Source organism: Micromonospora sp. WMMD1076, assembly GCF_029581475.1.
Lineage (GTDB): Bacteria > Actinomycetota > Actinomycetes > Mycobacteriales > Micromonosporaceae > Micromonospora > Micromonospora aurantiaca.
Genome location: NZ_CP120862.1, coordinates 4933474 through 5394846, shown reverse-complemented (window position 1 = coordinate 5394846; position 461373 = coordinate 4933474). Strand labels below are relative to the sequence as shown.

Sequence of the window (461373 nt, the reverse complement as noted above, 5' to 3'; positions counted from 1 at the left end):
AACAGCCGGTTCTCGATCGTCGACGGCTCGGTGAAGGGCGGCCCGGCCACCAAGCCGCTCGCGCCGAAGGAGATCAAGGTCGACGGCGACCAGATCACGCTGGCCTGACCCGTTCCGCGCCCCCGCCGGCCGGTGGTCGGCGGGGGCGCGGCGCCGGTCCCGTGTCAGGGGCGCGGACTAGGCTTGACGCCGTGGCTGACCCCTCGACCTACCGTCCCTCGCCCGGCACCATCCCGGAGTCGCCAGGGGTCTACCGCTTCCGCGACGGCACCGGCCGGGTGATCTACGTCGGCAAGGCGCGCAACCTGCGCAGCCGGCTCAACTCCTACTTCGCCGACCCGGTCGGCCTGCACCAGCGCACCCGGCAGATGGTGTTCACCGCCGAGTCGGTCGACTGGATCACCGTCGCCACCGAGGTCGAGGCGCTCCAGCAGGAATACACCTGGATCAAGCAGTACGACCCCCGGTTCAACGTCCGCTACCGCGACGACAAGTCGTACCCCTATCTCGCGGTCACGCTCGACGAGGAATACCCCCGACTCCAGGTCATGCGCGGCGTGAAGCGCAAGGGTGTGCGCTACTTCGGGCCGTATTCCCACGCCTGGGCCATCCGCGAGACGCTCGACCTGCTGCTGCGGGTCTTCCCGGCGCGGACCTGCTCGTCCGGGGTGTTCAAGCGGGCCGGCCAGGTCGGCCGGCCCTGCCTGCTCGGTTACATCGGCAAGTGTTCGGCGCCGTGCGTCGGCAGCGTCACCGCCGAACGGCACCGGGAGATCGTCGACGGCTTCTGCGACTTCATGGCCGGCCGCACCGACAGCATGGTCCGGCGGCTGGAGAAGGAGATGCTCGACGCCAGCGAGCAACTGGAGTTCGAGCGGGCCGCCCGGCTGCGCGACGACGTCGCGGCGCTGCGCCGGGCGATGGAGAAGCAGACGGTGGTGCTCGGCGACGGCACCGACGCCGACGTGGTCGCGTTCGCCGACGACCCGCTCGAAGCCGCCGTGCAGGTCTTCCACGTGCGCGGCGGCCGGGTGCGCGGCCAGCGCGGCTGGGTGGTGGAGAAGACCGAGGAACTGACCACCGGCGACCTCGTGCACCACTTCTGCACCCAGGTGTACGGCGGTGAGCAGGGCGAGGCCGACGTGCCCCGCGAGCTGCTCGTCCCCGAGCTACCAGGCGACGCCGACGCGCTCGCCGACTGGCTCACCGCCCGCCGGGGCAGCCGGGTGTCGCTGCGGGTGCCGCAGCGCGGCGACAAGAGGTCGCTGCTGGAGACCGTCGAGCGCAACGCCAAGGACGCGCTGGCCCGGCACAAGCTCAAGCGGGCCGGTGACCTGACCACCCGCAGCCAGGCGCTCGACGAGATCGCCGACGCGCTCGGCATGGACACCTCGCCGCTGCGCATCGAGTGCTTCGACGTCTCCCAGATCCAGGGCACCGACGTGGTCGCCAGCATGGTCGTGTTCGAGGACGGGCTGCCCCGCAAGGGCGAATACCGCCGGTTCGTCGTGCGCGGCGCCACCGACGATCTGTCAGCCATGTCCGAGGTGCTGCGACGGCGCTTCGCCCGCTACCTCGACGCCCGCGCCGAGACCGGTGAGCTGGGCGAGGAGACCGCCTCCGACCCCGACCGGCCCGGCATCGACCCGACCACCGGGCGGCCGCGCAAGTTCGCGTACCCGCCGCAGCTCGTCGTGGTCGACGGCGGGCCGCCGCAGGTCGCCGCCGCCGCGAAGGCGCTCGCCGAGCTGGGCATCGACGACGTGGCGCTGTGCGGGCTGGCGAAGCGGCTGGAGGAGGTCTGGCTGCCCGACGACGAGTTCCCGGTGATCCTGCCGCGCACCTCCGAGGCGCTCTACCTGCTGCAGCGCGTACGCGACGAGGCCCACCGCTTCGCCATCACGTTCCACCGCCAGCGGCGCTCCAAGCGGATGACCGAATCCGCGCTGGACAACGTCCCCGGCCTCGGTGAGGTGCGCCGCAAGGCGCTGCTGCGGCACTTCGGCTCGTTGAAGCGGCTGTCGTCCGCCACCGTGGAGGAGATCACCGAGGTGCCCGGGGTGGGCAGGCGTACGGCCGAGGCGATCCTGGCCGCGCTGGACGGCTCCACGGACGCCGCTGCGACACCGTCCTGAGCCACGCCTTCTCCGTCACGCGCGATCCGCGCGCCGTCGAGTGCCCGCTGGCGTGAACGGCCGGTGACGCAGCTTCGGTGCAACGCCATAGGTGACGTGCCGGCACTCAGCGACCGTGCAGATCTCGGAGCGGGAGCGCCCCATGAGGGCGGATTGATACCAAGATCCCGGAGCGGGGAGCGGGGAGCGGGGAGCGGGGAGCGGGGAGCGGGGGCTCGCGGGGTGATGTGGGGAGCTGCGGACGCCCCGCCGACCTGCGGCGGCACACCCGCAGGTCGGCCGGGCTGGACGGAAGCGACGACGCGGGCAACGGATTCGGTGCCCACGGGATCGGTGCCGCCGACGGCGCCCAGTGTCCGGTTTCGCACTCGGGCGGCGATCTTGGACGGTTTCCGTTCGCCGCGAACCGAAACCGTCCAAGATCGGCGCCTACAGGCGGAGGCGTTCGACGGTCTAGGCTTATGTCCGGTTCAGTGGGCTTGCTGGGCGGTGGTCGGCGCCACTGTCACGGCGGAATCCGGGGTGGGCCGGAGACGTTGTACATGGCTGAGCGGCCGAGCCCCGGGCCCGCGCCGGGCCACCGGCCCGCCCGCCATCCCGAGGCGGATCGCCAGGCCAGGGAATGGCCCCGGGCCGGTCGTCGTTACATCCCGAGCCGCGGACAGCAGGCCCCACCGGGTCGCCCGCGCGCCAGCCCTTCGACGGGCACCCCCAAGACTTTCCCCCTTCGCGGCACCCCCTGCCGCGTTTCCCCCGACCAGGGAGGCAACCGATCATGGCTACCACTGCGCTACGTAAAACCGTCCTGACCGCTGCCGGTATCGCCGCCACCGCCGGTGGCATCGCCGGACCCGCGATCGCCGCCCACGCCGCCCCCACCACCACGAGCGTGGTGGCCGACCGCAAGGGCCACGGCGAGCGGGAACTGGACGTGCGCTACGAGGCCCAGCCCAACTTCTACTTCTGCGGCCCCGCCGCCGCCCGCAACGCCCTGAGCGTGCAGGGCAAGAACATCGACGTCCACGCCATGGCCCGCGAAATGGGCACCACCGAGGCCGGCACCAACAGCATCAACGACATCACCCCCGTACTGAACAAGGAAACCGGCACCAAGAACGCCTACAAGTCAGTCGAGATCAACACCCCCAAGGCCGACGACAAGCAGACCCACACCCTGCGCACCGACGTGGTCAAGACCGTCGACGCCGGCCGGGCCGTGGTCGCCAACATCGCCGGCACCGCCACCGACACCGACGGCACCACCCACTCCTTCGAAGGCGGCCACTACATCAGCGTCATCGGCTACCGCGACAACGGCAACACCGTCACCATCGCCGACAGCGCCGACCCCACCACCGCCACCTACCGCATGACCATCGACAACCTCGCCGACTGGATCGCCACCCGCGGCTACAGCACCAACTAAACCCAACACCGCCACACCAACAGCTACACAACAAGACCAACCACCGGCACCACCACGCGGACCAGAGCACCACCGCGTGAACCAGAACGAGGCCACAGCACGCCGGAAGGGCCCGACCCCCACCACGGGGCCGGGCCCTTCCCCGCGTGCGTCAGGACTCGGCGAGGACGGCCAGGATCGCCTCGCCGTACTTGGCGAGCTTGTTCTCGCCGACGCCGCTGACCCGGGACAGTTCGGCCAGCGAGGCGGGCGGGTCGGCGGCGATCTGCCGCAGGGTCGCGTCGTGGAAGATGACGTACGCCGGGACGCCCTGCTCCTTGGCGGTGGCCGCGCGCCACGCGCGGAGCCGCTCGAAGACGGGCGCGGCGGCGGGGGAGAGGTCGGCGACCACGGTGGCCGCGCCCCGTGGCTTGGCGGACCGGCCGGCCGGGCGCTCCGGCTCCTTGCGCAGGGTGACGGTACGGCGGCGGCCGAGCACGTCCGCGCTCGCGTCGGTCAGCGCCAGCGTGCCGTAGTCGCCCTCGACCGCGAGCAGACCTTCGGCCAGCAGTTGCCGCACCACCCCGCGCCACTCGGCCTCGCGCAGCTCGGTGCCGATGCCGAACGTGCTCAGCGCGTCGTGGCCGTACTGGTCGATCTTGTCGGTGTGCTTGCCGAGCAGGATGTCGATGCTGTGCCCGGCGCCGAACCGCTGGTTGCGCTCGCGGTCGAGCCGGTAGACGGTGGACAGCAGTTTCTGCGCGGCGACGGTGCCGTCCCAGGACTCCGGCGGTTCGAGGCAGGTGTCGCAGTTGCCGCAGTCGGCCACGCCAGTCTCGCCGAAGTATTCGAGCAGTTGGGAGCGGCGGCAGCGGACCGTCTCGCAGAGCGCCAGCATGGCGTCCAGGTGGGCGGCGAGGTTGCGCCGGTGCGCCAGGTCGCCCTCCGACGTCTCGATCATCTTGCGCTGCTGCACCACGTCCTGGAGCCCGTACGCCAGCCAGGCCGTGGACGGCAGCCCGTCGCGCCCGGCGCGGCCGGTCTCCTGGTAGTAGCCCTCCACCGACTTGGGCAGGTCCAGGTGGGCGACGAAGCGTACGTCGGGCTTGTCGATGCCCATGCCGAACGCGATGGTGGCGACCATGACCAGGCCGTCCTCGCGCAGGAAACGCTGCTGGTTGGCGGCGCGGGTCGAGGCGTCCAGCCCGGCGTGGTACGGCAGCGCGGGGATGCCGTTGGCGACCAGGAACTCGGCGGTCTTGTCCACCGAGGCCCGGGACAGGCAGTAGACGATGCCGGCGTCGCCGGGGTGCTCGTCGCGCAGCAGGCTCAGCAACTGCTTGCGCGGCTCCCGCTTGGGCACGATCCGGTACTGGATGTTGGGCCGGTCGAAGCTGGCCACGAAGTGCCGGGCCTCGGTGAGCCGCAGCCGGGTGGCGATCTCGGTGCGGGTGGCCCGGGTCGCGGTGGCGGTCAGCGCGATGCGCGGTACGTCCGGCCAGCGCTCGTGCAGCATCGACAGGTTGAGGTAGTCGGGGCGGAAGTCGTGCCCCCACTGCGACACGCAGTGCGCCTCGTCGATCGCGAACAGCGCGATCCGGCCGCGTTCCAGCAGGCCGAGCGTGGAGCGCACGGCGAGCCCTTCCGGGGCCAGATAGAGCAGGTCCAGCTCACCGGCGAGGTAGGCCGCCTCGACCCGGCGCCGCTGCGCGGGATCCTGGGTCGAGTTGAGGAACCCGGCCCGGACGCCGACCGCTGTGAGCGCGTCGACCTGGTCCTGCATGAGCGCGATGAGCGGCGAGACGACCACCGCCACGCCGTCGCGGACCAGTGCGGGGATCTGGTAGCACAGCGACTTGCCGCCGCCGGTGGGCATGAGCACCAGCGCGTCGCCGCCTGTCACCACGTGCTCGACGACCTCCTGCTGGAAGCCGCGGAAGGCGTCGTACCCGAAGACCCGCCGCAACACGTCGAGCGCGTCGCCGGCCGGTGCTGAGGTGGTCCGCTCGTGGGTGGGGGAGACCATCCGCGCAGTCTACGAGCGTCCCCCGACAGCGTCCGTCCCGGCGAGCCGTTCCGCGGGCGGCGACATGTTCCGGTGGTCACCCCGTGGAATCCCGGGCCGGGTCAGAGCCGTTAGAGTCGCTGATTGACCATGCGCGGCCGACCGGGCCGCGGCGCCACGGCTGGGGGTAGCGGGTGAGCGAGGCGCGTACAGCGGGTGACCTGGGGCCGACCGAGGCGGAGACGACGCCGGTGCGACCGGCGCCGATCGAGTCGGACACCTCCCTGGTGGTGGTGACCGGCCTGTCCGGCGGCGGGCGCAGCACCGTGGCGCGGGCGCTGGAGAACGTCGGCTACTACGTGGTCGACAACCTGCCGCAGGCGCTGCTGCTGGACATGGCCGAGCTGGCGTTCAAGGCCGGTGGCGCGGCCCGGCGTACGGCGATGGTGCTGGACGTGCGCTCGCGCGCGTTCTCCACCGACCTGGCCGGGGCGATCCGCGAGCTGCGTGAGCGCGGCTTCCAGCCCCGGGTGGTCTTCGTCGACGCCGACGACGAGGTGCTGATCCGGCGGTTCGAGAGCGTGCGCCGCTCGCACCCGTTGCAGGGCGACGGGCGGCTGGCCGACGGCATCGCGGTCGAGCGGGCGCTGCTGGAGGAGGCCCGCGAGCAGGCCGACGTGATCATCGACACCAGCCACCTGAACGTGAACCAGTTGCGCCGCCGGGTCGAGGAGCTGTTCGGCGGCGAGGACGCCCGCCGGTTGCGGATCACCGTGATCTCGTTCGGCTTCAAGTACGGCCTGCCGCCGGACGCCGACTTCGTGATGGACGCCCGGTTCCTGCCGAACCCGTACTGGGTGCCGGAGCTGCGCGAGCACACCGGCCGGGAGGAGGCGGTGAGCGCGTACGTGCTGGGCCAGGAGGGCGCCGACGCGTTCGTGGCCGGGTACGCCGACCTGGTCAACGCCACCACGGCCGGGTTCGAGCGGGAGGGCAAGCGCTACCTGACCGTGGCGGTCGGCTGCACCGGCGGCAAGCACCGCAGCGTGGCCATCGCCGAGGAGCTGGCCTCCCGGCTGCGCCACTCCGGCATCGCCGCCAACGCCCAGCACCGGGACCTGGGGCGGGAGTGACCCCGACCAGGGTGGTCGCCTTCGGCGGCGGGCACGGGCTCTCGGCGTCGCTGCGGGCGCTGCGACACTGCGTACCCGAACTGGACCTGGACATCACCGCGGTGGTCACCGTCGGTGACGACGGCGGCTCCAGCGGCCGGTTGCGCGCCGAGCGCGGCGGCCTGCCGCCGGGCGACCTGCGTCAGGCGCTCGTCGCGCTGGCCGGTGACCATCCGGCCACCCGGCGCAGCGCGGCGTTGTTCCAGCACCGCTTCGCCGCCGCCGTGCCGCAGGCGCCGACACTGGCCGCGCCGGTACCGGCCGCGGTCGGCGACTCGCTCGCCGGCCACGCTGTCGGCAATCTGCTGCTGCACGGGCTCACCGAGCTGCTCGGCGACCCGGTGGCCGCGCTCGACCACGGCGGGGCGATGCTCGGCGCGGTGGGGCGGGTGCTGCCGATGTCCCGCCAGCCGGTGGGCATCGAGGCCCGGGTCCGCGGCGCCGACCCGGAGCACCCGGACGAGGTGTCCACGGTGCGCGGCCAGCACCAGGTCGCGGTCACCCCGGGCACCGTCGAGTCGCTGCGGCTCAACCCGTCGGCGCCGGCCGCGTGCGCCGAGGCGGTGACGGCGGTACGCGCCGCGGACTGGCTGATCTTCGGGCCTGGTAGCTGGTACACGAGCGTGCTGCCGCACCTGCTGGTGCCGGGCCTGGCCGGCGCGATCGTGTCCAGCCCGGCGCGGCGGCTGGTGACGCTCAACCTGGTGGCCGAGAAGGAGACCTCGGGGCTCTCCCTGCCCGACCATCTGGACACCCTGCGGCGCTATCTGCCCGAGCTGAAGGTGGACCGGGTGCTCGCCGACTCCACGGCGGTGGGTGATCCCGCGGCGGTCGAACGTGCGGCAGAATCGCTGGGTGCCCGGCTGGTCCTCGCTCCCGTCGCCGTCCTGGACGGCACGCCCCGTCATGATCCAGCCGCCCTGGGCGCCGCGCTGGTGCCTGTCCTGCGCGCCGATCGTTAGACACGTACGTAATCACCGGCGACACGCCGGAACCGGTCCGTGAGGGGGCGCACTATGGCGATGACGGCTGCGGTCAAGGACGAGCTGAGTCGGGTCGACGTGCCCAAGCCCTGCTGTCGCCGGGCGGAGATGGCGGCCCTGCTGCGTTTCGCCGGCGGCCTGCACATCGTGTCGGGTCGCGTCGTGGTCGAGGCGGAGCTGGACACCGGCGCGGTGGCCCGCCGGCTGCGGCGGGAGATCGCCGAGGTCTACGGCTACCCGAGCGAGATCCACGTGCTCGCCTCCGGCGGGCTGCGCAAGGGCAGTCACTTCATCGTGCGGGTGGTCAAGGACGGCGAGGCGCTCGCCCGGCAGACCGGCCTGCTCGACGTGCGGGGCCGCCCGGTGCGCGGCCTGCCGCCGCACGTGGTGGCCGCGAACGTCTGCTGTGCCGTGTCGGCGTGGCGTGGCGCGTTCATGGCGCACGGCTCGCTCACCGAGCCGGGCCGCTCCAGCGCGCTGGAGATCACCTGCCCCGGCCCGGAGTCGGCGCTGGCGCTGGTGGGCGCCGCCCGCCGGATCGGCATCACCGCCAAGAACCGCGAGGTGCGCGGCGTGGACCGGGTGGTGGTCAAGGACGGTGACGCGATCGCCGCGCTGCTCACCCGCATAGGAGCGCACTCCAGCGTGCTGGCCTGGGAGGAGCGGAGGGTACGCCGGGAGGTGCGCGCCACCGCGAACCGGCTGGCCAACTTCGACGACGCCAACCTGCGCCGTTCCGCCCGTGCCGCGGTGGCCGCCGCCGCCCGGGTGACCCGCGCGCTGGAGATCCTCGCCGACGACGCGCCGAACCACCTGACCTCGGCCGGGCAGCTGCGCCTGGAGCACCGTCAGGCCTCGCTGGAGGAACTGGGCGCGCTCGCCGAGCCGCCGCTGACCAAGGACGCCATCGCCGGCCGGATCCGCCGGCTGCTCGCGCTGGCCGACAAGCGTGCCCGTGACCTGGGCATCCCGGATACGGAAGCGGCAGTCACGCCGGACATGCTCGTGGTCTGATAGGACTCGGGCGGCAGCGCACCGCGAGCGGGATCACCACCCGCCGCAGCGCGACGCCGCGCGCTCGGATATGGTCGCTGCGTACGGCAAGGGGGCCGGAACAGGCGCTCCTCGCCGTGCTCACCGCCTCGGGCGGTCAGGTCTCCGTGACCGCGGCGGGGTGGCCGAGATGACATGTCGACGGCCGGCTCCAACGGTCGGCGCACACACCTCCGCCGGCCCCGGTCTGGCGCCGGCGGACCAGAACGCGAGGAGATGGGACCTGTGACCATCCGGGTTGGCATCAACGGCTTCGGCCGGATCGGCCGCAACTTCTTCCGGGCAGTGCTGGCGTCCGGCGCCGACATCGAGGTCGTGGCGGTCAACGACTTGACCGACAACGCGACGCTCGCCCACCTTGTCAAGTACGACAGCATCCTGGGCCGCCTCCCGCACGAGGTGAAGGCCACCGCCGACGAGATCACCGTGGGCGGCAAGACCATCAAGGCGTACGCCGAGAAGGACCCGGCGAAGCTGCCGTGGGGCGAGGTCGGCGCCGACGTGGTCATCGAGTCCACCGGCTTCTTCACCGACGCCACCAAGGCGAAGGCGCACCTCGACGGCGGGGCCAAGAAGGTCATCATCTCCGCTCCGGCGAAGAACGAGGACGTCACAGTGGTCATGGGCGTCAACCAGGACCAGTACGACCCGGCCAAGCACAACGTCATCTCGAACGCCTCCTGCACCACCAACTGCCTCGCGCCGATGGCGAAGGTCCTGCAGGACACGTTCGGGATCCAGCAGGGTCTGATGACCACCATCCACGCGTACACGCAGGACCAGAACCTGCAGGACGCGCCGCACAAGGACCTGCGCCGGGCCCGGGCCGCCGCGCTCAACATCGTGCCGACCTCGACCGGCGCCGCGAAGGCCATCGGCCTGGTCCTGCCGGAGCTCAAGGGCAAGCTGGACGGCTACGCGCTGCGCGTGCCGATCCCGACCGGCTCGGCCACCGACCTGACCGTCACGGTCGGCCGGGAGACCACTGTGGACGAGGTCAACGCCGCGCTCAAGGCCGCCGCCGAGGGCCCGCTGCGGGGCATCCTCACCTACAACGAGGACCCGATCGTCTCCGCCGACATCGTGACCGACCCGGCGTCGTGCATCTTCGACGCGCCGCTGACCAAGGTGATCGGCAACCAGGTCAAGGTCGTCGGCTGGTACGACAACGAGTGGGGCTACTCGAACCGCCTGGTGGACCTGGTCAAGCTGGTGGGTCAGTCGCTGTGAGTGCGAGGAGTGAGCTCGCGAGCCCCGCAGTCACGAACGGAGGGCTGGCTCCGTGACGATCCGTAACCTCGACGACCTGCTCGCCGAGGGGGTGTCGGGTCGGCGCGTGCTGGTGCGCGCCGACCTGAACGTCCCGCTCGACAAGCAGTCCGGGGAGATGAACGATCATGACGCCGCCTCCGCGCCGCAAGGCGGCGCTCCGGACGGAGTAAGGATCGCCGACGACGGCCGGATCCGGGCCGTCCTGCCGACGCTGAGCGCGCTGGTGCAGGCCGGCGCGAAGGTGGTCGTCTGCTCGCACCTGGGCCGCCCGAAGGGCGCGCCGGACCCGCAGTTCAGCCTCCGCCCGGTCGCCGGGCGGCTCGGCGAACTGCTCGGCGCCCCGGTGCACTTCGCCGAGGACACAGTCGGCGACTCGGCGCGGTCCACCGTGGCCGACCTGGCCGACGGCCAGGTCGCGCTGCTGGAGAACCTGCGCTTCAACAAGGGCGAGACCAGCAAGGACGACGCGGAGCGGGGCGCGTTCGCCGACCAGCTCGCGGCGCTCGGCGACGCCTACGTGGACGACGCGTTCGGCGCGGTGCACCGCAAGCACGCCAGCGTGCACGACGTACCGGCCCGGCTGCCGCATTACGCGGGCCGGCTGGTGCTGCGCGAGGTCGAGGTGCTCAGCCGCCTCACCGGCGAGCCGGAGCGGCCGTACGTGGTGGTGCTGGGCGGCTCGAAGGTCTCCGACAAGCTGGCCGTCATCGAGGCGCTGCTGCCGACCGTCGACCGGCTGCTCATCGGCGGCGGGATGTGCTTCACCTTCCTCAAGGCCCAGGGCCACGAGGTGGGCACCTCGCTGCTGGAGAAGGACATGGTCGAGACCTGCCGCAACCTGATGGAGCGCGCGCCGGGCAAGATCATGCTCCCGGTGGACGTGGTGGTGGCCGACGCGTTCGCGCCGGACGCCGCGCACGACACCGTGCCCGCCGACGGCATCCCGAGTCACCGGCTGGGCCTGGACATCGGCCCGGAGACGGTGGCCGGTTTCGCCGCCGCGCTGTCGCAGGCGAAGACCGTCTTCTGGAACGGCCCGATGGGCGTGTTCGAGATGGCGGCGTTCGCCAACGGCACCCGCGGTGTGGCCGAGGCGATCACCAAGGCCGACGCGTTCAGCGTGGTCGGCGGCGGCGACTCGGCCGCCGCGGTGCGCGCGCTGGGCCTGGACGAGTCCTCGTTCGGGCACATCTCCACCGGTGGTGGCGCCTCCCTGGAATACCTGGAGGGCAAGACCCTCCCCGGCATCGCGGCCCTGGAGAACTGAATGGCGAGTACGACCCGCCGGCCGCTGATGGCCGGCAACTGGAAGATGAACCTGAACCACCTCGAGGCCAACCTGCTGGTGCAGAAGCTGGCCGCGAGCCTGAACGAGAAGCAGCTCACCGACGTCGAGTGCGTGGTGCTGCCGCCCTTCACCGATCTGCGTACCGTGCAGACCGCCGTGGACGGCGACAAGCTGCTGATCGGCTACGGCGCGCAGGACCTGTCGCCGCACCCGTCCGGCGCGTACACCGGTGACGTCGCCGGGCCGATGCTCGCCAAGCTGGGCTGCGGCTACGTGGTGGTCGGGCACTCCGAACGGCGGCAGTACCACCACGAGGACGACGCGCTCGTCAACGCGAAGGTGTCGGCGGCGCTGGCGAACGGGCTCACCCCGATCCTCTGCATCGGCGAGGGCCTGGAGGTCCGGGAGCAGTCGGGTCAGGTGCGGCACTGCTGCGACCAGCTCGACGGCGCGCTGAAGGGGCTCACCGCCGAGCAGGTCACCAGGGTCGTCGTGGCGTACGAGCCGGTCTGGGCGATCGGCACCGGCAAGACGGCGACTCCTGACGACGCCCAGGAGGTCTGCGGCGCGGTGCGCAAGCGCATCGCCGAGACCTACGACGAGGGCACCGCCGAGCAGGTCCGGATCCTGTACGGCGGGTCGGTCAAGGCGTCGAACGTCGCCGCGATCATGGCGCAGCCGGACGTGGACGGGGCCCTGGTCGGGGGCGCCAGCCTGGACGCGGAGGAGTTCGCGCAGATCTGCCGGTTCCCGGAGCACATCACCCGCTGATCGCTCGCTATCCTTGACGCTGCCCGTCCACCGGTCGGTGCCGCCGTGCCCGACAGGTCCGGGCAGTGATCGCAACGAGAGGACTGACCCCCGCCATGCCGATCTGGTTCGCCTACACGATGATCGTGTTGCTGGTCATCACGAGCGTCCTGCTCACCCTGCTGATCCTCCTGCACCGCGGTAAGGGCGGCGGGTTGTCGAGCATGTTCGGCGGCGGCGTCAGCTCCAGCCTGGCCGGTTCGTCGGTGGCCGAGAAGAACCTCGACCGCTACACCGTTCTGGTGGGAATCGTCTGGTTCGCGTGCATCGTCGGGCTCGGGCTCTGGCTGCGGCTGCAGATGGCCAGCGGCACCTGAGTCGGCGCTGAGAAGCGTACAATCTGCGCGCGGTCCGTCACGGACCGCGCGCAGTTTTGTTTCTCCGCCCGTCGCCCGTCGCCTGCCCCTCCGGCGGCGGTCCCCTCCGACGACAGGGAGCGAGCAACCGTGCCCAGCAACAACGTCATCCGCGGCACCCGGATCGGGTCCGCCCCCGAGCGGTTCGACCAGCGGGTGGAGCCCGCGCCGCGCCGCCCGGTCGTCTACTGGTGCCGCCACGGGCACCGGGTCGAGTTCCTGATCGCCGCCGAGGCCGAGACGCCCGCCACGTGGGAGTGCCCCCGCTGCGGCGAGCCAGCCGGCCCCGACCCGGGCGACCCGCCGGGCCGCCAGCGCGCCGAGCCGTACAAGACCCACCTGGCGTACGTGCAGGAGCGCCGCACGCCGGAGGAGGGGGAGGCGTTGCTCGCCGAGGCCCTCGACGCGCTGCGGCGTCGCCGCGGCCGCGCCTGACCCCGAGGTGTTAAGTGAGTGTTTGGGATTTGGGGTGTGGCGGCGTGTCGGGTTGAGGTGAGGGAAGGCCCTCGGTAGGTCCGGTGGTGTCGAGCCGACCGTTTCATACCGAGGGCCTTCTGATGACGTTGTACCCGATCACTGTCACGCCGTCCGCGTCGCCCCGCCGCTATCCGCCGCAGCGGGTGCGGCGGGAACGGGAACGGGCGGCGCGGCGGCGGTATCCCGGTGATCTGACCGATGCGCAGTGGGCGGTGATCGCGCCGTTGGTCACGCCGGTGTCGGTCGGTCGGCGGGGGCGGCCGCCGTCGCATCCGATGCGGGCGATCGTCACGGCGATCTTGTATGTGGCCTGCACCGGTTGTCCGTGGCGGGCCCTGCCGCGGGAGTTCCCGCCCCCTGGGGACGGTGTACTGGTGGTTCGCTCGATGGCGCGATGACCACACGTTGATGCGTCTGCACGACCGGTTGCGGGAGCAGTGCCGTACCGCCGCCGGACGGCACGCGCATCCCAGCGCCGGCGCGATCGATTCCCAGTCGGTGCGCGCCGCGGACACCGTGCCCCGATCCAGCCGCGGGTTCGACGTGGCGAAGAACGTCAACGGCCGTAAACGCCACATCGTCGTGGACACCATGGGCCTGCTGCTGGCCGTCATGATCACCGGCGCTCACGTCAACGACCGCACCATCGCCCGTGACCTGCTCTGGCGCACCCGTCTGTTTCACCCCGGCCTGCGCCTGCTCTGGGCAGACGGCGGCTACATCGGCACCCTGAGCACCTGGGCCCGCCAAGCCCTCGACCTCACCGTGCAGCTGGTCCACAAACTCCCCGGACAACACACCTTCGTCGTGCTTCCCCGACGCTGGGTCGCCGAACGGACCTTCGCCTGGATCAGCAAGAAACGCCGCTGCGTACGCGACTACGAACGCCTACCGGTCAGCCACGCCGCCTTCGTTACCTGGGCCATGATCCACGTCATGGTCACCCGCCTGGCCCGACACACGAAACCGGCCCAGGCAACCCACACCTGAGCCGGAATCTCAAACACTCACTAAGAAGGGGCCCCTTCTCTACCGGAGACGTTAAGAAGGGGCCCTTCCTTACATGCTCAGCGGAGGCTGCGCAGGCGGGGCGGCACGTTGGCCGCCGCGGCCCGGTCGAGCAGCCAGAGGGTACGGGAGACGCCCCGCACCCCGGCCGCCGGCAGTTGCACCGGCCCGGCCCCGGCCAGCGCCATGCCCACCGCCCCGGCCTTGTCCGCCCCGGCGGCGATCAGCCAGACCTCCTCGGCCGTGTTGATCGTCGGCAGGGTCAGCGTGGTCCGCACCGGCGGCGGCTTCGGGCTGCCCCGCACCGCGCTGACCGCCCGGTTGTCGTGGTGCACCGGGTGCTCCGGGAACACCGACGCGACGTGCCCGTCCTCGCCGACGCCGAGCATCAGCACGTCGAAGTGCGGCACCACCGCGTTCCCGGGCCGGGCCGCGGCGGCCAGCTCCCGCGCGTACCCGGCGGCAGCCGCCTCCGGGTCGTCACCCGCAGGGCCGTCCGACGCCGGCATCGGATGCACCCGGGCCGGGTCGAGCGGCACCGTGTCCAGCAGCGCCGCCCGTGCCTGCGTCTCGTTGCGCTCGGGGTCGCCGCCGGGCAGGAACCGCTCGTCGCCCCACCACACGTCGACACGGGACCAGTCGACGGCGTCCCGGGCGGGCAGCTGCCCGACCGCCCGGTACACCGCCGCGGCGATCCGCCCGCCGGTCAGCACCACCGACGCCTGGCCGCGCTCGGCCTGCGCGTCGAGCAGCTTCACCACCAACCGGGCCGCCACCGCCTGCGCCAGCAGGTCGGGGTCGGCGTGTACGGCGACACTCGCCTCAGTCATCCGTCGAGCCCTCGTGTTCCGACCGCCCACCGGCGGTCACCTGTGCCTCCGACCACCCGGTCCGGGCGGTCACTCGTTCGCGGTCGCGCCCGCGTGCGCGGTCACACCGGCCTCGGCCCGCCGGGCGGTCGCCGGATCCTTCCACACGTGCACCCGCTGGACCGGACGCTGGTCGAGCCCGGTGATCCCGGCCGCCGCGCCGAGCGCCTCCGCGTACACCTGGTCGGCGTCGAGGCGGCGCAGCTCCTCGGCCAGCTCGTCGCCGAGCGGCCGGCGCACCAGCGGCAGCGTGCGGTCCTCCTGCCCGGTACGCCGGAACACCGCGATGCTGTCGTCCCGGGTGAGCGTCAGCTCGTCGCCGTTGGCGCAGCGCAGCTGCACCTGGCGCATCCGCGGGAACTCCTCGGTGGCGGTCAGGACCGGGTCGATGCCGAGCCGGGCCTTGAGCCAGCCGCGCATCAGCGCCGCCGTCGGGTCCGACGGGGGCGCCACCACGCTCGCCTCGGTAACCCGGGCCTGGGTGGTGTCGAACGCGCCCGCCACGAGTGTGCGCCACGGGGTGATCCGGGTCCACGCCAGGTCGGTGTCGCCCGGGGCGTAGTCGCAGGCCCGCTGCCGCAGCGCGGCGATCGGGTCGGCCGCCTGTGCCGAGTCGGTGATCCGCCGGTCCGCGACCACGCCGAGGAAGTCGGTGGAGATCTCCTCCGGCGGCTCGCCGTGCCACCACGTCACCACCGGTACGTCCGGCACCAGCAGCGGCATCACCACCGACTCGGCGTGCAGCGCGAGCCGCCCGTACATCCGGGTCACCACCGCCTCGCACGGCCCGAGCCGGCCACCCACGACGATCTCCGCGTCCAGCCGGTTGCGGTCGCGCTCCACGTCGGAGCGGACCACCACGAGCAGCCGGCACGGGTGCGCCGCCGCGGCGATGGTGGCCGCCGCCTCGGCCTCGCGTACCCGCTTCTCGTCCACCACCACGATCAGCGTGAGCGCCATGCCACTGGCTACCCCGCCCGCGCTGCGCCGTTCCGCGGCCAGCGCCTTGACCACCTCGTTGCCGGTGGTGTCCCACAGCCCGATCATGCTCTTCTCCAAGCCCGGCCCTCGCGGGCCAGCATCTCGTCGGCGGCCCGGGGCCCCCACTCACCGGCCCGGTACGGCTCCGGGGTCGTGCCCTCCCAGGCGTGCTCCAGCGGGTCGACGACCTGCCAGCTCTGCTCCACCTCGGCGGCGTCCGGGAACAGCGTCCGGTCGCCGATCAGCACGTCCAGCACCAGCCGCTCGTACGCCTCGGGGCTGGACTCGGTGAACGCCTCGCCGTACTGGAAGTCCATCGCGATGTCGCGGACCTCCATCGTGGTGCCCGGCACCTTGGAGCCGAACTTCAGCACCACGCCCTCGTCCGGCTGCACCCGGATGACGAGCTGGTTGGGGCCCAGGGACTCCATGTCGGCGGCGTTGAACGGCAGGTGGGGCGCCTTCTTGAACATGATGGCCACCTCGGTGACCCGCCGGGGCAGCCGCTTGCCGGCCCGGATGTAGAACGGCACCCCGGCCCAGCGGCGGTTCTGGATGCCCAGTTTCACCGCCACGTACGTCTCGGTGGTGGAGCCCTCCGGGACGCCCTCCTCCTCCAGGTAGCCCTTGGCGCGCTCGCCACCTACCCAGCCGGGCAGGTACTGGCCGCGCACGGTGTCCTCGGAGACGTCCCGCGGCACGGTGATCGCCTTGAGCACCTTGAGCTTCTCGGCCCGGATCTCGTCGGCGTCGAAGCTCGTCGGTTCCTCCATCGCGACCAGGGCGAGCAACTGGAGCAGGTGGTTCTGGAGCACGTCGCGGGCGGTGCCGACCGAGTCGTAGAAGGCCGCGCGGGTGCCGATGCCGACGTCCTCGGCCATGGTGATCTGCACCGAGTCGACGTACTTGGAGTTCCACAGCGGCTCGAACAGGTTGTTCGCGAAGCGCAGCGCCAGGATGTTCTGGACCGTCTCCTTGCCCAGGTAGTGGTCGATCCGGAACACGTCCTGGCGGGTGAAGACGTCGTCGACCAGGTCGTTGAGCGCCTTGGCCGAGGGCAGGTCGTTGCCGAACGGCTTCTCCACCACGACCCGCCGCCAGCCGCCGGACTTGGCGTTGTCCGCCATTCCGGTGCGGGCGAGCTGCTTGAGCACCACCGGGAAGGCCGCCGGGGGGATGGAGAAGTAGAAGGCCGCGTTGCCGGGGATGCCGTGCGAGTCGCGCAGTTCGTCGAGCGTGGCGGCGAGGTGGTCGAACGCCGCGTCGTCGTCGAACGAGCCGCCGACGAACTTGATGTTGCCGGCGAGCCGGGCCCACACCTCCTCCCGCCAGGGCGTGCGGGCGTGCTTCTTGGCCGCGTCGTGCGCCACCGACTCGAAGTCGCCGTCGCCCCAGTCGCGGCGGGCGAAGCCCAGGACCACGAAGCCGGGCGGCAGGAGCCCCCGGTTGGCCAGGTCGTAGACCGCCGGCAGCAGTTTCTTGCGGGCCAGGTCGCCCGTCACCCCGAAGATCACCAGGGCACACGGCTCGGGGATCCGGGGCAGCCGCCGGTCCTGCGGATCGCGCAGTGGGTTCACCGGGCCACCTCCTCCTGCGTCTCGGTCCGCTGATTCCAGGTCGTTGATCGTCACGTGCGTGTCCGTCCGGCCGTGTCCAGGAGCTGGGCGGCACCCGCCGCCCGCTCGGTCAGGTGCAGGCGCAGCACCGGTCGCTCCCGGCCGGCCAGGGCCCGCCGGTCGCCGGCGGCCTGGGCCGCCTGGAGCTGCGCGAAGGTGTACGGACGGCCGGGCACCTCCAGATCATCGGTGACCGCACCGGTGATCTGGAGGTGCCGGCCGTGGATGTCGGTGTGTTGCGGACGGCGCGGGCCCCAGCCGAAGGTGACCGGCCGTCCGGCGGCCCGCGCCAGCAGCGGGCGCAGCCCGGCGACCGCCGCGTCGGCGTGCCGGTCGAGGTACGCGGTCACCACGAGGTGCTCCCGTTCACCCAGACCGTCGAGCAGCCAGCGCAGCGCGCCGGTCAGGCCGGCCGGGGCGCCGCTCGGGGCGTACACCTCGATCGCGCCCTCGATCGACGACGGTGGCCCGCTCTCCGGCGCGTCGTCGGCCACCGCGGCGGCGGGCGCCGCGAACGGGTCGGTCCGCAGCGTCACCGCGGCGGTCGCGGCCGCGTAGGCCCAGGTGAGCAGGTGCGCGCCGAGCGGGCCGTTGACCGCGACGTCGGCGGCCACGCCCGGTCCGACGCCTGCGCCCAGGGCGCCACCGAGACCGACCGTCAGCACGCCCGGCCCGGTGGCGCCGGGGGAGTCGGGGGACTCCGCGACCACGGGCAGCAGCCGTCCGCCGGTCGCGTGGGTGAGCAGCGCGCCGGTCCAGCGGCCCAGACCGTCGAGCCCGGTGCCGTCGGGAACCAGCGCGATCGTGTCCCGGCCGGTGCCGGGGGCCGCGCCCAGTGCCGCGCCGAGCGCCAGGGCCGGATTGTCCCGGTCCCGGTCGAGCGCGCCGGTGAGCGCCTCGGCCTCGTCCAGCACCTCGGCCACCGGCGCGCCGGCCAGCGCCGCCGGGACCAGGCCGGACGCGGTGAGCGCGGCCCACGGCCCGGACACGCCGGGCTCGGCCGGGATCACCATCGCGCCCAGCTCGTCGGCGCGCGCCGCGAGTTCCGAGCCGGGTTCGGTGACCACCACGACGTGCCGGGCGGCGTCGGGGCCCTCGTCCGCCCACGCCTGCCGGTAGGCGCGCAGGTGGGCGTCGGTGGCCGGGTCGAGGCCGTGCCCGGCGGCGAGCACCAGGAGGGTACGCGCCGGACGGTCGGCGAGCGCGGCCCGGATCGGTCCCGGGTCGGCGGTGTCGAGCACTGTCAGCGGCCGGCCCAGGCAGTCGGCCAGCACCTCCGCGGCGAGCGTGTCGTCGTGGGCGCCGGCCAGCACCACGTGGTCCAGGTCGCCCAGCTCGGCGGCCAGTTCGGCGAGCTGGGGGAGCAGGTCCCGGCTGCGCCGGTGGGCGTGCAGCCAGCCCAGCCGGTCGAGGGCCGCCGGCTCGGCGGCGGGCCCCCAGAGGGCCGGGTCCGCGGCGGCGAGCCGGGCCGGGACGTCGTGGGAGACGAGCGTGGCGCGGGTGGATGCACCGAGGGCGTCGGCCCCGCGCACGACCAGGCCGGCGGCCATGTCCGCGCGCCCGGCCAGCAGGTCACTCACGGTGCCACCTCACCCGGTCCACGGTACGGCGCGGCGCGTCCCGGGGCCCGGCCCCGGGACGCGCCGGACGCCTTCGGTCACGCGTTGCCGCCGGCCTGCTGCGCCGCCTGCGCGTTCCTCCCGGCGGCCCGGTGCGGGCTGCCCGAGCCCTTGGCCGCCTCGGCGAGGGACTTCTTGACCCCCTCCAGCAGCTCCACCCAGCTCGCCTCGAACTTCTCCACACCCTCGCGCTCCAGCGTCGCGATCACGTCGGACAGGTCCACGCCCGCCGCCAGGAGGTCGGCGAAGACCTGGCGGGCGTCGTCGTACGCGACGGTGACGGTGTCCGCCTTCGTCTCGCCGTGCTCGGCGTAGGCGTGGATGACCGGTTCCGGCATGGTGTTGACGGTGCCGGGGGCGATCAGCTCCTCGACGTAGATGACGTCCCGGTAGTCCGGGTTCTTCGTCGACGTGGAGGCCCACAGCGGGCGCTGCGGGTGTGCGCCAGCGTCGGCCAGCTTCTGCCAGCGCGCCGAGGAGAACACCTCGCCGTAGCGCTCGTACGCGAGCCGGGCGTTGGCGACAGCGGCCTTGCCGCGCAGCGCCTTGGCCTGGTCGGAGCCGATCTTCTCCAGCCGCTTGTCCACCTCGGTGTCGACCCGGGAGACGAAGAACGAGGCGACCGAGCCGATCTTCGACAGGTCGTGCCCGTTGGCCTGCGCCTGCTCCAGGCCGGCCAGGAACGCCTCCATCACCTGCGAGTAGCGGTCCAGCCCGAAGATCAGCGTGACGTTGACGCTGATCCCCTCGGCGAGCGTCGCGGTGATCGCGGGCAGGCCCTCCTCGGTGGCCGGGATCTTGATGAACAGGTTCGGCCGGTCCACCAGCCACCACAGCGCCTTGGCCTCGGCGACGGTCTTCGTCGCGTCGTGCGCCGAGCGCGGGTCCACCTCGATCGACACCCGGCCGTCCACGCCGCCGCTGACGTCGTACGACGGGCGCATCACGTCGCAGGCCCACCGCACGTCGTACGTGGTGAGCATGCGGACCGCCTCCTCGACGTCGACGCCGCGTACGGCGAGGTCACGAAGCTGCCAGTCGTACTCGTCGGCGTCGCTCAGCGCCTTCGCGAAGATCGTCGGGTTGGTGGTCACCCCGGCGACGTGGCTCTCCCGGCGCAGCTTGTCCAGCCCGCCGGAGGTCAGCCGTACCCGGGAAAGATCGTCGAGCCAGATCGCCACACCGGCGCCCTGGAGTTCCTTCAGCCTGTCCGTCATGCCGTCCACGCTCCCCTCAGTTGCCGGTCGTGAAACCGGTGATGTCGCCCACCCGGGCCAGCGCCGCGTGCGCGGCGGCCACGATCCGGTCGGGGGTGAACCCGAACTGCTCGAAGAGCACGGTGTGCGGCGCGCTGGCGCCGTAGTGCTCGATGCTCACGCACTCGCCGCTGTCGCCGACGATCGCGCGCCACGACATCGCGATACCCGCCTCCACGCTCACCCGTGCCTTTACCCCGCGAGGCAGCACCGACTCCCGGTACGCCTCGTCCTGGGCGAAGAACCACTCCTGGCAGGGCATGGAGACGACCCGGGCGGGGGTGCCGTCGGCCTCCAGCCGCTCCCGCGCGGTGAGGCAGAGCTGCACCTCGGAGCCGGTGCCGACGAGGATCACCTGCGGCTTGCCGTTCGAGGCCTCGGCCAGCACGTACCCGCCCTTGGCGACGCCCTCGGCGCCGGCCAGGTCGGTGCGGTCGAACGTCGGCAGCGCCTGGCGGCTGAGCGCCAGGGCGGTCGGCCGGTCGGTGTGCTCCAGCGCCTGCCGCCACGCCCAGACCGTCTCGTTGGCGTCGGCCGGGCGGACCACGTCCAGGCCGGGGATGGCCCGCAGCGCGGTCAGGTGCTCGATCGGCTGGTGCGTCGGGCCGTCCTCGCCGAGGCCGATCGAGTCGTGGGTCCAGACGTACGTCACCGGCAGCTTCATCAGCGCGGCCAGCCGAACCGCCGGACGCATGTAGTCGCTGAACACCAGGAACGTGCCGCCGTACGGGCGGGTGCCGCCGTGCAGGGCGATGCCGTTGAGGATCGAGCCCATGGCGTGCTCACGGATGCCGAAGTGCAGCGTGCGGCCGTACTCGTCGCCCGGGAAGTCCTTGGTGGCGTGCGCGGCCGGGACGAACGACGGCTCGCCCTTCATGGTGGTGTTGTTGCTCTCGGCCAGGTCGGCCGAGCCGCCCCACAGCTCGGGCAGCACCGGCGCCAGGGCCTCCAGGATCTTGCCGGAGGCGGCCCGGGTGGCGACGCCCTTGGCGTCCGCCGGGAAGGTCGGCAGCGCGTCGGTCCAGCCGGTCGGCAGCCTACGGGTGGCCATCCGGTCCCACAGCGCCTTGCGCTCCGGGTTGGCCTGCGCCCAGGCGTCGAACCCGGTGGTCCACTCGGCCTGCTCCCGCGCGCCGCGCTCCAGCACCTGACGGGCGTGCTTGAGCACCTCCTCGTCGACCTCGAAGGTGCGCTGCGGGTCGAAGCCGAGGATCTCCTTGGTGGCCTTGACCTCGTCCGCGCCGAGCGCCGAGCCGTGGATCTTGCCGGTGTTCTTCTTGTTCGGGGCGGGCCAGCCGATGATCGTGCGCAGCGCGATGAACGACGGCCGGCCGGTTTCCGCCTTGGCGGCCAGCAGCGCTTCGTACAGCGCCTCCACGTCCTCGTGGTGGTCGCCCTGGTCGGCGTCGCCGCGGCGCCAGTCCACCGTCTGCACGTGCCAGCCGTACGCCTCGTAGCGGGCCGCCACGTCCTCGCTCTTGGCGATGCGGGTGTCGTCCTCGATCGAGATCTCGTTGTCGTCGTAGATCACGCAGAGGTTGCCGAGCTGCTGGTGACCGGCGAGCGCGCTGGCTTCGTGGGTGATGCCCTCCTCGATGTCACCGTCGGAGGCGATGCACCAGACGTCGTGCCGGAACGGCGAGTCGGCGCGGTCCGGCTCGGGGTCGAACAGGCCGCGCTCGCGGCGGGCGGCCATGGCCATGCCGACCGCGTTGCCGAGGCCCTGGCCGAGCGGACCGGTGGTGGTCTCCACGCCCGGGGTGTGGCCGTGCTCCGGGTGACCCGGGGTGAGCGAGCCCCACTGGCGCAGCGCCTTGAGGTCGTCCAGCGCCAGCGGGTAGCCGGAGAGGAAGAGCTGGATGTAGAGCGTCAGGCTGGAGTGGCCGGCGGAGAGCACGAACCGGTCGCGCCCGGCCCAGTTCGGGTCGGCGGGGTTGTGCCGCATGACCCGGTTGAAGAGCAGGTAAGCCGCCGGGGCGAGGCTCATCGCCGTCCCCGGGTGGCCGTTGCCGGATTTCTCCACGGCGTCCATGGCCAGCACGCGGACCGTGTCGACGGCCCTGCGGTCGAGGTCGGACCAGTTGAGAGCGGGAAGCTCGGGTCGGTTGGCAGCCACGATGGTTGTGCTCCTCGGCAGATGGGCGGAACCCTCACTGATGACCCTATCGAGCGGTGCTAAACGTCCGCCCGGGGATCTCGGCATGCTGTTCTGTACGGATCGCGGACGACCGGTCGTTCAACCCCAGGTGTGACGGCTCGCACCGTTGCCGGGTCCACGGGGCAGCCAAAACGACGCCGCGTAGTGTGTGGGGCGGTGTGTGGACCCGCAGCGGTCCGGGCCGAACGACCTCCCCCGCCGATGCCGGAAGGTGGCAATCCGTGAGCATGATCACCGAGCGCCCCGTCAGCAACCCTGCCGGGCAGTCGCCGGTGGGCGCGGTGGCGGAGGTGCCGGCGAGTGGCCGGCGGGACGTACGAGCCGTGGTGGCGGCGTACGTGACGCTGACCAAGCCGCGGATCGTCGAGCTGCTTCTGGTCACCACGGTGCCGGCGATGATGCTCGCCCACGGCGGGATGCCGTCGCTGTGGCTGGTCGCGGTGGTGCTCGTCGGCGGGTCGCTCGCGGCCGGCGCGGCGAGCGTCGTCAACTGCTACATCGACCGCGACATCGACCAGCTCATGCGGCGCACCAAGCGCCGTCCGCTGCCCGCGCACACCGTGTCGCCGCGCAGCGCGCTGGTCTTCGGCCTGGTGCTGGCCGCCGTCTCGGTGGCGCTGATGGCGGCGGCGACGAACTGGCTGGCGACAGTGCTGACGCTGGCCGCGATCGCCTACTACGACCTGGTCTACACGCTGTGGCTGAAGCGGACCACGGCCGCCAACACGTTCTGGGGTGGCATCTGTGGCGCCGCGCCGGTGCTGATCGGCTGGGCCGCTGTCACCGGTTCGCTGGCGCCGGCCGCGTGGGGCCTGTTCGCTGTGGTCTTCTTCTGGCAGATGCCGCACTTCTACGCGCTGGCCATCAAGTACAAGGCCGACTACGCCCGCGCCGGTGTGCCGATGCTGCCGGTGGTGGCCTCGGTCCGGCGGGTCAACGCGGAGATCATCGGCTTCTCCTGGCTGACGGTGCTCTCCTCGCTGGCGGTCTGGCCGCTCGGGATGAGCCCGATCTACGGGGTGACGGCGCTCGTGGTCGGCGGGATCTTCCTCGTCGAGGCGCACAAGCTGTGCCGGCGCGCGACGCGCGGCGAGGCGGTCAAGCCGATGCGGCTGTTCCACTGGTCCACCACGTACCTCACGATCCTCTTCGCGGCCGTCGCGCTCGACGCGCTCATCTGACCCGCCCGTCCGGCGGTTCATCAGAAATTTTTTTCGGGCTTACCCGGAGGGGTTCAACCCGGACAGATTGTGACGATCCCGCCCGTCCGCTTCGCCCAGATATAAAGCGACATGTGCGGGCAAATTGCCTGTGGTTCTTCTTAAACTGATGGGTAATTGGCATCACATTCAGTTCATGGTTCTCGCACATCCGGGTGGAACTCTGCTTAGGCTTCGCGTCATGGCAGATGGTTCCGATACGACGCTGACGGCTGACAAGACCGCCGAGCAGGCCCCCAACGGCCTGGTCGCGGGCATCAAGTCGTTCGCCGCCGGGCACGGCGGCGCGAAGGCGGTCATCGAGTACGTCGGCAAGCGCGGCGCACGGATCGTCCTCGTGGGTTCCGACGGGGTATGGGCAGACCAGTTCGCCGACGGCACGGACGTCGCGCGGCAGGCCTGCGCGAAGGCCGGTGTCGACGTCGAGAACGCCTGGGAGCGTGAACTGATGGACCAGATGCGTCCGAGCAACGACCTGTGGCGGTCGATGGCCCGGCGCACGATGGCCCGTTGACACATACCGAATGACCGACCACCACCAGTCGACCCGGGGGAGACCCCGGGTCGCTTTCGTCACCTGCGCCGAGCTGCCCGGCCTCGACCCGGACGACCGGCTCGCGCTCGGTCCGCTCGCCGCCCGCGGTGTCACCGCCGAGATCGCGGTCTGGGACGACCCGGCCGTCGACTGGTCCGGGTACGACCTGGTCGTGCTCCGCTCCCCGTGGGACTACGCCCTGCGGTCGGACGAGTTCGTGGCCTGGGCGCGTACCGTGCCGGCCCTGGTCAACCCGGCCGATGTGGTCGCCTGGAACACCGACAAGCGCTACCTGTCCGAGCTGGCCGCCGCCGGAGTGCCCACCGTCCCGACCGAATGGGTCGAGCCCGGGCGGGCGTGGACGCCGCCCTCCGGGGGCGAGTACGTGATCAAGCCGGCGGTCAGCGCCGGCAGCCAGGACACCGGCCGCTACGACCTGGCCGACCCGGAGCACCGCGAGCTTGCTGCGGCCCACGTCCGGCGGCTCTCCGGCGCCGGGCGGGTCACCATGGTCCAGCCGTACCTCGACGCGGTGGACACCGCCGGGGAGACCGCGCTGCTGTTCCTGGCCGGCCCCGGCGGCCTGGCGTTCAGCCACGCGATCCGCAAGGGTCCGATGCTGACCGGGCCGGACCTGGGCGAGGCCGCGCTCTACAAGGAGGAGCGGATCGACGCCCGCGTCGCCACGGCGGAGCAGCGTGCGGTGGCCGGGAAGGTGCTCGCGGTGGTGCCCGGCGGCCCGGACCGCCTGCTCTACGCCCGCGTCGACCTGATCCCCGGCCCGGACGGCGAACCCGTGCTGGTCGAGCTGGAGCTGACCGAGCCGAGCCTGTTCGTCGGGTACGCCGACGGCGCCCCGGACCGGCTCGCCGACGCGGTGCTCACCCACCTGGTCCGCCGCTGAGCAGAGGCGGCGGGACGACCGGCACCGGCCTCAGTCGCGGTCGCTGTGGTTACGCGCCCAGCGGCCGCCGATCGGCGGCGTGTCCAGCCGCAGCGCGGCCTCGGTGCCGGCCAGGTCGTTGTCCTCGAACGCGCAGGAGACGCAACTACCCGCCTCGGTGACCCAGATCCCGTACGCCTGGGTGTCGGCGTCCCGGTGCCAGATCCGGTTGCCGCGCACGGTGGCCGAGTCGAACGGCGCGGCGATCGTGATGCCGCCGCACGCCGGCGGCGCGTCGGGCAGTTCGTACGCCGCGCCCGGCTCCGGGGTGGCCTCGTTCCAGCCGGTGGTGCCGTCCGGGCGCACCTCGGCCAGGGAGAGCCGGGTGGCGCTGTTGTCGGACACCACCGCGTCGCGGGAGCCGACCCGGACCACCTTGCCCCGGTGCCCGCCCGCGGGCCAGTCCGCGTTGCCGTCGGTGACCTCGCGCGGGCCGTAGCGCACCGCCTCGCCGGAGCCGGAGCAGGCCGGGGCGGAGCGGCGGCCGTTGTCCCGGATCCGGTTGCCGACGATCGAGGTGTCCAGCATCGGCCGGTCGATCCGGATGCCGTCCAGCGCGTTCTCCCGGATGTCGTTGTCCTGGATCACCACGTCGGCCGCCGCGCCCCGGTAGCCGTGGCCCAGGTCGTGCTCGTGGTAGCCGAAACCGCCGTTGCGGCTGATCCGGTTGCCCTGCACCGCGTACGGGCCGGGGGTGTTGCCCATGCTGATGCCGTCGCCGACGTTGGAGTCGATCACGCAGCCGGTGAGCAGTCCGCCGCGCCCGGCCACCCCCGCGGTGCCGTTCGCCGACACGTCGAAGCCGGCCTCCAGGTTGTTGGTCATGGTGCAGCCGGAGACGATCAGTCCGTCCGCGCCCCAGTCGGAGATGCCGAACCGGTTGGCCTGGCTGTGGCAGCCGATGATCCGGATACCGCGCGGCGGGGTCCAGTAGTCCTTCTGCAGCTCCAGGAAGATGCCGTTCGTGCCGTTGCCGACAGTGGTGCAGTTGGCGATGGTGAGGCGCTCCACGTCGCCCCAGCCGCCGATGCCCACGCCGATCCCGGCGCCGCCCATCTGGTCGCCGTTGTCCAGCCGGCCGCACCCGACCACCACCACCCCGTCGATTAGGCTGTCCTGAAGGAAGTCGCAGCCCAGCCCGGTCGCCCCGGTGTGGTGGATGTAGAGGTTGCGGAACACGCCGCGGACCACGTACTGCAGGCCCAGCCCCTTGGCCAGGTAGTCGTAGGAGGTCTGGGCGACGCCGGAGCCGTCGATCTCGAAGTCGGCGAACGTGCAGTCGGCGATGTGCCGGTCCCGGTCCGCGCCGTGCTGCACGGTGGTCCAGAAGGCGAGCGGGACCGGCGCGCTGCGGTTCCCCTCGTTGCCGAGCAGGAAGCGGGTCGCCGCCGGTCCGGCGCCGAGCAGCGAGACGCCGCTGCGCCAGACGGTCCCGGCGTCGCGGATCGAGTACAGGCCGGGCGGGCAGTAGATCACCCGGGCCCGGCCGTCGGCGTCGTACCCCGCGCCCAGGCGGTCCACCAGCGCCGCCAGGGCGGGCTGGTCGTTGGTGACCCCGTCGCCGGTGAGGCCGTACTCGCGGGCGTCGCACCACAGCGGCGCGCCGGCGACCGGGGTCAGCCGTTGCGGGGTGGTGGTGGAGAGGCTCTTGCGCGACACGGGGAACTCCCCTCGGGCGGACGGTCGGTGGCCCGGACCGCTTTCCCGCTCCCGCCGCGCGGTAACGCCCCTGCTCAGGCGGCGGCGCCCACCCGTTGCGCGGCGGGCGCGGCCGGGGCCTCCGGAGTGGCCGGGAGCCGCTCCCGGGTCGCCCGGAGCACGCCGAGGGTGGCCAGCAGCACCAGGCAGGAGCCGAGCATGTGCGCGCCGACCAGCACGGCGGGCAGGTGGGTGAAGTACTGGACGAAGCCGATCACGCCCTGGCCCAGCTCGACCGCGATCAGCACCGCGGCGGCCCGGGCCGCCCGCGCCGCGCCGACCGCCCGGAACGCGAAGTACAGCGCCACCGACAGGCCGATCAGCAGGAAGACGCCGTCGGCGTGCACCTGGGAGATCGCCGCCGGGTCCAGGCCGTTGCGGGCCGCGCCGTGGTCGCCGGCGTGCGGGCCGCTGCCGGTCACCCAGGTGCCGACCACCAGCACCGACGCGCTCACCGCCGTGGTGATCCAGGCGAGCGTACGCAGCGGCGCCGGCACCGCCGGGGACATCGGCCCGTCCGGTTCCTTGATGCGCCGCCAGAGCGCGTACGCGGCCGCGATGACCGCCATCGAGGCGAGGAAGTGCAGCCCGACCACCCACGGGTTGAGGTTGGTGAGCACTGTGATGCCACCGATGATCGCCTGGGCCGGGATGCCGAACAGCACGCCCACGGCCAGCGGCAGCGTCCCGCGGCGGCGGGGGCGGTGCGCCAGCACGGCCAGCACCACGGCGAGCGCGATGATCCCGACCGCGAAGGTGAGCAGCCGGTTGCCGAACTCGATCACCCCGTACACGCCCATCTCGGGCGTGGTGGTGTAGGAGTCCTCGGTGCACCGGGGCCAGGTGGGGCAGCCGAGGCCGGAGGCGGTGAGCCGGACGGCCCCGCCGGTGACCACGATCGCGACGTTCGCGATGATCGAGGCGAGCGCGAGGCGGCGCAGCAGCGTGGACGAGACCGGAAACCGGACGGATCGCTTCACGACGCGAATCCTACGCACCGTAGTTGATCCCGATCGGGTGACTCCGGCACCCCGGTGGTCGGAATCACCGGACCCCGGTTTGCAGGCCCTCGGCGAATTACGTAACGTTGCCGTTGTGAAAAACGCGGCGGCGCTGTCCCGGGCCCCGGTGACCGATCCGGTCTCCGGTGGTTCGCGCGCACGTCGCGGCGTGCGGCGTGGCGAGCGGGAGGCCGCTCCGGCCGACCTGTCGACCCGCGACCGGGTCACCCAGCTGTTGCTGGAGCGCGGCGCGACCACGGCGGCGCAGCTCGGGTCGGCGCTCGGCCTGAGCCCGGCCGCGATCCGCCGCCACCTCGACGCGATGCTCGCCGACGGTGACGTTGTCGCCCGCGAGCAGACCGTCCGCGGCAGCCGCGGGCGCGGCCGCCCGGCCAAGGTCTTCGCGCTCACCGAGGCGGGCCGCGGTCGCTGCGGCACCCACCACTACGACAACATGGCCACCGCCGCGTTGCGGTGGATCGCCCGCACCGGCGGCACCGAGGCGGTCGCGGCGTTCGCGGCCGAGCAGGTCTCCGCGCTGGAGACCCGCTGCCGGGCGGCAATGGAGGACGCCGGTGACGCCCCGCTCGCGCGGGCGGAGGCACTCGCCGGCGCGCTGACCGCCGAGGGTTACGCTGCCAACGCGTCCACGATCGCCTCCGGCGGCCAGCTCTGCCAGCACCACTGCCCGGTGGCGCACGTGGCCGCCGAGTTCCCTCAGCTGTGCGAGGCCGAGACCGAAGTGATCTCCCGTCTGGTCGGCACTCACGTACAGCGCCTGGCCACCATCGCGCACGGCGACGGCGTGTGCACCACGCACATTCCCGCCCAGTCCGGTTCCACCGTCACCACTGTGAGGACAGATAGATGACCGAGCAGATCGTCCAGCCCCTGACCCAGGAGGAGCAGCTCGCGGCCCTCGGCCGTTACGAGTACGGCTGGGCCGACCCCGACGTCGCCGGGGCGTCCGCCCAGCGCGGCCTCAGCGAGGCGGTGGTACGCGACATCTCGGCCAAGAAGAACGAGCCGGCCTGGATGCTCGACCTGCGGCTCAAGGGCCTGCGGCTGTTCGGCCGCAAGCCGATGCCGAACTGGGGCGCCGACCTCACCGGGATCGACTTCGACAACATCAAGTACTTCGTCCGGTCCACCGAGAAGCAGGCCACCTCCTGGGAGGACCTGCCCGAGGACATCAAGAACACCTACGACAAGCTCGGCATCCCGGAGGCGGAGAAGCAGCGCCTGGTCGCCGGTGTCGCGGCGCAGTACGAGTCCGAGGTGGTCTACCACCAGATCCGTGAGGACCTGGAGGAGCAGGGTGTCGTCTTCCTGGACACCGACACCGCGCTCAAGGAGCACGAGGACCTGTTCAAGGAGTACTTCGGCACTGTCATCCCGGTCGGCGACAACAAGTTCGCCGCGCTGAACACCTCCGTCTGGTCCGGTGGCTCGTTCATCTACGTGCCGAAGGGCGTGCACGTGGACATCCCGCTGCAGGCCTACTTCCGGATCAACACGGAGAACATGGGCCAGTTCGAGCGGACGCTGATCATCGTCGACGAGGGCGCGTACGTGCACTACGTCGAGGGCTGCACCGCGCCCATCTACTCCTCCGACTCGCTGCACAGCGCCGTCGTGGAGATCATCGTCAAGAAGAACGCCCGGTGCCGGTACACGACCATCCAGAACTGGTCGAACAACGTCTACAACCTGGTCACCAAGCGCGCCGTGTGCCACGAGGGCGCGACCATGGAGTGGGTCGACGGCAACATCGGCTCCAAGGTCACCATGAAGTACCCGGCCGTCTACATGACCGGCGAGCACGCCAAGGGCGAGGTGCTCTCGGTGGCCATGGCCGGCGAGGGCCAGCACCAGGACGCCGGCGCCAAGATGGTGCACGCTGCGCCGCACACCTCCTCGACCATCGTGTCGAAGTCGATCGCCCGGGGCGGCGGCCGCACCTCGTACCGCGGTCTGGTGCAGGTGCTTGAGGGCTCGACCAGCAGCAAGAGCACCGTCAAGTGCGACGCGCTCCTGGTCGACACGATCTCCCGCTCCGACACCTACCCGTACGTCGACATCCGCGAGGACGACGTGTCGATGGGGCACGAGGCGACCGTCTCCAAGGTCAGCGAGGACCAGCTCTTCTACCTGATGAGCCGGGGCCTGAGCGAGGACGAGGCGATGGCGATGATCGTGCGCGGCTTCATCGAGCCGGTCGCCAAGGAGCTTCCGATGGAGTACGCGCTGGAGCTCAACCGCCTGATCGAGCTGCAGATGGAGGGCGCGGTCGGCTGACGCCGCCCGCCCTCCGCCCCACTGACACCTCGTCGCAGAACAGACCAAGGAAGAGATGACTACCCAGGCTTCCGCGCCGCCCACGACCAAGTCGCAGGCGCTCCGCTCGTACGACGTCGCCGACTTCCCGGCCCTGACCGGCCTGGAGGAGGAGTGGCGCTTCACCCCGCTCAAGCGCCTGCGCGGCCTGACCGGGTCGGCGCTTGGCGCGACCGGCGCGGTCCGGCACGAGCACGGTGACCTGCCCGAGGGCGTCACAGTCGACCGGATCGGCCGGGACGACCCGCGGGTGGGCAGCGTGCTCACCCCGTTCGACCGGGTCAGTGCGCTCGCGTACGGCGGGGCCGACGGCGCGCTGCTGGTGCGCGTCGCCCGGGACGCGGTCGTGGAGCGGCCGGTGCGCCTGCGGGTGGTCGGCGAGAACGCCGAGGCGCTCGCCTTCGGTCACACGTTCGTTGAGGTGGACCGGTTCGCCGAGGCCACAGTGGTGATCGAGCACGTCGGCTCGGCCACGCTGGCCGACAACGTCGAGGTGACTGTGGGCGACGGGGCGAAGCTGACGCTGGTCACTGTCGCCGACTGGGCCGACGACGCGGTGCAGGCGCAGCACCTCAAGGTGCGGCTGGGCCGTGACGCCCGGATCCTGCACGTGCAGGTCAGCCTCGGCGGCGACCTGGTCCGGCAGTACACGTCGGTGGAGTACACCCAGCGCGGCGGCGAGGCCGAGCTGTACGGCGTCTACTTCGCCGACTCCGGCCAGCACCTGGAGCACCGGCAGCTGGTCGACCACACCGTGCCGGACTGCCGCAGCAACGTCGGCTACCGGGGCGCGCTGCAGGGCGACGACGCGCACACGGTCTGGGTCGGCGACGTGCTGATCCGCGCCGAGGCGACGGGCACCGACACGTACGAGATCAACCGGAACCTGCTGCTCACCGACGGCGCGCGGGCCGACTCCGTACCGAACCTGGAGATCGAGACCGGCGAGATCGCCGGCGCCGGGCACGCCAGCGCGACCGGCCGGTTCGACGACGAGCAACTGTTCTACCTGATGGCCCGGGGCATCCCGGAGGCCGAGGCGCGGCGCCTGGTGGTGCGCGGCTTCTTCGCCGAGCTGATCAACAAGATCCCGGTCGAGGACCTGCGCGAGCGCCTCGGCGACGCCATCGAGGCGCGGCTGGCCAAGGCGGGCGCCTGATGCTCAAGATCTGCTCCACCGAGGACGTGCCGAAGGGCACCGTGATCAGCGCCGACGTGGACGGCGTGCAGGTCGCGATCGTGCACGGCGAGGACGACGTGTTCTACGCGGTGCACGACGAGTGCTCGCACGCCGCCGTGGCGCTGTCCGAGGGCGAGGTCGAGGGCTGCACGCTGGAATGCTGGCTGCACGGATCCCGTTTCGACCTGCGTACCGGTGAGCCCACCGGGCTGCCCGCGACCGAACCCGTACCCGTCTATCCCGTCGAAGTCCGCGACGGCGACATCTACCTTTCCGTGGACGGCGACGGCCGTCCGCTGCCGAGCAATGGAGTGACCCGCTGATGAGCACCCTGGAGATCCGCGACCTGAAGGTGTCGGTCAAGCTGCCCGAGGGTGAGCTCAAGCCGATCCTGCACGGGGTCGACCTGACCGTGCGCTCCGGCGAGACGCACGCCATCATGGGCCCGAACGGCTCCGGCAAGTCCACGCTGGCGTACTCGATCGCCGGTCACCCGAAGTACGAGATCACCGGCGGCGAGGTGACCCTCGACGGCGAGGACGTGCTGTCCATGTCAGTCGACGAGCGGGCCCGCGCCGGCCTCTTCCTGGCCATGCAGTACCCGGTCGAGGTTCCCGGCGTGTCGGTGGCCAACTTCCTGCGTACCGCCAAGACCGCCATCGACGGCGAGGCGCCGAAGCTGCGCACCTGGGCCGGCGAGCTGCGCGGCGCCATGGAGAAGCTCCAGATGGACCCGGCGTTCGCCCAGCGCAACGTCAACGAGGGCTTCTCCGGCGGTGAGAAGAAGCGGCACGAGATCGTGCAGCTGGAGCTGCTCAAGCCGAAGATGGCGATCCTCGACGAGACCGACTCCGGCCTGGACGTGGACGCGCTGCGCGTGGTCAGCGAGGGCGTGAACCGGGTGCGCGACACCGGCGACACCGGCCTGCTGCTGATCACCCACTACACCCGCATCCTGCGCTACATCAAGCCGGACTTCGTGCACGTCTTCGTGGCCGGCCGGATCGTCGAGCAGGGCGGCCGGGAGCTGGCCGACAAGCTCGAGGAAGAGGGCTACGAGCGGTACGTCGCCGGGGCCGGCGCGGCGCGGGCCTGAGACTCGACATGACCTCGATGGCCATCCCGGCGGGCATGCCGCAGTACGACGACGTGCCGCGCTTCGACGTGGCGAAGGTGCGGGCCGACTTCCCGATCCTCGACCGGGAGGTCAACGGTCACCCGCTCGTCTACCTGGACAGCGCGAACACCTCGCACAAGCCGCGGCAGGTGCTCGACGTGCTCGCCGAGCACTACGCGCTGCACAACGCCAACGTGTCGCGCTCGGTGCACACGCTGGGCACCGAGGCGACCGAGGCGTACGAGGGCGCGCGGGCGAAGGTCGCCGCGTTCATCAACGCGCCGAGCGTGGACGAGGTGGTGTTCACCAAGAACTCCACCGAGGCGATCAACCTCGTGGCGTACGCGTTCTCCAACGCCTCGCTGCGCGCGCACGGCGCTGCGCCGGTCGCCCCGTCCCGCGAGACGGACGAGCGGTTCCGGCTGGGCCCCGGCGACGAGATCGTGATCTCCGAGATGGAGCACCACTCGAACATCGTCCCGTGGCAGCTGCTCGCGGAGCGTACCGGCGCGACACTGCGCTGGTTCCCGGTCACCGACCAGGGCCGGCTCGACGAGTCCGGCCTGGACGACCTGGTCACCGAGCGGACGAAGATCGTCTCGCTGGTGCACATGTCGAACATCCTGGGCACCGTCAACGCCACCTCGCGGATCACCGCGCGGGTCCGCGAGGTCGGCGCGCTGCTGCTGCTCGACTGCTCGCAGTCGGTGCCGCACCTGCCGATGGACGTGGTCGACTACGACGCCGACTTCATCGTCTTCACCGGGCACAAGATGTGCGGGCCGACCGGCATCGGCGTGCTCTGGGGCCGGGGCGAGCTGCTCGCCGCGATGCCCCCGGTGATGGGCGGCGGCTCGATGATCGAGACGGTGACGATGGCGGGCTCGACGTTCGCCGCGCCGCCGGCCCGGTTCGAGGCGGGTACCCCGCCGATCGCCGAGGCGGTGGCGCTCGGCGCGGCCGTGGACTACCTCACCGCGATCGGCATGCCGGCCGTCCAGTGGCACGAGAAGGAGCTGACGGCGTACGCGCTCGATGCCCTCGCCACGGTGCCCGGCCTGCGGATCTTCGGCCCGACGGTGCCTGTCGGCCGGGGCGGGACGATCTCGTTCGCGCTCGGTGACGTGCACCCGCACGACGTCGGGCAGGTGCTCGACTCGCTCGGCGTGCAGGTGCGGGTGGGGCACCACTGCGCCAAGCCGGTGTGCACCCGCTTCGGGGTGCCGGCCATGACGCGGGCGTCGTTCTACCTCTACACCACCACCTCGGAGATCGACGCCCTGGTGGCGGGTCTGGAGCGGGTGCGGAGGGTGTTCGAGTGATGCAGTTGGAGTCGCTGTACCAGGAGATCATCCTGGACCACTACAAGCACCCGCAGGGTCGCGGCCTGCGGGAGGCCACGGACCCGGCCGCCCGGGTCGGCGAGGCGCACCACGTCAACCCGACCTGCGGCGACGAGATCACCGTGCGGGTGGCGACCGACGGCAGTGTGTTCACCGACATCTCGTACGACGGGATGGGCTGCTCGATCAGCCAGGCGTCGGCGAGCATCCTGCACGAGCTGCTGCGCGGCAAGGCCGCGAGCGACGCCGCCGTGGTGCACGAGGCGTTCGTGCAGTTGATGTCCGGGCGGGGCCAGGTCACGCCGGACGAGGACGTGCTCGGAGACGGGGTGGCGTTCGCGGGTGTCGCGCGTTACCCGGCCCGGGTGAAGTGCGCGCTGTTGTCGTGGATGGCGTTCAAGGACGCCGCGGCACGCGCCGGGGTGGGCGTGAGCCCGGAGGTGAAGGCATGAGCGACGAGAACATGACCTCGGAGACCGGTGCGGTGGCGACCGACGGCACGGTTGCCGGTGGCGCGGCCGTCAACGGAGCTGACGGCGCGGCCGCGGGTGCGGCGACGCCGGCCGGCGGCAAGGCCGCGATCGGTGACATCGAGGAGGCGATGAAGGACGTCGTCGACCCCGAGCTGGGCATCAACGTGGTCGACCTCGGCCTGGTGTACGGCGTCCACGTCGACGACGAGAACGTCGCCACTCTGGACATGACGCTGACCTCGGCGGCCTGCCCGCTGACCGACGTGATCGAGGACCAGGCGCGGCAGGCGCTGACCACCGGTCCCGGCGGCGGCCTGGTCGACGACATCCGGATCAACTGGGTGTGGCTGCCGCCGTGGGGCCCCGACAAGATCACCGACGAGGGGCGCGACCAGCTCCGCTCGCTCGGCTTCAACGTCTGACAGTCCTCCCGGTCACCGCCACGGGCGTACCTTGAGCGACACCATCACGCCGAAGTGGTGTGGTCGGAGTGGCTCTGATGCCGCCACATCGGGGGAGTGGTGTCGATCAAGGTGACCTGACAGCGCCCTCGCCGGCCTGGTCGCCGGCTCCGGCGTCGCCATCCCGGTCGGCGCCATCGCGATCCTCATCCTCGGGCTCAGCGCGCGTACCTCGTTCCGGGTCGGTTCGGCGGCGGTGCTCGGCGCGTTCGCCGCGGTCCTCGCGCTGACCCTGCTCAACCCGGCCACCGTGGTCTACTTCGTGGCGCTCGTCCCCGGCCGGGGTGACGTGCTCGGCTCCGGCCCGGCGCGCGCGGCAGCCTTCACCGGCGGGGTCTTCCTCGCGTCGGCCGGCTGGCAGTTGCTGATCGCCGGGGGCGGCACGCTGATCGGCCGGGCCCTCACCGGTCCCCGTGGGCGGCGGGGCACCGCGCTGCTGTCCAGCGTCATCATCGCGGCTCTCGCGGTCGCCACTGTGCTCGGCGTCTGACCGATGGGGACGGCCCGACACGTCGGCCCACGTACGCCGCCGGCCGTCGCGAGCATCTCGGCGACGGACTCCCGCCCGGGTGCGCGTACCTGGACTGTCGGCGGCACCACCACGGCGGCCCCGGGTGACCACCCGGTCACAGTGACCGCGTACCGTCGGGCCATGAGCAGCCGACCCGCCGCCGGGGGTGGCCGGTGGGTCGAGGTCGACCCCGGCCGCGTCGCCCGCTGGGTCGAGGGTTTCACCGGCCGGCACGGCCCGCCGGCGACGACCGTCCAGGAGTACGGCCTCCTGCTCACCGCCCCGGACGACGCCACCGCCGAGCTGCACACGCCGCCCGGCGCGGGCGCGTCGGCGGACGTACCCGGATTCGTCGCCTCCGCCACGGCGGCCCGCCGGCTCGGTCTGCTCCTGGCCCGCAAGGGCGCGGTCGCGGTCGGCGTCGCCGACGGCACCGATCTGGCGGTCTCCAAGGTGGACACCCGGTACGTGCAGGGGCGTACCGCGGCGGGCGGCTGGTCCCAGCAGCGGTTCGCCAGGCGGCGCGACAACCAGGCGAAGGCCGCCCTGGGCGACGCGGCCGAGCTGGCCGTACGCCTGCTGTTGCCGGAGGCGGGCACGCTGGCGGCGCTGGTGTGCGGCGGCGACCGGCGTGCGGTGGACACGGTCCTGGCCGACCGGCGGCTGGCCCCGCTCGCGGCGCTGCGCGCGCCGCGCCTGCTCGACGTGCCGGAACCCCGGCACGCGGTGCTGGTGGCCGCAGTCGCCGCCGCCCGGGCGGTCCACATCCTGGTCCGCTGAACAGGAAAGATCACCTCAAGACGGCGCAATCTCGCTCGTCGATGATGCATCGAATCGGCTCGATGCATAAGGTCGGTGTCACGAAGCGGCGGGTCTCCGGGCGACCCGCAGGGCCGGCTTCGCCTCCGCCATCACGCACCGACATCGTTGGGAGAGAACACCTTCATGAGCGGATATCAGGACGGCCGGCTGCGGGCCCGGTGGCGCCGTGCGACGAGGCTCCTCGTCGCGGCGGCGGCGATGAGCGCCGGAAGCCTCGTGCTCACCGCGACACTGACGGCCGGCACGGCGAACGCGAGCCCGGTGCAGCGCGCCGCGCTCGCCGCGCCCGCAGTCACCAGCGTCACCGCGGGCGGCGCGCACACGTGCGCGATCAGCGCCGACGGGGGACTGTGGTGCTGGGGCTCGAACTACGGCGGCCAGCTCGGCGACGGGACCACCACGAACCGCGGCGCCCCGGCGCGGGTCGGCGCCGCCACCTGGACGAACGTCGACGCGGGCTCCGGGCACACCTGCGCGGTCCGCACCGACGGGACGCTGTGGTGCTGGGGCTCGAACTTCCGGGGCCAGCTCGGCGACGGCACCACCACCAGCCGCAGCGCCCCGGTGCAGGTCGGCACCGCCACCACCTGGGCCGGAGTCGACGCCGGCCCCTCGCACACCTGCGGGATCCGCACCGACGGCACGCTCTGGTGCTGGGGATTCAACCGGACCGCGCAGCTCGGCGTCGGCGCCTCGCCGTACGTCGCGAACAGCCCGTTGCAGGTCGGCACGGCTACCGACTGGGTGAGCGTCTCGACCGGTTTCGGGCACACCTGCGGTATCCGGACCGGTGGCACGCTCTGGTGCTGGGGGTCCAGCTCGGACGGTCAGCTCGGCCTGGGCAACCTGGCGCCCCAGACCGCGCCCGCGCAGGTCGGCACCACGACCGGGTGGACCGGCGTCGCGGCCGGATACGCGCACACGTGCGGGGTCCGTTCCGGCGCGCTGTGGTGCTGGGGCGAGAACGGATACGGGCAGCTCGGCGTGAGCGGCACGTACCGCACCGCGCCGGTGCAGATCGGCACCGTCACCACGTGGAGCCGGATCGCCGCCGGCGGCGACACGTCCTGCGCGTCGCGTACGGACGGCAGCCTGTGGTGCTGGGGCAAGAACTCGGCCGGACAGGTGGGCGACGGCAGCACCACCCACCGGTCCGCGCCCGCCCGGGTCGGCACGGCCGCCACCTGGACCGGCGGCCTCGCGGTCACCGACCACGGCTGCGGGATCCGCACCGACGGCGGCCTGTGGTGCTGGGGTGACAACAGCGGTGGCCAGCTCGGCGACGGGACGACTGCCAACCGGTCCACCCCGGGTCAGGTGACCCTGCCGGCCTGACCGGCCCGGACGACGACGTCGGCCCGCACCGCCGACCAGGTCGGCGGTGCGGGCCGATGCGCGGAGTGGCTCAGGCCCCCGAACCGAAGGTGTCGCAGGACTTCGGGTCGCCGGTGGTGAAGCCCTTGGTGAACCACTGCTTGCGCTGCTCCGAGCTGCCGTGGGTGAACTCGTCCGGGTTCACCGGCCGGCCGGACCGCTGCTGGATCGCGTCGTCGCCGATCTTCTCGGCGGTGTCGATGGCCTGCGAGATGTCCTGCTCGGTGATGCTGGTGAAGATCTTCTGCCCCTTGTCGTCGGCGGTGCCGGTGGCGTTCTTCGCCCAGGCCCCGGCATAGCAGTCGGCCTGGAGTTCCAGCTTGACCGAGAGCGCGTTCGCGCTCTGCGGGTCGCGCTGCTGCTGGCGGCGCATCTGCGCCTCGGTGCCGAGCAGGTCCTGCACGTGGTGGCCGTACTCGTGGGCCAGCACGTACGGCTGGGCGAACTCGCCCTCCGCGCCGAGCTGGTCGGCGAGCAGCTTGTAGAAGCTCAGGTCGATATAGACCAGGTCGTCGGCCGGGCAGTAGAACGGGCCCACGCCCGAGTCGGCGGCGCCGCAGGCCGTGCTCACGTTCTGGCTGAAGAAGACCGTCTTCGACGGCCGGTACTGCTCGCCGAACGCCTCCGGCATGGCGGTACGCCAGTACGCCTGGATCGAGTTGACGTAGAGCGCGTTGCGGCAGTCGAGCTGCTTCAGCGCGTCCTGCGCCGAGCACTTCTGCTCCAGCGAGGTGTTGTCGCCCTGCTCGGAACCGCCGCCGTTGGTGGCGGCGTTGAGGCCGAACCCGCCGCCCACCAGGGCGACGAGCACGGCGATGACGATGCCCACGATCCCGCCCCGGCCGCCGCCGATCGGGATCGGAATGCCCATCCCGCCGCCTCCGCCGGACCCTCGCCGGTCGTCCACCTGGCTGGTGTCGACCCGCGCGTTCTCGTTCAGCTCCATGTTGACCCCGATCACCGATGTGTCCGTATGTGGTGGTTGCGGTACCGGACCGGGTCCGGACGGCGGTTTCCGTACCCGATGATCTTGCACGGTAATCCGGGGGAGAGGTCCCACGGGGCCCGGTACACTTGCCCCCGTGCTGCGCTGCGAAGGCTGAACGGCCCCGCGCCGACGGGAAATCACCACCCGCCGGCGCTTTCGCGTGCCCTGAATCAGCCCTTCCGGACCCGAGAGCGAGTACTCCGAGATGATCACTGCCACCGGCCTGGAACTGCGCGCTGGTTCCCGGATCCTGCTGTCCGACACCACCCTGCGGGTGCAGCCGGGGGACCGGATCGGCCTGGTCGGCCGCAACGGCGCCGGCAAGACCACCACGCTCAAGGTGCTCGCCGGGGAGGGGCAGCCGTACGGCGGCCAGATCGACCGGCGCAGCGCCATCGGCTACCTGCCGCAGGACCCGCGTACCGGTGACCTGGACGTCACCGGCCGGGACCGGGTGCTCTCCGCCCGCGGCCTGGACGTGCTCATGGCGCAGATGAAGGAGCTGGAGGAGAAGCTCGCCGAGGGTGCCGACGACGAGCGGCTGGTCCGCCGCTACGGCGCGCTGGAGGACCAGTTCGCCTCGCTCGGCGGCTACGCGGCCGAGGCCGAGGCGGCCCGGATCTGCGCCAACCTCGGCCTGCCCGACCGCGCCCTGGCGCAGACCATCGGTACGCTCTCCGGCGGTCAGCGCCGCCGCATCGAGCTGGCCCGGATCCTGTTCCGCGACGCCGGCGAGAACGGCGGCGGCATCCTGCTGCTCGACGAGCCCACGAACCACCTCGACGCCGACTCGATCACCTGGCTGCGCGGCTTCCTCGCCAACCACAAGGGCGGCCTGATCGTGATCTCCCACGACGCCTCGCTGCTGGAGGCGGTGGTCAACAAGGTCTGGTTCCTGGACGCCACCCGGTCCGTCGTCGACACGTACAACCTGGGCTGGAAGGCGTACCTGGAGGCGCGGGAGACCGACGAGCGCCGCCGCCGCCGGGAGCGGGCCAACGCCGAGAAGAAGGCCGGCGCGCTGATGGCGCAGGCGGACAAGATGCGGGCCAAGGCCACCAAGACCGTCGCCGCGCAGAACATGGCCCGGCGCGCCGAGCGCCTGCTCTCCGGCCTGGACGAGGTCCGCGTCGCGGACAAGGTCGCGAAGGTACGGTTCCCGAGCCCCGCGCCGTGCGGCAAGACGCCGCTGACCGCGACCGGCCTGTCCAAGTCGTACGGCTCGCTGGAGATCTTCACCGACGTGAACGTGGCGGTGGACCGGGGTTCCCGGGTGGCCATCCTCGGCCTCAACGGCGCCGGCAAGACCACGCTGCTGCGGATGCTCGGCGGGCTGCTGGAGCCGGACACCGGCGAGGTACGCCCCGGGCACGGGCTGCGGCTCGGCTACTACGCCCAGGAGCACGAGACGCTCGACGTGGACCGGACGATCCTGGAGCACATGCGTAGCGCCGCGTCCGACCAGACCGACACCGACCTGCGCAAGATCCTCGGCGCGTTCCTGTTCTCCGGCGAGGACGTGGACAAGCCGGCCGGTGTGCTCTCCGGCGGCGAGAAGACCCGGCTGGCGCTGGCCACGCTGGTCTGCTCCGGCGCCAACGTGCTGTTGCTGGACGAGCCGACGAACAACCTCGACCCGGTCAGCCGCGAGCAGGTGCTCGACGCGATCGCCCGCTACCCGGGCGCGATCGTGCTGGTCACGCACGACCCGGGCGCGGTCACCGCGCTCAAGCCGGACCGCGCCATCCTGCTGCCCGACGGCGACGAGGACGCCTGGTCCGACGACCTGTTGGAGCTGGTAGAGCTGGCCTGACCCGCCCCCTCGTTCTCGCCGGTCGATCATGAAGTTGACGGCACTTCTGGAGATCCAGATCGCCGTCAACTTCATGATCGACGGGGTGGGGCGGGTGGGGTCGGTGGGTGGGTGGGTGGGTGGTCAGGTCAGTAGGGCTGCCAGGTGGGGGAGGACGCCGGAGGTGAGCAGGATGGTTGCGCCGATGGCGATGAAGATCGCCGGGACCAGCCAGTGGCCGGCGCGGCCGACCAGCGCCACCACCCGGGGGTGCCCGCCGAGCGCGGCGGCGACCGCGCACCACACGGCCACCAGCACGGCGAACACCAGCAGCCAGATCAGCCCGGTGACCGGGTCGAGGGCGCGGAACACCGGCACGTAGACCGCGATGTTGTCGGCGCCGTTCGCGATCGTCACCCCGGTGACGCCGAGCAGGCTGCCGACCACCGCCGGTGGTTCGTCGTCGTCGCGCCGGGTCAGCAACGCGCGGACGCCGAGCGCGACCGGCAGCAATCCGAGCAGGCCCGGCCACGGGTCCGGCACCACGAGCAGCCCGGCGGCGGCCACCACCGCGACCGCGACAAGCGCGCCGATGCCCGCGTACTGCCCGGTGACGATCTGCCACGGCCGGGGCCGGCCGCTCTGCCGCGCCGCCACGAACAGCACGGTGAGCACGACGACGTCGTCGAGGTTGGTGGCGGCGAACACGCCGGCCGCACCCGCCGCGGCCGTGATCACGTCGAACACCCCGGGCACGATACGGCCCGCTCACCCGTCCGCCTGGCCTCCCCGCCCCCGCCTTCCCCGCGCACTCGTCATCCGCATGATCCACACCAGCTCGCCGAAGTGGAGGTGTCCGGAGCGCGGCGATGCAGCCACTTCGGGGAAGTGGTGTCGATCATGCGGGAGGATGCGGCGACGGGTTCGTCCGGCGGGGCGGTACGGATCAGCCGGCCGGAAGGATCACTCTATCGGGAAGCTGACATTGCGTAGCGTGTCGGTTGGCGAATAGTTGATATCTGGCGCATGATCGTTCGAGGCGGTCTAATAGGTGGGACCGTATCCGAACCGCACAGTCTGGGACGTGAGGAATCAGTATGGCAGCCACCGGCACAGCCACCAGCACTGAGAAGGGTCGCCGGATCGTCGGGGCCGAGCGTCAGACGCTCGCCAAAGACCTGGTAAAGCGGTACACCGGCGGAGAGAGCATCCGTGCTCTGGCGGCCTCGACCGGCCGTTCCTACGGGTTCATCCACCGGGTGCTCACCGAGTCCGGGGTGCAGCTGCGGCAGCGCGGCGGCGCCCGGCGCCGGAAGAAGGCGTGACCCGCCCCCCAGCGTCGTCCATCAGTGCGTTCCGGGGCGTCCGGTGACCGCCGAGACGACCGGAGTGCGCTTCGACTGCGACGGGCCGGTCGCGACGGTGACGTTGTGCCGGCCCGACGTGCTCAACGCCCAGACCCCGGCGATGTGGCGCGCCATGAGCGACTTCTCCCGCGACCTGCCCGGCGACGTGCGCGTCGTCGTCGTACGCGGAGAGGGGCGCGCCTTCTCCGCCGGCCTGGACCTGGCGGTCGCCGGTGCGACCGGGCCGGGCTCCTTCGCCGAGCTGGCCGCGATGCCGGAGGCGGAGTGCGCCGACCGGATCGCCGGGTACCAGGACGGTTTCACCTGGCTGCACCGGCCGGACGTGGTGTCGATCGCCGCGGTGCAGGGCCACGCCATCGGCGCCGGCTTCCAGTTGGCGCTGGCCTGTGACATGCGGGTGCTCGCCGCCGACGCGAAGCTCTCGATGGCCGAGGTGACCCTCGGCCTGGTTCCCGACCTGGCCGGCACGCGCCGCCTGGTCGAGCTGGTCGGCTATTCCCGGGCGCTGGAGATCTGCGCCACCGGCCGGCGGATGGACGCCGCCGAGGCGGACCGGATCGGCCTGGCCACGCTCGTGGTGCCGAACGACGAGCTGGACGGCGCCGTGCGTGACCTCTCCGCCGGGCTGCTCGCCAACAACCGGGACGCGATCGTCGAGATCAAGGCGCTGCTCGCGGGCGCGGCCGGCCGCTCGCACGCCGAGCAGCAGCGCGCCGAGCGGGAGGCGCAGACCCGGCGGATCCGGGACCTGGCCGGGCGGGGCGAATAGCCGGTACGGCGATCTGGTAAGGACCGCTCGGGAAGATCCGGGTTACTCGCGAGGTTGTCGCAGGCGTCGGGAGAATGGACTCCGACGGTTCATGCTGCCCCGACGACCCGGAGGTGACGAGTGTCCCACCCGATGGCCGGCGGCGGCATGGGCGGCTGGAGCATGCTCCGGTCGCTGCGTAACCGCGACGAGGTCTCCGCCCACGAACTCAAGCGCGGCACCGCCCGGCGCATCGTCGCGTTCGCCCGGCCCTACCGCCGCGACATCGTCGTCTTCCTGATCACCGTGGTCATCGCCGCGGTGATCGGCGTGGCCACGCCGCTGCTCGCCGGCGACATCATCGACGCGATCGCCGGCGGCGGCGCGGACGCCCGTTCGACGGTCGTCCGGCTCGCCCTGATCATCGCCGGGCTCGCCGTGGCCGACGCGCTGTTCTCCCTGGTCCAGCGGTGGTATTCGGCCCGCATCGGCGAGGGCATCATCCTCGACCTGCGCACCCGGGTGTACGACCACGTCCAGCGGATGCCGTTGCAGTTCTTCACCCGCACCCAGACCGGCGCCCTGGTCAGCCGGCTCAACAACGACGTGCTCGGCGCCCAGCGGGCGTTCACCTCGACGCTGTCCGGCGTGGTCAGCAACGTCATCCAGCTCGTGCTCACCGCCGGGGCGATGCTCGTGCTGTCCTGGCGGATCACCGTGCTGGCACTGGTGCTGCTGCCGATCTTCATCATCCCGGCCCGCCGGGTCGGCCGGCGGCTGGCCGAGATCACCCGCGAGTCGTACAACCTCGACGCCAAGATGAACGCGACGATGACCGAGCGGTTCGGCGTCGCGGGCGCGCTCCTGGTCAAGCTGTTCGGCGCGCCGGAGGTGGAGGCCGACCGGTTCGCCCGCCGGGCCGAGCGCGTACGCGACATCGGCATCCAGTCCGCGATGTACTCGCGGACGTTCTTCGTCGCGATGCTGCTGGTCGCGTCGCTGGCCCAGGCGCTGACGTACGGCGTCGGGGGCTGGCTGGCGGTCACCGGGGCGGTCAGCGCCGGCACCGTGGTCAAGCTGGCGCTGCTGCTGACCCGCCTCTACGGCCCGCTGACCGCGCTGTCCAACGTCCGGGTCGACGTGATGAGCGCGCTCGTCTCCTTCGACCGGGTCTTCGAGGTGCTCGACCTGCGCCCGCCCATCGCCGAGAAGCCCGACGCGGTGCCGGTGCCGCGCGGCACCGGCCGGGTCGAGTTCCGCGACGTGCGGTTCCGCTACCCGAGTGCCGCCGAGGTGTCGCTCGCCTCCCTGGAGGAGGTCTCGACCCTCGACCGGACGGTGAACGAACCGGTGCTCAGGGGCGTCTCGTTCGCCGTCGAGCCGGGGCAGATGGTGGCCCTGGTCGGCCCCTCCGGCGCCGGCAAGTCGACGCTGTCCATGCTGATCTCCCGGATCTACGACGTCAGCGACGGCCAGGTGCTGGTCGGTGGCGTCGACGTACGAGATGCGACGCTCGCCTCGCTGCGCGACGAGATCGGCGTGGTCACCCAGGACTCGCACCTGTTCCACGAGACGATCCGGGAGAACCTGCGCTACGCCAAGCCCGGCGCCACCGACGACGAGATCTGGGCGGCGCTGGCCGGCGCGCAGGTGGCCGACCTGGTTCGGGCGCTGCCCGACGGGCTCGACACCACTGTGGGCGAGCGGGGTTACCGCTTCTCCGGCGGCGAGAAGCAGCGCATCGCCATCGCCCGGCTGCTGCTCAAGGCCCCGTCGATCGTGATCCTCGACGAGGCCACCGCCCACCTGGACTCGGAGAGCGAGGCCGCTGTGCAGCGGGCGTTGTCGGTGGCGCTGGCCGGGCGTACCGCGCTGGTGATCGCGCACCGGCTCTCCACGGTGCGCGACGCCGACCAGATCCTCGTGCTCGACGAGGGCCGGATCGTGGAGCGCGGCCGGCACGGCGAGCTGGTGGCGGTCGGCGGCCTGTACGCCGAGCTGTACCGCACGCAGTTCGCGGTCACCGACTCGCCCGCCCCGTACGCGGAGGCGGAGCAGCCCGAGCCGGTGGTGACCACCGTCCCGATGGGCACCTACGTCGCCCACGAGGTGATGCCCCCGGCGGCGGCCAACTAGCGGACCGACGAGGCGCCCTAACCCGCGACGACAGCGGCGCGCAGTTCGGCGAACGCGGCGCCGAGCGTCTCCGGGGTGAAGTGGGCGTTCAGGCCGCTCGGGTTGGGCAGCACCCAGAGCCGGGCCGCCGCGAGCGTCTCCGGCTGCGGCCCGAAACCGGCCTTCGGCCGGGCGAACCCGATCCGGTACGCGGTCACCCCGACCACAGCCACCCAGCGCGGCCGGTAGCGCTCGACCTTGGCGGTGAGCGTGGCGGCGCCGTCGACCAGCTCGCCGGCGGTCAGCTCGTCGGCGCGGGCGCTGGCCCGGGCCACCATGTTGGTGATGCCGAGGCCCAGCGCCGGAAGCGTGTCCTGTTCGCTGGGGTGCAGCAGGCGCGGCGTGAAGCCGCCCCGGTGCAGTGCGGGCCAGAACCGGTTGCCCGGCCGGGCGAAGTGCCAGCCGGTGGCCGCCGACCACAGGCCCGGGTTGATGCCGACGAACAGCACGTCCAGGCCGGGCGCGATCACGTCGGGCAGCAGCCGGTCGGCCGCCGCGGCGAGCTGCTCGCGGCTGGGCCGGGGGTGGCTGCGGGCGGGCGTGCCCGGTCCGGGCGCGGCCTCGGGCCGCCCACCGCCCGGCCGCCGTCGACCGCTCACCGGCCCGCCGTCCCGGGTGACCGGCCCGCCACGGGAAGCCCGACCACCGCCGCCACCGTCACAGCCCGCGCAGCGCGCCGCCGTCGACCGGAACGGTGATCCCGGTGACATACCCCGCGGCCGGGGAGAGCAGGAACGCGGCCACCCTGCCGAACTCCGCCGGGTCGCCGATGCGCCCGAGCGGGATCGCCGCCTCGGCCTGCGCGCGGGCCCGCTCCGGATCGCCGGAACCGGCCAGCAGCTCCCGGTTGCGGTCGGTCATGATCCGTCCCGGCAGCAGGCTGACCACGCGTACGCCGCGCGGGCCGAACTCGTCGGCCATGTCCTTGGCCACGCCGGCCAGGCCCGGCCGCAGGCCGTTGGAGATGCCGAGACCTGGCAGCGGTCCGCGTACCGACGTGGACAGCACCAGCCCGATCGCGCCGCCGCCGGTGAGCGCGCCGGCCACCGTACGGGCGAGCCGGACGCCGCCCAGGAAGACCGTCTCGAACGACTCCCGCCACTGCTCGTCGGTGACTGTGGCGGCGGTGCCGGGCGGCGGGCCGCCGACCGAGATCAGCGCGCCGTCGAGGCGGCCGAAGTGTTCGCGGGCGGCGGTGACGAGCCGCTCCGGGGTGGTGGGGTCGGCGAGGTCGGCGGTCAGCCCGATGGCCCGCTGCGGGTCGCCGAGCGCCTCGATCGCGGCGGCCACCCGTTCCGGGGTACGCGCGGAGATGACCACCCGGGCGCCGTCGGCGACGAGGTGTTCGGCGGTGGCGAAGCCGAGGCCGCCGGAGGCACCGGTGAGCACGTACACCCGGTCGGCGAGTCCGAGATCCATGCATCGATCCTGCCGTACCGGCGGGTGCCTGTCAGCGCGGGGCGGGCCGCACCAGGCGTACCCGGCCGGCGACCTGGACCGCGACGGCGCCGCCGACGCGGGCGAGGGCCGGCAGCCGGCGCGGCCGGGGCGGGCGGCGGCCGTCGTAGCGGCTCGCGGCCTCGCGCACGGCCAGTTCCTCCGTGCCCAGCGGCGGCAGCGCGTCCCGGTCGCGCAGGTCGCGGGCCAGGTCCCAGCCGTCGCGCAGCGACCCGTTGGTGGGACGGCCGTCGGCCCACGTGGTGAACGTGGCCGGCCAGGCGGACCCGAGGCCGGCGGCGAGCAGCGGCCAGTGCCGGGCGACGTCACCGGCCCGTTTGCGCAGCAGCGCCCGGCGGGCCGCCTCGACCGGGGCCGGGGTGAAGCCGGGCGGCAGCGGTCCACCGGCGACGAGCGCGGCGACCAGCTCGGCCTGCCGGGCCGCCAGGTCGCCGCTCACGTGACCGCCGGGTGGTCGGACGCGGCGGCCAGCGCGTCCAGCTCGCCGCGCAGCTCGGCGGCGGGCGGGTAGTGCCCGTCGCGTTCCAGCAGCAGCGCGGGCGGCCGGCGCCGGGCGCACAGCTCGCGGACCAGGTCCAGCACGGCCTCGGGCACCGGATCGGTGTGCGTGTCGTGGTAGAAGCCGCCGTGTTCGGCGCCGCCCGCGACGTGCACGTAGGCGATGCGTTCCAGCGGCAGCCGGTCCAGCAGCGCGGCCGGGTCGCCGCCCCGGTTGCGGGCGTTGGCGTGCACGTTCGCCACGTCGAGCAGCAGCAGCGCGTCGGTGGCGTCGAGGATCTCGGTGAGGAAGTCCCCCTCGTCCAGCTCGTCGTCCGGCCAGTCGAACAGCGCCGCGATCGGTTCCAGGGCCAGCGGCACCGGCAGCTCCGCCTGCGCCCGCCGGACGTTCGCCACCACCGCCGCGACCGCCTCGCGGCTGCGCGGCAGCGGCAGCAGGTGACCGGCCTCCAGGCCGCCGGCCCGCACGAACGCGATGTGCTCGCTCACCAGCGGCGCGTCCAGGGCCGCGGCCACCCCGGCCAGGTGCGCCACCCGGGCCCTGTCGACCGGCTCCGCGCCGCCGAGGGACAGCCGCACCCCGTGGGGTACGACGTCGACGCCGCGTTCGCGCAGCTCGGCGAGCCCGTCCGGGAGCGGCGCGACCGGCGCGACCGCCTCCGCGACCACCTCGACGAAGCGCAGCCCCGGCAGCCCCGCGACGAACCCGGCGATCTCGGGGCGCCAGCCGATGCCCACGCCGGACGGCCCGGTCATCCGCCGCACCCGCCTCCGCCGCAGCCACCGCCCCCGCCGCACGAGCTGCCGCCGCCGCAGGAACTGCCGCCGTCGGCGGTCGCCCCGCCGCCGCAGGAGCTGCCGGAGCTGGCGCCGCCCGCGTTGCCCATCGCCTGCCGCTGGATCTCGGCCTGCTCCGCGAAGCCCGGGTCCATGGTCCAGAGCGTGGCGGTGCCGAACAGCGCCACGCCCAGCGCCACCTCCGTCGGGCCGTACGTCGCGTACGCGGGCCCGGCCGCCGGCCGCAGCCAGGTGTGCCGGCGGCGCATGTCGTTCAGCGCGGCGGTGGCCGCCCGGGTACGCCAGGGCACGCGGTTGAGCAGCACGAACGCGAGGCCGAGCGGGAACAGGCTGAGCAGCAGCCAGCCGGTGGGCCGGTCGTTCAGCAGGCCGGAGACCGCGCGCACGATGCCGATCGCCAGCAGGAATCCGACAAGCAGCGCGCCGCGCCGCAGCGTCCGGCGCCGTTCCTGGTCCAGTGCCAGGCCCCGGCGTACCAGGCCGTCGCGCAGGTCGTCGAGCGCGCGCCGGACCCATTCGTCGGCGGCCAGGTCCCGGGTACGCAGACCCCGGCTCGCCGCGTGGTGGACCGCCTGGTCCAGCGGGGTGGCCCCGGCCGGCAGCGGGCCGCCGGTGGCGAGCCGCCGGTCCGGTCGTACGCCGACCGCGCCGGAGTGGCGCAGCCCGCCGAGCGCGGCCCAGACGGCGAGCTGGTCGCCACCGTTGAGGTACGCGACCTGCTGCGGACCCAGGTCGCCGTACGCGGTCACCGGCGTGCCCGCCAGCATGCGCCGCCGGTACACGATCGCACCGATGACCAGGACGACGGCGAGCAGGAGGTACCAGCGCAGGAATACGGGGCCGGGGATGCCCCAGGTGTCGGAGGGGGTCATCGTCTGCTCCTGTCGCGAGGAGGGGTCGCGGCTCATTGTGGAGCAGGCGCGCCAGAGCCGATCTCCTGGAGGGGCGTAGTTACCGGACCGAGACCGGTGCCGGTTCAGTGCCGGCGGACGGCCTCCTCGACCAGGTCGAGCACCCGGGCCAGGTCGCCGGCCGGGCGGCCCATCGCCAGGTGCAGCACCAGCCCGTCGTAGGCCAGCTCCAGGAGTTGGGCGAGCACGTCGATCGGCACGTCGTCGCGGAGGACGCCTGCTTCGCGCTGGCGCAGCAGGCGCTCCCGGGTGGCCCCGGCGATGGCTTCGGAACGTTCCGCCCAGCGCTTGGCGAAGGCGGGGTCGGTGCGCAGCCGGCGGGAGACCTCCAGCTGGCTGCCGAGCCAGCCGGTGGTGTCCGGCGAGACGGCCCGGGCCAGCAGGTCGCGCATGACCTGCACGAGGCCGTTGCGGGCCACCGTCTCCACCATGGCGGCGGCGTCGTCCTCGGCCACGGCGAGGAAGAGGGAGTCCTTGTCCCGGAAGTGGTGGAAGATCGCGCCCCGGGACAGGCCGGTGGCCTCCTCCAGCCGCCGCACGGTGGCGCCCTCGTAGCCGTGCCGGGCGAAACACGCCCGCGCCGCCGCGAGGATCTCCTGTCGGCGCGCGTCGAGCTGGTCCTGACTTACTCTGGGCACGAACGGATCGTCGCAGGTGGAACCGGCCGATGCAAACCGTACGTACGGCTTGAGATGCTCCCACGCTTGATCGTCTGCCGCCGCCTGGCGGTTACGATCGGCGCGTGACCGCCATCCCCGCGCGCCCGCTCACAGTCGCCGCCGTCCAGGCCCAGCCCGTCCCCGGCGACGTCGCCGGCAACGCCCGCGCCGCCGCCCGCCTCGTCGGCCGGGCCGGGGACGCCCGCGTCGTCGTGCTGCCCGAGCTGTTCCTGCCGGCGTACCACCCGCCGACGCTCGGCGCCGATCCGGAGGCCACGGACGTGGCAGCCGACGCCGACGGCCGGGTGACCGACGCCCGGCTGGACCCGCTGCGCTCCGCCGCCGCCGACGCGGGCGCGGCAGTGGTGATCGGCGCCGCCGTCCGCCACCCCGACCGGCGGCGCACCATCTCCTCGCTCGTCGTGGACCCGGCCGGCACGGTCACCGCCGCGTACGACAAGCAGCAGCTCTGGAACGGCGAGCGGGAGCTGTTCGACGCCGGACGCCGGGGCGCCACGATCGAGGTCGACACGTGGCGGCTGGGTCTGGGCGTCTGCTACGACGGCTGTTTCCCGGAGCACGCGCGGGCCGCCGCCGCCGACGGCGCACACGGCTACCTCTGCCCGAGCGGCTACCTGGCCGGCTCGGCGCACCGCCGCGACCTCTACTACGCCGCCCGGGCGCTGGACAACACGATGTACGTGGTGTTCGCCAACTCGGTCGGCGGCACCGATCCGTGGCGGTTCAACGGCGGCGCGGCGGTGTACGACCCGGAGGGCCGGCCGCTGGCCCGGGGCGCCGACACCGGCGAGGACGTGCTGGTGGCCACGCTCGACCCGGACGCGCTGGCCGCCACCCGCGCGGAGCACACGATGCTGCTGGACCGCCCGCTCGACGCCGGGGCGGATCGCGCCGTCCTCGTGGCCTGATCGCCGTGGCGGAGCCCTGGGCCCTGTCGGTGCTCCGGCCGTTCCCGTAGGGTGCCCAGGTGCCGTTGCTCCTGCTTGATCTGGACAACACCCTGCTGGACCGCGACGGGCCGTTCCGCGCCTGGGGAGAACGCTTCCTGGACGGCATCGGCGCGCCCCGGGCCGACCTCGACTGGTTGGTGTCCGTGGACGCGGACGGGCTGACCAACAGGTGGGACGTGGCGGATGCGATCCGCGACCGGTACGCGCTGCGCATCCCCTCGATCGACCTGGTCGACGAGCTGCACGACGGCGTGGTGGCCCACATGCGGCTCGATCCGCTGGTGGCCTGCGCGCTGCGGATCGCGGCCGACGCCGGCTGGGTGCCGGTGGTGGTCACCAACGGCGCGTCCCGTCAACAGGACGCCAAGATCCGCAAGACCGGCCTGGACCGGTACATCGCCGACTGGGTGATCTCCGAGGAGGCGGGGGTCAGCAAGCCGAACCCGAGGATCTTCGCGCTCGCCGCCCAGCGGGCCCGGATGCCGCTGCGCGGCGCGTGGGTGGTCGGCGACAGTCCGGAGGCGGACATCGGCGGCGCGACCGCCGTGGGCCTGCCCAGCGTCTGGCTGCACCGGGGACGCCGCTGGTCCGACCCGAGGTTCGCGCCCACCCGGATCGAGGACGGTCTGATCGCGGCCGTCGCGGCCGTCCTGGCCGGCTGACCGGCGCGGGCGGCGGCAGCGCGGGCGGCGGCGCAGCGACAAGGCGGCGACGCGGCGGCCGCTCGGAAAACCCGTTGACCCGCTGCGGGCGGGGCACGAGCATGGTGCCGCGCGGGTGCGCAGCCGGGGTGTGCCCGGTCGAGGAGAGGAGGTCGGTCATGGCCGTTTTCGCAGGGTCGTACCACCTGCCTCCACCAGCCTCGATCGAAGGACAGATCCACCCGTGCACGATCACGACTTCCCGGCGCCGCAGCGCCGTGGCCGCGGCAAGAGCCGCTTCGACGACGACGAACCCGATTTCCTGAAGCGGGGGCGGCACACCCCGCCGACCCTCACCGACCCGGACGCCGAGCCCGAGGCGGAGGACGCCTGGTCCTCCTGGGATCAGGCCGTCCACGGACCCGAGCCGCGCCCGGACTGGCTGGTCACCGAACTGGCCGCCCGGGACACCGAGCTCGGGGTGCTCAAGACCGGCAAGGAGGCGGACGTCCACCTGGTCCGCCGCGCCGTGCCGGGCACCGGCCGCGCGTGCCTGCTGGCGGTCAAGCGGTACCGCGACGCCCAGCACCGGCTGTTCCACCGGGACGCCGGTTACCTGGAGGGCCGCCGGGTGCGCCGGTCCCGCGAGATGCGGGCGATGACCGGCCGCACCGCGTTCGGCCGGCAGATGATCGCCGGGCAGTGGGCGGCGGCCGAGTTCGCCGCGTTGTCCCAGCTCTGGGAGATCGGGGCCGCCTCCGGGCGGATCGCCGTGCCCTACCCGGTGCAGCTGCTCGGCACCGAGTTGATGCTGGAGTTCGTCGGTGACGCCGAGGCGGGGGAGGCCGCGCCGCGGCTGGCCCAGGTCCGGCCCGACGACGACGAGCTGCGTGACCTGTGGGACCAGCTCGTGGAGGCGCTGACGGTGCTCGCCCGGGCCGGGTACGCGCACGGCGACCTGTCCCCGTACAACCTGCTGGTGCACGCGGGCCGGCTGGTGATGATCGACCTGCCGCAGGTGGTCGACGTGGTGGCGAACCCGCAGGGGGCCGACTTCCTGGCCCGCGACGTGCGGGTGGTGGCCGCCTGGTTCACCGCCCGCGGGATGCCCGCGACGGTGACCGACCCGGTGGCGCTGACCGAGGCGCTGCTGCGGGAGGCAGGCATCCGCTGACCGACGAGCGTCCCGGGCGGGAGACCGCCCGGGACGCCGGTCCGGTCGGGGTCACTGGAGGTAGCGCTCGACCTCCGGCACCGGGCGCTCGCCCTGGGCGTCCGGGTCGCCGTGCGCCTGGCGGGCGGCCCGGCGGCGGCGCAGCAGGTCCCAGCACTGGTCCAGGGACTCCTCCAGCGCGCGCAGCCGCTCCCGCGCTTCGTCGTCGGTGCCGGCCTCGTGCTGCTGCGCGTCGGCACGCAGCCGGTGCTCCTCGTCGACGAGTTCCGAGATCCGGCTGAGGATGGTCTTGTCGTCCATGCCCGAAGCTTGGCACAGCGGACGGGTCCGCGCCCGCGTTCTGCCGCCGTCCGCGCAGAGGTGAGCGTTGCTCGCTCTCCGCAACGGCCACTGTGTACGCGGGTGACGCATATCCCACGGACTCCATTATCGACAAAGAGATTGTTGTTACGCGAAATATCCTCCGACCTGCCTTTTGATCTGCCGTTCAGGATGGCATGCTCGCGAGCAACGTCACGGGTCGATACGGAGTCGCGACCCTGAGTCAACCGAGGGAGCGTTCAGGTGCCCGAACCAGCGGACACACCGAGGCCCACCGGCCGACCCCGAACCGTGCCGCTGCGGCAGATCCTGCCGGCGGTGCTCCGCGACCCCGCCCGGGCCCTCATCGACATCGGTAACCGTACCGAAGGCGACCTGGTCCGGCTCAACCTCGGCTCGTTCCGCCCCTACCTGGTCACCCACCCCAAGCACGTGCAGCACGTCCTGCGCGACCGGGCCGACAACTACGAGCGGGCCGGTGACGGGCTGTTCTGGCGCCCGGTCAAGCGGCTGTTCGGCGAGGGGATCCTCGGCGAGGGGCAGATCTGGTCGGCCAGCCGGCGGATGCTCCAGCCGATGTTCACCGCCAAGCGGGTGGAGGCGCTGGTCAACGGGATGGCCGACGCGATCCGCGACGCCGTCGGGGAACTGGACGAGCCGGCCCGCGCCGGGCAGCCGGTCGACATCGGCGTGGAGCAGGCGCGGATCGTCAGCCGGGCGATCATGAAGGTGCTCTTCGCCGACCGGATCTCGGTGCCGGACGCGATGCGCGTGATCGAGGCGCAGGACCGGATCGCCACCGCCGTCATCCCCCGGATCATCGTGCCGTTCGCGCCGCTGTCCCTGCCGATGCCGGGGGACCGCACGTTCGCCCGCGCCGTCCGCATCGTCGACGACGTGCTGGTGCCGATCGTCCGCGAGACGCGCGAGTCCGCCGACCAGGGCGACGACGTCATCTCGACGCTCTGGCAGGCCCGCACCGACGACGGGCGGCAACTCGACGAGCGGCAGGTCCGCAACGACACCGTGGCGATGTTCGCCGCCACCACCGAGACCACCATCAACGTGCTGACCTGGGTCTGGCCGCACCTGGACCAGCACCCCGAGGTGGCCGGGCGGCTCTACGCCGAGATCGACGAGGTGGTCGGCGGCGAGCCGGTACGCCGCGAGCACCTGAGCCGCCTCACGTACACCCGGATGGTGCTGGACGAGTTGCTGCGGCTCTACCCGATCGGGTGGATCATCCCGCGCCGCGCGGTCGCCGGGGACGTCATCGACGGCGTGCCGATCGAGCCCGGCGCCACGATGGCGGTCAGCCCGCTGATCACCCAGCGGATGCGGCAGTTCTGGGACCGCCCGGACGAGTTCGACCCGGAGCGGTTCCGCCCCGAGCGGGTCCGGGCCCGCCACCGGTACGCCCACTTCCCGTTCGGCGGCGGGCCGCACCAGTGCCTCGGCATGTACCTGTTCTACCTGGAGGCCCAGCTCATCCTCGCCACCATGCTCAGCCGCTACCGGTTCCGGCTGCACCGCCCCGGCGTACCCGGACTGCGGCTGGCCGCGGCGCTGCGGCCGCGCGAACGCGTCGAGCTGACGCTCGTCGCCGCCGGGCGGACGGAGCCGGCATGACCGGCGGGCCGGCACCCGATCCGCTTGCCGTCGCCGCTGAGCAGGGCCGGGTCTGCGCGCTCGCCGCGCAGGGCCAGCGCGGCCTGCGCAAGGCCGCCGCCGCGCACCCCGAGCTGTTCCCCGGCGACCCGTTCGACGCGACGCTGTTCAGCAGCATCGCGCAGGCGATGGCGTTCAGCGCCCCCTGGCACACCGCCGCCGAACTGGCGGTGACGAACCGTGCGGTGCTCTGGGGCTTCGCCGTCGACTGGCTGGTCGACCACCAGGCCACCAGCCGGGCCGAGGTCGACCGGATCACCGCCGTCTGCCTGGACGTGCTCGACGGCGGCGAGTCCGCCGACCCGCTGGGCCGGTTCCTCACCGATCTGCGCGACGACGTCGCCGCCGCGCCCGCCTACCCGGCGCTGCGCGGCCTCTGGCGCGACGCGACGGCCCGTATGCTCGGCGCGATGGCCCGCGAGTGGGACTGGCGGCACACCGGCCGCCCCACGCTCGCCGACTACCTCGCCAACGCCGACAACCTCGCCGCCACAGTGGTGAACGTGGCGCACTGGATCCACACCGGATCGGTGTCCGACGCCGCCACGCTGGCCCGGCTGATCGAGGTCGGCGACGAGGTCCAGCGGGCTCTGCGCCTGGTCAACGACCTCGGCACCCACCGCCGCGACGCCGAGTCCGGCGACCTCAACGCGCTGCTGCTGGTGGACGACCCGGCCGAGGTCGAGCGGCGCTTCGCCGAGCAGGTCGACCACTGCCGCGTCCTGCTGGCGAAGCTGGCCGGCGAGGTGCCGCGGGAGGCCGACTTCCTGTCCCGGCAGCTCGGTTTCACCACCGGCTTCTACCGGAACACCGACTTCTGGGGTGTGCGGTGACGCTCACCGCCGGATCGGTGCCCGCCACCCGGTCCGGGACCACGCACGACCTGATCACGGCGCTCGGCGGCGAACCGGAGGGGCAGACGTCACCCTCGGTCTACGAGACCGGTCGGCTGGTCGCGCTCGCGCCCTGGCTCGACGGCCACGACCGGCGTGTGGCCTGGCTGCTGGACCGGCAGCGTCCGGACGGCGGGTGGGGCGGTGCCGGCGGGTACGCGCTGGTGCCGACGCTGAGCGCAGTCGAGGCGCTGCTGACGGTGCTGCATCGCGACGGCCCGGCCGCCGCGCCCGCCGGCGCCGCGCACCGAGGGCTGGCGTACCTGACCGGCGCGCTGCGCGCCGGCGCCCCGCCGGACCTGCCGGCCACCGACCTGATCGTGCCGACGCTGCTGGCCGCCGTGGACCGGCACCTCGACGGCCCGGCCGGGCCGCCACCCGGGCTGGCCGAGTGGGCCGGCCGGCCCCGCCTGCCGCTGCCGGCCGGTCTCGACCCGGCCCGCCTGACCGGGGTACGCGGACTGCTCGCCACCGGGAGACCGGTACCGGAGAAGCTGGCGCACGCGCTGGAGGTGGCGGGCGAGCTGGCGTACCGCGCGCCCGGGGTGCGTCCCTCGGCCAGCGGCGCGGTCGGTGCCTCACCCGCCGCGACCGCCGCCTGGCTGGGCGGGCCGGAGCCCGGACCGGCACTGGACTACCTGAACGCTGTCGCCCGGCCCGGTCCGGTGCCCTGCGCGAGCCCGATCACCGTGTTCGAACGGGCCTGGGTGCTCGGCATCCTGGTCCGGGCCGGTGTGCCGGTCGGCGCGCCCGAACCGGTGCTGACCGAGCTGCGCGCCGCTGTCGGACCGGCCGGTGCGGCCACCGCGCCCGGCCTGCCCACCGATGCCGACACCACGGCGGTCACGCTCTTCGCGCTGGCCCGGCTGGGCCGCGCGCCAGGTGTCGCGCCGCTGGCCGGGTTCGACACCGGACGGCACTTCTGCACCTGGCCGGGGGAGGACGGGACGTCGCTGACCACGAACGCGCACGTGCTCGACGCCCTCGGCGAGCAACCGAGCGCGCCCGGCGTCACCGGCGCCCGGCGCCGGGTCACCGGGTGGCTGCTGGACCGGCAGGAGCCGGACGGGCGGTGGGAGGACCGCTGGCACGCCTCGCCGTACTACGCCACCTACGCGGTGCTGCTGGCGCTCGCCGACCACGCGCCGGACGGCGCGGCGCGCGCCGCGGTCGAGCGGGGGGTGGCCTGGCTGCTGGACACGCAGCGCCCGGACGGCTCCTGGGGGCGGTGGGACGGCACCGCCGAGGAGACCGCGTACGCGGTGCTCGCCCTGGCCGACGCGGGCCGGCCCGGCGACGCCCGGATCACGTCGGCGCTGGCGCGGGGGCGCCGCCGACTGTCCGAGCTGGACGGATGCGACGGCGAACCGGCACTATGGCACGACAAGGACCTCTACCGCCCGACGCGGATCGTGCGCGCCGCGGTGCTGGCGGCCTCCGGCCGTGCCGGGGCGACCCGGACCGGGGCCGCACCTACCATGATCAGGATCGCTTGAATGAGGTTCACGACGGCTGCTAGCGTGCGCCGGAGTCGATCGGATTTCGGACCGACCGAAGACCGGGCCAGGACGGTGTGATGGGTTCCCGCAGTACGAATCTCCGTACGAAGATCATCGCGCTGCTGGCGTCGCTGACCGCGCTCTGGGCGTTCGCCGCATGGGTGACCGTACGGGACGGATTCAACCTGCTCGGCGTGCAGACGCTCAACGCGCGCGTCTTCGAACCGAGCGACCCGCTGCTGCAGGAGCTGCAGGCCGAGCGGCGGCTGTCGCTGCGCTACCTCGGCGAGTCCGACCCGGGCCGGTTGCAGGAGCTGGAGGCCCAGCGCGCGCGTACCGACGAGACCGCCGGCGCGTTGTGGCGCTCGGTGCGGGACTGGCGCACCGAGATCCCGGCCAGCGAGGAGCTGATGCAGCGGCTCGACGAGCTCAAGGTCGAGCTGGACCAGCTCGGCCAGGTACGCGCCGACGTCAGCCGCAAGACCATCGACCGGACCACCACGCTGATCGCGTACGACGAGGCGGTCGACGGGATCTTCGCGGTCTTCGACGCCCTCGGCGGCCTCGACGACGACGAGATCGCCAAGGACACCGCCGCGCTCATCGACCTCAACCGGTCCCGGGAACTGCTGTCCCAACAGGACGCGCTGCTCACCGGCGCGATCGCGGCCAACCGGATCACCGTCGGCGAGCAGACCGCGTTCGCCCGCCTGGTCGGCGCGCAGTGGTTCCTCGCCGACCGCACCGCCCGCGAACTCGCCCCCGGCGACCGCGCCCGCTTCGACCGGATGGTCGAGGGCGACGCGTTCCAGCAGCTCCGCACGCTCCAGGACCAGGTGCTCGCGGCCAAGGGCGCCGAGGTGCGCCCGCCGGTGACCGCCACGGCCTGGCAGGCCGCCACCGAGAAGGCGATGGCCGACCTGCGCGAGGTCATCCTCGCCGGCGGTGAGGACATCGTGTCCCGGGCCACGCCGGTCGCGGTGGGCGTCATCGTGCGGCTGGTGCTCGCCGCCGGTCTCGGCCTGATCGCCGTCATCGCCTCCGTGGTCGTCTCGATCACCACGGCCCGGGCACTCGTCCGCCAGCTCGAACGGCTCCGCGAGGCCGCCTTCAAGCTGGCCCACGAACGCCTGCCGAGCGTGGTGGACCGGCTGGGCCGCGGCGAGGAGGTGGACGTCGCCCGCGAGGCGCCACCCCTGCAGTTCGGCGACGACGAGATCGGCCAGGTGGGCAAGGCGTTCAACGTCGTGCAGGAGACCGCCGTCCGGACCGCCGTCGAGCAGGCCGAGCTGCGCCGCAGCGTCCGCGACGTGTTCCTGAGCCTGGCCCGGCGCACCCAGGCGCTCGTGCACCGGCAGCTCACGCTGCTGGACGCGATGGAACGGCGCGAGCACGACGCCGAGGAGCTGGAGGACCTGTTCCGGGTCGACCACCTGGCCACCCGGATGCGGCGCAACGCGGAGAACCTGATCGTGCTCTCCGGCTCGACGCCGGGCCGGGCCTGGCGGCGCAACGTCCCCATGGTCGACGTGGTGCGCGGCGCGGTCGCCGAGGTCGAGGACTACACCCGGGTCACCGTGCGCCCGCTCGGCGAGGTGTCGCTCACCGGCCGCGCCGTCGGTGACGTGATCCACCTGCTGGCCGAGCTGATCGAGAACGGACTCTCGTTCTCCCCGCCGCAGACCACTGTGGAGGTACGCGGTCAGCTCGTGGCGAACGGCTTCGCCATCGAGATCGAGGACCGCGGCCTCGGCATGAGCGCCGACGAACTGGCCGCCGCCAACGCGCGCATCGTGGACCGGTCCGAGCTGAATCTCGCCGACGCCGCCCGGCTCGGCCTGTTCGTGGTCAGCCGGCTCACCGAGCGGCATGGCGTCAAGGTGCAGCTCAAGGAGTCCGCGTACGGCGGGACGACGGCTGTGGTGCTGATCCCGCGTGAACTGATCACCGCCGACGGCGCCGACGCGGCCGACGCCCTTCCCGCACCCGGGACGGCCCTGCCCGCGGCGCCCGCGCCGGACCCGGTGCGGAGCACGCCGGCGGGCGACGGCGACGGACCGGCGACCCCGTCCGGCCCGGACGGCGCCGCCGAACCGGACCAGCCGGCCGAGCCCGCCCCGCAGGTGCCGGAGCCGGTGACGCAGGCACCTCGGCTGACCCCGTCCGGGCTGCCGGCGCGTACCCGCAAGCGGCAGCCCGCGGTGGCGGGGCCGACCACGGAGCTGGCAGTGGTGGAGCGGCGGCCCGCCGCCACGACGGACGCGGCAGAGGCGTCGCCGGCGACGGAGCCGGAGACCGAGGCGGAGACGGCGCCGGTCACCGACGCGGGACTGCCGGTCCGGGTACGCCAGGCCAGCCTCGTGCCGGAGCTGCGGCACGACCAGACCGCGGCGGACGACGACGACGGCGACGACACGGCGCGTGCACCGGAGCAGGTGCGCCGGATGATGAGCTCCTACCAGAGCGGCACCCGACGCGGCCGTACCGACGCCGCGCGCCTGCTCGGCGGAGCGCAGGGGGCCGGCGGTGGGCCGGCCGACGCGGACGAGCAGGTTACCTGACCGGGACGTCGACGCGACGGAAACCGGAAGCTGACGGCACACCAGCCGGGAAGATGAGGACGACGAGTGGCGCAGAAGACGGCTTCGAGCGCGGATCTGACGTGGCTGCTGGATGACCTGGTCGGCCGGGTCAAGCAGGCGGAGCACGCCGTGGCGCTCTCCACCGACGGACTGTTGATGGCCTCGTCCCGCGGATTGAGCCGGGACGACGGCGAGCACCTGGCGGCGATGGCGGCGGGCATCCAGAGCCTGGCCCGCGGCGCGGGCAAGCGGTTCGGTGGCGGGCACGTACAGCAGACCATCATCGAGATGCAGTCCTCCTTCCTGTTCGTCACCGCGGCCGGGCGTAACGCCTGCCTGGCGGTGCTGGCCTCGGAGGACGCGGACGTCGGCCTGATCGCGTACGAGATGGCCATGCTCGTCACCCGGGTCGGCCGGTTCGTCGCGTCACCGACCCGGGAACAGCCCCTCGGCGAGAACGCGGCGCGATGACCGGCCGGGGGGACTCCGCGGAGCAGGAGTGGGTGGACGACCACGCCGGCCCGGTGGTGCGCCCGTACGCGGTGACCGGGGGCCGGGCCCGCCCGGTCACCGGCACGTTCGACCTGATCTCGCTGGTCACCTCGACCCGCACCGATGTCGGGTCGGAGTCCGGGCTGGGCCCGGAGCACGTGGCGATCGTCGGCCTCTGCCAGCGGATCCTCTCCGTGGCCGAGATCGCCGCCCATCTCGACCTGCCGGTGGGCACGGTCCGGGTCCTCCTCGGAGACCTGGCCGCCCGCAGCCTGGTTCAGGTACGCGAGCCGCGCGCGACCACCGCCGGCCTTCCCGACGAGCACGTTTTCGAGGCGGTAATCAATGGACTACGGGCGCTCTGAGCGGCCGGCGGGCGCCGCGCCGCTGCCCACCGCGATCAAGATCCTGATCGCGGGCGGGTTCGGCGTCGGCAAGACCACAATGGTCGGCGCGGTCAGCGAGACCCGGCCGCTGCGCACCGAGGAGGTGCTGACCGAGACCGGGATCGGCATCGACGACCTGTCCGGCATCGAGGAGAAGTCGACCACCACCGTGGCGATGGACTTCGGCCGCATCACCATCAGCGACGACCTGGTGCTCTACCTGTTCGGCACGCCCGGGCAGGACCGGTTCTGGTTCGTCTGGGACGAGCTGGCGCTCGGCGCGCTCGGCGCCGTGGTGCTCGCCGACACCCGCCGGTTGGCCGACTGCTTCCCGTCGATCGACTACTTCGAGGGGCGCGGCACGCCCTTCGTGGTGGCGGTCAACTGCTTCGAGGGCGCCAAGACGTTCCGTCTGGACGAGGTGCAGGCCGCGCTCGACCTGGACCCGGGCGTACCGGTGGTGCTGTGCGACGCGCGCAAGCGGGAGTCGGCCAAGGAGGTGCTGATCACGCTGCTGGAGCACGCCATGAAGCTGCGGGAGGCGCGCCGCCGCGCCGCCGAGGACTGAGCGGTCACACGTCGACGGGGGAGTGGGATGACCGAGGTGACGGTCCGGGGGATGAACCCGGACGAGTTCGACAGATGGCAGGACGAGCTGGCCGCCGGGTACGCGCGGGAGCACGTCACGGCCGGCAACTGGACGCCCGAGGAGGCGCTCGACCGGGCCCGGGAGGCCAGCGCCGCCTTCCTGCCGCAGGGCATGGCCACGCCCGGCATGCTGTTCCTGGTCGGCGAGCTGGCAGACGGCTCACCCGTCGGCCGGCTGTGGATCGGCCTGACCCACCCGCGCGGTCTCGCCGACTGCGCGTTCCTCTACGACATCGAGGTGGCCGCCGGGCACCGGGGCCGGGGCCTCGGGCGGGCGCTGCTCGCGGCCGGGGAACGGGCGGCCCGGGAGCACGGCGCCCAGGCGCTGGAGCTGAACGTCTTCGGCGCCAACGAGACGGCACGCAAGCTGTACGAGACGTCCGGCTACCGGGTGGTCACCCAGCAGATGCGCAAGGATCTGTCCTAGCGCCGGTCCTCACAGACGGGTGGCGGTGCGGACCAGCCCGACCGGCGTCCGGGACCGGCTGTGCTTCCTGCTCACCGATGCCGGACGGCAGCACCTCCACCCGATGCCCAGCCGCCGCGCGCTACCGAGGTGGTGTTGGCGGCTACGTCGAGGACGCGGGCACGATCCCGTGGTGAGCGCCGCTCGTCGGCACCACATCACCGGGTTGCAAGGAGGACACGCCATGCCTCTGCTGCGAGTCCACCTCGACAGCGACCCGACCACGGCCCGCCGCGTCCTGCACCTGCATCGCGACGGCGGCGTCCATCACGAGTCGCGGGAGGTGGCCCGGGAGCAGGTGTGGCGCCAGGGCCGCACCCCGGCCGGTGACCCGGTCTTCGTCGGCATCACCAACGGGCGTCGCAGCGTGCGACTGCTCTACGACGTCGAGGTCTACTCCGACACAGTTCCGTGAACGCTCGCCGGCACTCACGCCCGCGGAAATGGGAATTGCGCCCGGCTCGGCCGCTGATCGTGAGCGAGACGCAATTCGGCGGACCGGTGCGCCGGCCCACGCAATCCGGCGAACGCAATCCGGCGAACGCATTTCGGTGAATCAGTCGCCGATCGCGTCCCGCATTCGTTCCCTCGTCCAGTATTCGGACGGGTCGGTGGCACCCGGGCTCGGATTGTGCGTCGCGACCAACGGGCCGGGCGGCGCCGGTCGCCCCGCGCCGCCGTCGCGCGCCGCGAGGACCACGACGGCCGCGGCGACGGCGAGCGCCGCGACGGCGGCCGCGCCGAGCAGCACACGATGTGACATGTCGCCTCCTCCGGGCCGGGTGCCGGTCCGCCTGGTGCGCCGGTTGGCACACCAGGCGGACCGTCGGTCACCAGGTGTCGTTCGCGTACGTGTTGTAGAGCGTCCCCACCACCGCGGCGGAGAAGTACGGCGAGCCGTTCGTGTTCGAGCCGCTCGAGTAGCTCATCACCCCGTGCACGTCACCACGTCTGGTGGTGTTGTCGTAGCTGTAATACCACGGGCCGCCGCTCGAACCGCCCCCGAAGCCGCAGTTCATCTCGATCCGGTTGCTGCCCGCGTCCCTCGACGTGCCCGAGCAGACCCACTGGATCTCGCCGCTGTCCTTGTTGCTCGGGTAGCCGAAGATGTCGTAGTGGTACGCCCGGCCACCGCCGGTGAGCAGCCCGTTCGCGCCGACCGCATCCACGATCGACCGGCTGCCGTAGACGAGCGCGACCGCCACGTCGTACTGCCGCTCGCGGGTGCTGATCCAGCCGCTGGGCACCGCCAGCGTGGACCAGTCCCAGGTGCCGTACGGCTGTGCGCCGTTGCGGTACGACGGCACGAACATCCAGTTCGCGGTGTGCCAGTCCCGGCCCGGCCCGTCGTGCACGCAGTGCGCGGCGGTGAAGACCATGTTGCGCGCCGGGCTGTTCACCACGCTCGCCGAGCAGTAGTGGCCCAGGCCGTCGGTCGAGCTGGTGTAGAAGATCTTTCCCACCGTGATCGACTCGTTGAGCTGGGTGCCGAAGCCGCTGCCGTCCTTCGGCGCCACCGCCTCCGCGAAGCGCCGCACCCGCTCCGCCGTGGGGCTCTGGGTGACCGGGCCGGCGGACTTCTCCACCTCGTCGGCCGGAGTGGCCGCCGCCATGCGCTCGGCCGTCCAGTAGGCCCTGGCCTGCGAGGACGACCCCGCCTTGCGCTCGATCGATGTGACAGCGGCCGGAGCGGCCGTGCCTGCGGCGGTGTCGGCCAGTGCCGGAGTGCCGGCGAGGACCGCTGGCAGGATCAGGGCCGGCAGGGCCAGAAGTCTGATCGTCGTCTTCATGAAATCCTTCCCAGTGTTCGATTCCCGGATCGAAACTGGAGCGCCCCCGTTGTTCATCGCGATATCGGCAACGTATCGACGGGATTCGGAGCGTGTCAACGAATCATGGACGTCGATTGTCGGCAGTGTCGGATGTGCGATCGGGGGCGAGGGACATCATCGAATCGCAATTTCGTAATGAGTGGGGTGCCGGCTTCAGCGGGTCGTTCGTTGCCGCCGGTTCGTGAGCGGCGTCCGGCCTCGGAGCCGTGACGAAGGGACCGGGACCACGATGACTGCTGATCCGCCGCCCGCCACCGAACGACTGACCTTCGCCGAGATGACCGTCGACGACCTCGGCGACATGGCCGCCATTCTCGGCGACCCGGTCGTGATGCGCTACTACCCGCGACCGTAGATCCGGGCGGAGGCGCTGGACTGGATCCGTCCGAATCGGGGGATCCGGTGCGCGTGTACGCCGCGCGCCTGACCTGACCGGGCTCAGCGCCGGGTCGACGTCACGAACCGGGTCCACGCGGCCGGGGTGAAGGTGAGCACCGGACCGGCCGGGTCCTTCGAGTCGCGGACGCCGACCACGCCGGGCAGGTTGCCGGCGACCTCGACGCAGTTGCCGCCGTTGCCGCCGCTGCGGGTGCTCTTGCGCCACCGCGCGCCGCTCAGATCCATGCCGCCGCAACTTCCCTCAACAGTTCCAGGGTCCGCGCGCGGGGCAGCGCCTCGCCCCTGATGCGTTCCCACCGACGCTCCAGGGTAGCAATCTCCGAGGGCTGCTCGATGATCTGCGCGCGGGCCTGGCTGTCCACATGCGCCACCCGGTTGCCGTCGCGCAGCTCCGCTATGACGAACGGCCCGTCCAGCCCGGGATAGGTCGGCGTGTCGAGGGGCACCACGTGGAGCTGCACGTTCGGCAGCTCGGCGCAAGTGAGCAGGTGGGTCACCTGCTCGGCCATCAGCGCCCGGTCACCGGCGGCGGCGCGGCGCAGCACCTGCTCGTCGAGCACCGCGACGTACAGTGGCCCGCGCGGCCGGGTGAGGACGCCCTGCCGGTCCAGCCGGGCGGTGACCAGGTCGGTGATCTCGTCGCCGGTCAGTGGCTGGCCGAGGAACGTGGCCCGGGCGTACGCCTCGGTCTGCAACAGGCCCGGCACCCAGGCCAGCTCGAACGTACGCAGCGCGACTGCCTCGCGCTCGATGTCCACCCACGGACGGAACCAGACCGGCTCGCGGCGGCGGATCGCGTCCGGCCAGAGCGCCTCGATCGGCTGGCCCAGCAGGTTCGCAGCCGTCGCGCGGTGCCGGCTCTGCGGGATGTGCCCGGGGTTCGCCCACCGGGCCACCGTCTTCGGGTGCAGGCCGAGCCGTTCCGCCAGGCTCTCGGCGGTGTGACCGGCACCGGCCAGCGCGGTGACGAAGGCATGGTTCATGCCCGTTCCTCCCCGGAGCAAAAGAATCGTCCGAAGGAGATTACCCAACGCTGTGTGATTGTGTGGGCACCCTCGGCACGGTGGAGGCATGACCGAACCGACACCGACATCGGCGTACCCCCGGGTGGTGCTGCCGCTCACCGGCCACCGCGCGTGCGGTCCGGCCTGGCGCTGCGACCGCTGCGGTGAGCCCTGGCCGTGCCCGACCCTGCGGGCCGCGCCCACCGACGCGGCCCGCCGCGCCACGATGATCCCCGAGTTCTCCCGGCTCACCCGGCAGGCCATCCGCGACCTGCGCGGCCGCCCCGACGGCCCGGACCCGATCGCGATCGTGCGGCGCTTCCTGTGGTTCCTGCCGCTCACCGACTCCGAGGCACGCGCCGTCGCGCTCCGCCTCCGCTGAGCAGGTAAGGAAGGGCCCCTTATTAACAGACGTCTGTTAATAAGGGGCCCTTCCTTACCTGGGAACTCAGGCGGCGATCATGCGGCGCAGCACGTACTGCAGGATGCCGCCGTGCCGGTAGTAGTCCGCCTCACCCGGGGTGTCGATCCGGACCACGGCGTCGAACTCCACGCCGGTGTCGGTGGTGACCTTCACCGTGCGCGGGGTATCGCCGTCGTTCAGCGCGGTGACGCCGCTGATCGAGAACGTCTCGGTGCCGGTGAGGCCCAGCGACTCGGCGGTCTCGCCGCCCGGGAACTGCAACGGCAGCACGCCCATGCCGATCAGGTTCGAGCGGTGGATCCGCTCGTACGACTCGGCGATGACCGCCTTCACGCCCAGCAGCATCGTGCCCTTGGCCGCCCAGTCGCGCGACGAGCCCGAGCCGTACTCCTTGCCGGCCAGGATGACCAGCGGAACGCCCGCCTCCTGGTACGCCATCGAGGCGTCGTAGATCGAGGTCTGCTCGCCGGTCAGGTGGTTGACGGTGAAGCCGCCCTCCACACCCGGGACGAGCTGGTTGCGCAGCCGGATGTTGGCGAACGTGCCCCGGATCATCACCTCGTGGTTGCCGCGGCGGGAGCCGTACGAGTTGAACTCGTGGCGGGCCACGCCGTGCTCGGCCAGGTACTTGCCGGCGGGGGAGTCCGCCTTGATCGAACCGGCCGGGGAGATGTGGTCGGTGGTCACCGAGTCGCCCAGCTTGGCCAGCACCCGAGCGCCGGCGATGTCCTGCACCGGGGTCGGCTGCTGCTGCATGCCCTCGAAGTACGGGGGCTTGCGCACGTAGGTGGAGTCGCCGGCCCAGGAGAACGTGTCACCGGTCGGGGTCGGCAGCGACTGCCAGCGCTCGTCACCGGCGAACACGTCGGCGTACGCGGCGCTAAAACCGGTGGCGCCGATCGCCGAGGCGATGACGTCCTGGATCTCGGCGCTGTTCGGCCAGATCTCCCGCAGGAACACCGGGTTGCCCTGGGCGTCCTCGCCGATCGGCTCGTTCGCCAGGTCGATGTCCATCGTGCCGGCGAGCGCGTACGCGACCACCAGCGGCGGGGACGCCAGGTAGTTCATCTTGACGTCCGGGTTGATCCGGCCCTCGAAGTTCCGGTTGCCGGACAGCACCGACACGACCGCGAGGTCACCGTCGTTGACGGCGGCGGAGACCTCCTCCGGCAGCGGGCCGGAGTTGCCGATGCAGGTGGTGCAGCCGTAGCCGACCAGGTTGAAGCCGAGCTTCTCCAGGTACGGGGTGAGGCCGGCGCGGTCGTAGTAGTCCATGACGACCTTCGAGCCCGGCGCCAGGGTGGTCTTCACCCACGGCTTGCGGGCCAGGCCCTTCTCCACCGCGTTGCGGGCCAGCAGCGCGGCGCCGATCATCACCTGCGGGTTCGAGGTGTTGGTGCAGGAGGTGATCGCCGCGATCACCACGGCGCCGTGGTCCAGCTCGTACTCGACGCCGTCGGCGCCGGTCACGCGTACCGGATTGCTGGCCCGGCCGCCCGCGCCCACCGCGGCGGTATCCAGGTCGCGCGGCGCGTCCGCCGGGTCGTTCACGCCGTTGGCGGGGGAGTCGCTGGCCGGGAACGACTCGGCCGACGCCTCGTCGGCCGGGCCGTCGGCGCCGAACGGCTTCTCCTGCTGCGGCACGCCCGGCTTGCGGCCCGGGTCGCCACCGGTCTCGTCGGCTGCCACGTAATCGCTGAGCGCGGCACGGAACAGCGTCTTGGCGCTGCCCAGCGGCACCCGGTCCTGCGGGCGCTTCGGGCCGGCCAGCGACGGCTCGATGGTGCCGAGGTCCAGCTCCAGGCGCTCGGAGTACTCCGGCTCGCGCTCCGGGTCGTGCCAGAGGCCCTGCTCCTTGGCGTACGCCTCGACCAGCGCCACCTGAGACGCGTCGCGGCCGGTCAGCTCCAGGTAGCGGACGGTCTCGGCGTCGATCGGGAAGATCGCCACGGTCGAGCCGTACTCCGGCGACATGTTGCCGATGGTGGCGCGGTTGGCCAGCGGCACCGCGCTCACGCCCGGGCCGTAGAACTCGACGAACTTGCCGACCACGCCGTGCTTGCGCAGCATCTCGGTGATGGTCAGCACCAGGTCGGTGGCGGTGGTGCCGGCCGGCATCTCGCCGGAGAGCTTGAAGCCGACCACACGGGGGATCAGCATGCTGACCGGCTGGCCGAGCATCGCGGCCTCGGCCTCGATGCCGCCGACGCCCCAGCCCAGCACGCCCAGGCCGTTGACCATGGTGGTGTGCGAGTCGGTGCCGACGACCGTGTCCGGGTACGCCTGGCCGTTGCGCTCCATGATCGTGCGGGCCAGGTACTCGATGTTGACCTGGTGCACGATGCCGGTGCCCGGCGGGACGACCTTGAACTCGTTGAACGCGGTCTGGCCCCAGCGCAGGAACTGGTAGCGCTCCTTGTTGCGCTCGTACTCCAGCTCGACGTTGCGCTCGAAGGCGTCCTCGCGGCCGAACAGGTCGGCGATGACCGAGTGGTCGATGACCAGCTCGGCCGGGGCCAGCGGGTTGACCTTGGTGGCGTCGCCGCCCAGGTCACGGACCGCCTCGCGCATGGTGGCCAGGTCGACCACGCAGGGCACGCCGGTGAAGTCCTGCATCAGCACCCGGGCCGGGGTGAACTGGATCTCCACGCTCGGGTCGGCGGTGGCGTCCCACGCGCCGAGCTGCTGGATGTGGTCGGCGGTGATGTTCGCGCCGTCCTCGGTCCGCAGCAGGTTCTCCAGCAGGATCTTCAAGCTGTAGGGCAGCCGCTCGTGGCCCTCCACCTTGTCGATCCTGAAAATCTCGTAGCTCGCGTCTCCGACGCGTAGCTGGGTCTTCGCACCGAAGGTGTCGAGGCTCGCCACGTCGTACTCCTTCACACCAGCGACCGTGAGTAGTCCTGAGCAGTTTGTCGCACCGACCGGGGCGCTGCCGTGCTTAGGCAACACTTACCTGCGTCGGCCTCTACAAACCGTACGTCCGTCTTGCTATTCGTGCAACCTCGTGGCACGCTGCGGGACGAGGAGGTACCACCATGATCCATCACGTCCTGCTCGCCTGCCCTCGCGGCTCCGAGGACGCGTCCCGCTCCTTCTACGCGGGCCTGCTCGGCCTCACCGAGAAGCCCAAACCCCCGGCCCTCGCCGCCCGCGGTGGCTGCTGGTTCACCGGGTACGACGCCGAACTGCACCTGGGCGTCGAGGACGACTTCCACCCGGCCCGCAAGGCGCACCCCGCGCTGCTGCGCACCGACCTGGACGAGCTGGCCGCCCGCCTCGACGCCGCCGGACACACGGTGACCTGGGGCGACGACGAGGTTCCCGGCATGCGGCGGTTCCACACGTACGACCCGCACGGCAACCGGCTGGAGTTCCTGGCCCCCGCGGGCTGACCCGGCGCGGGTAGGGTCGGCGGGTGGTCGACGTACAGCACTGGCTCGCCGCGCTCCCGCCGGCCCTGATCTGCCTGCTCGTGGGCGGGGTGATCGGCGTGGAGAGCATGGGCATCCCGCTGCCCGGCGAGATCGTGCTGGTCAGCGCCGCCCTGCTCGCCGCCACGGGCGCCGTCGGGCCCGAGTGGGTGGCCGCCGCCGCGGCCACCGGCGCCATCCTCGGCGACTCCATCGGGTACGCCGTGGGCCGGCGCGGCGGCCGTCCACTGCTGGAACGGCTCGGCCGGCGCTTCCCGAAACACCTCGGCCCGGCACACCTGGCCCGCGCCGAGCTGAGCTTCGCCCGGCACGGCGTCTGGGCCGTGTTCTTCGGGCGGTTCGTCGCGCTGCTGCGCATCCTCGCCGGGCCGCTCGCCGGTGCGCTGCGCGTGCCGTACCGCCGGTTCCTGGTCGCGAACGCCGCAGGCGGGCTGGTGTGGGCGTTCGGCACCACCTACCTGCTGTTCTACCTCGGGCAGGCCGCCGAGCACTGGCTCAAGGACATCTCCTGGGCCGGGCTGGTGCTGGCCGTGCTGGCCGGTGTGGTCAGCACCGCGTGGCTGCGCCGCCGAGCCAAGCGCCTGCACGTGCCCGAGCCCCCCGACCAGTCCACACCGGTCCCCGCCGCCGACCGCTGACCGCCGCCCCAGCGCCTTCCCCCTCACCCGCGCCCGGCCCGCCCGCGCCGCTGCGCCGCCCGCCCGAGCCGCTGCGCCGCCCGCCCGAGCCGTTGCGCCGCCCGCCCACGCCGCTGCGCTGCCCGCTCTCACCCGGCCCCGCTCTCGCCCGGCCCGGCACTCGCCCTTGCGCCGCCCGCCCTCGCCCGGCCCCGCCTGCCCTTGGGCCGCCCGCCCCGCCCTCGCCCGGTTGATCAAGGAGTTCGTGTCCTGCAGCGGCCCCGCAGGTGACACAAACTCCTTGATCAACTCCTTGGTCACCGATGCGGGTGAGCGGGCCGGCGAGCAGGGCGGGGCGCGGCGGACCGGATGGGCGGGATGCCCAGCGGACCGGGGACGTGATGTCGCGCAGCGCCGAAGGCGCACGAGATCTTGGTAGGAAAAGGCCCCTGGGGGCTGTTTCCTACCAAGATCTCGGCCGGCCGCACCCGACCCGACCACTTCGCAGCGTCGATCATGAAGTTGACGGCGACAAATCAGACAGGAAACGCCGCCAACTTCATGATCGACGGGGCGGGCGCGTGCCGACGGGCGGGCGCGGTCAGGGGCGGTGAGCGGGGCGCGCGGACGGCGGCGCGGGACTTCTCGGTGTGGTCCAGCGCGTCGAACCCGTGCTGTCCGTTGGGTACGTCCACCACGCACAGCGGGATACCGCGGGTGGGGGATCGAGGACGAACGGGCTCTGCCAGAGAACGGTTCCCATCATGGCGATGGTAGGAGCATCAGCCGCCCGCGACTGTCCGGTCAGGACGACGAAGACGCCTTGGCGTGCCGTTCGCGCAGCCGGTCCCGGATCTCCTCCGGGGTGTACGCCCGGCGCCGCCGCTCGGCCCGCGCCACCACCACTCCGGTCGCCGCGACGCCCGCGAGACCCGCGAGACCGAGCACCTTCCACCACCGCATCCGTTGCCGCATCCGCATAGGGTAGTCCTCCATGAGCATCAGCCTGGACGAGGCCGTGGAGCTGACCCGCACCGGCGATCTGTGGGTGTTCCGCGGACGCAGCGTGCCCGACCGGGCCATCCAGCTCACCACTAACAGCCCGGTGAACCACGTGGGCATGGCCGTGGTGCTCGATGACATGCCGCCGCTGATGTGGCACGCCGAGCTGGGCCGTTCGCTGCCGGACATGTGGACCGGCACCCACCAGCGCGGCGTGCAGCTGCACGACCTGCGGGACGCGGTCTGCGTCTGGGGCAACCGGTACGGCCAGCGGGGCTGGCTACGCCAGCTCGAACCGCCGGCCGACACGGCGATGGAGGAGGCGGTGCTGCGTACAGTGGCTCGTCTGGATGGGACGCCGTTCCCGTCCACCGCGCAACTCGCCTGGCGGTGGGCCCGGGGCCGGCTGCCGCACCCGCGTCGCCTGAGCCTCGGCGGCCGCCTGGGCAAGACCGGCGACAGGGGCGAGACCGGCGACACGAGCAGGACCGGCGACAGGGACCAGATCGGCATCCTGGGCAAGACCGGCGACAGGGGAGAGATCGGCGACCGGGACGAGGCCGGGCGCAGGGGCGAGACCGGCGACACGAGCAGGACCGGCGACACCGGCAGGGAGAACGCCGCGGCACTGGAGACGGCGTACTGCGCCGAGGTGGTCGCGGTGACCTACGAGGCGATGGACCTGCTGCCCGCCGGGCGACGGCCCAACTGGTACGACCCGGGGCGGTTCTGGAGCGGCGACGACCTGGCCCTCAACGGCGGCGCGCACCTCGGTGCCGAGATCGAGGTGCGGATCCCGCCGCGCTGACCAGGTTTGCCGCCGGGGCGCGCCGGTAATGAGGAGCGTCGTGACGGCTTCCACCGACCTCGACACGCTCACCGACTTCTTCGACCGGTACGGCGTGGCACTGACCACCGCCGACGTGCCGGCCATCGCCGGCTGCTACGCCCTGCCCGGGCTGGTGGTCGCCGACACCTACAGCTTCTCGTTCACCTCGCCCGCGGCGGTGGCGCTCAGCTTCGTCGGCGCCACCCCCGACTACCAGGAGCGGGAACTCGTCGCCGCGAACGCGCAGATCGAGGACGTGCAGCAGATCTCGGCGCTGCTCACCGAGGTGGCGGTGCGCTGGGAGTTCCTGGACAGCCAGGGCGGCGCGGTGCCCGGCGAGCGCTACCGCTATCTGCTGCGCACCACCGAGGACGGCCCGGTGATCTGCACGGTCATCCGTACCGCCTGATCTTCGTCGTGGTGCGGCGGCCGGCCACGCGGGCCGGCCGCCGCACGACGGACGTCAGCGGTGGTGGGCGCCGGCCCAGCGGTCGGCCTCGGGGGCCGGGTGCAGGCCGGGCTCGTGCAGGCCCTCCTCGGTGACCTGGCCGATCCGGCGGTACGTCTCCGGGTGGCTGGTGCGCAGGATCGCGCCCCAGATCAGGCCGACCACGCCTGCCGCCACCGGGATCGCCGGGAGCAGCCACTTCAGGTAGCTCGCGGTGTCGGGGGCGAGCAGCGCGTCGAAGTTGAACAGCAGCACCAGCAGCACGGCAGTGAGCAGGACCGTGCCGAGTGCCGGAGCGATCGCCCGCTGCCACGCGCTCTCCGGGCCGGGACGGCCCCGGAAGAAGCCCACCACGGAGGCCGAGGTGAGCGTCATCAGCAGCACGACGCCGACCGCCGCGGCGCCGGACAGCCAGGTGAACAGGTCGATGACCGGGTCACGGCCGGTCATCGCGAACGCCAGGAACACCACCACCGCGAGGGCGCTCTGCACGACCGAGCCCGCGACGGGCGCGCCGCTGCGGCTGGAGGTGGCGCCGAGGAAGCCCGGCAGCACCCGCTCGCGGCCCAGAGCGAACAGGTAACGCGCCACGCCGTTGTGGAACGACAGCAGGGCGGCCAGCACGCTGGTGATGAACAGGAGGTTGGCGATGTCCGCGACGACCGCGCCGGTGTACTGGTCGAGCGCGCCGAAGATGATGCCCGGCCCGGCCTCGGCGCTGGCCGCCGGGGCGTTCTCCGGACCGGTGAGCACGGTCAGCGCCCAGGCGGAGAAGGCGTAGAACAGGCCGGTGAACGCGACAGCGATGTAGGTGGCCCGGGCGACCGTGCGCCGCGGGTCCTTGACCTCCTCGCTGTAGATGGCACCGCTCTCGAAGCCGGTGAAGGAGGCGATGGTGAACGCGAGCACCGCGCCGAAGCCGGCGCCGAACAGGTGGCCGGGGCTGATGCCGGCGGTGGTGACGGTGCCGCCGTCGGGGTTGGCGAAGGCGACCAGGTCGAAGATCAGCACGGCCACGCATTCGAGGATGAGCAGCACCGCGAGCACCGTGGCGTTGAGGTCGATGCGCAGGACGCCGAGCGCGCCGATGAACACCCAGGCCAGCAGCGCCCAGACCCACCAGTCGAGACTGATGCCGGTCTTGGCGTCCATGAAGTCGCCGAGGATCGCGCCGAGCAGGCCGTAGAGACCGATCTGGATCGCGTTGTACGCCGCCAGCGCGACGGCCGAGCCGGCCACCCCGCCGGCCCGGCCGAGACCGTTGGCGATGTACGCGTAGAACGCGCCCGCGTTGGCGACGTACCGGCTCATCGCGGCGTAGCCGGTGGCGAAGACGGCGAGCACGGCGGCCAGCAGCACGTATCCGAGTGCGGCGCCGATGTTGCCGCTGACCGCGTACATGGTGGTGACGCCGCCGCCGAGAACGGTCAGCGGGGCCGACGCGGCGACTGTGAAGAAGACGAGGTGGGCGGTGCCGAGACGACCGCGGCGCAGCCCACCGTCGGAGAAGAACGGATCGGAGGACAAGGCTTCTCCAGGGGAGGGGGATGAGGGGGTTCAGGTGTCTACTTCGGAACAACCTGAAGCAGGGTATTGGTGATCACTGATCGTGACAACCCCGCTTCGATATCGATTGGGGCGCGCGTGATCGGCCGGAATTGAGCTGTGCGTGGTCATGCCGTACCGTCCCGTGTCGACGATCACGGCCACCGTTCGAGGATGGACCATGACCTACCCCGGGGCACAGGCCACTTACCGGCTTGCGGATGCGCTGTTCCTTATCGGACACGACGAGTTCACCGGCAAGCCACATGTCGCCGTCGACCGGCTGGAGTGCGGGCTGGCCGGCGCCGCGCTCGCCGAGCTGATGTTCGAGGGCCGGATCGCCCTCGACGGAGGGGGGATCGCCGCTGTCGATCCGCGGTTGTGGCAGGAGCCGCTCACCGACCTGCTGATCACCGAGATCCTGCGCCGCGAGGGGGCGCATCCGGCCCGGCTGTGGATCCGCTACCTGCGGACCCAGCTCAACATCAACGAGCGCGTGGGCACCCGGCTGGTCACCGCCGGCGTGCTCCGGCGCGAGCAGGGCAAGCTGATCGGCCGGATGGTGCGCTGGCCGGCCATCGACCCGAACCAGGCGGCCTCACCGCGGGTGCGGCTGACCGCGATGCTGATGCACTCGTCCCCGGCCGAACTGGACCCGGGCACGCTGCTGCTGGCGACCCTCGCCGAGGCGGTCGGGCTGGCCACGCACATCTTCGACCCGCAGGCGGCCACGCGGATGCGCGACTGCCGCCGGTTCCTGCCGGCTCAGCTCGAAGGGCTGCTCGCCGCCGTCGTGGGCGCGCTCGACGTCACCACCACGACGGTACGGCGATGACGTCCCGCCCCGGGCCGAGCCGGGGCGGGACGGTATCGGTCAGGCCGGGTCGCGCCACATCGGGTAGAGGCTGGGGCCCTCCGGCAGGTCCAGCGTGACCGGGCGGCGCCGGAATCCGAGCCGCTCGTAGAGCGCGGCGTTGCGCGGCGAACTGGCCTCCAGGTACGCCGCGGTGCCGGCCTGATCCAGCTCGGCCAGCTTGTTACGCAGCAGCGCCGAGCCGACGCCCTTGCCGTGATGGTCGGGGTGTACCGCGATGAAGGGCAGGTACCAGTGCGGCTCGCCGGGGTGCCGGGCGCTCATCATCTCGTCCAGCACACTGAACCGCTTCATGGCCTCCGCACCGATCGCGGCCTCCATCTCGTCGAACTCGTCGCCCTCGTCGGCGTCGTGTCCCTCGCCGGTGGGCAGCCAGAGCGTGGCGCCCAGGCCGTCGCCGGCGACGTGCACCTCACCGGTGCGCAGCGCCAGCGCGACGAACGGTCCGAAGAAGGCGGGATGGACCCGGGCGCGATGGTCGTCGGCCGGGAAGACCCAGCCGCTCACCGGATCCCGCATGAACGCCTCGACGAGGATCGCGGTCACGACGGCCGCGTCCGCCGTGGACGCCCGCCGGATGTTGCCCTGCCACTCACTCACTGGCCAACCGTCCTACCGGCTCGACGAGCCATTGTGGTCATTGATCGCCGTGCAAGGTATCAGGTGGCTACGCTGGCCCGGACCCCGACAGGAGAACCATGTCCCGCACGCGTCGTCCCGGCCCGCGGCCCGGGGCCGCCATGACCTCGTCCCCCTGGATCCTCGTCGCCGCCGGAGTCGTCGTGATGGTGGTCCTGCTGGTGGTGGCGCTCGATTCGGTGCGGGGCCGGCGGACGCTCCCGGCGGCCGGGCCACCGGACCCGGTGATGTCGCTGCCACAGGTCCCGGCCACGCCGGGCGGGACCGGCACGGCCGGGCACGCGCCGGGCAGTCCCACCGGCCGGGTGGTGCCGGGACTGTCGCCCCGGTCGACGGTGCTGCCCGCCCGTCCCACGCCTGCCGCGCCGGCCGTCAGCCCGCGGGGCGTCACCCGTTCCGTGCCGGCTCCGCCGCCGCCGGCGCCGCGGTCCGCCGTGACCGGCCGGTACGGCGTGGCGAACGTCTTCGACGGTGGTTTCATCGGTGAGGTGCTGCTCGTCAACACCGCGCGTACGCCGCAGGGCTGGACGGTGCGGGTGGCGTATCCCGGCGGCCGGCTGGTCACCGCCTGGGTCGTGGGCATGGAGCAGGGCGTGTTCAGCTTCGCCGACGGCGTGTTCACGTACCGCAGCGGGGTGGACCTGGCGGCCGGGGCGTCGGTGCCGGTGCGGTTCCACGTCGAGCGGGTGGGCACCCGGCCGCTGGGCTGCGCCGTCGACGGCACGGCCTGCGTCGCCTGACCGGAGCCGCGCCCTCGCGTGGGGCGGCGACGGGTGCCACCTTTTGCAAGGTAACTGCTTTGTTGCGACATGGTTTGCAAGGTATTGCAGAATGTTTCGGCAAGGGCTAGCGTGCGGGCGAATCAGCGACCAGAGAAAGGCCGTCGATGAAACCGCCGCCGATATCCCCCAAGGCGCTGCTCGCCCTGGTCACCTCCCTCGTACTCACTCTCGTCGGCGTGCCGGTGGCCCTCCACCAGCTCGGCGCCGGCGCCACCGCCCCGGCCGCCACCCCCGACGTCCTGGCCGCCGGCAACGCTCCGCAGTGGAACCAGGAGCCGTCCGCCGACGCGCTCCTCAAGGCCGGTACCGGTACCGCGAAGGCCGAGCAGTTCTACTTCGTCCTGCCCGACCGGTTCGCCAACGGCGACAAGCGCAACGACACCGGCGGCCTCACCGGCGGCCGGCTCACCACCGGTCTCGACCCGGCCGACAAGGGCTTCTACCACGGCGGCGACCTCAAGGGCCTGATCGACCGGATGGACTACATCCAGGGGCTCGGCACCACCGCCATCTGGCTCGCGCCGATCTTCAAGAACCGCCCCGTGCAGGGCACCGGCGCGGACGTCTCGGCCGGCTACCACGGCTACTGGATCACCGACTTCACCCAGGTCGACCCGCACTTCGGCACCAACGCCGAGCTGAAGAAGCTGGTCGACCTGGCCCACCGGCGGGGCATCAAGGTCTACCTCGACATCATCGTCAACCACACCGCCGACGTCATCCGGTACGCCGAGGACAAGTACGGCTACGTGGACAAGAAGACCGCGCCGTACCGCGACGCGCAGGGGCGTCCCTTCGAGGACCGCAACTACGCCGACGGCACCCGCAGGTTCCCGGCGGTGAACGAGAAGTCGTTCCCGTACACCCCGGTGTTCGCCACCCCGGCCGACGCGAAGGTCAAGGTACCGGCGTGGCTCAACGACCCGACCATGTACCACAACCGCGGTGACTCCACCTTCGCCGGGGAGAACAGCGAGTACGGCGACTTCTTCGGCCTCGACGACCTGTGGACCGAGCGTCCCGAGGTGGTCCGCGGCATGACCGACATCTACGCCCAGTGGATCGGCAGGGCCGGGGTGGACGGGTTCCGCCTCGACACGGTCAAGCACGCCAACCTCGACTTCTGGCCGCAGTTCGCCCGCGGCATCGACGCCGCCGCCGCGAAGGCCGGCAAGAAGGACTTCTTCATGTTCGGCGAGGTCTACAGCGCCGAGCAGGAGATCCAGTCCACCTACGTGCGGCAGGGTGGGCTGCCCGCCACGCTCGACTTCTCGTTCCAGGAGGCGGCACGCGGGTACGCCACCGCCGACGGCTCGGCCAAGGCGCTCGCCGACGTCTACGCCAAGGACGACCTGTACTCCGCGCGGGACACCGACGCCAACCGGCTCACCACGTTCCTGGGCAACCACGACATGGGCCGGATCGGCTCGTTCGTCGCCGCCGCCGGTGGTGACGACGCCACCCAGCTGAACCGCAGCCGGCTCGCCCACCAGCTCATGTTCCTCACCCGCGGCCAGCCCGTCGTCTACTCCGGTGACGAGCAGGGCTTCACCGGACCGGGCGGCGACAAGGACGCCCGGCAGGACATGTTCGCCTCGCGGACCGCCGACTACCTCGACGACGACCTGATCGGCACCACCCGCACCCACGCCGCCGACCAGTACGACACCCGTCACCCGCTCTACCGGACCATCGCCGAGCTGGGCGAGCTGCGGGCAGCGCACCCGGCGCTGCGCGACGGCGTGCAGGTGACCCGGTACGCGGCGGACGGGCCGGGCGTCTTCGCGTTCTCCCGCGTCCTGCCCGCCGACCGGATCGAGTACGTGGCGGCGGTGAACAACGCCGCGACTCCGCAGACTGTCACAGTGGACACCTGGTCGGCCGGCGCCACGTTCACCGGCGTGTACGGCGGCGCCGCCGGCGCGACGGCCGGCGCGGACGGCAAGCTGAGCGTCACAGTGCCGGCCATGTCGGCGCTGGTGCTGAAGGCCGACCGGGCGATCCCGCAGGCCGGGGCCCCGAAGATCACGATCTCCGAGCCGGGCGACGAGCCGGTGCCCGGCAAGGCCGCCGTCACCGCCCAGGTGACCGGCGACCCGCTCGCCACCGTCACGTTCGCCGCCCGGGTCGCGGGCGGCAAGTGGACGCTGCTGGGCACCGCGCACCGCGCGCCGCACACCGTGCACCACGACCTGACCGGCCTGCCCGGCGGTACCCGGGTGGAGTACAAGGCGGTGGTCCGCGACGGCAGGGGCCGCACCGCCACCGCCCGCGCCACCGGCACCGTCGGCACCCCGGCCCAGGGCGCGTCGCGCGACTGGGCGATCGTGCACTACCAGCGCCCGGCCGGCGGGTACGACGACTGGCGGCTCTACGCCTGGGGCGACATCGACCCGGCGTACGTGACGGAATGGCCCGCCGGGCAGCCGTTCGCCGGTGAGGACTCGTACGGCCGGTTCGCCTGGGTCAAGCTCAAGCCCGGTGCGAAGACAGTCGGTTTCCTCGTGATCGACGGCGACGGCGACAAGGACGTCGCGAACGACCGCACCATCGACGTGACGGCGACCGGCGAGGTCTGGGTCAAGCAGGGCGACCCGGCGGTCTACCCGACGCGGCAGGCCGCCACCGGTGAGCCCGACCCGCCCGTCGCCCAGGACACCGCGCTGATCCACTGGCGCAAGGCCGACGGGAACTACGACGGCTGGGGCCTGCACCTGTGGGACGGCGCGGCCAACCCGACCGACTGGGCCGCCCCGCTCAAGCCGGAGAAGATCGACGCGTACGGCGCGGTGTTCCGGGTGCCCCTCGCGGCCGGAGCGAGCGGGCTGAGCTACATCATCCACAGAGGCGACGAGAAGGACCAGCCCGAGGACCAGCGGCTCGACTTCGCCACCGCCGGGCGCGAGGTGTGGCTCCTGGCCGGCGTCAAGGGGCGGCTGCTGCCGACCACCACGTCCGGCGCCGCCAAGGACCTCGACCTGACCAAGCAGAAGGCGCAGTGGATCGACAGGTCCACCGTCGCCTGGGCCACCGGGCCGACCGACGGCAGGCGGTACGCGCTGGCAGTCGCCCCGGCCGGCGGGATCGGCCTCGCCGACGGCGAGCTGACCGGCACGTACACCACCATCGGACTGCGGGCGCAGCGCAACGGGCTGACCGAGGCGCAACGGCAGGGGTACCCCCATCTCTGGGCCTCCCGCGCCTTCACGCTGGACCGCGCCGACCTGGCCAGGGTGCCGGCGGCGCTGCGCGGCCAGCTCGTGGTCACCGAGCGGGACGCCGAGGGCGCGCTGCTCGCCGCCACCGGCGTGCAGATCCCGGGCGTGCTCGACGACGTCTACGCGGCGGCGACCGGCGCGAAGCTCGGGCCGACGTTCGCCGGCCGGGTGCCCACCCTGGCGGTGTGGGCGCCGACCGCGCGGACCGTGTCGCTGGAGCTGTTCGACTCGCCCACGGCCCAGCCGGCCACCGTGGCGATGCGCCGCGACGACCGCACCGGCGTCTGGTCGGTACGCGGCACGAAGGCGTGGAACGGCCGCTACTACCGCTACCGGGTGCAGGCGTGGCAGCCGGCCACGCAGAAGATGGTCACCGCGTCGGTGACCGACCCGTACTCGGTGGCGCTCGCGCCGGACTCCACGCACAGCCAGATCGTCGACCTGACCGACCCGGCGCTCGCGCCGGCCGGCTGGGCGAACCTGCGCAAGCCGGCCGCCCCGCCGGCCTCCAAGGTCCAGATCTCCGAGCTGTCGGTGCGGGACTTCTCCATCGCCGACACCACGGTCCCCGCCGACCGGCGGGGCACCTACCTGGCGTTCACCGACCCGGACACCGCCGGGATGAAGCACCTGCGGGCGCTCGGCGACGCCGGGGTCAACCACCTGCACCTGCTGCCGGCCTTCGACTTCGCCACCATCCCGGAGAAGCGGGCCGACCAGGCCCGGCCGAACTGCGACCTGGCCGCGCTGCCGCCGGACTCCGACGAGCAGCAGAAGTGCGTCGCGGCGGTCGCCGGCACCGACGGCTACAACTGGGGGTACGACCCGCTGCACTACACGGTGCCCGAGGGCGGGTACGCCACCGACCCGGACGGCGCGAAGCGCACCACCGAGTTCCGCCAGATGGTCGCCGGGGTGAACAAGGCCGGCCTGCGGGTGGTCATGGACGTGGTCTACAACCACACCTCGGCCGCGGGCACCGACCCGAAGTCGGTGCTCGACCAGGTGGTGCCGGGCTACTACCACCGGCTGCTGGAGGACGGCACGGTCGCCAACTCCACCTGCTGCGCCAACACCGCGCCGGAGCACGCCATGATGGGCAAGCTCGTGGTGGACTCGCTGGTGACCTGGGCCAAGGCGTACAAGGTCGACGGTTTCCGGTTCGACCTGATGGGCCACCACCCGAAGGCGAACATCCTGGCCGTACGGGCCGCGCTGGACAAGCTCACGCTCGCCCGCGACGGCGTGGACGGCCGGAGGATCCTGCTGTACGGCGAGGGCTGGAACTTCGGCGAGGTCGCCGACGACGCCCGGTTCACGCAGGCCACCCAGGCCAACATGGCCGGCACCGGCGTCGGCACGTTCAACGACCGGCTCCGCGACGCGGTGCGTGGCGGCGGCCCGTTCGACGCCAACCCGCGGGTGCAGGGCTTCGCCTCCGGCCTCTACACCGACCCGAACGGCGACGAGGTGAACGGCTCGGCGGCGCAGCAGCGGGCCCGGCTGCTGCACCAGCACGACCTGATCAAGGTGGGGCTGACCGGGAACCTGCGCGGCTACCGGTTCACCGACTCCACCGGCAAGCGGGTCACCGGGGCGCAGGTCGACTACAACGGGGCCCCGGCCGGGTACACCGCCGCGCCGGGCGAGGCGGTCACCTACGTCGACGCGCACGACAACGAGATCCTGTACGACGCGCTGGCGTACAAGCTGCCGCAGGGGACCTCGGCGCAGGACCGGGCCCGGATGCAGGTGCTCGCGCTGGCGACCACGGCGCTCGGGCAGGGCGCCGGGTTCGTGACCACCGGCTCGGAGCGGCTGCGCTCGAAGTCGCTGGACCGTAACTCGTACGACTCCGGTGACTGGTTCAACCAGATCCGCTGGGACTGCGCCCAGGGCAACGGGTTCGGCGCCGGCCTGCCGCCGGAGGCCGACAACCGCGACAAGTGGTCGTACGCGAAGCCGCTGCTCGCCGACCCGAAGCTGGTGCCGGACTGCGCGGCGATCGACCTGGCCGACGCCCGGTACGCGGAGCTGCTGCGCGTCCGCCGGTCCTCGCCGGTGTTCGGGCTCGACACCGCCGAGCAGGTGCAGAAGCGGGTGGCGTTCCCGCTGTCCGGGACGAAGGAGACCCCGGGCGTGCTCACCATGACCCTCGACGCGCGAGGGCTGGACGGGAAGTGGAAGTCGGTGACGGTCGTCTTCAACGCCACGCCGGAGACGGCGAAGCAGACGGTCACCGGGCTGCGCGGCGCGGACGTGGCGCTGCACCCGGTGCTGCGGAACTCGGCCGACCCGGCGCTGCGTACCGCGTCGTTCGACCGGGCCGCCGGCACGTTCACCGTGCCCGCGCGCAGCGTGGCGGTGTTCGTCCAGAGCTGACCGGACACGGCCGACCGGCCCCCTGCCACGTCGCGTGGCAGGGGGCCGGTCGCGTACCCCGGTCCGTCAGGTCAGTTGAAGCAGTCCTCGACGGTGTTGGCGCAGTTGGTGGGGTCGTTGTTGCTGATGAGGGACTTGTCGTCGAGCTTGACGCGTCCTTCGTTGTTGAGGACGCCGCCGGCGACCCGGTGGAGCTTGCTGGAGTCGGTGGCGGTGTTCTTGGTGACGTGGGTCTTGGTCAGGGTGATCTTCGCCTTGTTGTTGAAGATGCCGCCGCCGTTGAGGGCGGTGTTGCCCTTGATGTCGGTGTCGCGGATGGTGAGGGTGGCGTTGTCGTCCTCGTCGTGGTCGCGGGCGAGGAAGCCGTCCTCGATCTTGATGAGCCACTCACCGTTGTAGATGCCGCCGCCGAAGCGGTTGGCGGTGTTGTCGACGATCTTGCTGTCGGCGATCGTGGCGCTGGCGTGCTCCTTGTTGTTCGGGTAGCCCCAGTGCTTGCCGCCGGTGACCACCACACCCCCGCCGTTGCCGTCGGCGTGGTTCTTGGCGACGTGGACCTTGTCCAGGTCCAGGTCCGTGTTCTCGGCGTAGACGCCGCCGCCGTTCTCGCAGGCGGTGTTGCCCGTGATCGCGGTGAAGGAGACCGTGACGGTGCCGCCGCTGCTGAACAGACCGCCGCCGTTCTTGCCGGCGCGGTTGTCCGACAGGCTGGACTTCACGCCGTCCTTGCCGTGGTCGGAACCGTAGATCTCGACAGTGCCGGCGTCGTGGTGCTTCTCCTTCTTGTCGTAGCCCTTCGGTGCGGCGGAGGCCGCCGGGCCGTGCCCGCCGGACAGGCCGCTGCCGTTCGCGATGCCGCCGCCGTTGCCGGCTGCGGTGTTGTCGTCGACGTGGGTTTCCTCGACCTTGAGGGTGCCCTCGTTGTAGACGCCGCCGCCGTCGCCCTGGGCGTGGTTGTCGACGACCTTGCTCTCCTTGAGCCAGGTGCGGCCGTAGTTGGCGATAGCGCCGCCGTCGCCTTCGGCGTTGTTGTCGACGAGCTTGACGTTGTCCAGGTAGGCGCTGCCGCCACGCTCGACGAGCAGCGCGCCACCGTCGCCCTCGACCCGCTTGTCGTCGTCCTTGCCGCCGTTCATGCCGTCCGCGACGGGCGTGACAGCGGCGGCCGTGGTCGCCGCGGCCGGAGCCGCGACAGCCGCGACAGCCGGGGCGGCGGCCGGCGGCTGGCCGGTGCCGTTGCCCGGAACCGGAGGCTGGCCGTTGCCCGGAACCGGGGGCTGGCCGTTGCCCGGCGCGGGCGGCTGGCCGTTGCCCGGCGCCGGGGCGGGTCCGCCACCGCCCGGGTACTTGAATTCGTTGGCGTTGCCGCCCTTGACGGTGAGGTCCTTGAGTGTGAGGTCGCCGCCGTCGACGACGCGGAAGATGCGGAAGGTGTCTTCGGCGTCGCGCTTGATGGTGGAGTTGTTGCCCTTGATGGTGACGTCCTGCTTGATCTCGGGCAGGGCGGAGCCGAACTTGCGGTCCTTGACGCCGAGTTCGTAGGTGCAGTTCTCGGCGAGCTTCAGGGTGCCGCCGTGGTCGCGGTTGGCCAGTTCGAGGGCGTCGACCAGGGCGTCGTCGTCGCAGGGGACCTCGCGGGTCTTGCCGTGGTCGTCCTTGCCGTCCTTGCCCCACTCGCCCTTGTCCGGGCCCCACTCGCCGCGGTCGCGGCCTTCCTCGCCGCGGTCCTTGCCGTCCTTGTCGTGCCCGTCACGGCCGTACTCGCCCTCGGCACCCTTGTCGCTGTCGCTGAGCTGCTGCGTGGTCGACCACTTGACGTCGGCGAGCCGGTGCGGGCCGGTGGCCCCGGTGGTCGCGTAGGCCACGCCGGCGAGGCTGACCGCTCCGGTCAGGCCCACAACGCCGGTGGCGAGCCACATCCGGCGACGCCGGAGCGGGGAGATGGTCTTGCTGGTGGCGTCATCGTTATTGCGAAGGTAGTTGGACATCGGAGCTCTCTGCCCTCTCCTTGTACCTGACAAGGTCGCTTCGCCCTGGCGAGGCGGCCTTCGCTACAAATCGGTTGTAGCTGCTGAAGATGACCGTATGAGAACCTTCTTCGCCTCGTGGTCATATACGAAAAAAACCCGCATAAGGGTGCGGGTGGGATGGGTGGCGCAGTGCGGTCCGGACGCCCCGGCGGGGGACACCGCGGCCGGTACGGGCCGCTCGGGGATGGCGGGAGCCCTCCTCGCGCCGTCCACGGCGCGAGGAGGGCTCCGGCGGTTATGTGGTGGTTCGATCAGTTGAAGCAGTCCTCGACGGTGTTGGCGCAGTTGGTGGGGTCGTTGTTGCTGATGAGGGACTTGTCGTCGAGCTTGACGCGTCCTTCGTTGTTGAGGACGCCGCCGGCGACCCGGTGGAGCTTGCTGGAGTCGGTGGCGGTGTTCTTGGTGACGTGGGTCTTGGTCAGGGTGATCTTCGCCTTGTTGTTGAAGATGCCGCCGCCGTTGAGGGCGGTGTTGCCCTTGATGTCGGTGTCGCGGATGGTGAGGGTGGCGTTGTCGTCCTCGTCGTGGTCGCGGGCGAGGAAGCCGTCCTCGATCTTGATGAGCCACTCACCGTTGTAGATGCCACCACCGAACCGGCCGGCCGTGTTGTCCACGACGGCGCTGTCGGCGATCGTGGCGCTCCCCGCGAGGCCGTCCTTCTCGGCGCCGTTGCCGGCCCAGTCCCGCCCGCCGGTCGTCACCACGCCGCCGCCGTTGCCGTCGGCGTGGTTGCCCGCCACGTGGACCTTCTCCAGGAGCAGGTCGGTGTTCTCGGCGTACACGCCGCCGCCGTTCTCGCAGGCGACGTTGCCGCCGATCGCGGTGAACGAGACGGTGACCCAGCCGCCGCTGCTGAACAGGCCGCCACCGTTGTGACCGGCCCGGTTGTGGCTGAGCGTGCTCAGCGAGGCGTCCTTGCCCTCGTGCGCCCCGATGATCTCGACGGTGCCAGCGTGGTGCCTGCCGTGCTCGCCCTTGTCGGCCTTCGTGGCCGAGGCCAGGTCGACCGGCCCGTCGTGGTGCTCACCGCCGCCGTTGGCGATGCCGCCGCCGTTGCCGGCTGCGGTGTTGTCGTCGACGTGGGTTTCCTCGACCTTGAGGGTGCCCTCGTTGTAGACGCCGCCGCCGTCGCCCTGGGCGTGGTTGTCGACGACCTTGCTCTCCTTGAGCCAGGTGCGGCCGTAGTTGGCGATGGCGCCACCGTCGCCTTCGGCGTTGTTGTCGACGAGCTTGACGTTGTCCAGGTGCGCGCTGCCGCCACGCTCCACCAGGAGCGCGCCGCCGTCACCCTCGAACCGCTCGTCGTCGTCCTTGCCGTCCGGGACGAGCGCCGTCGGCGCCGGTCCGCCACCGCCCGGGTACTTGAATTCGTTGGCGTTGCCGCCCTTGACGGTGAGGTCCTTGAGTGTGAGGTCGCCGCCGTCGACGACGCGGAAGATGCGGAAGGTGTCTTCGGCGTCGCGCTTGATGGTGGAGTTGTTGCCCTTGATGGTGACGTCCTGCTTGATCTCGGGCAGGGCGGAGCCGAACTTGCGGTCCTTGACGCCGAGTTCGTAGGTGCAGTTCTCGGCGAGCTTCAGGGTGCCGCCGTGGTCGCGGTTGGCCAGTTCGAGGGCGTCGACCAGGGCGTCGTCGTCGCAGGGGACCTCGCGGGTCTTGCCGTGGTCGTCCTTGCCGTCCTTGCCCCACTCGCCGCGGTCGCGGCCTTCCTCGCCGCGGTCCTTGCCGTCGTTGCCGTACCCGTCCTCGCCCTTCTCGTCGCCCTTCCCGCCCTCGGCGCGGGAGTCGTCAGCGGCGTTCTGCGGCGCGGCGGCATGGTTCTCCGCCACCGGTTCGGTGCCGGGCTTGTCGTCGCGGGCGGCGAGACCGCCGAGCGCCGCCAGCCCGACGACGCCGGTCAGCCCGGCCACACCGGTGGCGACCCAGAGCGCCCGCCGCTTGCTCGTCCGCGGCGGGGGCGCCATCGGCACGCCGCCGTCGGGTGTCGTTACGTCGTTCGACATGAGAGCCCTTTCGGTTCTTCCCAAACGGGTCGCACCGCCCCAGGCCGGGCGACCAGCTACAAACCGGTTGTAGCCTCTGAACAGCACCGTATGAGAAGGTTCCTCGCGAGGAAGACGTATCCGAAAAAAGCCCGCATTCCTCCCACGAACGGCGGTCGGTGACCAACCACGTGAGCGGTACGGGAACGGCCCGGGACGGCGGCGGGCCCCACCACCTGCCGGAAAGGCGCGGTGGTGGGGCCCGCCGGACAGCGCGGCCCGCAGGGATCAGCCGGGCAGGCGGGGGCCCGCCTCACGCTGCTCGGCCAGCCAGGTCTCCACCTCGGCGGAGGCGCGCGGCAGCCCGGCCGACATGTTCACCGGGCCGTCGGCGGTGACCAGGATGTCGTCCTCGATCCGTACGCCGATGCCCCGCAGCTCCTCCGGGACCAGCTCGTCCTCCGGCTGGAAGTAGAGCCCCGGCTCGACGGTGAGCACGTACCCCTCGCCGAGCGGCCCTTCGCGGTAGGTCTCCTTGCGGGCGTTGGCGCAGTCGTGCACGTCGATGCCGAGCATGTGGCTGGTGCCGTGCAGCGTCCACCGCCGGTAGACGGTGGAGGCCGGGTCCATCGCCTCGTCCACGCTCACCGGCAGCAGCCCGAGATCCTGCAGCGCCTCGGCCAGCACCCGCATCGAGGCCAGGTGCACGTCCCGGAACGCCACGCCGGGCCGGCACATCTCGATACCGGCCTGCTGCGCGGCGTACACCGCGTCGTAGACCTGACGCTGCAACGGCGTGAACCGGCCGTCGACCGGGAGCACCCGGGTCACGTCGGCGGTGTAGAGGTTGCGGTTCTCCACGCCCATGTCCATCAGCAGCAGCTCACCCGGACGGGTGGCGCCGTGGTTGTGCACCCAGTGCAGGATCGTGGCGTGCTCGCCGGCCCCGACGATCGAGCCGTAGCCGACGTCGTTGCCGTCGTGCCGGGCACGCAGCGCGAAGACGCCCTCCAGCAGCCGCTCGGAGACCCCGCGGCCGGCCGGCAGTGCCCGTGCCACGTCCTCGAAGCCGCGCACCGTCGCGTCGCACGCCTCCTGGAGCTGCGCGATCTCCCACTCGTCCTTGACCAGCTTCAGCTCGGCGATCGCGATCGCCAGCTCCCGGTCGCGGCCGGGCTGCCCCTCGGCGCGCGCGCCGTCGTACTGACGCACCGCCGCGTCCACCCGGGCGTCGAAACCGCGGAGCACACGGGTACGCCCCGGCGCCAGCTCGGCCAGCGCGGCGTCCAGCTCGCTCAGGTCGGCCGTCGGCAGCCCCAGCTCGGTCGACTTCTCCCGCAGCGTCGGCCGGCGGCCCACCCACAGCTCACCGTGTCGGCTGCGGAAGAACTCGTCGGTCGCCCGGGACGACCGCGGCCGCATGAACAGCGTGGCCTCGCCGCCCGGCCGCAGCACGAGGACGCTGTCCGGCTCCAGGTCGCCGGTCAGGTACGCGAAGTCGCTGCCCGGCCGGAACCGGTGGTCGGTGTCGTTGGCGCGTACCTTCTCGTTGCCGGTGGGGATGACCAGCGTCTCGCCCGGGAAGGCCTCGGCCAGCGCGGCCCGCCGCTTGGCGTGGTTGGGCACCTCAGCGCGTGGGGTGACCGGCAGTTCGGTGTCCCGCCAGCCCTGCCGCATGAACGACAGGAACGCCTCCGGGAAATCCGGGTCGTGCGACTCCGTGCCGTCCGCCGCCTTGCCCTGCCCGGTCCGCTCCTCGGCCATGATCCGCCCCTCCCTGAGCCACGTCGCTGGTCCCGACGGTACCGCGCGCACGACAGCGGGAGGTGCCTGCGGTGCCGCGACGGTGGCTTCCGGCGCGTGGAAAGATGGCGGCCATGTGCGGACTCCTGGCCTTCTTCAGCGCGCGCGGCGACGCCGCCGCCCACCGCGACAACATCGCCGGCGCACTGGAGTGCCTGCACCACCGCGGCCCGGACGAGACAGGGGTCGAGGTGGTCGGCGACGCCTCCGGGCGGTACGCGGACGGCGTGTTCGCGCACAAGCGCCTGGCGATCATCGACGTGGCGCTGAGCCACGAGCCCCTGCCCTACGCGGGCGGGCGTTACCTGCTCACCTTCAACGGCGAGATCTACAACTACATCGAGCTGCGCGAGGAGCTGATCCGCGACTACGGCGCCCAGTTCGCCACCAACGGCGACGGCGAGGTGATCGTCGCCGGCTACCACTACTGGGGTGAGCAGGTGCTCACCAAGCTGCGCGGCATGTTCGCGTTCGTGATCTGGGACCGGCAGGAGCGGCGGGCCTTCGGCGCGCGGGACTACTTCGGCATCAAGCCGCTGCACTACCTGGAGACACAGGACGGCCTCTACCTCGCCTCGGAGAAGAAGGCGCTGCTGCCGTTCGCGCACTCGGCGTACCAGGGCGACGCGGGCATCGACACCGCGAACCTGAGCCACTACCTGACGCTGCAGTACGTCCCGGAGCCGGGCACGCTGCACAAGGGGATCAGCCGGATCGGCTCGGGGGAGTACCTGACCTGGACCCCGGGCGGCCGGATCGAGGTGCGCCGCTGGTACCGCCCGGTGTTCCGGCCGGCCCCGGTCTCCGACGAGCAACGGCTCTACCACGACATCCGGGAGACGCTGCGCGAGAGCGTACGGATGCACATGCGTTCGGACGTGCCGGTCGGCTCGTTCCTGTCCAGCGGCATCGACTCCACGGCGGTGGTGGCGCTGGCCCGCGAGTTCAATCCGAACATCCTCACCTTCACGGTCGGTTACGACGTGCCCGGCTACTCCGAGATCGACGTGGCGCAGGACTCGGCCCGGCACCTCGACGTGACCACGATCCCGACCAAGATCGGGCCGCAGGACATGATCGAGGCGCTGCCGAAGATCGTCTGGCACCTGGACGACCCGGTCGCCGACCCGGCCCTGGTGCCGCTCTACTTCGTGGCGAAGAAGGCCGCCGAGCACGTCACCGTGGTGCTCTCCGGCGAGGGCGCGGACGAGTTCTTCGGCGGTTACACGATCTACCGGGAGCCGCTGTCGCTCAACGCGGTGAACAGCCTGCCCGACGGCGTGCAGAAGGGCCTGCGCGCGGTGTCCAAGGCCATCCCGCAGGGCGTCAAGGGCAAGAGCTTCCTGGAGCGCGGCACCACCCCGATCGAGGAGCGCTACTACGGCAACGCCCGGATGTTCACCGAGGAGGAGAAGCAGCACCTGCTGCGCCGCTACGACCCCTCGGTGCGCTACACCGACGTGACCGCGCCGATCTACGCCGAGTGCACCGAGCTGGACGACGTCACCAAGATGCAGTACGTCGACCTCTACACCTGGCTGCGCGGCGACATCCTGGTCAAGGCCGACCGGATCTCGATGGCGCACTCGCTGGAGGTGCGGGTGCCGTTCCTGGACCGGGAGGTGTTCAACGTCGCCGCCGGCATCCCGGTCGACCTGAAGCTGCCGCCCCGCTCCGAGGCCACCAAGTACGCGATGCGCCAGGCGCTGCAGGGCGTCGTGCCGCCGGCCATCGTCAACCGCAAGAAGCTGGGCTTCCCGACCCCGACCCGGGTCTGGCTGCGCGGCGAGATGTACGAGTGGGCGCGGCACGTGCTGGCCACCTCGGGTGCGGGTGACCTGATCGACCTGTCGTACGCGATGCGCCTGCTCGACGAGCACAAGCGGGAGGAGGCCGACCACTCCCGCAAGGTGTGGACCGTGCTGATCTTCTGCATCTGGCACGCCATCTTCGTGGCCAAGACGCTCGACCCGGGCATCCAGCGCAACCAGTCCGCGCTGCTCACCAAGCCGGTCGTCGGCAGCATGGTCCGCTGACCCGCCAGACGTGACAGGGCCCCCGGGGTACGCCCCCGGGGGCCCGTCCCGTTACGGGATCACCTGCCGGTGCAGGTGACAGTGGGCAGGGAGTTGGTGCCGGAGAAGTTCGCGGTGAAGCCGAACGTCGTGGTGCCCTCCGGCGGGACGCTGCCGTTGTAGGCGGCGTTGGAGACGCTCACCGACGCCCCGCTGCCGCTCAACGTGCCGTTCCACACCTGGGTGATGGTCTGACCGCTGGGCCAGGTCCAGTTGGCCGTCCACCCGGAGTACGTCCGGGTGCTGTGGTTCATGATCATCACTTCGCCCTGGAAGCCGCCGTTCCAGGCGCTGACCACCTTGTACACCGCCATGCAGGAGCCGGACGGCATGCTCGGGCTCGTCGTCGGCGCGGGCGTGGTCGGTGCCGGGGTGGTCGGCGCGGGCGTCGTCGGGGCGGGCGTGGTCGGCGCCGGGGTGGTCGGGCCGGGGCTGCCGCCCGAGCCGATCCCGGTCACCTCGCCGTTACCGCCGTCGAACGTCACGTCGGAGCAGCCGAAGAAGTTCTCCTGGCTGTCCGAGCGGACCCAGCGCGAGTAGATGATGTGCCGGCCGCTCTTGTTCGACGGCAGGTTGCCGCTGAAGTAGTAGTGGCCGTCGTTCGTGCCGACCGCGCCGCGCTGCGGCGGGTTGGTCACCTGCAGGAACGGCTGCTCCTCCAGGTCGCTCCAGGCCAGCGGCCGGTTCGGGCTCCAGCTGTCCTTGGTCACGTAGAAGTAGAACGTGCCCGGGTGGTGGGCCCAGTTGCTGTACCGGAACTCGATCGACCGGCCCGCCGTCAGGTGGGTGACCGGCCAGTCGTTGCGCGCCGCGTCGTACCCGCTGAAGCCGGGGTTGCCGCCGCTGCACAGCTTGCCGTCGGGGATGAACCCGACGGTCCGCCCGCCGGCGTCGGAGCGCAGCACGCTGAACCAGTTGTACAGCGAGTTCGCCCCGCTCGCGGCCACCGCCGACGAGCAGGCGGGGTTGTTCGGCCGGATCTCACCGGTTCCGGTGAGGCCGTCCTTCCAGCACAGGTAGGTGCGGGCGCCCGGCGTCATGGCCGCGCCGTGCGCGGCCGCCGGTCCGGAGTTGGTGGCCAGGGCGAACGCGCCCAGGGTCAGGGTGGCGGCCGCGGTGAGCAACGCGGCCGTACGGGATCGGTGCACGGGGATCTCCTGACTCGCGGAGCGTGGCCCGGTCCGGCCCGCCCCGCTGCGACGAGCGGATGCGACGATCGCGGTGCCCGCGCCCGGTCGGCGTGCGGCCGGGGCCGTCTGCGGGCGCGCACCGCTTGCGGTCCGTTGCCACGGACCGTGGATGCCCTCGCGTCGGCTCGACCCGGCGGCCGGTGACGCGGCAGCCCCCGCGTCGTTAACCGGCATCGCCATCCCACCACGTCCGGACACCACACGCAATAGGTGCTGCTCGATGTCTGGGTCGCGGCGCGCCGCGACCCCGCCATACGCCAGGATCGGGGGAGGACGACGAGGGGAGCCAGGATGGGTTACGCGGTGGTGCTCGGCGAGGCACTGGTGGACCTGCTCGACGCCGAGCACGACGGGGAACCCGTCTACCGGCAGGCGATCGGCGGCGGCCCGCTCAACGTGGCGGTGGCGATCGCCCGGCTCGGCGGGGACGCGCGGTTCGTCGGGTCGCTCGGCGACGACGCGCTGGCCGGGCGGATCCGCGGGTTCCTCACCGACGCGGGTGTGGACGTGAGCGGGACTGTCACGATGCCGGCGCCGACCGCGCTCGCGGTGGCGACGTTCGCCGGCGCGGAGCCGGACTTCCGCTTCTACGGCGAGCCCCGCTCGTACGCGCTGCTCGGACCGGACGACCTGGACGTGGCGCTGGTCGAGGGCGCGGACGTGCTCTACTGCGGCTCGATCGTGCTGCTCGACCCGCCGGTGCTCGCCGCCGCCCGGCGCGCCTGGTCGATCGCGGGCGCGCTGCGGGTGTTCGACCCGAACGTGCGGCCCCGCCTGCTCACCGCACCGGGCGCGCTGGACGGGCTGCGGGAGGTGGTCGCCGAGTTCGCCGCCGCCGCGCACCTGGTCAAGCTCAGCGCCGCCGACGCGCGGCTGCTCTACCCGGACGAGCCGGTCGAGGGCGTCGCCGCGTACCTGCGGGAACTGGGCGCGAGCACCGTCGTGGTCACGCTCGGCGCGGACGGCGCCCTGGTCGCCGCCGCCGACGACGTGGTACGCGTACCCGCGCCGAAGGTGGAGGCGGTGGACGCCACCGGCGCCGGTGACTCGGTCATGGGCGCGCTGGTGGCCGACCTGCTGGTCGCCGGTGAGCCGGCCGACCCGGCCGGGTGGCGGGAGCGGGTCGCGTTCGCGCTGCGGGTGGCGGCTGTGGTGTGCGAGTCACCGGGCGGCGCCACCGCCATGCCCACCCGCGCGGCGGTCGCCACCCGCTTCCCGTGAAAGGAAGGGCCCCTTCTTAACGCCTCCGGTAGAGGAGGGGCCCCTTCTTAACACCCCTCCACGCGCGGACGGGCCAGCTCAGGCGCGCGGACGGGCCAGCTCAGGTCCGCGGACGGGCCAGCGTCACGACGGCGGTCAGCGACAGGAACGCGGCGCCGGTCAGGACCACCGCCATCGGCAGCGCGCTGCCCTCGCCGCCGAGCCCGACCAGCGGCGCGGCGAGCGCGCCCACCACCGACTGGATGCCGCCCATCAGCGCGGCCGCGGTGCCGGCGTGCCGGGCGTGCGCGTCCAGCGCCAGCGCGGTGCTGTTCGGCATCACCATGCCGAGCGAGCCGACGAAGGCGAACAGCGCCACCGCCGTCACGGCCAGGCTGCCGGCCAGCGCGCCGGTCAGCACGCCGATCGCGGTGACCAGGCCGACCACGAGCGTGGTGACCAGCAGCCGGCGCGGGGTGAACCGGTCGAGCAGCCGGGCGTTGGCCTGCCCGACCGCGACCAGGGCGAGCGCGTTGACGCCGAAGACGACGCTGAACACCGCCGCGGAGACGCCGAAGACGTTCTGGAACACGAACGACGACCCGGAGATGTACGCGAACAGCCCGGCGAACGCGAAGCCCTGCGTCAGCGCGTACCCGAGGTAGACCCGGTCGGCGAGCAGCGACCGCATGGTCCGGACGGCGGCCCCCAGGCCGCCGGTGCTGCGGCGCTCGGCGGGCAGCGTCTCCGGCAGGCGCAGCGCGACGGCGACGGCGAGCATCGCCCCGATGACGGCGAGCGCCACGAAGACGGCCCGCCACGAACCGAACCGCAGCACCAGGCTGCCCACGCCCGGCGCGGCCACCGGCGCCACCCCGAAGACCAGGGTGAGCCGGGAGAAGTATTTCGCGGCGTCCCGTCCCGAGTAGAGGTCGCGGACCACCGCGCGGGCGACCACCACACCCATGCCGCCGGCGACGCCCTGGGCGAACCGCGCGGCGGCCAGCAGCGGGGCGTTCGGCGCCGCGGCGCACGCCAGCGCCAGCAGCGTGTACGCGACCACGCCGACCAGCACCGGCCGGCGGCGCCCCCAGCGGTCGCTGAGCGGACCGGTGACGAGCTGGCCCAGGGCGAGGCCGATCAGGCAGGTGGTCAGCGAGAGCTGGATGCCGGCCTGGTCGGCACCGAGGTCGCGGGTCATGGCCGGGAACGCCGGGAGGTACATGTCCAGCGACAGCGGGCCGATCGCGGTGAGCGTGCCGAGCAGCACCAGCAGCGTCACGCCGCCGGTGGACGCGGTGGTGCGGCCGGCGGCCGGACGCGCGGCTGTCGGCGCGGCGTTGCTCACGAGTGGGTACCCCCTGGATCCGGTGTGTCCGGGTACCTTACATCTGTAGTCAGAACTATTGCGATGTGAGGCGGGTGACCCCGTGGCGACGAACGAGCAGGTCGCGCGCGTCGGAGCGGTGGTGGGGGAGCTGCACCGCCTCCTGCGCCGCCGGACCGGGGCGCGCGTCGGACGAGACCCGCTGCCCGAGGCGCAGGTGGAGTTGCTGCTGCTGGTGCGGGAGACGCCCGGAATCAGCGGCAAGGAGGTGGCCCGGCGCCTCTGCACCGCGCCCAACACCGTGAGCACGCTGGTCCGCGACCTCACCGACGCCGGGCTGCTGGCCCGTGACCGCGACCCGGGCGACCGCCGGGTGCTGCGGCTGCGCGTGACCGAGGCAGCCCGGGCCCGGATGGCCGACTACGAGACCAACCGCGCCGCACTGCTCGACGAGGCGCTGGCCGAGCTGGAGCCGCCGGCACGGGCGGCGATCCTGGCCGCCGCGCCGCACCTCGACGCGCTGCTCGGCGCCCTGCGGGGACACGCCCGCCCCGGGCGCGCCCCCGGAAATCCGGTAGCCGCGGCAGCGGCCCGCCCCGCATGATCACCGGATGGCCCTGCACCAGGACGAGACACCCGTGGACGAGCAGGTCGTCCGGGCGCTGCTGGCCGACCAGCGCCCCGAGTGGGCAGCGCTGCCGCTGACCCCGGCCGGTGCCGGGACCGACAACACGATGTACCGGCTCGGCGCCGACCTGCTCGTCCGGCTGCCGCGCACCGCCGAGAAGGCCGGTGCCCTGCGCAAGGAACAGCGGTGGCTGCCCCGGCTCGCGCCGCTGCTGCCGTACCGGGTGCCCGAACCGGTGTACGCCGGCGTGCCGGCCGACGCCTTCCCACTGCCGTGGTCGGTGCAGCGGTGGATACCGGGCGACGAGGTCCGGTCCGGCACGGTCGAGGACTGGGCCGCCCTCGGCGCCGACCTGGCCGTGTTCGTCCGGCACCTGCACGCGGCCGACCTGCTCGGCGCCACCCGCGCGGGCCCGCTCAGCGGCTACCGCGGCGGCAGTCTCCGTCCCTGCGACACGTGGATCTCGGCGGCACTCGACGACTGCCGGACCCTGATCGGCGACGAGACCGACGTCGACACCCTGGTCCGGCTCTGGCGGGAGGCCCTCACCCTGCCCGAACCGGCCGGGCCGCACGTCTGGCTGCACGGTGACCTCAAACCCACCAACCTGCTGGTGCACGACGGCCGGCTGCGGGCGGTCATCGACTTCGGTGGCCTGACGGCCGGGCACCCCGACGCCGAACACGCGCCGATCTGGGACCTTCCGCCGCAGGCCCGGCACGCCTACCGGGAGGCGCTCGGCGTGGACGACGTGACCTGGGCGCGGGCCCGCGCCTGGGCGCTCGGCGTGGCGGCCAGCGGGGTCTCCTACTACTGGCACACGTTCCCGGCGTTCGTCGCCGAGTGCCGCAACCGCCTCCGCGAGATCCTGGCCGACGCCGGGTGAACCCGGCCGCCGGTCAGGCCGTGCCGTCCAGCTCCGCGTAGCCGCGCCGGGCAGCGATCAGGCCGGGCCGGGCGCCGAACGGCGACTCGGCCGCGACCCGCTCCGGCGGGGCGCTGCCGGTGTGCCCGGCGCGGATCAGCCACGCCTGCCGCGCGAGCTGCGCGTGCTGCTCGCGGACGAAGTCCGCGCCGACCGGCTCGCCGTGGCCCGGCACCACCACCGTCGCGGGCGTGGTCAGCCGCAGCAGGTCGGCCAGCGCGTCCGGCCACTTCAGGGGGTACGACTCCTCGAACGCCGGTGGCCCGCTCTGCTCCACCAGGTCGCCCGCGACCAGCACGTCCGCGTCGGGCACGTGCACCACCAGGTCGGCGTCGGTGTGCCCGTGCCCGGGATGGCGCAGCACCACCCGCCGGCCGCCGACGTCGAGCACCGTCTCCTCGTGCACCTCGTGCGTCGGCGCCCGCAGCTCGGTGTGCGCCAGCTCCTCGGCCAGCGCCGGGTGCCCGGCACGCATCTCCTCGTACGCGGCGCGGCGCACCGCGTCGGACCGGTCCCGCAGCGCCGCCGCGGCCTGGGCCTGCGCGTAGATCGCGGTGTCCGGCCCGGCCAGCGTGGCGTTGCCGAAGCAGTGGTCGAAGTGGTGGTGCGTGTTCACGATCGTCCACGGGTACGGCGTCACCGCCCGCGCCGCCTCCGCCAGCTCCCGGGCCTGCCCGGCGGTGGAGAGCGTGTCCACCAGCAGCGCCGCCCCGTCACCGACCACCAGCACGACGTTGACCGCGAGCGTCGGCTCGCGCAGCACGTGCACCCCGGCGGCGACCTCGGAGAACCCGGCGGTCATGGCTGGCGCACGGCCCGCTCGACGAAGCGCTGCCGGTCGACAAGCACCCGCTCGACCCGGCCCTGCGCCGCCACGGTGGGCCCGTCGGTGACTGTCACGTCGAAGACGAGCCGCTTTCCGTCGACCTTCACCAGCTCGGCGTGGGCGGCCACGGTACGCCCGACCGGCGTGGCCGCGCGGTGCTCCAGCTCCACCCGGACGCCGACGGTGGTCGACCCGGACGGCATCCGGGTCGCGGTGGCGGCCACCGTCGCGGCCTCGGCCAGCGCCAGCACCCGGGGTGTGCCGAGCACCGGCACGTCCCCGGAGCCGACCGCCTGCGCGGTGTCGGCGTCGGTCACTGTGAGCTCGACCCGGGCGGTCAGGCCCGGCGTGAAGGGCGACTCCGGCTGCTCCTGCATGCGGCCGAGCCTAGTGCAGCCGGCCCGCGGCCGTCCGGCGTCCGGGCCGCCGCCGGTCCGGTCGTCACCGCCCGCCCGCATGCCCGCCGGTCGCCCGCCGTTAACCTTGTCCGCGATGGCCGAGCTGACACAATCTCCGACCCCCGCCCCCGACGCGACCACCGAATCGCCCGACGGTGGGCGCCGCCGTGTGATCGCGATGACCATCTGGAGCGTCGCCTTCGTCGTCGCCTGGCTCGCCATCGGCCTGCCCACCGACCCGGCGTACGCGTTCCTGTGGATCTGGGCCGGCACCGTCGCCTGGAACTCGGCCCGCCCGTGGCGCAGCCACCTGCGCTTCGCCCGGGACTGGATCCCGGTGGTGCTGCTGCTCGCCGCGTACAACCTGTCCCGGGGGTTCGCCGACAACGGCGCCACCCCGCACGCGATGGAGCTGATCGTCGCCGACCGCTTCCTCACCGGCTGGTTCACCGGCGGCGAGGTGCCGACGATCTGGCTCCAGGAGCGCCTGTACGACGCGTCCGAGGTGCGCTGGTGGGACGTGCTGGTGAGCTGGGTCTACTTCTCGCACTTCGTGGCGACGTTCGCCGCCGCCGCCGTGCTGTGGATGCGTAACCGGCAGCGCTGGATCGCGTACATGTCGCGCTGGGGCTTCCTGTGCGCGGCCGGACTCGTCACCTACTTCGCCTACCCGGCCGCGCCGCCGTGGTGGGCGGCGCAGAACGGCCTGCTCACCGAGGTCGCGCGGATCTCCACCCGGGGCTGGAAGGAGATCGGCATGCACGGCGCGGGCAACCTGCTCAACGCCGGGCAGATCGCCTCCAACCCGGTGGCTGCGATGCCGTCGCTGCACACCGCGTTCGCGCTGTTCGTGGTGCTGTTCTTCATGCGGTCGGTGCGTAAGCGCTGGTGGCCGCTGATGCTGGCGTATCCGCTGGCCATGACGTTCACGCTGATGTACAGCGGCGAGCACTACCTGATCGACGTGCTGGTCGGCTGGGCGTACGTGGGCGTGACGTTCCTGGTGGTCGGCCTGGCCGAGCGCTGGTGGGCAGCGCGGCGGGCCCGGCGGTCCGGCGAACCCGCGGTCGCCGTGGGCGCCCCGGCCGCCGACGGCGACGCCGCCGCCGGCATCCCGGACCGCGTCACCGACGACCGGGACGCGGTGCCCGCCGAGCGCCGGTAGGCCCGCGCCACCGGCCGTCACGGGCGGCCGGGCCGTTGCCGTGGTTCGCCGCGCCGTCGTGGTCGCCGCGCCGTCGTCGTGGCGTCGCGGCCGCCGGGGTCAGCGGCCGCTGTCGGTACGGCGGGCGGCGCGCGACCGCTCGGTCAGCTCCGCGGCCAGCTCCCACGCGTCGGCCAGATCGCGGTCGACAGCCGCCGCGCCGGCCCCACCGGCGGTGTCCGCGTGCACGGTGGCCAGCCGCAGCAGCCGCTGTACCGGGCCGCGGGTGACGCGCACGCTCTGGATCCGGGCGTACGGCACCAGCGTCAACTGCCTGGTCAGCAGCCCGGAGCGGGCCACGAAGACCTGCTCGTCGAGACCGGCGCCGACCACCTTGCGGCTCAGCGGGCGCAGCCACCGGGCCCGCGACGGGGGCGGTGTGGCGGGCAGCGCGTCCAGCCGTACGCCGGGCAGCACCTCCGCCACGACCATCGCGCCGGTGCCCGCGTCGCCGACCGGCAGCAGCCGGTCCGGGCGGTTGCGGTCGTCCGGCTCACCGGCCGAGTAGCCGGCCACCTCCAGCCGCAGCCGCAACCACCCCTTCATCCGCCAGAGCAGCGGCCAGGTCGCCCGTACGGTCTGCACCCGGTGCAGCGGCACGGTCTGCACCCGCGTCTCCAGCAGCCCGTTGTGCACGCGCAGCGTGCCGTCGTCCCGGTCGAGCCGGAAGCTCCAGTCATCGAGCACCCGGCGGATCGGTTGCAGCACCACACCGGCCATCGCGGTGAGCGTGCTCGCCACCGCGATGAACGACCACGAGCCCTCGGACAGGAACTGGGCGCCGACGAACACCAGGCCCAACGGCAGCAGGAACGCCTGCGGCGTGAGCAACTGGCTGATCAGCAGGTCCTGGTTGCGTACCGCGTGCAGCCGGCGCCCCTCCGGCCCGGGCGCGACCGGCGCGCCGGGCTCGGCCGCCTGAACCGGCGCCGGGGCGGAGCGGCCGGCCACCGCGAGCAGACGCTGCCGCAGCGCGGTGGCCTCGGCGACGCTGAGGTAGGCAAGCGGCGCCTCGGTCTTGCCCCCGCCGACCACCTCCAGCCGCAGCTCGGCCAGGCCGGTGAGCTGGGCCAGCAGCGGCCGGACCACCTCCACCGCCTGCAACCGCTCCAGCGGGATGGCCCGGGTACGCCGCCACAGCAGGCCCTCGTACACGCGCAGCTCGCGGCCCACCAGGTGGTAGCCGGTGTTCCACCAGCTCACCACCGACAGCACCGTGGCGCCGAGCACGAATACCGTGACCAGCGCCGCGAACCAGCCGAACCCGACCCGCGACAGCGTCGACCAGGAGAGCCCGGCGATCACCACGACCAGCGACTTCGCGCCGTGCAGCGCCGGGCTGAGCGGATGCAGCCGCTGCCGGGGCTCCGCACCACCGGCGGGTGGCCCGGCCGCCGGATCCCACGGTCCCGGGTACGGCGGCAGCGGCGCGGGCCACGGCCCGGGTGCCGCGTCGGGTCCGGCGGGTGGCCCGTACCCGGGCGGTGGCCCGTACCCGGATGGTGGTCCGGGGACGGGCGGCGGTCCGTATCCCGGCACGGGCGGCCACGGATACCCGTTGGGCGGCTGTCCCGGAGCCGGTGGCTGCGCCGCGTCGGCCGGTGCGGGCGGGCCGGGCGCCGGCTCCGGCCTGTCGTCGTGGGGCGGCGGGGCGCCGGAGTCGCTCCGCTCGCTCACAGGCCCTCCGCCCGATCCTCGCCCAGAGCGGTCAGCCGGTCGCGCAGCCGGGACGCCTCGGCCGGACGCAGGCCGGGCACGCGGGCGTCGCTCGCGGCGGCGGCCGTGTGCAGTTGCACGGTGGCGAGGTCGAAGGCGCGCTCCAGCGGACCGGCGCTCACATCGACGAACTGCATCCGCGAGTACGGCACGATGGACAATCGCCGCACCAGCAGGCCGTGCCGCACGAGCAGATCGTCGTCGCGCTCGGCGTACCCCCAGGCGCGGACCGCGCGCACGATGGTGACGGACCGCCAGACGCCCATGAGCAGCGCCCCGCCGACGGCGACGCCGAGCAGCCAGTGCCCGGACATCGCCCAGGCCACGCCGAGCACCACGAGCGCCACCGCCAGCCCGATGCCGAGCCGGATCAGCTCCACCCAGATCAGGTCGCGGGAGATCGGCTGCCAGCGGACCGTGTCCGGCCAGGGCTCCAGCGCGCTGCGCGAGGCGGGCGGGAGGCCGGCCGGGCCGTCACCGCTCACCGGGAGGACCTGCCGTGCTCGCCGCCGGTACGGGCTCGGGTCATCTGCTCGCTCACGCTTCGAGCGTAGGCGATCAGGGAAGCGGGACCACCTCGCGCAGGAAGCCGCGTGCCTCGAGGAAGGCACCGAGTGAGTCGCGGTGCTCCGGGCAGGCCAGCCAGGTCTTGCGCCGGTCGGGCGCGTGCAGGCGGGGATTGTGCCAGCGGAGCTGGTACGCGGCGGATGCGCGACACCCCCGCGCCGAGCAGATCAGCGTGTCGTCCGGGGTGGTGGGAGTCGTCACCGGGGCGAGTCTAGAGGCCGCACGCCGGGAGTTTTCAGCGCCGGGCGGCCACGGGGGGAGCCGCCCGGCGACGGGGTGAATCGTACACACTGCGTACCCCTTGTTGTCCACCCGTGTTCAGCGTTTCCCGCGCGGCGGGACGGCGTGGCCGGACGGCGCGGCGAAAATCGTGCCTCTCCCACCCTCGGCTCTCAGCGAGGCATGACAGTCTTGATACGCACCACGCCGCGACGACGAACCTGCTGTGGAGGACCGGTGGCCCAGCCGACCACACCCGACGTGCCGAACCCGACCGAGGTGCCGCCGGACGCGCCGCCCCCGGCGGGCACCACCCCGGCACAGGACGCCACGCTGCTGGAGCGGGCGCTGTTCGAGACCAAGCGGGTGATCGTCGGGCAGGACCGGATGGTCGAGCGGATGTTCGTCGCGCTGCTGGCACGGGGTCACTGCCTGCTGGAGGGCGTGCCGGGTGTGGCCAAGACGCTCGCCGTGGAGACCCTGGCCCGGGTCGTCGGCGGCTCGTTCGCCCGGGTCCAGTTCACCCCCGACCTGGTGCCCGCCGACATCATGGGCACCCGGATCTACCGGCAGTCCAGCGAGAAGTTCGACGTCGAGCTGGGCCCGGTCTTCGTCAACTTCCTGCTCGCCGACGAGATCAACCGCGCGCCGGCCAAGGTGCAGTCGGCACTGCTGGAGGTGATGAGCGAGCGGCAGGTCTCCATCGGCGGTGAGAGCCATCGGGTGCCCGACCCGTTCCTGGTCATGGCCACCCAGAACCCGATCGAGCAGGAGGGCGTCTACCCGCTGCCGGAGGCGCAGCGGGACCGGTTCCTCATGAAGATCGTCGTGGGCTACCCGACCGACGCCGAGGAGCGCGAGATCGTCTACCGGATGGGCGTGGCCCCTCCCGAGCCGGCCCTCGTGTTCGACACCCCGGACCTGGTCGCCCTCCAGCACAAGGCCGACCAGGTGTTCGTGCACAACGCGCTGGTCGACTACGCGGTCCGGCTGGTGCTCGCGACCCGGGCGCCGGCCGAGCACGGCATGCCCGACGTGGCCCAGCTCATCCAGTACGGCGCCAGCCCGCGCGCCTCGCTCGGCCTGGTCCGGGCCACCCGCGCGCTGGCGCTGCTGCGAGGGCGGGACTACGCGCTGCCGCAGGACGTGCAGGACGTCGCGCCGGACATCCTGCGCCACCGGCTGGTGCTCAGCTACGACGCGCTCGCCGACGACGTACCGGCCGACCACATCGTGCACCGGGTGCTGTCGACCATCCCGCTGCCCGCCGTCGCGCCCCGTCAGCAGGCCACACCGCCGCCGCCGGCCGTGCCGCACAACGGATGGCCCGGGCAGCGGCCGTGACCCCGCCCACCCGGCTGAGCGCCACCGGCGACCGCTCGGGAGCCGTGCTGGCCCGGCTCCAGCTCATGGTCACCCGCAAGCTGGACGGGCTCCTCCAGGGCGACTACGCCGGGCTGCTGCCCGGGCCGGGCAGCGAGGCGGGGGAGTCCCGGGAGTACCGGCCCGGCGACGACGTGCGCCGGATGGACTGGCCGGTCACCGCCCGCACCACGATGCCGCACGTGCGGCGTACGGTGGCCGACCGCGAACTGGAGACCTGGCTGGCCGTGGACATGTCGGCCAGCCTGGACTTCGGCACCGGGCGGTGGCTCAAGCGGGACGTGGCGGTCGCCGCGGTCGCCGCGCTGGCCCACCTCACCGTGCGGGGCGGCAACCGGATCGGCGCGGTGGTCGGCACCGGCGGGCCGGGGACGATGCTGCGGCTGCCCGCCCGCTCCGGCCGCAAGGAGGCCCAGGGGCTGCTGCGGGCGGTCGCCGGCGCCGAGATCCGGCCCGGCCGCAGCGACCTCGGCGCGCTCGTCGACATGCTCAACCGGCCGCCCCGGCGGCGCGGCGTGGCGGTGGTGATCTCCGACTTCCTCGCGCCGCCCCAGCAGTGGGGCCGGCCGCTGCGTAAGCTGCGGGTCCGCCACGACGTGCTGGCCGTCGAGGTGGTCGATCCGCGGGAACTGGAGCTGCCCGACGTGGGGGTGCTGCCGGTGGTCGACCCGGAGAGCGGTGAACTGCACGAGGTGCAGACCGCCGACCCGGGCCTGCGCCGCCGGTACGCCGAGGCGGCGGCCGCCCAGCGCGGGGCGATCGCCGCCGAGCTGCGCGCCGCGGGCGCGGCCCACCTGCGCCTGCGTACCGACCGAGACTGGCTGCTGGACATGGTGCGTTTCGTCGCCGCGCAGCGGCACGCCCGCACCCGAGGGACGACTCGATGATCCGTTTTCTGCAACCGTGGTGGCTGCTCGCCGTGCTGCCGGTGCTCGCCCTCGCCGCCGCGTACGTCTGGCGGCAACTGCACCGCCGGCAGTACGCGCTGCGGTTCACCAACGTCGACCTGCTGCGTACCGTCGCGCCCGGGGGACTGGGCTGGCGGCGGCACGTCGCGGCCACCGCGTTCCTGCTCTGCCTGCTGGTGCTGGCGACCGGGCTGGCCCGGCCGGCGATCGACACCCGGGAGCCGCTGGAGCGGGCCACGGTGATGCTCGCCATCGACGTGTCGTTGTCGATGCAGGCCGACGACGTGTCGCCGAACCGCCTGGAGGCGGCGCAGGAGGCGGCCAAGCAGTTCGTCGGCGAGCTGCCGGCGAGCTACAACCTGGGGCTCGTCTCGTTCGCCAAGTCGGCGAACGTGCTGGTGCCGCCGACCAAGGACCGGGCCGCCGTCACCGCCGCGATCGACGGGCTGGTGCTGGCCGAGGCGACCGCCACCGGCGAGGCGGTCTTCACCTGCCTGGAGGCGATCCGCTCGGTGCCGGCCGACGGCGCCGCCGGCATCCCGCCGGCCCGGATCGTGCTGCTGTCCGACGGCTACCGCACGTCGGGCCGCTCGGTGGAGGAGGCCGCCGCGGCGGCGCAGGCGGCGAACGTGCCGGTGTCCACGATCGCGTTCGGCACGGACTCCGGGCAGGTCGACATCGGCGGGCAGCTCCAGCGGGTGCCGGTGGACCGCACCGCGCTGTCCCAGCTCGCGGAGACCACGCAGGGCTTCTTCTACGAGGCCGCGTCGGCCAGCGAGCTGAAGCAGGTCTACCAGGACATGGGCAGCTCGATCGGCTATCGCACCGAGCCGCGCGAGATCACCCAGTGGTACGCGGGGATCGCGTTGCTGCTGGCGCTGTGCGCGGGCGGGCTGAGTCTGCTCTGGACGTCCCGGCTGGTCTGAGCCGGAACCGGCCGGCGGTGGTCAGTGACCGCCGCCGGCCAGCACGAACAGGACGGCCACCCAGACGGCGGCGAGGGTGAAGCCCAGCGGGGCGACGTAACGGCTCATGAGTGTGCTCCGTGGCGACGGGCGGCCGGTAGGGGCCGTGGGGGTCGGGGCGTACGCGCACGAAGTCGTGACCGGGTGCTCCGCCGCGCGGCAGGCCACACCCCGGCTGGTCGCCGGGAGGCGGATGCGGTGCGGAGGGCGGGAAGCGGGTCAGCCGCGTCGACCGAGCCGTGGCTCAGCGGGGCTGACGGTGGGCCCGGCCACGACTGGGAGGATCGCCATCTCGCACAGCGATCACCTCCTGCGGTCGGCGGGGCCCGGCGCGGGCGCAGACCGGCCCGCAGACGCGATCATCGTACACCGGGGGTGTGGGTGTCGCGCGCGCGGCCGGCCGCCTCCGCGGACCCCCGGCGGCGTCGGCCGGGGTGGGCGCTGTGACCTGCGCGGGTTAGCGCTTACCTGTCGGTAACCCCTAGGCTCCGACCGACCGAGAGATCACTGGAGCAGAGGGGGATCCGTGGCCCGAACCGTGCTGGTGACCGGCGGGAACCGGGGGATCGGCCTGGCCATCGCGCAGGCGTTCGCCAAGCAGGGCGACCGGGTGGCGGTGACGTACCGGAGCGGCGAGGCCCCCGACGGCCTGTTCGGGGTGCGGTGCGACGTGACCGACGCCGAGTCGGTCGACGCCGCGTTCACCGCGATCGAGGCCGAACTCGGCCCGGTGGAGGTTCTGGTCGCCAACGCCGGCATCACCGACGACACGCTGATCATGCGGATGTCCGAGGAGCAGTTTGCCCGCGTCCTCGACACCAACCTGACCGGCTCGTTCCGGGTCGCCAAGCGGGCCTCGACGAAGATGCTCCGCGGCCGCTGGGGCCGGATGATCTTCATTTCCTCGGTGGTCGGCCTCTCCGGCGGCGCGGGCCAGGTCAACTACGCGGCCAGCAAGGCCGGCCTGGTCGGCGTGGCCCGCTCGATCACCCGCGAGCTGGGCACCCGCAACATCACCGCGAACGTGGTGGCGCCCGGCTTCATCGACACCGACATGACAGCGGGCCTGCCCGAGGAGCGCAAGGCGGAGATCCGCAAGTCGATCCCGGCCGGCCGGATGGCCACCCCGGACGAGGTCGCGGGCGTCGTCACCTGGCTCGCCTCGGACGCGGCCGGATACGTCACCGGCGCCGTCATCCCGGTCGACGGCGGCCTCGGCATGGGCCACTGAGCAGAGCACGGAGGAGACACGCAATGTCCGGACTTCTCGCCGGTAAGCGGCTGCTGATCACCGGCGTCATCACCGACGCGTCGATCGCCTTCTCGGTGGCGAAGCTCGCCCAGGAGAACGGCGCCCAGGTCGTGCTCACCGGCTACGGCCGGCTCTCCCTGGTGGAGCGGATCGCCAAGCGGCTGCCCGAGCCGGCGCCCGTGATCGAACTGGACGTCACGAACGAGGAGCACCTGGCCGGGCTCGCCGACAAGGTGCGCGAGCACGTCGACGGCCTCGACGGCGTGGTGCACTCGATCGGGTTCGCCCCGCAGAGCTGCCTCGGCGGCGGCTTCCTCGACGCCCCGTGGGCGGACGTGGCCACCGCGCTCCAGGTCTCCACCTACTCGTACAAGTCCCTCGCCATGGCCGCGCTGCCGCTGATGTCCGCCGGCGGCGCCGTGGTGGGCCTCACGTTCGACGCCACCAAGGCGTGGCCGGTCTACGACTGGATGGGCGTGGCGAAGGCCGGGCTGGAGTCCGCCTCCCGCTACCTGGCGCTGCACCTGGGTAAGCAGGGCATCCGCAGCAACCTGGTCGCGGCCGGCCCGCTGCGGACCATCGCGGCCAAGTCCATCCCCGGCTTCGACCAGTTCGAGGACGCCTGGACCGAGCGCGCCCCGCTGGGCTGGAGCCTCACCGACTCCGAACCTGCCGCGCGGGCCTGCCTGGCGCTGCTGTCCGACTGGTTCCCGGCCACCACCGGCGAGATCGTCCACGTCGACGGCGGCTACCACGCCATCGGCGCCTGAGATGTAAGGAAGGGCCCCTTCTTAACGCCTCGTGCAGCGGAAGGGGCCCTTCTTAACACGTCGCGGCCCCGGACGGTCACCACACCGACCAGGGGGCGTCGCCACGCCGTGACGGCGGGCGAGGAAGAATGGCCCCATGGCGTACGACGCGTTGGTGCTGGTCTCCTTCGGCGGCCCGGAACGGCCCGAGGACGTTCTCCCGTTCCTGCAGAACGTGACCCGGGGGCGCGGGGTGCCGCCGGAGCGGCTCGCCGAGGTCGCCGAGCACTACCTGCACTTCGGTGGGGTGTCGCCGATCAACCAGCAGTGCCGCGACCTGCTCGTCGCGATCCGCGAGGACTTCGCCGCCAACGGTGTCGACCTGCCGGTCTACTGGGGCAACCGCAACTGGGATCCGATGCTCGCCGACACCGTCGCGCGGATGCGCGACGACGGGATCACCCGGGCGCTGGCGTTCGTCACCAGCGCGTACGGCGGCTACTCCTCCTGCCGGCAGTACCAGGAGGACATCGCCTCGGCCCGCGCCGCTGTCGGTCCGGACGCCCCGCTGGTCGAGAAGCTGCGCCAGTTCTGGGACCACCCCGGCTTCATCGAGCCGCACGTCAACGCGCTCCGCGCCGCGCTGGCCCAGCTCGACCCGGCGAAGCGGGACAGCACCCGGCTGGTCTTCACCGCGCACTCCGTACCGATGTCGGCGGCGGCCACCGCCGGCCCGCACGGCGGCCGCTACACCGCCCAGCTCGAGGAGGTCGCCCGGCTGGTGCACGCGGCGGCCGCGCCCGACCTGGCGTACGACCTGGTCTGGCAGAGCCGGTCCGGGCCGCCGCAGGTGCCGTGGCTGGAGCCGGACGTCAACGACCACCTGGCCACGCTGCCCGAGCAGGGCGTGACGAGCGTGGTGGTCAGCCCGATCGGTTTCGTCTCCGACCACCTGGAGGTGGTGTGGGACCTGGACACCGAGGCCCTGGAGACGGCCAAGCAGCTCGGCCTGGACTTCGTCCGCACCGGCACGCCGGGGGTCGACCCGCGGTTCGTGGCGATGGTCCGCGAACTGGTCCTGGAGCGCACCACCCCGGCCGGGGAGCGGCTGCGCCGCCGCCTCGGCGAGCTGCCCGCCTGGGACACCTGCCCGGCACTGTGCTGCGTGCCCCCGGCCCGCCGGCCCTGAGCCCGACCCGACGACACCCCTGGGGACGACACGATGCTTGACCGCAAGCCGGTGCAGAGCTGGCTCACCGACATGGACGGCGTGCTGGTGCACGAGGGGCAGCCGGTGCCCGGCGCCCCGGAGTTCGTCAAGAAGCTGCGCGCCTCCGGCAAGCCGTTCCTGGTGCTGACGAACAACTCCATCTACACCCCGCGCGACCTCCAGGCCCGGCTGGCCCGGATGGGGCTGGACGTGCCGGAGGAGGCGATCTGGTCCTCGGCGCTGGCCACCGCCCAGTTCCTGGCCGACCAGCGGCCGGGCGGCACCGCGTACGTCATCGGTGAGGCCGGCCTGACCACGGCGCTGCACGCGGTGGGGTACGTGCTCAGCGACTTCGCCCCGGACTACGTGGTGCTGGGGGAGACGCGCACCTACAGCTTCGAGGCGATAACCAAGGCGATCCGGCTGATCGACGACGGCGCCCGGTTCATCTGCACCAACCCCGACGCCACCGGCCCGTCGGTGGAGGGCGCGCTGCCGGCGGCCGGTTCGGTGGCGGCGATGATCTCGAAGGCGACAGGTGTCGACCCGTACTTCGTCGGCAAGCCCAACCCGATGATGATGCGATCGGCGCTGAACACCATCGACGCGCACTCCGAGTCGACCGCGATGATCGGCGACCGGATGGACACCGACATCCTGTGCGGCCTGGAGGCCGGGCTGGAGACGATCCTGGTGCTCACCGGCATCAGCAGCCGGACCGAGGCGGAGCGGTACCCGTACCGTCCGTCGCGGATCGTCGACTCGGTGGCCGACCTGATCGACGAGGTCTGAGCCGGGGGTCTGCGGCTCTAGAGCCGCAGCGGCGCGTTGCAGGCGGCCACCAGGGCCTGCCGGCACGCGGTGGTCAGCGGCCGCAGCGCCGCGTCCCGCTGCTGCGCCTCGTAGGTGTTGACCGCGCCGCCGGGCGCGCTCTCCCCGGCCAGCGCGAGCACCCGATCCAGTACGGCGGCGCGGGCGAACAGGCGACGGGCGCGCGGGTCGAAGCCGGGTGGCAGGTCGGTGGCGCCGTCCGGCCGGCGCAGCGCGGCGAGCGCCCCGGCGAGTTCGGGCCGCCACTGCGCGACGTCCAGCCGGGTCAGCGTGGCGGTGGTCTCGGCCAGCACGGCGGCGAGTTCGGCCTCCGCCTCCGCCGCGCCGGGCGTGACGAGGGACGCCTTCGGCGCGTCCGCCGGCAGCGGATGGACCCGCCAGAGCACCGTCTCCCAGGTCATCCCCGAGCCGGACGTGTGCGTGCGGACCTCGGGCACCAGCCCCATCCCGCTCGCCACCACCGCCTCGCCCGCCACCAGCGCCGCCCCGGCGAACGCGCCCGGACCGGGCAGGCCCCTCGGGTCACCGGGCGCGGGCAGCACCAGGCGGATGTCATCGGGTGAATGCTTGGCGAGGCTGGGCAGCGCCTCCCGCAGCGACACGTCGGTCCAGGTGCCGGGGGCGTCGGCGACGAGGTGCTCCTCGTCGCCGGCGACGGCGTCGGCCACCTCGTCGAAGGGCACCAGGCCGGCTCGCCAGGCACGCACCCAGGCGACGAACCGGCTCGACCGGCGCGGAGCCAGTGTGGCCGCGCCCGTTGCGGGGGAGGACATGCGGAAAGGGTACGTGCTCCGCGCCGCTGCTGTCTCGGCTGCCGCTCCGGTGGCGCGACCTGGCCCCAACTACCCCCTTCGCACCGTTTCGTGCCGACGGATGGCGGCCCGGTCGGCGCGTCGCCGAGCGACACGCCGGGACGCTGGTTAGCGTCAGCGGCATGGCGGGGCGATACGACGGGGACGTGCTGGCCGGCGACTGGCGACGACGGAAGGTCACCCCCGAGGTCGACGCCGAACCGGACCTGGTGGTCGAGGACGCCGACTCCGGGTTCTGCGGCGCCGTGGTCGGCTTCGACTCGGGCGCGGTCGTGCTGGAGGACCGGCACGGGCGGCGACGCAACTTCCCGCTGCTGCCCGCCGCGTTCCTGCTCGACGGCGAGCCGGTAACGCTGCGACGCCCGGCCCGCGCCCCGGTGCCCGCCGCGCGCCGCCGTACCGCGTCCGGCTCGATCGCTGTGGACGGTGTACGGGCGCAGGTCGCCAAGGCCAGCCGGATCTGGGTCGAAGGTGTGCACGACGCCGCGCTGGTCGAGCGGATCTGGGGCGACGACCTGCGCATCGAGGGCGTGGTGGTGGAACCGCTGGACGGCATCGACGCGCTCGCCGACGAGGTACGCGCGTTCGGCCCCGGCCCGGGCCGCCGGCTCGGCGTGCTCGTCGACCACCTCGTGCCCGGGTCGAAGGAGAGCCGGATCGTGGCCCGGGTGAACTCGCCGCACGTGCTGGTGACCGGGCACCCGTACGTCGACGTGTGGCAGGCGGTACGCCCGGCGGTGCTGGGTGTCGCGGCGTGGCCCGTGGTGCCTCCGGGACGGCCCTGGAAGGAGGGCGTCTGCGCGGCGCTCGGGGTGGGTGAGCCGGCGGACATGTGGCGGCACATCCTGTCCCGGGTGGACAGCTTCGCCGACGTGGAGACGCCGCTGATCAACGCGATGGAGCGCCTGATCGATTTCGTCACCGAGCCCGGGTGAGTAATCGCTGCCCGGTCGTGGTCGCTCGCCGTGCACCACCACCGCCCGCCCTGAACCCTTCGTCCCCGTCCCCGGTCGTCCCCGCCTGGTTGATCAAGGAGTTTGTGGGCGTATCGGAGATCAACGCCGACACAAACTCCTTGATCACCGGGGCGAGGTGGGTGGGAGGGGCGGGGGCGGGCGGGGGCGGGAGGGGCTGTCAGGGGAGTTCGTCGGGGGTGCGGGTCAGGACGAACGTGGCTATGTCGAGGGCTGTCGGGGTGCCGGAAGCATCGCGGATCACCGTCAGGATCTCGCCGTCCTGGGAGCCGGAGCGGCCCCGCCAGCGGTCCGGTCCCTCCGGGGTGAAGCGGAGCACCGGCCTGCCCACCTGCCCGCCGACCAGGTCACCGGCGGCGTCGACGCGGAACTCGTACTCGCCGCCCATCCACCACCAGCGGCCGGTCAGCGCGGCCACGTCGGCGGCGGGCGGTTCGGCCGGGCGCCAGGGGGCGGGCGCGGCCGGTCCGGCGTCCAGCACCAGCGTGAGCGCCTCCCGGCCGAGCGCGCCGACGTGGTGGCCGCGCAGCCCGTATGCGTTGGCGAAGTTGACCACGGCGGTCCGGGTGGGCCGGTGCACGGCCAGGCCGGCGACGTACCCGGGCATGGAGCCGCCGTGCCCGACGTACACCCGGTCGCCGACCCGGTACAGCTCCACGCCGAGGCCGTGGCCGCCGGTCCACGAGTCCAGGTCGTTGATCACCACTGGGGCGCACATCTCGGTGAGCGTGGCCGGAGCGAGCACCGCCGGGTCCGGGTCGGCCAGGAACGCCGCCCAGCGGCCCAGGTCCTCGACCGTCGACCAGAGCTGCCCGGCCGGGGCCATCGCCCCGGTGCCGGTACGCGGCTCCTCCCGCAGCGTCTCGTGCCAGGGGTGGACGACGTAACCGGGGGCGTACGGCTCGGTGGGGTGGTACGTGGTGCGGCGCATGCCCAGCGGAGTCAGCAGCCGCTCGGTCAGCAGGTCCGACCACGGGTTGCCGGTGATCCGTTCCAGCACGGCACCGAGCAGCCCGTACGCCAGGTTCGAGTAGTGGTAGACGAAGTGCGGCGGATGGGCGATCTTGTCCGGCGTCAGCCCGGCCAGCAGCGTGTCCAGGTCCGTGCCCTCGGCGCGCTCCCACCAGTCGCCGTCCGGCTCGCGTTGCAGGCCGCTGACGTGCCCGAGCAGGTGGCGCACTGTCACCGCGCCGACCGGGGTGCCGGGCAGGTGGGCGTCGAGCGGGTCGTCGAGCGCCAGCCGGCCGGCGTCGCGCTGCTGCATCACCAGCACCGCTGTCATGGTCTTGGTGATCGAGCCGATCCGGTACTGGAGGTCGCCGTCCGGGCGGGGCGTCTCACCGGCGACCGCCAGGTGCGCCAGCCGGCCGTCGCGGACCACGCCGAGGGCGAGCGAGGGACCGCGCCCCTCGGCCTGGGCCCGGGCGACCAGCAGGTCCACCTGACGCGCGGTGTCGGGCAGCAGGGGCATGTCGTCCTCCTCGTCGGCGGGTGCCGCGGTACGCCGTGCCGAGCCTAGCGATCATGACAGTTCGATGACACGTGCGTCGACGTGTCAGGATTGTTCTCGTGGACGCCGTGTTCTGGATCGTTCTGGGTGTGGTATTGGCGGTCGCCGAGATCTTCACGACGACGCTCTTCCTGATCATGTTCGGGGTCGGGGCGATCGCCGCCGCCGGCGCCGCGGCGCTCGGTGCGCCGGTGGCGCTCCAGGCGGTGGTCTTCGCGGTGGTGTCGGCGCTGTCGGTGGTGGTGGTCCGTCCGGTGGTCCGGCGGCACGCCCGGCCGACGCTGGAGACCGGGGAGCAGCCGTTCGGGGTCGAGGCGCTGGAGGGGACCACCGCTGTGGTCCTGGAGCCGGTCGACGCCGACCGGGGCATGGTCAAGATCGATGGTGAGCTGTGGACGGCCCGCTCGTACGACGCGACGCGCACGTACGCCGAGGGTGAGCGGGTGCAGGTGATCAAGGTCCAGGGCGCTACCGCCCTGGTATGGCAGGACGACATTTCCACCCCGGGCGAGCTGCCCGAAGCGAAAAGGTGAACGGTATGGAGTTTCTGGCGATCCTGATGATCGCGGTGGCGTTGGTCGGTGTGGTGACGCTGTTCAAGGCGGTGCGGATCGTGCCGCAGCAGCGTCAGGACGTGGTGGAGCGGCTGGGCCGGTACAAGCGCACGCTGAACCCGGGCCTCAACCTGCTGGTGCCGTTCGTCGACGCGGTGCGCACCAAGGTCGACATGCGGGAGCAGGTGGTCAGCTTCCCGCCCCAGCCGGTGATCACCTCCGACAACCTGGTCGTCTCGATCGACACGGTTCTCTACTTCAAGGTGGTCGACTCGGTTCGCGCCACCTACGAGATCTCCAACTTCCTCCAGGCCATCGAGCAGCTCACCGTCACCACGCTGCGTAACGTGATCGGCTCGCTGGACCTGGAGCGCGCGCTGACCAGCCGCGAGGAGATCAACAGGCACCTGTCCGGCGTGCTGGACGAGACCACCGGCCGCTGGGGCATCAAGGTGACCCGGGTCGAGATCAAGGCGATCGAGCCGCCGCCGAGCATCCGCGACTCGATGGAGAAGCAGATGCGCGCCGAGCGGGACCGCCGTGCCGCGATCCTCAACGCCGAGGGGCACAAGCAGTCGCAGATCCTCACCGCCGAGGGTGAGAAGCAGGCCGCGGTGCTGCGTGCCGACGGTGACCGGCAGGCCCGGATCCTCCAGGCGGAGGGCCAGGCCAAGGCGATCCGTACCGTCTTCGACGCGATCCACACCGCCAACCCGAGTCAGAAGGTGCTCGCCTACCAGTACCTCCAGGCGCTGCCGCAGATCGCCAACGGCACCGCCAACAAGGTCTGGATCGTCCCGACCGAGCTGACCAGGGCCCTGGAGGGCATGGGCGGCGCGCTGGGCGGGCTGGCCAACATGGTCGGCGACGTGCCGTCGCCGGAGGCCGCCAAGAGCGCCGGTGAGGTCGAGCGGGAGGCCGCCGAGGCCGCCCAGGCCGCGGCCATCGCGGCCCAGGAGATCCACGACGAGGTACGCGTGGCGGAGGCGCAGGCCACCGGCGGCAACAACCCGAAGGGTCTGCCCGCGCCGGAGCCGGTGTCCCCGGCCAGCCTGGTGAACGACCCGGCGGACCAGCGCGAGCGGGGCTGACCGGCAAATCCGAGAATCTCTCATACGGCGCTCCGGCGGCTGCCACCATCGGTTTCAGGACGGGTGGTGAGCAGGGCCGGAGCGCCGTTGCGCGTCCCGGGCCGCCCGTGGCGTGAACGAGGTGAGGCATGAAGGACCCGGCGAACCGGCTGTTCTCCCGTACCCCCGTCCCCGGCGCGCACGACCCGGCCGGTCCGATCGGCTCCCGGCGTACCGGAGGGGGTTTCGGGGTCCTGCCGTTCGTCTCCGAACCCGGCCCGGGAGCGCCGGCCACCGACGCGACCTGGGCCTGGTCGATCCGCCGGTTCGCCCGCGCGGCGGTCTGGCTGCTCCCGGCGTACGCGGTCCTCTACGGCCTGGTGGCGATGGCCAGCGACGGCGGTGTGGGCAACGACCCGTATCCGGCCGACGGCCGGCCGCTCTACCTGGTCGGCTGGGTCGCAGCGGTCTGGCTCGGGCTGCTCGCCCTGCTCGCGCTCACCGGGCTGCTCGCCGCCACCCGCTGCCGCCGCGTCGCGCTGGCCGGGCTGCTGTCCAGCATCGGCGGGATGGTGCTGATGCTGCCGTTCGCCGGGCTGGCCGAGCAGACGCCGGTGTTCGGCGTGACCGCACGCGGCATCGTGCTGTTCGGCGCCACCCTCTACAGCGTGGGCTGGTTCCTGACCGGCTGGTCGGTCGCCCGGTCCGGGATGTTCTCCTACGGCGACGGGACCATGCTGATGATCGCCGCCCCGCTGCTCGGGCTGGGCGGCGCGCTGATCGGCTCGCTCCAGACATTCGGCGCGATCTTCGTGCTGGTCGCCGGCATCGGCATCGGCTACCGCAGCGGTCGCCTGGTGCCCGAGACGATCGCCCGGGACGCCGCGGCCGCCAGCGTCGCCGCCGCACCGGTGCCGCCCGCGTCACCGAAGGGCCCGCTCGGTGCCGGATGACCGGTTCGTCCGGCGGTCCGGAGCTGAACGGTCGCCGTGAGGTAACTGACAGTTGCCTGGCGAGGTGGCCGGTAGGCGGCTTTCGTGGCAATCCTTGCGTCCATGCCGTCTCCCAGGTCGCCGCTGTCGCGGCTGTTCACCGTGCTGCTGGCCGGCCTGCTCGCCGGGCTCGTCCTCGCGCTCGCCGCGCTTCCCGGCGGCCTGCTCGGCGGGTTCGCCGCCCGGGCCGCGCTCGGCGCGTACGCGGACCTGCCGGACGCGCTGCGCACCCCCGTGCAGCCGCAGCGCTCCTACCTCTACGCCAACGACGGCACCACGCTGATCACCACGTTCTACGACGTGAACCGCACCGACGTGTCGCTGGACGAGATCGCCCCGGTGATGCGGCAGGCGATCATCGCGGCCGAGGACCGGCGGTTCTACTCGCACGGCGGCGCTGATCTGCGCGGCATCGCCCGTGCGCTGGTGGCGAACGTCAAGGGCGGCGGCACCGAGCAGGGCGGCTCCACGCTGACCATGCAGTACGTCCGCAACGTGCTCAAGACCGACCCGAACCGCACCCCGGAGGAGCGGCAGGCCGCCACCGAGCAGACGGTCGGGCGCAAGCTCCAGGAGATCCGGTACGCGAACGCGCTGGAGCAGTCGCTGTCCAAGGACGAGATCCTCAACCGCTACCTCAACATCGCGTACTTCGGCTCCGGCGCGTACGGCGTCGCCGCCGCGAGCCAGCGCTACTTCGGCAAGGCCCCGGCCGACCTGACGCTGGGCGAGGCGTCGCTGCTCGCCGGCCTGGTGCAGTCGCCCGACGCGTACAGCCCGATCGACGGCGACAAGGACCAGGCGCTGACCCGGCGCGGGTACGTGCTCGACGCGATGGCCGAGACCGGCGCGATCACCGCGCAGCAGGCCGCCGCGGCGAAGACCGAGGCGCTGACGCTGCGCCCGACCGCCCAGCCCAACGGCTGCACCGCCACCGCCCAGGGGCACGACGACTGGGGCTTCTTCTGCGACTACCTGCGCCGCTGGTGGCTCACCCAGCCGGCCTTCGGCAGCACGCCCGAGGAACGGGAGCAGGCGCTGCGCCGGGGCGGCTACCGCGTCGTCACCACGCTCGATGCGAAGATCCAGCAGACCGCGCAGGAGCAGGCCACCAACGTCTACGGGTACGGCGACGAGCGGGCGCTGCCGATCGCGGCGGTCGAGCCCGGCACCGGCCGGGTGCTCGCGATGGCGGTGAACCGGCACTACAGCCTCGACGACAACCCGGACGGGCAGGCCAACCACCCGAACACGGTCAACCCGCTGATCTCCGGCGGCGCCAGCGTCGACGGCTACCAGGCCGGCTCGACGTTCAAGATGTTCACCATGCTGGCCGCGCTGGAGGCCGGCAAGCCGCTGTCCACCGGCTTCGACGCCCCCAGCAGGCTGCCCACCCGGTACGCCTCGGACGACGAGGGGAACTGCGACGGCACGTGGTGCCCGGCGAACGCCAACCCGCAGTGGATGGACGGCTACCGGATGATGTGGGACGGCTTCGGCCGCTCGGTCAACACGTACTTCGTCTGGCTCGCCGAGCAGGTCGGCGAGGACAAGGTGGTGGAGATGGCCCAGCGCCTCGGCATCACCTTCCGGGCCGACTCCGACGCCGCGTTCGCCCGCGACAACGCCGCGAACTGGGGCGCGTTCACGCTCGGCGTCGCAGCCACGACCCCGCTGGACCTCGCCAACGCGTACGCCACGGTGGCCGCCGAGGGCACGTACTGCACGCCGCTGCCGGTGGTCTCGGTGACCGCGCCGGACGGCGGCGTCGTCGACGTGGCGCAGCCGTCCTGCAAGCGGGTGCTCGAACCGGACGTGGCCCGCGCCGCCACCGACGCGGCCCGGTGCCCGGTCGGCCAGCAGTCCGAGTTCGGGCAGTGCAACGGCGGCACCGCCACCGCCGTCGACCGGATCGTCGGCCGCCCGGTGGCCGGCAAGACCGGCAGCTCGGAGCGCAACGCCACCGAGACGTTCGTCGGATACACCCCGCAGGTCGCGGTAGCAGGCATCGCCGCCAACCCGGACGACGTCACCGACCTGGTCGGCTCCGCCGTGCAGGCGAAGGTGATCGACGCGGTGGCCCGGACCATCAAGACGGCGCTCACCGGCAAGCCGGTGGCCGGCTTCACCGCGCCGAGCCGGGCGCTCGTCGGCGACCCGCAGCGCCCGCAGCCGCCCCGCCGGACCGAGCCGGACCGCCGCGAGCAGCGCGACGACAGCGAGCTGCCCTCCGACGTGCTGCGCTGGCTGCGCGGCCGCGGGTAAGGAAGGGCCCCTTCTTAACGCCTCCGGTAGAGGAGGGGCCCCTTCTTAACACCCTCAACACCGCGCCAGACCCACCACCGCGTCCACGACCGCGTCGAGGGCGGCGGCCACCTCGTCCGGGGTGCCGTCGCCGTCGAGCGTGACGAACGAGCCGAACTCCGGCAGCGCCCGGTAGGCGGCGTCCAGCGCGCACAGGTGCGCCAGCTCCTCGGTGTCGATGCCCCGCACGGCGACCCGCCGCTGCGCCACCTCGGGCGAGGTGGCGAGGAAGCACACCACCGCCGGGCGCGGGAAGGCGGCGTACGCGGCGCGCACCACGCGCCGCCCCCGGTCACCCCGGGCCTCCATGATCACGTCCTGGCACCAGGTCCACCGGTCCAGCACCGCCACCCGTCCGGTCAGGCGGGCCACCGTCACGGTCCGGGCCATCGCCGCCGCGCGCACCGTCGCCTCCAGCGCCGGATAGAGGGTACGGCCGAACAGCGCCACCCCGTCCACCCGGCCGAGCGCCCGCGCCAGCCGGTTCCACAGCGGCCGCCCACCGGCGTTCTCGAAGTACCGCGCCCGGACACCCCGCTCGCGCAGCCGCGCCGCGAGCGCCCTGGCCTGGGTGGTCTTGCCGGAACCGTCGACACCGATCAGCGCGATCATCACCGGGCGGCCCACAGCCCCGGACGCTAACGCACCCGGACAACCACGCGCGCGACGTGTCGGATCCGGCCGGGCGGCTCCGACCCACCGGTGAGCGCGCCCGACCGGGACGCGCCGCAACGCGGAGGAACACATCATGGGCACTGTCGTCTACTGGGTGCACACGTCGGTCGACGGCTTCATCGAGGGTCCGAACGGCGAGTTCGACTGGCCGGAGATGGGGGAGGAGCTGTCCGCGTACTCGATCGGGCTGGCCGAGCGGGCCGCCGCCTTCGTCTACGGGCGGCGGGTGTGGGAGATGATGTCCTCCTACTGGCCGCAGGTCGAGTCGATCTCCGACCACCCGCACGACCTGGCGTTCGCGCCGATCTGGCGGCGTACCCCGAAGATCGTGGTCTCCCGGACGCTCGCCGAGGCCGGCCACGGCGCCGTGGTGGTCGGCGGCGGCGACCTGGCGAAGGAGTTCGCCGAGGTCCGCGAACGGTTCCCCGGCGACCTGCTGGTCACCGGCGGCACCGGCGCGGCGACGGCGCTGGCCGCGCTCGGGCTCGTCGACGAGTACGAGGTGATCGTGCACCCGGTGGTGCTCGGCGGCGGACGGCAGGTGCTGCCCGGCCTGGCCCGCCAGCACCTGCGGTTGGTCGAGACGCGCCGGTTCGACGGGCGGTCGGTGCTGCTGCGCTACGCGCGGGCGTGACGGTCAGCGGCCCCGGCGGCGGGGCCGGTACGTGGCGAGCGCGGCCGGCACGCCGCGCCGAACGATGCCGGCCCGGTCGCTGTCCCCGCGAAGCACCGCGGCGGCGGTCTTGCGGGCCTGCTCGACGGTGAAGTGCGGCGGCAGCATCAGCTCGGCCGGGTCCACCACGGCGTTGACCACCACCGGACGGTCCGCGTCGAGCACCCGCTGCCACAGGCCGTCCACCCGGCCGGGGGAGTCGACCAGCTCACCGCCGAGACCCAGCACCTCGGCCCACCTGTGGTACGCCACGTCCGGCAGGTCCTGGCTGTCCGGGAACATCGGCGTGCCCTCGCCGGACCGCTGCTCCCAGCTGACGAACGCCAGGTCCCGGTTGTTGAGCACCAGCACCACGAACCGGGGGTCGGCCCACTCCCGCCAGTACCTCGCCACGGTGATCAGCTCGTTGACGCCGTTCATCTGCATCGCGCCGTCGCCGAGCAGCGCGATCACCGGCCGGTCCGGGTGGGCGAACTTCGCCGCCAGCGCGTACGGCATGCCGCCGCCCATGGAGAGCAGCGTGCCGGAGAGGCTGGCCAGCATGCCGGGGCGGACGCGCACGTGCCGGGCGTACCAGGCGGTGGCGGTGCCGCAGTCCACGGCGAGCATGGCGTCGCCTGGTAGCGCGTCGTCGAGCGTGGTGAACAGCGACTGCGGGTTGACCGGGTCGGCCGGCTGGGCGGCGACCTCGCGTTGCGACGCCCGCCACTTGCCGGTGGCGTCGGCGAGGGTGGCCCGCCAGGCGGTCGGGCCCGGACCCGGTCCCAGCTCCTCGATCAGGGCGCGCAGCGTCGGCCCGGCGTCACCGGTCAGGTTCACCTCGGTCGGGTAGCGCAACCCCATCCGGGTGCCGTCGATGTCGATCTGCACCGCCCGGGCCTGGCCCTCCGGCGGGTAGAACTCCGAGTACGGCATCTGGCTGCCGACGATCAGCAGCCTGTCGCACTCGCGCATGAGCTGCCAGCTCGGGCGGCTGCCGAGCAGGCCGATCGCGCCCGTCACCCAGGGCTGGCGATGGTCGACGGCGGTGAAGCCGAGCAGGGCGGTGGCGACCCCGGCGCCGAGCCGGTCGGCGATCCGGCGTACCTCGTCCTCGGCGCCCAGCGCGCCCTGCCCGACGAGCATCGCCACCCGCTCGCCGCCGCGCAGCACCTCGGCGGCGCGGCGCACGTCGGCCTCCGGCGGTGCCGTCGGCTCGCTGCTCGGCACCGCGCTGGTGTGGTAGTAGCCGTGGGCGTGCGGCGGGTGCGGCACCGCCGGCAGATCCTGCACGTCGGAGGGCAGGACCAGGGCGGTCACGGTACGCCGGGCCAGCGCCGTGCGGCAGGCCCGGTCGACCAGGTGCCGGGCCTGCGACGGGTCGTCGAGCTGGGCCAGGAAGGCCGACGCCACGTCCTTGTAGAGGGAGAGCAGGTCCACCTCCTGGTAGTAGCCGCCGCCCTCGGCGGGCAGCGCGGTGTGCCCGAGCAGCGCCACCACCGGCTGGTGGTCGAGCTTCGCGTCGTACAGGCCGTTGAGGGCGTGGATCGCGCCCGGACCGCTGGTCACCACCACGCAGCCGAGCGGGCCACCGCCGTACTTGACGTGCGCGCCGGCCGCGAACCCGGCGGTCTCCTCGTGCCGGACCTGGATGAACCGGGCCCGCCCCTCGGCCCGCTGCAACGCCGAGGTCATGCCGTTGATCCCGTCGCCCGGATAGCCGTAGTAGCGGTGCACGCCCCACTCGGCGAGCCGGGCCACCAGGTAGTCGGCGACTGTGGCGTCGCGGGGGAGGTTGCCGTCGTGATCCGCGCCCATCGTGGTCCCTCCGTCGCCGTCGGCCTTCCGGCTTCGTTCCCCGCCCGGGACGGCGGAAACCCGGCCCGCGCCGGAGCGGCCGGGCGGGCCGGGCAGAATCGCCTGGTGCCCGTCCACGAGATCACCGACCCCGACGACGACCGGATCGCCGACTACCGCGCGCTCACCGACGTGGAGCTGCGTACCCGCTGGGAACCGCCGCACGGGCTGTTCATCGCCGAGGGGGAGCTGGTGCTGCGGCGGGCGCTGCGGGCCGGCTACCCGGCCCGGTCGTACCTGGTCGACGCCAAGCGGGTGGACCAGCTCGCCGACCTGGACACCGGTCACGCGCCGGTGTACGCGGCCACGCCGGACGTGCTCCAGCGCGCCACCGGCTTCCACGTGCACCGGGGCGTGCTCGCGTCGTTCCACCGCAAGCCGCTGCGCTCCGCCGACGAGGTGCTCGCCGCCGCCCGGCGGGTGGTGATCCTGGAGGACGTCAACAACCACACGAATCTGGGCGCGATCTTCCGGGGCGCCGCCGCGCTCGGCGTCGACGCGGTGCTGCTGTCCCCGACCTGCGCCGACCCGCTCTACCGGCGCAGCGTACGGGTGAGCATGGGCGAGGTGTTCGCGGTGCCGTACGCCAAGCTCGATCGCTGGCCCGACGGGCTGGACCAGGTCCGGGCGGCCGGTTTCACGGTGCTCGCGATGACGCCCGCGCCTGATGCCGTACCGATGCAGCGGCTGACCCCGGCGCAGCGCGAGCGGGCGGCGTTGCTGCTCGGGGCGGAGGGGCCGGGGCTGACCGCGGCGGCCCAGGCCGCCAGCGACGTGCGGGTGGTGATCCCGATGCGGCGCGGCGTGGACTCGCTGAACGTGGCGGCCGCCGCGGCGGTGGCGTTCTGGGAGCTGGGGCGCGAGGACCCGCTCTGAGGACTCGCTTGCATGACCATGCGAGACCGTGCATAATCTTCCTTGTGTCCAAGGTTCTCACCTCCCTGCCCATCGGCGAACGTGTCGGCATCGCCTTCTCCGGCGGCCTCGACACCTCGGTGGCCGTCGCGTGGATGCGCGACAAGGGCGCCGTCCCCTGCGCCTACACCGCCGACATCGGCCAGTACGACGAGCCCGACATCGCCTCGGTGCCCGGCCGCGCGCACACCTACGGCGCCGAGGTCGCCCGGCTCGTCGACTGCCGCGCCGCCCTGGTCGAGGAAGGGCTGGCGGCGCTGACCTGCGGCGCCTTCCACATCCGCTCCGGCGGACGGGCCTACTTCAACACCACGCCACTGGGCCGCGCCGTGACCGGCACGCTGCTGGTCCGCGCGATGATCGCCGACGACGTGCAGATCTGGGGCGACGGCTCGACGTTCAAGGGCAACGACATCGAGCGGTTCTACCGGTACGGCCTGCTTGCGAACCCGCAGCTGCGGATCTACAAGCCGTGGCTGGACACCGACTTCGTCACCGAGCTGGGCGGGCGCACCGAGATGTCGGAGTGGCTGCTGGAGCGCGGCCTGCCCTACCGGGACAGCACCGAGAAGGCGTACTCCACCGACGCCAACATCTGGGGCGCCACCCACGAGGCCAAGACGCTCGAACACCTGGACACCGGTATCGAGACGGTCGAGCCGATCATGGGCGTCAGGTTCTGGGATCCGTCCGTGGAGATCCCGGCCGAGGACGTCACCATCGGCTTCGACCAGGGCCGCCCGGTGACGATCAACGGCAAGGAGTTCGGCAGCGCCGTCGACCTGGTGCTGGAGGCCAACGCCATCGGCGGCCGGCACGGCCTGGGCATGTCCGACCAGATCGAGAACCGGATCATCGAGGCCAAGAGCCGGGGCATCTACGAGGCCCCCGGCATGGCGCTGCTGCACGCCGCGTACGAGCGGCTGGTCAACGCGATCCACAACGAGGACACGCTCGCGAACTACCACAACGAGGGCCGCCGCCTCGGCCGCCTCATGTACGAGGGCCGCTGGCTGGACCCGCAGGCGCTGATGCTGCGCGAGTCGTTGCAACGCTGGGTCGGCACGGCGGTCACCGGCGAGGTCACGCTGCGGCTGCGTCGGGGCGAGGACTACTCGATCCTGGACACCACCGGGCCGGCGTTCAGCTACCACCCGGACAAGCTGTCGATGGAGCGCACCCAGGACTCGGCGTTCGGCCCGGCCGACCGGATCGGCCAGCTCACCATGCGCAACCTCGACATCGCCGACTCCCGCGCCAAGCTGGAGCAGTACGCCTCCGTCGGCATGGTCGGCGGCGGCACCCCGCCGCGGATCGTCGGCGCCGCCCAGGCGGCCTCGACCGGGCTGATCGGCGCCATGCCGCAGGGCGGCGCGGAGGCCATCGCCTCCCGGGGCGTGCCCACCGCCGAGGACGAGGCGCTCGACCGGGCCGCGATGGAGTTCGGCGTCGACTGAGCGCCGCCTCCCGCGTGGCCGTCCGCGGACCGCAGGCCGACCGGGCAGCGGTCCGCGGCTCGTTTCGCCTGACCGCCCGCCGGTCCCGCCGCGCCGGCCGGTCCGCTGGCGGTCCGGCTCTCGGCAACGGTGGTGACGCAGGGTAGCGTGTCGCCCGTGTTCCCTACCGTGCGTGAGGTGCTGGACCTGGTGCCCGTGCGCCACGGCGCGCCGCGCCTGGTCGCCGGGAACGCCGGGCTGGACCGGCCGGTGCGCTGGGTGCACATCGCCGAGGTGCCCGACATCGCCACCCTGCTCGGCGGCGGGGAACTGGTCCTCACCACCGGGATCGGCCTGCCGGGCGACGACGCCGGGCTCCGCGAGTTCATCGGCGCGCTGGCCGACGTCGGCGTCTCCGGGCTGGCGGTCGAACTGGGCCGCCGCTACGTCAGCGGCGTACCACGGGTGATGGCCGCCGCCGCCGAACGACGTGGCCTGCCCCTGATCGAGCTGCGCCGGGGCACCCCGTTCGTCCGGATCACCGAGGCGGTGCACGCGCTGATCGTCGACGCCCAGCTCACCGAGCTGCGCGCCACCGAGGAGATCCACCAGCGGTTCACCGAACTGTCCGTGGAGGGCGCCGAACCGGCCGAGGTGCTGCGGCAGGCCGCCGAACTGGCCGGCTGCCCGATGGTGCTGGAGAACCTGTCCCGGCAGGTGCTCGCGTACGACCCGGCGGGGGAGAACGCCCAACTGCTGCTGGACGGCTGGGAGCGGCACTCGCGGCAGATCCGCCCGCCCGGACGCACCGCGTACGACCCGGACAGCGGCTGGCTCGTCACCACAGTGGGCGCGCGCGGACAGGACTGGGGACGGCTGCTGCTGCGCTGGCCGGCCACCGAGTCGACCCCGCCGACCCGGCTGACCATCCTGATCGAACGGGCCGCCTCCACGCTGGCCCTGGGCCGGCTGATCCGGCGCGACGCCGAGGGCCTGGAACGGCAGATCCACCGTACGCTGCTGACCGCCCTGATCGACCACACCCGCCCGGTGGACGAGGTGGCGTTGCGCGCCAAGGCGCTCGGCGTCGTCCTGGACCGCCGCCACCTGGTCGGCGTCGTGGTCCGGCACCGCGCCGACGAGTCGTCCGGTGACGCGGGCGTCCCCGACGACGAGTCCGCCGCCGCCCGCCGGGGCGCGCGCCGCGACACCGACGCCGAAGGCCCGGAAGCCGGTCCGGCCCGGCTGCGCGACCTCGCCGAGGCGGTCAGCCAGGCCGTCCGGGACGCCAAGCTCACCGCCCTGACCAGCCCGCTCGACGACCAGGCCGTGGGCGCGCTGCTGGCGCTCCCCGACCCGGCCGCCGAGGAGAAGGCACTGTCCGCTTTCGCCGCGGCGTTGCGCCGGGTACGCCTCGACGCCGCCCCCGCCCGCCCTCCGGCGTCCCGCCCGTCGGAGTCGCCTGACCGGCCCGGCGGGCGGGCCGTGGCGTCGGGGAGCGTACGGCCGGCCGACGCGCCGCCCCGGGCCGCGATCGTGGTGGCGGCCGGATCCGGTGTGAGCAGCCTGCGCGAGGCGCGCCGGTCGCTGATCGAGGCGCGGCAGGTCGCCGAGGCGGCGCGGCGGGATCCCCGGGATCTGCCCTGCTACCGGCTGCCGCACGTCGGGCTGGCCGGGCTGCTGCACCTGCTGCGCGACGAGCCCCGGTTGCAGACGTTCGTCGAGCGCGAACTGGGGCCGCTGCTCGCCTACGACGCCCAGCACCCGCGGGAGCAGTTGCTCGGCACCCTGCGGGCGTACCTGGAGCAGGGGCGGAACAAGTCGGCCGGCGCGGCCGCCGCGCACCTGTCCCGGCCGGCGTTCTACGAGCGGCTGGCCCGCATCGGCCGCGTCCTCGACGCCGACCTCGACTCGGTGGACAGGTGCCTGTCCCTGCACGTGGCCCTGCTGGCCCTGGACGCCGTCCGCACCCCCTGACCCACCCCACCCCACTCTCACCCCGCTCTCGCCCGAGGCGACGATCATGAAGTTGACGGTGCTGATCCGGACATTTCACCGGTCCAACTTCATGATCGACCCGGCGGGGCGGCGGGGCGGCGGGGCGGCGGGGCGGCGGGGCGGGGGGAGGGCGGGTCAGGTCAGGGCGGTCAGGGTTTTGGCGTAGGGGGCGGGGATGTGGTTGTCGCCGCCGGGGGTGAACACGTCGGAGGTGGCCGCCGCCTGCCAGGCGGTGCCGGGCAGTGCCGCCACCAGGGCGCGTACCACAGGGGCGTCGCGCCACTGGTCCTGCTGGGCGAGCAGGCTCAGCGCGACCACCGACTCCTCCACCTCACCCACGCACTCGAACGGCTTGTGCCCGTCGATGCCGAGCAGCTCCCGGTAGCCGGGGATCTGCGACTCGTCGGCCAGCAGGTCACCGCCGAAGATGCCGGTCAGCCGCTCCCGGGGCATGAACGGCGCCATGGCCAGGAACACGAACCGGCACTTCGGGCAGTCGCGGCACCAGCGCTCGCTCGCGTCGCGCAGCTTGAACGCCGCGTTGCAGCTTGTCACCACCGCGTCGTACCGGTCGATCTCGGCGAACAGCCGGGCGATGTGCAGCTCGGACAGCGAGCGCAGCAACGAGAAGTACGGCTCGGTGAGCCCGGCGTGCTCGGCCAGCGCCGCGCGCAGCAGCCCTTCCGCCTCGACGCCCTTGGACCACTGGTGGTTGATCTCGTGACCGTTCCAGATCAGGTTCGGGTCGGACGCGGAGCGCTCGTTCGACATCACCACCGGGCCGAGCCCGTGCAGGACGGCGGTGGCCACGGCGATCAGCGAGTTGATCGCGGTGACCGGGATGTGCCCGTTGCGCGCGCCTGCCGCGTTCAGCTCGAACAGCACCGGGTCCAGCCGCCGCCGGGCGGCCAGCGGCACCAGGTCCGACGCCTCGTTCACCGACACGATCACGTGGTTCGGGTTGACCGAGAACGGCACCGGGTCGAGGCCGGCGCGGCGCAGCGCCTCCAGCGTGACGATGGAGTCCTTGCCGCCGCCGACAGCCGACAGCGGACGGCGGTCGGAGTTGTCCACCGGCACCGCCGGGTCCACGGTGCCGGACGGCACCTCGGGACGCAGCTCCAGCACGTGCGGCAGCTCGTTGCGGTACGCGTACTCGGCGAGGCCCTTGGTGTAGACGGCGGTGACCAGCTCGACGGCGGCGGCGCCCAGCGGCGCGGGCAGGACCAGCCGGGGCGGCGCGGCGGCCTTGTAGTAGCTGACGCCGGCGACCACGTGCAGCAGCTCCAGCACCCGGGCCAGGGTGGCCGCTGTGGCGTCGGAGACCGGCTCGGCCGGCAGCGGAAGCGTGATCACCTCGGTGAACCGCTGCTCGCCGCCGGGACCGGTCAGGGCGTAGTCGAACAGGACCTCGCCGGTGGCGAAGTCGATCGAGTAGGACGGGAAGGTGAAGGCGTCCATCCGCCGCAGCTGCTCGTTGGGCACACGCCATACTAGGCCCTGGTTCGTCCGTCCGTGTCCGGCTGGGCCGGACCCTGCCCGCCCCGCGTCGACCGAGTCCGAGGAGAGCCCGTGCGCCTGTCTGATCTGCGCGGACGTCATGTCGCCGTCTGGGGCGCCGGCCGCGAGGGCCGGGCCGCGGTGACCGCGATCGCCGCGCACGGGCCGGCCGGCCTGGTCGTCGTCGACGACAGCGCCAACTTCCTCGCGCTGCCCTGGGACGGTCCGCTGGCCGCCGCCGCGCCGCTCGTCACCGGCGAGAAGGGCTTCGAACGCCTGGCCGCCGCCGACGTGGTGGTCCGCTCGCCGGGCGTGCCGAACACCCACCAGTGGATGGTGGAGCTGCGCCGCCGGTCGGTGCCCGTCACGCAGGGCAGCGCGCTGTGGATGGCCGACCACGCGGACCGGACCGTCGGGGTGACCGGCAGCAAGGGCAAGAGCACCACGTCCAGCCTGATCAGTCACCTCCTCACCGCGATGGACCGGCCGAACGTGTTCGGCGGCAACATCGGGGTGCCGCTGCTGGACCTGCCCGAGGCGGAGCTGTACGTGCTGGAGCTGTCCAGCTACCAGTGCTCGGACCTGACCGACTCGCCGCGCGTGGCGGTGGTGACCGCGTTGTTCCCGGAGCACCTGGACGCGCACGGCGGCGAGCGGGAGTACTACCGGGACAAGCTGAACCTGATCGCGCACGGCCCGCACGCCGTCGTGGTCAACGGCGCCGACCCGCGGCTGGCGGCGGAGCTGGGCGACCGGGCCACGATCCGGGCCGGTTCGCCGGACACCACGCACGTGGCCGCCGGGCCGGACGGCACCCAGTGGTTCCATCTGCGGGACACCCCGTTGTTCCCGCGCGCCGTGCTGCCGCTGGTCGGGCGGCACAACGAGGGAAACCTCTGCGTCGCGCTCGCCGTGCTGGACGCGCTCGGCGTGGACGTGGTGGCGCGCAAGGACAGCCTCGCCGTGGCGGTCGCCGAGTTCCAGGGCCTGGCGCACCGGCTCACCGAGATCGCCGACCCGTCCGGGCTCACGTTCGTCGACGACACGCTCGCCACCAGCCCGTACGCGGCCATGCACGCGATCGACGCGTACGAGGGGCGGCCGTTGACGGTGATCGTCGGCGGCGCCGACCGGGGGCTGGACTACAGCCCGCTGCGCGCGCACCTGGCCGGCCGGGAGATCACAGTGATCGGCGTGCCGGACAGCGGCCCCCGCATCGTGGAGGCGCTGTCCGGGCTGCCGTCGGTGCGTACCGAGCTGGCCGACGACCTGGTCGCCGCCGTCGGACTGTCCCGCAAGCTCACCCCGGCCGGCGGTGTGGTGCTGCTGTCCCCGGCGGCGCCGAGCTACGGCCGGTTCCGCAACTTCGAGCACCGCTCCGAGGTGTTCGCGCAGGCGGTCGCGGACACCGCCCGCTGAGTCAGCCGCGCTCCGCCCGCGTGTGCCGCGGCGGCCCCGGCTCGGCCGGCAGGATCGCGTCGAGCGACTCGGTGGGCGCCGAGCCGTCCACCGGCTCGCGCGGCCCGGGCGCCGTGCCGGCGGGCGCCGGACCGGCGGGCGTCGCCTCGGCGGGCGTCGTCGTCTCGGCGGGCGTCGCGGCCGGACCGGCGTGGGCCGCCCGCCGCTTGACCGGCGTCCAGGCGAACGCGAGCGCCCCGCCGACGAGCGCCAGCAGCATGCCGATCAGGAACCCGCCCAGGTTCGAGGTGAGCCAGGAGACCAGCCCGAGCACGAGCGAGAGCACCGCGTAGAAGACGCGTTGCTGCGGCGTGGTGACCAGCAGCACGCCGCAGATGACCAGGACGGCCGGGACCAGGTACGCGGCCAGCCCTTGCGGCCCGACGTGCAGCAGCACCCCGAGCGGCGCGCGCAGCGTCACGAGCATCTCCGCGCCGCCGAGCGCGATGAGCAGCCCGGCGGTGAACGGCCGCGCCCGGCGCCAGCGCCGCCAGCGTGTACGGACGCCGGCGGCGGGCGCCGAGTGCTGTCCCGCGGTCACGTCAGCACCCTTCGGTGCTGAAGCTCATGCGCAGGTTGGGCAGCGTGAAGACGGCGGCGGTGGTGGCGTAGTTGTTCTGCCGCAGGTTGGTGATGGTCACGGTGTCGGCCTGCTGGGCGAACACGCCCGGGTTGCCCCTCACCCCGGGGACCTTGTCGACGGTGCTGGCGTCCTGCCCGACGTCGATGTTCTTGAAGGAGGCGTTACCGGCGATCTCGTCGCCGTCGACCACGAGCGTGCGGGCGGTCACCGGCTTGCCGGAATTGCCGGCGGTGATCCGCAGGTTGGTCCCGCCCAGGTTGATGCTCTGGCAGAGGTTGGTCAGCTCGGCCTTGTCGATCGCCGAGACGATCACGAGCACCTGCCCGCCGGTGTCGCCCTGGTTGGGGCTGTCCGGGATCATCTGGTCGAGCGTGGCGAACTGCTCGAACCCGGTGCCCTCCAGTTTGTCGGCGGTGACGGTGAACGGCATGCCCGAGATGGCGAACTGCGCGCCGAGCACGCCCTGCGCGGTCAGCACCACCATGCCGGCCGCGCCGGCCGCCGCGGCGCCGAGTGTGACGGCGAACCGGCGCCAGCGGACGCCGTTCGCCGGTTGATCGGTATCGATCTGCTCGATCTGCTCGGACATGCCGGCTCCTTTCGAGATCGATTCATCTACGACGATGTGAATTGGTGTCGCAGGATGTGCGCGCCGAGGGACGCAGGCCGAAGTTACCGCTGAGTAAAGGGGCGGTCAACTGCCTGTAGCAGATCGTTGGGCGGCATTCGCCAAAAGCGGCCAAAGTGAAAAACCGCTGCGGTTTTCCACCGCCTAGGGCTGGCCGCCGGGAGCGCAGGGCGCGGTCGCGGCCGGGCCGTCGTCCGCCCGGGCCGTCCGGGCGACCCGGCCGGCCTCTCGTGGGCCGAGGAACGGCGCGGTCGCCGCGTACGTGAGTGCCGGCAGCAGTAGCGGCAGATCCTCGGCCCGGCCCTGTGCCACCCGCTCACGGATGGTGGCGTGGATGCCGCCGACCACTACGGACAGCAGTGCGTCCCGGTCCACGCCGGCCGGATCCGGCCCGGCGCCGGCGAAGAACCGGCGGAAGCTGCGCAGCAGCGCGTCGCGCTCCCGGCGGGCGTCGGGGCCGGCCGCGTCCACCTCCACCAGCGCCATCCGGGCGAAGGCGGGCACGCTCGCCAGCACGTCGAGCAGCGTGCGCAGCGCCGCCCGGGCGGCCTGCGGCCAGTCCGGGCCGGCGTCGCGGTAGGCGTCCTCCATCAGGTGCGACACCACCGCGATGCCGTGCCGGTACGCGGCCAGGAACGCGTCCTGCTTGCCGCTGAACAGCGCGTAGAACGCGGGCCGGGTGACCCCGGCGGCGTGGCAGATGTCGCTGACCCGGGCGTTGTCGTACCCCCGGGTGGCGACCTCCCGGACCAGCCCGTCGAAGAGGCGGTCGCGCTGGGTCGCCGCCACCTCCTCGGCCGGTACGCGTCGCGGGCCGCGCTTGATGGCGCGGTCCGGGTCGCGGCCGTGGCGGGCGCCCGGCAGGGGTGCGGGCTTCGGCGACGGCGGGCTCGGGACTGTCACTCATCGACCTCTCTTGATGCGTTGACTTTACGACCCTCTGGGGTTTATAACTTTCGACACGCTCAGTTCACGCCTCGTCACCGCTGGTGATCTCCTTTTCGTCGGTCACCCGAACGCGTCGAAGGAGGGCCGGATGGCTGCCATTATCGCCGCGCGCACCCGTCCCCCCAAGGCCGGAGAGATCCAGGTGACGCGGCGTCGCCGCACTGCGCCACGCCGCCCGGCCCGCTGAGGCCGCAGCGGCGCACCACCACCTGCGGCGGCCCGATCCCGGCCGGCCGCACCCACCGGCTCCGTCCATGCCGGACGTCGCCGGCACCGTTTCCTGTCCCACCGCCGGAAGGAACAACCATGCCCAGGTACGGACGCATCGGCGCGGGCCTCGCCGCCCTGGCGCTGCTGACCGGTCTGGTCGGCGCCGCCCCCGCCACCGCCGCACCCACCACCTCGCTCGCCAGCGCCGTGCTGACCTACCCGGCCGTCGCCGGCACCGCCGTGTCGGTGGGCGACGTCATCCAGGCCAGCCTGCGCAGCGGCACCAACGCCACGTTCTACTCCTCGGCCAGCGGCACCACCGGCATCAAGTGCGCCGCGTCCACATTCAGCGCCAAGGTGCTGACCAACCCGACCGCACCCGGCACCGCGACCGAGAGCCTCACCGCGCAGTCGTTCACGAGCTGCACCACGAACGTCTTCGGCACCACCGGCGTGCAGAGCGTCACCGTCAACAACCTGCCCTACACCACGTCGGTGACCAGCGCGGGCGTGGTCACCATCTCCGGCACGGCGGCCGCGCCGATCCAGAGCACCGTCGTGCTCAACTCGCTGCTCGGCGCGATCACCTGCGTCTACCGCACCAGCACGAACACGCTGACCGGTACGGCATCGAACGCCACCAACTCGATCAGCTTCGCCAACCAGCCCCTGACCAAGTTCTCCGGCCCGTCGCTGTGCTTCGGCACCGCGTACTTCACCGCGTCGTACTCGCCGGTGAAGGACACCAGCAAGACCGGCAGCCCGGCGGTCTACGTCAACTGACACCCGGCTCTCGGGCCGGTGCGCGGCGATTCGCCGGGCGCCGGCCCGCACGCCGGTTCAGCCGGCCGTCAGCGTCGCGTGCAGCGCGCGCATCGACCGCAGCGCCGACCGGATCTCCTGGAGGTAGCGGCCCGGAGTCAGGGTCGGCTCCGGTACGGCGACAGCGGCGCGCGCGGCCGGGTCCACCCCGACCGTCTCGATTCCGCACCCGTACGGCACGGCGAGCGTCCGTAGCGCGTCGCAGTGCTGGAACGGCACGTAGATCGGAGCGGTCACCATCAGCACCGGGTCGGCCGCGCGCAACCGCACGTGCTCGGCCCAGAACCGCTGCGTGTCGGCGGTGTGCGCGCGACGGCGGTCCGGTTCGCTCGACGGCGCGGCGAGCACCCGTACCGGGGGCAGCCCGGCCGGCCGGTAGGTGCGCGAGGACCAGGCCCGGTGCGGATGACCGGCCGCCTCGCCGCGCTCGTCGTCCGGCTCGTCCACCCCGAACGCCAGCCGCACCCCGGCGTCGAGGACGTCCACCTCGGTGGCGCAGCCGGACAGGCCGGCGGCGTCGAGCGTGCGGGACTCGGCGGGCGAGAGCGGCCGGAAGCTGCCGAGCACCGCCACCTCGCCGGTCACCTCGGCCGCCCGCCGGGCCAGCATCGCCGCGTACGCGGTGCGCCGCAGGCAGGCGTGCGCCAGCCCGCCGAGTACCAGCAGGTGCGCGTACCCGGATCGGGCCGGCGCGACGGCGCGGACCAGGCCCAGCGCGGCGGCGGCGCTCAGCACCAGTCCGGCGGTGGCCGGGTCGAACGCCGGCTCCCGGGCGTCCGGGCGTTCCCGTCCCTGCCGGAAGTCCCAGCGGCGGGCGGAGAACGCGTCCAGCCCGGCCAGCACCGCCGCCAGGTCGCCGCCGGGCCAGTCGCCGCCGAAGTGCGCCACGAGACGCCGCACCGGCGCCGACTCCACCCAGGACCGGACCCCGGCCAGGAGCTGCGCCCGCGTCGTGCCCGCCGCGCCGCCCGGCAGCGTCACCTGATCCGTCCGCACCCGGCGGATGCTACCGCCGGGACAGTTGTCTCTGCCCCGGTCGCGGTGGGAGCGTGCGGGGATCCACCTCCGCTGAAGGGTGCGCCGATGACCTCCGACGACCTGCTGGCCCGGCACCGGGCCGTGCTCCCCTCCTGGATGCCGCTCTACTACGCCGAACCGCTGGAACTCGTCACCGGGTCCGGCCGCCGGGTCACCGACGCGGCAGGCAGGACCTATCTGGACTTCTTCGGCGGGGTGCTGACCACGATGGTCGGCCACGACATCCCGGAGATCCGGGAGGCGGTCGAACAACAGCTGCGGACCGGGCTCGTGCACACCTCGACGCTCTACCTGATCCGCCGGCAGGTCGAGCTGGCCGAGAAGATCGCCCGGCTCTCCGGCATCCCGGACGCCCGGGTGTTCTTCACCAACTCCGGCACCGAGGCGAACGAAGCCGCGCTGCTGGTCGCCACGAATCATCGGCGCTCGCACCAGATCCTCGCGGTGCGCAACAGCTACCACGGCCGGTCGTACGCGACGATGGGCGTCACCGGCAACCGCGGCTGGTCGGCCAGCGCGCTCAACCCGTTGCAGGTGGCCTGGCTGCACTCCGGCGAACGGCTGCGCGGGGTGCTGGCCCGGCTCGACGCCGCCGACCGGGTCGACGCGGCGGTCGAGGACCTGCGCGAGGTGCTCGCCACCCAGACCGCCGGCGACGTGGCCTGCCTGATCGCCGAACCGGTCCAGGGCGTGGGCGGCTTCGTGCACGGCCCGGACGGGCTGTTCGCCGCCTGGAAGAAGGTGCTCGACGAGCACGGCATCCTGCTGATCACCGACGAGGTGCAGACCGGGTGGGGCCGTACCGGCGAGCACTTCTGGGGCTACCAGGCGCACGGTGTGACGCCGGACCTGCTCACCTTCGCCAAGGGCATCGGCAACGGGTTCGCGCTCGCCGGGGTGGTCGGCCGGGCCGAGGTGCTGGAGTCGGTGCCGGCGATCAGCTTCTCCACGTTCGGCGGCAACCCGGTCTCCACCGCGGCCGGCGACGCGGTGCTCGACTACCTGCTCGACCACGACCTCCAGGGCAACGCCGCCCGCGTCGGCGCGATCCTGGGCGACGGCCTGCGCGCGGCCACCGCCGGGCTGGACCAGGTCGCCGAGGTACGCGGCAAGGGCCTGATGCTCGCCGTCGAGTTCGTCCACCCCGGCTCGGTCGAGCCGGACGCGGCGCTGACCACCCGCGTCTTCGAGGCGTGCCGGGCCGGTGGCCTGCTCGTGGGCAAGGGCGGCCTGTACGGCAACGTGATCCGGATGGGCCCGCCGCTGACGCTCACCGAGGACGAGGCCCGGGAGGGCCTGGCGATCATGGTTGACGCGATCCGCGCCTCGATCGAGGCGTGAGCGTCAACCCGGCGGGCGCCGTCCCGCCCGTCCGGACCTGAGCAGCCGCAGCAGACCCGCCCCGGCCAGGTACGCGACCAGCGCCGGGGCGGGCAGGCCCAGCGGCTCCGGTGCGGTCTTGGGCGTGAGACTGTTCAGCAGCAGGCCGACGAGCACGCCCGCGTACCCGGCCACGGCCAGTCCGGCGGGCAGCCGCCGGCCACCCGCCCCGGGCGGCCCGGTGGCGACCGGGCGGCGGGTGCGGGCCTCGACCGGACCGAAGACCGCGACCAGCACGGCCAGCACTGCGGCCAGCGCGAGCAGCCACGGTACGCGCCACGCCCACCAGGCCGCCGAGCCGACCGGGGGAGTGGGCAGCACGCCGAGCGCGTCCAGCAGGCCGACGAGCAGCACCGCGGCGGTCAGGTGCCAGAGGAAGAGGGTGAGCACCACGGCGTTGACCGCGAGCACCGCCTGCCAGGGGCCGGACCGGCGCAGCCAGCGCCCGGCCGGGCGTCGCAGCAGCAGGATGAGGCCGAGCTGGGCGGCGGCCGCGGCCATCAGCGCCAGGCTGGGCGGTGCCGCGTTGTCCAGTCGCTCGCCCGGCACGTGGAGCATCGCCACCGGGTACGGCCCGGCCACCGTGAGCAGCACCAGCGCGGCCAGGCCACCACCGAGCAGGAGCACGCCGGCCCGGCGGGACAGCGGCAGCCGACGGCGGAACGGGCCCCGGGTTCCGGCGCCGGCCGTGTCGGCATCGGCCGCGGTGGCGGCTCTCGCCCCGGCGGCCGCGTCGGGGACGGTCGCCCCGGCGCCGGCCGGGTCGCCGGTGCGGCGGGCGTCCGCCCGGGCGGCGTCGTACCAGGCGAAACCGACCTGGTGCACGGCCAGCCAGCCGAGCAGGTAGTTGCCGTCGGCGAGCGCGGCCGGGCCGAGGAGCCGGCCGAGGTCGCCGAGCGCGACCAGCACCACGAGCGCCAGCGGCACGGCGAGCCCGGACCGGCGGTGCAGCGCGTACATCGGCGGGGTCAGCGCCACCACCGCGACGTAGGCGACCAGGAACCACAGCGGGATGGTGGCGAACCAGACCACGGTGCGCACCTGCCCCGCGTCGGCGCCGCGCAGCGTGGCGACCCCCGCGACCGCAGCCAGGACCAGCAGCAACACGGTGGTGGGCCGGACCAGCCGTGCGCTGCGGTCCACCAGCCACCCGGCCGCCGACCCACCCCGGCGCCGGCGGGCGGCCAGCGAGGCGGCGTTGGCGTAGCCGCCGACCAGGAAGAACACCGGCATCACCTGGGCCACCCAGGTCAGCGGCCAGGCCCAGCGCAGGTCGGCCAGCGCGGAGTGGCCGGTGGGGCGGCCGTTGTCGTACCCGATGACCGTGACGCCCCAGTGGCCGAGCACGACCATGGTGATGGCCAGCGCCCGGAGCAAGTCGACGTAGCGCTCCCGCCCCGGCGTGCGTTGCGCGAGCTGCCGCAGGCGGCGCATGAGGTCAGGCTAGACCAGCCGGGCCCGACCGGTACGGATAACGGATCGGTCGAGAGGTCTTGTGGTCCCCGTCGCGCTGTCGTAGAAATTCTTCATTGGAAATGCGTCTTGTGAAGACAAGCGACAGGGTGCTCACCGCGCGTACCCGGACCGAGGAGATGCGATGAACAGGCGTGAGATCCTACGGCGCAGCGCCGCCGCCGGTCTGCTGGCCACCCCCGCCGCCGGGCTGCTCGCCGGCTGCGCCACCTCAGGTGGTGGCGACGAGGGCGGCAAGGGCGCGTACAAGGGCACCAAGAGCGAGCAGAACCCGCTCGGCGTGGCCGAGGACGCCCCGCTGGAGGTGGTGATCTTCAACGGCGGCTTCGGCGAGGACTACGCCAAGGCCCACGAGGCCATGTACAAGGAGCGGTACCCGAAGGCGGAGATCAAGCACTCGGCCACCGCGGAGATCAGCAAGACGCTCCAGCCCCGCTTCGTCGACGGCAGCCCGCCGGACGTGGTGAACAACTCCGGCGCCGGCCAGATCGACTTCAACGGCCTGGTCTCCCAGAACGCGCTCGCCGACCTGGGCGAGCTGCTCGCCGCGCCGAGCCTCGACACGCCCGGCAAGACGGTCAAGGACACGCTGCTGCCCGGCACCGTCGAGGTCGGCTCCTACGACGGCCGGTTCCTGGTGCTCAACTACACATACACGGTGTACGGCATCTGGCACTCCACGAAGCTGTTCGCCGACCGCGGCTGGGAGGACGCCAAGACCTGGGACGACCACATCGCGCTCTGCCGCCGGATCAAGGCCGCGGGCATCGCCCCCTGGACGTACGCCGGTGTGCACCCCCGCTACATGAGCTGGCCGCTGATCTCCACAGCGATCAAGCTCGGCGGCCCGTCCGTCGCGCTGGCGATCGACAACCTGGAGCCGAACGCCTGGAAGTCGGACGCCATGAAGACCGCCGCCGACGCCTGGCACCAGATCGTCAAGGACAAGTTCATCCTCGACGGCTCCCCGGGCCTGGACCACAAGCAGTCGCAGACCGCGTGGTGCCAGGGCAAGGCCGCGTTCATCTCCTGCGGCTCCTGGCTGGAGAGCGAGCAGAAGGACGTCACGCCGGCCGGCTTCAACATGACAGTCGCGCCGACGCCGAGCCTGGGCAGCGGCGACAAGCTGCCGTACGAGGCGATCCGCGGCACCGCGGGCGAGCCGTTCATGGTGCCGGCGAAGGCGCGCAACGTGGCCGGTGGCCTGGAGTACTTCCGCACCATGCTGTCCCGCAAGGGCGCCCAGGACTTCACCAAGAAGGTCGCCAGCCTGCCCGTGGTGGCCGGCGCCACCGAGGGCATCGACCTGCCGTACGGGCTCAGCACCGTGGTCGAGGCGCTCGACGCGTCCGGGTCCAACGGCTTCAACTGGGTCTACAACAACTACTACCGCAAGCTGGAGCGCAACCTGGTCGACGCGGCCTGCGGCGAGTTCTTCAGCGGCCGGATCTCCCCGGCCGAGTTCCTCGACCAGTGCCAGAAGGGCGCCGACTCGATCGCTCAGGACAACTCGGTCAAGAAGTACAAGCGGTCCGCGTGATGCGACAGGGTCGCCTCCCCCTGATCCTCACGTTCCTGCTGCCACCACTGGCGTTGTACGGCATCTTCGTGCTGTCGCCGTACCTCCAGGCTTTTCAGATCTCCACCACCGACTGGATGGGCTACTCCGCGCAGGCCGACCCGGTCGGCATGGCGAACTTCCGCACGCTGCTGCACGACGGGTACGTGTGGAACGCGTTGAAGAACAACGCGATCCTGCTCGCCGTGGTGCCGGTGGTGACGATCGGGCTGGGCCTGTTCTTCGCCAGCATGCTCACCATGGGCGGTCGTAGGGGCCGGGCCGGTGTGACCGGGGTGCGGGGCACCTCGGTCTACCGGCTCGTCTACTTCTTCCCGCAGGTGCTCTCGGTGGTGATCATCGCGCTGCTCTGGAAGGAGATCTACAGCCCGACCAGTGGCCTGCTCAACGGCGCCCTGCGCGCCGTCGGGCTGGCCACCCCGGCCTGGCTCGGCGATCCGCGCTTCGCGTTCTGGTGCGTGCTGGCGGTGATGGTGTGGAGCAACGTCGGCTTCTACGTGGTGCTCTTCGGTGCCGCCATGCAGGCGATCCCGCGTGACATCTACGAGGCGGTGCTGCTCGACGGCGCGTCCCGCACCACGATGCTGCGGAAGATCACCATTCCGCTGCTCTGGGACACCATCCAGGTGGCCTGGATCTATCTCGCCATCGCCGCGCTGGACGGCTTCATCCTGGTCCAGCTCATGACCAACGGCGGACCGAACTTCTCCTCCGACGTGATCGGCCTGCGGATGTACGACACGTCGTTCGGCAGCGAGAACAAGTTCGGGTACGCCTCGGCGATCGGCGTGGCGATGTTCTTCCTGACCCTCTCGGTGGCGGTGCTGGCGCTGCGCACCGCCCGGCGTGATCGGATCGAGTACTCGTGACCACAGTGGATCCCGGTACGGCGACCGGCGCCACGACCGCCGGCACGACCCGCCCGGACGACGCGGGCCGATCCGCCGACCGCCCGCCGCGCCGCGAGCTGGGCGTGGCGAACGTCTTCTCGCACAGCTTCCTGCTGCTCTGGGCGGCGATGACTGTCCTGCCGCTGGCCTGGATGGTGCTCAGCTCGCTCAAGAGCAACGGCGAGATCATCGCCGAGCCGTGGGGGCTGCCCGAGGCGCTGCGGTTCGACAACTGGTCGCGCGCCTGGACCAGCGCACACATCGGCCGGTTCTTCTTCAACAGCCTGGTCGTGGTGGCCGGCTCGCTGAGCCTGACCATGCTGCTCGGCGCCACCGCCGCGTACGTCTTCGCGCGTTACGAGTTCCGCGGCCGGCAGGTGGTCTACTACCTGTTCGTCGGCGGCATGATGTTCCCGGTCTTCCTGGCGCTGGTGCCGCTGTTCTTCGTGGTCCGCAGCGTCGGCCTGCTCGGCACCTGGCCGGGCCTGATCCTGGTCTACACCGCGTACTCGCTGCCGTTCACCGTGTTCTTCCTGACCGCGTTCTTCCGGACGCTGCCGACGTCGGTGGCGGAGGCCGCGCTGATCGACGGATGCGGGCACTTCCGGCTGTTCTTCCGGGTGATGCTGCCGATGGCGAGACCGGGACTGATCAGTGTCGGGATCTTCAACTTCCTCAGCCACTGGAACCAGTTCCTGCTGCCGCAGGTGCTCCTGCCCGGCGACGGCCAAGACCGGATGCTCGCCCAGGGGTTGAGTTCGCTCGCGGTGAGCCAGGGCTACGCCGGTGACTACGCGCAGTTGTTCGCCGGCCTGACCATCGCGGTGCTGCCGGTGCTCGTGGTGTACGTGGCGTTCCAGCGTCAGGTCCAGTCCGGACTGACCGCCGGGCAGCTCAAGTGAGGCGGTTGCCACAGGCTCAGCCGAGCCGCTAAGACTGATACTGATCAGCCAGAAAGTTCCTCAGGCGGGCGGGGAACCAGGCGGGCGTGCAGCGCCGCCGGGTCGGTCACCTCGGGCAGGTCGCGGGCGGCGAGCCAGGCCGCGGCGGCCGCACCGTCCCCGGCGCCGTGCAGCGGTGCGCCCGGCCACCGTTGCGCCAGTTCCGCGCGTACCGCGCCGGCCAGCGGGGTGTCACCGGTGAGCAGCCCGCCGCCGAGGACCACCGGATCGGTGGCGCCGGGCGGCCGGATGCGGGAGACGCTCTCCGCCAGCAGCGCCGCGGCCTCGGCGATCAGCGCGGCGGCTGCCGGCTCCCCGTCGCGGGCCGACGACACCACGAGCGGCGCGAGCCGGGCCAGTTCCACAGGTGGTCGCCGCGTCACCGCCTGCACCACGGCACCGGCGGTGGCGCGCGGTCGGTCGTCCACAGCTGTCGTGCCGGTCAGCTCGGCCAGCACCCGGCGTCCCAGCTCGCCGGGGGTGTCCGCGCGGTCCAGGTCGGTCAGCAGCCGCCGGACCGCCTCGCGGCCGAGCCAGAATCCCGAGCCCGCGTCGCCGAGCAGCCAGCCGTGACCGTCGGCGGTGCGGTCCAGCCGCAGGTCGCGTACCTGGGCGGCGATGGCGCCGGTGCCGGCGACGAGCACCGTGCCGTCCGGGGCGGCGGTGCCGGAGGCGTAGGCGACCAGGGCGTCGCCGTGCACGGCGTACGGGCATCGCAGCCCCGCCTCGGCCCACGCGTGGTCGAACGCCTCCCGGCCGCGCGGGTCGGCCAGGAGGCGGCCGGCTCCGGCGAGGCCGATGACGCCGGCGCGTACCCGGATCGGGTCGATGTCGGCGAGCGCCGCGCGCAGGGCGGCGAGCAGCTCGGCGGCGGCCCGCTCGGCGCCGTGGCTGGTGGGGTTGCCACCGCCGGCCCGGCCGGCGCCCAGACGCGTGCCGTCGAGGCTCAGCGCGGTCGCGCGGCTGGACGTGCCCCCGACATCGAGGCCGAGCACGACGGTGTCCGACATGGTTCCCATGCTGGTCGGCCGCGTCGCCGGGCGCAAGATCGCGCCGGTGCGCCAGGTAACAGTTTGAAAACTTCGCCCACGCCCTTGACACGGAGGGGCCTTCAGTAAGAACTTTTACCACTAACAGTTAACACTCTTTTCCGAAAGGCTTCCGCCGATGGCCGAGCACGAGGTGGAGACTTCCGCGGCGACCGCGGTGGTCGATGCCGGTCCGGCCGACCGGCTGGGCGCCGACGGGGTGCTGGCCAGGGTCCGGGCCGGCACGGGGGAGCTGACCGGGGCGCTGCGCCGGGTCGCCGAGCACGTGCTCAGCGACCCGGAGGCGGCGGCCCGGGCCACCATCGTCGAGCTGGCCGAGCGCAGCGGCACGTCACCGGCGACCATCACCCGGTTCTGCCGGGCGATGGGCTTCGAGGGCTACGCCGACCTGCGGCTCGGCATCGCCGCCGAGACCGGGCGGGCCCGCTCGGCCGGCTGGACCGTCGACATCGGACGGGAGATCCAGCCCGGCGACCCGCTGTCCCGGGTGCTCGACCAGATCATGGCCGCCGACACGCGGGCCATGCACGACACCGCCGCGCTGCTCGACCTGGCCGAGGTGGAACGCGCGGCGGTCGCCATCGCCGGGGCCAGCCGGGTGAACATCTTCGGGGCCAGCGGCAGTGCGCTCGTCGGCGAGGAGATGCAGTTCAGCCTGCACCGCATCGGCGTCGCCGCGTGGGCCTGGAGCGACGTGCACGAGGGACTCGCCAGTGCCGCGCTGCTGGGCGCCGGGGACGTGGCGCTCGGCATCTCGCACACCGGGCAGACCCGGGAGACGATCGAGCTGCTCGCCGAGGCCGGCAGCCGCGGGGCCACCACAGTCGCGCTGACCGGCTTCCCCCGCTCGCCGCTGGCCGAGCTGGCCGACATCGTGCTGGTGACCGCGAGCCAGGCCACCACGTTCCGGCCGGACGCGCTCTCCGCCCGGCACCCGCAGCTCGTCGTGCTCGACCTGCTCTACATCGCGGTGGCGCAGCGCACCCACGACCGCGCCCACGCGGCCTTCCGGCGTACCGCCCAGGCCGTCGACGGGCACAAGGCCGCGAAGGGGGCCCTCTCATGATCAGTGCCCAGCGGTACGCCGACGCGGTCCGCCCGGTGCTCGACCGGCTGGTGGACAGCCAGGCCGTGGCGGTGGACCGGGCAGCCGACCTGATCGCCTCCGGGCTGCGCGCCGGTGGCGTCCTCCAGGCGTTCGGCGCCGGCCACTCGGAGGCGTTCGCCGCCGAACTGGTCGCCCGGGCCGGCGGGCTGGTCCCCGCCAACCGGCTCTCCCTGCACGACCTCGTGCTGCACGGCGACGCGCCCCGCGACGTGCTCGCCGACCCGAAGCTGGAACGCGACCCGGCCGTGGCGCACCAGCTCTACGCCCTGGCGGCGCCGCAGCCGGGGGACGTGTTCGTGGTCGCCTCGCAGTCCGGCATCAACGGCTCGGTGGTCGAGCTGGCGACGCTGGTCAAGCGCGGCGGCCATCCGCTGATCGCTGTCACCTCGGTCGAGCACACCGCCCGGGTAGCTCCTCGGCACCCCTCCGGGCACCGGCTCGCCGACCTCGCCGACGTCGTGCTGGACAACGGCGCGCCGTACGGTGACGCACTGCTGCCGCTCGAGGGCGGCGGCGCGGTCTGTGCGGTCTCGTCGGTCACCGCGGCGCTGCTGGCGCAGCTGCTGACCGCCGAGGTCGTACGACGGTTCCACCAGGCCGGAGAGGTACCCCCTGTCTACCTCTCCGCCAACGTCCCCGGTGGGGACGAGCACAACCTCGCCCTCGAGTCGCGGTACGCCGGGCGTCTCCGGCGGACCGCCTGACCCGACCCACAAGGAGAGACAAGATGTCGGTTTCCCCCGAGAAGTTCGGCGACGTCAGCCGTCGGACCCTGCTGCGGCGCGCCGCCGCGGCCGGTCTGCTGGCCGTACCGGCGGCGGGTCTGCTGAGCGCGTGCGCCGGCAGCGAGCCGAGCAAGTCCGACGGCGGCGGCGCGGCCAAGAGCAAGGACAACCCGTTCGGCGTCAAGGACGGCAGCGCGGTCAAGGTGGTCGTCTTCAACGGTGGCCTGGGCGACCAGTGGGCCAAGGAAGACAAGGTCATCTTCAACGCCAAGCACCCGAACATCACGGTCAACATGTCTTCGACCCAGAAGATCAAGACCGAAGAGCAGCCCAAGATGGCGACGCAGCCGAGCGACCTGGTGATGAACTCGGGCGCCGACATGATGGACCGCAGCACGCTGATCAACGAGGGCGCGATCGAGCCGCTGGACGATCTGCTCACCGCGCCGGCCTGGGACAGCGAGGGGACTGTGGCCGACAGCCTGCTGCCGGGCACCGTCGCCGACGGTACGCAGAACGGCAAGTTCTACGTCGTCAACGTCGCGTACACGGTGTGGGGCAACTGGTACAACGCCGCCCTGTTCAAGAAGGAGGGCTGGACGGCGCCGACCACCTGGGACGAGTTCTTCGCGCTCGCGCCGAAGATCAAGGCCAAGGGCATGGCGCCGTACGTGCACGACGCGGTGCACGGCTACTACCCGCGCTGGGCGCTGTTCGCCAGCATCTGGAAGGCGGTCGGCAAGCAGGCCGTCGTCGACATCGACAACCTGAAGGACGGCGCCTGGAAGGCCGACGGCATCGTCGCGGCGCTGGAGCCGTGGGAGAAGCTGGTCAAGGACAAGCTGCTGCTGCCGGGCAAGCTCGACCACACCCAGTCGCAGCAGGCGTTCCTGGACGGCAAGGCGGCCTTCATCCAGGTCGGCACCTGGCTGAAGAACGAGATGGCCGCGACCATCCCGCCGGGCTTCGAGATGACCATCTCCGACTACTGGAGCAAGAGCGGGGACAAGGCGGCCAAGGACGTCTTCGCCTCCTCCGGCGAGGGCTTCGTGGTGCCGAGCAAGGCGCCGAACAAGGAGGCCGCGAAGGAGTTCCTGCGGGCCATCCTCTCCAAGGCCGGTTCGGCGAAGTTCGCCGAGCTGACCAAGTCGCTGGCCTCCACCAAGGGTTCCGGCGACAACGTCCAGGACACCGCGCTGGCGTCGGCGAACTCGCTGATGAAGAACGGCAGCTCGGACCTGATCTCGGTGAAGTTCCCGGACTTCTACGCCGACCTGGACAAGGAGAGCCAGAACCTCTCCGAGGAGCTGATGGCCGGCCGCCTGACCGCGCAGCAGTTCGTCGACAAGATGCAGGCGGCCGCCGACAAGGTCGCCAAGGACTCGTCGATCAAGAAGCAGACCCGCACCGCTTGATTCCTGCGAGGAAGTGAGTCCAATGCGGCACGGAGTCGCGCGTTTCGTCACGGGTTTCCTGGCCCTGCCCGTCGCGCTGTACCTGTTCTACGTGGTGTGGCCGTTCGCCCAGGCGGCGGGGTACTCGCTCACCGACTGGGGTGGGTACTCCGATTCTCAGCGCTTCGTCGGGCTGGACAACTACGTCCGGCTGCTCTCCGACGAGCTGATCCGGAAGGCGTTCTGGCACAACGTGTTCTTCCTGGTCACCGTGCCGCTGTTCACGATCGCGCTGGCCCTGTTCCTCGCGTTCCTGCTCAACGTGGGCGGACGCGAGGACAGGGCCGGCATCCGCGGGGTGTTCGGCTCCGGGATCTACAAGGTCATCTTCTTCTTCCCGCAGGTGCTGTCGCTCGTCGTCATCGCCGTCATGTGGCAGCAGATCTACCGCACCGACGGGCAGGGCCTGATCAACGGCCTGCTCATCAAGATCGGGCTGGTCGACGCGGACAACCCGATCGCCTTCACCGCCGACCCGGAGCCGTTCCTCGGTGTGCCGGCGGTGCTCTGGTGGCTGCTGTTCATCGCGGTGTGGAGCGGCGCCGGCTTCTACATGGTGCTGTTCTCCGCCGCGATGCAGTCGATCCCGAAGGACATCTACGAGGCCGCGGTCCTCGACGGCGCGGGCCGGTTCCACACGTTCTTCCGGGTGACCCTGCCGCTGCTGCGGGACAGCATCTCGGTCGCCTGGGTCTACCTCGGCTTCATCGCGCTGGACATGTACGCGCTGGTCTTCGTCATGACGCCGAGCCAGGGCGGGCCGAACCACGCCAGCGAGATCTTCGCCTCGGTGATCCAGTTCAACGCCTTCCAGAAGGGCCAGTTCGGTTACGCCTGCGCGATCGCCGTCGCGCTGGCCATCTTCACCATCCTGCTGGCCGCGCTCCAGCTGAGGATCACCCGCCGTGAGCGGATCGAGTTCTGAGGAGGTCTGGACGATGAGCACTGTGACCCACACCTCCGGCCCGGCCCGGTCCGACACGGCGCCGCCGGACCGGCCGCCCGCGGACCGGCGCGCGAAGGACGCCGGCAACGGCTTCGGCGGCCGGATCTTCAACGGCTTCTCGCACCTGTTCCTCGCGGTCTGGGCGATCATGGTGGTCTACCCGCTGCTGTGGGTGGTGATGTCGGCGCTCAAGACCGACTCCGAGGTGATCCGCGAGCCGCTGTCGCTGCTCCCCGACTCCTTGCAGTGGGACAACTTCGCCCGCGCCTGGACCGCCGGGATCGACAGCTTCTTCCTGAACACGCTGCTCGTGCTCGTGTTCAGCGTGACGCTGACGATGCTGCTGGGCTCGATGGCCGCGTACGCCCTGGCGCGCTACGAGTTCCGCGGCAACCGGCTGATCTATTGGATGTTCCTGTCCGGGCTGACGCTGCCGATCTACCTGGCCGCGGTGCCGCTGTTCAAGGGCGTCTACAACACCGGGGTGAGTCTCCCGCTGCTCGGCCCGAACAAGCACCTCATGCTGATCCTGGTCTACGTGGCCTGGTCGCTGTCGTTCACGATCTTCTTCATGCACTCGTTCTTCCGGACGCTGCCCGACTCGATCGCCGAGGCGGCCCAGGTCGACGGGGCCTCGCACACCCGCACGTTCTTCAGCGTGATGCTGCCGATGGCCAAGCCGGGCCTGATCAGCATCGGCATCTTCAACGTGCTCGGCCAGTGGAACCAGTGGTACCTGCCGACGCTGCTCATGCAGTCGGTGTCCGGCGAGCCGAAGAACCAGGTGATCGCCCAGGGGCTGATCGAGCTGTCGGTCAACCAGGGCTACAAGTCCGACTGGTCCGGACTCTTCGCCGGTGTGACCATGGCGATGCTGCCGGTGCTGATCGTGTACATCGTCTTCCAGCGCCAGGTGCAGTCCGGCCTCACCGCCGGCGTCGGCAAGTAACCCCCCGGATGTAAGGAAGGGCCCCTTGTTAACACTGAGTGTTAACAAGGGGCCCTTCCTCTACCGCAGGCGTTAAGAGGGGGCCCTTCCTTCCACGCGGAGCGTGTCAGGGGGAGGGGGCAGAATGCGTCCGTGCTGGTGGCGGTGGTGGCGGACGAGCGGGGCGGCGGCGTGCTGCGACCGCTGCACGCCGACGGCACCCCGTCCGGCCCTGCGGAGGAGGTCACCGACCTGGCCGCCGCAGTGGCCGTCCGGGAGGCCGCCGGGCACCCCCGCTGGCTGTGGGCCGCCTGGGCGGGCGTCTACCCGGCGCTGCTGCGCGCCGGGGTGCGCCTCGACCGCTGCCACGACGTCGAGCTGATCGAGGCGCTGCTGCTCGGGCACGCGGGCCGCTGGGGCGAGCCCCGCGCGCTGCCGGCCGCCTGGGCCCGGGTCACCGGAGCGCCGGTCCCGCCGGACCCGGCGCCCCGCCCGCCCGAGCCGCCGGGCCACGCCCAGGCCGCGCTCTTCGAGCCGCCGTCCGGCCCACCCGGTCCGGGCATCACGGCGTTGACCCGGGTGTACGCCGACCAGCTCGCCCGGATCGTCGCGACCACCCATCCCGGCCGGTTCCGGCTGCTGGTGGCCGCCGAGTCGGCGGGCGCGCTGGTAGCGGCCGAGATGGGCGCGGCCGGGCTGCCGTGGCGCGCCGACGTGCACGACGCCATCCTGGCCGACCTGCTCGGCGAGCCGTCCCCGGTGGGCGGGCCGCCGCGCCGGCTGGCCGAGTTGCAGGCCCGGATCGCTGACGCGTTCGGCGTACGCCAGGTGCACGCCGACTCGCCCGCGGAGCTGTTGCGGGCGTTCGCCCGTGCGGGCGTGGACCTGCCGAACACGCGCGCCTGGGTGCTGCGCGGGGTGGAGCATCCGGCGGCGCCGCTGGTCCTCGAATACAAGGAGCTGTACCGGATCTGGACGGCGCACGGCTGGGCCTGGCGCGACGCCTGGGTCTCCGGCGGCCGGTTCCACCCGGAGTACGTGCCAGGCGGCGTGGTCTCCGGCCGGTGGGCGACCCGGGGCGGCGGGGCGTTGCGGATCCCGAAGGTGATCCGGCGGGCGGTGGTGGCGGACCCGGGCTGGACGTTCGTGGTGGCCGACGCGGGGCAGCTCGAACCGCGCGTGCTCGCGGCGGTCTCCGACGACGAGCGGCTGGCCGCGGCGGGCGGCGCCGGTGACCTCTACGCCGCCCTGGCCCGGGACGCGTTCGCCGGTGACCGGGCGAAGGCCAAGGTGGCCCTGCTCGGGGCGATGTACGGGCAGACCGGCGGGGCGGCCGTGCCGGCGCTGGCTGTGCTGCGGAAGAACTACCCGACCGCGTTCGGCTACGTCGAGGCGGCGGCGCGCACCGGTGAGGCGGGCGGGCTGGTCCGGTCCTGGCTGGGGCGTACCTGCCCGCCCGGGTCGGCGGGGTTCGCCGAGGGGGAGGAGCCGACGCCGGACGGCGGGGCCGACCCGCACAGCCCGTCGGCTCGGGCGGCCCGGTCGCGGGGGCGCTTCACCCGCAACTTCGTCATCCAGGCCACCGCCGCCGAGTGGGCCTCGACGCTGCTGGCGACGCTGCGCACCGAGCTGGCCGGCACGGAGGCGGAGCTGGTCTTCTTCCAGCACGACGAGGTGATGGTGCACTGCCCGGCCGGGCAGGCGGCAACCGTCGCCGAGGCGGTCACCGCCGCCGGCGCGCGGGCCACCCGGCTGCTGTTCGGCGACACCCCGGTCCGGTTCCCGCTCGACCTGTCCACTGTGGGCTGCTACGCCGACGCGGCATAGTCACGCAATTTTCCGTTTTGCCCCGCTACCCGCACCCGGCCGCGCTCGTTGGGCCCGGTGTGCGTACGACGGGACGGACCGGGCGGCTGTGCCCGGTCCGTCCCCTGATCGAGGGGGCACCGCTGAACCGGATCGCTGCAATGATCATCGCCGCCGGTGGCGGCCGCCGCATCGGCGGACCCGAAGCGCTGCTGCACCAGGGCGAGAAGCCGCTGGTCAGCCAGATGATCGACACGATGGCCGAGGCGGACTGCGCACAGGTCGTGGTCGTCCTGGGCGCGGCGGCCGAGCAGGTGCGGCAGACCACCGACCTGAGCGGCGCCACCGTCGTGGTCAACCGCGCGTGGGGCACCGGGGTGGGCTCCTCGATCCGGGCCGGGCTCGCCGCGCTCACCGACGACGACATCGAGGCGGTGGTCGTGGTGCCTGTGGACATGCCCGGGCTCACCGCTGCGGCGGTCCGCCGGGTCACCGCCCTGCCGTACCCGGACGTGCTGGTCTGCGCCACCTACGACGGGCTGCGCGGCTACCCGATGCTGTTCGGCCGCCGGCACTGGTCCGGCATCGCCACCCTGGCCAGCGCCGACGTGGGGGCGCGGCCGTACCTGCTGGCGCACAAGGACCAGATCGTCGACATCGCGTGCGACTCGGTGGCCGACGGCAGCCGGATCGACAGCCCCGAGCTGATGGCGCTGTACGGCCTGTCCATCCCCGAACAGCGCGTCGGCGCCTGAGGAGCGCCCCGCTTGTCGGACCCGGATGCCACGATGCCGTCATGGCCTACGACGAGGACCTGGCGAACCGGGTACGGGAACGTCTCGGGCGCGAGCCCGGCATCACCGAGCGGCGCATGTTCGGCGGCCTGGCGATGATGCTGCGCGGCAACATGGCGGTGGTGGTGCGCGGCGCGGGCGGCCTGATGGTCCGGGTCGACCCGGCCGAGGCCGAACGCGCGCTGGCCGAGCCCGGCGCCGAGGCGACAGTCATGCGGGGCCGGCCGATGCGGGGCTGGGTCACCGTGTCGCCCGATGTCTGCGAGCACGACGCCGACCTGACCCGCTGGGTCGGCAGGGGCGTCCGCTTCGCGCGCACCCTGTCGGCCAAGTAGCGCGACAGCGGGAAATCCGGCTGCGCGCCCGGACCCGTCCGGCCTAGGCTCCGCCTGCTGCCGACGACGGCGGCGGATCGGAGACGGGCGGATGACGGTTCACCTCTACGCGGTCAGCCTCGACGCGGCCGACCCGCTGCGGCTCGCGCGGTTCTGGTCCGGGGTGCTGGGCCGGGAGATCCTCGACGACCCGAGCGAGGGGGTGGCGCTGGGCGGCGACGCCCACAGCGACTTCCGCATCCGGTTCCTGCCCGGCGATGCGCCGAAGACCGTCCAGAACCGGATCCACTTCGACCTGACCAGCGCGTCGCCGCAGGCCCAGCGGGACACGGTCGACCGGGCGCTGACGCTGGGCGGGCGGCACATCGACATCGGCCAGGGGCCGGACGACGACCAGGTGGTGCTCGCCGACCCCGAGGGCAACGAGTTCTGCGTCATCGAGGCGGGCAACAACTTCCTCGCCGGCTGCGGCCCGGTCGGCGCTGTCAACTGCGACGGCACGAGGGCGGCCGGCCTCTTCTGGCGCGAGGCACTGGGCTGGCCGCTGGTCTGGGACCAGGACGAGGAGACCGCGATCCAGTCGCCGCGCGGAGGCGCGAAGGTCACCTGGAGCGGCCCGCCGCTGATGGACAGTGGCGGGCGGGACCGCGTACACCTGGATCTGGTCGCGGCCGGTGACCGGGACGCGGAGATCGACCGGCTGCTGGCGCTCGGCGCGACCCGGGCCGGTACGGGCCGGCACACCGCCGACGACGCGGTGCTGGCCGACCCCGACGGCACCGAGTTCTGCCTGCTGACACCCCGCTGAGGCGGGTGCGGCCCCGGGGACCGCACCCGCACCGATCAGCGCAGCCGCAGGCTCGGCTCCAGCGTGACCTCGAACAGCCGGTCCCACGGCAGCTCGACCCGCACCGCCGTGACCCGGTCCAGCGTCGCGGTGAACGTCCTGCGTCCGCGTACCCCGAGCACCAGCTCGTGCCCGGCGAAGTGGTCGGCGAAGTACCGCTCGGTCAGCGGCACCAGCCGGTCGCGTACCCAGCCGTCGAAGTAGCGCTTCTGCTCGGCGGTCAGCGCCAGCGGATCCCAGCCCTGCGCGCGGGCGTGCGCGTACGCCTCGACCTGCACCACGTTCTTCCACGGGTCGTCCTTGACGAACCGGTAGAGCAGGTACTCGGCGTGCGCCTGGGCCGGCCCACGCAGCGCCGGCACGCCGAAGCCGCTGCCGGAGGAACGCAGGTACGCCCACCGCGCGGTGCCGTGCGCGAGCGCGTTGCCGCCGGTGTTCCAGCCCGAGTACGACAGCAGCGCGGGCAGGTCCAGGCGGGCCTCCATCCGGGACACCAGGTCGTGGTCGCCCTTGTTGACGATCAGCGGGTCCACCACGATCACCTGGGTGCCGGCCGTTAGCAGCTCGCCGATGCGGCCGACGAACGCGTCCAGGTCGGCGGCCCGCTGCCCGCGACGCACTCCACCATCAGCCGGTTGACCTGGTGGTTGCGTGCCCGCGCGGCCAGGTAGTCCTCGACCACGGCGTCCGGGATGCGCGCCCGCACGGCGTCGAGCTGGCCGCGCAGCGACTCCTGGCCCAGGTTGACCACCTGGTCGTACAGCTTGGCCCACTGGACCAGCAGGTCACGGTAGTCGTCCAGGTCCGTGCCGGTGCTGGTGACGGCGAGCCGCTGGATCGTGTCGTGCACCTCGATCACCGCGTCCGACCGGCGTGCCCGCAGCCGCCGGATCGCCTCCAGGTTGCGCAACGCGTCGGCCAGGGCCGGTGCGGCGGTACGCGAGGCGATCAGGCCCCCGTACGCGAGCATGCTCACCGAGATCACGTACCCGTCGACGCCGTCGAGCCAGCGGGCGATGCCGGCGCCGTCACCGGGAGTGAAGAAACGGCCCCGCAGGTCCCGCGGCGGCAGCAGCACCTCGGCGCCGGCGCTCGCACCGGTCATCTCCGCGCAGTACGTGTTGACCGGCCGGTCGTCCAGCGGCACCAGCGCCACGCTCGGTCGCCGGCCGGCCGGCGGGCCGGGCGAACGCGGGGCCGCCGAGGGCCATTGTGGCCAGGCCGGCCGCGCCGGTTGCCGCAAGAAGGGTTCTCCTCTTCATCGATGCTCCTTCTTCTCCGCCGCGCTCGCCGCCCGGGGGGTGGCCGGAACCAGCCGGCGGGTGATCCACAGCGGTGAGGTGACGGCGTTGCCCATCACCACCGCGTGGGCGCCCGCCCCGAAGGCCCGGCTGATCTGCTCCGTGGTCCGGTAACGCCCTTCGGCGATCACCGGCACGGGCAGCAGCGCGGCGAGTCGCGCCACGAGCCCGAGGTCGGGCCCGTCGATCGGTGGACTGGCCGGGGTGTAGCCGGACAGCGTGGTGGCGACCGCGTCCGCACCGGCCTCGACGGCGGCGACGCCCTCGGCCGCAGTGGAGACGTCGGCCAGGACCAGCGCCTCGCTCTCCTCGTGCACCGCGCGGACGGTGTCGGCGAAGCTCCGGCCGTCGGGCCGGGGGCGGTCGGTGGCGTCCACCGCCACGACGTGCGACCCGGCCCGCGCCGCCTCCAGCGCGTGCCCGGCGGTCGGGGTGATGAACACGCCCTGCGTGCCGTGCTTGTACAACCCGATCACCGGCACGTCGACGGCGGCGCGCACCGCCCGCACGTCGTCGGGGCCGTTGACCCGGACCGCCACCGCGCCGCCGCGGACCACGGCGGCCGCAACGTGGGCCTGGACGTACGGGTCGCGCATCGGGTCGCCCGGGTCGTCGGGCAGGGGCTGGCAGGACACGACCAGCCCGCCGGCCAGTTCGTCCAGGACACTCACGTGCTTGTTCCTCCGTCGTGGTGGATCGGTGTGGCGGCGAGCCGGGCGGCGCCGACCACCACCGCGTCGGCGCCCAGGGCCGCCGCAAGCAGTGGCACGTGCGCCCAGCCGCCTGGTAGCTCCGCCCGGTAGGCGGCCGTCGCGGCGGGGAGCACTGTGGCGGCGGCGCCGCCGGTGACCACCACCACCTCCGGGTCGAGTAGGGCGACCAGCCCGGCCAGGGCCGCGCCGAGCGCGGCACCGGCCCGCTCGACGACCTGCCGGGCGCTCGGGTCACCGGCCGCCGCGCGCCGCGCCACCTCCCGCCCGGTGACCGGGTCACCGCCGGCGAGCGCGTACGCGGCGGCCAGGCCGGTGCCGGAGGCGATCGCCTCCAGGTGCCCGTACCGGCCGCAGCCGCAGCGCAGCCGGTGCGCGCCCGGGACCGGCAGGTGCCCGAGCTGGCCGGCCGCCCCCCGGGCGCCGCCCTCGACCCGCCCGTCGCCGACGATCGCGCCGCCCAGCCCGGTGCCGACGGCTGCCAGCAGCACGTGCCCCCGGCCCCGTCCGGCGCCGGCCCAGCACTCGCCCAGCGCCGCCGCGGCGACGTCGTTCGTGACGCGTACCGGCCGGGTCAGCCGCGCGGCCAGCTCGTGTGCGACCGGAGTGCCGGCCCATCCGGGCAGGCTGCCGGTCGCGTACCGGACGGCGCCGGTCGCCGGGTCGACGGTGCCCGCGGTGCCCACCCCGACCGGCCCGGGGCCGGCGGCGGCGAGCAGGTCCGCGGCCAGGCCGGCGGCGGTGTCCAGCACCGCGGCGGGCCCGCCGCGCGCCGGGGTCGGCGCCTCGCGACGGTCGAGCACCCGCGCGCCGGGACCGACGAGGGCGGCGGCGGTCTTGGTGCCGCCGATGTCGATCCCGACGACCGGCGCTGTCATCCCTTCAGACCGGTGTGCGCGAGGCCCTCGACGAACTGCTTCTGCGCGATCACGAACACCGCCAGCACCGGCAGCGCGGTCATCGACGCCGCCGCGAGCTGGACGTCCCACATCGGACCGCCGTACGCGTCGACGAACTGGGTGAGCGCCTGCGGCAGGGTGAACTTGTCCGGTGAGGAGAGGAACACGATCGGTTCCAGGTACAGGTTCCAGCTGTGCAGGAACGTGAAGATGGCCACCGCGCCGAGCGCGGGCCGGGACAGCGGCAGCGCGATCTTCCAGAACGTGGCGAAGCGCCCCAGCCCGTCGACCCGGGCCGCCTCCTCCAGCTCACCGGGGAGGCTGATGAAGAACTGCCGCATGATGAACGTCGCCAGCACGCTCGGCGCCCCGAAGATCGGCACCAGGATCAGCGGCCAGTGCGTGTCGATCAGATCGAGCTTGAAGAACATCTGGAACAGCGGCACGATCGTCACCTCGCTCGGGATGAGCAGGCCCGCGAGGACGACCAGGAACAGCACGTTCTGCCCCCGGAACCGGATCCGCGCGAACGCGTACCCGGCCAGCGACGCCACGGCCAGCGTGCCGACGGTGACCAGCAGCGCGATGTAGAGGCTGTTCAGGTACTGCTGCCCGAACGGCTGCAGCTCGAACACCCGCTGGTACGCGTCCAGCCGCGGATCGGTCGGCAGCAGCTGCGGCGGGAAGGAGAAGATGTCCGCCACCGGTTTCAGCGACGAGGTGACCATCCACCAGGTGGGGAACACGAACGGGACGGCCAGGACCATCAGCACCCCGTAGAGCACCAGCTTGGTCCGCCGGGACAGGTCACGATTCATGGAAGACCCACCTCTTGCGCATCTGCCACTGCAGCACTGTCAGCGCGAGCACGATGACGAACAGCAGGATCGACAGCGTGGCGCCGTAGCCGAAGTGATGGAACTGGAATGCCTGCTGGTAGAGGTAGTAGACGAGCACAGTGGTCGAGGTGCCGGGCCCACCCTGGGTCAGCACCGCGATCTGCGCGAAGACCTGCAGCGAGCCGACCACCGTGATGATCGACGTGAGCATGATCGTGGGGCTGATCAGGGGCACGGTGATCCGCCAGAACTGGCGCATCCGGCTCGCCCCGTCGACCTCGGCGGCCTCGTACAGCTCGGCCGGCACGCCCTGCAGGGCGGCCAGGAACAGCACCATGTTCAGGCCGACGTTCTTGAACACCTGCACGACGATCACCGACAGCATCGCCGTGCCCTCGCCGCGCAGCCAGTTGGGGCCGTCGACGCCGATCGTGTCGAGCAGGCCGTTGACGCCGCCGTTGTCCTGCAGCAGGAAGCCCCAGACGATGGTCCACGCGACCAGCGAGACCACCACGGGGGAGAAGAACAGGGTGCGGAACACGATGGTCCCGCGCAGCTTCTGGTTGAGCAGGACGGCCAGCAGCAACGCCAGGCCGAGGTTGAACACGACCAGGCCGACCGAGAACAGGCCGGTCGACCGCAGCACCGGGCCCAGGTTGGGGTCGTCGGCCAGCGCGGCGTAGTTGTCGGTGCCGATGTAGTCGAAGCTGCCGGCCAGCACGTTCCACTCGTGCAGGCTGTACCAGACCACGAGGACCAGCGGCAGGATCACGAAGATCACGCTGCCGAGCAGCTGCGGGGTGATGAACAGATATCCGGTGAGCTGGTCCCGGCGGCGGGTGGTCCAGAACGGCCGGGCCCGGCCCGGGGTGGGCCCGGCAGCAGCCGGGCCCACCCTGGTGTCCGTCTGGGTCATGATCCTCGGCCCTACTTCGCCAGCAGCGGCTGGATCTTGGAGCAGACGCCGTCGAGTACGCCCTTGACGTCCGCGTCCGCCTTCCACAGCGGGTCGAGCGCGGCGCGCACCTGCTGGCTCAGCTCGGCCTGCCCGGAGTGGCTGGGCTTGACGGTGCCGTTGGTGATGCCGTCGACGACGACCTTCTGGAGCTGCTCCGGCTTGAGCTTCGGGTTCGTCTTGGCCAGCGTCTCGGCGGTCAGCTGAGACTGCCGCGGCGGCGGGAAGAACTGGGCCAGCTTCGCCGAGTTGGCCGGGTTCGTGAAGAAGGCCAGGAAGTCGGCCGCCTGCTCGGCGTGCGGGCTCTTCTTCATCACGCCGATGCCGGCCTGGCCGACCACCGCGTACGGGCCCTTCGGACCGGCCGGCAGCGGGACCAGGTCCCAGTCGAAGCCGTCCTCCTTCAGCAGCGAGGCACGGGAGATCTGGGTGACGGTCATGGCCGCGTCACCGGCGAAGAAGTCGGCGGTCGTGCCCGGTCCGGGCAGCGCCTTGCCGGTGAAGATCGCCTTGTGCAGCGTGGTCATCGCCTCGACCATCTCCGGGCTGTCGAACCCGCAGCTGCGGCCGTCCTCGCTCCACGCCTGGGCGCCCCAGCCGGTCCAGAACGTGGCCAGGTTGTCCCAGCCCTTGTAGTCGAAGTCGCGGACCACGAGCCCGGCCTTGCCGGACTTCGCCGCTGTCGCGCCGGCCGCGGCGAGCGCGGTGTCCCAGTTCCACTGCCCGGCCGCGATCAGCTCGGCCGGGGTCTTCTGCCCGGCCTTCTTGAGCATGTCGTTGTTGACGAACACGCCGAACGGCGAGGTCGAGAACGGGTACGCGAAGAGCTTCCCGTCGTCGCGCCAGAGCTTCAGCGTGGCGGGGGAGAGGTCGTCGTACTGGTAGCCGTCGGCCTTCTTCAGCGTGTCGTCGAGTGGGCGCAGCGCGCCGGAGGCGACGAAGTCGGGAGCCGAGTTCTCGAAGATCCACGCGAGGTCCGGCGCGTTGCCGCCGGCGATCTGCGTGGTCAGCGTCGTGGTGTAGTTCTCGAACGGCAGCGGGTCGAACTTGATCTCCGCGACGTCCGGGTTGTTCTTGCGGTACTCGTCGGCGATCTCGTTGAACAGCTTCAGGTGCGCCTCGTTCGCCGACCAGACGGTCATCCGCAGGCTGGCCGGACCGTCGTCCTTGGCGTCGCCGCCACCGCCGCAGGCGGTCAGGGCGAGCACACCGGTCATGGTCGCCGCGACCAGGCCGGACAGTCTTCCGTATCTCACTCTCTTCTCCTCACCGGGGGTTCAGTAGCCCGCGATCCGCGGCCAGCGGCATTCCACGCCGGCGGCCGAGACGCGGTCCGTGAATTCGGCCAGCAGGCGGGGGGTGCCGCGGACCGCGCGCGGGGACTCGCCCCGCGCAAGGCAGAAGTCGGCCAGCAGGCCGGCGACCTCACCGACGTTCCACTCGACCGGGTGCAGCCGGTAGCTGCCGTTGGTGACGTGCGTGGTACCGATGTTCTTGCCGGCCGGCAGCAGGTTCTCCATCCGCTGCGGGATGAGCGCGCCGAGCGGGATCTCGAACGGGCAGGAGCCGACGTCGATGTAGTTGTCGCCGCCGGTCGACGGGTGCAGGTCGATGCGGTACATGCCGACGCCGACCGAGTCGGGGTAGCTCACCGCGCCGTGCTCGCCGCGTACCGCGAGGGAGAGGTCCTGCTCGACCACCGTGTACTCGGCGCGGATGCGGCGCGACTCCCGGATGTATGGCGCCTGCGCCAGCCCGTCGGGGCTGCCGGTCACGTCGCCGCGCAGCCGCAGCCCGGGATAGCCGGTGCCGCCGTCGGGGCGGGGCGCCTCGGTCTGCAGCCAGTACAGGACGGAGTAGGACAGCTCGCGCGCCTGGGACAGGTGCCAGGACGCGTTCGGCACGTCGATGACCGGGCCCTCGAAGTAGTCGATCATCGGCCAGTTGACGAGCGTGATGTCGCTGCCGTACGCCCCGTCGACGAAGTTGCGCCGCGCGGCGATGCGCCGGAACGTCCACAGGTTGCCGTCGCCCGGGTTGAGCCGCTGGTCGGCGTTGACGCCCAGCGGGTCGTCGTCCGGGTTCGGCGTGAAGCTGCGCTCGACGATCTCCAGCGTGCGCGGGTGCGGCGACCGCCAGGACAGCAGCCGGTCGCCCCAGAAGTCCGGCTTGTAGTCGCGCCAGAAGTCGTAACCGGCGGGACGGTCGATGGTGTGGTCGCCGTCGACGTGGTCCAGCGCGAAGCAGACGGACACCGCCTGCATGTTCAGCGGCTGCGCCTCGGCGGGCGCGCTCGGCTCACCGGTCTGCGCCTGCGACTCGAACCCGGTCACGTACTCGGTGCCGGTCAGCGGCAGCAGCTCACCGGTCTCGGTGGCGTCCAGGACGTACGGCGCCTCCACCTCGATCCGCTCGTCGCGGTCCCGGTGGGCGAGCGTGACGCCGGTGACCCGGTCGCCGTCGGTCTCGGCCGCGACCGGCCGGTACGGCTGCAGCACCGTCAGCCGCCCGGCCCCCCGGTACGGCGCGAGCATCTGCTCCAGGACGGCGACCGCCACCCGGGGCTCGTGGCAGAGCCGGCTCACCCAGCCGGCACCCGGGTTCAGGTCGGTCCACGCCCGGGACCGCTCGGTCAGCGGGTAGTGGCGGCGGTAGTAGTCGCGGATGCCGTCGCGCAACTCCCGGTAGCTCGCGGTGGCGCCGAACTGCTCGATCCAGGAGTGCTCGTCCGGCGGGACCGCCTGGCTGGTGAGCTGCCCGCCGAGCCAGTCGAACTCCTCGGTCAGGATGACGGACCGGCCGGCACGGGCCGCGGCCAGCGCCGCTGCGACACCGCCCAGTCCGCCCCCGACGACGAGGACGTCCGCACGCATTAGTACCACTTGCTTCCTTCCAGTTGCGCGGCCGGGCGTGTCAGCGCCGGTCGGCCGCCGATCCAGGGACGCCGAGGGTGTCGCCCTCGACGAGTTCGCAGGGCAGGAGCCGTTGCTGGAGGCCGCCGGCGCTGCCGTCGATGACGCCGGTCAGCACCTCGACGGCCTGGCGGCCCATCTCCTCGCGCGGGATGCGGAACCCGGTGAACGTGATGTCGGTGGGCACCGGGACGGTCGGGTCGCCGAGCGTCACGACGGACAGGCCACCGGGCACCGTCAGTCCCCTACGGCGGGCGGCCGACTCCAGCGCGACAGCGGTGGCGAAGTCCTCCACGAAGGCGACGGTGCTGCCGTCGGCCCGCAGGTCGTCCACCGTGGCGTCGGCGGCCTCCGCCGTCGCGGTGATCTGGCGGGCGCTCTCCGCGCCGGTCGCGCCGGCGTGGAAGCCGCTGCGCCGGTCGTGCGAGGACTCGGCCGCGGTGCCCATGCCCACGTACGTCAGGCGCCGGTGCCCCAGGTCCAGCGCCCGCTCCGCCAGCCGGTGGACCGCGCTGGCGTAGTCGGCGCCGACGTAGGGCACCGGTCCGCCGGCGTCGTCGCGGCGCCCGACGGCGACGTAGGGGAACCCGTCGCGGTTGAGCCGGAGCAGCTCCGCGCCGTCGATCTCCCGGCCGAGCAGGATGCATCCGTCGGCCAGCCGCAGCCGGTTGTCCTGGTGGAAGATGCGCCGCCGGCCGTCCACCACCGGGGCGCTGGTGAACAGCAGCAGGTCGCAGCCGACCCGTTCGGCGTACTCCTCGATGCCGAGCAGGAACGGGTGGAAGAAGTCCCGGCTGCCGCTGGGGAAGGCCGGCTCGTAGGTGAAGACGCCGATGATCCGGTTGAACCCGGAGGCGAGGCGGCGGGCGGCCGGGTCGGCGGCGTACCCCGTCTCGGCGATGACCTGCAACACCCGGTCCCGTGTCTCCGGCGCGATCCGGACGTCGGCGTCGGTGCGGTTGTTGAGCACCAGCGACACGGTCGCCTGGCTCACGCCGGCCATTCGCGCGATGTCACGCTGGGTGACACGCCTGGGGGGAGGGGTCACGTCGGTCCTTCCACTTCCGCTAATGCGTATTAGCGATCGGGTTGGGATGGAGCCTCTCTGCTGTCCCGGCGTCCTGTCAAGGGGTGGCCGGAAGATTTCCGTTCGATGAACTGCCTGGAGTAATGCGCATTAGTGGCCGCGCTCGACTCTCCCCGGCGGCTGTTCGGGCGGGACCTTGACAAGAGCCGACCGGGCGAGTGACAGTAGGCGGACCTCGGCGCTAATGCGCATTAGCGTGGCATCGATCGTCCGCACGGACGATCGATGACGCCTGCTTCCCTACCGAGAGTGATACCGGGTGCGGCCTTTGCCCACCGCCCGGGCGGTGCGCGCCGAGGCGGGCTGACCTACACCTGGATGTCGAAGCGTTGCAGCACCGAGGGGGCGACCAGCCCGACCGCTGCCAGCACGGCCAGGATCGTCATCGCGGTGCGCAGCACCACCGTCTCGGTCTTGCTGCCGGTACGCAGGGCGATCTTGTCGGGCAGGCCGATCATCGTCCACATCCGGCGTTTGATCGGGATGGGCCACAGGATCGGCACCCCGGCCCGGGTGATCATGTCGCCGAGGATGTGCACGAAACAACCCACGCCGACGGCGAGCCCGATCATCGGATAACCCCGGTCGCCGGGCAGGTTGGCGAACGTGAACCAGGCCGCGGCGGCGGACACCAGCGTGACCACCACCCAGCCGGCGCGCTCGGCCCACTGGTCGAACAGCCCACGCAGCGCCAGGCCGATCATGAAGAAGAGGATGCCGACCACCGCCCACTTGCCGTAGTGGGCGCAGAGCGCGGTGGTGCCCCAGCCGACGAGCACTGTGAACGGGATGGTGTGGGTCAGCGTGCGGTGCCCGTTGTTGCGGCGGGGATCCTTGCTGAGCTTGGTGGCGTAGTAGACGCCGAGCGAGATCTTCTCCATCACCTCGGCGACGAAGAGGCTGACCACACCGAACGTGCGGGCCACAGTCGCGCCGCCCTGGTTGCGGGTGACCTTCCCGGACAGGTCGAGGTCGGGGAAGAGTGCCCCACCGGCGCAGACCGCGGTGCCCACCGCCAGGGCCAGCGGTGTCTGGTGGTAGTCCGCGAACTGGGCCATCGCCCAGGAGCCGGTCAGCCACGCCGCCGCGCCCGAGAGCGCGTGGGACGGTCCCATCATCTCGGCTCGCCCTTCCCGAAGATCTTGATCCACAAAACTACGCCACTGTAGTCAGCCCGTGCGACAGCGGGGCATCAGCCGGACGGTCCACTGGGGAAGGGGCACCGCAGGCGCCGCATCAGCCCGCGGTACGGGTGGGCCGGACCGTACCGAGGCTCGCGCGGATGACGGCGAACTGCTTCGAGGCGGCGGGCCAGTCGGCGTCGGAGGTGGTCCAGCCGAGCGTCCAGCCGGCCCGCTCGCCGGGCAGGACGCGCAACGCGCGCATCCGTTCCCCGTACGGCGCGGTCCAGCGGCACTCCCACGCCGCGCCCGGGCCGTCGGACTCCAGCCGGACCTTCTGGTAGTGCGGCAGCCGGCCGGCCGAGGTCAGGTCCCGCTCGGACGACTTCAGCCGGCCCACCGGATCACCGCCCGGGTACGGCTCGACGCCCAGGATGCGCCGCGTCTCCGGATCCTGGAAGCAGGTGGTGTCACCGGAGCGCAGTTGTAGCCAGCCGGCGGGCAGGGCGATACGGAATCCGCCGGTGTCGGCGGGCCAGACCCAGCCGGCCGGAACGGTAACCGGCGGGTCGTCGGGTGGCGGTCCCTTGCGGACCGGCGTGCCGGCCACGTCGGGCCGGATGCAGGGGAACGGTGGAGGCGGCACGCCCGGCCCGGGCGGACGGTCCCAGGGGTGGCCGACGGCCTCGGTGGAACTGCCCGTCTGCGGCGGATCGTCGCGGCCACCGGTGATCGCCAGCGCGGTGCCCACACCGGTCGCCACCGCCAGCAGCACGGCCCCCAGCACCAGTCCCCAGCGGTGCAGCGGGTTCCCGTCGCCGGAGGTGAGCGGAGGATCGGCGGGGCGGGGAACCCCGGCGGGCCGGGGTGGGGCGGGATGCACCGCGCCGCTGTCGACCGGTCCGCTGTGTGCGACCGGGGGAGGCTTGGCGACCGGCGCGGCGCCGGGGCCGACGATGTGCACCGGGCTGAGGGCGTCGGCGCGGGGTGCCGACTCGGGGCCGGCCGGGCTGCCCGGGTCGACGAAGCTGGTGAGGACCGTCGGACCGAGGCTGATCGGACCCGGGCGGGCCGGCCCGCTCCGGCGCGGGTCCGGTGTCGCGTCCGGGCTGCCCCGCTCCGGCGCACCCGTGCGGCCTCGCTCCGGGTCACCGGCCCGGCTCCGCTCCGGGTCACCGGTCCGGGCGCGGCCCGGTGGCGCCGTCCGGCCCACCGCACCCGAGCCACCGACCGCACCCGAGCCGCCGATCCCGGCCGAGCCGCCGATCCCGGCCGAGCTACCGGCCGCGGCCGGGCCACCGAGCGCCCCCGAGCCGCCGAGCGCCCCCGGACGGCTGATCGCGTCCGACCGGCTGCCCGGGGACGGGGGACCGACTGCGCCCGAGCGGCCGGCCGGGGACGACTGACTGCCTGCTTCCGCGCGGGCGGGCGGGACGGAGCGGCCGGTCGTACCGGAGGGACCGGCCGGGCCGGCCGCGCCCCCGGATGGTGGCGCGCGGCCGCCCTCGGCGGCCGGGGCCCACTCGCTGCGCTTCGCCGCCCGGCTCCACGCGCGGGCGGCGGCGGCCGGCGGCATCAGGTCCGGGTAGATGCCGCCCGGAGCCGCCGGGTTCCCCGGTGACCCCGGCTCGTCACCCGCCGGGACGTCGGCATCGCGGCCGCCGGCCGGCCGGTCGGACGACGCAGCGGTGGCACGGCCCGCAGAGCCGGCGGCCTCCGCGTCGGCCTCCGACACCGCTGCGACGCCGAGCAGGCGGGCCGTCTCGCGGTGCCCGAGCCGGGTACGCGGATCGCGGCGCAGCAGCCCGGCCAGCACCGGCGTCAGCGGGCCGGCGTGCGGGGCCGGGTCGGGCGGCCGGGTGGCGAGCGCGGCGAGCGTGGCCATCGCGGTGCTGCGGGCGTACGGGGAGCGGCCCTCCACCGCGGCGTGCAGCGTGGCGCCGAGCGACCACATGTCCGCCTCGACGCTCGACACGCCCTCGGCGGCCCGCTCCGGTGCCACGTACTGGGGGGAGCCGAGGACCAGGCCCGGCCGGGTCATCGCGCCGTCGCCGCCCTGGAACACGGCCAGTCCGAAGTCGGTGAGCAGCACCCGCCCGTCCCGGGCCAGCAGCACGTTCGCGGGCTTCACGTCCCGGTGCAGCACCCCGGCGTCGTGTGCGGCGCGCAGCGCGGCGAGCACCGACAGGCCGATCTCGGCGGCGCGACCGGGCGGCAGCGGCCCGTCGCTCTCGATGATCTCCTGGAGCGAGCGGGACGGGACGTACTCCATGACCAGCCAGGGTTCGCCCTGGACCCGGACCACGTCGTAGACCCGCACCACGTTGGGGTGGTTGAGCCGCGCGGACGTCCGCGCCTCGCGCAGCGTACGGGCGCGCAGTTCGTCCTGCTCGTTCTCGGCGAGCCAGTTCGGCGGCACGACCTGCTTCACCGCGACCTCGCGTTGCAGCTCCTCGTCGCGCGCCCGCCAGACCTGACCCATCCCGCCGCGGCCGATCAGTTCGAGCAGGCGGTACCGCCCCGCGATCACTACCTCCCGCACCGCACTCCTCACCGCTGGTCAGTGGTCCACAATAGCCAACGGATCGGACGGTACCTATCGCATGTCAGCGCGTCCTGTTCCTAACTCGTCGCGCCGGCGAGCAGGTTCCCCTCCGGGACGGTGATCGGGGACCGGTCACCGGCCAGCAGGGCGGTGGCCCGGCGGGCCTGGAACGCGTCGTGGCCGCGGCGGGCGGTGGCGTAGGCGGCGGCGGTCCGGGCGGCGATCGCCGACCAGGTGTAGCGCCGGCTGACCATGGTCCGGGCCTTGCGCGCCACCCGCCGGGCGAAGACCTCGTCGCCGAGCAGCCGGTCGACGGCGCCGGCCAGCGCGTCCGGGTCGCCGTGCGGGAACGTCACCCCGGTGACGCCGGGCTCGACGATCTCGGCCAGCCCGCCGGTACGCGCCACAGCGAGCGGCGCTCCGGCGGCCGCCGCCTCCAGCGCGATCATGCCGAACGGCTCGTAGAGGCTGGGGATCACCGTGGCGTCGGTGGCGGCGAGCACCGCGGGAAGCTGGGTGGCGTCCATGAAACCGGCGAACCGGACCGTGTCTCCCACGTGCAGCCGCCGCGCCTGGTCGACCAGTTCGTCCTTGTACGGCCCGTCCCCGGCGATCACCACCCGCAGGCCGGGGTGCCGCTCCGCCAGGTGCGGCACGGCGTGCACGAGGTGCTGCACGCCCTTCTCGTAGACCAGGCGGCCGGCGTACCCGACGAGCGGCCCGCCCGCGGCGAAGCGTGCCCGGGCGGAGGCGACCGCGTGCGGCCGCGCGCGCCAGGCCCGGTCGTCGACGCCGTTGGCGACCACGTCGATGCGCCCGGCCGGCACGCCGAACAGCCGGGCCACCTGGTCGCGCATGTAGCCGGAGCAGGCGATCACGCGGCCGGAGGCGTTGCTCAGCCAGTGCTCGACGCCGTGGATGGTGCGGTTCATCTCCTCCGGGAGCCAGCCCTGGTGCCGGCCCGCCTCGGTGGCGTGGATGGTGGTCACCAGCGGTACGTCCAGGTGTTCGCGCAGCGTCATCGCGGTGTGCGCGACGAGCCAGTCGTGGGCGTGGATGACGTCGTAGGTGCCGGCGGAGGTGGCGCGCAGTGCGGTCCGGGTGAGTGTGTGGTTGAACGCCATCGTCCAGGCGAGCAGGGAGCCGGTGGCGAGGGGGAAGGTGACCGGGTCTTCGGCGGCGCGGATGACGCGGACGCCGTCGGCGTATTCCTCCAGGGGAGCGCCCTCGGCGTGGCGGGTGACGACTGTGACCTCGTGTCCGGCGGCGGCCAGGGCGACGGACAGCGCGTGCACGTGGCGGCCGAGGCCACCGACGAGCACCGGCGGGTACTCCCACGACAGCAGCAGCACCCGCAGGCGCCGGGCGGGCTGGATGTCGATCACTTCGGCGTCAGCTGACACGCGGCCCCCTTTGAGTTGTGGCGTCCCCACCCGGCGGCGTCGCCGCGTGCCGGGTGGGGTCGCCGCCCATCCTGCCGAGGGGTCGATAACCGGCGGCGACGCGCCGGTTGCCGGTCTGTAACGGGTTACCGGCGCATCCGCCGAGCGCGCAGCAGCTCGGCCACCGACCACGCCTGGAACGGGCATCCGGTGGCCGCGTGCGGCGCCGTGCCGTCGGCTGTCTCGCTCACCGAGCCCAGGCCGTCCTCGGCGAGGTGGCCCACCAAGCCCACCAGCAGGTCGTCGGTGGGCAGCCCGGCCCGGCGGTACGCGTCCAGCAGCGGCCCGGTCAGCCAGGGCCAGACGGTGCCCTGGTGGTACGCGGAGTCCCGCTCGGCGGGTCCGCCCCGGTGCCGTTCGGTGTAGCCGGGGGAGTCCGGGGCGAGGCTGCGCGGGCCGAGCGGGGTGAACAGCGCCTCGGTGATCCGGCGCAGCGTGACCTCGTCCGGCTCCAGCGGGGCGTGCGGCAGGGACCAGGCGAGCAGCTGGTTGGGGCGCAGCAGGTCGTCGTCGTGGTGCGCGGCCCCGCCGAGCGGGTACGCGGGCGCCGGTGCGTCGACCACGTCGTGCAGCCAGCCGGCCGGGGCGGGGAACCGCTCCCGGAACGAGGCTGTGGCCCGGCGGTGCAGGGCGTGCAGCGCGGCGGCGTCGCGCCCGGCCAGCTCGGTCAGCTCGGCGAGCCCGGCCAGCCCGTTGATCCACAGCGCGTTGACCTCGACCGGCTTGCCGGTACGCGGGGTCACCGGCACCCCGTGCACCCGGGCGTCCATCCAGGTGAGCGCCACGTCCGGCGGGCCGCCCTGGGCCAGCAGCCCGTCGGCCGGGTCGACGCCGATGCCGTACCGGGTGCCCGCCACGTGCGCCTCGACCACGCCGTGCAGCGCGGGCAGCAGCTCGTCGCCCAGGCCGGTGTCGCCGGTGACTGTGACGTGGCGGTGGACCGCGTGCAGGAACCACAGCGTCGCGTCGACGGTGTTGTACTCGACCCGGCCGGTGTCGGCCGTGTTCGCCAGCATGCCCTCGTCCAGCGTGGCCGCGTACGCCCGGAGCAGGTCCCGGCCCTCGTCGGCCCGGTTCGTGCACAGGAAGAGGCCCTCGTAGGAGATCATCGTGTCCCGCGACCAGGCCCCGAACCACGGGTAGCCGGCGACCACGTCCGGGCCGGTGGCGGTGCGCACCACGAACGCGTCGGCGGCCAGCGCGAGCGTCGCCTCGACCGCGTCGCCGGGCTTCGCCGCGGCGACCACCGCGCGGCTGCGCCGCCGGGCCGCCTCGACCACCGCGGTCGCCGGTGGCGGCTCCTCGGCCAGGTCGTCCGCCCAGGCCAGCACCGACACGGTCGCGCCCGGCTCGTCGAGCGCGCCGGTGAACCGGCCCGCGTACCAGAGGTCCTCGGCCGGGTGCAGGCCGCGCTCGGCCTCCGTCCGGTGGCGCACCCCGTGCCACCACTGCCCCACCGGGGTCCAGTCCGGGCCGGCCAGGCGGTACGCGCCGTCGACCACCGCGCCGCCGGCCGCCGGTTCCAGCCGGGGTGCCGGGCCGTCGGCGCGCCGCTCGCCGTGCGCGTCGCGCCAGGTGCAGGCCGCGGCCAGGTCCAGCCGCACCGGGCCGCCGGAGATCAGCCGGTGCACCACCGCCACGCAGGAGCGGCCGTACGTCATGGCGATCTCCCGCTCGATCACCACGTCGCCGATGCGCCAGCGCCAGCGGGGCACCCCGTCGGCCAGGTCGAAGTGCTCCAGCAGCTCGAAGCCGCGCGGGTCGACCACGCCGGAGGACCACTCGTGCGCGCCGAGGCGGACCTGCCGCCCCGACGGCAGGGTCACCGCCGGGTCGAGGCTCACGAGTCCCACTTCGCGGGACGCCGGCGTGTCACCGGCCACCACGAGCAGCCCGTGATAACGGCGGGTACGCAGCCCGGCGACGGTACCCATGGCGTACCCGCCGCGCCCGTCCGTGACCAGCCATTCCCGCGCGGCGGCGGCGGACAGCTCGCCGCAGACCCGCGGCCCGAAACGGATGTCGATCAACTTTCCTCCACCGGCAGCGAGGTGTGACATGCCACGGCGACAATGGCCGCTGTGGAGATGTACCCCGGCGGCGTCGAAGATGTGCCAGTGATCACCGACCGGTCGACCTCCGCGTCCCCCGACCCCGAGCGGCACCGGCTCGCCCAGGCCGACGCCGGGGAGCAGGACTGGCGCGCATGGGGCCCCTATCTGTCCGAGCGGGCGTGGGGGACGGTCCGGGAGGACTACAGCGAACACGGCACGGCGTGGGACTACTTCCCCCACGACCACGCGCGGTCCCGAGCGTACCGGTGGAACGAGGACGGCATGGCGGGCGTCTGCGACGACCGGCAGACGTTCTGCTTCGCCCTCGCGCTGTGGAACGGGCGCGACCCGATCCTCAAGGAGCGGATGTTCGGCCTCGGCGGCGACGGCGGCAACCACGGGGAGGACGTCAAGGAGTACTGGTGGTACCTCGACAGCACGCCGACGCACTCCTTCATGCGCTGGCGCTACCACTACCCGCAGGCCGCGTTCCCGTACGACGAGCTGGTCGCGGTGAACGCGCTGCGCGGCCGGGACGACACCGAGTACGAGCTGGTCGACACCGGCATCTTCGACGACGACAGGTACTGGGCGGTCACGGTCGACTACGCCAAGGCGTCACCGACGGACGTGTGCGTGCTGGTCACGGTGGCGAACCGGGGCGACGAGGACGCGACGCTGCACGTGCTGCCCACGCTCTGGTTCCGCAACACCTGGGCCTGGGGACTGCCGGGCACCGACCGGATCCCGCAGCTGACCGGCGAGGCGGCCGGGGAGCGGGCGGGCGCCCGGCTCGTCGGTGACCACCGGGTGCTCGGCCAGATCCTGCTGGAGGGCGACGGCGACCCGGTGCCGCTGCTGTGCGACAACGAGACGAACGCCGAGCGGCTGTGGGGGCTGCCGGGGCGGTCGGCGTACCCGAAGGACGGCATCAACGACCACGTCGTGGCCGGCGCGGCCACGGTCAACCCGGGCCGCACCGGCACGAAGGGCGCGCTGCACTACGTGCTCGACGTGCCGGCCGGCGGGCAGCGGCAGATCCGGCTGCGGCTGACCCGTACCGCGCCGCCGCCGGCCGCCGCGCCACCCGCCCCGGCCGACCTGGGCGACGGGTTCGACACCGTGCTCTGGGCGCGCCGGGCCGAGGCGAACCGGTTCTTCGACAGCGTCATCCCGGCCGCCGCCACCGCCGACGAGGCACTGGTCGCGCGCCAGGCCATCGCCGGGCTGATGTGGGGCAAGCAGTTCTACCACTTCGACGTCGAACGCTGGCTGGCCGGCGACCCGGGCTCCGCGCCGCCGCCGGCCGGTCGCCGGCACGGGCGCAACAGCGCCTGGTGGCACATGAACAGCTTCGACGTGATCTCCATGCCGGACCCGTGGGAGTACCCCTGGTACGCGGCCTGGGACCTGGCCTTCCACTGCGTCACCATCGCCCGGGTCGACCCGGGCTTCGCCAAGGAGCAGATCCTCCTGCTGCTGCGCGAGTGGTACCTGCACCCCAACGGGCAGATCCCGGCGTACGAGTGGGCGTTCGGGGACGTGAACCCGCCGGTGCACGCCTGGGCGGCGCTGAAGGTCTTCGAGATCGACGGCTCCCGGGACCACGAGTTCCTCGCCCGGGTGATGCACAAGCTGCTGCTCAACTTCACCTGGTGGGTCAACCGCAAGGACACCGGCGGCAACAACGTCTTCGAGGGCGGCTTCCTCGGGCTGGACAACGTCGGCCCGTTCGACCGCTCGGCCGCGCTGCCGGTCGCCGGAGTGCTGGAGCAGTCCGACGGCACCGGCTGGATGGCCATGTACGCGCTCAACCTGCTCGACATGGCGATCGTGCTGGCCGAGCACGACCGCGCGTACGTGGACACCGCCACCAAGTTCTTCGAGCACTTCGCGTACATCGCCGCGGCCGCGTACCACCAGGGGCTGTGGGACGCCGAGGACGCGTTCTTCTACGACGTGCTGCGGCTGGCCGACGGCACGAAGGTGCCGCTCAAGGTGCGCTCCGTGGTCGGGCTGCTGCCGCTGGCCGCCGTCACCCGGCTGACCGCCCGGACCATGCGCCGCCTGCCCGAGCTGGGCGCGCGGCTGCGCTGGTTCCTCACCAACCGCCCCGGGTACGCCGAGGTGATCGGCGCGCGCCGGCTCGGGCCGGACGGCCGCCAGCAGCGGCTGCTGTCGATGGTCGCCCCGGACCAGGTGGTACGGCTGCTGGCCCGGATGCTCGACACCGACGAGTTCCTCTCCGAGTACGGGCTGCGCACGCTGTCCCGGGCCCACCTGGACAAGCCGTTCACCGTCACGCTCGGCGGGCAGGAGTTCAGCGTCGGCTACGAGCCGGCCGAGTCGACCAGCGGCCTGTTCGGCGGCAACTCCAACTGGCGCGGCCCGATCTGGATGCCGACGAACTTCCTGCTGATCAGCGCGCTGCGCGACTACGCCGCGTTCTTCGGCGACGACCTCCAGGTCGAGTATCCGACCCGGTCCGGGGTGAAGCGCACGCTCGACGAGATCGCCGACGACCTGTCCGCGCGGCTGATCTCGCTGTTCACCCGCGACGGCTGGGGACGGCGGCCGATCTACGGGGCCGCCCAGCTGTTCCAGACCCACCCGGACTGGCGCGACCTGATCTGCTTCCCGGAGTACTTCCACGGCGACAACGGCGCCGGCCTCGGCGCCTGGCACCAGACCGGGTGGACCGCGCTGGTCGCCGACCTGATCCTCACCCTGCGTCGCTGACGCGTGGGGCGCGGCGGCTGCCCGCCGCGCCCCACGTCACGGTGCCACGCTCACGGCAGTGGCAGGAACGCCAGCCGGGCGTGGTACTCGCCGGCCACGGTCACGGTGTCGCTGCCGACCCACAGTCCCCGGTCGGTGGCGTACAACTCGCCGGTGCCCACCCCGCGGTCCTTGGTCGGGTTCCACGGCAGCGCCCTACCCGTGGTCGGGTGGATCGCCCCGATGCCCGGCCGGGACACCGCGCCCGGACCGGCCGAGTTGCGGCCCTGCGGGTTGTCCAGCCAGCGCTGGTGACCCCCGACGTAGACCGCCGCGCCGGTCACCGCCACCGACAGCAGCGTGTCGCCGCCGGTGTGGTTGGCCCAGGCCGGCTGCTTGCCGCCGGTCGCAGTACCGAACTCGAAGCGCGCCGCGGTGTCGCAGAGCGTGCCCGGGAACGCCGCGCCGGTGGTGACCACAGCGAACCAGGTGCCGTCCGGGGAGATGTCCACCCCGCGCAGGTACGACGGCATCGACTTCGCGCACTGCGGCTGGTAGCGGTCGGTGGCCCAGCCGGAGAGCGTGGCACCCGTGCCGGACAGGTTCGCCACCGCCAGCTGGTGCCGGGCCGCCCCCGCCACGGTGCTGAAGTTGCCGGCGAACACCAGCCGGGTGCCGTCGGCGGAGACGTCCAGCACCTCGACCTTGACCGGCGCGGTGGCGCCGGAGGTGGTCGTGCGCGGACCGGCCAGGTTCAGGTCGACCGACGCGTCGGCCGCCCCGGTGGTGGCGTTCACCGCCGCCAGGGCACGCCGGGTCACCCCGCCGACGGTCTGGAACGCGCCGCCGACGATCAGCCGGTTGCCGACCAGGCGCATGTCGTTCACCTGGTTGTTCAGCGCCGGCGTGGTGAAACCGGCGACCCGGGCGCCGGTGGCCGCGTCGATCCGGGCCAGCCGGGACGCCGCGGTGCCGTCGACAGTGGTGAACGCGCCGCCGATGTAGAGCGAGCGGCCGTCCGGCGCGGCGGCGAGCGCCTTGACCGCGCCGTTGACCTGCGGCCGGAACGTGGTGTCGATCCGGCCGGTGGTCGCGTCCAGGGCCACCAGCCGGGGCATCGCCAGCTGGGCCGACTGACCGGCGTTGCGCACCTTGGTGAACGTGCCGGCGACGTACACGCGGTTGCCGATCTGGAGGATGCGGTGGACGGTGCCGTCCAGCGCGTGCGGCGTCCAGTCGACCGGGTTCGTGCCCACCACTGTGGTGTGTGCGGCGTTCACGGCCAGTGCCGGGGATCCCGGCAGCGCCGCGCCCGCGACGGCGAGCGCCGCGGCCACCGCGACGGCCGCGCGCCCCCGGCCCCGGCGCCCAGGTGGATGATCGGGTGAGATCGTCATGGCCGAAGCATGCCGTCCGACCAGGGATTCCGCAGTCGGGTAGCCGCCGGTAGCGGGCCGCCGACCGGATAATCCGCGTGGCCCGTCCGGCGACCGGACAGTACGGTGTGCGAGGTCCGCGAGGGGGAGGGGGACGCGATGCCGTCGCGCCGGGACGCCGCCGTGCTGGTCTTCGACGCCGACGACACGCTCTGGGAGAACAACGTCCTGTTCGAGCGCGTCATCGACGACTTCCTCACCTGGCTCGACCACCCCACGCTGGACCGGGCCCGGATCCGCGCGGTGCTCGACGACATCGAGCGCGCGAACGCCGTCGCGCACGGCTACGGCAGCAAGGTCTTCCTGCGCAGCCTCGGCGAGTGCCTGGAGAAGCTGCGCGAGCGTCCGGCCACCGCACGGGAGCGCATCGAGATCGAGCAGCTCGCCGCGGCCCTGGCCGGGCACCAGGTGGAGCTGATGCCGGGCGTGGCCGAGACGCTCGACGACCTGGCCGGGCGGCACGAGCTGCTGCTGCTGACCAAGGGCGAGCGCGAGGAGCAGCAGCGCAAGCTGGACGCGTGCGGGCTGCTGCACCACTTCCGCGCCGCGCACATCGTGCCGGAGAAGGACGCGGACACCTACCGCTGGCTGGCGCGCGAGCACGCATTCGACCCGGCCGCCGCCTGGATGATCGGCAACTCGCCGCGCTCGGACATCCTGCCCGCCCGGGCCGCCGGGATGAACGCGGTCTTCATCCCGAACGAGAACACCTGGGTCCTGGAGCACGACGAGCTGGACCCGTCCGACCAGCGGGTGATCCGGCTGGCCGCGTTCCCCGACCTGGTCCAGCACTTCTGAGCGGGCCGGTAACGTCCGGGACGTGCCGCTGACCTTCCCGTCGCACCTGGCGCCGGTACTGCCGCTGAAACGGTGGCGGCCGGGCTGGTTCGACGGGGTGGCGCTGTGCACCGGCGCGGTGGCGCCGGACGTCGGGTACCTGGTCACCGGCACGCCGCTGGCCCTGGACCTGCGGACGCACACGCTCGGCGGACTGCTCTGGTGGTGCCTGCCGGTCGCCGTCGTGTACGCCTGGGTGGTGCGCCGCGTGGTCGCCGGCATCGCGGTGCACCTGCCCGGGCAGCGGTTGTTCGGCTGGCCCTGGTACGCGACGCTGGCCCGGGTGCGCCACCCCTGGCAGGTCACCGTCTGCTCGGCGCTGATCGGCGCGTTCAGCCACGTGGCGTGGGACCGGGTCAGTCACAGCGAGCGGCTGCCCCGGCTGCTCGGCGTCACCGACTTCCGCGCGCTGACCGGCGTCTACTGGTTCCAGTTCGCGGACGTGGTCGCCGGCCTCGGCGGCGGGCTGCTGGTGGTCGTCCTGGCCGTGCACGAGGCCCGCCGCGGTCTGCGGGCGGGCGGCGTACCCGTTTCCGCGCCGGAGGCGAACCCGAACGTGTTCTGGCGGGTGGCGCTGGCTGTCACCGGGCTCGGCGCGCTGCTGATGCCCGCGCTGCCGGCGGCCGGCGTCCCCGCCCCGGCGGGCGTACGGGCGCTGCACGTGGTCGCGCTGGCGCTCGTCGCCGGGGCCGTCGCGGCCCGGACCGTGCCGCCGCGGCAGGCCGGGCGCAGTCCGCGTCTCGAAGCCGAACAGCGCGGAACCGGCTGACCCCGTTACGCCGACATGCCGCAATTCCGTATAGACGTCAATCACCACCACAGCCGCCGGTCCTCGCTTGTCCGGCCTGCGCGGACGCGCCTAACCTGAGCCGGCGCCCACGCCTCGTCGGGGTGAGACGGGGGCGCACCGGAGTCCGGTGGTGAGAGCACCGTGGAGCTGAGTGCGGGCACACCGGCTCGCCGTGCGGAGCCCGGTGGCAGGCGTCGTGCCACGCCTGCCGCGCTCCCGCGGCGCAGACCGCCACCCAACCGGACGGCCGGGGTCAGGACCGGGGAGTTGCGGACCCGGTCCTGACCCGTCCGGCGCCCCTCACCGCCGCCCGGATTGCCGGTGGGACACCTCTGGTGCGCGGGCCGGTCACGGAGCGACACTGAGTCATGACACCTCAGCGCGTACCGCTGCTCGCCGGCCTGGTCGTGCTGTTCGCAGCGGCCTGCACGGCGCCCGGCCACGACGGCGCGTCCCCGGCACCCACCCCGACGGTCGCGGCGGCGTCCGCGCCGGCCGGGACCGATGCGCCGGAAGCCACACCCACCCCGCCCGCGCCGACCGAGGCCGCGCCGACCCCCGGATCCTGGCGCGTCACCTGGGGCTGGGCGGTGCCCGGCGGCCCCGCCCGGGTGACCCATCGGGTACGGGTGCCGGTCACCCCGCCGCCCGGGGAACCGCTGCCCGTCCTGGTGGCGATCGACGTCGGCGACCATCCCGCGGAGGGGTTCAGCCGGATCACGTTCGCCTTCCGCGGACCCACACCGTCCTACGAGGTCGCCTACGTGCCGCAGGTGGTGACCGAGGGGCGTGGAGCACCGGTCGCGCTGCCCGGCACGGCGTACCTGTCGGTGCGTTTCGAGCCGGCCCGGGCGCACGACGCCCGCGGCGGCGGGACGGCGGACCTGCCACCGGCGGCCATCCGCTTCCCGACGCTGCGCGGATGGGCAGTGGCCGGCGACTTCGAGGGGCACCTCAGCTTCGGGCTCGGCCTGCGACCGCCCGAGGGCGGCCGGCTGCCGGTGCGGCTGGGCGAGGGCGAGCGCCCGGACGGCACGCACGTCGTCTCGGTCGACGTGCGGCGGAGCTGACGCGGGCGGGACCGGTGCGGGCCGACGGGTCAGCGGTCGATGATGTTGTTGTTCTCGTCGATGCCGTGGGTACGCCAGTAGACGTCCCACTCGTCGTCGACGTGCTTCGGCACCTTGCCCTCCGGGTAGCGCACGTACGGCGGTGCCGGTTCCTCACCGTCCGGCACGCAGGAGCTGCCGCCCTGCGGGCCGACCGCGATCACCGGGTACTCGTCACTGCCGCAGATGCTCTGCCGCAGCGAACAACCGGTGGTCGCCATCAGCCCGGCCAGCCCGAGGACCGCGACAACGATCATGATTCGAGTTCGCACGGGAGAATTGTCGTCGCCGCGGGCGGCCCCGCCATCGGTACGGGTACTCAATTCTCGTGACGTCGGTGACTCAGGTCAGCTCGCCCCGCACGATCGCCACCGCCACCCGGCAGAACTCGTCCATGTCCGGCTGGAAGCCGGCCGCGATGTCCGGGTGCAGGCCGGAGCGGGTCTCGTCGAGCAGCCGGCGGCAGACGTCCTCCACCGGCTCGCCCGCGTAGCCGGCGCGGATCCGGTCGGCGGCCGCCTGGAGGGCCGAGGTCAGCTGATCCTCAAGTGGGCTGCGCAGCTTCCGCTGCACAGGGTCGAGCCCGCTCGGATCGAGCGTGACATGTGGCTCCGACATCGGCACTCCCTTCCTCGGCGTCCGCGGTACCCCACCGCGGACGTCGGTCAAACCATCGTCGGTACGGCCGACACCCGGACCAGATACGAGAACTCCTCCGCCGGCTCCTCGACGTACGACAGCCGGCGGATCTGCCGGTCGTCGGACCAGAGCGCGACGTCAACCAGCACCCCGAGGTGGGCGAGACCGATGCTGGAGACCCGCTTCTTGTCCTGGAGCACCGCGCACACGCCGCCCAGCAGCGTGCCGGCGTCGGAGGTGCGGTGCCCGGGCGGACAGCGCAGGGTCAGGTCCACCTCGACCGGCCCGGTCAGCGGGGTCCACCCGGTGCGCTGGGCCGCCGTGCAGGCGGCCTGGAGCAGGGTGCGGACCCTCGTCGCCTGCCGGTGCCCGGCGGCGAAGATGGACAGGGCCTCGGTCTTGACCGGGGGCAGGCCGCTCACCTCGAACGTCAGGGCGAGAGCGCGGGTGTCCTGCACGACGGCACCTCCTCGGGGGAATCCTCCCCAACCGGGGAACGCGCGCACGGCACTTCCCGTCAGAACCAACCGATCGGGCGGGCGATGGGGGACGGCCGGAGGCGCATCGGCGTCGACGGCGACGCGCCGCCGCCCCGGCAGGTGTCCGCGCCGTCACCGTCACATGTCCGTGATGTTTCGCTCCGTCGCAGGTCGGGCACGTTCAGCCGCACGACACGCCCGGGGCATCGGGCGATCGGGCCGATGCCCCGGTCGTCTCGCCGTGCACCGGGGCGCGGCTCACTCCCCGGATCTTCGTCGAAGAGAGGGGGAGGGTGATGACGACAGTCCCCGCCACGGCCGCACGACGGCCGGCCGGACGCGCGGCGGCAGCGGCCGCCGCGCTCGCGTTGGTGGCCCCGCTGGCCGCCTGCGGGTCCGGCGGCGACGGCGGCGTCCCCACGATCAACCTGTACTACCCGCCGGAGCAGAACCTGCAGAAGGTCGTCGACACCTGCAACACGCAGGCGCAGGGGCGGTACCGGATCGACTACCGGGTGCTGCCGCGCGAGGCCGACGAGCAGCGGGTGCAGATGGTGCGGCGGCTCGCCGCGCAGGACAACGGGATGGACGTGCTCGGCCTGGACGTCACGTGGACCCAGGAGTTCGCCAGCGCGAAGTGGATCCGGGAGTGGACCGGCCAGGACAAGGCCGAGGTCGAGCAGGGCACGCTGGGCGGCCCGCTGGACACCGCCCGGTACGAGGACAAGCTCTACGCCGCGCCCAAGAACACCAACGTGCAGCTGCTGTGGTACCGGTCCGACCTGGTGTCGCAGCCGCCGAAGACCTGGGACGAGATGATCTCGGCCGCCCAGCAGCTCAAGGAGCAGGGCAAGCCGTACCAGGTGCTGACCATGGGCGCCCAGTACGAGGGCTTGGTGGTGCTCTACAACACGCTCACCGAGAGCGCCGGCGGCAAGATCCTCAGTGACGACGGCAAGAAGGCGGAGATGGACGCCGGCGCGGTGCGCGCGCTCGACCAGCTCAAGAAGTTCGCCACGTCGGGCGTGACCTCGCCGTCGTTCAGCAACGCGCTGGAGGACCCGGTACGGCTGGAGTTCCAGTCCGGCAAGGGCGCGTTCCAGGTGAACTGGCCGTTCGTCTATCCGGCGCTCCAGGAGGCCAACCCCGAGCTGGCGAAGAACGTGAAGTGGGCCCGGGTGCCGGGCATCGACCCGGGCACCCCCGGCAAGGTCACCATCGGCGGGGTCAACCTGGCGGTCAGCACCTACTCGAAGCACCCGGAGGAGTCGTTCGAGGCGGCCCGCTGCCTGCGTAACGCCGAGAACCAGAAGTTCTCCGCCGTCAACGACGGCGTACCGCCCACCATCGAGGCCGTCTACGACGACCCGGAGATGACCGAGGCGTACCCGATGAAGGAGACCATCCTGGAGGAGCTGAAGGAGCCGGCGGTGCGGCCGCTGACCCCTGCCTACCAGAGCATCTCCACGGTGATGTCGGCGATCCTGTCGCCGCCGTCGGCGATCCGGCCCGAGCAGACCGCTGACGAGCTGCGCAAGGCGATCTCCGACGCGCTGGAGTCCAAGGGAGTTCTGCCATGAGCGCGAGGAGTGAGCCGGTCCTGCGAGCCCCGCGGTCGCGAGAGGAGGTGGCACTGTGAGCGTGAACGCCACCCCGGCCGGCGCGCAGGCCGCCGCCGAGGCCGAGCAGCCCGGCGGCCGGCACGCCGCCGCACCGGAGCAGCGGTCCCGGCGCGGCTCCCGCGCCCCGCTGACTGAGAACAAGCGCGCCGAGCGGCGCCTCGGCCTGCTGCTGTGCGCGCCGGCCGCGCTGGTCATGGTGCTGGTCACCGCGTACCCGATCCTGTACTCGGTCTGGCTGTCGCTGCAGCGCTTCGACCTGCGCTTCCCCGACGAGCGGGAGTTCGTCGGCCTGGAGAACTACGTCACCGTGCTGACGAACGACTTCTGGTGGACGGCGTTCGGGGTGACCGCGCTGATCACAGTGGTCACCGTCGCGGTCGAGCTGGTGCTCGGCATGGGCCTGGCGCTGATCATGCACCGGACGCTCGTCGGCCGCGGCATCGTCCGTACCGCGGCGCTGATCCCGTACGGCATCGTCACCGTGGTCGCCGCGTTCTCCTGGCGGTACGCCTGGACGCCCGGCACCGGCTACCTGGCGAACCTGTTCGACGGCAGCGCCCCGCTGACCGAGCGGGCCAGCTCGCTGGCGATCATCATGCTGGCGGAGATCTGGAAGACCACCCCGTTCATGGCGCTGCTGCTCATGGCCGGGCTGGCGCTGGTGCCGGAGGACCTGCTCAAGGCGGCCTCCACCGACGGCGCGACGGCGTGGCAGCGGTTCACCAAGGTGATGCTGCCGGTGATGAAGCCGGCCATCCTGGTCGCGCTGCTGTTCCGCACGCTCGACGCGTTCCGCGTCTTCGACAACATCTTCGTGCTCACCAACGGCGGCAACGAGACGTCGTCGGTGTCGATGCTCGCCTACAACAACCTGATCCGGGGCCTGAACCTCGGCATCGGTTCCACGATGTCGGTGCTGATCTTCATCACCGTGGCGATCATCGCCTTCGTGTTCGTGAAGCTGTTCGGCACCGCTGCCCCGGGCAGCGACGATGGGGAGAGGCGCTGACATGGCAGTGGAAACCACCACCCGGGCGAAGGTGCGCTGGGGCCTGCTGGACGTCGTGGTCGTCGTCTTCGCGCTGGTCCCCGTGCTCTGGATCGCCTCGCTGTCGTTCAAGACCCCCGCCACGCTCACCGACGGCAGGTTCTGGCCGCGGGAGTGGACGCTCGACAACTACCGGACCATCTTCGACACCGACCAGTTCGTCCGGGCCCTGGTCAACTCGATCGGCATCGCGCTGATCGCCACCGCGATCGCCGTGGTGCTCGGCACGATGGCCGCGTACGCGATCTCCCGGCTCGACTTCCCCGGCAAGAAGCTGCTGGTCGGCGTCTCGCTGCTGATCGCGATGTTCCCGCAGGTGTCGCTGGTGTCGCCGCTGTTCGAGATCGAACGGCAGCTCGGGTTGTTCGACACCTGGCCCGGCCTGATCCTGCCGTACATCACGTTCGCGCTGCCGCTGGCGATCTACACGCTGTCGGCGTTCTTCAAGCAGATCCCGTGGGACCTGGAGAAGGCGGCGAAGATGGACGGCGCCACCCAGGGACAGGCGTTCCGGCGGGTGATCGCCCCGCTGGCCGCGCCGGGCGTGTTCACCACGGCGATCCTGGTCTTCATCTTCTGCTGGAACGACTTCCTGTTCGCGATCACGCTCACCTCGACCGAGCGGTCCCGCACGGTCCCGGTGGCGTTGCAGTTCTTCACCGGCGAGTCGCAGTTCGAGGACCCCACCGGGGCGATCTGCGCCGCCGCCGTGGTGATCACCGTGCCGATCATCCTGTTCGTGCTCTTCTTCCAGCGCCGCATCGTCTCCGGTCTGACCTCCGGCGCAGTCAAGGGATAGGTGGTAGCAATGGCCGACATCGTGCTGGACAAGGTGAGCAAGCGGTTCCCGGACGGGACCACCGCCGTACAGGACGTCGACCTGGAGATCGCCGACGGCGAGTTCGTGATCCTGGTCGGCCCGTCCGGCTGCGGGAAGTCCACCACGCTGAACATGATCGCCGGGCTGGAGGACATCAGCTCCGGTGAGCTGCGCATCGGCGGCGAGCGGGTCAACGACAAGGCGCCCCGGGACCGCGACATCGCGATGGTCTTCCAGTCGTACGCGCTCTACCCGAACATGACCGTACGGGAGAACATGGCGTTCCCGCTGCGGCTGGCCAAGATGGACAAGGAGACGATCAACCAGAAGGTCGACGAGGCGGCGAAGGTGCTGGAGCTGACCGCGCTGCTGGACCGCAAACCGGCCAACCTGTCCGGCGGCCAGCGGCAGCGGGTGGCGATGGGCCGGGCGATCGTCCGCCAGCCCAAGGCGTTCCTGATGGACGAGCCGCTGTCCAACCTGGACGCCAAGCTGCGGGTGCAGATGCGCACGGTGGTGTCCCGGCTCCAGAAGCAGCTCGGCACCACCACCGTCTACGTCACCCACGACCAGACCGAGGCGATGACGCTCGGCGACCGGGTGGTCATCATGCGGGGCGGCGAGGTGCAGCAGGTCGGGCCGCCGCAGGAGCTGTACGACCACCCGCGCAACCTGTTCGTCGCCGGGTTCATCGGCTCGCCCTCGATGAACTTCGTGCACGCCGTCGTGGAGGACGGCCGGCTGCGGACCGCGCTCGGTGACGTGCCGGTCGGCGACCGGATCCGCCGCGAGCTGGACGGCGGCGACGCGCCCCGGGAGCTGATCCTGGGCATCCGCCCGGAGCACTTCGAGGACGCGGCGCTGATCGACGACGAGACCCGCCGCCGGGGCATGGAGTTCGAGGCGCCGGCGGACATCGTCGAGTCGATGGGCTCGGACAAGTACGTCTACTTCACCGTCGAGGGGGAGCGGGCCACCGCCGCCGAGCTGGAGGAGCTGGCCGCCGACACGGGTGCGGCGGACTTCGCCGGCGCCGGGTCGAACCTGGTCACCCGGCTGTCGGCGGAGTCCCCCGTACGCGAGGGCGAGTCGCGCCGGGTCTGGTTCAACCTGGAGAAGATCCATCTGTTCGACCCGGGCAGCGGCCGCAACCTGACGCTGCACGAGGGCCGCTCTGCCGGCGCGCTGGCCGACTGATCCCGGACGCGCCCGAGGGCCGGTGGCGTGTCTGCCGCCGGCCCCCGGGCAGGCCCGCCGGAGGGGAACGGCAGGAACCGCGCCGTCACCAGGAGTGGCGCAGCTCCAGGCCCAGGAAGCGGGCGTAGGCGGTCAGGGCGGCGTCGACCCGGGCGCGCAGCGCGGCGTCGAACGGCACGAGCTGCTGCACCTTCACCGTCACCGCCTTCGCACCGAGCGTCCGCGTCCAGGTGCCGACCACGCGCCCGCCACGCACCACCGTCGACCGGAACACCCCGTTGTTGCCGGGGACCACAGCGGCGGCGTGCGCCGGGTCGAGCATCAGCGAGCGGTCCTTGAATCCGAGCAGGTATTCGTCGAAGCCGGGCAGCGTGTGCAGGTCGTCGACCGGCGCGCGGGGCGCGTCGAGCAGCGCGGCGTCGACCACTGCCGGCTCGCCGTCGACCTCGACCGGAGCGAGCAGGTCACCGGCCAGCGTGATCGCCCGGGTCGCGTCGGTGACGGTCAGGCCGGTCCACCGGGCCAGCTCGTGCCGGCTCACCGGGCCGTGGCCGCGCACGTAGCGGTGCGCCAGCATCGCCAGCGCCTCGTCGCGCTCCGGGCGGTGCGGGGCGGGCGCCCACTCGTCCAGCAGGGCGAAGGTCTGCGTGGTGCCGATGTGCGGCGCGATGCAGGTGACGCCGCGCTGGCTGGCGTACCAGAGCAGGTGGTAGCCGCGCTGGCCGTCAGTGGCCAGCCCCGCGGCGCGCAGCGCCGCCACGCACTCGGCGCGGGCCAGCCGGCCGCCGCCGGCCAGCGCGGCACCCAGCACGTCACCGGCCCGCTCGCCGTCGGCGACGGTCAGCCCGAGCTGCCGCCACCGACCGGCGACGCCGGCCAGGGTCCGCACCCCGGTCAGCTCCAGCATCCACCGCGCGTCGCGCGCCGGGACCAGGTGCACGGTGCCGCGCATCGGCCAGGTGCGCAGCGCCTCGCGCCGCTCCAGCGCCGCGCGGACGTCGTCCTGAGTCGAGCCGGGAAGGCGTACGCCGAGCGACCACAGCCCGCTCGCCGCGTCCTGTGCCTGCATGGCGCCGAACCACTCGACCACGTCGGCGACGCCCCGCGGGCGTGCCGTGGGGTGCGGGCGCAACAGCAGGCCGGTCATGCGCAGCGCGAGCACCTCGGCGCGGTTGAGGCGTAAGGTCACGGGCGTCAGCGTAGGCCCGGGGTACGACAGCGCGGCCCCTGATCGCGCTGCGCCGGCGGCGCTGCCGACTCCAGCGCGATCCCCCGTTCAGGTTCCCGGCGCGGGGGCGGCCGCTGCGGCCGGCGCCGGTCCCACCAGCATCCCGGGTGAGCTGGGCCGGGACAGCGATTGCCGACGGAACTTGCGCAAATCTTGAGTCACGCTCAGTCCAGGCGCCGGTACATGACCAGCAGATCGACGTACCCCCGGGTGGGGTGCCGGAAGCCCTCCGGCACCCGGCCGATCACCTCGAAGCCCAGCGACCGCCACAGCTCGACGGCCCGCGTGTTCGTGACCACCACGGCGTTGAACTGCATGGCGCGGTAGCCGTCGGCGCGGGCCGCGTCGAGCACGTGCGCGGCGAGCGCCCGGCCGACGCCGCGCCCGGCGGCGGCCGGGGCGACCATGAACGAGGCGTTCGCCACGTGGTCGCCGGGACCGCCCTGGTTGGGCGCGAGCTTGGCCGAGCCGAGCAGCGCGCCGTCCGGCGCCACCGCGACCACCGTCCGCGCCGGCGGCGGCGGCATCCAGAGCCTGCGGGCCCGCTCCTCCGTGACGTCGAGGGGCCAGGTGTACGTCTCACCGGCCGCCACGATCGCACGCAGGAACGGCCAGATCAGCGGCCAGTCGGCCGGCGTGGCGGTGCGGATCTCCACCCGGAGAGCATGCCACGCCCGGAGTTTGACGGAACAAGTAACGGGTAGTCGCCGGAGCTGACCCGAAACGAGGAGGGAACGTCTGATGGATGGCCAGGTCAAGGCCGCGGTGATCTATTACAGCGCGACCGGCATCACCTACCAGATGGCGCAGGCGGCGGTCGAGGCGGCGGGCGAGGCCGGCGCCGAGGTGCGTCTGCGCAAGGTACGTGAGCTGGCGCCCGACGAGGCGATCCGCTCCAACTCCGGCTGGCAGGCGCACCGGCTGGAGACCCAGGACGTGATGGAGGCGCAGCCGGACGACCTGTCGTGGGCCGACGTGGTCATCATGGGTTCGCCGACCCGGTACGGCATGGTCGCCGCCCAGCTCAAGCAGTTCATCGACACCACCGGCCCGCTCTGGGCAGCGGGCGCGCTCGCGGACAAGGTCTACAGCGGGTTCACCTCCACCGCCACGTCGCACGGCGGCCAGGAGGCGACGCTGCTGTCGCTGTACACGGTCTTCTACCACTGGGGCGGCATCGTGGTTACCCCCGGCTACACCGACCCGAGCCAGTTCGTCGCCGGCAACCCGTACGGCGCCTCGCACACCAGCAACAACGGCGAGGTCGCACCGGACCACGTGGCGCTGGCCGCCACCGCGCTCACCGCCAAGCGGGCCGTGCTGTTGGGCGCCGCGCTGAAGCGGGGCATGGCCGGCTGACCCGACTGGCGACCGGTGGCCGGACGGGGGCTCTCGAACCCGTCCGGACCACCGGTCGCCAGAGCCCTACCCGCGATCGGCCGCTCCATGCGGGCTCAGCGCCGGCCGGTCGAGCAGATGCCCGAGCAGGTCCGCCAGGACCCTCGTACCGTCCTGGCTCAGCACCGACTCCGGGTGGAACTGCACCCCGGCGAAGCCCGCGCCGCCCAGCGCGTGCACCGCGCCGTCGGCCGGGTCGCGGGACACCTCGACCGGGCCGTACGGGCCGGCGACCCGGTCGGCGTCGGCGCGGGCGGTGAAGCTGGCGTAGAACCCGACCCGGCGGGTCGGCCCGAACACCGGCACGTCCCGCGGCAACCCCTGGTACGGCGCGTCCCGGCGGTGCAGCGGCAGGCCCAGCAGCCCGGCGAGCAGTTGGTGACCCAGGCACACCGCGAGCGTCGGCCGGCCGGACGCGAGCAGCTCGGTCAGCAGCGCCCGCAGCGCCACCATCTTCGGCGCGGTCGCGTCCCGCGGGTCACCCGGCCCGGGGCCGACCACCACCAGGTCGTAGCCGTCCAGCGGGCCCGGGTCCGGCCAGTCCCGGCGGGTCACCGCCAGGCCCAGCGCGCCGAGCTGGTGGGCCAGCATGCCGGTGAACGTGTCCTCGCCGTCGACGATCAGCGCCCGGCGCCCGGCCAGCCCGCGCAGCGCGAGCGCCCCCGGTTCCCGCTGCTCCAGCCAGAACCGGGCCAGCGGAGCGTTGCGGGCGGCCAGCGCGGCGCGTACCTCGGGGTCGTCGGCGTACCGGACGGCCGGCTCGGTGGCGGAGCGCGGCGCGTCCGGGCCGAGACCCAGCGCGGCCAGCACACCGGCGGCCTTCGCGTGCGTCTCGGCCACCTCCCCGGCGGTGGTCGAGTGCCGGACCAGCGTCGCGCCGACCGGCACCCGCAACGCGCCGGTGGGGGAGATCTCGGCGGTACGGATCAGGATCGGCGCGTCCAGCGTCTGCCGGCCCTGCTCGTCGCGGCCCAGCAGCGCGAGCGCCCCGGCGTAGTAGCGCCGGCCGGTGCGCTCGTGCCGGGCGATCACCCGGCAGGCGTTCTCCATCGGGCTGCCGGTGACCGTGGGCGCGAACATGGTCTCCCGCAGCACCTCCCGCACGTCCCGGGAGCAGCGCCCGGCCAGCAGGTACTCGGTGTGCGCCAGGTGCGCCATCTCCTTCAGGTACGGCCCGACCACCTGGCCGCCGTGCTCGGCGACCACGGCCATCATCTTCAGCTCCTCGTCCAGCACCATGTACAGCTCCTCCACCTCCTTCGGGTCGTGCAGGAAGCGCAGCAGCTCAGCCCGGTCGACGGTCTCGCCCCGGTGCCGGAACGTGCCGCTGATCGGGTTCATCTCGACCAGCCCGTCGGCGACGCTGACGTGCCGCTCGGGGCTGGCGCCGACGAGGATGCGGGTGCCGGTGTGCACCAGGAACGTCCAGTACGCGCCCCGTTCGCGCAGCAGCAGCCGGCGCAGCGCGGCCAGGGCCGCGGCCAGCGGGTCGCCCTGCACCGTGGCGCGCATGGTGCGGTGGATGACGAAGTTCGCCCCCTCGCCCCCGCCGATCTCGTCGGCCAGCACCCGTTCCACGATCGCCGCGTACTCGTCGTCGGCGATGTCGAAGCCGGCGTCGCGGGTCCGCACCTCGGCGTCGGGCAGGTCGTCGAGCAGTTCGGCCAGCGGTATCCGCCGGTGCGCCTCGACCGCCAGGAACTCCAGCGGCTGCCCGTCGTCGACGCACTCGAAACCGCGTTCGGTGACCTGCCGGAACGGCACCAGGGCCAGCGTGTGCGGACCGGCGCCGTCCTCGGGCAGCGGCAGGTCGGCGAGCCGGCCGGCGGTGCGTACCGGGCCGGTGAACAGGTCGACGTGGTCGGCGCCCTCGCGGCGGACGAGCGCGAACGGGCCGGGGTCGCGGCCGGCCGCGACGGCGGCGAGGGGGTCGGACAGGCGGGTCATCGGGTCTCCTCGGTGGGCCGGTGGCCGCCGGTGAAGGCGACCCGGGATGCCGGGAAAGACCGGCGGCCGCCTCGTCGGGCGGCCGCGTGGGGAAGCTACGCGCGGGGGTGGGCCGCCGGGTCGGCGGGCCACCAGCAGGACAGGTGCGCGGGCATGACGGTCACAGTACGCGATCGACAGGCGCCGTGGAACCCGATCGCGCGTCGCCGGGTACGGATCTTGGCGTGGCCGCCGGTCCCGCCGGGTAGGTTGACCGGCGATGGACATTCTCGCTCTGGACCTGGGCACCTCCTCGGTGCGCGGCCTGGTGCTCGACGCGGACGCCGTGCCGCGCCCGGGCGCGCTGGCCCGGCGCCGGGTGCGCCTGGTCACCGGGGACGACGGCAGCGGGACGCTCGACGGCCCGGCCTACCTGGCGTGCCTGGTGGAGTGCCTGGACGAGCTGGCCGCCGGTGGGCACCTGCGGGACGTGGACCTCGTGGCCACCTCCGCGCAGTGGCACTCGGTGCTGCCGGTGGAGCCCGACGGCACACCGTCGGGCCCGGTGCTGACCTGGCTGGACACCCGGCCGGAGCCGCTTCCCGGAGCGACCGGGCCGGCCGACCCGGCGGACTTCCACAGACGTACCGGCACCTGGTGGCACCGCTGCTACTGGTCGGTGCGGCTGCCCTGGCTGCGCGAGCGCGTCGACGGGTCCGCCCGCTTCACCGGTCTCGCCGAGTACGTGCTCGGCACGCTGCTCGACGACGCGCCGATGTCCGTCTCACTGGCCTCCGGCACCGGGCTGCTCGACCTGCGCCGCCTGGACTGGGACCCGGAGGCGTGCGAGCTGGCCGGCGTACGCCCGGATCAGGTGCTGCGACTGGCCCCGGACGGCTGGCACGGCCGGCTGAACGCGGCGTACGCGCGGCGCTGGCCGCAGCTGGCCGGCGTGCGGTGGGCGCCGCCGGTCGGCGACGGCGCGGCCGCCAACGTCGGCTCGGGCTGCGTCGACCCGACCCGCGCGGCGGTGACAGTCGGCACCTCCGCGGCGGTCCGCACGATCCAGGCCGTGCCGGTCGGTGCGGAGCCGCCGCCGCTGCCGGAGCAGCTCTGGCGGTACCGGGTCGACCACAACCACGTGGTGACCGGCGCGGCGTACTCCAGCGGCGGCAACCTGTTCGCCTGGGCGGCGCGCGAGCTGCGGCTGCCGGAGGGCACGGAGCTGGAGGCGGCGCTCGATCGCGTCGCCGGTTCGGTGCGGGCGAACCCCCGCTTCGGCGGCGACCGGCCACCGGGGGTCGCACCGGCGGGCTCGGGGGAGCTGCGCGGGCTCAGCTTCGGCACCACCGCCGTGGACATCCTGGCCGGGCTGATGAGCGGCCTGTGCCGGCTCGTCGCGGACGACCTGACGCTGCTGGAGGCCGGTATCGGCGAGCCGATGGAGGTGATCCTCGGCGGTGGGGCGCTGACCGCGTCGCCGTGGTGGCGCGGGGCGTTCCTCGACGTGCTCGCGCCCCGCCGGGTGTGCTGGCAGCGCAACCCGGAGATCGGCGCCACCGGCGCCGCGCTCGTCGCGCTCGGCCGGCTCACGGAGGCCGACGAGATCGCCGGGATCGGCCGGACGGACGAGGCCGCCGCGCACGCGTGACCGTCCACCCGCGGCGCTGACCGTCCTGGTCATGCCGTCCGGGCGGCCGTTGACACCGACCGGCGGCCTGATTGGATGGACTCCGCTCCCCGACGTGGCGGGGTGGGACGAGGAGGCAACCGTGGGCGCAGCTCCCGACCCGGCTCGCGGTGCGGCCCCTGCGCCGCACCGGCGGCGCTCCGGGTTCCGGCTGCGGGACTGGCGGATGGGAACCAAGCTCGCCACGGTACTGGTGATCCCCTCACTGGCGTTCCTCGTCCTGGCCGGCATCCAGACCCGGGGGCTGGTCGGGCAGACCACCACGCTGAGCGCCTTCGCCGAGCAGGTCGGCATCGGCCGGCAGATCTCCGCCGCCGTCGACCGGCTCCAGCACGAACGGGACCGCACGGCGGGCGAACTGGCCGCGCTGCGCAGCGCCGGCACCGGCGCCGACCGGGACGCCGCGGTCGCCGCGCTCGAACCGCTCCGGGAGGCCACCGACCGGGCGATGGCCGAGCTGCGCACCGCCGCCGCGCCGCTGGCCGACGCGGACGCCGCCTGGCGGGTCTCCTACTCCGAGGCGCTCGAGGCGTACGACCAGGTGGTGAACATCCGGGCGGCGGTGGCGCCGGCGGTGCTCTCCAGCGACACCGTGCTGGGCAACTACCACCGGTCGGTCGCGGCGCTGCTGAGCCTGCTGGCCGAGCCGTCGCCCGGCGGTGGCCGGCAGGAGCTGACCGAGGCGGTGCTGCGGTACGTGCAGCTGTCCCGGGTCAAGGAGCTGTCCTCCCACATCCGCGCCGAGCTCTACGCCGCCGCCCGGTCCGGCCGGTACGAGGCCGACGACCAGGTGACGCTCAGCGACCTGCGGGCCCAGCAGCTCACCGCGCTCGGCGCGTTCCGGGTCGCGGCGACCGCCGACCAGATCCGCCGCTACGACCGCACCTCGGTCGACCCGGCCTTCGTCGCCGCCACCCGGATGGAGGAGCGGACGCTGCCCGGCGGCGGCGACGCGAAGCCGGTCCTGCTCGACGCGACCCAGTGGTGGGCGGCCAGCGAGCAGCGGCAGGAGCTGTTCCGCCAGCTGGAGAGCGAGATCGTGGCCGACGCGGTACGCCAGGCCGACGACGCCAGCGCCCGCCAGCTGCGCGACACGCTGCTGGTGGCCGGCGGGATCGCCGCTGTGCTCCTGGTCGCGGTGCTGATCTCGCTGCTGGTCGGCCGGTCGGTGGCCCGCGCCATGCGGCAGCTGCGCGGTCAGGCGCTGCGGATCGCGCAGGTGGACCTGCCGCTGACGCTGCAACGGCTGCGCGCTGTGGACCGTCCGATCGGCGCGATCGACGTACCGCCCTCGGTGATCGACTCGCAGGACGAGATCGGCGAGCTGGCGGAGGCGTTCGTGGCGGTGCACCGCAGCGCCGTCGACGTGGCGGTCGAGCAGGCGATGATGCGGCGCAACGTCAACGCCATGTTCGTCAACCTGGCCCGGCGCAGCCAGGTGCTCGTCGAGCGGCAACTGGAACTGCTCGACGAACTCGAACGCGAGGAGAGCGACCCGGAACAGCTGGAGAACCTGTTCAAGCTCGACCACCTCGCCGCCCGTATGCGCCGCAACGACGAGAGCCTGCTCGTGCTGGCGGGCACGGAGTCGACCCGGCGGTGGAACCGCCCGGTGGGACTGGGCGCGGTGCTGCTGGCCGCGAGCGCGGAGATCGAGCAGTACCAGCGGGTGCGCCACGAGAACCGGACCGACCTGCACGTGGTCGGGCACGCGGTGGGCGACCTGGTGCACCTGTTCGCGGAGATGCTGGAGAACGCCACCGCCTTCTCCCGGCCGGACACCGCGGTGCGGGTGGTCGTCGAGCCGGACGGCCGGGGCGCGCTCGTGCAGATCGTCGACGAAGGGCTGGGCATGAGCCCGTCGGCGCTGGCCGAGGCGAACGCGGTGCTCGCCGAGCCGCCGGCCGCCGACGTGTCGGCCTCGGAACGGATGGGTCTGTTCGTGGTGAGCCACCTCAGCGCCCGGCACGGCGTACAGGTGCGGTTGAGCGCGGGCCGGGAGGGCCTGGTGGCCCGGGTGCGGATCCCGGTCGAGCTGCTGGCCGAGGCGCCCGCGCCGGAGGCGGTCCAGGCGACGCCGGTCCGGCTCGCGCGTGGGACGTCGCAGCCGGCGCTCACCGGCCCGGTCACCGCGTCCGGTGCGCTCGCCGCGGCGACCGCCGAGCTGCCGGTGGCCGGATGGCATCCGGCGCCGGGCCGGCCCGCGGCCCTGCCGGTGTCCCCGCTGACCGGGCGGCCGCTGGGTGACGGAACGGATGCCGGGGCCGCCGCTCCGGCGCCGGCCGCCGCGCCGGTGACCGCGCCGCGTCCCCGCCCGGGGCGGGCCGGGGACGTGCTCACGCCGGACTCCGGCGCGGCCGGTGGCGGGTGGTTCAGCCGGCAGGGGCCGGCCGCGCCGGCGCCGGGTGTGACGCCGGCACCGGCGGCGACGCCGGTGACCGGAGGGACGAACGAGCGGGGCCTGCCGGTACGCGTTCCGATGGCCCAGCTCGCCTCTGCCGCACCGGCCGACCGTCCGGCGGTACGGCACGAGCCCGACCCGGAGGCGGTCGGCGGCATGCTGTCGCGCCTCTACAGCGGGGTACGGCGGGCCGAGGCCGAGGAGACCACCGAGATGTACCTGCCGCGCGATGAAGGAGGACGACGACAGTGACGACGTTGAGCCAGGAGGCACGCGACCTGAGCTGGCTGGTGAACGGGTTCGCCGAGCGTGTTCCGGGGGTGGCGCACGCGGTGGTGGTGTCCTCCGACGGCCTCCTGGTGGCGATCTCGGCGCACCTGCCGCGCGACCACGCGGACAAGCTCGCCGCGGTGACCTCCGGCCTGATGAGCATCACCGCCGGTGCGGCCCAGATGTTCGACGGCGACGTCGTCAAGCAGACGGTGGTCGAGATGGGGCGCGGCTACTTCCTGGTGATGCAGATCCGGGACGGTTCGATCCTGGCCACGCTGGCCGGTGCGGACGCCGACATCGGCGTGGTCGGCTACGAGATGGCGCGGCTGGCCAAACAGGCGGGCGAGATGCTCACCCCGGCGCTGCGCGCCGAACTCCAGCAGGCGTTGCCGCGTTGATCCGCCGTGCGTCCGGCCGGCACCGCCGGCCGGACGCACGCCGGTTCACAGTCCGTTGCGGCGGATCACGTCGCGGTACCAGTGGGCGCTGCGCTTGAGCACCCGCCGCTGGCTCGGGTAGTCCACGTAGACCAGGCCCCAGCGCTGCTCGTACCCCTCGGCCCACTCGAAGTTGTCCAGCAGCGACCAGACGTGGTAGCTCTCCAGCGGCACCCCGTCGCCGACGGCCTGGTGCGCGGCGGCGAAGTGGTCGCGCAGGAAGGTGACCCGCCCGGCGTCGTCGACGGTGCCGTCCGGGCCGGGCACGTCGGGGCAGGGCAGGCCGTTCTCGGTGATGGTGATCGGCACCCGGCCGTAGTCGCGGGTGACCCGGGTCAGGATGTCGTACATGCCCTGCGGGTAGATCTGCTGCCACTCCGCCTCGGAGGTGGGCCACTTGCGGACCGTGCCGCCGTCGCCGGTGACGTAGATCGGCGTGTAGTACTGCACGGCGAGCAGGTCGACCGGGCTGGAGATGATCTTCAGGTCGCCGTCGCGGACGCCGCGGACCATCCGGCTGTCCGGGCCGAGGTCGTCCAGCACGTCCTGCGGGTACGCGCCCTTGAAGATCGAGTCGAGGTAGAGGCGGTTCTCGTAACCGTCGTGGAGCCGGGTCGCGGCGGCCGACTCGGCGGAGTCGTCGGCCGGGTAGCAGGGGTGCAGGTTGAGCGCCGGGCCGATCCGGCCGGTGAGGCCGGAGGCGCGCAGCGCCTGCACGGCGAGGCCGTGGGCGAGCTGGAGGTGGTGGGCGACCAGGTACGCCGCGTCCTCGTCGCGGATGCCCGGCGCGTGGTGGCCCCAGATGTAGCCGTTCTGCACCACGGTCTTCGGCTCGTTGACGGTCAGCCAGACCGGCACCCGGTCGCCGAGGGCGCGGAACACCACGTCGGCGTACTCGGCGAAGCGCTCGGCGGTGGCCCGGTTCTCCCAGCCACCGGCGTCCTGGAGGGCCTGGGGGAGATCCCAGTGGAACAGCGTGGCCATCGGCGCGATGTCGCGCTCGTGCAGCCCGTCCACCAGGCGGCGGTAGAAGTCGAGGCCGCGCTGGTTGGGGCGGCCGGAGCCGTCGGCCTGGACGCGGGGCCAGGAGATGGAGAAGCGGTAGCTGTCCAGCCCCAGGTCGCGCATCAGGTCCAGATCCTGCGCGTACCGGTGGTAGTGGTCGGCCGCGACGTCACCGGTGTCGCCGTTGCGGATCCGGCCCGGCGTGTGGCTGAAGGTGTCCCAGACGGACTCACCCCGCCCGTCCTCCTTCGCGGCCCCCTCGATCTGGTACGCCGAGGTCGCCGCACCCCAGGTGAAGGCGTCCGGGAAACGCAGCCGGCGGTTCGGCTCCGGGTCGGTGGTGCGCTCGGGCGGGCTGTCGCAGCCGCCGAGCGCGACTGTCGACGCGGCGATCCCGGCCGCGGTGGTGCCGGCGAGCCCGGTCCGGGCCGCGCCGGCCGCGGTCGCGGACAGGGCGGCGCGGCGGAGCAGGCGCCGTCGGGTGAGTAACGACATGAGGTTTCTCCTCGGAGTGACGGGCCGCCCTGGGCCGGGAGCGCTCCCATCATAGCCGGGGAGCGGGCGGCCCCGATCCGGCGGTCGCGGCGAGGTGCGGCGCGGCCGGCGGGCGGCCGGAAAGTGGGTCGGCGGGGGCGTCGCTCGGGAACGTCGCTCTCGTCGGCGTGAGCGGCGAGGGGTGGGGATAGCGAGAAAGGCCGTCCGGGTGGCGTGTCACGCCTGTCCCGTCGGCCTCTTTTGCCGTCGACAACGGGGGTTTAGTGTGGGGACGGGGGAGGGCAACCCCCGTCCCCAACGATGGTGCACACACGCACGAAGTGGAATTGGCGTCCGTCGTGCGCGTCGCGCGGGAGCCGGGCCACGCGAGTGGCTCTGGTTCCACCTCCCTCCGTCTGGCGGGTGGCGGCCGGCGGCGGCGTCCGGGCTGGTCCGCCGTCGGCCTCTGGGTCGACGCGCCGGGTACGGGTGCACCCGGCGATCCAGTCACTTGGATCACCGTCGATGGAAGCGCTCCCATCGGCGATGCTGCGACTGTAACGCCCGTCACGGGTTTGGAAAAGCCCCTAAACGAGATCGAAACATGGAAGCGCCTATCTGCGCTGGCCGTTGTGGTGGGAGCGCTTCCATGTCACACTCTCGTCACGCCACGCGGAGCCAGTGAACGCGAGCGCGGGCCGCCGAGGGCACCCGGTGACGAACCGGTGCGGCGCCCCGATCCCCGGCACGGCCGGGACGACCACTTTTCCGGACGCCTCCGTCCCCCCGCGTACGCCCCGTCGGCGCGTGGAGGCGCCCTGCCGGGGCCGCCAACGGTCCCGGCCCGGTCCGAGGAGACACCGCCCACATGAGACTTCTGGCCAGACGTCGCCGTACGGCGATGGTCGCCGCCACCGCCCTCGTCATCGGCGGGGTGGCCCTGCCCGCGGGCGCCGCACAGGCCGCACCGGCCTGCGACGTGACCTATGCGACGAGCGACTGGAACAACGGGTTCACCGCCACCGTCACCATCAAGAACCTGGGTGACGCGCTGAACAACTGGTCGCTGAAGTTCGCCTTCCCGAACAGCAGCCAGCGCGTGGTTCAGGGCTGGTCGGCCCGGTGGAGCCAGTCCGGCAGCGAGGTCACCGCGACGAACGAGTCGTGGAACGGCAGCCTGCCCACCGGCGCGTCCACAAGCATCGGCTTCAACGGCAGCCACAGCGGCAGCAACCCGAAGCCCACCGCGTTCACCCTCAACGGGGTCGCCTGCAACGGCGCGCCGACCAACCAGCCGCCGACGGTCTCCCTGAGCGTGCCGTCCGGCCCGTTCGAGGCGCCGGCGGACGTGCCGCTGACCGCGACCGCGAGCGACGCCGACGGCACCATCAGCAAGGTCGAGTTCTACCGCAACGGCCTGCTGGTCAACACCGACACCACCGCGCCGTACGGCTACGACCTGCTCGACCTGCCTGCGGGCAGCTACACGGTGCAGGCCAAGGCGTACGACAACGCGGGCGGCACCGCCGTCTCGGAGAAGTCGTTCACCGTCACCGCGGCGAGCGGGCCGAAGCTGGTCGCCAGCCCGTCGGCTGTCACAGTCGCCGAGGGCGGCAGCGCCACGGTCCGGTACACGCTCAGCGCGGCGCCCACCGCAAACGTGCCGGTGACCCTCGCGGTCACCGGTGACAGCGACATCACCGTCTCGCCGTCCACGCTGACGCTCACGTCGAGCAACTGGAGCACCGGCGTCACCGCCACGGTCTCGGCCGCGGAGGACTCGGACACGGTCGGCGGCACCGCCACGATCACCGCGTCGGCCACCGGCTACGCCCCGATCTCCGTCGTCGCCACCGAGGCGGACAACGACACCCCCGGCGGCGACAACGCCTACATCAAGAAGTTCCTCGACCAGTACGGCAAGATCAAGAACTCGGGCTACTTCAGCCCGGAAGGCGTGCCGTACCACTCGATCGAGACGCTCATCGTCGAGGCGCCCGACCACGGCCACGAGACCACGTCGGAGGCGTTCAGCTTCTGGCTCTGGCTGGAGGCGCAGTACGGCCGGGTCACCCAGAACTGGGCCCCGTTCAACAACGCCTGGACGGTGATGGAGAAATATATTATTCCGAGTCATTCAGACCAGGCGACGGCCGGCTCGCCCGGCACCCCGCAGTACGCGGCCGAGCACAACCTGCCCAGCCAGTACCCGTCGGCGCTGGAGGCCAGCGTCCCGGTCGGCCAGGACCCGCTGCGCTCGGAGTTGCAGTCCACCTACGGCACCGGTGACATCTACGGCATGCACTGGCTGCTCGACGTGGACAACACCTACGGCTACGGCCGCTGCGGCGACGGCACCACCCGGCCCGCGTACATCAACACCTTCCAGCGGGGCACCCAGGAGTCGGTGTGGGAGACCGTGCCGCAGCCGTCCTGCGACACGTTCAAGCACGGCGGCCCGAACGGCTACCTGGACCTGTTCGTCAAGGAGTCCAGCGCCCCGGCCAAACAGTGGAAGTACACCAACGCCCCGGACGCCGACGCGCGTGCCGTCCAGGCCGCCTACTGGGCGCTGACCTGGGCCAAGGCGCAGGGCAAGCAGGCCGACGTGGCGGCCACAGTCGCCAAGGCCGCCAAGATGGGCGACTACCTGCGCTACGCGCTGTTCGACAAGTACTTCAAGAAGATCGGCAACTGCGTCGGGGCGTCCACCTGCCCGGCCGGCAGCGGCCGTGACTCGGCGCACTACCTGCTCTCCTGGTACTACGCCTGGGGTGGCGCGTACGACGCCTCGCAGAACTGGTCGTGGCGGATCGGCTCCAGCCACAGTCACTTCGGCTACCAGAACCCGTTCGCGGCCTGGGCCATGACCAACGTCGCGGAGCTGAAGCCCAAGTCGCCGACCGCTGTCTCCGACTGGCAGAAGAGCCTCGACCGGCAGCTGGAGTTCTACACCTGGCTCCAGTCCGCCGAGGGCGGCATCGCCGGTGGCGCCACCAACAGCTGGGACGGCAGCTACGCCCAGCCGCCGGCCGGCACCGCCACCTTCTACGGCATGTACTACGACGTCGACCCGGTCTACAACGACCCGCCGTCCAACCAGTGGTTCGGCATGCAGGCCTGGTCGATGCAGCGCATCGCCGAGCTCTACCTGGAGACCGGCAACGCGAAGGCCAAGGCGCTGCTGGACAAGTGGGTGCCGTGGGCCATCGCCAACACCACGGTCGGCACCAACTGGTCGATCCCGTCGGACATGAAGTGGACCGGCCAGCCCGCCAACTGGAACCCGAGCAGCCCGCAGCCGAACACCAACCTGCACGTCGAGGTGACGGTCAAGGGTCAGGACGTCGGCGTCGCCGGCGCCTACGCCCGCACGCTCATCGCGTACGCGGCCAAGTCCGGCAACACAGCGGCGAAGAACACCGCCAAGGGCCTGCTGGACGCGCTCTCGGCGTCCGCCGACAGCAAGGGCGTCTCGACGCCGGAGAAGCGCGGCGACTACAAGCGCTTCGACGACGTCTACAACGCCGCCGACGGCCAGGGTCTCTACGTCCCCAACGGCTGGACCGGGAAGATGCCCAACGGCGACGTGATCGCCCCGGGCAAGAGCTTCCTCGACATCCGGTCGTTCTACAAGAACGACCCGGACTGGCCGAAGGTGCAGGCGTACCTGGACGGCGGTCCCGAGCCGGTCTTCAACTACCACCGGTTCTGGGCGCAGGCGGACATCGCCATGGCGTACGCCGACTACGGAACCTACTTCCCGCAGGGGTGAGGTGACGGCTCCTCCGCAGGCGGGTGCGAGCCCGCCCGCGGAGGAGGCCGACCCGGCCGATGGGGGAACGGAGCGGCCGGGTCGGCGAACGGCCTGATGCCCACGGTCAGGCCGGGTGGGCCGGCCGTCCGGCCGACGCAGCGGTCCGGCCGGCCCACCACTCCGCCCGGTGACGACCCATGGCGCGAAAAGGCACGGAAAATTCAGCGGTCCACGGGATCACATCCGGGCCCTGGACGGAGTAACGTATTTGACGGAGAGGCCGCTCCCCCCGTGGCGGCCTCTCCATTACTCTGTGTGCACCGCCACACCGTCGGTGCCCGCCGGGTCCACCGGGTGCCGCAGCCCCGGATGACCGGCCGGCAGCGAGCGCCGGATCACCACCCAGCTCCCCGCCAGCGCCGCCGCGATCAGCGGCCAGGTCAGCGCCGCCCGCGCCACGGTGAGCGCGACCACCTGCCCGTACAGCCACAGCGGGACGAACACCGCGATCCGCAGCACGTAGGTGGCGGCCCACACCCAGCTGGCCCGGCCGTACGCCCGCAGCAGCGCCCGGTCGCGTCGCCACCGGGTCCGCTGGCCCAGCGCGGTGCCGACCACCACACCCAGCAGCGGCCACCGCACCACGATGCTCACCGCCCAGGCCAGCGCGCTCGCCGTGTTGGCGGCGATCTGGAGCAGGAAGAAGTCGGCGGCCCGGCCGGTGCGCAACGCGATGAGCGCCGCCACGCAGACCGCGAGCAGCCCGACCAGCACCGAGCGGGGACGGTCACCGCGCCGCCACCGCCAGCCGGCCACCGCCGTGCCGGTCAGCACCGCCGCGAGCACGCCGCCGCCCAGCCCGCCGAGCATCCAGCCGAGCCCGAACGCCAGCGGGGGAAGCGTCGCGTCCACCGCCCCGCGCCGGCCGCCGAGCAGGTCGGCCAGCGACTCGGGCCGCGGCCCGTCCTCCGGTTGCCGCTGTGGCGTGCCCGTCACGCGCCACCTCCTCGAAATCGCCCGCCTCACCGTACGCCGCCGCCGAAGGCACTCCGCCGCGCGCCGGAGCGGACCTACCGTTAGGTTGTCCGGGTGCGGGAGACGGCGAGGGGTTGGACGGCGGTCTGGTTGGTCGTACTGGCCCTGGTCCAGACAGCCGCGTTCGGGCTGGTGTGGCGCTTCGCCGTACACACCGAACTGGGCCAGTGGCTGGACACGGTGGCGCTCACCGGCAACCGGATCGGCCAGGACCGCATCGACGGTCCGGTGAACACGATCCTGAACGCCATGTCGGTGGTGTCGCTGCTGGCCGCGACCGCCGTGATCGGCTTCATCGCGTTGATCCGGGGGCGCAAGGCGCTCGCCGTCACCGCGACGCTGCTCATCGCCGGCGCCAACGTGACCACGCAGTTGCTCAAGCACTACCTGGTCCGGCCCGACTTCGGCATCGACCCGGAACGGGCCGCCGCCGGCAACAGCCTGCCCAGCGGGCACACCGCCGTGGCGGCCTCGGTGGCGATCGCGCTGATCCTGGTGCTGCCGCGCAAGCTGCGGGCCGCCGGGGCGTTCCTCGGCGCCGGGTACGCCGCCGCCGCCGGCGTCGGCACGCTCTCCGCCGGCTGGCACCGGCCCAGCGACGCGGTCGCCGCGTACCTGGTGGTCGGTGCCTGGGCCGCCGCCGCCGGACTGGTGCTGCTGTTCTTCCAGCGGGAGCAGGCGGTGGTCGAGCCGGGCGACGCGCACCGGGTGGCCGGCGCCGTGCTCGGCGGCATCGGCGTGGTGGCCCTGCTGGCCTCCGCGGTGGCGCTGTCCTGGCTGGTGGACCGCTCCACCATCCCCGTCGAGGCCCTCGGCCGCCGTCCGCTGTTCATCGGGTACGCGGGCAGCGCGGCCGGCATCGCCGGCACGATCGCCGTGGTGGCCGCGCTGGTGCTGGTCGTGGTGCACCGGCTGGTGCCCCGCTGGAAGGGCTGACGCCGGTGCGGGCCGTACGGGAGGCGTTCCGGGCCGAGTGCGAGCGCCTCGAACGGGTGCTGCGCGACCTGGACGACGCGGCGCTGGACCGGCCCACACCCTGCCCGCCCTGGCGGGTGCGGGACCTGATCGCGCACGTGAGCACCGGAGCCGGACGCCTGGCCGGGATGCTCGCCGAGCCCGCGCCGCCCCGCGCCGACGTCGACGCGGCTGCCTACTTCGGCGCGGCCAAGTTCAGCCCGCCGGTCGACCGGGACCGTGTCGACTCGGCCCGCCGGGCCGCGCGGGAGCACCCGGACGTGGCACAGGTGGCCGGGGAGTTCGCGCGGGCCTGGCGCGCCACCGACGAGGCGGTCGCCGCAGCGCCGCCCGGCCGGGTGGTACGCACCCGGCACTGTGACGCGATGGCGTTGCCGGAGTTCCTGCGTACCCGCGTGGTGGAGGTCGCGGTGCACGGCCTGGACCTGGCCGACGCGCTGGACCGGCCGCCGTGGCTGACCCCGGCCGCTGCGGACGTGGTGGTGGGCGTGCTCACCGGCGGCGCGCCGGTGCCGCCGGGCCTGCGGTGGGACGCGCTCACGGTGCTGCGCAAGGCCACCGGGCGGCTGCCGCTGACCGGCGACGAGCACGCCGAGCTGGCCCGCGCCGGCATCGGCCGGCTGGCCTTCGGCGGCTGACGGCTCAGCGCCCCGCGCACCGCCGCAGGTGCTCCAGCACGATCGGGTCGATCCGGCCCGGCACGAAGCGTTCCTCCAGGTTCTCCAGGCCGGTCCAGGCCGCCAGCGCGTCGTCCAGGTCGTCCAGGCCGGCCGGGCCGACCGGGTGACCGGTGGCGGCGAGCAGCTCGGCCACCTCGGCCGCGAGCGGACCGGTGAGGTCACGCAGCGTGGCCGGGTCGGGGCGGCCGAACAGCATGTGGTGGATGCCGAGCAGGCGGCCCAGCTCGGCGACCGGGTCGTCGTGGTCGTCCACGCGCAGGTCCACCAGCTCGTCGCCGGTGCCGGCGTAGCCGCCGTGACGCTGCACCACCAGCATCGCGGCGCTCTGCCGGCCGCGCCGGTCACCGCCGGCCCGGTCACCGGCGGTGAGCGCGGCCAGCAGCCGTTGCGGGAACGGCAGGTCGTCGCGGGCCAGCCAGGCGTCCCGCAGCGCGTCGATCACCTGCGGGCCGGTCAGGATGTTGCCCTGCGCGGCCCAGCCGTCGCCGGCCTGCCCGCCGGCCCACGGATGGCAGCGGGGCCCGGTCCAGGTGGCCCCGTCGCCTGCCGCCCCGACCACGGCGAGCTGCCTGTCGTCGCGGCCGGGATCGGCGGCCACCAGCCCGGCCACCGCGTCGGTGGCGGTGACGCCGGTACGCAGCAGCGCGAGCGCCTGCGCCCGGTAGGCGAGGTTGGCGTGCGCCTGGGTGGCGACCGCGCCCACCAGTGCCTCGGCCGCAGGCACCAGCGCCCCGGCGGCGAGGAACCGGCTGGCCACCGCCACCCCGTACAGGCGCCCGTCGGCGGAGCGGGCGACGAGCGAGAAGGTCACGCGCGGATCGTAGCCCGGTCGCGGTGTGCCGCACCGGCGTCGCCGCTCGAAACGGCGTCCGGGCCCCGCCCCCGGTCCGACTCATGCGGCAGTCGTGACACTCCTTCCCGGCACCCCGGTGCGGATCACCCACGTCCGCCTGGATCTTGCTCCCGGCGGTGCCGGACGGGCACCATCGACGGGTGACGAACCGATGGGGCATGACCGTGCCGCTGGACGGTATCCCGCTCGCCGACCACGCCGCCGTCTACGCGGCTCTGGACGACGCCGGGTTCACCGACGTCTGGTCGTCGGAGGTGGCGGGCGCGGACGCGTTCACCCCGCTGGCCCTGGCCGCCGCCTGGTCGCCGCGGCTGCGCCTCGGCACCGCGATCACGCCGGTGTTCACCCGGGGGCCGGGACTGCTCGCGATGAGCGCCGCCGCGCTGGCCGAGGCCGCGCCGGGCCGCTTCGCGCTCGGCGTCGGTGCCTCGTCGCCGGTGCTGGTGCGGGACTGGAACGCGATCGGATTCGACGAGCCGTTCAAACGGACCCGGGACGTGCTGCGCTTCCTGCGGGCCGCGTTGCGCGGCGAGACCGTCGACGGCGCGTTCGACACGTTCGCCGTACGACGGTTCACGCTGGAACGCCCGCCCGACGTACCGCCGCCGGTCCTGCTGGCCGCGCTGCGCCCCGGCATGCTGCGCCTGGCCGCCGCCGAGGCCGACGGGGTGATCCTCAACTGGCTGACCGCCGACGACGTGCCGACAGCGCTGGCCGAGGTGGGCGAGCGCCGGCCCGGCTTCGACGTCGCCGCCCGCATCTTCGTCTGCCCCACCGAGGACGCCGCCTACGCCCGGGCGCTGGGTCGCCGCATGATCACCGGCTACCTGACGGTGCCCGCGTACGCCGCCTTCCACAGGTGGCTGGGCCGCCAGGACTCGCTCGGCCCGATGTGGGAGGCGTGGGCCGCGGGGGACCGGCGGGGCGCCTCCGCCGCCGTACCGGACGAGGTGGTCGACGCGCTGGTACTGCACGGCTCGCCCGAGCAGTGCGTAGCGGCCGTCCGCCGGTACGCCGACAACGGCGTCGACGTGCCGGTGCTCGCGGTGCTGCCCACGCCCGAGATCACCGAGGGCGGCGCGGCGGCCTGGACGGATCTGCTGCCCCGGCTCGCCCCGGAGAGGTGACCTGAGATGAACCTGACCGACCGGGTGGTGGTGATCACCGGAGGGGCCGGCGGGATCGGGGCGGCGCTGGGCCGCCGGTTCGCCGCCGAGGGCGCCGCCGCGATCGTCCTGGCCGACCTGGCCGCCGACGCGGCCCGCACGGCCGCCGAGGCGATCGGCCCGGTGGCGAGCGGTGCCGGGCTCGACGTCACCGACGAGGCGGCGGTACGCGCGCTCGTCGAGGAGACCGAGCGCCGCCACGGCCGGATCGACCTGTTCTGTGCCAACGCCGGCGTGGCCACCGGCGGCGGCATCGACGCGCCCGACGCGGACTGGGACCGGGCGTGGCGGGTGAACGTGCTCGGGCACCTGCACAGCGCCCGCTCGGTGCTGCCGGGAATGCTCAGCCGGGGTCAGGGCCACCTGCTGCTCACCTGCTCGGCGGCGGGTGTGCTCACTGCGGTCGGGGACGCCCCGTACACCGCCACCAAGCACGCCGCCGTGGGTCTCGCCGAGTGGCTTGCGATCACCTACCGGGACGCAGGCATCCGGGTCAGCGCGCTCTGCCCGCAGGGCGTGGACACACCGATGCTCGCCGACGGCCTCGCCGAGGGGCACCTGGGTGCCCGGGTGATCGCCGCGTCCGGGGCGATCCTCACGCCGGACCAGGTCGCCGACGCGGTCGTCGCCGGGCTGGCCGAGGAACGGTTCCTGATCCTGCCGCACCCGGAGGTGGCCGACTACGCCCGCCGCCGCGCCGAGGACCCGGACGGCTGGCAGGCCGGGCTGCGCAAACTCGTCCGCAAGCTGCGCGCCGCCGACCGCTGAGCCCGGCCCGTCGCGGCGGTTCCCCGGCGCGGCCCGCAGCACGGCGGCAGCGGGCCGCGCGCCGACGCCCGGCCGGTCCGGTCAGCGGCGCCACCGGAGCGGCCCCGGGTGGACCGTCCACAACAGCCGTCCCCACCGCGACCGCGCCGCCCGGAGGGCGTCGGCGAAGCCGGCGCTCAGCCGTGCGGCCCGCTCCGCCTGTTCCGGCGTCACACTGCCCGGCGCGAAGCCCGCCTGGTTGAGCAGAGCGGCCAGCTCGTCGACCGCTGCGTCATCCGGGCCGCCGGTCGCCGCGCCGTCCCCGGTCCGGTCCGCGGATCCGGCCGCGCCGTCCCCGGACCGCGCCGCGCGGGCGCCGGCGAGCGTCCGGCGGGCCCGTTCGGCGACCTCCGCCGCCGCCAGATCCGGCCCGGCCGGGTGCCCGGCGAGCCGCAGCGCATCGGTCAGCTCCCGCCACGCGCCCGCGACCCGCACCTCCGGGTCGGCGGCGTCCAGCCGGGATCGGGTCAGCCGACGGCGCATCGCGACCAGGGCCGCCAGCACCGCGCCGACCAGCAGCGCCAGCCCGCCGACGCCGCCACCGACCAGCACCGGCGTAGCGAGCCCGCCCTCGTTCCGGCCGGGCGTGGGCGCTGCGGCCGGAGGCGTGGCGCTCGGCTCCTCGGTGGGCGCGGGCACCTCCGACGGCGGCGGGTCCTCCGGCTGCGGCCGGAAGTCCTCCTCCACCGGGCGGGGCTCGGAGTCCGGCCGCGGCATCGGGTCGAACGGCACCCAGCCGACACCGTCGAACAGCACCTCCGGCCAGGCGTACGCGTCCGCGGCCCGCACCGGACCGTCACCGTTGGGCTCGAACCCGACCACCACCCGGGTCGGCAGGCCGGCGAGGCGGCCGAGCACCGCGAACGCGGCGGCGAACTGCTCCGAGGTGCCCCGCTGCCCGCCGCCGTTACGCGGTCCGAACAGGAAGAACGCCAGGTTCGGGTACGCGTGCCCGCTGGGCGCGTCGGCTGTCACCCGGTAGTGCTCGGCGAGGAACGTGGCGATCGCGTCGGCGCGCGCGTACGGGGCACCGTTCGACTCGGCGAGCTGGGTGGCGAGCCGGCGCAACGGCTCCGGCGCCCCGTCGGCCACTCGCAGCACCCGGGCCACCTCGTCCCCGGCCGGCACGTTCGCAGTGGGCAGCAGGTTCGCGTCCGGGCGCTCCCGCACCGACGACACCTCGTACCGCAGCCCCGGCGCGAGCCCCTCCGGGCGGATCAGCGTCCCGGTCGCCGGGTCGTACGCCACCCGCGCGCCGGTCACCTCGCGCGGCGTGGGCACCGCCGGCAGCAGCCGCCCGGTCAGGTCGCCGACCGTGATCTCCTGGCGCACCTCGTCGGTGGCCGCGCCCGGGGCCGGCCCGGCGGCGGGCAGGATCCGCCCCGCGTTGCGGTACGTGGCGCCGACCCGCCACGTCACCCCGTCGTAGTCGCTGAGCACCGCCAGCCGGATCCGCGGCGGCCCGCCGTCACCCGCGCCCGCGACCGTGCGCACGTCGAGCAGCCGCTGGTCCGGGTTCAGCGCCCACCCGGAGATGCGGATCAGCGGGTTCTCGTCCAGCGACTCCACCCGTGGTGGCTCCACGTAGCGGCGCGGGTCGACCGGCCGCGCGTCGACCTGGGCGGCCACCACCGGGGCGAGCAGCGCCGCCAGCGCCACCACCACCGCGAGCCCGGCCGCGCTCGCCGCCACCAGCCGCAGCCGCACCGCCGCGCGTACCGCAGGAGTGAGACCGGCGACCGGATCGGGCGCCGGGCCGTCGCGGCGCCCGGGCGTCGCCAGGCCGGCCGCCGCGACCGCCGCGAACAGCACAGTCGGACCGATCGCCGGCTCCGCGTTCGGCCCGACCACGTAGAGCGCGCCGGCGTACAGCAGCGCCGGCGGCAGGTAGCCCAGCAACACCCGCCCGGCCCGCAGCGCCACCTCGGCGGCGGTCAGCCCGGCCAGCCACGCCGCGACCACCGGGACCAGCACCGTGTCCGGCGCCGGCTCGACCGGGATCATCGCGGTGAGCAGCCGGGGGATCGCGTTGCGGGCCGCGTCGGCGGCCACCTCGCCGAGCCCGCCCGGCAGCGCCGCGTGCGCGGCGGCCAGCCGCAGCGACAGCAGCGTCCACCCGGCCAGCGCGGCCACCGACAGCGGCGCCACCAGCCAGGACGGCAGCCGCCGCGCGGCCACGCTGACCAGCACCGAGCCGGCCGCCGCACCGGCCATGAGCCGGGTCAGCAGCGGGTCCGCGTACACCCGGCCCAGCACCACGCCGGAGAGCGCGACCAGCACGACGAGCGCGACCGGGACCGGCGCGGCCCGCAGCAACCGGGCCACGCGCCCGTCCGCCGCCTCGGCCCGCGGCGTCACCACCGGCGGACCCCGTCCCACTCGGCGGCGAACGCGGCGCCGTCGGCCGCGTCCAGCACCGTGAGGCCCGCCGCGCCGGCCGCCGTCGGACCGTCCGCGCCGAACATCCCGACCACGACCGAGGGGTACGCGCCGCGCAGCGCGCCGACGTGTCCCAGGCCGTCGCGGCCACCCGGCCCGGTCAGGAAGACGAGCGTGTCGCCGAGCCGGTCCCGGCGCAGCCGCCCGGTCGCGGCGGGCAGCACGTCCGGCCCGGCGTCCGCCAGCTCCACAGCGGCCAGCCGGTCCAGCGGCCCGGCCGCACCGGCGGGCTCCACCTCGGCCGGTACGACGAGCAGCATCTGCACCGGCAGGTCCTCCCGCACCGCGGCGGCCACCACCGACGCCGCCGCCTCGCACGCCGACTCGAACGACTCCGCGACACCGCCCGCCCGGTCCGGGTGCGCGGACGCGCGGTTGTCCAGCACCACCACCAGGCGCGGCAGGCTGGTGTCCACGTTCTCCCGCACCATCAGCTCACCCACCCGGGCGCTGGTGCGCCAGTGCACGCGGCGCAACTCGTCGCCCACCACGTACTCCCGCAGCGAGTCGAACGTGATCGACCCGTGCGGCACGCCGTCGGTACGCCCGTCCAGGCTGCGCCCGGCCCCGGTGGGCACCGCGGAGAGCGGATGGATGCGCGGGTGCACCCACACCGGCACGGTGCCGCCGTAACCGCGGGCCAGAGCCACCAGCCCCAGCGGATCCCGGCGCACCACCCGCAGCGGCCCCACCGGCACCACCCCGCGTCGATGCGTCGGCACGTCGTACCGCACCACAGTGTCCCGGCCCGGACGCAACCGCAGCAGCGGCACCGGCACCAGCGCCCCGGCGCAGCGGTCCTCGGCCACCAGGCTCGCCGCCCGTAACCGGCCGGTGTTGCGCACCGTCAGCTCCATCGCCGCCGGCTCACCCCGGGCCACCCGGTCCGGGTCGGCCCGCCGCTCCACACTCAGCCGGGGCCGCCAGGCCGCGTTGACCACGGCGTAGCCGACAGCCACCGCGGCCGCCGCGCCGAGCACCGTCAGCTCCGGGTACGCGTACCGGAACCCCACGCCGAGCAGCACCGGGGCGGCGACGAGCAGCCCGATGCCACGGGCGGTGATCCCCACGCTCAGCCGTGCACCGCTGTGGCCTGGCCCGACGGCAGCGGCACCGGCACCGACGCGACCGCCTGGCGCAGCACCTCGGCGGGCGTGACACCCCGCACCTGCGCGTCCGGGGTGAGCAGCAGCCGGTGCGCGAACACCGGCTCGACGAGCGCCTTCAGGTCCTCCGGCATGATCCAGCCCCGGCCGTCGATCAGCGCGTACGCGCACGCCGCCCGGGTCAGCGCGATCACCCCGCGCGGGCTCACCCCGACCCGCACCTGCGGATGGGTACGCGTCGCCGCGGCGAGCCGCACCGCGTACGCGTAGAGCGGCTCGGCGATGTGCACCCGCCGGGCCATCTTGACCATCTCGCCCACCGTGTCGGTGTCGGTGACGGCGGTCAGCGAGTCGGGGGAGCGGACAGTGGCGCCGCGCAGCACCTCCACCTCGACCGCCTCGTCCGGGTAGCCGACCGACAGCTTCACCAGGAACCGGTCGAGTTGCGCCTCGGGCAGCCGGTAGGTGCCGTCCATCTCCACCGGGTTCTGCGTGGCCACCACCAGGAACGGCTGCGGCACCGGGTGCCGTACGCCGTCCACCGTGACGGTCCGCTCCTCCATCACCTCCAGCAGCGCCGACTGCGTCTTCGGCGACGCCCGGTTGATCTCGTCGGCGATCACGATGTTGGCGAACACCGGTCCCGGGTGGAACTCGAAGCCCCGGCTGGCCTGGTTGAAGATGGTCACCCCCGACACGTCGGAGGGGAGCAGGTCCGGCGTGAACTGGATCCGCCGCCACTGCCCCTTCACCGTCGCCGCGACGGCCCGGGCCAACGTGGTCTTGCCGACGCCCGGCACGTCCTCCAGCAGCACGTGCCCCTGCGCGAACAGCGCGGTGAGCGCGAGCCGCACCACCTGCGGCTTACCCAGCACGACCGCGTTGACGTTGTCGGCCAGCCGGGCGGCCAGGGCGGCGAAGCCCTGGACCTCCGGCTGGCTCAGCGGTTCGTGCGTGTTCACGGATGGCCTCTCGGACGGTGCGGTCAGCAGGCGGGCAGCACGTTGAGGTCGTCGCCGCCCTCCAGGTTGAGCCAGGCCCACGGGATGTACGTCTTGCCCTTGTACTCCACCTGGACCCACCAGGTGCTCTGCTTGTTGTTGTTGTAGATCCAGGCGTCCACGTCCTCGCCCTTGACCTTGCAGTACGTGCGCAGCCGCCGGCCGTCCGGTACCCAGCCGGCCTGCCGGTCGTTGTCCTGCCGCGGGACCTCGAAGATCTCGTTGCCGTTGCGGCCCGGCACGTCCCTGTCGCAGTACGTCCGCTGGTCGCCGTCCGGGCCGTTCTTGCACGTGGCGACGCCGTACACCGGGTCGGTGGTCTGCGCGCGGGAAGCGGTGCCCTTGCCGGCGGCGTTGCTCGCGGTCAGCGTCACCGTGTACGCGGTACCCGGAGTCAGCCCGGTCACCCGCAGGCTGGAACAACCGCCGCTGGCCGTCTTCCCGCCGGTCGTCGCGGTGCAGGAGGCGCGCCCGCCGCCCGCGTCCACAGTGAACGTCACTGTCACCGACGTGGCGTCCGCCGACGAGCCGGTCACCGTGATCCGGGGCTCGGCCACTGTTCGCGCCGTGGTGCTCGCCTCCGGTCCCGGCCCGGCCTCGTTCACCGCCTTGACCTTCACCGTCACGTTCTGGCCGTTGCCCAGCCCACCCACTGTGGCCCGCACGTCGGTCACCTCGACGGACTTCCCGGCGGCCTCCACCACGTACTTCGTCACCGGGCGGCCGTTGTCCACCGCCGGGGACCACTGCACCGCGATCGTGCCCGGCTGGTCGGCGACGGTGGACGCGCGCAGCTCGGTCGGCGCCTTCGGCACGGTGAACGGCACCACCGTGTTGCTCACCGGCGACGCCTTCGACCCGGCGCCCTTGTCGCTCACCGCGGTCACCGTGAACGCGTACTGGGTGCCGTACTCCAGTTGCCCGGCCGGCACCACCAGCTCCGTCTTCGCCGACTCGCCGGCCGGGGCGCTCGCGCCCGCCGAGGTCGCCGTCACCGCGTACTTCGCGATCGTGTTGCCCTGGCCGTCGGCCTCGGGCCAGCTCACCCGCACCGTGCCGTCCGGCCGCGCCTCGGCGGTCACCGAGGCCGGCGGATCCGGCACCTCGGCGGTCGGCACCACCGGGTTGCTGCGCCGCGCCGGACCCTCACCCTTGGCGTTCACCGCGTGCACCGAGAACGTGTACGTCTCACCGTTGGTCAGATCCGTGATCTCCAAGGCGCGCTGGTTCGCGCCGACCTGGTGGGTCTGACCGGCGCCCTCCACCACGTACCGGGTGATCTCGGCACCGTTCGACGCGGCAGCCTGCCAGCTCACCCGCGCCGACGCGTCACCGGCGGCGGCGGTGACCGACTTCGGCGCACCCGGCTTGCCGGCCTTGGGCTTCTTCGGCGGGGGCGGCGGCGGAGCCACCGGCGGCGGGTCGCCGCCCAGCACGTCGTTGGCGTACTTGTCGACCTCACGCACCTGGTTGCGGTCGTCGACCACCTGCGCGGTGGACGAGTCCGGCGGGTTGATGAACAGGTGGTTCTCGCGCACCTCCAGCTCGACCGGGCCGGGACGGCCGGAACCCTTCACGGTCGCCACGAGCTGACCTTCGGCGTCGAAGGAGTACACCGTGCCGGTGGCCTCGTCGGCGCAGTAGAACCGGCCCGCCCACGCCACCGCCGGGCTCAGCCGGACACCGTCGCCCGGCACCGTGAACCGCTTCACCTCGCGGCTGTCCCGCACCACGTGCACCGACCGCTCACCGGGAACCGTGACCGGCACCTGCGGCCCGCTGGTACGGGTCGGCAGGTTCCCCGGCGCGCTCATGCTCAGCTCCGCCCGCCGCGTCTGCCCGCCCACCACTGTGACCAGCGACGCCGAGGTCCGGTCCAGCACCGCGACGCCCTCGTCCAGCGTGGACACCACCAGTTCGTGCGCCGGCTCGGCCACGTCGTACGTCTCGACCCGCTTCGGGCTGAGCCCCGCGGGCGGCGCGTCACCCGGCGTCTCCGGCAGCTCGGCGGCGGTCACAGCCGAGACGGTGCCCTCGCTCGGCACCGCGACCCACAGCTTGCCGGCGCCGTCGAACGCGCCGCCGGTGATGCCCGGCGGGTAGCGGACCGGCTCGCCCACAGGCGTCAGCGCCCGCGGGTCGAGCTGCCGGACGATGCCCTGCACCGCGTCCACCACGAACGCCGAATCCTCGTGCAGCGCCACGCTCACCCCGAACCCCGGCGCGGTCGGCGTCGTGGCGGTGATCTGCAACGTCGCCAGGTCCAGCGAGCTGACCCGGCCGGTGTTGAGGTCGCGCAGGATCAGCAGCCGGTCGGTCTGTGCCACCTGCACCTGGTGCCGCCGCCCACCCGGCACCTCCATCCGGGTGTCCACCCGCGCGGTGACGCCGTTGACCCGGGCCAGCTCGCTGCGGGTGGTGCTCCACAACCAGGAGGACGCGTCGAAACTCGCCACCGCGTTGTCGGCCGCACCCAGCCCGAGCACCGTCAAGCCCATCGCGGCCAGCAGTGCGGCCACCGTGCCGATGGTGACCAGCCCGCCCCGCATCCGCGACCGTGGACGAGCCTGCTCCGGCCCGGTGCCCGTGACGTCCTCGATGGTGGTCACTGCCGGCTGCCTCCCCGTGTCGGTGGGGGAGAGCAGCCGAGACGGCCGGCCCTCCCCAGAGCCGGGAGCCATCATAGGTGCCGCCCGGAGCCGGTGAAACCCGCACCGTCCTCCTGTGGACACCGAGCGTGTCGTCCGTGGACGCTCAGTTAGGCGCGCCGCCGCCCTCCCGGTCCGTGCAGACCTGACCGGAGGTGGCATACGAGTCGGTCGAGTAGACCGCCAGCACCGTGAAGCAGTAGTCCAGCTTCGCGCTCAGCCCGTTCACCGTGTAGCGGGTCTGCCCGGCGTCCACAGTGGCCATCACCCCGAGCTTCTGCCCGGCCCGGCCACCCGCCACCACGAACGGCACCCCGCCGTTCGTCGGATCGGTCCAGGTCACCGTCACGGTCGTGGTGTCGTCGCGCAGCTTCAGGTCACCCGGCGGCGGACCCGCCACCTTCGGCGACGGGGAGCCGGACGCGGGCGCCGGGGCAGGCGGCGGCGCCGCCTCCCGGTTCAGCCACACCGCGCCGACACCGACCGCCGCCACCACCGCGAGAACCGCACCCCCGGCCACAAGGGCCAGCACCGTCCGGTTCCGGCCGTGCTCCGGTTCCTCCGTCTCGGGGTACGCGGCAGGCGGCTGGTGGAACATCGGCGGGGTCGCCGGCCACGCGTCCTGATCCGGCTGGGCCGGCGGCTCCGGTCGCGTGGACTCGGGGAAGTCCAGCAGGTCCTCGTAGATCGTCATCGGCCGGTTCGGCTCCGGCGCGTCCGGCTCCGGTTCGCCTGCCGCGTCGGCGGGTGCCGGTTCGTCCCTGTCCGGCTCGGGCTGGGTGGGCCGGTCGACCGGCTGGGACGGGGCGGCGCTGCTCCACGGCGGCGCGACCATGCCCCACGGCGGTACCGAGGAGCCGCTGACCGGTGCCGCGCTGACCGGTGCCGCGGGTGGTCCGCTGACGGGTGGCGGATAGGTGCCGGGCGGAGCGCTCACGGGTGGGTGTTCGCCGGGCGGCGCGCTTACCGGCGGTGGGTAGCCGGGTCCGGGTGGTCCGCTGATCGGCGGTCCGGGCGGTGCGCTGACGGGTGGTGCGCCGTTCAGCGACGGGTAGCCGGGTGCGGGTGGTCCGCCGATCGGCGGTCCGGGAGGGCCGCTGACGGGTGGCGCGGATGGCCCGCCGACCGGCGTCGGGTGGCCGGGTGCGGGTGGTGCGCCGATCGGCGGCGGATAGGCGGGTGCGCGTCCGCCGGCCGGTGGTGGGTAGCCCACGGCCGGTGCGGCGCTGACCGGCGCGGCGGGCGGGCCGCTGACCGGTGGCGGGTAACCGCTTACCGGAACCCCGCTGACCGGGTGACCGGCCGGTCCGCTGACCGGCTGTCCGGGAGAGCCGCTGATCGGGTGCGTGGGCGGTGCGCTGACCGGCGACGTCGAGGGTGATCCGACGGGCGGCGCGCTGACGGGTGCTGGGTTGACGGGTGCGGCGCTGGTGGGCGGCGCGCTGATCTGGGGTGCGGTGGGCAGCGGTGCTCCGCCTGCCGGAGGCGCACCGGCGTCGGGCGTGCCGAGGGTGCCCGACGCACCCGCTGAGGGGGTGCCCGGCTGCTTCACGCTTGCGGCAGCGTCGATGACCGGTGCACCACCCGAGCCGCCTTCACTCGTACCCGACGTGCCCGCCGGCGGTCCGCTGACCGGGGACGTGCTCACCGGCGGTGCGCTCGCTGCGGGCGCGATCATCCCGGATGAGCCGGCCGAGGGCCTGTTAGCAGGGGTTTCGCTGGCCGGTAGTGCACTGACCGGGGGTTCGTCGGCGGAGGTTGTCGCTGCGGGCTTCGCTGAAGCGTCGCGCGCTGCCCTTGCGGCGGTGCGCTCCGCCTCCTCTTCCAGCAACGGGCCGATCTGCTGCACCTGGATAGTCGGCTTGTCCCAGCCCGGTCCACCGGGGACGGGCGGCACGGTAGTGGCGCTGGGTCTGCTCGTCTCGGTATCGGCCGGGTCCGTATCGGCCCGGTCCGCATCGGCCGCCCGGTTCGTATCGGGACGCGGGGGAGCGGGGACGGCCTCGGTCGTCGGTGTCGCCCGTTGGGCCGGCGCCGGTCCGGGCGCCACGGGGGCCGAGGTGGGTGCCGCTGGGGTGGCAGTGACCGCCGCGGACTCCGCCACCGGCTGGGAAACCGGGGCCGGAGGCGCCGTCGAGCCCGCAGTGATGCCCGGTGGCGGGGCGGACGGGGTCGACGCCGGTGCGGGGTCCGGCGGGACGACCGGAACGGCCGGCGGTGGTGGCAGGACACCGCGCTCCGGCGACGGGACGCGCGGCGCCGGCGGGAGAACGGTCGGAGGAGGCGGTGGTGGCAGGACTCCCGCCGCCGGCATCCGTGACGCCGGCGGGGTGCCTCCGGTGGAGGGCGTCTCGACGACCGGCGTTGCGGGCGGGGGCGGGATGACCGGCGGAGGCGGTAGCGGAGACGCGCCGGCCACGCTCGGCGTCGGTGGTGGCGGGACCGGCCGTGCGGGGGCGGACGGTGCTGAGACGGGCGCGACGTGCGCTGCGGCGGCCGGGGACGCCGGGCCCGGCCTCGGAGGCACCGGCGCGCCGGTCGTGGGTGCCGCCGTCGGCGTTCCCGGCGTGCGCGGTGTTCCCGGCGTTGCCACCGGGGCTCCGGGTGCCGCCGGGGGCGCGGATGTGCCGGAGGTCGCCGGGTGCGGGGGTGCGGCAACCGGGGCGCGGGGCGGTACCGGCGTCAGGCCGGCAGCGACGGCCGGCCGGCCGTAGGTTCCCGGCGGAAGCGGGGCGGCATCTGGAGCCGGTGGAACCGCGCTCACGCCCTGAGCCGGCGGAACCGGGGTGACACCGTGGGCCGGGGGCACCGGGCGGACGCCGTGAGTCTGCGGGGCGGCCCCGGCAGTCGGCGGTGTCGCTGGTGCGGTGGGTTCGACGGGCACTACCGGGAACCGGGAGGTGGCCTCTTCCGTGATGGGCGCGAACCGGGTCGTCGCCTCCGAGACAGCCGGCGAGGGCGGCGCCCACGGACTCGCGGGTCCGCTCGGCCCGGCGCCGGGAGGCTGGTGCGGCGAGGCAGGCGCCACCGAGGGCGGCGGAGCGATCCGTGGATTCGGCGCGGACTGAGGTGGCTGCCCGGCGTGGGGCGCCTGCGGTGCCGGGCCCGGACGGGGAGGCCACTGTGAACCGGGTACCGGCGGATTCGCGGCGGACCTACCCGGGGCGACGGGCCGGGGCGGAGCGGGAACGTGCGGGTGTGGCGGTGGGACAGGCCGCAGCGAGACGGTGGGCTCGGACACCCCGTGTTCGGGGTACCCGGAGGAGGCGGGATCGGGTTGACCGGGCCGGACCGGGCCGAGGTTCCCCGGCAGTGCCGGATCGGCATGTCCGGGCACTGACGGATGAGGGTGCCCCGGTCGGCCCGCATTCGGGTAGCCGGGCGGGGGCGGAGCAGGGTACGGTCCGGCAGCGGTGGCGGAGCCGCCGGGGGAGGGGCCATAGCCTGCGGGAGCGGTGGCGGAGCCGCCGAGGTACTGGCGGGCTGCGCGTACCGCGGGGTGGTCCGGACCGAGCACGGCGGGCCCGGCGGTCGCCACGCGGCTGTAGTTGCGGCGGGCCTCGTGCCGGTTGCCCAGTTCCTCGGCCACCCCGGCGAGGTCGAAGCTGAGCGCGAGCATCAGCGGGTCGGCCTCGCCGCGGCGGCGCTCGCCGGCCGCGTAGGCCTCTTCGAGTACGCGCCGGGCGGCGGCCGGGTCGTCGGCCTCGCGGTGCAGCCGGGACAGCAGGTGGCCGGTGGCCAGGACGTCCTGGTGGTCCTCGCCGTACGCCGGGCGGGCCGCGATGATCGCGTCGGCGAGCAGGCGGCGGGCGCTTGTCAGGTCACCCGCGGCGCGCAGCGCGAGGGCCTGGTGCTGAGTGGCGATCAACGGGGAGGGGTGGGACACGTGAGCAATGCTGCCCGGAATCGCCTGTTGCGCGCTACCCACCCGATGGTTGTGGCTGCTGACCTGCGCAAACGTGTCGCGCTGGAGCTGATGTGCATGATCGTTCCGGGCCGTGTACAGTAATGCCCCGTGCGGCCTGCCAGGCCGACCGATGCGGTGAGTAGCTCACATTGGTCGACCGGGTAGGCTGGTACGCGCAGGTCCGGGTGGCGGAATGGCAGACGCGCTAGCTTGAGGTGCTAGTGCCCGTATAGGGCGTGGGGGTTCAAGTCCCCCCTCGGACACCAATTTTCGTGGGAAGTCACGATAAATATGACGGACTGATAGTCCTATTTGCACTTCTTTGGACCTAAATGTTGTGAATCTGGGGAACGGCTGTTCGGCCATGATTGGCCGTGCCTGTCCAATTCGGTAACAGTAATGGCTTCTCTTCGCGGCGCGCTGACGTCGTTGATTCACGGTGGTGGGCATGCCGGGTCTGCGCCTCAGTGTCGGTACGGGTCGATGATCTCTTTGGGCGCAGCGCGGGGCGGCGAGGTGTAGGGCGCTGGCGACCCACTCGGGTAGCCCGTTGCGCCGGCCCCAGGTGTCGAGTAGTTCCCAGAGCTGCGCGGCCTGATCGAGGCGTTGCCGGACCGATTGGGCCCGTTGCTGGTGGGCGCTCAGGCAGAACCGGATCCATCTGCTGGTGTCGTTGTCGGGTTGCCAGGATGGGCCGCCGACCTCACCGAGTGCGTCTAGTAGGCGTAGGCGTTCCGGCCGACGCCGAGCCACTCCTGAATGGAGGAGAACTCCGGGGAGGCCGCCGTCGCGGGCGAGTACGAGGGTGTGTAGACAGCGCGACATCCGACCATTCCCGTTCCGCCAGGGATGCATCTTGACCAGGTTCAGATGGGCCATGGAGTCCCGTACGAGTAGCAGGGTCTCCGGCTCGCCGTCGGCCAGCCTGTCGATCAGCTCGGAGATCAGCGACGGAACGTCGTCGGCGTCCGGCCCCGTGTAGACGCGTCGGCCGGTGCGCGCCTCGTCGATATGGATGTCACCCGGACGGAAACGACCCGGCCACTTACCGAGCTCATGCCGGAGGATCATGAAGCGCAGCGCGTTGAGCGACATGTGCTGCCAGGCGAACTCGCGCGAGCGGGCGAGTTGCTGAACATAGGTCAGGGCGTCCCGGTAGCCTCGTCCGGCCCGCGGTCCTCTGGTTCGGCCCGCTCTACGCGGCGCTGCTCGACGACCTGGCCTCCGTGGTGCTGGGCTGCCTGATGCTTTTCGTCGTCGCCACCGTCGCCGGCGTGCCGCCGGGGCATTCGTGGCCCTGCTGCTCTACCTGGCCGGCACCGTCCTCTACGTCGAGACGATGATCCGGGAGCGGGGAAGTGCCCGGTACCTGCGCTTCTCGATCGGCTGTCACCTTGGGGCGCTCGCCTGCTCCACGTGCTGCTCGTCCCGGTCTTCCTGGTGCGCCTGATCCGCGCGTGGCTCCTTCCCGCCCACCGGCTGCGGCCCGCGCGGGTCGGTGTGATCGAGATCGTCTGCTCCGTGCTCGTCCTCGCCGCCGTGCTGATCGCGTTCCGACCGGCGGGTGCTTCGATCGTGGACCAGGGACCGAAGGCCCTGGCCGGTGGCGTGCGGAACGACGAAGCTGGGCAACAGAGCCACATCGTCTCGGCGGCCGGTGCACGGTGTCAAGCCATCCAAGGAGGTGCCCATGTCCCCGTCCTCGCTCAGCGCGTTGGCCGAGGAGCAACTCGGCCTCGCGCGGGCCGCGCAGAGCGGTCGCAGTGCCCGGACCGTGTACGGCGGCAGTGGCCACAGACTGCGCCAGACCCTGGTGGCCCTGGCCGTCGGTAAGTCACTGGCGGAGCACGACAGCCCCGGTGAGGCGACGCTCCAGGTACTGCGGGGGCAGGTCCGGCTGGTCGCGCCGGATCAGTCGTGGACCGGTGGGGAGGGCGACTTGCTGGTCATCCCGGAGGCCCGGCACTCGTTGTACGCCGACGAGGACTCGGCCGTGCTGCTCACCGTCGCCCTCGGTTAGGCCGTCGGCGGACCGGGCCGGTGTCGGGGTGCTCCCGACTCCGGCCCGGCGCTGTTTACCGGCGGGGCTGCGGAGACCGTCGGTCGCGGCGCGTGCTCGTGGTGAGCGGGGCGCGACGGCGTCAGAAGCTGCTGACCAGCTTCACGAACGCTTCGTCGATCGTGGCGGGATCGGTCGCGTCGAAGGCCTTGCCCGATGATGCCTTGGCGATCCGGTCCAGGGTGGCGAAGTCCGACTCCCGGTCGAAGGCGATGCAGAACACCTTCACCGGACGCCGCGGGTCCAGGGCGACCTCGGCGAGCAGGCGGGCCAGGTCGTTGTCCTGCCGGTACTCGTTCTTGCCGTCGGTCAGCACGACGATCGCGTTGATCCGCTGTGGGTCGTACCGGTCGAGCAGCTCCCGGTGCGCGGCCCGGACCGTCGCGTAGAGCGCGGTTCCGCCCTCGACGTGCAGGCCGGCGATCTTGCTGTTGATCCGCTTCTGGTCGAACTCGCCGAGGGGAACCTCCTCCCGGTAGGGGCTCTTCGGCCGCTTCTGGGTCTCCGAGGAGAACGACCAGAGCCCCACCCGGTCCTCGGTGTTGAGCAGCGCGAGGCCCTTGCCCGCGGCCGCCGAGGCGACCTGGAAGCGGGTGCGGGTGCCGACCATCGCCTGCATGGACCCGGACGTGTCCAGTGCTATCAGGATGTTGGCCTTCTTGCGGAGCGTCCGCCAGCCGTCCAGCATCGCGCCGACGACCTGCGGGTCCGGGGGCTCGAAGTAGGTGAGCCCGCCGGTGGGCTCGGCGCCGACGTTGGCGAGCAGCTCCGCCGAGGCTCGGCGCTCGTGGTCCCGGAAGCCGAGGCGGGCGAAGCTCTCCTGCTGGGCGTCCTCGGTCAGGAAGGCCAGGAAGTCGGTCGCCGCCGCCCGTTGCCGCTCGTCGGCGGAGGGCAGCATCACGAACGGGTGGTCCAGGTTGAACGTGCCCTCCTTGGGGTGGACGGCGACCAGCGGGACGTTCGGCCGGCGGCCCCGCTCCTGCCCGTCCTGCCGAGGGCTCAGCGCACCCGTGTTGTAGAGGTCCACGAGTTCCTCCTGGAGCACGATGGCGCTCATGTCGTCCGTACTGCCCGCGCCGCCCGCCAGGTCCGCCTCGGCGAGGCTGCGCAGCAGGTCCACCGAATCGTCGCTGTAGTGCGACACATTGGCCTCGATCCGGCGGACGAACTGGGTGACCGCGGGGTCGGCAAGGTCGGACCGGGTCAGGTCGCTGGACCGTTGCACCGCCGCGTAGTAGGTGGCGATGGTCGCCGCCAGCCCGGAGGTGGACAGGTTGGGGTTGTCCTTGCCGAAGGTGAAGCGGCCCCACTCCGGCTTGCCGAAGCCCGCCCATCCGTCCCGCCCGGAGAGGCCGAGGATCTCCCCCCAGCCCAGCGGCCCGCGCCGGCGTACCAGTTCGGCCTTGGGCTGCGGCATCGCGATCACCAGTGGGCTGTTGGCGATCGACGGGTAGTGGTCCGGGGTCTGCGGTGCTCGCCCGGCGGCTTGGTCGAGCAGCCGGAGCTGGCCGGTCCACAGGCTCGACGTCGGCAGCCAGACCTGTGGTTGCGGCAGGCCGGTGTGGGTCCAGCCGGTGGCCAGCGCCTCGGCGGCCTGGCCCGAGTTGAGCGCGCTGACGTGCACCTGGGCGCAGCCACCGCCGTCGATCGACCGGCTGCTGCGGTTGTAGCGCTCGGCCAGGTCGACCAGCAGCGCCGCCTTCTCCGTCGACGAGTTGACCTGGAGGGTGGTGGCGCAGTCGGTGCGGGGCACCTCGCTGCCCGCATCGCGCTGCTGGACGAACACGAACGCCCCGGCGATGACCACCAGCCCGGCGGTGACGGCGGCGGTGTAGGGCAACCACTGCCGCGTGCGGGTAACGGATGGGGTCATCGGGGCGTCCTCCTCGGCGGGCGGCTGGTGGCCGTCAACCTATCGATCCGGCGCCAGCCGGCGACCCGGACCCCTGCCGCGACGTCACGGGCGGTCGGACCGTCCCCCGACCGCCGTGGCGACCAGCAGCCGGACCAGGTAGACCACGGCGAAGGTGACCGCCCCGGCTGCGGCGGCCGGGCCGATCGCGCTCGACGCGACGTAGCCGGCGGCGGCGCCGGCCGAGCCGAGAAAGAGCGCGGTCGAGATGCCCCAGGCGTCGAGGGCCTCACGACGCAGTGGCCGCAACGCGCCGCCGGACCCGGCGCCGACGCCGGGCTCCGTCGCCGGCAGGTACGCCGGACGGGTCGTCACCTGTGGGTGTGCCGGCTGCGTCGGCCGGGCCTGGGTCGGCACCGTCGGCTGAGGCTGAGGCTGAGGCTGGGTCTGCGGCTGCGTCGGGCGCGGCTGCGGTGCCGTCGGCGTGATCCGGGGAAGGGGATGGTTCGGCGTCGGTGTGCCCGCGGTCTCGTTGCCGACCTCGAGCAGGCTCTCCCGACGTAGCGGCACGGTGGCCGTGGCGTCCTGCCGCAGCAGCCGCACCAGCACCTGCTCGGCACCCGGCCGATCCGCCGGATCCTTCGCCAGGCACTCCCGGATCAGCTCGTCCAGTACGGGAGGCAACGCCGGCAGCTCGGGCGGATCGTGCAGCACCCGGTGCATCACGGCGAAGAGCGAATCATTGCCGAAGGGTGGCCGGCCACCGGCAGCGAACGCGATCGTGGCCGCCCAGGCGAAGACGTCGCAGGGCGGACCGACCGCGTCGTTGCGGAACCGCTCGGGTGCCATGTACGCGGTGGTCCCCATGACCCGGCTGGACGCCGTCTCGGTCACGCCCAGCGCGCGAGCGATGCCGAAGTCGATCACCCGAGGGCCGTCCTTGCCCAGCACCACGTTGTCCGGCTTCAGATCGCAGTGCACCACGCCGGCACTGTGGATCGCGGCGAGCGCGGTGACAGTGCCGACCGCGAGCCGGTGCAGGGCGTTACCGGTCACCGGGCCGCGTTCGCGGACGTGCCGGTGCAGGGTCGGGCCTTCGATGAACTCGCTGACCACGTAGGGACGCTCGCCGTCGACCTCGGCGAAGAGCACCTGCGCGGTGCAGAACGGAGCGACCCGGCGCGCGGCGGCGATCTCCTTCACGAACTGCGACCGCGCCCGTGGATCAGTCAGATCGACGTTGACCATCTTGACCGCGACGCGGTCACCAGCGTCGTCCTCACCGAGGTAGACGACCCCCTGCCCACCCGCGCCCAGCCGGCCGAGCAGCCGATACCGGCCGGCGGTTACCGGGTCGTACGTCCACAGCTTCGCCAATCCTGGCACCGGCGTGCCGGCCAGTTCTGACATCCCGACTCCATCAGTGTCGTGCCCGGCCACCGGCGGCGCAGGACACGGCCATCGTGCCATGCCGCAGCGGTGACAGAGGACAGCCGATCATGGGTGGAGGCCACCACCGCCGGTGGTCTCGCGGTGGCGGTCGCCGCACTGCGCGGGTCGGCCCGGCCTACGACGGCGGGCGTCGCTCCAGAGTGTCCCTTCGTCCTCCGCCGTGGCCGACGCGGGCTCGTTTCCCGCCGCGCCGGGGCCGAGCGGGCGGGTCGACGCCGGTGCCCGGCCCCGGTCGTCGGCCCGCGCAGCCGCACCGGCGTCAAGCCCGGCGCAGCGTCCGCAGTGTGCCGGCCCAGGCGACCACCTCGTCGAGCATGGTGCCGAGGGCCTGCTCGTGGTGCGCGGCCGGCCGGAAGTCGCGGAAGTTGACGAAGTCGGTCGTCAGAGAGAGCGCGACCTGGGAGCGGACGTCGGCGACGCCGAGCTGCCCGAGCACCAGCCGCAGGTGCTCCGCCGCCCGGGTGCCGCCGTGCACGCCGTAGCTGACGAGGCCGGCGGCGGCGTGCTGCCACTCCTGGTAGAGGAAATCGAGGGAATCCTTCAGCGCGCCCGGGATGGAGTGGTTGTACTCCGGCGTGACGAAGACGAAGCCGTCGAACCCGGCCACGGTCGTCGCCCAGCGGCGTACGGCCGGGCGTCGCGACGGCGCCATCGACGGCGGCAGCACCTCGTCGAAGTGTGGCAGGGCGTAGTCGGCGATGTCGACCAGCTCGACAGTGGCGTCGCCCCGCTTGGCGGCGACGTCGCGCACCCAGCGGGCCACGGCGTCGGCCTTGCGGCCGGGTCGCGTGCTGCCGACGATGACACCGATCCTGACCATGCTGCTCTCCTCTACGCGATGGGGACGGGGCGCGCGGGAGCCGGCGTGCCGGTCAGGTCACGAGCCAGCTCCACCGCGCCGTGCAGGGACGACAGCCCGCCGAGGGCGGCGGGACGCACCGGTGGCGCCGGGCGCCCGGGCCGGCCGGCGCGGCGTGCCCGTTGCGCGACGAGCGGCACGAAGCCGGGCAGGCCGGCGGCGAACCCGCCGCCCACGATCGCCAGCGCCGGATCGAGGATCTCGCCGAGGCTCACCACCGCCGCCGCCAGCGCCCGGCAGCTCTCCTCGACCGCAGCCACCGCCCAGGGCTCGCGCCCGTCGAGTCCGGCCCGTAGGTCATCGAAGCCCACCTCGCCGCCCCGGCGGGCGGCGGCGCGGCGCAGGGTGGCGGGGCCGGACGCGACGGACTGGAGGCAGCCGTGCCGGTCGCAGTCGCAGCGCTCACCGTCGAGGGCGACGACCATGTGGCCGATCTCGGCGGAGGACCGGCCCGGCACCGGCCGGCCGGCCAGCACGACGCCGCCGCCGATCCCGGTGCCGACGCCCAGGTAGACCACGTCGTCCGCGCCGGCGCAGCGCGCCTCGGCCAGGGCGGCGAGATCACCGTCGTCGGCGACGGCGGTCGCCGCGTCGGGAAAGAGGCGGCGCAGCGCGCCGGTGAGGTCGAGGCCCGCCCAGCCGGGGCGCCCAGGCCAGGTGGTGACGGTGCCCCCGGTGTCGGTGGTCGCCGGCATGGCCACCCCGACCGCGTCCACCGGTCCCCACCGGTCGCGCAGCCGGTCCACCTCGACGGCCAGCACCGTCAGGTCGGCGGCCGGGTCGGCGGCCCCGCGGGGCCAGCGGAAGGTCCGGTCGTACGCCGGCCGCCCGGGTGCCTCCGCGTGCAACGCGACCTTGGTGCCGCCGACGTCGATGCCGAGGACGCCGCCGTGGCGCTGCGGACCGGACACGGCCGGCCTCAGCCCAGCCGCACGTGCAGGTAGACGAGCGCCAGGGCGGCCACGGCGAAGATCACCGGCGTCAGGATCGTCGCGGCCGGGTCCTTCGCCCGGGCGTGGTAGACGACCGCGCCCGTCATCTGCAGGGCGAGACCGATCGCCGCCGCGATGCCCAGGGGCGGCCAGAGCAGGCCGAGCAGCAGCCCGGCGACCGCGGCAAGTTCCAGCACCCCCAGCACGCGGGTCAGCCCCGGCGAGACGCCGAGGTGGTCCATCCGCTCGCGCATCTGTGCCTGCCCGGTGAGCTTCGGCACGGCGGTGCCCACGAACACGGCGGCGAGGACGAGGGTCAGGACGAGGACGGGAATCTCCACGTGAGGTCCTTCGGGAAGAGTCGGGACGTGCGGACGACCGTACCGCCGGCACGCCGGCGCCCACGGCACCGGACGGCGGGGTGCCCGGTCGTCATCGGACGGTCGCGGTGAGGGCGCGCGCGGCCAGCCGGTAGCCCAGCGCTCCGAGCCCGACGATCACCCCGCTGGCCAGCGGGGCGATCACCGAGTCGTGCCGGAAGCTCTCCCGCGCCCACACGTTGGACAGATGCACCTCGACGAAGGGCCGGGGGTAGTCGGCCAGCGCGTCGCGCAGGCTCCAGCCCGCGATCATCAGGGCGCCCGGGTTGACGATCGCGCCCACCGTGCCGTAGCTGTTCTGGATCGTACGGATCAGCGCGCCCTCGCAGTCGTGCTGCTCGGCGACCACACCCCAGCCCCGGGCGGCGACCTCCTCGCCGACGGCGCGTTCGATGTCGTCCAGGGTGTCGGTGCCGTAGATCTCCGGTTCCCGCCGGCCGAGAATGCCCAGGTTCGGGCCGTTCAGCAGCAGTACGTCCGACACGCTTCACCTCGTGGGGCACGGCCCTGGTCCCGCAGAGCCTGATGACTGGTCACCGCAGTCTTACTACGCCGACGGCTCCCGGCGAACCGGCGGCGCCCGACGCGCGGGCGGACTAAGGGGTGGCTAGGGGCTGTTAGGGGCGGTGACCGCGTATCCGCGTCGGTTACCGTCCTCCCTGCTGAAGCGACGCCGCCGGCTCCAGACGGAGGCGTCACGTACCGCGCGGCCATCCGGTGCTCCGCTGCGCCCGGACCGCGCACCGGCGGTTGGGTCGTCCCGCCCGATGGTCCGTCCAAGCCCCTGGTCTGCCCGAGTTGGGAAGTGGGAAGTCATGAGTGGTCAGCCCTCGACGGTGTCCGAGCTCCCGGAGTGGCCGCGGTACGGCGACGAGGAGCGAACCGGACTGATCCGCGCCCTCGAACAGGGCCAGTGGTGGCGGATGGGCGGCAGTGAGGTCGACTCCTTCGAGCGGGAGTTCGGTGACTACCACGGCAGCCCCCACGCGCTCGCCGTCACCAACGGCACCCACGCCCTGGAGGTCGCGCTGGAGGTGCTCGGCGTCGGCCCCGGTACGGAGGTGATCGTCCCGGCCTTCACGTTCATCTCGTCCTCGCTGGCCGCCCAGCGTCTCGGCGCGGTCGCCGTGCCGGTCGACGTCGACCTGGGCACCTACTGCCTCGACCCCGCCGCCGTCGAGGCCGCGATCACCCCGCGTACCAAGGTGATCATGCCGGTGCACATGGCCGGGCAGTTCGCCGACATGGACGCGCTCGACAAGCTCGCCGCCGACGCCGGTGTGGCGCTGCTGCAGGACGCGGCACACGCCCACGGCGCGCAGTGGCGGGGCCGGCGGGCCGGCGCGCTCGGCTCGGTGGCCGCCTTCAGCTTCCAGAACGGCAAGCTCATGACCGCCGGCGAGGGCGGAGCGGTCGTCTTCCCCGACGAGGAACTGCGCGAGCGGGCATTCCTCGTGCACAGCTGCGGCCGGCCCCGCACCGACCGCGACTACCTGCACGGCACCACCGGCTCGAACTACCGGATGGGCGAGTTCGCCGCCGCCGTGCTACGCGCCCAGCTGACCCGCCTTGACGAGCAGATCGCGCTGCGCGAGCAGCGTTGGCCGCTGCTGTCGAGCCTGCTCGCCGAGATCCCGGGCGTCGTGCCGCAGACGATCGACCCCCGCACCGACCGCAACCCGCACTACATGGCGATGTTCCGTATCCCCGGGATCGGCATCGAGCGCCGCCGTGCCGTGGTGGACGCGCTCATCGCCCGGGGCGTCCCGGCGTTCGTGGCGTTCCGGGCGATCTACCGGTGCGAGGGCTTCTGGATGGCCGCCGCGCCCGACGAGTCGGCAGAGGTGATCGCGGCCCGCTGCCCCAACACCGAGCAGATCCACTCCGACTGCGTCTGGCTGCACCACCGCACGCTGCTCGGCACGGAGCAGCAGATGCACGAGATCGCCGCCGTGCTCGCCGACGTCCTCGCCGGATGACGGCCCGGCCCCCGGCCACGCCCGGCCGGCCGGTGCGGGTCGCGGTGGTCGGCCTCGGCTGGGCCGGGCGGGAGATCTGGCTGCCCCGGCTCGCCGCACACCCCGGCTTCGAGGTGGTCGCCGTGGTCGACCCGCAGCCCGTGGCGCGCGACCAGGCCCGCGACACCCACGCCGTCGCGTCCGCGTACGCCGACGTCGAGGACCTGCCCGCCGGAACGGTCGACCTGGCGGTGGTCGCCGTACCGAACCACCTGCACGCGGTCGTCGCCGTCCGGCTGCTGCGCCGGGGCGTACCGGTGTTCCTGGAGAAGCCGGTCTGCCTGACCTCCGCCGAGGCGGGCATCCTGGCCGATGCGGAGCGTGACGGCGGCGCGGTGCTGCTGGCCGGCAGCGCCGCCCGTTACCGGGCCGACATCCGGGCGTTGGCCGACGTGGCCGGTGGGCTGGGCCCGGTCCGGCACGTCGATGTGGCCTGGGTCCGCGCCCGAGGGGTGCCCGACGCGGGCGGCTGGTTCACCCGCCGCGACCAGTCCGGCGGGGGTGCGCTGGTGGACCTCGGCTGGCACCTGCTCGACACGGTGCTGCCGCTGCTCGGCCCGGCCCGGGTCACCCACGCGATCGGCAGCGTCTCGGACGACTTCGTCAACGACGGCGCCGCCCACGCCGCCTGGCGCGGCGGGGCCGACACCGCAGGCCACGTTCCCGGCGACGTCGAGGACACCGCCCGGGGGTTCCTGCTCACCGACACCGGCGCCTCGGTCGCCCTGCACGCCTGCTGGGCCTCGCACGAGTCGCTGGACCGCACCACAGTCACCGTGCACGGCGCCGCCGGGTCGGCGACGCTGCGCTGCACGTTCGGCTTCAGTCCCAACCGGGAGCCCACGCCGGTGCTGACGCGTACCCGCGACGGCCGGACCGCGCGGCTGCCGCTGCCCGGGGAGCCGATCGGCGCAGAGTACGACCACCAGCTCGACGCCCTGCCCGGGCTGCTCGCCGACCCGGCCGCCCGGGGCGCGGCCGTCGTCGAGGCCCGCCGGACCATCGACATCATCGAACGGATCTACCAGTGCGCCCGGCCCACCCGGCCGGAGCGCCAGCACGCACTGGTGGGCCATCGCGCCGGGTGAGAACCACCGTCGGCCCCAACCGCTTCCGGGAGCAGCCATGAGCCGTCCATCGTCCACAGTCGAGGTGACCCCGCCGTCGCCGTCGCGCGGGCCGATCCGCGCGGTCGTGTTCGACCTCGACGGCGTCATCGTCGACAGTTCGGCCGTCATGCGTGAGGCGTTCAGCATCGCGTACGCCGAGGTGGTGGGCGACGGGCCGGCACCGTTCGACGAGTACAACCGGCACATGGGCCGGTACTTCCCGGACATCATGCGCCTGATGGGGCTGCCCCTGGAGATGGAGGAGCCGTTCGTCCGCGAGAGCTACCGGATGGCCCACCTCGTGCCACTCTTCCCCGGCGTCCGGGAGACCCTGGAGACCTTGCACTCGCGGGGCATCCGGATGGGGATCGCCACCGGCAAGGCCGGCCCGCGGGCCCGCTCCCTGCTCGACCAACTCGGCGTGCTGGGCCTCTTCGGCCAGGTGATCGGCTCCGACGAGGTGGCCCGTCCCAAGCCTGCCCCGGACATCGTGCTCCAGGCGCTGGGCAACCTCGACGTGCCGCCGCACGAGGCCATGATGGTGGGCGACGCGGTGATCGACCTGCTCAGCGGCCGGGACGCCGGGGCGACGGCCGTCGCCACGACGTGGCACGGCGGGGACATCGCGGCGCTGCTCGCCGCCGGCCCCGACCTGGTCGTGCACGCCCCGGCGGAGTTGCTGGCGCACTGCCCGGCGGCCCTCGTCCACTGACCCGGACCGGAGCGCGCCGGGCTGCTCGCGCGAGCAGCCCGGCGCGCTCCGGCGGGCTGTGGTCAGCGTGTCCCGCTGACCACCTCGGGGCCGGCTTCCAGGAAGCGCAGCATGCCGGTGGCCAGGATCTCGGCGACGGGGGCCGGGACCAGGTCGGTACGGATGGTGACCCGCAGGAGGACACTCCCGTCGCCGGGCAGCACCTCGGCGACGCAGGCACCGGACCACTCCCGGGCGTACGGCTCGACGACCTCCTCGGTCCGGCAGCCGGGCAGGTCCAGCGGGAGGACGAGGTTGTCCTGGTAGGCGAACGAGGGCAGGCTGTTGATCACCTCGCGGGGCAGGTCGAGGACCGGGTCGTCGGTGACCATCTCCAGGAAGGAGACGTCCTGGGCGGCCATCAGCTCGTCCGCCGTCTGCTGGAGGGCGCGCATCAGGTCCTTCTCCGGGCCGCCGAACCGGACCCGGAGACAGTTGCTGCTGATCCTGCTCGTGAAGGCGGAGTCGAGGACGCGGCTGCCGCGCTGGGCGACGATCATCAGCAGAGCGATGTCGTCCTGCCCGTGGATGGCGCGCAGCGCCGAGGCGTAGGCGGCGGCGAAGTAGGTGGACCGGCTGAAGCGGTGTTCACCGGCGGCCCGGTCCCAGCGCCGCACCAGCTCGGGCGAGACGGCGACGATGTGCCCGGTCTTGGGGCCCCAGGTCGGGGTCTGTTCCAGGATCTCCTGCGGCCGGCCTTCGCCTTGGCGGGGTAGGTCGCGTAGTTGTTCGCGCCAGTAGGTTCGTTGGGTTTGCAGGTCGGCGGCGTTGCGGAGGCGGGTGTGTTCGTCGTGGGTGTGGTGGAGTGTGGGTGCGGGGTGTGTCCAGGTGGGGGTGTGGCCGGTGTGTCGTGCGGTGTAGGCGTGGCTGAGGTCTCGTACGAGTAGTCCGTATGACCAGCCGTCGAAGGCGATGTGGTGGATGCCGATGCCGAGCAGGATTCGGTTGGTGGTTTTGTTTCGGATGAGGGCGGCGCGCCAGTTGCGGCCCTGGGTGTAGTCGAGGGGTTGTTGTACTGCCTCGGCGAGTTGGTCGAGGGCGTCGTGTTCGGTGGTGGCGTCGGCGAGTAGTCGTAGCTGTGGCATGCCGGGGTTGGGTGGGATGATTGCGGTTGGTGGGTCGGTGCGTCGGTAGCGGGCGTGTAGGGCCTGGTGGCGGTGGTGTATGTCGCCGAGGGCGGCCATGAGGGCTCGTAGGTCCAGCTCACCCTCGATCCACCAGGTGGTCGGGCAGACCAGTTCGAAGGGGAGCACGACGCACTTCGCGACAGACGGGGTCAGCGGGACGGGCTTCGACGGGCCGGGACGGCCGGTGACGGACGGCGCCGGCTCGGCCCCGGGGCGGCGGGGGGCGGTGGTGAGCCAGCGGGCCAGCTCGTGCGGGGTGGGCGTGCGGTGGATCTGCGAGACGGGCACCACCACGTCGGCGGCCTCGTCGAGGGCGACGGCGACGGCGGCGGACTGCAACGACGTGCCGCCGAGGTGGAAGAACCCGTCGAGTGCCCCGACCCGGTCCAGCCCGAGCACCGTCGCGAAGATCCCCGCGACGAGGCGTTCGGAGTCGGTGGCCGGTTCGGTGTACGGCACGTCGAGGTCGGGACGGCGCGAGCCCGGTTCTGGTAGCGCCCGCCGGTCGATCTTGCCGGTGCCGCCGGTGGGGAACCGGTCCAGGACCATGATCACGGCGGGGACCATGTAGGGCGGGAGCACCGCGGCGGCGTGTGCCCGCAGGTCCGCGGTGACGGGGACGCGGCCGTCGCGTCCGGTGACGTAGCCGACGAGCCGGGCGGTGCCCTGGTCCTCGCGACGGGTGACGACGGCGGTGCCGACGTCCGGGTGTTGTTCGAGAGTCGCCTCGATCTCACCGAGTTCGATCCGGATGCCGTTGACCTTGACCTGGTGGTCCATCCGGCCGAGGATCTCCAGCGCTCCGGCGGCGTTCCACCGGCCGAGGTCGCCGGTGCGGTAGGCGGTCCCGCCGCCGTACGGGTCGGTGACGAACCGCTGGGCGGTCAGTTCGGGGCGGTTGAGGTAGCCGTCGGCGACCCCGGCGCCGGTGATGAGGATCTCGCCGGGGACGCCCATGGGGACGAGGTCGAGATTGGCGTCGACGACGCGGATCTGCCGGTTGGGCATGGGTCGGCCGATGGGCACGTACGCGCCGGGCCAGCCCTTCGACGCGTCGTACCAGGTACAGGCGACGGATGCCTCCGCGGGCCCGTACGCGTTGATCAGGCGGGCACCGGCGGCCGTCCAGCGGTGTGCCATGCGGGGCGGAATGGGTTCCCCGGCGAGGGTCATGCACGTCAGGCTGGGGCAGTCGGCGGGATCGACGGCGGCGAGGTTCGTGGGTGGGCAGAACGCGTGGGTGGCCTGCTCCTTGGCGATCAGCTCCGTCAACCGGCGGGCGTCGAGCAGATCGTCGCGGGAGCTGACGACGACGCGGGCACCGGAGGTCAGCGCGGTGTAGATCTCGCCGAGGGCCACGTCGAAGACCGGGGAACAGGAATGGAGCATCCGGCTGTCCGGCCCGACCGCGCACTCCTCCCGCATCCAGGTGACGAAGTTCGTCAGGTGCTCGTGGGTCAGCACGACACCCTTCGGTGTCCCGGTCGAGCCGGACGTGTAGATCACGAACGCCGGCCGGGAGGGTGCCACCACCGGCAGGTCGGCCGCCTCGGCCGCCGTCACGGTGGGCCGGTCGGCATCGAGGGCGACGACCCGTACGCCGGCAGGTCTGGGGACACGCGGGGCGACCTCGCCGACGGTGAGGACGACCCGGGCGCCGTGGTCGGCCAGCAGCATCCGCATCCGCTCCGCCGGCCAGGACACGTCCATCGGCGTGTACGCCGCCCCCGCCCGCAGCACCGCCAGGGTGGCGACGAGCGTCCACATGCTGCGGTCCAGCGCCAGCGACACCACGTCCCCGGGCCGTACGCCCATCGACCGTAGCCGCGCGGCCAACTCCCCCGAGCGACGGGCCAGCTCCGCGTACGTCAGCACCTCCCCGGCGGCGACGCCGGCCACCGCGTCCGGCGTGCGTCGCGCCCATTCGAGCACCAGCTCGTGCAGCGGCGCACCCGGCACCGGGCGGACCGGGCCCCGGCCCCACGCGAGCAGCCGCTCGCGTTCGGTCGCGCCCAGCAGCGGCAGCGCGCCCAGCGGCACCCCGGGTTCCCGGACCCCGGCCGACAGCAACGACACGGTCTGGTCCACCAGGCCCCGCACCCAGTCCGCCGAGAAGCCGTCGGCGGCGTAGTCCACCCGGAGCGCCGACCCGTCCCCCGCGACGGTCACCACGATGTCCACGTCCACCACGTCCGGCCCCACCTCGGCCACCGGGGCGTCCACCAGCCCGACCACCACCGGCCCCGCCGCGCCCGCGCTGCGCGCGACCGGTCCGGCGAGCGCCGTTGCCACCCGCGACGTCAGCTCGCCGAAGCCCGGTTCGTCCGCGACGTCGACCCGCAACACGCCGCCCGACGACAGGCCGACCGCCACCTCGGCCTGGCCGGTGTACCGGGCCAGCACCCCCAGCAGACCGGCCAGCAGCACCGGGCCGGGAGAGCGCGCCCCCGCCGGGACGGGCAGGTCGACCCGCCGGTACGCGGAGGCCGCCCGGGCCGGCCACGCGGCCGGCCGGCGCAGGTCCCCCATCAGGTCGAGGATCTCGAAGCCGGGCCCAGCGACATCCGTGGCCTGCGCACCGACGATTCCGACAGACATTGAGCCAGCCTCCGATCAGGGCCGGCGCCACCCAGAGGGGTGCGCCGGAAGGGACAACCACGAACTCTCGGGACAACGGGCCGCGTGCCACGCGGCGACGAGCGGTCCGGTACGCAGGGGCGGACGGTCAGCCGGCGGTGGGCGTACCCGCCGGCCCGTCTTCGAGGAAGCGCAGCATGTGGTGGTTCAGCTCCTCGGCGAAGCTGTACGGCAGGTAGTCGGTGCGGATGGTGACGCGCAGGAGAGCATGGTCGACGCGGGGCAGCACCTCGACCGTGAGCCCGTTGGGCACCTCCCGGGCGTACGGGTCGACGACCTCCTCGGTCCGGCAGCCGGGCAGCTCCAGCGGCACCACCACGTTGTCCTGGAACACGAACGTCGGCAGGCTCGCGACCACCTCGCCGGAGAGCCCGGCGGCGGGATCGTCGGCGGTCTCCGCGAAGGGGACGTCCTGGGCCCGCATGAGATCGCGGATCGTCTCGTCGACCCGCAGGACCAGCTTGTCGTCGTGCGGCCCGTCGAAGCGCACCCGCACGCAGTTGAGGTTGAGCCGGGTGGTGAACGCGGAGTCGAGGACGCGGCTACCGCGCTGGGCGACCACCATCAGCAGGGCGATGTCGTCCTGCTGATGGATGGCGCGCAGCGCCGAGGCGAAGGCCGCCACGAAGTAGCTGGAGCGGCTGAAGCGCTGGTCGCGGGCGGCCCGGTCCCAGCGGTCGAGCACCTCGGGGATGACGGTGACGGTGTGGCCCGCCTTCGGTCCCCAGGCGAGGGCCTGCTCCAGGGGCGCGGTGGCCGGACCTTCGCCTTGGCGGGGTAGGTCGCGTAGTTGTTCGCGCCAGTAGGTTCGTTGGGTTTGCAGGTCGGCGGCGTTGCGGAGGCGGGTGTGTTCGTCGTGGGTGTGGTGGAGTGTGGGTGCGGGGTGTGTCCAGGTGGGGGTGTGGCCGGTGTGTCGTGCGGTGTAGGCGTGGCTGAGGTCTCGTACGAGTAGTCCGTATGACCAGCCGTCGAAGGCGATGTGGTGGATGCCGATGCCGAGCAGGATTCGGTTGGTGGTTTTGTTTCGGATGAGGGCGGCGCGCCAGTTGCGGCCCTGGGTGTAGTCGAGGGGTTGTTGTACTGCCTCGGCGAGTTGGTCGAGGGCGTCGTGTTCGGTGGTGGCGTCGGCGAGTAGTCGTAGCTGTGGCATGCCGGGGTTGGGTGGGATGATTGCGGTTGGTGGGTCGGTGCGTCGGTAGCGGGCGTGTAGGGCCTGGTGGCGGTGGTGTATGTCGCCGAGGGCGGCCATGAGGGCTCGTAGATCCAGCTCACCCTCGATCCACCAGGTGACCGGGACGACGACCTCCAGCGGCGACATCAGGCACTTCGCCACCTGCTGCGCGAGCGGGACCGGTCCCGGGCGCTGCCGGGCCTGTCCCGCGGTCGAGCCGGTGTCCGTGCGGCGGGGGGCGGTGGCGAGCCAGCGGGCCAGCTCGTGCGGGGTGGGCGTGCGGTGGATCTGCGAGACGGGCACCACCACGTCGGCGGCCTCGTCGAGGGCGACGGCGACGGCGGCGGACTGCAACGACGTGCCGCCGAGGTGGAAGAACCCGTCGCGGGCACCGACCCGCTCGATGCCGAGCACGCTCGCGAACACCTCCGCGACGAGGCGCTCGCCCTCGGTGGCCGGCTCCACGTACGGCACGCCGAGGTCGGGGCGTTGGGCGCCGGGTGCGGGAAGGGCACTCCGGTCGATCTTGCCGGTGCCGCCGACGGGGAAGCGGTCGAGGACGACGACGGCGGCGGGGACCATGTAGCCGGGCAGGTGGGCCGTGGCGTGGTCGCGCAGGTCGCCGGTGCCCGGGGTGCGGCCGTCGCGCCCGGTGACGTACGCGACGAGCCGGGCCACGCCCCGGTCCTCGCGGCGGACGACGACTGCGGTCTCCACCTCCGGGTGCTGGGCGAGGATGCTCTCGATCTCGCCCAGCTCGATGCGGATGCCGTTGACCTTCACCTGGTGGTCCATCCGGCCGAGGATCTCCAGTGCGCCGGCGCTGTTCCACCTCCCCAGGTCGCCGCTGCGGTAGGCGAGCCCGCCGCCGTACGGGTCGGTGACGAACCGCTGGGCGGTCAGTTCGGGGCGGTTGAGGTAACCGTCGGCGACGCCGAAGCCGGCGATCAGGATCTCCCCGGGAACCCCGGCCGGCATGAGGTCGAGGTTCGCGTCGACGACGCGGACCTGCCGGTTCGGCATCGGCCAGCCGATCGGCACGTACGCGCCACCCCACCCGGCCGACGCGTCGAACCAGGTGCACGCCACGGCGATCTCGGCCGGCCCGTACGCGTTGACCACCCGCGTGCCCGCCGTCAGCCACCGCTGGGCCAGCCGCGGCGGGACGGCCTCGCCGCCGAAGATGACGCAGCGGAGGCCGGGACAGGCGGCCGGGTCGAGCGGGGCGATGTTGGTGGCCGGTCCGAACGTGTGCGTGACGCCCTGGGTGTTGACGAGGTCGGTGAGCCGGCGCGCGTCGAGCAGATCGTCGCGCGGGCACACGACGACGCGGCCCCCGCCGGTGAGCGCGGCGAAGATCTCCCCGAACGCGGCGTCGAAGACCGGTGCCGCCGAGTGCAGCATCCGGCTGCCGGGGCCGATGGCGCACTCGCCGGTCATCCACGCCAGGAAGTTCGCCAGCCTCTCGTGTGACAGCATCACGCCCTTCGGCGTGCCCGTCGAACCCGACGTGTAGATGACGAACGCCGGCGCGTCCACCGGCACCGCAGGCAGATCCGCCGCCGCACCGGCCGGTACCGCGGGCCAGCCGTCGTCCAGCGCCACCACCGTGACCCCGTCCCCGGCGGGAATCCGGGGCGCTACCGCACCGACCGTCAGCACCACCCGCGCGCCGTGGTCGGCCAGCAGCACCCGCATCCGCTCCGCGGGCCACGACACGTCCATCGGCGTGTACGCGGCACCCGCCCGCAGCACGCCCATCGCCGCCACCAGCGACCACAACCCGCGCTCCAACGCCACGGACACCACGTCACCGGCACGGACACCCACCGACCGCAGGTACGCCGCCAGCAGTCCGGACCGGCGATCCAGCTCCCCGTACGTCAGCACCTCGTCGCCCGCGACACCCGCCACCGCCTCCGGCGACCGCCGCGCCCAGCCCAGCACGAGCTCGTGGATCGGCTCACCCGGGATCTCCCGCACCGGGCCGCGCCCCCACGCCAGCAACCGCTCCCGTTCCGCGGCGTCCAGCAACGGCAACCGCGACAGGGCGACCTGCGGCGCCGCCGTCCCGGCGGAGACGAGCACCACTACCTGATCCACAAGTCCCCGTACGAACTGCGCGGAGAATCCCTCCACCGCGTAGTCCACCCGCAGCACGGACCCGTCCGCAGCCACGCGCACCACCATGTCGACGTCCACCACGGCCGGTCCCGTCTCCGCCACCGGGCCGTCGGTGAACTCCACCGCCACCGGGTCCGGCCGGTCCGGGCCCGCCACCGGCGCCGTCCACGCCAGTCCCACCCGCGCCGCCAACTCCCCGAATCCCGGGTCGCCCGAGACGTCCACCCGCGCCACCGACCCGCCGGCCGGGGCCAGCCCGAGCACCACCTCGTCCTGGCCGGTCCAGCGGGCCAGAACCGCCACGAGCCCCGCCACCACGACGTGCCCGGCCGGCGTCACGCGCGACGGCCAGGCGGGAAGCACCCGGTGCACCGAGGCCGCCCGCGCGGGCCACACCGCCGGCCTCCGCAGGTCCCCCACGAGTTCCAGAGCAACCGCGCCGTCCGCGGCCTGGGCGCCATCGAACCCGACAGACAACAGCTCAACCTCCGATCGAAAGGGGACGACCGAAAGGCTCAGGGCCGCGACGATCGGTCAGCCGGGATGCCGTACGCCGGACGGCGGGGGTGACGCGAGGCGCGTCGTCGGGCGGCGCCGCTCGCGGGCCACCCGATCCGGTGCGCTGAGAGTGGCAACGACGAGCCGACGGGGCCCGACCATACGAAGCGCTGTGCGGTGGCGTACACCCCTAGAGATCGGCACGTCGACCCCTAGCGCGCCAGCCGGAGATCCCGCCCCCGGGCAGGCCGGGGACGTGCCGGCGGTGCCCGCCCGCCACCGGCCGTGTCGAGGTCGGGCCGGCAATGTGGGCCTGGCAGGGGGCGTGGCCGTCCGAGTCCGGGCCGTCGGCAGCGCGGCTGCGACAGCGCTGCGGCCCTACCGAAGAACAGCTTTTCGGTCAGCCCGAGTCGATGGCCCCGGCTAGGAGTATCGGCGGCCACGGCGGCGAAAGGGCCGTCCGCGTTCGCCTGTCCGGCCCATCCCGGGGCGATGAGTAGTGACTAAGCTCTTTCGATCATGACTCCAGTTGGTGGCTGGAAAATCAGCCGCTGACCGGCGGTGTGCACCTCGCCGAGCGACGCCGGCCACAAGCCGGCCGGCTTCCCGGCCGGTCCAGCTCACGACCGTCCGGTCGGTGCACACGGCACGCCCGACTCTCGCGGCCGAGCGGCCGCATCAGGACCGGGAGCCCACGCCTGCGGCCGCGTTCCCCGCTGTTCGTGGCCGTGGCGCACCGGTTTCAGCGCCACCTCGAGGCCCGTATCGGGCCAGCATGTCAGGAGATTAGATGCAGGTGCCCATCCAGGTACAGGTGTTCGCACACGACGGGGTGGTCCTGGCCCGACCGCCCGACCCGTCGGCCACCGCCGACAGCCCCTATCTCGCCGGTGCGGGCGCCGCTCTCCACAACGGCCTGGACATGATCACGGGTCTGCACCTGACCCTTCCGCACCAGTCGGCGGCCATCTGCAGCACCGGCTCCAGCGCGGACAAGTCGCTGCGTCTGCTCAGCCGGAGTGGTCTGAAGACGCCCAGCGACCTGCGGGAGTTCCGTTCCGGCGCGCAGGCGGTGCGGTACGCGCGGGAAGCCGTCGAGCGGGGCGAGACGCTGGAGTTCCAGTTTCCTCCGCATGACCCGCTGCTGCGGGCCGCCCGCGCCCGGGTGCCCGCGGATCTGGTCGCCCGCCTCAACAACAAGACCGTGCTGGAGACTCTGGTCGCGCCGGAGTACCTGCCCCGCCGGCAGGTCGCCACCCCCGCCGAGGTGCGCCGGATCGTGGCGCGGGACCGCCGGCCGGCGGTCATCAAACCGGCCGGGGTCGAGGTGTCCAGCGGAATTGCGATCTTCACCCGTCGGTTGCGGGACCGGCGGAACCGTTCCCTGTTCAACCAGTTGGAACAGGTGAGCGAGCAGTGGATCGTCGAGGAGGAGGTGCCCTTCCAGACGATCTGGGGTATCCAGTTCGGCGTGACCGACAGCGGATCGGTGCACTACTTCGGATCGTCGGTACACCTGCCGCAGCCCACCTCGACGTGGGTCGGTTGTGTGATGGACGACGACCAGCCCCCGGAGGAGCTGGTCGAAGCGCTGACCGTAGGGGTCCGGAAGGCCAGTGCGCTCGGGTACCGGGGCTACTGCTCCTTCGACGCCGGGATCGGCCGCGACGGCGCCCTGCGGGTCATCGACCCGAACTTCCGGGTCAGCGGGGCCACCACCTCGCTGCTGCACCGCAGCTCGCTGCTGGGCCGGCATCCGTGCGCCATGACCACGTTCTTCTCACTGGCCCCCGGCGTCGACGCCGAGCCGATCCTCGCGCCGTTCATCGACCGGGGGCAGTTCGTCGTGTTCATGCACCACGACCCGGCGGAGACGGACAACGGCCCGCTGCCGGCGACCATCGTCGGCATGGTCGGGGCCGCGGACCGGTACGCCTGCGGCGTGCTGGTGGCGCAGATCCAGCGGGCCCTGGGCACCTGACGCGCCGGTCCGGGCCCGCTCGGCTCCGGCGGCTCGTGATCCGTTCGCCGGCCCGGCCGCCCCCGCGGCGCCGGCCGGCGAACGGGCACCCGGCGGTGTCGGCCTCACATGCCGGAAAGTGCGGTACGCACAGCGACCTCGGGGACGCGGGCGACCAGTTCGACTCCGCCCGGTCCGTCCAGGACGAAGGACAGGCCCGAGGTTGCTTTCTTGTCCCGGCGCATCAGCGTGATCAGCTCGTCGTGGTCGACGCCGCCGGGCAGCCTGGTGTCGAGCCCGTAGCCCGCCACCACGTCGTGGTGCTCGGCCACCCGGTCGGCCGGTATCCGGCCGAGGACGCCGGCCAGCCGGCCCGCGAAGACCGTGCCGACGCCGACCGCCTCACCGTGGCGCAGGCCGAAGTCGGTGGCCCGCTCCAACGCGTGCCCGAGCGTGTGGCCGTAGTTGAGGATGTGCCGCAGGCCGGAGTCCCGCTCGTCCGCGGCCACCACCCGGGCCTTCAACGCCACCGACGCGGCGATCTGCTCCGCCACCGGCCGGTCACGCAGATCACCGGCGCCGATGAAGTGCGCCCGGGCGATCTCCCCGTACCCGTTGCGCCACTCCCGCTGCGGCAGCGTCCCCAGGTGCTCGGTGTCGCAGAGCACCGCCCGGGGCTGCCAGTACACGCCCACGAGGTTCTTGCCCTCCGGCAGGTTGACGGCGGTCTTCCCACCGACGCTGGCGTCCACCTGGGCCAGCAGCGAGGTCGGCAGGTGGATCACCGGTACGCCCCGGTGGTAGAGGCCGGCGGCCAGCCCGACCACGTCCGTGGTGGTGCCGCCGCCGCAGGAGACCACGGCGTCCGTCCGGGTCAGCCCGAACTCGGCGAACGCCCGGCAGAGCTGTTCCACAGTGGTCAGGTTCTTGTCGTGCTCGCCGTCGCGGGCCGGCACCACCCGGTGCGGCACGCCCGGGTCGGGTGTCCACTTCGGTGGCCGGGCCGAGACCACCACGACCCGCTGGGCGCCGATCCGCGCCACCTCCGCCGGGAGCCGGTGGCGCACGCCGGGACCGATCAGCACCGGGTACGACCGTTCCCCGAGTGCCACCTCGACGCGGGCCGGCTCGCTGGCGGGACGGTCAGGTACCGGCGCGTGCATGTGGTTGCTGCCTCCTCTGCGGAACGCGGGCCGGCGCGGTCGCTGCCGGGCTGCCCCGCACCATCGACAGGCGCAGCGCCAGCGCGGCCAGCGAGTCGACCTCCGGCCGGATGCCCCACCGGTCGTGGGTGAGCTGCGCGTGGTGCGCCAGCAGGAACCCGGGAGGCGCCGTCGGGTGGTCGTGGCCCACCACGTCGGTCACCCGGTCCAGGTAGCGCTGCCACGCCACTGCCACGTCCCCGCCCAGCGGTAGGTCACCGGCCGACAGGACGATCTTCTCCGCCCCGGCGTCGGCCTGCGCGGCCAGGTCCCGCCGCTGCGCGCCGGTGAGCCGCTGGCTGCGTTCCTGCCAGTGCAGGAACAGGAACGCCAGGCGGTCGGCCGCCGGCATCAGCCCGGTCAGGTGCCGCAGGTGCGCCACGGCCAGCGGCAGCTCGCCGCCGGCCAGCCAGGGCACGTCGCCGCCGAGCAGGGTGAGGGCCAGCTCGCTGCCCGCGAACGCGAGCGGGCCGCCCCGGGCGGGGTCGCGCACGACGCGCCGGTCCCCGGCGAGGGACGTCCCCGGGTCGTACGCGAGCAGTCCCGCCCGTACCGTGTCGAGCGCGGCGGGGGCGGCATGGAAGCCGAGGCTCAGCCGCCCGGCGGGGGAGTCCTCCGGGTCGAAGAACCAGTCCATTCCGGGATCGGCCCGGCGGGCGGCGGCGACCAGCCCGGTCAGGACGGTGCCGACCAGCTCGGTCAGCCGCGTGCCCGGGCAGCCGCCGGCCGGTACGGCCGAACGGGCGAACAACCAGCAGCGTTCCAACGACGGCACCTCGGCTGACGGGCGGGTGGAGCACGGGATTCGACGGTCCGCGGGGGTCGCCCCATCATCGGCCCGCGGGCCCGTTCCACCACCCGATCGGCGCTCCGAACTGGGGACGACTTAGGGGGTGACAGGGGTAGGACACCGGCAGGGTGCTCGGAAGACTTGGGCCGCTACGGCGAGCGAGGTCTACGCCGCGGATGAGGAGTCTCGCCGACGGATGGATGTGGTGACATGCTTCGGAGCGACCTGATCCAGCCGTTGTCCGATCTGATCGAGGCGCACGCCGCCAGGTCGGGGAACAAGGTCGCATTCCGCGACGACCGCCGGGCGGTCGGATACGCCGATCTGGCGGCGCGGACCCGTCGGCTGGCCGGTCACCTGGCGGCGGCCGGGGTCGCCCGGGGCGACCGGGTGGCCTTCTGCCTCGGCAACCGCGTGGAGACGGTGGAGACCTGGCTGGCCGTCACGCGGGCCGCCGCGGTCGGCGTGCCGGTGAATCCGCACAGCACCGACGCGGAACTGGCCCATCTGCTGGACGACTCCGGCGCGGTGCTGGTGGTCACCGACCCGCGTCACCTCGACCAGATGCTGCGGCTGCGTACCGGCCGGCCAGCCCTGCGGATCGTGGTCACCGGGGACAACCCGGTTCCGGACGGGGTCGTCGCCTGGCGCGACCTGGTCGACACCGAGCCGTCCGTGGGGGCCCGCGACGACCTGGGCCTCGACGAGGTGGCCTGGATGCTCTACACCTCCGGCACCACCGGCCGGCCCAAGGGCGTGCTTTCCACCCAGCGCACCTGCCTCTGGTCAGTCGCCGCCTGCTACGTGCCGATCCCCGGGCTGACCGCCGCCGACCGGGTGGTCTGGCCACTGCCGCTGTTCCACAGCCTCTCCCACATCGGGTGCGTGCTCAGCGTGACGGCTGTCGGGGCCACGGCCCGGCTCATCGACGGCTTCTCCGCCGACGACGTGCTGCGCGCGGTCGACGAGGACGAGGCCACAGTGCTCGCCGGTGTGCCGGCCATGTACCACCACCTGGTCACCGCCGCCCGGGAGACCGGCTTCCGCGCCCCGGCCCTGCGGGTCTGCCTGGTCGGCGGGGCGATCACCACCGGCGCGCTGCGGCGGGCGTTCGACGAGGTCTTCGACGCGCCGCTGCTCGACGCGTACGGCAGCACGGAGACCTGCGGCTCGATCGCCGTCACCCGGCCGGAGCAGCCCCGGGTCGAGGGCTCCTGCGGGCGCGCGGTGCCCGGCGTCGAGGTGCGCCTGGTCAGCCCGCAGACGGGTCTGGACGTGCCGACCGGCGCCGAGGGGGAGGTCTGGGTCAGCGGTCCGAGCGTCATGCTCGGCTACCACGGCCTGCCGGAGGTCACCGCCGCCGCCCTGCGCGACGGCTGGTACCGCACCGGTGACCTGGCCCGCCGCGACGCCGACGGCAACATCTTCGTCACCGGCCGCCACCAGGAGCTGATCATCCGGGGCGGGGAGAAGATCCACCCGGGTGAGGTGGAGGAGGTGCTGCGCGCGGTGCCCGGCGTCGCCGACGTGGCGGTGACCGGCCGGCCGCACGAGGTGCTCGGCGAGGTGCCGGTGGCGTTCGTGGTGCCGGGGCCGGAGGGCTTCGACCCCCGTGCCGGGTACGCGGCCTGCCGGGAGAGGCTCAGCTACCACAAGGTCCCCGAGGCGCTGTACGAGATCGGGCAGGTGCCCCGCACCGCGTCCGGCAAGGTCACCCGCCGGCTCCTGCTCGACGGGTCGGCCCGGCTGCGGGCGGTCAACGGCAGCCACCACGAGGCGCTCAGCCTGCTCGCCTGGCGACCGCTGGACCTGGCCGCCGTACCGCCGGTGGCGGCGCCCGTCCCGGCGGCCGCGCAGGACGCCGCCGCCCCGGCCCGCCGCTGGGCGCTCGCCGGCGCCGGGAGCGGGTCGCTGGTGGAGCCGCTGCGCGCGGCGTCGCCGGGGGAGCGGTTCCGGGCCCACCGGGATCTGGCCACCCTGCGTGAGACTCCCGACGAGCCCGACGTGACGGTGCTGCTGGCCGGGCCGGCCGACTCCGACGCGGCGGACCTCGCCGACCGGTTGCGTGGCTGGCTCGACGACGACCGCTTCGCCGGCACCCGGTTGATGCTGCTGACCGGCCCGGCCGGCGACGCGGCCAACGGCCCCGGCACGAGCGGTGCCGGCAGCGCGGGCGACGCCCCCGCGCAAGACGCCGCCGCAGGCGAGGCCACTGCGGGAGACGTCGCCGGGGGAGCCGCCACTGGGGGCGACGCCGCCGGGTGGGCCGGGCCAGATCCGGCGGCCGGCGCCGTCTGGGCGGTCGGGCGCAGCCTGCAGGCCGCGTACCCGGACCGGATCGTGCTGGTCGACCACGACGCCGCGGACCGCTCGCTCGCCCTGCTGCCCGCCGTCGTGGACGCCGGCGCCGCGCAGGTCGCCCTGCGGGCCGGGGCGGCCCGGCACGCGGCCCTCGTGCCCGCCCCGGCGACCGTGCCGGGACGGCCGGTGACCGTGGCCGACCCGGAGCGCCCCGTCCTGGTCACCGGCGCCGACGGACCGACCGGCGCCGCGCTGGCCCGGCACCTCGTCGCCGCGCACCGCGCCCGCCGGCTGCGGCTGCTGCACGCTGGCGCGACGCCCGCCCCGGCCCTGGCGGACCTGACCGCCGAACTCACCGCTGCCGGTGCGGAAGCCGTTCCGCTGCCCGCCGAGCGGGCGGGCGACGAGGCGTTCGGCGCCGTCTTCCTCTGCCCGTGCGACGACGACCTGGCCGACGCCGAGGCCGCAGCCCGGCTGCTCGGCCTCGCCGCTGCGCTGGACGCCGCGAGCCGGCACCCGGGGGCCGCGTTCACCGTCCTCGCGCCGTCCGCCCTCCTGCTGGGCGCCGCGGGCCGGGAACGGGCCGCCTCGACCGTCGGCGCCCTGCACGCCCTGGCCGCCCGCCGCCGGGCCGCCGGTCACCCGGCCCGGCTCGTCGGCACGACCGCGCCCGCCGAGCGCGGGCCGGCGGCGACCGGACCCGCGGCGGGCACCGCGTCGGCGGCCGTCCGTGCCGACCTCGCCGCGTTCGACGTGGCCCACGACGGCGCCGACCTGGTCGTGCTCGCCCACCCGGCGGGCCACGCCGACGCCGCGCACCCCGCCTGGCGCGGGCCCGTGGCCGAGCCCGGCGACGCCACGGACGACCGGGACGCCGCCGAGCTGCGCCGCCGGCTGGCCGGGCTCACCACCGCCGAGGGGGACCGGCTCCTGCTCGACCTGGTCCGCGCCGCCACCGCGCAGGTGGCCGGGCTGCCCGGCCCGGCCGCGGTCCGCCCCGGCCGCGCCTTCAAGGAACTCGGCTTCACCTCGGTCGCGGCGGTTGCGTTGCGCGACCTGCTGGCCCGGGCCACCGGGGTACGGCTCTCCGCCACGGCCGCGTTCGACCGGCCCAGCCCGCAGGCCCTCGCCCGGCACCTCGCCGCCCGCCTGCGCGGTGCCGCCGCGCAGGCCGCTCCCACGACGGACCCGGCGGTGGTGCCGACCACCGGGGGCGACCCGGTGGTCGTCGTCGCCATGGCCTGCCGGCTCCCCGGCGGCGTCGCCTCCCCCGAGGAACTGTGGGAGCTGGTCGACCAGGGCCGGGAAGGGCTCACGGAGTTCCCCACGGACCGGGGCTGGGACCTGGCGAACCTGTTCTCCGACGACCCCGACCGCCCCGGCACCTCGTACGCCCGGGTGGGCGGCTTCCTCACCGGCGCCGCGGACTTCGACGCCACCCTGTTCGCGATCAGCCCGCGCGAGGCGCTCGCCATGGACCCGCAGCAGCGGTTGCTGCTGGAGACGTCCTGGGAGCTGTTCGAGCGGGCCGGCATCGACCCCACCTCGCTGCGCGGCAGCGCCACGGGCGTCTTCACCGGCGTCATGCACCACGACTACGCCGCGAACCTGCGCCAGGCGCCGCCCGGCACCGAGGGCTACCTCGGCGTCGGCACCGCCGGCAGCGTCGTCTCCGGCCGGGTCGCGTACGCGCTGGGGCTGGAGGGGCCGGCTGTCACCGTCGACACGGCGTGCTCGTCGTCGCTGGTGGCGCTGCACCTGGCCGCCCAGGCGCTACGCGCCGGGGACTGCTCGCTCGCCGTGGCCGGCGGCGTGGCGGTGATGGGCACCCCGCAGGCGTTCGTGGAGTTCAGCCGGCAGCGCGGGCTCGCCCCGGACGGCCGGTGCAAGGCGTTCGCCGACGGCGCCGACGGCACCGGCTGGTCCGAGGGCGTCGCCGTGCTGCTGCTGGAACGGCTCTCCGACGCCCGCCGGCACGGGCACCCCGTCCTCGCCGTGCTGCGCGGCTCCGCCGTCAACTCCGACGGCGCGTCCAACGGGCTGACCGCCCCCAACGGGCCCGCCCAGGAGCGGGTCATCCGCCGGGCGCTGGACGCGGCCGGGCTCGCCACCGCCGACGTGGACGCCGTCGAGGCGCACGGCACCGGCACGTCCCTCGGCGACCCGATCGAGGCGCAGGCGCTGCTCGCCACGTACGGGGTGGGCCGCGGTGACGCCGAACCGCTGCGGCTGGGCTCGCTGAAGTCCAACCTCGGCCACACCCAGGCCGCCGCCGGGGCCGCCGGGGTGATCAAGATGGTGCTCGCGATGCGGCACGGGACACTGCCGCGCACCCTGCACGTGGACGCCCCGACGTCCGAGGTGGACTGGTCCGCCGGCGCGGTCGAGGTGCTCACCAAGGCCCGCCCGTGGCCCGACGTACGCCGGCCCCGCCGGGCCGGCGTCTCGTCGTTCGGCATCAGCGGCACCAACGCCCACGTCATCGTCGAGGCCCCCGCCGACCCGCCGACCGCCGCCGGGGACGCCGCCCGGCAGTCGCCGCCCGCCACCGCGGCAGCGCGGCCGTCGACCGGCACCGCTCGGCCGCCCGTACCGTGGCTGCTCGCGGCTGCCTCCGGCGAGGCGCTGCGTGACCAGGCGGCCCGCCTGCTGGCCTGGCTCGACGGGCCGGGGGCGCACGCCGACCCGGCCGACGCCGGGCACGCCCTCGCCACCACCCGCGCCGCTCTCGAACACCGGGCCGTGGTGCTGGTGGGCGACGCGGAGTCCGCCCGGACGGGGCTCGGCGCGCTGGCCCGCGGCGGACCGGACCCGGACCTGCCGGGCGTGCTGACCGGCCGGGTCGTCGACGGCCGACTCGGCCTGCTCTTCGGTGGGCAGGGCGGCCAGCGCGCCGGCATGGGCCACGAGCTGCACGCGGCGTACCCCGTCTTCGCGGCCGCCTTCGACGCGGCCTGCGCCGAACTCGACCGCTGCCTCGCCGGCCACGCCCCGCTCCCCGTCGCGGACGTCGTCCTCGCGGCCGAGGGCACCGCAGCGGCCGAACTGCTCGACGAGACCCTGTACACCCAGCCGGGCCTGTTCGCCTTCGAGGTGGCGCTCCACCGCCTCCTGGAGCACTGGGGGATCCGCCCCGACGCGGTGCTCGGCCACTCCGTCGGCGAGCTTGCCGCCGCGCACGTGGCCGGGGTGTTCTCCCTCGCCGACGCGGCGGCGCTGGTCGCCGCCCGCGCCCGGCTGATGCAGCAGCTGCCCGCCGGTGGTGCGATGGTCGCCGTCGAGGCCGACGAGGCCGAGGTCGCCGCACACCTGACCGACCGGGTGGGCCTCGCCGCCGTCAACGGCCCCACCAGCGTCGTCCTATCCGGCGACACCGACGCGGTGCTGGCCGTCGCGGACACGCTGCGCGCGGCCGGGCGCCGCACCAGCCGGCTGCGGGTGTCGCACGCGTTCCACTCGCCGCGCATGGACCCGATGCTCGACGAGTTCCGCGCGGTCGCGGCCGGCCTCACGTACCGCACCCCGCACCTGCCGGTGGTGTCCAACCTGACCGGCCACCCCGTCGACCCGGCGCGGCTCTGCTCGCCCGAGCACTGGGTGGCGCACGTGCGGGGCACCGTCCGCTTCCACGACGGGGTACGGGCCCTGCACGGGCAGGGCGTCACCACCTTCCTGGAGATCGGCCCGGCCGGTGTGCTCACCGCGATGGCCCAGGACTGCCTCGTCGCCGAGACCGACGAACTGGCCTTCGTCCCCGCCGTACGGGGCACCGCAGGAGAGGCCGAGGCGCTGCTCGCCGCCGTGGCGCGGCTGCACGTGCGGGGCGTCGCGGTGGACCGTGCCGCCCTCGCCGGCCCCGGCCCGCACCGCCGCGTCGACCTGCCCACGTACGCCTTCCAGCGCCGGCACTACTGGCTGCCCGCTCCCACCGGCTCCGGCGGTCCCGTCGGCGCCGGACTGGCCGACGCAGGGCATCCGCTGCTCGGCGGCCTGCTGGCGGTCGCCGGCACCGGGCAGGTGGTCTGCACCGGGCAGATCGCCACGGCCACCACGCCGTGGCTGGCCGCGCCCGGCGACGGCACGGCGCCGCTGCTGCCCGCCACCGCCCTGCTGGACATGCTCACCCACCTCGGCGACCAGCTCGGCGCCCCGAGCGTGCGGCGGCTGCGCGTGCCCGAGCCGGTTCCGCTGCCCGCCGAGGCGACCCTCGAGGTGCAGATCGACGTGGGCGCGCCGGACGAGCACGGACGCCGGGTGGCGCAGTGTCACGTCCGGGCCGGCGAGGGGCTGCCCTGGCGGGAGGTCGCCGAGGCGGTGCTCGCACCCGTCGACCCGGAGAGCGGCCGGGGCGCCCTCGCCCCCGTCTGGCCACCTGCCGGGGCCCGGCAGGTGGACCTGAGCGCCCCGCCGCACCGCGCGCTGGCCGGGGAACTGGCCCGCGCCGCGTGGGTCGCCGCCGACCGGCTCTACGTCGACGTACGCCTGCCCGACGACGCCCGCGACCCGGACGCCGAGCGGTACGGCGTGCACCCGCTGGTGCTGGACGCGGCCCTGCGCCTGCTCCCGCTCGCCGGCTTCGCGTCGGTCGCCGACGCCGGGCCCACCGCCCGGCTGCTGCCCACCGAGTGGGCGGGCGTGCGCCGCCACGCCGTCGGGGCGCACGCGCTGCGCGTCTGCCTGGCCCCCGCCGGGGCGGACGCGGTGACGCTGAGCGCCGTCGACGACGCGGGCGGGCCCGTGCTCGACGCCGACCGGGTGGTGCTGCGGCCGGTGGACCTGCCGTCCGCCGACCCGCCGGCACCGGCGGCCACCCCCGCCGGGCTGTACGCCGTCGACTGGCTGCCCGCCGCGTTCCCGGCGACCCCGGCGCCCTCCTGGACGCTCGCCGACGGCACGCCGCCGGACGGGCCGCTGCCGCCGCTGCTGGTGCTGCGGGTCGGCGACGGGGAGCCGGGCCGGCCGGTGCCCGACCGGGCGCACGCCGTCGGCCTCGCCGTGCTCGACGTGCTCCAGACCTGGCTGGCCGACCCCCGCGCGGAGACCACCCGCCTGGCCCTCGCCGTGCGCGACGGCGACCCGGTGCACGCCCCCGTGGCCGGGCTGCTCCGCGTCGCCCAGGCCGAGCAGCCCGACCGTTTCCTCCTGCTCAGCCTCGACACCACCGACGACGCCGCCATCCGTTCGGCGCTGGCCGCCGCCGCCGACGAACCCGAGGTGGCCGTCCGCGACGGCCGCGCGCTGCTGCCCCGCCTCCGCCCCGTCGAGCGGCCCCCGGCCGGCGCGCCGCTCGCGGCCCTGGCCGGCGGCACCGTGCTCCTCACCGGCGGCACCGGCGGGATCGGCCGGCACGTCGCCACCCACCTCGCCACCGCGCACGGCGTCACCGAACTGGTGCTGGTCAGCCGCAGCGGCCGGGCCGGCGACTGGACGACCGCGCTGACCGACGCCGGCGTCACAGTGCGGGTGGTCGCGGCCGACGTCGCCGACCGGGCGGCGCTCGCCGAGGTCGTCGCCCCGCTGGCCGACCGGCTCGTCGCCGTCGTGCACGCCGCCGGGGCCACCGACGACGCCCTGCTCACCGACCTCGACCCGACCCGCTGGGCCCGGACCCTGCGCGCCAAGGTGCACGGCGCCTGGCACCTGCACGAGCTCACCGCCGGCCTCGACCTGGCCGCGTTCGTGCTCTTCTCCTCGGCCGCCGCCACCTTCGGCAGCCCCGGCCAGGGCAACTACGCGGCCGGCAACGCGTTCCTCGACGCGCTCGCCGCGCACCGCCGCGCCCAGGGCCGGCCGGCGAGCGCCCTGGCCTGGGGGCTGTGGGCCGCCGAGGACGGGATGGCCGGCCGGCTCAGCCCCGCCGACCTGGCCCGGCTCGCCCGCGGCGGCACCCGCCCCCTCGACACGGCCGCCGGGCTGGCGCTGTTCGACGCCGCCCTGCACGTGGACCGGCCGGCGCTCGTGCCGATCGGGCTCGACCTGGCCGCCGTACGGACCTCCGGCGAGGTGCCCGCCCTGCTGCGGGCGTTGCTGCCCCCGCCGCCCCGCCGGGCGGTCAACGCCGCCTCCACGCCCGCCTCCGCGAAGGGCTTCGCCGACCGGCTGGCCGAACTCGCCGAGCCCGAGCGTGCCGAACTGCTGCTGGACCTCGTACGCGCCCGGTGCGCCACAGTGGTCGGGCACACCGGCCCCGAGCAGGTCGAGCCGCGCCGCCCGTTCAAGGACCTCGGCTTCGACTCGCTGATGGCCGTCGAGCTGAGCAACCGGCTCACCGCCGTCACCGGGGTCCGGCTCGCCCCGCATGCCGTGTTCAACCACCCCACCCCCGAGTTGCTCGCCGCGCACCTGCACGCCCGGCTGCTCGGCACCGCCGCCACCGAGGTAGCCGACGCGAGCACCGTCGCCCTGGACGAGCCGGTCGCCATCGTCGCGATGGCCTGCCGCTTCCCCGGCGGGGTCGGCTCCCCGGAGGAGCTGTGGCGGCTGCTCGACGCGGGCGACGACGTCATCGGCGACCTGCCCGACGACCGGGGCTGGCCGCTGGCCGACCTCCACGACCCGGTGCCCGGCACGCCCGGCCGGACGTACGTGCGCTCCGGCGGGTTCCTCACCGGCATCGCCGACTTCGACGCCGAGTTCTTCGGCATCAGCCCCCGCGAGGCCCTCGCCATGGATCCGCAGCACCGGCTGCTGCTGGAGACCTCCTGGGAGGCGCTGGAACGCGGTGGCATCGACCCGGCCACCCTGCGGGGCAGCCGCACCGGCGTCTTCGCCGGCACCCACGGGCAGGACTACGCCGACCGGGTCGCCCCCGGTGTCGTCTCCGACGACGGCGAGGTCACCGCCGACGAGGGACACCTGCTGACCGGCACCGCCGGCAGCGTCCTCTCCGGCCGGGTCGCGTACGCGCTCGGGCTGGAAGGACCAGCTGTCACCGTCGACACCGCCTGCTCGGCGTCGCTGGTGGCGCTGCACCTGGCCGTCCAGGCGCTGCGCCAGGGCGACTGCGACCTGGCGCTGGCCGGTGGGGTGTCAGTGATGTCCACCCCAGCCGGGCTGACCGGCTTCAGCCGCCAGCGCGGTCTCGCCGCCGACGGGCGGTGCAAGGCGTTCGCCGAGGACGCCGACGGCTTCGGCATGTCCGAGGGCGTCGGGATGCTGGTGGTGGAGCGGCTCTCCGAGGCCCGCCGCCGGGGCCACCCCGTGCTGGCCGTCGTGCGCGGCTCGGCGGTCAACTCCGACGGCGCATCGAACGGGCTGACCGCCCCGAACGGGCCGTCGCAGGAACGGGTCATCAAGGCCGCGCTCGCCGCCGCCGGGCTGAGTGCCGCCGACGTGGACGTGGTGGAGGCGCACGGCACCGGTACGTCGCTCGGCGACCCCATCGAGGCGGAGGCGATCCTCGCCACGTACGGGCAGCGCCCGGCCGGCGCCGCGCCGGTGCTGCTCGGCTCGGTCAAGTCCAACCTTGGGCACACCCAGGCCGCGGCCGGCGTCGCCGGCGTGCTCAAGATGGTCCTCGCCATGCGGCACCGGCGGCTGCCCCGCACCCTGCACGCCGGGCGCCGCAGCTCGCGGATCGACTGGGACTCGGGAGCGGTGCAGCTGCTCACCGAGGCCCGGCCGTGGCCGGCGGCGGACCGGCCGGTGCGCGCCGGCGTCTCGTCGTTCGGCATCAGCGGCACCAACGCCCACGTGATCGTCGAGTCGGTCGCCGAGGCGCCGCCGGAGGCCGCCGAATCCGAGCCGCCGCAGGAGCGCGCGCTGCCGTGGCTGCTGTCGGCGCGTACCCCGCAGGCGCTCGCCGGCCAGGCGCGGCGGCTGCGGGAGCACCTCGCCGCCCGGCCCGACCAGCGGCCCCTCGACGTGGCGTGGTCGCTGGCCACCAGCCGGGGCACCTTCGACTCCCGGGCGGTGCTGGTCGCCGCGTCCGCGCAGCGGGTCGCCGACGCCCTCGACGCGCTCGTCGAGGGCCGGCCCGACCCGGCGGTCACGCGCGGCGAGGCGCGTCCCACCGGCCGGTGCGTCTTCGTCTTCCCCGGGCAGGGCTCCCAGTGGCTCGGCATGGGATTGGACCTGCTCGACCAGGCCCCCGTGTTCGCCGAACGCATGGCGGCCTGCGACGCGGCGCTGCGGCCGTACCTGGACTGGTCGCTGCTGGACGTGCTGCGCCAGGCGCCGGGCGCGCCCGGCCTCGACGAGGTCGACGTCGTGCAGCCCGCCCTGTTCGCGATGATGGTGTCGCTGGCCGAGCTGTGGCGCTCGTACGGTGTGCAGCCGGCCGCCGTGGTCGGCCACTCCCAGGGCGAGATCGCCGCCGCCTGCGTCGCCGGGGTGCTCTCCCTGCCCGACGCGGCCCGGGTGGTGGCGCTGCGCAGCCGCGCGCTACGGGCTCTGGCCGGGCACGGGGCGATGGCCTCCGTCGCGCTGCCCGCCGACACGGTCCGTGACCGGATCGCCCGCTTCGGTGAGCGGATCTCGGTCGCCGCCGTGAACGGGCCGGCCGCCGTCGTGGTCTCCGGCGAGCCGGAGGCGGTCGAGGAGCTGCTCGCCGAGCTGGCCGGCGAGCAGGCCCGGGTGCGGCGCATCGCCGTCGACTACGCCTCCCACTCCGCCCAGGTGGAACGCATCCGCGACGAGCTGGCCGAGGTGCTGGCCGGCATCGCCCCCGGCCCGGCCGCCGTGCCGCTGTTCTCCACCACCGAACTGCGCTGGCTCGACGGCGAGGAGATGGGGCCCGACTACTGGTACCGCAACCTGCGCCGGCCCGTCGAGCTGGAACGGGCGATCCGCGCGCTGGCCGCCGAGGGCCACGACACGTACGTCGAGTGCAGCCCGCACCCGGTGCTCACCGTCGGCGTGGAGGAGACCCTCGCCGACCACGACGGCGATGCCGTGGTGGTCGGCTCGGTGCAACGCGACCAGGGCGGCCGGGAGCGGTTCCTGCTCTCCCTGGCCCAGCTCCACGTGTCCGGGGTCGCGGTGGACTGGCGGCCCGCGCTGGCCGGCGGCCGGCGCGTCGACCTGCCCACGTACGCGTTCGCCCACCGCCGCTACTGGCCCCGGCCGGTCTCCGGACCCGGCGACGTCGGCGCCGCCGGTCTGGACGCCGCCGGTCATCCGCTGCTCGGCGCGTCGGTCGTGCTGGCCGAGACGAGGGGCCACCTGTTCACCGGGCGGCTGTCGGCCGACGCGCAGCCGTGGCTGGCCGATCACCGGGTCACCGGCAGCGTACTGGTGCCCGGCACCGGCCTGGTGGAGTTCTGCCTGCGCGCCGGCGACGAGGTCGGCCACCCGTTCCTCGACGAGCTGGTCATCGAGGCCCCGCTGACCCTGCCCGCCGACGGCGCGACGCAGGTGCAGGTGGCGGTCGGCGCGGGCGCCGGCGACGGATGCCGCCCGGTGACCGTGCACTCCCGGCCCGCCGACGCGCCGGCGGGACAGCCGTGGACCCGGCACGCCAGCGCCACCCTCCGCGCCGACCAGCCCGCGGTGTCGCCGCAGCTCACCGCCTGGCCGCCGCCCGACACCCGGCCCGTCGACCTGACCGGCTTCTACGCCGGCCTGGAAGCCGACGGGTACGCGTACGGGCCGGCGTTCCAGGGCCTGCGCGCGGTGTGGACCAGCGGCGACGAGGTCTACGCCGAGGTGGAGCTGCCGGCGGCCCAGCGGGTCGACGCCGACCGGTACGGCCTGCACCCCGCCCTGTTCGACGCCGCCCTGCACGCCGCGCACTTCGGCGGCCTCGCCGGGGCCGGGGCCGGCCGGCTCCTGCTGCCGTTCGCCTGGAACGGCGTCAGCCTGCACGCCACCGGGGCGACCGCCCTGCGGGTACGGCTGACCCGGGTCGGGCCGCACGCCATCGCGCTGACCGTCGCCGATCCGACCGGCGCCCCGGTGGCCGAGGTGGCCACCCTGACGATGCGCCCGATCTCCACCACCGAGCTGGCCGTCACCGACGACCGGGCCACCCGCGACGCCCTGTTCCGCGTCGACTGGACGCCGCTGCCGCCCGTCGACTCGGCCACCCCGGTCGACGCCGTGGCCGTCGCCCCCGGCCTGGACGGGTTCCCGCTGCACCACGGGCTGGACGGGCTCGCCGACGCGGTGGACGCCGGACTGGCCCTGCCCGGGGCGGTGCTCGTGCCGCTCGGCGCGGACCCCGCGCAGCCCACCCCCCGCGCGGCGCGCCACGCCGCCGTGCAGGCCCTCGACCTGGTCCGGCGCTGGCTCACCGAGCCCCGCTGGGCGGCGTCGCGGCTGCTGCTGGTGACCCGGGGCGCGGTGGCCGTGCACCACGCCGGTGAGGTGACCGACCCGGCCGCCGCGGCGGCGTGGGGCCTGGTGCGCTCCGCCCAGTCGGAGAACCCGGGCCAGATCGTCGTCGTCGACGTCGACGACGACGGGATCGGCCCCGACGAGGTGGCCGCCCTGCTGGCGGCGGACGAGCCGCAGGCCGCGATCCGGGTCGGCGCGGCGTACGTGCCGCGGCTGGCGCGGGCCGGGTCGGCCGGCGAGCTGCCCGCACCGCTCGCCGCCGCGTGGCGGCTGGACGCGCCGGTGCGCGGCAGCCTGGAGAACCTCACCCTGGTCGCCACCGACGCCGCCGACGCCGCGCTCGGCCCCCGCGAGGTCCGGGTCCGCGTCCGCGCCGCCGGCCTCAACTTCCGCGACGTGCTCAACGCGCTCGGCCTCTACCCGGGCGACGCGGGCCCGCTCGGCGGCGAGGGCGCCGGCGAGGTCGTCGAGGTGGGCGCCGAGGTGACCGACCTGCGCCCCGGCGACCGCGTCTTCGGGGTCTTCGTGGGCTGCTTCGGACCCGTCGCGGTCACCGACCGCCGCCTGCTGGCCCCGATGCCGGCCGGCTGGTCGTACGTCGAGGCCGCGTCCGTGCCGGTGGTCTTCCTGACCGCGTACCACGGGCTGGTCAACCTGGCCGGGCTCACCCGGGGCGAGTCGGTGCTGGTGCACGCGGCGGCCGGCGGCGTCGGCATGGCCGCCGTGCAGCTCGCCCGGCACCTCGGGGCCGAGGTGTACGCCACCGCCAGCCCCGCCAAGTGGGACGCCCTGCGCGCGCTCGGTCTCGACGAGGAACACCTGGCGTCGTCCCGGACCCTCGACTTCGAGACCCGCTTCACCGACGCCACCGGCGGCCGGGGCGTGGACGTCGTGCTGGACTCGCTGGCCCGCGAGTTCGTCGACGCCTCGCTGCGGCTGCTGCCGCGCGGCGGGCGGTTCGTCGAGATGGGCAAGACCGACATCCGCGACGCCGACCGCGTCGCCGTCGACCACCCGGGAGTGGCCTACACCGCCTTCGACCTGACCCTGCAGGAGCCCGACGAGGTGCAGCGCATGCTGGTCGTTCTGCTGGGGCTCTTCGAACGGGGGACGCTCACCCCGCTGCCCACCCAGGTGTGGGACGTCCGCCAGGCGCCGGAGGCGTTCCGGCACGTCAGCCAGGCCCGGCACGTCGGCAAGGTGGTGCTCACCATGCCCCGGGTGTGGAACCCCGACGGCACGGTGCTGCTGACCGGCGGCACCGGGACCCTGGGCCGGCTGGTCGCCCGGCGGCTGGTCGAGACGCACGGCGTACGGCGGCTGCTGCTGGTCAGCCGCCGCGGCGAGCGGGCCCCCGGCGCGACCGAGGCGCTCGACGAACTGCGGGCCCTGGGGGCCGAGGCCACGGTGGTGGCGGCCGACGTGTCCGACCGCGACAACCTCGCCGGGGTGCTGGCGGCGGTACCGGAGCGGCACCCGTTGACCGCCGTCGTGCACCTCGCCGGGGTGCTCGACGACGGGGTGGTCACCGCCCTCACCCCGCAGCGCGTCGACACGGTCTTCGCGCCGAAGCTCGACGCTGCGTGGCACCTGCACCAGCTCACCCGCCACCTCGACCTCGCCGGGTTCGTGCTCTTCTCCTCCGGCGCCGGAGTCTTCGGCGTACCCGGTCAGGCCAACTACGCGGCGGCCAACGCGTTCCTCGACGCGCTCGCCCTGGCCCGCCGTGCGGAAGGGCTGCCGGGCCGGTCGTTCGCCTGGGGGCTGTGGGAGCAGGCCAGCGAGATGACCGCCAAGCTGGACCGGACCGATCCCCGGATCACCGCCCGTGACGGGCAGCTCGCCATCCCGTCCGAGCTGGGGATGGCCCTGTTCGACGCGGGCCTGCGGCTGGCCGAGCCGGTGCTGGTGCCGACGAGGATCGACGTCGCCGCGCTCGGCGAGCGGGCCGAGCGGCCACCGGCCCTGCTGCGCGGGCTGCTGCGCCGGGAGCGGCCGACGGCGCGGGCGGCCACCCCGGCCGGCGGCGGGCGCACGCTCGCCGACGAGCTGGCGGCGCTGGACGGGCCCGAGCGCCACACCCTCGTGGTCGACCTGGTACGCGACCAGGCGGCGAGCGTGCTCGGGCACGGCAGCCGGGTGGCGGTGGCCCCGGGCCGGGCGTTCAGCCAGATCGGCTTCGACTCGCTGACCGCCGTCGAGTTGCGCAACCGGCTGACCACGGCCACCGGCCTGCGCCTGCCGGCCACGCTGATCTTCGACTACCCGGACCCGAACGAGCTGGCCACGTACCTGGTGTCCGAGCTGGCGCCGGACACCGGACCGGCGGCCCCGCCGGTCCTCGCGGACCTGGAGAACCTGGAGCGCTCGCTGACCGAGGCCACTGTGGAAGCGGAGCTGCACGACCAGATCGGGTCGCGCCTGGAGGTGCTGATCGCCAAGTGGCGGACGATGCGCGCCGGCACGGGCGGCGATCCCGACCTCGATCTCGAACTGGCCAGCGACGACGACCTGTTCGACCTCATCGACTCCGAACTCGGTATCTGATGGCCGTCCGGCCGCCCCGCACGCCACAAGCCGACCCCGTGTCCGACCGACCCCTGAGGAACCGATACCGATGCTGACGACCGACGTCCTGATCGTGGGCTACGGCCCCGTCGGTGAGATGCTCACGATCCTGCTGGCGCAGCGAGGGCTCACCGTCACGGCGGTCGAGCGGTGGGCCACCCCGTACAACTTCCCCCGCGCGGTGTCGTACGACGGGGAGGCGAGCCGTGTCCTGGCCGCCGCCGGCGTCGCCGACCGCCTCGGCCCGGTGGTGGAGTCGTCCGGCGAGTACACCTTCAAGAACGGCTTCGGCCGGACCCTGCTGCACGTCAAGGTCACCGGCGACGGCCCGATGGGCTGGCCCGACTCGGTCTCGTTCTACCAGCCGGGACTGGAGGCGCTGCTCGCCGAGCGGGGCGCGGAGCTGCCGGGTGTCACGGTGCTGCGCCCGTACCAGGTGACGGGCCTGGTCGAGCACGACGACCGGGTCGAGGTGACCATCGCCGGCCCGGACGGCGAGGAGGTCCGCGCGGCCCGCTGGGTCGTCGGCTGCGACGGGGCCAACAGCTTCGTGCGGGAGCACCTGGGCAGCGGCGTCACCGACCTCGGCTTCACGTACGACTGGCTGGTCTGCGACGTGGTCCCGCACGAGGCCCGCGAGTTCAAGCCGAACAACCTGCAGGTCTGCGACCCGGCGCGGCCCCGCACGGCCGTGTCGGCCGGCCCGGGGCACCGGCGGTGGGAGTTCATGCGGGTGCCGGGGGAGAGCCGCGAGGAGTTCGAGAGCGCCGCCAGCGTGTGGCGGCTGCTCGGCCTCTTCGACATCACCCCCGACAACGCCACGCTGGAGCGGTACGGCGTCTACACCACCCAGGCATGCTCGGCCGGGCGCTGGCGTTCCGGGCGGATCCTGCTCGCCGGCGACGCGGCGCACGTGATGCCGCCGTTCATGGGGCAGGGGATGAGTTCGGGCTTCCGCGACGCCCTCAACCTCGCCTGGAAGCTCGACCTGGTGCACCGCGGCCTCGCCGACGAGGCCCTGCTGGACACCTACCAGGAGGAGCGCTGCGCGCACGTGCAGCACGCCATCCGGATGTCCATGGACTCGGGCACGGTGATCTGCGAGACCGACCGCGCCGCCGCGGCCGGCCGCGACGCCGCGATGCTCGCCGAGCTGCGCCGGCGTACCGCCCGCCCGCGCACCCGGTCCCTGCTGGAGCCCCTGTCCGGCGGGATCCTGCACAGCGGCTGCGAGGCCGCCGGCGCCCCGATGCCGCAGGGCCGCGTCGAGGTCGACGGCCGCGCCGGGCTCTTCGACGAGGTCGTCGGCACCGGCTTCGTCCTGCTCTGCGCCGAGGACCCCGACGACCTGCTCGACGCCGACGCCCGGGCCTTCCTGGACGCGCTCGGCACGCGGGTCGTCCGGATCGTTCCCGCCGGCGCGCCCGTACCCGGATCCGGCGCCGCGCCGACCGCCTTCGACCTCGACGACGTGTACCTGCCCCACCTCAAGCGGTACGACGCGGTGGCGGTGCTCGTCCGGCCCGACTTCTACGTCTTCGGCACTGCCGCCGACCCGGCCGTTGTGCCCGCGCTCGTCGAGGATCTGCGCCGGCAGATCCGGCGCGGCTGATCGGCATCCACCCACCGGAAGGAACCGACATGTTCGAGAACCTGAAGATCGCCGGCCGGGCGATCCGCACGGTCTTCACCGCCGACCCCATCACCCGGGTCCGGCGCTTCTACGAGATCCAGTCACCCGACGTGGAGTTCGCGGCCCGCCGTACCCACTACATGAACGTGGGCTACTGGTCCGACGGGGTCACCGACATCGACACGGCCGCCGACGCGCTGGCCGACAAGCTGGCCGACGCCGCCGGGCTCAAGCCGGACGACACCGTGCTCGACGTCGGCTTCGGCTACGGGGACCAGGACTTCAAGTGGCTGCGGGAGCGCCAGGTCGCCAAGGTGTACGGCCTGAACATCACCCCGCACCACGTCGAGGCGGCACAGCGCCGGGCGCAGGAGGAGGGGCTCGCCGACCGGACCGACTTCCGGCTCGGCAGCGCCACCGAACTGCCCTTCGGGGACAACACCTTCGACCGGGTCGTCGCCCTGGAGTCCGCCTTCCACTTCTACCCGCGCAGCGCGTTCTTCGCCGAGGCGCTGCGGGTGCTGCGCCCGGGCGGCGTGCTCGCCACGGCCGACATCATCCCGGTCAGCGGCGACGTCGTCCGCGCCGCCATCCAGTCCGGCCCGCTGAGTTTCGTCAAGTTCAGCATCCCGAAGGAGAACTGGCACGACCGGGACACGTACCGGCAGCAGCTGGTCGAGGCCGGCTTCGCCAACCCGGAGGTCCGCTCGATCAAGGAGCAGACCTGGGAGGGCTGGCGGGCGTACATGGCCGAGCGGACCAACGACCCCGCGTTCCGGGCCGTCGTCAAGCCGGCCGTCCGCAAGAGCATGGCGGCCCACTGGAAGAACCAGGACCTCATGAAGCGTGAGCTGGCGCAGCTCGACTACGTGATCGCGGTCGGCCACAAGCGGTGACACCGCGCACCGACGAGGGGCCCGCCCACCGGTCGTGACGACCGGTGGACGGGCCCCTCGTCCGGTGGGATCAGACCGCCGGCGCCGCGCTCAGCGCCGTCGAGACGGCCCGCAGGATCGCCGGCTGGTGCTCGGCCAGGAAGAAGTGCCCGCCCGGGTAGACCTTCAGGTCGAACGCCGCGGTGGTGTGGTCCGACCACGCCCGGGCCTCCTCGACAGTCGTCTTCGGGTCGTCGTCGCCGGTGAGGACGGTGATCGGGCAGCTCAGCGGCGGCCCCGGCCGGTAGATGTACCGCTCGGCGGCCCGGTAGTCGTTGCGGATCGCCGGCAACGCGGCGCGCAGCATCTCCGGGTCCCCGAGGACGGCGGAGTTGGTGCCGCTCAGCTTCCGGACGTCGGCCAGCAGCCCCTCGTCGTCGAGCAGGTGCACCGTCTCGTGCCGTGACTTCGACGGCGCCCGGCGCCCGGACGCGAACAGGTGCGCGACGCTGCCGCCGTCCTGCTCGATGAGCCGGGCGAGTTCGAAGCCGAGGCTGGCCCCCATGCTGTGCCCGAAGATGGCCAGCGGCTCGTCCCGCCAGGGCCGCAGCACGGTGAACACCTCGCGCGCGAGGTCGTGGATGTCGCCGATGCACTTCTCGTGGCGCCGGTCCTGCCGTCCCGGGTACTGGATCGACAGCACCTCCACGGCGGGGGAGAGCGCGCGGGACACCGGGAAGTAGAAGCTTGCCGACCCGCCGGCGTGGGGCAGGCACACCAACCGCCTAGCGCCGCCCGGAGCGGGGTGGAAGCGTCGCACCCACAAGCCGTTGTCGGTATCTGGCGTCGTCATCCTCTGGTGGTCCTTCCGGCGGCTGCGGTTGCCGACCGGATCGGCGCGGACCCGGTCGAGGCGACGCTAGTGCGACGGGTCGGGACCGGACACCCCTAGCTGGTCGGTTGCCTGGTTAGGGGTTGTCCGCGCTCGCGCGCAACCAATAACTTCTCCCGGCAGATGGGGATCTGCGTGGCTCTCGGCCGAGCGAGCCGAACGACAGATACAGGTGTCGCCTGAGACTTCTGCGCATTCGTACCGTCGCTTACGTCGAGTCTCCGCCGTGAATCGCGATGGGCTGGGTTGATGGACACCGAAGAGAAGCTCCGGGAGTACCTGAAGAGAGTCACCGCCGACCTGCGGCGGACCCGGCAACGGCTCCGGGACGTCGAGGCCGACGCGCAGCAGCCCATCGCGATCGTCGGCATCGGCTGCCGGTTTCCCGGCGGGGTGCGCACTGCCGAGGAACTGTGGGATCTCGTCGCGTCCGGCGGTGACGCGATCGCCTCCTTCCCCACCGACCGCGGCTGGGATATCGACGCGCTCTACGACCCGGAGCGGTCCCGGCCGGGCACCTCCTCGGTCCGGGAGGGCGGATTCGTGGCCGACGCCGCCGAGTTCGACCCTCGGCTGTTCGGGGTCTCGCCGCGCGAGGCCCTCGCCATGGACCCGCAGCAGCGGCTGCTGCTGCATACCGCGTGGGAGGCCGTCGAGACGGCGGGGATCGACCCCACAAGCCTGAAGGGCGCCCGGGTCGGGGTCTTCGCCGGCATGACCCACAGCGGGTACGCCCACCCGCCGGAGACCCCGCCGGCGGGCGTGGAGGACTACCTCGGTCTCGGCAACGCGGGCAGCATCGCCTCGGGCCGGGTGGCGTACTCGTTCGGGTTCGAGGGTCCGGCGGTGACTGTGGACACGGCGTGTTCGTCGTCGCTTGTGGCGTTGCACCTGGCGGTGCAGGCCCTGCGGTCCGGCGAGTGCGACCTGGCGCTGGCCGGCGGCGTCACCGTGATGCCCACCCCCGCGGTGTTCGTCGACTTCACCCGGCAGGGCAACCTGTCCCCGGTGGCCCGGTGCCGGGCGTTCGCCGACGCGGCGGACGGCACGGCGCTCGCCGAGGGCGTCGGTGTGCTGCTGGTGCAGCGGTTGTCGGATGCGCGGCGCGACGGGCGCCGGATCCTGGCGGTGGTGCGGGGCACGGCGGTGAATCAGGATGGTGCGTCGAATGGTTTGACGGCGCCGAATGGTCCGTCGCAGCAGCGGGTGATTCGGCAGGCTCTGGCGTTTGCGGGTTTGTCGGCGGCTGATGTGGATGTGGTGGAGGCGCATGGTACGGGTACGTCGTTGGGTGATCCGATTGAGGCGCAGGCGTTGTTGGCGACGTATGGGCAGGGTCGGGATGTGCCGTTGTTGTTGGGGTCGGTGAAGTCGAACATCGGTCATACGCAGGCGGCTGCGGGGGTGGCGGGGATTATCAAGATGGTTTTGGCGTTGCGGTATGGGGTGGTGCCGGCGTCGTTGCATGTGGATGTGCCGTCGTCGCATGTGGATTGGTCGTCGGGTGCGGTGGAGTTGGTGACGCGGACGCGTGAGTGGCCGGGTGTGGGGCGTCCTCGGCGGGCGGGTGTGTCGTCGTTCGGTATTTCGGGGACGAATGCGCACGTGATTTTGGAGCAGCCGGAGGCCGAAGCCGATCTCGAGCCCGCAGCGGTGCCGGTGGGTGTGCCGGTGCCGTGGGTGGTGTCGGGTCGTTCGGAGCGGGCTTTGGTGGGTCAGGCGGCGCGGTTGGCGTCGTTCGTGCGGGGTCGGTCTGACCTGTCGGTGGTGGATGTGTCGTGGTCGTTGGTGATGTCGCGGGCGGCGTTGGAGTGTCGGGCGGTGGTGTGGGGCTCGGACGTCGACGAGTTGGTTGCTGGTCTGTCGGCGGTGGCTGAGGGCCGGTCTGCGGGTGTGGTGTCGGCGGGTCGTCGGGCGGTGTTGTTCACGGGTCAGGGTTCGCAGCGTGTGGGTATGGGCCGGGAGCTGTATGAGGCGTTTCCGGTGTTCGCGGCGTCGTTCGACGCGGTGTGCGCGGAGATCGATCCGCGCCTGCCGCGTGCGTTGCGGGATGTGGTGTTCGCGGAGCCGGGCACTGCCGATGGGGCTCTGTTGGATCGGACCGTGTTTGCGCAGGCGGGGTTGTTCGCGGTGGAGGTGGCGTTGTGGGAGTTGTTGTCGTCGTGGGGGGTGCGGGCGGATTTTGTGGGGGGTCATTCGATCGGTGAGGTGACGGCGGCGTTTGTGGCGGGGATGTTGTCGTTGGCGGATGCGTGCACGTTGGTGGCGGCGCGGGGTCGGTTGATGCAGGCGTTGCCGGCCGGTGGGGTGATGGCGGCCGTCGGCGCGTCGGAGGAGGCTGTGGCTGAGTTGATCGGTGCGTCGGGTGCGGGTGTGGACGTGGCGGCGGTGAATGGTCCGGTGTCGGTGGTGGTGTCGGGTGCTGCGGGTGAGGTCGCCTCGGTGGTGGCGGCCTGTCGTGAGCGGGGTTGGCGGGTCAAGGAGTTGTCGGTCAGTCATGCGTTCCATTCGCGGTTGATGGATCCGATGCTGGACGAGTTCGCGTCGGTGGTGGCGGGGCTGTCGTGGCAGCCGCCGCGGGTGCCGGTGGTGTCGAACGTGTCGGGTGCGGTGGCGGACGCGGCGGAACTGACCGACCCGGGCTACTGGGTGCGGCACGTACGCCAGCCCGTACGGTTCGCCGACGCGGTGCGCACCCTCCACCAGCAGGACGTCACCCAGTTCCTGGAGGTCGGCCCCGACGCCGTACTCACCGCCATGGCGCAGGACTGCGTCGAGGCGGCCGGCGAAGTCCGGTTCACCGCCACGATGCGCGCCGGGCACTCCGAGGCCGACACGCTGCGCACCGCCCTCGCCGAGCGGTACGTCACCGGCGGCCACGTCGACTGGACCGGATACCTCGCCGCCCTCGACGGGTCCGGCCCCGAGCGGGCAGCCGAGGCGCGCCCCCGCGCCATCGCCCTGCCCACGTACGCCTTCGACCAGCAGCGCTACTGGCTCAACGCCAGCGCGGGGGTCGAGACGGTGCCCGGGCTCGGTGTCCGCCCCGTCGACCACGCGCTGCTCGGCGCCGCCGTACGCGTCGCCGACGACGACGTACGGGTCTTCGGCACCGAACTCTCCGTGCTGACACACCCGTGGCTCGCCGAACACGTCGTCTGGGACTCGGTGGTGGTGCCCGGCGCCGCCCTGGTCGAAATGGTCCTGCACGCGGGCGCGCAGGTCGGCTGCGACACCCTCGACGAGCTGACCCTCCAGGCCCCGCTGGCGCTCGCCGAGGACGGCACCCGGGCGGTGCAGGTGAAACTGGGCGCGGCGGACGAGGACGGTCGCCGGACGGTCAGCATCCACTCCCGCGCCGCCGCCGACCCGGACGGCGAGTGGGACCGCCACGCGGCGGGCGTCCTCGCCCCCGCCGTACCGCAGCCCGACCGATCCGATCCGGCGCCGTGGCCGCCCAGCGCCGCCACCGCTGTCGCGGTCGACGGGATCTACACCGAGCTGTCCCGTCTGGGCGTCGAGTACGGCCCCCTCTTCCGTGGCCTGCGCGCCGTCTGGCGCACCGGCGACGAGGTGTGCGCCGAGGTGGCGGTGCCCGACGGCACCGAGGTCGCCGGCTTCGGCCTGCATCCCGCCCTGCTGGACGCTGCGCTGCACGTCGTCGGCCTGCTCGACTCCGACGCGGAGGATGCCTCCGGCGTACGCCTGCCCTTCGCCTGGACCGGCGTCACTCTCTCGGCGGTCGGCGCGACCGCGCTGCGGGTACGCGCCCGGCGCAGCGGCGGCGGCGTGGCCCTGACCCTGACCGACCCGGCCGGCGCCCCCGTCGCCCGGATCGACTCCCTGGTCTCCCGCCCCGTCACCACCGACCAGGTGCGCGGCGGTGACTCCGCAGCCGATCCGCTGTACGCCGTCAACTGGCAGAGCGTGCGGCCAGGTACCCCGGCGACCGTCCGGGTGGTGCTCCTCGGCGACGCGCCGTCCGACCTGTCCGAGATCGCCAGGTACAGGCTCGCCGAGCTGGCGGAGGCGGTCGACTCCGGCCGGATCGACCCGGAACTGGTGCTGCTCGCCGCGTACGCCGACGACGAGGACGCCCCGGTTCCCGCCGCGACGCGGAGCCGGCTCACCGCGGTGCTGGCCGCCGTCCAGGGCTGGCTCGCCGACGACCGGCTGGCGGAGCGGCGGCTGGTCGTGCTGACCCGCGGGGCCGTCGCCGCCGGCGACACCTGTCGTACGGGCGACCTGCCCGGCGCGGCGGTCTGGGGCCTGCTGCGCTCGGCCCAGGCGGAACACCCCGGCCGCTTCGTGCTCGTGGATCTCGACGAGGCGCGGCAGCCGGAGTCCTGCACTGTGGACCTGGTGGCCCGTGCGGTCGCCACCGGCGAACCCCAACTGGCGGTCCGGGACGAGCAGGTGCTGACGCCCCGGCTCGCGCCAGCCGTCCTCGACCCGGCACCGGCCGCCGCCCTCGACCCCGACGGGACGGTCCTGGTCACCGGGGCCACCGGCGCCCTCGGCGGTCTGCTGGCCCGGCACCTGGTCAGTACGCACAAGGTGCGCCACCTGCTGCTGGTCAGCCGCCGCGGAACCGACGCCCCCGGCGCGGCGGAGCTGCTCGCCGAGCTGACCGCGCTGGGTGCGCAGGCCCGCCTGGTCGCCGCCGACGTGGCGGACCGGGACCGCCTGGCCGCGGTGCTGGCCGACGTTCCCGCCGAGCACCCGCTCACCGGCGTGGTGCACGCCGCCGGCGTCCTCGACGACGCGGTGATCTCGGCGCTGACCCCCGGCCGGCTGTCAGCCGTTCTCTCCGCCAAGGCCGACGCCGCCTGGCACCTGCACGAGCTGACCCGATCGCGGCCGCTGGCGATGTTCGTCCTCTTCTCGTCGGTCGCCGGTGTCCTCGGCGGCCCCGGGCAGGGCAACTACGCCGCCGCGAACGCGTTCCTCGACGGCCTCGCCGGACACCGGCATGCCTGCGGCCTCGCCGCCACGTCCCTGTCCTGGGGCCTCTGGGCCGCGGACAGCGGGATGACGGGCGCACTCGACGCCGCCCAGCGGCAGCGGATGAGCCGCAACGGCCTCAGCCCGCTCGGCACCGGCCAGGCGCTGCGCCTCTTCGACAACGGCCTGCACGGTGGACGCCCCCACCTGGTGCCGGCGCTGCTCGACCTCGCCGCGCTGCGCCGCCAGGCCGACGCCGGCCAGCTCCCGGCGCCGCTGCGCGGCCTGGTCCGGGCCCGGCGGCGCGTCGTCGAGGGCGGCGGCGACGGCGGCCCGTCCTTCGCGCAGCGCCTCGCCGGCACGCCCGAGGCCGAACGCGGCCGGCTGGTGGAGGACCTGGTCAAGGCGCAGGTCATCGAGGTGCTCGGCTACCCGCCGGCCACCGTCGTGCCGTCCGGGCAGACGTTCACCGGCCTCGGCTTCGACTCGCTGACAGCCGTGGAGCTGCGCAACCGGCTGACCGCCCTCACCGGCATCCGGCTTCCGGCGAGCCTGATCTTCGACTGCCCCACGCCCGCCGCCCTCGCCGACTTCCTGCTGGTCGACGCCGCCCCGCCGAAGCCCGAACCGAGCCTGCTCGCCGAGCTGGACCGGCTGGAGGCCGCGTTCGCCGCGACCGCGCCGGAGGAACTGGAGCGGCTGGCCGCCGACGACGAGACGCGTACCGCCGTGGCGGTCCGCCTCCGGGCGCTGGTCACCCGGTGGAGCGACACCACCGACCGGCCCGACGACGTCGGCCAGGCCCTCGACGACGCCTCGGACGACGAGCTGTTCGACTTCATCGACCAGAAGTTCGGCCGATCCTGACCACGAGTCCGCCGCTTGCCCCTTAGCGACAGGTGATCAACCCGATGGCGAACGAAGCCAAGCTCCGCGAGTACCTCAAGCGCGTCACCGCTGACCTGCACGAGACCAGCGAACGCCTGCGGGCCGTCGACGAGCAGAATCACGAGCCGATCGCGATCGTGGGGATGGGCTGCCGCTACCCGGGCGGGGTGCGGACTCCGGAGGCGCTGTGGCGGCTGGTCGAGTCCGGCGTCGACGCCGTCACACCCTTCCCGGCGGACCGGGGCTGGGACGTGGAGAGCCTCTACGACCCCGACCCGGACGCGCACGGCAAGTCGTACACCCGCGAGGGCGGCTTCCTGCACGACGCCGGCGAGTTCGACGGCGGCTTCTTCGGCATCTCGCCCCGCGAGGCGCTGGCCATGGACCCGCAACAGCGCCTCCTGCTGGAGGTCGCCTGGGAGACGGTCGAGCGGGCCGGCATCGCCGCGGACTCGCTCAAGGGCAGCCGCACCGGCGTCTTCACCGGCGTCATGTACCACGACTACGTCTCCCGGCTCAACGGCGTGCCGCAGGAGGTCGAGGCGTTCGTCGGCACGGGCAACCACGGCAGCGTCGTCTCCGGCCGGATCGCGTACACGTTCGGCTTCGAGGGCCCGGCCGTCACCGTCGACACCGCCTGCTCGTCCTCACTGGTGGCGCTGCACCTCGCCGTGCAGGCCCTGCGTTCCGGCGAGTGCACCCTCGCGCTGGCCGGCGGCGTCACCGTCATGTCCAGCCCCGACACGTTCGTCGGCTTCAGCCGCCAGCGTGGCCTGTCCCCGGACGGGCGGTGCAAGTCCTTCGCGGCCACCGCCGACGGCACCGGCTGGAGCGAGGGCGCCGGGCTGCTGCTGCTGGAGCGGCTCTCCGACGCGCAGCGCAACGGCCACCGGGTGCTCGCCGTGGTGCGCGGCAGCGCGGTCAACTCCGACGGCGCCTCCAACGGCCTCACCGCGCCGCACGGCCCGTCGCAGCAACGCGTGATCCGCCAGGCCCTCGCCAACGCCCGGCTCGCCCCGGCCGACGTGGACGCCGTCGAGGCCCACGGCACCGGCACCCGCCTCGGCGACCCCATCGAGGCGCAGGCCCTGCTCGCCACGTACGGCCGGGACCGGGCCGACGACCAGCCCCTGTGGCTCGGGTCGATCAAGTCGAACCTCGGGCACACCCAGGCCGCGGCCGGCGTCGCCGGCGTCATCAAGATGGTCATGGCGATGCGTCACGGCGTCCTGCCGCGCACCCTGCACGTCGACGAGCCGTCCCCGCACGTCGACTGGTCGGCCGGCGCGGTGAGCCTGCTCCGCGAGCCGCGCCCGTGGCCGCGCGCGACGAGGCCCATGCGCGCGGGCGTCTCCTCGTTCGGTGTCAGCGGCACCAACGCCCACGTCATCGTCGAGGCCGCCCCGCCCGCGCCGCAGCCGGCCACCGACGCCGTCACCGGCCCCGACCCGCTGCCGTGGGTCGTCTCCGCGCGCAGCGCCGCAGCGCTCGGCGCCCAGGCCGACCGGCTGCGCTCCTGGCTCACCGAGCACCCCGACGCCGCGCCGGCCGCCGTGGGCCGGGCCCTGGCCACCGGCCGGTCCGTCCTGGAACACCGGGCGGTGCTGCTCGGCGCCGACCGGGACGAACTGCTCGCCGGGCTCGGCGCGCTGGCCGACGGGGTTCCGGCCGCGTCCGTGCGGCGCGGGGTCGCCAGTCCCACCCGCGTCGCCGTGCTCTGCACCGGCCAGGGCGCCCAGCGCGTCGGCATGGGCCAGCGGTTGTACGCCGCCTTCCCGGCCTTCGCCGACGCCTTCGACGCCGCCTGCGCGGAGCTGGACAGGCACCTCGACCGGCCGCTGCGCGGCGTGCTCGACGGCCCCGCCGACGTGCTCGACCGCACCGGGTACGCCCAGGCGGCGCTCTTCGCCGTCGAGGTCGCCGCCTACCGGCTCGTCGAGTCCTGGGGTGTCGTGCCGGACTTCGTGGCCGGGCACTCGGTCGGCGAGGTGGCCGCCGCGCACATCGCCGGCGTGCTGTCGCTGCCCGACGCCGCCCGCCTGGTGGCCGCCCGGGGCACCCTGATGCAGGCGCTGCCCACCGGTGGCGCCATGGTGTCGATCCGCGCCACCGAGGCGGAGGTCCGCGCGCACCTGGCCACCGTCGGCGGGACGCCCGGCGCCGGGCTGGCCGCCGTCAACGGCCCGGAGTCCGTCGTCGTCTCCGGCGACGAGGACGCCGTGCTGGCGGTCGCCGCACACTTCGCAGCCCTCGGCCGCAGCACCAGGCGACTGCGGGTCAGCCACGCGTTCCACTCCGCCCGCATGGACCCGATGCTCGACGCGTTCGGCGACGTGCTCGGGCAACTGACCTTCGCCGCGCCCCGCATCCCCGTGGTCTCCACCGTGACCGGAGCGGTGCTCGACCTCGGCGAGGTGTGCTCCCCGGCGTACTGGCTGCGCAACGTCCGCGACACGGTCCGCTTCGACGCCGCCGTGACCACGCTGCGTGAGCTGGGTGTCGGCGCGTACGTCGAGGTGGGCCCGGGCGGAGTGCTCTGCGCGCTCACCCAGGAGATCGTCGGCGCGGACCAGGCGGTCTGCGCCCCCGTGCTGCGCGCCGAGCACGACGAGGCGACGACCGCCCTGGCCGCCGCGGCCACCGTGTGGACCAGGGGCGTGCCGGTGAACTGGGCGGCCCTGTTCGCCGGCCCGCCCGTGCCGGTCGACCTGCCCACGTACGCGTTCCAGCGCGCACGCTACTGGCTGCTGCCCCTGCCGCAGCCCGCCGACGTGACCGCCGCCGGGCTGACCCCGACCGGCCACCCGCTGCTCGGCGCGGTGTTCCGCTCGGCCGACGGCGACGAGGTGACGCTCACCGGCAGGTTGTCCGTGGAGACCCAGCCCTGGCTGGCCGAGCACGCCCTGCGCGACGTCGTGCTCCTGCCCGGCACCGGGTTCGTGGAGCTGGCGATGCGGGCCGGCGCGGAGGTCGGCGCCGAACGGCTCGCCGAGCTGACCCTCCAGGCGCCGCTGGTGCTGCCCGAGACCGGCGGCGTCGACGTGCAGGTCGCCGCCGAACGCACCGGCGGCGGAGCGTGGCAGCTCACCGTCCACGCCCGTCGCGCCGGCACCGACGACATCTGGGTACGGCACGCCACCGGCCTGCTCACCGAGGAGCCGGACGAGGACACCGGCACGCTGGAGCAGTGGCCGCCGAGCGACGCCACCTCCCTGGACGTGTCGGAGCTGGCCGGGCGGGCGGCACGGGCCGGGTTCGCGTACGGCCCGGCCTTCTCCGGGCTGCGCGCCGCCTGGCGCGTCGGCGCGGACGTGTACGCCGAGGTGGCGCTGCCCGATCCGGCGGCCGGCGACGCCGGTGGGTACGGGCTGCACCCGGCGTTGCTCGACGCCGCCGTGCAGGCGGTCGGGCTGGGCATCGTCGACCCCGGCGAGGCCCGCATGCCGTTCGCCTGGTCCGACGTGACGCTGTCCGCCCACGGCGCCGACACGCTGCGGGTACGGTTGACCCCCACCGGTCCGGACACGGTGTCCATGCTGGTCGCCGACGCCACCGGGGCGCCGGTCGCCCGGGTCGGCTCCCTGGTGCTGCGGCCCCTGCCGGCGGGGGAGCTCACCGCCGGCGGGTCCGCGTGGCGGCGCTCGCTGTTCCGCCTCGACTGGCTCCGGCACCCCGTCGCCGGGGGCGCCGCCGACGGCACGACCTGGGCGGTGCTCGGCGGACGTCCCGCCCCGCTGCCGTCCGGCCCGCCCGCCGCCCGGTACGCCGACCTCGACGCGCTCCGCGACGCCGGGGTACCCGACGCCGTGCTGTACCCGGTGGCCGGCGCGACCGGCCCCGGCGCCGTCCACGACCTGCTCGCCGAGGTCCTCGCCGTGCTCCAGGGCTGGCTCGCCGCCGAGCCGCACACCGGCGACTCCCGGCTGGTGGTCCTCACCGGCGGCGCCGTCGCCGTGGACGACGACGCGGAGGTCACCGACCTGGCCGGCGCCGCCGTGTGGGGCCTGCTCCGCTCCGCCCAGGCCGAGCACCCCGGCCGCTTCCTCGTCGTCGACGTCGACGACGAGGAGAACTGCGCGGCCGTCCTCGCCGGCCTGCTGTCGGCCGACGAGCCGCAGGCGGCGGTACGCGACGGGGCGCTCCGTGTGCCCCGGCTCGTCGCCGCCCCGGAACCCGACGCGCCGGCGCCGGCGCTGGACCCGGAGGGCACGGTGCTGGTCACCGGCGGCACCGGTGCCCTCGGCGCGCTGACCGCCCGCCACCTGGTCACCCGGTACGGGGCCCGGCACCTGCTGCTGACCAGCCGGCGCGGCGCCGACGCCGACGGCGCAGCCGACCTGGTCGCCGCCCTCGCCGACCTGGGGGCCACCGCGACGGTCGAGGCGTGCGACGCCGCCGACCGGGCCGCCCTCGCCGCGCTGCTGGACCGGATCGACCCGGCGCACCCGCTGACCGGCGTGGTGCACACCGCCGGCGTGCTGGCCGACCGCACCCTGACCTCGCTCACCCCCGAGACCCTCGGCGACGTGCTGCGGCCGAAGGTGGACGCCGCCGCGAACCTGCACGAGCTGACCGCCGCCAGCCGCCTCGCACTCTTCGTCACGTACTCCTCGGCGGCGGGCGTGACGGGCAGCCCCGGCCAGGCCAACTACGCGGCGGCCAACGCCTTCCTGGACGCGCTCGCCCACCGGCGACGGGCCGCGGGTTTGCCGGCGCACTCGCTGGCCTGGGGCCCGTGGGCGGAGTCGGGCGGCGGTATGACCGCCGGCCTCGACCGCGCCGACACCGACCGGCTGGCCCGGGCCGGCGTACGGCCGCTTCCCGCGGCGGACGGCCTCGCGCTCCTCGACGCCGCCCTGCTCACCGGCCTGCCCGCGACGGTGCCGATGGCGCTGGACGGGCCGGCGCTGCGCGCCCAGGCCGAGGCGGGCACCCTGCCGTCGGTCCTGCGCGGCGTGGTCCGGGCGCCCCGGCGCCGCGCCGCGCGGTCCGGCCCGGCGGAGACCGCCGCGCTGACCGGGCGGCTCGCCGGCCTCGACCGCGAGGAGCGCGCCGCGGCCCTGCTGCGGCTCGTCCTCGACCAGGTCGCGACGGTTCTGGGGTACGCCGATGCCGCCGCCGTCGAGGCCGGGCGTCCGTTCACCGATCTCGGTTTCGACTCGCTCACCGCCGTCGAACTGCGCAACCGGCTGGGCGCGGTCACCGGCCTGCGCCTGCCCGCGACGCTGGTCTTCGACCACCCGACCCCGCTCGCCCTCGCCGACCACCTGGACGCCGAGACCGGAACGGACGCCGGCACCCGGGCGGCTCCGGCCGCCGCTGTCGCGGCGCTCGACGAGCCGATCGCGATCGTCGGCATGAGCTGCCGCTACCCCGGCGGCGTACGCAGCCCCGAGCAGCTGTGGGACCTCCTCGTCTCCGGTGGCGACGGCATCACCGGCTTCCCCGCCGACCGCGGCTGGGACGTCGACGACCTGTACGACCCGTCCGGCGCGCGCCGGGGCAGCAGCTACGCCCGCGAGGGCGGCTTCCTGGTCGACGCCGCCGACTTCGACGCCGACCTGTTCAAGATCTCGCCGCACGAGGCCCTCGCCATGGACCCGCAGCAGCGGCTGCTGCTGGAGACCTCGTGGGAGGCCATCGAGGACGCCCGGATCGACCCGCTTGCGCTGCGTGGCCGCCCCGTCGGCGTGTTCGCTGGCATGATGTACCACAACCACGCCGCAGGGCTGGCCGACGTCCCCGAGACCCTCGACGGCTACCTCGGCGTCGGCACGGCCAGCAGCGTGTTGTCGGGTCGGGTGGCGTACTCGTTCGGGTTCGAGGGTCCGGCGGTGACTGTGGACACGGCGTGTTCGTCGTCGCTTGTGGCGTTGCACCTGGCGGTGCAGGCCCTGCGGTCGGGGGAGTGTGACCTGGCGCTGGCCGGGGGCGTCACGGTGATGGCGACGCCCGAGACGTTCATCGACTTCTCCCGCCAGCGGGGCATGGCCCCCGACGGCCGGTGCAAGTCGTTCTCCGACGCGGCGGACGGCACGGGCTGGTCCGAGGGCGTCGGTGTGCTGCTGGTGCAGCGGTTGTCGGATGCGCGGCGCGACGGGCGTCGGATCCTGGCGGTGGTGCGGGGCACGGCGGTGAATCAGGACGGCGCGTCGAACGGGTTGACGGCGCCGAACGGCCCCTCGCAGCAGCGGGTGATCCGCCAGGCGCTCGCGAACGCCGGGCTGGGCGTCGCCGATGTGGATGTCGTGGAGGCGCACGGCACGGGCACGACGCTGGGCGACCCCATCGAGGCCCAGGCGCTGCTCGCCACGTACGGGCAGGACCGCGACGACCGGGACGCACTGTTGTTGGGGTCGGTGAAGTCGAACATCGGTCATACGCAGGCGGCTGCGGGGGTGGCGGGGATTATCAAGATGGTTTTGGCGATGCGGTATGGGGTGGTGCCGGCGTCGTTGCATGTGGATGTGCCGTCGTCGCATGTGGATTGGTCGTCGGGTGCGGTGGAGTTGGTGACCGAGTCCCGTGAGTGGCCGGGTGTGGGGCGTCCTCGGCGTGCGGGTGTGTCGTCGTTCGGTATTTCGGGGACGAACGCGCACGTGATCATCGAGCAGCCGGAGCCGGAGTCCGCTCCGGCACCGGTCGCGTCCGTTGCGCCGGTTGGGTTGCCGGTGCCGTGGGTGGTGTCGGGTCGTTCGGAGCGGGCTTTGGTGGGTCAGGCGTCGCGGTTGGCGTCGTTCGTGCGGGGTCGGTCTGCCCTGTCGGTGGTGGATGTGTCGTGGTCGTTGGTGAGGTCGCGGGCGGCGTTGGAGCATCGTGCGGTGGTGTGGGGCTCGGACGTGGAGGAGTTGGTTGCTGGTCTGTCGGCGGTGGCTGAGGGCCGGTCTGCGGGTGTGGTGTCGGTGGGTCGTCGGGCGGTGTTGTTTACGGGTCAGGGTTCGCAGCGTGTGGGTATGGGCCGGGAGTTGTATGAGGTGTTCCCGGTGTTCGCGGCGTCGTTCGACGCGGTGTGCGCGGAGATCGATCCGCGCCTGCCGCGTGCGTTGCGGGATGTGGTGTTCGCGGAGCCGGGCACTGCCGATGGGGCTCTGTTGGATCGGACCGTGTTTGCGCAGGCGGGGTTGTTCGCGGTGGAGGTGGCGTTGTGGGAGTTGTTGTCGTCGTGGGGGGTGCGGGCGGACTACCTGGCGGGTCATTCGATCGGTGAGGTGACGGCCGCGTATGTGTCCGGGGTGTTGTCGTTGGCGGATGCGTGCACGTTGGTGGCGGCGCGGGGTCGGTTGATGCAGGCGTTGCCGGCCGGTGGCGTGATGGCGGCCGTCGGCGCGTCGGAGGAGGCTGTCGCTGAGCTGATCGGCGCGTCGGGTGCGGGTGTGGACGTGGCGGCGGTGAACGGTCCGGTGTCGGTGGTGGTGTCGGGTGCTGTGGGTGAGGTTGCGGTGGTGGTGGCGGCCTGTCGTGAGCGGGGTTGGCGGGTCAAGGAGTTGTCGGTCAGTCATGCGTTCCATTCGCGGTTGATGGATCCGATGCTGGACGAGTTCGCGTCGGTGGTGGCGGGGCTGGACTGGCGGGTGCCGCGGATCCCGATCGTGTCGAACGTGACCGGCGCGGTCGCGGACGCCGCAGAGATCACCGAGCCCGGCTACTGGGTGCGGCACGTGCGGCAGCCGGTGCGCTTCGCCGACGGGGTGGCGGCGTTGCGGGCGCTGGGGGTGGACACCTTCCTGGAGGTCGGCCCGGACGCGGTCCTCACCGCCATGGCCGCCGAGGCGGACACGACCGACGACGTGCGGTACGTCGCCACGCTGCGCCGCAGCCAGTCCAACGTCACCACCCTCACCAGTGCCGCCGGGCAGCTCTGGGCCGCCGGTGTGGCCGTCGACTGGGCGGCGTACCTCGGCCAGACCGGCACCCGGCCGCGCGCGGTGGAACTGCCCACCTACGCCTTCGACCGGCAGCGCTACTGGCTGGCGGACCCCCAGCCCGGCTCGGCTCCGGAGCGGGCCGACGCCCCGTCCGACGAGCAGTTCTGGGCGGCGGTCGAGTCCGGGGACCTCGGCGTGCTGGGCGAGGATCTCGCCGTGGGAGCGGACGAGCCGTCCACGGCGCTGCTGCCCAAGCTCGCCCGGTGGCGGCGGGCGACGCAGCAGCGGGCGGTCGTCGACTCCTGGCGGTACCGGTCGACGTGGCGTACGGCCGCCGTGCCGGACTCCGCGACGTTGGCGGGAACCTGGCTGCTGCTGATGGCGCCCGGGCAGGAGGACCACCCGGTGGCCGCGGCGCTGGCTGCCCGGGCCGACCGGGCGGTCCCGGTGCTGGTACCGGCCGGCGCCGACCGCGACCGGGTGGCGCGGCTGCTGCTGGAGGCGATGAGCTCAGACGCCCGGGACGCCCATGTGGTGTCCCTGCTGTCGCTGGCCGAGCCGCGGGAGGCGTCCCCGGTTCCGGCCGCCGCCGAGGTGTCGACGGCGCTGGCCGTGGTGCAGGCGCTGACCGACGTCGGTGGGTCGGGCCGGTTGTGGTGGCTGACGCGCGGGGCGGTGTCGGTCGGCGGCTCGGACGAGCTGGCGGATGTCGCGGGTTCTGCGGTGTGGGGTTTGGGTCGGGTGGTGGGTTTGGAGGTGCCGTTGCGGTGGGGTGGTTTGGTGGATTTGCCGGTGTTGTTGGGTGGTGGTGTGTGGGGTCGGTTGTGTGGGGTGTTGTCGTCGGGGGTTGAGGATCAGGTGGCGTTGCGGTCGTCGGGTGTGTTTGTGCGGCGGTTGGTGCGTGCGGGTTCTGCGGCGGGTGCGGGTGCGGGTGTTGGTGGTGGTTTCCGGTTGTCGGGGACGGTGTTGGTGACGGGTGGTACGGGTGCGTTGGGTGCGCGGGTGGCGTTGTGGGCGGTGGGTGTGGGTGCGGAGCATGTGGTGTTGGTGAGTCGGCGTGGTGGTGGTGCGCCGGGTGTGGGTGAGTTGGTGGGGCGGTTGGAGGGTTTGGGTGTGCGGGTGTCGGTGGTGGGTTGTGATGTGGCGGATCGTGGTGCGGTGGCGGGGTTGTTGGGGGATTTGGTGGGTCGGGGTGAGCGGTTGCGGGCGGTGGTGCATGCGGCTGGTGTGGCGCAGTTGACGCCGTTGGGTGAGGTGGGTGTGGGTGAGGTGGAGGAGGTGTTGCGGGCGAAGGTTGGTGGTGCGGTGGTGTTGGATGAGTTGACTGCTGGTTTGGATTTGGATGCGTTTGTGGTTTTTTCGTCGATTGCGGGGGTGTGGGGTTCTGCGGGTCAGGTGGGGTATGCGGCGGCGAATGCGTTTGTGGATGGGTTGGTGGTGTCGCGGCGTGGGCGTGGGTTGGTGGGGACGTCGGTGGCGTGGGGGCCGTGGGCTGAGGCGGGTATGGCGGTGGGGGTGGCGGGGGAGCAGTTGAGTCGGCGTGGTTTGCCGGGGATGGCTCCGGAGTTGGCGGTGGTGGCGTTGCAGCGGGCGTTGGATGGTGGTGAGGGGCAGGTGGTGGTGGCGGATGTGCGGTGGGATCGGTTTGTGCCGTCGTTCACGGCGTTGCGTCCGTCGCGTCTGTTCACCGACATCCCCGAAGCACAGCCCGCACAGGCCGACGAGGCGCCGAAGGCCGAGGATCGCGGCGCGGCGTCGGCGCTGCGCGAGCGGCTCGCCGCCGCCTCCGGGTCGGAGCGCGACCGCATCCTGCTCGACCTGGTCCGCGGCACCGCCGCGGCGGTGCTGGGACACGCCACGCCGAGCGGGATCAGGCCCGCCCGCGGCTTCCTCGAACTGGGCTTCGACTCGCTCACCGCAGTCGAGCTGCGCAACCGGCTGACCGCCGCAACGGGCATCGGACTGCCCGCCACCCTCGTCTTCGACCATCCCACCCCGAACGCGCTCGCCGGTCACCTGCGGGCCGAGTTGGCGCCCGAGCAGCCGGCGTTGCCGATCGTGGCCGAGATCGAACGCCTCGACAAGCTCCTCGGCGGGCTGCCGGGCGACCAGGTCGACGACGCGGTCGTCGGTCGGCTGGAGGACCTGCTGACCCGGTGGCGGGGCGGACCCGCCGCCACCGCCCCGGCACCGGCCGCCGTCGAGGAGGAACTGGAGTCGGCTAGCCGGGACGAGCTGTTCGACATCATCCAGCGCGAGTTCGGCAAGTCCTGAGCGGACACTGCCCGACCCCGGGCGGGATGGGCCGGGGAAAGGGACACCCGGCGGCGCCGGACGCCTGACCGGCGCCGTCGGCCAGGCGGGCCCGCCTTAGGGGTCCACGGAGCCGGTCTAGGGGTGTGCCGGTGCGGATCCGGCTCCGTAGGGTCGGAGCACGCCAGGCCGTCTCACCCTGCCCACCGGCGGCGAGCGGTACGGATGCGGGTGCGTGCGGTACCCCGGATGGACGGGAGGTCCGCATGGCCGGATCCGGCTTGCCCCAACTGCTCGCCGTCAGCGATCTGCACGTGGTGCACGCGGAGAACAAGGCCATCGTCGAGCGACTGCGGCCGGAGCGCGACGGCGACTGGCTCGTCGTCGCCGGCGACGTCGGGGAGTTCGTCGGCGACGTCGAGTGGGCGCTCGGACTCCTCAGCCGCCGCTTCGCGAAGGTGATCTGGGCCCCCGGCAACCACGAGCTGTGGACTCCCCGCGAGGACCCGATCCAGCTCCGGGGAGACGCGCGCTACCAGCACCTGGTGGAGTTGTGCCGGGGGCTCGGGGTGGTCACCCCGGAGGATCCGTACCCCGTCTGGGATCCGCGGGGCGACGACCCGGTCCTGATCGCCCCGCTGTTCCTGCTCTACGACTACACCTTCCGGCCCCCGGGGACGTACACGAAGGAACAGGCCCTGGCGCGGGCCCACGAGGTCGGCGTGGTCTGCACCGACGAGATCCTGCTGCACCCGGACCCGTACCCGACGCGGGACGCCTGGTGCCGGGCGCGGCTGGCCCTGACGGAGCGCCGGCTCACCGCCGAGCGCGGCGGGCTGCCCACCGTCCTGGTCAACCACTTCCCGCTCGTGCGCGAGCCCACCCGGATCCTGCGGTACCCGGAGTTCGCCCAGTGGTGCGGCACCGAGGCCACGGCCGACTGGCACGTCCGCTTCGACGCCCGCGTCGCCGTCTACGGTCACCTGCACATCCCGCGCACCACCTGGTACGACGGGGTCCGGTTCGAAGAGGTCTCGGTCGGCTACCCGCGGGAGTGGCGCCGCCGCTCGACGCCCCCCGGTCGGTTGCGCCGCATCCTGCCGTCGGCCGCCGGACAGCCCGCCTGAACGGCCCTCGTGGCGCTGGTCACCGCCGCTCCCGGGGCCCGCCGTGACGCCGCCCGCGGGCCGGTCGATCAGGGGTTCTCTAGGGGTTGGGCGGGTGTTGGGCGCTCAGTACCGTCCAGTCACGGTGGCGGGCGTGTGTCGGCGGGACTGTCCGGCGTGGCGGGCGCCCGAGCAGGCACGACGACCGGAATCAGGAACAGGTGTGGGGTTCGTGAGCCGAACGGCCGCGTCTGCACGCACCTGTGCACGAAGCCGGCCCGCCGGCGGTGGTGTGGTCAACGAATCGGCAGATTCCGATCGATAGCAAGCTCTGGGCGGGTGGGTCATGGCGGACGAAGACAAGCTCCTCGAACACCTGAAGTGGGTGACCTCCGAGCTCCGCCTGGCGCGTCGGCGCCTGACCGAGCTGGAGGACGAGGACGCCGAGCCGATCGCGATCGTCGGCATGGCCTGCCGGTTCCCCGGTGGCGTCGCCTCACCGGAGGACCTCTGGGACGTCGTCGCCGGCGGGGTGGACGCCACCGGCGCGTTCCCCGACGACCGGGGCTGGGACCTCGACCGGCTCTACGACCCCGACCCCGACCACCCCGGCACCACGTACAGCAACCGGGGTGGCTTCCTGCGCGACGCGGGCCTGTTCGACCCGACCCTGTTCGGGATCTCACCGCGCGAGGCGCTGGCCATGGACCCGCAGCAGCGCCTCCTGCTCGAGGTGACCTGGGAGGTCTTCGAGCGGGCCGGCATCGACGCCGCGTCGGTGCGGGGCAGCCGTACCGGGGTGTTCGTCGGCACCGCGGGGCAGGACTACACGTCCGTGCTGCGGCAACTGCCCGAGGGCACGGAGGGCTACGTCCTCACCGGCACCGCCGCGAGCGTCATGTCCGGCCGGCTGGCCTACTCCTTCGGACTGGAGGGGCCAGCCGTCACCATCGACACCGCCTGCTCCTCGTCGCTGGTCGCCCTGCACCTCGCCGGCCAGGCCCTGCGCGACGGTGAGTGCTCCCTCGCCGTGGCCGGCGGCGTCACCGTGCTGGCCACGCCGGGCGCCTTCGTCGAGTTCTCCCGCCAGCGGGGGCTCGCCTCCGACGGACGGTGCAAGGCGTTCTCCGCCGACGCCGACGGGACCGGCTGGTCCGAGGGCGTCGCCATGTTGCTCGTCGAGAAGCTCTCCGACGCCCGGCGCAACGGGCACCCCGTCCTGGCGGTGATCCGGGGCAGCGCCGTCAACCAGGACGGCGCGAGCAGCGGGCTGACCGCCCCCAACGGCCCCGCGCAGCAGCGGGTGATCCGGCAGGCGCTGGAGAACGCCCGGCTCAGCCCGTCCGACGTGGACGCCGTCGAGGCGCACGGCACGGGCACCCGGCTCGGCGACCCGATCGAGGCGCAGGCGCTGCTGGCCACGTACGGGCAGGGCCGCACCGCCGACCGCCCGCTGTGGCTGGGCTCGCTGAAGTCGAACATCGGCCACCCGCAGGCCGCGGCCGGCGCCGGCGGCGTCATCAAGATGGTGATGGCGATGCGGCACGGCGTGCTGCCGCCCACCCTGCACGTGGACCGGCCCTCGCCGCACGTCGACTGGTCGACCGGCGCCGTGGCCCTGCTCGACGAGGCGCGCCCGTGGGCCGGTGGCGAGCACGTCCGCAGGGCGGGCGTGTCGTCCTTCGGCATGAGCGGCACGAACGCCCACCTGATCCTGGAGCAGGCGCCGGCCCCCGACCCGGCCGGCGACCACGCCACCCCGCCCCGCCGTCCCGCCGTCGTGCCCATGCTGCTCTCCGCCGCGCAGCCGGCCGCGCTAGCCGCGCAGGCGGACCGGCTGGCCCGTTGGCTCAGCGACGACGGGGAGCCGCGCCCGCTCGATGTGGCCTGGTCGTCGGTGGTGTCCCGCTCGACGCTCGACCGGCGTGCGGTGGTGCTCGCCGGGGACCGTGCGGGCCTGCTGACGGGCCTGGAGTCCCTGGCGGCGGGCGCGCCGTCGGGTACGGTGGTCACGGGCCAGGCCGGGGACCGGGGTCCGCTGGCGGTGCTCTTCTCCGGCCAGGGCGCGCAGCGCACCGGCATGGGCCGCGAGCTGTACGCCGAGTTCCCCGCCTTCGCCGCCGCCCTCGACGAGGCGTGCGGGCATCTCGACCGGGTGCTGCCGCGCCCGCTCAAGGAGGTGCTGTTCGCGCCGGAGGGCTCCGCCGAGGCGGAGCTGCTGGACCAGACCGCGTTCACCCAGGCCGGGATCTTCGCCGTCGAGGTGGCGCTGTTCCGCCTCGTGGAGTCGTTCGGCGTGGTCCCGGACTTCGTGGGCGGGCACTCGATCGGTGAGATCGCCGCCGCGCACGTGGCCGGGGTGCTGTCCCTCCAGGACGCCTGCCTGCTGGTGGCGGCGCGGGGCCGGCTCATGCAGTCGCTGCCCGACGGCGGCGGCATGCTCGCCGTGGCCGCTGACGAGGCGGCCGTGACGGAGTCGATCGCCGGGCTGACCGACCGAATCGGCATCGCGGCCGTCAACGGCCCGACCTCCGTCGTGGTCTCCGGCGCCGTCGACGCCCTCGACGAGGTGGAGCGCGTCTGGCGCGACCGGGGTGTGCGTACCCGCCGGTTGGCCGTCAGCCACGCGTTCCACAGCCCGCTGATGGAGCCGGTGCTGGAGCGCTTCCGCGGCATCGTCGAGCGGCTGGACCTCGCCGCCCCCACGCTGCCGATCGTGTCGAACCTGACCGGTGCGCTCGCCGACGCCGACGAGATCCGCACCGCCGACTACTGGGTACGGCACGTCCGCGAGGCGGTCCGCCACGCCGACGGGCTCGCCGCGCTGCGCGACGCCGGGGTCGACACCTTCCTGGAGGTCGGCCCGCAGAGCGTACTGACCGCGATGACGACCGACGTGCTGCCCGACGACGGCGTGCTCGCCGTCGCAGCCCAGCGCCGGGACCGGCCCGAGGCGCAGGCGCTGCTGCACGCCCTCGCCGAGCTGCACGTGCACGGGTTGCCGGTGTCCTGGCGGGAGTGGTTCGCCGACACCGGCGCCGCCCGGGTCGGCCTGCCCACGTACGCCTTCCAGCGGGAGCGGTTCTGGCCCGAGGTGCTGCCGTGGCGGGTCGGCGACGTGTCGGGCGCCGGCCTCGGCGTCGCGGGGCACCCGCTGCTCGGCGCGGCGGTGCGGCTCGCCGGCGACGACGAGGTGGTGCTGACCGGCCGGCTGTCGACGTCGACGCACCCGTGGCTGGCCGACCACGTGGTCGGCGGCAACGTGGTGGTGCCGGGCACCGCCCTGGTGGAGCTGGCGGTCCGCGCCGGCGACGAGGTGGGCGCGTCGCGGGTACGGGAGCTGACCGTGGCGGCGCCGCTGGTGCTGCCCGAGTCCGGGGCGGTACGCGTGCAGGTGCGCGTCGGCGCTGCCGACGACGCCGCCGTGCGGACGGTGTCCGTGTACTCCCAGCCCGAGGATGACGACGACACCGACTGGGTGCGGCACGCCGACGGCCTGCTCGAACCGGTGTCGGCCGACGAGCCGGGGCTCGGCGAGTGGCCGCCGGCGGGCGCGACCGAGGCGGACCTGACCGGCTGGTATCCGGCGCTGGCCGAGCACGGCCTGTCGTACGGGCCGGTGTTCCAGGGCGTACGGCGGGCCTGGACGGCCGACGGTGAGGCGTACGCCGAGGTGGCGCTGCCGGACGGGGCGGCCGGCGAGGCGGGCGCGTTCGGGGTGCACCCGGCGCTGCTGGACGCCGCGCTGCACCCGGTGGCGCTGCTGCTCGATGCCGAGGCCACGGGCGGGCCGCGCGTGCCGTTCGCGTTCGAGGGCGTGCAGGTGCACGCCTCCGGCGCCCGGACGCTGCGGGTGCGGCTGACCCGGGACGGCTCCGGGGTGCGGCTGGTCGCCTGCGACGGCTCGGGCGCGCCGGTGGTGTCGGTGGACTCCCTGGTGCTGCGGGAGATGACCGCGACGGCGACCCGGGGCGGTGCCGCCCGGTCGCTGTACGAGGTGACCTGGCAGGCCGAGCAGATCGAGAGCGTCGACGACCTTCCGGGGTGGGCGGTGCTGGGCCGGCCGGCACCGGACACGCTGCCGGAGGTGCCGGTCTTCGCGGACGTGGCGACCCTGGCGGCGGACGGGGCCACGGCCCGGCAGGTGCTGCTGACGGTGCCCGCCGGCGTTCCCGGCGTCGCCGTGCCGGAGGCCGTGCGGGCGGTCACCAGCGGTGTGCTGGACGTGCTGCGGTCCTGGCTCGCCGCCGAGCCGCTGGCCGACACGAAGCTCGTGGCGGTGACCCGGGGCGCGGTGGCCGCCGGGGACGACGACCAGGTCACCGACCTGGCTGCCGCCGCCGTCTGGGGCCTGCTGCGCTCGGCGCAGTCGGAGCACCCGGGGCGGATCGTCCTCGCCGACGTCGAGGGCGAACTGACCCCCGCGACCCTCGCCGTGCTGGCCGGGGCCGCCGTCGACCCGTCGGTCTCCGGCGGCCAGCTCGCGGTGCGCGGCGAGCGCACCCTCGTGCCGAGGCTGGCGCGGCCGGTGGGCGACGAACTGACCCCGCCGCCCGGCCCGTGGCACCTCGCCCCCGTCACCGGCGGCACCCTGGACGGGATCGCGCCGGTGCCGGCCACGCCCGCGGAACTGGGCGCGGACCAGGTGCGCGTCGCGGTGCGCGCGGCCGGGGTGAACTTCCGGGACGTGCTGATCGGCCTGGGCATGTACCCGGATCCGGCGGCCGTGATGGGCAGCGAGGGCGCGGGCGTCGTGGTCGAGGTCGGCCCGGGCGTGACCGACCTGGCGCCCGGCGACCGGGTGATGGGCATGTTCGAACTCGGGTTCAGCCCGCAGGCCGTCGCCCATCGCCGGCGTATCGCCAAGATGCCCGCCGGCTGGTCCTTCACCCAGGCGGCGTCCGTCCCCCTGGTCTTCCTGACGGCGTACTACGCGCTGCGGGACCTCGCCGGGCTGCGGTCCGGCGAGTCGGTGCTGATCCACAACGGTGCCGGTGGCGTCGGGATGGCCGCCATCCAGCTCGCCCACCACCTCGGCGCCACCGTCCACGCGACGGCGAGCCCCGGCAAGTGGGGTGTGCTGCGGGAACTCGGGGTGGCCGGGGAGCGGATCGCGTCGTCGCGGACCACCGAGTTCGAGCAGGTCTTCGGCGGGGCCACCGGCGGTGCCGGGGTGGACGTGGTGCTCGACGCGTTGGCCGGTGAGTTCGTGGACGCGTCGCTGCGGCTGCTGCCGCGCGGTGGCCGGTTCGTGGAGATGGGCAAGGCCGACGTACGCGACCCGGAGGCGGTCGCCGCCGACCACCCGGGCGTGGCGTACCGCGCGTTCGACCTGAACGAGGCGGGCAGCACCCGCATCGGCGAGATGCTCACCGAGATCCTCGACCTCTTCGCGCGGGGCGCGCTGCGTCCGCTGCCCGTACGGGCGTGGGACGTGCGTCAGGCCCGGCAGGCGCTGCGGCACGTCAGCCAGGCCCGCCACGTCGGCAAGGTGGTGCTGCGCATCCCCGCGCCCGCCGACCCCGACGGCACCGTGCTGCTCACCGGCGCGGCCGGAACCCTGGCCGGCGTGCTCGCGCGGCACCTCGTCGCCACCGGCCAGGCCCGCCGCCTGCTGCTGGCCTCCCGCCGCGCACCCGGCCGGGACGACGCGTACGCCACCCTGGTCCGGGAACTGACCGACGCGGGCGCCGACGTCACCGCCGTGGCCGTCGACGTCAGCGACCCCGCGCAGGTCACCGAGCTGGTCGCCGGGATCGACCCGGCGTACCCGCTGACCGCCGTGGTGCACACCGCCGGGGTGATCGCCGACGCGACCATCGGTTCGCTGGACGAATCCGCCCTGCGTGCGGTGCTGGCGCCGAAGGTGGACGCCGGGTGGGCGTTGCACGAGGCGACCGCGCACCTGGACCTGTCGGCGTTCGTGCTGTTCTCGTCGGTGGCGGCCACCCTCGGCTCGCCGGGGCAGGGCAACTACGCGGCCGCGAACGCGTTCCTCGACGCCCTCGCGCAGCACCGCCGGCAGCAGGGGCTGCCCGCCACCAGCCTCGCCTGGGGCATGTGGGCCACCGACAGCATGATGACCGCCCACCTCGACGGCGACGACCAGCAGCGGCTGCGGCGCGTCGGGATGAGCCGGCTCTCCCCGGCCGAGGGCGCCGAACTCTTCGACGCCGCCCTGCCGGCGGCCCGACCGGTCCTCGTCGCGGCCCGCCTCCACGTCACCGGCGAGGCGAGCGGCGTACCGCCGCTGATGCGGCACCTGCTGCGCGGCGGCGGCCGGCGCCGCACCGCCACCGAACGGCCGAGTGCCGGGGCGTCGTGGCGGGAGCGGCTCGACGGCCTGTCCGAGGCGGACGCCCGGCAGGCGCTCGTCGACCTGGTCTGCGGCCAGGCCGCCACGGTGCTGGGGCACGCCTCGGCACAGGCGGTCCCCGCCGCCCGCGCCTTCAAGGACCTGGGCTTCGACTCGCTGACCTCGGTGGAACTGCGCAACCGCCTCGGTGCGGCCACCGGGCTGCGGCTGACCGCCACGCTGGCCTTCGACCATCCCACCCCGGCCCGGCTGGCCGAGCACCTGTTCGCGCAGCTCGGCCCGGCCACGGGCGCCGGCGCCACCGTCCGTACGGTCGTCACGGCCGACGCCGACGAGCCGATCGCCATCATCGGCATGGCCTGCCGCTACCCAGGCGGCGTCGCCACCCCCGAGCAGCTGTGGCAGCTCGTCACCTCCGGGGCCGACGCCATCGGCGAGTTCCCGGCGGACCGCGGCTGGGACCTCGACCGGCTGTACGGCACGGACGGCGACCAGGCCGGCGGCACCGTCACCCACCAGGGCGGCTTCCTCTACGACGCGGCCGACTTCGACGCCGGCTTCTTCAACATCAGCCCCCGTGAGGCCCTCGCCATGGACCCGCAGCAGCGGCTGCTGCTGGAGACCGCCTGGGAGAGCTTCGAGTACGCCCGCATCGACCCCGCCGCCCTCAGCGGCACCGCCACCGGTGTCTTCGTCGGCGCCGCCTCATCCGGCTACGCCACCAGCGGACGCGACGACCTGGACGGCCTCGAGGGGCACCTGCTGACCGGCACGGCGGGCAGCGTCGCCTCCGGGCGGGTCGCCTACATGTTCGGCCTCGAAGGCCCGGCGGTCACCGTCGACACCGCCTGCTCCTCGTCGCTGGTGGCGCTGCACCTCGCCGCCCAGGCGCTGCGCGGCGGCGAGTGCGACATGGCCCTGGCCGGCGGGGTGGCACTGATGGCGCAGCCCGGCATGTTCTCCGAGTTCTCCCGGCAGGGCGGCCTCGCCCCGGACGGGCGGTGCAAGGCGTTCGCCGCCGGCGCGGACGGCACCGGCTGGTCCGAGGGCGTCGGCATGCTGCTCGTGGAGCGCCTCTCCGACGCCCGGCGCAACGGGCACCGGGTGCTCGCCGTGCTGCGCGGCTCCGCCGTGAACCAGGACGGCGCGTCCAACGGGCTGACCGCGCCGAACGGCCCGTCGCAGCAGCGGGTCATCCGCCAGGCCCTGGAGAACGCGCGGCTCGCCCCGGCCGACGTGGACGCGGTCGAGGCGCACGGCACCGGCACCGTCCTCGGCGACCCGATCGAGGCGCAGGCGGTGCTGGCCACCTACGGCCAGGACCGTGCCGCCGGCGAGCCGCTCTGGCTCGGCTCGATCAAATCGAACATCGGCCACTCCCAGGCGGCCGCCGGGGTGGCCGGTGTGATCAAGATGGTGCTGGCGATGCGGCACGGCGTGCTGCCGCCGACCCTGCACGTGGACGAGCCCTCGCCCCACGTCGACTGGAGTGCCGGAGCCGTCGCCCTGCTCACCGAGGCCCGGCCGTGGCCCGCCGTCGACCGGCCCCGCCGGGCCGCCGTGTCGTCGTTCGGCATCAGTGGCACCAACGCGCACACAGTCATCGAGCAGGCACCCGACGAGCCGGCCCCGACGCCCGTGCCGGCGGGGCACGTTCCCGGCCTTGTCGGGCCCGCCGCCGTACCCCTGCCGGTCTCCGGCAGAAGCCCCCGCGCGCTCCGGGCGCAGGCCGCCCGCCTCGGCGAACGGCTCGCCGGCGACGCCGACCTCGACCCGCGGGACCTCGGCTTCTCCCTGGCCACCCAGCGGGCGCACCACCCGTACCGCGCGGTCGTCGTGGCCGCCGGCCGGGACGACGCGCTCGCCCGGCTGGCCGCCCTCGCCGACGGCGACACCTCCCCGGCGGGCGTGGACGCCGCGTCGAAGGTCGTCTTCGTCTTCCCCGGCCAGGGCTCCCAGTGGACCTCGATGGCGCTGGACCTGATGGAGACCTCGCCGGTCTTCCGGCAGCGGATGGACGAGTGCGCCGAGGAACTGTCCCGGCTGGTCGACTGGAACCTGGGGGACGTGCTGCGGCAGGCGCCCGGCGCGCCGCCCCTGGAGCGGGTGGACGTGGTCCAGCCCGCGCTCTTCTCCGTCATGGTGTCCCTCGCCCAGCTCTGGCGCGCGTGCGGCGTCGAACCGGCCGCCGTCATCGGGCATTCGCAGGGGGAACTCGCCGCGGCCTGCGTCGCCGGCGCGTTGACCCTCGCCGAAGCCGCGCGGCTCGTCGTGGCGCGCAGCCACGGCCTGCTGTCGATCGCGGGTCGCGGCGGCATGGTCTCCGTGCCGCTCCCGGCCGCCGACACCGAGCGGCTCATCGCGCCGTGGCGGGGCAGCCTCTCCGTCGCCGCCCTCAACGGCGCCGCCGTGACAGTGGTCGCCGGCGACTCGGCGTCGGTCGCCGAACTGCTCACGCACTGTGCCGAGCGCGACGTCCGCGCCCGGCAGATCGCTGTCGACTTCGCGGCGCACAGCGGCCACGTCGACCCGATCCGCGACGAGGTGACCGCCCGGTTCGGCACCGTGGACCCCCGCTCCAGCACCGTGCCCTTCCACTCCACAGTCACCGGCGAGCCGATCGACACCGCCGGGCTCGACGCCGACTACTGGTACCGCAACCTGCGGGAGCCAGTCCGGCTCGCGCCGGTCGTGGACCAGCTGATCGAGCAGGGCTTCCGGACGTTCGTCGAGGTCAGCCCGCACCCCGTACTCAAGATCGCCGTGCAGGACGCGCTCGACCGGAAGGCCGACGGCGGCGTGGTGGTGGGCTCGCTGCGCCGCGACGGGCACGGGCCGCGTCAGCTACTGGCCAACCTCGGCGAGCTGCACGTCGCCGGCGTGCCCGTCGACTGGTCGCGCGTCTTCGCCGGCTCCGGCGCCACCCCTGTCGACCTGCCCACGTACGCCTTCCAGCGGGACCGGTTCTGGCCGGTGCTCGACCGCTCCGCCACCGGCGACGTCTCGGGCGCGGGGCTGGGCGCGGCAGGGCACGGGCTGCTCGGCGCGGCGGTGCGCCTCGCCGGCGACGACGAGGTCGTGCTGACCGGCCGGCTGTCGGCGTCCACGCACCCGTGGCTCGCCGACCACGTGGTCGGCGGCGCCGTGGTGCTGCCGGGCACGGCCCTCGTCGAGCTCGCGGTGCGCGCCGGCGACGAGGTCGGCGCCTCCCGGGTGCGGGAACTGACCGTCGCCGCGCCGCTGGTGCTGCCGAATCCGGGCGCGATCCGCGTGCAGGTGCGCGTCGGCGCGGCCGACGGCTCCGGAACCCGGAGCGTGGCGGTGCACTCGCAGCCCGACGGCGACCCCGAGGACCCCTGGACGCGGCACGCCGACGGTCTGCTGGAGCAGGCCACCGACGAGCCGGCGTTGGGCGCCTGGCCGCCGGCCGGAGGCACCGAGGTGGACCTCGCCGGCTGGTACCCGGCGCTCGCGGAGCGCGGCCTGGCCTACGGACCGGCCTTCCGGGGCCTGCGACGGCTGTGGACCGCCGGCGACGAGGTGTACGCCGAGGTGACCCTGCCGGACGAGGCGGCCGGCGACGCCGACGGCTTCGCCGTGCACCCGGCGCTGCTGGACGCCGCCCTGCACCCCGTCGGGCTGCTGCTGGCCGAGCGCTCCGGCGGACCGCGCGTGCCGTTCGCGTTCGAGGGCGTGCAGGTGCACGCCTCCGGCGCCCGGACGCTGCGGGTGCGGCTGACCCGGGCGGGCTCGCGCGTGCGGCTGGTGGCCGGGGACGAGTCCGGCGTGCCCGTGGTGTCAGTCGAGTCGCTCGCCCTGCGGGAGATGACCGACGCCACCGGCGCGGAGGCCGCGGAGCGGTCGATGTTCGAGGTGACGTGGCAGGCCGAGACGGTCACCCCGGCGCGGGACGTCTCCGGCTGGGTGCTGCTCGGCGACGGACCCGCCCCGGCGGACCTCGTCACGCCGGTGTTCCCGACCGTCGGCGAGCTGACCGCGGCGGTCTCGGCCGGTACGGTCGAGGCGCCCCGCGCGCTCGTGGTCCCCGTGCCCTCCGGCACCCCGGAAGGCGACCTGCCCGACCTCGTCCGTACGGCCACCGCCCGCGTCCTGGCCGTGCTGCACTCCTGGCTGGACAGCGAGGCGCTGGCCGACACCACGCTCGTCGTGCTGACCCGGGCGGCGGTGGCCGCCACCCCGGCGGACGCGGTGCGGGACCTGCCCGGCGCGGCGGTCTGGGGCCTGCTGCGCTCGGCCCAGTCCGAGCACCCGGGGCGGATCGTCCTCGCCGACGTCGACGGGGAACTCACCCCGGCCACCCTCGCCGTGCTGGCCACCGTGGCCCAGGACCCGTCGCCGACCGGCGGCCAGGTGGCCGTACGCGGCAACGAGGTGCGCACGCCCCGCCTGGGCCGGCCCGCCGGCCAGGCCGCCGACGAACTCGTCCCGCCGGACGGACTGTGGCGGGTCGGGGCGGTCAGCCCCGGCACCCTCGACGGCGTCGGCATGGTGCCCGCCACCTCCGCCGCCCTGGACGCGGGCCAGGTGCGCGTCGCGGTGCGCGCGGCCGGCGTGAACTTCCGGGACGTGCTGATCGGCCTGGGCATGTACCCGGATCCGGCGGCCGTGATGGGCAGCGAGGGCGCGGGCGTCGTGGTCGAGGTCGGCCCCGGCGTGACCGACCTGGCCCCCGGCGACCGCGTGCTCGGCATGTTCGAGCCGGCCTTCGCCCCCGAGGTGATCGCCACCCGCGACCTCGTGGCGAAGATCCCCGCCGGCTGGTCGTTCGCGCAGGCCGCCTCCGTGCCGGTGGTGTTCCTGACGGCGTACTACGCGCTGCGGGACCTCGCCGGGCTGCGGTCCGGCGAGTCGGTGCTGATCCACAACGGCGCCGGTGGCGTCGGCATGGCCGCCATCCAGCTCGCCCGGCACTGGGGCGCGACGGTCCACGCCACCGCCAGCCCCGGCAAGTGGGGCGTGCTGCGGGAACTCGGGGTGGCCGGGGAGCGGATCGCGTCGTCGCGGACCACCGAGTTCGAGCAGACCTTCGGCGCGGCCACCGGCGGTGCCGGCGTCGACGTGGTGCTCGACGCCCTCGCCGGTGAGTTCGTGGACGCGTCGCTGCGGCTGCTGCCGCGCGGTGGCCGGTTCGTGGAGATGGGCAAGGCCGACGTACGCGACGCCGAAACCGTCGCCGCCGACCACCCGGGCGTCACCTACCGCGCGTTCGACCTCAACGAGGCCGGGCACCGGCGCATCGGGGAGATGCTCACCGAGCTGCTCGACCTGTTCGCACGCGGCGCGCTGCGCCCGCTGCCGCTACGGGCGTGGGACGTGCGCCAGGCCCGGCAGGCGCTGCGCCACATCAGCCAGGCCCGGCACATCGGCAAGGTTGTCCTGCGGGTGCCCGCCCCCGCCGACCCGGACGGCACCGTGCTCGTCACCGGCGCCGGCGGCGCCCTCGCCGGCGTGTTCGCCCGGCACCTCGTCGCCACCGGCCAGGCCCGGCACCTGCTGCTGGCCTCCCGCCGTGGCCCCGAGCACTACCGGGAGCTGGTCGACGAGCTGACCCGCGCGGGCGCCCGGGTCACCGCCGGCACCGCCGACGTGACCGACCCCGCGCAGGTGACCCGGCTGCTGGAACTGGTGGACCCGGCGCACCCGCTGACCGCCGTGGTGCACACCGCCGGCGTGATCGCCGACGCGACCATCGGTTCGCTGGACGAATCCGCCCTGCGTACGGTGCTGGCGCCGAAGGTGGACGCCGGGTGGGCGTTGCACGAGGCGACCGCGCACCTGGACCTGTCGGCGTTCGTGCTGTTCTCGTCGGTGGCGGCCACCCTCGGCTCGCCGGGGCAGGGCAACTACGCGGCCGCGAACGCGTTCCTCGACGCCCTCGCCCGGCACCGGCGTGAGCAGGGGCTGCCCGCCATCAGCCTCGCCTGGGGGCTGTGGGCGACCAGCAGCGCCATGACCGCCCACCTGGGCGGCAACGAGCACCGCAAGGCGATCCGCGCCACCAGCGCCCCGTTGACCGACCGGCAGGGCGTGGCGCTGTACGAGCTGGCGCGACAACGCGGCGCGGCGCACCTCGTCCTCATGAACCTGCCGCCGGCGTCGCGGGCGACCGGCCAGAACGTGCCCAGCCTGCTGCGGGACGTGGTCCGTGCGGGCGGACCGGCCCGGCGCGCGGTGGGTCGCGGCCTCGCGGACACCGCCTCCGTACGCGACCGGCTGGCGACGCTCGGCCCGGCGGAGCGGCGCTCCCACCTGCTCGACCTGGTGGCCGCCGGCGTGGCGGCAGTGCTCGGGCACCGCTCGGCGGAGACCGTCGACGCCCAGCGCGCCTTCAAGGAGCTGGGCTTCGACTCGCTCACCTCGGTGGAGCTGCGCAACCGGCTCTCCGCCGCGACCGGGCTGCGGCTGCCCGCCACCGTGGCGTTCGACTACCCGACCCCGGTGGTGCTCGCCGAGTTCCTGGACCGGGAGCTCGGCGGCGCGGCGGTCGTGGACCGGCCCGCCGCGGTCGGCACCGCCGCCGCCCTCGACGAACCGATCGCCATCATCGGCATGGCCTGCCGGTTCCCCGGCGACGTGCAGACCCCCGAGCAGCTCTGGGGTGTGGTCACCGCCGGCACCGACGTCATCTCGCCCTTCCCCACGGACCGGGGCTGGAACCTCGACGACCTGCGCGCCGACGGCGAGGACCCGGGCGCCGTACCACGGCAGGGTGGCTTCCTCCACGACGCCGCCCAGTTCGACGCCGCCTTCTTCGGGATCTCGCCCCGCGAGGCCCTGGCGATGGACCCACAGCAGCGGCTGCTGCTGGAGACCTCCTGGGAGGCCTTCGAGCGGGCCGGGATCGACCCCCACACGGCGCGGGGCAGCAGCACCGGCGTCTACGTCGGCCTGATCTACCACGACTACGCCTCCCAGGCCGCCGGCGGCACCGACGAACTGGACGGCCACGTCGGCAACGGCAGCGCCGGCAGCGTCGCCTCCGGCCGCATCTCGTACCTGTTCGGCCTGGAGGGCCCCGCCGTCACCGTCGACACCGCCTGCTCGTCGTCGCTGGTGGCGCTGCACCTGGCCACCCAGGCGCTGCGGCAGGACGAGTGCCGCCTCGCCCTCGCCGGCGGGGTGAGCGTCATGTCCACCCCCGGCATGCTCACCGAGTTCTCCCGGCAGCGCGGCCTGTCGCCCGACGGGCGGTGCAAGGCGTTCGGCGCCGGCGCCGACGGCACCGGTTTCGCCGAGGGCGTCGGCATGCTCCTGCTGGAGCGCCTGTCCGACGCGCATCGCAACGGCCACCGCGTGCTCGCCGTCGTGCGCGGCAGCGCCGTCAACCAGGACGGCGCCAGCAGCGGTCTGACCGCGCCGAACGGCCCCGCCCAGCAGCGGGTGATCCGGCAGGCGCTCGCCAACGCCCGGCTCGCCACCACCGATGTGGACGCCGTCGAGGCGCACGGCACCGGCACCGCCCTCGGCGACCCGATCGAGGCGCAGGCGCTGCTGGCCACGTACGGGCAGGGCCGACCGCAGGACCGTCCGCTGTGGCTGGGGTCGGTCAAGTCGAACATCGGCCACGCCCAGGCGGCGGCCGGCGTCGCCGGTGTGATCAAGATGGTGCTGGCGATGCGGCACGGCGTGCTGCCGCCGACCCTGCACGCCGAGAAGCCGTCCCCGCACATCGACTGGACGGCCGGGTCGGTCGCGCTGCTCACCGAGGCCCGGCCGTGGCCCGCCGTCGACCGGCCCCGCCGCGCGGCGGTGTCGTCGTTCGGCATCAGCGGCACCAACGCGCACACCATCGTCGAGCAGGCCCCCGAGCCCGCCCCGGCGCAGGCCGCCCCCGCCACGGGCGTCCCGGGCGACCTCGTCGCCTGCGTCCTGTCGGCCCGCGACGGGGCCGCCCTGCACGAGCAGGCGCGCCGGCTGCGGACCCTCGTCGACGGCGAGCCGGACCTGACCATCGCCGACGTGGGCCGGGCCCTCGTCACCGCCCGCAGCGCCTTCGAGCACCGCGCCGTGCTGCTGCCCGCCGATCGCGCCGGGCTGCTCGCCGCCCTCGGTGCGCTGGCCGACGACGAGCCCTCGGCCGCCGTCGTGCGGGGGATCGCCCGCAGCGGCCGCACCGCCGTCCTCTTCTCCGGCCAGGGCGCGCAGCGCGCCGGTATGGGTCGCGAGTTGTACGGGGCGTTCCCGGTGTTCGCCGCGGCTCTCGACGAGGCGTGCGGTCACCTGGATCCGTTGTTGCCGCGTCCGTTGCGGGAGGTGCTGTTCGCGTCGGAGGGTTCCGCCGAGGCGGAGTTGCTGGATCAGACCGTGTTCACGCAGGCCGGTCTGTTCGCGGTCGAGGTGGCGTTGTTCCGGTTGGTGGAGTCGTTCGGTGTGGTGCCGGACCTGGTGGCCGGGCACTCCATCGGTGAGATAGCGGCGGCGCATGTGGCCGGCCTGTTCAGCCTGGCTGACGGGTGTGCGCTGGTCGCGGCGCGGGGTCGGTTGATGCAGGCGTTGCCGGCCGGCGGTGGCATGCTCGCCGTGGCCGCCGCCGAGGACGCCGTGGCCGAGTCGATCGTTCCGCTCGCCGACCGGGTCGGCGTCGCCGCCGTCAACGGCCCCACCGCCGTTGTGGTCTCCGGCGCCGCCGAGGCCCTCGACGAGGTGGAGCGGGCCTGGAAGGACCGGGGTGTGCGTACGCGCCGGCTGACCGTCAGCCACGCGTTCCACAGCCCGCTCATGGAGCCGATGCTGGCCGAGTTCCGGCAGACGCTCGACGGGCTGACGTTCCACTGGCCCGTCCTGCCGATCGTGTCGAACCTGACCGGGCAGGTCGCCGACCCCGACGAGATCGGCACCCCCGACTACTGGGTCCGCCACGTACGCGAGACCGTCCGCTTCGCCGACGGGGTCGCGAGCCTGCGCGAGCGCAACGTCCGTACCTTCCTCGAACTGGGTCCCGACGCGGTGCTCGCCGGCATGGTGGGCGCCTGCCTGCCGGACGACGACGCGGCGGCGGTCGTGGCGACCCTGCGCCCCGGCCGACCCGAGCCGGCGTCGCTGGTCCACGCGCTCGCGGAGCTGTACGCGCACGGCACGCCGGTCACCTGGACCGCCCTCCTGCCGGCTGGAACCCGCCCGGTCGACCTGCCGACGTACCCGTTCCAGCGGCAGCGCTTCTGGCCGGCCGTGGGCCGGCTGCGCGCCGGCGACGTCAGCGGCGCCGGCCTCGGCGTGGCCGAGCACGGTCTGCTCGGCGCGGCCGTGGACCTGGCCGGCGACGACGAGATCGTGCTGACCGGCCGGATCTCCCCGACCACCCACCCCTGGCTGGCCGACCACGTCGTCTCCGGCGTGCCGCTGGTCCCGGGCACGGCCCTCGTGGAGCTTGCCGTCCGCGCCGGCGACGAGGCGGACCTGCCGCGGCTGCGGGACCTGACGGTGCTCGTGCCGCTGGTGCTCCCCGAGTCCGGCGCCGTACGGATCCAGGTGCGGGTGTCCGCGTCGGAGTCTCCGCAGCGCCCCGTCGCCGTCTACTCCCGCCCCGACGACGATCCCGAGGCGGGCTGGACCCGGCACGCGGAGGGCGTGCTGGAACCGGCCACGGCCGACGAACCGCAGCCGACCGCCTGGCCGCCCGCCGGCGCCACCGAGGTGGACCTGACCGGCTGGTACCCGGCGCTGCTCGAACACGGCCTGTCGTACGGGCCGGCGTTCCAGGGGCTGCGCCGGGTGTGGACCGGCGAGGACGACGTCTTCGCCGAGGTGGTCCTGCCGGACGACGCGGCGGCGGAGGCGGCTCGCTTCGGCGTTCACCCGGCACTGCTGGACGCCGCCCTGCACCCGATCGGGCTGCTGCCCGGCACCGAGGAGACGGGCGGGCCGCGCGTGCCCTTCGCCTTCGAGGGCGTACAGGTGCACGCCTCCGGCGCGAGGCTGCTCCGGGTGCGGTTGACCCGCAACGGCTCCGCGGTGCGGCTGACCGCCCGCGACGAGGCGGGCGCGCCGGTGGTGTCGGTGGACTCCCTCGTCCTGCGGGAGCTGACCGGGGTGGCCGCCCCGAACGCGGCGTCGCGCTCCCTGTTCGAGGTGGCCTGGCAGGCCGAGGAGGCCGACCCGGTCGACGACGCGTCGGGCTGGGCGGTGCTGGGCGGGCCGGCCCTGCCGGGCGTCCCCGGTGGCCCCTCCGCCGAGACGATCCGGCAGCTGCGCGCCGCCATCGACGCCGGCATCGCCCCGCCGCGCCTGCTGCTCTTCACGCCGGCCGCGTCGCCCGCCGACGACGGCGACCCGGCGGAGGGCGTACGCACGGTCACCGCCGACGTGCTGGGCCTCGTGCAGGAGTGGCTGGCCGTCGACGCGCTGGCCGACTCGAAGCTCGTGGTGGTGACCCGGGGCGCGCTGGCCGTCCGCGACGGGGACCGGGTGAGCGACCTGGCCGCCGCGGCCGTGTGGGGCCTGCTGCGCTCCGCGCAGTCCGAGCACCCCGGTCGCATCGTCCTGGCCGACGTCGACGACGCGATCAACCCCGGCACGCTCGGCGTCCTGGCCCGCTTCGCCGCGGACCCGGCCGGCGGTCAGGTCGCGGTGCGTACGGGCGCGGTGTTCGTGCCGCGTCTGGTGCGCGCGGTCGCCCCGGTGTCGGTGGAGACGCCGGTCGTGGGTGACGGTGCGGTGCTGGTGACCGGTGGTACGGGTGCGCTCGGGGCGTTGGTCGCGGAGCACCTGGTGTCGGTGCACGGCGTGCGGTCGCTGGTGTTGGTGTCGCGGCGTGGTCCGGAGGCCGCGGGCGCGGGTGAGTTGTCGGAGCGGCTGTCGGCGCTGGGCGCGTCGGTGCGGATTGCCGCCTGTGACGTGACCGACCGGGACCAGGTCGGCGTGCTGGTGGCCGAGGTCGCCGCCGGGGGTCGGCTGGCGGGTGTGGTGCACACCGCCGGTGTCCTGGATGACGGGGTGATCGAGCGGGTCACCGAGGAGCGTCTGGCAAGGGTGTTGGCGCCGAAGGTGTCGGCGGGTTGGTTGTTGCATGAGGCGACGGCGGGTCTTGGTCTCGACTTGTTCGTGGTGTTCTCGTCGGTGGCGGGTGTGCTGGGTTCGCCGGGTCAGTCGGCGTATGCGGCGGGTAACGCGTTCCTGGACGGGTTGGCGGTCTATCGGCGGCAGCTCGGGTTGCCTGCGGTCAGCCTCGCCTGGGGGATGTGGGACACCGCCGGCATGGCCGCGTCGATCGGCGGCAACGACCGGGCCCGTACGGCACGCGCCGGACTCCGACCGATGAACGCCCGCACCGGCCTGGAACTCTTCGACGCCGCCGTGGGGGCACAGCGGGCGGCGCTGGTGCCGGCCGCGATCGACGTACCCGCGCTGCGGGCGGCAGCAGCCGGCGCGGTCGTACCGCCGATGCTGCGCAACCTGGTCGACGTGGCGACGACCCGCCGCCGCGCCGGCCAGGGCGCCCCCGGCGGCTGGGCGGACCGCCTCACCGGCCTCAGCGCAGAGGACGGCCTCGCGCAGGTCGACCAGCTGATCCGGGGCCTGGTCGCGCAGGTCCTCGGGCACGGCGGTGCCGAGGCGGTGCCGGCCGACCGGGCGTTCAAGGACCTGGGCTTCGACTCGCTGACCGCCGTCGAGCTGCGCAACCGGGTGAACGGCGCGACCGGCCTGCGCCTCACCTCGACCCTGGTGTTCGACCACCCGTCCCCGCAGGTCCTGGCGGCCCACGTGTACGCGGAGCTCGCCGGCACCCGGCCCGGCGCCGTCACGACCGACGAGGCGGCGACCGGCGACGCCGACGAGGCGATCGCGATCGTCGGGATGGCCTGCCGCTACCCCGGTGGGGTGGAGTCTCCCGACGAGCTGTGGAAGCTGGTCAGCACCGGTGGCGAGGGCATCGGGGAGTTCCCGGCCGACCGGGGCTGGGACCTGGAGTCGCTGTACGACCCGGACCCCGACCACGCCGGCACCTCGTACACCCGCCACGGTGGTTTCCTGTACGGCGCGGCAGAGTTCGACCCCGGTTTCTTCGGTGTCTCGCCGCGCGAGGCCCTCGCCATGGACCCGCAGCACCGGCTGCTGCTGGAGGCGTCCTGGGAGACGTTCGAGTCGGCGGGCCTGGACCCGTCGGGCCTGCGGGGCAGCCGGACCGGCGTCTTCGCGGGCGTCATCTACCACGACTACGCGACGCGGCTCATGGAGACGCCCGAAGTCGAGGGCTACATCGGCACCGGCAACTCGGGCAGCGTGTTGTCCGGCCGGGTGGCGTACACCTTCGGCCTCGAAGGTCCGGCGGTCACTGTGGACACGGCGTGTTCGTCGTCGCTGGTGGCGTTGCATTTGGCGGTGCAGGCGTTGCGCAGTGGTGAGTGTGATTTGGCGTTGGCCGGTGGTGTGACGGTGATGGCGACGCCGGGGACGTTCGTGGAGTTTTCGCGGCAGCGTGGTCTGTCGGCCGATGGCCGGTGTCGGTCGTTCGCGGCGTCGGCGGATGGTACGGGTTGGTCCGAGGGTGTGGGTGTGTTGCTCGTGCAGCGGCTGTCGGACGCGCAGCGGGAGGGTCGGCGGATCCTGGCGGTGGTGCGGGGCACGGCGGTGAATCAGGATGGTGCGTCGAATGGTTTGACGGCGCCGAATGGTCCGTCGCAGCAGCGGGTGATCCGGCAGGCCCTCGCGAACGCGCGGCTCGCCACCGCCGACGTGGACGTCGTCGAGGCGCACGGCACCGGCACGACCCTGGGTGACCCGATTGAGGCGCAGGCGTTGTTGGCGACGTACGGGCAGGAGCGTCCGCAGGATCGGCCGCTGCTGCTCGGGTCGGTGAAGTCGAACATCGGGCACACGCAGGCGGCAGCCGGTGTGGCTGGTGTGATCAAGATGGTGTTGGCGATGCGGCACGGCGTCGTGCCGGCGACGTTGCATGTGGACGAGGCGTCCCCGCACGTGGACTGGTCGGCGGGGGCGGTGGCCCTGGCCACCGAGCCCACCCCGTGGCCGCAGGTGGGTCGGCCGCGTCGGGCGGGGGTGTCGTCGTTCGGGATTTCCGGCACGAATGCGCATGTGATCATTGAGGAGCCGCCTGCCGAGGTGGTTGAGGGGGAGGTCGTCGTCCGCGAGGTGCCGGTGGTGCCGGTGCTGCTGTCGGCCCGCGACGCTGCGGCACTCGCCGGTCAGGCGGGCCGGTGGGCGCGGTGGCTCGCCGTCGACGAGGCCCCACGCGGGGTGGACGTGGCCTGGTCGTCGGTGGCGTCGCGGTCGGCGTTGGAGCACCGGGCGGTGGTGTCCGGGGCGAGCCGGGACGAGCTGCTGGCGGGTCTCGCGGCAGTGGCGGCCGACGAGCCGTCGGGGGCCGTCGTGACCGGTTCCGCCGCCGCACGCGGTCAGCTGGCGCTGCTGTTCTCGGGTCAGGGTGCGCAGCGTGCGGGGATGGGTCGGGAGTTGTCCGCCCTGTTCCCGGTGTTCGCCGCCGCGCTGGACGAGGTGTGTGGGCACCTCGATCCGTTGTTGCCGTGCCCGTTGCGTGAGGTGCTGTTCGCTGAGGCGGGTAGTGCTGAGGCGGGGTTGCTGGATCAGACGGTGTTTACGCAGGCGGGGTTGTTCGCGGTCGAGGTGGCGTTGTTCCGCCTGGTGGAGTCGTTCGGGATTGTTCCGGATGTGGTGGCTGGTCATTCGATCGGTGAGGTGACGGCGGCGTATGTGGCGGGGGTGTTGTCTCTGGCGGACGCGTGCGCCCTCGTGGCGGCGCGGGGTCGGTTGATGCAGGCGCTGCCCATGGGTGGCGGGATGCTGGCTGTGGCCGCTGATGAGGCGGCGGTGGTGGAGTCGATCGCCGGGCTGACCGATCGGGTCGGTGTCGCGGCGGTTAACGGGCCTACCGCCGTGGTGGTGTCGGGTGCGGTCGAGGTCCTGGCCGAGGTGGAGCAGGCCTGGCGGGACCGGGGCGTGCGTACCCGTCGGCTCACCGTCAGCCACGCGTTCCACAGTCCGTTGATGGAGCCGATGCTTGATGAGTTCCGTGCGGTTCTGGGTGGGTTGGCGTTTGCGGCGCCGTTGTTGCCGGTGGTGTCGAACGTGACCGGTGCGCTGGCCGACGCAGGCGAGATCTGCACGCCGGAGTATTGGGTGCGGCACGTGCGGGAGGCTGTGCGGTTCGCCGATGGTGTGGCGGCGCTGCGGGCGGCGGGTGTGGATACGTTCCTGGAGGTCGGGCCGCAGAGCGTCCTGACCGCGTTGGCTGTCGATGTGCTGCCCGATGATGAGGTCGTGCTGGCGGTGGCTGTGCAGCGCCGTGACCGTTCGGAGGCGCAGGCGTTGCTGCATGCCCTGGCCGAGTTGCACGTGCACGGTGTGCCGGTGACCTGGCAGTCGTGGTTCGCCGAGACCGGCGCGCGGCGGGTGGACCTGCCCACGTACGCCTTCCAGCGGGAGCGGTACTGGCCCGAGCCGGCGAACCGGCCGCGGCAGACGGCGGCCCACGGCGGTGACGCCGACTTCTGGAAGGCCGTCGAACGCGGCGACCTGAGCGCCCTCGCCGCCCAGTTCGGCGACGACGGCGCCGCCCTGGACGCCCTCACCCCGGCCCTGCCGGTCCTGTCGACCTGGCACCGGGCGCGCACGCAGCGGGCCGTCCTGGACGCATGGTCGTACCGCGTCGGATGGAAGCGCACCGACATCACCGCCGGCCCGGCGCGGCCCGGCGCGTGGCTGCTCGTGACGGCGCAGGACGACCTGGCGGACGGCACCCGGGCGGAGGCGGTCACCAAGGCCCTCGCCGAGGTCGGCGCCGACGTGGTCCGGCTCACCGTCGACCCGGCCGGTACCGACCGGGCGGGCCTCGCCCGGCGGCTGGGCGACGCGCTGGCCGACGGTCCCGTCACTGGCGTGCTCTCCCTGCTCGGCCTCCGCGACCAGCCGCACCCCGCCCACCCGGCCGTGCCGGTCGGGACGGCCGCCACGCTGCTGCTGCTCCAGGCGCTGCACGACACCGGGGCGACGACCCGGCTGTGGTGCCTGACGCAGGGCGCGGTCAGCACCGGCGACGGGGACACCGTGCACGCTGCCGTCCAGAGCGGGCTGTGGGGCCTGGGGCTCGTGGCGGGCCTGGAACACCCCCACCTGTGGGGCGGGCTGGTGGATCTGCCCGAGCAGGCCGACGCGACGGCCTGGGACCGGCTGGCGCGGGTGGTGACCGGCGCCGGCGACGAGGACCAGCTTGCCGTACGCCCCTCCGGGGTGTTCGTCCGTCGCCTGGTCCGCTCGGCGCCCGCCGCTCCCGACACGGCGCAGCGGTGGCGGCCGTCCGGCACCGTGCTGGTCACCGGCGGCACCGGCGCGCTGGGCGCGCACGTGGCCCGCTGGGCGGCGGCCAACGGGGCGGAGCACGTCGTGCTGACCAGCCGCCGCGGCGGGGACGCCCCGGGGGCCGTGGAGCTGCGCGAGGAGCTGACCGCCCAGGGCGTACGGGCGTCGGTCGTCGCCTGCGACGTCGCCGAGCGCGACCAGGTGGCGGCGCTGCTGGCCCGCCTCGACGAGGATCCGGCGCCGCTGACGGCCGTGGTGCACGCGGCGGGCGCCGGTGAGTCCGGGCTGATCGCCGACACCGACCTGGCCGCGTTCGCGGGCGTGCTCGACGGCAAGGTGGCCGGCGCGCTGCACCTGGACGCCCTGCTCGGCGACCGGCGGCTGGACGCGTTCGTGCTCTTCTCCTCCATCGCGGGGGTGTGGGGCAGCGGCGGGCAGTCCGCGTACGCCGCCGGCAACGCCTTCCTCGACGCGCTCGCGGAGCAGCGGCGCGGCCGGGGCCTGGCGGCGACGTCCGTGGCCTGGGGGCCGTGGGCCGACGGCGGCATGGCCACCGGCGATGCCCAGCAGATGCTGGCCCGGCGCGGCCTGACCGCCATGGCGCCGGCCGACGCCGTGCACGCCATGCGGTACGCCGCCGGTCTGCCCAGGGCGGCGCTGACCGTGGTGGACGTCGACTGGGCGGTCTTCGCCCCGGCGTACGCCTCGGCCCGCCCCCGGCCGCTGCTCGACGACATCGCCGAGGCCCGGGAGGCGCTGCACGTCCACGCCGTGGAGCAGCAGCCCGGCGGTGCCGCCGACGCCCTGCGGGAGCACCTGCTCACCCTGCCCCGCCCCGAGCGGGTCCGGCACCTGGTCGACCTGGTCCGTACCCACGCCTCGGCCGTGCTCGGCCACGCGGGAACGGACCGGGTCAAGCCGCAGCGGGCGTTCAAGGAGCTTGGATTCGACTCGCTGACGGCGGTCGAGCTGCGCAACCGACTGACCGGCGTCACCGGCCTGTCGCTGCCCGCGACCCTCGTCTTCGACTACCCGAACCCGGCCGTGCTCGCCGAGAACCTGCTCGACGGCCTGTCGCCCGAGGCGGCGCAGGCGGACGACGGCGACCCGGCGGAGGCGGCCGTCCGGCAGACGCTCGCGGCGATCCCGCTGGCCCGTCTCCGTGAGGCCGGGCTGCTGGACCTGCTGCTCAACCTCGCCGACACCGACGGCGACGACGGTGACGAGTCCGCCGACGAGGACCTGGACCTCGACGAACTCGACACCGACGCCCTCGTCAGGCTGGCGCTTGACGGAACCGATTCCTGACCGTTGTCCCCAGTACGGAGCTCATGATGTCTACGTCCGCAGACAAGGTCGTCGAGGCGCTTCGCGCGTCGCTCAAGGAGACGGGCCGCCTCCGCCAGCTCAACCAGCAGCTGACCGCCGCCGCCAGGGAGCCGATCGCGATCGTCGCGATGTCCTGCCGCTACCCGGGTGGCGTCGCCAGCCCCGAGCAGCTCTGGGACCTGGTGGCCTCCGGCGGCGACGCGATCGGCGGCTTCCCGACGGACCGGGGCTGGGACCTGGACAACCTGTACGACCCGGACGCCGACCGGGCCGGCCGCTCCACCACCCGCGAGGGCGGCTTCCTCTACGACGCGGCCGACTTCGACGCGGAGTTCTTCGGCATCTCGCCGCGCGAGGCCGTGGCGATGGACCCCCAGCAGCGGCTGCTGCTGGAGACGTCGTGGGAGGCGTTCGAGCACGCCGGCGTCGCGCCCGCCTCGATGCGGGGGCAGAAGGTCGGCGTCTTCGTCGGCACCGCCGCCAACGGCTACGGCATGGGCCCGCAGAGCGAGGCCGAGGGCGCCGACGAGGGCTACCTGCTGACCGGTACGGCCACCAGCGTCGTCTCCGGGCGGATCGCGTACGCCCTCGGCCTGGAGGGCCCCGCGGTCACCGTGGACACCGCCTGCTCGTCGTCGCTGGTCGCCCTGCACCTGGCGTGCCAGGCGCTGCGGCAGGGCGACTTCGACCTGGCCCTGGCCGGCGGCGTGTGCGTCATGGCCACCCCCGGCCCGTTCGTGGGCTTCTCCCGGCAGCGGGGGCTCGCCCCCGACGGCCGGTGCAAGTCGTTCGCCGCCGCCGCCGACGGCACGGGCTGGTCCGAGGGCGTCGGCATCCTGCTGGTGGAACGGCTGTCGGACGCGCAGCGCAAGGGGCACCCGGTCCTCGCCGTGATCCGCGGCAGCGCCGTCAACCAGGACGGCGCGTCCAACGGTCTCACCGCCCCCAACGGGCCGGCCCAGCAGCGGGTGATCCGGCAGGCCCTCGCGAACGCCGGACTCACCGCCGGGCAGGTGGACGCCGTCGAGGCGCACGGCACCGGCACCGTCCTCGGCGACCCGATCGAGGCGCAGGCCCTGCTGGCCACGTACGGGCGGGACCGTCCCGCCGACCGGCCGCTGCTGCTCGGCTCGATCAAGTCGAACATCGGCCACAGCCAGTCGGCCGCCGGCGTGGCCGGTGTGATCAAGATGGTGATGGCGATGCGGCACGGGCTCGTGCCGTCCACCCTGCACGTCGACGAGCCGACGCCGAAGGTGGACTGGTCGGCCGGCGAGGTGTCGCTGGTGACCGAGGCGACGCCGTGGCCGGCGACCGACCGTCCCCGCCGGGCGGCCGTGTCGTCGTTCGGCATCTCCGGCACGAACGCGCACACCATCATCGAGGAACCGCCCGCCCCGGACGCCGCCGACACCGGGCCGGCCTCCACCGTCGCCCTGCCGGCGGTGCCCGTGCTGCTCTCCGCCCGCTCCGAGGCGGCGCTCAGCGCGCAGGCGGGTCGCTGGGCCCGGTGGCTGGACGACGACGAGGCCCTCCGCACCGTGGACGTCGGCTGGTCGTCGGTCGTGTCGCGCTCCGCGCTGGAACACCGCGCGGTGCTCACCGCCACCGACCGCGAGGAGCTGCTGGCCGGGCTGCGCGCCCTCGCCGCCGGCCAGCCGTCCGGCGCGCTGGTCGCCGGGCAGGCCGCCGACCGGGGTCCGCTCGCGGTGCTCTTCTCCGGTCAGGGCGCGCAGCGTGCCGGCATGGGCCGGGAGTTGTACGCGCAGTTCCCGGTCTTCGCCGCCGCGCTGGACGAGGTGTGCGCACAGCTCGACGCGCTGCTGCCGCGCCCGCTCAAGGAGGTGCTGTTCGCACCCGAGGGTTCCGCCGAGGCGGAGCTGCTGGACCGGACGGAGTTCACGCAGGCGGGCTTGTTCGCGGTCGAGGTGGCGCTGTTCCGGCTGGTGGAGTCGTTCGGCGTCGCCCCCGACCTGGTGGGTGGTCATTCGATCGGCGAGGTCACGGCCGCGCATGTGGCGGGGGTGTTGTCGCTGGCGGATGCGTGTGCGTTGGTGGCGGCGCGGGGCCGGTTGATGCAGGCGTTGCCGGCCGGTGGTGGGATGTTGGCCGTTGCGGCGGCTGAGGCCGATGTGCTGGCGACGCTGGACGGCTTGACCGGTGTGGGGGTCGCGGCGGTCAACGGGCCGGTGTCGGTGGTGGTCTCCGGTGCGGTGGAGGCGCTCGACGAGGTGGAGCGGGTCTGGCGTGGGCGGGGTGTGCGTACGCGCCGGTTGTCGGTGAGTCATGCGTTCCACAGTCCGTTGATGGAGCCGATGCTGGACGAGTTCCGGGGGGTCCTGGACGGGTTGACGTTCGAGGCGCCGGCGTTGCCGGTCGTGTCGAACGTGACCGGTGCGCTGGCCGGCGTCGACGAGATCCGTAGTCCCGACTACTGGGTGCGGCACGTCCGGGAGGCGGTGCGGTTCGCCGACGGGGTCGCCGCGCTGCGCGCCGCAGGGGTGGACACGTTCCTGGAGATCGGCCCGCGCAGCGTCCTGACCGCCATGACCCGGGACGTGCTGAGCGGGCGGGAGCCGGCGGACGCCGACGACGACACCCCGGTCGTCGCCGTACCCGCCCTGCGCGCCGACCGCCCCGAGTCGCGGGCCCTGCTCGCTGCCCTGTCCGAACTGCACGTCAACGGAACACCCGTCGACTGGGCGGCCCTCTACGCCGGCGCCGGAGCGACCCCGGTCGCCCTGCCCACGTACGCGTTCCAGCGGCAGCGCTACTGGCCCGAGCAGATGCCGGCCTCGGCCACCGGCCCGGTCAGCCCGGACGTGGTGGACGTCGAGTTCTGGTCGGCCGTCGAGCGCTCCGACGTGGCGGCCCTCGCCGCGCAGTTCGGCGCCGACGGGGCGGGCGTCCTGGCCCCGGCCCTGCCGGTCCTGTCGTCCTGGCGCAAGGCGCGGCTGCGGGACGCCGTCGTCGACGGCTGGTCGTACCGGGTGGTGTGGAAGCGGACCACCGCCCCCGCACCGGTCACCCCGGGACGCTGGCTGCTCGTGGAGCCGGCCGACGACGCCACCACGACCGAGTGGGCCGGGGCGCTCGCGGGGGCGCTGAGCGCCGCCGGCGGCGAGGTGTCCCGGCTGGCGGTGGACCCGCTCGCCGAGCGCGACCAGGTGACGTCGCGGCTGGCCGGCGCCGTGGGGGACACCCCGTTCACCGGGATCGTCTCCCTGCTGGGCCTGCTGGAGCCACCCCACCCAGGCCAGCCGGCGGTGCCGCTCGGCACGGCCGCCACGATGACGCTGGTGCAGGCCCTGCACGCCGCCGACGTCGCGGCACCACTGTGGATGCTCACGCGGGGCGCTGTCGGCACCGGCGACACCGACCCGGTGCGCAGCGTCGCCCAGGGCGGGCTGTGGGGCCTGGCCCGGGTCGCCGGGCTGGAACACCCGCAGCTCTGGGGCGGCCTGGTCGACCTGCCGGACGCGCCCGGGCGCGACGACTGGGACCACGCGGTGGGCGTCCTGACCGGGGGCGGCCACGAGGACCAGGTTGCCGTGCGGCCCTCCGGCGTCTTCGTGCGGCGCCTGGTGCGCGCCACGCCGGCGGCCGTCGGCACCGTCGACCGCTGGCAGCCGTCCGGCACCGTCCTCGTCACCGGCGGCACCGGGGCGCTCGGCGCGCACGTGGCCCGCTGGGCGGCGGCCAACGGCGCCGAGCACCTCGTGCTGACCAGCCGCCGCGGCGAGCACGCCCCCGGGGCGGCCGAGCTGCGCGACGAACTGACCGCGCTCGGCGCCCGGGTGAGCCTGGTCGCCGCCGACATGGCCGACCGCGCCCGCGTCGAGGCGCTGCTGCGCGACGTCGACGCCGACCCGGCGCCCCTGACCGCGGTGGTGCACGCCGCCGGGGTGGGCCAGCTGAACATGCTCGTCGACACCGACCTCGCCGGCCTGGCCGGGGTGCTCGACGGCAAGATCGCCGGCGCCGTGCACCTGGACGAGCTGCTGGGCGACCGACCGCTCGACGCGTTCGTGCTGTTCTCCTCGATCGCCGGCATCTGGGGCAGCGGCGGCCAGGCCGCGTACGCCGCCGGCAACGCCTTCCTCGACGCCCTCGCTGAGCGGCGCCGCGCCCGCGGCCTGACCGCCACCGCCGTGGCGTGGGGCCCCTGGGCCGAAGGCGGCATGGCCAGCGGCGAGGGGCAGGAACTACTGGCCCGCCGCGGCCTCGGCCCCATGTCGCCGGCCCAGGCCGTGTACGCGCTGCGCAGCGCCGTCGGCCGGGCCGTGCCGGCGGTGACCGTGGCGGATGTCGACTGGTCCCTGTTCACCCCGGCGTTCGCCGCCGCCCGCGCCCGCCCCCTGCTCGACGACATCGCCGAGGCGCGCGACGCCCTGCGCGTGGTCGACGCGGAACCGGAGGACACCGTCGGCGGCGGGCTGCGACAGCACCTGCTGACGCTGCCCCGCGCCGAGCAGGACCGCCACCTGACCGAGCTCGTACGCACGCACACCGCCGCCGTGCTCGGCCACTCCGGCACCGAACTGGTCAAGGCCAACCGGGCGTTCAAGGAACTCGGCTTCGACTCGTTGACCGCCGTCGAGCTGCGCAACCGGCTCGGTGCCGCCACCGGCCTCACCCTGCCCACCACCCTGGTCTTCGACTACCCGAACCCGGCCGCCCTCGCCGACCACCTGTCGGCGACGCTGCGCCTGCACGAGGTCGAGACCGTCACCGCCTGGGGCCCCGCCGGGCCGGTCGACGACGACCCGATCGTCATCGTCGGCATGAGCTGCCGCTACCCGGGCGGCGTGGCCAGCCCGGACGACCTGTGGGAGCTGGTCGCCACCGGGCGCGACGGCATCAGCGGCTTCCCCGACGACCGCCACTGGGACATGGGCCGGCTGCTGGCCGTCGACGCAGACGGGCAACCCGTCTCACACACCCGCGAGGGCGGCTTCGTCGACGGCGCCACCACATTCGACCCGGGCTTCTTCGGCATCTCGCCGCGCGAGGCCGTCGCCATGGACCCGCAGCAGCGGCTGCTGCTGGAGGCGTCCTGGGAGGCCATGGAGCAGGCCGGCATCGACCCGGAGGAACTGCGCGGCAGCCGTACCGGCGTCTTCGTGGGCGCCTCCCCGTCGGGCTACGGCACCACCGACACCCCGGCCGAGCTGGCCGGCTACCAGCTCACCGGCGGCGCGCACAGCGTCATCTCGGGCCGGGTGTCGTACACCTTCGGGCTGGAGGGCCCGGCGGTGACGGTCGACACCGCCTGCTCGTCCTCGCTGGTGGCTGTGCACCTGGCCGCCCAGGCGCTGCGCGGCGGCGAATGCGACATGGCCCTGGCAGGCGGCGTCACCGTCATGGTGACGCCCGGCGCCTTCGTCGAGTTCTCCCGCCAGGGCGGCCTCGCCCCGGACGGGCGCTGCAAGTCGTTCGACGCCGACGCCGACGGCACCGGCTGGTCCGAGGGCGTCGGCGTGCTGCTGGTCCAGCGCCTCTCCGACGCCCGGCGGCAGGGCCGCCAGGTGCTCGCCGTGCTCGCCGGCAGCGCCGTCAACCAGGACGGCGCGTCCAACGGTCTCACCGCCCCCAACGGGCCGGCCCAGCAGCGGGTGATCCGGCAGGCCCTCGCGAACGCCCGGCTGACCACGGCCGACGTGGACGCCGTCGAGGCGCACGGCACCGGCACGACCCTGGGCGACCCGATCGAGGCGCAGGCCCTGCTGGCCACCTACGGCCAGGGCCGCCCCGCCGACCGGCCGCTGCTGCTCGGCTCGATCAAGTCGAACATCGGCCACAGCCAAGCCGCGGCCGGCGTCGCCGGCATGATCAAAATGGTGCAGGCGATGCGGTACGGCCTGCTCCCACGGACCCTGCACCTCGACGAGCCGACCCCCCACGTGGACTGGTCCGCCGGCGCGGTCTCCCTGCTCACCGAGGCGCGCCCCTGGCCGGCTGTGGACCGGCCCCGCCGGGCCGCCGTGTCGTCGTTCGGCATCAGCGGTACGAACGTGCACCTGATCCTGGAGCAGCCGCCCACGCCGACCGACGCGGACGAGCCGGCCGACGGCGACGAGCCGGTCATCGGTGACGAGCCGTCCCGGATGCCGACGGTGCTGCCGCTGCTGCTGTCGGCCCGCGACGCGGCCGGGCTGTCGGCGCAGGCCGGCCGCTGGGCGCAGTGGCTCGGCGGCACCGGGGCCCCGCGCCCGCTCGACGTGGCGTGGTCCTCGGTGGCGTCGCGCTCCGTACTGGAGCACCGGGCCGTGGTGTCCGGGGCGAGCCGGGACGAACTGCTGGCGGGCCTCGAAGCCGTGTCGGCGGGCGAGGTCTCGGCCGGCGTGCTCACCGGCCCGGGCGGCCAGCGCGGCCAGCTCGCGCTGCTGTTCTCGGGTCAGGGTGCGCAGCGTGCGGGGATGGGTCGGGAGTTGTCCGCCCTGTTCCCGGTGTTCGCCGCCGCGCTGGACGAGGTGTGTGGGCACCTCGATCCGTTGTTGCCGTGTCCGTTGCGTGAGGTGCTGTTCGCGTCGGAGGGTTCCGCTGAGGCGGGGTTGCTGGATCAGACGGTGTTCACGCAGGCGGGGTTGTTCGCGGTCGAGGTGGCGTTGTTCCGCCTGGTGGAGTCGTTCGGGGTGGTTCCGGATGTGGTGGCTGGTCATTCGATCGGTGAGGTGACGGCGGCGTATGTGGCTGGGGTGTTGTCTCTGGCGGATGCGTGCGTTCTCGTGGCGGCGCGGGGTCGGTTGATGCAGGCGCTGCCGACCGGTGGCGGGATGCTGGCTGTGGCCGCTGATGAGGCGGCGGTGGTGGAGTCGATCGTGGGGCTGACCGATCGGGTCGGTGTCGCGGCGGTTAACGGGCCTACCGCCGTGGTGGTGTCGGGTGCCGTCGAGGCCCTGGCCGAGGTGGAGCAGGTTTGGCGGGATCGGGGCGTGCGTACCCGTCGGCTGGCGGTGAGTCATGCGTTCCACAGTCCGTTGATGGTGCCGATGCTTGATGAGTTCCGTGCCGTCCTGGCGGGGCTGGCGTTCCGGGCGCCGCTGCTGCCGGTCGTGTCGAACGTGACCGGTGCCGTGGCTGGCGATGAGATCCGTACGCCGGAGTATTGGGTGCGGCATGTGCGGGAGGCTGTGCGGTTCGCCGATGGGGTGACGGCGCTGCGGGCGGCGGGTGTGGATACGTTCCTGGAGGTCGGGCCGCAGAGCGTCCTGACCGCGTTGGCTGTCGATGTGCTGCCCGATGATGAGGTCGTGCTGGCGGTGGCTGTGCAGCGCCGTGACCGTTCGGAGGCGCAGGCGTTGCTGCATGCCCTGGCCGAGTTGCACGTGCACGGTGTGCCGGTGACCTGGCAGTCGTGGTTCGCCGAGACCGGCGCGCGGCGGGTGGACCTGCCCACGTACGCCTTCCAGCGGGAGCGGTACTGGCTGCCGCCCACCGGCCAGCCCGCCGACGTCTCCGGGGCCGGCCTCGGCGTGGCTCGGCACCCGCTGCTCGGCGCGGCGGTGTCGGTCGCCGGCGAGGACATGGTGGTGCTGACCGGCCGGCTGTCGGTGTCGACGCACCCGTGGCTCGCCGACCACGTCGTCTCCGGCGCCGTGGTGGTGCCGGGCACCGCGCTGGTGGACCTCGTCGTCCGGGCGGGCGACGAGGTCGGCGCGTCCCGCGTCCGCGAGCTGACAGTGCTCGCCCCGCTCGTGCTGCCCGCCACCGGCGGCGGGGTGCGGGTCCAGGTCCGGGTCGGTCCCGTCGACGGGACCGGCAGCCGCTCGGTGACCGTGCACTCCCAGCCCGAGGACGACTCCGAGTCGGGCTGGACCCGGCACGCCGACGGCCTCGTCGGCGCCCCCACTGCCGATGAGCCCACCCTGGGCGCCTGGCCGCCACCCGGCGCGTCCGAGGTGGACGTCACCGGCTGGTACGCGACGGTCGCCGAGCACGGGCTCGCGTACGGGCCGGTCTTCCGGGGCCTACGCCGGGCGTGGACCGCCGACGGCGAGGTGTTCGCCGAGGTCGCCCTCCCCGACGAGGTCACCGGTGACCCGGCGGGCTTCGGGGTGCACCCGGCGTTGCTGGACGCCGCCCTGCACCCCGTCGGGCTGCTGCCCGCCGACGAGCCGGGCGGCGGGCCCCGGGTGCCGTTCGCGTTCGAGGGTGTGCAGGTCCACGCCGTCGGCGCCCGGACGCTGCGGGTCCGCCTCACCGCCTCCGGTAACTCGGTGCGGCTGGTCGCCGCCGACGAGACGGGCGTGCCCGTGGTGTCGGTGGACTCGCTGACGCTGCGCGAGATGACCGGCCTGGCGGCCGCGCCGGACGAGGCGTACCGATCCCTGTTCGAGGTCTCCTGGCAGCCCGAGCAGATCGCCGCGCCCGACGGGGCGTACGGCTGGGCCGTGCTCGGTGACCGCCCGCTCGACGGCGCGCCGCAGCTACCGGCGTACGCCGACGTCGCCGCTCTGACCACGGCGGCGACGGACGGCACCGCCCCGGCGGCGCTGCTGCTGCCGGTCACCCCGGCGACCTCCGGGACGGACGTGCCCGACGCGGTGCGCTCCGTCACGACGGACGTCCTCGGCACGGTGCAGGCGTGGCTGGCGGCCGAGCCGCTGGCGGACTCGCGGCTGGTCGTCGTGACTCGCGGCGCGGTGGCCACCGGCGCCGACGACCGCGTCAGCGACCTGGCGGGGGCGGCGGTCTGGGGCCTGCTGCGCTCGGCCCAGTCGGAGCACCCCGGCCGGCTCGTGCTGGCCGACCTGGAACCCGGCGCCGACCCGGACGCCGACCTGCTGGCCCTGCTCGCCGCAGCCGCCGACGACCCCGCCCTCGGCGGGCAGGTCGCGGTGCGATCGGGCACGGCGTACCTGCCGCGGCTGGTCCGCGCCACGGGTGCCGCGCGGACCCCGGCGACCCTCGACGGGGGAACCGTCCTCGTCACCGGCGGCACCGGATCGCTGGGCGCCCTGGTGTCCGAACACCTCGTCACCGCCTACGGCGTGCGTTCGCTGGTGCTGGCGTCCCGGCAGGGCCCGGCGGCCCCCGGAGCCGACGAGCTGGTGCGGCGGCTGGCCGCGCTGGGCGCGACCGCCCGCGTGGTCGCCACGGACGTGACCGACCGCGAGCGCGTCGGCGAGCTGGTCCGGTCCATCACCGCCGACGACCGCCTGGCCGGGGTGGTCCACACCGCCGGCGTCCTCGACGACGGCATCGTCAGCGGGATCACCGCCGACCGGCTGGCGGACGTGCTGGCCCCGAAGGTCACGGCGGGCTGGTGGCTGCACGAGGCGACCGCCGAGCTGGACCTCGACCTGTTCGTGCTCTTCTCCTCCGTCGCCGGGGTGCTCGGCTCTCCCGGCCAGGCCGCGTACGCGGCCGGCAACGCCTTCCTGGACGCCCTCGCCGTGCTGCGGGCGCAGCGCGGGCTGCCCGCCGTCAGCCTCGCGTGGGGCATGTGGGACACCGACGGCATGGCCGCGTCGATCAACGACACCGACCGGGCGCGGGTGACCCGGGCCGGTCTGGTCCCGATGACCGCCCCGGTCGGGCTCGGGCTGTGGGACGCCGCCCTGACCCACGGCGGCGCGGCGCTGGTGCCGGCCGTTGTCGACCTGCCCGCCATGCGGGCACGGACCGCCGCCGGCCGGGTGCCGGTGATGCTGCGAGGCCTGGTGGGACCGGCCGCGAAGCGTCGCCGCTCCGGCACCGGCACGTGGGCCGACCGGCTGGCCGGCCTCGACCCGCAGGAGGCTCGTACGCAGGTGGCCCTGCTGGTGCGCGGGATGATCGCGCAGGTGCTCGGCCACGGCGGCGCCGAGGCGGTGCCGGCGGACCGGGCGTTCCGGGAACTGGGCTTCGACTCGCTGACCGCCGTCGAGCTGCGCAACCGGATCAACAGCGTGAGCGGACTGCGGCTCACGTCGACGCTCGTCTTCGACTACCCGACCCCCGCCGCTCTGTCGGAGCACCTGTACGAGCAGCTGTCCGGCCAGGTCGCCGAGCAGCAGCGGGCCGTGCGGGCGACGAACGTCGACGAGCCGATCGCCATCGTGGGCATGGCCTGCCGCTACCCGGGCGGCGTGACGAACCCGCAGCAGCTGTGGGACCTGGTCGCCGCCGGCGCCGACGGCATCGGCGAGTTCCCCACCGACCGGGGCTGGGACCTCGACCGGCTCTTCCACCCCGACCCGGACAACCCCGGGACGTCGTACACCCGCCACGGTGGCTTCCTGTACGGGGCCGCCGAGTTCGACCCGGACTTCTTCGGCATCTCGCCGCGCGAGGCGATCGCCATGGACCCGCAGCAGCGACTGCTGCTGGAGGCGTCCTGGGAGACGTTCGAGTCGGCCGGCCTCGACCCGTCGCGGCTACGTGGCAGCCGGACCGGCGTCTTCGCCGGGCTCATGTACCACGACTACGCCTCCGGCGTGCAGGACCTGCCCGAGGGCGTGGGCGGCTACCTCGGCACCGGCACCTCCGGCAGCGTGCTGTCCGGCCGGGTCGCGTACACCTTCGGCCTCGAAGGCCCGGCGGTCACTGTCGACACGGCGTGCTCGTCGTCGCTGGTCGCGCTGCACCTCGCGGTGCAGGCGCTGCGCGGCGGCGAGTGCGATCTCGCCCTGGCCGGTGGCGTGACCGTCATGGCGACGCCGGGGACGTTCATCGAGTTCTCCCGCCAGCGGGGCCTGTCGCAGGACGGTCGCTGCAAGTCGTTCGCGGCGTCGGCCGACGGCACGGGCTGGTCCGAGGGCGTCGGTGTGCTGCTGGTGCAGCGCCTGTCGGACGCGCAGCGTGCGGGCCGGCGGATCCTGGCGGTGGTACGCGGCAGCGCCGTCAACCAGGACGGCGCGTCGAACGGGCTGACGGCCCCCAACGGGCCGTCGCAGCAGCGGGTCATCCGGCAGGCCCTCGCGAACGCCCGGCTCACCACCGCCGACGTGGACGCCGTCGAGGCGCACGGCACCGGCACGACCCTGGGCGACCCGATCGAGGCGCAGGCCCTGCTGGCCACGTACGGGCAGGACCGGCCCGCCGACCGGCCGCTCTGGCTGGGCTCGATCAAGTCGAACATCGGCCACACCCAGGCCGCCGCCGGGGCGGCCGGCATCATCAAGATGATCATGGCGATGCGGCACGGGATGCTGCCGTCGACGCTGCACGTCGACGAGCCGTCCCCGCACATCGAGTGGAGCGCCGGGGCGGTCTCCCTGCTCACCGAGGCCCGCGACTGGCCCACGGCGAGCCGGCCCCGTCGCGCCGCGATCTCGTCGTTCGGCGTCAGCGGCACCAACGCGCACGTGATCATCGAGCAGCCCCCCGCCGAAGCGGAGCCCACCCGGGACGAGCACGCGCCGACGCCCGCCGCCGGGTCGCTGCCGACCCCCGTGCTGCTCTCGGCCCGCTCCGAGGCCGCCGTCGCGGCGCAGGCCGACCGCTGGGCCCGCTGGATCGCCGACGACGAGAAACTGCGCCCCGCCGACATCGGCTGGTCGTCGACAGTCAGCCGGGCCGTGCTGGAGCACCGTGCGGTGGTCACCGCGACGGGCCGGGACGAACTGCTGGCCGGGCTGCGGGCGCTCGCCGCCGGTGAGCCGGCCGCCGCCGTGGCGACGGGGACCGGCACGACGCGTACGCAGCTGGCTGTGCTCTTCTCGGGTCAGGGTGCGCAGCGTGCGGGGATGGGTCGGGAGTTGTCCGCCCTGTTCCCGGTGTTCGCCGCCGCGCTGGACGAGGTGTGTGGGCACCTCGATCCGTTGTTGCCGTGTCCGTTGCGTGAGGTGCTGTTCGCGTCGGAGGGTTCCGCTGAGGCGGGGTTGCTGGATCAGACGGTGTTCACGCAGGCGGGGTTGTTCGCGGTCGAGGTGGCGTTGTTCCGCCTGGTGGAGTCGTTCGGGGTGGTTCCGGATGTGGTGGCTGGTCATTCGATCGGTGAGGTGACGGCGGCGTATGTGGCTGGGGTGTTGTCTCTGGCGGATGCGTGCGTTCTCGTGGCGGCGCGGGGTCGGTTGATGCAGGCGCTGCCGACCGGTGGCGGGATGCTGGCTGTGGCCGCTGATGAGGCGGCGGTGGTGGAGTCGATCGTGGGGCTGACCGATCGGGTCGGTGTCGCGGCGGTCAACGGTCCGGCGGCAGTGGTGGTGTCGGGTGCGGTTGAGGTGTTGGCCGAGGTGGAGCGGGTTTGGCGTGGTCGGGGGGTGCGTACCCGTCGGCTGGCGGTGAGTCATGCGTTCCACAGTCCGTTGATGGTGCCGATGCTTGATGAGTTCCGTGCCGTCCTGGCGGGGCTGGCGTTCCGGGCGCCGTTGTTGCCGGTGGTGTCGAACCTGACCGGTGCCCTGGCCGACCCGCAGGAGATCACCCGCGCCGAGTATTGGGTGCGGCACGTGCGGGAGGCCGTGCGCTACGCCGACGGCGTCGCCGCCCTGCGGGCCACCGGGGTTGACACATTCCTGGAGATCGGCCCGCAGAGCCTCCTGACCGCCATGAACGCCGACCTGCTCGCCGACGACGAGGTCGTGCTGGCGGTGGCCGTCCAGCGTCGGGACCGTCCCGCCCCGCAGGCGCTGCTGCACGCGCTCGCCGAACTGCACGTGCACGGTGTACCGGTGACCTGGACGCAGTGGTTCACCGACAGCGGCGCGCGCCGGGTCGACCTGCCCACGTACGCCTTCCAGCACCAGCGGTACTGGCTCGGCGCGGGCCAGGCGCGTACCGCCGACGTCTCCGGCGTGGGCCTCGGTGTCGCCGGGCACCCGCTGCTCGGCGCGGCGGTCACCGTCGCGGGCGCCGACATGGTCGTGCTGACCGGCCGGCTCTCCCTCGCCACCCACGCGTGGCTCGCCGACCACGTCGTCTCCGGCACGGTGATCGTGCCGGGCACCGCCCTCGTGGAACTGGCCGTGCGGGCGGGTGACGAGGTTGGTGCGTCGCGGGTGCGGGAGTTGACCGTGGCCGCGCCGTTGGTGCTGCCGCAGGTGGGTGCGGTGCGGGTGCAGGTGCGTGTCGGCGCGGCCGACGAGGCCGGCATCCGTGTCGTGGCCGTGCACTCCCAGTCCGAGGGTGATCCCGAGGCAGAGTGGGTTTCGCACGCCGAGGGTGTGCTGGAGCCGGTGTCGGCCGACGAGCCGGGCGTGGGGGAGTGGCCGCCGGTTGACGGCGTCGAGGTGGACGTCACGGGCTGGTACCCGACCCTGGCGGAGCACGGCCTGTCGTACGGGCCGGTGTTCCGCGGGCTGCGCCGGGTGTGGACCGTCGGCGAGGACGTGTACGCCGAGGTGGTGCTGCCGGACGACGCGGCGGTGGAGGCGGCTCGCTTCGGCGTGCACCCGGCGCTGCTGGACGCCGCGCTGCATCCGATCGGGTTGTTGTCCGGCTCGGAGGGCTCGGGTGGGGCGCGGGTGCCGTTCGCGTTCGAGGGTGTGCAGGTGTGGGCCTCGGGTGCGCGGGTGCTGCGGGTGCGGCTCACGCGTGCGGGTTCGGCGGTGCGCCTGGTGGCGTGCGACGAGTCGGGCGCGGCTGTGGTGTCGGTGGACACCCTCGCCCTGCGCGAGCTGACCGGCGTGACCGCGGTGGGCGCGGCGGCCCGCGCGATGTTCGAACTCACCTGGCAGGCCGAGGAGATCGCCGCCGCCGGAGACCTCTCCGGCTGGGCACTGGTCGGCTCGCCGGCAACCGCCGACCTGCCGGCGTACGGCGACGTCGAGGCGCTCGTCGCGGCCGTCGACGCCGGCCGGACGATCGCACCGAAGGCGCTGCTGCTGCCGCTCGACGCGCCGGAGAGCGCCGTCCCCGACGCGGTACGCGCGGCGACCACGGCCGTGCTGGCGACCGTGCGGTCCTGGCTGGCGGCCGACGCGCTGGCGGAGTCGCGGCTGGTGGTGGTGACCCGGGGCGCGGTGTCGGTGGCTGCGGACGACCGGGTGTCCGACCTGGGCGGTGCGGCCGTGTGGGGTCTGCTGCGTTCGGCGCAGTCGGAGCACCCGGGTCGCATCGTGCTGGCGGATGTCGACGGCGACGTGGACGCCGGGCTGCTGGGTGTGCTGGCCACGGTGGCCGACGAGCCGGTGGCGTTCGGCGGTCAGGTCGCCGTGCGTGCGGGCGGGGTGTTCGTGCCGCGTCTGGTGCGTGCGGTGGTTCCGGCGTCGGTGGAGACGCCGGTCGTGGGTGATGGTGCGGTGCTGGTGACGGGTGGTACGGGTGCGCTGGGCGCGCTGGTGGCGGAGCGTCTGGTGTCGGCGTACGGCGTGCGGTCGCTGGTGCTGGTGTCGCGGCGTGGTCCGGGGGCTGCGGGTGCGGGTGAGTTGTCGGAGCGGTTGTCCGCGTTGGGTGCGTCGGTGCGGGTGGTGGCTTGTGATGTGACGGACCGGGATCAGGTGTTCGGGCTGGTGGCTGAGATCGGTGTCGGGGGTCGGTTGGCGGGTGTGGTGCATACCGCTGGTGTCCTGGATGACGGGGTGATCGAGCGGGTCACCGAGGAGCGTCTGGTGGGGGTGTTGGCGCCGAAGGTGTCGGCGGGTTGGTTGTTGCATGAGGCGACGGCGGGTCTTGGTCTGGATTTGTTCGTGGTGTTTTCGTCGGTGGCGGGTGTGTTGGGTTCGCCGGGTCAGTCGGCGTATGCGGCGGGTAACGCGTTCCTGGACGGGTTGGCGGTGTACCGGCGGCAGCTCGGGTTGCCTGCGGTGAGTCTGGCGTGGGGTATGTGGGACACGGACGGTATGGCCGCGTCGATCGACGGGGCGGACCGGGCGCGTTCGGCGCGGGCGGGCTTGACGCCGATGAGTGCCGAGGTTGGGCTGGAGCTGTTCGACGCGGCCCTGCGTGCCGACCGTCCGGCCCTCGTACCGGCCGTGATCGACGTACCGGCGATGCGGGCAGCGCTCGGCGCCGGCCCGGCGCCGGCGGTCCTGCGTACCCTCATCGGATCGACGGCGTCCCGGCGACGGGCCGCGCGGGGCGGCGACTGGGCCAACCAGCTCGCGGGCCTCGCGCCCGACGAGGCGCGCACCCATATCGACGTGCTGGTGCGCGGTCTGGTGGCGCAGGTGCTGGGGCACGGTGGTGCGGAGTCGGTGCCGGCGGACCGGGCGTTCCGGGAGCTGGGCTTCGACTCGCTCACGGCGGTGGACCTGCGTAACCGGTTGAACGCGGCCACGGGGCTGCGGCTGGCCTCGACGCTGGTGTTCGACTACCCGACCCCGGCCGTACTCGCCGACCACCTCTACGAGCAGGTCTCCGGGCAGATCACCGCCCGTCGGGCGGCGGTGCGCACCGCCGGCACCGACGAGCCGATCGCGATTGTGGGCATGGCCTGCCGCTACCCGGGCGGCGTCGAGACGCCCGACCAGCTGTGGGCGCTGCTGGCCGGCGGCGGGGACGGGATCTCCGAATTTCCCACCGATCGCGGCTGGGATCTTGAGTCGCTGTTCGATCCGGACCCGGAGCGCAGCGGTACGTCGTACACGCGGCGTGGTGGTTTCCTGTACGGGGCTGCGGAGTTCGACCCGGGCTTTTTTGGTATTTCGCCGCGTGAGGCCCTCGCCATGGATCCGCAGCAGCGGTTGTTGCTGGAGGCGTCGTGGGAGTCGTTCGAGTCGGCTGGGCTTGATCCGCAGCGGCTTCGGGGCAGCCGGACCGGCGTGTTCGCCGGTGTCATGTACCACGACTACGCCTCCCGCCTCATGGACCTGCCGCCGGACGCCGAGGGCTTCGTCGGTACGGGTACGTCGGGCAGTGTGTTGTCGGGTCGGGTGGCGTATACGTTCGGCTTGGAGGGTCCGGCGGTCACTGTGGACACGGCGTGTTCGTCGTCGCTGGTGGCGTTGCATTTGGCGGTGCAGGCGTTGCGTAGTGGTGAGTGTGATTTGGCGTTGGCCGGTGGTGTGACGGTGATGGCGACGCCGGGGACGTTCGTGGAGTTTTCGCGGCAGCGTGGTCTGTCGGCTGATGGCCGGTGTCGGTCGTTCGCGGCGTCGGCGGATGGTACGGGTTGGTCCGAGGGTGTGGGTGTGTTGCTGGTGGAGCGGCTGTCGGATGCCCAGCGCAACGGGCACCGCGTGCTGGCGGTGGTGCGGGGCAGCGCCGTGAATCAGGATGGTGCGTCGAATGGTTTGACGGCGCCGAATGGTCCGTCGCAGCAGCGGGTGATCCGGCAGGCGCTGGCGAACGCGCGTCTGGTCCCGGCTGATGTGGACGTGGTGGAGGCGCACGGTACGGGTACGACTCTGGGTGACCCGATTGAGGCGCAGGCGTTGTTGGCGACGTACGGGCAGGAGCGTCCGCAGGATCGGCCGCTGCTGCTCGGGTCGGTGAAGTCGAACATCGGGCACACGCAGGCGGCAGCCGGTGTGGCTGGTGTGATCAAGATGGTGTTGGCGATGCGGCACGGCGTCGTGCCGGCGACGTTGCATGTGGATGAGGCGTCCCCGCATGTGGACTGGTCGGCGGGGGCGGTGGCCCTGGCCACCGAGCCCACCCCGTGGCCGCAGGTGGGTCGGCCGCGTCGGGCGGGGGTGTCGTCGTTCGGGATCTCCGGCACGAATGCGCATGTGATCATTGAGCAGCCGCCTGTCGAGGTGGTTGAGGGGGAGGTCGTCGTCCGCGAGGTGCCGCCGGTGGTGCCGGTGCTGCTGTCGGCCCGCGACGCTGCGGCGCTCGCCGGTCAGGCGGGCCGGTGGGCGCGGTGGCTCGCCGCCGACGAGGCCCCACGCGGGGTGGACGTGGCCTGGTCCTCCGTCACCACCCGGCCCGCGCTCGAGCACCGGGCGGTCGTCACCGCCGCCGACCGGGACGACCTGGTCGCGGCGTTGACCGCCCTTGCCGACGGCGACCCCACCGGTACGGTCGTCTCCGGCGCCACCGGCCAGCGCGGCCAGCTCGCGCTGCTGTTCTCGGGTCAGGGTGCGCAGCGTGCGGGGATGGGTCGGGAGTTGTCCGCCCTGTTCCCGGTGTTCGCCGCCGCGCTGGACGAGGTGTGTGGGCACCTCGATCCGTTGTTGCCGTGTCCGTTGCGTGAGGTGCTGTTCGCGTCGGAGGGTTCCGCTGAGGCGGGGTTGCTGGATCAGACGGTGTTCACGCAGGCGGGGTTGTTCGCGGTCGAGGTGGCGTTGTTCCGCCTGGTGGAGTCGTTCGGGGTGGTTCCGGATGTGGTGGCTGGTCATTCGATCGGTGAGGTGACGGCGGCGTATGTGGCTGGGGTGTTGTCTCTGGCGGATGCGTGCGTTCTCGTGGCGGCGCGGGGTCGGTTGATGCAGGCGCTGCCGACCGGTGGCGGGATGCTGGCTGTGGCCGCTGATGAGGCGGCGGTGGTGGAGTCGATCGTGGGGCTGACCGATCGGGTCGGTGTCGCGGCGGTTAACGGGCCTACCGCCGTGGTGGTGTCGGGTGCCGTCGAGGCCCTGGCCGAGGTGGAGCAGGTTTGGCGGGATCGGGGCGTGCGTACCCGTCGGCTGGCGGTGAGTCATGCGTTCCACAGTCCGTTGATGGTGCCGATGCTTGATGAGTTCCGTGCCGTCCTGGCGGGGCTGGCGTTCCGGGCGCCGCTGCTGCCGGTCGTGTCGAACGTGACCGGTGCCGTGGCTGGCGATGAGATCTGCACGTCGGAGTATTGGGTGCGGCATGTGCGGGAGGCTGTGCGGTTCGCCGATGGGGTGACGGCGCTGCGGGCTGCGGGTGTGGATACGTTCCTGGAGGTCGGGCCGCAGAGCGTCCTGACCGCGTTGGCTGTCGATGTGCTGCCCGATGATGAGGTCGTGCTGGCGGTGGCTGTGCAGCGCCGTGACCGTTCGGAGGCGCAGGCGTTGGTGCATGCCCTGGCCGAGTTGCACGTGCACGGTGTGGCGGTCGACTGGCGGCAGTGGTTCGCCGAGACCGGCGCGCGGCGGGTGGACCTGCCCACGTACGCCTTCCAGCACCAGCGCTACTGGCCCGCCGCCAACCGGGCGCGTACGGGCGACGTGTCCGGGGCCGGACTCGGCCGCACCGGGCACCCGCTGCTCGGCGCGACCGTGGACCTGGCCGGCGACGACGAGATGGTGCTGACCGGCCGGCTCTCCCTGACCACGCACCCGTGGCTGGCCGACCACACGGTCTCCGGGCTGACGCTCGTACCCGGCACGGCCCTGGTCGAGCTGGCCGTACGCGCCGGCGACGAGGTGGGCCTCTCCCGGCTCCGGGAGCTGACCATGGCCGCCCCGCTGGTGCTCCCCGAATCCGGGGGCGTACGCATTCAGGTGCGGGTGTCCACGTCGGAGTCGCCGCAGCGTCCCGTCGCCGTCTACTCCCGCCCCGACGACGATCCCGAGGCGGGCTGGACCCGGCACGCGGAGGGTGTGCTGGAGGCGTCCACAGCCGACGAGCCCGACACGATCACCTGGCCCCCCGCCGCGACGTCGGAGGTGGACCTCGCGGGGTGGTACGCCACGCTGGCGGAGCACGGCCTGGCGTACGGGCAGGTCTTCCAGGGGCTCCAGCGCGCCTGGGTCGGCCGCGACGAACTGTTCGCCGAGGTGGCCCTGCCGGAGGCCGCCGCCACGGAGAGCGCCGGATTCGGCGTGCACCCGGCGCTGCTGGACGCCGCCCTGCACCCGATCGGGCTGCTGCTCGGTGGCGAGGAATCGAGCGGACCACGGGTGCCGTTCGCCTTCGAGGGCGTGCAGGTCCACGCCGCAGGCGCGGGGACGCTACGGGTGCGCCTGACCCGCGACGGCTCCGGGCTGCGGCTGGCCGCGTACGACGAGGTGGGCGCGCCGGTAGTGTCGATGGACTCCCTCGTCCTGCGAGAGCTGACCGGCGTGGCCGCGCCGGGCGTGGCCTCGCGGTCGCTGTTCGAGCTGCGGTGGCCGGCCGTGGAGGCCGCACCCGCCGGGGAGCTTTCCGGATGGGCGCTGGTGACCGAAGGCCTGGAGCTGCCGGCACCGGTAGGAATGCCCACGTACGCCGACGTGGCGACGGTCGCGGGGGAGGAGTCCGTCCCCCGGACGCTGCTGCTGCCGGTGTTCCCCGCGCCCGGCGCGGCGACGCCGGAGTCGGTCCGGGCAGTGACCTCGGACGTGCTGGCGACGGTGCAGTCCTGGCTCGCGGCGGACGCCCTGGCAGACTCGCGGCTCGTGGTCGTGACCCGGGGCGCGGTGTCGATCGGCGACGGCGACCGGGTGACCGACCTGGCGAGCGCGGCGGTGTGGGGTCTGCTGCGTTCGGCGCAGTCGGAGCACCCGGGCCGCATGGTCCTCGCGGACGTCGACGGCGACCTGGACGCCGCGCTGGTTGCCCTGCTGGACGGCGTCCTGCGGGAACCGGCCGCGACCGGCGGCCAGTTGGCCGTCCGAGGGGGTGCGGTGTACTCGCCGCGCCTGGTCCGGGCCGGCGTCACGGCGGCGGAGACGCCGGTCGTGGGTGATGGTGCGGTGCTGGTGACGGGTGGTACGGGTGCGCTGGGCGCGCTGGTGGCGGAGCGTCTGGTGTCGGCGTACGGCGTGCGGTCGCTGGTGCTGGTGTCGCGGCGTGGTCCGGGGGCTGCGGGTGCGGGTGAGTTGTCGGAGCGGTTGTCCGCGTTGGGTGCGTCGGTGCGGGTGGTGGCTTGTGATGTGACGGACCGGGATCAGGTGTTCGGGCTGGTGGCTGAGATTGGTGCCGGGGGTCGGTTGGCGGGTGTGGTGCATACCGCTGGTGTGCTGGATGACGGCGTGGTCGAGCGGGTCACCGAGGAGCGTCTGGTGGGGGTGTTGGCGCCGAAGGTGTCGGCGGGTTGGTTGTTGCATGAGGCGACGGCGGGTCTTGGTCTGGATTTGTTCGTGGTGTTTTCGTCGGTGGCGGGTGTGTTGGGTTCGCCGGGTCAGTCGGCGTATGCGGCGGGTAACGCGTTCCTGGACGGGTTGGCGGTGTACCGGCGGCAGCTCGGGTTGCCTGCGGTGAGTCTGGCGTGGGGTATGTGGGACACGGACGGTATGGCCGCGTCGATCGACGGGGCGGACCGGGCGCGTTCGGCGCGGGCGGGCTTGACGCCGATGAGTGCCGAGGTTGGGCTGGAGCTGTTCGACGCGGCCCTGCGTGCCGACCGTCCGGTCCTCGTACCGGCCGTGATCGACGTTCCCGCGCTGCGGGCGGCGACCTCCGGCGGCACAGTGCCGGCCGTGCTGCGCACCCTGATCGGCGTGAGCAGCACCCGCCGCCAGGCGGGGCAGGGCGGTGGCGGCTGGGCCGAGCGGCTCGCCGGGCTCACCGAGGACGAGGGCCGCGCCCAGGTCGACGTGCTGGTACGCGGTCTGGTGGCGCAGGTGCTGGGGCACGGTGGTGCGGAGTCGGTGCCGGCGGACCGGGCGTTCCGGGAGCTGGGCTTCGACTCGCTCACGGCGGTGGACCTGCGTAACCGGTTGAACGCGGCCACGGGGCTGCGGCTGGCCTCGACGCTGGTGTTCGACTACCCGACCCCGGCCGTACTCGCCGAGCACCTGTGGTCGGAGCTGGCCGGCGCTCGCGCGTCGGCCACCGCACCGGTCGCCGGCACGGTCGTCGGCGCCGACGAGCCGATCGCGATTGTGGGTATGGCTTGCCGCTACCCGGGTGGGGTGGAGTCTCCCGACGAGTTGTGGGTGCTGCTGGCCGGTGGTGGGGAGGGGGTCGGGGAGTTCCCGGCGGATCGCGGTTGGGATCTGGAGTCGTTGTTCGATCCGGATCCGGGGCGTAGCGGTACGTCGTACACGCGGCGTGGTGGTTTTCTGTACGGGGCTGCGGAGTTCGACCCGGGCTTTTTTGGTATTTCGCCGCGTGAGGCCCTCGCCATGGATCCGCAGCAGCGGTTGTTGCTGGAGGCGTCGTGGGAGTCGTTTGAGTCGGCTGGGCTTGATCCGCAGCGGCTTCGGGGCAGCCGGACGGGTGTCTTCGCGGGTGTGATGTATCACGACTATGCGTCGCAGCTCATGGGGTTGGCCGATGAGGTGGAGGGTTACGTCGGTACGGGTACGTCGGGCAGTGTGTTGTCGGGTCGGGTGGCGTATACGTTCGGCTTGGAGGGTCCGGCGGTCACTGTCGACACTGCCTGTTCGTCCAGCCTTGTCGCGTTGCATCTGGCGGCGCAGGCGTTGCGGTCGGGTGAGTGCGACCTCGCGCTCGCCGGTGGTGTGACGGTGATGGCGACGCCGGGGACGTTCGTGGAGTTTTCGCGGCAGCGTGGTCTGTCGGCCGATGGCCGGTGTAAGTCGTTCGCGGCGTCGGCGGATGGTACGGGTTGGTCCGAGGGCGTCGGCGTGCTGCTCGTGCAACGACTCTCCGACGCCCAGCGGGAAGGCCGGCGCATCCACGCCGTGGTGCGGGGCACGGCGGTGAACCAGGATGGTGCGTCGAATGGTTTGACGGCGCCGAATGGTCCGTCGCAGCAGCGGGTCATCCGGCAGGCCCTCGCGAACGCCCGGCTCGCCACCGCCGACGTGGACGTCGTCGAGGCGCACGGTACGGGTACGACTCTGGGTGACCCGATTGAGGCGCAGGCGTTGTTGGCGACGTACGGGCAGGACCGGCAGGGGCGGGAACCGCTCTGGCTTGGGTCGATCAAGTCGAACATCGGGCACACGCAGGCGGCAGCCGGTGTGGCTGGTGTGATCAAGATGGTGTTGGCGATGCGGCACGGCGTCGTGCCGGCGACGTTGCATGTGGATGAGGCGTCCCCGCATGTGGACTGGTCGGCGGGGGCGGTGGCCCTGGCCACCGAGCCCACCCCGTGGCCGCAGGTGGGTCGGCCGCGTCGGGCGGGGGTGTCGTCGTTCGGGATCTCCGGCACGAATGCGCATGTGATCATTGAGCAGCCGCCTGCCGAGGTGGTTGAGGGGGAGGTCGTCGTCCGCGAGGTGCCGCCGGTGGTGCCGGTGCTGCTGTCGGCCCGCGACGCTGCGGCACTCGCCGCTCAGGCGGGCCGGTGGGCGCGGTGGCTGAGCGTCGACGAGGCCCCGCGTCCGCTGGACGTGGCCTGGTCCTCCGTCACCACCCGGCCCGCGCTCGAGCACCGGGCGGTCGTCACCGCCGCCGACCGGGACGACCTGCTCGCCGCGCTCCGGACCCTCGACGCGGGCGAGCCGTCGGGGGCCGTCGTGACCGGTTCCGCCGCCGCACGCGGTCAGCTGGCGCTGCTGTTCTCGGGTCAGGGTGCGCAGCGTGCGGGGATGGGTCGGGAGTTGTCCGCCCTGTTCCCGGTGTTCGCCGCCGCGCTGGACGAGGTGTGTGGGCACCTCGATCCGTTGTTGCCGTGTCCGTTGCGTGAGGTGCTGTTCGCGTCGGAGGGTTCCGCTGAGGCGGGGTTGCTGGATCAGACGGTGTTCACGCAGGCGGGGTTGTTCGCGGTCGAGGTGGCGTTGTTCCGCCTGGTGGAGTCGTTCGGGGTGGTTCCCGACGTGGTGGCTGGTCATTCGATCGGTGAGGTGACGGCGGCGTATGTGGCGGGTGTGTTGTCTCTGGCGGACGCGTGTCAGTTGGTGGCGGCGCGGGGTCGGTTGATGCAGGCGCTGCCGACCGGTGGCGGGATGCTGGCTGTGGCCGCTGACGAGGCGGCGGTGGCGGAGTCGCTCGCCGGGCTGACCGATCGGGTCGGTGTCGCGGCGGTCAACGGGCCTACCGCCGTGGTGGTGTCGGGTGCGGTTGAGGTGTTGGCCGAGGTGGAGCAGGCCTGGCGGGACCGGGGCGTGCGTACCCGTCGGCTGGCGGTGAGTCATGCGTTCCACAGTCCGTTGATGGTGCCGATGCTTGATGAGTTCCGTGCCGTCCTGGCGGGGCTGGCGTTCCGGGCGCCGTTGTTGCCGGTGGTGTCGAACCTGACCGGGGCGCTCGCCGACCCGCAGGAGATCACCCGCGCCGAGTACTGGGTGCGGCATGTGCGGGAGGCTGTGCGGTTCGCCGATGGTGTGGCGGCGCTGCGGGCGGCGGGTGTGGATACGTTCCTGGAGGTCGGGCCGCGTAGTGTGCTGACCGCGATGGTCGGCGGTGCCCTGGCGGGCGGGGACGGCGTGCTGGCCGTGGCGGTGCAGCGCGCGGACCGGTCCGAGGTGCACGGGTTGCTGGGTGGGTTGGCCGAGTTGCACGTGCACGGGGTGGCGGTTGACTGGCGGCGGTGGTTCGCCGAGACCGGTGCGCGGCGGGTGGACCTGCCCACGTACGCCTTCCAGCACCAGCGCTACTGGCCCGAGGGCACGGCCGAGAAGCAGGCCGCCCCGGACGGCGGCGACGTCGAGTTCTGGACCGCCGTCGAGCGTGGCGACCTGGCCGCCCTCGCCGCCGAACTCGACGACGACCCCGACGCCCTGGACACGCTCGGCCCGGCCCTGCCGGTCCTCTCGCGCTGGCGTCGGCACCGGACCCGGGACACCGCGCTGGACAGGTGGTCGTACCGGATCGGGTGGGAGCCGGTCCGGCCGAACCCGAAGACCAGGCTGTCCGGGCGGTGGCTGGTCGTCACCGTCGACAGCGGCGCCGACGCGGGCGTGGCGAAGACCCTCACCCAGGCCGGCGCCCGGGTGGACACGCTCACCGTGTCGTCCACCCTCGACCGCGCCGACCTGGGCGAGCGGCTGCGCCGGATCAGCGGGGACGGCTGGGCCGGGGTGCTCTGCGTCCTGCCCCGCCAGGACCGGCCCCCGGCGCACACGCCGGCGTTGCCCGCTGGCACGGCCGCCCTGCTCACCCTCGTCCGGGCGCTCACCGACACCGGCCTGGCCGGACGGGTGTGGGCGCTCAGTCGGACCGCGATGCCCGTCACGGCCGGCGAACGGATCGACGACGTCTGGGCGGCCCTGGCCTGGGGCCTGGGCCGGGTCGTCGCCCTCGAACAGCCGGACCGCTGGGGCGGCCTGGTCGACCTGCCCGCCCGCGCCGACCGCGGCGCCCGCGCCGGGCTCGTCGCGGTTCTCGCCGACGGCACCCTGGACCAGGTGGCCGTCCGCCGCAGCGGCATCTTCGGCCGGCGGCTGGTGCCGGCCGTGCCGCCGGTGGGTGTGGGTTGGCGGCCTGCCGGGACGGTGCTGGTGACCGGTGGTACGGGTGCGTTGGGTCGGCATGTGGCGCGGTGGTTGCTGGCGAACGGGGCTGGTGAGGTGGTGCTGGCTTCGCGGCGGGGTCCGGGGGCGCCGGGTGCGGCGGAGTTGGTGGCCGAGTTGGGTGCGGTGCGGGTGGTGGCGTGCGACGTCACCGACCGGGCCGCCGTCGAGGCTCTGGTGTCCGGGCTGCCGGAGCTGACCGCCGTCGTGCACACCGCCGGGGCGTCCGGCGGCACCACCCCGGCCTACGAGGTGACCGACGGCGAGCTGTCGGAGACCCTGGCCGGCAAGGTGCTCGGCGCCCTGCACCTCGACGCCGCCTGCCGGGGTCGCGACCTCGACGCGTTCGTGGTCTTCTCCTCGGTCGCCGGTGTCTGGGGCGGCGGCGGGCAGGCCGGCTACGCGGCCGGCAACGCCCTGCTCGACACCCTCGTCGCAGCCCGCCGGGCGAAGGGCCTGCCCGCCACCGCGCTGGCGTACGGCCCGTGGGCGGAGGACGGCATGGCCGCCGGTGAGACCGCCGACGGCCTGCGCCGCCGCGGGTTCAGCCCGCTCGCGCCCGACGCCGCCGTCGCGGCGCTCGGCCGCTGGGTGAACGCCCCCGAGCCGGTCCCGGTGATCGTGGACGTCGACTGGTCCCGGTTCGTCACGGCGTTTACCGCCGCACGGCCGAGCCACCTCTTCGACCGGGTCGCCCCCGCCGTCGCCGGGGAGCCGCAGCGGCCGGAGAGCGCCGCCGCCACCGACGGGCTGCGCAACCGGCTCGCCACGCTGCCGGCGACCGGCCAGGAGGCGCTGCTGGTCGACCTCGTCCGCGCGGAGGCGGCGGCCGTGCTCGGCCACCCCACCACCGACCAGGTGCCAGCCGGCCGGGCGTTCCGGGAGCTGGGCTTCGACTCCCTCGCCGCCGTGCAACTGCGGGACCGGCTGGGCCGGGTCACCGGCCTGACCCTGCCGTCGACAGTGGTCTTCGACCACCCGTCGGCGGCGGAACTGGCCCGCTTCCTGCGTACCGAAATCGTCATCGGCGCGGACGGCGGCCCGGTCACCGGCGGCGTGGCCCCTGCCCGGCCGGCGGCCGACGAGCCGATCGCGATCGTCTCCATGGCCTGCCGCTTCCCGGGCGGGGTGTCGTCGCCGCAGGAGCTGTGGCGCCTGCTGGCCGAGGGGGTGGACGCGGTCACGCCGATGCCGACCGACCGGGGCTGGGACCTCGACGGCCTGTTCGACAGCGACCCGGAGCGGGTCGGCACCAGCTACACCCGCAGCGGCGGCTTCCTGCACGACGTCGTCGGCTTCGACGCCGCGTTCTTCGGGATCAACCCGCGCGAGGCCCTCGCCATGGACCCGCAGCAGCGGCTGCTGCTGCACACCACCTGGGAGGTCTTCGAACGCGCGGGCATCGACCCGCACCGGGTACGCGGCTCCGCCACCGGCGTCTTCATGGGCACCAACGGGCAGGACTACGCCACGCTGCTGCTGGGCGCCCGGTCGCAGGTGGAGGGCTACCAGGCGACCGGCAACGGCGCGTCGGTGGTCTCGGGCCGCCTGGCGTACTCGTTCGGGCTGCACGGCCCGGCGGTCACCGTCGACACGGCCTGCTCGTCGTCGCTGGTGGCGCTGCACCTGGCCGCGCAGGCGCTGCGCAGCGGCGAGTGCGACCTCGCCCTCGCCGGCGGCGTGACGGTGATGTCGACCCCGGGCGCGTTCCTGGAGTTCTCCCGGCAGCGCGGCCTCGCGGCCGACGGGCGGGTCAAGGCGTTCGCCGAGGCCGCCGACGGCACGGGCTGGGGCGAGGGCGTCGGCGTCCTGCTGCTCCAGCGGCTCTCCGACGCCCAGCGCGACGGCAACCGGATCCTCGCCGTCGTACGGGGCAGCGCCGTCAACCAGGACGGCGCGAGCAACGGCCTCACCGCCCCGAACGGGCCCGCCCAGCAGCGGGTCATCCGGCACGCGCTGGACAACGCCGGCCTCACCCCCGCCGACGTGGACGTCGTCGAGGCGCACGGCACCGGCACCACCCTCGGCGACCCGATCGAGGCGCAGGCGCTGCTGGCCACGTACGGCAGGGACCGAACCGCCGAGCGGCCGCTGTGGCTCGGGTCGGTGAAGTCGAACATCGGCCACACCCAGGCCGCGGCGGGTGCGGCGAGCCTGATGAAGATGGTGCTGGCCCTGCAACACGAGGTGCTGCCGAAGACCCTGCACGTCGACGCGCCGACCCCGCACGTCGACTGGTCCTCCGGCACGCTGGCGCTGCTCACCGAGGCACGACAGTGGACCGCCACGGACGGGCCCCGCCGGGCCGGCGTCTCCTCGTTCGGCATCAGCGGCACCAACGCCCACGTGATCATCGAGGAGGCCCCGGAGCCGGTCGCCGCCGCCGACACCACAGCGTTCGAAGCGACAGTGGGGCACGGCGAAGCGCGACGCGACCACCGCGCCGTGGCTCTGCCGTGGCCGGTCTCCGCCGCCGATCTGCCCGCCCTGCGCGAGCAGGCCGGGAGGCTGGCTGACCGCGTCGCGATCGGCGACGACCCGGCCGGCCTGGTCGCCTGGGCGCTCGCCGCCGGCCGCGCCCACCTCGGCCGGCGGGCCACGGTGATCGCCGCCGACCGGGAGACCCGGCTGGCCGCGCTGCGCGCCCTGGCCGCCGGGGAGGAGCACCCCGCGGTGGTCACCGCCCGGCGACGCGCCGGCGGCCTCGCCGTCCAGTTCTCCGGCCAGGGCGCCCAGCGTCCCGGCGCCGGCCGCCAGCTGTACGACACGTTCCCCGTCTTCGCGGCGGCCCTCGACGAGGTCTGCGCGGCCCTGGACCACCAACTGCCGCAGCCGCTGAAGCCGGTGCTGTTCGCGGCCGAGGGCAGCGCCGAGGCGGCGCTGCTCGACGAGACGGTCTTCACCCAGGCGGGGCTGTTCGCGCTGGAGGTGGCCCTGTTCCGGCTGGTCGAGTCGTTCGGGGTGGTGGCCGGGCACGTCGCCGGGCACTCCATCGGCGAGATCACCGCCGCGCACGTCGCCGGCGTGCTGTCCCTCGCCGACGCCGCCACGCTGGTGGCCGCCCGGGGAAGGCTCATGCAGGCCCTGCCCGCCGGGGGCGGGATGCTCGCCGTCGCCGCCAGCGAGGCGGCCGTCGTCGAGTCCCTGGCCGGGCTGGGTGACCGGGTCGGCGTCGCCGCCGTCAACGGCCCCACCGCCGTGGTGCTCGCCGGGGCCGTCGACGCCCTCGACGGGCTGGAGCGGCTCTGGCGGGAACGCGGGGTGCGCACCCGCCGGCTGCGGGTCGGCCACGCGTTCCACAGCCCGCTGATGGAGCCGATGCTGGCCGAGTTCCGGGCCGTCCTCGACGGGCTGGCGTTCGCCGCGCCGCTGCTGCCGATCGTGTCGAACCTGACCGGGCGGCTCGCCGAGCCCGACGAGATCCGTACGCCCGACTACTGGGTGCGCCACGTCCGCGAGGCCGTCCGGTACGCCGACGGGATCGCCGCGCTGCGCGACGCGGGCGTGGACACCTTCCTGGAGCTCGGACCGCAGGCGGTGCTGACGGCGATGGCCGCCGGCCTGCTGCCCGGTGACGAGGACGGCACTGCAGTGGCGGCGCTGCGCGCCGGCGCCGACGAGCCGGCCGCCCTGCTCGCCGCGCTGGCCGTCGTGGACGGCACCGGGCGGGACGTCGACTGGGCGGCGGTGCTCGCCGCGCTGGCCGGCCCCCGCCCGGATCCCCGCCTGCTGCCCGAGCTGCCGACGTACGCGTTCCGGCCGCAGCGCTACTGGCCGACCCTCGACACGTTGCCGGCACCGGCCGCCGACCCGGTCGACGACGCGTTCTGGCGGGCCGTCACCGACGGCGACCTGGGCCGCCTCGGCCTCGACCCGGACCAGCCGATGCGCGAGCTGCTGCCGGAACTGGAGTCGTGGCGGCGTCGCCAGCAGCTCGACGGCACCCTGGCCGGCTGGCGGTACCGGGTCACCTGGGAACGCCGGGCGCTGACCGGCGCCGACCCGGGCACGTGGCTGGTGGTGGCCCCGCCGCACCAGGTCACCGACCGGGTGCTCGCCGCCCTCACGGCCGGCGCCGCGACGGTGCACCTGCTGACCGTCGACCCGGCCACCGCCACCCGCGACGGTCTGGCCGCCGACCTCGACCGGCTCGCCGCCGCGCACCAGCCGACGGCGCTGCTGTCCCTGCTGGCGTTGGACGAGGCGCCGCACCCGGAGCAGACCGCACTGCCGACCGGCCTGGCGGCGAACCTGCTGCTGGTGCAGGCGCACACCGGCCGCTCCGGCCCGGCCGTACCGCTGTGGCTGGCCACCACCGGCGCCGTCGCCGTCGACGGGGAAGCGGTCGCGCACCCGGCGCAGGCCACCACGTGGGGCCTCGGCCTCGTCGCCGCGCTGGAGCACCCCCGGCACGTCGGCGGAGTCGTCGACCTGCCGGCGGGCCCGGCCGAGGCGGCGTACGCGGCCCTGGCCGGGGCGCTGGTCAACGTCGACGGTGAGGACCAGCTCGCCGTCCGGGAGGCCGGCGTGCACACCCGGCGGCTGGTCCGCGACACCGGGCTGCCGGCGGCGGGCGACGGCTACCGGCCGAACGGCACCGTCCTGCTCACCGGCGGGACCGGCGCCCTCGCCCGGCACACCACCGACTGGCTGGGCCGCCACGGCGCCGAGGTGCTCCCGCTGGCCGAGCCGGCCACGGGCAAGCTCGGCGACCTGATGGAGCAGCTCGCCGCCGAGGAACGGTCGGTGACCGCGCTCGTGCACGTCCCGGCCGAGACCGGCTCGGTGCCGCTCGCCGAGCTGACCCTCGCCGGCCTGGCCGCCGACCTGGCCGCCACCGTCGGCGACGTCCCGAGGTACGCCGACGAGCTGGCGCACCGCCCGCTCGACGCGTTCGTGCTGTGCACCTCGACAACGGGGGTGTGGGGCGCGGGCGGCCGGGCCGGCCAGTCCGCCGGCGACGCGCTGCTGCACGCGCTCGCGGCGAACCGGCGGCACGGGGGACTGGCGGCCACCGCCGTGGCGTGGGGCCCGTGGAGCGACGACCCCGAGTCGCCCGAGCAGGAGCAGCTGCGCCGGCGGGGCCTGCCGGGGCTGCCCCCGGAGCTGGCCCTCGAGGCGTTCGGGCAGGCGCTGCGGGCGGAGGCGGGGCTGATCGTCGCCGACGTGCGCTGGGACCGGTTCGTGCCGACGTTCGCGTCGATGCGGCCGTGCCCGCTGCTGACGGGGGTCCCGGAGGCGGGCGCGGCGATGCCCGCCGACGACGAGCGCCAGCCGGCGGACGACGAGGCGGCGACCGCGCTGCGGGAGCGGCTGCGGCCGCTGAACCCCGCCGAACGCGAAGGCGTCCTCGTCGACCTCGTGGGCGGCCTGGCGACGACCGTGCTCGGCCACGGCGGGGACGCGGGGCTGGAGCCCGACCGGGCGTTCCGCGAGGTCGGGTTCGACTCGATGACGGCCGTGGAGCTGCGCAACCGGCTCCGCGCCGCCACCGGCGTCCAACTGCCCGCCGCCGTGGTGTTCGACTACCCCACGCCGGCGGCCCTCGCCCGGCACCTGCGCGACCGGCTCGCGGAGGACGGCGCCGCCGCGGCGGCCCCGCTGCTCGCCGAGCTGGAACGGCTCGACGGTGTCTTCGCGGCCGACGCGCCGGACCGGCTGACCCGGCAGAAGCTGCTGGTGCAGCTGCAGGCGTTCGTCGCCCGGTGGGGCGACGACCGTGGTCCCGTCGAGGAGAAATCGGCCACGCACACCCTCGACGACGCCACCGATGCCGAGATCTTCGATTTCATCCACCGCGAGCTGGGTGGCCCCGGCGGCAATTTGCCGGGAATCTAGGAATGGTGTCGCACGACCGTTGTCGACGGTCGTGACACGCTGGGCCGGGCGGGTCCGCGCACCCGCCCGGCCGCACTCCGCGAGGGCGGTGCGCCACACCGCTCGCGGAGCGGGTCGGCCCAGCCTGCGCCCCCGCCACCTAGGGGCACCCGTAGGGGCACGCTAGGGGTTGTGACCGCCGTCCGGCGACAATTACCTTTCGTCCGGCGCGTAAGACCTGGTGGGGGGCTGAAACGCCATTTTGTCTGGCAATTCGTGGTCGGCTGAATGGGTTTGGATCTTCGCGGCTTGTGGCGTCCGTGGACGGTATTGGGTCGCTGTTTCTCTCCGACCCGAAGAGGTGGCGTCAATGGCGACTGAAGATACGCTCCGGGAGTACCTGAAATGGGTGACGGCGGACCTTCACCAGACCCGGAGGAAGCTCGGCGAGCTTGAGGCGGCCAACCGCGAGCCGATCGCCATCGTCGGCATGGCCTGCCGCTTCCCGGGCGGGGTGGCCTCGCCCGAGGAACTGTGGGAGCTCGTCGACTCCCGCCGCGACGCCTGCTCCGCGTTCCCCGCCGACCGCGGCTGGGACCTGGCACGGCTGTTCCACCCGGACCCCGACCACCCCGGCACGTCGTACGTGGCCGAGGGCGGCTTCGTCGACTCCGCCACCGAGTTCGACGCCGCGTTCTTCGGCATCTCGCCGCGCGAGGCGCTGGCCATGGACCCCCAGCAGCGGCTGCTGCTGGAGACGTCGTGGGAGGCGTTCGAGCACGCCGGCATCGACCCCTCGACGCTGCGCGGCCACCAGGTCGGGGTGTTCGCCAGCACCACCGGCCAGGACTACGTGGGGCTGCTCCAGCAGCCGCCGCCCGGCACCGAGGGCTACATCCTCACCGGCACCGCGGCCAGCGTCGTGTCCGGCCGGATCTCGTACGCGCTCGGCATCGAGGGCCCCGCCGTCACCGTCGACACCGCCTGCTCGTCGTCGCTGGTCGCGCTGCACCTGGCCTGCCAGGCGCTGCGGCAGGGCGAGTGCACCCTGGCACTGGCCGGCGGGGCCACCGTCATGTCCACCCCGTCCGCCTTCATCGGCTTCAGCCGCCAGCGCGGTCTGGCCATGGACGGCCGGGTCAAGTCGTTCGCGGCCGCCGCCGACGGCACCGCCTGGGGCGAGGGCGCCGGCCTGCTGCTCGTCGAGCGGCTCTCCGACGCCCGCCGCAACGGCCACCCCGTCCTCGCGGTCGTACGCGGCAGCGCGGTCAACCAGGACGGCGCGAGCAACGGTCTGACCGCCCCCAACGGCCCGTCCCAGCAGCGGGTCGTGCTCCAGGCGCTGGCCAGCGCCCGGCTCGCGCCCGAGCAGGTCGACGTGGTGGAGGCGCACGGCACCGGCACCACCCTCGGCGACCCGATCGAGGCGCAGGCGCTGCTGTCGACGTACGGGCAGGGCCGGCCGGCCGACCGGCCGCTCTGGCTCGGCTCGGTGAAGTCGAACATCGGCCACACCCAGGCCGCCGCCGGCGTGGCCGGCGTGATCAAGATGGTGATGGCGTTGCGGCACGACACAGTGCCCGCCACCCTGCACGTCGACGAACCGACGCCCAACGTGGACTGGACCGCCGGCGCGGTGTCGCTGGCGACCGAGCCGCAGCCGTGGCCCGCCGGGGAACAGCCCCGCCGCGCGGGCATCTCCTCCTTCGGCATGAGCGGCACCAACGCCCACGTGATCATCGAGGAGGCGCCCGCCGCCGATCCGGCGGACGCCCCGGACGGCCCCGCCGCCGCGACCGACCCGGTCACCGTGCCCGTCACCGCCCCGGTCGACGGTGCCGGCCTGGTGCCGGTGCTGGTCTCCGCCCGCGACGCCGCGTCCCTGACCGCGCAGGCCACCCGCTGGGCCGACTGGCTCGACGAGCGCCCCGAGCCGCGGCTGACCGATGTCGGCTGGTCGTCGGCGAGCACCCGGGCCAGCCTCGAGCACCGCGCCGTGCTGCTCGCCGGCGACCGCGCCGCCCTGACCGCCGCCCTGCGCGCGCTGGCCGCGGGCGGCGACGCCCCGGGCCTGGTCGCCGGTGCGGGCCCGCGCGGCGGCAAGCTCGCGTTCCTCTTCTCCGGCCAGGGCGCGCAGCGCAGCGGCATGGGCCGCGAGCTGGCCGCCGCGTTCCCCGTCTTCGACCGGGCGCTGGCCGAGGTCTGCGCCGAGCTGGACCGGCACCTGCCCCGCCCGCTCGCCCCGGTGCTCTTCGCGCCCGAGGGCGACGAGGCCGGCGGGCTGCTCAACCAGACCCTCTACACCCAGGCCGGCCTGTTCGCCGTCGAGGTCGCGCTGTTCCGGCTCCTGGAGAGCTGGGGGATCGTCGCGGACGTGCTGCTGGGCCACTCGATCGGCGAGCTCTCCGCCGCGCACGCGGCCGGTGTGCTGTCGCTTCCCGACGCCGCCACGCTGGTGGCCGCCAGGGGCCGGCTGATGCAGGCCCTGCCGGCCGGCGGCGCGATGCTGGCCGTCCAGCTCCCCGCCGACGCCGTCCGGGCCGCCCTGGCCGGCGTCGAGGACGCCGTCGCCGTCGCCGCCGTCAACGGGCCCACCGCCGTCGTCGTCTCCGGCACCGCAGCCGCCGTCGAGGAACTCGAACGCCGCTGGGCCGACCAGGGCGTACGTACCAGGCCGCTGCGGGTCAGCCACGCCTTCCACAGCCCGCTGATGGAACCGATGCTCGCCGAGTTCGCCGCCGTGGTGCGCCGGCTGGAGCTGCACCCGCCGGCGCTGCCGATCGTGTCGAACCTGACCGGCGCCGTCGCCGACGCCGACGAGATCCGCACCGCCGAGTACTGGGTGCGGCACGTGCGGGAGGCGGTCCGCTTCGCCGACGGCGTCGAGCAACTGCGGGCCCTGGGCGTGCGTACGTTCCTGGAGGTCGGCCCCAGCGGGGTGCTCACCGCGCTGGCCCGCGACGTCCTGGCCGACGACGAGACCGCCGCCGTGGCGCTGCTGCGCCGCGACCGCCCCGAGCCCGCGTCGGCGCTCACCGCCCTCGCCGAGCTGCACGTCGGCGGGGTGGAGGTCGCCTGGACGCGGCTGTACGCGGGCGCCGAGACCGCGCGGGTGCCGCTGCCCGGGTACGCCTTCCGCCGCCAGCGCTTCTGGCCCGAGCCGCCGCCCGCCGGCCCCGACACCGCCTCCGCCGACGGCGACGACGAGTTCTGGGCCGCCCTGGAGCAGGCGGACGTCGACACGCTGCGCGGCGAGCTGGGCGACGACGACGAGCAGGTGCGGGCGCTGCTGCCGGCCCTGCCCGTGCTGTCCTCCTGGCGCCGGTCCCGGCGGGAACGCTCCCTCGTGGACGGCTGGTCGTACCAGGTGAGCTGGCAGCCCGTGCCGGTCGGGGACGGCGACACCCCGGCGGGCCGCTGGCTGGTCGTGCTGCCCGCCGAGGACGCGCCGGCGTGGGCCGACGGCCTGGCCGGGCTCTTCGGCGACGCCGAGCCGCTGGTGCTGCGCGTCGGCGCCGCGGACCTGGACCGCGCGGCGCTCGCCGCCCGGCTCCGGGTGCTGACCGGCGGCCGCGGCGTCGACGGCGTGCTCGCCGTCGTCGCCGGCCAGGACCGGCTGCTGCCCGCGCACCCCGGCGTGACCCTCGCCGCCGCCGGCACCCTCGCCCTCGTCCAGGCGATGACCGACCTGGACCTGGTGGCGCCGCTGTGGTGCGTCACCAGCGGCGCGGTGGCGGCGGCCCCGGGCGACCGGGTCACGCACCCGCTGCAGACCGAGGTCTGGGGCCTCGGCCGCGCGGCGGCTGTCGAGCAACCGCACCGCTGGGGCGGCCTGGTCGACGTGCCGGCCACAGTCGACGCCGCCACCACCCGGCGGCTCGCCGCCGTGCTGGCCGGCCACGGCGGCGAGGACCAGGTGGCCGTGCGCCCCGGCGGCACCTGGGCCCGGAGGCTCACCCCGGCCCCGCCGCCGACCGACGAGAACCCGGCCGGTGACTGGTGGTCCGGCGCCGTCCTGGTCACCGGCGGCACCGGCGCCCTCGGCGGCCACGTCACCCGCTGGCTGCTCGACCGGGGCGCCGGACGGGTGGTCCTGGCCAGCCGCCGGGGCGCCGCCGCCCCCGCCGTGGCGGACCTGCTCGACCGGTACGGCGCCGACGGGCGGGTCACCGCCGCCACCTGCGACGTCACCGACCGGCGGTCCGTGGCGGACCTGGTCGGCTCGCTGCCCGACCTGACGGCGGTCGTGCACGCCGCCGGCACCGACCAGCTCACCCCGATCACCGACACCACCCTCGACGAGTTCTCCCACGTCGTCGCGGGCAAGGTGCTCGGCGCCCTGCACCTCGACGCCTGCCTCGCCGAGCGCGACCTCGCCGCGTTCGTCATGTTCTCCTCCATCTCCGGCGTGTGGGGCAGCGCCGGGCAGTGCGCGTACGGCGCCGGCAACTCCCTGCTGGACGCCCTGGCCGTCAACCGGCGCGACCGGGGCCGGCCGGCCACCGCCGTGTCCTGGACGGCCTGGGGCGGCGCGCACGGCATGGCCGCCGAGAACGTGGCCACCGAGCAGCTCAACCGGATGGGCCTGCCACCCGTCGACCCGGAGAAGGCGCTCGTCGCCCTCGACCGGGCGCTGCGGCGGCCCACGCCCTGCGTGACCGTCGCCGACGTCGACTGGAGCCGGTTCCACCCCGCGTTCACGGTGGCCCGGCCCAGCCCGTTCCTCGGCGACCTGCCGCAGGTGCGGGCGCTCGTCGCGCAGGAGGAGGCCGCCGCACCGGCGGACGGGGTCGCGGCGCCGCTGCGCCACCTCGCGGCGCTCCCGGCGGCGGAGCAGGAGCGGGAGCTGCTGCGGCTGGTCAACGAGCAGACCGCGGCGGTGCTGGGCCACGCCACCCCCGACGAGCTGCGCGGGCGCCCGTTCAAGGACCTCGGCTTCGACTCGCTGACCGCCGTGGACTTCCGGGGGCGGCTGAACGCGGCCACCGGCCTGCGGCTGCCCACCACGCTGGTCTTCGACTACCCGACCCCCGCCGAACTGGCCGCGCACCTGCGCGAGCTGGTCTCCGGCGCCGCCCCGGCCGCCGCCCCGCAGGCCGTCGTCGTCGACGCCGACGAGCCCGTCGCGATCGTCGGCATGGCCTGCCGCTACCCCGGGGGCGTCGACGGGCCGGAGACGTTCTGGCGGCTGGTCGCCGACGGCGTGGACGCCATCTCGCCGTTCCCCGCCGACCGGGGCTGGGAGATCCCCGAGCCGGCCGAGGGGACGCACCCGCCGGCGGGCGGCTTCCTCCACGACGTGGCGGACTTCGACCCCGCGTTCTTCGAGATCTCGCCCCGCGAGGCCCTCGCCATGGACCCGCAGCAGCGGCTCACCCTGGAGACGTCCTGGGAGGCGCTGGAGCGGGCCGGGGTGGATCCGGCGTCGCTGCGGGGCACCCGTACGGGCGTCTTCGTGGGCGCCTCCACCTCCGGCTACGGCACGGGGCTGACCGAGGTCCCCGAGGGCGTCGAGGGCTACCTGATGACGGGCGCCGCGCACAGCGTCATCTCCGGCCGGGTCGCGTACGCCCTCGGGCTGGAGGGCCCCGCCGTCACGGTCGACACCGCCTGCTCCTCGTCGCTGGTGGCGCTGCACCTCGCCGGTGCGGCGCTGCGGCGCGGCGAGTGCGACCTGGCGCTGGCCGGCGGCGTGGCCGTGATGGCCACCCCGACGGCGTTCCAGGAGTTCTCCCGCCAGGGCGGACTCGCCTCCGACGGGCGGTGCAAGTCCTTCGCCGCGACGGCGGACGGCACCGGTTGGTCCGAGGGCGTCGGCATGCTGCTCGTGCAGCGGCTCTCCGACGCCCGGCGGCAGGGTCGCCGCGTCCTCGCCGTGGTACGCGGCTCCGCCGTCAACTCCGACGGCGCGTCGAACGGCCTGACCGCCCCCAACGGCCCCTCCCAGCAGCGGGTGATCCGGCAGGCGCTGGCCGGCGCCGGGCTGGCGGTCACCGACGTGGACGTCGTCGAGGCGCACGGTACCGGCACCGTCCTCGGTGACCCGATCGAGGCGCAGGCGCTGCTGGCGACGTACGGGCAGGACCGGGGCGACGCCGGGCCGCTGCTGCTGGGCTCGGTCAAGTCGAACATGGGCCACGCGCAGGCCGCCGCCGGTGTGGCCGGCGTGATCAAGATGGTGCTGGCGATGCGGGAGGGCACCGTGCCGGCGACGCTGCACGTGGACGAGCCGTCGCCGCACATCGACTGGTCGGCCGGCGACGTGGAGCTGGTGACCCGGTCCCGGCCGTGGCCGGCCGCCGACCGGCCCCGCCGCGCGGCGGTCTCCTCGTTCGGTATCTCCGGCACGAACGCCCACGTGGTCGTCGAGCTGCCCGCCGACGCGCCCGCCGACGCCGAGGCGGCCGACGCACCGATGCCGCCGGCAGCCGCTGCGGCGGGGGAACGCGCCGGGCTGCTCACCGCCGACGTGGTGGCCTGGCCCGTCTCGGCCCGGTCCACCTCGGCCCTGGCCGCGCAGGCGTCCCGGCTGGCCCGGCACCTGCGCGCGCACCCCGGCCTCGCCCCGGCGGCGGTCGGCTGGTCGCTCGCCGCGACCCGCTCGGCGTTCGACCGGCGCGCCGCCGTGCTCGGCACGACCCCCGGCGAGCTGCTGGCCGGCCTGGACGCGCTCGCCGCCGGCACCCCGGCCGGCAACGTCGTGACCGGCACCGTCGCCAACCACGGCGCCGGACCGGTGTTCGTCTTCCCGGGCGCTGCCCCGGCGGGCGCGGTGGCCGCACTGGTGGGCCGCTGCCCGGTCTTCGACGACACCCTCGCCGAGTGCCGGCAGGCCCTCGCGCCCTGGGTCGACGTCGATCCGGCCGCCCTGCTCACCGGCGCGGACGCTGCCTGGGCCGACCGGCCGGAGCTGGCCCGGCCCGTCCGGTTCGCCGTCGGCGTGGCGCTCGCCGCCGTCTGGCGGCACGCCGGTGTCACCCCCGCCGCTGTCGTCGGCACCGGCGACGGCGAGGTCGTGGCCGCGTACGTGGCGGGCCTGCTGTCCCTGCCCGACGCCGCCCGCACGGTGGCGATGCGGGCCCGCGCCGCCGCCGGCGGCCTGGACCACGACGGCCTCCGCGCCGCCCTGGCGGGGCTCGCGCCGCAGCCCGGGACCGCCCGGCTGGCCTCCACTGTCACCGGGGACTGGGCCGACGCGGCGGGCCTCGGCGCCGACCACTGGACCGACCCGGCCACCCTGGGCGCCGACCCGGCCACCCCCGGCGCGGCCCCGGCCGTCCCCGGCGGCGGGGACGGGGGGCCGGAGCGGCTCGACACCGCCCTGCGTGCCGCCGTCGCGGCCGGACACCTGACCTTCGTCGAGGTTTCGCCGGAGCCGGCACTGGCTGCCGGGATCGCCGCCGCGCTCGACGCCGCCGGCACCCCCGGACACGTCCTGGACACCCTCGGCGGCTCGGCCGACGCCGCCACCCGGCTGCTGACCGGCCTCGCCACCGCGCACGCCCTCGGCCTGCCGGTGGAGCACCGCCGGCTGCTGCCCGAGTCCGAACCGGTCGACCTGCCCACGTACGCCTTCGACCGGCACCGCTACTGGCTGGAGCGCACCGGCGCGCACCGCTCCGTCCTGCCCGCCGTGGGCCTCGACGTGGTGGACCACCCGCTGCTCAGCGCGGTGGCCGACCTGCCCGGCGACGAGGGCCTGCTGTTCACCGGCCGGATCACCCTCACCACCCACCCCTGGCTCGCCGACCACGCCGTGCTGGGCACGGTGCTGCTGCCCGGGACGGCCCTGGTGGAGCTCGCGTCCTGGACCGGCCGGCAGGCCGGCGCGGCGACCGTCGCCGAGCTGAACCTGGAGGCGCCCCTGGCGATCCCCACCGAGGGAGGAATCGACCTGCGGGTACGCGTCGGCCCGCCGGACGAGACCGGGCACCGGCCCGTCGCCATCCACACCCGGCGCGACGACGACACCGCGGCCGACGGTTCCCGGCCCTGGCAGCGGCACGCCTCCGGGCAGCTCGCCGACACCGCCGACCCGGACCCCGCGCCGGCCGCCGTGTGGCCGCCGGCCGACGCCGAGCCGATCGCCCTCGACGGGCTCTACGCCCGGCTCGCCGCCCAGGGCTACCACTACGGCCCCACCTTCCGGGCGCTGCGAGCCGCCTGGCGCTCGGGCCGGGACATCCTCGCCGAGGTCGCCCTGGACGCCGACGCGTCCACCGACACCACGGCGTTCTCGGTGCACCCGGCCCTGATGGACGCGGCGCTGCACGCCATCGGCGCCAGCGCCACGGCCGACGACCCGGCCGGCGACCCCGCCAGCGGCGCGTCGGGCACCGACGGCGGCCCCGGCATCCGCCCGGGCCTGCCGTTCACCTGGTCGGGCGTCACCATCCGGCCCACCCGTGCCCGCGAGCTGCGGATCCGGCTGCGCGCCACCGACGCCGGCTCCGTGGCCCTGACCGTCACCGACACGGGCGCGACCCCGGTCGCCTCCGTCGACGGTCTGGTCCTGCGGCCCATCTCCGGCGAGCAGCTCAGCGCCGCCCGCCGCTCCGTCAGCCGGTCCCTGCACCGCCTCGACTGGGTCGCCCCCACCACCGGCCGCGCCGGCACCGCCTCCCGGCTGGTCGTCCTCGGCGCCGACTGGCCCGGCGCCGACCGGCACCCGGACCTGTCGACGCTGGTCGCCGACGTACGCGCCGGCGCCGCCGCGCCCGACGCGGTGGTGGTGACCTGCGCCGGAGCCGCCGCCGACGAGCCCCACCCGGCCGCCCAGGCGCACCGGGTCGCCCACCGGATGCTCGCACTGGCCCAGCAGTGGCTCGCCGAGGAGGCCCTGACCGCCGCCCGGCTGGTGGTGGTCACCCGCGGCGCGGTCCGGGTCGACCCGGACGAGCGGATCGCCGACGTGCCGGCCGCCACCGCCTGGGGCCTGCTGCGCTCCGCCCAGTCGGAGAACCCCGACCGGATCGTGCTCCTCGACGTCGACGACGACGCCCCGGCCGCCGCGCTGCTGCCGGCCGCCCTCGCCACGGGCGAACCCCAGCTCGCCGTACGCGCCGGGCAGCTCCGGGTGCCCCGGCTGACCCGCCTCGGGCCGCCGCCGGCCGAGGCGTCCGGCCCCGACCTGGCCGCCGGTACCGTCCTGGTGACCGGGGCGACCGGCCTGCTCGGGCGGCTCGTGGCACGCCGGCTCGTCACCCGGCACGACGTACGGCACCTGCTGCTGGTCAGCCGCAGCGGGGCGGACGCCCCGGGCGTCGTCGCGCTGGTCGACGAGCTGGCCGGACTGGGCGCCACCGTCCGGGTGGCCGCCTGCGACGTCACCGACCGCGACGCGCTCGCCCTGCTGGTCGACCAGCTCCCCGCCGACCTGCCACTGACCGGCGTGGTGCACGCCGCCGGGGTGCTCGACGACGGTGTCCTGCCGGCGCTCACCCCGGAGCGTTTCGACACCGTGCTGCGACCCAAGGTCGACGCGGCCTGGCACCTGCACGAGCTGACCGAGAAGCTGGACCTGGCCGCGTTCGTGCTCTTCTCCTCGGCGGCCGGCCTCTTCGGCGGCCCCGGGCAGGCCAACCACGCGGCGGCGAACTGCTTCCTCGACGCCCTCGCCCAGCACCGGCACGACCGGGGACTCCCGGCGCTCTCGCTGGCCTGGGGCCCGTGGGTCAACGACACCGGCGACGGGCAGACCGGGCACGTCGACGAGGCCCGGATGAACCGGGGCGGCTTCGTGCCGCTCGGCGCCGAGGAGGGCATGGACCTGTTCAGCGAGGCCCTGCGCTTCGCCGAGCCGGTGGTCGTACCGGTCGACCTGGACCTCGCGTTGATCGGCCGGTACGGGCCGGCGGCGGTGCCGCCGGTGCTGCGGTCGCTGGTGCGGCCGGCGGCGACCGGCGCGGCCCGGGCCGCCGAGCGGAACCCGGCCGAGGCGCTGCGGGAGACCCTCGCCGCCACGGCGGAGGCCGACCGCGACCAGGTGCTCTCCGACCTGGTGCGGACCCACGCCGCCGCCGTCCTCGGCTACGCGTCGATCCGCTCGATCGACGCCGAGCGCGGCTTCGTCGAGCTGGGCTTCGACTCGCTGACGGCTGTCGAGTTCCGCAACCGGCTCAACGCGGCCACCGGCCTGCGGCTGCCCTCCACGCTGATCTACGACCGGCCGACCACGGCCGCGCTCGTCGAATACCTGCGCGGCGCGCTGCTGGCGGAGCGCAGCACGTCCGCGCTGTCTGTGCTCGGCGAGCTGAACAAGCTGGAGCACGCCATGCGCGCGGTGTCCACCGGCGACACCGACCGGGCCGCCGTCGGCACCCGGCTGCGCGAACTGCTCTCCCTGTGGACCTACACCGAGGCCGGTGCGGACTCCGCCGCCGACGAGGGCACCAGCCTCGAGTCGGCCTCCGCCGAGGAGATCTTCAGCCTGCTGGACGAAGAGTTCGGCTCGGCCTGATCCGGCATGTCGCACACCTCGAACCCCGATACGGAGTGGCCCGATGCCCACTGAGGCAGAGTTCCTCGACTACCTCCGGCGTGCCACTGCCGACCTGCGCGACGCGCGCCGGCGGGTACGCGAGGTGGAGGCCAAGGACCGCGAGCCGATGGCCGTCATCGGCATGGCGTGCCGGTTCCCGGGCGGGGTGTCCAGCCCGGCCGAGCTGTGGGACCTCGTCGGCCGGGGCGGCGACGGGGTGGGCGACTTCCCGACCGACCGGGGCTGGGACCTGGAGCGGCTCTTCAACGTCGACCCGGACAACCCGGGCACGTCGACCAGCAACCAGGGCGGCTTCCTCTACGACGCGCCGCAGTTCGACCCGGGCTTCTTCGGCATCAGCCCCCGCGAGGCCCTGGCGATGGACCCGCACCAGCGGCTGCTGCTGGAGACCTCCTGGGAGGCGTTCGAGCACGCCGGCATCGACCCGCAGGTGCTGCGTGGCAGCCGGACCGGCGTCTTCGCCGGGGTCATGTACCACGACTACGCGTCGCGGGTGCTGGACCTGCCCGACGGCGTCGAGGGCTACATCGGCACCGGCAACTCCGGCAGCGTGGTGTCCGGCCGGGTGGCGTACACCTTCGGGCTGGAGGGCCCGGCCGTCACTGTGGACACGGCATGCTCGTCGTCGCTGGTCGCCGTGCACCTCGCGACGCAGGCGCTGCGCCAGCGGGACTGCGACTTCGCGCTCGCCGGCGGTGTGACGGTCATGTCCACCCCGGGCACCTTCGCCGACTTCTCCCGCCAGCGGGGCCTGGCCTCCGACGGCAGGTGCAAGTCGTTCGCCGCCGCCGCCGACGGCACCGGCTGGTCCGAGGGTGTCGGCGTGCTGCTCCTGCAACGGCTCTCCGACGCCCGCCGCGACGGCCGGCGCATCCTCGCCGTCGTCCGGGGCAGCGCGGTCAACCAGGACGGCGCCAGCAGCGGACTCACCGCCCCCAACGGCCCGTCGCAGGAGCGGGTGATCCGGCAGGCCCTCGCCAACGCCCGGCTCTCGCCGGCCGACGTCGACGTGGTCGAGGCGCACGGTACCGGCACCACCCTCGGCGACCCCATCGAGGCGCAGGCGCTGCTGGCCACGTACGGGCAGGACCGGGGGGACGGCGGGCCGCTCTGGCTGGGCTCGGTCAAGTCGAACCTGGGTCACACCCAGGCCGCCGCGGGCGCCGCCGGCCTGATCAAGATGATCGAGGCGATCCGCCACCGCACCATGCCCGCCACCCTGCACGTCGACGAGCCGTCCCCGCACATCGACTGGTCCGCCGGGCAGGTCTCGCTGCTGACCGAGGCGCGCGCGTGGTCGGCCACCGACCGGCCGCGCCGGGCCGCCGTGTCGTCCTTCGGCATCAGCGGTACGAACGCGCACGTCATCCTGGAGGAGGCACCCGTCGACGACGCCCCGTCCACCGACGAGGCACCCTCCGCCGTCGACGCGCCGGTGGCGCTCCCGCTCGCCCCGGTGTTCCTCTCCGCCCGTACGCCCGAGGCGCTCGCGGGGCAGGCCGGCCGCTGGGCCGACCACCTCGCCCGCGTCGACGCCCCACGTCCGGTGGACGTCGCGGTCTCCTCGGTCAGCCGCGCGGGGCTCGAACACCGCGCGGTCGTCCTGGCCGGCGACGCGGACGACCTGCTCGCCGGGCTGCGGGCCCTCGCCGCGGGCGAGCCGACCGGCGCCGTCACCACCGGCGCGTCGGCCCCGCGTGGCCGGGTGGCCTTCCTCTTCTCCGGCCAGGGCGCGCAGCGCGCCGGTATGGGTCGCGAGTTGTACGGGGCGTTCCCGGTGTTCGCTGCGGCTTTCGACGAGGCGTGCGGTCACCTGGATCCGTTGTTGCCGTGTCCGTTGCGGGAGGTGCTGTTCGCGTCGGAGGGTTCCGCCGAGGCGGGGTTGCTGGATCAGACGGTGTTCACGCAGGCGGGGCTGTTCGCGGTCGAGGTGGCGTTGTTCCGGTTGGTGGAGTCGTTCGGTGTGGTGCCGGATGTGGTGGCCGGGCACTCCATCGGTGAGATAGCGGCGGCGCATGTGGCGGGTGTGCTGTCCCTGGCTGACGGGTGTGCGCTGGTCGCGGCGCGGGGTCGGTTGATGCAGGCGTTGCCGGCCGGCGGTGGCATGCTCGCCGTGGCCGCCGACGAGGCCGCCGTCGCCGCGTCCCTGGCGGGGCTGCCCGGCCGGCTCGACGTGGCCGCTGTCAACGGCCCAGCCGCCGTGGTGGTCGCGGGCGACGTCGAGGCGCTCGACGAGGTGCAGCGGGTGTGGTCCGAGCGGGGTGTGCAGACCCGCCGCCTGCGGGTGAGCCACGCCTTCCACAGCGCCCGGATGGACCCGATGCTGGCCGAGTTCGCGGCCGTCGCCGAGGGACTGACGTTCCGGCCGCCGACGATCCCCGTGGTGTCGAACCTGACCGGCCGCGTCGCCGACGCCGACCAGCTCTGCGACCCGGGCTACTGGGTGCGCCACGTACGCGGCACCGTTCGCTTCGCCGACGCCGTCGACTGCCTGCGCGCCGAGGAGGTCGACACCTACCTGGAGGTGGGACCGAACGGCGTCCTCACCGCCATGACGCAGAACTGCCTCGCCGAGCGCGCGGAGGACGAGCCGGCGCCCCTGCTGGTGCCGGTGTCGCGCCACGACCGGCCTGAGCCGCAGGCCCTCCTGGAGGCCCTCGCGTCGCTGCACGTGCACGGCCGCGCCGTCGGCTGGGCGGGCCTGCTCGACCGGGCCGGCGGCCGGCACGTCGACCTGCCGACGTACGCCTTCCAGCACCAGCGCTACTGGCTGGAGCCGGCGGGCCGCTGGACGGACGTCTCCGGGGCCGGCCTCGGCGCGGCCGGGCACCCGCTGCTCGGCGCGGCGGTCTCCGTGGCGGGCGAGGACATGGTGGTGCTGACCGGTCGCCTCTCGACGTCGACGCACGCGTGGCTCGCCGACCATGTCGTCTCCGGCGCGGTGATCGTGCCGGGCGCTGCCCTGGTGGAGTTGGCGGTGCGGGCGGGTGACGAGGTGGGTGCGTCGCGGGTGCGGGAGTTGACAGTGGCCGCGCCGTTGGTGCTGCCGCAGGCGGGTGCGGTACGGGTGCAGGTACGCGTCGGCGCCGCCGACGAGACCGGCGCGCGATCGGTGACCGTGCACTCGCAGCCCGAGGAGACCGTCGACCCGGAGTGGGTCCGGCACGCCGAGGGTGTGCTGGAGCCGGCGTCGGCCGACGAGCCGGGCGTGGGGGAGTGGCCGCCGGTCGACGGCGTCGAGGTGGACGTGGCGGACTGGTATCCGGCGCTTGCCGAGCGCGGCCTGTCGTACGGGCCGGTGTTCCGGGGGCTGCGCCGGGTGTGGACGTGCGGTGACGAGGTGTTCGCCGAGGTGGCGTTGCCGGACGAGGTGGCCGGTGACGCTGCGGGGTTCGGCGTGCACCCGGCGCTGCTGGACGCCGCGCTGCATCCGATCGGGTTGTTGTCCGGCTCGGAGGGCTCGGGTGGGGCGCGGGTGCCGTTCGCGTTCGAGGGTGTGCAGGTGTGGGCCTCGGGTGCGCGGGTGCTGCGGGTGCGGCTCACGCGTGCGGGTTCGGCGGTGCGCCTGGTGGCGTGCGACGAGTCGGGCGCGGCCGTGGTGTCGGTGGACACCCTCGCCCTGCGCGAGCTGACCGGGGTGTCGGCGTCCCCGGACGCGTCGGCCCGGTCGCTGTTCGAGGTCGCCTGGCAGGCCCAGGAGGTCGCCCCGGCCGGGGACGCCTCCGGGTGGGCGCTGCTGGGCTCGCCCGCCGCCGCCGCCGCCGACCTGCCGGCCGTCGCCGAGCTGCCGGTGTACGCCGACGTCGAGGCGGTCGCCGTGGCGTCGGGTGTGGCGCCGCGTCTGTTGCTGGTGCCGGCGGGTGGCCTGCGCCGGGCCCTTCACGTCGAGACGGAACCTGCTTCGGTCCCCGGTGAGATGCACGACGCCGCCGTCGACAACGGCCCCGAGTCGGTGCGGGCGGCGACGTCGCAGGTGCTGGCGACGGTGCGGTCCTGGCTGGCGGCCGACGCGCTGGCGGAGTCGCGGTTGGTCGTGGTGACCCGGGGTGCGGTGTCGGTCGGGGACGGAGACCGGGTCACCGACCTGGCCGCAGCGGCGGTCTGGGGTCTGCTGCGCTCGGCGCAGTCGGAGCATCCGGGTCGCATCGTCCTGGCGGATGTCGACGCTGACGTGGACGCCGGGCTGCTGGGTGTGCTGACTTCCGTGGCCGACGAGCCGGTGGCGTTCGGTGGTCAGGTCGCGGTGCGCTCGGGTGAGGTGTTCGTGCCGCGTCTGGTGCGTGCGGTAGCGCCCTCGTCGTCGGACGGTGCCGTGGTGGGTGACGGCGCGGTGCTGGTGACGGGTGGTACGGGCGCGTTGGGCGCGCTGGTGGCGGAACATCTGGTGTCGGCGTACGGCGTGCGGTCGCTGGTGCTGGTGTCGCGTCGCGGCCCGGAGGCTGCGGGTGCGGGTGAGTTGTCGGAGCGGTTGTCCGCGCTGGGTGCGTCGGTGCGGGTGGTGGCCTGTGACGTGACGGACCGGGACCAGGTGTTCGGGCTGGTCGGTGAGGTCGCCGCTGGGGGCCGGCTGGCGGGTGTGGTGCATACCGCTGGTGTGCTGGATGACGGTGTGGTCGAGGGGCTGACCGCCGAGCGGCTTCGTGCGGTGTTGGCGCCGAAGGTGTCGGCGGGTTGGTTGTTGCATGAGGCGACGGCGGGTCTCGGTCTGGATTTGTTCGTGGTGTTTTCGTCGGTGGCGGGTGTGCTGGGTTCGCCGGGTCAGTCGGCGTACGCGGCGGGTAACGCGTTCCTCGACGGGTTGGCCGTCTACCGGCGGCAGCTCGGGTTGCCTGCCGTCAGCCTCGCCTGGGGCATGTGGGACACCCCCGGCATGGGCGCGTCCCTCGACGAGGCGGACCGGGCGCGATCGACCCGGGGCGGCATCACCGCGATGAGCGCCGAGACCGGGCTGCGGCTGTTCGACGCCGCCCTGACCGCCGGCCGGCCGGCCCTGGTGCCCGCCGTGATCGACCTGGCCGCCCTCCGGGCCGCGGCCGCCGCCGGCCTGGTGCCGCCGATGCTCCGCAACCTGGTCGGTACGACCACGACCCGCCGCCAGGCGGGACAGGGCACCACCTGGGCGACCCGCATCGGCGGCCTGACCGCCGACGAGGCGCGCGCCCAGCTCGACGTGCTGGTACGCGGCCTCGTCGCGCAGGTGCTCGGGCACGGCGGGGCGGAAGCCGTGCCCGCCGACCGGGCGTTCCGCGAGCTGGGCTTCGACTCGTTGACCGCCGTCGACCTGCGTAACCGCGTGAACGCGGCCACCGGCCTGCGGCTGCCCTCGACGCTCGTATTCGACTACCCGACGCCGCAGGCGCTCGCCGCCCACGTGCACGCCGAACTGGCCGGCGCCACAGGTGGCCCCGCCGCGCCGGGCGCGCGGACCACCACCCGTGCCGACGAGCCGATCGCGATTGTGGGCATGGCTTGCCGCTACCCGGGCGGCGTCGAGACGCCCGACCAGCTGTGGGCGCTGCTGGCCGGCGGCGGGGACGGGATCTCCGAATTTCCCACCGATCGTGGTTGGGATCTGGAGTCGTTGTTCGATCCGGACCCGGAGCGCAGCGGTACGTCGTACACGCGGCGTGGTGGTTTTCTGTACGGGGCTGCGGAGTTCGATCCGGGCTTTTTTGGTATTTCGCCGCGTGAGGCCCTCGCGATGGATCCGCAGCAGCGGTTGCTGCTGGAGGCGTCGTGGGAGTCGTTCGAGTCGGCTGGGCTTGATCCGCAGCGGCTTCGGGGCAGCCGGACGGGTGTCTTCGCGGGTGTGATGTATCACGACTACGCGACGCGGCTCATGGAGACGCCCGAAGTCGAGGGCTACATCGGCACCGGCAACTCGGGCAGCGTGTTGTCCGGCCGGGTGGCGTACACCTTCGGCCTCGAAGGCCCGGCGGTCACTGTCGACACGGCGTGTTCGTCGTCGCTGGTGGCGTTGCATCTGGCGGTGCAGGCGTTGCGCAGTGGTGAGTGTGATTTGGCGTTGGCCGGTGGTGTGACGGTGATGGCGACGCCGGGGACGTTCGTGGAGTTCTCGCGGCAGCGTGGTCTGTCGGCCGATGGCCGGTGTAAGTCGTTCGCGGCGTCGGCGGATGGTACGGGTTGGTCCGAGGGCGTCGGCGTGCTGCTCGTGCAACGACTCTCCGACGCCCAGCGGGAAGGCCGGCGCATCCACGCCGTGGTGCGGGGCACGGCGGTGAACCAGGATGGTGCGTCGAATGGTTTGACGGCGCCGAATGGTCCGTCGCAGCAGCGGGTCATCCGGCAGGCCCTCGCGAACGCCCGGCTCGCCACCGCCGACGTGGACGTCGTCGAGGCGCACGGTACGGGTACGACTCTGGGTGACCCGATCGAGGCGCAGGCGTTGTTGGCGACGTACGGGCAGGACCGGCAGGGGCGGGAACCGCTCTGGCTTGGGTCGATCAAGTCGAACATCGGGCACACGCAGGCGGCAGCCGGTGTGGCCGGTGTGATCAAGATGGTCATGGCGATGCGGCACGGTCTGGTGCCGGCGACGTTGCACGTGGACGAGGCGTCCCCGCACGTGGACTGGTCGGCGGGGGCGGTGGCCCTGGCCACCGAGGCGATGCCGTGGCCGCGGGTAGGTCGGCCGCGTCGGGCGGGGGTGTCGTCGTTCGGGATCTCCGGCACCAACGCGCACGTGATCATCGAGCAGCCGCCCGCCGAGACGGTCGGCGCGCGGCCCACCGACCGGCGGCGCGCCGACGTCGTACCCCTCGCGCTCTCCGCCGTGGACGCCCCGGCGCTGCGCGACCAGGCGGCCCGGCTGAAGGCGCACCTCGCGGCACACCCGGAGCTGGCGCCGGCCGACGTCGCGCACGCCCTGGTCACCACCCGGGCCACGTTCGACCACCGCGCCGTCGTCCTCGGCCGCGACACCGTCGACCTGACGCGGGCCCTGGAGGCGTTCCACCTCGGCGAGGCCACCGCCGCCGTCACCGGCGTCGCGGCGCGCGCCGCCGACCCGGTCCTCGTCTTCCCCGGCCACGGCGACCCGTGGCCCGCCGCGACCGTCGAACTGCTGGACCGGGCACCGGAGTTCGCCACCGCGATCGCCGCCTGCGAGGCGGCCCTCGCCCCCCACGTGGACTGGTCGCTCGCCGCCGTGCTGCGCGGCGCGGACGGCGCCCCCACCCCGGCCGACCCCGGGGTGGCGCCGGCCGTCCGGTGGGCCGTGGCCGTCTCGCTGGGACGCTGGTGGCGCTCCCTCGGCGTACGACCCGCCGCCGTGCTCGGGCACGCCCACGGCGCGCTCGCGGCCGCCTGCGTGGCCGGCGCGCTGTCGCTGGAGGACGCGGCGAGGACGATCGCCCTCGCCAGCCCGGCGGAGGACGGCTCGGACGCGCTGGCCGGGATCACCCTGCGGGCGGCCGAGGTGCCGCTGTACTCGGCGACGACCGGCGGCCCGGTCGACACCGACGGCCTCGACGCCGCCCGGTGGTACCGGGACCTGACCACCGACGCCGACGCCGAACCGGCCGTACGCGCCCTGCTCGACGAGGGCCACCGGATCCTCGTCGAGGCTGCCCCGGCGACCGTGCTCGCCGCCGGTATCCGCGAGAGCGCGCGGGCCGACGACGCCGTAGTGGTGGCCGCCGACGACACCGTGGCCGGCGGCTGGCAGCGCATGCTGACGGTCCTCGCCGGGCTGCACGTGCACGGCGTGCCCGTCGACTGGACGGCGATCCTGGGCGCCCCCACCGGCCCGCCGCTCCCGCTGCCCACGTACGCCTTCCAGCGCCAGCGCTACTGGCCGCAGCCGACGGCGGCGACCGCCCCCGCCCCCGCCGGCACCGACGAGGCGGACCGGCACTTCTGGGAGGCCGTGGAACGCGCCGACGCGTCCGCGCTGGCCGCCGCCATGCGCATCGACGAGGCCACGGTCAGCTCCCTCGACCCCGCGCTGCCGCTGCTCTCCTCCTGGCGCCGGCGCCGCCGCGACGAGTCCACCGTGGACTCGTGGCGCTACCGGGTGACCTGGAAGCCGCTGGCCGTCGCGCCGGAGGCCATCCTCGCCGGCACGTGGCTGCTGGTCGTGCCGGCCGCCGAAGCCGAGCACCCCCTGGTCGACGGCGTCGCCCGGGCGCTGGGCGAGGGAGGGGCCGAGGTCGTCCGGATCGACGTGCCGGACACGGACCGGCCGGCGCTGGCCGAGCGGCTGGCGCGTACCGGCGGGCCCGTCGCCGGGGTGCTCTCCCTGCTCGGCCTGGACGACGCGCCGCACCCGGCCCACCCGGTCGTCCCGGCGGGTCTCGCCGACACGTACGCCCTGGTCCAGGCCCTCGGCGACACCGGCGTCACCGCCCCGCTGTGGTGCGCCACCGCCGGCGCGGTCTCGACCGGCCGCGCCGACCAGCTCGACCGCCCCCGCCAGGCGATGCTCTGGGGGCTCGGCCGGGTGGTCGCCCTGGAGCACCCGGACCGCTGGGGCGGACTGCTGGACCTGCCCGCCGAGCTGGACCCCCGGGACCGGGCCCGGCTCGTGGCGGTGCTGGCAGGCGTCGACGCGGAGGACCAGCTGGCGCTGCGCCCCTCCGGGGTGTTCGCCCGGCGACTGGTCCGCGCCCGCGCCGAGCGCACCGCGACGCGGGACTGGCGTCCCGCCAGCGGCGCCGTCCTGGTCACCGGCGGCCTCGGGTCCATCGGGGCCCAGGTGGCGCGCTGGCTGGCCCGCGAGGGCGTGGGTGAGCTGGTGCTGACCGGCCGCCAGGGCCCCGCCACGCCCGGCGCCGACGAGCTGGCCGACGAACTGCGCGCCGCCGGCGCCACAGTCACCGTGGCCGCCTGCGACGTCGCCGACGCGGCCGCCGTACGGGCCCTCGTCGAGCGGCTCGCCGGGCAGGGCAGCCGCATCGGGGCCGTGTTCCACACCGCCGGCGTCGCCCACGCCGCGCCCGTCGCGGCCACCGACGTCGCCGAGCTCGCCGACGCCCTGCGGGCCAAGGTGGCGGGCGCGGTCAACCTCGACGAGGCGTGCGGCGACGAACTGTCGGCGTTCGTGCTCTTCTCCTCCGGCGCGGGCGTCTGGGGCGGCGGGCACCAGGGCGGCTACGCCGCCGCCAACGCCTTCCTCGACGCGCTCGCCGAGGACCGGCGACGGCGTGGCCGGTCCGCCACCGCCGTCGCCTGGGGCGCCTGGGACGGCGGCGGCATGGTCGACGCCGAGGGCGCCGCCGACCAGATGTTCCGCTCGGGCGTCCGGGCCATGCGCCCCGACCTCGCGGTCTCCGTCCTGGCCGAGGCGCTCGACCACGGCGACACCACGCTCACCGTGGCGGACATCGCCTGGGACCGGTTCCTGCAGACCTACACGCTGGCCCGCCCCCGGCCGCTGATCGCCGACATCCCCGAGGTGGCCCGGCTGCTCGCGGCCGGGCAGCGCGACGGCGGCACGCCCGACGCGGCGTCCCCGCTCCGTGGCCGGCTGGCCGGCCTCGCCGCACCGGAACGCCGCCGGGTCCTGCTCGACCTCGTACGCGTCCACGCGGCGGCGGTGCTGCGCCTGTCCTCGCCGCAGGCGCTGGCGGCGGACCGGTCGTTCCGGGAGATCGGCTTCGACTCGCTCAGCGCCGTCGAGATGCGCAACCGCCTCGCCGAGGCGGTCGGGCTGAACCTGCCGGCGACCCTGGTGTTCGACCGCCCGACGCCCGACGCCCTCGCCGAGCACCTGGCGGGCAGGCTCGCGGGCGACGACACCCCGGCGGCCGAGCCCGTGCGGGCCGCCACCGCGCTGGACGAGCCGATCGCCATCGTCTCGATGAGCTGCCGCTACCCCGGCGGCGTCGCCGGCCCCGAGGACCTGTGGCGACTCGTCGCCGAGGGACGCGACGGCATCGCGGAGTTCCCGACCGACCGGGGCTGGGACCTGGCAGCCATCTACGACCCCGATCCCGACCGGCCCGGCACCTCGTACGTGCGCGAGGGCGGCTTCCTCACCGACGCCGCCGGCTTCGACGCCGCCCTGTTCGGCATCTCCCCGCGCGAGGCGATGGTGATGGACCCGCAGCAACGGGTGCTGCTGGAGAGCGCCTGGGAGCTGTTCGAGCGGGCCGGCACCGCGCCCGCCGACATGCGGGAGACCAACACCGGCGTCTTCGTCGGCACCAACGGCCAGGACTACGCGACGCTGCTGATGGCCGCCCGGGTCGAGACCGAGGGCTACCAGGCCACCGGCAACGTCGCCGCCGTCATCAGCGGTCGGCTGGCGTACCACTTCGGGTTGCAGGGCCCCGCCGTCAGCGTCGACACCGCCTGCTCGTCGTCCCTGGTGGCGCTGCACCTGGCCTGCCAGTCCCTGCGGCAGGGCGAGTGCGACGTCGCGGTCGCCGGCGGCGTGACGGTGATGGCCACCCCCGGCCCGTTCCTGGAGTTCGCCCGGCAACGGGGGCTCGCCCTCGACGGCCGGTGCAAGTCGTTCGCCGGGGCCGCCGACGGCACCGGCTGGGGCGAGGGCGTCGGCTTGGTGATGTTGCAGCGGCTCTCCGACGCCCAGCGCGACGGCCGCCGGATCCTCGCCGTCGTGCGCGGCTCGGCGATGAACCAGGACGGCGCCAGCAACGGCCTGACCGCCCCCAACGGGCCCGCGCAGGAGCGGGTGATCAACCAGGCGCTGGCCAACGCGCGGCTGAGCGCCGCCGACGTGGACGCCGTCGACGGGCACGGCACCGGCACCCGGCTCGGCGACCCGATCGAGGCGCAGGCCCTGCTGGCCACGTACGGGCGGCAGCGCCCCGCCGACCGGCCGCTCTGGCTCGGCTCCGTGAAGTCGAACGTCGGCCACACCCAGGCCGCCGCCGGCGTCTCCGGCGTGATCAAGATGGTGCTGGCCCTCCAGCACGACCTGCTGCCGCCCACTCTGCACGTGGACGAGCCGTCGCCGCACGTGGACTGGTCGGCCGGCGCCGTCGCGCTGCTGACCGAGGCGCAGCCGTGGCCGGACGTGGACCGGCCGCGCCGCGCCGGCGTGTCGTCGTTCGGGGTCAGCGGCACCAACGTGCACGTCATCCTCGAACAGGCGCCCGCCACGCCCCCGGCCGACACCGCCGCCCCCCGTCCGGCCAGCGCCGACGCGCCCACGACCAGCGCCAGCCGCGGCACGCTCGGCGCCGCCGACGGGACGCCGCCGCTGCCGTGGGTCGTATCGGCAGACACCGCCGACAGCCTGCGGGCGCAGGCGGCCCGGCTGGCCGACTGGCTGCCGGGCAGCGGAACGCCCGCCGCCGACGTGGCCCGGGCACTGGCCACCGGACGGTCCCCGCTGCGGCACCGCGCGGTGCTGCTCGCCGCCGACGCCGACGCCGCCCTCGCCGGCCTGCGGGCCCTGGCCGCCGGGCAGGACCACCCCGGGCTCACCCGGGGCGCCGCCGAGCCCGGCGGCGCGCTGGCGGCGCTCTTCTCCGGCCAGGGCGCGCAGCACGCCGGGATGGGCCGACGCCTGTGGGAGACGTTCCCCGTCTTCGCGGCGACCCTCGACGAGGCGTGCCAGCACCTGGACGCGTACCTGCCGCGGCCGCTGCGCACGGTGCTGTTCGCCGGGCCCGGCACCGCCGAGGCCGACCTGCTCGACCAGACCGTCTTCACCCAGGCCGGGCTCTTCGCCGTCGAGGTGGCGCTGTTCCGGCTGCTCGAACACTGGGGGATCCGGCCCGACTTCGTGGCCGGGCACTCCGTCGGGGAGATCAGCGCGGCCCACGTCGCCGGGGTGCTCGACCTGGCCGACGCCTGCGCGCTCGTCGGCAACCGGGGGCGCCTGATGCAGGCCCTGCCACCCGGCGGCGGGATGCTCGCCGTCGCCGCGCCCGAGGTCGACGTGCTGCGGGTCCTGTCCGGCACGCCGGGACAGCCCGCCGTCGCCGCCGTCAACGGGCCGGCCGCCGTCGTCGTCGCCGGCGCCGAGGACGTGCTGACCGAACTGGCCGCCCACTTCGCCGACCTCGGCGTACGCACCAAGCGGCTGCGGGTCAGCCACGCCTTCCACAGCCCGCTGATGGAGCCCATGCTCGCCGAGTTCGCGGCCGTCGCGGCGACCCTGTCGTACGCGCCGCCGACGGTGCCGCTGGTGTCGAACCTGACCGGCACGGTCGTCGACCCCGAGCAGATCTGCACCCCCGACTACTGGGTCCGCCACGTCCGCGAGGCGGTCCGCTTCGCCGACACCGTCACTCACCTGCACTCCCACGGGGTGACCCGGTTCCTGGAGATCGGGCCGGACAGCGTGCTGACCGCCCTGACCGCCGACGCGCTGCCGGTGGACGCGCCGGTCGTCGTGACCGGCGTGCAGCGGCCCGGCCAGGACGAGGTGGCCACCCTGCTCGGCGCGGTGGCCCGGCTGCACTGCCACGGCGTGCCCGTACGCTTCCCGGCACTGCTGCCCGGCGCCGCCGCCCCGGTGGACCTGCCCACGTACGCGTTCGCCCACCAGCGGTTCTGGCCGACCCTGGACGCGGCGGCGACCCACACCCCCGCCGCCGCGCACGACGACGTCGACTCGGCGTTCTGGCGGGCCGTGGCGTCCGGCGACGGCGACGCGCTCGCCGGCCGGCTCGGCCTCGACGCGGACCGGCCGCTGCGGGAACTGCTGCCGGACCTGGACCGGTGGCGGCGCCAGCAGCAGGAGGACAGCCTCGCCGGCGGCTGGCGCTACCGGATCACCTGGCGCCCGCGGCCTCTCGTCGCGGGTGCCGTCGACGGCACGTGGACCCTGGTGCACAGCGGTACGGACCAGCCGGTCGTCGACCGGCTCGCCGGACTGCTCACCGCGCGGGGCGGCACCGTGCGGCAGCTCGCCGTCGACCCGGCGACGACCGACCGGAGCGCGCTCGCCGGGCAGCTCGCCACCGCGGCGCCCACCCGGATCGTGTCGCTGCTCGCCCTCGACGAGCGGGCGCACCCCGACCGCCCGGCCGTGCCGCTGGGCCTGACCGCGAACCTGGCCCTGGTGCAGGCGGTCACGGACGCCCTGTCACCGGTGCCGCTGTGGCTGCTCACCCGGCAGGCCGTGGCCACCGGCGCCGACGACCCCGTCGCCCACCCCGCCCAGGCCACCACGTGGGGCCTCGGCCTGGTGACCGCGCTGGAACACCCCCGGCACTGGGGTGGTCTGCTGGACCTGCCCGCCACCCTGGACACCGCCGCCGCCGAGGGAGTCCTGGCGGCCCTCACCGCCGCCGGCGACGAGGACCAGCTCGCGGTGCGCGACTCCGGGACGTACCTGCGGCGGCTGGAGCGCGCGCCCCGCGCCGAGGCGCCGGCCGGCTGGCAGGCGCCGGGCACCGTCCTGGTCACCGGCGGCACCGGCGCCGTCGGCCGGTACGCCGCCGGCTGGTTCGCCCGGCACGGCGCGCGGCGACTGCTGCTGGTCAGCCGGCGCGGCGCGGCGGCCCCCGGCGCGGACGAGGCGGTGGCGGAACTGGCCGCCCTCGGCGCCGAGGCGCGGGTGCTGGCCTGCGACCTGGCCGACCGGGACGCGGTCGCCGACCTGGTCCGTGGCCTGCGCGCCGACGGTGAGACCGTGCACGCCGTGGTGCACGCCGCCGGGGTGGGCCGGCTCAACCCGGTCGCCGCCGTGACCGAGGCGGAACTCGCCGACGTCGTCTCCGGCAAGATCGCCGGCGCGCGGCACCTCGACGAGTTCCTCGACCCGGAGCCGCTCGGCCTGGTCGTGCACTTCTCCTCCATCGCGGCCGTCTGGGGCGTCGGTGACCACGGGGCGTACGCCGCCGGCAACGCCTTCCTGGACGCCTGGGCGCAGTCCCGGCCGGACGGGCGGGCCCGGCACCTCTCGGTGAACTGGGGACCGTGGGCCGGCGGCGGCATGGTGACCGACGCGCACGCGGCGGCCATGAGCCGGCGCGGGGTGTCCCTGCTCGACCGGGAACCGGCGATGGCCGCCCTGCGCGCCGGCCTCGACGGCGACGACACCGCCCTCACCGTCGCCGACATCGACTGGGAACGCTTCGCGCCGGTGTTCGCCTCCGCCCGGCCCCGGCCGCTGATCAGCGAGATCGCCGAGGTGGCCGCCCAGGCTGCGGCGGCGCGCGCCGCCGCCGAGGACGGCGACCAGGTCGCCGGCGAACTGCGCAAGCGGCTCGGCGAGCTGTCGCAGGCCGAACAGGCACGGCTGCTGGTCGATCTCATCCGCACCGCCGCGGGCGAGGTCATCGGCCACGACAGCCCGTACGCCGTGGAGGCCGGGCGGCCCTTCCGGGACCTCGGCTTCGACTCGCTCACCGCCGTGGAGCTGCGGGGCCGGCTGGCCCGCTCGACCGGGCTCAGCCTGCCCAGCTCGGTGGTGTTCGACCATCCGACCCCGCAGGCGCTGGCCGAGCACCTGCGGGCCGAACTGCTCGACGAAGCGTCGGTGGAGGCGCTGCCCACCCTCGCGGAGCTGGACCAGTTGGAGGGCGCCCTCGCGCTGCGCGACCCGGACGACATCGGCCGGGTGCGGATCACGATGCGCCTGCACAGCCTGCTCGAACGGCTCGGCGCCGCCGAGGAACGCCGGGAGGACACCGCCGAGGTGGCCGGCCGGCTGCGGGCGGCCAGCAACCAGGAGCTGTTCGACCTCATCGACCAGGACCTCGGGCTCTCCTGAGCCGCCCGGGGATCTGTGGTGTCACGAGAAAGCGAGATGTCATGGCGGACGAAGATCGGCTGCGCGAATACCTGACGCGCGTCGTCGCCGAGCTGCAGCAGACCCGCCAACGGCTGCGCGAGGTCACCGCCGAGGAGTCCGAGCCGGTGGCGATCGTGGCGATGAGCTGCCGCTACCCGGGCGGCATCAGCTCGCCCGAGGAGCTGTGGGAGTTCGTCTCGTCCGGCGGGGACGCCATCGGCGACTTTCCCACCGACCGTGGCTGGGACCTGGACCGGCTCTACCACGCCGATCCGGACAACGCCGGCACCTCGTACACCACCGCCGGCGGGTTCCTGCGCGACGCGGGGCAGTTCGACGCCGCGCTCTTCGGCATCTCACCGCGTGAGGCGGTCGCCATGGACCCGCAGCAGCGGCTGCTGCTGGAGGTCACCTGGGAACTGTTCGAACGCGCCGGCATCGCCCCGCTGTCGCTGCGTGGCAGCCGCTCCGGCGTCTTCGTGGGCACCTCCGGGCAGGACTACGCCGCCGTGCTGCACCGGGCGCCCGGCGTCGAGGGGTACGTGCTGACCGGCACCGCCGCCAGTGTCGTGTCCGGTCGGCTGGCGTACACGTTCGGCCTCGAAGGCCCGTCGGTCACCGTGGACACCGCCTGCTCGTCGGCGTCGGTCGCCATCCATCTCGCCTGCCAGGCGCTGCGCCAGCGCGAGTGCGGCCTCGCCCTGGCCGGCGGCGCGACCGTGCTGGCCACCCCCGGCCCGTTCGTCGAGTTCTCCCGGCAGCGGGGCCTCGCCGCCGACGGCCGGTGCAAGTCGTTCGCCGCCTCCGCCGACGGCACCGGCTGGTCCGAGGGCGTCGGCATGCTGCTGCTGGAACGGCTCAGCGACGCCCGCCGCAACGGCCACCCCGTGCTCGGCGTCATCCGCAGCTCGGCGGTCAACTCCGACGGCGCGTCGAACGGCCTCACCGCCCCCAACGGCCCGTCCCAGCAGCGGGTCATCCGGCAGGCCCTGGCCGGCGCGAAGCTCACCCCCGACCTGGTCGACGTGGTGGAGGCGCACGGCACCGGCACCACCCTCGGCGATCCGATCGAGGCCCAGGCGCTGCTCGCCACGTACGGCCGGGAGCGGGGCGACGCCGCGCCGCTGCTGCTCGGCTCGATCAAGTCCAACATCGGGCACACCCAGGCCGCCGCCGGCGTCGCCGGTGTGATCAAGATGGTGCTGGCGATGCGGCACGGCGTCGTGCCGGCCACCCTGCACGTCGACGAGCCCACCCCGCACGTGGACTGGGCCGCCGGCGCGGTCACCCTCGTCACCGAGGCCACGCCGTGGCCGGCCGTGGACCGGGCGCGCCGGGCCGCCGTCTCGTCGTTCGGGATGAGCGGCACCAACACCCACCTCATCCTCGAACAGCCCGACCCGGCCGGCGTCGAGGCGGACCACCCGGTGACGCCCGCGCCCGCGCCGGTGCTGCTCACCGGCCGCACCCGCACCGCGCTGCGCCGCCAGGCCGAGCGCTGGTCGGCCTATGTCGCCGACGACGCGCACCTGCGCCCGGCCGACGTCGCCTGGACCTCGGCGGTCTCCCGCTCGCCCCTGGAGCACCGGGCGGTCGTGCTCGCCGACGACCGCGACGGCCTGCTCGCCGCGCTGCACGCCCTCGCCGACGAACGGCCCGCCCCCGGGCTGGTCACCGGCGCCGCCGCCGAACGCGGCGGGGTCGCGTTCCTGTTCTCCGGCCAGGGCGCCCAGCGCGCCGGCGCCGGCCGGGAGCTGTACGAGGCGTACCCGGTCTTCGCGGAGGCGCTCGACGAGGTCTGCGGCCACCTCGACCACCGGCTGCCCCGGCCGCTGAAGCCGCTGCTGTTCGCCGAGCCCGGCACCGCCGAGGCCGACCTGCTCGACCAGACCGTCTTCACCCAGGCCGCGCTGTTCGCCGTCGAGGTGGCGCTGCACCGGCTGCTCGGCTCCTGGGGGCTGGCCCCCGACATGGTCGCCGGGCACTCCGTCGGCGAGCTGACCGCCGCCCACGTGGCCGGCGTGCTCAGCCTCGACGACGCGTGCGCCCTCGTCGCCGCCCGGGGGCGGCTCATGCAGGACCTGCCCACCGGCGGCGCGATGCTCGCCGTGGCCGCCGACGAGGCCCGGGTCGCCGAGTCGATCGCCGCGCTGACCGGCCGGGTCGCCGTCGCCGCCGTCAACGGCCCCGACGCCGTCGTCGTCTCCGGCGACGCGGCGGCCATCGACGAGCTGGCGGAACTCTGGACCGGCCGGGGGGTGAAGGTGCGGCGGCTGCGGGTCAGCCACGCCTTCCACAGCCCGCTGATGGAGCCGATGCTCGCCGAGTTCGCCGCCGTCGCCGCCCGCCTCGACCTGCGCGCCCCCACCCTGCCGGTGGTGTCCAACGTGACCGGCGAGATGGCCGACCCGGCGCAGCTCAGCGACCCCGGCTACTGGGTGCGCCACGTCCGGGAGGCGGTCCGCTTCGCCGACGGCGTACGCGCCCTGCGCGCCCACGGCGTCGGCACCTTCGTGGAGGTCGGGCCGGACGCCGTGCTCACCGCCAGCGTCCAGGAGAGCCTCGCCGGGATCGAGACCGACGCCGCCGACGCCGCCCCGGCCGTGGTGGTGCCGGTGCTGCGCCGGGACCGCCCGGACCGCCGTGCCCTGCTCGCCGCCCTCGCCCAGCTGCACGTCGCCGGCACGCCGCCGCGCTGGGCGGACGTCCTCGCCGGACGGCCCGGCCGGCTCGTCGACCTGCCCACCTACCCGTTCGAGCGGCAGCGCTACTGGGTGCCGGCCGAGGCGCCGGCCGACGACACCACGACGGGCGGGGCCGGCGCGCTCGACCGCCGGTTCTGGGCGGCCGTCGAACGCGCCGACCTCGACGCGCTGCGCGACACCCTCGCCGTCACCGACGCCGACGCCGCCGAGTCGCTGCGTACCCTGCTGCCCGTCCTCGCCGACTGGCGGCGGCAGCGGCAGGAACACTCGGTCCTCGACGGCTGGCGGTACCGGGAGGAATGGCAGGTGGCCCCCGAGCCCGCCCCCGCCCGGCTGGCCGGCACCTGGCTGCTGGCGCTGCCCGCCGACGACGCCGACGACCCGGCGGCGCGGGCCGTCCGGGCCGCGCTGACCGGCGCCGGCGCCGACGTGCTGCCGCTGACAGTGGAGCCGGACGCCGACCGGGCCGGCCTCGCGGCGGCCCTCGCCGGCACCGAGCCCGCCGGCGTCGTGTCCCTGCTCGCGGGGGAACCACGCACCGCCGACGGCACCGTCCTGCCCGGCCTGACCGCCACCCTCGCCCTCGTGCAGGCGCTCGGCGACGCCGGCGTGGCGGCGCCGCTGTGGCTGGTCACCCGGGGCGCGGTCGCCGCCGCCTCGTACGATCGGCTCGCCGACCCGGCGCAGGCCGCGATCTGGGGCCTCGGCCGGGTCGTCGGCGTCGAGGCGCCGCACCGCTGGGGCGGCCTGGTCGACCTGCCGTCCGACCCCGACGACCGGGCCGCCTTCCGGCTCGCCGCGATCCTCACCGGCTCGACCGGCGAGGACCAGCTCGCCGTACGCGGCCCCGGCGTCTTCGCCCGCCGCCTCGTCCGCGCCGCCCTCGGCGACCGTCCGCCGGCGCGCCGGTTCACGCCCACCGGCACCGCCCTGGTCACCGGCGGCACCGGCGGGCTCGGCGCGCGCGCCGCCCGCTGGCTCGCCGCCGCCGGAGCCGAGCACGTCGTGCTGGTCAGCCGGCGCGGACCCGACGCCCCCGGCGCCGCCGAGCTGGAGGCCGAGCTGGCTGGCCTCGGGGCCCGGGTCACCGTCGCCGCCTGCGACATCGCCGACCGGGGCGCCCTCGCCGACCTGCTCGACCGGGTCGAGGCCGACGGCCCGCCGGTGCGCACCGTCGTGCACACCGCCGGCGTCGCGCAGTCCACCCCGCTGGCCGAGGTCACCCCCGCCGAGCTGGCCGAGGTGACAGTCGGCAAGACCGCCGGGGCCACCCACCTCGCCGGCCTGCTCGCCGACCGGGAGCTGGACGCCTTCGTCGTCTACTCGTCCATCGCCGCCACCTGGGGCAGTGGTGGGCAGGCCGGGTACGCGGCCGGCAACGCCTACCTGGACGCGCTCGTGCGGCGGCGGCGCGCCGACGGCCGGGCCGGAACCGCCATCGCCTGGGGCCCCTGGTCCGACGGCGGCATGCACGCCGCCGACGCCGAGCGCAACCTGCGCCGCCGGGGCCTGCCCGCCATGGACCCGGCCGTCGCCATGGCCGCGTTGCAGCAGGCCCTCGACCACGACGACGTCACAGTGACGGTGGCCGACGTGGACTGGACCCGGTTCGCCCCCGCGTACGCCTCCGCGCGCCGCCGGCCGCTGCTGGAGGGCGTACCGGAGGCGCGGGCCGCCCTCGACGGCGGCGCCGCGGTCGACGACGGCGACGACGGCCCGGCGGCCGCGCTGCGCCGGCGCCTCGCCGCGCTGACCCCGGCCCGCCGCGAGGAGACCGTCGCCGACCTGGTCCGCGAACTCGCCGCCGACGTGCTCGGCCACGACGGCGGTGCTGCCGCCGTGGGCGCGACCACCGCGTTCCGCGACCTCGGCTTCGACTCGCTGACCGCCGTGGAGCTGCGCAACCGGCTTGTCGCCGCCACCGGGCAGGCGCTGCCCACCACCCTGGTCTTCGACCACCCCACCCCGGTGGTGCTGTCCCGCTTCCTGCTCGCCGGCATCTTCGGCGCCGACGCCGGGGCGGCTCCCGTCGCCGTCCCGGCCGCCGTGGGCGACGACGAGCCGGTGGCCATCGTCGCCATGGCCTGCCGCTACCCCGGCGGCGTCGACGGCCCCGAACGGCTGTGGCGCCTCGTCGCCGGCGGCGTCGACGCGATCGGCGACTTCCCGACCGACCGGGGCTGGGACCTCGACCGGCTCTACGACCCCGACCCGGCCAACCCCGGCACCACGTACGCCGACAAGGGCGGCTTCCTGCACGGGGCGGGCGAGTTCGATCCCGGCTTCTTCGGGATCTCGCCGCGCGAGGCGGCGGCGATGGATCCGCAGCAGCGGTTGTTGCTGGAGGTTTCGTGGGAGGCGGTCGAGCGGGCAGGGGTTGAGCCTGGGGTTCTGCGGGGTTCGCGAACAGGGGTGTTCGTGGGCACGAATGGTCAGGACTATGGGGCCCTGCTGATGGCTGCGGGGGAGCAGGCCGAAGGGTTCGGGGCCACGGGCAACGCCGCGAGTGTGGTGTCGGGCCGGGTGGCGTACGCGTTGGGGTTGGAGGGGCCGGCGGTGTCGGTGGACACGGCGTGTTCGTCGTCGTTGGTGGCGTTGCACCTGGCGGTGCAGTCGCTGCGGCGTGGCGAGTGCGACCTGGCCCTCGCCGGTGGCGTCACGGTCATGGCCACCCCCGGCACCTTCTTCGAGTTCTCCCGGCAGCGGGGCCTCGCGGCCGACGGCCGGTGCAAGGCGTTCGCGGCGGGTGCGGATGGCACGGGCTGGGGCGAGGGTGTGGGCGTGCTGCTGGTGGAGCGGCTGTCGGACGCGCGGCGCAACGGGCACCGGGTCCTGGCGGTGGTGCGTGGGTCGGCGGTCAACCAGGACGGCGCCTCGAACGGGCTGACCGCCCCGAACGGCCCGTCGCAGCAGCGGGTGATCCGGCAGGCCCTCGCGGGCGCCCGGCTGGGCAGCGCGGATGTCGACGTGGTCGAGGCACACGGCACGGGCACGACGCTCGGTGACCCGATCGAGGCGCAGGCCCTGCTGGCGACCTACGGCCAGGACCGCGAGGGCGGCGAGCCGCTGCTGCTCGGCTCGATCAAGTCCAACATCGGCCACACGCAGGCCGCCTCGGGCGTCGCCGGTGTGATCAAGATGGTGCTGGCGATGCGGGAGGGTGTGGTACCGGCGACGTTGCACGTGGACGAGCCGTCTCCGCACATCGACTGGACCTCCGGGGCCGTCGAGCTGGCGATCGAGTCGCGGCCGTGGCCGGTGGTGGACCGGCCGCGCCGGGCGGCGGTGTCGTCGTTCGGCATGTCCGGCACGAACGCGCACGTGATCATCGAGCAGGCCGACGAGCCGGTCGACGCCGCCGCTCCGGTCGGGCACGGCCCGGGCCTGGTTGCCTCGGATGTCGTGGTGTGGCCGGTGTCGGCACGGTCGAAGAGTGCGCTCGCGGGGCAGGCGGCCCGGCTCGCGGACTTCCTGCGCGAGCGCGGCGACGGCGGCGCCGGCCACCTCCGCCGGCCCGCCGGAGCCGTGGTGGACGCGGCGGCGGTGGGCTGGTCTCTGGCCGTCAGCAGGTCGGTGTTCGAGCAGCGGGCGGTTGTGGTCGGGTCGGGTGTGGGGGAGTTGCTGGCGGGGCTGGACGCTGTGGCGTCGGGGTCGCCGGCTGGGAACGTGGTCGCGGCGATGTCGTCGTCGCACGGTGCGGGCCCGGTGTTCGTGTTTCCGGGTCAGGGTGCGCAGTCGGCGCGGATGGCGGCGGGTCTGGTGGGTCGTGTGCCGGTGTTCGACGCGCGGTTGGCGGAGTGTCAGCGGGCCCTTGCTCCGTATCTGGATGTGGACCTGGTGTCGGTGCTCACCGGTGACGACGAGTCGTGGTTGGCGCGGGTGGAGGTCGTGCAGCCGGTGCTGTGGGCCGTCGGTGTCGCCCTCGCCGCCGTGTGGCAGCGCGTGGGTGTGGTGCCGGCGGCGGTGATCGGTCACTCGCAGGGTGAGATCGGCGCGGCGTGTGTGGCGGGGATTCTGTCGCTGGGGGACGCGGCGAAGGCGGTGGCGTTGCGCTCTCGGGCGCTGACCGCGCTGCGGGGCACCGGGACGATGGCGTCGGTGGACCTCTGCGCGGACGCGGTGACGGAGCGGTTGCCGGGCTTCCCGGGGGTCGGGGTGGCGGCGGTGAACGGTCCGTCGACTGTGGTGGTGTCGGGTCCGCCGCAGTCGGTTGCCGACCTGGTGGAGTCGTGTCGGGTCGATGGGGTGCGGGCGCGGTTGATTCCGGTGGATTATGCGTCGCATTCGGTGGCGGTGCAGGAGGTGGCGGAGCGGTTGCGCGCCGATTTGGCCGATGTGACGCCGCGAGAGGGCAAGGTCCGGTTGGTGTCGACGTTGACGGGGGATTGGGTGGACCCGTTGTCGATGACGGCGGACTACTGGTACGACAACTTGCGGCGGACGGTGCGGTTCGACGCTGCTGTGCGGGTGGCGGTCGAGGCGGGTCACACGACGTTTGTGGAGATCAGTCCGCATCCGGTGTTGACGATGCCGGTGACGGCGATCCTGGACGACGCCGGCGTGAGCGGGCATACGTTGGGCAGCCTGCGTCGTGGTGATGACGATCCGACGCGGTTGCTGACGAACCTCGCGACCGCTCACGCGATCGGCCTGCCCGTCGACCTGACGGCCGTCCTTGCCGGGACCGACGTGGTGGCACTGCCCACCTACGCCTTCGAACGGGGACGCTACTGGCTGGACGCGCCCGCGCACCGCGTACGCGACGTCGGCTCGGCCGGCCTCCAGGACACCGGACACCCGCTGCTCAGCGCGGCCGTACCCGTCGCAGACGACCGGACGGTGGTGCTGACCGGGCGGCTGTCGGTGCGTACCCACCCGTGGCTGGTCGACCACGCCGTCGGCGGGGCGGTGATCGTCCCGGGCACCGGCGTCGTCGACATGGTGGTCCGGGCCGGCGACGAGGTCGACGCCGGCCAGGTGGGCGACCTGACGCTGATCAACCCGCTGGTGCTCCCCGCGACCGGCGCGGTGCAGGTGCAGGTACGAGTGGGCCCGCCCGCCGACACCGGCGAGCGGAGCGTCACCGTGCACTCCCGCCCCGAGGAGGACGCCGACGCCGAGTGGACCCGGCACGCCGAGGGACTCCTGCTGCCGCAGCTGCCCGCTCCGACCGCCGTACCGGGGCAGTGGCCGCCGGCCGACGCCGTCGAGGTCGACGCCGACCTGGACGCCTGGTACGTGCAGACGGCCGAGGGCGGCCTCGGCTACGGCCCCGCCTTCCGGGGGCTGCGCCGGGTGTGGCGCGGCGACGGCGAGGTCTACGCCGAGGTGGCCCTGCCCGAGGAGGCGAGCGCCGACGCGTCCCGCTTCGGGCTGCACCCGGCCCTGTTCGACGCGGCCCTCCAGGCCAGCGGGGTCACCGCCCTGCTCGGCGACGCGGCGGACACCTCCGGCGCGGGCTGGATGCCGTTCGCCTTCCGCTCGGTCGCCCTGCACGCCCACGGCGCCACCCGGCTGCGGGCGCGGCTGCGCCCGCTCGGCCCGGACACCGTCGCGGTCACGCTCGCAGACACCGCCGGCCAGCCGGTCGCCACCGTCGAGTCGCTGATGTTCCGCCCGGTCGCCGCGGGCCAGGCCGACGAGGCCGCCGCCCTGCGCCGCACGTCGGTGTTCCACCTGGACTGGACGCCGCTGACGGACACCGGCGCGGCGGCCGGGGAAGCCTGCTGGGCGCTGCTCGGCGACGACACCCTCGGCCTCGCCGGGGCGCTCGCCGCCGCCGGGCACCCGGTGCGGTCCCACGCCGACCTGGCGGCGCTGGTCGCCGAGATCGGGGAGTCCGGGGACGTACCCGATGTGGTGCTGGACCTGCGCTCCGGCGCGGAGTCGGACCCGCAGCGGGCCGGTGAGGCCGCGCACGACGCGGCCCGCGACGCCCTCGCGCTGGTGCGGCAGTGGTTGGGCGAGCCCCGGCTGGAGCGGTCCCGGCTGGTGCTGCACACCCGGGGCGCCGTCGGCGCGGCCCCGGGCGAGGCCCCCTGCGACCTGGCCCAGGCGAGCCTGTGGGGGCTGGTCCGCTCGGCGCAGTCCGAGCACCCTGGCCGGTTCACGCTGCTCGACACCGACGGCGCCGCCGCCTCCCTGGCGGCCGTCCCGGCGGCCGTCGCCTCCGGCGAGCCGCAGCTCGCGCTGCGCGACGGCGCGCCGCTCGTGCCCCGGCTGGCCCGGGCCCGCGACGCCGGTGTGTTGCCGCTGCCCGCCGACGAGGTGCCGTGGCGCCTCGACGTCACCGAGAAGGGCACGCTGGAGAACCTCGCCCTGCTGCCCGGCCCCGAGGCGGGCGGGGAACTGCCGGCGGGCCACGTCCTGGTCGGGATGCGCGCCTCCGGGCTGAACTTCCGCGACGTGGTGCTGGCCCTCGGCATGGTCCCCGACCAGGAGGTGCTGGGCAACGAGGGCGCCGGCGTGGTGCTCGGCGTGGGGCCGGGCGTCGCCGACCTCGCTCCCGGCGACCGGGTGATGGGCATCTTCTCCGGCTCGTTCGCCTCGGCGGCGGTCACCGACCGCCGGCTGGTCACCCGCATCCCCGACGGCTGGTCCTACACCGACGCCGCCGCCGTGCCCGTGGTCTTCCTGACCGCCTGGTACGGGCTGGTGGAGCTGGCCCGGCTGCGCGCGGGCGAGTCCGTGCTCGTGCACGCGGCGGCCGGCGGCGTGGGCATGGCCGCCGTGCAGATCGCCCGCCACCTCGGCGCGGAGGTCTACGGCACGGCCGGCCCCGGCAAGTGGCCGGCGCTGCGCGACACCGGCTTCGACGACGCGCACCTCGCCTCCTCCCGCAGCCTCGACTTCGCCGACGAGTTCGCCCACCGCACCGGCGGGCGGGGCGTCGACGTGGTGCTCAACGCCCTGCGCGGCGAGTACGTCGACGCGTCGCTGCGGCTGCTCGCCGACGGCGGCCGGTTCGTCGAGATGGGCAAGACCGACAAGCGGGATCCGCGGCGGGTCGCCGCCGACCACCCGGGCGTCAGCTACCAGGTCTTCGATCTCATCGAGGCCGGCCCGGAGAAGATCGGCGCGATGCTGGGCGAGCTGATGGCGCTTTTCGCCGCCGGTGCGCTGCGGCCCCTGCCCCGGCGCACCTGGGACGTCCGGCGCGCCCCCGAGGCGTTCCGCTTCCTCAGCCAGGCCCGGCACGTCGGCAAGCTGGCCCTGAGCATCCCGCAGGCGCCCCGGCTCGACGGCACGGTCCTGGTCTCCGGGGCGACCGGCACCCTCGGCGCGCTGCTCTGCCGGCACCTGGTCACCGCGCACGGCGCCCGGCAGCTGCTGCTGGTCAGCCGGCGCGGCCCGGACGCCGAGGGCGCCGACGAACTGCTCGCCGACCTGAAGGCGCTCGGCGCGGACGTGTCGATCGTCGCCGCCGACCTGGCCGACCCGGACGCCGTGGCGGACGTACTGTCCATGGTAGACCAGCGGCACCCGCTGCGCGCCGTCGTGCACGCCGCCGGCGTCCTCGACGACGCCACCGTCGAGTCGCTCACCCCCGACCGCCTCGCCGCGGTGCTGCGGCCCAAGGTCGACGTGGCGTGGAACCTGCACCGGGCCACCCTCGGCCACGACCTGAGCGCGTTCGTGCTCTTCTCCGCCGCCGCGGGTGTGTTCGGCGGTCCGGGCCAGGGCAACTACGCCGCCGGCAACGCGTTCCTCGACGCCCTGGCGGAGCACCGGCGGGCCCTCGGCCTGCCGGCGGTCGCGCTGGCGTGGGGCCGCTGGGCACAGGCCAGCGGCATGACGGGCCACCTCGGCTCGGCCGACATCCGCCGCCTCGACCGGGGCGGCATGGCGGCGCTCTCCGACGCCGAGGGGCTCGCCCTGTTCGACGCTCTCTGGCGCTCGGAGCGGGCGACACTCATGCCCGCCAAGATCGCCACCGGCGTGGCCGCGCCCGGGTCGCCCGTACACCCGCTGCTGACCAACCTGGTCCGCGCCGCCGGCCGCCGGGCCGCGGCCGGCGAGGCCGCCGACGGGCAGGCGTACGCCGAGACGCTGCGCGCCCTGCCCGACGACAAGCGGGTACGCGCCCTGCGCGACCTGGTGCTGGCGCACGTGGCGGTCGTCCTCGGCCACGGCGACCCGGCTGGCATCGAGCCGACCCGCGCGTTCCGGGAACTCGGCTTCGACTCGCTGACCGCCGTGGAACTGCGCAACCGGCTCGGCGCGGCCACCGGGCTGCGGCTGCCGGCGACGCTGGTCTTCGACAACCCGACGCCCGAGGCGCTCGCCGTCCACCTGGCCGGGCAGTTCGCCCCGGTGAGCCCGGCCGGCGAGCCGTCAACGGCGGGCCGGGAACTCGACCGGCTGGAGGCGGCGCTCGTCGGGCTGGACCCGGCAGACGACGAGTTCCGCCGGATCACCGACCGGCTGCACGGCCTGCTGGGCCGGCTGACCGAGCGGCAGGCGGACGCGGACGGCGACGACGACCTGGAGTCGGCCACCGCCGAGAACATCTTCGACCTGATCGACCGCGAGCTGGAGACGTCGTGACCACCAGCCGCAACGACATCGGCATGCCGAGTGAGGTAGGTCCACGGTGAGCAACGAGGACGAGAGGTACGTCGAGTACCTGAAGCGTACGACCTCGGAGCTGCGGCGTACCCGGCGTCGGCTGCGCGAGCTGGAGAGCCGGGACTCCGAGCCCATCGCCATCGTGGCGATGAGCTGCCGCTACCCGGGCGGCGTCGACAGCCCCGAGGCGCTGTGGCAGCTCGTGCACGACGGTGGCGACGGGATCGGGCCGTTCCCCGCCGACCGGGGCTGGGACCTGGAGAACCTCTTCCACCCCGATCCCGACCACCCGGGCACCAGTTACGTGCGCGAGGGCGGCTTCGTCTACTCCGCCGCCGACTTCGACGCCGACCTGTTCGGCATCTCGCCCCGCGAGGCCGTCGCCATGGACCCGCAGCAGCGGCTGCTGCTGGAGACCTCCTGGGAGGCGTTCGAGCGGGCCGGGCTGCCGCTGCCGGCCGTCCGGGGCAGCCGTACCGGCGTCTTCGTCGGGGCGTCGTCGCACGGCTACGACGGCATGATGGCGCAGGCCGAGAACGGCGAGGGCCACCTGCTCACCGGCAACGCCACCAGTGTCATCTCCGGCCGCGTCGCGTACACCCTCGGACTGGAGGGGCCGGCGGTCACAGTCGACACCGCCTGCTCGTCCTCGCTCGTCGCCATCCACCTGGCCGCGCAGGCCCTGCGCAACGGCGACTGCGAGCTGGCCCTGGCGGGCGGCGTGACGGTGATGCCCACCCCGGCGGTATTCGTCGGCTTCAGCCGGCAGCGCGGTCTCGCCGCCGACGGGCGGTGCAAGGCGTTCGCCGCCGGCGCGGACGGCACCTCGTGGTCCGAGGGCATCGGCATGCTGCTGCTCACCCGGCTCTCCGACGCACAGCGGCACGGTTACCCGGTGCTCGCCGTGGTACGCGGTAGCGCGGTCAACCAGGACGGCGCGTCCAACGGGCTCAGCGCCCCGCACGGCCCCTCCCAGGTGCGGGTCATCCGCCAGGCCCTCGGCAACGCCCGGCTCACGCCCGAGCAGGTCGACGTGGTGGAGGCGCACGGCACGGGCACCCGGCTCGGCGACCCCATCGAGGCGCAGGCGCTGCTGGCCACGTACGGGCAGGACCGCGACGACGCAGCGCCGCTGCTGCTCGGGTCGGTGAAGTCGAACATCGGGCACACCCAGGCAGCCGCCGGCGTGGCCGGTGTGATCAAGATGGTGATGGCGATGCGGCACGGCGTCGTGCCGCCCACCCTGCACGTCGACGAGCCGTCGCCGCAGATCGACTGGACCGCCGGGGCCGTCACCCTCGCCACCGCCGCCACGCCGTGGCCGGCCGTGGACCGGCCGCGCCGGGCCGCCGTGTCGTCGTTCGGCGTCTCCGGCACCAACGCGCACACCATCATCGAGCAGGCCCCGGCTCCCGCCGAGACCGAGACCGAGACCGAGCCGAGGGGCCCGGCGGCCCGCACGGTGGCCCCCGTGCTGCTCTCCGCCCGCTCCGACGCCGCGCTCGCCGCCCAGGCCGGCCGCTGGGCCGCCCGGTTCGCCGCCGACGACACCCTGCGCCCGCTCGACGTGGCCTTCTCGTCGGTGACCTCCCGCTCCACCCTGGACCGCCGCGCCGTGCTGTCCGCGACCGGCCGCGACGACCTGCTCGCGGGGCTGCGCGCCCTCGCCGCCGGGGAACCGGCCGGCACCGTCGTGCTCGGCGCCGGCGCGCCGCGCGGCCAGCTCGCGGTGCTCTTCTCCGGCCAGGGCGCGCAGCGCGCCGGCACGGGCCGCGAGCTGTACGCCGAGTTCCCCGTCTTCGCCGCCGCCCTCGACGAGGCGTGCGGGCACCTGGACAGGGCCCTGCCGCGCCCCCTGCGCGAGGTGCTCTTCGCCGCCGAGGGCTCGGCCGACGCCGAGCTGCTGGACCGGACCGTGTTCACCCAGGCGGGGCTGTTCGCCGTCGAGGTGGCGCTGTTCCGGCTGGTCGAGTCCTTCGGCGTCGCCCCCGACCTGGTCGGCGGCCACTCGATCGGCGAGGTCACGGCCGCGTACGTGGCCGGGGTGCTGTCGCTGGAGCACGCCTGCGCGCTGGTGGCGGCGCGGGGCCGGTTGATGCAGGCGCTGCCCGCCGGGGGTGGGATGCTGGCCGTCGCGGCGGCCGAGGCCGACGTGGCGGCCGCGCTGGACGGGTTGGCCGGTGTGGGGATCGCGGCGGTCAACGGTCCGCAGGCCGTAGTGGTCTCCGGTGCCGTCGAGGCCCTCGACGAGGTGGAGCGGCTCTGGAAGGACCGGGGTGTACGCGTCCGCCGCCTCACCGTCAGTCACGCGTTCCACAGCCCGCTGATGGAGCCGATGCTCGCCCGGTTCCGCGCGGTGCTCGACAAGCTCACCTTCGCCGCGCCGTCGCTGCCGGTCGTGTCGAACGTGACCGGTGCGCTGGCCGACGCAGGCGAGATCTGCACGCCCGACTACTGGGTGCGGCACGTGCGGGAGGCTGTGCGGTTCGCCGATGGTGTGGCGGCGCTGCGGGCGGCGGGTGTGGATACGTTCCTGGAGGTCGGGCCGCGTAGTGTGCTGACCGCGATGGTCGGCGGTGCCCTGGCGGGCGGGGACGGCGTGCTGGCCGTGGCGGTGCAGCGCGCGGACCGGTCCGAGGTGCACGGGTTGCTGGGCGGGTTGGCCGAGTTGCACGTGCACGGGGTGGCGGTCGACTGGCAGTCGTGGTTCGCCGAGACCGGCGCGCGGCGGGTGGACCTGCCCACGTACGCGTTCCAGCACCAGCGCTACTGGCCCGAGGTCGGCGGCACCGCCGTGACGGCCGTGCCGGGCGACGCCGCCGAGGGGGACTTCTGGGTGGCCGTGGAGCGTGGCGACCTGACCGGGGTCGCCGCCCACCTGGCCGTGCAGGACGATCCCGCGGCAGTGGAGGCGCTCGCCCCGGCCGTACCGGTGCTGTCGTCGTGGCGGCGGGCCCGGCAGCGCGACGCCGTGGTGGACGGCTGGACCTACCGGGTCGAGTGGGAGCCCGTACGCCCCGCCGCCGTTCCGGCGCTGACCGGCCGCTGGCTCGTCGTCACCGCCGACAACGACGACGCCGGGGTGGCCGGCACGCTGACCGGTGCCGGCGCCCACGTCGACACCCTGACCGTCGCCCCGGGCGTCGATCGCGCCGAGCTGGCCGGGCTGCTGCGCGGCCACGGCGAGCAGGGCTGGACCGGCGTGCTCTGCGTGCTCCCCGCGACCGACCGGGCGCTGCCGGACGCCCCGGCCGTCTCCGTCGGCGCCGCGCTGCTGCTCACCCTCACCCAGGCGCTCGCCGACGCCGGACTGCCCGGCCGGCTCTGGTGCCTCACCCGGGGCGCCGTGCGCGCCGGGGCCGGCGAGACCCTCACCGACCCGTGGGCCACCCTGGCCTGGGGCCTCGGGCGGGTCGTCGCCCTCGAACAGCCGGACCGCTGGGGCGGCCTGGTCGACCTGCCCGCCCGCGTCGACCGGACAGCCGCCGACGCGCTGCTCGCGGTCCTCGCCGACGCCGGGCACGACCAGGTGGCGATCCGCCCCCAGGGCGTCCTCGGCCGGCGGCTGGTGCCGGCCGTGCCGCCGGTGGGTGTGGGTTGGCGGCCTGCCGGGACGGTGCTGGTGACCGGTGGTACGGGTGCGTTGGGTCGGCATGTGGCGCGGTGGTTGCTGGCGAACGGGGCCGGTGAGGTGGTGCTGGCTTCGCGGCGGGGTCCGGCGGCGCCGGGAGCGGCGGAGCTTGTCGACGAGTTGGGCGCGGTGCGGGTGGTGGCGTGCGACGTCACCGACCGGGCCGCCGTCGACGCCCTGGTTTCCGGGCTGCCGGAGCTGACCGCCGTCGTGCACACCGCCGGCGTGATCGACGACGGCGTCCTCGACGGGCTCGACCTGACCCGGATGCAGGCCGTCCTCGACGGCAAGGTCCGCGCCGCCCGGGTCCTGCACGCGGCCACCGCCCACCGCGACCTCGACGCGTTCGTGCTCTTCTCCTCCCTCGCCGGCGTCATCGGCAGCGCCGGGCAGGGCAACTACGCGGCGGCCAACGCCTATCTCGACGCGTTCGCGGCCTGGCGACGCGACCAGGGCCTGCCCGCCACCGCCATCGCCTGGGGCGCCTGGGCTGAGGACGGCATGGCCGCCGCCCTGACCGCCCGGCTCGCCCGGGGCGGGGTCGACGCGCTCCCCGCCGCCGAGGCCGTCACCGCCCTCGGCCGGCTGGTCAACACCGCCGAGCCGGCGGTCACCGTCGCCGCCGTCGACTGGGGACGCCTCGCCGCCTCCTGGGGCCGCCCGACGCCACTGATCGCCGCCCTGCCCGGGGTGCCCGCCGTGCCCACCGGTCCCGCCCGCGCCGTGGTGGTCGGCCGGTCCCTGCCGCAGCTCGCCGACCTCGTACGCGCCCAGGCCGCCGTCGTGCTCGGCTACCCGGCCGGGCGGCCGCTGCCCGAGCGCACCTTCCGTGACCTCGGCTTCGACTCGCTCACCGCCGTCGAGCTGCGCAACCGGCTGACCGCCGAGACCGGTATGACCCTGCCCGCCACGCTGGTCTTCGACCACCCCACGGTCGCCGAACTCGCCGCCCACCTGCACGGCCTCACCGCCGGGCACACCACCGGCGAGGTGGTCGCCGACGGCACCGGCCGCGACCGCGAACCGATCGCCATCGTCGCGATGAGCTGCCGCTTCCCCGGCGGGGTCACCTCGCCCGAGCAGCTCTGGGACCTGCTGGCCACCGGCACCGACGCGCTGAGCCTGATGCCCGGCGAGCGCGGCTGGAACCTCGCCGAGCTGTACCACCCCGACCCCGAGCACCTCGGTACCAGCTACGTCCGGGAGGGCGGCTTCGTCGCCGGCGCCGGCGAGTTCGACCCGGCGTTCTTCGGCATCAGCCCCCGCGAGGCCCTCGCCATGGACCCGCAGCAGCGGCTGCTGCTGGAGACCACCTGGGAGGCGTTCGAGCGGGCCCGGATCGACCCGACCGCCCTGCGCGGCAGCCGCACCGGCGTGTACGTCGGCACCAACGGCCAGGACTACGGCTCGCTGCTGATGGCCACCGGGGACGTCGACGAGAACTACCTCGCCACCGGCACCTCCGCCAGCGTCATCTCCGGCCGGCTGGCGTACACCTTCGGACTGCACGGCCCGGCCGTCACCGTCGACACGGCCTGCTCGTCGTCGCTGGTCGCGATGCACCTGGCCGCGCAGGCCCTCCAGACGGGGGAGTGCGACCTGGCCCTGGCCGGCGGCGCCACCGTGATGGCCACCCCCGGCATCTTCGTCGGCTTCTCCCGCCAGCGCGGTCTCGCCGCCGACGGCCGGTGCAAGCCGTTCGCCGGAGCCGCGGACGGCACCGGCTGGGGCGAGGGCGTCGGCCTGCTGGTGCTCCAGCGGCTCTCCGACGCCCGCCGCGACGGCAACCCGGTCCTCGCCGTGATCCGCGGCAGCGCCGTCAACCAGGACGGCGCGTCCAACGGCCTCACCGCCCCCAACGGCCCCGCCCAGCAGCGGGTGATCCGGCAGGCCCTCGCGAACGCCGGACTCACCGCCGAGCAGGTGGACGCCGTCGAGGCGCACGGCACCGGCACCACCCTCGGCGACCCGATCGAGGCGCAGGCCCTCATCGCCACGTACGGCCACGACCGTCCCGCCGACCGGCCGCTCTGGCTCGGCTCGATCAAGTCGAACATCGGGCACACCCAGGCGGCGGCGGGTGTGGCCGGGGTGATGAAGATGGTGCTGGCGATGCGGCACGGGGTGCTGCCGCCCACGCTGCACGTGGACGAGCCCACCCCGCACGTCGACTGGACCGGCGGCAGCGTCGAGCTGCTCACCTCCGCCCGGCCGTGGGAGCCGGCCGACGGGGTACGCCGCGCCGCCGTCTCCTCGTTCGGGATCAGCGGCACCAACGTGCACACCATCCTCGAACAGGCCCCCGCCGACGAGCCGGAGCCCGGACCGGCGGCCGACGTGCCGACCGGGGAACTGCCCTGGGTGCTCTCCGGGCGCACCGTCGACGCCCTCACCGCCCGCACCCGGGACCTGCGCGAGCACCTCGGCACAGTGGACGACGACGCGCTCGCCGACGTCGGCTGGTCGCTGGCCGCCACCCGCGCCGCCCACGACCACCGGGCCGTCGTCTTCGCCGCCGACCGCGACGATCTGGTCGCGTCCCTCGACGCGCTCGCCGCGGCCCGGCCCGGCCCGCAGACCGTCACCCGCGTCCCCGGCACGCCGGGCGAGGTCGCGTTCGTCTTCCCGGGCCAGGGATCGCAGTGGGCCGGGATGGCCGCCGAGCTGCTCGACACCGCCCCCGTCTTCGCGGAGACGTTCGCCGCCTGCGCCGAGGCGCTGCGCCCGTACGTCGACTGGTCACCGACCGACGTGGTGCGCGGCGCGCCCGACGCCCCGTCGCTGGAGCGCGTCGACGTCGTGCAGCCCACCCTGTTCGCGGTCAGCGTCTCGCTCGCCGCGCTCTGGGAGTCGTACGGGGTGCGCCCCGGAGCCGTCGTCGGCCACTCCCAGGGGGAGATCGCCGCCGCGTACGTCGCCGGTGGCCTCACCCTCGACGACGCGGCGGCCGTGGTCGCGCTGCGCAGCCGGATCATCGCCGGCATCGCCGGGGACGGCGGCATGGTCTCGGTCGCCACCACCGCCGACGAGGCCACCGCGACGATCGCCCGCTGGGCCGGCCGCATCGCCCTGGCCGCCGTCAACGGACCCACCTCCGTCGTGGTCTCCGGCGACGGCGCCGCCCTCGACGAGCTCGTCGCCCACTACGAGTCCCGCGAGGTGCGGGTGCGCCGCGTCCCCGTGGACTACGCCTCCCATTCCGCCCACGTCGAGCAACTGCGCGAGCAGCTCCTGGAACTGCTCGCCGGGCTGCGGCCCCGCACCGGCGAGGTCCGGTTCCGCTCCACCGTCGAGGGGGACTGGCTCGACACCGCCGCCCTCGACGCCGACTACTGGTACCGCAACCTGCGGCAGACCGTCCGCTTCGACGAGGCGGTACGCAGCCTCGTCGCCGCCGGCTACCAGACCTTCGTCGAGGTCAGCGCCCACCCCGTGCTGACGATGGCCGTGCAGGAGAGCGTCGAGCTGGCCGCCGCCGACCCGGACGCGGTCACCGTCACCGGCAGCCTGCGCCGGGGCGAGGGCGGCCTCGGCCGCTTCCTGCGCGCCGTGGCCGAGGTCTGGGCCGGAGGTACGGCCGTGGACTGGCGGCCCGCCTTCGCCGGCCTCGCCGGGCGTCGCCTCGATCTGCCCACGTACCCGTTCCAGCGGCAGCTCTACTGGCCGCAGCCGTCGACCGCGCCCGCCCCCGCGGTCGGGACCGCCGGTGCCGTGGCCGACGACGAGGTCGACGCCCGGTTCTGGGCGGCCGTCGAGGCGGAGGACCTGACCGCACTCACTGCCGAACTCTCCGCCACGACCGAGTCGAGGCCCGTTTCGGAGACGGCGTTCGCCGACGTGCTGCCGGTGCTCGCCGCCTGGCGTCGCCGGCACCGCGACCAGGCCACAGTGGACTCGTGGCGGTACCGGGACAGTTGGACGCCCGTCGCCCCCGACGCCTCCGGCGAGCCGGCCGTCACCGGCACCTGGTGGCTGCTCACCGGCCCCGACGACACCGGCGCGGCCGAGGCCGACTTCTGCGCCGAGGCGTTGCGGCGCCACGGCGGCACCGTCGTACCGCTGGCGCTGGACGCCGACCGCACGGACCGCGCGGTGCTCGCCGCCCGGCTGCGCGACCTCGCCGACGGCGGCCCCCGCCCCGCCGGGATCGTGTCGCTGCTGCCGCTCGACGAGACGCCCGCCCTGGCGTACCCGTCCGTGCCGGTCGGCTTCGCCGGCACCGTCACCCTCGTGCAGGCGCTCGGCGACGCCGGTGTCCGCGCGCCCCTGTGGTGCCTCACCCGGGGCGCCGTCGCGACCGGCCCGGCCGACCCGCTGCCGCACCCGCTCCAGCAGCTCACCTGGGGCTTCGGCCGGGTCGCCGCGCTGGAGCACCCGGACCGCTGGGGCGGCCTCGTGGACCTGCCCGACGAGCTCGACGACGCGGCCGGCCGCCGGCTCGTGCGCGTCCTCGCCGGTGCCGACGGGGAGGACCAGGTCGCGCTGCGGTGGGCCGGCGCGTTCGGCCGCCGACTGCTGCACGCCCCGCTCGGCGACACGCCCGCCCCGCGCACCTGGCGGCCCTCCGGCACCGCCTTGGTCACCGGCGGCACCGGCGCGCTCGGCGGGCACATGGCCCGCTGGCTCGCCGCCAACGGCGCCGCCCACCTGGTGCTGGTGAGCCGGCGCGGCCGGCAGGCCGAGGGCATCGCCGACCTCGAGGCCGAGTTGGTCGCACTGGGCGCCCGGGTGACCGTCGCCGCCTGCGACGCCGCCGACCGCTCGGCGCTCGCCGCCGTCCTCGCCGACCTGCCGTCCGAGCACCCGCTGACCACCGTCGTGCACACCGCAGCCGTGCTCGACGACTCGGTGATCAACTCGCTGACGCTGGACCAGGTCGACTACGCGCTCAGCGCGAAGGTCACCGCCGCACTGAACCTGCACGAGCTGACCCGCGAGCTGGACCTCGACGCGTTCATCCTGTTCTCGTCGATGGCCGGCACCGTCGGCAGCTCCGGCGTGGGCAACTACGCCCCCGGCAACGCGTTCCTCAACGCCCTCGCCGAGCACCGCCGCGCCCTCGGCCTGCCCGCCACCTCCATCGGTTGGGGCGCCTGGGGCGGCGGCGGCATGGCCGACGGCGAGTTCGGCCGGATGCTGCACCGCCACGGCGCACCCGAGATGCCGCCGCGGCTCGCCGTCGCGGCCCTGCACCAGGCCGTCGAGCACGACGAGACGTTCCTGACCATCTCGAACATCGCCTGGGACCGGTTCTTCGTCGCGTTCACCGCCACCCGGCCCGGCCCGCTGATCTCGGAGATCCCCGAGGCGCAGCGGTTGCAGGCCACCAAGGGACTCGCCGAGACGAAGGAGACCGACGAGGCCGGCCCGGCCGGCGCGTTCACCCGGATGAGCGCCGCCGAGCGCCAGCAGGCGCTGCTCGACCTGGTCCGCGACCAGGCGGCCACGGTCCTCAGGTACGCCGACGGCCAGGCCGTCGACCCGCACCACGCGTTCCGCGACCTCGGCTTCGACTCGGTGACCGCGGTGGAGCTGCGCAACCGGCTCGCCACCGCCACCTCGCTGCGGCTGCCGGTGACCCTGGTCTTCGACTACCCGTCGCCGACCGTGCTCGCCCGGCACCTGCACGAGGAACTGGTTGGGGAGGCCGCCGTGGCCGTCGAGGCCGCCCCGGTGGCGTTCGGCGACGACGAGCCGGTGGCCATCGTGGCCATGTCCTGCCGCTTCCCCGGCGGGGCCAACGATCCCGAGCGGTTCTGGCAGATGCTGCACGCCGGCCGCGACGCCGTGTCGGACCTCCCCGGCGATCGGGGTTGGGACGTCGAGCGCCTCTACGACCCCGACCCCTATTCCACCGGCACCTCCTACGTCCGCAGCGGCGCCTTCCTCTACGAGGCGGCGGAGTTTGATGCCGGTTTCTTCGGGATTTCCCCCCGCGAGGCGTTGGCGATGGATCCGCAGCAGCGGTTGTTGCTGGAGGTTTCGTGGGAGGCGGTCGAGCGGGCAGGGGTTGAGCCTGGGGTCCTGCGGGGTTCGCGAACAGGGGTGTTCGTGGGCACGAATGGTCAGGACTATGGGGCCCTGCTGATGGTGGCGGGGGACGAGGTGGAGGGCTTCGCGGGGACGGGCAACGCCGCGAGTGTGGTGTCGGGTCGGGTGGCGTACGCGTTGGGGTTGGAGGGGCCGGCGGTGTCGGTGGACACGGCGTGTTCGTCGTCGTTGGTGGCGTTGCACCTGGCGGTGCAGTCGCTGCGGCGTGGCGAGTGCGACCTGGCCCTCGCCGGTGGCGTGACCGTGATGGCGACGCCCGGGCTGTTCGTGGAGTTCTCCCGGCAGCGGGGCCTGGCCGCCGACGGCCGGTGCAAGGCGTTCGCGGCGGGTGCGGATGGCACGGGCTGGGGCGAGGGTGTGGGCGTGCTGCTGGTGGAGCGGCTGTCGGACGCGCGGCGCAACGGTCACGAGGTGCTGGCGATCGTGCGGGGCAGCGCCGTCAACCAGGACGGCGCCTCGAACGGGCTGACCGCCCCGAACGGCCCGTCGCAGCAGCGGGTGATCCGCCAGGCGCTGGCGTCGGCGCGGCTCTCGACGGCCGACGTGGACGTGGTCGAGGCGCACGGCACGGGCACGACGCTCGGTGACCCGATCGAGGCGCAGGCCCTGCTCGCCACGTACGGGCAGGAGCGCGAGGAGCCGCTGCTGCTCGGCTCGGTCAAGTCGAACATCGGCCACACCCAGGCCGCCGCCGGTGTCGCCGGTGTGATCAAGATGGTGCTGGCGATGCGGGAGGGCGTGGTTCCCGCGACGTTGCACGTGGACGAGCCGTCTCCGCACATCGACTGGACCTCCGGGGCCGTCGAGCTGGCGATCGAGTCGCGGCCGTGGCCGGTGGTGGACCGGCCGCGCCGGGCGGCGGTGTCGTCGTTCGGCATCTCCGGCACGAACGCCCACGTGATCATCGAACTGCCCGAGGACCTGCCCACCGAGAGCGCGGAACCCGAGACCGCCGCCGGCCGGAGCGCGGGGCTCGTGGCCTCCGACGTCGTCGTCTGGGCGGTGTCGGGGCGGTCGAAGGGCGCCCTGGCCGGTCAGGCCGCCCGCCTGGCCCGGCACGTCCGCGCGCACGCCGCCATCGACGCGGCGGCGGTGGGCTGGTCTCTGGCCGTCAGCAGGTCGGTGTTCGAGCAGCGGGCGGCTGTGGTCGGGTCGGGTATGGAGGAGTTGCTGGCGGGGCTGGACGCTCTGGCGTCGGGGTCGCCGGCTGGGAACGTCGTCACGGGTACGGCCGCCGGAACCGGTGCGGTGTTTGTGTTTCCGGGTCAGGGTGCGCAGTCGGCGCGGATGGCGGCGGGTCTGGTGGGTCGTGTGCCGGTGTTCGACGCGCGGTTGGCGGAGTGTCAGCGGGCCCTTGCTCCGTATCTGGATGTGGACCTGGTGTCGGTGTTGTCGGGTGAGGACGAGTCGTGGCTGGAGCGGGTCGAGGTTGTGCAGCCGGTGCTGTGGGCCGTTGGTATGGCGTTGGCGGCGGTGTGGCAGCGCGCGGGTGTGGTGCCGGTGGCGGTGGTCGGTCATTCGCAGGGTGAGATCGGTGCGGCGTGTGTGGCCGGGATTTTGTCGTTGGAGGATGCGGCGAGGGCTGTGGCGCTGCGGTCGCGGGCGCTGACGGTGCTGCGGGGCACTGGCACGATGGCGTCGGTCGATCTGTCTGCTGAGGCGGTCGCCGAGCGGTTGCCGGCGTTCCCGGGGGTCGGGGTGGCGGCGGTGAACGGTCCGTCGACTGTGGTGGTGTCGGGTCCGCCGCAGTCGGTTGCCGACCTGGTGGAGTCGTGTCGGGTCGATGGGGTGCGGGCGCGGTTGATTCCGGTGGATTATGCGTCGCATTCGGTGGCGGTGCAGGAGGTGGCGGAGCGGTTGCGCGCCGATTTGGCCGATGTGACGCCGCGAGAGGGCAAGGTCCGGTTGGTGTCGACGTTGACGGGGGATTGGGTGGACCCGTTGTCGATGACGGCGGACTACTGGTACGACAACTTGCGGCGGACGGTGCGGTTCGACGCTGCTGTGCGGGCGGCGGTCGAGGCGGGTCACACCATGTTTGTGGAGATCTCTCCGCATCCGGTGTTGACGATGCCGGTGACGGCGATCCTGGACGACGCCGGCGTGAGCGGGCATACGTTGGGCAGCCTGCGTCGTGGTGATGACGATCCGACGCGGTTGCTGACGAACCTCGCGACCGCTCACGCGATCGGCCTGCCCGTCGACCTGACGGCCGTCCTTGCCGGGACCGACGTGGTGGCACTGCCCACCTACGCCTTCGAACGCAGCCGCTTCTGGCCCACCGCCGTGACCGGGCCGGACGGTGCCGAGGAGACCCCGAACGGCGTCGACTCCGCGTTCTGGGCGGCCGTCGAACGCGAGGACCTGGCCGCGCTCGCGGAACTCACCGAGCAGGACGCGACGGAATCCCTGGAACGGCTGGGCGGGGCCCTGCCCGTGCTCGCCTCCTGGCGACGCCGGCAGCGCAACCGGTCCGGCCTGGACGACCTGCGCTACCGCAGCGTCTGGCAGCCGTACACCGGCACGCCCGTCAGCTTCCTCCCCGGCGCCTGGTGGGTGATCGCCGACGCGCGGCACCCGGAGGAGGGCGAGGCCGCCGTCGCCGAGCTGTCCCGCCGGGGCGCCGACGTCCGGCTGGTGTCGCTGCCGGAGAACCTGACCGACCGGGCCGCCCTCACCGCACACCTGAGCGGTGTCACCCGTACCTCCGACGGCGGAACGGCTCCGGTCGACGGGGTGCTGTCCCTGCTCGCCCTCGCCGACGGCGCGGTCGACGACACCCAGCCGGTGCCGCCGTTCCTCGCCCGGTCGCTGGCGCTGATCCAGGCGCTCGGCGACCTCGACGTCGCCGCGCCGCTGTGGTGCGTCACCCGGGGCGCCGCCGGCACCACCCGGGGCGGCACCGCCGGCCGCCCGGAGCAGTCGCTGCTCTGGGGCCTCGGCCGGGTCGTGGCCCTCGAACACCCCGAGCGGTGGGGCGGCATGGTCGACGTTCCGGCCACCCTGGACGACCACGGCTGGGACCTGCTCTGCGCCGCCCTCGCCGGCCTCGACGGCGAGGACCAGCTAGCGGTCGACGGCGCCACCGTCCTCGTCCGCCGGCTGGTACGCGCGCCCGGCGGCGAGGCACCCACCGACGAGGCCGGCTACCCGGGCACGACGCTGGTCACCGGCGGCACCGGCGCGCTCGGCGCGGAGGTGGCCCGCTGGCTGGCCGCCCGGGGCGCCGAGCACCTGATGCTCGTCAGCCGCCGCGGCGCGGACGCCCCCGGCGCCACGGCACTCGTCCGTGAGCTGACCGAGGCGGGCACCCGGGTGACCGTCGCGGCCTGCGACGTGGCCGACCGGGCGGCGCTGGCCAAGCTGCTCGACGAGGTGCCCGCCGACGCGCCGCTGACCAGCGTGGTGCACGCCGCCGGCGTGCTGGAGGACGGGGTGCTCGACGGGCTTACCCCCGACCGGCTCGCCACCGTCCTGCGACCCAAGGTGCTCGGCGCCCTGCACCTGCACGAGCTCACCCTCGGGCGGGAACTGCGCGCGTTCGTGCTGTTCTCCGCGATGGCCGGCCAGCTCGGCGCCGCCGGTCAGGGCAGCTACGCCGCCGCCAACGCCTACCTCGACGCGCTCGCCGAGCAGCGGCACCGCCAGGGCCTGCCGGCCACCTCGGTCGCCTGGGGCCCCTGGACGGCCGGCGGGATGGCCGCCACCGACCAGGCCGTCGAGGAGCGCCGCCGGCGTACCGGCGTGGCCCGCCTCGACACCGGGCCCGCGCTCACGGCGCTCGCGCAGTGCGTCGCGCGGGGCGAGCCGGCGACGATGGTGACCGACATCGACTGGGCCCGCTACGTGCCCGGCTTCGTGGCCGTGCGGCCCAGCCCGCTCATCACGGGCGTGGCCGAGGCACGGCGGGCCGTCGCCGAGCGGGCCGAGGACACCGGCGTCTCCGCGGAGTCCCTGGCCGCCCTGCTCGCCGGGCAGACCGACGCCGAACGACGCAAGACCCTGCTGGAGCTGGTACGCGGGCAGGCCGCCGCGGTGCTCGGGCACGCCTCGATGGACGCCGTCGAGCCGGACCGGGCGTTCCGCGAACTCGGCTTCGACTCGCTGACCGCCGTGGAGCTGCGTAACCGGCTCACCGCGGCGACCGGCGTGCGGCTGCCCGCCACCGTCGTCTTCGACTACCCGACCGCCGCCGGACTGGCCGAATACGTGCGGGCCGCGATCGTCGACGGCGGCGTGGCCGGGGTCGCACCGGTCTTCGGCGAGCTGGACAGGTTGGAAGCGGCACTCTCCGGCTCGGCGCCGGACCGCAGCGCCCGAATTCGGATCACCGAACGGCTGCGGGCGCTGCTGGCCTCCCTCACCGAGGCCGACGCCCCGGCGGACGGCGACACCGTCGCCGAGAAGCTCCAGGACGCGACGCCGGACGAGGTCTTCGACTTCATCGACCGCGAGCTGGGGATGTCCTGACGTGATCGCTGCTGCGACGACGGGTCAACACAAGGAGTGCGCGGTCCATGGCTGACGAGGCGAAGCTTCTCGACTACCTCAAGCGGGTCACCGCTGACCTGCACCAGGTGCGCCAGCGCCTGCGCGAGGTGGAGGCCGGCGAACAGGAACCGGTCGCCATCGTCTCCATGAGCTGCCGCTACCCCGGCGGGGTGCGCTCTCCCGAGGACCTGTGGGAGGTGGTCGCGTCCGGCCGGGACGTGGTCACCGACTTCCCCGAGGACCGCGGCTGGGACCTCGGGTCGCTCTACGACAGCGACCCCGAACAGAGCGGCACGTCGTACACGCGGCAGGGCGGCTTCGTCCACGACCTGGCCGACTTCGACCCGGGCTTCTTCGCGATCTCCCCCCGCGAGGCGCTGGCGATGGACCCGCAGCAGCGCTGGCTGCTGGAGACGTCATGGGAGGCCCTGGAGCGGGCCGGCATCGACCCGCACTCGCTGCGCGGCAGCCGCACCGGCGTCTTCGCCGGCAGCACCGGCCAGGACTACGGCACCGTGCTGATGGGTGCCGCGCAGGGCCTGGAAGGGCACCTGATGACCGGCAACGCCGGCAGCGTGGTCTCCGGCCGGATCGCCTACACCTTCGGGCTGGAGGGCCCGGCGGTCACCATCGACACCGCCTGCTCGTCCTCGCTGGTCGCCCTGCACCTGGCGGGGCAGGCGCTGCGGCAGCGGGAGTGCACCCTGGCGATCGTCGCCGGGGTCACCGCCATGTGCACCCCGGCCGCGTTCGTCGAGTTCTCCCGGCAGCGCGGCCTCGCCGCCGACGGCCGCTGCAAGGCGTTCGCCGCCGCCGCGGACGGGACCGGCTGGTCCGAGGGCGTCGGCGTCCTGGTGCTGGAGCGGCTGTCGGACGCGCAGCGCAACGGCCACCCCGTCCTCGCCGTGGTGCGGGGCAGCGCCGTCAACCAGGACGGCGCCTCCAACGGCCTGAGCGCCCCGAACGGGCCGTCACAGCAGCGGGTGATCCAGCAGGCGCTGGCCAACGCCGGCCTCGCCACCGGCGGCGTGGACGTGGTGGAGGCGCACGGCACCGGCACCCGGCTCGGCGACCCGATCGAGGCGCAGGCGCTGCTCGCCACGTACGGGCAGGACCGGGGGGACTCGGCGCCGCTGCTGCTCGGGTCGGTCAAGTCGAACATCGGTCACGCCCAGGCCGCCGCCGGTGTCGCCGGTGTGATCAAGATGGTGATGGCGATGCGGCACGGCGTCGTACCGCCCACCCTGCACGTGGACGAGCCGACGCCCGAGGTCGACTGGTCGGCCGGCGAGGTGTCGCTGGTGACCGAGGCGACGCCGTGGCCGGCGGTGAGCCGGCCGCGCCGCTCGGCCGTCTCCTCGTTCGGGGTGTCCGGCACGAACGCCCACACCATCCTGGAGCAGGCTCCGGCGCCCCAGCAGTCCCCGTCGGCCGCCGCCGCGTTGCTGGTCGAGCGGCCGGTCGTGCCGGTGCCGGTGTCGGCCCGGGACGCGGCCGGCCTCGCCGCGCAGGCGGGCCGCTGGGCGGCCCGGATCGCCGCCGACGAGACCCTGCGGCCCCTGGACGTGGCCTTCTCGTCGGTCACCTCACGCTCCACCCTGGAGCACCGGGCCGTGGTCTCCGCGACCGGTCGTGAGGAGTTGCTGGGCGGGTTGCGTGCCCTGGCCGCTGGGCAGCCGTCGGGTGTGGTTGTCGTGGGCCAGGCTGGTGGCCGGGGTTCGTTGGCGGTCCTGTTCTCGGGTCAGGGTGCGCAGTGTGCCGGGATGGGCCGGGAGTTGTATGTCGAGTTTCCGGTGTTCGCTGCCGCGTTCGACGAGGTGTGTCTGTACCTGGATGCGCTGCTGCCGCGCCCGCTGCGGGAGGTGATTTTCGCTGAGGCGGGTTCGGCCGAGGCGGAGTTGCTGGATCAGACGGTGTTCACGCAGGCGGGGTTGTTCGCGGTCGAGGTGGCGTTGTTCCGGCTGGTCGAGTCCTTCGGCGTCGCCCCCGACCTGGTCGGCGGGCACTCGGTCGGCGAGGTGACGGCGGCGTACGTGGCGGGGGTGTTGTCGCTGGAGCACGCCTGCGTGTTGGTGGCGGCGCGGGGCCGGTTGATGCAGGCGCTGCCCGCCGGGGGTGGGATGCTGGCCGTCGCGGCGGCCGAGGCTGACGTGGCGGCCGTGCTGGACGGGTTGGCCGGTGTGGGGATCGCGGCCGTGAACGGGCCCGCGTCGGTCGTGGTTTCCGGTGCCGTCGAGGCCCTTGACGAGGTGGAGCGGGTCTGGAAGGACCGGGGTGTACGCACCCGCCGCCTCGCGGTCAGTCACGCGTTCCACAGTCCGTTGATGGAGCCGATGCTCGCCGGTTTCCGGGCCGTTCTCGACGGGTTGGAGTTCGCCGCGCCGGTGCTGCCGGTCGTGTCGAACGTGACGGGTGCGCTGGCCGACGCCGACGAGATCCGCACGCCCGACTACTGGGTGCGGCACGTCCGGCAGGCGGTGCGGTTCGCCGACGGGGTGGCCGCGCTGCGCGCCGCCGGGGCGGACACGTTCCTGGAGATCGGCCCCCGCAGCGTACTGACCGCGATGGTCGGCGACATCCTGCCCGCCGACGACGCCGTGCTGGCCGTCGCCGCGCAGCGCAGGGACCGGCCCGAGGCGCACGGGTTGCTGGCCGGGCTGGCCGAGTTGCACGTGCACGGGGTGGCGGTCGACTGGCGGCAGTGGTTCGCCGAGACCGGCGCGCGGCGCGTGGACCTGCCCACGTACGCCTTCCAGCACCAGCGCTACTGGCCCGAGGCGGGCGCCGGGTGGACCGGCGACGTCACCGCCGTCGGCCTGCGCCCCGCGCAACACCCCCTGCTCGGGGCCGCCGTCGGCGTCGCGCACGCCGAGGGATTCCTGTTCACCGGCCGGCTGGCCCGGCGTACCCACCCGTGGATCTGTGACCACGTCGTCTTCGACACCGTGCTGCTGCCCGGCACGGGCTTCGTTGAACTCGCCCTCCAGGCCGGCGCGCACGTCGGCGCGGACCACGTCCGCGAACTCACCCTGGAGTCGCCGCTGATCCTGCCGGAGACCGGGGGCGTCGACATCCAGCTCTGGATCGGCCCGGCCGACGAGACCGGCTGCCGATCCGTGTCGCTGCACTCCGCCCAGGACGGCGAGCCGGCCGAGGGCGCGGGCGAGCGGACCTGGACCCGCAACGCCAGCGGCGTGCTGGCCAGCGGCCCCGCCGCCCCGAGCGGCCCCGCCGGGTGGTCCGACCTGACCACCTGGCCGCCGCCGGGCGCCACCGAGGTCGGCACCGACGACCTCTACCTGAACCTCGCCGCCCAGGGCTACGACTACGGCCCGTCCTTCATCGCCCTGCGCTCCGCGTGGCGGCGCGGCGACGACCTCTTCGCCGAGCTGGTGCTGCCCGAGGCCCCCGCCGCCGAGGCCGGCGGGTACGGCCTGCACCCGGCCCTGCTCGACGCGGCGCTGCACACCCTCGGCCTGACCACGCCGGCCGGAGAGCCTTCAGGGGCGGGCATGCCCCCGGGGTACGGCCGGCTGCCGTTCTCCTGGAACGACGTCGCCCTGCACGGCGCCGGGGCCGCGGCGGCCCGCGTCCGGGTCTCGCACACCGGCCCCGACAGCATCTCGCTGCTGCTCACCGATGTCACCGGCGCGCCCGTCATCTCCGTCGGCTCCCTGGTCCTGCGGCCGGTCTCCGCCGACCAGCTCCGCACCGCCGGGGGCGGCGGCACCGAGTCGCTCTTCCGGGTCGAGTGGGCGCCGCTCGCGCTGCCCGCCGGCCCGTCCACAGTCGACTGGGCGGTCATCGGCGACGCCGCGGCGCTCACCGACGCGGTCGCGGCCACCGGCACGGCCGTGGCGGCGTACCCCGACCTGACGGCCCTGGCCACGGCGATGGACGACGGGACGGACGCGCCCGGCGTGCTGGTCCTGCCGTTGCTCGACCCGCCCGCGTCGGCGGACGTGCCGCGCGCCGTCGCCGAGGCGACCCACCGGGTGCTTGCCGTGCTCCAGCAGTTCCTCGCCGAGGAGCGCTACGCTGTGTCCCGGCTGGTGGTGCTGACCTCGGGCGCGGTCTCCACCGACCGGGACGCCGACCTGACCGACCTGGCCGGCGCCGCCGTGATCGGCCTGCTCCGCTCCGCCCAGTCGGAGAACCCCGACCGGTTCGTGCTTGTCGACGTCGACGACGTGGCCGGCTGTGCCGCCGCGCTCGTCCCGGCCGTCGCGACCGACGAACCGCAGGTCGTGATCCGCGCGGGTGTCGCCGCCGGCGCCCGGCTCACCCGGGTTCCCGCCCCGGCCGAGCCGCCGGCCGCCCCGTTCGACTCCGACGGCACCGTCCTGATCACCGGCGCCACCGGCACCCTCGGCCAGCTGATGAGCCGGCACCTGGTCAGCACGTACGGCGTCCGGCACCTCATCCTCACCAGCCGGCGCGGTCGCGCCGCCGGGGGCGTCGCGGAGCTGTGCGCCGAGCTGGAGGCGCTCGGCGTGAGCGTCACCGTCGCCGCCTGCGACGTCGCCGACCGCGCCGCCGTGGCCGAGCTGCTGGCCGGCATCCCGGCGGAGCACCCCCTCACCGCCGTCGTCCACGCCGCCGGTGTCCGCGACGACGGCGTCATCTCCTCGCTCACCCCCGAGCGGATGGACGGCGTGCTGCGGCCCAAGGTCGACGCCGCGTGGCACCTGCACGAGCTGACCGCCGGCCTCGGCCTGAGGGCGTTCGTCTCGTACTCCTCGCTGGCCGCCACCGCAGGCGGCCCGGGCCAGGGCAACTACGCCGCGGCCAACGCGTTCCTCGACGGGCTGGCCCAGCACCGCAAGGCGCGTGGCCTCGCCGCGCTCACCCTCGCCTGGGGCCTCTGGGCCGACCGCAGCGGCATGACCACCGAGCTGGACGACGTCCACCTCAACCGGATCTCCCGCTCCGGCGTCGCCGCCATGGAGGCCGAGGAGGGGCTCGCGCTCTTCGACGCGGCCTGCCGCACCACCGACGCCGCGCTCGTCCCGGCCCGGCTGGACCTCGCCGCGATGAAGGTGCAGTTCGCCGGCGGGAGCATCCCGCCGCTGTACCGGGCGCTGATCCGCACGCCCGCGCGCGCCGCCGCGGCCACCACCGGCGCGTCGCTGGTGCAGCAGCTCGCCGGGCTGGGCGACGCCGAGCGGGCCGCCGCGCTGGTCGAGATCGTCCGTGGGCAGGCCGCCGCCGTGCTCGGCTACCCCGACCCGGCGGCCATCGAGCCGCGCCGGGCGTTCAGCGAGTTCGGCTTCGACTCGCTGACCGCCGTCGAGATGCGCAACCGGCTCAACAACGCCTTCGGGATGCGGCTGCCGGCCACCCTCGTCTTCGACTACCCGACCCCGCACGACCTGGCGGGCTTCCTGGGTACGGAGATCGCCGGCACCCCGGTCCCCGTGCGACCCGCGACGACCACCGTGCCGGTCGGCGACGACGAGCCCCTCGCGATCATCGGCATGGCCTGCCGGCTGCCCGGCGGCGTGTGGTCGCCCGACGACCTGTGGCGGCTGGTGGTCGACGGCGTCGACGCGATCAGCGACCTGCCGACCGACCGCGGCTGGGACCTCGACAGCCTCTACAGCCCCGACCCCGACGCCCCCGGCACCTTCTACGCCCGCGGCGGCGGCTTCCTCAGCGGCGTCGACCGGTTCGACCCCGGCTTCTTCGGCATCTCGCCCCGCGAGGCCCTGGCCATGGACCCGCAGCAGCGGCTGCTGCTGGAGACCACCTGGGAGTCCTTCGAGTCCGCCGGCATCGACCCGGCCGACGCACGGGGCAGCAGCACCGGCGTCTTCGTCGGCACCAGCGGCCAGGACTACGGCTCGCTGCTCGCGTACTCGCCGGAGGCCGCCGAGGGCTACATGCTGACCGGGATGACCAGCAGCGTCATCTCCGGCCGGGTGGCGTACACGTTCGGGCTGGAGGGGCCGGCGGTGTCGCTGGACACGGCCTGCTCCTCGTCGCTGGTGGCCCTGCACTGGGCCGGTCAGGCGCTGCGGCGCGGCGAGTGCGACATGGCCCTCGCCGGTGGCGTGATGGTGATGGCCACCCCGACCGCCTTCGTCGAGTTCTCCCGGCAGCGCGGCCTGGCCGCCGACGGCCGGTGCAAGTCGTTCGCCGCGTCCGCCGACGGCACCGGCTGGTCCGAGGGCGTGGGCATGCTGCTTGTGCAGCGGCTCTCCGACGCGCGCCGGCAGGGCCGCACCGTGTACGCGGTGGTGCGCGGCTCGGCGATCAACCAGGACGGCGCCTCGAACGGGCTGACCGCCCCGAACGGTCCCTCGCAGCAGCGGGTGATCCGCCAGGCGCTGGCGTCGGCGCGGCTCTCCACGGCCGACGTGGACGTGGTCGAGGCGCACGGCACCGGCACCACGCTCGGTGACCCGATCGAGGCGCAGGCCCTGCTCGCCACGTACGGGCGGGAGCGGCCCGCCGACCGGCCGCTGCTGCTCGGCTCGATCAAGTCGAACATCGGCCACGCCCAGGCCGCCGCCGGGGTGGCCGGTGTGATCAAGATGGTGCAGGCCATCCGGCACGGCCTCGTCCCGGCGACGCTGCACGTGGACGAGCCGTCCCCGCACATCGACTGGACCTCCGGGGCCGTCGAGCTGGCCACGGAGTCGCGGCCGTGGCCGGCGGTGGACCGGCCGCGCCGGGCGGCGGTGTCGTCGTTCGGCATCTCCGGCACGAACGCCCACGTGATCATCGAGCAGGGTGACGAGCCGGTCGACGCCGCAAGCGTGGACCCGCGGCCCGGCCTCGTGGATTCCGGCGTCGTGGCATGGCCGCTGTCGGGGCGGTCGAGGGAAGCCCTGACCGGCCAGGCGGCCCGGCTGGCCCGGCACGTGCGCGAGCACGGCGAGGCCGATGCGGCGGCGGTGGGCTGGTCCCTGGCGACGACCCGGTCGACGTTCGACCACCGGGCGGTTGTGGTCGGGTCGGGTATGGGGGAGTTGCTGGCGGGGCTGGATGCTCTGGCGTCGGGGTCGCCGGCTGGGAACGTGGTCGCGGCGATGTCGTCGTCGCACGGTGCGGGCCCGGTGTTCGTGTTTCCGGGTCAGGGTGCGCAGTCGGCGCGGATGGCGGCGGGTCTGGTGGGTCGTGTGCCGGTGTTCGATGCGCGGTTGGCGGAGTGTCAGCGGGCCCTTGCTCCGTATCTGGATGTGGACCTGGTGTCGGTGCTCACCGGTGACGACGAGTCGTGGTTGGCGCGGGTGGAGGTCGTGCAGCCGGTGCTGTGGGCCGTCGGTGTCGCCCTCGCCGCCGTGTGGCAGCGCGTGGGTGTGGTGCCGGCGGCGGTGATCGGTCACTCGCAGGGTGAGATCGGCGCGGCGTGTGTGGCGGGGATTCTGTCGCTGGGGGACGCGGCGAAGGCGGTGGCGTTGCGCTCTCGGGCGCTGACCGCGCTGCGGGGCACCGGGACGATGGCGTCGGTGGACCTCTGCGCGGACGCGGTGACGGAGCGGCTGCCGGGCTTCCCGGGGGTCGGGGTGGCGGCGGTGAACGGTCCGTCGACTGTGGTGGTGTCGGGTCCGCCGCAGTCGGTTGCCGACCTGGTGGCGGCCTGCCAGGCCGATGGGGTGCGGGCGCGGTTGATTCCGGTGGATTATGCGTCGCATTCGGTGGCGGTGCAGGAGGTGGCGGAGCGGTTGCGCGCCGACCTGGCCGATGTGACGCCGCGAGAGGGCCATGTCCGGTTGGTGTCGACGTTGACGGGGGATTGGGTGGACCCGTTGTCGATGACGGCGGACTACTGGTACGACAACTTGCGGCGGACGGTGCGGTTCGACGCTGCTGTGCGGGTGGCGGTCGAGGCGGGTCACACGACGTTTGTGGAGATCAGTCCGCATCCGGTGTTGACGATGCCGGTGACGGCGATCCTGGACGATGCCGGCGTGAGCGGGCACACCCTGGGCAGCCTGCGTCGTGGTGATGACGATCCGACGCGGTTGCTGACGAACCTCGCGACCGCTCACGCGATCGGCCTGCCCGTCGACCTGACGGCCGTCCTCGCCGAGACCGACCCCGTCGCCCTGCCCACGTACGCCTTCGACCACCAGCGGTACTGGGTGGAGCCGCCGGCGCACCGGGCGCAGGACGTCAGCTCCGCCGGTCTCCAGGACGCCGGGCACCCGCTGCTCAGCGCCACGCTGACGTTCCCCGACAGCGAGCGGATGGTCTTCACCGGGCGGCTGTCGGTGCGTACCCACCCGTGGCTCGGCGAGCACCGGGTGATGGACAACATCCTGCTGCCCGGCACCGCCTTCGTGGAACTCGCCACGTACGCCGGTGCGCAGGCCGGCTGCCCGACGGTGGAGGAGCTGACCCTGCTCGCCCCGCTCGTCCTACCCGAACTCGGCGCGCTCCAGGTGCAGCTGACGGTCGGCGACCGCGACGACGACGGACGGCGCACCGTCCAGCTCTACTCCCGGCCCTACCGGGACGGCTCCGACGAGATCCTCGCCGACGTCGCCTGGACCTGCCACGCCACCGGGCTGGTCGGCCCGCAGCCGGCCGACGCCGCGCCCGCCTTCGACCTGGGGGTGTGGCCGCCGCCCGGCGCGACGCGCGTCGAGTCCGACGACTTCTACTCCGGCATCGAGGCGACCGTCTTCGGGTACGGGCCGGCGTTCCGGGGCCTGCGCGCCGCGTGGACCCGCGACGACGAGGTCTTCGCCGAGGTCGAGCTGCCCGCCGGCCACCACGCCGAGGCCGGCCGCTTCGGCGTGCACCCGGCGCTGCTGGACGGCGCGCTGCAGGCCATGTCGATCGGCGGCTTCCTCGGCCGGATGGGCGACGGCGCCGACGCCGGCGTGCCCCGTTTGCCGTTCGCCTGGACCGGGGTCTCCCTGCTCGCCGCCGGGGCCACCGCCCTGCGCGTGCGCGTCGCCGCGGCCGGCGAGGTCGGCGTCTCCTTCCAGGTGGCCGACGCCACCGGCGCCCCGGTGCTGCACGTCGACTCGCTGATCATGCGCCGTGTCTCCGGGGACTCCCTCGGCGCGGCCCGCTCCGGCCGGCACGAGTCGCTGTTCCAGGTGGACTGGCCCGTGCTGCCGGTGCCCACCGGCCCCGTGCCGGCCGCCACCCGCTGGGTGGCGCTCGGCGACGACCTGGTGCTCAGCGCGGCCTGCGAGGCGGCCGGTGCCCGGGTGCGTACCGACGTCGGGCTCGACTCGCTGGGCGACCTTCTCGCCGGGGGTGAGCCGGCGCCCGAGCTGGTGATCGTCCCGGTCGGCGACGCCGGGAACCCGTCGGACCCGGAGCTCGCCGCGCAGGCGCGCGCCGTCACGCACCGTACGCTCGCCGCGTTGCGGACCTGGCTCGCCGACGACCGGTTCGCCGACTCGCGGCTGGTGCTCGTCACCCGGGACGCGGTCGCGGCGGGGGAGCAGGAGCCGGTGAACCTGCGCCAGGCCCCGGTCTGGGGCCTGCTGCGCGCCGCCCAGCTCGAACACCCGGGCCGGTGCCAGCTCGTCGACCTCGACGACGCCCCGGACAGCGCCGCCGCGCTGGCCGCCGCCATCGCCTCCGGCGAGCCGCAGCTCGCCGTGCGCGACGGGCAGGTCCGCACCCCACGGCTCGGCCGGGTTCCGGCCGGTGTCGAGCCGCTGCCCGGCGGGATCGACCCGGCCGGCACCGTGCTGATCACCGGCGGCACGGGCGTGCTGGGCCGCATCCTGGCCCGCCACCTCGCCACCAGCCACGGCGTACGGCACCTGCTGCTGGCCGGGCGGCGCGGCGCGGCGGCCGAGGGGATCGGCGACCTGGTCGACGAACTCGCCGGCACCGGTACGGAGGTGACCGTCGCGGCCTGCGACGCCGCCGACCCCGAGGCCCTGTCGGCGCTGCTGGCCGGGGTGCCGGCGGCGCACCCGCTCACCGCCGTGGTGCACGCCGCCGGCGTCCTCGACGACGGCGTGCTGGAGTCGATGACCCCCGAACGGGTGGACGCGGTCGCCGTGCCGAAGATCGACGCCGCCTGGCACCTGCACCGCCTCACGGCCGACGCGAACCTCGCGGCCTTCGTCCTGTTCTCGTCGGCGGGGGCCACGCTGGGCAGTGCCGGCCAGTCCAACTACGCGGCGTCGAACGCCTTCCTCGACGCCCTCGCGGCGCACCGCCGGGCACACGGGCTCGCCGGCATCTCGCTCGCCTGGGGCCTGTGGGCGCAGGCCAGCGGCATGACGGGCCACCTCGGCGACGACGACGTGCGGCGGATGGCCGAGCAGGGCGCCACCGGTCTGTCCACCGAGCAGGCGCTGAATCTCTTCGACGCCGCGTGGCGGCTCGACGCGGCAGCCGTCCTGCCGATGCGCCTGGACGTCGGGACGCTGCGCGGGCAGGCGGAGACCGGCACCCTCGCGCCCATGCTCCGGGCCCTGGTCCGGGTGCCGCTGCGACGCTCCATGGACGCCACCGGTGCCCGCTCCGGCGGGGTGCAGCTCGGCCGGCGGCTCGCCGGACTGGCCGCCCCGGAGCGGCTCAAGGTGGTGCTCGACGTGGTACGCGCGAACATCGCCGCCGTCCTCGGCCACGCCGGCTCGGACGCGGTCGACCCGAACCGGCTCTTCACCGACCTGGGCTTCGACTCGCTCACCGCCGTCGACCTGCGCAACCGGCTCAACAGCCTGTCCGGCCTGCGGCTGCCGGCGACGCTCGTGTTCGACTACCCGACGCCGACGGCGCTCGCCGAGAAGCTGACGAGCGAGATCGCCGCCGACGCGGCGCCCTCCACCCAGCCGCTCTTCCAGGGCATCGACACGGTGGAGAGCCTGCTCACCGCCATCCCGCTCGACCCGGCGGCCCGCGCCCGGTTCACCGCCCGGATGCAGGACCTGCTCGCCAAGGCGTCCGACCTGGCGGCCGGGCCCGCCGTCGAACCGGACCGGCCAGACCTCGACTCGGCCAGCGACGACGAGATCTTCGACTTCATCAGCAAAGAGTTTGGAATCTCCTGAGATGACCAACCTTCGGACCGAGGCAGGGGCCACCCGATGAGCGACGACAAGCTGCGGTACTTCCTGAAGCGGGTGACGGCCGACCTGCACGACACCAAGCGCAAGCTGCAGACCGTCGAGGCCCGCGACCAGGAACCCCTGGCCATCGTCTCGATGAGCTGCCGCTTCCCGGGTGGCGTGCGGTCGCCGGAGGACCTGTGGGAGCTTGTCGCCGACGGCCGGGACGCGCTCACCGAGTTCCCGGACGACCGGGGCTGGGACCTGGAGGCGCTCTACGACCCCGACCCGAACAAGCCGGGCAAGAGCTACACCCGCATCGGCGGGTTCCTCGACGGCGCCGGTGACTTCGACCCGTCCCTGTTCGGGATCTCGCCGCGTGAGGCCCTCGCCATGGACCCGCAGCAGCGGCTGCTGCTGGAGACGTCCTGGGAGGCCGTCGAGCGGGCCGGCATCGACCCGCTGTCGCTGCGCGGCAGCTCCACCGGTGTCTTCGTCGGGCTGAGCACCTCGAACTACGGCATGGGTCTGCCGAACGTGCCCGAGGGCGTCGACATGTACATCGGCACCGGCAACACCACGAGCGTGGCGTCCGGCCGGATCTCGTTCACCCTCGGCCTCAACGGCCCGGCCGTCACCGTGGACACCGCCTGCTCCTCCTCGCTGGTGGCCCTGCACCTCGCCGTGAACGCCCTGCGCCGCGGCGAGTGCGACCTGGCCATCGCCGGTGGCGTCACCGTCATGGTCACCCCCGGCGTGTTCGTCGTCTTCTCCCGGCAGCGCGGCATGTCCGTCGACGGCCGGTGCCGGGCCTTCGCGGCCGGCGCGGACGGCACCGGCTGGGGCGAGGGCGGCGGCGTGCTCGTCGTGGAGCGGCTGGCCGACGCCGAACGCAACGGCCACCCGGTCCTCGCCGTGATCCGGGGCAGCGCCCTCAACCAGGACGGCGCCTCCAACGGCCTCACCGCCCCCAACGGCCCCTCTCAGCAGCGGGTCATCCGCCAGGCCCTCGCCAACGCCCGGCTCGGCTCCGCCGACGTCGACATGGTCGAGGCGCACGGCACCGGCACCACCCTCGGCGACCCGATCGAGGCGCAGGCGCTCATCGCCACGTACGGGCAGGACCGCCCGGCCGACCGTCCGCTGTGGCTGGGCTCGGTGAAGTCGAACATCGGCCACACCCAGAGCGCCGCCGGCGTCGCCGGGCTGGTCAAGATGGTGATGGCGCTGCGTAACGGCGTCATGCCGGAGACCCTGCACATCGACGAGCCGTCCCCGCACGTGGACTGGACGGCCGGGGCGGTCTCCCTGCTCACCGAGTCCAAGCCGTGGCCGGAACTGGACCGCCCCCGCCGCGGCGGCGTCTCCTCCTTCGGGGTCAGCGGCACCAACGCCCACGTCATCCTGGAGGAGTACCGCCCGCGCGTCGCCGAGGCGGCGACCGTCGACGGCGGGCAGGCGGACGGGACCGGCGCCGTCGAGCCCGCGCGCCGGCCGGGCCTGGTCGCCTCGGAGGTGACCCTCTGGCCGGTGTCGGCCCGGTCGAGGACCGCCCTGGGCGGGCAGGCGGCCCGGCTCGCGGACTTCCTGCGCAGGCGCGGCGAGATCGATCCGGCGGCGGTCGGCTGGTCGCTGGCCACCACCCGCTCGACGTTCGACCACCGTGCCGCCGTCGTCGGGTCGACCGCCGACGAGCTGCTGGCCGGGCTGGACGCCCTCGCCGCCGGCCAGCCGGCAGGGAACCTCGTCACCGGTACGGTCACCGGCGCCGGCGCAGGTCCCGTCTTCGTGTTCCCGGGTCAGGGGGCGCAGTCGGCGCGGATGGCGGCCGGGCTCGTCGGTCGTACGCCGGTGTTCGACGCGAAGCTGGCCGAGTGCCAGCAGGCCCTGGCGCCGCACCTCGACGTGGACCTCGTCGCGGTGTTGACCGGTGACGGCGAGTCGTGGCTGGAGCGGGTCGAGGTCGTGCAGCCCGTGCTGTGGGCCGTCGGCATCGCCCTGGCGGCCGTGTGGCGCGCGGCGGGCGTCGTCCCGGACGCGGTGATCGGTCACTCCCAGGGCGAGATCGGCGCGGCCTGTGTCGCCGGGATCCTGAGCCTGGAGGACGCTGCGAGGGCAGTGGCGTTGCGGTCGCGGGCGCTGACGGTGCTGCGGGGGACCGGGACGATGGCGTCGATCGACCTGTCGGCCGACGCGGTCACCGAGCGCCTGGGGGAGTTCCCGGGTGTCGGTGTCGCGGCCGTCAACGGGCCGTCCACCGTCGTGGTGTCCGGCCCGCCGCAGCCCGTGGCCGACCTCGTGCAGGCGTGCCAGGCGCAGGGCGTCCGCGCCCGGCTGATCCCCGTGGACTACGCGTCGCACTCCGACGCAGTGCAGCAGGTGGCCGAGCGGCTCCGCGCGGACCTGGCCGGCGTCACCCCGCGGGCCGGCCACACCCGGCTGGTCTCCACCCTCACGGGCGAGTGGGCTGACCCGCTCACCATGGGCGCGGAGTACTGGTACGACAACCTGCGGCAGACCGTGCAGTTCGACGCCGCGGTCCGTACGGCTGTCGCCGCCGGGCACACCACGTTCGTCGAGATCAGCCCGCACCCGGTGCTGACGATGCCGGTCACCGCGATCCTCGACGACACCGGCGCGAGCGGGCACACCCTGGGCAGCCTGCGCCGGGGCGACGACGACGCGACCCGGCTGCTGACCAACCTCGCCACCGCGTACGCCGTCGGCCTGCCCGTCGACCCGGCGGACGTCCTCGCCGAGACCGAGGTCGCGCCGCTGCCCACGTACGCCTTCGACCACCAGCGGTTCTGGCTCGACGGCAGCGGCGGACCCGACCTGGAGAGCCTGCTGTCGGGAATGAGCGGCGACCCGGGCGACGCGGGCTTCTGGGCCGCCGTCGAGAGCGGGGACGTCACGGCCCTCGCCGAGACCATCGCCACCGAGGAGACCCCGGCACACGAGGTCCTCGACGCGCTGCTTCCGGCCCTGCCGATGCTCACCTCCTGGCGCCGGCAGCGGCGCCGGCAGGCCGACATCGACAGTTGGCGCTACCAGGACACCTGGAAGCCCCTGACCGGCGTCGCCAACCGGGGCATGGACGGCACCTGGGTCGTGGTCCTGCCGACCGGCGACATCATCGAGCCCTGGCAGGACGCCTGCGTCGAGGCGATCGCGGCGGCCGGCGCGACGCTCGTGCCGGTGGCCGTCTCCACGCCCGACGTCGACCGCGACCAGTTCGGCAAGCTGCTGCAGGAGGCGCTCGCCGCCGCACCGGGCGGCGACGCCGCCGCCGACGTCGCCGGCGTGGTCTCGCTGCTCGCCTTCGACGAGCTGGCCCACCCGCTGTACCCCTCCGTGCCCGGCGGCTTCGCCGCCACCGTCGCGCTCTTCCAGGCCCTCGGCGACATCGGCCTGCGCGCGCCGATGTGGAGCGTCACCTCCGGTGCCGCGTCGGTAGGCATGGCCGACCTGCTGCGCTCCCCGGCGCAGTCGCTGGTCTGGGGCTTCGGCCGGGTCGCCGCGCTGGAGCACCCGCAGCGCTGGGGCGGCCTCGTGGACCTGCCCGAGGCCGTGGAGGACCGCTGTGCCGACCTGCTGGTCGCGGCCCTCACCACCGCCGGGGACGAGGACCAGATCGCGGTACGCCCGAGTGGCCTGCTCGCCCGCCGGCTCACCCGCGTCCCGCTCGGCGACAGTCAGCCCGCCAACCCGTGGCAGCCGTACGGTACGGCGCTCGTCACCGGCGGCACCGGCGCGCTCGGTGGGCACGCCGCCCGCTGGCTGGCCCGCAGCGGTGTGGAGAACATCGTCGTCGTCAGCCGGCGGGGCATGGCCGCGCCCGGCGCGCAGCAGCTCGTCGACGACCTCACCGCGCTGGGCGCCCAGGCCACGGTGGTCGAGTGCGACGCCTCCGACCGCGACGCCCTGGCCGAGCTGATCGAGGCGATCCCCGCCGAGTACCCGCTCACCGCGGTCGTGCACGCCTCCGCGGTCCTCGACGACGCCATGATCAACGACATCCGGCCCGAGCAGATCGAACGGGTGCTGCGGGCCAAGGTCGACGTCGCGTACAACCTGCACGAGCTGACCCTCGACCACGAGCTGTCCGCGTTCGTCATGTTCTCGTCCTTCGCCGGCAGCGTGGCCAGCTCCGGCGTCGGCAACTACGCCCCGAGCAACGCGTTCCTCGACGCGCTCGCCCAGCACCGCCGGGGCCTCGGCCTCACCGCCACCTCCGTCGCCTGGGGGGCGTGGGCCGGCGGCGGTATGGCCGACGGACCGCTCGGCGAGCTGCTGCACCGCCACGGCGTACCCGAGATGACCCCGGAGGCGGCGATCACCGCGCTGCACCAGGCGGTGGACCACGGCGAGGCGTTCCTCACCATCGCCGACATCGCCTGGGAACGGTTCTCCGTCGCGTTCACCGCCACCCGGCCCGGTCCGCTGATCAGCGACCTGCCGGACGTCCGGCGGCTCGCCGCCGCCGAGGCGATGGGCAGCGTGGAGGCCGGCGACGGCCCGGAGTCGTTGCGGGAGCGGCTCGCCGGGCTGCCCGCCGCCGAGCGGTTCGCCGTGCTGCTCGGCCTGGTCCGTGGCCAGGTCGCCGCCGTGCTCAACTACCCGTCCGCCGACTCGGTGGACGAGCATCGGGCGTTCCGGGAGCTGGGCTTCGACTCCGTCACCGCCGTCGAGCTGCGTAACCGGCTCGGCGCGGTCACCGCCGTGGCCCTCCCGGTCACACTGGTCTTCGACTATCCGACCCCGACGACCCTGGCGGAGTACCTCTACGCCGAGGTCGCCCACGACGACGCGGTCACCCCGAACGCGCTCCTCGACGATCTGGACCGGATCGCCGAGGGCCTCGACGTGGTCGCCCGGGACGAGGCGGCCCGGGTGCGGGCCACCGTACGCCTGCAGGCGATGCTCTCCCGGCTCGGCCAGGACAGCGGCGGCGCCGACATCGGCCGGCACCTCGACGACGCCACCGACGACGAACTGTTCGCGATGGTGGACAAGGACCTCGGCATCTCCTGACCCAGCTCCAGCTCTCTCCCGTCTCTTTCGAGGAAGCGGCACTCCGATGGCCAACGAAGACAAGCTCCGCGACTACCTCAAGCGGGTCATGGCTGATCTCCACGACACCCGCCGCCGACTCAGCGAGGCCCAGTCCCAGGAACTGGAGCCGGTGGCGATCGTGGCGATGAGCTGCCGGTTGCCGGGCGGGGTGCGCAATCCCGACGACCTGTGGGAGCTGTTGCGGGACGGCCGGGACGCCGTCGCGCCCTTCCCCGACGACCGGGGCTGGGACCTGGAGCGCCTCTACCACCCCGACCCCGACCACCCGGGCACCTCGTACGCCCGGGAGGGCGGGTTCGTCGACGGGGCCGGCGACTTCGACTCCGCCTTCTTCGGCATCTCGCCGCGCGAGGCGCTGACCATGGACCCCCAGCAGCGGCTGCTGCTGGAGACCTCCTGGGAGGCGGTAGAGGCCGCCGGCATCGACCCCGCCTCGCTGCGCGGCAGCCGGACCGGGGTGTTCGTCGGCACCAACGGGCAGGACTACGGCACCCTGCTGATGATGTCGCCCGACGGCGACGAGGGGCACTCGATGACCGGGGGCGCGGCGGCCGTCGCGTCGGGCCGGGTGTCGTACGCCCTCGGGCTCGAAGGACCGGCCGTCTCCATCGACACGGCCTGCTCGTCGTCGCTGGTGGCGCTGCACCTCGCCGTGCAGGCGCTGCGGGCGGGGGAGTGCGACCTGACGCTGGCCGGCGGGGTGACCGTGATGGCCACCCCGGGCCTCTACATCGGATCCAGCCGGCAGCGCGCACTGTCCACCGACGGGCGGTGCCGGTCGTTCGCCGCCGCCGCCGACGGCGCCGGGTTCTCCGAGGGGGTCGGCTGGCTGCTGGTCGAGCGGCTGTCGGACGCCCGCCGCAACGGCCACCGCGTCCTGGCTGTGGTCCGCGGCACCGCCGTCAACCAGGACGGCGCGTCGAACGGGCTGACCGCGCCCAACGGGCCGGCCCAGCAGCGGGTCATCAGCCAGGCCCTCACCTCCGCCCGGCTCTCCACCGCCGACGTCGACGTGGTGGAGGCGCACGGCACCGGCACCAGGCTGGGCGACCCGATCGAGGCGCAGGCGCTCATCGCCACGTACGGGCAGGACCGTGACGAGGCCCCGCCACTGCTGCTCGGCTCGGTGAAGTCGAACATCGGCCATGCCCAGGCCGCCGCGGGCGTGGCCGGCGTGATCAAGCTGGTGCTCGCCATCCGGCACGGCCTCGTGCCGGCGACGCTGCACGTCGACGCGCCGTCCCCGCACGTCGACTGGACGGCCGGCGCGGTGGAACTGGTGACGGAGGCCCGCCCGTGGCCCGAGACGGGCCGGGTACGCCGGGGCGCCGTCTCCTCGTTCGGCATCTCCGGCACCAACGCTCACGTGATCATCGAGCAGTCGGCTGAGCCGGTCGAGTCGGATGCGTCTGGGCGTTGGACGGGGTTGGTCGCTTCGGATGTAATGGTCTGGCCGGTGTCGGCGCGGTCGGGGACGGCGTTGGCCGGTCAGGTTGTCCGGCTTGCGCGGCACGTGCGTGAGCGGGGTGGGATCGATCCGGCGGGGGTGGGCTGGTCGTTGGCGGCTACCCGGTCGGCGTTCGATCATCGAGTCGTTGTTGTCGGGTCGTCCGTCGAGGGGTTGCTTGCCGGGCTGGATGCCTTCGCTGCCGGTCAGCCGGCGGGGAACGTGGTCACGGGGGTGGCGTCGAGTCCGGGTGCGGGTCCGGTCTTCGTGTTTCCGGGTCAGGGTGCGCAGTCGGCGCGGATGGCGGCGGGGCTGGTGGGTCGTACGCCGGTGTTCGACGAGTGTCTGGCGGAGTGCCGGCGGGCGTTGGCGCCGTATCTCGACGTGGATCTCGTGTCGGTGCTCACGGGCGAGGACGAGTCGTGGCTGGACCGGGTCGAGGTGGTGCAGCCGGTGCTGTGGGCCGTCGGTGTCGCTCTGGCGGCGGTGTGGCGTGCGGCGGGTGTGGTTCCGGACGCGGTGATCGGTCACTCGCAGGGTGAGATCGGCGCGGCGTGTGTGGCGGGCATTCTGAGCCTGGAGGACGCGGCGAGGACGGTGGCGTTGCGGTCGCGTGCGCTGGCGGTGCTGCGGGGTACCGGGACGATGGCGTCGGTGGACCTGTCGGCCGAGGCGGTGGCCGAGCGGCTGCCCGCGTTTCCGGGTGTCGGGGTCGCGGCGGTCAACGGCCCGTCCACCGTCGTGGTGTCGGGTCCGCCGGAGCACGTCGCCGGCCTTGTGCGGGCGTGCGGGGCCGAGGGTGTTCGCGCCCGGCTGATCCCCGTGGACTACGCGTCGCATTCGCCCGCGGTGCAGGAGGTCGCCGAGCAGCTTCGGGCGGACCTGGCCGGTGTCAGTCCGCGGGCCGGTCATACCCGGCTCGTGTCCACTCTCACCGGGGACTGGGTGGATCCGGCGGTGATGACCGCTGACTACTGGTACGACAACCTGCGGCGGACTGTGCTCTTCGACGCGGCCGTGCGGACGGCTGTGGCTGCCGGGCACACCACGTTCGTCGAGATCAGCCCGCATCCGGTGCTGACGATGCCGGTAACCGCGATCCTCGACGACGCCGGCGTGAGCGGGCACACCATCGGCAGTCTGCGTCGTGGTGACGACGACGCGACCCGGCTGCTGACCAACCTCGCCACCGCGTATGCCGTCGGCCTGCCCGTCGACCTGACGAGGGTGCTGCCCGCCGCGGCCACCGTCGACCTGCCCACGTACGCCTTCGACCACCACCGGTACTGGCCCGCGCCGCCGCTCTTCCTCACCGCGGCCGACGCCGCCCCGGACATCGACCGCTGGCGCTACCGGGTCACCTGGCGGGCCCTGCCCGACCTGCCGCTGACCTGGCTCGCCGGCACCTGGCTCGTGCCGGTGCCGGCGGCGCTGGGCGACGACCCGCTGGTCACCGACGTGCTGTCGGCCCTCGGCAACTTCGGCGCGGACGTCGTCCCGGTGGAGCTGGACGTCACACACGACCCGGCGGCGCTGGCCGAGCGGCTGAGCGCCGCGCTCACCGGCCCGGACGGACCCGTCGCCGTGCTCTCGCTGCTGGGCCTGGACGAGCGGGCGCACCCGGAGCACCCGGCCACCTCGCTGGCCGTCTCGGGCACCGCCCTGCTGGTGCAGGCGCTCGGGCTGCTCGGCGTCGAGGCGCCGCTGTGGTGCGCCACCCGGGGAGCCGTCGTGGCCTGCGCCGACGACCCGGCGCCGCGCCCCGCCGCCGCCTCCGTCTGGGGGCTCGGCCGCGCCGTCGCCCTGGAACACCCCGCCCGCTGGGGCGGCCTGCTCGACCTGCCCGACGCGCTCGACGCGCAGGCCGGCGCGCTGCTCTGCGCGGCGCTCGGCGCCAGCGGTGGCGAAGACGCCTTCGGCGACGACGGCGCGGAGCAGTCCGGCCGGGGCGAGGACCAGCTCGCCGTCCGCGCCTCCGGCGTCTTCGTCCGCCGCCTCACCCGGATCACCGAACCCGAGCCGGTCGACTCCGGCGACGCGGACGACACCCGGCGGATGCGCGGCACCGTGCTGATCACCGGTGGCACCGGCGGACTGGGCGGGCATCTGGCCCGCTGGGCGGGCCGCTCCGGCGCCGCGCACGTCCTGCTGGCCAGCCGGCGCGGCCCGGACGCCCCGGGCGCCGCCGAGCTGGAGGCGGAGCTGACCGGCCTCGGCGTACGGGTCACAGTGGCCCGCTGCGACGTCGCCGACCGGGCACAGGTGGCCGACCTGCTCGCCGCCGTTCCCGCCGACGCCCCGCTGAGCGCCGTGCTGCACACCGCCGCCGTCCTCGACGACGGCATCGTCGACACCGTCACCGCGCAGCGCCTGCACACCGTCGCCGCGTCGAAGTGCGTCGCCGCGCTGCACCTGGACGAGCTGACCCGCGACCTCGACCTGGACGCCTTCGTGCTCTTCTCCTCGGTGGCCGGAACCACCGGCAACGCCGGGCAGGGCGCGTACGGGGCGGCCAACGCCTTCCTCGACGCCCTCGCCGAGCGGCGCCGGGCCGAGGGACTGCCAGCCCTCTCGGTGGCCTGGGGCGCCTGGCGCGGGGCCGGCCTGCCCGCCGAGAACGAACGCGCCCAGGAACGGCTGCGCCGGGGCGGCATGATCGGCATGGACCCGGAACTGGCCGTCGAGGCCCTCGCCCGGGCGCTGCGCCGCGACGAGCCCACCACGGTCGTCGCCGACATCGACTGGGCCCGTTTCGCCCCCGCGTTCACCCTGGTGCGGCCCAGCCCGCTGATCGGCGACCTCGCCGAGGCCCAGGAGGCGACGCAACCGGCCGGGCAGGAGGCCGCCGAGGAGGAGACGGGCGTACCATCGGCCCTCGCCCGGCGGCTCGCCGCGCTCGCGCCGGGGGAGCGCACCGCGACACTGCTGGAGCTGGTGCGGCAGTGCGCCGCGACGGCCCTCGGCTACGGCGCCGCCGACGACATCCCGGCCACCCAGCCCTTCCGCGACCTCGGCCTGGATTCGCTGACGGCGGTCGACATGCGCAACTTCCTGGCCGCCGCCACCGACCTGCGGCTGCCCGCGACGCTCGCCTTCGACTATCCGAACCCGACTGTGCTCGCCGCGCACCTCGGCGAACTGCTCACCGGGATCGTCCCCGACGCGACCACCCCCGCCCCGGCCGCCGCGTCCGAGGACGACGACCCGATCGCCATCGTGGCGATGAGCTGCCGCCTGCCCGGTGGGGCGGACACCCCGGAGCAGCTGTGGCAGCTCCTCGCCGCCGGCGGCGACGCCATCGGGGAGTTCCCCACCGACCGGGGCTGGGACCTGGACCGGCTCTTCGACTCCGACCCGGAAAAGGAGGGCACCAGCTACGCCCGCGAGGGCGGCTTCGTCACCGGCGCCACCGACTTCGACGCCGGCTTCTTCGGCATCAGCCCCCGCGAGGCCCTCGCCATGGACCCGCAGCAGCGGCTGCTGCTGGAGGCGTCCTGGGAGGCGGTCGAGCGGGCCGGGATCGACCCGCACACGCTGCGCGGCAGCGCCACCGGCGTGTTCGTCGGCACCAACTACCAGGACTACCGCAACCTGATGTTCAGCGCCGAGGGCGCCGAGGGGCACCTGATGACCGGCAACGCCGGCAGCGTCCTGTCGGGCCGGGTGTCGTACACCCTCGGGCTGGAGGGGCCCGCCGTCTCGGTCGACACCGCCTGCTCGTCGTCGCTGGTCGCGCTGCACTGGGCCTGCCAGGCGCTGCGCCGCTCGGAGTGCTCCCTCGCCCTGGTCGGCGGCGTCACCGTCATGTCCACCCCCGGGGTGTTCGTCGGCTTCAGCCGGCAGCGGGGCCTCGCCCCGGACAGCCGGGTCAAGGCGTTCGCCTCCGCCGCCGACGGCACCGGCTGGGGCGAGGGCCTCGGCCTGCTGCTCGTCGAGCGGCTCTCCGACGCCCGCCGCAACGGTCACCCGGTGCTCGCGGTCATCCGGGGCAGCGCCGTCAACCAGGACGGCGCTTCCAACGGCCTCACCGCCCCGAACGGGCCGTCGCAGCAGCGGGTGATCCGGCAGGCGCTCGCCAACGCCGGCCTCGCCCCGGCCGACGTGGACGCCGTCGAGGCGCACGGCACCGGCACGAAGCTCGGCGACCCGATCGAGGCGCAGGCCCTGCTCGCGACGTACGGCCGGGAGCGGCCCGCCGAGCAGCCGCTCTGGCTCGGCTCGATCAAGTCGAACATCGGTCACACCCAGGCCGCCGCCGGTGTCGCCGGGATCATCAAGATGGTGCTGGCGCTGCGGCACGGCTACCTGCCGCAGACCCTGCACGTCGACGAGCCGACCGACCAGGTGGACTGGAGCGTCGGCGCGGTCGAACTGCTCGGCGAGGGCCGCCCGTGGCCGGTCACCGACCACCCGCGCCGCGCCGCCGTCTCCTCGTTCGGCATCAGCGGCACCAACGCGCACACCATCCTGGAGCAGGCCCCGGAGCCGGTCGAAGCCGAGCAGCCGACCGGTGACCCGGCGCGGCTGCCGGTGGTGCCGGTGCTGCTGTCGGGCCGTTCGGGGTTCGCGCTGGCCGCCCAGGCGCAGCGCTGGTCCGAGCAGCTCACCGGGCTGGAGGCGCCACGTACGGTCGACGTCGGCTGGTCGTCGGCCGTCGCCCGGGCCGCCCTGGAACACCGGGCCGTCGTGCTGGCCACCGACCGGGTCGCGCTGGGCGCCGGGCTGCGCGCCCTCGGCACCGGCGAGGACGCGCCGCTGGTGGTCACCGGCGTGGCGGTGCCCCGGCCGAAGGTGGCGTACCTGTTCTCGGGGCAGGGCGCCCAGCGGGCCGGGATGGGTCGCGAGCTGGCCGAGGCGTTCCCCGTCTTCGCCGCCGCCCTGGACGAGGCCTGCGCCGCCCTCGACGCGCATCTGCCCCGCCCGCTCAGGCCACTGCTCATCGCCGAGCCCGGCACGCCCGAGGCCGAGGCGCTGGACCGCACCGAATTCACCCAGCCGGCGCTGTTCGCCGTGGAGGTGGCGCTGTTCCGGCTGTTCGAGGCGTGGGGGGTCCGCCCCGACGCCGTCGCCGGGCACTCGATCGGCGAGATCGCCGCCGCCCACGCCGCCGGTGTGCTCTCCCTGGCCGACGCCGCCGAGCTGGTCGCCGCCCGGGGCCGGCTGATGCAGGCGCTGCCGGCCGGGGGGGCGATGCTCGCCGTCGCCGCCACCGAGGCCGAGGTGACCGCCACGCTCGGCGAGCGGGCCGACCGGGTCTCCGTCGCGGCCGTCAACGGCCCCGCCGCGGTCGTGGTGTCCGGAGCCGGCGACGCCGTCGAGGAACTGGCCGCCGAGTGGTCCGCACGGGGCGTCCGGGTCCGGCGCTTGGCGGTCAGCCACGCGTTCCACAGTCCGCTGATGGATCCGGTGCTCGACGACCTCGCCGCCGTCGCCGGACGGCTGCGGTACGCGGCTCCGAGCGTCCCGATGGTCTCCACCGTCACCGGCGCGCCGGTCGACGCGGCGGAGATCGGCGCGCCCGGCTACTGGGTGCGCCACGCCCGCGAGGCGGTACGCTTCGCCGACGCCGTCGTGGCACTGCGCGAGCGCAACGTCACCGGCTACGTCGAGATCGGCCCGGACGGGGTGCTCACCGCCCTCGCCCAGGCCGTCCTGGCCGAGGCCCCGGCCGCCGGCCGGGCCCCACTGGTGGTGCCCGCCCTGCGCCGGGACCGCGCCGAGCCGACCACCCTGCTGCGCGCGCTCGCCGCGCTGCACACCCACGGCGTCTCCCCGGACTGGTCCGTCCTCTACGCCGGTACCGGCGCCCAGCGGGTCGAGCTGCCCACCTACGCGTTCGACCGGCAGCGCTACTGGCCGGAGCCGCCGCCCTGGGCCGCCCTCGTGGCCGCCGACGAGGCCACCGAGGTCGAACGCCGCTTCTGGGCCGCGGTCGAGGCCGAGGACCTGGAGTCGCTGGCCCGCGACCTCGACGTGCACCGCGACCAGCCGTTCGGCACCGTGCTGCCCGCCCTGTCGGCGTGGCGCCGGCGCGGCCGGGAGCAGGCCCTGGTCGACGGCACCCGCTACCGGGCGGTCTGGGAGCCCATCGCGGAGACCTCGCAGGAGCAGGACCCCGGCCGGTGGCTGGTGCTGCTGCCCGCCGACCGGGCGGACGACCCCGACCTGCACTCCTGCACCTGGGCCCTGGGTGCCGAGGTGAGCATCGTGCCCGTGGACACCGCCGCCGACTCCGAGGAGCTGTGCGGCGGGTTCGCCGACGTGCTCACCGAGGCGCTCGGCGCGGGCGGCGGGCCGCTGTCGATCCTGTCCTTCCTCGGCCTGGACGACACCCCGCACGCCGAGCACCCGGCGCTGCCGCGCGGCCTCGCCGCGACCGTGCACCTGCTCCAGCAGCTCGTCGACCTCGACGCCTCGGTCCGGCTCTGGTGCGTCACCCAGGGCGCCGTCGGCCTCGGCGACGGCGACGGCCCGGCCAACCCGCGGCAGGCGATGCTGTGGGGCCTGGGCCGGGTGGCCGCGCTGGAGCAGCCCGCCCGCTGGGCCGGGCTGGTCGACCTGCCCACTGACCTGGAGCCGTGGACGGCGATGCGTCTCGGCGGCATCCTCACCGGCGGCGGCGTGGAGGACCAGCTCGCCGTCCGCGAGTCCGGGGTGCTGGTGCGGCGGCTCGTACCGGCCACCACCACCGACGGGGAGGTCACGCCGTGGCAGCCCCGGGGCACGGTGCTGATCACCGGAGGCGCCGGTGCGCTCGGTGGGCACGTGGCCCGCTGGGTGGCCGCCGAGGGCGCGCAACGGGTGGTGCTGACCAGCCGGCGGGGGACCGGCACCCCGGGCGCCGCCGAGCTGATCTCCGAGCTGGCCGGGCTCGGCGTGGACTGCCGGGTGGTCCGCTGCGACGCCGCCGACCGCGCCGCCGTGACCGACCTCCTGGCCGATCTCCGGCGGGAGGGGCCGCCGCTGCGCGCGGTGGTGCACGCCGCGGGTGTCAGCGAGGTGGTGCCGCTGGCCGACACCACCCTGGAGGACCTGGCGTACGTCATCGCCCCGAAGGTCTGCGGCGCCGAACACCTCGACGAGCTGCTCGGCGACGCCGAACTGGACGCGTTCGTGCTCTTCTCGTCCATCTCGGCGGTGTGGGGCAGCGGCGGACAGGGCGCGTACGCGGCCGGTAACGCCTACCTGGACGCGCTCGCCGAGCGGCGACGCGGCCGGGGCCGGGCGGCCACCTCCATCGCCTGGGGACCGTGGACCGAGTCGGGCATGTACACCGAGGGTGCGGCGGAGCAACTGCGTCGCCGCGGCCTCCAGGTGATGCCGCCCGGCGTGGCGATGGCCGGGCTGCGGCACGCCCTGGCGGTCGGCGACAGCTGCGTCACCGTCGCCGACGTCGACTGGGCCACCTTCCAGCCGCTGTTCACCTCGCTGCGGCCCAGTCCGCTGCTGGCCGACCTGCCGGCCGTACGCGCGCTGGCCGCCGCCCCCGCCGAGGCGCCGGAGGCGGTCGCGCCCGGCGCCCGGGACCTGCTCGCCGGGCTGCGGGCGCTGCCGGACGACGAGCGGCGGGCCGCACTGCTGGAGATGGTGCGGGTCGACGCGGCGAAGGTGCTCGGCCACCCCTCCGCTGACGCGATCGAGACCGACCGGGGCTTCCTGGACCTCGGCTTCGACTCGCTCACGGCCGTGGAACTGCGCAACCTGCTCACCGCGGCGACCGGGCACGACCTGCCCACCACCGTCGTCTTCGACTACCCCACCCCGGACGGCCTGGCCGGCCACCTGTACGAGCAGCTCTTCGCGGACGGTGCGGGGGACGACGGCGACGACGGCGACGAGGAGTCCGTGCGCCGGGCCCTCGCCGCGATCCCGCTCGACGAGCTGCGGCAGGCGGGCCTGCTCGACCAGCTGCTCCAGCTGGCCCGTACGAGTGCCGGCACGCCGGCCGTGGCGTCCGCCGCCCCGGTCACGTCGTCCGCACCCGAGACCCAGATCCGCGAACTCGACGTCGCCGGCCTGGTCCGGATGGCCCTGGAAGGCTCCGACTCGTGACCCGGCCGGCCCTGAGGAGCGCCCGATGAATGTTTCCCTGGACGAGGTCGTCGGCGCGCTGCGTGCGTCCCTGCTCGACAACCAGAAGCTCAAGCAGCAGAACCAGCAGCTCACCGCCGCGCTCAGCGAACCGGTAGCGATCATCGGCATGAGCTGTCGGTTCCCCGGCGGTGTCGGGTCACCCGAGCAACTGTGGGACCTGGTGGCCGCCGGCGGCGACGCGATGTCGGCGTTCCCGGACGACCGGGGCTGGAACCTGGGCGCGCTCTACGACCCGGACCCCGACCCCGACAGCCGGGGCACGTCGTACGTGCGCGAGGGCGGGTTCCTCTACTCCGCCGGGGACTTCGACCCGGCGTTCTTCGGCATCAGCCCCCGCGAGGCCCTCGCCATGGACCCGCAGCAGCGGCTGCTGCTGGAGACCGCCTGGGAGGCGTTCGAGCGGGCCGGCATCGACCCCACCCGGCTGCGCGGCGCGCCCACCGGCGTCTACGCGGCCACCAGCAGCCAGGGTGACTACGCGGCCCTGCTCACCGGGGTCACCGGCGGCGTCGAGGGCTACCTCGGCACCGGCAGCGCCGCAGCCGTGGCGAGCGGCCGGATCTCCTACGCCCTCGGGCTGGAGGGGCCGGCGGTCACCGTGGACACCGCGTGCAGCTCGTCGCTGGTCGCGCTGCACCTCGCCTGCCAGGCGCTGCGGCTGGGCGAATGCACGATGGCGCTGGTCGGCGGGGTGTCGGTGATGGCCACCCCGACCGTCTTCGTGGAGTTCTCCCGGCAGCGGGGCCTGTCCACCGACGGCCGGTGCAAGTCGTTCGCCGCCGCCGCCGACGGCACCGGCTGGTCCGAGGGGGCCGGCATGCTGCTCGTCGAGCGGCTCTCCGACGCCCGCCGCAACGGCCACCCGGTCCTCGCCGTGCTGCGCGGCAGTGCCGTCAACCAGGACGGTGCGAGCAGCGGGCTGACTGCTCCGAACGGCCCGTCGCAGCGCCGGGTGATCCGGCAGGCTCTGGCGAACGCGGGGCTGGGTGCCGACCAGGTGGATGCCGTCGAGGCGCACGGTACGGGCACCACGTTGGGTGATCCGATCGAGGCGCAGGCGCTGATCGCGACGTATGGGCAGGGCCGGTCCGTGGAGCGGCCGCTGTGGCTCGGCTCGGTGAAGTCGAACATCGGGCACACGCAGGCGGCGGCGGGTGTGGCCGGGGTGATGAAGATGGTGCTGGCGATGCGGCACGGGGTGCTGCCGCCCACGCTGCACGTGGACGAGCCCACCCCGCACGTCGACTGGTCGGCCGGGGCGGTGTCCCTGCTGACCGGCTCGCAGCCATGGCCGGAGACCGGGCAGCCACGCCGGGCCGCGGTCTCCGCGTTCGGCATCAGTGGCACCAACGCACACGTCGTCATCGAGCAGGCCGCCGCGACGGACACCGACGACGTCCGGCCGGCCGGTACGCCCGCCCCGCCGGTACCGTGGATCGTCTCGGCCCGCTCCGCGCCGGCCCTGGCCGGGCAGGCGCGGCGGCTGCTGGCGCATCTGGCCGATCACCCCGACCTGACGCCCGCCGACGTGGCGTACTCGCTGGTCACCACCCGGGCGGCCCTGCCGTACCGGGCAGCGGTGATCGGCGGGGACCGCGACGCGCTGCGGGCCGGCCTGCACGCGGTCGCCGAGGAGCGCGACACCCCCGGCGTGGTGCGAGGCGTGGCCCGCCCGGCCGGCAAGGTCGCGTTCCTCTTCACCGGGCAGGGCGCCCAGCGCCTCGGCATGGGCGCCGAGCTGTGCCGCCGGTTCCCGGTCTTCGCCGCCGCCTTCGACGAGGTGGCCGGGGAGCTGAACCGGCACTTGAGCCGGCCGCTGCGGGAGGTGGTCTTCGCCGAGACCGACTCGCCCGGCGCGGATCTGCTGGACCGTACCGAGTTCACCCAGCCGGCGCTGTTCGCCTACGAGGTCGCCGCATACCGGCTGGTCACCGCCTGGGGGCTACGCCCGCAGTTCCTGCTCGGCCACTCGGTCGGCGAGCTGGCCGCGGCACACGTCGCCGGGGTGCTGTCGCTGGCCGACGCGGCGACCCTGGTGGCCGCCCGGGCCCGGCTCATGCAGCAGTTGCCGCCCGGCGGGGCGATGCTGGCGGTGCAGGCGTCCGAGGCGGAGGTGGTCCCGCTGCTCGACGAGCGGGTGTCCCTGGCCGCCGTGAACGGCCCCCGGTCGGTGGTGCTCTCCGGCGACGAGGAGGCCGTGCTCGCGGCGGGGCGGCGGCTGTCCGCCGAGGACCGGCGGTCCCGTCGGCTGCGGGTCAGCCACGCCTTCCACTCCGCCCGGATGGACGCCATGCTGGCCGACTTCCGGATCGTCGCGGAGAAGGTCGCGTGGCACCCGCCGAACCTTCCGATCGTCTCCGACCGCACCGGCGAGCCGCTCACCGCCGCCCAGGCCACGGACCCGGGCTACTGGGTCGACCACGTCCGGGACACCGTCCGTTTCCACGCGGGCGTCGCCACCCTCGCCGCCGGCGGCGTCGGAACCTTCGTGGAACTCGGCCCCGACAGCGCCCTGACCGTGCTGGCCCGGGAGTGCCTGCCCGACATGGAACCGGCGGCCTTCGTGCCGCTCGCCCGCCGGGACCAGCCGGAGGCGACCACGCTGCTCGCCGCGCTGGCCGCGGTCGACCTGCGCGGTGCCGGGATCGACTGGGCGGCTCCCTTCGGCGGCAGCGACGCCGCGCGCGTCGAACTGCCCACCTACGCCTTCCACCGCGAGCGTTTCTGGCCGGACCCGCCCACAGTGGATCTCGTCCCGCCCGCCGCGACCGGAGAGGACGAGGAGTTCTGGGCGGCCGTGGCGCAGGGACGACCGGCCGAGCTGGCCGCCGCGCTCGGCCTGCCCGCCGACCGGCAGGACGCGCTCGCCGACGTGCTGCCCGCCCTCGCCTCCTACCGGGACCGGCGGCGTCGCGGATCGGAGCTGGACGGGCTGCGCTACCGCGCCGACTGGGAACGCGTCGACCCGCCCCCCGCCCGTACCACGCCGGCCGGCCGATGCCTGCTGGTGGCCGGGGCCGGCACCGACGCCACCGCGGTGCTCACCGTGCTGCGCGCCGAGGGCCTGGACCCGACACTGGTCACGGTCGGAGACGACCTGGACGCTGTCGCCCGGGCCTCGCTCGCCGACGGCACCTGGTCGGTCGTGGTCTCGCTGCTGGCGGCGGGGGAACCGGCGGCCGGCGCGGGAACCGGCGCGCTCGCCGGGACGGCCGCGCTGGTGCGGGCCCTCGCCGCTGCGGGGAACGGCACGCCGATGTGGACCGTGACCCGGGGCGCGGTGACCGTCGACGCGCACGACGCCGCTCCCGGCGTGGCCGGGGCGTACCTCTGGGGCCTGGGCCGGGTGCTGGCGCTGGAGCAGCCGCGCCTGTGGGGCGGGCTGGTCGACCTGCCGGCGGAGCCGGACGACGTCGCGCTCGCCGCGCTCGCCCGGGTCGTCGCGTCCGGCGGCGACGAGGACCAGGTGGCGGTACGCACCGGCGGGGTGTATGCCCGGCGGCTCCGCCGGGCCCCGGCCGGCGCCACCGATACGGACTGGCGGCCCCGCGGCGCGGTCCTGGTGCACGGGTCCGCGCAGGTGCGTACCCCGCACCTGCTGCGCTGGCTCGCCGAGCGCGGCGCGTCGCACCTCGTCCTCGTGGGGCCGGTGGCGGATGCCGACCCGCCCGGCCCGGACGTCACAGTCACCGCCGTCGGCGACCTGGACGGGCTGCCCGAGGTGCTGGACCGGCTGGCGGCCACCGGCAGCGAGATCCGCACCGTCCTGCACGTCGCCGACTCCGACGGGGCCGGCGACCCGGTGGCGGTGCTGGACCCGCACGACCTGGCCGACGCCGTGGCCGCCCGTACCGCCGCCGTGGAACTGCTCGGGCGGGCCTGCGCCGGCCTGCCGGTCGACGAGTTCGTCGTCTTCACCTCGACGGCCGCCGTCTGGGGCAGCGGGGGAGCGGCGGTCGCCGCCGCCGTGGGCGCCGGGCTGGCGGCGCTGGCCGCCGGCTGGCGCGCCGCCGGCCGCCCGGCCAGCGTCGTCGCGTGGGTGCCCTGGGCGGACGAGATCACCGATGCGGCGCAGTTGCGCCGCCGGGGGGTCCGGCCGCTGCCCGCCGACGTGGCCCTGTCCGCGCTGGGGCAGGCTCTGGTCCGCGGCGACGACCAACTGGCCGTGGCCGACCTCGACTGGCCCGCGTTCGTGCCGGCCTTCACCGCCGTACGGCCCAGCGCGCTGCTGCGCGGCGTGCCCGAGGCGACGGCCGGCGCGGAGCCGGAGGCCGGCGATGCCGCGACCGATCCCGCCCGCGCGCTGCGCGAGCGGCTGGGCGGCGTTCCGGCCGGCGACCGGCACCGGATCCTGCTGGACCTGGTCCGGGCGCGGGTGGCCACCGTCCTCGGGCACGCCTCGCCCAACGCGGTCGAGGCCGACCGGGACTTCCTGGAACTCGGTTTCGACTCGCTGACCGCACTGGAACTGCGCGACGCGCTGCGCCAGGAGACCGGGGCGGAGCTGTCGGCGACCCTGCTCTTCGACCACCCCACCCCTACGGCGCTGGCCGTTCACCTGCTCGGCCGGCTCCTCGGCGCGGCGGCGGCCGGGGACGGCGCGGACGACGCCGGTGGACCCGCCGGGGAGAGTGCCGGCGGCGGACTGCTCGGCGGGTTGTTCAACCAGCCGAAGGCGCGCGAGGACCCGGCCGGGTATGCCGAACTGCTGGTCAAGCTCGCCCAGTTCCGCCCCAGCTTCCGCGAGCCGGCGCAGCTCACCCGCCCGGCCGGTATCCTCCGGCTGGCCGAGGGCGGCGCCCGGGCGCAGTTGGTGTGCTGCTGCACGATGTCGCTGCTCTCCGGCGCGCACGAGTACGCCCGGCTGGCCGCCGGCTTCCGGGGCGTACGTGACGTGTGGGCCCTGCCCAACCCCGGGTTCGGCGTGGGCGAGGAGCTTCCCGCCGACCTCGACGCGCTGCTGCGGGTGCACGCCGACACGGTGCTGCGTACCGTCGGCGCCGGCCCGTTCGTGGTGGCCGGTCACTCCGGTGGTGCGATGGTGGCCAACCTGCTCGCCGGGGAGCTGGAACGCCAGGGCCGCCCGCCGGACGCGGTGGTGCTCATGGACACCTACCCGGCCGACAGCGAGGTGCTCGGCGGGTGGGTGCCGCAGCTTCTCGACGGGATGATCGACCGGGACACCGCGTACACGCCGATGGACGACTGGCGGACGACGGCGTGGGCGGGCTACCTGCCGCTGTTCCTGGACTGGCAGCCGACCGAGATGGCGGCGGCGACCCTGCTGGTGCGGGCCACCGAGCCGCTGGGGGAGTGGGACGGCGAACCGGACGGCTGGCGGTCGCGCTGGCCCTACCCGCACGAGGCTGTCGACGCGGCTGGCGACCACTTCAGCATGGTCGCCGACCGGGGGCCGGAACTCGCCGGCACGGTCCAGCGCTGGCTGGCCGCGCGGGGCCTGTGACCGGTTCCGCCCCTGGCGTGCCCCTAGCGCCCCCTATCGGCGCACATACATCTATCGGACCGACGTTCCAGGACGGAGCATGACGACGTGGACGAGGCAGTGGTGGTCACGGAGCTGGTCAAGCGGTACCAGCCCAACATGCCACCGGCGGTGGACGGGCTGAGTTTCTCCGTCGCCGCCGGTGAGGTCTTCGGCCTGCTCGGGCCGAACGGTGCGGGCAAGACGACGACGATCGGGGTGCTGACCACACGGGTGCGGGCCACCTCGGGCCGGGCCCGGGTGTGCGGCGCGGACGTGATCGGCTCGCCGGCCGCCGCCCGGCAGTTGCTGGCGGTCGTACCGCAGCGGGTGAACCTGGACCGGGCGCTGACCGTCCGGCAGAACCTGCTGTTCCACGCGGCCTACCACCGGGTGCCCCGGGCGCAGCGCATCCGGCGGGCGGACGAGTTGCTGGACCAGATGGGGCTCAAGGACTTCGCGAACCACCGCACCGACTTCCTGTCGGGCGGCCTCGCCCAGCGGACGATGATCGCCCGCGCGCTGATGCACTCGCCCCGGGTGCTCTTCCTCGACGAGCCGTCGGCGGGCCTCGACCCGCAGTCCCGGCTCTTCGTGCACGACCGGATCGCCGAGCTGAAACGGGACGGCGTGACAGTGGTGGTCACCACACACGACATGGACGAGGCGGAGAAGCTCTGCGACCGGGTCGGCATCGTCGACCACGGCAAGCTGCTCACCATGGACACGCCGTCCGCGCTGACCCGTACGCTGCCGGGCAGCAGCACCCTGACCCTCGTGGTGACCCCCGGCGCCTCCGCCGAGGAGGTGCGGGCCGCGCTCGATGCGATCCCCGACGTGGAGCAGGTGGAACACTTCAAGATGACCGCCAAGGTGCCCGTCGCCGCGCCGGCGTTTCCCGGCATGCCGGCGATGCCGATGCCCGCCCCGGTCCCGGACGCGCCCGCCGACTCGGACGCCCCCCTGTCCTTCCGGGTCTACACCAGCGGTCAGCCGGCCAACGCCATCCCGATGGCGATGAAGATCCTCGCCGACCTGGGTTGCGAGGTTCGTGACCTCAACATCGGCCAGCCCAGTCTGGAAGATGTCTTCATCCACCTGACCGGAAGGGAACTTCGGTGAGCGTCACCGCCCCCGCCCCCCCGTCCGCGCCGTCACCGCCCGCGGCGCCGCCGCCGGTGCGCGCGCTGGACCAGCTCGCCACCTTCCGCGCGGTGCTCTCGCGGGACCTGTTCGTCACCGGCCGGGAGCTGGTCGGCTTCCTGCTCCAGGTCTTCATCCAGCCGCTGTTCATGCTGCTGATCTTCGGCAAGGTGCTCAGCGACCTGGGCTACGCCAGCGACGACTTCTCCAACGTGCTGCTGCCCGGCGTCATCGCGCTGAACGCCTTCCTGATCGGCGTGGAGAACACCGCGCTGCCGATGATGATGGACTTCTCCTTCACCCGGGAGATCGAGGACCGCCTCCTGGCGCCCATGGCGACCCCGCTGGTGGCGCTGGAGAAGATCGTTTTCGGGGGCATCCGTGGCCTGATCGCCGGTGTGGTGCTGATCCCGGTCGGCATGCTCATGCTCGGTGTCACCTGGCCCTGGGCGGTGGTGCTCAAGGTGGTCGGGGTGTTGGCGATCGGCGCGCTCGTCGGCGCGGCGGTCGGTCTCGCCTTCGGCACCCTGGTGCCCACGCAGCACATCCAGATCATGTTCACCGTGGTGATGACCCCGATCATGTTCACCGGTGCCACCCAGTTCCCGCTGCTCGGCCTGGACTCGCTGCGCTGGTATCAGGTGATCTGTTCGCTGAACCCGCTGACCTACATCAGCGAGGCGACCCGGTCGCTCGTCGGCCCGCCGGGGGTCGAGTCGCTGCCGCTCTGGCTGTGCATGTGTGTCCTCACCGGGGTCTTCGTGGCGTTCTCGGCGATCGGCATGCGTGGCTTCATGCGTCGCGCCATGGACTGACCGCCCGAAATTGCGGTCCGCCGAGGGCCCGAACCGCTCCTGCGGTTCGGGCCCTCGGCTTTGCCCCGTGTCGCAGGGGGCCGGTGTCACCGCGTCCCTGCGACAGCCGTCAGGACGTGGCGCTCTGTGTCTCGTCGGCCAGCGTCTCGGCGTACACGACGAGCCGGGACGGCAGGTCGGTCCGGCGCTTCACGTCGAGCTTGCGGTAGACCCGGGTCAGGTGCTGCTCGACAGTGCTCACCGTGATGAAGAGCTTGCTGGAGATCTGGCGGTTGGTGTGGCCCTGTGCGGCCAGCGCGGCAACGCGCCGCTCGGCGTCGCTCAGCCCGTCGTCCGGTTCCTGGAGTTCGGCGGCGGCCGGGTACGCCGGCAGTCCACTGCCCGGCTCCCGGCGGATCAGCCGCTGAGCCAGCACCGACGCCCCGCAGTCCTGCGCGAGCTGGTAGGCGCGGCGGACGAGCAGCCGGGCGCGGGCGGAGTCTCCGGCGCGCTGGAGCGTCTGACCGGTGTCGCCGAGGGCGCGGACGAGCTCCAACCGGTCGCCGCTGGACTGGAGCAGGTTGACCGCCTCGGAGAGCAGCTTGCGCCGGTGGTCCTGGGCGGCGGTGGTGGCGAGCAGGCGCAGCGTACGGCCCCGGGTCCGGTCGTCGACCCCGTGCGGCACCCGCAGTTGCTCCTGCAGGAGCTGCATGGCCTGCGTCTTGTTGCCGACGCTGAGCTGCACCCGGGCCAGCTCCAGCCGCCACGGCACCAGTCCGGCCGCGTCGATCCCCCACGTGCGCATCAGCTCGCCGCAGCGTCGCAGGTCGGTGGTGGCGGCGTGCGGCCGGCGTACGGCCAGGTGGTGCCGGCCGCGTGCGGCCAGGTAGTGCAGGCCCAATGGGGTGCGGAACATGCCGGGCGGGGTCGGGTGGGCCAGCCACCGGTCGGCCTCGGCGAACCGGCCCGACTCCGTCGCGGACGCGATCAGGGTGGACAGCGGTCCGGCGATCGCCACTCCCCAGGCGGGGGCGGGCATGTCCTCCAGGGCCGCGCGGACGTGGTGCTCGGCACCGGGCAGATCGCCGACGCGCAGGGCCGCCTCCGCCCGGATCGCCCGGATCACCGCCCGCCAGCCCGGCGCGTGCTGAACCACCGGCCGGTCGAGCAGCACGTCACCCCAGACCGCGGCCCGGTCCGACCGGCCGGCCCAGAGCAGCGCCAGCAGGGGCGCGGTCAGCAGGCCGAGGGTGCCGTCGTCCGTGTGGTGGCGCTGCAGGATCTGCTCGGCGGTCGGCACCGTGTCGCTGTCGGCGGTCGGCGTCAGAGCGGTGCCGAGCACCGTGACCGCCTGCAGGAGCGGGCTGACGGTGGTCGGGGCGCTGGCCGCGCGGCTCCAGGTGGCCGGGGTCTGCCGTACGCTCGCCAGGTGGTCCGGGTGGGAGAGGGAGACCAGAAGCTGCATGATCCGCAGGCGGCCGGGCGGGGTGGCCGGAGCCTGCTCCTCGTCCGCCGAGAAGCCGCTGACGGCCTCGGCAGCCTCGTCGACGCGGCCCTGCCAGAGCAGGTACGGCACGGCGGAGAGGCTCGCATCGGTGGACCAGCCGGCGGCCCGCGCCGTCTGCACCAGCTCCGTCAGTTGCCCGTTCACCGTCAACGGGTTGAGCTGCCAGCGGGCATTCACCAGCATCTCGGTGGTGGCGGTGCGTTGCCGCTCGTCCACCGGCGCGCTGGCGAGCAGCCGCAGGCAGGCTGCCGCCACGTCGGGCCGGCCGGACGAGAGCGCGTGGCCGGCGGCGTCCTGGAGCACCGGCACCCGCCAGCCGGCCACCGTCGCACCGGCGGCCACGAGGTGCTCGGCGACCACGCTCGCCTCGGCGCCGCGGTCGTGCAGCACCTCGGCGGCCCGCTGGTGCAGGCCGCGCCGCTCGTCGGCCGACATGTCAGCGAGGATCGAGTGCAGGATGCGCGAGTGGCGTAGCTGGTCGGACTCCATCAGACCCGAGGTACGCAACACCCGCACCGCCGGGACCGTGGTCGCGGGCATCACGTCGAGGAGGTGGCCGAGCAGTTCGGTCGACGCGGGCCGGTCGAGCACGGCGAGCGCCTGGGCCACCCGGCGTACCCCGGGCTCGTGGCGGTAGAGGCACCCGAGCACGGCCTGGTCGAACGCGTCACCGACGGACGGAACGTCGTGGTCGCTGCCCTCGCCACCGGCCCGTTCGTCGAGCAGCGCCCGGGTGAGCAGTGGATTGCCTCCGGTCATCCGTACGTAGTGTTCCGCGGTCCTGCGGGCGTCCGCGTCGTCGACGGCGCCCTCGACCAGCCGGGCCACGGCGTCGACGGTCAGCGGTGGCAGGCCGATCCGGGAGAAGTGCGGCTGGCTGAGCAGCTCGGCGCGGAACAGCGGGTGCGGCGGGCGCAGCGTCGACGCCTCCGCGAGCACGACCATGATCCGGGCGTGGCGCAGTCGCCGGGTCACGTAGAGCAGGCAGTGCAGTGAGGCCGGGTCCGCGTGGTGCACGTCGTCGACGAGGAGGATCAGGGGCCCGTTGGCCGTCAGGTCGACCAGGGTGGTGAAGAGGCCGTGCAGCAGGGGCGCCCAGGCCCGGTCTCCGTCGGACGCCTCGCCGCCGACTTCGGGCAGCGGCACCGCGGCGGTGGCGTCGCGCAGCAGCTTCTCGACGTGGGCGGCGGCCTCCGGGGCGAGTCGTGCACTGTGGAAGAGCTGCCCGACGACTCCCAGGTGGAGACCGCGCTCCGCCCGTGAGCCGGTCGCGCTCATCACCTGCCCGCGGGAGCCGGCCGTCCACTCGCCGAACGACTCCAGCAGGCTGGTCTTGCCGCTGCCCACGGCACCGGTGACCAGCGCGACGTGTCCGCGCTGCTGCTCCTCGCAGGCGTGGAACACGCGCCGCAGACGGGTGATCTGTTCCTCTTGCTGAACCAGCACCTGCGCGTAAGCCCTTCTTGTACGCGGCGCGGGCCTGGAAACGCCGGTGCGGCCCGACACCGCCACCCCTGCCGGAGACAGCCGCCCCTCCGCCCGCGTCTCGCCGGGTAGGGGTGGAGCGCGCCGGGCGGCCACGCCGGGTGGACCTGAAATCCTTCGGCGGACCGGTCTTCTAGCCGTACGGTCCGCGTGATGAGGCGAGTCTGGCACCGGCGTGATGGTGCGACAACGGGCGTGAGACCCCATCGTTTCGCACACAAACCTGCGGCCCCGAAAGGCGTTTAGGGGTTGCGCGATCCGGGGTGAGGGGTGTTGGAGCCGACCGGCCCGGGGAGGCGACACGCCAGTGAACGGCCGGTGTCGGGCGTACAGCTTGATGGTGCCACACCGCGACTCCCGGCGGTACCCACAGTGGTGGTGGACGGACTCTTCGCGACGGTGGGCGACGGCGACGGCGACGGTCGCGTGACACCCGGCGGGTGTTCCGTGCGGAACCCCGACCGGGATCAGCGTGGCCGAGGGCCGGACGGACGGCCGCCCGGGGGGTCGGTGCCCCGCGTCAGCGGATCCAGCACCGTCGTACCGGGGCGGTCGAGCCGCAGGCGTCCGGCGAGTTCGCTGCGCGAGCTGACGTCCAGCTTCCGGTAGATGCGCGTCATCCGCTGTTCGATCGCGCTGACCGTCAGGAAGAGCTTCTCGGCGATCTCACGATTGGTGTGACCCTGGGCGGCCAGGGTGGCCATCCTGGATTCGGCGTCCGTCAGGCCCTGGACCACGACCGCCGCACCCGCCCGGCTGCCGGTGGCACCGTCCCTGGCGGACAGGGCGCTGGGCCACAGCGTCGGGATGCCGCACTCCTCCGCGAGAGCCCGGGCCGACCGGGTCGCGGCGCGGGCCTGCCGCCGGTCGCCGGCCTGCTCGTAGGCATGACCGAGGTCGGCGAGGTTGTGCGCCAGCTCCATCCGGTCGCCGCACTGCCGCAGCAGCCGTACGGCGCTGCGCAGGTGCGGGATCCGTTCCTGTCCCTCCTCGGTCGCGGCCAGAACCCGCAGGGCCGCGGCCCGGTACCGGACGTGGAGGGGCCGCAGCCGGGTCAACTCGTCGCGCACCAGCTTGCGCGCCTGCTGACGGCGGCCCATCCGGAGCAGTGCCCGAGCCGACTCGGTGCGCCACGGCACGAGACCCGAGAAGTCCAGCTTCCACCGCTGCATGAGTTGCCCGCAGAGCTGGAAGTCGGCCAGCGCGGCCTCGGGGCTTCCCGCGGCGAGGGCGTGCGTCCCGCGGGCGTGCAGGTAGTGCAGCCCGAGCGGGGTTTCGAAGGTCGCCGGCGGCACCGGGACCTGGAGGCAGGCGGCCGCCGTGTCGAGCTGGTCCATAAAGGTCAGGGCCCGTATCCGGACGGCGAGAGGTATCCCGATCACCACCCCCCAGCCCTTCGGCGAGAGCTGCCCCAGTGCCTCGTCGGCGAGCTTGCCGGCGCGGGGAAGGTCGCCGAGCCGGCCGGCGACGGCGGCCCGCAGGGCGGTGAGCGTGGCCGAGGGGGTGGGGTGGTGCGGGGTAACGAGGTGGCGGCCCAGCCGGTCGCACCAGTCGTCGGCCAGGTCGAGCTGATCGGCGTAGATCATGGCGACGAGGGCGCAGATCGCCCTCCACATGTGCGGTTCGTCGTCCGGCCCGGTGGTCGACAGCGTCCGCTCGGCCTCCTCGACCACGCCGGCGTCACCCCGGGCCAGTACGCCGGACAGCAGGATGACCCCGCTGAGCCCGTGCTTGACCCGGGCCAGCGTGAGCGGATCCCGCGCGGCCACGGCGGGGGCGGGCCGGTCGACCACGACCCCGGGATAGAGCGTCGAGATCCAGCCGGTGATGACGAGCAGCTCGGCCACGGACTGCGGATCGGCGGCATCCGCCCGCTCGCTCAGGTGCCTGACCAGGTCGACGGCCTTGTCGATCTCACCGTGCCAGAGGAGGTACTGGATGGGACCGGCGGCCTGTTGGCTGCCGAGGTGCCCGGCCCGGATGGCGGTGGCGACGCCGACCAGGTGAGGGATCGTGGCCTGCGGGTCGAGCCGCCACTCGGCGCGTGCCAGCGCGGAGCGGATCCGCGCCCGCAGGCACTCGCCGACACCACTGCGGTGCGCCCGGCGCAGGTACCGCAGGGCGGTCTCCACCTCGCCGTCGAGCAGCGCCTGCTCGCCGGCGTCCAGCAGGGTCTGCGCCATCCAGGGCTCGGCCAGCTCGCCGATGCCCACCAGGTGCGGCGCGATCCGCGCCGGGGGCGCGCCGTCGTCGTGCAGCAGGCGGGCCGCTCCCAGATGCAGCCGTACGCGTTCCTCGGCGGTCATCCCGTCGATCACGGCCTGGGTCACAGCCGGATGGCGCAACCCCTGTTCGTCGATCAGCCCCGCGCTGGTCGACCTGTCGACAGCGCCCAGCGCGGGGTGCGACCGGGCGTCGACGAGGTGCGGCAGCAGGCTGCCGTGCAGCGGCTCACCGGTCACGGCGAGCACCCGGGCGGCGTTGAGCACCAGGTGGTCGCAGCGGTACAGGCAGCTCAGCACGGCCTCCCGGAACGACTCGCCGACCGCCGGGGCGTCGGCGGACCGTGGCGCGGCCGCCTGGTCATCGGCGAGCGCGTGCACCAGGAGCGGATTCCCGCCGCTGATCCGGTGGCTCTCCTCGGCGATGCTGCGGGCGAGCGGGATGTCGAGCCGTTGGGCGAGGAGCTGGAACGTCCCCTCGGCGGTGAGCAGCGGCAGGCGGATGCGGTGCAGGCTCGCCGGTTGCAGCATCTCGGCGTGCACGTCCGCCCGCCACGGCCGGGTGCGTGGCGCCTCCGTCAGGACGATCAGTACGGGTAGGCCGGAGAGCCGCCGGGCCACGTAATCGAGGCAGCGCAGCGACGGCACGTCCGCGTGATGGATGTCGTCCACCACGATGACCAGCGGCCCCCGGGAGGTCAGTTCGAGCAGGGCGCGCCCGATGGCGGCGGTGAGCCGGGCGTTCTCCGCGTCCGCCGGATCGGCGTCGTTCCACGCGAGGGCACCCGCGTCCAGCAGACTGGCGAGGCGGGCCCGGATGTCGGGGGCGTCCGCGGCGCACAACGGCACCGCGCGGACGAGCTGCCGGACGACCTCCAGCGGTACGCTGCGCTCCGCGCGGGAGGCGCTCGCGCCGACGACACGTGCTCCGGCGTCGCAGGCGCGCCGGGCGAAGGTCTGTGCGAGCGCGGTCTTGCCGGAGCCGACCGGGCCGGTCAGCACGGTCACCGGCCGGTCGGTCGGCGCGGCGCCGCCGCCGCCGAGCAGGTCTGCGAGTCGGCGCTCCAGCAGGTCGAGCTGGCTTGAACGCTCGGTCAGCTCCATCGCCACCCCCTCCGGGGTAGGGCCGCTTGCCCTGGGCGGCCCGACAGCTCGACCAAATTGGAGACCGGCAATTCTTGACCCATTCCATTATCGGCAAGTATCGACGGGCGTCGAGCTTCGCCGGTGAGCCATCGACCGACTTGACCGGTTGGCCGCTGCGAGCCGTGTTCCCGTGTGTGTCGGCGATAATTCCCCAGCTCCTTCGGGGTCGACACTTCCTATCGACCTCCGTGATGGTGGGAGTATGGCAGTTGGGCAATTGGGCGGCAAGCCGAGTTGTGTAAAGGATGAGCAAACATGGGTTACTCGTCTCGGGTGGCCCGGCCGGAGATGGCGACGGAAAGTCGCCGGCTGGTCCCGTACCGTGACAGAGCGCTCCCATGAGCCGATGGTTCCGCTTATCCGGCCCGCCCGCTGATTGGCCTCTGAGCTTTTCCGTGCCAACCGGGCGTCCGGCCGTCGCCGGTCGCTCTCGCCGAGGAGGCCGACGCCGCCCGCGGTTGCGGCGTGCGGAGACGCCGAGCCGGGTGTCACCGTGGTTGAACTCGGCGTTCGTGACTCCGCCCGTGCCGATCCCGGCGACGGCGGCGTGGTGCCGGAAGCTGGCGTGGAGGTGTCGTCCGGCCACCGGCGTGGGCCGTGGGGCCTGGTCGGGTGTCTCGGCAATTGCCGGAGGCGCTCGATTGTTGCGATGTAAGGCATCGGTGCCGGAACTGCGACCGATGCCTGTCCGATTCTGCCGGCGGTCGTTGCTTGGTGCGCGTCATCGAGCCACGATTCGGACGTTTGGGAGATTCTGCGATTATGTTGTTAAAAAAGAATTATGCATCCGGGTGCCTGTTGGTCGCGGAGGTCTGCGGTTTCATTCGGCCCGGCGGCTGGTCTAATGCGGAACACGTCAAGGCGATAAAGTCGTGACGCGAGCTGCCACGCATTAATAAAGACACTTTCCGGTCGATGTTCGCTCGCCGAGGACGAATGCGGTCTCTGCATTGTTCGCCGAGCCGTGGTGAGCGCTCGGGCCGACCGTTGTATCAGGACGGACGGGATCCGGTCCTAGCTGGACAGTAGGCCCCGGCAGGGGGGATCCGGACTCGGTGGCTAGGGGTTGTGCCCGACGATAGCCCGGCCCTAATTTCGGGGCACCCGGTCTCCATCGTCGGGATAGCCGGACATGGGGCCGTGCAGGCCCGAGACCTGAAGGGTTCTGTGGTCGTCGTGATGTCCCAGCCGCCGCCGCGACTCGTTGCGGCCCCGCGCAGGGGATAGCGGAGATGACATTGCTGCCGGTGCTGCGGGGATTCGGTGCGGATCGGGCCGACGCGGTCACGGTGGCCGGAGAAGCCCTCTCCAGCGAGGCCCTGCTGGGCTGCGTCACAGCGGTCGCCGATCGGATCAGGGGCGCGACGGCGGTCGCGGTCGACGGCACACCGACGCTGGAAGCGGTGGTCGGAATGCTCGGCGCCGTCCTCGCGGGGGCGCCGCTCGTACCGCTGCCTCCCGGCGCCGACGAACGCGAACGCAGCCGCATCCTGCGGCAGTCCGGGGCGACGGTGATCCTCGGCCGTGCCCCGTCCGGGGCCGACGGCCTGCCCGCGATCCCGGTCGACCTGCGAGAACACGCCTCGACGCGGCATCCCGAGCCCGCCCCGGGCAGCGACGCCGTCATCCTCTACACCGGTGGCGCATCAGGGCCGCCACGAGGGGTGCGCATATCGCGCCGCGCCATCGCCGCCGACCTCGACCTTCTGGCCCGTGCGTGGCACTGGAGCGAGGAGGACGTGGTCGTCCAGGGCACCCCGCTGTTCCGGGCGTACGGTCTGGTCGTCGGCCTGCTCGGCGCACTGCGGGCCGGTAGCCGTTTCGTCCACCTCGACCACGCCGGCACCGGGCCGGTCGGCTCCGTGCACCTGGCGTCGCCCGACCAGTGGGCGAGGATGGCGCTGGACGGCCACCGGGCCCGGCCGCTGTCCGCGGCGCGGATGCTCGTCTCCGCGGACGGCCCGCTGCCCCGCGCCGTGGCCGAGCGGCTCCGGCTGCTCACCTCGCACCGGCCGGTGCAGGCATACGGCACCACCGAGACGCTCGTCGCGCTGACCGGGCGGGCCGGCGACCGTACGGTTCCGGGCGCTGTCGGCACCCCCCTGCCCGGCGTCGAGACGCGCGTGCTGGACCGCGAGGACCGGCCGGTGCCGGCCGACGGCGAGTCGGTGGGCGAGCTGAGCGTCTGCGGGCCGACGCTGTTCAGCGGGTACGTCGGCGGGCGGAGCCTCGCCGCCGGTCGCTGGCACGCCACCGGGGACCTGGTCAGCGTGGCCCCCGACGGCACGTACCGGATTATCGGGCGGTGCGGGCTCGACGTGGTGCACAGCCGGGGCCGGCGGATGCCCGCCAGGCAGATCGAGGAGGCGTTGCTGAGCCACCCCGGCGTACGCGACGCCTCCGTCGTCGGCACGCCGCACCACGTGCTCGGCGAGCAGGTCACCGCCTACGTCGTCGCCGAGGGGGTGACCGCGCAGGTGCTCATCGACCACGTCGGCCGGTACCTCTCGGCGGGCCAGCGCCCCCGGCGGGTGCACTTCGTCGACGAGTTGCCGCGCAGCGCCCTCGGGCGGATCAGGAAGTCCCTGCTGATCGCCGATGGCTGAGCCGACCGGGCGGCGGGCGGCGGTGACCCGCCCCCGCCACGGTCAGCCCTCCACCCAGCCGTGCCGCCGGGCCAGCTCCAGCATCCTCGTACGTACCGCCACGATCTGCGCGCCGGTCAGGTCCGGCACGGAGGTCACCAGCGTCTCGGTGGTCTCCGCGGAGAAGGCCCGCTCGGAGAGGACGTCGCACAGGCCCTCGTCGTCCTCCGCGCCGCCCGTGACCTGCCCGCTGTCCCTGCTGCGCCCGCCGCCGACCGTGACGCCGGCCCGGGCGGACAGCCCGGCACCGGCCGTCGGGGCGCGATCCGCGCCCGGGGCGACACCGACCACCCGCACCAGCACGGCCTTGGGCCCGCGCTCGGTCTCCACCGCGTCGTACTCGACCGGGACGCCGGGCGTCAGTGCCCACTTGTCGCCGTCGAGCATGTTCGCGTGCACGAACACGTCGTCGCTGCCGTCGTCCGGGGCGATGAACCCGTAGCCCCGCACCTCGTCGAACCGCACTACTTTGCCAGTAAGCATCGCCATTCCCGCGTCCATCCGCCCAAGACCAAATGCCCCACCCGCAGGACCGGGACGGCGCCCAGAGTGGCACCCGTCCCGGGCGGGCCGGCACCCGTACCCGACCCCTATGGTGCACCTATCGCCGAGGCCGCCGCGGCGCCGGGTGCCGCAGCGCCTACCATCGGCCAACGTGATCGAGCAGATCCTGCCCTCCACCGTGGCGGTGGCCGAGTCCTTCACCGATCCCGCCGGCGTGACCCTGTTCCCCGAGGAAGAGGCGCTGGTGGCACGGTCGGTGGAGAAACGCCGCCTGGAGTTCGCCACCGTGCGGCACTGCGCCCGGCTGGCCCTCGGCGAGTTGGGCCTTGCCCCGGTGCCGATCGTCTCCGGCGCGCGCGGTGCCCCGCTCTGGCCGGCCGGCGTGGTCGGCAGCATGACGCACTGCGATGGCTACCGGGCGGCGGTGGTCGGCCGTACGGCGGCGTTCGCCGGCCTCGGGGTGGACGCCGAGCCGCACGCCCCGCTGCCCGACGGGGTGCTGGGCGCGATCGCCCTGCCGGCCGAACGGTCGCGCACCGTCACGCTGGGCGCGGTCCGCCCCGCCGTCTGCTGGGACCGCCTGCTGTTCAGCGCGAAGGAGGCGGTGTACAAGGCGTGGTTCCCGCTCACCGGACGGTGGCTGGACTTCTCCGAGGCGGACATCGTGTTCGACCCGGCCGGCACGTTCGAGGCCCGGCTGCTGGTGCCCGGTCCGGTGCTCGGCGGGGCCGAGGTGCGGGCGTTCGCGGGCAGGTTCCTGGTCGAGCGGGGGCTGGTGGTCACCGCGATCAGCATCCCGGCAGTGGCGTCCTAACCGGCTGCGCTCAGCCGCGTCTTCTGCACCTTGCCCAGGGCGTTGCGGGGCAGGGCGTCGACCAGGCGCACCTCGCGGGGTCGCTTGTGCGCCGAGAGGTGCCGGGCCACGAAGTCGATCAGTTCGGCCCCGTCCACCCCGTCGCCCACCACGTACGCGGTGACCTGCTGGCCGAGGTCGGGGTGCGGGGTGCCCACCACGGCTGCCTCACGGACCCCCGGGTGCGTCAGCAGGGCGTCCTCCACCTCCCCGGCGCCGATCCGGTAGCCACCGCTCTTGATCAGGTCGGTCGACGCCCGGCCGACGATCCGGTGCCAGCCGTCCGGGTCGACGGTGGCGACGTCCCCGGTGCGGAACCAACCGTCCGGGGTGCGGCTCGCCGCGTCGGCGTCCGGGTGGTTGAGGTAGCCGTCGAACAGCGTGGGGCCGGTGACCTGAAGCTCGCCCATCGTCGCCCCGTCGGCCGGGAGCGGGGCGCCGTCGTCGTCGACCAGCCGCGTCCGGACCCCGGGCAGCGCCAGACCGACGGTGCCGGGCCGGCGTGGGCCGTCCGTCCGGGCGCTCACAGTGATCAGGGTCTCGGTCATCCCGTACCGCTCGACGATCCGGTGACCGGTGAGGGTGGCGAGGTCGGCGAAGACCGCCGCCGGCAGCGCCGCGCTGCCCGAGACCAGCAGCCGCGCCGGACGCAGCGCCCGGGCCGCGTCCGGGTCGGCGGCGATTCGGGACCACACGGTCGGCACCCCGAAGTACATCGTGCCGTTGGCGGCGGCGTACCGGTCGGGGCGGGGGCGGCCCACGTGGTGCAGCCGGCCGCCCAGCCGCAGTGGCCCGAGCACGCCGAGCACCAGCCCGTGCACGTGGAACAGCGGCAGGCCGTGCACCAGCAGGTCGTCCGGCGTCCATGCCCAGGCGTCGGCCAGCCCGTCGAGGCAGGCAGCGATCGCGCGGCGGGAGATCACGGCGCCCTTCGGGGCGCCGGTGGTGCCGCTGGTGTAGAGGATCACCGCGGTGCGGGCCGGATCCGGCTCGGGGTGGACGGTGTCCGACCGCCGGGTCAGGTCGACGGGCACGACGGGCCGGCCGGCGTCACCGACGGTGGGTTCCGCGCCGGCCGGGGCCAGCAGCGCCGTCGCGCCCGAGTCGCGCAGGATGTGATCGCGCTCCATCGGCCCGGCGTCCGGCGGGATCGGCACGACCGCCGCCCCGGCCGTCAGCGCGCCCACCACGCCGACCACCGTCTCCAGGGTGGCGGTGGCCTCGATCGCCACCCGGTCGACGCCGCGCAGCTCGTCGGCCACCGCCGTGGCCAGGCGGCGAAGCTCCACCCAGGACGCCGCCCGGCCGTCGACCCGGATCGCGTCCGGGTGCTCGTCGGTGCCCTTCGTCAGCCAGCCCAGCAGCGGCATGGTGCGATCCTCTCAGCGGCCCGGTCCGAGCCCTGCCGGGGGCCGCGACGCCGGTAGGGTCGTGGGGTGCCGCCGGATCCGGGTGGGCGAGTGCGCCGCGCCGGTGGGCCGGGAGAACGGTCCTGACCGTATCCGGGGGTTTCCGCAACCGGCCACCCCTACCGGCCGGGACGGGTCGTGCGGACGGGAGGTGACATCGGTGGTCGCGAGGGCGGCGGCACCCGACGGTGTCCGGGCGGTGGTGTTCGACCTCGACGGGGTGCTGGTCGACAGCCTCGCCGTGGCCAGAGAGGCGTTCGCCCTCGCCTACGCCGAGGTGGTCGGCGACGGCATGGCCCCGGTCGAGGAGTACTGCCGGCACCCGGGCCGGTACCTGCCGGAGGTGCTGGCGCTGATGGGCCTGCCGGCGGCGCTCGCCGAGCCGTTCGTGCGGCAGAGCAACCGCCTCGCACACCGGGTCAGCCCGGTCGACGGCGCGGCGGAGCTGCTGCGCACCCTGCGTCGGCGGGGGATCGGGCTCGCCGTGGCCACCGGCCGCAGCGGCGTACGCGCCCGGGACCTGCTCGGCCGGCTCGACCTGTTGCCGCTCGTCGACCACGTGGTGGGCTCGGACGAGGTGCCCCGTCCGAAGCCCGCGCCCGACATCGTACGGCGGGCACTGCACCTGCTCGGAGCCCGCCCGGCGGAGGCGCTGATGGTCGGCGACGCGCCCAGCGACCTGGCCAGTGCGCGGGCGGCCGGGGTGACGGCGGTGGCCGCGCTGTGGGGCGAGTCGGAGGAAAAGACGCTGCGCACGGCCGGCCCGGACGTCGTCCTGACCCGGCTCGACGAGCTGCTGCCGCTGTGCCCGGCCCGGCGGTGACGAGCCACACCGGATCCGTGGGCGGGAAGCCGCCCGGAGCCGCCGCCCGGCCGGCCGGACGCCCGGACACCCGGCGTGACCGGGCGACACCCCTGTCGCCGGGCGGCACCCCTGTGGAGGGTCGTTCCCCGCGTCGACACCCCCGATTCATCACCTGATCAGTTGATCGGCGCATCGGTTGCGCGGATGATGTCGGGCGTCGGTCGGCCCGGGTCCGGCCCGCTCCCGCGGACCGACGCCGCGATCAGCCGAGGGGTCCGCCCTTCCCGGCGGCAAACCGCACGTGAAGGAGGACCATCCCGGATGCCGGTCATCGAGGTCGATCATCTGCAGAAGCGGTACGGCGAGAAGGTCGCGGTCGACGACGTCTCCTTCACTGTCGAGCAGGGCGAGGTCTTCGGCGTCCTCGGCCCGAACGGAGCCGGCAAGACGACCACTGTCGAGTGCGTGCAGGGGTTGCGCCGCCCCGACGGCGGGAGCGTCCGGGTGTTCGGGCTGGACCCGGTGCGCGACCGCACCGAGGTGCGCCAGCGCGTCGGCGCCCAGCTCCAGGAGAGCCAGTTGCCGGACAAGGTGCGGGTGCGGGAGGCGCTGGACCTGTACCGGTCCTTCTACCGCAACCGGGCCGACATCGACGAGCTGCTGACCGACCTCGGCCTGGCCGAGCAGCGCAACACGTACTTCCAGAAGCTCTCCGGCGGGCAGAAGCAGCGACTGTCGGTGGCCCTGGCGCTGGTGGGCAGGCCGGAGGTCGCCATCCTCGACGAGCTGACCACGGGCCTCGACCCGCAGGGCCGCCGGGACACCTGGGATCTCGTCGAGCGGATTCGCGACCGCGGCGTCACCGTCGTGCTGGTCACCCACTTCATGGAAGAGGCGCAACGGCTCTGTGACCGGATCGCGATCATCGACAAGGGGCGGATGGTGGCCATCGACAGCCCCGCTGGCCTGCTCGCCCGGGTCGGCAGCGAGCACCGGGTGCAATTCCGCCCGGCGGAGCCGGTCGAGGACGCCCTGCTGCTCGCCGCGCCCGACGTGACCGGGGTCAGCCGCTACGGGGCGGAGGTGACGGTGACCGGCACGAAGGACGTGCTCCAGTCGGTCCTGGCAGTGCTCAACGGGCGCGGGACGACGTACACGGACCTGCGGGTCGAGCAGCCCACCCTCGACGACGCCTTCGTCGCCCTGACCGGCCGCGGCGGCCGGGCCGCCGCGCAGTCCCCGACCGACGGGAGGTCGTCGTGAGCGCCCTGTCCAAGCTGATCGCCGTCGAGACGAAGCTGTTCCTCCGGGAGCCCGTGTCGTTGTTCTTCGTCTTCGCCCTGCCGATCGGCCTGATGCTCGTCTTCGGCCTGCCGCAGCGTGCCGGCACCGCCGCCGACACCGGCCAGCACGCCGAGCAGACGTTCCTGCCATCGCTCGCGCTGGCTCTCACCATCGGCATGCTCGCGCTCTTCACCCTGCCGATGGCGCTGGGCATCTACCGGGAACGCCGGATCCTGCGCCGTCTGGCGACCACCCCGGTGCAGCCCGCGCTACTGCTGGTCGCCCAGGTCGTGGTCAACCTCGTGATGGGCGTGCTCGGTGCGGTGGTCACCTCGATCGCCGTGCGGTTCCTGCTGGACCAGCCGGCGCCGGCCAACCTGCCCGGGTTCGTGCTGGCCTTCCTCCTCGGGGTCGCGTGCCTGTTCGCCGTCGGCCTGCTGATCGCGGCGCTGGCGCCGTCGGCCAGGGCGGCACAGTCGATCGGCCCCGCGCTGTTCTTCCCGCTGCTCTTCCTGGCCGGAGCCTGGCTGCCCCGCGACCGGATGCCGGGTGCCCTGGCGGCCGTGGCCGACTACTCGCCGCTCGGCGCGACTGTCGACACCATCGGCGCGGCGTGGGCGGGGGCCGACCCCGAGCTGCCGCAGCTGATCGCCCTGGCCGTCACGGCCGCCGTCGCCGCCCTGGGGGCGACGCGGTTCTTCCGCTGGGAGTGAGCCCGCCTCCCGACCGGGCTGGTCCGGGCATCGTCGCTGCCCAGGGCCGTTTCTAGGGGTGCGCTAAGGGTGCTCACGAAATGTGATCTGCACTACGTTCGGAGCTGAACGGGTGGCCGCTCACCGGACAAGGACGTTCGACCGCGGAGCGTCCGTTCACCCGGCAACGGGTGTCGTTGGACCTGTGTGGACCGAACCGCGTCGCCCCTGCGGCGGCTCGTGAGGTGTGCGGAATGCGACGGAGGTCGTGCCATGAAGGACGTTTCGCAAGCTGATCCGGTCGCCCGGGACGCCGCCGGCGTCATCGATGTCGTCCTGGAGGGCGGCCCGGCCGGCCTGCCGGCCGACCTGCGCAGCCGTCGGGTGTCCGGGGCCGAGAAGAAGATCAAGATCCTGTACTACGGCGGGTACGAGCACTTCGAGCGGGGCACCGCAGCCGCGACGGTCGAGCCGGTGGTCTTCCGCTGGACCGGCCGGACCCGGATCGCCGAGTAGCGAAGGGACGCAGCAGTCTCATGCGGGCACAGGACCAGCGGACGGGACCGCACCTGACGGTCAGCGACACGAGCGAGGCGATCGCCTTCTACACGGACGTCTTCGACGCCGTGGCCATCCAACGGGAGTGCCTGCTCGACGGGCATGTCGTGCACGCGGAACTGGCCGTCGGCGGTCATCGCCTGATCGTGAGCGAGTGGTGGGAGGCGGGCGACCCGTCGGTGGCCGCGAACCGTGACGAGGTGTTGACCATCGAGCGGATGGACCCCGAGTCGGTGCTGCGGCGGGCGGTGGCCGCGGGTGCCCACGTCGAGCCGCCGGCTGCCCCGTCGCACCAGGTCATGTTGCGCGACCCTGCCGGCCTCTGCTGGACCGTCGTCGGCCCGCAGCGGACGGGGTAGGGCGAGTCCCGGCGGACCCGCTACAGGCCGCGGGAACCCGTGCGTACGGCGCGGGTTCCCGCCCGTCCGGCGGGACGTCGCCGGAGTCCGCGCGGTGCGCGACGCCTGGGCGCTCCTCCGGTCTCCTGGTCAGCCGCGCGGCGGTCCCGCCGACAGTCCGGCTTCCGCCGTCAGGTCGTGAGTCGTACCCGGGCCGGCGGGGGCGACGATCATCTGATCGTCTGCGGGGCCGACGGTTCCCTCAGCGCCTCCGCCACCAGCGTACGCAGCCGCCCGGCAACCGGCGGCCGGCACCGCGCCAGCTCGGCGGCCCGGGCGTCATCGACCAGCAGCGTGTTGCCGCCGGGCTGCCAGACGTGGTGGGCCGGGCTCAGGTCGGGGCGGATCCCGCAGACCCGGGCGCCGACCGAGAACGCCGCGATGATCGTGGTCACGGCGGCTTGTCCGGTCGGGAGGTGTCCGCGGGCTCGGACGGCCCGGCGGCAGCGGGCGTCGAGGGCCGCCCTGGCATTTGTTCGCCGGCCATGGTCTTTCTTGACAGGGGAACCCGATTCACCGGTAGGTTCATGGCGATGAGTTGGATCATGCGGTCGCTGGTGCGGAATGCTCAGCTGTATCCCCAGCGTGCCGCGCTGGTGGCGGAGGATGCGACGCTGACCTACAGCGTGCTCGTCCGGCGCGTGGCATCGGCGGCGGCAGAGATGCAGCGTTGCGGAGTGCTCGATGGTGAGATCACAGCCATCGCGCTCCGTCGTGGAACTCCGCAAATCATCGCAGCGCTCGCGGCGATGTGGCTCGGCTCGCCCTTCGCGATCGTCGATCTCGACGAGGCACCTGAACGTCGTCGAGCACAAGTTCGCGCCTCCCTCGCGACACGGCTCGTCGTCGAGCAGGGAGCGGATGCGGCGTACGCTGCCGAAGGCGTTCCGACGTTGCGCATCTCGACCTCCGGGGACACCGGCCCCGGCCCTGAGCTGGCCTGGCCCGACGACGACGACGTCGCCTATGTCGTCTTCACCTCAGGCACGACAGGTGTGCCCAAGTCGGTGGCTGTTCCCCACCGTGCCCTCGGCAACTACTCGCGGTTCCTTTCGTCGGTGCTGGACCAGGTCAGACCGGCAGGTGCTCCGCTGTCGTGCGCCAGCGTGACCAGTTTCGCGACCGACCTCGGTCACACGGCGATCTTCCCGGCGTTGGTCTCGGGCGACACCGTGCATCTCGTGGACAAGCCCACCATGATGGACCCGCTGGCATTCGGAAGCTACATGCGCGCGCACTCGGTCGACGTGCTCAAGTCGACGGCATCACACATGTCGGCGCATCTTGACCACGGTGCCCGTGATGTTCTCCCCCGTACGTTGATGATCTTCGGTGGGGAGCCGCTGAGCTGGGACCTCGTCGACCAGGTGGCGCAGAACGGCACCTGCCGGGTGCTGAATCACTACGGCCCGTCCGAGACGACGATCGGGGTGCTCACCTACCCTGTCGATCCGCGCCGGCAGGAACATCGCTCAAGCGCTCATGTTCCGCTCGGGAAACCGATCGACGGGGTGTCGGTGGAGGTCGTGGGCGAGGAACTCCGCGCGGTGCCTCCGGGGGAGACAGGGGAACTCCTGGTCTGGGGAGAATGCGTGGCCCTGGGGTATCTAGGGGCACGGGACGCTACCCGTGCGCGCTTCGTGGCGCTTCCATCGTGGCTCCGATCGTCCGGGGGCGGTGCGCAACCCGTCGTCGCGTATCGGACCGGCGACACGGTTCGCAGGCTTGCCAGCGGCGACATCGAGTTTCTCGGGCGGAACGATCGCCAGGTCAAGATCAACGGCCAGCGAATCGAACTCGGCGAGGTCGAGGCCGCGCTGCGGCGGTGCCCGGACGTGCGTAACGCCGTGGTCGTCCACCACAGTGGCACGGGCCTCAGTGCGTTCGTCGTGCCGGCAGATCCGGCCAGCCCGCCGGACACGAAGTCGCTGCGTAGCCGCCTTCGGGAAGAACTGTCCGTGTCGGCGATACCGCGCGTCATCACTGTGCTCGATCATATTCCGCTCACGCTGAGTGGGAAGCTGGACGCGACCAAACTCGCGCTCGTGGGCGACCGAGCGAGTTCTGTGATACCCATCAGGCGCGGCGTGAACTAGGGCGCTTTCGGGTCGGATCCCGGTCGGCCCGGGGTGCTGGTGGAGAGGGAAAGCATGAACGTAGACGTCGTCGGCGCGTCGATGTTTCTTCCTGGGGGCGTGCGCAGCCGGAAGGATTTCGCCGCGGCATTGTTCGAGGACGAAGACCATGGTGATCGGGCCACGGTCTTCTCCGACGAAGAACTCCCGACCGATTTCACTCGGTTTCGGATAGCCCCACGCCAGGGGCGGGTCATGGATCCGCAGCACCTGCTGGTCCTGGACTGCGCCGAGCGCGCCTTGGAGGACGCCGGAATTCGCCCGAAGGGCCTTGCGGGCAGCCAGACCGGCGTGTTCGTCGGGATGAGCGAATCGGACTTCGTGCACACGCTCGACGTGGACCAGATCGCCGACAAGAATCGATCGTATCTCGGGATCGGAAATGTCCGTGGAGCCGCCGCGGGTCGCGTCTCCTACACGTTCGACCTCCATGGCCCCAGCTGGCAGGTCGACACGACGTGCTCCTCCGGACTTGTCGCCCTCCGGCACGGGATCATGGCGCTGGTCAGCGGCGACGCCGATCTCGCGCTCGTTATCGCGAGCCACCTGGTGCGGAGCGATTTCGGGAGGATGATCCGTGCGGTGACCGGGGCGCTCTCGGAGTCCAACAGTTGCCGGGCGTTCGACGCGAGAGCCGACGGATTCACCATTGGTGAGGGTGTCGTGGCTGTGGTTCTCGCGCCCGAGGGCTTCGGGGCGCGGTCACTCGGGCGAGTGCATTGCGCGGTCAACCACGACGGCCGCACCGCGGGCCTCACCGTACCCAATCTCAGAGCACAGCGTGACGTGGTGGAGCGCGCAGTGCGTATGAGTGGACTCGACGCCACCGAAGTCGACTACGTCGAAGCGCACGGAACGGGAACCCCGCTCGGGGATCCCATCGAAGTCGCGGCACTCGCGGCGGCCTATCGCACTGCGGACCGCAAATCTCCTCTGCTCATCGGATCCAACAAGCCTCGATTCGGTCATCTTGAGTCGACATCAGGACTGCTGTCCCTGATGGTCGCGATCGAGGTCCTCGAGAGACAGCATCCGCCCGGCAGGACGGGGACGGGCCAACCCAGTGAACTGATTCCCTGGGCAGAGCACAACATCCGACCGACCCTCGGCGACTTCGACCATCCAGACAGGATCGACAACGTGGGCGTCAGCGCGTTCGGCCTTTCGGGGACGAACGCTCACGCAATTGTCTCCCGGCCGAGGTGAACCCCGGTCGGTGATTCGAGAGCGACCGCCTGTCCCACTCTGCGCACTCGCGACGTCGCCTACCGGTGTGTGTCAGGGGAAAGTGCCGGTGCGCCGGCTGAGCGCGGTTTGCCGTGCGGCGTCGCGCCCTGGCGGGAGGGATCGGGCGACGAGGCTGCCGCGTCTCCCGGCTACCGCCGGGCGGTCTATCAGATCGCACTTGTCGAGGTCAAGAAGCGCTAGGTGACGACAGGGGTCAATTGGGGTAGGCGCGCGACGACTGCAGCCGGTCACCCCGCCCGCTCGCCGGCGCTTCGGTTAAGTTGCTCGGGCGATTACAGCTATCGCAGCTTCACCGCCTTGTGCGGACATAGTAGGACGTCTTGTCCCCCACCGGATCCAAGTGGTGACTTGGCGGTTGCTGAGGGTTTCCTGGCATCAGCGGACGAAGTGTTCCGTGGTGTGGAGGCGGGTGCTACCGTGAGCGCGTTTCGCTGCGAGGGTGCACCGGGTGACTCAACAAACTCTGCGTGAGGCGGCCCAAAAGGTGCCTTCGGCGGCTAACGCTTTCGTGCGTAGGCGACTGGAGGGGTTCGATTGCGGACTGAGGATGCGGTGGCTGGTCTTGTGGAGCAGTTGCTGGAGTTGGATCCGGGGTCGGTTGATCGTTCGGTGCCGTTGTTGGATCTGGGTGCTGATTCGTTGGTGTTGGTTGAGCTTTCGCGTGAGGTGAAGTCGCGGTTCGGGGTTGATATTTCGGTTCAGCAGTTGCTTGAGGATGTGGTGACGGTTCGGGCTGTTGGGCGTTGGGTTTCGGAGGCGGTGGTGCGGGGTGGCGGTGCCGTGGTGGCTCCGGAGCCGGTCGTGGTGGGTGGCGGGTCGTCGGCGACGCCTGTTTCCGGGGGCGGTGACGTCGAGGGTGCGGTGGCTGGTCTTGTGGAGCAGTTGCTGGAGTTGGATCCGGGGTCGGTTGATCGTTCGGTGCCGTTGTTGGATCTGGGTGCTGATTCGTTGGTGTTGGTTGAGCTTTCGCGTGAGGTGAAGTCGCGGTTCGGGGTTGATATTTCGGTTCAGCAGTTGCTTGAGGATGTGGTGACGGTTCGGGCTGTTGGGCGTTGGGTTTCGGAGGCGGTGGTGCGGGGTGGCGGTGCCGTGGTGGCTCCGGAGCCGGTCGTGGTGGGTGGCGGATCGTCGGCGACGCCCGCTGCCGAGGGTGGCATCGGAGAGATCCAAGAGGTGGTGGCGACACCGGCAGTGGAACAACCCGGGCACCAGCGGGACCGAGGCGTGACCTACGCCGCAGCCACCGTCGCCTCGCGTGAGCTCAGCCGGCGCAGCCAGGGGCATCTGTGCAACAACCGGAAGATCGCCCAGCGTGAGCACGAGGAGCGCGCGGCATCCTACCCGATCTGGATCGATCGGTCGAGCGGCGCTCACGTGTGGGATGCCGACGGACGAGAACTGATCGACCTCACGATGGGGTACGGCGCTCACCTCTTCGGCCACAATCCCGACTTCGTCCGGGAAGCCGTCGAGCGGCAGATCGAGCGCGGGTTCCACATCGGCGCCGAGATCGCGCAGACCGCGGAGGTGGCGGAGCTGCTCTGCGAGCTGACGCGGATGGACCGGGTGAACTTCTGCGTCACCGGCACCGAGGCGGTCTTCACCGCGATCCGCCTCGCCCGCGCCTACACGGGACGGACGCTCGTCGTCCTCCTCCAGGGCGCCTACCACGGTCATTCCGACTCCACCCTCTTCAGCCCGCGTCCGGGGAAGCGCCGTGAGCACCTGGCCACCCCGTCCTTCCCCGGTGTGTCCCCCAGCGCCGCGGAGGACGTCCGCGTACTGCCCGTGAGCGAGCAGCACCTCGCCGACTTCATGGCCGCGCACGGCGAGGAGGTCGCCGCGGTGGTGATGGAGCCCCGCCTGAACCAGTCGCCCGACATCGACCTCGCCTCGCTCGCGCGCACGGCGCGGAGCCTCACCGAGAAGGCGGGCGCCCTTCTCGTGTTCGACGAGGTCCTCACCGGGTTCCGCTTCCACGTGCAGGGCTTCCAGGGGATCTATGGCGTCCGGGCGGACCTGGCCACCTACGGGAAGACGCTCGCCGCCGGTCTACCGATGGCCGCCGTGGCCGGCCGCGCCGACATCATGGACCTGATCGACGGAGGGCCCTGGACCGACGAGGTGCGCGCCGACCCGGACCGCGTGTCGTTCACCGGGGGGACCTACGCGAAGCACCCGCTGTCCGTGGCGGCGGCGGGGGCGGTGCTGCGGCAGCTCGCCCGGGAGGGGGACGGCGTACTCGCCGAACTCAACGCCGCGGGCGACGACCTGCGTGCGGCGATCGTGCGGGTCCTGGAGGACTCCGGCGTCGGCGTCCGCGTGCTGGGGACCGGATCCTTCTTCCGCTTCGTGCCCGCGGCGTCGACGAGCTTCGCCTACGGCGGGAAGGCGTTCCACGAGTTCCGGCGGATGATGATCGCCGAAGGCGTACTCGTTCCGGAGACGGGGAACTGCTTCCTGTCTCCCGCCCATACCGCCGAGGTCCGCAGCGCCGTCCTCGACGCGGTCGCCGGCGCGACCCAGCGACTCGCCCGCGGCGGCGATGCGGAGGTCACCCCCGATAGTGGCCGGTCTCCGTCGGTGAGCCTTGCGCTGTTCGGCTTCGCGGCCAACGGCGAGAACGACATCTACTCGCGACTGCTCGACCTGGTCGAGGTCGCCGAGGCCGAGGGCCTGGCGAACGTCTGGCTGCCCGAGCGTCACTTCGACGACTTCGCAGGGTTCTCGCCGAACCCGGCGGTGCTTGGCGCCATGGTCGCGATGCGCACCTCGCGGATCGGCATCCGGGCGGGCAGCAGCGTGCTGCCGCTGCACTCGGCGATCTCCGTGGCGGAGGACTGGGCGATGGTCGACGTCGCCTCCGGTGGACGGGTCGGACTCGGTGTGGCGTCCGGCTGGATGAAGCGCGACTTCGTCCTCTCCGAGGGGACCCACGCCGAACGCCGTGAGCTCTTCCGGACGCGTGTCGCGCAGTTGGAGCGTCTCTGGCGCGGCGAAGCCCTCACGATCGACGGGAAGTCCGGCGAGCGTACGGAGGTCCGGCTGCATCCGCGTCCGCTGAGCGATCTTCGACTCTGGCAGGCGTGTGTGGGATCGCCTGACTCGTTCTACGAGGCGGGCCGGGCGGGGCGTGGTGTGCTCACCAACCTGATCCAGCAGGATCTGGCTCAGCTCACCGGCAACCTCGAACGCTATCGGCAGGGACGGCGCGACGGCGGGCTCCCGCCGGACGGCGGAGACGTGACGGTCCTGCTCCACGCTGCGGTGTCCACGGATGAGGCGGCGGAGCAGCGGAACGTGGAGGCGCTGGAGCGCTACATGTTCGCCACCTTCCGCAGCACGCACGACAACCCCGAACTCGTCTCGGAGGACACCTGGGCGCCGCGTATGAAGGCGGCCGCGAATCGTCTGCGCGACGGGCTGTCGCTCGTCGGCCCCGAAGCGGAATGGGCGAAGCTGACCACCGAACTCGCCCGGCTCGGCGTGACCGACATCGCGTGTCTCGTCGACTTTCTGCCGCCGGGGCAGGCGTGGAACGACACGATGCGAGCGCTCGGCCGGCTCAGCGAGCGGCTGGCGAGCACCCCCGCTGAAGCGGCGTCGTCAGCGGACCGGCCGGCCGAACCGGCCGAGAGGATCGACGCGATGTCGGGCGAGCCCGGCGGTGACCGCTTTCCCGTCTCGATCAGCCGAGCCACCCGCGAGATCTGGGCCGCGTGTCAGATCAGCGTGGAGACGCGTGAGGCGTACGTCATCGACCGCACCTTCCTCATCTCCCCGGCAGTCGATCTCGGCCGACTGCAGTGCGCCTATCTCGACACGATCGCAGCGCAGCCTGCCTACCGTCTACGCATCAATACGGACGGCGTCGACGGGTGGGTGGAGCCGTTCGGCGAGGAGCATCGCCAGAGCTGGCAACTGATCGACGGGATCGCGGAGTCAGTGGAGGATTTCGCGGCTGCCGTCAGGGCGCGGTCGTACGCCGAACCGCTCGATCCGGTCGCGCGCTGCGGCGTCCGGCTGACCTGCCAGCGCTCGACCACCGGGGTGTTCCTCAACCTCCGCGCGTCGCACGTCGTCCTCGACGGAATGCGATTCGCCGAGTTGCTCGACTCCGTCGCCGCGCGCTACCAGGGCAGGCCCGTCCAGGAGCTGGCGATCCCCGCGGTGGCGCAGTTCGACCGGGAGAGCGGGGAAAGGGACCGGGCGCACTGGAACCGCTGGGTGGACACCCTGCCAGACGAGGCGTTCGAGGCCGGGTTCGACGCGCGGACCCTCGACCGTCGTGGCTACCGGTTGTCGGGTCGCCTCGCCTCGGACCTGCGCGCGGGCCTCGCGTCGTACGCCCGCTCCGAGCGGTCGACGTCGTTCGTCGAGGCTCTCCGGGCGGCGGCCGAGATCATCGACGAGACGCTCGGAGGACACCAGCTCTACGCGTTCCCCGCCAAGCCGTCGGTGGTGGAGTACGGCAGCTGTGCCGTGCTGGCGCCGTTCTGGCTGGGCCCGGTGGCCGGGGACGACCCGCGGCCCTCGGCCAAGGGCGCGGTCATGTCGGGGGTTGAACACGGCTCGCTCACCTTCCGTCAGGTGTTCAACGACGTCACCCGTCGCGTGCAGACGCCCACGGTGACGGTGTCGTGGGACAACCTCGAAGCGTTCGCACTGGACGGCCATCAGGTCGACGAGGTGTCGATGCCCACCGACGTGGTCCGGTTCCCGCTCGCCGTGACCTTCACCCAGCGGCCGGGCGGCGACGTTGAACTGTCGATCGACGCGGCGCAGGCGTTCCTTCCGAAGGACCGGGGCGAACTGCTGCTCGTGCGGTTGATTCGCGGTCTCGGGGAACGGTTCGTCCCGACGGCAGAGCCGGAGGCGGCCACGGCAAGCGACGAGCGCGACCGCGAGGACGGCGGCGTGGACCGCGCGGAGCGGGTCTCGGCGGAGGGGCTCGCCCGGCTCGTCCGGGGTCTCGCCGAGCCGCTGGGGGACCCCGGCGCAGCGGAGTCGCGGCTCGACGGCCGGGTCCGCCCGCTCGACCTCGTCGTGACGAAGGCACGTGCGTCCGCGCGCGTCCTCGCGGAGGAGGAGCCGGGTTCTCTCGACGCCGAGGCTGTGGTGATCGACATCGCCACCGCGTTCGACGCCACCGTCGCGCTACTGGTGACCGGCATGGTGGGTATCGCGGGCCGGGTTCGTGAGGCGGGCGCGTCCGGTCGGCTCGTCATCGTGGGCACGGACCGGTCGGACGGAGGCTCCGCCGGCGACGGCACCGTCTTCGCGTTGAGCCGCTGGGCGATGGTGGGCGCCGAGGAGACGCTCGCCCTCAGCCCGTCGTCGGCCGAGGACCTCGACGCGGCCCTGTCGCATGTGCTCCGATCGGTGGGAGCCGACCAGGGGGCCGAGGTCATGGCGGCGCTCCGCGCGCTGGTCGACGAGTACGTGGGCGACGTGGATCCGGACCACGACGGTGACGGCCGCCGGCCGGCCGGCGCGGAGGTCCACGGTTACGTTCCCGAGCTGGTGCGGGGGATCTGGAAGCGCGTGCTCGACGGCTCCGTCGAGTTCGGGGACGAGGACGACTTCTTCGATCTGGGTGGCGACTCGGTCGACGCGATCCGGATCATGGCGATCCTGAACCAGGAGCTGCGCACCGAGCTGGATGTAGCGTTGATCTTCGACAATCCGACGGTCAGCTCGCTGAGCCGGGCGGTAACCGCGCGCATCTGAGACAAGTCAGGTCGCTTCGATCGAGGGGTGAAGGAATGGCTCTGGAAGTCAGGACAACGTTCGGGGAACTGCGCCAGTTCGCCGCGTGGGTGGAGCCGGACGCGCGGCTCGCAGCGCAGTACGGTTTCCGCGACCGGACGATTCCCGACAGCGCACAGGCGATCGTGGATGCCGACCTCGCCGTATCCACGACGAACGGTCGGGGCCCGATCGTCGACGACTCCCGGGCGGACTGGGCACTGTTCTGTCAGGAACGGTTCGGGCTCCAGTCCTCGCGCTGGCCGTCGTTCCGCCGTCACCCGCTCAGCGACAACTTCCTCTGGCGCTCGATCGGCAGCGGCAAGCGGGTGCTCAGCGACGCCGAGGCCGAGGCGTACGACCGCGACGGCTACGTGATCGTCGAGGACGTGCTCAGTAAGGCGTTTCTGGAGGAGGTGGTCGCCGACCTCGACCGCTTCGAGGCGGAGCGCGTGACGGCTGCGAACGTCGCCGGCGGCAGGAACAACATCACGCAGGCCGGCAAGGTGTCGTTCAACGTCCAGCTCGCGCGCCACTCGGCACCGCTGCGCAAGCTCATCGCCCTGCCACTCCTGCAACACATGATGTACGACCTGATCGGGCCGAACGTCCGCCTGTACTGGGACCAGTCGGTCTACAAGAGCCCGAACTCCTGCCTGGCTTTCCCGTGGCACCAGGACACCGGCTACACGTACGTCGACCAGCCCGGGAAGATCGTCACCGCCTGGGTCGCGCTCACCGACGCGGATGAGGATTCGGGGTGCATGTGGGTGCTTCCCGGCGGCCACCGTGTGGGACCGCTCGTGCACGACAAGGGCGAGTTCGGCAACCGGGTGTTCGCGGAGGATCCGTCCGGCATGATCCCGCTGCCGATGCGGGCCGGGTCCATCATGGTCTTCGCGGGTCTGCTCCCGCACATGACCGGCGGGAACTTCCAGAACTGGACGCGCAAGGCACTCGTCGTCGAGTACGCCCCGGACGGCATGAACCGGATCGCGATCGACCCGTGGGGCGACAAGGTCGTCAGCCCGGCGAACAACCCGCACACGCAGTTCGACGTCCTGCGCGACGGGCGTCCGGTGGTTAGTCGGTAACGATGCAGACCGAGCACCGCGTTATCGCCCAGCTTGCGGGGCGGCCGCTCGCCACGGTACGGACCGAGGGGACATCGCAGTGCCTCTCGGAGGTCCTCGACCGGGCGGCGCACGGCACGACCACAGTCGGCACGATCGACTCCGACGGGACGCAGCGCGAGGAAACCTGGCGAGCCTTCCGGGACCGCGTCCGGCTGATCGCCGGCGACGCCCGTCGCGGGGGCCTCGACCACGGCTCCATCGTGGTCGTGGCCGCGACCGAACCGTCGGAGATCCTCGCGCTCTTCTGGAGCAGCGTCGTGGCGGGGGCCGAGCCGCTGCTGGTGCCGGCCGAACTCCTCGACGACCGGGCCGGAGGCGAATGGTTGGCCGCGCTCGCCGAGCACGCCCCCGTTCGCGCACTCGTCCACGCCAGGGCCGCCCGGTTCCGGGTCGTGTCCGAGGCGTCCGAGTGGGGGATCGACCCGATCTCGCTCGACCTGGACAATCCGGGCGGGCCGGACGGCGCCGATCCTGCTGCCGCCGACGGTCCCCTGTCGCTGGTGCACTTCATGACCTCGGGGAGCACAGGCGCCCCGAAGGTGGTGCCGCAGCGGCACCGGGGCATCATCGACATGGCGCTCGGCGCCGTGGCCGTGAACGGACTCGACTCCACGACGGTCGGCTTCAACTGGATGCCGCTCTCGCATGTCGGCGGCATGCTGATGGCCCACGTCCGGGACGCCGTGATCGCGGCCAGGCACCTCTCCGTCGCGACCGAACGCATCCTCACGGATCCCGGGGAGTGGTTCCGGCTCGTGACCGAGCACCGCGTCAGCGCGGTGTGGTCGCCCAACTTCGCCTATCGGATGCTGGCCAACGAGGCCGAGAACATCCCGCCCTACGGGCCCGTCGACCTCGCGAGCATCCGGTTCTGCCTGAACGGCGGCGAGGCCGTCTCCGCCAAGGACTGCGCGCGCTTCGAGGAGTCACTGGGCCGTCTGGGCCTGCCCAAGGGCACGATCGCACCGGCCTGGGGTATGGCGGAGACGTGCTCCGGTGTCCTGTACGCCCCGCACTACGACCCGCTCGCGGACTCCTCTCCGACCGTCTCGGTCGGCTTTCCGCTTCCCGGGGTCGAGGTCCGGATCGTGGCGACGGACGCCGCGGAGGACGGCCTCGGCGTGGGGCACCTGGAGGTTCGTGGCTCACCGGTGCTGGAGCGCTATCTGGTGGGTGGAGACCTCGCCATGGGGGCCGACGGCTGGTTCCGGACCGGCGACATCGCCCGGATCGACGACAGCGGCGTGCACTTCGTCGGCAGGGACGGCACCAGGATCGTCGCGAACGGCGTCACCTGGAACTCCGCCGACCTCGAGGGCGAGGTCGAGCGGGTCAAGGGCGTCGTGCCGGGCACGTGCGCGATCACCTCCTTCCGCGCGCCGAAGCTCGACCGTGATCAGATCGCCGTGTTCTGTACCGTCGACGAGGACGTGTCGGCGGTACGCGGCGAGGTCAGGCGGTGCGTGGAGACGATCATCGGCGGGCCCGTCGCGCACGTGATCGACATTCCGGCGGGCGCGATCGAACGGACCAGCATCGGCAAGGTCCGCAAGGGAAGGCTCGTACGGAGGTTCATCAATCCCGACCCGCCGCGGCTGTGGGAGCTGGAATGGGTCGCCCGGCCGTCGCCCGCTGAGGGAACACCGGCAAAGGCGCAGGGGCAGGTTCGCAAGCCGGTCGTCCTGCGCGGGTGCGGGTTGGTCCACTCGGCCGTGGCCGGCTGCGCGCCGGGGCAGCTGCACGAGGCGCTCGAGCACTGGCGTCAGGCGGCCGAGCCCGACCGGTTGCGTGGGCAGGACGTGGTGATCCTCGTCGAGGCGCGCGAGGGCGACGCCCGGCGGCTGCCCCGGTCGCACCCCGTTGCGGCGTACCTCCGTGCGGTCGCGCACGGGGCGGGTGCCCGCTCCGTGCGTACGGTCTGGATGCATCCGCTCGCGCACGAGCAGGTACTCGACGACATCCTGGCGCAGGAGCAGTCCTCGGAGGTGGGCGCGCGTCCGGCCGTCGCGGACCTTTTCGTGGGCCCGCGCGGCGACCTGTGGCGTCGTGTCCTCGCACCCGTCGACATCGGGAGCGACGCCCCGCCGGCGACCCACGCCGTGCTCCTCGGTGGCACCGGGCGACTCGGCGAGGCGCTCGGCGCCGAACTGTCCGCTCGCGGCCTGCGCGTCACGCTCGTCGGCCACCGCGCCCGGTCCGGGAGCGCCCCGGCGGGCGGCGTCGACAGGGTGTTCACCGACATCGCCTCGACCACCGCGGTGGGCGACCTGCTGGAGAAGATCAGGTGCGCTCCCGCGGAGCAGGCCCTGGTCGTCCACCTGGCGGGGGAGCCGCGACCCGCGCCGCAGGACGCGCTCGCGCGCCTTCTCGGTCCGAAGACCGACGGTGTCCGCACGGCCGTGGAGCTGGCGCACGCCCTGGACGCCCCGCTCGCGGTCGTCTCCTCCGTCAACGCGCACGTCGCGGGGACGGGCGTCGAGACCTACTCGGCTGCCTGCGCGGCGGCCGAGGTGATCGCGGAGCAGGCCACCCGGATCCCGGTCACCGTCGTGGCGGTGACCTCGGTGCGCGAGGCACGGCAGACCGACGAGGCGAACGTGGCGGTGGCCCAGGCGCTGGGGCTCGACGAGATCAGCGTCATGGACGTCGCCGCGTGCGTACTGGCCCGGCCCTCCCGCTCCGTGCTGCTCGGGGTACGCGAGGACGTCGCGTTCCTCCCGCAGCGGGAGGGTGGAGCGCAGCCCTCGCCGGACGCCGACCCCCCGGGCGCCGGGACGACGGACGAGGCCGGGTGGTCGCCGACCGTCAGCGCGCTCGCGCTCGGCCTGCGCCCGCTCGTCGGCGCGGAGCCGGTGCGTCCCCACGCCAACTGGTTCGACATGGGGTTGACGTCCGTCGACCTGCCGAACCTCGCCCGCGCTCTCGCGGGCCGCACGGATCGGAAGATCGGAGTGTTGGAGCTGATGCGGTTTCCGAGCCTCGCGGCGCTCGCGGAGCACATCGACGACAGCGGGAAGAGGAATGCCGGGTGAACGGCGAGATCGCCATCGTCGGGTACGACGCGTGCCTGCCTGCCGGACGTGCACGGGACGGGATCGACTCGTTTCTGAGGTCGGGAACGAGCGCCGTCGTGGACGTCTCCCGCGACGAGATGCTCGCCGCGGGAGTGCCGGAGGCAGACTTCGGCCGCGAAGGCTACGTCGCGCGCTCGGCCAGGGCGCCGTGGACGCCCGACACCGCACGCCACCTGGCCGGCCTGACTCCACACGAGCTGGCGATCACCGATCCGCAGCACCTGCTCTTCCTCGACTGCTGCATCGGGGCGCTCCAGGACGCGGGCATGAGTCCCGACAGTGTGCGCGGCCGCGAGATCGGCGTGGTCGGCGGCATCGGCATGGGCCTGTACGCGGGCCAGTCGCTCGACTCGTACTTCACGACGCGGTTGCAGCGGGACCTCTCCCTGCGGGATCAGCTCGCCTTCCCGGAGATCCTCATCGGCAACAGCAGCGACCACTGCGTCGGGCGGGTCTCCTACCGGCTGGGGCTGACCGGCCCGAGTGTGAACGTCCAGACGGCCTGCTCGACGGCGCTGTCGGCGGTGGAGCACGCGGTGCTCCTGCTCCGCAGCGGCCGGGTCGACACCGTCCTCGCGGGCGCCGCGGCGCTGTACTTCCCCGATCGTCGGGGATACCAGTGGGAGCGGGGCGGGATCCTGTCGCCGACCGGGGACTGCCGGGCGTTCGACTCCCAGGCCGACGGCACCGTCGGCGGCAGCGGCGGGGGTGTCTTCGTGCTTCGGCGCCACGAGGACGCGGTCGCCGACGGCGACACGATCCACGGTGTGATCGAGGGGATCTACTCTGCCAGCGACGGCGGGCAGCGCGCCAGCTACGCCGCCCCCGCCTTCGACGGCCAGGTGCGGGTCATCCGTCGGGCGATGGAGGACGCCTGCGTGAAACCGGACGACATCGCGTACGTCGAGGGGCACGGCACGGGGACGACGGTGGGCGACATCGTGGAGTTGGGCGCCCTGCACGAGGTGTTCGGCACGCGCCGGGACCCCCTGCCCGTGGGGTCGGTGAAGCCGGCGGTGGGTCACCTCGACACCGCTGCGGGCATCGCTTCCATGGTGAACGTCCTGCTCGGGCTGAAGCGCGGCTGGATGCCGCCGACGGTGCACTTCGAGGAGCTCAACGACGACGCGCGCGAATGGGTCGCCCAGCCGTCGTCGCGTCCTGTTCCGCTGCCCACCGACACCGCGCGGGTCGGCGTCAGCTGCTTCGGGGCGAGCGGCACGAGCGTGCACATCGTGCTCTCGGGTGGCCGGGCCCGGCCGAGTGCGCCCGGGGACGGGCCCGACGTGCCTGGCCGGGAGCGCCTCTCGATCGACGTCGGCGGCACCGCGGACCGGTCGCTCGCGCGCGCTCCGCAGCCCGCGGCGGACGAGGCCGGGGCGGACGGGGTCGCCCGGCTGGAGGACGCCGCGAGGTCCCGGCCCGGGCGGGAGGAGATCGTCAGCGGGCTCGTGGAGGTGCTCCGGCAACGCGGCGACTTCGCGCACCTCAGCGATGACCAACTCCTGGAGGTCGGGCTGCTCGACTTCGGGATCGACTCGGTCGACCTGCTCGCGGTCGTCAACCTCACCGACAAGCGGTGGGGAGTGGTCCTGGACGTCCTGGACCTGCTCACGGCCGAGAGCGTCGAGGCGATCGTGGACATGGTCGAGCAGGGACTGGACGGATGAGGTCGCCGGGACACCAGCCGGTGCGGCAGCCGCCTCGTCGACGGGCGGGGAGGCCACCGACGACGGCAGTCGCGGGTCACCGTTGAATGGTCGGACGGTGAGGCGACGGGTGGCAGCTGACCGTCCAGGCGCTACCGGCACGGTCATCAGGCGGCTGCGGCTGAACCTCTTCGCCGTCGGGTGGCGGTTCCTTCCCGGCTTCACGCTGGGCATCGTCCTGCTCCTGCTGGTGACAGCGGGGGTGCCGGCCGCGTCGATCGTGGCGATCGGCTTCGTCGTGGGCGGAGCGGCCGACGGCTCGTCGGCGATCGTGCTGGCCGGCACGGCGTTCGTGGTCCTCTTCGCCATCGACCAAATCTGCAATGTCGTGGTCGACGTCCTCGCCGACCGCTACGGGGGCCGAATACAGGAGAAGGCGGAGCGCGCCCTGATCCGGGCCCGCCTGTCCGACCCGGGCGCGGGGTCGCGGGCCCTCCGGGACGCGCTGGACGCCGTCGGCTCCGCGCCGCCGATGCGGCGGCTCGTGGTGTCGACCGTGCGGTACCTGCTGATGCGCGCGCAGGCGGTGATCCCGGGGCTCGTCCTCGTCTTCGTGGAGCCGCTCGCGGGCGTCCCCGTGCTGGTCGCGTTCGTCGTGCTGTCCGCGACGATGGAGCGGGACTACACGGCCGAGCAGTCGGCGGCGTACTCGGCGGACGAGGAGAGCGTGCGCGCGGTGTACCTTGCGGGCCTGGCGTTCCACCGGCGCACGGCCCGCGAGGTGATCCTCTTCCGCGCGGCCGACTGGGTGATCGGCAGGTTCCGCGAGGCAGCACACGGGGCCCGCCCGGCCACGCGCGTCGGCCCGCCACTGCTGGCGGCGTTGGCCCTCGCGGTGGCCGCGATGGCGTTCGCGCTGCTCGTGCTGGTGCGGGCCGGCCTGCCGCCCGCCCAGGTGGTGATGGGCGTGTCCTCGCTGGTCGCGTTGATGCTGGTCTTCGGCGTCACCATGGACGTGGTCTACTCGGCGATGGGCGCGCAGGTCTTCGACCGGGTCCGGCTCGCGACGACGACGGCACCACCGCGTCCGGCCGTGGCCGACCCGAGTGCTCCCCGGGCGGGACCGGGCAGCAGGATCCGGTTCGAACGGGTCACCTTCCGCTATCCCGGCGCGGACGGGCCGGTGTTCTCGGAGCTGAGCTTCGAGGTGGAGCTCGGGCGCAGCCTGGCGATCGTCGGCGCGAACGGTGCGGGCAAGTCCACCCTGCTGAAGCTGCTCGTCGGGCTGCTCGCCCCCAGCTCGGGACGGATCCTCTGCGACGGGGTCGAGGTGTCGGTCGAGGCGCTGCGCGTCGCCTGGCGGAACTCGTTCGCGTTCCTCGGCCAGCAGTACGTCCGCTATCCGGCCTCGGCGTACGACAACGTGACCTTGGGCCGCGCGGAGAGTGCGGCCGAGCGCGAACCGCGGGTGCGCGCCCTGCTCGACGACATCGATCCGGCGCTGTTCGTCCCGGGAGCGCCACGCCTCACGGCGGCGATGGGCGCGGGGAGCGGCCTCTCCGGCGGGCAGTGGCAACGCCTCGCGACGGCACGCGCGCTCGCGGGCATGGTGGACGACGACCGGCGTGTGCTGGTGCTGGACGAGCCGACAGCCGCGCTCGACGCGCAGGCCGAGGCGCGGTTCTTCGCCCAACTCGGCGAACTCGCGGGCCCCGGCCGCACGACGGTCATGGTCTCGCACCGCTTCGCGGGCATCCGACGAGCGGCCGAGATTCTGGTGCTCCACGGCGGCACGATCACCGAACGCGGAACCCACGCGACGCTGATGGACGACGACGGGACGTACGCGCGGATGTTCCGCTCGCAGGCCGACCGCTACCGGACGCCGAGCGAGGGGGGCGTGGCCGGATGACCTTCCCAGCAGCGCTCCGCGAGCTCCTGCGCCTGTCCTTCCGGGCGGATCGGCGCGCCGCCTGGGTCACCCTCGTCGCGTTCACGGTGCGACCCGTCGCCACCGTCGCCGCGTCGGTCGCGATCGCGGTCCTGGTGGCCATGTGGGCTGCGGGGAAACCCGCGTCGGGGGTGCCGTTCCTGGGCCTGGCCTGCGGGGCCCTGGTGGCGCAGGTGCTGCTCGGCCGCTACTCGCTCGCCGTCTCGGCTGTGCTGATCGACCGGACGAACCGGCTCATCGACGAGGATGTGCAGCGCGCGCTCTACGACGCCAGGTCGACCGAGCACTTCTCGGAGCGGCCCTTCGTGGACGACCTGCAGATCGTGCGCTCCGAGCAGGCGCGCCTCACCGAGGGCGCGGACGTCGTCGGGCTCATCCTCGGCACGACCGTCCGGTTGGCCCTGACCGTGGTCGTCACGGTGCTGGCGACCCCGTGGCTCCTGCTCGTGCCGCTTGCCGCAGTGGGTGCGTACCTGTGCGTCCGGCGGCGCGACGCGGCCGTCGGGGCAGCCCAGCGCGCGGCTGCGGAGAACGCGCGGATCAGCGGCGAACTCGCGGGCATCGGCACGGACGAGAAGTACGTCGACGAGCTGGTCCTGTCCCGGGGGGCCGACTACCTCCTGGCGGCGCACCGCGCCTCGGCCACGGCGGCCGAGGCGGCGCGGACCGCCGGCCTGTGGCGGGGCGCCCGGTGGACGATGCTCGGGGTCGTCCTGACGACCGCGGCGCTCGCCGCCGGAGTGGCGGGCCTCGTCCGCGCGCTCGCGGGGGGCACCGTGGGCATGGCGACGACGTTGGCCTCGCTGCTGCTGCTCTCGACGACCACGTCGCTGGTCGGTGCCCTGGCGCGCTACCTGGCGTCCTGCGCGGACTCGGTCCGCGTGGTCAGCGCCCTCGACCGGGTGCGCGGGCGGCTGCGCCGCGACCCGGTCGTGGACAACCCGGTGGGCGAGGTCTCCGCGATCGAGCTGCACGACGTCTCCTACCGCTATCCCGGAGCCGCCACCACGGCGGTCGAGGGCGTCTCCCTCCGGCTCGTCGGGGGCCGCATCTACGCCCTCGTGGGCGCGAACGGGAGCGGGAAGACGACCCTCGTGAGCCTGTTGAGCGGACTGGTCGCCCCCTCGTCCGGGGAGATCCGGCTCATCGGCGCGGGGGCAGCCGACCAGGGCGGGGCGCCGGGGCGGACTGTCGACACCACCTACATCACCCAGGACTTCGCCGAGCTGCAGTTCGCGCTCCGCGACGCGGTACGGCTCGGCGACGACCGGTTCACCGACGCCGACGTCGAGAACGCGGTGGAGAGTGCGGGCCTGGGGCAGCTCGCCCGGGAGCACGGTCTCTGGACGCCGTTGGGCGCCACCATGACGAACGGGCACCGTCTCTCCGGCGGACAATGGCAGCGCGTGGCACTGGCCAGGGGCTTCCTGCGCTCGGATGCCGCGCTGCTGCTCTTCGACGAGCCGACCGCCGCCATCGACCCGATCGCCGAGGAGATGCTGCTCGACCGGCTCATGTCCCGGGCACGCGCCGTCGCGCAGGAGCGGGCCGGGATCGTCGTCGTGGTCACCCACCGGATGTCGCTCGCGTCGGCGTCCGACGAGGTGATCCTGCTGCACGAGGGCCGGGTGGCCGGGGTGGGCCCGCACGAGCGGTTGCTCGACGTGCCCCTGTACGCGAGGCTGTACGGCGCGCAGCGCGAGGGTTACCTGGGCGGGGAGTAGCCGATGGGCTTCCCTCGGCGGGTTCGCCGCTATTCCGCCTGAGCGCCGACCGGGAGGGTCGATCCGTCGCGGGTGAGCTCGCCGACCGTGTCCCGCCACAGGGACAGCAGTCGCTGCAGATCGTCCGCCCCGAGCACGTCCGCCGCGCCGATCAACAGCGTGTTCGTGTCGGACGGGGACTCGGTGACGAAGATGAGCAGCTCGATGGCCGCCTGTGGGTGATCGATCTCCACCGTTCGTACGTCGACACCGTCCAGCGTCCAGTGCAGGTCCACGTCCTCCCGCGCGTACGCCAGCACGACCTGGTAGAGCGGGCTCCGGCAGGTGCCTCCCTCGCGCTTCTCGGCGGCGTGGGCGATCAGTGACGCGATGGGGTAGTCACGCCGCCGCAGCGAGTCGCGTACGAGCGTCCGGCACTCCTCGAAGGTCCGTTGCAGGCCCGCGGACCGGGGCGAGCGCGAGCGGAGGAGGATCAGGTTCTGGAAGAAGCCGACGGTGTCGAAGTCCTGTGGCCTCACCCGGGTGTCCACAGCCGTGACGAGGCTGACGTCGTCGACCCCGGAGAACTGCTTCAGCGCCCAGAGAAGTGCGGTGACGTGGATGATGAAGCGCGTGCAGCCCAATCGCCTCGCCGCGGCGCCCATGCGGGCGGAGATCTCCGGGCCGAGCAGGCCCTCGGTCACCACCGGCAGAGCTGTCTCCGTCTCGAGGTTGGTGAGGAGGCGTGGCGGCAGCGGCGTGAGGAGATCCAGGATCTCCGGAGAGTCCTCGATGCTCGGGAACGTGTTCCGGACGGCAGACGAATCGTAGGGGCACGGTTCGCCGAGATCCTCCGACCGGTCCGCGTACAGCGCGGCCAGATCACGCTGGAGAACCGCCCTCGAACGCTCGTCGATCGCGATGTGGTCGATGACCAGGAGGAGGCTGTGGACGCCCGGCGTGTGCGGGATCAGGATCGCCTGGAGCATCGTGTGGCGGTCCGGGGCCGTGAACCGGTGGGTGGCACCTTCGAGGGCGTCGCACACGTGTTTGCGGATCTCGTCCTCGTCGGACATTCCGGTGGCCGGTGCGATCGTGAACACGTTCGGGCCCTCGCCCGGATGGATGATCGCCAACACCTCGCCCGATTCGGCGAACGCGTAGTTGGTGCGGAGGATGGTGTGCCGGCGGACGAGTTCGATCAGCGCGTCGCGGAGTCGGTCGACGTCCAGCGCTCCGCGGATCAGCAGGTGGGTGCCCACGATCTGCGCGGGCGGCCCGCCCGGCGCGTGACGCCCCTTGATCAGGCGGCTCTGGGTCAACGACGCCGGGTGGACGGTCGCCCGCGCCGGCGCGCTCCGATCGAGGTGGTCCTTCATCCTGCCCGCCCTTCTCGCCGCTCGACCCGCGACTGCTGACCCGCGTCACCGCCGCGGTCGAGTCTGCCGAACGCGACCGCGAGCGTACTAGGTGGGCAGATGAACAGGAAGCAGACGTCCACGATATTGGGATGGTGGGGGCCGCAGCGAGGGCGTAGCCGGCGGTGCCCGCCAGCGAACCGGTGGCCTCGTCGTCGCCGCGGTGGTGCACGTAGTGGCACCCGTGGAGCAGCTCACCGTGTCGGTCGCCGACGCGGACAGGCTCGCCAGGGTCGTCGAGCGGGTCGCCGAGCGGAAGGGCTCCCGGCCGGCGCTGACCGAGGCGTCGGTGGTCGTGTCCGGTGGTCGTGGTGTCGGCATCGCGGGCAACTTCAAGCTGGTCGAGGAGCTGGCCGACCTGCTCGGTGGCGCGGTCGGCGCGTCCCGCGCAGCAGGCGACTCCGGCTTGTGTGACAGGGCTGACCGTGGTCGACGGCGGAAAGCGGGTGGTGATCGCCGGTCAGCAAGGCTTCCTGGTCTGGCGGCGGCCTACGCCTGCCTGGCGCAGGAGCCGACAGGCAGCAGCGACGTCGTGCTTGCGTGTCCCTACGCCCACCGCGACGACCGGGTCTACGAGTCGGTGGTCGGTTTGCAGGGGTTGCCGTCGGCCACCGGCACCCAGGGCCTGGACGCCGTTCTCGGTGTTGCTGCCGGCACCGGTCGATGCCGTGCTGAACTTCGGCGCCGCCCGGCTTCCGGTGAGGCATCAGACAGGGCGGCTCCGGCAGGAGGGCCGGCGGTCAGGGGTGGAACATGCCGATGACCTCGGTGGACGCGCGGACCAGGGTGTCGACGCCGGCCTTCCTCGAAAAATTCAAGGCGGTCTAACTCTGGACCTTTACTGTTAACAGTCTTAATAATAGGGCCCCGGTCCCACCTCGATCCGGAAGGTCCACCCCCATGCGTCGCTCCGCCGTCCTCGCCCTGGCCGCCGTCCTGGCGGCCGGCGCCACCACCGTCTATCTGGCCTCGTCCGCCTCCGCGGCCGCCGCCTGCTACCCCGCCTGGTCGTCCTCCACCGTCTACGTCGGCGGCGGCCAGGCGTCGTACCAGGGTGTCAACTACCAGGCCAAGTGGTGGACCCAGAACGAGAACCCGGCCACGCACAGCGGCCAGTGGGACGTCTGGGCCAACCAGGGCGCCTGCGGCGGCACCACCCCGCCGACCACGTCACCCCCGACCACGACGCCGCCGCCCACCACGCGGCCCCCGACCACCCCGCCCCCGACGACCCCGCCCACCAACCCGCCGAACACCGGGCTGCCGAAGCACTTCCTCACCGGTTACTGGCACAACTTCGACAACCCGGCCCAGGAGATCCGGCTCCGTGACGTACCGGCAACCTACGACCTGATCGCTGTCGCGTTCGCCGATGCGACGAGCACGCCCGGCGCGGTGTCCTTCGGCATCGACGCCGGCCTGAGCGCCTCGCTCGGCGGCTACACCGACGCCGACTTCAAGAACGACGTCGCCACCCTGCACTCGCGCGGCAAGAAGGTCGTCATCTCGGTCGGGGGCGAGCGCGGCACCATCTCGGTCGCCAGCTCCAGCGCCGCCACCAACTTCGCCAACTCGATCGTCGGCCTCATCGCCAGCTACGGGTTCGACGGCGTCGACATCGATTTGGAGAACGGCGTCAACGCGACGTACATGGGTCAGGCGCTGCGCGACATCCGCAGCCGGACGAGCGCCAACCTGATCATCACGATGGCGCCGCAGACCATCGACATGCAGAGCACCGGCAGCCAGTACTTCCAGTTGGCGCTGGGCGTCAAGGACATCCTGACGGTCGTCCACACCCAGTTCTACAACTCCGGTTCGATGCTCGGCTGCGACAACAACGCGGCGTACGGCCAGGGAACGGTCAACTTCCTGGTGGCGCTCGCCTGCATCCAACTCGAGAACGGGCTCCGGCCGGACCAGGTGTCCCTCGGCCTGCCGGCCGCACCGAGCGCCGCCGGTGGCGGCTACGTCAACCCCTCGGTGGTCAACCAGGCCCTCGACTGCCTCGCCAAGGGCACCAACTGCGGCTCCTTCAAGCCGCCGCGCACCTACCCCGGAATCCGTGGCGCCATGACGTGGTCGGTCAACTGGGACGTCACCAACGGCAACGGATTCGCCAGCACCGTCCGCCCCCACCTCAACACCCTTCCCTGACCCCCCGCAGGAGAGTGCCATGAAACTCAGGCAGAAGATCCTGTCCCTGGCCGCCGTCACGGTCACCGCCACCGCCGTCGCGATCGTCCCGATGACCACGTCGAGCGCGGCCGCGGCCTGTTACCCGGCCTGGTCCGCGTCCCAGGTCTACGTCGGCGGCGGCCAGGCGTCGTACCAGGGTGTCAACTACCAGGCCAAGTGGTGGACCCAGAACGAGAACCCGGCCACGCACAGCGGCCAGTGGGACGTCTGGGCCAACCAGGGCACCTGCGGCGGCACCACCCCGCCGACCCCCTCGCCCACCGGCCCGACCAACCCGCCGCCGGCCGGCAAGATGGCTGCGGCGCCGTACGTCTATCCCGGCTGGGGCAACCCGCCGGCGCCCTCGACGATCACCGGCCAGGGCGTCCGCGCGTTCACCGTCGCGTTCGTGCTGGCGAACGGCTGCAACCCGGTCTGGGACGGTGAGGGCGGCCTGACCGGCGGTGTCCACGAGTCCTGGATCAACCAGGCCAAGGCGGCCGGTGCCACCAAGGTCCCGTCGATCGGGGGTTGGCAGGGCAACAAGCTCGGTCCGAACTGCGCCACCCCGGAGGCCCTGGCCGGCGCGTACCAGAAGGTCATCAACACCTTCGGCCTCAAGGCCATCGACATCGACATCGAGAACTACGACGAGTTCGAGAACTACACGGTCGCCGACCGCATCGTGAGTGCCCTGGGCATCATCAAGCGCAACAACCCGGGCGTCACCACGATCCTGACCTTCGGTACGACCACGAGCGGACCCAACGCGCACGGCGTCCGGCTGATCAACCAGGCCCGGGCACTGAACGCCAACGTGGATGTCTTCACCATCATGCCGTTCGACTTCGGCGGCGGCGCCGACATGTACACCAGCACCCGCAACGCCGCGGAGGGCCTGAAGAATCAGCTGAAGTCCACGTTCGGCTGGAACGACCAGACCGCGTACGCCCACATGGGCATCTCCGGCATGAACGGTCTGTCCGACCAGCAGGAGGTCACCACGCCGGCGACCTGGACGCGGATCCGTGACTACGCCAGGAGCAGCGGGCTCGCTCGATTCACCTTCTGGGCGGTGAACCGGGATCGCGGCTGCGCCGGTGGCGGCGTGGTCTCCAACTGCAGCGGCATCGCCCAGAGCGACTGGGAGTTCAGCCGGATCTCCGCCGGCTTCTAGCGACTGTCACGCCGTGGCCGGCAAGGCGCGGTGTCGTCCGGATATCACACCGGCATCCGGACGACACCGTTACGCCGCCGCTCACCGGCCCCACCCACGTCGAGTCATCGAACCCGACACCAGCTTCCCGATACCCCTCGGTCGGACACCCCCGGAGGACCGGATGGCGCGCACACTTCGAACCCCGCTCCTGGCTGCCCTGGCGGCCCTGGTCACCGTCGCCGCGGCTACCCTGACCCTCACCGGTCCGGCACTGGCTGCCGGCGCGACGGCCGCGTTCACCAAGACCTCCGACTGGGGCACCGGCTGGGAGGGTCGCTACACCATCACCAACGGAGGGTCGAGCACGATCGCCGGCTGGCAGGTCGCCTTCACGCTGCCCGCGGGCACCACCCTCGGCTCGTACTGGGACGCCACGGTCACCAGCGTCGGGCAGCGGCACACCTTCACCAACCGTTCCTGGAACGGCACCCTGGCCCCCGGCGCGTCGGCGTCGTTCGGCTTCCTGGTCACCGGCTCTGGCCTGCCCACCGCCTGCACACTCAACGGCGCGCCGTGCGGCGGTGGCGCGCCACCCACCACGGCGCCGCCCACCACGCCGCCGCCCACCACGCCGCCACCCACCACGCCGCCACCCACCACGGCGCCACCGACGACCCCGCCCACCAACCCGCCGAACACCGGGCTGCCGAAGCACGCCCTGATCGGCTACCTGCACACCAGCTTCGCCAACGGCGCCGGTTACCTGCGGATGGCCGACGTACCTGCGGACTGGGATGTCATCAACCTCGCCTTCGGCGAACCCACCTCCGTCACCTCCGGCGACATCCGCTTCCAGCTCTGCCCCGTCACCGAATGCCCCACCGTCGAGACCGAGGCCCAGTTCACCGCCGCGATCCGCGCCAAGCAGCAGCAGGGAAAGAAGGTGCTGCTGTCCATCGGGGGCCAGAACGGGCAGGTGCAACTCACCACGACCGCCGCCCGGGACACCTTCGTCCGTTCGGTGTCGGCGATCATCGACCGGTACGGCCTCGACGGCCTGGACATCGACTTCGAGGGCCACTCCCTCTACCTGAACACCGGCGACACCGACTTCCGCAACCCGACCACCCCGGTCGTGGTGAACCTGATCTCGGCGATCCGCACCCTCAAGCAACGCTACGGGGCCGGCTTCGTACTCACCATGGCCCCGGAGACGTTCTTCGTGCAGCTCGGCTACCAGTTCTACGGCTCAGGCCCGTGGGGCGGCCAGGATCCCAGGGCCGGTTCCTACCTGCCGGTGATCCACGCGCTGCGCGACATCCTCACCGTCCTGCACGTCCAGGACTACAACTCCGGCCCGATCGTCGGGCTCGACGGCCAGTACCACACCATGGGCAGCGCCGACTTCCACATCGCGATGACCGACATGCTGCTGGCCGGCTTCCCCGTCGCGGGGAACACCAACGCCGTGTTCCCCGCGCTACGCGAGGACCAGGTCGCGTTCGGCGCGCCCTCCTCCACCAGCGCCGGCAACGGCTACCTCGCCCCGGCCGGCGTGCAGCAGGCGGTGACCTGCCTCGTCCGGGGCCAGAACTGCGGCGGATACACCCCGCGCAGCGGCACCAACGCCCACTTCCGAGGCCTCATGACCTGGTCGATCAACTGGGACCGCTACTACTCCTGGGAGTTCCGCCTCAACCACGGCCCCTTCCTCAAGGCGCTGCCCTGACCGGCCCGACCGCCCACCGCGGTCGTCGGCCTCCCGTCCCCACGCCGTAGGCCGTGGACGGTTCCGGAACCGGCCGGGCGGTTCCGGAACCGTCGCGCGTTCACCAGCCGACGGCGACGAGCAACCACTGCGGGTCGCCGTGCGAGACGAACGACGACTGGTCGGCGACGTCGTACGGGAAGCCGTAGGCGCGGCCGTTGATGGCGCGGTCGTGCCAGAACTTCGCGTACCAGTTGGCCGGCGACTGCTGGTAGAAGCGGCTCGGATCCGCCCACTGCGCCCGGGGCAACTGCGCGGTGTGCCGGTTCAGCGCCGCGCAGCCGGTCGGGTCACCGGCGAACCGGCCGGCGCAGCCGAAGATGTCCGACGTGGCCGCCGACAGTCCGACGGAGCTGGCGTACGCGTCGGCGGAGCGCTGGAACGTCACCGAGCGGTCCTCGGCGGAGGTCGCCTCGTTCTCGCCGACCGCGACGTCGTATCCGGTGAGCAACCGGCGCCCGGGACGGCGGCGGTGGTGGGCCGGTGCGAGCCGGTGCGGGACGGGTGGGGTGGGGACATGAACGCCGCACACCATGATCTTTTCCGGACTTTCCGCACTTCGTTGACTTCAGCGAAGAGCGTCGATGAGGCTGGATTTGAGGACGCTCTCTCCGCACGGTCCCCACCACACCATCCGGGAGCCTCGCATGCCCGCGACACCACCGACGCCCGTACCCGTGCACCGCCGGCACCGCCCGGCCGCCGTGGCGCTGGCGCTGTTCGCCCTCCTCGCCACCTACCTCGTCGTGCCCGGACCGGCCGCCGCCGCGGCCGGACCGCTGATCTCGCAGGGCCGCCCGACCACCGCCTCGTCCTCCGAGGGGGCCGCCACACCGGCCCCCGCCGCCACCGACGGCGACGCCGGAACCCGGTGGTCGAGCGCCTTCGCCGACCCGCAGTGGCTCCAGGTCGACCTCGGCGCGACCGCCACCGTCGACCAGGTTCAGCTCGTCTGGGAGGCGGCCTACGCGACCGCGTTCCAGATCCAGGTGGCGTCCGCGCCGTCCGGACCCTGGACCACCGTCCACACCACGACCGCCGGCTCCGGCGGCACCCAGACCCTCGCGGTCACCGGCACCGGCCGGTACGTGCGGATGTACGGCACGACCCGGGCCACCGGATACGGCTACTCGCTCTGGGAGTTCAAGGTCTTCGGCAGCATCGGCACCACTCCGCCGCCGACCGGCCGGCCGATCTCGGAGTTCCGGACGGTCACCGCCTCCTCGTGGGAGGGCGGCAACGCGCCCGCCGCCGCGCTCGACGGCCGGAGCACCACCCGCTGGTCGAGCCAGTTCGGCAGCGACCCGCAATGGTTCAGCATCGACTTCGGCGGCGTCGCCACGATCAACCGGGTGGTGCTCGTCTGGGAGGCCGCCTACGCCACCGGCTACCGGCTGGAGACCTCGGCCGACGGGTCGACCTGGACCACGATCTACGCCACCACCACCGGCCGCGGCGGCACCGAACAGCTCACCGTCGCCGGGACCGGCCGCTACCTGCGCCTCTACGGCACCACCCGGGCCACCGGCTACGGCTACTCGCTGTGGGAGCTGCAGGCGTACGGCAGCGTCGACGACACCGCCACCACCGCGCCGCTGCTCTCCGGCCCCACCCGCCCGCCGTCGACCCGCGACCAGTTCGCGCTGACCGCTCCGGCCGACGCGGCGATGGTCACCACCACCCGCCGGCCCACGCTGAGCTGGACGGCGGTCGCGGGCGCGACCCGCTACCAGGTGTGGCTCAACATCAGCCGCACCGACTACGACTTCACCGCCACCGGCAACCTGCTCGACCTCTACACCAAGGTCGCGGAGCCGTCCGGCACGTCGTACACGCCCACCTGGGACCTGCCGGACCGCTGGACCTACCAGTGGTACGTCACCACGGTCGGCGGCACCCCGGTCACCTCGAACATCCGGCGCTTCAGCGTCTACCTGCCCACGCTGGAGAGCGTCGCCGACGGGGTCGGCGTCGTCGCCGGCGCCCGCGACCTCAACCGGAACGGCACCATCGAGCCGTACGAGAACTGGCGGCTGCCGGTCCAGACCCGGGTGGACGACCTGCTCTCACGGATGACGCCCGAGGAGAAGGCGTACCAGCTCTTCTACAACGCCCAGGCGTACCCCCGTTCGGGTTGGCACTTCGGCCCGGCGCAGGCGGCGGACCTGCACCAGCAACTGCTCGCGTCGGCCGGCACCCGGCTGGGCATCCCGTTCGTCTCGGCGGGTGACACCATCCACGGCTACCAGACGACCTACCCGATGCAGAGCGCGCTGGCCGCCGCTAAGAACTACCCGCTCGACTACCGGCTCGGCGACATGCAGCGGCGGGAGCAGTTGGAAGTGGGGACCCGCGGCGTCCTCGGTCCGCTGGCCGAGGTCGGCACCAAGGTGATCTACCCCCGCATCCAGGAGGGCAACGGCGAGAACGCGCAGGTCGCTGCGGCCCAGGTTCGCGCCCTGGTGGCCGGCCTGCAGGGTGGTCCGGAGCTGAACCCGCACTCGGTGCTGGCGACGGTCAAGCACTGGCCGGGCGAGGGCGCGGGCGGGGAGGCCCTGATCGTCTACGACAACGTGACGATCAAGTACCACATGATCCCGTTCCGCGCGGCGATGGAGGCGGGCGCGGTCAACATCATGCCCGGCTACGCGGGCAGCTCGCTGCTCGACCCGGGCGGGCCCGGCGCCGGGGACAGCGCCAAGATCCTCGCCTACCTGCGGCAGAATCTCGGCTACCAGGGCCTGATCACCACCGACTGGTTGCCGTCCGGATCCTGGATCGGCGCGGCGAAGGCCGGCTCCGACGTGATGGGTGGCGCCGACCCGGGCGCGGCAGGCTTCTCGATCGCCGACTTCGTGGCGAACGTGCCGGCGTCGCGGATCGACGACGCGGTCCGGCGGGTGCTGCGGGTGAAGTTCCAGCTCGGCATCTTCGAGGCCCCGTACGGCGATCCGGTCAACGGCCCGTACCGCTTCCACCAGCCGGCGTACGCGGCGCTGGCGAACCAGGCCGCGCGGGAGGCGATGACGTTGCTGAAGAACGACGCCGGCACGCTACCGGTGCGGCTCACCGCCGGTGACGACATCGTGGTCGCCGGTCCCCGGGCGGCCGACGGCGGCTCCTGCTGCGTGTGGACGAGCTTCTTCCACGCCGAGTACGGGTCGCAGACGATCCTGGACGCCGTCCGGGCCCGGGCCGCGCAGGCCGGGGTGACCGTCCACCAGGACGACAGCCCGAACCCGAAGCTGGCTGTCGTCGCGGTCGGCGAGTCCTCCTACACCCACGCGACGAACTGGCCGAAGGAACAGCCCTACCTGCCGCCGGAACAGCTCGCGGTGATCCAGAAGTTCCGCGCCCGCGGTGTCCCGGTGGTGGTGGCGCTGGTCCTGCCGCGGCCCTACGTCATCACCGAGTGGCGCAACCTGGCCAGCGCGATCGTGGTCACCTACCGGGGCGGCGAGGAGATGGGCCCGGCCCTGGCCGGCCTGCTCTTCGGCGACTACCAGCCGCGCGGCAAGCTGCCCTGGCAACTGCCCCGCGACCTCTCCGACGTGTTGCGTCCCGGCGGCACCGACACCCCGGCCGACGCGGTCGAGGCGTGGGACCTGCCGTACGACCTCGGCGCGAGCGCGGCCGAGCGGGCCCAGACCCGGGCCTCGATCGGCGCCGATCAGGCACCGGCCACGACCTACGGCAACCCGCTCTACCCGTACGGCGCCGGGCTGACCGGCTTCTGAGTCACGTGGACGGGGCCACCGCCCGGCGGCCCGGCGACGCGGGCCGTCGGACGGGCGGGGAAGGCCGGCGCCTGGTGCGGACCGGGTCCGGGGAAGGGGCGGATCCCTTGTGCGGCACCGGACGAGGCAGTATCTTGCATTGATGATCCTCAGTGGGCAGCCTCGCCCCGATCGTCCGCGCGCTGCCGGCCACGACGATCCGCGGCCCGAGGATCTCGGTGGGATCGCCTATCTGCGAGCGCTCTCTAGGCGGGGGTTCATCACGAGCGCCGCGTTGGCGGCGTCCGGGGTGTCGGCCGCCTTCGCGCTGCTGCCCGACACCGCCCGGGCCGCCGGCAGCTATCAGCGGCCGTGCGGGAACGTCCGGATCTCCAGCTCGTGGCAGGACCACCGGAACCGGACACCGCCCTCGGGCGAGCCGGGCACCGACTACGCGGTCGGCACCGGGACTCCCGTCGTGGCCGCGGCGAACGGCACGATCCGTCTCGTGAAGACCGACACCTCCACCGCGACCGGTCGCGTCGTGGGGATGGCGCACGACGACGGCAACTACACCCGGCACCTGCACCTGTCGCGGATCGCCGTCTCCACCGGTCAACGCGTGTCGCGAGGTCAGACGATCGCATACTCCGGCTCCTCGGCGAACGGCAGCGATTCCGGTGTGGGACCGCACGTGCACACCAGCCTCTGGCTGAACACCGGTGGTCCGACCAATTTCCGCGCGACTGTCGACTTCGAGAATCACGTCGGCGACGTCGCCGGCCCGAACCCGCCGGATCAGGAGGTAGATGACGTGTTCATCGCGAATGTGCGCGGTAACTGGTATCTCGTCGTTCCCCAGGGCACCGCCAAGCCGCGGGCGGTGGTCCTCGGTGGCGACAGCAATGCCGCCGCTTCCGGCATCCCCGTCCTGACCTTCACCTGGGATCCGTCGATCAACGCGCTGCGGGCGGCGGTCGACGGCATCGGTTGACGCCGTGCCGTCCGGGCGGGCGCCTGCCGGTCGTGCGTGCCACCGGGCGGCGACAGATCGGTTGACAGCGATGGACGATGTGCCGGCTCGGTGCCGTTCATGACAGCGGCCCCGCCCGGTGTGCGGCCGGAGGCGGTATCGTCATCCATCCTCGTCGATCTACGGGTCGACCCGTCCTGCCACGCACACCCTTCGGAGGCACGATGAAGTTCCGTCTCGCCCGTACGCTCGGCGTGCTCCTGCTCGCCCTGGGCGCCGCTGCCGCGCCGGCGGCCCCGGCCGGCGCGCACGCCACGGCCGACACGATCGGGGTCTACCCGCCGATCCAGGGCTCGTCCACCTGGGACCGGTTCGGCGTGTCCGGCCCGGCCGGCCATCACATCGTGTTCGGGAACTGGGGCTACACCAACGACTGGGCGGTGGACATCTACCGCGCCCCGGGGGCCACCGTCGTCTCGCCCTTCGGCACCAAGACCGCGGCCGGGCACCCGGTCGCGGTCACCGTGGTGACCGTCCGGGCGGGCTGCGCGACCGGCAACCTCGCCGACGGCGGTTACCGGATCGGGCTCGAGGCACGGGACACCGCGACCGGCGAGGTCATCGGTCGGGCGGACGTGATGCACGTGAACAACAAGCCCGGCGGTGTCGTCGTCGGCGCATCCGTCGGACCGTGGACCAAGCTCGGCGAGACCGGCCGGTTCCGGTACTCCAGCTGTTACCAGGTCAACGGCGACAGCGGGGCGCACATCCACCTTGAGGTGATCAACCAGCATCGGTACTCGTGCTACGTGGCACGCGCGGCCAACAGCGCCCTCACCGACCTGACCGTGGTCGGCCGGATCGGCACCCACCACTCGGGTCAGCGCGCGGCCTGCTGACGGCGGAGCCGGTCCCGCGCCGAGCGACGGCGCGGGACCGCCGGCGTCACACCGCCGGGACGTCGTGCACCCGGGCGCTGGCCAGGACGTGGACGTCCGGTTCCTGCCCACCGACGAGCGCACCCTGCTCGCCTGGCTGCGTACCGCGCTGACGATGCCGGCCGGGGGAGTGGCGCTGCTGCACCCGTCGGACCTGCCCGCGTCCGGACGTGGCGCGGTGCCGGCGACCGCCGGGGTGGTGGTGATCGCGACGGCGATCGTGGCCGTCCACCTCACCGACCTGGGCTGAACCGCGACGCCGGACGTCATCGGTAGGCGCCGGCCTGCATCCGGTACAGCGTCGCGTAGCTGCCGCCCAGCGCCATGAGCGCGTCGTGGTCGCCCGCCTCCGCGACGGTGCCGGCGTCCAGCACGACGATGAGGTCGGCCATGCGTACCGTCGAGAAACGGTGCGAGACCAGCACCGTGACGGCGCCGTGCGCGCGAGTGCGCGCGGCCTGCGCGGCGTAGCGCTCGAACAGCGCGTGTTCGGCCTCCGCGTCCAGCGCCGCGGTGGGCTCGTCGAGGATCACCAGCAGCGGCGCCCGGCGCATCATGGCCCGGCCCAGCGCCGTCTTCTGCCACTGCCCGCCGGACAGGTCAGTGCCCGGCGCGTAGCTGGTGCCGAGCCGGGTCGCGAGGCCCTGCGGCAACTGCGCGGGCAGGTCGGCGGCGCCGGCGCGGGCCAGCGCGGCGGTGACGGCGTCGCCGTCGGTGACACGAGGCAGGTCGCCGACGCCGATCGTCTCGCGGGCCACGAACTCGTAGCGGGCGAAGTCCTGGAACCCGACGGTGACGACACCGCGCCAGCCGTCGAGGCTCAGCCCGGCGAGATCGACCCCGTCCACGGTGACGGTGCCGTGGGACGGACGGTACAGCCCGCACAGCAGCTTGACGAGACTCGTCTTGCCGGCGCCGTTCTCGCCGACGATCGCGACGGTCGAGCCGGCCGGCAGCAGCAGGTCCACGTCGCGCAGCGCGGGCCGGCCGGTGCCCGGGTAGGCGAACGACACGTTCCGTAGCGCGATGCCCTCCCGCAGCCGGTCCGGCGGCGGGCCGTCCCCGCCGGGGGACCGGTCACCGGCGGCGGCGCGCAGCTCCCGCAGACGGCGGTCGGCGGCGGCGAATCGCTGCAACGCGGGCACGAGCGACACGGTCTGGGCCACCTGGGCATTCACCTGGGCCGCGAGCACGATGATGAGCACGACGCCGCCGAGGCTCTGCCGCCCGGCCGCCGCCTCGCGGACGGCGAGACCGACCGCACCGACGTAGCCGACGGCGAAGGACAACTGCCCGAGCGCCCGTAGCGCACCGCTGCGCAGGTGCCCGCTCCACAGCGCGGCACCGGCCGAGCGCCACTGCGCCGCGTGCCGGCGCCGGATCTCGTCCTGCAGGCCGTACACGCGAAGCTCCTTGGCGCTCGCCGGCCGGGTCGCGAGCTGGAACAGGTTGCGGGCCAGGCGGGTGGGCGCGGCGGCGGCGAGCCGCGCGCGGTCGAGGATCCGCTCGGCGCGGCGGCCGGCCAACAGCGGCGGAACGGCGACGAGTGGCAGCAGCAACAGCACCGGGTGGACCAGGGCCAGCAGAGTCGCCGTGGTGGCCGCGCCGACGAGCAACCCGCCGGCGGCGAGCAGCGCCTCCAGCGCGAGCCGAACGTTCTGGATCTCCTCCTCCAGCACCGCGAGCCGGTCGGCCCGCTCCGGGTCCTCGTGCATCTCGAGGCCCGGGGAGCCGTTGGCCAGGCCGATCAGCTCGACGTCGTAGTCGACGAGGCTTAGCTCGGCCAGCTCGAAGTAGGCGACGTGGGCGAAGTGGCCCAGGGTCAGCGCGGCCAGCAGCAGCGCCGCCACCACGCAGCCCGCCGCCGCGGCGGTTCCGCGTTGGCCGGCTGCCGCGGCGTCGAGCAGCCACCGGAGGGCGGCGGCGGCGAGTGGTAGCGTCGCGCCGCTGACGATCATGAGTGTCGCGGCGGTCAGCGTCTTGGCCGGGCTCTGCTCCCAGCAGCGGCGCAGCAGGTCGCCGACGGCGGTGGTGAAGGCGCCGCGTGGAGGCGGTTCGGTGGCCGTGGTCATGCCGTCGCCACCTGGCCGTGACCCGCCGCGGGCTCCTCGCCGAAGCGGTCGGACTGGAGGCGGAAGAGCCGGGCGTACCGGCCGCCGCGGGCGACCAGCTCGTCGTGGCTGCCCTGCTCGGTGATCCGGCCGCCGTCGAGCACGACGATGTGGTCGGCCCGGCGCACGGTCGAGAAGCGGTGCGAGATGAGCACTGTCGTCCGTCCCTCGGTGAGTTGCGCGAACTCGGCGAAGAACCGGGCTTCGGCGCGCACGTCGAGGCTGGCGGTCGGCTCGTCGAGGACCAGGATCGCGCCGTCGTGGCGCAGGCGGAACAGCGCGCGGGCGAGCGCGACGCGCTGCCACTGGCCGCCGGACAGGTCGGTGCCGCCCTCGACGTGGGCGGCGAGCGGGGTGGCGAAGCCGTCGGGCAGCCCATGCAGCGCGTCGAGGATGCCCGCCGCCGCGGCCGAGGAGCGGATCCCGGCGTCGTCGGCGATGTGCGCGACGCTGCCTAGGCCGATGTTGTCGTGGGCGGAGGTCTCGTGGCGCAGGAAATCCTGGAACACCACGGCGAGCAGGGCCCGCCAGCGTTCGACCGGGTAGCGGCGGATGTCGGTGCCGTCCGCGCTGATCGTGCCGGCGTCCGGCTCGTACAGCCGGGCCAGCAGCTTCACCAGCGTCGTCTTGCCGGCGCCGTTGAGCCCGACGACGGCGGTGCAACGGCCCACGGCGATGCTCAGGTCGAGACCGTCGAAGACCGGCTCCGGCCGGCCGGGGTAGCGGAAGGTGACACCCTCGAAGCGCAGCTCGTGTCGGGGTGGTGGCACCTCGGCGCGATCGGCGGGCACGACCGGCGGGTCGCCCCGCTGCGCCTCGGTCCGGCCGACGAACTCCCGCACCGCGCCGTAGGCGTCGCCGCCGTACTCGGTCTGCAGGTCTGCCTCGGGGTAGTACTCGCCGAGCCGGACGGCGCCCATCACCGCCTGGATGGCGACCGCCGCCTGCGCCGTCGCGGCCGTCTGCGCTGCCGAGGCGCCGACACCGGCGAGGACCGCGGCGGTGACGAGCAGGCCCGCGCCGGTGTACCAGAAGTACGGCCACAGCATGATGCGCCGGCGCGCCCGCCAGGTCGGCAGCAGCCATGACAGGTGGTGCGCGCGGTAGCGGTGGGCGAGCCATCCGGCCAGGCCGAAGACGCGGATCTCCTTGGCCGCGCCCGGCCCGATCGACAGTTGTCGCAGATAGTCGCCCTCCCGGCGGAGGTGCGCGTTGGCGCGGAAGACATTCGAGTACCGGTGCAGGCCGCCGCGGTGGCCGTGGCGGAACAGCAGCACCACCGCGGCGACGGCGGCGCCGGCGAGCCAGGAGTACAGGGCGCCGAGCACCACGGCGAAGCCGAGCAACTGCGTGTACCGGGCGATGAGGTGCAGCAGTCCCGCGCTTCCCCGGCCCGGGCTCTGGAACGCGCGGTCGAGTTCGCCGCGCGCCCGGTCCAGCAGTGCCAGCGATTCCTGGTCCTCCAGCCGCTCCAGGCCGGGCGGGCGCAGCGCGGCGGTGATGAGTTCGTCGCGCACCCGCGCGTCGACCCGCCGGGCGACGAGTTCGCCGAGCGCCGCCTGGACGGGCACGAGCACCTGCAGGGCGGTGAACGCCGCCGCCGCCACGACGAGCGCGCCGAGCACCCGGGCGCGCTGCGGGCCGCCGGCCGCCGGCAGCCCGGCGAGGATCGAGCCGGTGGCGACGACGAAGATGACCGGCAGCACGCCGAGGACGGCGTTGCATGCCGCCGCGGCGACGCACGCGGGCCAGCCGGCGGCCGGCAGCAACGTCGCGAGCCGCCAGCGGGCGGCCACCACGTGCCGCACGTGCCGGGCCACCCGGGCGCCGATCGCGAGCGCCTGGGTCACGAGCGCCCCGCCGGTCCGGGCCGGGCGCCGACCACCGAGCCGCGCACGACGGCGACCTCGCGGCCCGGGTCGCCGTCCTGGTCGGCGAGGACCATCCGGACGCCCGGGCGGGGCAGCATGCGGGTGCCGAGCAGGCCAGGGTGCGGTTCGATGCGCTGGCCGGGCGCCAGGTCCAGGCGGTACCGCTGGATGATGCCGCCGACGACGGAGCGGAACGCGTTGCGGGCCAGCATCTTGCCGATGCACGAACGTTCCCCGGTGCCCCACGGCTCGAAGGCGCCGGGCGGGTAGTCGTCACGGCCGACGAAGCGCCCCGGGTCGAACGTGAGCGGGTCGGCGAACGAGCGCTCGCTGCGCTGGGTGACCCACGGCGCGAGCATGAGCGTCGTCCCCGCGGGCAGGCGGTGGCCGCCGACGTCGGTGGCGCGGATGGTCTGCTTGAACTCCCACGCTGCGGCCGGGTACAGCCGCATCGTCTCGTTGAGCACGGCTTCGAGGTACGGCAGGGCCTTGACGTCCTCGGGGCGGGGAACGCGCCCGCCGGTGGCGCCGGACAGCTCGGCGAGGGCTTCGGCCGTGGTTGCCGGGTGCAGCGCCAGCAGCAGCAGCGCCCAGATCAGCGCCGACGCGAGCGACGTCAGACCGGCGAAGTGCAGTTGCAACATGAACTCGCGCACGAGCCGCGGGTCGCGGGGCAGCCCGGCGCGCTCCAACTCGGCCAGCAGCGCCTGGGCGAGCGAGTGGCGCGGCGGCACGCCACGCACCGCGTCGAGCCCGGCCACCAGCTCGTCGATCGCCGAGGTCGCGGTACGCAGCCGGCGGCGCTGGGCCAGGCCCGGGATCTCGACCGGGACGAACGTCGTGGCGAGTCGGCGTACGGTCGACTCCATGACATCGATGTAGAGGTCGACGGCGGCGTCCGCGTCGGGCGCGGTCCCGGACACGTCGGTGCCGAACATGTACACCTTGAAGATCCGCCGCGTCAGCGCGGTGATCTCGGGCACCAGGTCGACCACCTGGCCGGGCCGCCAGCGCCGCAGCAACCGCTCGGTCTCCTCGACGGCCACGGCGCTGTAGGCGGCGAGTGAGTGCTGGCCGAGGGCGCGGTGGCAGATCTTGCGGTACGCCGCGTGCTCGGCCCCGGTCGAGTTCAGCGGTCCCCGGCCCTGCACCTCGTCGCGGGACTGCAGGTTGATGCCGCCCCCGCCGCTGATCTCCACGTGTTCGCCGAGGCCGGCGTAGACGGCCGCCACCTCGGCGGCGCCGAACGCGGCGACGACCCGGCCGCCGTTCAGTGGCAGTGCGACGAGGTCGCCGTAGTCGCGGTGGGCCCGTACCAGGAAGCCCAGCGGGTCGCGCAGGAACGCGATCTGGCAGCCGACGAGCGGTGGGCCCGACGGGCCGGGCAGCCGAGCGGGGTGAGCGGCCGAGGAGGTCACGGTCGTGGTGCTCCTTTCCTGTTTCCGGCTCCGTCAGGTCAGTCCGGCTCCGGGATGCCGAGAGCCGCCCGGGTGCGGCGGGGCGCGATTCTCATGGCGAGGTTGACGAGGACACCGACGACGCTGAGGGCGCCGAGCGGGCCGAGCACCTTCACCGCCGCCCGGAACGGCAGCGGACCGGGCAGGGCCGGACTGATTTCGCGGGCGACCGTCAGGTAACGCCGGGCATGGTCGCGCTTGCCCTGCCGGACGCATTCGAGCCCGGCGATCCACACCAGATACCGCATGGAAAAGCTCTGGACGGCTCCGTTCATCCAGCCGCATTCCCGGGCCACCTTGATCATTTTTAGCACCGAGCGGAAGTAGGCTTCGTTGTCGAAGCGCATACGGTTGGTCACCCGGTCGCCGGGGTGGTCGCGATAGATCACGCCGACCATGGGGATGTGCCGGATCCGGGCGCCCCGCATCACCATGCGGCACACGAGCTCGGTGTCCTCGACGACGGTGAGCGTCTCGTCCCACCCGCCGTGGTCCAGCAGTCTGTTCCGCCGGAACAGCGGCTGGGAGGTCTCCAGCGCGGGTATGCCGGTGCCGGGGAAGACCAGTTCGTACGTGCGTTCCATAATCCGCTCGACGGTCTGCGCCAGATCCTCTTCCGGGAATGTGGTCGCCTCGGTGAAGTCGTAGTCCCGCGGTTCGTGCATGGCGGTGAAGACGATGTCGGCATCCGGTTCGGCGGCGAACGCCTCGACCGACCGGGCGACCTTCGCCGGGGTCAGCACATTGTCCGCGTCGAGGAATTGCACATATTCGCCGTTCGCCATTCGCAACCCTACGTTCCGGGCCGCCGAGGGACCGCCGTTGGGTTTGCTGACGATCGCGATATCGTCACCGAAAGTCGTTTCCAGAATGGCCCTGCTGTCGTCGACGGAACCGTCGTCGACGACGATTACCTCGATATTCGGATACGTTTGCCCAAGCGCGCTGCGTACGGCGTGCCGGATGTATTCCGCGCCGTTGTAGCACGGCACCACGACGCTCACCAGCGGCGTGCCGGACGCCGCGGAACCCTCGGTCGTCACCTGTCACCCCTGCCCACGGGACCGGTCGGCCCTGGTCCGGGCCGCCACACGAGGATGCTCGCCAACGGCGCGGCGTCTGTCGAGGTCTTGTCATCACGAGGCAGTCGCCGGGCGGCCACGGTGATTGCAGGGGTTGCGCCCGCCGCGCCGTCGTGCAATGCCGTTGCTGAGCGTCACGAAGTCGGAGCCGTCTATCCACTGAGACGATTCGGTTGACTCGAACTACGCGTCCCCCGTAGCCTCCATATCGATAGCGACCCATGCATAGAGGGTGCTATTCGGCCGCCTTTTTCGTCGCGAAGACAGTGTTCGTCCGTGATACACGGCTTCGCGGTCAACAATTGAACGGGGGCTCTTTATGTCAGGTCCCGAGACCCAGCAGAACCGAGATCAGGATCCGTCCCGCGCGCCCCGCAACGGCTGCGTCGCGTTGGGTGACGTCGCCCCGGCACCGTCCTCCGCGGCGCGACAGGTCATGATCACGCCGGTTGGCCTGCGCATCCCCGGCGATCTCTCCTTCGACGGCTGGGAGCGCGCCGGCCGGCAGTTGTCGAGGATCATCGACTCCACCGCGTGGTGCCTGGGCGACTGGCTCGTGTACGGCAAGCACAAGTACGCGGACCGATACCTGCAGGCGATCCAGATGGCCGACCTCGACTACCAGACGCTGCGCAACTACGCCTGGGTCGCCCGCCGCTTCGAGCTCGGTCGGCGGCGGGACGGGCTGAGCTTCCAGCACCACGCGGAGGTCGCGTCGCTCGTGCCGGCCGAGCAGGACCACTGGCTCGACGAGGCCGAACGGCACGGCTGGTCGCGCAACCAGTTGCGCCGGCACGTCCGCGCCGGCCGGCGCGGCCTCGCGCCCACCGCCGCGACCAGCGCCGCCGTGCTGCCGCGGGTGAGCGTTCCGAACGACCGCTTCGAGCGCTGGCAGGCGGCCGCCGACCGCAGCTCCACCGATTTCGGGGAGTGGATCGTCGCGGCGCTCGACCGGGCCGCCGCGCAGGCACTCCGGGCCGAGGCGGCCGCCTCACCGCACAGCTCCGCGGCGTAGTCCCCGCGCGTGTCCCGCCGGCGGGACACGCGCCGGAGCACCGGGTGCCCCTCGGCTCCGGTAGTGCGCAGTCCGAGCCTCGGTCGGAGCCCGGGGCCAGCCACAGTCGAGCCACGGAGGTGAACGATGGCCGGAACGGCGGACATCGCAGGGCGACGGGCGGCGCTGAACCCGGCGCGGGCGGAGCTGCTGCGACGATGGACCGCCGGGCGTGCCGGGTCCGCGGGCATACCCCGCCTGCCCGACGACGGGCCGGCCGTCCTCGCCTACTCCCAGGAACGGCTCTGGCTGCTCGACCGCTTCCTCGGCGGCGGAAGCGCGTACAACACCATCCCGCTCGCCGTGCGCCTGCGCGGGCCCCTCGACCCGCAGACGTTCCGACGCAGCCTGGCCGAGGTCGTGCGCCGGCACGAGATCATGCGTACGCGCTTCACCACCGTCGGCGGCGAGCCGCGCCAGGTCGTGCTCCCCGACGTGCCGGTCGCGGTGGAGTTGGTCGACCTGCACGCCGAGCCGGACCCACCGGCGGCCGCCGAGCGGTTCGTCGCCGAGCACCGCGCCGACACCTTCGACCTCGCCGGCGGCCCGCTGTTCCGCACCTGGCTGCTGCGCCTCGGCGGGGACGAGCATCTGCTGCTGCACCTGACGCACCACATCATCTCCGACGGCTGGTCCGACGACGTGCTCGTCCGCGAGATCGCCACCATCTACCAGGCTCTCGCCGACGGCGGGGAATCGCCGCTGCCGCCGCTGCCCGTCCAGTACCGCGACTTCGCAGCCTGGCAGCGCGAACGGCTCAGCGGCGAGCGGCTGGAGCGACTGCTCGGGCACTGGCGGGACCGGCTCGGGGACGCGCCGCGCACGGTGGAGCTGCCGACCGACCACCCGCGCCCCGCCGTGCAACGCCTGGCCGGCATCACCTGCCCGGTCCGGATCCCGGCCACGACCACCCGCGCGCTGCGCGCGGTCGCCCGGGCCGGTGACGCCACCCTGTTCATGGTCGTGCTCACCGCGGTCGACGTGCTGCTCGCGCGCTACAGCGGCCAGAACGACATCGTCGTGGGCACTCCGGTGGCCGGCCGGACCACGCCGGAGACCGAGGCGCTCATCGGGTGCTTCATCAACACGCTCGTGCTGCGCACCGACCTGTCCGGCCACCCGACCTTCCGCCAGGCCGTCGCGCGTGTCCGGCAGGTCGCGCTGGCCGCGTACGCCAACCAGGAACTGCCGTTCGAGCGGCTCGTCGAGCTTCTGCAGCCCGACCGCGACACCAGCCGCAACCCGCTGTTCCAGGTCATGTTCGCGCTGCAGAACAGCCCGCCCACCGACCAGCGGTTCGGTCCGTTCACGTTGAGCCCCGTCGAGCTGGACAACGGCGTGGCCAAGTTCGACCTCACCATCGACCTGCGTGAGTTCGACGGTGAGCTGGTCGGACGGCTCCAGTTCGACAGCGACCTGTTCGATCCGGCGACCTGCGAGCGGATGACCCGGCACTTCACCACGCTGCTGACCGCCGTCGCGCAGGACCCGGACCAGGCGGTGTCGGACCTGCCCCTGCTCGACGCCGCGGAGGCGGCACTCGTCACCGGCGAGTGGAACGCCACAGAGGTCGCGCACGAACTGGAGAGCCTGCACCGGCTCGTCGAGCGGGCGGCGGCCCGGTGGCGCGACACGATCGCGGTGAGCGCCCCGGACGGCCAGCTCACCTATCGGGAGTTGAACCGGCGTGCCGACCTGGTCGCCCGTGCGCTGCGCGAGGCCGGAGTCGGTCCGGACACGCTCGTCGCGCTGTTCGTGGACCGCTCGGTCGCGCTGCCGGTGGGAATCCTCGGCATCCTCAAGGCCGGCGCCGCCTACGTACCGCTCGACCCCACCCACCCCGCCGACCGGATCGCCGCCATGCTCAGCGACGCCGCCGTGGCGGCCGTGCTCACCACCGGCGCGCTGCGCGACGTCCTGCCGGCGCAGCCGGCGCCCGTGCTCGCCGTCGACGCGTTGCCGCCCGCGAGCGGCACCGGTGCGCTGCCGGACGTCCCGCTGGACGCGCTCGCCTACGTCATCTACACCTCCGGCTCGACCGGTCGGCCGAAGGGGGTGATGATCTCGCACCGCGCCGTGGCGAACATGATCCGCTCCACCCTCGACGACATCGGCGTCGACCCGGGCGACGCGGTGCTGCAGTACGCCACCGTCTGCTTCGACGTGTCCGTCCTCGAGATCTTCATCGCCCTCTGCGGCGGCACCCGGCTGGTCATCCCCGACAGCGAGACAGTGCTCAACCCGCACGCGCTCACCCGGCTCGTCCAGGCGGAGCAGGTGACGGTGTTCGACATCCCGCCCGCGGTGCTCGAACTCCTCGACGCCGACGCGACGCCCTCGCTGCGCGTCCAGTTCATCGGCTGCGAGGCGTTCGGCGGCCCGCTCGCGACCCGCTGGCAGCGGCCCTGGCGGCGGCTCATCAACGGCTACGGCCCGACCGAGGCGACAGTCATGATGACCCTGATGGAGCTGGACCGGCCGTACGACCGGATGCCGCCGATCGGCACGCCCATGCCCAACCACCAGGCGTACGTGCTCGACGAGCGGCTCCACCCGGTGCCCGTCGGCGTCGGCGGCGAATTGTACATCGGCGGCACCGGTCTCGCCCGCGGCTACCTGCACCGGCCGGGCCTGACCGCCGACAGGTTCGTGCCCGACCCGTTCGCCCGTCACCCCGGCGGCCGGCTGTACCGCACCGGCGATCTCGCCGCCTACCGCGCCGACGGCGTCCTGTCGTTCCTCGGCCGGGTGGACCGGCAGGTCAAGATCCGCGGCTATCGCATCGAGATCGGCGAGATCGAGGCCACCCTCGGCACGCACCCGCTCGTCGGGCAGGCCGTCGTCGCCGTGCGCGGCGACTCCACCGACTCCAAACACCTCGTCGCCTACGTCCAGCCCGCCGGTGCGGCCGGGTTCACCTCCGGCGAGATCCGTGACTGGCTCGGGCGGCTCCTGCCCGCGTACCTGGTGCCGCAGGTGATCGTGCCGATCGACGCGCTGCCGCTGCTGCCCAGCGGCAAGGTGGACCGGGCCGCGCTGCCCGACCCCGCGACGCTGACCGCGTCGCGGCCGGACGAGGACCGCCCGGCCGCCACCGCCCGCACCGCCATGCAGCGGCGGCTGGTCGAGGACGTCTTCGGGCCGGTCCTCGGCGTGGCCGACCTCGACGTGCGCGAGAACTTCTTCCAGCTCGGCGGCAACTCGCTGCATCTGGCGGCGCTCCAGTCGCGGATCGCCGAGGTGCTCGGCGTGGAGGTGCCGCTGCGCACGCTGTTCCAGATGCCGTCGGTGGCCGCGCTCGCCACCCACCTCGAGGGCAGGTCGCCACACGCCGAGAGGGCCCGGCAGCCGCGCGACGACGACCCGGAGCGCTTCCCGCTCACCCCGCAGCAGGTGCGGCTGTGGGAGCAGGCCGAGCGCACCGGCTGGTACAACAAGCCCCTCGCCGCCCGGCTGATCGGCATCGTCGACCCCGAGGCGGTCCTCGACGCGGTACGCGCCGTCGTGCGCCGCCACGAGCCGCTGCGGACGACCGTCGACGCCGCCGCCGGCGAGCCGCAACAGGTCGTCCACGCCGAACTGGAGCCGGCGGTCGACATGATCGACGTCGGCGAGGCGGCGATCGCCGAGGTCGTGGCGGCGGAGGTGAGGCGGCCGTTCGACCTCGCCCGCGGTCCGATGGTGCGGGCAGTCCTGCTGCGGCTGTCCGACTATGATCATGTGCTTGTCGTGACCGCCCACCCGCTGGCCTGGGACGGTGCCTCCCGCGCGGTGCTCGGCCGGGAACTGCTGGTGCTGGGCGACGCCGCGGACGCGGGCGGGCCGCTGCCGCAGCTGACCGTCCGCTACCGCGATCACGCCCGCCGCCAGCGCGACTGGCTGGCCGGTCCGGAGGCGGCGTCGGCGGTGCGGCGCCGGCGCGACCGTCTCGCCGGCGCGCCCGGTCCGCTGCGGCTGCCCGGCCGGACCGGCGGGGCGCAGACGTGGTCGCCCGGCGGCGTGGGCGCGGCGCGGCGCTTCACCGTCCCCGGCACCATCGAGCCCCGTCTGCGGGCGCTTCAGGACGAGGCCGGTGTCACTCCGTTCGTGCTGTTGTTCGCCGCGTTCGCCGTGACGCTGCACCGCCTCACCGGCGGCGTCGACCTGGTGGTCGGGGTGCCGATGGCCAACCGGGTCGAACCGGGCACCGCGGCGCTCGTCGGCCATTTCGTCAACACCCTGCCGCTGCGCGTCGACCTGGGCGGCGACCCGACGTTCGGCGAGGTGCTGCGTCGCGTCAACGACGCCGTCGTCGACGCCTATGCCGACCAGCGGGTGCCGCTGTCCGTCGTGCCCGGCGTGGCGCCGTCCCCGGTTACCTTCGACCTGCTCACCGACGCCGCCGGGCTGCGGCCCGCGCCCGGCGTGGCGATCGGCGCGGTCGACGTCGACACCGGGCGCGCCGACGTCGAGCTGGCGATGGCGATGGAGCTGCGGTCCGACGGGCTGCACGGCACAGTCACCCACGCCACCGATGTCTACCCCGCGGAGGTGGTGCACCGGCTGATCGAGGAGTACCGCGCCGTGCTCGCCGCCGTCGCCGCCGATCCGGCGCCGGCCCTCGCCGCAGTGGCGCGGCGTGACCCGCCGGACGTGGCAGGCTGACGCGATGGCCACCATCCACGATGTCGTCGTCGAAAGCCGCCACCCCGCGTCGCTGGCCCGGTTCTGGGCCGCGGCCCTGGACGGGTACGCCGTCGCGCCCTACGACGAGGAGGAACTCGCCCGGCTGGCCGGCACGGGCGTTCTCGACCCCGAGGACGACCCGACGGTACTCGTCGAGGCCGCGCCCGGCGTGCGACCGCGGTTCTTCTTCGTGCTCCAGCCGGAGCCGAAGACCACCAAGAACCGCGTCCACCTCGATCTGCACGCCGAGGACCGTCCGGGCGAGGTCGCCCGGCTCGTCGCCCTCGGTGCCTCCGTGCTCGGCGAGCACGACGGCTGGACCGTGCTCGCGGATCCGGAGGGCAACGAGTTGTGCGTGCGGGACTGACCGGCCCGGCCGGCCCGCCGAATGGCCCACGGAGGGAGAACCGTTCATGACCGGCGCCATCGACCACGACGCGTACCAGGTGGTGCGCAACGACGAGGAGCAGTACTCGGTCTGGCCCACCCGGCTGGAACCGCCGCAGGGCTGGTACCACACCGGCTTCGTCGGCGCGCGCGAGGACTGCCTGGCCCACATCGACCAGGTATGGACCGACATGCGGCCGCTGAGCCTGCGCCGTGCCCTCGCCGAACGGGCCGCCGACGGGTCCGTGGCGGTGCCGGTCCCCGCACCTGTCGTCGCCGGTGACGACGGGCCCGACCTCGTGACCCGGCTCTGCGCCGGCGATCATCCGGTCGAGCTGGTGCTGCGCCCGGCCGCCTCGCCGCAGCGGCTGCGGGAGGCGCTCGACGCGGGCTACGTGCACCTGCGGTTCCCGCAGACCGACGGCGGCGCCGAACTCGGGGTGCGCCTCACCGGCGGTGCCGACGGTCCTCGCGCCGACCTCGACGCGGGCGCCGACAGCCTCACCCTCGACGGCGAGCTGACGTTGGACTTCGTCGACGTGCGCTGTGCGGCCACCGTCGACGTCACCACGCTGAGTGGACACGCCCGGCTACGGCGGCGCTGAGGCCACCACCGGCGGGGCCCGGCCACACCGCGTGGCCGGGCCCCGTTCGCGTCGTGCTCACCCGGCCCGCAGTCCCTCGTCGATCCGCCGCGCGAATGCCGCGAGCCGGTCGTCCTCGAAGATCTGCCGCAGCGGCACCGCCACCCCGAAGCGGTCATTGAGCCGGGTCGTCATCCGGGCGGCGAGCAGGGAGTCGCCGCCGAGCTCGAAGAACCGGTCGTCGCGCGTCACCCGGGGCACGCCGATCATGCCCTGCCACACCAGTGCGACCGCGGTCTCCGTCCGGCCCCGGGGCGCCTCGCCGGCGCCCGCCGTGCCCTCGGCCCCGGCGATCGGCAGCGCCGCCAGGGCCGCCCGGTCGAGCTTGCCCGACGGCGTGTGCGGCATGACGTCGAGGAACACGAACGCGGCGGGCACCATGTAGTCGGGCAGCCGCCGGCGCAGTTCGGCGCGTACGGCGGCGGCGTCCAGCGCCCCGTGCTCGCCGTCCGGGCGCACGAACGCCACGAGCCGGTGGGTGGACGTGCCGGGGACGCCGTCGACGAGCGCCACCGTCTCGGCGACCCCGGGCACCGCGGCGATCGCCGCCTCGACCTCTCCCAGCTCGACGCGGTGCCCGCGGATCTTCACCTGGTGGTCGAGGCGGCCGGCCACCTCCAGCCCGGCCGCGGTCCACCGGCCGCGGTCGCCGGTGCGGTACTGCCGACGCCCGGGCGGGCCGGCCGGGTCCGGCACGAAGACGTCCGCAGTCAGTCCGGGACGGCCGAGGTACCCGCGGGACACGCCAGCACCCGCCGAGACGATCTCGCCGGGTACGCCGGGCGGCACGGGCAGCAGCGCCGCGTTGGCCACGACGACGCGCGAGCCGGGAAGGGGCCGCCCGGTGGTGATCAGGGCGTCGTCGGCGTGCAGCTCCACCCACGTCGAGCAGAAGCTGTCCTCGGTGGTGCCGTAGAGGTTCACCACCCGCCGGGGCCCGCGTTCCCACACGCGCCGGGCCAGTCGTGGCGGCAACGCCTCACCGCCGAGCCCGACGGTGTGCACGGTCGCGGGCCAGCCGTCGATGTCCAGCAGCGCCGACATGCCCGAGGGCACCGTCGTGACCATGGTGACCCGGTCCCGGTCCGGCAGCGCGGGCAGGTCGAGCACCGACTCGGCCAGCACCACCGTGCCCCCCGCGGCCAGCGGCGTGAACAGCTCGAACAGCGACAGGTCGAACACGAGCGAGGTGGCGGCGAGCAGCCCGGCCAGCTCGTGCCGGTCGAACGTGGCGAGGCCCCAGCCGATCCGCGCCAGTGCGCCCTCGTGGGTCACGCCGACCCCCTTCGGACGGCCGGTCGAGCCGGAGGTGTACAGCACGTAGGCGAGCTGGCGGGGATCGACCAGATGCGCCGGGTCCGCCGCGAGGGTGTCGCGCTCGGCGGTGGCGACGAGCTCGTCGACGCTCACCACCGGCACGCCGTACCCGTCGAGCCAGCTCGCGGTCTCCGCGTCGGCGAGCACCAGCCGCGCCTGGGCGTCGTGGAGCATGGCGGCGCGCCGCTCCGGCGGGTCGTTGTCGCGCACCGGCAGGTACGCGGCGCCGGCCGCGAGCACGCCGAGCATCGCCACCGGCAGGTCCACCGTGCGCGAGTGGCAGATCGCGACCCGGTCCTCGGCGCCGATGCCGCGCGCCTGCAGCCCGGCGGCGAGCAGCGCGACCCGGCGGCGCAGCGCGCGGTACGTCAGGGACACGCCCGCCGCGGCGACCGCGATCCGGTCCGGCACCCGCGACGCGGCCGTGAGAACGGCCTCGTGCAGCCATCCGGTGCCGAGGTCCGGGACCGGCCCGCCGTCTCCCCAGCCGTCGACGAGTGCCAGGTCGGTGGTGTCCGCGAGCGGCAGGTGGGGTAGCGGCCGGTCGGGCGCGTCGACGACCGCGGCGGCCAGCCGGACGGCACGTTCGGTGAGGCGCCGGACGGTGGCCGCGTCGAACATCTCCGCGTCGAACTCGACGCCCAGCCGGACCGCGCCGCCCGGCAGCGTCTCGGTGAGCACGCTGAGGTCGAACTTCGCCGTGCCGGTGGACAGCGGCACCGTGCGGGCCGTCATCCCGTCGAGGTCGACGGACACGCCGGCGGGCTGATCGCCCAGCATCACCTGGAACAGCGGCGTGGTCGCCGTGCTCCCGGCCGCGGCGACGCGGACCACGTCGGCGAACGGGGCGTCGCCGTGGGCCAGCGCGCCGACGAGCTCGCGGCGCATCCTCGTCACCAGCTCACGCATCGACGGCGCGCCGGTCAGATCGGCTCGCAACACGACGGTGTTGGCGAGGCAGCCGAACACGTCGGCGGTGTCGGCGCCGCCGCGCCCGGCGACGGCCAGCCCGATGCCGAACCGGTCCTGTCCGGCGTGCCCGCCGAGGGCGGCGGCGACGAGCGCGGCGAGGGCGGTGAACGGGGTGGCGTCGACGGTCCGCGCGAGCGCGGTGAGGCCGGCGGCGACGTCGGCGGGCAGTTCGTGGTGGACCTGCCCGGCGGGCCGTCGCGTGCCGCCTG

Annotated in this window: 252 protein-coding genes, 1 tRNA gene and 5 pseudogenes (2 of these 258 cut by a window edge); 157 read left to right on the top strand and 101 right to left on the bottom strand. The window is 73.8% G+C overall.

Annotation, left to right across the window (positions count from 1 at the left end; all coding sequences use genetic code 11):
* The 3 genes from O7622_RS24230 to O7622_RS24220 form a co-directional block, all read left to right on the top strand.
* A protein-coding gene (locus O7622_RS24230; protein WP_282310485.1) for a Rieske (2Fe-2S) protein crosses the window boundary here: on the top strand, window positions 1–108 show its 3' end. It extends 381 nt beyond the left edge of the window; the window shows 108 of its 489 coding nt (coding positions 382–489); its start codon lies beyond the left edge, outside the window; its stop codon occupies window positions 106–108.
* Between the two features lie 83 nt (window positions 109–191).
* Window positions 192–2135 (top strand): excinuclease ABC subunit UvrC, encoded by a 1944-nt coding sequence (uvrC, locus tag O7622_RS24225; protein ID WP_282310484.1) that lies wholly within the window; start codon window positions 192–194, stop codon window positions 2133–2135.
* Between the two features lie 775 nt (window positions 2136–2910).
* On the top strand, window positions 2911–3561 hold the full coding sequence (locus O7622_RS24220; protein WP_282310483.1) for a C39 family peptidase: 651 nt from the start codon (window positions 2911–2913) through the stop codon (window positions 3559–3561).
* A 151-nt stretch (window positions 3562–3712) separates the two neighbouring features.
* On the opposite strand, the gene recQ is transcribed toward O7622_RS24220, so the two are convergent.
* Window positions 3713–5566: a DNA helicase RecQ gene (recQ, locus tag O7622_RS24215; protein WP_282310482.1), complete on the bottom strand. Its 1854-nt coding sequence runs from the start codon at window positions 5564–5566 to the stop codon at window positions 3713–3715.
* Window positions 5567–5796: 230 nt separating this feature from the next.
* Here recQ and rapZ point away from each other — a divergent pair, with 230 nt between their 5' ends.
* The 10 genes from rapZ (at window position 5797) to O7622_RS24165 (ending at window position 13946) form a co-directional block, all read left to right on the top strand.
* On the top strand, window positions 5797–6678 hold the full coding sequence (gene rapZ / locus O7622_RS24210) for an RNase adapter RapZ (protein ID WP_282314211.1): 882 nt from the start codon (window positions 5797–5799) through the stop codon (window positions 6676–6678).
* A complete protein-coding gene (yvcK, locus tag O7622_RS24205) occupies window positions 6675–7679 on the top strand; it encodes a uridine diphosphate-N-acetylglucosamine-binding protein YvcK (protein WP_282310481.1) in 1005 nt (334 codons plus the stop codon). Before rapZ ends, yvcK begins: the two co-directional genes overlap by 4 nt.
* 54 nt (window positions 7680–7733) lie before the next feature.
* Window positions 7734–8714, top strand: a complete 981-nt coding sequence (gene whiA / locus O7622_RS24200) for a DNA-binding protein WhiA (protein ID WP_262286278.1) — start codon at window positions 7734–7736, stop codon at window positions 8712–8714.
* A gap of 264 nt (window positions 8715–8978) precedes the next feature.
* Window positions 8979–9983, top strand: coding sequence for a type I glyceraldehyde-3-phosphate dehydrogenase (gene gap / locus O7622_RS24195; protein ID WP_282310480.1), 1005 nt, complete (start codon window positions 8979–8981; stop codon window positions 9981–9983).
* A gap of 52 nt (window positions 9984–10035) precedes the next feature.
* The gene (locus O7622_RS24190; protein WP_282310479.1) at window positions 10036–11292 is read left to right on the top strand and encodes a phosphoglycerate kinase; all 1257 of its coding nucleotides are present in this window, start codon (window positions 10036–10038) and stop codon (window positions 11290–11292) included.
* Entirely contained in the window at window positions 11293–12084 is a 792-nt protein-coding gene (gene tpiA / locus O7622_RS24185) for a triose-phosphate isomerase (RefSeq protein WP_282310478.1), read from the top strand.
* A gap of 95 nt (window positions 12085–12179) precedes the next feature.
* A complete protein-coding gene (gene secG, locus O7622_RS24180; protein ID WP_013287463.1) occupies window positions 12180–12440 on the top strand; it encodes a preprotein translocase subunit SecG in 261 nt (86 codons plus the stop codon).
* 129 nt (window positions 12441–12569) lie between these two features.
* The gene (locus O7622_RS24175; RefSeq protein ID WP_018788218.1) at window positions 12570–12914 is read left to right on the top strand and encodes an RNA polymerase-binding protein RbpA; all 345 of its coding nucleotides are present in this window, start codon (window positions 12570–12572) and stop codon (window positions 12912–12914) included.
* 86 nt (window positions 12915–13000) lie between these two features.
* A complete protein-coding gene (locus O7622_RS24170; protein ID WP_282310477.1) occupies window positions 13001–13354 on the top strand; it encodes a transposase in 354 nt (117 codons plus the stop codon).
* A gap of 10 nt (window positions 13355–13364) precedes the next feature.
* Window positions 13365–13946 (top strand): transposase, encoded by a 582-nt coding sequence (locus O7622_RS24165; RefSeq protein ID WP_282310476.1) that lies wholly within the window; start codon window positions 13365–13367, stop codon window positions 13944–13946.
* Between the two features lie 77 nt (window positions 13947–14023).
* Here the strand turns inward: O7622_RS24165 and pgl are convergent, their stop codons facing one another.
* The 6 genes from pgl to tkt all read right to left on the bottom strand — a co-directional run bounded on the left by pgl (window position 14024) and on the right by tkt (window position 22421).
* The gene (gene pgl / locus O7622_RS24160) at window positions 14024–14794 is read right to left on the bottom strand and encodes a 6-phosphogluconolactonase (RefSeq protein ID WP_282310475.1); all 771 of its coding nucleotides are present in this window, start codon (window positions 14792–14794) and stop codon (window positions 14024–14026) included.
* Between the two features lie 69 nt (window positions 14795–14863).
* The gene (locus O7622_RS24155) at window positions 14864–15880 is read right to left on the bottom strand and encodes a glucose-6-phosphate dehydrogenase assembly protein OpcA (protein WP_282310474.1); all 1017 of its coding nucleotides are present in this window, start codon (window positions 15878–15880) and stop codon (window positions 14864–14866) included.
* The gene (gene zwf, locus O7622_RS24150; RefSeq protein ID WP_282310473.1) at window positions 15877–17391 is read right to left on the bottom strand and encodes a glucose-6-phosphate dehydrogenase; all 1515 of its coding nucleotides are present in this window, start codon (window positions 17389–17391) and stop codon (window positions 15877–15879) included. Before zwf ends, O7622_RS24155 begins: the two co-directional genes overlap by 4 nt.
* 50 nt (window positions 17392–17441) lie before the next feature.
* The gene (locus O7622_RS24145) at window positions 17442–19010 is read right to left on the bottom strand and encodes a glucose-6-phosphate isomerase (protein WP_282310471.1); all 1569 of its coding nucleotides are present in this window, start codon (window positions 19008–19010) and stop codon (window positions 17442–17444) included.
* Window positions 19011–19087: 77 nt separating this feature from the next.
* Window positions 19088–20266 carry a transaldolase gene (tal, locus tag O7622_RS24140; RefSeq protein ID WP_282310470.1) on the bottom strand — a complete coding sequence of 393 codons (1179 nt, stop codon included), beginning with the start codon at window positions 20264–20266 and terminating at the stop codon, window positions 19088–19090.
* Between the two features lie 16 nt (window positions 20267–20282).
* Complete coding sequence (tkt, locus tag O7622_RS24135; RefSeq protein WP_282310469.1) at window positions 20283–22421, bottom strand: transketolase; 2139 nt, start codon at window positions 22419–22421, stop codon at window positions 20283–20285.
* 263 nt (window positions 22422–22684) lie between these two features.
* Between tkt and O7622_RS24130 the strand changes: the two genes are divergently transcribed.
* The 3 genes from O7622_RS24130 to O7622_RS24120 all read left to right on the top strand — a co-directional run bounded on the left by O7622_RS24130 (window position 22685) and on the right by O7622_RS24120 (window position 25122).
* Window positions 22685–23644 (top strand): heme o synthase, encoded by a 960-nt coding sequence (locus O7622_RS24130; RefSeq protein ID WP_282310468.1) that lies wholly within the window; start codon window positions 22685–22687, stop codon window positions 23642–23644.
* 220 nt (window positions 23645–23864) lie between these two features.
* On the top strand, window positions 23865–24197 hold the full coding sequence (locus O7622_RS24125) for a hypothetical protein (RefSeq protein ID WP_013287454.1): 333 nt from the start codon (window positions 23865–23867) through the stop codon (window positions 24195–24197).
* A gap of 10 nt (window positions 24198–24207) precedes the next feature.
* Entirely contained in the window at window positions 24208–25122 is a 915-nt protein-coding gene (locus tag O7622_RS24120; protein WP_282310467.1) for a hypothetical protein, read from the top strand.
* A gap of 30 nt (window positions 25123–25152) precedes the next feature.
* Here the strand turns inward: O7622_RS24120 and O7622_RS24115 are convergent, their stop codons facing one another.
* Window positions 25153–26820 carry a right-handed parallel beta-helix repeat-containing protein gene (locus O7622_RS24115; protein WP_282310466.1) on the bottom strand — a complete coding sequence of 556 codons (1668 nt, stop codon included), beginning with the start codon at window positions 26818–26820 and terminating at the stop codon, window positions 25153–25155.
* 74 nt (window positions 26821–26894) lie between these two features.
* On the bottom strand, window positions 26895–27857 hold the full coding sequence (locus tag O7622_RS24110; protein ID WP_282310465.1) for a COX15/CtaA family protein: 963 nt from the start codon (window positions 27855–27857) through the stop codon (window positions 26895–26897).
* Window positions 27858–27954: 97 nt separating this feature from the next.
* Between O7622_RS24110 and O7622_RS24105 the strand changes: the two genes are divergently transcribed.
* The 11 genes from O7622_RS24105 (at window position 27955) to O7622_RS24055 (ending at window position 37439) form a co-directional block, all read left to right on the top strand.
* Window positions 27955–28731 carry an HTH domain-containing protein gene (locus O7622_RS24105; RefSeq protein WP_282310464.1) on the top strand — a complete coding sequence of 259 codons (777 nt, stop codon included), beginning with the start codon at window positions 27955–27957 and terminating at the stop codon, window positions 28729–28731.
* Complete coding sequence (sufB, locus tag O7622_RS24100; protein WP_282310463.1) at window positions 28728–30158, top strand: Fe-S cluster assembly protein SufB; 1431 nt, start codon at window positions 28728–28730, stop codon at window positions 30156–30158. The genes O7622_RS24105 and sufB overlap by 4 nt, the downstream gene beginning before the upstream one ends.
* Window positions 30159–30213: 55 nt before the next feature.
* Entirely contained in the window at window positions 30214–31356 is a 1143-nt protein-coding gene (gene sufD, locus O7622_RS24095) for a Fe-S cluster assembly protein SufD (protein WP_282310462.1), read from the top strand.
* A complete protein-coding gene (locus tag O7622_RS24090) occupies window positions 31356–31700 on the top strand; it encodes a non-heme iron oxygenase ferredoxin subunit (protein WP_013287445.1) in 345 nt (114 codons plus the stop codon). The genes sufD and O7622_RS24090 overlap by 1 nt, the downstream gene beginning before the upstream one ends.
* On the top strand, window positions 31700–32473 hold the full coding sequence (gene sufC, locus O7622_RS24085; RefSeq protein WP_013287444.1) for a Fe-S cluster assembly ATPase SufC: 774 nt from the start codon (window positions 31700–31702) through the stop codon (window positions 32471–32473). The genes O7622_RS24090 and sufC overlap by 1 nt, the downstream gene beginning before the upstream one ends.
* 8 nt (window positions 32474–32481) lie before the next feature.
* A complete protein-coding gene (locus O7622_RS24080; RefSeq protein WP_282310461.1) occupies window positions 32482–33816 on the top strand; it encodes a cysteine desulfurase in 1335 nt (444 codons plus the stop codon).
* Window positions 33816–34289 carry a Fe-S cluster assembly sulfur transfer protein SufU gene (sufU, locus tag O7622_RS24075; protein ID WP_282314210.1) on the top strand — a complete coding sequence of 158 codons (474 nt, stop codon included), beginning with the start codon at window positions 33816–33818 and terminating at the stop codon, window positions 34287–34289. Before O7622_RS24080 ends, sufU begins: the two co-directional genes overlap by 1 nt.
* A gap of 11 nt (window positions 34290–34300) precedes the next feature.
* Entirely contained in the window at window positions 34301–34732 is a 432-nt protein-coding gene (locus O7622_RS24070) for a metal-sulfur cluster assembly factor (RefSeq protein ID WP_282314209.1), read from the top strand.
* 136 nt (window positions 34733–34868) lie between these two features.
* Complete coding sequence (locus O7622_RS24065; protein WP_282314208.1) at window positions 34869–35261, top strand: LysE family transporter; 393 nt, start codon at window positions 34869–34871, stop codon at window positions 35259–35261.
* Window positions 35262–35423: 162 nt separating this feature from the next.
* Window positions 35424–36062, top strand: a complete 639-nt coding sequence (locus O7622_RS24060; RefSeq protein WP_282310460.1) for an acVLRF1 family peptidyl-tRNA hydrolase — start codon at window positions 35424–35426, stop codon at window positions 36060–36062.
* Window positions 36063–36227: 165 nt separating this feature from the next.
* Window positions 36228–37439 carry a hypothetical protein gene (locus O7622_RS24055; RefSeq protein ID WP_282310459.1) on the top strand — a complete coding sequence of 404 codons (1212 nt, stop codon included), beginning with the start codon at window positions 36228–36230 and terminating at the stop codon, window positions 37437–37439.
* A gap of 70 nt (window positions 37440–37509) precedes the next feature.
* Here the strand turns inward: O7622_RS24055 and O7622_RS24050 are convergent, their stop codons facing one another.
* The gene (locus tag O7622_RS24050; protein WP_282314207.1) at window positions 37510–38424 is read right to left on the bottom strand and encodes a neutral zinc metallopeptidase; all 915 of its coding nucleotides are present in this window, start codon (window positions 38422–38424) and stop codon (window positions 37510–37512) included.
* A 247-nt stretch (window positions 38425–38671) separates the two neighbouring features.
* Between O7622_RS24050 and O7622_RS24045 the strand changes: the two genes are divergently transcribed.
* Window positions 38672–40279 (top strand): ABC-F family ATP-binding cassette domain-containing protein, encoded by a 1608-nt coding sequence (locus tag O7622_RS24045; protein ID WP_282310458.1) that lies wholly within the window; start codon window positions 38672–38674, stop codon window positions 40277–40279.
* A gap of 123 nt (window positions 40280–40402) precedes the next feature.
* Here O7622_RS24045 and O7622_RS24040 read toward each other — a convergent pair whose 3' ends face one another.
* Window positions 40403–41005 carry a cadmium resistance transporter gene (locus tag O7622_RS24040; RefSeq protein WP_282310457.1) on the bottom strand — a complete coding sequence of 201 codons (603 nt, stop codon included), beginning with the start codon at window positions 41003–41005 and terminating at the stop codon, window positions 40403–40405.
* A 350-nt stretch (window positions 41006–41355) separates the two neighbouring features.
* Between O7622_RS24040 and O7622_RS24035 the strand changes: the two genes are divergently transcribed.
* The 3 genes from O7622_RS24035 (at window position 41356) to O7622_RS24025 (ending at window position 44509) form a co-directional block, all read left to right on the top strand.
* A complete protein-coding gene (locus tag O7622_RS24035) occupies window positions 41356–41583 on the top strand; it encodes a helix-turn-helix domain-containing protein (RefSeq protein WP_007072022.1) in 228 nt (75 codons plus the stop codon).
* Window positions 41584–41626: 43 nt separating this feature from the next.
* Window positions 41627–42394: an enoyl-CoA hydratase/isomerase family protein gene (locus O7622_RS24030; RefSeq protein ID WP_282310456.1), complete on the top strand. Its 768-nt coding sequence runs from the start codon at window positions 41627–41629 to the stop codon at window positions 42392–42394.
* 132 nt (window positions 42395–42526) lie between these two features.
* Window positions 42527–44509, top strand: coding sequence for an ABC transporter ATP-binding protein (locus tag O7622_RS24025; protein ID WP_282314206.1), 1983 nt, complete (start codon window positions 42527–42529; stop codon window positions 44507–44509).
* Between the two features lie 17 nt (window positions 44510–44526).
* Here O7622_RS24025 and mug read toward each other — a convergent pair whose 3' ends face one another.
* From mug to O7622_RS23995, 6 genes are all read right to left on the bottom strand, one after another.
* On the bottom strand, window positions 44527–45147 hold the full coding sequence (gene mug, locus O7622_RS24020) for a G/U mismatch-specific DNA glycosylase (protein WP_282310455.1): 621 nt from the start codon (window positions 45145–45147) through the stop codon (window positions 44527–44529).
* Between the two features lie 58 nt (window positions 45148–45205).
* Window positions 45206–45967, bottom strand: coding sequence for an SDR family oxidoreductase (locus tag O7622_RS24015; RefSeq protein ID WP_282310454.1), 762 nt, complete (start codon window positions 45965–45967; stop codon window positions 45206–45208).
* 31 nt (window positions 45968–45998) lie between these two features.
* Window positions 45999–46445, bottom strand: a complete 447-nt coding sequence (locus tag O7622_RS24010) for a hypothetical protein (protein WP_282310453.1) — start codon at window positions 46443–46445, stop codon at window positions 45999–46001.
* Complete coding sequence (locus O7622_RS24005; RefSeq protein ID WP_282310452.1) at window positions 46442–47260, bottom strand: DUF692 family multinuclear iron-containing protein; 819 nt, start codon at window positions 47258–47260, stop codon at window positions 46442–46444. Before O7622_RS24005 ends, O7622_RS24010 begins: the two co-directional genes overlap by 4 nt.
* A complete protein-coding gene (locus O7622_RS24000; protein ID WP_282310451.1) occupies window positions 47257–48174 on the bottom strand; it encodes a TIGR04222 domain-containing membrane protein in 918 nt (305 codons plus the stop codon). Before O7622_RS24000 ends, O7622_RS24005 begins: the two co-directional genes overlap by 4 nt.
* Before the next feature lie 104 nt (window positions 48175–48278).
* Window positions 48279–48851 (bottom strand): TetR/AcrR family transcriptional regulator, encoded by a 573-nt coding sequence (locus O7622_RS23995; RefSeq protein ID WP_282310450.1) that lies wholly within the window; start codon window positions 48849–48851, stop codon window positions 48279–48281.
* Between the two features lie 104 nt (window positions 48852–48955).
* Between O7622_RS23995 and O7622_RS23990 the strand changes: the two genes are divergently transcribed.
* The 3 genes from O7622_RS23990 to O7622_RS23980 all read left to right on the top strand — a co-directional run bounded on the left by O7622_RS23990 (window position 48956) and on the right by O7622_RS23980 (window position 51658).
* Window positions 48956–49801: a carbon-nitrogen hydrolase family protein gene (locus O7622_RS23990; protein ID WP_282310449.1), complete on the top strand. Its 846-nt coding sequence runs from the start codon at window positions 48956–48958 to the stop codon at window positions 49799–49801.
* A 59-nt stretch (window positions 49802–49860) separates the two neighbouring features.
* On the top strand, window positions 49861–50505 hold the full coding sequence (locus O7622_RS23985; RefSeq protein ID WP_282310448.1) for an HAD-IA family hydrolase: 645 nt from the start codon (window positions 49861–49863) through the stop codon (window positions 50503–50505).
* Between the two features lie 223 nt (window positions 50506–50728).
* A complete protein-coding gene (locus O7622_RS23980; protein WP_282310447.1) occupies window positions 50729–51658 on the top strand; it encodes an RIO1 family regulatory kinase/ATPase in 930 nt (309 codons plus the stop codon).
* Window positions 51659–51709: 51 nt separating this feature from the next.
* Here the strand turns inward: O7622_RS23980 and O7622_RS23975 are convergent, their stop codons facing one another.
* On the bottom strand, window positions 51710–51958 hold the full coding sequence (locus tag O7622_RS23975) for a DUF2630 family protein (RefSeq protein WP_013287422.1): 249 nt from the start codon (window positions 51956–51958) through the stop codon (window positions 51710–51712).
* A 312-nt stretch (window positions 51959–52270) separates the two neighbouring features.
* On the opposite strand from O7622_RS23975, the gene O7622_RS23970 reads away from it, so the two are divergent.
* The 9 genes from O7622_RS23970 (at window position 52271) to O7622_RS23930 (ending at window position 61028) form a co-directional block, all read left to right on the top strand.
* Window positions 52271–53608, top strand: a complete 1338-nt coding sequence (locus O7622_RS23970; protein WP_282314205.1) for a cytochrome P450 — start codon at window positions 52271–52273, stop codon at window positions 53606–53608.
* Entirely contained in the window at window positions 53605–54480 is an 876-nt protein-coding gene (locus O7622_RS23965) for a terpene synthase family protein (protein ID WP_282310446.1), read from the top strand. The genes O7622_RS23970 and O7622_RS23965 overlap by 4 nt, the downstream gene beginning before the upstream one ends.
* Entirely contained in the window at window positions 54477–56036 is a 1560-nt protein-coding gene (locus O7622_RS23960; protein ID WP_282310445.1) for a prenyltransferase/squalene oxidase repeat-containing protein, read from the top strand. Before O7622_RS23965 ends, O7622_RS23960 begins: the two co-directional genes overlap by 4 nt.
* Window positions 56037–56116: 80 nt before the next feature.
* The gene (locus tag O7622_RS23955; RefSeq protein WP_282310444.1) at window positions 56117–58600 is read left to right on the top strand and encodes a nitrate- and nitrite sensing domain-containing protein; all 2484 of its coding nucleotides are present in this window, start codon (window positions 56117–56119) and stop codon (window positions 58598–58600) included.
* Window positions 58601–58666: 66 nt separating this feature from the next.
* Window positions 58667–59092, top strand: a complete 426-nt coding sequence (locus O7622_RS23950; protein ID WP_013287417.1) for a roadblock/LC7 domain-containing protein — start codon at window positions 58667–58669, stop codon at window positions 59090–59092.
* Window positions 59089–59478 (top strand): DUF742 domain-containing protein, encoded by a 390-nt coding sequence (locus O7622_RS23945; RefSeq protein ID WP_013287416.1) that lies wholly within the window; start codon window positions 59089–59091, stop codon window positions 59476–59478. The genes O7622_RS23950 and O7622_RS23945 overlap by 4 nt, the downstream gene beginning before the upstream one ends.
* The gene (locus O7622_RS23940) at window positions 59459–60067 is read left to right on the top strand and encodes an ATP/GTP-binding protein (RefSeq protein ID WP_013287415.1); all 609 of its coding nucleotides are present in this window, start codon (window positions 59459–59461) and stop codon (window positions 60065–60067) included. Before O7622_RS23945 ends, O7622_RS23940 begins: the two co-directional genes overlap by 20 nt.
* A 27-nt stretch (window positions 60068–60094) precedes the next feature.
* A complete protein-coding gene (locus tag O7622_RS23935; protein ID WP_282310443.1) occupies window positions 60095–60574 on the top strand; it encodes a GNAT family N-acetyltransferase in 480 nt (159 codons plus the stop codon).
* A gap of 223 nt (window positions 60575–60797) precedes the next feature.
* On the top strand, window positions 60798–61028 hold the full coding sequence (locus O7622_RS23930; RefSeq protein WP_282310442.1) for a hypothetical protein: 231 nt from the start codon (window positions 60798–60800) through the stop codon (window positions 61026–61028).
* 141 nt (window positions 61029–61169) lie between these two features.
* On the opposite strand, the gene O7622_RS23925 is transcribed toward O7622_RS23930, so the two are convergent.
* Both O7622_RS23925 and O7622_RS23920 read right to left on the bottom strand, forming a co-directional pair.
* Window positions 61170–61376, bottom strand: a complete 207-nt coding sequence (locus O7622_RS23925) for a hypothetical protein (protein ID WP_282310441.1) — start codon at window positions 61374–61376, stop codon at window positions 61170–61172.
* A gap of 67 nt (window positions 61377–61443) precedes the next feature.
* On the bottom strand, window positions 61444–62403 hold the full coding sequence (locus tag O7622_RS23920) for a hypothetical protein (protein WP_282310440.1): 960 nt from the start codon (window positions 62401–62403) through the stop codon (window positions 61444–61446).
* Window positions 62404–62674: 271 nt separating this feature from the next.
* Here O7622_RS23920 and O7622_RS23915 point away from each other — a divergent pair, with 271 nt between their 5' ends.
* Entirely contained in the window at window positions 62675–62800 is a 126-nt protein-coding gene (locus O7622_RS23915) for a hypothetical protein (protein ID WP_282310439.1), read from the top strand.
* Between the two features lie 83 nt (window positions 62801–62883).
* Here the strand turns inward: O7622_RS23915 and O7622_RS23910 are convergent, their stop codons facing one another.
* Together O7622_RS23910 and O7622_RS23905 are read right to left on the bottom strand one after the other, a co-directional pair.
* Complete coding sequence (locus O7622_RS23910) at window positions 62884–63069, bottom strand: DUF397 domain-containing protein (protein ID WP_013287405.1); 186 nt, start codon at window positions 63067–63069, stop codon at window positions 62884–62886.
* Window positions 63060–63827: a DUF5753 domain-containing protein gene (locus tag O7622_RS23905; RefSeq protein WP_282310438.1), complete on the bottom strand. Its 768-nt coding sequence runs from the start codon at window positions 63825–63827 to the stop codon at window positions 63060–63062. Before O7622_RS23905 ends, O7622_RS23910 begins: the two co-directional genes overlap by 10 nt.
* An 88-nt stretch (window positions 63828–63915) precedes the next feature.
* Between O7622_RS23905 and O7622_RS23900 the strand changes: the two genes are divergently transcribed.
* The gene (locus O7622_RS23900; protein ID WP_013287403.1) at window positions 63916–64230 is read left to right on the top strand and encodes a hypothetical protein; all 315 of its coding nucleotides are present in this window, start codon (window positions 63916–63918) and stop codon (window positions 64228–64230) included.
* A 66-nt stretch (window positions 64231–64296) separates the two neighbouring features.
* Here the strand turns inward: O7622_RS23900 and O7622_RS23895 are convergent, their stop codons facing one another.
* The gene (locus O7622_RS23895) at window positions 64297–67152 is read right to left on the bottom strand and encodes an aconitate hydratase (RefSeq protein ID WP_282310437.1); all 2856 of its coding nucleotides are present in this window, start codon (window positions 67150–67152) and stop codon (window positions 64297–64299) included.
* 155 nt (window positions 67153–67307) lie between these two features.
* Between O7622_RS23895 and O7622_RS23890 the strand changes: the two genes are divergently transcribed.
* Both O7622_RS23890 and O7622_RS23885 read left to right on the top strand, forming a co-directional pair.
* The gene (locus O7622_RS23890; RefSeq protein ID WP_282310436.1) at window positions 67308–67664 is read left to right on the top strand and encodes a VOC family protein; all 357 of its coding nucleotides are present in this window, start codon (window positions 67308–67310) and stop codon (window positions 67662–67664) included.
* Between the two features lie 23 nt (window positions 67665–67687).
* A complete protein-coding gene (locus O7622_RS23885) occupies window positions 67688–68341 on the top strand; it encodes a DedA family protein (protein ID WP_282310435.1) in 654 nt (217 codons plus the stop codon).
* Window positions 68342–68856: 515 nt separating this feature from the next.
* On the opposite strand, the gene O7622_RS23880 is transcribed toward O7622_RS23885, so the two are convergent.
* Window positions 68857–69018 (bottom strand): hypothetical protein, encoded by a 162-nt coding sequence (locus O7622_RS23880; protein ID WP_282310434.1) that lies wholly within the window; start codon window positions 69016–69018, stop codon window positions 68857–68859.
* A 106-nt stretch (window positions 69019–69124) separates the two neighbouring features.
* The gene (locus O7622_RS23875; RefSeq protein ID WP_139135452.1) at window positions 69125–69316 is read right to left on the bottom strand and encodes a hypothetical protein; all 192 of its coding nucleotides are present in this window, start codon (window positions 69314–69316) and stop codon (window positions 69125–69127) included.
* On the opposite strand from O7622_RS23875, the gene O7622_RS23870 reads away from it, so the two are divergent.
* Window positions 69315–70130, top strand: a complete 816-nt coding sequence (locus tag O7622_RS23870; RefSeq protein WP_282310433.1) for a hypothetical protein — start codon at window positions 69315–69317, stop codon at window positions 70128–70130. The two genes, O7622_RS23875 and O7622_RS23870, sit on opposite strands and share 2 nt — an antisense overlap.
* A 40-nt stretch (window positions 70131–70170) precedes the next feature.
* The gene (locus tag O7622_RS23865) at window positions 70171–70560 is read left to right on the top strand and encodes a hypothetical protein (RefSeq protein ID WP_282310432.1); all 390 of its coding nucleotides are present in this window, start codon (window positions 70171–70173) and stop codon (window positions 70558–70560) included.
* Window positions 70561–70614: 54 nt separating this feature from the next.
* Here the strand turns inward: O7622_RS23865 and O7622_RS23860 are convergent, their stop codons facing one another.
* Entirely contained in the window at window positions 70615–72126 is a 1512-nt protein-coding gene (locus tag O7622_RS23860) for an APC family permease (protein WP_282310431.1), read from the bottom strand.
* 199 nt (window positions 72127–72325) lie between these two features.
* Here O7622_RS23860 and O7622_RS23855 point away from each other — a divergent pair, with 199 nt between their 5' ends.
* Window positions 72326–72979, top strand: coding sequence for a GPP34 family phosphoprotein (locus O7622_RS23855; protein WP_282310430.1), 654 nt, complete (start codon window positions 72326–72328; stop codon window positions 72977–72979).
* A gap of 39 nt (window positions 72980–73018) precedes the next feature.
* On the opposite strand, the gene O7622_RS23850 is transcribed toward O7622_RS23855, so the two are convergent.
* Window positions 73019–73618 (bottom strand): GNAT family N-acetyltransferase, encoded by a 600-nt coding sequence (locus O7622_RS23850; RefSeq protein WP_282310429.1) that lies wholly within the window; start codon window positions 73616–73618, stop codon window positions 73019–73021.
* A 140-nt stretch (window positions 73619–73758) separates the two neighbouring features.
* On the opposite strand from O7622_RS23850, the gene O7622_RS23845 reads away from it, so the two are divergent.
* The gene (locus O7622_RS23845; RefSeq protein ID WP_282310428.1) at window positions 73759–74397 is read left to right on the top strand and encodes a cellulose binding domain-containing protein; all 639 of its coding nucleotides are present in this window, start codon (window positions 73759–73761) and stop codon (window positions 74395–74397) included.
* Window positions 74398–74543: 146 nt separating this feature from the next.
* Complete coding sequence (gene pulA, locus O7622_RS23840; RefSeq protein WP_282310427.1) at window positions 74544–80039, top strand: pullulanase-type alpha-1,6-glucosidase; 5496 nt, start codon at window positions 74544–74546, stop codon at window positions 80037–80039.
* Window positions 80040–80110: 71 nt separating this feature from the next.
* Here the strand turns inward: pulA and O7622_RS23835 are convergent, their stop codons facing one another.
* From O7622_RS23835 to O7622_RS23825, 3 genes are all read right to left on the bottom strand, one after another.
* On the bottom strand, window positions 80111–82027 hold the full coding sequence (locus tag O7622_RS23835) for a proline-rich domain-containing protein (RefSeq protein WP_282310426.1): 1917 nt from the start codon (window positions 82025–82027) through the stop codon (window positions 80111–80113).
* Between the two features lie 293 nt (window positions 82028–82320).
* A complete protein-coding gene (locus O7622_RS23830) occupies window positions 82321–84072 on the bottom strand; it encodes a hypothetical protein (protein ID WP_282310425.1) in 1752 nt (583 codons plus the stop codon).
* A 267-nt stretch (window positions 84073–84339) separates the two neighbouring features.
* Entirely contained in the window at window positions 84340–85815 is a 1476-nt protein-coding gene (locus tag O7622_RS23825; protein WP_282310424.1) for an aminopeptidase P family protein, read from the bottom strand.
* Between the two features lie 113 nt (window positions 85816–85928).
* Here O7622_RS23825 and asnB point away from each other — a divergent pair, with 113 nt between their 5' ends.
* Complete coding sequence (gene asnB, locus O7622_RS23820; protein WP_282310423.1) at window positions 85929–87890, top strand: asparagine synthase (glutamine-hydrolyzing); 1962 nt, start codon at window positions 85929–85931, stop codon at window positions 87888–87890.
* 59 nt (window positions 87891–87949) lie between these two features.
* Here asnB and O7622_RS23815 read toward each other — a convergent pair whose 3' ends face one another.
* Window positions 87950–89083 (bottom strand): lytic polysaccharide monooxygenase, encoded by a 1134-nt coding sequence (locus O7622_RS23815; protein WP_282314204.1) that lies wholly within the window; start codon window positions 89081–89083, stop codon window positions 87950–87952.
* A gap of 327 nt (window positions 89084–89410) precedes the next feature.
* Between O7622_RS23815 and O7622_RS23810 the strand changes: the two genes are divergently transcribed.
* Window positions 89411–90340: a carbohydrate kinase gene (locus O7622_RS23810; protein WP_282310422.1), complete on the top strand. Its 930-nt coding sequence runs from the start codon at window positions 89411–89413 to the stop codon at window positions 90338–90340.
* Between the two features lie 100 nt (window positions 90341–90440).
* Here O7622_RS23810 and O7622_RS23805 read toward each other — a convergent pair whose 3' ends face one another.
* Window positions 90441–91667, bottom strand: coding sequence for a multidrug effflux MFS transporter (locus tag O7622_RS23805; RefSeq protein WP_282310421.1), 1227 nt, complete (start codon window positions 91665–91667; stop codon window positions 90441–90443).
* An 82-nt stretch (window positions 91668–91749) separates the two neighbouring features.
* On the opposite strand from O7622_RS23805, the gene O7622_RS23800 reads away from it, so the two are divergent.
* Both O7622_RS23800 and O7622_RS23795 read left to right on the top strand, forming a co-directional pair.
* Entirely contained in the window at window positions 91750–92250 is a 501-nt protein-coding gene (locus tag O7622_RS23800; protein ID WP_282310420.1) for a MarR family transcriptional regulator, read from the top strand.
* A 7-nt stretch (window positions 92251–92257) separates the two neighbouring features.
* Window positions 92258–93160, top strand: coding sequence for an aminoglycoside phosphotransferase family protein (locus O7622_RS23795; protein ID WP_282310419.1), 903 nt, complete (start codon window positions 92258–92260; stop codon window positions 93158–93160).
* 13 nt (window positions 93161–93173) lie between these two features.
* On the opposite strand, the gene O7622_RS23790 is transcribed toward O7622_RS23795, so the two are convergent.
* The gene (locus tag O7622_RS23790; RefSeq protein WP_282310418.1) at window positions 93174–94001 is read right to left on the bottom strand and encodes an MBL fold metallo-hydrolase; all 828 of its coding nucleotides are present in this window, start codon (window positions 93999–94001) and stop codon (window positions 93174–93176) included.
* On the bottom strand, window positions 93998–94402 hold the full coding sequence (locus tag O7622_RS23785; protein WP_282310417.1) for a hotdog domain-containing protein: 405 nt from the start codon (window positions 94400–94402) through the stop codon (window positions 93998–94000). Before O7622_RS23785 ends, O7622_RS23790 begins: the two co-directional genes overlap by 4 nt.
* Window positions 94403–94517: 115 nt before the next feature.
* Here O7622_RS23785 and O7622_RS23780 point away from each other — a divergent pair, with 115 nt between their 5' ends.
* Window positions 94518–95588, top strand: coding sequence for a phosphatase PAP2 family protein (locus tag O7622_RS23780; RefSeq protein ID WP_282310416.1), 1071 nt, complete (start codon window positions 94518–94520; stop codon window positions 95586–95588).
* Between the two features lie 99 nt (window positions 95589–95687).
* On the opposite strand, the gene O7622_RS23775 is transcribed toward O7622_RS23780, so the two are convergent.
* The 3 genes from O7622_RS23775 to O7622_RS23765 form a co-directional block, all read right to left on the bottom strand.
* Window positions 95688–97166 (bottom strand): PH domain-containing protein, encoded by a 1479-nt coding sequence (locus O7622_RS23775; RefSeq protein WP_282314203.1) that lies wholly within the window; start codon window positions 97164–97166, stop codon window positions 95688–95690.
* A gap of 134 nt (window positions 97167–97300) precedes the next feature.
* Window positions 97301–97828, bottom strand: coding sequence for a PH domain-containing protein (locus O7622_RS23770; protein ID WP_282310415.1), 528 nt, complete (start codon window positions 97826–97828; stop codon window positions 97301–97303).
* 73 nt (window positions 97829–97901) lie between these two features.
* The gene (locus O7622_RS23765) at window positions 97902–98111 is read right to left on the bottom strand and encodes a hypothetical protein (protein WP_282310414.1); all 210 of its coding nucleotides are present in this window, start codon (window positions 98109–98111) and stop codon (window positions 97902–97904) included.
* Window positions 98112–98366: 255 nt separating this feature from the next.
* Here O7622_RS23765 and O7622_RS23760 point away from each other — a divergent pair, with 255 nt between their 5' ends.
* From O7622_RS23760 to O7622_RS23730, 7 genes are all read left to right on the top strand, one after another.
* Window positions 98367–99473 (top strand): MoxR family ATPase, encoded by a 1107-nt coding sequence (locus O7622_RS23760; RefSeq protein ID WP_282310413.1) that lies wholly within the window; start codon window positions 98367–98369, stop codon window positions 99471–99473.
* Window positions 99452–100399: a DUF58 domain-containing protein gene (locus O7622_RS23755; RefSeq protein WP_282310412.1), complete on the top strand. Its 948-nt coding sequence runs from the start codon at window positions 99452–99454 to the stop codon at window positions 100397–100399. Before O7622_RS23760 ends, O7622_RS23755 begins: the two co-directional genes overlap by 22 nt.
* Window positions 100396–101346, top strand: coding sequence for a VWA domain-containing protein (locus O7622_RS23750; protein ID WP_282310411.1), 951 nt, complete (start codon window positions 100396–100398; stop codon window positions 101344–101346). Before O7622_RS23755 ends, O7622_RS23750 begins: the two co-directional genes overlap by 4 nt.
* A 565-nt stretch (window positions 101347–101911) precedes the next feature.
* Window positions 101912–102616: a beta-ketoacyl-ACP reductase gene (locus O7622_RS23745; RefSeq protein WP_013287372.1), complete on the top strand. Its 705-nt coding sequence runs from the start codon at window positions 101912–101914 to the stop codon at window positions 102614–102616.
* Between the two features lie 23 nt (window positions 102617–102639).
* The gene (fabI, locus tag O7622_RS23740) at window positions 102640–103407 is read left to right on the top strand and encodes an enoyl-ACP reductase FabI (protein WP_282310410.1); all 768 of its coding nucleotides are present in this window, start codon (window positions 102640–102642) and stop codon (window positions 103405–103407) included.
* Between the two features lie 136 nt (window positions 103408–103543).
* Window positions 103544–104575, top strand: coding sequence for a ferrochelatase (locus tag O7622_RS23735; protein ID WP_282310409.1), 1032 nt, complete (start codon window positions 103544–103546; stop codon window positions 104573–104575).
* Between the two features lie 33 nt (window positions 104576–104608).
* Window positions 104609–105388: an HAD-IIA family hydrolase gene (locus O7622_RS23730; RefSeq protein WP_282310408.1), complete on the top strand. Its 780-nt coding sequence runs from the start codon at window positions 104609–104611 to the stop codon at window positions 105386–105388.
* A gap of 17 nt (window positions 105389–105405) precedes the next feature.
* Here O7622_RS23730 and O7622_RS23725 read toward each other — a convergent pair whose 3' ends face one another.
* A complete protein-coding gene (locus O7622_RS23725) occupies window positions 105406–106200 on the bottom strand; it encodes a hypothetical protein (RefSeq protein WP_282310407.1) in 795 nt (264 codons plus the stop codon).
* Window positions 106201–106361: 161 nt separating this feature from the next.
* On the opposite strand from O7622_RS23725, the gene O7622_RS23720 reads away from it, so the two are divergent.
* Window positions 106362–107174 (top strand): DUF3097 domain-containing protein, encoded by an 813-nt coding sequence (locus O7622_RS23720; protein WP_282310406.1) that lies wholly within the window; start codon window positions 106362–106364, stop codon window positions 107172–107174.
* A gap of 199 nt (window positions 107175–107373) precedes the next feature.
* Here O7622_RS23720 and O7622_RS23715 read toward each other — a convergent pair whose 3' ends face one another.
* Window positions 107374–108684 (bottom strand): serine hydrolase domain-containing protein, encoded by a 1311-nt coding sequence (locus O7622_RS23715; RefSeq protein WP_282310405.1) that lies wholly within the window; start codon window positions 108682–108684, stop codon window positions 107374–107376.
* Window positions 108685–108782: 98 nt separating this feature from the next.
* On the opposite strand from O7622_RS23715, the gene O7622_RS23710 reads away from it, so the two are divergent.
* The 4 genes from O7622_RS23710 to O7622_RS23695 all read left to right on the top strand — a co-directional run bounded on the left by O7622_RS23710 (window position 108783) and on the right by O7622_RS23695 (window position 113604).
* Entirely contained in the window at window positions 108783–109256 is a 474-nt protein-coding gene (locus O7622_RS23710; RefSeq protein WP_282310404.1) for an NfeD family protein, read from the top strand.
* Between the two features lie 5 nt (window positions 109257–109261).
* Window positions 109262–110368 (top strand): SPFH domain-containing protein, encoded by a 1107-nt coding sequence (locus tag O7622_RS23705; protein WP_282310403.1) that lies wholly within the window; start codon window positions 109262–109264, stop codon window positions 110366–110368.
* A gap of 128 nt (window positions 110369–110496) precedes the next feature.
* The gene (locus tag O7622_RS23700; RefSeq protein WP_282310402.1) at window positions 110497–111300 is read left to right on the top strand and encodes a hypothetical protein; all 804 of its coding nucleotides are present in this window, start codon (window positions 110497–110499) and stop codon (window positions 111298–111300) included.
* A gap of 102 nt (window positions 111301–111402) precedes the next feature.
* A complete protein-coding gene (locus tag O7622_RS23695) occupies window positions 111403–113604 on the top strand; it encodes a transglycosylase domain-containing protein (protein WP_282310401.1) in 2202 nt (733 codons plus the stop codon).
* A gap of 54 nt (window positions 113605–113658) precedes the next feature.
* Here the strand turns inward: O7622_RS23695 and O7622_RS23690 are convergent, their stop codons facing one another.
* Window positions 113659–114270, bottom strand: a complete 612-nt coding sequence (locus O7622_RS23690; RefSeq protein ID WP_282310400.1) for a thymidylate kinase — start codon at window positions 114268–114270, stop codon at window positions 113659–113661.
* Between the two features lie 121 nt (window positions 114271–114391).
* Between O7622_RS23690 and O7622_RS23685 the strand changes: the two genes are divergently transcribed.
* Window positions 114392–114952, top strand: a complete 561-nt coding sequence (locus O7622_RS23685; protein WP_282310399.1) for a dihydrofolate reductase family protein — start codon at window positions 114392–114394, stop codon at window positions 114950–114952.
* A gap of 3 nt (window positions 114953–114955) precedes the next feature.
* Here the strand turns inward: O7622_RS23685 and O7622_RS23680 are convergent, their stop codons facing one another.
* Window positions 114956–116788, bottom strand: coding sequence for a thiamine pyrophosphate-requiring protein (locus O7622_RS23680; protein ID WP_282310398.1), 1833 nt, complete (start codon window positions 116786–116788; stop codon window positions 114956–114958).
* A gap of 102 nt (window positions 116789–116890) precedes the next feature.
* Here O7622_RS23680 and O7622_RS23675 point away from each other — a divergent pair, with 102 nt between their 5' ends.
* The 3 genes from O7622_RS23675 to O7622_RS23665 all read left to right on the top strand — a co-directional run bounded on the left by O7622_RS23675 (window position 116891) and on the right by O7622_RS23665 (window position 121155).
* Window positions 116891–117703, top strand: coding sequence for an RNA methyltransferase (locus tag O7622_RS23675; RefSeq protein WP_348774085.1), 813 nt, complete (start codon window positions 116891–116893; stop codon window positions 117701–117703).
* Between the two features lie 44 nt (window positions 117704–117747).
* Window positions 117748–119199: an argininosuccinate synthase gene (argG, locus tag O7622_RS23670; protein WP_282310396.1), complete on the top strand. Its 1452-nt coding sequence runs from the start codon at window positions 117748–117750 to the stop codon at window positions 119197–119199.
* Between the two features lie 147 nt (window positions 119200–119346).
* A complete protein-coding gene (locus tag O7622_RS23665) occupies window positions 119347–121155 on the top strand; it encodes a PucR family transcriptional regulator ligand-binding domain-containing protein (RefSeq protein WP_282310395.1) in 1809 nt (602 codons plus the stop codon).
* Between the two features lie 156 nt (window positions 121156–121311).
* Here the strand turns inward: O7622_RS23665 and O7622_RS23660 are convergent, their stop codons facing one another.
* Window positions 121312–122661, bottom strand: a complete 1350-nt coding sequence (locus O7622_RS23660) for a hypothetical protein (RefSeq protein WP_282310394.1) — start codon at window positions 122659–122661, stop codon at window positions 121312–121314.
* Window positions 122662–122748: 87 nt separating this feature from the next.
* On the opposite strand from O7622_RS23660, the gene murD reads away from it, so the two are divergent.
* The gene (gene murD / locus O7622_RS23655) at window positions 122749–124095 is read left to right on the top strand and encodes a UDP-N-acetylmuramoyl-L-alanine--D-glutamate ligase (protein WP_282310393.1); all 1347 of its coding nucleotides are present in this window, start codon (window positions 122749–122751) and stop codon (window positions 124093–124095) included.
* Window position 124096: 1 nt separating this feature from the next.
* Here murD and O7622_RS23650 read toward each other — a convergent pair whose 3' ends face one another.
* The 3 genes from O7622_RS23650 to O7622_RS23640 all read right to left on the bottom strand — a co-directional run bounded on the left by O7622_RS23650 (window position 124097) and on the right by O7622_RS23640 (window position 126248).
* Window positions 124097–124675 (bottom strand): DUF6114 domain-containing protein, encoded by a 579-nt coding sequence (locus tag O7622_RS23650; protein WP_282310392.1) that lies wholly within the window; start codon window positions 124673–124675, stop codon window positions 124097–124099.
* Between the two features lies 1 nt (window position 124676).
* On the bottom strand, window positions 124677–125306 hold the full coding sequence (locus O7622_RS23645) for a DUF6230 family protein (protein ID WP_282310391.1): 630 nt from the start codon (window positions 125304–125306) through the stop codon (window positions 124677–124679).
* A gap of 183 nt (window positions 125307–125489) precedes the next feature.
* Entirely contained in the window at window positions 125490–126248 is a 759-nt protein-coding gene (locus O7622_RS23640) for a TetR/AcrR family transcriptional regulator (protein WP_282310390.1), read from the bottom strand.
* Between the two features lie 351 nt (window positions 126249–126599).
* Here O7622_RS23640 and O7622_RS23635 point away from each other — a divergent pair, with 351 nt between their 5' ends.
* Window positions 126600–127286 (top strand): Tat pathway signal sequence domain protein, encoded by a 687-nt coding sequence (locus tag O7622_RS23635; protein ID WP_282310389.1) that lies wholly within the window; start codon window positions 126600–126602, stop codon window positions 127284–127286.
* 57 nt (window positions 127287–127343) lie between these two features.
* On the opposite strand, the gene O7622_RS23630 is transcribed toward O7622_RS23635, so the two are convergent.
* On the bottom strand, window positions 127344–128306 hold the full coding sequence (locus O7622_RS23630; protein ID WP_348774084.1) for a hypothetical protein: 963 nt from the start codon (window positions 128304–128306) through the stop codon (window positions 127344–127346).
* Window positions 128307–128408: 102 nt separating this feature from the next.
* On the opposite strand from O7622_RS23630, the gene O7622_RS23625 reads away from it, so the two are divergent.
* Entirely contained in the window at window positions 128409–129704 is a 1296-nt protein-coding gene (locus O7622_RS23625) for an aspartate aminotransferase family protein (RefSeq protein WP_282310387.1), read from the top strand.
* A 3-nt stretch (window positions 129705–129707) separates the two neighbouring features.
* On the opposite strand, the gene O7622_RS23620 is transcribed toward O7622_RS23625, so the two are convergent.
* A complete protein-coding gene (locus O7622_RS23620) occupies window positions 129708–131177 on the bottom strand; it encodes an acyltransferase (RefSeq protein ID WP_282310386.1) in 1470 nt (489 codons plus the stop codon).
* Window positions 131178–131340: 163 nt separating this feature from the next.
* Here O7622_RS23620 and ngcE (O7622_RS23615) point away from each other — a divergent pair, with 163 nt between their 5' ends.
* The 3 genes from ngcE (O7622_RS23615) to O7622_RS23605 are packed head-to-tail and all read left to right on the top strand — an operon-like array spanning window position 131341 to window position 134587.
* Window positions 131341–132756 carry an N-acetylglucosamine/diacetylchitobiose ABC transporter substrate-binding protein gene (ngcE, locus tag O7622_RS23615; RefSeq protein ID WP_282310385.1) on the top strand — a complete coding sequence of 472 codons (1416 nt, stop codon included), beginning with the start codon at window positions 131341–131343 and terminating at the stop codon, window positions 132754–132756.
* Window positions 132756–133664 carry a sugar ABC transporter permease gene (locus O7622_RS23610; RefSeq protein WP_113972445.1) on the top strand — a complete coding sequence of 303 codons (909 nt, stop codon included), beginning with the start codon at window positions 132756–132758 and terminating at the stop codon, window positions 133662–133664. The genes ngcE (O7622_RS23615) and O7622_RS23610 overlap by 1 nt, the downstream gene beginning before the upstream one ends.
* The gene (locus O7622_RS23605; protein WP_282310384.1) at window positions 133661–134587 is read left to right on the top strand and encodes a carbohydrate ABC transporter permease; all 927 of its coding nucleotides are present in this window, start codon (window positions 133661–133663) and stop codon (window positions 134585–134587) included. Before O7622_RS23610 ends, O7622_RS23605 begins: the two co-directional genes overlap by 4 nt.
* Window positions 134588–134631: 44 nt before the next feature.
* Here the strand turns inward: O7622_RS23605 and O7622_RS23600 are convergent, their stop codons facing one another.
* Window positions 134632–135636 (bottom strand): BadF/BadG/BcrA/BcrD ATPase family protein, encoded by a 1005-nt coding sequence (locus O7622_RS23600; protein ID WP_282310383.1) that lies wholly within the window; start codon window positions 135634–135636, stop codon window positions 134632–134634.
* A gap of 157 nt (window positions 135637–135793) precedes the next feature.
* On the opposite strand from O7622_RS23600, the gene O7622_RS23595 reads away from it, so the two are divergent.
* From O7622_RS23595 to O7622_RS23555, 9 genes are all read left to right on the top strand, one after another.
* On the top strand, window positions 135794–136741 hold the full coding sequence (locus O7622_RS23595) for a MurR/RpiR family transcriptional regulator (RefSeq protein ID WP_120569014.1): 948 nt from the start codon (window positions 135794–135796) through the stop codon (window positions 136739–136741).
* Complete coding sequence (locus tag O7622_RS23590) at window positions 136738–137487, top strand: SIS domain-containing protein (RefSeq protein ID WP_120569015.1); 750 nt, start codon at window positions 136738–136740, stop codon at window positions 137485–137487. The genes O7622_RS23595 and O7622_RS23590 overlap by 4 nt, the downstream gene beginning before the upstream one ends.
* Before the next feature lie 23 nt (window positions 137488–137510).
* A complete protein-coding gene (gene ngcE, locus O7622_RS23585; RefSeq protein ID WP_013287338.1) occupies window positions 137511–138923 on the top strand; it encodes an N-acetylglucosamine/diacetylchitobiose ABC transporter substrate-binding protein in 1413 nt (470 codons plus the stop codon).
* Between the two features lie 22 nt (window positions 138924–138945).
* Window positions 138946–139887, top strand: coding sequence for a sugar ABC transporter permease (locus tag O7622_RS23580; protein WP_282310382.1), 942 nt, complete (start codon window positions 138946–138948; stop codon window positions 139885–139887).
* Between the two features lie 13 nt (window positions 139888–139900).
* Window positions 139901–140857 carry a carbohydrate ABC transporter permease gene (locus O7622_RS23575; protein WP_282310381.1) on the top strand — a complete coding sequence of 319 codons (957 nt, stop codon included), beginning with the start codon at window positions 139901–139903 and terminating at the stop codon, window positions 140855–140857.
* A gap of 132 nt (window positions 140858–140989) precedes the next feature.
* Entirely contained in the window at window positions 140990–142663 is a 1674-nt protein-coding gene (locus O7622_RS23570) for a bifunctional 3'-5' exonuclease/DNA polymerase (RefSeq protein ID WP_282310380.1), read from the top strand.
* Between the two features lie 140 nt (window positions 142664–142803).
* A complete protein-coding gene (locus O7622_RS23565; protein WP_282310379.1) occupies window positions 142804–143397 on the top strand; it encodes a nucleotidyltransferase family protein in 594 nt (197 codons plus the stop codon).
* Between the two features lie 41 nt (window positions 143398–143438).
* Window positions 143439–143771 (top strand): TfoX/Sxy family protein, encoded by a 333-nt coding sequence (locus O7622_RS23560; RefSeq protein WP_282310378.1) that lies wholly within the window; start codon window positions 143439–143441, stop codon window positions 143769–143771.
* Between the two features lie 91 nt (window positions 143772–143862).
* On the top strand, window positions 143863–144579 hold the full coding sequence (locus O7622_RS23555; protein WP_282310377.1) for a VOC family protein: 717 nt from the start codon (window positions 143863–143865) through the stop codon (window positions 144577–144579).
* Window positions 144580–144614: 35 nt separating this feature from the next.
* Here O7622_RS23555 and O7622_RS23550 read toward each other — a convergent pair whose 3' ends face one another.
* The 13 genes from O7622_RS23550 to O7622_RS23490 form a co-directional block, all read right to left on the bottom strand.
* Window positions 144615–145238 carry a DUF4127 family protein gene (locus tag O7622_RS23550; RefSeq protein WP_282310376.1) on the bottom strand — a complete coding sequence of 208 codons (624 nt, stop codon included), beginning with the start codon at window positions 145236–145238 and terminating at the stop codon, window positions 144615–144617.
* Window positions 145175–145765, bottom strand: a complete 591-nt coding sequence (locus tag O7622_RS23545) for a DUF4127 family protein (RefSeq protein ID WP_282310374.1) — start codon at window positions 145763–145765, stop codon at window positions 145175–145177. Before O7622_RS23545 ends, O7622_RS23550 begins: the two co-directional genes overlap by 64 nt.
* 111 nt (window positions 145766–145876) lie before the next feature.
* Window positions 145877–146590 (bottom strand): putative N-acetylmannosamine-6-phosphate 2-epimerase, encoded by a 714-nt coding sequence (locus O7622_RS23540; protein WP_282310373.1) that lies wholly within the window; start codon window positions 146588–146590, stop codon window positions 145877–145879.
* Window positions 146587–147507 (bottom strand): ROK family protein, encoded by a 921-nt coding sequence (locus O7622_RS23535; protein WP_282310372.1) that lies wholly within the window; start codon window positions 147505–147507, stop codon window positions 146587–146589. The genes O7622_RS23540 and O7622_RS23535 overlap by 4 nt, the downstream gene beginning before the upstream one ends.
* On the bottom strand, window positions 147504–148346 hold the full coding sequence (locus tag O7622_RS23530; protein WP_013287328.1) for a carbohydrate ABC transporter permease: 843 nt from the start codon (window positions 148344–148346) through the stop codon (window positions 147504–147506). The genes O7622_RS23535 and O7622_RS23530 overlap by 4 nt, the downstream gene beginning before the upstream one ends.
* The gene (locus O7622_RS23525; protein WP_282310371.1) at window positions 148336–149283 is read right to left on the bottom strand and encodes a sugar ABC transporter permease; all 948 of its coding nucleotides are present in this window, start codon (window positions 149281–149283) and stop codon (window positions 148336–148338) included. Before O7622_RS23525 ends, O7622_RS23530 begins: the two co-directional genes overlap by 11 nt.
* An 11-nt stretch (window positions 149284–149294) precedes the next feature.
* Window positions 149295–150578: a sugar ABC transporter substrate-binding protein gene (locus O7622_RS23520; RefSeq protein WP_282310370.1), complete on the bottom strand. Its 1284-nt coding sequence runs from the start codon at window positions 150576–150578 to the stop codon at window positions 149295–149297.
* Window positions 150579–150599: 21 nt separating this feature from the next.
* Window positions 150600–152195, bottom strand: a complete 1596-nt coding sequence (locus O7622_RS23515; RefSeq protein WP_282310369.1) for an FAD-dependent oxidoreductase — start codon at window positions 152193–152195, stop codon at window positions 150600–150602.
* Between the two features lie 40 nt (window positions 152196–152235).
* The gene (locus O7622_RS23510) at window positions 152236–153282 is read right to left on the bottom strand and encodes a LacI family DNA-binding transcriptional regulator (protein ID WP_282310368.1); all 1047 of its coding nucleotides are present in this window, start codon (window positions 153280–153282) and stop codon (window positions 152236–152238) included.
* 347 nt (window positions 153283–153629) lie between these two features.
* On the bottom strand, window positions 153630–154439 hold the full coding sequence (locus O7622_RS23505; protein WP_282310367.1) for a metal-dependent hydrolase: 810 nt from the start codon (window positions 154437–154439) through the stop codon (window positions 153630–153632).
* A gap of 118 nt (window positions 154440–154557) precedes the next feature.
* Complete coding sequence (locus O7622_RS23500; protein WP_282310366.1) at window positions 154558–156984, bottom strand: serine/threonine protein kinase; 2427 nt, start codon at window positions 156982–156984, stop codon at window positions 154558–154560.
* Window positions 156985–157064: 80 nt separating this feature from the next.
* A complete protein-coding gene (locus O7622_RS23495; RefSeq protein ID WP_282310365.1) occupies window positions 157065–158390 on the bottom strand; it encodes a glycosyltransferase family 4 protein in 1326 nt (441 codons plus the stop codon).
* Between the two features lie 125 nt (window positions 158391–158515).
* Entirely contained in the window at window positions 158516–160459 is a 1944-nt protein-coding gene (locus O7622_RS23490; RefSeq protein WP_282310364.1) for an amylo-alpha-1,6-glucosidase, read from the bottom strand.
* Window positions 160460–160501: 42 nt separating this feature from the next.
* Between O7622_RS23490 and O7622_RS23485 the strand changes: the two genes are divergently transcribed.
* The gene (locus O7622_RS23485; RefSeq protein ID WP_282310362.1) at window positions 160502–163222 is read left to right on the top strand and encodes a glucosidase; all 2721 of its coding nucleotides are present in this window, start codon (window positions 160502–160504) and stop codon (window positions 163220–163222) included.
* Window positions 163223–163272: 50 nt separating this feature from the next.
* Here the strand turns inward: O7622_RS23485 and O7622_RS23480 are convergent, their stop codons facing one another.
* Window positions 163273–164598, bottom strand: a complete 1326-nt coding sequence (locus O7622_RS23480) for a hypothetical protein (protein WP_282310361.1) — start codon at window positions 164596–164598, stop codon at window positions 163273–163275.
* A gap of 138 nt (window positions 164599–164736) precedes the next feature.
* Between O7622_RS23480 and O7622_RS23475 the strand changes: the two genes are divergently transcribed.
* From O7622_RS23475 to O7622_RS23465, 3 genes are all read left to right on the top strand, one after another.
* Window positions 164737–165435: an HAD family hydrolase gene (locus tag O7622_RS23475; RefSeq protein ID WP_282310360.1), complete on the top strand. Its 699-nt coding sequence runs from the start codon at window positions 164737–164739 to the stop codon at window positions 165433–165435.
* Window positions 165436–165457: 22 nt separating this feature from the next.
* Complete coding sequence (locus O7622_RS23470; RefSeq protein ID WP_282310359.1) at window positions 165458–166243, top strand: DUF4184 family protein; 786 nt, start codon at window positions 165458–165460, stop codon at window positions 166241–166243.
* A gap of 389 nt (window positions 166244–166632) precedes the next feature.
* Window positions 166633–167334, top strand: coding sequence for a hypothetical protein (locus O7622_RS23465; protein ID WP_282310358.1), 702 nt, complete (start codon window positions 166633–166635; stop codon window positions 167332–167334).
* Between the two features lie 29 nt (window positions 167335–167363).
* Here the strand turns inward: O7622_RS23465 and O7622_RS23460 are convergent, their stop codons facing one another.
* From O7622_RS23460 to O7622_RS23450, 3 genes are all read right to left on the bottom strand, one after another.
* Window positions 167364–167645 (bottom strand): hypothetical protein, encoded by a 282-nt coding sequence (locus O7622_RS23460; RefSeq protein ID WP_282310357.1) that lies wholly within the window; start codon window positions 167643–167645, stop codon window positions 167364–167366.
* A gap of 70 nt (window positions 167646–167715) precedes the next feature.
* Complete coding sequence (locus O7622_RS23455) at window positions 167716–167991, bottom strand: hypothetical protein (protein WP_282310356.1); 276 nt, start codon at window positions 167989–167991, stop codon at window positions 167716–167718.
* 47 nt (window positions 167992–168038) lie between these two features.
* Window positions 168039–168470, bottom strand: coding sequence for a hypothetical protein (locus O7622_RS23450; protein WP_282310354.1), 432 nt, complete (start codon window positions 168468–168470; stop codon window positions 168039–168041).
* 317 nt (window positions 168471–168787) lie between these two features.
* On the opposite strand from O7622_RS23450, the gene O7622_RS23445 reads away from it, so the two are divergent.
* From O7622_RS23445 to ugpC, 4 genes are read left to right on the top strand one after another with little or no spacing between them, the layout of a single operon-like run.
* On the top strand, window positions 168788–170071 hold the full coding sequence (locus O7622_RS23445; RefSeq protein WP_282310353.1) for an ABC transporter substrate-binding protein: 1284 nt from the start codon (window positions 168788–168790) through the stop codon (window positions 170069–170071).
* A gap of 55 nt (window positions 170072–170126) precedes the next feature.
* Window positions 170127–171122, top strand: a complete 996-nt coding sequence (locus O7622_RS23440) for a sugar ABC transporter permease (protein ID WP_282310352.1) — start codon at window positions 170127–170129, stop codon at window positions 171120–171122.
* Window position 171123: 1 nt separating this feature from the next.
* Entirely contained in the window at window positions 171124–171960 is an 837-nt protein-coding gene (locus O7622_RS23435) for a carbohydrate ABC transporter permease (RefSeq protein ID WP_282310351.1), read from the top strand.
* A gap of 9 nt (window positions 171961–171969) precedes the next feature.
* Window positions 171970–173178, top strand: a complete 1209-nt coding sequence (gene ugpC, locus O7622_RS23430) for a sn-glycerol-3-phosphate ABC transporter ATP-binding protein UgpC (RefSeq protein ID WP_282310350.1) — start codon at window positions 171970–171972, stop codon at window positions 173176–173178.
* Between the two features lie 85 nt (window positions 173179–173263).
* Here ugpC and O7622_RS23425 read toward each other — a convergent pair whose 3' ends face one another.
* Together O7622_RS23425 and O7622_RS23420 are read right to left on the bottom strand one after the other, a co-directional pair.
* Complete coding sequence (locus O7622_RS23425) at window positions 173264–174367, bottom strand: winged helix DNA-binding domain-containing protein (RefSeq protein ID WP_282310349.1); 1104 nt, start codon at window positions 174365–174367, stop codon at window positions 173264–173266.
* Window positions 174368–174570: 203 nt separating this feature from the next.
* A complete protein-coding gene (locus tag O7622_RS23420; protein WP_282310348.1) occupies window positions 174571–175062 on the bottom strand; it encodes a GNAT family N-acetyltransferase in 492 nt (163 codons plus the stop codon).
* 85 nt (window positions 175063–175147) lie between these two features.
* Here O7622_RS23420 and wrbA point away from each other — a divergent pair, with 85 nt between their 5' ends.
* On the top strand, window positions 175148–175765 hold the full coding sequence (gene wrbA / locus O7622_RS23415; RefSeq protein ID WP_282310347.1) for an NAD(P)H:quinone oxidoreductase: 618 nt from the start codon (window positions 175148–175150) through the stop codon (window positions 175763–175765).
* Window positions 175766–175831: 66 nt separating this feature from the next.
* Here the strand turns inward: wrbA and O7622_RS23410 are convergent, their stop codons facing one another.
* Entirely contained in the window at window positions 175832–177751 is a 1920-nt protein-coding gene (locus tag O7622_RS23410; RefSeq protein WP_282310346.1) for a chorismate-binding protein, read from the bottom strand.
* 259 nt (window positions 177752–178010) lie between these two features.
* Between O7622_RS23410 and O7622_RS23405 the strand changes: the two genes are divergently transcribed.
* The 3 genes from O7622_RS23405 (at window position 178011) to O7622_RS23395 (ending at window position 182492) form a co-directional block, all read left to right on the top strand.
* On the top strand, window positions 178011–179381 hold the full coding sequence (locus O7622_RS23405; protein WP_282310344.1) for a gluconokinase: 1371 nt from the start codon (window positions 178011–178013) through the stop codon (window positions 179379–179381).
* A gap of 121 nt (window positions 179382–179502) precedes the next feature.
* Complete coding sequence (locus tag O7622_RS23400; protein WP_282310342.1) at window positions 179503–182073, top strand: nitrate- and nitrite sensing domain-containing protein; 2571 nt, start codon at window positions 179503–179505, stop codon at window positions 182071–182073.
* Window positions 182074–182078: 5 nt separating this feature from the next.
* On the top strand, window positions 182079–182492 hold the full coding sequence (locus O7622_RS23395; RefSeq protein WP_348774083.1) for a roadblock/LC7 domain-containing protein: 414 nt from the start codon (window positions 182079–182081) through the stop codon (window positions 182490–182492).
* A 45-nt stretch (window positions 182493–182537) separates the two neighbouring features.
* On the opposite strand, the gene O7622_RS23390 is transcribed toward O7622_RS23395, so the two are convergent.
* Window positions 182538–184031: a GH1 family beta-glucosidase gene (locus O7622_RS23390; RefSeq protein WP_282310340.1), complete on the bottom strand. Its 1494-nt coding sequence runs from the start codon at window positions 184029–184031 to the stop codon at window positions 182538–182540.
* An 856-nt stretch (window positions 184032–184887) separates the two neighbouring features.
* Here O7622_RS23390 and O7622_RS23385 point away from each other — a divergent pair.
* Complete coding sequence (locus O7622_RS23385) at window positions 184888–187785, top strand: glycoside hydrolase family 48 protein (RefSeq protein ID WP_282314202.1); 2898 nt, start codon at window positions 184888–184890, stop codon at window positions 187783–187785.
* Between the two features lie 288 nt (window positions 187786–188073).
* Here O7622_RS23385 and O7622_RS23380 read toward each other — a convergent pair whose 3' ends face one another.
* Window positions 188074–188763 carry a DUF3159 domain-containing protein gene (locus O7622_RS23380; protein WP_282310339.1) on the bottom strand — a complete coding sequence of 230 codons (690 nt, stop codon included), beginning with the start codon at window positions 188761–188763 and terminating at the stop codon, window positions 188074–188076.
* Window positions 188764–188856: 93 nt separating this feature from the next.
* Here O7622_RS23380 and O7622_RS23375 point away from each other — a divergent pair, with 93 nt between their 5' ends.
* Both O7622_RS23375 and O7622_RS23370 read left to right on the top strand, forming a co-directional pair.
* Window positions 188857–189738 carry a phosphatase PAP2 family protein gene (locus O7622_RS23375; protein ID WP_282310338.1) on the top strand — a complete coding sequence of 294 codons (882 nt, stop codon included), beginning with the start codon at window positions 188857–188859 and terminating at the stop codon, window positions 189736–189738.
* Between the two features lie 5 nt (window positions 189739–189743).
* Window positions 189744–190415 (top strand): maleylpyruvate isomerase N-terminal domain-containing protein, encoded by a 672-nt coding sequence (locus O7622_RS23370; RefSeq protein WP_282310337.1) that lies wholly within the window; start codon window positions 189744–189746, stop codon window positions 190413–190415.
* A 4-nt stretch (window positions 190416–190419) separates the two neighbouring features.
* Here O7622_RS23370 and O7622_RS23365 read toward each other — a convergent pair whose 3' ends face one another.
* The gene (locus O7622_RS23365) at window positions 190420–191268 is read right to left on the bottom strand and encodes a DUF1028 domain-containing protein (RefSeq protein WP_282310336.1); all 849 of its coding nucleotides are present in this window, start codon (window positions 191266–191268) and stop codon (window positions 190420–190422) included.
* Between the two features lie 200 nt (window positions 191269–191468).
* Here O7622_RS23365 and O7622_RS23360 point away from each other — a divergent pair, with 200 nt between their 5' ends.
* Both O7622_RS23360 and O7622_RS23355 read left to right on the top strand, forming a co-directional pair.
* Complete coding sequence (locus O7622_RS23360; protein ID WP_282314201.1) at window positions 191469–192437, top strand: LLM class F420-dependent oxidoreductase; 969 nt, start codon at window positions 191469–191471, stop codon at window positions 192435–192437.
* A gap of 6 nt (window positions 192438–192443) precedes the next feature.
* On the top strand, window positions 192444–193244 hold the full coding sequence (locus O7622_RS23355) for an SDR family oxidoreductase (RefSeq protein ID WP_282310335.1): 801 nt from the start codon (window positions 192444–192446) through the stop codon (window positions 193242–193244).
* Window positions 193245–193325: 81 nt separating this feature from the next.
* On the opposite strand, the gene O7622_RS23350 is transcribed toward O7622_RS23355, so the two are convergent.
* The 6 genes and pseudogenes from O7622_RS23350 to O7622_RS23325 all read right to left on the bottom strand — a co-directional run.
* Complete coding sequence (locus tag O7622_RS23350; RefSeq protein ID WP_282310334.1) at window positions 193326–195644, bottom strand: transglutaminase domain-containing protein; 2319 nt, start codon at window positions 195642–195644, stop codon at window positions 193326–193328.
* A complete protein-coding gene (locus O7622_RS23345; protein ID WP_282310333.1) occupies window positions 195638–196792 on the bottom strand; it encodes a DUF58 domain-containing protein in 1155 nt (384 codons plus the stop codon). The genes O7622_RS23350 and O7622_RS23345 overlap by 7 nt, the downstream gene beginning before the upstream one ends.
* Window positions 196793–196794: 2 nt before the next feature.
* The gene (locus O7622_RS23340; protein WP_047891697.1) at window positions 196795–197790 is read right to left on the bottom strand and encodes a MoxR family ATPase; all 996 of its coding nucleotides are present in this window, start codon (window positions 197788–197790) and stop codon (window positions 196795–196797) included.
* A 23-nt stretch (window positions 197791–197813) separates the two neighbouring features.
* Window positions 197814–200378, bottom strand: coding sequence for a fibronectin type III domain-containing protein (locus O7622_RS23335; protein ID WP_282314200.1), 2565 nt, complete (start codon window positions 200376–200378; stop codon window positions 197814–197816).
* Between the two features lie 205 nt (window positions 200379–200583).
* Window positions 200584–201414 (bottom strand): fibronectin type III domain-containing protein, encoded by an 831-nt coding sequence (locus O7622_RS23330; RefSeq protein WP_282314199.1) that lies wholly within the window; start codon window positions 201412–201414, stop codon window positions 200584–200586.
* A 2775-nt stretch (window positions 201415–204189) separates the two neighbouring features.
* Window positions 204190–204363: pseudogene (locus O7622_RS23325) on the bottom strand (hypothetical protein); the annotation flags it as partial.
* A 200-nt stretch (window positions 204364–204563) separates the two neighbouring features.
* Between O7622_RS23325 and O7622_RS23320 the strand changes: the two are divergent.
* Window positions 204564–204650: transfer RNA gene (locus tag O7622_RS23320), tRNA-Leu, on the top strand.
* Window positions 204651–205191: 541 nt separating this feature from the next.
* Here O7622_RS23320 and O7622_RS23315 read toward each other — a convergent pair.
* Window positions 205192–205455 (bottom strand): annotated as a pseudogene (locus O7622_RS23315) (Fic family protein); the annotation flags it as partial.
* A 131-nt stretch (window positions 205456–205586) separates the two neighbouring features.
* Between O7622_RS23315 and O7622_RS23310 the strand changes: the two are divergent.
* Both O7622_RS23310 and O7622_RS23305 read left to right on the top strand, forming a co-directional pair.
* Window positions 205587–205935 (top strand): annotated as a pseudogene (locus O7622_RS23310) (hypothetical protein); the annotation flags it as partial.
* A gap of 139 nt (window positions 205936–206074) precedes the next feature.
* Window positions 206075–206404 (top strand): cupin domain-containing protein, encoded by a 330-nt coding sequence (locus O7622_RS23305; protein ID WP_282310332.1) that lies wholly within the window; start codon window positions 206075–206077, stop codon window positions 206402–206404.
* Between the two features lie 121 nt (window positions 206405–206525).
* Here O7622_RS23305 and O7622_RS23300 read toward each other — a convergent pair whose 3' ends face one another.
* The 6 genes from O7622_RS23300 to O7622_RS23275 form a co-directional block, all read right to left on the bottom strand.
* Window positions 206526–208316: a substrate-binding and VWA domain-containing protein gene (locus O7622_RS23300; protein ID WP_282310331.1), complete on the bottom strand. Its 1791-nt coding sequence runs from the start codon at window positions 208314–208316 to the stop codon at window positions 206526–206528.
* Between the two features lie 84 nt (window positions 208317–208400).
* Window positions 208401–209705, bottom strand: coding sequence for a serine/threonine-protein kinase (locus tag O7622_RS23295; protein ID WP_282310330.1), 1305 nt, complete (start codon window positions 209703–209705; stop codon window positions 208401–208403).
* Between the two features lie 301 nt (window positions 209706–210006).
* Entirely contained in the window at window positions 210007–210567 is a 561-nt protein-coding gene (locus tag O7622_RS23290) for an NAD(P)H-dependent oxidoreductase (protein ID WP_013285613.1), read from the bottom strand.
* 11 nt (window positions 210568–210578) lie between these two features.
* Window positions 210579–211517, bottom strand: a complete 939-nt coding sequence (locus O7622_RS23285; RefSeq protein WP_282310329.1) for an ROK family protein — start codon at window positions 211515–211517, stop codon at window positions 210579–210581.
* Window positions 211518–211525: 8 nt separating this feature from the next.
* Window positions 211526–211879, bottom strand: coding sequence for a DoxX family protein (locus tag O7622_RS23280; protein WP_216935526.1), 354 nt, complete (start codon window positions 211877–211879; stop codon window positions 211526–211528).
* A 91-nt stretch (window positions 211880–211970) separates the two neighbouring features.
* Window positions 211971–212402, bottom strand: coding sequence for a type II 3-dehydroquinate dehydratase (locus O7622_RS23275; protein ID WP_282310328.1), 432 nt, complete (start codon window positions 212400–212402; stop codon window positions 211971–211973).
* Window positions 212403–212733: 331 nt separating this feature from the next.
* Between O7622_RS23275 and O7622_RS23270 the strand changes: the two genes are divergently transcribed.
* The 3 genes from O7622_RS23270 to O7622_RS23260 are packed head-to-tail and all read left to right on the top strand — an operon-like array spanning window position 212734 to window position 215757.
* Window positions 212734–213897, top strand: coding sequence for a DegT/DnrJ/EryC1/StrS family aminotransferase (locus O7622_RS23270; protein ID WP_348774037.1), 1164 nt, complete (start codon window positions 212734–212736; stop codon window positions 213895–213897).
* On the top strand, window positions 213894–215024 hold the full coding sequence (locus O7622_RS23265; protein ID WP_282310325.1) for a Gfo/Idh/MocA family oxidoreductase: 1131 nt from the start codon (window positions 213894–213896) through the stop codon (window positions 215022–215024). Before O7622_RS23270 ends, O7622_RS23265 begins: the two co-directional genes overlap by 4 nt.
* Window positions 215025–215061: 37 nt before the next feature.
* Window positions 215062–215757 (top strand): HAD-IA family hydrolase, encoded by a 696-nt coding sequence (locus O7622_RS23260; RefSeq protein ID WP_282310324.1) that lies wholly within the window; start codon window positions 215062–215064, stop codon window positions 215755–215757.
* A gap of 62 nt (window positions 215758–215819) precedes the next feature.
* On the opposite strand, the gene O7622_RS23255 is transcribed toward O7622_RS23260, so the two are convergent.
* Complete coding sequence (locus O7622_RS23255; RefSeq protein ID WP_282310323.1) at window positions 215820–219521, bottom strand: non-ribosomal peptide synthetase; 3702 nt, start codon at window positions 219519–219521, stop codon at window positions 215820–215822.
* Between the two features lie 127 nt (window positions 219522–219648).
* Window positions 219649–223332, bottom strand: a complete 3684-nt coding sequence (locus O7622_RS23250; RefSeq protein WP_282310322.1) for a non-ribosomal peptide synthetase — start codon at window positions 223330–223332, stop codon at window positions 219649–219651.
* 811 nt (window positions 223333–224143) lie between these two features.
* Here O7622_RS23250 and O7622_RS23245 point away from each other — a divergent pair.
* The gene (locus O7622_RS23245) at window positions 224144–225334 is read left to right on the top strand and encodes an ATP-grasp domain-containing protein (RefSeq protein ID WP_282310321.1); all 1191 of its coding nucleotides are present in this window, start codon (window positions 224144–224146) and stop codon (window positions 225332–225334) included.
* A gap of 104 nt (window positions 225335–225438) precedes the next feature.
* Here O7622_RS23245 and O7622_RS23240 read toward each other — a convergent pair whose 3' ends face one another.
* Both O7622_RS23240 and O7622_RS23235 read right to left on the bottom strand, forming a co-directional pair.
* Window positions 225439–226476 carry a 3-dehydroquinate synthase family protein gene (locus tag O7622_RS23240; protein ID WP_282310320.1) on the bottom strand — a complete coding sequence of 346 codons (1038 nt, stop codon included), beginning with the start codon at window positions 226474–226476 and terminating at the stop codon, window positions 225439–225441.
* A complete protein-coding gene (locus O7622_RS23235) occupies window positions 226457–227290 on the bottom strand; it encodes a hypothetical protein (protein WP_282310319.1) in 834 nt (277 codons plus the stop codon). The genes O7622_RS23240 and O7622_RS23235 overlap by 20 nt, the downstream gene beginning before the upstream one ends.
* Before the next feature lie 225 nt (window positions 227291–227515).
* Between O7622_RS23235 and O7622_RS23230 the strand changes: the two genes are divergently transcribed.
* The 3 genes from O7622_RS23230 to O7622_RS23220 all read left to right on the top strand — a co-directional run bounded on the left by O7622_RS23230 (window position 227516) and on the right by O7622_RS23220 (window position 244978).
* Window positions 227516–242428 carry a type I polyketide synthase gene (locus O7622_RS23230; protein WP_282310318.1) on the top strand — a complete coding sequence of 4971 codons (14913 nt, stop codon included), beginning with the start codon at window positions 227516–227518 and terminating at the stop codon, window positions 242426–242428.
* Window positions 242429–242498: 70 nt separating this feature from the next.
* On the top strand, window positions 242499–244061 hold the full coding sequence (locus tag O7622_RS23225; protein WP_282310317.1) for a bifunctional 3-(3-hydroxy-phenyl)propionate/3-hydroxycinnamic acid hydroxylase: 1563 nt from the start codon (window positions 242499–242501) through the stop codon (window positions 244059–244061).
* 29 nt (window positions 244062–244090) lie between these two features.
* A complete protein-coding gene (locus O7622_RS23220; protein WP_116506946.1) occupies window positions 244091–244978 on the top strand; it encodes a class I SAM-dependent methyltransferase in 888 nt (295 codons plus the stop codon).
* Between the two features lie 70 nt (window positions 244979–245048).
* Here O7622_RS23220 and O7622_RS23215 read toward each other — a convergent pair whose 3' ends face one another.
* Window positions 245049–245810 carry an alpha/beta fold hydrolase gene (locus O7622_RS23215; protein WP_282310316.1) on the bottom strand — a complete coding sequence of 254 codons (762 nt, stop codon included), beginning with the start codon at window positions 245808–245810 and terminating at the stop codon, window positions 245049–245051.
* 285 nt (window positions 245811–246095) lie between these two features.
* Here O7622_RS23215 and O7622_RS23210 point away from each other — a divergent pair, with 285 nt between their 5' ends.
* The 15 genes from O7622_RS23210 to O7622_RS23140 all read left to right on the top strand — a co-directional run bounded on the left by O7622_RS23210 (window position 246096) and on the right by O7622_RS23140 (window position 399323).
* On the top strand, window positions 246096–251660 hold the full coding sequence (locus O7622_RS23210; RefSeq protein ID WP_282310315.1) for a type I polyketide synthase: 5565 nt from the start codon (window positions 246096–246098) through the stop codon (window positions 251658–251660).
* Window positions 251661–251704: 44 nt separating this feature from the next.
* Window positions 251705–261820 (top strand): type I polyketide synthase, encoded by a 10116-nt coding sequence (locus tag O7622_RS23205; RefSeq protein ID WP_282310314.1) that lies wholly within the window; start codon window positions 251705–251707, stop codon window positions 261818–261820.
* Window positions 261821–262065: 245 nt separating this feature from the next.
* Window positions 262066–262926 carry a metallophosphoesterase gene (locus tag O7622_RS23200; RefSeq protein WP_282310313.1) on the top strand — a complete coding sequence of 287 codons (861 nt, stop codon included), beginning with the start codon at window positions 262066–262068 and terminating at the stop codon, window positions 262924–262926.
* Between the two features lie 325 nt (window positions 262927–263251).
* Entirely contained in the window at window positions 263252–285823 is a 22572-nt protein-coding gene (locus O7622_RS23195) for a type I polyketide synthase (protein WP_282310312.1), read from the top strand.
* 26 nt (window positions 285824–285849) lie between these two features.
* Window positions 285850–315687: a type I polyketide synthase gene (locus O7622_RS23190; RefSeq protein ID WP_282310311.1), complete on the top strand. Its 29838-nt coding sequence runs from the start codon at window positions 285850–285852 to the stop codon at window positions 315685–315687.
* Between the two features lie 349 nt (window positions 315688–316036).
* Entirely contained in the window at window positions 316037–326125 is a 10089-nt protein-coding gene (locus tag O7622_RS23185) for a type I polyketide synthase (RefSeq protein WP_282310310.1), read from the top strand.
* A 43-nt stretch (window positions 326126–326168) separates the two neighbouring features.
* Window positions 326169–340823, top strand: coding sequence for a type I polyketide synthase (locus O7622_RS23180; RefSeq protein WP_282310309.1), 14655 nt, complete (start codon window positions 326169–326171; stop codon window positions 340821–340823).
* A 41-nt stretch (window positions 340824–340864) separates the two neighbouring features.
* Window positions 340865–352096, top strand: a complete 11232-nt coding sequence (locus tag O7622_RS23175; RefSeq protein WP_282310308.1) for a type I polyketide synthase — start codon at window positions 340865–340867, stop codon at window positions 352094–352096.
* A gap of 46 nt (window positions 352097–352142) precedes the next feature.
* Complete coding sequence (locus O7622_RS23170; RefSeq protein WP_282310307.1) at window positions 352143–366269, top strand: type I polyketide synthase; 14127 nt, start codon at window positions 352143–352145, stop codon at window positions 366267–366269.
* 47 nt (window positions 366270–366316) lie between these two features.
* Window positions 366317–377269 (top strand): type I polyketide synthase, encoded by a 10953-nt coding sequence (locus O7622_RS23165; protein ID WP_282310306.1) that lies wholly within the window; start codon window positions 366317–366319, stop codon window positions 377267–377269.
* A gap of 36 nt (window positions 377270–377305) precedes the next feature.
* A complete protein-coding gene (locus O7622_RS23160; protein ID WP_282310305.1) occupies window positions 377306–382300 on the top strand; it encodes a type I polyketide synthase in 4995 nt (1664 codons plus the stop codon).
* A 46-nt stretch (window positions 382301–382346) separates the two neighbouring features.
* Window positions 382347–391841 (top strand): type I polyketide synthase, encoded by a 9495-nt coding sequence (locus O7622_RS23155; RefSeq protein ID WP_282310304.1) that lies wholly within the window; start codon window positions 382347–382349, stop codon window positions 391839–391841.
* A gap of 25 nt (window positions 391842–391866) precedes the next feature.
* Window positions 391867–397347 carry a type I polyketide synthase gene (locus tag O7622_RS23150; protein ID WP_282310303.1) on the top strand — a complete coding sequence of 1827 codons (5481 nt, stop codon included), beginning with the start codon at window positions 391867–391869 and terminating at the stop codon, window positions 397345–397347.
* Between the two features lie 87 nt (window positions 397348–397434).
* Window positions 397435–398487, top strand: a complete 1053-nt coding sequence (locus O7622_RS23145; RefSeq protein WP_030498869.1) for an ABC transporter ATP-binding protein — start codon at window positions 397435–397437, stop codon at window positions 398485–398487.
* Window positions 398484–399323: an ABC transporter permease gene (locus tag O7622_RS23140; RefSeq protein WP_282310302.1), complete on the top strand. Its 840-nt coding sequence runs from the start codon at window positions 398484–398486 to the stop codon at window positions 399321–399323. The genes O7622_RS23145 and O7622_RS23140 overlap by 4 nt, the downstream gene beginning before the upstream one ends.
* A gap of 109 nt (window positions 399324–399432) precedes the next feature.
* Here O7622_RS23140 and O7622_RS23135 read toward each other — a convergent pair whose 3' ends face one another.
* Together O7622_RS23135 and O7622_RS23130 are read right to left on the bottom strand one after the other, a co-directional pair.
* Window positions 399433–402255: an AAA family ATPase gene (locus O7622_RS23135; protein ID WP_282310301.1), complete on the bottom strand. Its 2823-nt coding sequence runs from the start codon at window positions 402253–402255 to the stop codon at window positions 399433–399435.
* A gap of 506 nt (window positions 402256–402761) precedes the next feature.
* Window positions 402762–405620, bottom strand: coding sequence for a LuxR family transcriptional regulator (locus O7622_RS23130; protein ID WP_282310300.1), 2859 nt, complete (start codon window positions 405618–405620; stop codon window positions 402762–402764).
* Between the two features lie 1274 nt (window positions 405621–406894).
* Between O7622_RS23130 and O7622_RS23125 the strand changes: the two genes are divergently transcribed.
* Window positions 406895–408268, top strand: a complete 1374-nt coding sequence (locus O7622_RS23125; protein WP_282310299.1) for an AMP-binding protein — start codon at window positions 406895–406897, stop codon at window positions 408266–408268.
* Between the two features lie 42 nt (window positions 408269–408310).
* Here the strand turns inward: O7622_RS23125 and O7622_RS23120 are convergent, their stop codons facing one another.
* Window positions 408311–408808: a cold shock domain-containing protein gene (locus O7622_RS23120; RefSeq protein WP_348774036.1), complete on the bottom strand. Its 498-nt coding sequence runs from the start codon at window positions 408806–408808 to the stop codon at window positions 408311–408313.
* Window positions 408809–408962: 154 nt separating this feature from the next.
* Between O7622_RS23120 and O7622_RS23115 the strand changes: the two genes are divergently transcribed.
* On the top strand, window positions 408963–409625 hold the full coding sequence (locus O7622_RS23115; RefSeq protein WP_282310297.1) for a 4'-phosphopantetheinyl transferase superfamily protein: 663 nt from the start codon (window positions 408963–408965) through the stop codon (window positions 409623–409625).
* Here O7622_RS23115 and O7622_RS23110 read toward each other — a convergent pair.
* Window positions 409622–411034, bottom strand: a complete 1413-nt coding sequence (locus tag O7622_RS23110) for an acyl-CoA synthetase (RefSeq protein ID WP_282310296.1) — start codon at window positions 411032–411034, stop codon at window positions 409622–409624. The genes O7622_RS23115 and O7622_RS23110 overlap by 4 nt on opposite strands.
* A gap of 199 nt (window positions 411035–411233) precedes the next feature.
* Between O7622_RS23110 and O7622_RS23105 the strand changes: the two genes are divergently transcribed.
* From O7622_RS23105 to O7622_RS23085, 5 genes are all read left to right on the top strand, one after another.
* On the top strand, window positions 411234–411896 hold the full coding sequence (locus O7622_RS23105; protein ID WP_282310295.1) for an HAD-IA family hydrolase: 663 nt from the start codon (window positions 411234–411236) through the stop codon (window positions 411894–411896).
* A gap of 303 nt (window positions 411897–412199) precedes the next feature.
* Window positions 412200–413141, top strand: coding sequence for an ABC transporter ATP-binding protein (locus O7622_RS23100; protein WP_282310294.1), 942 nt, complete (start codon window positions 412200–412202; stop codon window positions 413139–413141).
* On the top strand, window positions 413138–413875 hold the full coding sequence (locus tag O7622_RS23095) for an ABC transporter permease (RefSeq protein WP_043322827.1): 738 nt from the start codon (window positions 413138–413140) through the stop codon (window positions 413873–413875). The genes O7622_RS23100 and O7622_RS23095 overlap by 4 nt, the downstream gene beginning before the upstream one ends.
* A gap of 252 nt (window positions 413876–414127) precedes the next feature.
* The gene (locus tag O7622_RS23090; protein ID WP_282310293.1) at window positions 414128–414370 is read left to right on the top strand and encodes a DUF5988 family protein; all 243 of its coding nucleotides are present in this window, start codon (window positions 414128–414130) and stop codon (window positions 414368–414370) included.
* Window positions 414371–414390: 20 nt separating this feature from the next.
* Window positions 414391–414771: a VOC family protein gene (locus O7622_RS23085; protein ID WP_282310292.1), complete on the top strand. Its 381-nt coding sequence runs from the start codon at window positions 414391–414393 to the stop codon at window positions 414769–414771.
* Between the two features lie 209 nt (window positions 414772–414980).
* Here O7622_RS23085 and O7622_RS23080 read toward each other — a convergent pair whose 3' ends face one another.
* Complete coding sequence (locus tag O7622_RS23080; protein ID WP_282310291.1) at window positions 414981–415205, bottom strand: hypothetical protein; 225 nt, start codon at window positions 415203–415205, stop codon at window positions 414981–414983.
* Window positions 415206–415343: 138 nt separating this feature from the next.
* Here O7622_RS23080 and O7622_RS23075 point away from each other — a divergent pair, with 138 nt between their 5' ends.
* From O7622_RS23075 to O7622_RS23040, 8 genes are all read left to right on the top strand, one after another.
* Window positions 415344–416906 carry an amino acid adenylation domain-containing protein gene (locus tag O7622_RS23075; protein WP_282310290.1) on the top strand — a complete coding sequence of 521 codons (1563 nt, stop codon included), beginning with the start codon at window positions 415344–415346 and terminating at the stop codon, window positions 416904–416906.
* A gap of 54 nt (window positions 416907–416960) precedes the next feature.
* Window positions 416961–418151, top strand: coding sequence for a polyketide synthase (locus O7622_RS23070; RefSeq protein WP_282310289.1), 1191 nt, complete (start codon window positions 416961–416963; stop codon window positions 418149–418151).
* Window positions 418152–418745: 594 nt separating this feature from the next.
* Entirely contained in the window at window positions 418746–423923 is a 5178-nt protein-coding gene (locus O7622_RS23065; protein ID WP_282310288.1) for a MupA/Atu3671 family FMN-dependent luciferase-like monooxygenase, read from the top strand.
* A gap of 35 nt (window positions 423924–423958) precedes the next feature.
* Window positions 423959–425035 (top strand): phytanoyl-CoA dioxygenase family protein, encoded by a 1077-nt coding sequence (locus tag O7622_RS23060; protein WP_282310286.1) that lies wholly within the window; start codon window positions 423959–423961, stop codon window positions 425033–425035.
* A gap of 2 nt (window positions 425036–425037) precedes the next feature.
* Window positions 425038–428109: an AMP-binding protein gene (locus O7622_RS23055; protein WP_282310285.1), complete on the top strand. Its 3072-nt coding sequence runs from the start codon at window positions 425038–425040 to the stop codon at window positions 428107–428109.
* Window positions 428106–429821 (top strand): beta-ketoacyl synthase N-terminal-like domain-containing protein, encoded by a 1716-nt coding sequence (locus tag O7622_RS23050; RefSeq protein WP_282310283.1) that lies wholly within the window; start codon window positions 428106–428108, stop codon window positions 429819–429821. The genes O7622_RS23055 and O7622_RS23050 overlap by 4 nt, the downstream gene beginning before the upstream one ends.
* Before the next feature lie 109 nt (window positions 429822–429930).
* On the top strand, window positions 429931–431712 hold the full coding sequence (locus O7622_RS23045; protein WP_282310282.1) for an ABC transporter ATP-binding protein: 1782 nt from the start codon (window positions 429931–429933) through the stop codon (window positions 431710–431712).
* A complete protein-coding gene (locus tag O7622_RS23040; RefSeq protein WP_282310281.1) occupies window positions 431709–433475 on the top strand; it encodes an ATP-binding cassette domain-containing protein in 1767 nt (588 codons plus the stop codon). Before O7622_RS23045 ends, O7622_RS23040 begins: the two co-directional genes overlap by 4 nt.
* A 29-nt stretch (window positions 433476–433504) precedes the next feature.
* Here O7622_RS23040 and O7622_RS23035 read toward each other — a convergent pair whose 3' ends face one another.
* On the bottom strand, window positions 433505–434833 hold the full coding sequence (locus O7622_RS23035; RefSeq protein WP_282310280.1) for a condensation domain-containing protein: 1329 nt from the start codon (window positions 434831–434833) through the stop codon (window positions 433505–433507).
* A 223-nt stretch (window positions 434834–435056) separates the two neighbouring features.
* Here O7622_RS23035 and O7622_RS23030 point away from each other — a divergent pair.
* The 4 genes and pseudogenes from O7622_RS23030 to O7622_RS23015 form a co-directional block, all read left to right on the top strand.
* Window positions 435057–435635 (top strand): annotated as a pseudogene (locus O7622_RS23030) (FAD-binding protein); the annotation flags it as partial.
* Between the two features lie 137 nt (window positions 435636–435772).
* Window positions 435773–437029 carry a glycosyl hydrolase family 18 protein gene (locus tag O7622_RS23025; protein ID WP_282310279.1) on the top strand — a complete coding sequence of 419 codons (1257 nt, stop codon included), beginning with the start codon at window positions 435773–435775 and terminating at the stop codon, window positions 437027–437029.
* A gap of 19 nt (window positions 437030–437048) precedes the next feature.
* Window positions 437049–438227 (top strand): glycosyl hydrolase family 18 protein, encoded by a 1179-nt coding sequence (locus O7622_RS23020; RefSeq protein ID WP_282310278.1) that lies wholly within the window; start codon window positions 437049–437051, stop codon window positions 438225–438227.
* Between the two features lie 163 nt (window positions 438228–438390).
* A complete protein-coding gene (locus tag O7622_RS23015) occupies window positions 438391–439938 on the top strand; it encodes a cellulose binding domain-containing protein (RefSeq protein ID WP_282310277.1) in 1548 nt (515 codons plus the stop codon).
* A gap of 100 nt (window positions 439939–440038) precedes the next feature.
* Here O7622_RS23015 and O7622_RS23010 read toward each other — a convergent pair whose 3' ends face one another.
* The gene (locus O7622_RS23010) at window positions 440039–440428 is read right to left on the bottom strand and encodes a beta-1,3-glucanase family protein (protein WP_282310276.1); all 390 of its coding nucleotides are present in this window, start codon (window positions 440426–440428) and stop codon (window positions 440039–440041) included.
* A 196-nt stretch (window positions 440429–440624) separates the two neighbouring features.
* On the opposite strand from O7622_RS23010, the gene O7622_RS23005 reads away from it, so the two are divergent.
* The 4 genes from O7622_RS23005 to O7622_RS22990 all read left to right on the top strand — a co-directional run bounded on the left by O7622_RS23005 (window position 440625) and on the right by O7622_RS22990 (window position 445854).
* The gene (locus O7622_RS23005; RefSeq protein ID WP_282310275.1) at window positions 440625–443714 is read left to right on the top strand and encodes a discoidin domain-containing protein; all 3090 of its coding nucleotides are present in this window, start codon (window positions 440625–440627) and stop codon (window positions 443712–443714) included.
* 142 nt (window positions 443715–443856) lie between these two features.
* On the top strand, window positions 443857–444687 hold the full coding sequence (locus tag O7622_RS23000; protein ID WP_282310274.1) for a M23 family metallopeptidase: 831 nt from the start codon (window positions 443857–443859) through the stop codon (window positions 444685–444687).
* Window positions 444688–444890: 203 nt separating this feature from the next.
* Window positions 444891–445565, top strand: a complete 675-nt coding sequence (locus O7622_RS22995) for a hypothetical protein (RefSeq protein WP_282310273.1) — start codon at window positions 444891–444893, stop codon at window positions 445563–445565.
* 88 nt (window positions 445566–445653) lie between these two features.
* On the top strand, window positions 445654–445854 hold the full coding sequence (locus O7622_RS22990; protein WP_282310272.1) for a DUF202 domain-containing protein: 201 nt from the start codon (window positions 445654–445656) through the stop codon (window positions 445852–445854).
* 16 nt (window positions 445855–445870) lie between these two features.
* Here the strand turns inward: O7622_RS22990 and O7622_RS22985 are convergent, their stop codons facing one another.
* From O7622_RS22985 to O7622_RS22970, 4 genes are read right to left on the bottom strand one after another with little or no spacing between them, the layout of a single operon-like run.
* Window positions 445871–447676: an ABC transporter ATP-binding protein gene (locus O7622_RS22985; protein WP_282310271.1), complete on the bottom strand. Its 1806-nt coding sequence runs from the start codon at window positions 447674–447676 to the stop codon at window positions 445871–445873.
* Window positions 447673–449565 (bottom strand): ATP-binding cassette domain-containing protein, encoded by a 1893-nt coding sequence (locus O7622_RS22980; protein WP_282310270.1) that lies wholly within the window; start codon window positions 449563–449565, stop codon window positions 447673–447675. Before O7622_RS22980 ends, O7622_RS22985 begins: the two co-directional genes overlap by 4 nt.
* A complete protein-coding gene (locus tag O7622_RS22975; RefSeq protein ID WP_282310269.1) occupies window positions 449562–451004 on the bottom strand; it encodes a cytochrome P450 in 1443 nt (480 codons plus the stop codon). Before O7622_RS22975 ends, O7622_RS22980 begins: the two co-directional genes overlap by 4 nt.
* Window positions 451005–451042: 38 nt before the next feature.
* Window positions 451043–452086: a glycosyltransferase gene (locus O7622_RS22970; RefSeq protein WP_282310268.1), complete on the bottom strand. Its 1044-nt coding sequence runs from the start codon at window positions 452084–452086 to the stop codon at window positions 451043–451045.
* A 475-nt stretch (window positions 452087–452561) separates the two neighbouring features.
* On the opposite strand from O7622_RS22970, the gene O7622_RS22965 reads away from it, so the two are divergent.
* From O7622_RS22965 to O7622_RS22950, 4 genes and pseudogenes are all read left to right on the top strand, one after another.
* Window positions 452562–453140 (top strand): LmbU family transcriptional regulator, encoded by a 579-nt coding sequence (locus tag O7622_RS22965; protein WP_282310266.1) that lies wholly within the window; start codon window positions 452562–452564, stop codon window positions 453138–453140.
* A gap of 126 nt (window positions 453141–453266) precedes the next feature.
* Window positions 453267–457823 carry a non-ribosomal peptide synthetase gene (locus tag O7622_RS22960; RefSeq protein ID WP_282310265.1) on the top strand — a complete coding sequence of 1519 codons (4557 nt, stop codon included), beginning with the start codon at window positions 453267–453269 and terminating at the stop codon, window positions 457821–457823.
* Between the two features lie 4 nt (window positions 457824–457827).
* Complete coding sequence (locus O7622_RS22955; RefSeq protein ID WP_282310264.1) at window positions 457828–458211, top strand: VOC family protein; 384 nt, start codon at window positions 457828–457830, stop codon at window positions 458209–458211.
* A gap of 46 nt (window positions 458212–458257) precedes the next feature.
* Window positions 458258–458467, top strand: a pseudogene (locus O7622_RS22950) (MbtH family NRPS accessory protein); the annotation flags it as partial.
* A gap of 426 nt (window positions 458468–458893) precedes the next feature.
* Here the strand turns inward: O7622_RS22950 and O7622_RS22945 are convergent.
* On the bottom strand, window positions 458894–461373 hold the 3' portion of the coding sequence (locus tag O7622_RS22945) for a non-ribosomal peptide synthetase (RefSeq protein WP_282310263.1). 5692 nt of this gene lie beyond the right edge of the window; only the last 2480 of its 8172 coding nucleotides appear in the window; its start codon lies off the right edge, out of view; it ends in the stop codon at window positions 458894–458896.

Bases quoted from the DNA above. Each gene is read 5' to 3' on its own strand.
- O7622_RS24220 (WP_282310483.1), top strand. From the start codon at position 2,911: ATGGCTACCACTGCGCTACGTAAAACCGTCCTGACCGCTGCCGGTATC.
- recQ (WP_282310482.1), bottom strand. From the start codon at position 5,566: ATGGTCTCCCCCACCCACGAGCGGACCACCTCAGCACCGGCCGGCGAC.
- whiA (WP_262286278.1), top strand. From the start codon at position 7,734: ATGGCGATGACGGCTGCGGTCAAGGACGAGCTGAGTCGGGTCGACGTG.
- tpiA (WP_282310478.1), top strand. From the start codon at position 11,293: ATGGCGAGTACGACCCGCCGGCCGCTGATGGCCGGCAACTGGAAGATG.
- secG (WP_013287463.1), top strand. From the start codon at position 12,180: ATGCCGATCTGGTTCGCCTACACGATGATCGTGTTGCTGGTCATCACG.
- O7622_RS24165 (WP_282310476.1), top strand. From the start codon at position 13,365: ATGCGTCTGCACGACCGGTTGCGGGAGCAGTGCCGTACCGCCGCCGGA.
- pgl (WP_282310475.1), bottom strand. From the start codon at position 14,794: ATGACTGAGGCGAGTGTCGCCGTACACGCCGACCCCGACCTGCTGGCG.
- O7622_RS24155 (WP_282310474.1), bottom strand. From the start codon at position 15,880: ATGATCGGGCTGTGGGACACCACCGGCAACGAGGTGGTCAAGGCGCTG.
- tal (WP_282310470.1), bottom strand. From the start codon at position 20,266: ATGACGGACAGGCTGAAGGAACTCCAGGGCGCCGGTGTGGCGATCTGG.
- O7622_RS24125 (WP_013287454.1), top strand. From the start codon at position 23,865: ATGGCAGATGGTTCCGATACGACGCTGACGGCTGACAAGACCGCCGAG.
- O7622_RS24120 (WP_282310467.1), top strand. From the start codon at position 24,208: ATGACCGACCACCACCAGTCGACCCGGGGGAGACCCCGGGTCGCTTTC.
- sufB (WP_282310463.1), top strand. From the start codon at position 28,728: ATGACCGAGCAGATCGTCCAGCCCCTGACCCAGGAGGAGCAGCTCGCG.
- sufD (WP_282310462.1), top strand. From the start codon at position 30,214: ATGACTACCCAGGCTTCCGCGCCGCCCACGACCAAGTCGCAGGCGCTC.
- O7622_RS24090 (WP_013287445.1), top strand. From the start codon at position 31,356: ATGCTCAAGATCTGCTCCACCGAGGACGTGCCGAAGGGCACCGTGATC.
- sufC (WP_013287444.1), top strand. From the start codon at position 31,700: ATGAGCACCCTGGAGATCCGCGACCTGAAGGTGTCGGTCAAGCTGCCC.
- O7622_RS24080 (WP_282310461.1), top strand. From the start codon at position 32,482: ATGACCTCGATGGCCATCCCGGCGGGCATGCCGCAGTACGACGACGTG.
- sufU (WP_282314210.1), top strand. From the start codon at position 33,816: ATGCAGTTGGAGTCGCTGTACCAGGAGATCATCCTGGACCACTACAAG.
- O7622_RS24070 (WP_282314209.1), top strand. From the start codon at position 34,301: ATGACCTCGGAGACCGGTGCGGTGGCGACCGACGGCACGGTTGCCGGT.
- O7622_RS24060 (WP_282310460.1), top strand. From the start codon at position 35,424: ATGAGCAGCCGACCCGCCGCCGGGGGTGGCCGGTGGGTCGAGGTCGAC.
- O7622_RS24055 (WP_282310459.1), top strand. From the start codon at position 36,228: ATGAGCGGATATCAGGACGGCCGGCTGCGGGCCCGGTGGCGCCGTGCG.
- O7622_RS24050 (WP_282314207.1), bottom strand. From the start codon at position 38,424: ATGGAGCTGAACGAGAACGCGCGGGTCGACACCAGCCAGGTGGACGAC.
- O7622_RS24045 (WP_282310458.1), top strand. From the start codon at position 38,672: ATGATCACTGCCACCGGCCTGGAACTGCGCGCTGGTTCCCGGATCCTG.
- O7622_RS24035 (WP_007072022.1), top strand. From the start codon at position 41,356: ATGGCAGCCACCGGCACAGCCACCAGCACTGAGAAGGGTCGCCGGATC.
- O7622_RS24025 (WP_282314206.1), top strand. From the start codon at position 42,527: ATGGCCGGCGGCGGCATGGGCGGCTGGAGCATGCTCCGGTCGCTGCGT.
- O7622_RS24015 (WP_282310454.1), bottom strand. From the start codon at position 45,967: ATGGATCTCGGACTCGCCGACCGGGTGTACGTGCTCACCGGTGCCTCC.
- O7622_RS24005 (WP_282310452.1), bottom strand. From the start codon at position 47,260: ATGACCGGGCCGTCCGGCGTGGGCATCGGCTGGCGCCCCGAGATCGCC.
- O7622_RS24000 (WP_282310451.1), bottom strand. From the start codon at position 48,174: ATGACCCCCTCCGACACCTGGGGCATCCCCGGCCCCGTATTCCTGCGC.
- O7622_RS23975 (WP_013287422.1), bottom strand. From the start codon at position 51,958: ATGGACGACAAGACCATCCTCAGCCGGATCTCGGAACTCGTCGACGAG.
- O7622_RS23965 (WP_282310446.1), top strand. From the start codon at position 53,605: ATGACCGGCGGGCCGGCACCCGATCCGCTTGCCGTCGCCGCTGAGCAG.
- O7622_RS23955 (WP_282310444.1), top strand. From the start codon at position 56,117: ATGGGTTCCCGCAGTACGAATCTCCGTACGAAGATCATCGCGCTGCTG.
- O7622_RS23945 (WP_013287416.1), top strand. From the start codon at position 59,089: ATGACCGGCCGGGGGGACTCCGCGGAGCAGGAGTGGGTGGACGACCAC.
- O7622_RS23940 (WP_013287415.1), top strand. From the start codon at position 59,459: ATGGACTACGGGCGCTCTGAGCGGCCGGCGGGCGCCGCGCCGCTGCCC.
- O7622_RS23935 (WP_282310443.1), top strand. From the start codon at position 60,095: ATGACCGAGGTGACGGTCCGGGGGATGAACCCGGACGAGTTCGACAGA.
- O7622_RS23930 (WP_282310442.1), top strand. From the start codon at position 60,798: ATGCCTCTGCTGCGAGTCCACCTCGACAGCGACCCGACCACGGCCCGC.
- O7622_RS23925 (WP_282310441.1), bottom strand. From the start codon at position 61,376: ATGTCACATCGTGTGCTGCTCGGCGCGGCCGCCGTCGCGGCGCTCGCC.
- O7622_RS23920 (WP_282310440.1), bottom strand. From the start codon at position 62,403: ATGAAGACGACGATCAGACTTCTGGCCCTGCCGGCCCTGATCCTGCCA.
- O7622_RS23915 (WP_282310439.1), top strand. From the start codon at position 62,675: ATGACTGCTGATCCGCCGCCCGCCACCGAACGACTGACCTTCGCCGAG.
- O7622_RS23910 (WP_013287405.1), bottom strand. From the start codon at position 63,069: ATGGATCTGAGCGGCGCGCGGTGGCGCAAGAGCACCCGCAGCGGCGGC.
- O7622_RS23905 (WP_282310438.1), bottom strand. From the start codon at position 63,827: ATGAACCATGCCTTCGTCACCGCGCTGGCCGGTGCCGGTCACACCGCC.
- O7622_RS23900 (WP_013287403.1), top strand. From the start codon at position 63,916: ATGACCGAACCGACACCGACATCGGCGTACCCCCGGGTGGTGCTGCCG.
- O7622_RS23890 (WP_282310436.1), top strand. From the start codon at position 67,308: ATGATCCATCACGTCCTGCTCGCCTGCCCTCGCGGCTCCGAGGACGCG.
- O7622_RS23870 (WP_282310433.1), top strand. From the start codon at position 69,315: ATGAGCATCAGCCTGGACGAGGCCGTGGAGCTGACCCGCACCGGCGAT.
- O7622_RS23875 (WP_139135452.1), bottom strand. From the start codon at position 69,316: ATGGAGGACTACCCTATGCGGATGCGGCAACGGATGCGGTGGTGGAAG.
- O7622_RS23855 (WP_282310430.1), top strand. From the start codon at position 72,326: ATGACCTACCCCGGGGCACAGGCCACTTACCGGCTTGCGGATGCGCTG.
- O7622_RS23845 (WP_282310428.1), top strand. From the start codon at position 73,759: ATGACCTCGTCCCCCTGGATCCTCGTCGCCGCCGGAGTCGTCGTGATG.
- pulA (WP_282310427.1), top strand. From the start codon at position 74,544: ATGAAACCGCCGCCGATATCCCCCAAGGCGCTGCTCGCCCTGGTCACC.
- O7622_RS23835 (WP_282310426.1), bottom strand. From the start codon at position 82,027: ATGTCCAACTACCTTCGCAATAACGATGACGCCACCAGCAAGACCATC.
- O7622_RS23830 (WP_282310425.1), bottom strand. From the start codon at position 84,072: ATGTCGAACGACGTAACGACACCCGACGGCGGCGTGCCGATGGCGCCC.
- O7622_RS23825 (WP_282310424.1), bottom strand. From the start codon at position 85,815: ATGGCCGAGGAGCGGACCGGGCAGGGCAAGGCGGCGGACGGCACGGAG.
- asnB (WP_282310423.1), top strand. From the start codon at position 85,929: ATGTGCGGACTCCTGGCCTTCTTCAGCGCGCGCGGCGACGCCGCCGCC.
- O7622_RS23810 (WP_282310422.1), top strand. From the start codon at position 89,411: ATGGGTTACGCGGTGGTGCTCGGCGAGGCACTGGTGGACCTGCTCGAC.
- O7622_RS23795 (WP_282310419.1), top strand. From the start codon at position 92,258: ATGGCCCTGCACCAGGACGAGACACCCGTGGACGAGCAGGTCGTCCGG.
- O7622_RS23790 (WP_282310418.1), bottom strand. From the start codon at position 94,001: ATGACCGCCGGGTTCTCCGAGGTCGCCGCCGGGGTGCACGTGCTGCGC.
- O7622_RS23785 (WP_282310417.1), bottom strand. From the start codon at position 94,402: ATGCAGGAGCAGCCGGAGTCGCCCTTCACGCCGGGCCTGACCGCCCGG.
- O7622_RS23780 (WP_282310416.1), top strand. From the start codon at position 94,518: ATGGCCGAGCTGACACAATCTCCGACCCCCGCCCCCGACGCGACCACC.
- O7622_RS23755 (WP_282310412.1), top strand. From the start codon at position 99,452: ATGGCCCGGGCAGCGGCCGTGACCCCGCCCACCCGGCTGAGCGCCACC.
- O7622_RS23750 (WP_282310411.1), top strand. From the start codon at position 100,396: ATGATCCGTTTTCTGCAACCGTGGTGGCTGCTCGCCGTGCTGCCGGTG.
- fabI (WP_282310410.1), top strand. From the start codon at position 102,640: ATGTCCGGACTTCTCGCCGGTAAGCGGCTGCTGATCACCGGCGTCATC.
- O7622_RS23735 (WP_282310409.1), top strand. From the start codon at position 103,544: ATGGCGTACGACGCGTTGGTGCTGGTCTCCTTCGGCGGCCCGGAACGG.
- O7622_RS23730 (WP_282310408.1), top strand. From the start codon at position 104,609: ATGCTTGACCGCAAGCCGGTGCAGAGCTGGCTCACCGACATGGACGGC.
- O7622_RS23725 (WP_282310407.1), bottom strand. From the start codon at position 106,200: ATGTCCTCCCCCGCAACGGGCGCGGCCACACTGGCTCCGCGCCGGTCG.
- O7622_RS23720 (WP_282310406.1), top strand. From the start codon at position 106,362: ATGGCGGGGCGATACGACGGGGACGTGCTGGCCGGCGACTGGCGACGA.
- O7622_RS23715 (WP_282310405.1), bottom strand. From the start codon at position 108,684: ATGCCCCTGCTGCCCGACACCGCGCGTCAGGTGGACCTGCTGGTCGCC.
- O7622_RS23705 (WP_282310403.1), top strand. From the start codon at position 109,262: ATGGAGTTTCTGGCGATCCTGATGATCGCGGTGGCGTTGGTCGGTGTG.
- O7622_RS23700 (WP_282310402.1), top strand. From the start codon at position 110,497: ATGAAGGACCCGGCGAACCGGCTGTTCTCCCGTACCCCCGTCCCCGGC.
- O7622_RS23695 (WP_282310401.1), top strand. From the start codon at position 111,403: ATGCCGTCTCCCAGGTCGCCGCTGTCGCGGCTGTTCACCGTGCTGCTG.
- O7622_RS23685 (WP_282310399.1), top strand. From the start codon at position 114,392: ATGGGCACTGTCGTCTACTGGGTGCACACGTCGGTCGACGGCTTCATC.
- O7622_RS23680 (WP_282310398.1), bottom strand. From the start codon at position 116,788: ATGGGCGCGGATCACGACGGCAACCTCCCCCGCGACGCCACAGTCGCC.
- O7622_RS23645 (WP_282310391.1), bottom strand. From the start codon at position 125,306: ATGTCCGAGCAGATCGAGCAGATCGATACCGATCAACCGGCGAACGGC.
- O7622_RS23635 (WP_282310389.1), top strand. From the start codon at position 126,600: ATGCCCAGGTACGGACGCATCGGCGCGGGCCTCGCCGCCCTGGCGCTG.
- O7622_RS23625 (WP_282310387.1), top strand. From the start codon at position 128,409: ATGACCTCCGACGACCTGCTGGCCCGGCACCGGGCCGTGCTCCCCTCC.
- O7622_RS23620 (WP_282310386.1), bottom strand. From the start codon at position 131,177: ATGCGCCGCCTGCGGCAGCTCGCGCAACGCACGCCGGGGCGGGAGCGC.
- ngcE (WP_282310385.1), top strand. From the start codon at position 131,341: ATGAACAGGCGTGAGATCCTACGGCGCAGCGCCGCCGCCGGTCTGCTG.
- O7622_RS23610 (WP_113972445.1), top strand. From the start codon at position 132,756: ATGCGACAGGGTCGCCTCCCCCTGATCCTCACGTTCCTGCTGCCACCA.
- O7622_RS23600 (WP_282310383.1), bottom strand. From the start codon at position 135,636: ATGTCGGACACCGTCGTGCTCGGCCTCGATGTCGGGGGCACGTCCAGC.
- O7622_RS23595 (WP_120569014.1), top strand. From the start codon at position 135,794: ATGGCCGAGCACGAGGTGGAGACTTCCGCGGCGACCGCGGTGGTCGAT.
- O7622_RS23590 (WP_120569015.1), top strand. From the start codon at position 136,738: ATGATCAGTGCCCAGCGGTACGCCGACGCGGTCCGCCCGGTGCTCGAC.
- ngcE (WP_013287338.1), top strand. From the start codon at position 137,511: ATGTCGGTTTCCCCCGAGAAGTTCGGCGACGTCAGCCGTCGGACCCTG.
- O7622_RS23580 (WP_282310382.1), top strand. From the start codon at position 138,946: ATGCGGCACGGAGTCGCGCGTTTCGTCACGGGTTTCCTGGCCCTGCCC.
- O7622_RS23575 (WP_282310381.1), top strand. From the start codon at position 139,901: ATGAGCACTGTGACCCACACCTCCGGCCCGGCCCGGTCCGACACGGCG.
- O7622_RS23565 (WP_282310379.1), top strand. From the start codon at position 142,804: ATGATCATCGCCGCCGGTGGCGGCCGCCGCATCGGCGGACCCGAAGCG.
- O7622_RS23560 (WP_282310378.1), top strand. From the start codon at position 143,439: ATGGCCTACGACGAGGACCTGGCGAACCGGGTACGGGAACGTCTCGGG.
- O7622_RS23555 (WP_282310377.1), top strand. From the start codon at position 143,863: ATGACGGTTCACCTCTACGCGGTCAGCCTCGACGCGGCCGACCCGCTG.
- O7622_RS23535 (WP_282310372.1), bottom strand. From the start codon at position 147,507: ATGACAGCGCCGGTCGTCGGGATCGACATCGGCGGCACCAAGACCGCC.
- O7622_RS23530 (WP_013287328.1), bottom strand. From the start codon at position 148,346: ATGAATCGTGACCTGTCCCGGCGGACCAAGCTGGTGCTCTACGGGGTG.
- O7622_RS23525 (WP_282310371.1), bottom strand. From the start codon at position 149,283: ATGACCCAGACGGACACCAGGGTGGGCCCGGCTGCTGCCGGGCCCACC.
- O7622_RS23515 (WP_282310369.1), bottom strand. From the start codon at position 152,195: ATGCGTGCGGACGTCCTCGTCGTCGGGGGCGGACTGGGCGGTGTCGCA.
- O7622_RS23505 (WP_282310367.1), bottom strand. From the start codon at position 154,439: ATGATGGGACCGTCCCACGCGCTCTCGGGCGCGGCGGCGTGGCTGACC.
- O7622_RS23485 (WP_282310362.1), top strand. From the start codon at position 160,502: ATGGCCGCTGTGGAGATGTACCCCGGCGGCGTCGAAGATGTGCCAGTG.
- O7622_RS23480 (WP_282310361.1), bottom strand. From the start codon at position 164,598: ATGACGATCTCACCCGATCATCCACCTGGGCGCCGGGGCCGGGGGCGC.
- O7622_RS23475 (WP_282310360.1), top strand. From the start codon at position 164,737: ATGCCGTCGCGCCGGGACGCCGCCGTGCTGGTCTTCGACGCCGACGAC.
- O7622_RS23465 (WP_282310358.1), top strand. From the start codon at position 166,633: ATGACACCTCAGCGCGTACCGCTGCTCGCCGGCCTGGTCGTGCTGTTC.
- O7622_RS23455 (WP_282310356.1), bottom strand. From the start codon at position 167,991: ATGTCGGAGCCACATGTCACGCTCGATCCGAGCGGGCTCGACCCTGTG.
- O7622_RS23445 (WP_282310353.1), top strand. From the start codon at position 168,788: ATGACGACAGTCCCCGCCACGGCCGCACGACGGCCGGCCGGACGCGCG.
- O7622_RS23435 (WP_282310351.1), top strand. From the start codon at position 171,124: ATGGCAGTGGAAACCACCACCCGGGCGAAGGTGCGCTGGGGCCTGCTG.
- ugpC (WP_282310350.1), top strand. From the start codon at position 171,970: ATGGCCGACATCGTGCTGGACAAGGTGAGCAAGCGGTTCCCGGACGGG.
- wrbA (WP_282310347.1), top strand. From the start codon at position 175,148: ATGGATGGCCAGGTCAAGGCCGCGGTGATCTATTACAGCGCGACCGGC.
- O7622_RS23410 (WP_282310346.1), bottom strand. From the start codon at position 177,751: ATGACCCGCCTGTCCGACCCCCTCGCCGCCGTCGCGGCCGGCCGCGAC.
- O7622_RS23405 (WP_282310344.1), top strand. From the start codon at position 178,011: ATGGACATTCTCGCTCTGGACCTGGGCACCTCCTCGGTGCGCGGCCTG.
- O7622_RS23390 (WP_282310340.1), bottom strand. From the start codon at position 184,031: ATGTCGTTACTCACCCGACGGCGCCTGCTCCGCCGCGCCGCCCTGTCC.
- O7622_RS23360 (WP_282314201.1), top strand. From the start codon at position 191,469: ATGACCGTGCCGCTGGACGGTATCCCGCTCGCCGACCACGCCGCCGTC.
- O7622_RS23355 (WP_282310335.1), top strand. From the start codon at position 192,444: ATGAACCTGACCGACCGGGTGGTGGTGATCACCGGAGGGGCCGGCGGG.
- O7622_RS23335 (WP_282314200.1), bottom strand. From the start codon at position 200,378: ATGCGGGGCGGGCTGGTCACCATCGGCACGGTGGCCGCACTGCTGGCC.
- O7622_RS23305 (WP_282310332.1), top strand. From the start codon at position 206,075: ATGTCCCCGTCCTCGCTCAGCGCGTTGGCCGAGGAGCAACTCGGCCTC.
- O7622_RS23300 (WP_282310331.1), bottom strand. From the start codon at position 208,316: ATGACCCCATCCGTTACCCGCACGCGGCAGTGGTTGCCCTACACCGCC.
- O7622_RS23295 (WP_282310330.1), bottom strand. From the start codon at position 209,705: ATGTCAGAACTGGCCGGCACGCCGGTGCCAGGATTGGCGAAGCTGTGG.
- O7622_RS23290 (WP_013285613.1), bottom strand. From the start codon at position 210,567: ATGGTCAGGATCGGTGTCATCGTCGGCAGCACGCGACCCGGCCGCAAG.
- O7622_RS23270 (WP_348774037.1), top strand. From the start codon at position 212,734: ATGAGTGGTCAGCCCTCGACGGTGTCCGAGCTCCCGGAGTGGCCGCGG.
- O7622_RS23265 (WP_282310325.1), top strand. From the start codon at position 213,894: ATGACGGCCCGGCCCCCGGCCACGCCCGGCCGGCCGGTGCGGGTCGCG.
- O7622_RS23260 (WP_282310324.1), top strand. From the start codon at position 215,062: ATGAGCCGTCCATCGTCCACAGTCGAGGTGACCCCGCCGTCGCCGTCG.
- O7622_RS23255 (WP_282310323.1), bottom strand. From the start codon at position 219,521: ATGTCTGTCGGAATCGTCGGTGCGCAGGCCACGGATGTCGCTGGGCCC.
- O7622_RS23245 (WP_282310321.1), top strand. From the start codon at position 224,144: ATGCAGGTGCCCATCCAGGTACAGGTGTTCGCACACGACGGGGTGGTC.
- O7622_RS23240 (WP_282310320.1), bottom strand. From the start codon at position 226,476: ATGCACGCGCCGGTACCTGACCGTCCCGCCAGCGAGCCGGCCCGCGTC.
- O7622_RS23230 (WP_282310318.1), top strand. From the start codon at position 227,516: ATGCTTCGGAGCGACCTGATCCAGCCGTTGTCCGATCTGATCGAGGCG.
- O7622_RS23225 (WP_282310317.1), top strand. From the start codon at position 242,499: ATGCTGACGACCGACGTCCTGATCGTGGGCTACGGCCCCGTCGGTGAG.
- O7622_RS23220 (WP_116506946.1), top strand. From the start codon at position 244,091: ATGTTCGAGAACCTGAAGATCGCCGGCCGGGCGATCCGCACGGTCTTC.
- O7622_RS23215 (WP_282310316.1), bottom strand. From the start codon at position 245,810: ATGACGACGCCAGATACCGACAACGGCTTGTGGGTGCGACGCTTCCAC.
- O7622_RS23205 (WP_282310314.1), top strand. From the start codon at position 251,705: ATGGCGAACGAAGCCAAGCTCCGCGAGTACCTCAAGCGCGTCACCGCT.
- O7622_RS23200 (WP_282310313.1), top strand. From the start codon at position 262,066: ATGGCCGGATCCGGCTTGCCCCAACTGCTCGCCGTCAGCGATCTGCAC.
- O7622_RS23195 (WP_282310312.1), top strand. From the start codon at position 263,252: ATGGCGGACGAAGACAAGCTCCTCGAACACCTGAAGTGGGTGACCTCC.
- O7622_RS23190 (WP_282310311.1), top strand. From the start codon at position 285,850: ATGTCTACGTCCGCAGACAAGGTCGTCGAGGCGCTTCGCGCGTCGCTC.
- O7622_RS23185 (WP_282310310.1), top strand. From the start codon at position 316,037: ATGGCGACTGAAGATACGCTCCGGGAGTACCTGAAATGGGTGACGGCG.
- O7622_RS23180 (WP_282310309.1), top strand. From the start codon at position 326,169: ATGCCCACTGAGGCAGAGTTCCTCGACTACCTCCGGCGTGCCACTGCC.
- O7622_RS23175 (WP_282310308.1), top strand. From the start codon at position 340,865: ATGGCGGACGAAGATCGGCTGCGCGAATACCTGACGCGCGTCGTCGCC.
- O7622_RS23165 (WP_282310306.1), top strand. From the start codon at position 366,317: ATGGCTGACGAGGCGAAGCTTCTCGACTACCTCAAGCGGGTCACCGCT.
- O7622_RS23160 (WP_282310305.1), top strand. From the start codon at position 377,306: ATGAGCGACGACAAGCTGCGGTACTTCCTGAAGCGGGTGACGGCCGAC.
- O7622_RS23155 (WP_282310304.1), top strand. From the start codon at position 382,347: ATGGCCAACGAAGACAAGCTCCGCGACTACCTCAAGCGGGTCATGGCT.
- O7622_RS23150 (WP_282310303.1), top strand. From the start codon at position 391,867: ATGAATGTTTCCCTGGACGAGGTCGTCGGCGCGCTGCGTGCGTCCCTG.
- O7622_RS23130 (WP_282310300.1), bottom strand. From the start codon at position 405,620: ATGGAGCTGACCGAGCGTTCAAGCCAGCTCGACCTGCTGGAGCGCCGA.
- O7622_RS23125 (WP_282310299.1), top strand. From the start codon at position 406,895: ATGACATTGCTGCCGGTGCTGCGGGGATTCGGTGCGGATCGGGCCGAC.
- O7622_RS23120 (WP_348774036.1), bottom strand. From the start codon at position 408,808: ATGGACGCGGGAATGGCGATGCTTACTGGCAAAGTAGTGCGGTTCGAC.
- O7622_RS23110 (WP_282310296.1), bottom strand. From the start codon at position 411,034: ATGCCGCTGCTGGGCTGGCTGACGAAGGGCACCGACGAGCACCCGGAC.
- O7622_RS23100 (WP_282310294.1), top strand. From the start codon at position 412,200: ATGCCGGTCATCGAGGTCGATCATCTGCAGAAGCGGTACGGCGAGAAG.
- O7622_RS23090 (WP_282310293.1), top strand. From the start codon at position 414,128: ATGAAGGACGTTTCGCAAGCTGATCCGGTCGCCCGGGACGCCGCCGGC.
- O7622_RS23085 (WP_282310292.1), top strand. From the start codon at position 414,391: ATGCGGGCACAGGACCAGCGGACGGGACCGCACCTGACGGTCAGCGAC.
- O7622_RS23075 (WP_282310290.1), top strand. From the start codon at position 415,344: ATGAGTTGGATCATGCGGTCGCTGGTGCGGAATGCTCAGCTGTATCCC.
- O7622_RS23070 (WP_282310289.1), top strand. From the start codon at position 416,961: ATGAACGTAGACGTCGTCGGCGCGTCGATGTTTCTTCCTGGGGGCGTG.
- O7622_RS23060 (WP_282310286.1), top strand. From the start codon at position 423,959: ATGGCTCTGGAAGTCAGGACAACGTTCGGGGAACTGCGCCAGTTCGCC.
- O7622_RS23055 (WP_282310285.1), top strand. From the start codon at position 425,038: ATGCAGACCGAGCACCGCGTTATCGCCCAGCTTGCGGGGCGGCCGCTC.
- O7622_RS23040 (WP_282310281.1), top strand. From the start codon at position 431,709: ATGACCTTCCCAGCAGCGCTCCGCGAGCTCCTGCGCCTGTCCTTCCGG.
- O7622_RS23035 (WP_282310280.1), bottom strand. From the start codon at position 434,833: ATGAAGGACCACCTCGATCGGAGCGCGCCGGCGCGGGCGACCGTCCAC.
- O7622_RS23025 (WP_282310279.1), top strand. From the start codon at position 435,773: ATGCGTCGCTCCGCCGTCCTCGCCCTGGCCGCCGTCCTGGCGGCCGGC.
- O7622_RS23020 (WP_282310278.1), top strand. From the start codon at position 437,049: ATGAAACTCAGGCAGAAGATCCTGTCCCTGGCCGCCGTCACGGTCACC.
- O7622_RS23015 (WP_282310277.1), top strand. From the start codon at position 438,391: ATGGCGCGCACACTTCGAACCCCGCTCCTGGCTGCCCTGGCGGCCCTG.
- O7622_RS23005 (WP_282310275.1), top strand. From the start codon at position 440,625: ATGCCCGCGACACCACCGACGCCCGTACCCGTGCACCGCCGGCACCGC.
- O7622_RS23000 (WP_282310274.1), top strand. From the start codon at position 443,857: ATGATCCTCAGTGGGCAGCCTCGCCCCGATCGTCCGCGCGCTGCCGGC.
- O7622_RS22995 (WP_282310273.1), top strand. From the start codon at position 444,891: ATGAAGTTCCGTCTCGCCCGTACGCTCGGCGTGCTCCTGCTCGCCCTG.
- O7622_RS22985 (WP_282310271.1), bottom strand. From the start codon at position 447,676: ATGACCACGGCCACCGAACCGCCTCCACGCGGCGCCTTCACCACCGCC.
- O7622_RS22965 (WP_282310266.1), top strand. From the start codon at position 452,562: ATGATCACGCCGGTTGGCCTGCGCATCCCCGGCGATCTCTCCTTCGAC.
- O7622_RS22960 (WP_282310265.1), top strand. From the start codon at position 453,267: ATGGCCGGAACGGCGGACATCGCAGGGCGACGGGCGGCGCTGAACCCG.
- O7622_RS22955 (WP_282310264.1), top strand. From the start codon at position 457,828: ATGGCCACCATCCACGATGTCGTCGTCGAAAGCCGCCACCCCGCGTCG.